The sequence below is a fragment of the Pedobacter sp. SG908 genome, from assembly GCF_011759615.1.
GTDB classification, from domain to species: domain Bacteria; phylum Bacteroidota; class Bacteroidia; order Sphingobacteriales; family Sphingobacteriaceae; genus Pedobacter; species Pedobacter riviphilus.
In genome coordinates this window covers 865,039-1,318,692 of the sequence record NZ_JAAOYY010000002.1, presented here as the reverse complement: position 1 = coordinate 1,318,692, position 453,654 = coordinate 865,039, and the positions used below count along the sequence as shown (strand labels likewise).

At 38.4% G+C, this 453,654-nt stretch carries 399 protein-coding genes, 6 tRNA genes and 2 riboswitches (1 of these 407 only partly in view); of the genes, 157 read left to right on the top strand and 248 right to left on the bottom strand.

From position 1 onward, the window contains the following. Positions 1–301 precede the first annotated feature (301 nt). Together FHT21_RS20725 and FHT21_RS20720 are read left to right on the top strand one after the other, a co-directional pair. The gene (locus tag FHT21_RS20725) at positions 302–1,258 is read left to right on the top strand and encodes a lipid A deacylase LpxR family protein (protein ID WP_167296597.1); all 957 of its coding nucleotides are present in this window, start codon (positions 302–304) and stop codon (positions 1,256–1,258) included. Next, the gene (locus tag FHT21_RS20720; protein WP_167296596.1) at positions 1,258–2,367 is read left to right on the top strand and encodes an acyloxyacyl hydrolase; all 1,110 of its coding nucleotides are present in this window, start codon (positions 1,258–1,260) and stop codon (positions 2,365–2,367) included. Before FHT21_RS20725 ends, FHT21_RS20720 begins: the two co-directional genes overlap by 1 nt. Here FHT21_RS20720 and FHT21_RS20715 read toward each other — a convergent pair. From FHT21_RS20715 to FHT21_RS20705, 3 genes are read right to left on the bottom strand one after another with little or no spacing between them, the layout of a single operon-like run. Next, positions 2,364–2,723, bottom strand: a complete 360-nt coding sequence (locus FHT21_RS20715; RefSeq protein ID WP_167296595.1) for a CoA-binding protein — start codon at positions 2,721–2,723, stop codon at positions 2,364–2,366. The two genes, FHT21_RS20720 and FHT21_RS20715, sit on opposite strands and share 4 nt — an antisense overlap. A 26-nt stretch (positions 2,724–2,749) precedes the next feature. Further along, a complete protein-coding gene (locus FHT21_RS20710) occupies positions 2,750–3,217 on the bottom strand; it encodes a DinB family protein (protein WP_167296594.1) in 468 nt (155 codons plus the stop codon). A 33-nt stretch (positions 3,218–3,250) separates the two neighbouring features. Further along, positions 3,251–4,792, bottom strand: a complete 1,542-nt coding sequence (locus FHT21_RS20705; protein WP_167296593.1) for an FAD-dependent protein — start codon at positions 4,790–4,792, stop codon at positions 3,251–3,253. A gap of 580 nt (positions 4,793–5,372) precedes the next feature. Here FHT21_RS20705 and FHT21_RS20700 point away from each other — a divergent pair. The 5 genes from FHT21_RS20700 (at position 5,373) to FHT21_RS20680 (ending at position 8,322) form a co-directional block, all read left to right on the top strand. Further along, positions 5,373–5,954 carry a LemA family protein gene (locus tag FHT21_RS20700; protein ID WP_029275651.1) on the top strand — a complete coding sequence of 194 codons (582 nt, stop codon included), beginning with the start codon at positions 5,373–5,375 and terminating at the stop codon, positions 5,952–5,954. 83 nt (positions 5,955–6,037) lie between these two features. Further along, positions 6,038–6,481 (top strand): TPM domain-containing protein, encoded by a 444-nt coding sequence (locus FHT21_RS20695; RefSeq protein ID WP_167296592.1) that lies wholly within the window; start codon positions 6,038–6,040, stop codon positions 6,479–6,481. Between the two features lie 3 nt (positions 6,482–6,484). Continuing rightward, on the top strand, positions 6,485–7,258 hold the full coding sequence (locus FHT21_RS20690) for a TPM domain-containing protein (protein WP_167296591.1): 774 nt from the start codon (positions 6,485–6,487) through the stop codon (positions 7,256–7,258). Between the two features lie 76 nt (positions 7,259–7,334). Next, on the top strand, positions 7,335–7,724 hold the full coding sequence (locus FHT21_RS20685; RefSeq protein WP_167296590.1) for a hypothetical protein: 390 nt from the start codon (positions 7,335–7,337) through the stop codon (positions 7,722–7,724). Positions 7,725–7,773: 49 nt separating this feature from the next. Continuing rightward, the gene (locus FHT21_RS20680; protein WP_208398996.1) at positions 7,774–8,322 is read left to right on the top strand and encodes an NUDIX hydrolase; all 549 of its coding nucleotides are present in this window, start codon (positions 7,774–7,776) and stop codon (positions 8,320–8,322) included. A 130-nt stretch (positions 8,323–8,452) separates the two neighbouring features. On the opposite strand, the gene dnaA is transcribed toward FHT21_RS20680, so the two are convergent. The 3 genes from dnaA to FHT21_RS20665 all read right to left on the bottom strand — a co-directional run bounded on the left by dnaA (position 8,453) and on the right by FHT21_RS20665 (position 12,585). After that, on the bottom strand, positions 8,453–9,883 hold the full coding sequence (gene dnaA, locus FHT21_RS20675) for a chromosomal replication initiator protein DnaA (protein ID WP_121287815.1): 1,431 nt from the start codon (positions 9,881–9,883) through the stop codon (positions 8,453–8,455). A gap of 541 nt (positions 9,884–10,424) precedes the next feature. Next, positions 10,425–11,972, bottom strand: a complete 1,548-nt coding sequence (locus FHT21_RS20670; protein WP_167296589.1) for a methylmalonyl-CoA mutase family protein — start codon at positions 11,970–11,972, stop codon at positions 10,425–10,427. An 82-nt stretch (positions 11,973–12,054) separates the two neighbouring features. Further along, positions 12,055–12,585, bottom strand: a complete 531-nt coding sequence (locus FHT21_RS20665; protein WP_167296588.1) for a hypothetical protein — start codon at positions 12,583–12,585, stop codon at positions 12,055–12,057. 92 nt (positions 12,586–12,677) lie between these two features. Here FHT21_RS20665 and FHT21_RS20660 point away from each other — a divergent pair, with 92 nt between their 5' ends. Together FHT21_RS20660 and FHT21_RS20655 are read left to right on the top strand one after the other, a co-directional pair. Continuing rightward, positions 12,678–13,031: an iron-sulfur cluster assembly accessory protein gene (locus FHT21_RS20660; RefSeq protein WP_057931114.1), complete on the top strand. Its 354-nt coding sequence runs from the start codon at positions 12,678–12,680 to the stop codon at positions 13,029–13,031. Between the two features lie 102 nt (positions 13,032–13,133). Further along, a complete protein-coding gene (locus FHT21_RS20655; RefSeq protein ID WP_167296587.1) occupies positions 13,134–14,363 on the top strand; it encodes an ABC transporter permease in 1,230 nt (409 codons plus the stop codon). A gap of 107 nt (positions 14,364–14,470) precedes the next feature. On the opposite strand, the gene FHT21_RS20650 is transcribed toward FHT21_RS20655, so the two are convergent. Genes FHT21_RS20650 through FHT21_RS20630 form a run of 5 tightly spaced genes read right to left on the bottom strand, consistent with a single transcriptional unit; the run spans position 14,471 to position 19,109 of the window. After that, a complete protein-coding gene (locus FHT21_RS20650) occupies positions 14,471–15,208 on the bottom strand; it encodes a CpsB/CapC family capsule biosynthesis tyrosine phosphatase (RefSeq protein ID WP_167296586.1) in 738 nt (245 codons plus the stop codon). 17 nt (positions 15,209–15,225) lie between these two features. Further along, positions 15,226–15,783, bottom strand: a complete 558-nt coding sequence (locus FHT21_RS20645) for a hypothetical protein (RefSeq protein WP_167296585.1) — start codon at positions 15,781–15,783, stop codon at positions 15,226–15,228. Next, positions 15,784–16,806 carry a UDP-glucose 4-epimerase GalE gene (gene galE, locus FHT21_RS20640; protein ID WP_167296584.1) on the bottom strand — a complete coding sequence of 341 codons (1,023 nt, stop codon included), beginning with the start codon at positions 16,804–16,806 and terminating at the stop codon, positions 15,784–15,786. A 1-nt stretch (position 16,807) separates the two neighbouring features. Then, positions 16,808–17,797, bottom strand: coding sequence for a UDP-glucuronic acid decarboxylase family protein (locus FHT21_RS20635; protein WP_167296583.1), 990 nt, complete (start codon positions 17,795–17,797; stop codon positions 16,808–16,810). A gap of 1 nt (position 17,798) precedes the next feature. Next, positions 17,799–19,109, bottom strand: a complete 1,311-nt coding sequence (locus FHT21_RS20630; RefSeq protein WP_167296582.1) for a UDP-glucose/GDP-mannose dehydrogenase family protein — start codon at positions 19,107–19,109, stop codon at positions 17,799–17,801. A 175-nt stretch (positions 19,110–19,284) separates the two neighbouring features. On the opposite strand from FHT21_RS20630, the gene FHT21_RS20625 reads away from it, so the two are divergent. Then, positions 19,285–20,559 (top strand): glycosyltransferase N-terminal domain-containing protein, encoded by a 1,275-nt coding sequence (locus tag FHT21_RS20625; protein WP_317169964.1) that lies wholly within the window; start codon positions 19,285–19,287, stop codon positions 20,557–20,559. On the opposite strand, the gene FHT21_RS20620 is transcribed toward FHT21_RS20625, so the two are convergent. From FHT21_RS20620 to FHT21_RS20575, 10 genes are all read right to left on the bottom strand, one after another. Further along, entirely contained in the window at positions 20,537–21,043 is a 507-nt protein-coding gene (locus tag FHT21_RS20620; protein WP_167296581.1) for a gluconokinase, read from the bottom strand. The genes FHT21_RS20625 and FHT21_RS20620 overlap by 23 nt on opposite strands. Positions 21,044–21,050: 7 nt before the next feature. Then, the gene (gene hemH / locus FHT21_RS20615) at positions 21,051–22,061 is read right to left on the bottom strand and encodes a ferrochelatase (protein WP_167296580.1); all 1,011 of its coding nucleotides are present in this window, start codon (positions 22,059–22,061) and stop codon (positions 21,051–21,053) included. A 214-nt stretch (positions 22,062–22,275) separates the two neighbouring features. Next, positions 22,276–22,947, bottom strand: a complete 672-nt coding sequence (locus FHT21_RS20610; protein ID WP_167296579.1) for a fatty acid desaturase — start codon at positions 22,945–22,947, stop codon at positions 22,276–22,278. A 174-nt stretch (positions 22,948–23,121) separates the two neighbouring features. Then, positions 23,122–23,973 (bottom strand): 4-hydroxy-3-methylbut-2-enyl diphosphate reductase, encoded by an 852-nt coding sequence (locus FHT21_RS20605; RefSeq protein ID WP_167296578.1) that lies wholly within the window; start codon positions 23,971–23,973, stop codon positions 23,122–23,124. 16 nt (positions 23,974–23,989) lie between these two features. Further along, positions 23,990–24,271: a Txe/YoeB family addiction module toxin gene (locus tag FHT21_RS20600; protein ID WP_167296577.1), complete on the bottom strand. Its 282-nt coding sequence runs from the start codon at positions 24,269–24,271 to the stop codon at positions 23,990–23,992. Beyond that, positions 24,253–24,462 (bottom strand): DUF2683 family protein, encoded by a 210-nt coding sequence (locus FHT21_RS20595; protein ID WP_167296576.1) that lies wholly within the window; start codon positions 24,460–24,462, stop codon positions 24,253–24,255. Before FHT21_RS20595 ends, FHT21_RS20600 begins: the two co-directional genes overlap by 19 nt. Before the next feature lie 28 nt (positions 24,463–24,490). Continuing rightward, entirely contained in the window at positions 24,491–25,165 is a 675-nt protein-coding gene (locus FHT21_RS20590; RefSeq protein ID WP_167296575.1) for a carotenoid biosynthesis protein, read from the bottom strand. Further along, on the bottom strand, positions 25,135–26,232 hold the full coding sequence (locus FHT21_RS20585; RefSeq protein ID WP_167296574.1) for a glycosyltransferase family 2 protein: 1,098 nt from the start codon (positions 26,230–26,232) through the stop codon (positions 25,135–25,137). Before FHT21_RS20585 ends, FHT21_RS20590 begins: the two co-directional genes overlap by 31 nt. Then, a complete protein-coding gene (locus FHT21_RS20580; protein ID WP_243854063.1) occupies positions 26,229–26,753 on the bottom strand; it encodes a lysophospholipid acyltransferase family protein in 525 nt (174 codons plus the stop codon). The genes FHT21_RS20585 and FHT21_RS20580 overlap by 4 nt, the downstream gene beginning before the upstream one ends. 200 nt (positions 26,754–26,953) lie before the next feature. Then, the gene (locus FHT21_RS20575; RefSeq protein WP_029275623.1) at positions 26,954–27,460 is read right to left on the bottom strand and encodes a phosphoribosyltransferase family protein; all 507 of its coding nucleotides are present in this window, start codon (positions 27,458–27,460) and stop codon (positions 26,954–26,956) included. 192 nt (positions 27,461–27,652) lie between these two features. Here FHT21_RS20575 and FHT21_RS20570 point away from each other — a divergent pair, with 192 nt between their 5' ends. Then, positions 27,653–28,357 carry a head GIN domain-containing protein gene (locus FHT21_RS20570; protein WP_167296572.1) on the top strand — a complete coding sequence of 235 codons (705 nt, stop codon included), beginning with the start codon at positions 27,653–27,655 and terminating at the stop codon, positions 28,355–28,357. 123 nt (positions 28,358–28,480) lie between these two features. On the opposite strand, the gene FHT21_RS20565 is transcribed toward FHT21_RS20570, so the two are convergent. The 4 genes from FHT21_RS20565 to FHT21_RS20550 all read right to left on the bottom strand — a co-directional run bounded on the left by FHT21_RS20565 (position 28,481) and on the right by FHT21_RS20550 (position 31,815). Next, positions 28,481–28,894, bottom strand: coding sequence for a hypothetical protein (locus FHT21_RS20565; RefSeq protein WP_167296571.1), 414 nt, complete (start codon positions 28,892–28,894; stop codon positions 28,481–28,483). Between the two features lie 100 nt (positions 28,895–28,994). Next, positions 28,995–30,404 carry a 23S rRNA (uracil(1939)-C(5))-methyltransferase RlmD gene (gene rlmD / locus FHT21_RS20560; RefSeq protein WP_167296570.1) on the bottom strand — a complete coding sequence of 470 codons (1,410 nt, stop codon included), beginning with the start codon at positions 30,402–30,404 and terminating at the stop codon, positions 28,995–28,997. A gap of 167 nt (positions 30,405–30,571) precedes the next feature. Continuing rightward, positions 30,572–30,682, bottom strand: a complete 111-nt coding sequence (locus FHT21_RS20555) for a hypothetical protein (RefSeq protein ID WP_025145553.1) — start codon at positions 30,680–30,682, stop codon at positions 30,572–30,574. A gap of 437 nt (positions 30,683–31,119) precedes the next feature. Further along, a complete protein-coding gene (locus FHT21_RS20550; protein WP_167296569.1) occupies positions 31,120–31,815 on the bottom strand; it encodes a DUF5694 domain-containing protein in 696 nt (231 codons plus the stop codon). Positions 31,816–32,195: 380 nt separating this feature from the next. Here FHT21_RS20550 and FHT21_RS20545 point away from each other — a divergent pair, with 380 nt between their 5' ends. Genes FHT21_RS20545 through crtD form a run of 3 tightly spaced genes read left to right on the top strand, consistent with a single transcriptional unit; the run spans position 32,196 to position 35,884 of the window. Next, the gene (locus FHT21_RS20545; RefSeq protein WP_167296568.1) at positions 32,196–32,654 is read left to right on the top strand and encodes a DoxX family membrane protein; all 459 of its coding nucleotides are present in this window, start codon (positions 32,196–32,198) and stop codon (positions 32,652–32,654) included. Between the two features lie 43 nt (positions 32,655–32,697). Next, on the top strand, positions 32,698–34,401 hold the full coding sequence (locus FHT21_RS20540; RefSeq protein ID WP_167296567.1) for a M28 family peptidase: 1,704 nt from the start codon (positions 32,698–32,700) through the stop codon (positions 34,399–34,401). A 4-nt stretch (positions 34,402–34,405) separates the two neighbouring features. Further along, a complete protein-coding gene (gene crtD, locus FHT21_RS20535; RefSeq protein WP_167296566.1) occupies positions 34,406–35,884 on the top strand; it encodes a 1-hydroxycarotenoid 3,4-desaturase CrtD in 1,479 nt (492 codons plus the stop codon). Positions 35,885–35,949: 65 nt separating this feature from the next. On the opposite strand, the gene FHT21_RS20530 is transcribed toward crtD, so the two are convergent. The 5 genes from FHT21_RS20530 to FHT21_RS20510 are packed head-to-tail and all read right to left on the bottom strand — an operon-like array spanning position 35,950 to position 39,716. Next, complete coding sequence (locus FHT21_RS20530; RefSeq protein WP_167296565.1) at positions 35,950–36,453, bottom strand: shikimate kinase; 504 nt, start codon at positions 36,451–36,453, stop codon at positions 35,950–35,952. A 20-nt stretch (positions 36,454–36,473) separates the two neighbouring features. Beyond that, complete coding sequence (locus FHT21_RS20525; protein WP_167296564.1) at positions 36,474–36,920, bottom strand: DinB family protein; 447 nt, start codon at positions 36,918–36,920, stop codon at positions 36,474–36,476. A gap of 3 nt (positions 36,921–36,923) precedes the next feature. Further along, a complete protein-coding gene (locus FHT21_RS20520) occupies positions 36,924–37,979 on the bottom strand; it encodes an ABC transporter permease (protein WP_167296563.1) in 1,056 nt (351 codons plus the stop codon). Between the two features lie 2 nt (positions 37,980–37,981). Beyond that, entirely contained in the window at positions 37,982–39,133 is a 1,152-nt protein-coding gene (locus tag FHT21_RS20515; protein WP_167296562.1) for a BT_3928 family protein, read from the bottom strand. Between the two features lie 37 nt (positions 39,134–39,170). Continuing rightward, positions 39,171–39,716: a DUF1599 domain-containing protein gene (locus FHT21_RS20510; protein WP_167296561.1), complete on the bottom strand. Its 546-nt coding sequence runs from the start codon at positions 39,714–39,716 to the stop codon at positions 39,171–39,173. A 99-nt stretch (positions 39,717–39,815) separates the two neighbouring features. On the opposite strand from FHT21_RS20510, the gene folP reads away from it, so the two are divergent. From folP to cdaA, 3 genes are all read left to right on the top strand, one after another. After that, positions 39,816–40,667 carry a dihydropteroate synthase gene (gene folP / locus FHT21_RS20505; RefSeq protein ID WP_167296560.1) on the top strand — a complete coding sequence of 284 codons (852 nt, stop codon included), beginning with the start codon at positions 39,816–39,818 and terminating at the stop codon, positions 40,665–40,667. Positions 40,668–40,804: 137 nt separating this feature from the next. After that, on the top strand, positions 40,805–41,167 hold the full coding sequence (locus FHT21_RS20500; protein ID WP_167296559.1) for a four helix bundle protein: 363 nt from the start codon (positions 40,805–40,807) through the stop codon (positions 41,165–41,167). A 125-nt stretch (positions 41,168–41,292) separates the two neighbouring features. Continuing rightward, complete coding sequence (gene cdaA, locus FHT21_RS20495) at positions 41,293–42,084, top strand: diadenylate cyclase CdaA (RefSeq protein ID WP_167296558.1); 792 nt, start codon at positions 41,293–41,295, stop codon at positions 42,082–42,084. Positions 42,085–42,394: 310 nt separating this feature from the next. On the opposite strand, the gene FHT21_RS20490 is transcribed toward cdaA, so the two are convergent. The 9 genes from FHT21_RS20490 to FHT21_RS20445 all read right to left on the bottom strand — a co-directional run bounded on the left by FHT21_RS20490 (position 42,395) and on the right by FHT21_RS20445 (position 51,573). Next, positions 42,395–42,805, bottom strand: coding sequence for a BrxA/BrxB family bacilliredoxin (locus tag FHT21_RS20490; protein ID WP_025145566.1), 411 nt, complete (start codon positions 42,803–42,805; stop codon positions 42,395–42,397). Between the two features lie 102 nt (positions 42,806–42,907). After that, entirely contained in the window at positions 42,908–43,396 is a 489-nt protein-coding gene (locus tag FHT21_RS20485) for a CCC motif membrane protein (protein ID WP_208398995.1), read from the bottom strand. A gap of 309 nt (positions 43,397–43,705) precedes the next feature. Then, positions 43,706–44,140 (bottom strand): YkvA family protein, encoded by a 435-nt coding sequence (locus tag FHT21_RS20475; RefSeq protein WP_167296556.1) that lies wholly within the window; start codon positions 44,138–44,140, stop codon positions 43,706–43,708. 17 nt (positions 44,141–44,157) lie between these two features. After that, positions 44,158–45,045 carry a YARHG domain-containing protein gene (locus FHT21_RS20470; RefSeq protein WP_167296555.1) on the bottom strand — a complete coding sequence of 296 codons (888 nt, stop codon included), beginning with the start codon at positions 45,043–45,045 and terminating at the stop codon, positions 44,158–44,160. A 3-nt stretch (positions 45,046–45,048) separates the two neighbouring features. Next, on the bottom strand, positions 45,049–45,675 hold the full coding sequence (locus tag FHT21_RS20465; RefSeq protein WP_243854062.1) for a DUF2306 domain-containing protein: 627 nt from the start codon (positions 45,673–45,675) through the stop codon (positions 45,049–45,051). A 172-nt stretch (positions 45,676–45,847) separates the two neighbouring features. Continuing rightward, complete coding sequence (locus tag FHT21_RS20460) at positions 45,848–47,365, bottom strand: GH3 auxin-responsive promoter family protein (RefSeq protein ID WP_167296554.1); 1,518 nt, start codon at positions 47,363–47,365, stop codon at positions 45,848–45,850. Positions 47,366–47,523: 158 nt separating this feature from the next. Continuing rightward, positions 47,524–48,264, bottom strand: coding sequence for an LPS export ABC transporter ATP-binding protein (lptB, locus tag FHT21_RS20455; RefSeq protein ID WP_057931148.1), 741 nt, complete (start codon positions 48,262–48,264; stop codon positions 47,524–47,526). 87 nt (positions 48,265–48,351) lie between these two features. Then, entirely contained in the window at positions 48,352–50,052 is a 1,701-nt protein-coding gene (recJ, locus tag FHT21_RS20450) for a single-stranded-DNA-specific exonuclease RecJ (protein WP_167296553.1), read from the bottom strand. Positions 50,053–50,247: 195 nt separating this feature from the next. After that, positions 50,248–51,573, bottom strand: a complete 1,326-nt coding sequence (locus FHT21_RS20445; protein WP_167296552.1) for a sulfatase-like hydrolase/transferase — start codon at positions 51,571–51,573, stop codon at positions 50,248–50,250. A 112-nt stretch (positions 51,574–51,685) separates the two neighbouring features. Between FHT21_RS20445 and FHT21_RS20440 the strand changes: the two genes are divergently transcribed. Beyond that, positions 51,686–52,453: an MBL fold metallo-hydrolase gene (locus FHT21_RS20440; protein WP_190327485.1), complete on the top strand. Its 768-nt coding sequence runs from the start codon at positions 51,686–51,688 to the stop codon at positions 52,451–52,453. A gap of 267 nt (positions 52,454–52,720) precedes the next feature. On the opposite strand, the gene FHT21_RS20435 is transcribed toward FHT21_RS20440, so the two are convergent. Then, positions 52,721–53,308, bottom strand: a complete 588-nt coding sequence (locus tag FHT21_RS20435; protein ID WP_167296551.1) for a YceI family protein — start codon at positions 53,306–53,308, stop codon at positions 52,721–52,723. 408 nt (positions 53,309–53,716) lie between these two features. On the opposite strand from FHT21_RS20435, the gene FHT21_RS20430 reads away from it, so the two are divergent. Beyond that, positions 53,717–54,034 (top strand): DUF4157 domain-containing protein, encoded by a 318-nt coding sequence (locus FHT21_RS20430; RefSeq protein ID WP_167296550.1) that lies wholly within the window; start codon positions 53,717–53,719, stop codon positions 54,032–54,034. A gap of 236 nt (positions 54,035–54,270) precedes the next feature. Here FHT21_RS20430 and gcvP read toward each other — a convergent pair whose 3' ends face one another. The 4 genes from gcvP to FHT21_RS20410 all read right to left on the bottom strand — a co-directional run bounded on the left by gcvP (position 54,271) and on the right by FHT21_RS20410 (position 59,990). Further along, a complete protein-coding gene (gcvP, locus tag FHT21_RS20425; RefSeq protein ID WP_167296549.1) occupies positions 54,271–57,147 on the bottom strand; it encodes an aminomethyl-transferring glycine dehydrogenase in 2,877 nt (958 codons plus the stop codon). 368 nt (positions 57,148–57,515) lie between these two features. Next, the gene (locus FHT21_RS20420; RefSeq protein WP_167296548.1) at positions 57,516–58,079 is read right to left on the bottom strand and encodes a hypothetical protein; all 564 of its coding nucleotides are present in this window, start codon (positions 58,077–58,079) and stop codon (positions 57,516–57,518) included. A gap of 174 nt (positions 58,080–58,253) precedes the next feature. Further along, positions 58,254–59,144 (bottom strand): DMT family transporter, encoded by an 891-nt coding sequence (locus FHT21_RS20415; protein ID WP_167296547.1) that lies wholly within the window; start codon positions 59,142–59,144, stop codon positions 58,254–58,256. A gap of 129 nt (positions 59,145–59,273) precedes the next feature. After that, entirely contained in the window at positions 59,274–59,990 is a 717-nt protein-coding gene (locus FHT21_RS20410; RefSeq protein WP_167296546.1) for a pyridoxine 5'-phosphate synthase, read from the bottom strand. 83 nt (positions 59,991–60,073) lie between these two features. On the opposite strand from FHT21_RS20410, the gene FHT21_RS20405 reads away from it, so the two are divergent. From FHT21_RS20405 to FHT21_RS20395, 3 genes are all read left to right on the top strand, one after another. Beyond that, positions 60,074–61,711, top strand: coding sequence for a glycosyltransferase family 39 protein (locus FHT21_RS20405; protein WP_167296545.1), 1,638 nt, complete (start codon positions 60,074–60,076; stop codon positions 61,709–61,711). A gap of 4 nt (positions 61,712–61,715) precedes the next feature. Further along, a complete protein-coding gene (locus tag FHT21_RS20400; protein ID WP_167296544.1) occupies positions 61,716–62,096 on the top strand; it encodes a GtrA family protein in 381 nt (126 codons plus the stop codon). A 307-nt stretch (positions 62,097–62,403) separates the two neighbouring features. Next, the gene (locus FHT21_RS20395; protein ID WP_167296543.1) at positions 62,404–63,384 is read left to right on the top strand and encodes a polysaccharide deacetylase; all 981 of its coding nucleotides are present in this window, start codon (positions 62,404–62,406) and stop codon (positions 63,382–63,384) included. 119 nt (positions 63,385–63,503) lie between these two features. Here FHT21_RS20395 and FHT21_RS20390 read toward each other — a convergent pair whose 3' ends face one another. Beyond that, the gene (locus FHT21_RS20390; protein ID WP_167296542.1) at positions 63,504–63,845 is read right to left on the bottom strand and encodes a DUF6370 family protein; all 342 of its coding nucleotides are present in this window, start codon (positions 63,843–63,845) and stop codon (positions 63,504–63,506) included. A 299-nt stretch (positions 63,846–64,144) separates the two neighbouring features. Continuing rightward, positions 64,145–65,461 carry an adenosylhomocysteinase gene (gene ahcY / locus FHT21_RS20385; RefSeq protein WP_167296541.1) on the bottom strand — a complete coding sequence of 439 codons (1,317 nt, stop codon included), beginning with the start codon at positions 65,459–65,461 and terminating at the stop codon, positions 64,145–64,147. Between the two features lie 426 nt (positions 65,462–65,887). Between ahcY and FHT21_RS20380 the strand changes: the two genes are divergently transcribed. Further along, a complete protein-coding gene (locus FHT21_RS20380; protein WP_167296540.1) occupies positions 65,888–66,337 on the top strand; it encodes a hypothetical protein in 450 nt (149 codons plus the stop codon). A 237-nt stretch (positions 66,338–66,574) separates the two neighbouring features. Continuing rightward, positions 66,575–67,003: a CBS domain-containing protein gene (locus tag FHT21_RS20375; RefSeq protein WP_167296539.1), complete on the top strand. Its 429-nt coding sequence runs from the start codon at positions 66,575–66,577 to the stop codon at positions 67,001–67,003. Between the two features lie 265 nt (positions 67,004–67,268). Here FHT21_RS20375 and FHT21_RS20370 read toward each other — a convergent pair whose 3' ends face one another. From FHT21_RS20370 to FHT21_RS20355, 4 genes are all read right to left on the bottom strand, one after another. Next, complete coding sequence (locus tag FHT21_RS20370; RefSeq protein WP_167296538.1) at positions 67,269–68,717, bottom strand: M20/M25/M40 family metallo-hydrolase; 1,449 nt, start codon at positions 68,715–68,717, stop codon at positions 67,269–67,271. 62 nt (positions 68,718–68,779) lie between these two features. After that, the gene (locus FHT21_RS20365) at positions 68,780–69,415 is read right to left on the bottom strand and encodes a LysE family translocator (RefSeq protein WP_167296537.1); all 636 of its coding nucleotides are present in this window, start codon (positions 69,413–69,415) and stop codon (positions 68,780–68,782) included. Positions 69,416–69,596: 181 nt separating this feature from the next. Continuing rightward, positions 69,597–70,652, bottom strand: coding sequence for a TerC family protein (locus tag FHT21_RS20360; protein WP_167296536.1), 1,056 nt, complete (start codon positions 70,650–70,652; stop codon positions 69,597–69,599). Then, on the bottom strand, positions 70,652–71,623 hold the full coding sequence (locus FHT21_RS20355) for a polyprenyl synthetase family protein (RefSeq protein ID WP_167296535.1): 972 nt from the start codon (positions 71,621–71,623) through the stop codon (positions 70,652–70,654). The genes FHT21_RS20360 and FHT21_RS20355 overlap by 1 nt, the downstream gene beginning before the upstream one ends. A gap of 292 nt (positions 71,624–71,915) precedes the next feature. Here FHT21_RS20355 and FHT21_RS20350 point away from each other — a divergent pair, with 292 nt between their 5' ends. Continuing rightward, entirely contained in the window at positions 71,916–72,908 is a 993-nt protein-coding gene (locus FHT21_RS20350) for an alpha/beta fold hydrolase (RefSeq protein ID WP_167296534.1), read from the top strand. 697 nt (positions 72,909–73,605) lie between these two features. Here FHT21_RS20350 and FHT21_RS20345 read toward each other — a convergent pair. The 5 genes from FHT21_RS20345 to uvrA form a co-directional block, all read right to left on the bottom strand. Further along, positions 73,606–74,571 (bottom strand): YpdA family putative bacillithiol disulfide reductase, encoded by a 966-nt coding sequence (locus FHT21_RS20345; protein ID WP_167296533.1) that lies wholly within the window; start codon positions 74,569–74,571, stop codon positions 73,606–73,608. A 126-nt stretch (positions 74,572–74,697) separates the two neighbouring features. Then, positions 74,698–76,110 (bottom strand): MBL fold metallo-hydrolase, encoded by a 1,413-nt coding sequence (locus FHT21_RS20340; protein ID WP_167296532.1) that lies wholly within the window; start codon positions 76,108–76,110, stop codon positions 74,698–74,700. Positions 76,111–76,477: 367 nt separating this feature from the next. Continuing rightward, positions 76,478–77,497, bottom strand: coding sequence for a type I asparaginase (locus FHT21_RS20335; RefSeq protein WP_167296531.1), 1,020 nt, complete (start codon positions 77,495–77,497; stop codon positions 76,478–76,480). A 283-nt stretch (positions 77,498–77,780) separates the two neighbouring features. Next, positions 77,781–78,548 (bottom strand): TatD family hydrolase, encoded by a 768-nt coding sequence (locus FHT21_RS20330; protein WP_167296530.1) that lies wholly within the window; start codon positions 78,546–78,548, stop codon positions 77,781–77,783. Positions 78,549–78,671: 123 nt separating this feature from the next. Beyond that, positions 78,672–81,569: an excinuclease ABC subunit UvrA gene (uvrA, locus tag FHT21_RS20325; RefSeq protein ID WP_167296529.1), complete on the bottom strand. Its 2,898-nt coding sequence runs from the start codon at positions 81,567–81,569 to the stop codon at positions 78,672–78,674. Positions 81,570–81,912: 343 nt separating this feature from the next. On the opposite strand from uvrA, the gene FHT21_RS20320 reads away from it, so the two are divergent. Then, positions 81,913–82,614 carry a hypothetical protein gene (locus tag FHT21_RS20320; protein ID WP_167296528.1) on the top strand — a complete coding sequence of 234 codons (702 nt, stop codon included), beginning with the start codon at positions 81,913–81,915 and terminating at the stop codon, positions 82,612–82,614. A gap of 59 nt (positions 82,615–82,673) precedes the next feature. Here FHT21_RS20320 and FHT21_RS20315 read toward each other — a convergent pair whose 3' ends face one another. Together FHT21_RS20315 and FHT21_RS20310 are read right to left on the bottom strand one after the other, a co-directional pair. After that, positions 82,674–83,720 carry an iron-sulfur cluster-binding domain-containing protein gene (locus tag FHT21_RS20315; RefSeq protein WP_167296527.1) on the bottom strand — a complete coding sequence of 349 codons (1,047 nt, stop codon included), beginning with the start codon at positions 83,718–83,720 and terminating at the stop codon, positions 82,674–82,676. A 417-nt stretch (positions 83,721–84,137) separates the two neighbouring features. Next, entirely contained in the window at positions 84,138–84,920 is a 783-nt protein-coding gene (locus tag FHT21_RS20310; RefSeq protein WP_167296526.1) for a lytic transglycosylase domain-containing protein, read from the bottom strand. A 263-nt stretch (positions 84,921–85,183) separates the two neighbouring features. Here FHT21_RS20310 and FHT21_RS20305 point away from each other — a divergent pair, with 263 nt between their 5' ends. The 5 genes from FHT21_RS20305 to FHT21_RS20285 all read left to right on the top strand — a co-directional run bounded on the left by FHT21_RS20305 (position 85,184) and on the right by FHT21_RS20285 (position 89,902). Further along, complete coding sequence (locus FHT21_RS20305; protein ID WP_167296525.1) at positions 85,184–86,659, top strand: pseudouridine synthase; 1,476 nt, start codon at positions 85,184–85,186, stop codon at positions 86,657–86,659. Positions 86,660–86,781: 122 nt separating this feature from the next. After that, entirely contained in the window at positions 86,782–87,891 is a 1,110-nt protein-coding gene (locus FHT21_RS20300; RefSeq protein ID WP_167296524.1) for a lactonase family protein, read from the top strand. Positions 87,892–87,908: 17 nt separating this feature from the next. Beyond that, the gene (locus tag FHT21_RS20295; protein ID WP_167296523.1) at positions 87,909–88,403 is read left to right on the top strand and encodes an SRPBCC domain-containing protein; all 495 of its coding nucleotides are present in this window, start codon (positions 87,909–87,911) and stop codon (positions 88,401–88,403) included. Positions 88,404–88,407: 4 nt separating this feature from the next. Further along, positions 88,408–89,127, top strand: coding sequence for a phytanoyl-CoA dioxygenase family protein (locus FHT21_RS20290; RefSeq protein WP_167296522.1), 720 nt, complete (start codon positions 88,408–88,410; stop codon positions 89,125–89,127). A 517-nt stretch (positions 89,128–89,644) separates the two neighbouring features. Beyond that, positions 89,645–89,902: a hypothetical protein gene (locus tag FHT21_RS20285; RefSeq protein ID WP_167296521.1), complete on the top strand. Its 258-nt coding sequence runs from the start codon at positions 89,645–89,647 to the stop codon at positions 89,900–89,902. Here FHT21_RS20285 and FHT21_RS20280 read toward each other — a convergent pair. From FHT21_RS20280 to tilS, 4 genes are all read right to left on the bottom strand, one after another. Next, positions 89,853–90,299 carry a KTSC domain-containing protein gene (locus FHT21_RS20280; protein ID WP_167296520.1) on the bottom strand — a complete coding sequence of 149 codons (447 nt, stop codon included), beginning with the start codon at positions 90,297–90,299 and terminating at the stop codon, positions 89,853–89,855. The genes FHT21_RS20285 and FHT21_RS20280 overlap by 50 nt on opposite strands. Positions 90,300–90,557: 258 nt before the next feature. Further along, entirely contained in the window at positions 90,558–91,700 is a 1,143-nt protein-coding gene (gene bshA, locus FHT21_RS20275; RefSeq protein ID WP_167296519.1) for an N-acetyl-alpha-D-glucosaminyl L-malate synthase BshA, read from the bottom strand. 135 nt (positions 91,701–91,835) lie between these two features. Further along, positions 91,836–92,324, bottom strand: a complete 489-nt coding sequence (locus tag FHT21_RS20270) for a hypothetical protein (RefSeq protein ID WP_029282618.1) — start codon at positions 92,322–92,324, stop codon at positions 91,836–91,838. Further along, complete coding sequence (tilS, locus tag FHT21_RS20265) at positions 92,325–93,656, bottom strand: tRNA lysidine(34) synthetase TilS (protein ID WP_167296518.1); 1,332 nt, start codon at positions 93,654–93,656, stop codon at positions 92,325–92,327. It abuts the gene before it with no gap. Positions 93,657–93,721: 65 nt separating this feature from the next. Between tilS and FHT21_RS20260 the strand changes: the two genes are divergently transcribed. After that, positions 93,722–96,148: an OstA-like protein gene (locus FHT21_RS20260; RefSeq protein WP_167296517.1), complete on the top strand. Its 2,427-nt coding sequence runs from the start codon at positions 93,722–93,724 to the stop codon at positions 96,146–96,148. A gap of 132 nt (positions 96,149–96,280) precedes the next feature. Here the strand turns inward: FHT21_RS20260 and FHT21_RS20255 are convergent, their stop codons facing one another. Both FHT21_RS20255 and FHT21_RS20250 read right to left on the bottom strand, forming a co-directional pair. Continuing rightward, positions 96,281–96,856, bottom strand: coding sequence for a non-canonical purine NTP diphosphatase (locus FHT21_RS20255; RefSeq protein ID WP_167296516.1), 576 nt, complete (start codon positions 96,854–96,856; stop codon positions 96,281–96,283). 110 nt (positions 96,857–96,966) lie between these two features. Beyond that, positions 96,967–97,620 carry a hypothetical protein gene (locus FHT21_RS20250; RefSeq protein WP_167296515.1) on the bottom strand — a complete coding sequence of 218 codons (654 nt, stop codon included), beginning with the start codon at positions 97,618–97,620 and terminating at the stop codon, positions 96,967–96,969. A 209-nt stretch (positions 97,621–97,829) separates the two neighbouring features. On the opposite strand from FHT21_RS20250, the gene FHT21_RS20245 reads away from it, so the two are divergent. From FHT21_RS20245 to FHT21_RS20220, 6 genes are all read left to right on the top strand, one after another. Then, a complete protein-coding gene (locus FHT21_RS20245) occupies positions 97,830–98,312 on the top strand; it encodes a hypothetical protein (RefSeq protein WP_243854060.1) in 483 nt (160 codons plus the stop codon). 54 nt (positions 98,313–98,366) lie between these two features. Next, complete coding sequence (locus FHT21_RS20240; protein WP_167296514.1) at positions 98,367–99,725, top strand: peptidylprolyl isomerase; 1,359 nt, start codon at positions 98,367–98,369, stop codon at positions 99,723–99,725. Positions 99,726–99,730: 5 nt separating this feature from the next. Continuing rightward, positions 99,731–100,693, top strand: coding sequence for an AAA family ATPase (locus FHT21_RS20235; RefSeq protein ID WP_167296513.1), 963 nt, complete (start codon positions 99,731–99,733; stop codon positions 100,691–100,693). Between the two features lie 597 nt (positions 100,694–101,290). Beyond that, positions 101,291–101,776, top strand: a complete 486-nt coding sequence (locus tag FHT21_RS20230) for a DinB family protein (RefSeq protein ID WP_167296512.1) — start codon at positions 101,291–101,293, stop codon at positions 101,774–101,776. A gap of 258 nt (positions 101,777–102,034) precedes the next feature. After that, positions 102,035–102,556, top strand: coding sequence for a hypothetical protein (locus FHT21_RS20225; RefSeq protein ID WP_167296511.1), 522 nt, complete (start codon positions 102,035–102,037; stop codon positions 102,554–102,556). Between the two features lie 141 nt (positions 102,557–102,697). Beyond that, positions 102,698–102,889, top strand: coding sequence for a hypothetical protein (locus tag FHT21_RS20220; RefSeq protein ID WP_025144195.1), 192 nt, complete (start codon positions 102,698–102,700; stop codon positions 102,887–102,889). Between the two features lie 119 nt (positions 102,890–103,008). On the opposite strand, the gene FHT21_RS20215 is transcribed toward FHT21_RS20220, so the two are convergent. From FHT21_RS20215 to cysS, 6 genes are all read right to left on the bottom strand, one after another. Then, positions 103,009–103,896: a glycerophosphodiester phosphodiesterase family protein gene (locus FHT21_RS20215; RefSeq protein ID WP_167296510.1), complete on the bottom strand. Its 888-nt coding sequence runs from the start codon at positions 103,894–103,896 to the stop codon at positions 103,009–103,011. 236 nt (positions 103,897–104,132) lie between these two features. Beyond that, the gene (locus FHT21_RS20210) at positions 104,133–104,990 is read right to left on the bottom strand and encodes a nuclear transport factor 2 family protein (protein ID WP_167296509.1); all 858 of its coding nucleotides are present in this window, start codon (positions 104,988–104,990) and stop codon (positions 104,133–104,135) included. Positions 104,991–105,079: 89 nt separating this feature from the next. After that, entirely contained in the window at positions 105,080–106,063 is a 984-nt protein-coding gene (locus FHT21_RS20205; protein WP_167296508.1) for a M28 family peptidase, read from the bottom strand. Between the two features lie 143 nt (positions 106,064–106,206). Next, positions 106,207–106,596: an endonuclease domain-containing protein gene (locus FHT21_RS20200; RefSeq protein ID WP_167296507.1), complete on the bottom strand. Its 390-nt coding sequence runs from the start codon at positions 106,594–106,596 to the stop codon at positions 106,207–106,209. A 289-nt stretch (positions 106,597–106,885) separates the two neighbouring features. Further along, positions 106,886–107,566, bottom strand: a complete 681-nt coding sequence (locus FHT21_RS20195) for an aspartate/glutamate racemase family protein (protein ID WP_167296506.1) — start codon at positions 107,564–107,566, stop codon at positions 106,886–106,888. 24 nt (positions 107,567–107,590) lie between these two features. Beyond that, on the bottom strand, positions 107,591–109,051 hold the full coding sequence (gene cysS, locus FHT21_RS20190) for a cysteine--tRNA ligase (protein WP_167296505.1): 1,461 nt from the start codon (positions 109,049–109,051) through the stop codon (positions 107,591–107,593). A 437-nt stretch (positions 109,052–109,488) separates the two neighbouring features. Here cysS and FHT21_RS20185 point away from each other — a divergent pair, with 437 nt between their 5' ends. From FHT21_RS20185 to FHT21_RS20170, 4 genes are all read left to right on the top strand, one after another. Next, positions 109,489–109,920 carry a GNAT family N-acetyltransferase gene (locus tag FHT21_RS20185; RefSeq protein WP_167296504.1) on the top strand — a complete coding sequence of 144 codons (432 nt, stop codon included), beginning with the start codon at positions 109,489–109,491 and terminating at the stop codon, positions 109,918–109,920. A 196-nt stretch (positions 109,921–110,116) separates the two neighbouring features. Continuing rightward, positions 110,117–111,010: a lipoyl synthase gene (gene lipA / locus FHT21_RS20180; RefSeq protein ID WP_167296503.1), complete on the top strand. Its 894-nt coding sequence runs from the start codon at positions 110,117–110,119 to the stop codon at positions 111,008–111,010. A gap of 114 nt (positions 111,011–111,124) precedes the next feature. Continuing rightward, a complete protein-coding gene (locus tag FHT21_RS20175) occupies positions 111,125–111,676 on the top strand; it encodes a sigma-70 family RNA polymerase sigma factor (protein WP_167296502.1) in 552 nt (183 codons plus the stop codon). Positions 111,677–111,678: 2 nt separating this feature from the next. Beyond that, positions 111,679–112,536, top strand: a complete 858-nt coding sequence (locus FHT21_RS20170; protein ID WP_167296501.1) for an anti-sigma factor — start codon at positions 111,679–111,681, stop codon at positions 112,534–112,536. 539 nt (positions 112,537–113,075) lie between these two features. On the opposite strand, the gene FHT21_RS20165 is transcribed toward FHT21_RS20170, so the two are convergent. Further along, the gene (locus tag FHT21_RS20165; protein WP_134204197.1) at positions 113,076–113,777 is read right to left on the bottom strand and encodes an AIM24 family protein; all 702 of its coding nucleotides are present in this window, start codon (positions 113,775–113,777) and stop codon (positions 113,076–113,078) included. 132 nt (positions 113,778–113,909) lie between these two features. Further along, positions 113,910–115,406, bottom strand: coding sequence for an NAD(P)H-hydrate dehydratase (locus tag FHT21_RS20160; protein ID WP_243854059.1), 1,497 nt, complete (start codon positions 115,404–115,406; stop codon positions 113,910–113,912). A 176-nt stretch (positions 115,407–115,582) separates the two neighbouring features. On the opposite strand from FHT21_RS20160, the gene yiaA reads away from it, so the two are divergent. After that, on the top strand, positions 115,583–115,990 hold the full coding sequence (gene yiaA / locus FHT21_RS20155) for an inner membrane protein YiaA (protein WP_029278495.1): 408 nt from the start codon (positions 115,583–115,585) through the stop codon (positions 115,988–115,990). 39 nt (positions 115,991–116,029) lie between these two features. Here the strand turns inward: yiaA and FHT21_RS20150 are convergent, their stop codons facing one another. Further along, positions 116,030–118,102: a M48 family metallopeptidase gene (locus tag FHT21_RS20150; protein ID WP_167296500.1), complete on the bottom strand. Its 2,073-nt coding sequence runs from the start codon at positions 118,100–118,102 to the stop codon at positions 116,030–116,032. Positions 118,103–118,312: 210 nt separating this feature from the next. Between FHT21_RS20150 and eat the strand changes: the two genes are divergently transcribed. The 10 genes from eat to FHT21_RS20100 all read left to right on the top strand — a co-directional run bounded on the left by eat (position 118,313) and on the right by FHT21_RS20100 (position 129,085). Further along, the gene (eat, locus tag FHT21_RS20145; protein ID WP_167296499.1) at positions 118,313–119,626 is read left to right on the top strand and encodes an ethanolamine permease; all 1,314 of its coding nucleotides are present in this window, start codon (positions 118,313–118,315) and stop codon (positions 119,624–119,626) included. After that, positions 119,626–120,987: a glutamine synthetase family protein gene (locus FHT21_RS20140; RefSeq protein ID WP_167296498.1), complete on the top strand. Its 1,362-nt coding sequence runs from the start codon at positions 119,626–119,628 to the stop codon at positions 120,985–120,987. The genes eat and FHT21_RS20140 overlap by 1 nt, the downstream gene beginning before the upstream one ends. A 353-nt stretch (positions 120,988–121,340) precedes the next feature. Then, a complete protein-coding gene (locus FHT21_RS20135; protein ID WP_167296497.1) occupies positions 121,341–122,489 on the top strand; it encodes an iron-containing alcohol dehydrogenase in 1,149 nt (382 codons plus the stop codon). A 92-nt stretch (positions 122,490–122,581) separates the two neighbouring features. Further along, positions 122,582–123,295, top strand: coding sequence for a gamma-glutamyl-gamma-aminobutyrate hydrolase family protein (locus FHT21_RS20130; RefSeq protein ID WP_167296496.1), 714 nt, complete (start codon positions 122,582–122,584; stop codon positions 123,293–123,295). Positions 123,296–123,370: 75 nt separating this feature from the next. Then, positions 123,371–124,765, top strand: coding sequence for an aldehyde dehydrogenase family protein (locus FHT21_RS20125; protein WP_347878501.1), 1,395 nt, complete (start codon positions 123,371–123,373; stop codon positions 124,763–124,765). A gap of 4 nt (positions 124,766–124,769) precedes the next feature. After that, positions 124,770–125,162, top strand: a complete 393-nt coding sequence (locus FHT21_RS20120; RefSeq protein ID WP_167296495.1) for an STAS/SEC14 domain-containing protein — start codon at positions 124,770–124,772, stop codon at positions 125,160–125,162. Between the two features lie 321 nt (positions 125,163–125,483). After that, complete coding sequence (locus FHT21_RS20115; protein ID WP_167296494.1) at positions 125,484–127,433, top strand: family 20 glycosylhydrolase; 1,950 nt, start codon at positions 125,484–125,486, stop codon at positions 127,431–127,433. Continuing rightward, positions 127,430–127,903, top strand: coding sequence for a CYTH domain-containing protein (locus FHT21_RS20110; protein WP_243854058.1), 474 nt, complete (start codon positions 127,430–127,432; stop codon positions 127,901–127,903). Before FHT21_RS20115 ends, FHT21_RS20110 begins: the two co-directional genes overlap by 4 nt. Positions 127,904–128,190: 287 nt before the next feature. Beyond that, a complete protein-coding gene (locus FHT21_RS20105; RefSeq protein WP_208398992.1) occupies positions 128,191–128,655 on the top strand; it encodes a BON domain-containing protein in 465 nt (154 codons plus the stop codon). Positions 128,656–128,662: 7 nt separating this feature from the next. Then, the gene (locus tag FHT21_RS20100) at positions 128,663–129,085 is read left to right on the top strand and encodes an SH3 domain-containing protein (protein ID WP_167296493.1); all 423 of its coding nucleotides are present in this window, start codon (positions 128,663–128,665) and stop codon (positions 129,083–129,085) included. A gap of 52 nt (positions 129,086–129,137) precedes the next feature. Here FHT21_RS20100 and FHT21_RS20095 read toward each other — a convergent pair whose 3' ends face one another. The 4 genes from FHT21_RS20095 to FHT21_RS20080 form a co-directional block, all read right to left on the bottom strand. Further along, on the bottom strand, positions 129,138–129,773 hold the full coding sequence (locus tag FHT21_RS20095; RefSeq protein WP_167296492.1) for a response regulator transcription factor: 636 nt from the start codon (positions 129,771–129,773) through the stop codon (positions 129,138–129,140). 521 nt (positions 129,774–130,294) lie between these two features. Continuing rightward, entirely contained in the window at positions 130,295–131,263 is a 969-nt protein-coding gene (locus FHT21_RS20090; RefSeq protein ID WP_167296491.1) for an FKBP-type peptidyl-prolyl cis-trans isomerase, read from the bottom strand. Positions 131,264–131,464: 201 nt separating this feature from the next. Further along, positions 131,465–132,460 (bottom strand): FKBP-type peptidyl-prolyl cis-trans isomerase, encoded by a 996-nt coding sequence (locus FHT21_RS20085; protein WP_167296490.1) that lies wholly within the window; start codon positions 132,458–132,460, stop codon positions 131,465–131,467. A 44-nt stretch (positions 132,461–132,504) separates the two neighbouring features. Next, a complete protein-coding gene (locus FHT21_RS20080; RefSeq protein ID WP_167296489.1) occupies positions 132,505–133,515 on the bottom strand; it encodes a DHH family phosphoesterase in 1,011 nt (336 codons plus the stop codon). A 208-nt stretch (positions 133,516–133,723) separates the two neighbouring features. Here FHT21_RS20080 and FHT21_RS20075 point away from each other — a divergent pair, with 208 nt between their 5' ends. From FHT21_RS20075 to FHT21_RS20065, 3 genes are all read left to right on the top strand, one after another. Continuing rightward, positions 133,724–134,143, top strand: coding sequence for a nucleoside-diphosphate kinase (locus FHT21_RS20075; protein ID WP_039479466.1), 420 nt, complete (start codon positions 133,724–133,726; stop codon positions 134,141–134,143). A gap of 135 nt (positions 134,144–134,278) precedes the next feature. Next, positions 134,279–135,049, top strand: coding sequence for an FKBP-type peptidyl-prolyl cis-trans isomerase (locus tag FHT21_RS20070; RefSeq protein WP_167296488.1), 771 nt, complete (start codon positions 134,279–134,281; stop codon positions 135,047–135,049). A gap of 391 nt (positions 135,050–135,440) precedes the next feature. Continuing rightward, on the top strand, positions 135,441–135,617 hold the full coding sequence (locus FHT21_RS20065; RefSeq protein ID WP_167296487.1) for a hypothetical protein: 177 nt from the start codon (positions 135,441–135,443) through the stop codon (positions 135,615–135,617). Positions 135,618–135,727: 110 nt separating this feature from the next. Here the strand turns inward: FHT21_RS20065 and FHT21_RS20060 are convergent, their stop codons facing one another. Both FHT21_RS20060 and FHT21_RS20055 read right to left on the bottom strand, forming a co-directional pair. Further along, a complete protein-coding gene (locus tag FHT21_RS20060) occupies positions 135,728–136,018 on the bottom strand; it encodes a DUF721 domain-containing protein (RefSeq protein WP_167296486.1) in 291 nt (96 codons plus the stop codon). After that, on the bottom strand, positions 136,011–137,114 hold the full coding sequence (locus tag FHT21_RS20055) for a DNA replication/repair protein RecF (RefSeq protein ID WP_167296485.1): 1,104 nt from the start codon (positions 137,112–137,114) through the stop codon (positions 136,011–136,013). Before FHT21_RS20055 ends, FHT21_RS20060 begins: the two co-directional genes overlap by 8 nt. A gap of 120 nt (positions 137,115–137,234) precedes the next feature. On the opposite strand from FHT21_RS20055, the gene FHT21_RS20050 reads away from it, so the two are divergent. Further along, entirely contained in the window at positions 137,235–137,627 is a 393-nt protein-coding gene (locus tag FHT21_RS20050) for a hypothetical protein (RefSeq protein WP_167296484.1), read from the top strand. 123 nt (positions 137,628–137,750) lie between these two features. Beyond that, positions 137,751–138,416: a tetratricopeptide repeat protein gene (locus FHT21_RS20045; RefSeq protein ID WP_167296483.1), complete on the top strand. Its 666-nt coding sequence runs from the start codon at positions 137,751–137,753 to the stop codon at positions 138,414–138,416. An 803-nt stretch (positions 138,417–139,219) separates the two neighbouring features. Here the strand turns inward: FHT21_RS20045 and pth are convergent. The 3 genes from pth to FHT21_RS20030 form a co-directional block, all read right to left on the bottom strand. After that, a complete protein-coding gene (gene pth / locus FHT21_RS20040) occupies positions 139,220–139,780 on the bottom strand; it encodes an aminoacyl-tRNA hydrolase (protein WP_025144146.1) in 561 nt (186 codons plus the stop codon). Between the two features lie 211 nt (positions 139,781–139,991). Continuing rightward, a complete protein-coding gene (locus tag FHT21_RS20035) occupies positions 139,992–140,576 on the bottom strand; it encodes a 50S ribosomal protein L25/general stress protein Ctc (RefSeq protein WP_167296482.1) in 585 nt (194 codons plus the stop codon). Positions 140,577–140,729: 153 nt separating this feature from the next. Further along, complete coding sequence (locus tag FHT21_RS20030) at positions 140,730–141,671, bottom strand: ribose-phosphate pyrophosphokinase (RefSeq protein ID WP_055909454.1); 942 nt, start codon at positions 141,669–141,671, stop codon at positions 140,730–140,732. 370 nt (positions 141,672–142,041) lie between these two features. Here FHT21_RS20030 and FHT21_RS20025 point away from each other — a divergent pair, with 370 nt between their 5' ends. Together FHT21_RS20025 and FHT21_RS20020 are read left to right on the top strand one after the other, a co-directional pair. Then, positions 142,042–145,068, top strand: coding sequence for a DUF2723 domain-containing protein (locus FHT21_RS20025; protein ID WP_167296481.1), 3,027 nt, complete (start codon positions 142,042–142,044; stop codon positions 145,066–145,068). Between the two features lie 215 nt (positions 145,069–145,283). Continuing rightward, positions 145,284–148,325 carry a DUF2723 domain-containing protein gene (locus FHT21_RS20020; RefSeq protein WP_167296480.1) on the top strand — a complete coding sequence of 1,014 codons (3,042 nt, stop codon included), beginning with the start codon at positions 145,284–145,286 and terminating at the stop codon, positions 148,323–148,325. A 328-nt stretch (positions 148,326–148,653) separates the two neighbouring features. On the opposite strand, the gene FHT21_RS20015 is transcribed toward FHT21_RS20020, so the two are convergent. The 18 genes from FHT21_RS20015 to FHT21_RS19930 form a co-directional block, all read right to left on the bottom strand. Continuing rightward, a complete protein-coding gene (locus FHT21_RS20015) occupies positions 148,654–149,616 on the bottom strand; it encodes an acetyl-CoA carboxylase carboxyltransferase subunit alpha (protein WP_167296479.1) in 963 nt (320 codons plus the stop codon). A 379-nt stretch (positions 149,617–149,995) separates the two neighbouring features. Further along, the gene (locus FHT21_RS20010; RefSeq protein ID WP_208398991.1) at positions 149,996–151,555 is read right to left on the bottom strand and encodes a carboxypeptidase; all 1,560 of its coding nucleotides are present in this window, start codon (positions 151,553–151,555) and stop codon (positions 149,996–149,998) included. 157 nt (positions 151,556–151,712) lie between these two features. Then, the gene (locus FHT21_RS20005) at positions 151,713–152,114 is read right to left on the bottom strand and encodes a hypothetical protein (RefSeq protein WP_167296478.1); all 402 of its coding nucleotides are present in this window, start codon (positions 152,112–152,114) and stop codon (positions 151,713–151,715) included. Between the two features lie 428 nt (positions 152,115–152,542). Next, on the bottom strand, positions 152,543–154,882 hold the full coding sequence (locus tag FHT21_RS20000) for a family 20 glycosylhydrolase (protein ID WP_167296477.1): 2,340 nt from the start codon (positions 154,880–154,882) through the stop codon (positions 152,543–152,545). Between the two features lie 229 nt (positions 154,883–155,111). After that, entirely contained in the window at positions 155,112–156,707 is a 1,596-nt protein-coding gene (locus FHT21_RS19995) for a SusD/RagB family nutrient-binding outer membrane lipoprotein (RefSeq protein ID WP_167296476.1), read from the bottom strand. Between the two features lie 18 nt (positions 156,708–156,725). Next, on the bottom strand, positions 156,726–160,004 hold the full coding sequence (locus FHT21_RS19990) for a SusC/RagA family TonB-linked outer membrane protein (protein ID WP_243854057.1): 3,279 nt from the start codon (positions 160,002–160,004) through the stop codon (positions 156,726–156,728). A gap of 185 nt (positions 160,005–160,189) precedes the next feature. Then, positions 160,190–161,257 (bottom strand): FecR family protein, encoded by a 1,068-nt coding sequence (locus FHT21_RS19985; protein WP_167296474.1) that lies wholly within the window; start codon positions 161,255–161,257, stop codon positions 160,190–160,192. A 796-nt stretch (positions 161,258–162,053) separates the two neighbouring features. Beyond that, positions 162,054–162,608 (bottom strand): sigma factor-like helix-turn-helix DNA-binding protein, encoded by a 555-nt coding sequence (locus FHT21_RS19980; RefSeq protein ID WP_167296473.1) that lies wholly within the window; start codon positions 162,606–162,608, stop codon positions 162,054–162,056. 61 nt (positions 162,609–162,669) lie between these two features. After that, complete coding sequence (locus tag FHT21_RS19975; RefSeq protein WP_167296472.1) at positions 162,670–164,553, bottom strand: alpha-amylase family glycosyl hydrolase; 1,884 nt, start codon at positions 164,551–164,553, stop codon at positions 162,670–162,672. A gap of 113 nt (positions 164,554–164,666) precedes the next feature. Next, positions 164,667–166,043 (bottom strand): MFS transporter, encoded by a 1,377-nt coding sequence (locus tag FHT21_RS19970; RefSeq protein WP_167296471.1) that lies wholly within the window; start codon positions 166,041–166,043, stop codon positions 164,667–164,669. 135 nt (positions 166,044–166,178) lie between these two features. After that, entirely contained in the window at positions 166,179–167,858 is a 1,680-nt protein-coding gene (locus FHT21_RS19965) for an alpha-amylase family protein (protein WP_167296470.1), read from the bottom strand. 182 nt (positions 167,859–168,040) lie between these two features. Next, positions 168,041–170,359 carry a glycoside hydrolase family 65 protein gene (locus FHT21_RS19960; protein ID WP_167296469.1) on the bottom strand — a complete coding sequence of 773 codons (2,319 nt, stop codon included), beginning with the start codon at positions 170,357–170,359 and terminating at the stop codon, positions 168,041–168,043. A gap of 100 nt (positions 170,360–170,459) precedes the next feature. Then, a complete protein-coding gene (gene pgmB / locus FHT21_RS19955; RefSeq protein WP_167296468.1) occupies positions 170,460–171,146 on the bottom strand; it encodes a beta-phosphoglucomutase in 687 nt (228 codons plus the stop codon). An 83-nt stretch (positions 171,147–171,229) separates the two neighbouring features. Then, positions 171,230–173,164: a glycoside hydrolase family 13 protein gene (locus FHT21_RS19950; RefSeq protein WP_167296467.1), complete on the bottom strand. Its 1,935-nt coding sequence runs from the start codon at positions 173,162–173,164 to the stop codon at positions 171,230–171,232. Between the two features lie 73 nt (positions 173,165–173,237). Beyond that, positions 173,238–174,248: a SusE domain-containing protein gene (locus FHT21_RS19945; RefSeq protein WP_167296466.1), complete on the bottom strand. Its 1,011-nt coding sequence runs from the start codon at positions 174,246–174,248 to the stop codon at positions 173,238–173,240. Positions 174,249–174,266: 18 nt separating this feature from the next. Beyond that, positions 174,267–175,850, bottom strand: coding sequence for a RagB/SusD family nutrient uptake outer membrane protein (locus FHT21_RS19940; RefSeq protein ID WP_167296465.1), 1,584 nt, complete (start codon positions 175,848–175,850; stop codon positions 174,267–174,269). A 15-nt stretch (positions 175,851–175,865) separates the two neighbouring features. Continuing rightward, entirely contained in the window at positions 175,866–178,853 is a 2,988-nt protein-coding gene (locus tag FHT21_RS19935; RefSeq protein ID WP_167296464.1) for a SusC/RagA family TonB-linked outer membrane protein, read from the bottom strand. Positions 178,854–179,286: 433 nt separating this feature from the next. Continuing rightward, entirely contained in the window at positions 179,287–180,300 is a 1,014-nt protein-coding gene (locus tag FHT21_RS19930) for a LacI family DNA-binding transcriptional regulator (RefSeq protein ID WP_167296463.1), read from the bottom strand. Between the two features lie 294 nt (positions 180,301–180,594). Here FHT21_RS19930 and FHT21_RS19925 point away from each other — a divergent pair, with 294 nt between their 5' ends. Further along, positions 180,595–180,954 carry a response regulator transcription factor gene (locus tag FHT21_RS19925; protein ID WP_167296462.1) on the top strand — a complete coding sequence of 120 codons (360 nt, stop codon included), beginning with the start codon at positions 180,595–180,597 and terminating at the stop codon, positions 180,952–180,954. Between the two features lie 234 nt (positions 180,955–181,188). Here the strand turns inward: FHT21_RS19925 and FHT21_RS19920 are convergent, their stop codons facing one another. After that, positions 181,189–181,542: a DUF6717 family protein gene (locus tag FHT21_RS19920; protein ID WP_167296461.1), complete on the bottom strand. Its 354-nt coding sequence runs from the start codon at positions 181,540–181,542 to the stop codon at positions 181,189–181,191. A gap of 65 nt (positions 181,543–181,607) precedes the next feature. Here FHT21_RS19920 and dinB point away from each other — a divergent pair, with 65 nt between their 5' ends. Further along, positions 181,608–182,708 carry a DNA polymerase IV gene (dinB, locus tag FHT21_RS19915; RefSeq protein ID WP_167296460.1) on the top strand — a complete coding sequence of 367 codons (1,101 nt, stop codon included), beginning with the start codon at positions 181,608–181,610 and terminating at the stop codon, positions 182,706–182,708. Positions 182,709–183,534: 826 nt separating this feature from the next. On the opposite strand, the gene FHT21_RS19910 is transcribed toward dinB, so the two are convergent. The 14 genes from FHT21_RS19910 to FHT21_RS19845 all read right to left on the bottom strand — a co-directional run bounded on the left by FHT21_RS19910 (position 183,535) and on the right by FHT21_RS19845 (position 207,577). Further along, entirely contained in the window at positions 183,535–186,009 is a 2,475-nt protein-coding gene (locus tag FHT21_RS19910; protein ID WP_167296459.1) for a glutaminase family protein, read from the bottom strand. 210 nt (positions 186,010–186,219) lie between these two features. Beyond that, positions 186,220–187,065 (bottom strand): PKD domain-containing protein, encoded by an 846-nt coding sequence (locus FHT21_RS19905; protein ID WP_167296458.1) that lies wholly within the window; start codon positions 187,063–187,065, stop codon positions 186,220–186,222. 12 nt (positions 187,066–187,077) lie between these two features. Continuing rightward, positions 187,078–188,520, bottom strand: a complete 1,443-nt coding sequence (locus tag FHT21_RS19900; protein WP_167296457.1) for a PA14 domain-containing protein — start codon at positions 188,518–188,520, stop codon at positions 187,078–187,080. 30 nt (positions 188,521–188,550) lie between these two features. Beyond that, complete coding sequence (locus FHT21_RS19895; protein ID WP_167296456.1) at positions 188,551–190,254, bottom strand: DUF4983 domain-containing protein; 1,704 nt, start codon at positions 190,252–190,254, stop codon at positions 188,551–188,553. 22 nt (positions 190,255–190,276) lie between these two features. Then, complete coding sequence (locus tag FHT21_RS19890) at positions 190,277–191,896, bottom strand: DUF5008 domain-containing protein (RefSeq protein ID WP_167296455.1); 1,620 nt, start codon at positions 191,894–191,896, stop codon at positions 190,277–190,279. 33 nt (positions 191,897–191,929) lie between these two features. Continuing rightward, positions 191,930–192,679: a hypothetical protein gene (locus FHT21_RS19885; protein ID WP_167296454.1), complete on the bottom strand. Its 750-nt coding sequence runs from the start codon at positions 192,677–192,679 to the stop codon at positions 191,930–191,932. Positions 192,680–192,706: 27 nt separating this feature from the next. Further along, positions 192,707–194,230: a RagB/SusD family nutrient uptake outer membrane protein gene (locus tag FHT21_RS19880; RefSeq protein ID WP_167296453.1), complete on the bottom strand. Its 1,524-nt coding sequence runs from the start codon at positions 194,228–194,230 to the stop codon at positions 192,707–192,709. An 11-nt stretch (positions 194,231–194,241) separates the two neighbouring features. Then, positions 194,242–197,391, bottom strand: coding sequence for a SusC/RagA family TonB-linked outer membrane protein (locus FHT21_RS19875; RefSeq protein ID WP_243854056.1), 3,150 nt, complete (start codon positions 197,389–197,391; stop codon positions 194,242–194,244). 21 nt (positions 197,392–197,412) lie between these two features. After that, on the bottom strand, positions 197,413–198,501 hold the full coding sequence (locus FHT21_RS19870; protein ID WP_167296452.1) for a DUF5007 domain-containing protein: 1,089 nt from the start codon (positions 198,499–198,501) through the stop codon (positions 197,413–197,415). Between the two features lie 36 nt (positions 198,502–198,537). Then, on the bottom strand, positions 198,538–199,734 hold the full coding sequence (locus tag FHT21_RS19865) for a fasciclin domain-containing protein (RefSeq protein ID WP_243854055.1): 1,197 nt from the start codon (positions 199,732–199,734) through the stop codon (positions 198,538–198,540). Positions 199,735–199,744: 10 nt separating this feature from the next. Continuing rightward, a complete protein-coding gene (locus FHT21_RS19860; protein ID WP_243854054.1) occupies positions 199,745–201,262 on the bottom strand; it encodes a RagB/SusD family nutrient uptake outer membrane protein in 1,518 nt (505 codons plus the stop codon). A gap of 31 nt (positions 201,263–201,293) precedes the next feature. Next, on the bottom strand, positions 201,294–204,308 hold the full coding sequence (locus FHT21_RS19855) for a SusC/RagA family TonB-linked outer membrane protein (protein ID WP_167296450.1): 3,015 nt from the start codon (positions 204,306–204,308) through the stop codon (positions 201,294–201,296). 537 nt (positions 204,309–204,845) lie between these two features. Further along, positions 204,846–206,381, bottom strand: a complete 1,536-nt coding sequence (locus FHT21_RS19850; RefSeq protein WP_167296449.1) for a SulP family inorganic anion transporter — start codon at positions 206,379–206,381, stop codon at positions 204,846–204,848. Between the two features lie 137 nt (positions 206,382–206,518). Further along, entirely contained in the window at positions 206,519–207,577 is a 1,059-nt protein-coding gene (locus FHT21_RS19845; RefSeq protein WP_167296448.1) for an SDR family oxidoreductase, read from the bottom strand. A gap of 93 nt (positions 207,578–207,670) precedes the next feature. Here FHT21_RS19845 and FHT21_RS19840 point away from each other — a divergent pair, with 93 nt between their 5' ends. Then, positions 207,671–208,459 carry an AraC family transcriptional regulator gene (locus tag FHT21_RS19840; protein WP_167296447.1) on the top strand — a complete coding sequence of 263 codons (789 nt, stop codon included), beginning with the start codon at positions 207,671–207,673 and terminating at the stop codon, positions 208,457–208,459. A gap of 201 nt (positions 208,460–208,660) precedes the next feature. On the opposite strand, the gene FHT21_RS19835 is transcribed toward FHT21_RS19840, so the two are convergent. From FHT21_RS19835 to FHT21_RS19815, 5 genes are all read right to left on the bottom strand, one after another. Beyond that, positions 208,661–210,415: a CocE/NonD family hydrolase gene (locus FHT21_RS19835; protein WP_208398989.1), complete on the bottom strand. Its 1,755-nt coding sequence runs from the start codon at positions 210,413–210,415 to the stop codon at positions 208,661–208,663. Between the two features lie 18 nt (positions 210,416–210,433). Beyond that, positions 210,434–211,126, bottom strand: coding sequence for a response regulator transcription factor (locus tag FHT21_RS19830; protein ID WP_167296446.1), 693 nt, complete (start codon positions 211,124–211,126; stop codon positions 210,434–210,436). Further along, positions 211,123–212,184 (bottom strand): histidine kinase, encoded by a 1,062-nt coding sequence (locus tag FHT21_RS19825; RefSeq protein ID WP_167296445.1) that lies wholly within the window; start codon positions 212,182–212,184, stop codon positions 211,123–211,125. Before FHT21_RS19825 ends, FHT21_RS19830 begins: the two co-directional genes overlap by 4 nt. A gap of 275 nt (positions 212,185–212,459) precedes the next feature. After that, entirely contained in the window at positions 212,460–213,350 is an 891-nt protein-coding gene (locus FHT21_RS19820; RefSeq protein ID WP_167296444.1) for a helix-turn-helix domain-containing protein, read from the bottom strand. Between the two features lie 75 nt (positions 213,351–213,425). Next, on the bottom strand, positions 213,426–214,244 hold the full coding sequence (locus tag FHT21_RS19815; protein ID WP_167296443.1) for an SDR family NAD(P)-dependent oxidoreductase: 819 nt from the start codon (positions 214,242–214,244) through the stop codon (positions 213,426–213,428). A gap of 209 nt (positions 214,245–214,453) precedes the next feature. On the opposite strand from FHT21_RS19815, the gene FHT21_RS19810 reads away from it, so the two are divergent. After that, complete coding sequence (locus FHT21_RS19810) at positions 214,454–215,068, top strand: hypothetical protein (protein ID WP_167296442.1); 615 nt, start codon at positions 214,454–214,456, stop codon at positions 215,066–215,068. Between the two features lie 131 nt (positions 215,069–215,199). On the opposite strand, the gene FHT21_RS19805 is transcribed toward FHT21_RS19810, so the two are convergent. Continuing rightward, the gene (locus FHT21_RS19805; RefSeq protein ID WP_167296441.1) at positions 215,200–216,354 is read right to left on the bottom strand and encodes an aspartyl protease family protein; all 1,155 of its coding nucleotides are present in this window, start codon (positions 216,352–216,354) and stop codon (positions 215,200–215,202) included. Positions 216,355–216,615: 261 nt separating this feature from the next. Between FHT21_RS19805 and FHT21_RS19800 the strand changes: the two genes are divergently transcribed. Continuing rightward, positions 216,616–217,029: a VOC family protein gene (locus FHT21_RS19800; protein WP_167296440.1), complete on the top strand. Its 414-nt coding sequence runs from the start codon at positions 216,616–216,618 to the stop codon at positions 217,027–217,029. Between the two features lie 240 nt (positions 217,030–217,269). Here FHT21_RS19800 and FHT21_RS19795 read toward each other — a convergent pair whose 3' ends face one another. Beyond that, complete coding sequence (locus tag FHT21_RS19795; RefSeq protein ID WP_167296439.1) at positions 217,270–219,645, bottom strand: TonB-dependent receptor; 2,376 nt, start codon at positions 219,643–219,645, stop codon at positions 217,270–217,272. 109 nt (positions 219,646–219,754) lie between these two features. Between FHT21_RS19795 and FHT21_RS19790 the strand changes: the two genes are divergently transcribed. Beyond that, positions 219,755–221,428 carry a sensor histidine kinase gene (locus tag FHT21_RS19790; RefSeq protein WP_208398988.1) on the top strand — a complete coding sequence of 558 codons (1,674 nt, stop codon included), beginning with the start codon at positions 219,755–219,757 and terminating at the stop codon, positions 221,426–221,428. Beyond that, complete coding sequence (locus tag FHT21_RS19785) at positions 221,425–222,144, top strand: LytTR family DNA-binding domain-containing protein (protein ID WP_167296438.1); 720 nt, start codon at positions 221,425–221,427, stop codon at positions 222,142–222,144. Before FHT21_RS19790 ends, FHT21_RS19785 begins: the two co-directional genes overlap by 4 nt. A gap of 81 nt (positions 222,145–222,225) precedes the next feature. Here the strand turns inward: FHT21_RS19785 and FHT21_RS19780 are convergent, their stop codons facing one another. Next, positions 222,226–223,410, bottom strand: a complete 1,185-nt coding sequence (locus tag FHT21_RS19780) for an NAD(P)/FAD-dependent oxidoreductase (RefSeq protein WP_167296437.1) — start codon at positions 223,408–223,410, stop codon at positions 222,226–222,228. A gap of 179 nt (positions 223,411–223,589) precedes the next feature. Between FHT21_RS19780 and FHT21_RS19775 the strand changes: the two genes are divergently transcribed. Continuing rightward, positions 223,590–224,564: an AraC family transcriptional regulator gene (locus FHT21_RS19775; protein ID WP_167296436.1), complete on the top strand. Its 975-nt coding sequence runs from the start codon at positions 223,590–223,592 to the stop codon at positions 224,562–224,564. 136 nt (positions 224,565–224,700) lie between these two features. Here FHT21_RS19775 and FHT21_RS19770 read toward each other — a convergent pair. The 9 genes from FHT21_RS19770 to FHT21_RS19730 all read right to left on the bottom strand — a co-directional run bounded on the left by FHT21_RS19770 (position 224,701) and on the right by FHT21_RS19730 (position 238,783). Continuing rightward, positions 224,701–224,777 (bottom strand) — tRNA-Asn (locus tag FHT21_RS19770). Positions 224,778–224,977: 200 nt separating this feature from the next. Further along, the gene (locus tag FHT21_RS19765; RefSeq protein ID WP_167296435.1) at positions 224,978–226,546 is read right to left on the bottom strand and encodes a SusD/RagB family nutrient-binding outer membrane lipoprotein; all 1,569 of its coding nucleotides are present in this window, start codon (positions 226,544–226,546) and stop codon (positions 224,978–224,980) included. A 10-nt stretch (positions 226,547–226,556) separates the two neighbouring features. Further along, positions 226,557–229,784 (bottom strand): SusC/RagA family TonB-linked outer membrane protein, encoded by a 3,228-nt coding sequence (locus tag FHT21_RS19760; protein WP_167296434.1) that lies wholly within the window; start codon positions 229,782–229,784, stop codon positions 226,557–226,559. Between the two features lie 103 nt (positions 229,785–229,887). Continuing rightward, positions 229,888–231,048, bottom strand: a complete 1,161-nt coding sequence (locus FHT21_RS19755; RefSeq protein ID WP_167296433.1) for a TIGR03364 family FAD-dependent oxidoreductase — start codon at positions 231,046–231,048, stop codon at positions 229,888–229,890. A gap of 220 nt (positions 231,049–231,268) precedes the next feature. Continuing rightward, complete coding sequence (locus tag FHT21_RS19750; protein ID WP_167296432.1) at positions 231,269–232,588, bottom strand: DUF5690 family protein; 1,320 nt, start codon at positions 232,586–232,588, stop codon at positions 231,269–231,271. A 157-nt stretch (positions 232,589–232,745) separates the two neighbouring features. Further along, complete coding sequence (locus tag FHT21_RS19745; protein ID WP_167296431.1) at positions 232,746–233,636, bottom strand: alkaline phosphatase; 891 nt, start codon at positions 233,634–233,636, stop codon at positions 232,746–232,748. A 222-nt stretch (positions 233,637–233,858) separates the two neighbouring features. Continuing rightward, entirely contained in the window at positions 233,859–234,428 is a 570-nt protein-coding gene (locus FHT21_RS19740) for an XRE family transcriptional regulator (RefSeq protein WP_167296430.1), read from the bottom strand. A gap of 260 nt (positions 234,429–234,688) precedes the next feature. Next, positions 234,689–234,847, bottom strand: coding sequence for a hypothetical protein (locus FHT21_RS19735; protein WP_167296429.1), 159 nt, complete (start codon positions 234,845–234,847; stop codon positions 234,689–234,691). A 684-nt stretch (positions 234,848–235,531) separates the two neighbouring features. Then, on the bottom strand, positions 235,532–238,783 hold the full coding sequence (locus FHT21_RS19730) for a carboxypeptidase regulatory-like domain-containing protein (protein WP_167296428.1): 3,252 nt from the start codon (positions 238,781–238,783) through the stop codon (positions 235,532–235,534). Positions 238,784–239,229: 446 nt separating this feature from the next. Here FHT21_RS19730 and FHT21_RS19725 point away from each other — a divergent pair, with 446 nt between their 5' ends. Next, positions 239,230–239,730 (top strand): GNAT family N-acetyltransferase, encoded by a 501-nt coding sequence (locus tag FHT21_RS19725; protein ID WP_167296427.1) that lies wholly within the window; start codon positions 239,230–239,232, stop codon positions 239,728–239,730. 7 nt (positions 239,731–239,737) lie between these two features. On the opposite strand, the gene FHT21_RS19720 is transcribed toward FHT21_RS19725, so the two are convergent. The 6 genes from FHT21_RS19720 to FHT21_RS19690 form a co-directional block, all read right to left on the bottom strand. After that, positions 239,738–240,304 (bottom strand): DUF4256 domain-containing protein, encoded by a 567-nt coding sequence (locus FHT21_RS19720; protein WP_167296426.1) that lies wholly within the window; start codon positions 240,302–240,304, stop codon positions 239,738–239,740. 674 nt (positions 240,305–240,978) lie between these two features. Then, positions 240,979–241,563 carry a YdeI/OmpD-associated family protein gene (locus tag FHT21_RS19715; RefSeq protein ID WP_167296425.1) on the bottom strand — a complete coding sequence of 195 codons (585 nt, stop codon included), beginning with the start codon at positions 241,561–241,563 and terminating at the stop codon, positions 240,979–240,981. 12 nt (positions 241,564–241,575) lie between these two features. Beyond that, the gene (locus FHT21_RS19710) at positions 241,576–241,755 is read right to left on the bottom strand and encodes a hypothetical protein (protein WP_208398987.1); all 180 of its coding nucleotides are present in this window, start codon (positions 241,753–241,755) and stop codon (positions 241,576–241,578) included. Positions 241,756–241,876: 121 nt separating this feature from the next. Beyond that, positions 241,877–242,257, bottom strand: a complete 381-nt coding sequence (locus tag FHT21_RS19700) for a DoxX family protein (protein WP_167296424.1) — start codon at positions 242,255–242,257, stop codon at positions 241,877–241,879. Positions 242,258–242,263: 6 nt separating this feature from the next. Continuing rightward, a complete protein-coding gene (locus FHT21_RS19695) occupies positions 242,264–242,731 on the bottom strand; it encodes an SRPBCC domain-containing protein (RefSeq protein WP_167296423.1) in 468 nt (155 codons plus the stop codon). 5 nt (positions 242,732–242,736) lie between these two features. Then, positions 242,737–243,060 carry a metalloregulator ArsR/SmtB family transcription factor gene (locus tag FHT21_RS19690; protein WP_167296643.1) on the bottom strand — a complete coding sequence of 108 codons (324 nt, stop codon included), beginning with the start codon at positions 243,058–243,060 and terminating at the stop codon, positions 242,737–242,739. Positions 243,061–243,385: 325 nt separating this feature from the next. On the opposite strand from FHT21_RS19690, the gene FHT21_RS19685 reads away from it, so the two are divergent. From FHT21_RS19685 to FHT21_RS19655, 7 genes are all read left to right on the top strand, one after another. Next, positions 243,386–243,925, top strand: a complete 540-nt coding sequence (locus FHT21_RS19685) for a sigma-70 family RNA polymerase sigma factor (protein ID WP_167296422.1) — start codon at positions 243,386–243,388, stop codon at positions 243,923–243,925. A 111-nt stretch (positions 243,926–244,036) separates the two neighbouring features. After that, entirely contained in the window at positions 244,037–245,134 is a 1,098-nt protein-coding gene (locus FHT21_RS19680) for a FecR domain-containing protein (RefSeq protein WP_167296421.1), read from the top strand. Beyond that, positions 245,127–248,216, top strand: a complete 3,090-nt coding sequence (locus tag FHT21_RS19675) for a SusC/RagA family TonB-linked outer membrane protein (RefSeq protein ID WP_167296420.1) — start codon at positions 245,127–245,129, stop codon at positions 248,214–248,216. Before FHT21_RS19680 ends, FHT21_RS19675 begins: the two co-directional genes overlap by 8 nt. A gap of 12 nt (positions 248,217–248,228) precedes the next feature. Continuing rightward, entirely contained in the window at positions 248,229–249,650 is a 1,422-nt protein-coding gene (locus tag FHT21_RS19670; RefSeq protein WP_167296419.1) for a RagB/SusD family nutrient uptake outer membrane protein, read from the top strand. 15 nt (positions 249,651–249,665) lie between these two features. After that, positions 249,666–250,430 carry a DUF4843 domain-containing protein gene (locus FHT21_RS19665; protein ID WP_167296418.1) on the top strand — a complete coding sequence of 255 codons (765 nt, stop codon included), beginning with the start codon at positions 249,666–249,668 and terminating at the stop codon, positions 250,428–250,430. A 19-nt stretch (positions 250,431–250,449) separates the two neighbouring features. Beyond that, complete coding sequence (locus tag FHT21_RS19660; protein ID WP_167296417.1) at positions 250,450–251,943, top strand: PKD-like family lipoprotein; 1,494 nt, start codon at positions 250,450–250,452, stop codon at positions 251,941–251,943. 43 nt (positions 251,944–251,986) lie between these two features. Continuing rightward, on the top strand, positions 251,987–253,360 hold the full coding sequence (locus FHT21_RS19655; RefSeq protein ID WP_167296416.1) for a TlpA disulfide reductase family protein: 1,374 nt from the start codon (positions 251,987–251,989) through the stop codon (positions 253,358–253,360). A gap of 206 nt (positions 253,361–253,566) precedes the next feature. On the opposite strand, the gene FHT21_RS19650 is transcribed toward FHT21_RS19655, so the two are convergent. Further along, positions 253,567–253,779, bottom strand: a complete 213-nt coding sequence (locus FHT21_RS19650) for a metalloregulator ArsR/SmtB family transcription factor (protein ID WP_243854053.1) — start codon at positions 253,777–253,779, stop codon at positions 253,567–253,569. Between the two features lie 213 nt (positions 253,780–253,992). Between FHT21_RS19650 and FHT21_RS19645 the strand changes: the two genes are divergently transcribed. Then, the gene (locus tag FHT21_RS19645; protein ID WP_167296415.1) at positions 253,993–254,895 is read left to right on the top strand and encodes a PhzF family isomerase; all 903 of its coding nucleotides are present in this window, start codon (positions 253,993–253,995) and stop codon (positions 254,893–254,895) included. 101 nt (positions 254,896–254,996) lie between these two features. Here FHT21_RS19645 and FHT21_RS19640 read toward each other — a convergent pair. Beyond that, positions 254,997–255,073: transfer RNA gene (locus FHT21_RS19640), tRNA-Asn, on the bottom strand. 144 nt (positions 255,074–255,217) lie between these two features. Here FHT21_RS19640 and FHT21_RS19635 point away from each other — a divergent pair. Next, positions 255,218–256,138 (top strand): PfkB family carbohydrate kinase, encoded by a 921-nt coding sequence (locus FHT21_RS19635; protein ID WP_167296414.1) that lies wholly within the window; start codon positions 255,218–255,220, stop codon positions 256,136–256,138. A gap of 209 nt (positions 256,139–256,347) precedes the next feature. Here the strand turns inward: FHT21_RS19635 and FHT21_RS19630 are convergent, their stop codons facing one another. From FHT21_RS19630 to FHT21_RS19620, 3 genes are read right to left on the bottom strand one after another with little or no spacing between them, the layout of a single operon-like run. Further along, positions 256,348–257,943: an MFS transporter gene (locus FHT21_RS19630; protein ID WP_167296413.1), complete on the bottom strand. Its 1,596-nt coding sequence runs from the start codon at positions 257,941–257,943 to the stop codon at positions 256,348–256,350. After that, positions 257,936–258,994, bottom strand: a complete 1,059-nt coding sequence (locus FHT21_RS19625; protein WP_167296412.1) for an HlyD family secretion protein — start codon at positions 258,992–258,994, stop codon at positions 257,936–257,938. The genes FHT21_RS19630 and FHT21_RS19625 overlap by 8 nt, the downstream gene beginning before the upstream one ends. Position 258,995: 1 nt before the next feature. Further along, positions 258,996–260,333 (bottom strand): TolC family protein, encoded by a 1,338-nt coding sequence (locus tag FHT21_RS19620; RefSeq protein WP_167296411.1) that lies wholly within the window; start codon positions 260,331–260,333, stop codon positions 258,996–258,998. 85 nt (positions 260,334–260,418) lie between these two features. On the opposite strand from FHT21_RS19620, the gene FHT21_RS19615 reads away from it, so the two are divergent. After that, a complete protein-coding gene (locus FHT21_RS19615; protein WP_167296410.1) occupies positions 260,419–261,246 on the top strand; it encodes an AraC family transcriptional regulator in 828 nt (275 codons plus the stop codon). On the opposite strand, the gene FHT21_RS19610 is transcribed toward FHT21_RS19615, so the two are convergent. From FHT21_RS19610 to FHT21_RS19600, 3 genes are all read right to left on the bottom strand, one after another. Then, positions 261,233–261,475 (bottom strand): cytochrome b5 domain-containing protein, encoded by a 243-nt coding sequence (locus tag FHT21_RS19610; RefSeq protein WP_167296409.1) that lies wholly within the window; start codon positions 261,473–261,475, stop codon positions 261,233–261,235. The two genes, FHT21_RS19615 and FHT21_RS19610, sit on opposite strands and share 14 nt — an antisense overlap. A gap of 361 nt (positions 261,476–261,836) precedes the next feature. Beyond that, on the bottom strand, positions 261,837–262,526 hold the full coding sequence (locus FHT21_RS19605) for a lycopene cyclase domain-containing protein (protein WP_167296408.1): 690 nt from the start codon (positions 262,524–262,526) through the stop codon (positions 261,837–261,839). Position 262,527: 1 nt separating this feature from the next. Continuing rightward, a complete protein-coding gene (locus FHT21_RS19600; RefSeq protein ID WP_167296407.1) occupies positions 262,528–263,058 on the bottom strand; it encodes a hypothetical protein in 531 nt (176 codons plus the stop codon). Between the two features lie 217 nt (positions 263,059–263,275). Here FHT21_RS19600 and crtI point away from each other — a divergent pair, with 217 nt between their 5' ends. Then, positions 263,276–264,757: a phytoene desaturase family protein gene (gene crtI / locus FHT21_RS19595; RefSeq protein ID WP_167296406.1), complete on the top strand. Its 1,482-nt coding sequence runs from the start codon at positions 263,276–263,278 to the stop codon at positions 264,755–264,757. Between the two features lie 374 nt (positions 264,758–265,131). Here crtI and FHT21_RS19590 read toward each other — a convergent pair whose 3' ends face one another. From FHT21_RS19590 to FHT21_RS19570, 5 genes are all read right to left on the bottom strand, one after another. Further along, the gene (locus tag FHT21_RS19590; RefSeq protein WP_057931296.1) at positions 265,132–265,662 is read right to left on the bottom strand and encodes an RNA polymerase sigma factor; all 531 of its coding nucleotides are present in this window, start codon (positions 265,660–265,662) and stop codon (positions 265,132–265,134) included. 128 nt (positions 265,663–265,790) lie between these two features. Further along, entirely contained in the window at positions 265,791–266,807 is a 1,017-nt protein-coding gene (gene murB, locus FHT21_RS19585) for a UDP-N-acetylmuramate dehydrogenase (protein WP_167296405.1), read from the bottom strand. A 41-nt stretch (positions 266,808–266,848) separates the two neighbouring features. Further along, the gene (locus tag FHT21_RS19580) at positions 266,849–267,085 is read right to left on the bottom strand and encodes a hypothetical protein (protein WP_167296404.1); all 237 of its coding nucleotides are present in this window, start codon (positions 267,083–267,085) and stop codon (positions 266,849–266,851) included. Positions 267,086–267,168: 83 nt separating this feature from the next. Then, the gene (locus FHT21_RS19575) at positions 267,169–267,843 is read right to left on the bottom strand and encodes a hypothetical protein (RefSeq protein ID WP_167296403.1); all 675 of its coding nucleotides are present in this window, start codon (positions 267,841–267,843) and stop codon (positions 267,169–267,171) included. 43 nt (positions 267,844–267,886) lie between these two features. Beyond that, positions 267,887–268,342 (bottom strand): sterol desaturase family protein, encoded by a 456-nt coding sequence (locus FHT21_RS19570; RefSeq protein WP_243854052.1) that lies wholly within the window; start codon positions 268,340–268,342, stop codon positions 267,887–267,889. A gap of 167 nt (positions 268,343–268,509) precedes the next feature. Between FHT21_RS19570 and FHT21_RS19565 the strand changes: the two genes are divergently transcribed. The 5 genes from FHT21_RS19565 (at position 268,510) to FHT21_RS19545 (ending at position 275,889) form a co-directional block, all read left to right on the top strand. Further along, positions 268,510–269,121: a TetR/AcrR family transcriptional regulator gene (locus tag FHT21_RS19565; protein ID WP_167296402.1), complete on the top strand. Its 612-nt coding sequence runs from the start codon at positions 268,510–268,512 to the stop codon at positions 269,119–269,121. Between the two features lie 87 nt (positions 269,122–269,208). Beyond that, the gene (locus FHT21_RS19560) at positions 269,209–270,549 is read left to right on the top strand and encodes a TolC family protein (RefSeq protein WP_167296401.1); all 1,341 of its coding nucleotides are present in this window, start codon (positions 269,209–269,211) and stop codon (positions 270,547–270,549) included. Positions 270,550–270,551: 2 nt separating this feature from the next. After that, positions 270,552–271,619: an efflux RND transporter periplasmic adaptor subunit gene (locus tag FHT21_RS19555; RefSeq protein ID WP_167296400.1), complete on the top strand. Its 1,068-nt coding sequence runs from the start codon at positions 270,552–270,554 to the stop codon at positions 271,617–271,619. 64 nt (positions 271,620–271,683) lie between these two features. Beyond that, complete coding sequence (locus FHT21_RS19550) at positions 271,684–274,878, top strand: efflux RND transporter permease subunit (protein WP_167296399.1); 3,195 nt, start codon at positions 271,684–271,686, stop codon at positions 274,876–274,878. Positions 274,879–275,202: 324 nt separating this feature from the next. After that, entirely contained in the window at positions 275,203–275,889 is a 687-nt protein-coding gene (locus tag FHT21_RS19545) for a hypothetical protein (protein WP_243854051.1), read from the top strand. A 337-nt stretch (positions 275,890–276,226) separates the two neighbouring features. Here the strand turns inward: FHT21_RS19545 and FHT21_RS19540 are convergent, their stop codons facing one another. The 11 genes from FHT21_RS19540 to FHT21_RS19490 form a co-directional block, all read right to left on the bottom strand. Further along, positions 276,227–277,435, bottom strand: coding sequence for an MFS transporter (locus tag FHT21_RS19540; protein WP_167296397.1), 1,209 nt, complete (start codon positions 277,433–277,435; stop codon positions 276,227–276,229). 110 nt (positions 277,436–277,545) lie between these two features. After that, positions 277,546–278,199: a TenA family protein gene (locus tag FHT21_RS19535; protein ID WP_167296396.1), complete on the bottom strand. Its 654-nt coding sequence runs from the start codon at positions 278,197–278,199 to the stop codon at positions 277,546–277,548. Beyond that, on the bottom strand, positions 278,196–279,014 hold the full coding sequence (thiD, locus tag FHT21_RS19530; RefSeq protein ID WP_167296395.1) for a bifunctional hydroxymethylpyrimidine kinase/phosphomethylpyrimidine kinase: 819 nt from the start codon (positions 279,012–279,014) through the stop codon (positions 278,196–278,198). The genes FHT21_RS19535 and thiD overlap by 4 nt, the downstream gene beginning before the upstream one ends. 67 nt (positions 279,015–279,081) lie before the next feature. Beyond that, positions 279,082–279,260, bottom strand: a riboswitch (TPP riboswitch). A 169-nt stretch (positions 279,261–279,429) separates the two neighbouring features. Continuing rightward, a complete protein-coding gene (locus FHT21_RS19525; protein ID WP_167296394.1) occupies positions 279,430–280,977 on the bottom strand; it encodes a choice-of-anchor I family protein in 1,548 nt (515 codons plus the stop codon). Positions 280,978–281,437: 460 nt separating this feature from the next. Further along, positions 281,438–282,640 (bottom strand): M57 family metalloprotease, encoded by a 1,203-nt coding sequence (locus tag FHT21_RS19520; protein ID WP_167296393.1) that lies wholly within the window; start codon positions 282,638–282,640, stop codon positions 281,438–281,440. A 587-nt stretch (positions 282,641–283,227) separates the two neighbouring features. Continuing rightward, positions 283,228–284,634, bottom strand: coding sequence for a dihydrolipoyl dehydrogenase (lpdA, locus tag FHT21_RS19515; protein WP_167296392.1), 1,407 nt, complete (start codon positions 284,632–284,634; stop codon positions 283,228–283,230). A 331-nt stretch (positions 284,635–284,965) separates the two neighbouring features. Then, on the bottom strand, positions 284,966–285,511 hold the full coding sequence (locus tag FHT21_RS19510; RefSeq protein ID WP_243854050.1) for a DUF2306 domain-containing protein: 546 nt from the start codon (positions 285,509–285,511) through the stop codon (positions 284,966–284,968). A 347-nt stretch (positions 285,512–285,858) separates the two neighbouring features. Then, complete coding sequence (locus FHT21_RS19505; RefSeq protein ID WP_167296390.1) at positions 285,859–286,410, bottom strand: outer membrane beta-barrel protein; 552 nt, start codon at positions 286,408–286,410, stop codon at positions 285,859–285,861. A 419-nt stretch (positions 286,411–286,829) separates the two neighbouring features. Continuing rightward, positions 286,830–287,495 carry an HAD family phosphatase gene (locus FHT21_RS19500; protein WP_167296389.1) on the bottom strand — a complete coding sequence of 222 codons (666 nt, stop codon included), beginning with the start codon at positions 287,493–287,495 and terminating at the stop codon, positions 286,830–286,832. A 24-nt stretch (positions 287,496–287,519) separates the two neighbouring features. Then, on the bottom strand, positions 287,520–288,680 hold the full coding sequence (locus FHT21_RS19495; RefSeq protein ID WP_167296388.1) for an esterase-like activity of phytase family protein: 1,161 nt from the start codon (positions 288,678–288,680) through the stop codon (positions 287,520–287,522). A gap of 197 nt (positions 288,681–288,877) precedes the next feature. After that, entirely contained in the window at positions 288,878–289,714 is an 837-nt protein-coding gene (locus tag FHT21_RS19490; protein WP_167296387.1) for a DUF6515 family protein, read from the bottom strand. A gap of 240 nt (positions 289,715–289,954) precedes the next feature. On the opposite strand from FHT21_RS19490, the gene FHT21_RS19485 reads away from it, so the two are divergent. The 5 genes from FHT21_RS19485 (at position 289,955) to FHT21_RS19465 (ending at position 296,072) form a co-directional block, all read left to right on the top strand. Further along, entirely contained in the window at positions 289,955–291,826 is a 1,872-nt protein-coding gene (locus FHT21_RS19485; protein WP_167296386.1) for a CocE/NonD family hydrolase, read from the top strand. 190 nt (positions 291,827–292,016) lie between these two features. Beyond that, positions 292,017–293,672 (top strand): M1 family metallopeptidase, encoded by a 1,656-nt coding sequence (locus FHT21_RS19480; protein WP_167296385.1) that lies wholly within the window; start codon positions 292,017–292,019, stop codon positions 293,670–293,672. Positions 293,673–293,798: 126 nt separating this feature from the next. Beyond that, entirely contained in the window at positions 293,799–294,530 is a 732-nt protein-coding gene (locus tag FHT21_RS19475; RefSeq protein WP_167296384.1) for a head GIN domain-containing protein, read from the top strand. Positions 294,531–294,762: 232 nt separating this feature from the next. Further along, complete coding sequence (locus FHT21_RS19470; protein WP_167296383.1) at positions 294,763–295,209, top strand: DUF1572 family protein; 447 nt, start codon at positions 294,763–294,765, stop codon at positions 295,207–295,209. Positions 295,210–295,295: 86 nt separating this feature from the next. Continuing rightward, positions 295,296–296,072, top strand: a complete 777-nt coding sequence (locus FHT21_RS19465) for a nucleotidyltransferase domain-containing protein (RefSeq protein ID WP_167296382.1) — start codon at positions 295,296–295,298, stop codon at positions 296,070–296,072. A 107-nt stretch (positions 296,073–296,179) separates the two neighbouring features. Here the strand turns inward: FHT21_RS19465 and FHT21_RS19460 are convergent, their stop codons facing one another. Both FHT21_RS19460 and FHT21_RS19455 read right to left on the bottom strand, forming a co-directional pair. Next, on the bottom strand, positions 296,180–297,070 hold the full coding sequence (locus tag FHT21_RS19460) for a hypothetical protein (protein ID WP_317169970.1): 891 nt from the start codon (positions 297,068–297,070) through the stop codon (positions 296,180–296,182). Between the two features lie 85 nt (positions 297,071–297,155). After that, positions 297,156–297,863: a DUF2490 domain-containing protein gene (locus tag FHT21_RS19455; protein ID WP_167296381.1), complete on the bottom strand. Its 708-nt coding sequence runs from the start codon at positions 297,861–297,863 to the stop codon at positions 297,156–297,158. Positions 297,864–298,202: 339 nt separating this feature from the next. Between FHT21_RS19455 and fabV the strand changes: the two genes are divergently transcribed. The 5 genes from fabV to FHT21_RS19430 all read left to right on the top strand — a co-directional run bounded on the left by fabV (position 298,203) and on the right by FHT21_RS19430 (position 302,373). Continuing rightward, entirely contained in the window at positions 298,203–299,396 is a 1,194-nt protein-coding gene (gene fabV, locus FHT21_RS19450) for an enoyl-ACP reductase FabV (RefSeq protein WP_167296380.1), read from the top strand. A gap of 96 nt (positions 299,397–299,492) precedes the next feature. Next, positions 299,493–300,032, top strand: coding sequence for a GNAT family N-acetyltransferase (locus FHT21_RS19445; RefSeq protein WP_167296379.1), 540 nt, complete (start codon positions 299,493–299,495; stop codon positions 300,030–300,032). A 202-nt stretch (positions 300,033–300,234) separates the two neighbouring features. Beyond that, positions 300,235–300,687 (top strand): cold shock domain-containing protein, encoded by a 453-nt coding sequence (locus tag FHT21_RS19440; protein ID WP_167296378.1) that lies wholly within the window; start codon positions 300,235–300,237, stop codon positions 300,685–300,687. 586 nt (positions 300,688–301,273) lie between these two features. After that, complete coding sequence (locus FHT21_RS19435; protein ID WP_108197503.1) at positions 301,274–301,960, top strand: SIMPL domain-containing protein; 687 nt, start codon at positions 301,274–301,276, stop codon at positions 301,958–301,960. A 98-nt stretch (positions 301,961–302,058) separates the two neighbouring features. Then, positions 302,059–302,373, top strand: coding sequence for a hypothetical protein (locus FHT21_RS19430; RefSeq protein ID WP_167296377.1), 315 nt, complete (start codon positions 302,059–302,061; stop codon positions 302,371–302,373). Between the two features lie 104 nt (positions 302,374–302,477). Here the strand turns inward: FHT21_RS19430 and serS are convergent, their stop codons facing one another. Continuing rightward, a complete protein-coding gene (serS, locus tag FHT21_RS19425; RefSeq protein ID WP_167296376.1) occupies positions 302,478–303,749 on the bottom strand; it encodes a serine--tRNA ligase in 1,272 nt (423 codons plus the stop codon). 98 nt (positions 303,750–303,847) lie between these two features. Between serS and rsmI the strand changes: the two genes are divergently transcribed. The 8 genes from rsmI (at position 303,848) to FHT21_RS19385 (ending at position 310,206) form a co-directional block, all read left to right on the top strand. After that, entirely contained in the window at positions 303,848–304,561 is a 714-nt protein-coding gene (gene rsmI, locus FHT21_RS19420; RefSeq protein ID WP_167296375.1) for a 16S rRNA (cytidine(1402)-2'-O)-methyltransferase, read from the top strand. Between the two features lie 38 nt (positions 304,562–304,599). After that, positions 304,600–305,253 carry a PH domain-containing protein gene (locus FHT21_RS19415; protein WP_167296374.1) on the top strand — a complete coding sequence of 218 codons (654 nt, stop codon included), beginning with the start codon at positions 304,600–304,602 and terminating at the stop codon, positions 305,251–305,253. Between the two features lie 104 nt (positions 305,254–305,357). Further along, positions 305,358–306,983 carry an apolipoprotein N-acyltransferase gene (lnt, locus tag FHT21_RS19410; protein WP_167296373.1) on the top strand — a complete coding sequence of 542 codons (1,626 nt, stop codon included), beginning with the start codon at positions 305,358–305,360 and terminating at the stop codon, positions 306,981–306,983. Beyond that, entirely contained in the window at positions 306,976–307,437 is a 462-nt protein-coding gene (locus FHT21_RS19405; protein ID WP_167296372.1) for a DinB family protein, read from the top strand. Before lnt ends, FHT21_RS19405 begins: the two co-directional genes overlap by 8 nt. Positions 307,438–307,443: 6 nt before the next feature. Beyond that, complete coding sequence (gene lspA / locus FHT21_RS19400; protein WP_167296371.1) at positions 307,444–307,950, top strand: signal peptidase II; 507 nt, start codon at positions 307,444–307,446, stop codon at positions 307,948–307,950. Between the two features lie 142 nt (positions 307,951–308,092). After that, positions 308,093–308,842 (top strand): M57 family metalloprotease, encoded by a 750-nt coding sequence (locus tag FHT21_RS19395; protein WP_167296370.1) that lies wholly within the window; start codon positions 308,093–308,095, stop codon positions 308,840–308,842. Positions 308,843–309,044: 202 nt separating this feature from the next. Continuing rightward, the gene (locus FHT21_RS19390; protein ID WP_086548955.1) at positions 309,045–309,461 is read left to right on the top strand and encodes an OsmC family protein; all 417 of its coding nucleotides are present in this window, start codon (positions 309,045–309,047) and stop codon (positions 309,459–309,461) included. A gap of 127 nt (positions 309,462–309,588) precedes the next feature. After that, positions 309,589–310,206, top strand: a complete 618-nt coding sequence (locus FHT21_RS19385; RefSeq protein WP_167296369.1) for a hypothetical protein — start codon at positions 309,589–309,591, stop codon at positions 310,204–310,206. Positions 310,207–310,337: 131 nt separating this feature from the next. Here FHT21_RS19385 and FHT21_RS19380 read toward each other — a convergent pair whose 3' ends face one another. After that, entirely contained in the window at positions 310,338–311,978 is a 1,641-nt protein-coding gene (locus FHT21_RS19380) for an NAD+ synthase (RefSeq protein ID WP_167296368.1), read from the bottom strand. 49 nt (positions 311,979–312,027) lie between these two features. Beyond that, the gene (locus tag FHT21_RS19375; protein WP_167296367.1) at positions 312,028–312,702 is read right to left on the bottom strand and encodes a porin family protein; all 675 of its coding nucleotides are present in this window, start codon (positions 312,700–312,702) and stop codon (positions 312,028–312,030) included. A gap of 30 nt (positions 312,703–312,732) precedes the next feature. Between FHT21_RS19375 and gldB the strand changes: the two genes are divergently transcribed. The 4 genes from gldB to FHT21_RS19355 all read left to right on the top strand — a co-directional run bounded on the left by gldB (position 312,733) and on the right by FHT21_RS19355 (position 316,697). Next, positions 312,733–313,767: a gliding motility lipoprotein GldB gene (gldB, locus tag FHT21_RS19370; protein WP_167296366.1), complete on the top strand. Its 1,035-nt coding sequence runs from the start codon at positions 312,733–312,735 to the stop codon at positions 313,765–313,767. Between the two features lie 60 nt (positions 313,768–313,827). Beyond that, positions 313,828–314,598: a patatin-like phospholipase family protein gene (locus FHT21_RS19365; RefSeq protein ID WP_167296365.1), complete on the top strand. Its 771-nt coding sequence runs from the start codon at positions 313,828–313,830 to the stop codon at positions 314,596–314,598. 313 nt (positions 314,599–314,911) lie between these two features. After that, a complete protein-coding gene (locus FHT21_RS19360; RefSeq protein ID WP_167296364.1) occupies positions 314,912–315,706 on the top strand; it encodes a M12 family metallopeptidase in 795 nt (264 codons plus the stop codon). A gap of 73 nt (positions 315,707–315,779) precedes the next feature. Continuing rightward, positions 315,780–316,697 carry an outer membrane beta-barrel protein gene (locus tag FHT21_RS19355; protein WP_167296363.1) on the top strand — a complete coding sequence of 306 codons (918 nt, stop codon included), beginning with the start codon at positions 315,780–315,782 and terminating at the stop codon, positions 316,695–316,697. On the opposite strand, the gene FHT21_RS19350 is transcribed toward FHT21_RS19355, so the two are convergent. The 4 genes from FHT21_RS19350 to FHT21_RS19335 form a co-directional block, all read right to left on the bottom strand. Then, positions 316,694–317,410: a 2-phosphosulfolactate phosphatase gene (locus FHT21_RS19350; RefSeq protein ID WP_167296362.1), complete on the bottom strand. Its 717-nt coding sequence runs from the start codon at positions 317,408–317,410 to the stop codon at positions 316,694–316,696. The genes FHT21_RS19355 and FHT21_RS19350 overlap by 4 nt on opposite strands. 88 nt (positions 317,411–317,498) lie before the next feature. Next, positions 317,499–318,578, bottom strand: a complete 1,080-nt coding sequence (gene gcvT, locus FHT21_RS19345) for a glycine cleavage system aminomethyltransferase GcvT (RefSeq protein WP_167296361.1) — start codon at positions 318,576–318,578, stop codon at positions 317,499–317,501. A 199-nt stretch (positions 318,579–318,777) separates the two neighbouring features. Continuing rightward, entirely contained in the window at positions 318,778–319,980 is a 1,203-nt protein-coding gene (locus FHT21_RS19340; protein WP_167296360.1) for a glycosyltransferase family 4 protein, read from the bottom strand. 21 nt (positions 319,981–320,001) lie between these two features. Next, positions 320,002–320,610, bottom strand: coding sequence for a ribonuclease HII (locus FHT21_RS19335; protein WP_167296359.1), 609 nt, complete (start codon positions 320,608–320,610; stop codon positions 320,002–320,004). An 89-nt stretch (positions 320,611–320,699) separates the two neighbouring features. Between FHT21_RS19335 and FHT21_RS19330 the strand changes: the two genes are divergently transcribed. The 4 genes from FHT21_RS19330 (at position 320,700) to FHT21_RS19315 (ending at position 322,988) form a co-directional block, all read left to right on the top strand. Beyond that, the gene (locus FHT21_RS19330; RefSeq protein ID WP_167296358.1) at positions 320,700–321,293 is read left to right on the top strand and encodes a hypothetical protein; all 594 of its coding nucleotides are present in this window, start codon (positions 320,700–320,702) and stop codon (positions 321,291–321,293) included. A gap of 2 nt (positions 321,294–321,295) precedes the next feature. Then, a complete protein-coding gene (locus FHT21_RS19325) occupies positions 321,296–321,637 on the top strand; it encodes a TfoX/Sxy family protein (RefSeq protein WP_167296357.1) in 342 nt (113 codons plus the stop codon). A gap of 90 nt (positions 321,638–321,727) precedes the next feature. Next, the gene (locus tag FHT21_RS19320; protein ID WP_167296356.1) at positions 321,728–322,360 is read left to right on the top strand and encodes a prealbumin-like fold domain-containing protein; all 633 of its coding nucleotides are present in this window, start codon (positions 321,728–321,730) and stop codon (positions 322,358–322,360) included. Between the two features lie 97 nt (positions 322,361–322,457). Further along, a complete protein-coding gene (locus FHT21_RS19315) occupies positions 322,458–322,988 on the top strand; it encodes a DUF4251 domain-containing protein (protein ID WP_167296355.1) in 531 nt (176 codons plus the stop codon). Positions 322,989–323,076: 88 nt separating this feature from the next. Here the strand turns inward: FHT21_RS19315 and FHT21_RS19310 are convergent, their stop codons facing one another. From FHT21_RS19310 to rsgA (FHT21_RS19250), 13 genes are all read right to left on the bottom strand, one after another. Next, entirely contained in the window at positions 323,077–324,159 is a 1,083-nt protein-coding gene (locus tag FHT21_RS19310) for a glutaminyl-peptide cyclotransferase (protein WP_167296354.1), read from the bottom strand. After that, positions 324,137–324,502, bottom strand: a complete 366-nt coding sequence (locus tag FHT21_RS19305; protein ID WP_167296353.1) for a YraN family protein — start codon at positions 324,500–324,502, stop codon at positions 324,137–324,139. The genes FHT21_RS19310 and FHT21_RS19305 overlap by 23 nt, the downstream gene beginning before the upstream one ends. Positions 324,503–324,651: 149 nt before the next feature. Further along, entirely contained in the window at positions 324,652–326,631 is a 1,980-nt protein-coding gene (gene dnaG, locus FHT21_RS19300) for a DNA primase (RefSeq protein WP_167296352.1), read from the bottom strand. A 127-nt stretch (positions 326,632–326,758) separates the two neighbouring features. Beyond that, positions 326,759–327,418: an SGNH/GDSL hydrolase family protein gene (locus FHT21_RS19295; protein WP_167296351.1), complete on the bottom strand. Its 660-nt coding sequence runs from the start codon at positions 327,416–327,418 to the stop codon at positions 326,759–326,761. A 17-nt stretch (positions 327,419–327,435) separates the two neighbouring features. Continuing rightward, a complete protein-coding gene (locus FHT21_RS19290) occupies positions 327,436–329,004 on the bottom strand; it encodes a serine hydrolase (RefSeq protein ID WP_167296350.1) in 1,569 nt (522 codons plus the stop codon). A 110-nt stretch (positions 329,005–329,114) separates the two neighbouring features. Then, positions 329,115–330,056, bottom strand: a complete 942-nt coding sequence (locus FHT21_RS19285; RefSeq protein ID WP_167296349.1) for a hypothetical protein — start codon at positions 330,054–330,056, stop codon at positions 329,115–329,117. A 107-nt stretch (positions 330,057–330,163) separates the two neighbouring features. Further along, positions 330,164–331,348, bottom strand: coding sequence for a M20 family metallopeptidase (locus FHT21_RS19280; protein ID WP_167296348.1), 1,185 nt, complete (start codon positions 331,346–331,348; stop codon positions 330,164–330,166). Continuing rightward, on the bottom strand, positions 331,335–331,778 hold the full coding sequence (locus FHT21_RS19275; RefSeq protein ID WP_167296347.1) for an SPOR domain-containing protein: 444 nt from the start codon (positions 331,776–331,778) through the stop codon (positions 331,335–331,337). The genes FHT21_RS19280 and FHT21_RS19275 overlap by 14 nt, the downstream gene beginning before the upstream one ends. Before the next feature lie 418 nt (positions 331,779–332,196). After that, complete coding sequence (locus FHT21_RS19270) at positions 332,197–332,574, bottom strand: PEGA domain-containing protein (protein WP_167296346.1); 378 nt, start codon at positions 332,572–332,574, stop codon at positions 332,197–332,199. Between the two features lie 225 nt (positions 332,575–332,799). Beyond that, complete coding sequence (locus FHT21_RS19265) at positions 332,800–336,276, bottom strand: preprotein translocase subunit SecA (protein ID WP_167296345.1); 3,477 nt, start codon at positions 336,274–336,276, stop codon at positions 332,800–332,802. 137 nt (positions 336,277–336,413) lie between these two features. Continuing rightward, complete coding sequence (locus FHT21_RS19260) at positions 336,414–336,713, bottom strand: hypothetical protein (RefSeq protein WP_167296344.1); 300 nt, start codon at positions 336,711–336,713, stop codon at positions 336,414–336,416. A gap of 169 nt (positions 336,714–336,882) precedes the next feature. Then, positions 336,883–337,836 (bottom strand): Smr/MutS family protein, encoded by a 954-nt coding sequence (locus tag FHT21_RS19255; protein WP_167296343.1) that lies wholly within the window; start codon positions 337,834–337,836, stop codon positions 336,883–336,885. Positions 337,837–337,926: 90 nt separating this feature from the next. Next, positions 337,927–338,847, bottom strand: a complete 921-nt coding sequence (gene rsgA, locus FHT21_RS19250; RefSeq protein ID WP_167296342.1) for a ribosome small subunit-dependent GTPase A — start codon at positions 338,845–338,847, stop codon at positions 337,927–337,929. Between the two features lie 199 nt (positions 338,848–339,046). Here rsgA (FHT21_RS19250) and fumC point away from each other — a divergent pair, with 199 nt between their 5' ends. From fumC to FHT21_RS19215, 7 genes are all read left to right on the top strand, one after another. Then, positions 339,047–340,444 carry a class II fumarate hydratase gene (gene fumC / locus FHT21_RS19245; RefSeq protein ID WP_167296341.1) on the top strand — a complete coding sequence of 466 codons (1,398 nt, stop codon included), beginning with the start codon at positions 339,047–339,049 and terminating at the stop codon, positions 340,442–340,444. A gap of 136 nt (positions 340,445–340,580) precedes the next feature. After that, positions 340,581–340,931, top strand: coding sequence for a hypothetical protein (locus FHT21_RS19240; RefSeq protein ID WP_167296340.1), 351 nt, complete (start codon positions 340,581–340,583; stop codon positions 340,929–340,931). 7 nt (positions 340,932–340,938) lie between these two features. Then, a complete protein-coding gene (locus FHT21_RS19235) occupies positions 340,939–341,454 on the top strand; it encodes a fumarate hydratase (RefSeq protein ID WP_167296339.1) in 516 nt (171 codons plus the stop codon). Between the two features lies 1 nt (position 341,455). Further along, positions 341,456–342,262 (top strand): S1/P1 nuclease, encoded by an 807-nt coding sequence (locus tag FHT21_RS19230; protein ID WP_167296338.1) that lies wholly within the window; start codon positions 341,456–341,458, stop codon positions 342,260–342,262. A 122-nt stretch (positions 342,263–342,384) separates the two neighbouring features. Then, the gene (locus tag FHT21_RS19225) at positions 342,385–342,807 is read left to right on the top strand and encodes a hypothetical protein (RefSeq protein ID WP_167296337.1); all 423 of its coding nucleotides are present in this window, start codon (positions 342,385–342,387) and stop codon (positions 342,805–342,807) included. Positions 342,808–342,809: 2 nt separating this feature from the next. Continuing rightward, positions 342,810–343,244: a low molecular weight protein-tyrosine-phosphatase gene (locus FHT21_RS19220; RefSeq protein ID WP_167296336.1), complete on the top strand. Its 435-nt coding sequence runs from the start codon at positions 342,810–342,812 to the stop codon at positions 343,242–343,244. Between the two features lie 40 nt (positions 343,245–343,284). Next, positions 343,285–344,052, top strand: coding sequence for a ThuA domain-containing protein (locus FHT21_RS19215; RefSeq protein WP_167296335.1), 768 nt, complete (start codon positions 343,285–343,287; stop codon positions 344,050–344,052). A 57-nt stretch (positions 344,053–344,109) separates the two neighbouring features. Here FHT21_RS19215 and FHT21_RS19210 read toward each other — a convergent pair whose 3' ends face one another. Continuing rightward, positions 344,110–344,517 (bottom strand): hypothetical protein, encoded by a 408-nt coding sequence (locus FHT21_RS19210; protein ID WP_167296334.1) that lies wholly within the window; start codon positions 344,515–344,517, stop codon positions 344,110–344,112. A gap of 58 nt (positions 344,518–344,575) precedes the next feature. Continuing rightward, the gene (locus tag FHT21_RS19205) at positions 344,576–345,253 is read right to left on the bottom strand and encodes a hypothetical protein (protein ID WP_167296333.1); all 678 of its coding nucleotides are present in this window, start codon (positions 345,251–345,253) and stop codon (positions 344,576–344,578) included. A 163-nt stretch (positions 345,254–345,416) separates the two neighbouring features. Here FHT21_RS19205 and FHT21_RS19200 point away from each other — a divergent pair, with 163 nt between their 5' ends. Next, positions 345,417–346,868, top strand: coding sequence for an alpha-L-fucosidase (locus FHT21_RS19200; RefSeq protein WP_167296332.1), 1,452 nt, complete (start codon positions 345,417–345,419; stop codon positions 346,866–346,868). A gap of 6 nt (positions 346,869–346,874) precedes the next feature. On the opposite strand, the gene FHT21_RS19195 is transcribed toward FHT21_RS19200, so the two are convergent. The 3 genes from FHT21_RS19195 to FHT21_RS19185 all read right to left on the bottom strand — a co-directional run bounded on the left by FHT21_RS19195 (position 346,875) and on the right by FHT21_RS19185 (position 352,536). Next, positions 346,875–348,395, bottom strand: coding sequence for a rhomboid family intramembrane serine protease (locus FHT21_RS19195; RefSeq protein ID WP_167296331.1), 1,521 nt, complete (start codon positions 348,393–348,395; stop codon positions 346,875–346,877). A 6-nt stretch (positions 348,396–348,401) separates the two neighbouring features. Continuing rightward, positions 348,402–349,151 carry a methyltransferase domain-containing protein gene (locus tag FHT21_RS19190; RefSeq protein ID WP_167296330.1) on the bottom strand — a complete coding sequence of 250 codons (750 nt, stop codon included), beginning with the start codon at positions 349,149–349,151 and terminating at the stop codon, positions 348,402–348,404. A gap of 190 nt (positions 349,152–349,341) precedes the next feature. Beyond that, positions 349,342–352,536, bottom strand: coding sequence for a S41 family peptidase (locus FHT21_RS19185; RefSeq protein WP_167296329.1), 3,195 nt, complete (start codon positions 352,534–352,536; stop codon positions 349,342–349,344). Positions 352,537–352,610: 74 nt separating this feature from the next. On the opposite strand from FHT21_RS19185, the gene FHT21_RS19180 reads away from it, so the two are divergent. The 4 genes from FHT21_RS19180 to FHT21_RS19165 all read left to right on the top strand — a co-directional run bounded on the left by FHT21_RS19180 (position 352,611) and on the right by FHT21_RS19165 (position 356,090). Beyond that, the gene (locus tag FHT21_RS19180; protein ID WP_167296328.1) at positions 352,611–353,891 is read left to right on the top strand and encodes a glycosyltransferase; all 1,281 of its coding nucleotides are present in this window, start codon (positions 352,611–352,613) and stop codon (positions 353,889–353,891) included. Positions 353,892–354,016: 125 nt separating this feature from the next. Next, positions 354,017–354,763 carry a glycosyltransferase family 2 protein gene (locus FHT21_RS19175; RefSeq protein WP_167296327.1) on the top strand — a complete coding sequence of 249 codons (747 nt, stop codon included), beginning with the start codon at positions 354,017–354,019 and terminating at the stop codon, positions 354,761–354,763. Between the two features lie 266 nt (positions 354,764–355,029). Continuing rightward, positions 355,030–355,455 carry a hypothetical protein gene (locus FHT21_RS19170; RefSeq protein ID WP_167296326.1) on the top strand — a complete coding sequence of 142 codons (426 nt, stop codon included), beginning with the start codon at positions 355,030–355,032 and terminating at the stop codon, positions 355,453–355,455. Between the two features lie 74 nt (positions 355,456–355,529). Then, complete coding sequence (locus FHT21_RS19165) at positions 355,530–356,090, top strand: type 1 glutamine amidotransferase domain-containing protein (protein ID WP_167296325.1); 561 nt, start codon at positions 355,530–355,532, stop codon at positions 356,088–356,090. Between the two features lie 101 nt (positions 356,091–356,191). On the opposite strand, the gene FHT21_RS19160 is transcribed toward FHT21_RS19165, so the two are convergent. From FHT21_RS19160 to typA, 7 genes are all read right to left on the bottom strand, one after another. Beyond that, the gene (locus FHT21_RS19160; RefSeq protein ID WP_167296324.1) at positions 356,192–357,235 is read right to left on the bottom strand and encodes a hypothetical protein; all 1,044 of its coding nucleotides are present in this window, start codon (positions 357,233–357,235) and stop codon (positions 356,192–356,194) included. 117 nt (positions 357,236–357,352) lie between these two features. Further along, complete coding sequence (locus FHT21_RS19155; protein WP_167296323.1) at positions 357,353–358,543, bottom strand: serine hydrolase; 1,191 nt, start codon at positions 358,541–358,543, stop codon at positions 357,353–357,355. Positions 358,544–358,573: 30 nt separating this feature from the next. Beyond that, a complete protein-coding gene (locus FHT21_RS19150; RefSeq protein WP_167296322.1) occupies positions 358,574–359,488 on the bottom strand; it encodes a lysophospholipid acyltransferase family protein in 915 nt (304 codons plus the stop codon). Between the two features lie 90 nt (positions 359,489–359,578). After that, positions 359,579–360,505 carry a lysophospholipid acyltransferase family protein gene (locus FHT21_RS19145; protein WP_167296321.1) on the bottom strand — a complete coding sequence of 309 codons (927 nt, stop codon included), beginning with the start codon at positions 360,503–360,505 and terminating at the stop codon, positions 359,579–359,581. A gap of 157 nt (positions 360,506–360,662) precedes the next feature. Then, the gene (locus tag FHT21_RS19140; RefSeq protein ID WP_167296320.1) at positions 360,663–361,241 is read right to left on the bottom strand and encodes an NAD(P)H-dependent oxidoreductase; all 579 of its coding nucleotides are present in this window, start codon (positions 361,239–361,241) and stop codon (positions 360,663–360,665) included. Between the two features lie 63 nt (positions 361,242–361,304). Then, on the bottom strand, positions 361,305–361,865 hold the full coding sequence (locus tag FHT21_RS19135) for a Crp/Fnr family transcriptional regulator (RefSeq protein ID WP_167296319.1): 561 nt from the start codon (positions 361,863–361,865) through the stop codon (positions 361,305–361,307). Between the two features lie 194 nt (positions 361,866–362,059). Further along, positions 362,060–363,865 (bottom strand): translational GTPase TypA, encoded by a 1,806-nt coding sequence (typA, locus tag FHT21_RS19130; RefSeq protein WP_167296318.1) that lies wholly within the window; start codon positions 363,863–363,865, stop codon positions 362,060–362,062. 227 nt (positions 363,866–364,092) lie between these two features. On the opposite strand from typA, the gene FHT21_RS19125 reads away from it, so the two are divergent. After that, the gene (locus FHT21_RS19125; protein WP_167296317.1) at positions 364,093–364,452 is read left to right on the top strand and encodes a DUF4180 domain-containing protein; all 360 of its coding nucleotides are present in this window, start codon (positions 364,093–364,095) and stop codon (positions 364,450–364,452) included. Between the two features lie 3 nt (positions 364,453–364,455). Here the strand turns inward: FHT21_RS19125 and FHT21_RS19120 are convergent, their stop codons facing one another. Continuing rightward, positions 364,456–364,902 (bottom strand): VOC family protein, encoded by a 447-nt coding sequence (locus FHT21_RS19120; protein WP_167296316.1) that lies wholly within the window; start codon positions 364,900–364,902, stop codon positions 364,456–364,458. 142 nt (positions 364,903–365,044) lie between these two features. On the opposite strand from FHT21_RS19120, the gene FHT21_RS19115 reads away from it, so the two are divergent. Then, positions 365,045–365,722 carry a TIGR02117 family protein gene (locus FHT21_RS19115; RefSeq protein ID WP_167296315.1) on the top strand — a complete coding sequence of 226 codons (678 nt, stop codon included), beginning with the start codon at positions 365,045–365,047 and terminating at the stop codon, positions 365,720–365,722. Positions 365,723–365,826: 104 nt separating this feature from the next. Here FHT21_RS19115 and FHT21_RS19110 read toward each other — a convergent pair whose 3' ends face one another. After that, positions 365,827–366,639, bottom strand: a complete 813-nt coding sequence (locus tag FHT21_RS19110) for an alpha/beta hydrolase-fold protein (RefSeq protein WP_167296314.1) — start codon at positions 366,637–366,639, stop codon at positions 365,827–365,829. Between the two features lie 182 nt (positions 366,640–366,821). On the opposite strand from FHT21_RS19110, the gene FHT21_RS19105 reads away from it, so the two are divergent. From FHT21_RS19105 to FHT21_RS19055, 11 genes are all read left to right on the top strand, one after another. Next, positions 366,822–367,529: an alpha/beta hydrolase-fold protein gene (locus FHT21_RS19105; RefSeq protein WP_167296313.1), complete on the top strand. Its 708-nt coding sequence runs from the start codon at positions 366,822–366,824 to the stop codon at positions 367,527–367,529. Positions 367,530–367,716: 187 nt separating this feature from the next. Beyond that, positions 367,717–368,796 (top strand): hypothetical protein, encoded by a 1,080-nt coding sequence (locus tag FHT21_RS19100; RefSeq protein ID WP_167296312.1) that lies wholly within the window; start codon positions 367,717–367,719, stop codon positions 368,794–368,796. A gap of 28 nt (positions 368,797–368,824) precedes the next feature. Next, positions 368,825–369,925: a carboxylate-amine ligase gene (locus tag FHT21_RS19095; RefSeq protein ID WP_167296311.1), complete on the top strand. Its 1,101-nt coding sequence runs from the start codon at positions 368,825–368,827 to the stop codon at positions 369,923–369,925. A gap of 7 nt (positions 369,926–369,932) precedes the next feature. Next, positions 369,933–370,760: a GMP synthase gene (locus FHT21_RS19090; RefSeq protein WP_167296310.1), complete on the top strand. Its 828-nt coding sequence runs from the start codon at positions 369,933–369,935 to the stop codon at positions 370,758–370,760. A 99-nt stretch (positions 370,761–370,859) separates the two neighbouring features. Then, entirely contained in the window at positions 370,860–372,047 is a 1,188-nt protein-coding gene (locus FHT21_RS19085) for a hypothetical protein (RefSeq protein ID WP_167296309.1), read from the top strand. A 202-nt stretch (positions 372,048–372,249) separates the two neighbouring features. Continuing rightward, a complete protein-coding gene (locus FHT21_RS19080; RefSeq protein WP_082458743.1) occupies positions 372,250–372,408 on the top strand; it encodes a FeoB-associated Cys-rich membrane protein in 159 nt (52 codons plus the stop codon). 12 nt (positions 372,409–372,420) lie between these two features. Then, complete coding sequence (locus FHT21_RS19075; protein ID WP_108197428.1) at positions 372,421–373,008, top strand: Crp/Fnr family transcriptional regulator; 588 nt, start codon at positions 372,421–372,423, stop codon at positions 373,006–373,008. 187 nt (positions 373,009–373,195) lie between these two features. After that, entirely contained in the window at positions 373,196–373,726 is a 531-nt protein-coding gene (locus FHT21_RS19070; RefSeq protein ID WP_167296308.1) for a YceI family protein, read from the top strand. 70 nt (positions 373,727–373,796) lie between these two features. Beyond that, entirely contained in the window at positions 373,797–374,666 is an 870-nt protein-coding gene (locus FHT21_RS19065; protein WP_167296307.1) for a pirin family protein, read from the top strand. 428 nt (positions 374,667–375,094) lie between these two features. Then, the gene (locus FHT21_RS19060; protein WP_167296306.1) at positions 375,095–378,499 is read left to right on the top strand and encodes a glycosyltransferase; all 3,405 of its coding nucleotides are present in this window, start codon (positions 375,095–375,097) and stop codon (positions 378,497–378,499) included. A 138-nt stretch (positions 378,500–378,637) separates the two neighbouring features. After that, complete coding sequence (locus FHT21_RS19055) at positions 378,638–379,096, top strand: DUF1440 domain-containing protein (RefSeq protein ID WP_167296305.1); 459 nt, start codon at positions 378,638–378,640, stop codon at positions 379,094–379,096. A 6-nt stretch (positions 379,097–379,102) separates the two neighbouring features. On the opposite strand, the gene ispF is transcribed toward FHT21_RS19055, so the two are convergent. Together ispF and porV are read right to left on the bottom strand one after the other, a co-directional pair. After that, the gene (gene ispF, locus FHT21_RS19050; protein WP_167296304.1) at positions 379,103–379,582 is read right to left on the bottom strand and encodes a 2-C-methyl-D-erythritol 2,4-cyclodiphosphate synthase; all 480 of its coding nucleotides are present in this window, start codon (positions 379,580–379,582) and stop codon (positions 379,103–379,105) included. A gap of 21 nt (positions 379,583–379,603) precedes the next feature. After that, complete coding sequence (gene porV, locus FHT21_RS19045; protein WP_167296303.1) at positions 379,604–380,791, bottom strand: type IX secretion system outer membrane channel protein PorV; 1,188 nt, start codon at positions 380,789–380,791, stop codon at positions 379,604–379,606. A gap of 673 nt (positions 380,792–381,464) precedes the next feature. Here porV and FHT21_RS19040 point away from each other — a divergent pair. Further along, positions 381,465–383,144: an SUMF1/EgtB/PvdO family nonheme iron enzyme gene (locus FHT21_RS19040; protein WP_167296302.1), complete on the top strand. Its 1,680-nt coding sequence runs from the start codon at positions 381,465–381,467 to the stop codon at positions 383,142–383,144. A 177-nt stretch (positions 383,145–383,321) separates the two neighbouring features. Here FHT21_RS19040 and FHT21_RS19035 read toward each other — a convergent pair whose 3' ends face one another. The 27 genes from FHT21_RS19035 to pckA form a co-directional block, all read right to left on the bottom strand. Then, complete coding sequence (locus tag FHT21_RS19035) at positions 383,322–383,822, bottom strand: acetyl-CoA carboxylase biotin carboxyl carrier protein subunit (protein WP_167296301.1); 501 nt, start codon at positions 383,820–383,822, stop codon at positions 383,322–383,324. A gap of 3 nt (positions 383,823–383,825) precedes the next feature. Then, entirely contained in the window at positions 383,826–384,443 is a 618-nt protein-coding gene (locus tag FHT21_RS19030; RefSeq protein WP_167296640.1) for a DUF4159 domain-containing protein, read from the bottom strand. 86 nt (positions 384,444–384,529) lie between these two features. Then, the gene (locus FHT21_RS19025) at positions 384,530–385,234 is read right to left on the bottom strand and encodes a 16S rRNA (uracil(1498)-N(3))-methyltransferase (RefSeq protein WP_167296300.1); all 705 of its coding nucleotides are present in this window, start codon (positions 385,232–385,234) and stop codon (positions 384,530–384,532) included. Between the two features lie 8 nt (positions 385,235–385,242). Continuing rightward, entirely contained in the window at positions 385,243–386,667 is a 1,425-nt protein-coding gene (locus tag FHT21_RS19020; RefSeq protein ID WP_243854048.1) for a hemolysin family protein, read from the bottom strand. Then, on the bottom strand, positions 386,667–387,218 hold the full coding sequence (locus tag FHT21_RS19015) for an inorganic diphosphatase (protein WP_025146339.1): 552 nt from the start codon (positions 387,216–387,218) through the stop codon (positions 386,667–386,669). Before FHT21_RS19015 ends, FHT21_RS19020 begins: the two co-directional genes overlap by 1 nt. A gap of 2 nt (positions 387,219–387,220) precedes the next feature. Continuing rightward, entirely contained in the window at positions 387,221–387,880 is a 660-nt protein-coding gene (locus FHT21_RS19010; RefSeq protein WP_167296299.1) for a DedA family protein, read from the bottom strand. A 47-nt stretch (positions 387,881–387,927) separates the two neighbouring features. Then, on the bottom strand, positions 387,928–389,298 hold the full coding sequence (locus FHT21_RS19005; RefSeq protein ID WP_167296298.1) for an NADH-quinone oxidoreductase subunit N: 1,371 nt from the start codon (positions 389,296–389,298) through the stop codon (positions 387,928–387,930). Positions 389,299–389,301: 3 nt separating this feature from the next. Further along, positions 389,302–390,765, bottom strand: coding sequence for an NADH-quinone oxidoreductase subunit M (locus FHT21_RS19000; RefSeq protein WP_167296297.1), 1,464 nt, complete (start codon positions 390,763–390,765; stop codon positions 389,302–389,304). Between the two features lie 20 nt (positions 390,766–390,785). After that, positions 390,786–392,681, bottom strand: coding sequence for an NADH-quinone oxidoreductase subunit L (nuoL, locus tag FHT21_RS18995; protein WP_167296638.1), 1,896 nt, complete (start codon positions 392,679–392,681; stop codon positions 390,786–390,788). 19 nt (positions 392,682–392,700) lie between these two features. Next, positions 392,701–393,030 carry an NADH-quinone oxidoreductase subunit NuoK gene (gene nuoK / locus FHT21_RS18990; protein WP_055908793.1) on the bottom strand — a complete coding sequence of 110 codons (330 nt, stop codon included), beginning with the start codon at positions 393,028–393,030 and terminating at the stop codon, positions 392,701–392,703. Then, on the bottom strand, positions 393,030–393,533 hold the full coding sequence (locus tag FHT21_RS18985) for an NADH-quinone oxidoreductase subunit J (protein ID WP_108197414.1): 504 nt from the start codon (positions 393,531–393,533) through the stop codon (positions 393,030–393,032). The genes nuoK and FHT21_RS18985 overlap by 1 nt, the downstream gene beginning before the upstream one ends. A gap of 130 nt (positions 393,534–393,663) precedes the next feature. Then, positions 393,664–394,167 carry an NADH-quinone oxidoreductase subunit I gene (locus FHT21_RS18980; protein ID WP_090504254.1) on the bottom strand — a complete coding sequence of 168 codons (504 nt, stop codon included), beginning with the start codon at positions 394,165–394,167 and terminating at the stop codon, positions 393,664–393,666. 2 nt (positions 394,168–394,169) lie between these two features. Next, entirely contained in the window at positions 394,170–395,225 is a 1,056-nt protein-coding gene (nuoH, locus tag FHT21_RS18975; protein ID WP_167296296.1) for an NADH-quinone oxidoreductase subunit NuoH, read from the bottom strand. After that, complete coding sequence (locus tag FHT21_RS18970; protein WP_167296295.1) at positions 395,225–396,235, bottom strand: 2Fe-2S iron-sulfur cluster-binding protein; 1,011 nt, start codon at positions 396,233–396,235, stop codon at positions 395,225–395,227. Before FHT21_RS18970 ends, nuoH begins: the two co-directional genes overlap by 1 nt. 142 nt (positions 396,236–396,377) lie before the next feature. Beyond that, positions 396,378–397,745 carry an NADH-quinone oxidoreductase subunit NuoF gene (nuoF, locus tag FHT21_RS18965; RefSeq protein WP_167296294.1) on the bottom strand — a complete coding sequence of 456 codons (1,368 nt, stop codon included), beginning with the start codon at positions 397,743–397,745 and terminating at the stop codon, positions 396,378–396,380. Between the two features lie 76 nt (positions 397,746–397,821). After that, a complete protein-coding gene (locus tag FHT21_RS18960) occupies positions 397,822–398,337 on the bottom strand; it encodes an NAD(P)H-dependent oxidoreductase subunit E (RefSeq protein ID WP_167296293.1) in 516 nt (171 codons plus the stop codon). Beyond that, positions 398,330–399,544, bottom strand: coding sequence for an NADH-quinone oxidoreductase subunit D (locus tag FHT21_RS18955; RefSeq protein ID WP_131028078.1), 1,215 nt, complete (start codon positions 399,542–399,544; stop codon positions 398,330–398,332). The genes FHT21_RS18960 and FHT21_RS18955 overlap by 8 nt, the downstream gene beginning before the upstream one ends. Before the next feature lie 3 nt (positions 399,545–399,547). Further along, positions 399,548–400,048 (bottom strand): NADH-quinone oxidoreductase subunit C, encoded by a 501-nt coding sequence (locus tag FHT21_RS18950; protein WP_167296292.1) that lies wholly within the window; start codon positions 400,046–400,048, stop codon positions 399,548–399,550. Further along, positions 400,048–400,590 (bottom strand): NADH-quinone oxidoreductase subunit B, encoded by a 543-nt coding sequence (locus FHT21_RS18945; protein ID WP_108197409.1) that lies wholly within the window; start codon positions 400,588–400,590, stop codon positions 400,048–400,050. The genes FHT21_RS18950 and FHT21_RS18945 overlap by 1 nt, the downstream gene beginning before the upstream one ends. Before the next feature lie 207 nt (positions 400,591–400,797). After that, entirely contained in the window at positions 400,798–401,169 is a 372-nt protein-coding gene (locus FHT21_RS18940; protein ID WP_167296291.1) for an NADH-quinone oxidoreductase subunit A, read from the bottom strand. Between the two features lie 82 nt (positions 401,170–401,251). Next, the gene (locus FHT21_RS18935) at positions 401,252–402,967 is read right to left on the bottom strand and encodes a tetratricopeptide repeat protein (RefSeq protein ID WP_167296290.1); all 1,716 of its coding nucleotides are present in this window, start codon (positions 402,965–402,967) and stop codon (positions 401,252–401,254) included. 145 nt (positions 402,968–403,112) lie between these two features. Next, positions 403,113–404,024 carry a substrate-binding domain-containing protein gene (locus tag FHT21_RS18930; protein ID WP_167296289.1) on the bottom strand — a complete coding sequence of 304 codons (912 nt, stop codon included), beginning with the start codon at positions 404,022–404,024 and terminating at the stop codon, positions 403,113–403,115. Positions 404,025–404,266: 242 nt separating this feature from the next. Then, positions 404,267–405,085 carry an energy transducer TonB gene (locus FHT21_RS18925; protein ID WP_167296288.1) on the bottom strand — a complete coding sequence of 273 codons (819 nt, stop codon included), beginning with the start codon at positions 405,083–405,085 and terminating at the stop codon, positions 404,267–404,269. A gap of 18 nt (positions 405,086–405,103) precedes the next feature. After that, complete coding sequence (locus FHT21_RS18920) at positions 405,104–405,610, bottom strand: biopolymer transporter ExbD (RefSeq protein WP_167296287.1); 507 nt, start codon at positions 405,608–405,610, stop codon at positions 405,104–405,106. 3 nt (positions 405,611–405,613) lie between these two features. Then, positions 405,614–406,228, bottom strand: coding sequence for a biopolymer transporter ExbD (locus tag FHT21_RS18915; protein WP_167296286.1), 615 nt, complete (start codon positions 406,226–406,228; stop codon positions 405,614–405,616). Positions 406,229–406,307: 79 nt separating this feature from the next. Beyond that, positions 406,308–407,138: a MotA/TolQ/ExbB proton channel family protein gene (locus FHT21_RS18910; RefSeq protein WP_025146310.1), complete on the bottom strand. Its 831-nt coding sequence runs from the start codon at positions 407,136–407,138 to the stop codon at positions 406,308–406,310. A gap of 299 nt (positions 407,139–407,437) precedes the next feature. Further along, positions 407,438–409,033: a phosphoenolpyruvate carboxykinase (ATP) gene (gene pckA, locus FHT21_RS18905; protein WP_167296285.1), complete on the bottom strand. Its 1,596-nt coding sequence runs from the start codon at positions 409,031–409,033 to the stop codon at positions 407,438–407,440. Positions 409,034–409,904: 871 nt separating this feature from the next. On the opposite strand from pckA, the gene thrA reads away from it, so the two are divergent. The 4 genes from thrA to thrC all read left to right on the top strand — a co-directional run bounded on the left by thrA (position 409,905) and on the right by thrC (position 415,161). After that, on the top strand, positions 409,905–412,358 hold the full coding sequence (gene thrA / locus FHT21_RS18900; RefSeq protein ID WP_167296284.1) for a bifunctional aspartate kinase/homoserine dehydrogenase I: 2,454 nt from the start codon (positions 409,905–409,907) through the stop codon (positions 412,356–412,358). A 4-nt stretch (positions 412,359–412,362) separates the two neighbouring features. Further along, a complete protein-coding gene (locus tag FHT21_RS18895) occupies positions 412,363–412,821 on the top strand; it encodes a DinB family protein (RefSeq protein WP_167296283.1) in 459 nt (152 codons plus the stop codon). Positions 412,822–412,836: 15 nt separating this feature from the next. Beyond that, entirely contained in the window at positions 412,837–413,769 is a 933-nt protein-coding gene (locus FHT21_RS18890) for a homoserine kinase (RefSeq protein ID WP_167296282.1), read from the top strand. A gap of 84 nt (positions 413,770–413,853) precedes the next feature. Beyond that, positions 413,854–415,161: a threonine synthase gene (gene thrC, locus FHT21_RS18885; protein WP_167296281.1), complete on the top strand. Its 1,308-nt coding sequence runs from the start codon at positions 413,854–413,856 to the stop codon at positions 415,159–415,161. Between the two features lie 208 nt (positions 415,162–415,369). Here the strand turns inward: thrC and FHT21_RS18880 are convergent, their stop codons facing one another. The 8 genes from FHT21_RS18880 to murQ form a co-directional block, all read right to left on the bottom strand. Beyond that, complete coding sequence (locus tag FHT21_RS18880) at positions 415,370–415,729, bottom strand: hypothetical protein (protein ID WP_167296280.1); 360 nt, start codon at positions 415,727–415,729, stop codon at positions 415,370–415,372. Between the two features lie 143 nt (positions 415,730–415,872). Next, positions 415,873–416,286, bottom strand: a complete 414-nt coding sequence (locus FHT21_RS18875) for a tail fiber domain-containing protein (protein ID WP_167296279.1) — start codon at positions 416,284–416,286, stop codon at positions 415,873–415,875. Between the two features lie 77 nt (positions 416,287–416,363). Beyond that, the gene (locus FHT21_RS18870; protein WP_167296278.1) at positions 416,364–416,666 is read right to left on the bottom strand and encodes a hypothetical protein; all 303 of its coding nucleotides are present in this window, start codon (positions 416,664–416,666) and stop codon (positions 416,364–416,366) included. 95 nt (positions 416,667–416,761) lie between these two features. Continuing rightward, on the bottom strand, positions 416,762–417,715 hold the full coding sequence (gene metF / locus FHT21_RS18865; RefSeq protein ID WP_167296277.1) for a methylenetetrahydrofolate reductase [NAD(P)H]: 954 nt from the start codon (positions 417,713–417,715) through the stop codon (positions 416,762–416,764). Positions 417,716–417,789: 74 nt separating this feature from the next. Further along, positions 417,790–421,491 (bottom strand): methionine synthase, encoded by a 3,702-nt coding sequence (metH, locus tag FHT21_RS18860; RefSeq protein ID WP_167296276.1) that lies wholly within the window; start codon positions 421,489–421,491, stop codon positions 417,790–417,792. A 133-nt stretch (positions 421,492–421,624) separates the two neighbouring features. Continuing rightward, positions 421,625–421,728, bottom strand: a riboswitch (SAM riboswitch). Positions 421,729–421,851: 123 nt separating this feature from the next. After that, complete coding sequence (locus FHT21_RS18855; RefSeq protein WP_167296275.1) at positions 421,852–422,607, bottom strand: Bax inhibitor-1/YccA family protein; 756 nt, start codon at positions 422,605–422,607, stop codon at positions 421,852–421,854. Between the two features lie 37 nt (positions 422,608–422,644). Further along, positions 422,645–423,211 carry a hypothetical protein gene (locus tag FHT21_RS18850; RefSeq protein WP_167296274.1) on the bottom strand — a complete coding sequence of 189 codons (567 nt, stop codon included), beginning with the start codon at positions 423,209–423,211 and terminating at the stop codon, positions 422,645–422,647. A gap of 107 nt (positions 423,212–423,318) precedes the next feature. Next, entirely contained in the window at positions 423,319–424,122 is an 804-nt protein-coding gene (gene murQ / locus FHT21_RS18845; RefSeq protein WP_167296273.1) for an N-acetylmuramic acid 6-phosphate etherase, read from the bottom strand. Positions 424,123–424,312: 190 nt separating this feature from the next. Between murQ and FHT21_RS18840 the strand changes: the two genes are divergently transcribed. The 5 genes from FHT21_RS18840 (at position 424,313) to blaB1PEDO (ending at position 429,276) form a co-directional block, all read left to right on the top strand. Continuing rightward, the gene (locus FHT21_RS18840; protein WP_167296272.1) at positions 424,313–425,920 is read left to right on the top strand and encodes a S41 family peptidase; all 1,608 of its coding nucleotides are present in this window, start codon (positions 424,313–424,315) and stop codon (positions 425,918–425,920) included. A gap of 151 nt (positions 425,921–426,071) precedes the next feature. Beyond that, complete coding sequence (locus FHT21_RS18835) at positions 426,072–427,205, top strand: histidine decarboxylase (RefSeq protein ID WP_167296271.1); 1,134 nt, start codon at positions 426,072–426,074, stop codon at positions 427,203–427,205. A 76-nt stretch (positions 427,206–427,281) separates the two neighbouring features. Continuing rightward, positions 427,282–427,878 carry a short chain dehydrogenase gene (locus tag FHT21_RS18830; protein ID WP_167296270.1) on the top strand — a complete coding sequence of 199 codons (597 nt, stop codon included), beginning with the start codon at positions 427,282–427,284 and terminating at the stop codon, positions 427,876–427,878. A 106-nt stretch (positions 427,879–427,984) separates the two neighbouring features. After that, positions 427,985–428,491: a GNAT family N-acetyltransferase gene (locus FHT21_RS18825; RefSeq protein ID WP_167296269.1), complete on the top strand. Its 507-nt coding sequence runs from the start codon at positions 427,985–427,987 to the stop codon at positions 428,489–428,491. Positions 428,492–428,559: 68 nt separating this feature from the next. Further along, complete coding sequence (gene blaB1PEDO / locus FHT21_RS18820) at positions 428,560–429,276, top strand: PEDO-3 family subclass B1 metallo-beta-lactamase (protein ID WP_167296268.1); 717 nt, start codon at positions 428,560–428,562, stop codon at positions 429,274–429,276. A 69-nt stretch (positions 429,277–429,345) separates the two neighbouring features. Here the strand turns inward: blaB1PEDO and FHT21_RS18815 are convergent, their stop codons facing one another. From FHT21_RS18815 to era, 4 genes are all read right to left on the bottom strand, one after another. Then, positions 429,346–429,855, bottom strand: a complete 510-nt coding sequence (locus FHT21_RS18815; protein WP_167296267.1) for a GNAT family N-acetyltransferase — start codon at positions 429,853–429,855, stop codon at positions 429,346–429,348. 301 nt (positions 429,856–430,156) lie between these two features. Then, positions 430,157–431,458 carry a ribosome biogenesis GTPase Der gene (gene der / locus FHT21_RS18810; protein ID WP_167296266.1) on the bottom strand — a complete coding sequence of 434 codons (1,302 nt, stop codon included), beginning with the start codon at positions 431,456–431,458 and terminating at the stop codon, positions 430,157–430,159. A 154-nt stretch (positions 431,459–431,612) separates the two neighbouring features. Beyond that, positions 431,613–432,119, bottom strand: coding sequence for a TlpA disulfide reductase family protein (locus FHT21_RS18805; protein ID WP_167296265.1), 507 nt, complete (start codon positions 432,117–432,119; stop codon positions 431,613–431,615). A gap of 16 nt (positions 432,120–432,135) precedes the next feature. Further along, a complete protein-coding gene (gene era / locus FHT21_RS18800) occupies positions 432,136–433,032 on the bottom strand; it encodes a GTPase Era (protein ID WP_086548844.1) in 897 nt (298 codons plus the stop codon). 114 nt (positions 433,033–433,146) lie between these two features. Here era and FHT21_RS18795 point away from each other — a divergent pair. From FHT21_RS18795 to FHT21_RS25075, 7 genes are all read left to right on the top strand, one after another. Then, positions 433,147–433,219: transfer RNA gene (locus tag FHT21_RS18795), tRNA-Met, on the top strand. Between the two features lie 71 nt (positions 433,220–433,290). Continuing rightward, positions 433,291–433,362: transfer RNA gene (locus FHT21_RS18790), tRNA-Glu, on the top strand. An 89-nt stretch (positions 433,363–433,451) separates the two neighbouring features. Then, positions 433,452–433,527: transfer RNA gene (locus FHT21_RS18785), tRNA-Met, on the top strand. Between the two features lie 31 nt (positions 433,528–433,558). Continuing rightward, positions 433,559–433,630 (top strand) — tRNA-Glu (locus FHT21_RS18780). Between the two features lie 189 nt (positions 433,631–433,819). After that, positions 433,820–434,011 carry a hypothetical protein gene (locus FHT21_RS18775; RefSeq protein WP_167296264.1) on the top strand — a complete coding sequence of 64 codons (192 nt, stop codon included), beginning with the start codon at positions 433,820–433,822 and terminating at the stop codon, positions 434,009–434,011. Positions 434,012–434,063: 52 nt separating this feature from the next. Next, on the top strand, positions 434,064–435,113 hold the full coding sequence (locus FHT21_RS18770) for an alpha/beta hydrolase (RefSeq protein ID WP_167296263.1): 1,050 nt from the start codon (positions 434,064–434,066) through the stop codon (positions 435,111–435,113). A gap of 64 nt (positions 435,114–435,177) precedes the next feature. Continuing rightward, positions 435,178–435,300, top strand: coding sequence for a hypothetical protein (locus FHT21_RS25075; protein ID WP_255524518.1), 123 nt, complete (start codon positions 435,178–435,180; stop codon positions 435,298–435,300). Positions 435,301–435,372: 72 nt separating this feature from the next. Here FHT21_RS25075 and FHT21_RS18765 read toward each other — a convergent pair whose 3' ends face one another. Beyond that, the gene (locus tag FHT21_RS18765; RefSeq protein WP_167296262.1) at positions 435,373–435,786 is read right to left on the bottom strand and encodes a helix-turn-helix domain-containing protein; all 414 of its coding nucleotides are present in this window, start codon (positions 435,784–435,786) and stop codon (positions 435,373–435,375) included. Between the two features lie 96 nt (positions 435,787–435,882). On the opposite strand from FHT21_RS18765, the gene FHT21_RS24990 reads away from it, so the two are divergent. From FHT21_RS24990 to FHT21_RS18750, 3 genes are all read left to right on the top strand, one after another. After that, a complete protein-coding gene (locus tag FHT21_RS24990; protein ID WP_223833484.1) occupies positions 435,883–436,101 on the top strand; it encodes an SDR family NAD(P)-dependent oxidoreductase in 219 nt (72 codons plus the stop codon). Between the two features lie 81 nt (positions 436,102–436,182). Then, entirely contained in the window at positions 436,183–436,950 is a 768-nt protein-coding gene (locus FHT21_RS18755; RefSeq protein WP_167296261.1) for an SDR family NAD(P)-dependent oxidoreductase, read from the top strand. 21 nt (positions 436,951–436,971) lie between these two features. After that, positions 436,972–437,973: an NADP-dependent oxidoreductase gene (locus FHT21_RS18750; protein WP_167296260.1), complete on the top strand. Its 1,002-nt coding sequence runs from the start codon at positions 436,972–436,974 to the stop codon at positions 437,971–437,973. A gap of 87 nt (positions 437,974–438,060) precedes the next feature. Here the strand turns inward: FHT21_RS18750 and FHT21_RS18745 are convergent, their stop codons facing one another. From FHT21_RS18745 to FHT21_RS18705, 9 genes are all read right to left on the bottom strand, one after another. Further along, positions 438,061–438,522 carry a hypothetical protein gene (locus tag FHT21_RS18745; RefSeq protein ID WP_167296259.1) on the bottom strand — a complete coding sequence of 154 codons (462 nt, stop codon included), beginning with the start codon at positions 438,520–438,522 and terminating at the stop codon, positions 438,061–438,063. A gap of 95 nt (positions 438,523–438,617) precedes the next feature. Further along, the gene (locus FHT21_RS18740; protein WP_167296258.1) at positions 438,618–439,187 is read right to left on the bottom strand and encodes a Crp/Fnr family transcriptional regulator; all 570 of its coding nucleotides are present in this window, start codon (positions 439,185–439,187) and stop codon (positions 438,618–438,620) included. Positions 439,188–439,443: 256 nt separating this feature from the next. Beyond that, on the bottom strand, positions 439,444–440,496 hold the full coding sequence (gene rsgA / locus FHT21_RS18735) for a ribosome small subunit-dependent GTPase A (protein ID WP_167296257.1): 1,053 nt from the start codon (positions 440,494–440,496) through the stop codon (positions 439,444–439,446). A gap of 312 nt (positions 440,497–440,808) precedes the next feature. After that, the gene (locus FHT21_RS18730) at positions 440,809–441,207 is read right to left on the bottom strand and encodes a helix-turn-helix domain-containing protein (RefSeq protein ID WP_167296256.1); all 399 of its coding nucleotides are present in this window, start codon (positions 441,205–441,207) and stop codon (positions 440,809–440,811) included. A gap of 266 nt (positions 441,208–441,473) precedes the next feature. Next, entirely contained in the window at positions 441,474–445,202 is a 3,729-nt protein-coding gene (locus FHT21_RS18725) for a tetratricopeptide repeat protein (RefSeq protein WP_167296255.1), read from the bottom strand. Positions 445,203–445,427: 225 nt separating this feature from the next. Further along, positions 445,428–446,513, bottom strand: coding sequence for a Gfo/Idh/MocA family oxidoreductase (locus FHT21_RS18720; protein ID WP_167296254.1), 1,086 nt, complete (start codon positions 446,511–446,513; stop codon positions 445,428–445,430). Between the two features lie 8 nt (positions 446,514–446,521). After that, on the bottom strand, positions 446,522–447,979 hold the full coding sequence (locus FHT21_RS18715; RefSeq protein WP_243854046.1) for a Gfo/Idh/MocA family oxidoreductase: 1,458 nt from the start codon (positions 447,977–447,979) through the stop codon (positions 446,522–446,524). A 26-nt stretch (positions 447,980–448,005) separates the two neighbouring features. Beyond that, positions 448,006–451,479, bottom strand: coding sequence for a family 16 glycoside hydrolase (locus FHT21_RS18710; RefSeq protein WP_167296253.1), 3,474 nt, complete (start codon positions 451,477–451,479; stop codon positions 448,006–448,008). A 23-nt stretch (positions 451,480–451,502) separates the two neighbouring features. Then, complete coding sequence (locus FHT21_RS18705; RefSeq protein WP_167296252.1) at positions 451,503–452,789, bottom strand: Gfo/Idh/MocA family oxidoreductase; 1,287 nt, start codon at positions 452,787–452,789, stop codon at positions 451,503–451,505. A 225-nt stretch (positions 452,790–453,014) separates the two neighbouring features. Between FHT21_RS18705 and FHT21_RS18700 the strand changes: the two genes are divergently transcribed. Further along, positions 453,015–453,654 carry the 5' portion of an ROK family protein gene (locus tag FHT21_RS18700; RefSeq protein WP_167296251.1) on the top strand. Its footprint extends 614 nt past the window's final position, so 640 of the gene's 1,254 nt are visible here — the first part of the coding sequence; it begins with the start codon at positions 453,015–453,017; the stop codon falls past the right edge of the window.

Sequence of the window (453,654 nt, the reverse complement as noted above, 5' to 3'; positions counted from 1 at the left end):
TTAAGGGCTGAAAGGCTATTTTATCTTTTTTTGGGCGCCATGACAGTGTACCCTGCACTGCCCCTGCAACATAAACCCGATTGCAATGGAAAGCCCGCAGCGCAGCGAGGACTTGAAATGGAAAGCGGGAACAAACCTATATAGTAGCACTGAACCTGATTTACGGAAAAACAAACAACACTTAGTATAGTATATAAGTAATACTCTCTGCTATATAATGTAGCATCACCTATCGTATCGATTTTTAAACAATAATTAATACTTTTATGGCTTTATTAAATCATCCAAATAAATGAAGTTGATGCTCAAACTATACTTTTCTCTGCTATTTATCGGCATGACAGAGATTGGTTATGCGCAAAATTATAAAAATGAGCTTGTTATTATCTCTGAGAACGATGCCTACATTGATATTACCAGCGATCGTTATTATACAAACGGTGCTTTTATTAAATATAGGCATGCCCTTAATGGAGCGCACTTAAAAGCAGGGAGAAGTAAAGAAATTATCGGTTTCGAGCTTGGTCAAAAAATATACAACCCTTATTACAGCTTTGCACCAAACCCCGCCCTGCACGACCGCCCTTTTACGGCATACCTTTATGGTGAGGCAAATTACAGTCGGTTTTACACAAATAAACAGATGCTTAAAGTTTCTGCGCAGATTGGACTTACCGGAAAGGATGCCTTGGGCGAAGAGTTTCAAAAAGCATTTCATAAACTGGTTGGTCAAAACCAGATTGAAGGATGGGAGTACGGCTTAAACAGCGAACCAACATTAAACTTAGGCATAGAATACAACAGGCTTTTATTGAGCACAAATAATAAGATATTCGACATTACGGGAATAACTTCAGCAGCGGTTGGCAACGTAATTACAAAAGCAAATCTTGGCACAATGTTCCGCCTGGGCAGATTTAATGATATGGACGGTTCCTCAGCCTTTAATAGCTTGGTGAGCAATAACCATACAAATAAAGCGCAACGTAAATACGAGCTTTTCCTTTCAGTTAGCCCGCAGTTACATGCTGTTGCTTTCGATTCGAGTTTGCAGGGAGGATTATTTTTGAACGATAAAGGGCCAATTACCTTTAAGCCCAAACCGATTGTTTTTACTACGCAGATAGGTTTAACTTTTGCTATTGCACGCTGGACCGCCAACTATACCGCTACCTTTACTTCGAACGAAGTTAAAAACAGCGCCACTGGCTACCGTTATGCCTTTTATAGTCTTGCTTATCGTTTTAGTAAAAGCTAATGAAAAAACTACTACTCTCTTTTATTTTTGTTATTACTGGCTTGGCATTTGCTGAAGCTCAAATTGCACCAGAAAACCGTTCCATTATTCTCAAGCCCATATTTGGCACACATATAAATAATGATCAGGGACACTTGTTTCAGGATCAGATTACAGGATTTGACGCGGCTTATTTTAAAGACATTAGCCAGAATAGCGATAAATGGATTGGTTTTAGTGGTGCTAAATCTTACGGGATCGGTTTTATTTTCAGAAACCTGAGCAAACTGAAAGGTACAAAAGATACTTCGGCCAATGCTTTTGGTCAGATATATGGTCTGGTGGCGCAAATGGACTTTCAATTATTCAGAGTAGGAAAAGCAAAGTTTAATTTTACGCCAGGAGTTGGCTTGGGTTATACGAACAAGTATTACTTTAATAATATCAAAAACAGATTTCTGGGAAGCCCGATCAACGAAACTATAAAGGCGGACTTAGGAATGGAGCTGCCCATGAGCCAATACACCGATCTATTGGTCGGTTTTGGTTTTTTACATGTATCGAATGGTGGAGCTACTGTACCCAATGGGGGTTTGAATACCGGAAATGTTTACATCGGGCTTAAACTAAACAATCCGAAAACATTAACTGCTGAGCGGAAAAGCACTTACACCACTTTGCAACGTAATTCGATTGAGCTTAGTGCGGGTTTAGGCGCAAGGGGCGTATTTGCGAACAGGAACAAAAGCTTATACAAAAGCGGCTTATATGCAGGTTACAATTTTTACCTGAATGATATAATGTCGCTTAAAGCAGGAGCAGATGCGGTTTATTATTATACTGTATTTGACCCGGATAATTATAGAGAAACCTTCCAGAACTACGGTACTTCTTATGATAAATGGCGTACGGGGATCAGCATTGGCGCCGATATCAACTTATGGCGTGTAACCGTTGCGGCACAGATTGGGAAATACATCCACTACAACAGATTGATGGATAAAGCGACCTGGTACTGGACATTCGGGCCTACTTTTAATATTACGCCGCACATTGGCTTACAGGCCAAAACCTATATGCACTTTGCCCAGGCAGATTTTGTGAACTGGGGTGCAGTTTATAAATTCTAATATTGCCCTGTGCTTAGCAATACCAAGGTACAGGCTTCAACTGGTTCGATATGGTGTTTATCCAATAATTTTTCCAGCTCATAATTTTCAGTTCCTGGGTTGAAAATTACCCGTTTGGGCTTTGTTGCAAGGATGTAATCGTGGTATTGCGCCTGTAAGGCTGGGCCAATATATAAAGTTACGGTGTCTATATCAGAATGTATCTGATCTGGTTCTTCAATTTCTACGCCTGCAACCTCTCCTTTCTTTATGCCCACGTTAATAATTTCGTGATTAAAGCGCGTGAGCATATGAGCTGCTTTATAGGCATATCTTGATGGGTTTGGTGATGCACCAATAATAAGTGTCTTCTTCATTATAATTTGATTACGCAGATGAATTACTAAAACTTAGAAAGCAAAGCAATTTGGCCAGAATGGTAAGCATGGTGCTGCGCTAAACCACTTAAAAGCTCAGCATTGGTTACGCCTGTTCCCAAAGCTGGATTCCGCTCACCCTTTACTTCATCATCCCATTGGTTGTTTTTTATGCCTTCGCACAGGCGGATGAGCTCTTCATTTGCAATTTTAAAATTAAAAATAATTCGCTCCCAAGCCTTTGGTGTCCTACTTTCTGGTACTGGCCAATCGCCCATTGCAGGTCCTGCAGCAGGTTTCCCGCTCAGTCTTGAGGTAACTTCTTCTGTCCATGCCGTTAAATGCAGGGCAATTTCGGCAATAGAGTGTGCGCCCGGTACAAAATGGCTAAACGCACTTTCAGGGTTAACGTTATTTAAGGTCTGCATTACATGGTTACCATGCCAGGCATCGCCATTAAATGCCTTTTTTATTTCGTTCGTGATATTAAACATACCTAAACAACAATTGGCGAAATATAAAGTTTGTTAAGATACATTTAATATTGCATTTGCACAGTTAATGCCATCTATTGCTGCCGATACAATTCCGCCGGCATAACCTGCACCTTCAGCACAAGGATATAAACCTTTTATCTGAGGGTGCTGATAAGTCTCTTTATCTCTCGGAATCCTAACCGGAGAGGAAGTTCTACTTTCTACCCCTACCAAAATGGCTTCATTTGTATAATAACCTTTAATTTTTTTCCCAAATAAGGGTAATGCCGCACGTAAACTATCCGATACGAAATCGGGTAAAATATTATCCAGCATCGAACTTTTGGTACCAGGCAGATACGAGTTCTTTGGTAAATCGATCGATAATTTATTGTTCACAAAATCGACCATTCGTTGTGCAGGAGCTACCAGGTTTCCACCTCCGGCCTCAAAAGCCATTTTTTCAACCTCCGATTGGAAATGCAACATCCTAAGCGGATCGTAACCCACAACATCATTTAAGGTAACCTGAACCACTGTTCCCGAATTGGCATAAGGATTATTCCGTTTAGATGGCGACCAGCCATTTACCACGATTTCATTTTCTCCTGTTGAACAAGGCGCAATAATACCGCCCGGGCACATGCAAAAAGAAAATACCCCGCGGGCACCAACCTGCTCAACCAAGCTGTAGTACGCTGGAGGTAAAAACTCTGATCTAATATCGCAGTGGTATTGAGCTGAATCAATAATTTCCTGAGGATGCTCAATCCGTACGCCTAAAGCAAATGGTTTTGTCTCAATCAGGATATTTTTACTGTTCAACAATTCGTACACATCTCTTGCAGAATGGCCAGTTGCCAAGATAATATCATCAGCAAACAACTTTTCTTCAAAATTTATTTCAATTCCTTTTACTTTTCCGAATTCAATCAAAAGATCAGTCATCCTACTATCGAACCTCACTTCACCCCCAGCATTCAGGATCGTATCTTTTATGGAAGTAATAATATGGGGAAGTTTATTGGTACCTATATGTGGACGGGCATCAATGGCAATATCAGCTTCTGCCCCATGGTTTACAAATACCTGTAGCACCTTGTTAATATCGCCCCTTTTATTAGATCGGGTATACAATTTACCATCCGAATAGGTTCCTGCGCCACCTTCACCATAACAATAATTAGATTCAGTATTCACTAAACCCTGCTTGTTTATGGCAGCCAAATCTCTCCGGCGTTGTTTTACATCTTTACCACGTTCTATAATAATGGGCTTTAATCCATTCTCTATACACTGCAAAGCTGCAAACAAGCCTGCTGGGCCAGCCCCGATAATAATCACCGGCTTTGCATCGCTTACATTTTTATAATTAATGGTGTATACTTCGGGAATGGCTTCCTCATCTACAAAAACTTTCACCTGAAGTCTGAATATCACTTTTCTCGAGCGAGCATCTATTGATCTTTTCAGGATTTCGTAGCCTTTAATTCTCGATCCAGGTAATTTTAGGGCTTCAGCCAGTTTCTGGTTAATCACCTCTGTTTGCTCTACCTCGTGCGGGAGCAACGTAATTTCGATGTCTTTTTGCATATCATGTCAGGTTTTTATCCCGAACGCTACAAAGATAGGTAACTGTCTAATAAAATTCATTTGAACCCTCAGAAATTATTCATTTGTTCGGAAAGCAATTGCAGTATTCCATAGGCCTTTTTCTTCCCGCTCTACCTCCTGCCCCGATAGAAAAAATCGGGGCATCCGTTCGATCGGGTTTAGTTTTGTTAGTTTTCTGCTACTATGCCGATTTTCCGTGTTACAGGTAAAAGTTTTCAGCACTGACCGGAGCAGGCATCCTGATTTAAGCACCGGTTTATGTTATATTTTGGTGTGCTTGCTTGTTTCACAGGTTTTCTATCGGGATAAAGCGGAGAGCAGGATGAACATTAAAAAAAGTAAAAGGCCGTGCGCTCCAAAACAAAAGAACTCGGCTGAACTTGCATAGGTTTTTATTTAATTATCCTATCAAATGTTCTAATTTTACTTTATTAAAATCTCTGTGTTGTTTGTCAACCTGTCACATAAATACCGAAATTGTAACAAAGGCATGCAATTTGATATCTAATTCGTAAATTGACCATAAATCAATTCTATTAAAAAGACAAAAACCATAAAAATGAAAAGATTAATATTTGGAATTTTAGCTGCAGTTATTGCAGTGAGCACTTTAAGTTCATGCGGATATAACAGCATGGTTAAACTGGATGAGAACGTTAAATCGAAATGGGGAACCGTACAAACCCAATATCAAAGAAGAGCAGATTTAATTCCGAACCTGGTAGCTACAGTAAAAGGGGCAGCTAAATTTGAGCAGGGTACGTTAACTGCCGTAACCGAAGCACGTGCAAAAGCAACACAGATGACGGTTAAAGCGGATGAACTGACACCAGAAAACATCCAGAAATACCAGGCTGCACAGGGACAATTGAGCCAGGCTTTGGGTAAATTATTATCGATTACTGAAAATTACCCTGAACTAAGAGCTACACAGCAATTCAGTGATTTATCAGCACAGTTAGAAAGTACCGAAAACAGGATTACTGTTGCCCGTAAAGATTTTAACGATGCGGTACAGGAATATAACGGCAAAATCAGATCCTTCCCTACGAATTTAACAGCTGGTATGTTCGGCTTTAAAGCTAAAGGATATTTTGAGGCCGATGCCACTGCAAAAGATGCACCTAAAGTAGAATTTTAATATTCTCAACACAATATATAAGGGTAGTGAATGTTTATTAACTAAGCATTTATTACCCTTTTTACTTCATACAAAATAAGCACATGTCGTTATTTTCAGATATTGAACAAGAAAAAATAGCAAACGCGATCTCCGATGCAGAAAGAGCAACTTCTGGAGAAATTAGAATTGCTATTGACAAACATTGCGCAGGCGATCCATATGAAAAAGCTACCGAATATTTTGCTAAACTGGATATGGATAAAACAGCAAAAAGAAATGGCGTGCTCATTTATTTGGCACATGCCGATCATAAATTTGCCATTATTGGCGATGTTGGGATTCACCAGCTAGTACCTGAAAACTTTTGGGAAACTACTAAAATTGCGATGACAGCACATTTTGCAAAAGGCAATTTGGCCGAGGGCATTATTGCAGGTGTAGCGTTGGCCGGAGAAAAGCTAGCCTTGTTCTTCCCGCCGCAAAAAGGCGATATTAATGAGTTGCCAAACGATATTGTTTTTATGGATAACCTAGAGAACAAATAAGAGATGAAGAAAATATTCTTATTATCACTGTTCAGTTTATTATTTGCTTTCGCTTTTGCGCAGGATTTTCCTGAAAAGCCAAACACCTTAGTTAACGATTATGCCAATGTATTGTCTGCAGAGCAAAAACAGGCGCTTGAAAATAAACTGGTAACCTTTAACGATTCTTCTTCTACGCAGATTGCAATAGCAATACTAAAATCAGTCGGCGATTACGATATTAATGAATATGCGGTAGAACTGGGTAGAAAATGGGGTGTTGGCCAAAGTGGTAAAAACAATGGTATTATGATCGTTGTGGCAGTTGGCGATCGAAAAATCTCTATTCAAACAGGTTATGGCTTAGAAGGCGCATTACCCGATATTTATGCCAAGCGTATTATTGACAACGATATTAAACCCAATTTTAGAGCAGGAAATTATTATGCTGGCTTGGATGAAGGTACAACGTCGATTATAAAGTATACCAGAGGCGAATATAAAAACGATAGTCCTAAAACTTCTTCAAAGAAAGGTGGAGGCGGTGGTAGCATTGTGATTATTATTATTATCGTAATCGTGATTATCATCATTATGCGAAAAGGTGGCGGAGGCGGGAGCGAAGTAATTGGCGGACGTGGAGCATCTAATGCGCTGTTTTGGGCTATGCTTTTTGGAAGCGGCGGCGGCGGCCGAAGCAGCGGTGGCTGGGGAGGTGGTTCTTCTGGTGGAGGAGGCGGATTTGGTGGTTTTGGCGGCGGAAGCTTCGGAGGAGGTGGTAGCAGCGGAAGCTGGTAGGTCCATAGTCCATAAGTTAGAATCTGTTCCTTTTTGAACGTTACAACTTTCCAACAGATTAAACCATTACAACAATATGTACAGAAGAGATTTAATCACGGCAGAAATACAAAAACTTGCACAGGTTTTGGCCCGTATTATGGGTTTAAAGTTAGAGGGCAAGTTAGCCGAGGCCAATCAGCTTTTTGACGAAACTATGGAAAGCGGCTTTCAATTACCAAAAGAAATTCTGGAAAATGAAGATCTGACAGTTTTTGAAAACTGGCTAACTGAAGGTAATATTCCTCCCGAAAAACTCGACTCACTGAGCGAATTCTTATATTACGAGTTAGGCATAACCCCTGATAGAAACCGAATGATTGCCCCAAAGCTGAATTTAGTCTATCAATTCCTGTCAGATCGGCACAAGATTGTGCACTTGGTAAACTTGCACCGTCAAAAAACGATACAACAGTACCTCAGCTAAGAGTTAGCGGTTTTCAGTTTGGAGTAATTCAATTAACATAAATAAAATAATGATTATAGAAAAGTGGCAAAAAATTGCCTCTAAATATTTAGTAAGAGAAAAGTGGGCTACCTTAAGGGTAGACGAGGTTAAACTTCCTGATGGCATTATAAAAGACGACTACTATGTTTTAGAGTATCCAAACTGGGTTAATGCAATTGCATTAACAGAAGAAGGAAAAATCATCATGGTGCGCCAGTACCGCCATGCAGCTGATATTGTTTCTCTTGAAGTGCCGGGCGGTGTGATTGATGGAGATGAAGCGCCAGAGTTTGCGGTTAAACGCGAACTCTTAGAAGAAACCGGTTATAGTTTTAAAACCTGCAAATTTATTGCCGAGCTTTATCCTAATCCTGCAACATCAAACAATAGAACTTTTACTTATTTCTTAACCGGTGGCATTAAAACTCATGAACAGCATTTAGATGAACACGAAATTTTAAATGTTGAGGAATACACCGTTGATGAAGTTAAACAGTTAATCAATGACAATAAAATAGCTCAGGCACTACATGTTGCGGCCTTACACTACGGCTTAGCCGAACTGGAAAAGCTTTAAATATTTAAAAAACACATCACAATAAAGGCCAGATGAAATATCTGGCCTTTATTGTGGTTGAATAAACTTTTGAACATGAACGAAAAATTTTAATTTAAACCCTTCTATCTTTCTGCCCTTGCACTTAAGTTTAGCTCATTTTTAATTTCTTTTGGATATCGTGTACGTAAGCTTTGAACTTTTTATCAGTATCAATTAAATCTTCTACTGTTTGGCAAGCATAAATTACGGTACTGTGATCGCGGCCACCGAAGAAAGCGCCAATCGTTTTTAGCGATGATTTAGTGTGACTTTTAGAAAGGTACATCGAAATCTGACGTGCCTGAACAATTTCGCGTTTACGTGTTTGCGATTTAACCATATCTACAGGAACTTCGAAATACTCACAAACCAATTTCTGGATATATTCCATTGAAATTTCTTTAGAAGTATTTTTGATAAAGTTCTTCAACATTTGCTTAGCAAGTGCTAAATCGATTTCTTTTTTATTCAAAGTAGCTTGTGCCAGCAACGAAACCATAGCACCTTCCAGTTCACGCACATTGTTATCAATATTGTGTGCAACATATTCTACCACCTCGCCTGGTAACTCAATACCATCAGCATACATTTTCTTTCTTAAGATGGCAATACGCGTTTCAAGATCAGGAATCTGTAAATCTGCAGATAAACCCCATTTAAAACGGCTTAACAAACGTTCTTCCAAACCAGCTAAATCTTTCGGTGCTTTATCAGATGTTAAGATTACCTGTTTGCCCGATTGGTGTAGGTGGTTAAAGATATGGAAGAAAATATCCTGTGTTTTTTCCTTACCTGCAAAGTTGTGTACATCATCCATAATGATCACATCCATTGCCTGATAAAAGTTAACGAAATCGTTAATGGTGTTGTTTTTTAGTGAATCTACAAACTGCTGGCAGAATTTCTCACAGCTTACATAGATCACCAACTTATCTGGCATGCTGCGTTTAATCTCGTTACCGATTGCTTGCGCCAGGTGTGTTTTACCCAAACCTACTCCACCGTAAATCATTAAAGGATTAAAAGATGTACCTCCTGGTTTAGCAGCTACAGCGTAACCTGCAGAACGTGCCAAGCGGTTGCAGTCTCCCTCAATATAATTTTCGAAAGTATAATTAGCGTTTAACTGTGGATCAACATTTAATTTTTTTAATCCAGGGATAATAAAAGGGTTTTTAATATCCTTATTAATGGAAACCGGAATCGGCATCGATTGTACCTTTGCCTCCGCTCCATTTCCATTTGAGGGCATATTGGTAGTATAAGGATTACCGCTGTTTGATGATTTATCTACAACGATGTTATATTCCAACCTGCCATCCTCTCCAAGTTGTTTTTTTACAGTCTTGCGTAGCAAGCCTACATAATGTTCTTCAAGCCATTCGTAAAAGAACAAACTTGGCACCTGTATAGTTAAAACCTTACCTTCCAATTTAAGGGCTGTTATTGGCTCGAACCAAGTTTTGAAACTTTGGCTCGGAATGTTATCCTTAATAATTTGAAGACAGTTCTTCCATACTTCTGTACAAGTTTTTTCCATTGCGATTTCTATAATTTATTGGTTTACAGTGCCTATTCGAATTAAAGGGATGGTCCGTTTAGGGACTACGAATATTGAGAAAATTATCAACATTTTAAACAAAAATTTCAAATAAATCGTAACGTACTGATAAGGAATATAGTAGCCCGCTTAACCTCAATTTTTTATGTTGATAACTATTTATTAACACTGGTTATCCACATTAACCATTATTTAACGTCAAAATACCCTCTCCACTTCGAATTGCTGTTAAAAAAGCAAAATCTAAGCCATTTTAGGCATTGGTTAAGCGTTTTAGCCTTTTTTAATCTCGAATAATCTGAAAATCAAAGCCATAAGATAAATAAATTAACATCAATTAATACAGATCATTTAAATTATTTCAATAAACTTTGTTATTGTATGAATTTTACGACACTTTAACCCGTTAATTTAAGGTCAGTGAACAAGATTTCTGTTCATTTTATTAGGTCCCTAGTAAAAGCAAGATACCTTTAATTTAATCTGGAATAAAGTACAAAACAAGGGTACTTAAATTTCCTTAGTAAACGCCAAAAACTTCCCTAAACACATCTGCAATTTCGCCAAGTGTAGCATACTTTTCAACCGCATCTATAATTAACGGCATCAGATTATCTTCGCCTTTAGCCGCCTCATGCAACCTCTGCAGTGCTTTTTCTACAGCATCGTTATCGCGGGTTGTTTTTAATTCTTCCAGTTTTTCAGTTTGCAGCTTGCGTATAGAATCATCAATATTAAAAACCTCCGCTAGCCCCTCTTCCTCTTGGGTAAATTTATTTACACCTACCGAAATCCTTTCACCATTTTCGATTTCTTTTTGATATTGGTAAGCTGCATCAGCAATCTCATTTTGCATATAATTGCTTTCGATGGCATTAACCGAGCCACCCATTACATCTATCCGGTCGATATAAGTCCAGGCAGCAGCCTCTACTTCATCGGTTAAGCTTTCTACAAAGAACGACCCAGCCAATGGATCTACGGTATCGGTAACGCCGCTCTCGAAGGCAATGATCTGCTGGGTTCGTAAAGCAATTTTTGCAGCCGATTCGGTTGGAAGCGAAAGTGCTTCATCATAACCATTGGTATGTAGGGATTGAGTTCCGCCAAGAACTGCAGCCATAGCCTGATTGCTTACCCTGATTACATTGTTTAATGGTTGTTGAGCTGTTAAGGTTGAGCCTCCGGTTTGGGTATGAAATCTTAGCATCTGTGCTTTTTCGTCTGTGGCACCCAAATCTTTGGTAATTTTCGCCCACATCCGCCTTGCAGCCCTAAATTTAGCTATTTCTTCAAAGAAATTATTGTGGCAATTGAAGAAGAACGATAACCGTTTCGCAAACACATTAATATCTAAACCTTTATCCAGCGCTGCTTTTAGGTAGGTTTTACCGTTAGCTAATGTAAAAGCAAGTTCTTGCACAGCAGTTGATCCAGCTTCACGTATGTGGTAGCCAGATATAGAAATGGTATTCCACTTCGGAACTTCTTTACTACAAAACTCAAAAATATCGGTAATCAAACGCATAGATTGCTTTGGCGGGTAGATATATGTGCCTCTTGCAGCGTATTCTTTTAATATATCATTCTGTATCGTCCCTGAAATCTGTTTTAAATCTGCACCTTGTTTTTTAGCCAGCGCAATATACATGGCCAGTAAAATTGAAGCCGTTGCATTAATCGTCATCGAAGTGGTGATATCTTTCAACTCGATACCATCAAATAAAATTTCAATATCCTTTAGCGAATCGATAGCCACCCCTACCTTACCCACCTCTCCGTCGGCCATTTCATGATCAGAGTCGTAACCAATTTGAGTTGGAAGATCAAAAGCAACAGATAAGCCCGTTGTTCCCTGGGCCAATAAATAATGATAACGTTTGTTCGATTCCTCAGCGGTTGAAAAACCGGCATACTGCCGCATAGTCCATAAGCGTCCCCGGTACATATCTTTCTGGATTCCCCTGGTAAAAGGAAATTCTCCGGGCAGCTCTTCCGTTGGCCTTGCTTCGGTATACAGCGCCTTTATTTCAATACCTGAAGTGGTGGTGTGCTTTTTTTCGCTCATAATTGGTTAGTTCATTAGTTCAATAGCCATTGATTCATTAGGCCAGCTAAGTTGGTTAACTATTAAAACTGGTTACACCTTGTCAAAAAAGCTGATGAATGTCCTTTTTAATCAGCTCAATGGTTAGATCGTAAGGATTTTCATCAATGCTAGCCATGTGCTGTAAAATTGCTTTACTCAGCTCAATTCCGTTTGCATCTGCGGGTAAACCTTGCACCGCATTATTAATCATTGCTATGGTATCATCTTTCAGTTTACGCACCACATTCCAGGTTACACGATCTACATACAGTTGCTGGGTAATATTGTGCTGATATTCGGAACGCACTTCATTTAAGATCCCTGCCTGTAAAGTTGCAATGGCAATTCCTTGCTGATGCAGGCGAACGAGCAAATTTGCAGGGTTAATGCGATCTATAAATATGATTAAACGTTCGTGTGCCTGTAACCTCAAGGGTAAAATGTGCGCCCGGCTTTCTTTATTGAGCTCAATGGTTTTCAGGCTAAAGAAACGCTGGATATCGTTCTTTAAAATATAATAAACAGCCATTAATGCGATGAAAATGCCTGCAAATAAGATCACTATATCAACTAAAATTTGTTGGGTATTCATAAGTATTGTTTAATTACGGTAATATTAACGAACCGTTAAAAGCAAAAATGTGCATTATTATTTATATTTGTAACAGATAAAATTTAAATAACATGAGCACAACAGTTGATACAGCATTTGCACCGGTTACTTTTTCAGAAGGAGCAGCTAAAGAGTTATATAAATTAAAGGATCAGCAGGAGATTAGTGAAGATTATGGATTACGTGTTGGCGTAGAAGGTGGTGGCTGTGCCGGCATGAATTACGTTTTAGGTTTCGATCAGAAAAAAGATGGTGATCAGGAATTTTTTATAGATGGCATCAAGGTTTTCATGAACAAAGCACACCAGATGTACTTAATGGGCATGATGATCGATTGGCAGGATGGATTAAATTCACGTGGTTTTACTTTCGTTAATCCTAATGCAACCAGCACCTGTGGTTGTGGTACGAGTTTCTCGGCATAAATAAAATATTATTGTAACATATAGTGCAGTCCCCTTGTCTAAACATCGGGACTTTTTTTATTTTTACAAGCTTTGTCCGCCAAACGCTTACCGCAATACTAAATGAATTACAGAGAAAACATCAGACTGGCATTAGAATCTATTAAAGCGAACCGCTTGCGTACAATGCTTACCGCCTTAATTATTGCCATTGGTTTAATGGCTTTGGTTGGGATTTTAACCACTCTAGATGCTGTGAAGAAAAGTATGACTGATGCTTTTAGTAGCATGGGAGCCAACTCTTTCACCATTAGAAACCGCGGTACAGGAATTAGAATTGGAAATGGTAAACGCCCAAAACCTTTTAAAGCCATCCGCTATGAAGATGCCGTTAAATTTAAAGATAGCCTGAATACCCCTGCAACTGTTGCCGTAAGTGTTTTTGCCAGCGGTGGTTCTACAATAAAGTACGGGAGCTTAAAAACCAATCCAAATATTAATGTTCAGGGGATAGATGAAAATGGTTTAGCCTCTCAGGGATTAAATTTATCACAAGGAAGAAATTTTAGTGTTTCTGAAATACAACTCGGAAGCAATGTTTGCATTGTTGGTGGCGAAGTGGTTGAAAAATTATTTAAAGATTCCGATCCATTAGACAAACTGATCAACGTAGGTAATAACCGCTTTAAAATTGTTGGCATATTAGAGAAAAAAGGATCGAGTATGGGCTTTAGCGGCGATAGGGCAGTTTATGTGCCTTTGCTAAAAGCCAAACAGATTAACGCCAATGCCAATCCATCTTATACCATAACGGTAATGGTACCCAGCAATGAGATGCAGGAAAACATTATCGGAGAATCTACTGCGTTATTCAGAAATATCCGGAAAGTAAAAGTGAATGAAACCAATAATTTCGAGATTACCAAGAGTGATGCTATTGCTCAAACATTATTCGAAAACTTGGCTTTTGTAGCTATTGGTGGTGTTGCCATTGGAATTATTACCTTAATTGGAGCCTCAATCGGCCTAATGAATATCATGCTGGTTTCGGTTACTGAACGTACACGCGAAATTGGTATCCGTAAAGCCATTGGCGCAAACCCGAAGGTAATCCGTCGCCAGTTTTTAATCGAGGCCGTGGTAATCTGTTTAATGGGTGGTGCTTTAGGTATTTTCCTGGGAATAGTTTTAGGGAACCTGATCTCCCTCGCAATGGGTGGTGCATTCTTAATTCCTTGGTTATTTATTATTGGCGGTTTTGTATTATGCGTGTTTGTAGGAATCCTATCTGGATATTATCCTGCTAAAAAAGCATCAAAACTAGATCCTGTGGAGGCCTTGAGGTACGAATAATGTTAAATCGGTTAATTGTTTAAACTGGTTAACTGCAAACCTACAATTGGCTTAACATATTTCATAAAACAGTTAACCAATTTATACAGTTTAAACAATTAACCTTTCTACAGCAATGCGTTACTCAATTGAGACTGGGTAAGCAGTTGTTGCATTAAGGGTATGCTAAGGCTATCTTCGAGCGCTGCAGCATGTTTTAAATGGTGCATATCGCTGCCTACAAAATCAACCATGTGGTTTTCGACCATCTCTCCTGCCACTTTTTTTGCGCCACCACCATAATAACCGGTTAAAGCAATACCGTTCATTTGCAGCAAGCAGCCGGTTTCCCTGATCTTATGATAGCTTTCAAAAGAGTTGTAGTAGTAAGGGTAACGCTCAGGATGCGCCAATACAGGCTTATATCCAGCATCCTGCATCATCTTTATAAAATCGATCAGGTTCTGAGGGGCGTTTATATATGATAATTCAAACAAAAGATAATTATTCCCAAAAGTTAAAACCTCTTTCTGTCTGATTTTTTTTTCCAAGGTTTCATCCAGATAATATTCTGCTGCAGCATCAACTTCCAGATCGAGTTCGGTTTCCTGTAAGCCTTTTCTTAACGTGTCTAATCCACGGTTAATGGTATCGGGCGTATTCCGAAAATAATCGGCCATGATGTGCGGAGTTGCAATTAGCTTCTTATAACCCAAATCTTTAAATTTTTTGGCCAAAAGAAAAGAATCTTTAAGTGTTTGTGCGCCATCATCAATCCCTGGAATAATGTGCGAGTGCATATCTGTGCCGATACCGGAGAAATTAAATTCGGGTGCTATTTTTTTCTTTTTAAATAATCCGAACATAATGATAGATCATAGTTTTAACTTATCTCTTTTGGCAAATTGCTTGCCTCCGCTGCACCAGCTAATTTAGAGGAATAGATTTTATCGAGCAAATTATTTAAGTCTTCACTTAAATCAAACTGCAGATCTTCGTGCAGTTTTTTAAATTTATTTATGGTTACCGCAACAGTTTTTAGGTAAAATATACTAAAAAGCATCATAAAATCGCGGTAACCAAAAATTGTTTTCTTATAATCAAAAGGAATGGCATTGAGGATAAACAGTTTCAATTCTACCTCACCAACCGGATCTTTAGTCACTTTATAAAAATGATTAACCGAGGTGATCATCTTCCGAACCTTTACCAATGCCTCTTTGGCATTTAGTTTTTTCAGTTCCAGAACCTGTTCTTCCACATCGGTTTTAATCCTTTCTTTCCGATCTTCCAAATCGGTTTCATCTTCTAATAATTTGTAATGAAGATGCTCTGTAAGCACTTTATCTTTGGCCACCAAACGGAGTAATAGCTTGTCTTTTTCTTTGACAGGCAATTCTGTTATAGCAGCTTTTAGATCCTTGTGCTCCGATAACTTCATTTAAAAAGGGTTAGCCTTAATGTATTTTTCCCACTCCCATGCAGAGCGCATCATTTCGTTGATATCAAGATTAGCTTTCCAGCCCAGTTCGTTATTCGCTTTTTGTACGTCGCCATAAATCTGAACAATATCACCTGCCCTTCTTGGACCGATTTTATACTCAAGTTTTTCTCCGTTCACTCTCTCAAAAGCAGCAATAATCTCTAAAACTGAAGAACCTTTACCCGTACCAATGTTGAAAACATCGTAATTACCGTTAGGGTTTCCTTCTTCTAATTTTTTGATGGCTGCAACGTGTGCTTTAGCAAGATCTACTACGTGGATATAATCGCGGATGGCAGAACCATCAGGAGTATTATAATCATCGCCATAAACGGTAATCGGGCCGCGTTTGCCAATGGCCGATTGTGTGATGAACGGAACTAGGTTGGCAGGAATACCATTTGGCAATTCGCCAATTAAAGCGGTTTCATGCGCTCCAACAGGATTGAAATAACGCAAAGCGATAACATTCAGGTCAGGAGTTACTGCAGCAGTTTCTGCCAATATTTCTTCGGCAATCTGTTTGGTATTTCCGTAAGGAGATTCGGCTTTCTGTACTGGTGCAGCTTCGGTTACAGGTAAAGTTTCTGGCTGGCCATAAACGGTGCAAGATGAAGAAAACACAAAATTAATCTTCCTGTTAAACGAGGTTAACAGGTTAATTAAACCATAAAAATTGTTTTTATAGTATTTTAAAGGCTGTTCTACCGATTCGCCTACAGCTTTTGATGCTGCAAAGTGAATAATTCCATCAATATCGGTATGGTTTTCTGCAAAATCCTGAACAGCTCTGTCATCCTGCAGATCTATTTCATGAAAATCGAACCATTTGCCAGTGATGGCATGAAGCTGGGTTAAAATTTTGATATTCGAGTTAGAAAGGTTATCAACAATTACGACTTCGTATCCTGCGTTGTGTAACTCTACTGCTGTGTGCGAACCTATGTATCCTGTTCCGCCAGTAACTAATATTTTTGCCATTTTAACGGTTAAATGTGGTAAAATCTTTATGATCTATCTTCTCCAAAGCCTCTGCAGGCAATGATTTAAAATATTCGTATGTAATCTTCAATCCTTCGGCGCGGCCTATCTTGGGCTCCCATCCCAATATCTCTCTCGCTTTGGTAATATCCGGTCTGCGCTGTTTAGGATCATCCTGCGGAAGTTCTTTATAAACGATTTTCTGCGTAGTGCCTGTAAGTTTGATAATTTCCTCACAGAATTGCTTGATGGTAATTTCATCTGGATTACCAATGTTTACCGGCTGTGCATAGTCGCTCATCAATAAACGGTAAATCCCTTCAATCAGATCATCAACATAACAGAAAGAACGTGTCTGACTTCCGTCGCCAAAGATAGTTAAATCTTCTCCTCTTAAAGCCTGGCCGATAAAAGCAGGTAAAACACGACCATCATTCAGGCGCATTCTCGGCCCATAGGTATTAAAAATCCTAACGATTCTTGTTTCTACGCCATGGAAAGTATGGTAGGCCATAGTAATAGCTTCCTGAAAGCGTTTGGCCTCGTCGTAAACACCACGTGGACCAACCGGATTTACATTGCCCCAATATTCCTCTGGCTGAGGATTTACGCTTGGATCGCCATAAACTTCAGAAGTTGAAGCAATCAGCATTCTTGCATTTTTATTGCGGGCCAAACCCAAAAGGTTATGTGTGCCTAACGAACCTACTTTAAGTGTCTGGATCGGGATTTTAAGGTAATCTATCGGACTTGCGGGTGAAGCAAAATGTAAAATGTAATGAAGTTTGCCTGGAATATGTACAAATTTGGAAACATCGTGGTTATAAAACTCAAAATTCTCCAGCTTGAACAGGTGTTCGATATTTGCCAAATCGCCCGTAATCAGGTTATCCATTCCGATAACATGATAACCCTCATTCACAAAACGATCACAAAGGTGTGAGCCTAAAAATCCGGCTGCACCTGTAATCAATATTCTCTTCTGCCCCATTTTAATCTATTAATTTTCTACCTATGCTGTTATAATAATAGCCAAGATCGATCATTTTTTGTAAATCGTATAAATTTCGACCATCGAAAACCACTTTATTTTTTAAGATGTTGTCGATTTTCTCAAAATCAGGATTACGGAAAACCGACCATTCAGTTGCAATCAACAGGGCGTCAGCACCTTCTAAAGCTTCGTATTGGTTTTTGGCATAGTTTACCTGATCGCCGATAACGTTTTTAACATTGGCCATTGCCTCCGGATCAAATACGGTAACGGTAGCACCGTTTTTAACCAATGCGTCGATAATATATAAGGCCGGTGCCTCGCGGATATCGTCGGTTTCTGGTTTAAAGGCCAAACCCCAAAGTGCAAAATGTTTGCCTTTGATATCGCCTTTGTAATATTTAAGCACCTTATCAACAAGGATTGTTTTTTGTCTTTCGTTAACCTCCATTACCGATTTCAGGATCTGAAAATCGTAGGCATAATCATCAGATGATTTTACCAGTGCCTGAACATCTTTCGGGAAACAAGAACCACCGTAACCTACGCCCGGAAAAAGGAAACGTTTACCGATACGGTCATCAGAGCCTATGCCCCTTCTTACCGAATCAACATCAGCACCTACCAGTTCGCAAAGGTTTGCGATTTCGTTCATGAAGGTGATTTTGGTGGCAAGGAAAGAGTTTGCCGCGTATTTAGTTAATTCAGAAGAACGCTCATCCATAAAAAGAATTGGGTTTCCCTGACGTACATAAGGACCGTATAATTCAGTCATCAGCTTTTTCGCCCTTTCGCTTTTAGTTCCTAAAACCACACGATCAGGTTTCATAAAATCGTCAACAGCTACACCCTCCCTTAAAAACTCAGGATTGGATACCACATCTACTTCAATCGAAGTATTTTCGGCAAAAACAGCCTTTACTTTATCGGCCGTTCCAACGGGAACAGTTGATTTATTTACGATGACCTTATATTCGGTAATCAGTTTGGAAATATCCTTTGCAGCGCCTAAAATATAAGAAAGATCAGCAGCGCCATCTCCACCTGGAGGCGTTGGCAAAGCCATAAAAATAATCTGCGCTTCTTTTACGGCATCTGCAAGGTTCGTTGTAAAGGTTAACCTTTCCTGTTCTATATTTCTATGGAACAAAAGATCTAAACCGGGCTCGTAAATCGGCACTTCACCAGCCTTCATTTGTTTTACCTTTGCTTCGTTAATGTCAACACATATTACATCATTTCCTGTTTCTGCTAAACAGGTTCCGGTAACTAAACCTACGTATCCGGTACCAATAACGGCTATCTTCATCTGTTAATTTATTAAACAATTAAATTGTTTTTTATCGGTTTTTAATGAGCTCGCAAGCTCGGTTATTTTAGCTGCAATGGAGCAATCATAATCTGTCTATTTATTGTACTGAATGATAGGCCAAATCGTGAGACTTCCATATATTTTTAAGCTTTTTAAATATATTCGTTTTATCTTGGCACGAAGATATGAAATTACACTAATGCTTTTGCTTTACATAATCGGAATTCGGCTTTACACTTTGCTTATCAGGATATTTTCTTTATTCAATCCTAAAGCGAAGCTGTTTATAAATGGCCGTAAAAACGTCTATACACAAATTGCTCAGAAAATTAATCCGAGCGAAAAACATATATGGTTTCATTTTGCCTCTTTGGGCGAATTTGAACAGGGCAGACCAGTTTTAGAAAAGCTAAAAGCCCTTTATCCTGCTAAGAAAATCGTAGTAACTTTTTTCTCTCCTTCGGGATATGAAATCAGAAAAAATTATGCCCTGGCAGATGTATTTTATCTCCCCATTGATACCCCAGCTCATGCCAAACGTTTTATAGCAAGCATTAATCCTGAAATGGCCATTTTTACCAAGTACGAATTTTGGCATTTTTATTTTAAGGAATTAAAAGATCGGGGCATTCCTTTATATGTGATTTCAGGGATTTTTAGAGAAAGTCAGGCATTTTTTAAATGGTACGGTAGTTTTTACCGCAATATTTTAAAATCTGTTACTTACTTTTTTGTACAAAATGAAGAAAGTAAAAATCTTTTAAAATCGATCGGGTTAAATAATGTAACCATAAATGGTGATACCCGTTTCGATCGTGTTTATGAAAATGCGCAATCGCCAAAACAGCTTGTCCTGATCGAAAGCTTTATCGGCAACTCCCCTACATTAGTTTGCGGAAGCACCTGGCCTGAGGATGAAAAAATATTATCGGCTTTGCCTGAAAAATATCCCAACTGGAAATTTATCATTGCGCCACACGAGATCCACGAAAGCCATATCGAAAGTATCGAGAAACAGTTTTCAGTTGGCAGTGCACGGTTTTCAGTTTTCAGTACGCAGTTGGCAGATGAAAGTTCTCAAATCTCGGCTCTCAAATCTCAAATCTTAATAATTGACAACATTGGTATGCTCTCTTCATTATATCAATATGGAAATGTAGCATATATTGGTGGTGGTTTTGGAACGGGAATACACAACACCTTGGAAGCTGCAGCGTTTGGCTTGCCTGTAATTTTCGGCCCGAAATACGATAAATTTCAGGAAGCAAAAGATTTAATTGACATAGGTGCGGCCAAAAGCATTTCTAGCGCTGAGGAATTGATTGATGCTTTTGAGGGTTTTGCCAAAAATGAAGATGCCGCAAAGCAAGCCAAAAGATATGTTACAGATAAAAAAGGAGCAACCGATCAGATTATTTCGATGATTACGAAATCAGATCGGTCTTAACAATTTCTGCTATGATTTCGGGAATGCTCTGATCAATTGAAACCGTTACTATATCCAGTTCATCAGTTTGTGGCTCTTCCAATGTTTCAAACTGACTTTTCAATAAACTACTTGGCATATATTGATGAGAACGTTTAATAATCCGATTGTGAATTAAATCGAAACTTCCTTTTAAATAAATAAAGCAGATTGATGCATTATCTGTTCTCAGCAAATCGCGATAAGATTTCTTGAGTGCAGAACAAGCAATAATACAGCTTGTACCATGGGCAACATGTTCGCGGCCAACTTTCGCAATCAGCTGTAGCCAACCTAAACGATCTGCATCTGTTAACGGAATTCCGGCAGCCATTTTATCTACATTGCGTTGCGAATGCAGGTTATCGCCATCTATAAATTCAGCATTTATTCTCGGGGCCAAAGCTTTACCAACTACTGTTTTACCACTTCCCGAAACGCCCATTAAAACAATAAAGCTCGCCATATTTAAATTATTTAACCATTCCGGCCAAAGCCTCGATAAATATAGGACTATCGTTCAAGCTTTCTACCAGCTGAACATGTTCGCCACCCAAAGCCTTAAACTCTTCATGGTATTCTACCGTAATTTCGTAAAGTGTTTCTAAACAATCGGCTACAAAAGCAGGACTAAAAACCAAAAGACGTTTTTTGCCTTCGGCAGCCAATTTCTTCAACACATCAGTAGTGTAAGGTTGTACCCATGGCTCTTTACCTAAACGAGATTGGAAACAAACGGTGTATTGGTCTTTTGACAGATTTAATTCTTTCGCAATTAACCTTGCCGTATCATGTCCTTGTGCAGAATAACAGAATTTATTGGTATCATTTAATGTCTGGCAGCAATCGGCACTTTTTAAACAATAACTTCCGGTATGGTCGCACTTTAACAATTGACGTTCAGGTAAGCCATGGAAGCTAAACAATACGTGATCATAGCTTTCTACATGATGTTTTTTGGCATTTTCTGCAAAAACTTTAATCATCAATTCGTTATCATGGAACGAATTAACAAACGATATCGGCGGGACAGTTGGCCACTTGCCCACCAATTCCATTACCAATTGTATTACTGAACCTGTACTCGCAGAAGCATATTGTGGAAACATCGGTATTACCTGTATACTCTCTACCAACCCCGCTTTTAAATTTGCCAGTGCGGACTCAATGGATGGGCTTTGGTAGCGCATGGCTAGTTCTACGTGGTATTCATCACCTAATCTTTCTTGTAGCATTTTAGCCTGCAACTTGCTATAATACAAAAGCGGCGAACCGTTTTCATCCCATATTTCGCGGTACAATTTAGCAGTTTTAGGGCTACGGAAAGGAACAATAATCCCTTTAACCAATAGTGTACGGTTCAGTTTAGGAATATCGATTACCCTTTCATCCATCAAAAATTGATCAAGATATTTTTTGACATCAGCTGTTGCCGTACTATCGGGCGTTCCTAAATTTACCAGTAAAATTCCCTTTTTGCTCATTGATATTAAAATATGTTTTTTGCGCAAATATCGCGTATTTATTGTTTTTAACCTATGTTAAAAAGTGATGAAAAACATTTTTTCGTCAACGGAAAATAATATTAATGGCAATTATTCCCCACTTGTTTAACCTTACTTGTTATGATGCAGTCAAATTCTGGAATCATTAAATCTGATTTACCAGATTAAATATAACTGACACCATTAATAGTTTTTATTTTGTCTTATAAAGCTGCCACCAGGGTACGCCTGGCTTTTGATGATGTTCTAAATGATAACCAAAAAAGTAACAGGTAAAGAAGGCAACAAAATGATTTTTCTGCAAAGTTGAAGAATGATATTCATTATCGTGTTCTCCTTTATGAGGCAAATAGGTTCCAAAATAAAATAACTGAAAAGTGCTTAATAGGGATGGCAGTACCCAAAACAACAGCAGGTTCTTTTCATCGATCCAGATTTTCAAAACATTATAGGCTACGGCCATAATCACTAATTGAATTATCGTAACATAATTTAGCATGAAACGTAAATACCATTTCCAAAAGCCATGTGGCGCAAAATCAGGATCGTTTTCGGTATGTACATGCTGGTGATGCTGGTGATGTTTCACATACAAACGGTTATAAAAAAAACCTGCGTAGAGAAAAACGGAAAGATAGCCAATAAAATTATTTGCTTTTGGGTAAGGAGATATCGTTCCGTGCATAGCATCGTGAGCGGTAATAAACAAGCCGGTGTACAAATGCATTTGAACAACAATCATCAGATAAACCAAAGGATTACTCCAGGCAAAACCCCATGTAAGCAAGAAATAAAGGGAAACCAGCCAACAGGTAATTGCGGTTAACGCAACCAGAATTCCGGTATGTGCTTTTACAGTTTTCAATGGCTTTTATTTATTTCGTCATGCTGAACTTGTTTTACAAGTAGAAATATTATTTTCAATTGCCTTGTAGCTACTACGTGGTCAGCATCTTTACTCGGTGTACAGACCCTGAACTAAATTGCTTCGTAGCTTTCCGCTACGCTACAGGTCAGGGCGACGCCTCTCATGATAAATCTAGTATTTTTCCAAAGCGGTTTTAACCTTTTCCATCAGCCACATTGGTGTAGATGTGGCACCGCAGATACCAACTTTATCGTTTTCGTTAAACCAGGTTTGATCTAACTCTTCAACATTTGAAATGAAATAAGAATTATCATTGTGTTTTTTACAAACATCGTAGAGCACTTTACCGTTAGACGATTTCTTGCCTGATACAAAAACGATTTTATCGTAATGACTTACGAAATCTTCCAGCTCTTCGTAACGGTTAGATACCTGTCTGCAAATGGTATCGTTAGCCTTAACTTCATAACCTCGGCTCAATAACTCGTCTTTAATGTGATAGAATTTATCGGTGCTTTTGGTCGTTTGGCTGTACAGGGTAAATCTAGCAGGCAATTCTACATTATCCAGCTCGGCCAGATCCTGAAAAACAATCGCCTTACCATCAGTTTGGCCCTGTAATCCGATTACTTCAGCATGCCCATGCTTACCAAAAATAAGTACTTGCTCATCATCGTCATGCGAATTTTTAATCCTGTTCTGCAATTTCAGTACAACAGGACATGAAGCATCTATTAAAGTCAGGTTATTTTCTAAAGCCAATTGATAGGTTGAGGGTGCTTCACCATGTGCCCTGATTAAAACCTTTTCGTCCCTTAAGTTTTTTAATACTTCGTGATCGATGATTTTTAATCCGCGATTGGTTAAACGCTCTACTTCTTCATCATTATGCACAATATCGCCAAGGCAATATAAATAACCTTCGTTATCCAGAATATCTTCGGCCATTTCTATAGCATACACTACGCCAAAGCAAAAGCCTGATGATTTATCGATGTTGACCTGTAAGTTTAAATTGCTCATTTTTTCTCAGGATTAGTTATTTATCGTGGTAATGTCCCTTTGCAGAAATTACAAATACAGTAATAATTTCTTCATCGATTCTATAGACTAACCTATCTTTTTTATTTATTTGTCTTGACCAATAGCCAGAAAATTCAAATTTTAATTTTTCAGGTTTACCTACACCTGATGCTGGATGAATACTTAATTCTATAAAAATTTGCTGGAGTTTTTTAATGGAAGCTTTATCGCCTGATTTAAGGATCTCAGCCAATTGTTTTTTAGCTTGATCCGTAATGTCTACAAAATACTTTTCCATATATCTTGAACATCCTTAACCCTCGTTAAACGTCCATTTTTCACATCATCCTCCCCTTTAGCTATTTCACTTATAAATTCAGGGCTATAGCTTTTCTCTTTTTTAAAAGATACATTCAATGCTTGTAACACGGCCTCAACTGCCAAAAGCTGTTTTTTATTTTTAGGCTGTACGATTAGTGTTTCCATCATATTAAATTAATTAAACAACCTCACAAAATTAAGCAAAAATATTTGTTCCAGCTGTCATGTATAAGACAACAAAAAAGATTAGCTGTGAGGCAAACATTGCAACCCCAATATATTTCTGTTGCTTTAAGCCTAAAGCATAGTAAAACTTTAACAAAATTACCGAAACAATAAACCAGGCTACGTAATTCTGAACAGGAATTTCATGCCAGTCCCACTGCCAATAATTAAATTTCATGGCTACGGGTTCTAAAAAGAAATCGAACCCTACCAGTATAAAAGCACCAAAAACCGAAGCCAAAATACTATGCCTGATTTTCATACTTTTCATCATTTGCCCCACACTGAAAATAAGAATTACCCAATTTACACCCATTAATAATGGAACCGCAGCTACTTTATATCCCAATGTATCGCCATAATAATAACTACCAAATATCTTTCCGGTATGCACACCCAATACCTCGACTAAAAAACCACAGAGAAATACACCGGAAACCAGCAACAATAAACGTTTAACATCTGCATTGTACGAAAAAACAATTACGGCAAACATCAACAACAAATGAAAGGGAACTAGTTTAATAAAATAAGGCTGAGTGTCTGGAATTAAGAAGCCAAGCAAGCCAACCACATGAAAAACGACAATTATTGCAACCGCAATCCTTTTAATCTTTAAATCGTTTTGATCGTTCTGCCCTTCCATGTGCTCGTTTTAAAAATATGTTTTATTATAGAAATGAATGAAATAATTAAGAAGAACAACATCTGTAAAGGATGTAAAATCAGATTTATCAAAACATTTTGCCCCGATAAATAAGAGATCATCATTCTGCTTAATATGATTAAAGTTAATGGTAATACAAGTAAAGCAATATTAAAGTTTAAGATTAAAATTACTGGCCCTATGGTTACCAAAAGCTGGTAAAATAATAATATTATGATGTTATTACCAAAACCTGCCAATAAATTTTTACTGAAACCATTTAAGCTTTCGCCTAAATTCTTGTACATCCTGCAATAGATCAATCCGTTGGCTAAAAGGGCTTCGGCATTAAATTTTTCTTGTTTTACCAACTTCATAATCTCCACATCTTCTACAACCTGGTTTTTAACCCGCTCGTGCCAATGGTTTTCTTTGTAATTATTGGCATTAAAAAACATACATTGCCCACTTGCCGCTGCAAATGCCGGATTTTTTGAAAGCTTGACCAAACGCAAAGGCAATAAATTTAATAGGATAAAATGCATTAATGGAACAGTTAACCACTCGCCTATCGATTTTATAGTTTGGTTGGTAAAAACACTTAACAAAGCCAGACCTCCAATTTCCATCCGATTGATCAGGCTATTAATCAATCCTCTTTTTACTGATTCGTCCGCGTCGATAAACAAAAGATATTTCCCTGTAGCTAATTCGCTAAGCTGGTGGCATGCATAGTTTTTTCCAAGCCAATTGTTTGGGAGTTCTTTTCCTTTTACCACTTTGAACTGTGGGTTGTTAAGGCAAAAATTTTCTACCACCTCGAATGTATGATCATCACTGTTATCGTCTAAAACAATAACCTCATAATTGGTGTAATCCTGATTTTGTATCGAAACGAGCAATTCCAAAATATCTGCTGCTTCATTTCGCGCAGGAATTAGGATTGAAACCTTATCATGATAGTGCTTAACCACTCTCGGCAACTTCGGATTGGAAAGGAAATTGAAAACAGTAACCGAAAACCGGATGACCAGGAAAATTAAAATGGCGTAAATAAAAATTGTCATTCAATAAGCTGATTTTGTTTAACAACCGATTGATCGTAATGTTTATTGTAGGCACTTTTTAGCAATTGCAAACTCACATACTCCTCATTCTCCCAATGCTGTAGATAAGTATAGGCCGATGGCTTTCTTTTCGCAAAATAATCGATAAAGGTAGCAGCAAAAATAATATTGATTTTTTTCTGACTGGCATTAATTATCTGCATCACTCCTTTTTCGAAGCTGATATTTTTTAGATGGTTCGAATACAATTTACCCTGGGGGAATACAAGCACCAAATTTTGGGGGTTATCTAACAGTTTTCCTGCATAATTAAGGGTTTCTAAAACATCTTTACCTTTATTTTCGACAGCAAAAGCACCAAGGTATTTCAAGAAACCTACTTTATTATAATTTTCTGCATTTACCAAAACATGAAATTGTTTTTTAAATACTTTTTTATTGATGTAAAAGAGAAAAAAACCATCCCACCAGCTGAAATGATTGGCTAAAATCAATACCGAAGCATCGGATTTAACTTCCAATTGATCATAATTAAATGCCGAAAAGTCTTTTTTGATGATAAATTGGATGTACCAAGAGAAAAAACTGAAGACCAAATTATTTTTTCTGGGCGGATACATTTGGGGAAATTGCAAAAAAATGAGCTGAATTGCAAATATCCTTTTATTTACAATGGCTACAATACTCGTTTATTACAAACGAGTACGATACCAACTCTTGCTTAACTCAAATAAACCCGATCTTCTTCACCTTCCACATCCATTACTACATCTACATGTTCTTTTAAGATGGTAGCGAGTTCAAGACCAACAAAATCGGTGGCAATAGGGAAAATTTTATGGCTTCGATCAACCAAAACTACCGTACGGATTTTTTTATGTGGGGTATTTAAAAAAACACCTAAACCGTAAGCAAGCGTTTTACCACTGTTCAATACATCATCAACAATAATAATCACCTTGTTTTTCCAATGGCTTTCGTCAAGATCTGTTGAAGCAACCAATTTGCTGCTTTCCTTTTGGAGGTCGATACGCAATAAAGTAAGTTTAAAGCCAGAAATTTTTTTAAGCACTTTTTCCAACCTTAGCGCTAATTTGTAACCACGGTCCCAAATACCAGCAAGCACCACTTCTTTCTCATTCAGGTTATCTTCCAAAATCTGATAAGCGATACGATCTATTTTCTGCTGAATTTGTTTCTTGTTAAGAATAAGTAATTGCGATGCCATTGTATAAAAAGGATTGAATACAAAAAGAACGATTTTAAGAATGAAATTCAAACTATTTGAAAAATAATTTCGATTGTTTGCAACGTTTTCGCCAGAGATGCGTCTAATCTATAACCAAAACACAAAATCGAAGCCCTTGTTGCACAATATAGCGTAATGATAGCTTCAGAATCATTTAACGAAAAAACAACTATGAAAATCCTTATCAAATCATCCGCCATTTTATTTATCGTGGTAACCAGCTATATGGCTAAAGCACAGGAAACTAAAAGTTTCGCGGTTAAAAACTTCAATAGCATTGGAGTAAGCAGTGGAATTGACTTATACTTAACCCAAGGGGGGAGTGAAAGTGTGAGTATAAAATCGGATTCTGAAACATTGAAAGATATCATTGTTGAACAAAGTGGCAACAATGTTACCATAAAATTTAAAGACGGTATCAACTGGAGCGGCATGTTTAAAAACCGTACCATTAAAGCTTATGTAAGTTTTAAAACCCTAAATGCACTCGCAGCATCAGGAGGTTCGGATGTTTTTACTCAAAACCAGATCAAGACAGATAAACTTGCCATTCGCTCTTCTGGTGGATCGGATTTAAAACTTACCATTGTTTGCAACGATTTATCGATTCAATCAAGCGGGGGCAGCGACCTCGATTTAAAAGGCAAAGCAGAAAATATGACCATCCAATCTAGCGGTGGTAGCGATATCGATGCTTATGGATTAATTACGGATTATGCAAAGGTACAGGCTTCTGGAGGCTCTGATGTAAGTCTTTATGTAAATAAAGGTTTAGAGGCGAGTGCAAGTGGTGGTGGTGATGTAAGTTACAAAGGGAATGCTTCACTCAAGAAAACATCAAGCTCAAAAAGTGGAGATGTGCACCACGTAAATTAAAGTTTAGTTTAGTTTAGTTAATAATACGCGCTGCTTTGTGGATGCAAAGCGGCGTTTTTTATAGAAGGATTTCACAGATTTAGGAACTTGGCTAAAGCTAAGAAACCCTGAACCCTACCCTTTCTATCCCCTTCCCTTTTTGTAGGGATAATAAATAAAGTTGGCACCTTCTGGAACAATTACAAACACGCACATAAAATCTTCTGGTTTTTTATAAACTTTTAAGAACGGCTCTTTTTTCTCCTTACTGATAATTCCTTTTTCTACAAACTCTTCCAATGTAGAGGCCTGTATTGTCCAATCGGTGTTAAGCTCTTCTTTATTTAAGATAAGTTCGCCAATGTTTACTTCATGTTGGTGTGCAATAAAAATTGGATGGGCAGAAATGCCTTCAACCATAATCTCAATTGCAACTTCTTTAATTGCATCAGCATAGAACTCCAGGTCTTTTTCTAAACTTACCAGCGGACTTTCCTGCTTTTTTTTTGGTGTTCCGTTCTCTTCGGGCGTTGCGCCTAATAATTCTTCTCTATCCATACCTTAACTAATAATTGAATTTTGAATGAGTGAATAGTTGAATGTTAAAGGCAAATTGCTCCATTCTGTCATTCAATCTTTCTCTCATTCAATCATTTTATTACTTTAACCTTAACAATACTACATTTTCTACATGCTGCGTGTGTGGAAACATATCTACAGGTTTAATGCGTACCACATCGTATTTCTCTTTCAATAACTCTAAATCTCTTGCCTGTGTGGCTGCGTTACAGCTTACATAAACAATTTTTTCAGACTCCATTTCAAGCAATCTCTGTACTACATCTGCATGCATTCCGGCACGTGGCGGATCTGTAATCACTACATCTGGTTTACCATGGGCCAGAATAAATTCTGAAGTGAGAATATCTTTCATATCACCAGCATAGAAAATCGTATTATCGATTCCATTCAGTTCAGAATTGAATTTAGCATCTTCAATAGCAGTTGGCACATATTCTACTCCTACTACCCGCTTCACATTTTTGGCAATAAAATTTGCAATAGTTCCTGCTCCAGTATATAAATCATAAACCAGTTCATCACCTTTAAATCCTGCAAAATCCCTGGTGATTTTATATAATTCGAAAGCTTGCTCAGAGTTGGTCTGATAAAAAGATTTCACCCCAATTTTAAAACGGATGCCATCCATTTCTTCGAAAATATGATCGCGACCAGAGAAAACCACCACATCCTGATCGAAAATAGTATCGTTTTTCTTTTGGTTAACAATATACAGCAAAGCGGTAATCTGTGGAAACTCATTTTTAAGAAAACCCATCAAACCATCAACTTGTGCCTGTTCTGGATAAGCAAAAACCACCGCAACCATCACCTCTCCTGTGCTAGAAGTACGGATAATCAGGTTACGCAAAACACCTTCATGGTTGCGCAGGTCGTAAAACGACAGGTTATTTTCTAAAGCATATTTACGGACAGCGTTTCTGATCGAATTAGAAGGTTCATCCTGTAGATAACAATGCTCGATATCTAAAATTTTATCGAAACGTAAGGGTACGTGAAAACCCAGTGCGTTCATATCAAAATCTTCATCGCGTTCTACATCAGTTTTTTCTAGCCAGCGTTTGTTCGAAAAAGTAAATTCTAATTTATTACGGTAATATCTGTTTTTTTCTGAGCCTAAAATCGGTTCGGTTCCCGAGGTATCTATTTTACCTAAACGCTGTAAAGCCGCCTCAACATTTTTCTGTTTAAACTTTAATTGAGCATCGTAACCCATGTGCTGCCATTTACAACCACCGCAGGTTCCAAAATGAGGGCAAAAAGGATCAGTGCGCAGTGCTGATTTTTCATGAAGCTGATCAATGATTGCTTCAGCAAAATTCTTTTTCTTTTTGGTCAACCGAACATCCACTACATCACCAGGAACGGCTTTATCAACAAAAATGACCAATTCGTCAGCCTTGCCAACACCTTTTCCTTCTTCAGCAATATCGATTATATGTACATTTGGAACAATAGTTACCGTACCAGGTTTTCTTCTACTCATTATTTTGCAAAGATAAGGCTAAAAGCTGAAAGAGGAAAGACCAAAGGCTAATGACCCAAGTTGAGACCTAAAGTTGGAATGAATATAAATAGTTTGTAAGAAAGATTAGGCAATATTTTTCCGCTCAGCTGATAACAACTGATTCAGCATATTTTTGATATTAAAAACTATTTTCCAAAAAATTTAAATGCTGCACCCCAGAAACCATCCAGCCAGTTAAATTTTAGGTCAAATTTTTCATCTACCTGTACAGAAAATTCAAGTATTTCTTTGCTCATGATAAAAAACCTATCTATTTAAGCAATAATACAAAATTCAGACCAAAAACCAAAACGGTACAGTTTAAATTTTTGTTAATTTTACATGAGATGGTTAAATCTCTCTGTTGATATTATTACCTCTACCACGTTGTGCTATTTTTTTGCTAATAAGATCGGAGGATTTACAAAAAAACCTACATTTTATCCACCTGAGCTAGATTTCACAATCTTTTTGCCCTGAAAATGACGGTCAATTTAGGTATTTCATAACGTCGACGACCTTATATTCTGGACTTGCGGTAAAAATTTGATTGAGCAGGTACATATGGGTGGCACCATAAATCACAAGTATGCGTTCGTGTTTTCCATTGGTAATGCGTTGTACATTTGAATATATCCTAACATTCCTATTGAAATAACGCGTGATAAACCCATCGGCTCCTATAGGATGTGGGTTATCTCCTTTTTTTGTCGTGATGAGCCCACATTCCAATGCTCGAAGCCCTTTTCTGAGGTGCATTTAAATATTGCAAATATTCGTTTAGCGGCAAACGAAACTTAAGGGTATCTTGAAAACGTTTTTCAGAATCGTATTTTTTCTGCCAATAAGCATAGGATGTATCCCTCTGGCTGCTGAATTTTTCAAAGGTCAAAACCGAGTCCTGAGGGCTTAGCTTAAAACGGAAGGGCTGCGCATCTATGGGGTAAATTTTTTCATGACCGAGCATCTTTGCAAGCCTAAAACCCAACTGGAATGTCTCATCTGCAGTATCAATACCTTTCCCCGCTAATTTATGCCCTAGTTTATATTCAGAATAAAGAGAATCGTAATATTTTTCTCTGGTAGGCGACACCTCGACGGCAATTTTGGTTGGCCTAAACGCTGATACCCTTTTTACAAGTCGTTGGATCTCACGCTGCCTTTCATCACCAAGCATATTTATCCTCAGGTTTTCAGGAGTGGTATTCTCATCAACCTTTTCGCCAGCAAAATGGAACGTACCCAAGAGCAAAACTTCGGCCACAGGCTTATTTCTTTCCAAGATTTCATCCAATCGCTTAACAGCTTTTTTAGTTGCTGCTGATTGAGCAAAAAGTTGCGGTGCAGAAAGTAAGAAAAGAATGAGAATGGTAGGTTTAAGCAATATCATAAACATTATTGATCTGCCATAAGAGACACCTTAAATCTTCATTAGTTGCTCGTAACCAGATATATAATTTTAACGTTTTTACCGTTTCAGAAGAAAAGCATCAGTTTTGCTCTCCACTCGTTTACAGAATTTACCCAAAACCCTTTCACTCCCTCCAAGGCGTCTTGTTTCGGTATTTTTTACTCCATAAATTATCAAGGCAGCACCCTTGAATATTTTCTGCTAACGATAACCTTCAATGGATATCAATACAACGTTTTTTGTTTTCGTTTGAGCCTGTGATCGTCTGAACGCAAAAAAATGATTTCAGTTCCTTATTTGATAAATAAATATAATTTCCGTAACTTAAGGTATCATTCACATAAAAATGGAGGTTCATTATGAACGTTATCCGTAAAATTGAACATTGGGGAGATGTTCATCACTCAAAATGGCTAGATTATCTTCGGATTGTACTCGGCCTGATCATTTTTGGAAAAGGTGTTTCTTTTGTTAGCGACACTTCGGTTCTTCAGAATATGATTACTCAAAACAACGTATTTGGTTTTTCGGGCATGCTCATCAGTGTCGCCATTCATGTTGTAGCATTTGCACATTTGGTTGGGGGTGTTTTAATTACTTTAGGTTTGGTTACCCGCTTTGCCGTGGTCATTCAGATTCCAATCTTATTGTTTGCTGTGTTTTTTGTTAACCTTACACCGGGTTTCTCCACACCCAATTCGGAATTGTGGTTTTCGGTATTGGTACTGTTTCTACTCATCATGTTTTGGGTAGTAGGCTCAGGCCCATTATCGGTTGATGAAGGATTGAAAAACAAAACTGGCAAACGGTACGCCTAACAACATTAAATATTCTTAGTATCTTTCGTTTTTACTAACGATCATGAAAACGAAGATACTTTTTGCACTGCTTTTTGCGGGATTGGGATGTTACGCACAAAATTCGACAGATGAATATTTCAGGCTCACGCGCGCGGGCTTTGTCGAAAAAAATGCCTACCAGACCACTGCTTTTGTAGAAAAATACTTTCGCGTACCCGGTAACAAAGGCTTTAATGCCAGTATCCATTATGTAGAAAATATTCTTAAAAAGGCTGGTTTTATAGAACAGAAGCAGAATGAGTTTGAAGCTCCTTTAACTTATCGCATCGAAAAAAGAGCGATGAAAAATAGCACATGGGAGCCCGTTGATGCCAATATTGATATTGTTGGAGAAACAAAACCACTCATTTCTTTTAAAACTAACCGCAACATGATCCCTATCAACTGCGGCTCAACTCCCGCAGATGGCGTTACAGCCAATGTGGTTTATATCGAAAAAATAGTTCCAGCGGAAATAGAAAAGATGGATTTAAAAGGAAAAATTCTGTTTTCGGAAAATAATCCATCACGTTTACTTCAAATAGCGACCAAAGCCGGAGCGATTGGTGTTTTAGGCTATTCGATGCCAAAATATACCCAGCCAGAAATCCATCAAACTTCCATCCAGTTCGGCAGCATGAAAGCCAATAGCGAAGTATGGACATTGTTGTTATCGTATGCAGCGAAAGAAAAATTAAAAGCCGCTTGCCTAAAAGGTGAGGCCAAATTGAAAGTGAATATTCAGACTAAAATTTATCCCTCAGAAGAATTAACCATTATTGCAAATGTTAAAGGGAGTATAAATCCTGATGAACGTTTTGTATTTAGTGCGCATGTTCAAGAGCCTGGCGCAAATGATAATGCCAGTGGCGTTGGCACATTAGCAGAAATGGCAAGATTAACAGCAGCATTATATCAGGCAAAAAAGATAAATCCGAAGCGTACACTCACTTTTTTATGGGGCGACGAAATTGTATCCACAAGAAGATACATTACCGAAGATACCACCCGGGCCAAAGGCATTATGTGGGGAATGAGTTTAGATATGGTTGGCGAAGACACTAAAAAAACCGGTGGTTCGTTTCTGATTGAAAAAATGCCCGATCCATCGGCCATTTGGACAAGAGGTACTGACAAACATACCGAATGGGGTGCCGGGGATGTTAGTGAAAAAGATCTTTTCCCACATTATTTTAATGATTTTATTTTCGATATCTGTAAGGCACAGGGCAAATTTGCGAACTGGACGGTTAACTATAATCCTTTTGAAGGTGGTAGCGACCATACACCATTCTTGCAAAATAAAATTCCGGGATTACTGATGTGGCACTTTACCGATGTGTTCTACCATACCGATAATGACAGGATTGATAAAGTTTCGGCAACCGAAATGAAAAATGTTGGGATAAGTGGTTTAACGGCTGCTTATACCTTAATTTCTGCAGACGAAAACACAGCCGCGGCTACTGTTTCGCAAGTTAAAGCAGATGCTTTGAAGCGCTTAAAAACCGAATTTGAGTTGAGCAAAAAAGCAATTGCGAATGGAAAAGCAGCAAACGATGAAAAGCATATTATCGAGGTTTGGTGCAAATGGTATGTTGATGCGCTGGCAACCATTAATAAAATGCCAGTAAAAGCAGAAAGCACCAGAGTTGGTTCGGCCATTAAGTTTGCTACCAACGAGATCGAAAAACAAACCAAAGTGTATTTAGCGGAATTGAAGTAGATTAATGCCTAAACCAAAAGCCATAATTATCGGTGCCGGAATTGCGGGAATTGCATGTGCCATTCGCCTCGCGGTAAAAGGTTATGATGTTGATGTTTTTGAAGCTAATTCAAAACCTGGGGGTAAGCTAGGGGAAATAAAAATGAATGGTTTTAGGTTTGATGCCGGACCAAGCCTCTTTACTATGCCGCAATATGTGGACGAACTTTTTAAACTGGCTGGCAAAAATCCTGAAGATTATTTTGGATATCTAAAACTAAAAGAAATTTGTCGTTATTTCTACGAGGATGGCTTAAGATTAAATGCCAGCTCCGATCTCAATCAATTTGCAAAGGAAATAGAAGAGAAAACCAATACAACCGCAACAGAAGTTCAGCGATATTTTAAAAAAAGTGAAACAATCTATGAAGTTACCCATCAGGTATTTTTAGAAAGAAGTTTACATAAAATTAAAAGCTACCTACATTGGGATACCTTAAAATCTATATTCCGTTTTGGCCAGATTGATGCTTTTAGAACGCAGGCAAAGGCTAACCAATCATTTTTTAAAGACGAAAGGATAACACAGCTTTTTAACCGTTATGCCACCTATAACGGATCTGATCCCTATCAGGCACCGGCCACATTGAATGTAATTCCACATTTCGAGTATCATTTTGGCGCTTTTCTTCCCAAAGAAGGAATGTATGGCATTGTTAGGGCTTTGATCAAATTGGCTGAAGAATTAGGTATAAGGCTTCATTACAATCAAAAGGTGGAAGAAATTATATATTCTAATGATCCTAAACCCGAAGTAAAAGGTGTAAAAGTTAACGACAAAACCTACAAAGCGGATACAGTGATCTCTAATCTTGATATCTGGTTTACCTATAAAAACCTACTTAAAGGTATTGCTGAACCTAAGAAATTATTAAACCAGGAACGTAGCAGTTCGGCGTTGATTTTTTACTGGGGTATGGATGGCAGTTATAGTGACTTAGGCCTGCACAATATTTTCTTTACTGAAGATTATCAAAAGGAATTTAATGCCATTTGGAAAGATAAAACCATTAGCAACGACCCAACAGTGTACATTAACATCAGTAGTAAGCATATCAGGGGTGATGCACCTATTGACAATGAAAACTGGTTTGTAATGATAAACGTTCCTGCCAACGATGGCCAAAATTGGGATCAATTGATTAAGGTAGCGAAAGCGAATATTATTAAAAAGGTTAGCCGAATTTTAAACAGAAATATTGAAAAAGATATTATCTGTGAGCAGATTTTAGACCCAAGAAGCATCGAAAGCAAAACCGGTTCTTACCAAGGTTCTCTGTATGGTAACAGTTCTAACAATCAGTTTTCTGCGTTTTTACGACACTCTAATTTCAGCTCAAAAGTTAAAAATTTATATTTCTGTGGAGGTAGTGTCCATCCAGGCGGAGGAATTCCCCTTGCATTGTTATCGGCGAAGATAATTGATGATGGGTTTAGGGTTTAGGGTTTAGGGTTTAGGGTTTAGGGGAAATCTTATCTAAAGCAGATTGTTTTATTGGCAAAGAAAATCTAACGATTCTTCTGAATCGCTTCCGCTAACTTCTCCCCATCCAGATCAAATGCATCTACAATGATCTTTGCCTGGGTGTAAAAAGGATCGCGTTCTTCGAGTTTCTCTTTAATAAACACTAAAAGCTGTTCATCATCTAAATCTTTAATCAACGGGCGCTTTTGGCGATTATGTAAACGTGAAACCAAAGCAGCAGGCTCCATTTGCAGGTAAACCGTTTCTCCATGCGCATTCATCCATTCCATATTATCAAAAAAACATGGCAATCCACCTCCGGTAGCCACCACACAGGTTTCAGGATAATCGTATGTTTTAAGCATTTCGCTTTCGTAATTCCTAAAACCACTTTCTCCATATTCAGCAAAGTATTCGGCAATGCTTTTACCGGTTTTCGAAACAATTTCGGCGTCAAGATCTATCACGGGGCATTCTAAACGGTGTGCCAATTGCTTTGCTTTGGTGCTTTTGCCGCAGCCCATATATCCGATAAGGAAAATTTTCATCTGAAGTTCTTATAGTCGACCTATAATAAATGGTCGCGTTTTAACATAATATAATCGGTTACAGGTGGTGTAAACCCTGCTTTTTTAAATAAAGTTACAACCTGTCCGCGATGATAAGTAGAATGATTAAATAAATGAAATAAAATCTCATCTATCCGGTTTTCATATTGATCGCCGCTCGAATTACTATATAAAATACGTTTATCTAAAGGATGATGATTCAATGTCTCCCTGAGTAGTTTAAAATTATCTGAAGAAAGGCTTTCAAAATCTTCTTTTGGGTGAATATCCCAAACGCCGTAAAGTGGTTTTTTGCCCGAAATCCGTTGCGCCCAAATGTGCTGTGCATTAAGCACATGACTAAATAAGCGTTCCGCATCTGGCAATTCAATTGTTGCCTGTCTAAATATTTCGATAATCCGGCCATCAGCAAGCTCGGTATAATTGATGATTTCTTCTTCCTGCATCGTTTAACTTAATTTAACCCTGGGATCGACATAAGCATATAAAATATCAACCAGAATGTTGATGACTACAAACACGAAAGCGATAAAAAGAATAGATCCCATTACGACCGGAAAATCGGACATTTCTAAGGCCGTTACTGTTGTCCTTCCTAAGCCATTATAGCCAAAAATATACTCTACAAAAAAAGAACCAGCCAGCAACGAGGCGAACCACCCTGAAATGGCTGTAATTACCGGATTCATGGCATTCTTTAAAGCGTGTTTATAAATTATAGTATTTCTACTTAAGCCTTTAGCTCTGGCAGTCCTGATATAATCCTGTGCCAAAACATCCAGCATTGCACTTCTGGTTAACTGTACAATAATAGCCAAAGGCCTTAAGCCAAGGGTAATCATCGGCAACCACAGGTTCCTTAAAGTTAATACTTCACCATTAAAGGGATCGTAAGAATATAAGCTGCCGCTCATTTTTAGGTCTGTATAGTTGCTCAACACAAAACCAAACAGCCAGGCAATAATAATCCCAGCAAAAAAGGAAGGCGCAGATATGCCCAGAATGGCAAATGCATTAGCCGATTTATCGATCCACGAATCTTTATAAACTGCTGAAAGCACACCCAAAAAGACACCAATTATTGTGGCAAAAATCATTGCTGTTAAAGCCAGGATAAAAGTATTTGGTACTGTTTCCGAAAGTATAGCAGTTACATCGCGTTTGGTCTGGTAAGAACTACGAAGATAAGGCCATTTAATCACCAGTGCCTTTTTATCAAAAGTCAGCAGTTTTGCATAATGATATTTCTGTTGATTGGTGCTATCATTATCCAGAATACTAATTGGCGATAAATCGTTAATGTACAAAACAAACTGAACAGGTTTGGATCGGTCTAAACCAAATTCTTTACGAACGGCTTCGAGCGATTGTACATCGGCTCTTTGTCCCATCGTCATCCGTGCAGGGTCGCCAGGCAAAATATTAAACAGCACAAAAACAACCAATATTACACCGCCCATTACCAGCAGCCCATACATCAGTTTTTTTAGTGCGTATCCGATCATATTTATTTATCGAAATATTTTCGGCTGAGTTGGTCGAAGGTGGGAACGTTATGAAAATGCCATTTATTGATCACTACTCCGTTCTTCATCAATAAAACACCAGGATTTGCTCTTACCATACTTTTTAAGGGTACGGCATCGGCATAAAAAACCTCCGAAAACAGATTGTTCTTTTTGATAAAGGCCTGTGCATCCTGAGCCGAATTGGAAGTAAGCAATACCGTACGGATATTAAACTGCTGCGTAGCGTTTAAGGCCAAGGCGTTTAGTTTACCAATAGCCGCTTCATTGGTTGAATGAAGATCGTAAGCCACAAAAATTAAATTATAGTATGGATTTTCGATCAGTTCTTTGGTATAATCAGTGCCCGAAGCATCAGTAATGTTCAGGTCTTTGATTTTAGGCTCAAAGCCTTTTTTAACGAGTCTTTTAGCCGGTTCACCAATAATTTCCCAATTGTTATCTTTCCAGATCTCTGTTTTAAGATAGGCTTTATCGCTCATATCTTTCTCTTCATTGGTTTTCTTGTTCTTGAGGTGATACATGATCTCAAATTCATCTGGTTTTTCTCCCGGAGGAATCACCATTAATGATGGAAGATGTGCACCAACCTTATAAGGCAGAAAATCGATAATCGGCAAAACATTGTAAGTATACAAGCCAAAACCTAATGAAACAGCCGTTACGGCAATAGCAATATTTCTTTGAATAGTTTCTTTTTTGAATAAAGGCTGGATCAGGTTCTTGTTTAAGAAAATAACAATGATCAGCGCCAACAGGATCAGGTCTTTACTGAACGATTGCCAAGGGGTAAGTGGAATGGCATCGCCAAAACAGCCACAACTGGTCACTACTTTGAACGCTGCAGATATGAATGTTAGCAAGGTAAAAAAGATAATGAGAAGCAATAAACCCCAGGCTACTTTTTTACTCCAGAAACCCAATAGCAATAAGGCGCCGAGAACAATTTCTAAAGTACAAAGTAAAATGGCAATACCAGTGGCCATCCCACTCAGGAAATTCATGTGAAAAACTTCAAAATATTCCTGTAGTTTATAGCCAAAGCCAAGTGGATCGTTCGCTTTAATTAGTCCTGAAAATATGAATAAAGCACCGACAAAAATCCTGGAGAATCTTAAAAGTATGTTTCGCATCTGTATGTATCTAATTTTTTAAAGGCTATTACGCTATTTATTTAACACCGAGTTTAATCAGCGCGAAAACCGAATAGTTCAGCATATCCTGATAATTCGCATTAACACCTTCTGAAGCCAGGGTTTGTCCTTCGTTATCTTCTATCTGTTTAACCCTAAAAATTTTCATCAAAATCAAGTCTGTTAATGAGCTAATGCGCATATCGCGCCAAGCCTCACCATAATCGTGATTTTTGGCAAACATTAAATCTTTGGTTTCCGTTACCTTTTCTTCAAACCTTTTTTCAACTTCGGCATAAGGCATTTCATTCGGATCATTTTCAGTCAATTCGAGCTGCATCATGGCGATAATACAATAGTTTACAATTCCAATGTATTCAGATATTACACCCTCTCCCACCTTGCTCACTTTTTTTTCCTCCAAAGTACGGATGCGCTGCGCTTTAATAAAAATCTGATCAGTGATCGAACTTGGCCTCAATATCCGCCATGCAGTACCATAATCTTTAGTCTTTTTTAAAAATAATGATCTGCAAACTGCAATCACTTCATCAAATTCGGTAGAGGTATTTGTTTGTGCCAAAGCCAATAATTATTTAGTTTTTAGTGTATTTTTGTCATGAAAAAACAAAAGCTAAAGATACATTTTTAAAGCGAAACCCAAATCCCGAAAGGGTTTATTATGGCAGAAAAAAACTTTTTTGAGCCCAGAGAAAGCTTAAACATTAAAGGTAAGCTTATCGATTTAAGCAGCCCAAAAGTAATGGGTATTTTAAATATCACCCCCGATTCTTTTTACAGTAATAGCCGCACAAAATCGATTGACGAAGCTTTAACCAAAGCAGCCCAATTTCTAGATGAGGGTGCTACATTTATTGATATCGGCGGATACTCATCAAGACCTGGCGCTAAAGACATTTCTACCAGTGAAGAGGTTGACCGTTTGGTGCCCGTGGTGGAAAGTTTGGTAAAAGCATTTCCTGAAGCGGTTATTTCTATCGATACTTTCAGGGCGAAAGTTGCTCAGGAAACCATTTCTGCCGGAGCGCATATCATTAACGATATTGCCGCTGGTGATATGGATGAGCAGATGTTCGAGACAGTAGCCAAACTGCAGGTACCTTACATCATTATGCACATGCAAGGTACGCCTCAAAATATGCAGCAAAATCCGGTTTATAACAATGTACTGCTAGATGTAATTGATTATCTGGCGAAAAAAGTTGCCGCCCTTAAAGCCCTACACATCCATGATGTAATTATCGACCCTGGTTTTGGCTTCGGAAAAACGATCGAGCATAATTACGGACTACTTAAGCAGATGGAGGCTTTTAAAATTTTCAAACTTCCTGTTTTAGTGGGTTTCTCGCGTAAAGGAATGATTTATAAAACGCTTGGTACTACTGCAGCAGAAGCGCTGAACGGAACCACCGTACTTAATACTATTGCGCTGCAAAAAGGAGCCGGGATTTTAAGGGTACATGATGTAAAAGAAGCGGTGGAGTGTGTGAAGTTAGTTGGGATGTTGGGCTAGGCGGATATGTGGTTAATCGGTTAACTGTTTGAATTGGTTAATCGTACAAATAGCAAATTGCCTACGTCTGGTAACTTCAATAATTTGTTAAATTGCAATTGCGCTTCTGTCCTTGATATAATCTAAACTTAATTGTGATGCATATTTACTCATTTGAAAAATTAGAGACCTGGCAAAAAGCCAGGCTGCTCAGAAAAGACATTTATAATTTGACCAGGAAATTCCCAAAGGAGGAGGTATTTGGTTTAACAAGTCAGATCAAAAGATCTGCAAGCAGTATTGGAGATTGCTTAGCAGAAGGTTCAGCGAGAATTACGCCTAAGGATAAGGCACATTTTATAACAATGTCTTATTCAAGTGCAATCGAAACCATCAACCATGTTATTGGTGCATATGACCTTGAATATATCAATGAAGAAGAATATATTTCATTTCGACTAAAACTTGATGAATTAACCAACAAATTAAATGCTTTGCGCAAATCGATATTAAAAAATTAGGTTCTCTCCACCAGCCCTACAATTAACCATTTAACCAGTTTAAACAGTTAACCGCTTTTCAACCCATTTAAACAGTTAACCTATCTTGCTTGTAAACTGAAAACCGTTTTACTATCTTGCCAATAATGAAAGGATTAGATTTTGATTTTGTAAAATTCACCATTACCGATGTGGTTGACATTGTGCTTGTGGCACTTTTAATCTATTACGTTTATACCTTAATCCGCAATACCTTAGCTGTTAACTTGCTGGTTGGAATGCTTATTATCGCAATATTTTATCGTATTGTTGATGCTTTGCACATGAAGCTACTTACAGCCATCATCGAGAAATTTATGAGTGTGGGGATTATTGCTTTGATTGTGATCTTCCACCCAGAGATCAGGCGTTTCCTTTTACTAATCGGGAAAAATGCTTTTTTACAAAAGAATAAAGCCTGGTGGGGGTATTTATTTGGCCGAAAAGAGATTGAAAGAAATAATTTAGCCCGTATAAAACCAATTATCGACGCCTGTAAGAGCATGAAGAAAACGCGTACGGGAGCATTAATGGTATTTGTTAAATTTTATGATGAGCAGTTTTTTGCCAATAGCTGTGAGCTTGTTGACTCCAAAATATCGAAGCGCTTGTTGGAAAGTATCTTTCAGAAAAACAGTCCGCTGCATGATGGTGCTGTAGTTATTTCTGAAAACAAAATTAAAAGTGCCAGTTGTATTTTGCCTTTAACGGATAACGACCAGTTACCTTCACAGTTTGGTTTAAGGCACCGCGCGGGTATTGGTGTTTCTGAAACAACCGATGCTGTTGCAGTAATTATCTCAGAGGAAACCGGAGAAATATCTTATGCCAAACAAGGAAGGGTAAGAATGAATGTTTCTTTCGGAGAACTAGAGAAATTGCTCAATAAGGATTTTTAGTAATCACAGGTGAGGATTTATTAGTGTCGTCACCCTGACCTGTAGCGTAACGGAAAGCTACGAAGTAAATTTATTTCAGGATCTAATGGCAGAAAGATGCTGACCACGTAGTAGCTACAAGGCAATTGAAAATAATATTTCTACTTGTAAAATAAATTCAGCATGACGATTAAGTAGAAGATAACTAAGTAAAACCCAATCATCTTCACAAGCCCCATAAACGCAAAATGGTGAATGTTTCCATCCACCATTTCATATAACTTAGATTACCTTCTTATCGGTGTAATCCAATAATCTGTGTAATCAATTTTTAACAGTATTGCTCAAAAGCACCGATCAGATTATCAGCGATCATTTGTGCTGGTCTGCCTTCAATCTGGTGACGCTCGATCATGTGAACCAATTTACCATCTTTAAATAAAGCCATTGCCGGAGAAGATGGAGGAAAAGGCATCATGTAATTTCTTGCCTGATCTACTGCTTCTTTTTCCATACCTGCAAAAACAGTAACCAATTTATCAGGATGTTTTTCATGCGCAGCTGCTGCTCTAGCCGCTGGTCGTGCATTTGCTGCCGCACAACCACAAACCGAGTTTACTACTACCAACACAGTTCCTTCGCCTTTAATAGCTTGATCTACGTCTGCTGCGTTTTTTAATTCTTGAAAACCTACGTTAGTTAATTCCTTACGCATTGGCTCTACTAAATATTCTGGATACATTATCTTAGTTTTTTATTTACAATATCAATGCTACAAAAATAAGAAAATCGAATGGTATGCACCATTCGATTTATATTTTTAAGGTAAAATTAAAATGGTTCCTTATTCTAGACCTTTTAATATTTCTTGCATTTTATGTGGATCACTTAACATCCCCATACCAAATATCACAATGATGGCAACATAATAAAGCAATGATAAAATATTAAGCACCAAACCTATAATTGCGCAAATTCTTCCTGCATTTAAATTTTTAAACGAACTTAAACTATACATAGCAGGGTTAACTGCATACAAAGCCTTGTCTTTTTTACTTAAAACCAATGCAATGATTGCCGGAATCAGCCCCAAAATACCATAGCAGCAGCAAAATGCAATAGAAAGAATTCCTAATACCAGCACAATTGTTGAGTTTGGCAAACTTTGTTGACCAAAACCTCCTCCAAACTGCCCAAATGGTGGCGGTTGTTGAAATGGTGGTGGTGTTATAGGTCCTTTATCCTGTGCTTGAAATGGTGTGGGCTCTGGGTTCTGATCTTTTGAAAGATCAATCGGTTTATTTTCCTGAGGAGTTTCCTGTTCTTCTGACATAGCTGTATTTAGATCAATTGGTGAGTGTATATTTTGTAAATGTAATTGATTAAAATAATTACTGCAACACTTGCGAAAACGATTTTGATGAGCTGTGCTCCAAATTTAAAATCGACTTTGAGGTGAACAATGGTAAATACTATGACAAAAATGAGTGGAATTGTTGCAGGATAAAACTTAAATGATGCAATTAAGTCGCCCCGAAATAAAGCCAGTACCGAACGCTGAAAGCCACAGCCTGGGCAATCGAATCCAAAATGGGCTCTAAACGGGCAGGTAAAAAGATGCTCGCCTATCCAATCTAGAAAACTATGTTGCGGTTGAGCCATCTATATCACCAATAAATTTTCCCTGGGTATCTTTCCAGGCTTTATATTTCTCCAGGTCTTTAATCACTTGTCTGTACACCAGGTTTAGGATATAAATATCATCAATAAAGCCCAGAACCGGCACAAAATCCGGAATTACATCAATAGGAGATAAAAAGTAAATCAGTCCTCCTAAAATGGCAATGATTGATCTTTTAGGAATTTCGGTATAATCGCCGTTCACATAATCTTTAGATACAGCGAACAGCAATACCAGCTTGGCCCAAACCCCTTCTAAATCGCCTTTATTGGTTACCGCCTTACCAAGCGCATCTTTAATCGTATTACTGGCTTTGGTTTTATCACTTAAGATCACCGAAGCTTTGCTTTGCGATTTTTTGAAGAAACCCAATATTTTTTCCCTGTTCAATTTCATAGTTAATCCTTTACAAATTAACGGCCAAAAGCATCATAATTGTCTTCCGCGTATTTAGTAAAACGGTCTAATAACTTGATATTTTTATTTTCTATCGATGTTAAATCATTATCAACGTTGTTTTTAACAGGAACATACCATTCTACAGGATCGAAAAAATTTCTAAAAGTTTGTTTTTTAAAAGCATAACCATGTCTGGCGAAAATGGTATTTTTAATAATCTGCAGATCTAGTTTTCTTAAATTTTTTACATCTTCTTCTTTGAGCACAGTGGTTGAAGCATTTAATTTAAAAATCTGATCGGAAGCACTTCTGTAAAAAGCATTTGCCTCTAGGGTATCTATTTTTCCGTCTTCTGCAGTATCCACTCTTTTTATCATTTTATGATCGCTCCAGTCTACATAACTGCTTTCGCTTGGCAACATTAAGTTAGCATTGTAAGTAAATGCCTTTTTAACGAGTTTAAACTGCCTTTCGGGCCATTTCAACTCGGTTTTATAGGCGTTCCATTTGCCGATTAGGGTATCGCCAACTAGAGTGATTTCAAACTTCCCATCGTACTTATCGCTGCCAGGTTCATCTAATACAAAAGTGATTTTCCCCCCATCGTCAGATAGTTTACCCAATAATGGGCGGCTGTTGCCCGAAACCACACTCTGAGCGATTATCGTATCTTTAGTTATCTTTTTAATATTAATATTGAGTTTTCTTACCGCATCGGTCATATCGCCATCGTATTCCAGTTCATCTTCCGAATAAAAATCGCCCACCCAAAAACCATAAAGTTCTTTGTGGATTTCCGGTTGAGCTACCTCAACAGCCTTTTTTTGTTCATTTGTTTTTTTAGTATCCCTACAAGAGAGCATCAAAAATGGGAACAGCGCTAATAATAAGATCCTTTTCATCAATTAAATTATTTTCCGTTTAATGAGCCATTCGGCAATTAATAAATTGGGTATCCAGCCTAACCAGGCTATAATCTGGTAAACATCCATTGGTGCCGGATGAAATAAATATACTAAAATAACTTTCCACAACCTTAAGGTGATGGCTGAAGTTGCCAAAGCAAAACTGCGGTACATAAACTTTTTATGGTCGGAGATCTTCCGTTTCAAAATAAGAAGAACCGCCTTTAAGGTAAACCAGAACCATAAAACACCTAAAATAATAAATGAGGTTTTAGCTATTAAACCGCCATTTGCAAACCAGCCGATAAAAACGCCAGACGGTGCGGCAAGTAACAACACAAAGCCTGCATACAAGTAGCCCAGCCATTTATGTACTTTGGGATATTTAGCTAAAATTTTAGGATTAAACTGCGTAAAACCAGCCAGCAGCACAAATATGGCACTATAGACATGAATGTAAAATATGGGAAGATAAGCTTTGATCCCTGAAACTTCAGTTTGTTTAATCTGCAGAAAAGACACTTCACTATTTAGTGGGATATACCGTAAAGTAATCTGCACCATTAACATAAAGAAATAGGCAAAAAACAGTAGCCAGGCCACACGTTTATAGCTAAAGCTTTTCATCTATTTTGTTAAACAGTAATAACTCATGATCCTAAGCGTAAATAAGATGAGGATGTTTTTCATTATTGAGCAGCGTTATCAAATATACTAAAGTCACATTGAGCTTTGTTGATTGCCTTTATAAGGTATTCGACAGGCTCAGACTGACATGCCTAAATGAGATTTATTAAATTTAAGAAGACTTCATCATCTCCAAAATATCATCAACATATTTACGCTCATTAGCCAGGCGTGGCACTTTATGCTGCCCACCGAGTTTATCTTTTGCCTTTAACCAATTATAGAAAGTATTTGCGGGTGCATTATGCACTTTAGGGCGGGCCAAGGCCATATCTTTAAAACGTTTGGCATCGTAATCAGAGTTAACCTCACGTAAGGTCTGATCCATTACATCAACAAATTTTTCAAAATCATTGGGTTGCTTATCGAATTCGATAATCCATTCGTGCCCTCCCGCTTTTTCATCTTTAAAGTAAATCGGTCCGGCGGTATAATCTTTTATTTCGGCACCGGTTTCCTGGCAAGCTTTGGTTAAGGCCTGTTCTGCATTGTCTATAATCACTTCTTCGCCAAAGGCATTGATAAAATGTTTGGTACGTCCGGTAATTTTAATGCGGTAGGGAGAAAGTGAAGTAAATTGAATGGTATCGCCGATCATATAGCGCCATAGGCCACCATTTGTAGAGATTACGATAGCATAATTTTTATGCAGTTCTACTTCGCCCAACAATAGTGCTTTAGGATTTTCTTCACAGATATACTCCATCGGTACAAACTCATAAAAAATACCATAATCGAGCATCAGCAACATTTCTTCTGAGTTATCCTGGTCCTGAATGCCGAAAAACCCTTCGGATGCATTATAAGTTTCCAGATAATACATCTCAGCTGATGGGATGAGCTGTTTAAACTGTTCACGATAAGGCGCGAAGTTTACCGCACCATGGATATACAATTCGAGATTTGGCCAAACTTCCAGTAAATTCTGCTTCCCGGTAAGTTCGAGCACCTTTTTGGCCAGTACCATGGTCCAGGTTGGTACGCCAGAAATGCTGGTTACGTTTTCAGTAATGGTGGCCTCGGCCATTCTATCCATCTTGATTTCGTAATTATCCATTAAAGCGATAGACATATCTGGCGTGCGGTAATATTCGGCCCAGATTGGCAGGTTTTTGATCAGTACCGCCGATAAATCGCCATAGAAACAATCTTCGTTTAACTGATTAACCTGGTGGCTTCCACCTAAAACCAAACCTTTTCCGGTAAACATCTGGTTATCGGGGCGGTTATTGCAGTAAATAGAAAGCATATCCTTGCCGCCTTTAAAGTGGCATTCTTCCAATGATTCTGGAGAAACGGGGATAAATTTACTTCTGTCGCTTGTGGTACCCGATGATTTTGCAAACCATTTGATATCAGAAGGCCATAGAATATTCTGTTCGCCATTAAGCATACGCTCAATGTAAGGTTTTAGAGTATCGTAGTTTTGGATCGGAACACGCTCCTTGTATTGTTGTGGAGTTAAAATGGTTTTATAATCGTACAGTTTGCCCCATTCGGTATTTTCTGCACTATCAATCAAATTATGGAACCACTCTTCCTGAACATCGTATGGATATTTCATAAAAAGCTCGATCTGGTGGATCCGCTTTTTCATTAACCAGGTAAAAATTGAATTTACAATTGCCATATTAAAAAATAAACAGCTGATTTTCACCACAGATGTTGACAGATAAACACAGATGTTGTGGTTTTTGTTGCAACAATAATCTGCCCTCTTTACCTGAAATAGTTTTAGCTGAGTTTATCATCTTTATTTTCGAAACCTGTGATAAGAACTGGTTAATATTAAACATCAAATTTCTTACGTTTCAGCACAAAGTTCGATCCAAGATAAACTTTTCTTACCATCTCGTTCTCGGCAAGCACTTCGGGAACCCCCTGTTCTAGAATTTTACCTTCAAAAAGCAGATAAGCTCTATCGGTAATCGAAAGTGTTTCTTGTACGTTGTGATCGGTAATTAAGATTCCTATATTTTTATGTTTCAGTTTGGCAACAATGCTTTGAATTTCCTCTACCGCAATTGGGTCTACACCAGCAAAAGGTTCGTCCAATAAAATAAAATTGGGATTGGCAGCTAAAGCACGGGCAATTTCGGTACGGCGACGTTCTCCACCTGATAATAAATCGCCTCGGTTTTTACGCACTTTATGTAAACTAAACTCGTTGATTAGTTCTTCAAGCTTATCGCGTTGTTCTTCCTTGGTCAATTTGCTCATTTCTAAAATGGCCAGGATATTATCTTCTACAGTAAGTTTTCTAAAAACCGATGCCTCCTGAGCCAGATAGCCGATACCTTTTTGTGCCCTGCGGTACATCGGATCTTCCGTAATGTCTTCTTCCTCTAAAAAGATACGCCCTTCATTTGGTTTGATTAGCCCCACAATCATGTAAAATGATGTTGTTTTTCCAGCCCCATTAGGACCTAAAAGACCAACAATTTCCCCCTGACTTACGTTAAAGGAAACATTGTTTACAACAGTACGCTGTTTATATTTTTTAACGAGATTTTCGGCTCTTAATATCATATATCGATTCATCCGTCATCCTGAATTTATTTCAGGATCTTCAATTTAGATGCTGAATCAAGTTCAGCATGACGATTTATTTTATAGTTAATTAACTTTTATTCCTTTAATATTTAACTGCAAACGTTTCTTATCTCTCCATACGTTTTCTTCTAACGTATAACAAACTGAAAATGGCACTTTTGGTTGTAAAAGATTTTGAAATTCGGCCAACCCGAATGCAATGCCTTCAAAAATAGGCGAATTTTGTTGTTTTATATTAATTTTTAAATGATTTTGACCAACTGCCATGGCATGTTGTGCGAGATATACATTATGGGTAACAAATATAGGCGCCATATTTTCAGGACCAAATGGTCCCATTTGTGATAAAACCCGATAGAATTTACCATCTATCTGCGCCAGTTCGATTTCAGCATCAATCCTGATCATCGGTGTAAGTAGCTCTTCCGTAATACTTGCCGATACAATTTCTTCAAATTTTTTGGCAAAGGCATCTACATTATGTTGCTGCATAGTTAGCCCTGCAGCAAATTTATGCCCGCCATATTGATCCAATAAATCTGCGCAACCGCTTAAAGCTTCGTATAAATCAAAACCAACTACCGATCGGCAAGAACCTGCCACATGCCCATTAGACTTTGTTAATACAATTGTTGGACGATAATATTTTTCAGTTAAGCGCGAAGCTACGATTCCGATTACGCCTTTATGCCAGTTTTCGTTAAATACAACAGTCGTTTTTTTATTGATCAGGATATCACTTTCGCCAATTAAAGCCAAGGCCTCGCGGGTAATGTCCTGATCGTAAGTTTTACGCTCAGTATTTTTAAGGTTTATCAGTTCGCTTTGCTCTAGTGCGTTTCCATCTACCTGGCAAAGTAACATGGCAACCGCATGTTTGGCATGGTCTATCCTTCCGGCGGCATTAATGCGCGGGCCTAAGGTAAAAACTACATCGGTAATGCTATAGTTTTCGGTTTTACCCGAAACTTCCATTAGGGCACGCAAACCTTCGCAAGGGTTGGTATTTAATTTTTTTAAACCATAATAGGCTAAAATTCGGTTTTCGCCAACAACAGGAACAATATCGGCAGCGATGCTCACCATCACCAGATCTAAATATCGCAGGTAAGTTTCTTTGGGGAGCTGATGTTTTTGAGCATAGGCCTGCGCTAGTTTAAAACCAATGCCACAACCGGCAAGCTCTTTAAAAGGATATACGCAATCTGAGCGTTTAGGGTCTAAAATAGCAATGGCCTGAGGCAATACATCCCCTGGTAAGTGGTGATCACAAATAATAAAATCAACACCCAGTGTATTGGCATAATCGATTTTATCAACTGACTTTATACCACAATCTAACGCTATAATCAGAGAGAATCCATTTTCACTCGCATAATCAATACCTGCAGTAGAAATACCATAGCCCTCTAAGTAGCGATCTGGAATGTAATATTCTATATTTTCGGTAAGCTGCGAAAAGAAACTAAAGGCCAGTGCCACCGATGTTGTACCATCTACATCATAATCGCCGTAGATCAGTATTTTTTCTTGCGTGGCCAGAGCCGTTTCGATACGGGCAATAGCAACATCCATATCCTTCATTAAAAAAGGATTATGGAGATGATCAAGATCTGGTCTAAAGAAATCTTTCGCCTGATCAAAATCACAAATATTCCGCTGCACAAGTATCTGTGCAAGTGAGCGATCTATGTTGAGTTGTTCTGCTATTTTAATTACCGTGGCATCATTACAATCCGATGCCAGCACCCATCTTTTTTCCATTTATGCTATCTCCGAACAGTAAATATACATTTTAATTGGATATGGTAGCAATCCTAACTCGGGTTGTTCACCACAGATTTTGCAGAAAAGGCGTACAGATTATTAGAAGTTAAATAAATCTGATTTAATCTGCGTTTTTTATCCCATTAAATCTGCGGGAAAAATTAATAAGGCCACTAAGAACTAAAATCAAATTTATTTAGAGTCCCCGGGATAGGCCTGATAAAGTTTCATCAAATGTGCTTTCTGATTGGCATATTTTGCATCATCAATTAAATTTACACGCTCTGCCGGATCCCATGATAAATTGTAAAGCTCGCTCAGCTCTTTATCATCCTTTTTAGTAATCCTCAATTTCCAATCGCCATCTTTTACACCTTCTAAAACATAATTATGATAGTAGATTGGCCGGTGCTTTTTATGATCATTTTTGTTGGTTAACAAACCAGAGATAGACTCGCCATCATATACTTTCTGCGGAAGTTTAGTCTTGGTCCACTCGGCCAACGTAGGAAAAACATCGAGATTAGAAATGGGTTTGGTTAACTGGGTATTGTTAAGCGTGTGACCTTTCCAATAAACAATAAACGGCACACGGTGACCACCTTCATAGGAGATGCCTTTAGATCCCCTAAAAATTCCTGCAGAACCTACATGGTAAAATTTGGTAAAACCATCATCGTATATGCGCTGTGGCGCATTAATCCATGGACCATTATCACTGGTAAAGATGAAAATGGTGTTATCGGCCTGGCCAGAAGCAACTACCTGTTTCCATATTTCCGCTAAACCTGCGTCTATATCTTCGATCACATCGCCCAATTCGCCTCCTGCAGAAGGTCTTTTTCTACTTTTTTGCGCGGCAAAAGCAACAGGCAAATGAGGCATATTTTGCGCTAAATAAAGAAAAAATGGTTTCTTCTCCGCAGCGCTTTTTTTAATAAATTTAATCGACTCTCGGGTATAAGAACTGGTTAAAATGCTATCGTGCGGTTTATAAATTTCTGGTTTGGTATTTCTGAAAATCTTGATTGTGGTATCGGTTTTTACATAAGGCGCTCTATAATCGTGACTATACAAAAGGCCATAAAATTCATCAAATCCTTTTTTGTTTGGCAAAGATACCCCATAATCGCCCAAATGCCATTTACCCACCAAGGCAGTGGCATAACCCGATTGTTTAAGCAGCTGTGCAATGGTAATTTCATCTTCGGGTATTCCGCGTTTATCGCCCGGACCAATAGGCCATGGTAAATCCATCCTGCTGCAATACCTACCTGTTAGTAACGATGCCCTTGAGGGTGTACAGGTTGGCGAGGTGGTTACAAAGTTTGTGGCTTTTATTCCTTTCGCTGCCATTCCATCCAAAAAAGGTGTTTTTATCAACGGACTTCCATAACATGAAATATCGGCATAGCCCATATCATCAGCCAATACAATAATTACATTTGGTTTTCGCTGTGCTTTTAACGATGTAGAAAAACCGATAGCCAGCAGCAAAATTAAGATTCGAAAATTCATGCTTGAAATTTAAGCATCATATTTTACAAAAAAAGGAAGTATCCAAGCTTTTACTAAAACAAATACTCAATTTTAGATTGTTACCTTTGTACAAACATTAAAGATTTACATTTTGCAAGTTTACACCTTATTCGAAGGAACCTATTCTGTTGATGCAACAAAGAAATTTGTGCCTTTCGACCCAGCTATACACAGTTATAAAGACAGACCCGCATCGCTATTTATCAATGTTCAGCCATTTTTAGTTGAATTAAAGAATGATCTGATTCTTTTTGATACGGGTTTAGGATTTAGTGATGACCATGGGGAGCTGATTTTACATAAAAACATCCGTAATGCAGGTTTCGATCCAACCGATGTAACCAAGGTTTTAATGTCGCACTTACATTACGACCACTCAGGCGGTATGATCCACAAACAAGGCAACAACAAAGTGGAATTAAGTTTCCCCGATGCAGAGTATGTTATTAACCGAGGCGAATGGGAAACGGCTTTTAGCAGCACTTCTTCTTCTTACCATAGCGATATTTTCGATTTTGTGCAGCGCAACGCACAATTAAGATTTGTAGAGGGCGATGGCGCATTGGACGAAACCATTACTTACGAATTTACAGGGGCACACTGCCCTAATCACCAGGTTTTCCTTTTAACCGAAGGCAAACAGAAAGTATTTTTTGGTGGTGATGTATTGCCAGAACCAGAAGAACTGGTTAAAAACTTTATTGCCAAATACGATTTCGACGGCCGCAAAGCGATGGAATTAAGAAAAGAATTTGGAAAAAGGGCCGCAGAAGAAAACTGGGAATGTTTGTTTTACCATGGTAAAAGTGCCGCAACAGGATTTGTAGATGAAGTTGAAGGTGGGTTTAAGATAAGATAAGTCTACCCGTTTTTTACCGCAAAGTACGCAAAGAGGAAACGCAAAGTCCACAGAGTTTCTTTTTACCACAAAGATTACGGAGCTGGGTGCTTATAACTATAAAGCCTCTGTTTTCCTCTGTGTCAAACTCAATGCTCTCGGCAGTAAAAACTTTGTGCTCCTTCGCGTCAAACTTAGCACTCTTTGCGCAAAACTCTGCATACTTTGCGGTTAAACAAAAAAAGCCCCGACAATGCCAGGGCTTTCCTTTTTCCGAGACTGGAAAAATTATTTTTTAGCTACCAATTTAACAGCTAACTCGAAGTTATCATCAATTGCTTTGTCGCCAATGCTATCGAAGAATGATTTAGAACCATATTTGATGTCATATTTAGTTCTATCAACAACGATTTTACCAGCTAAAGCCGAAACTGTACCATCTGCATTAACGGTTACGGTTGCAGGGAAGCTCAATGGTTTAGTAATACCTTTGATGGTTAAATTACCTGTTACAGTTACGTTTGAACCTGAACCAGCAACTTTAGTAATTACGAAAGTTGAAGTTGGGAATTTAGCTGTACCGAAGAAATCGTCTGCTTTTAAGTGACCTTCTAATTTTGCGCTGCCATCAGCATCTTTAATTGAAGCCATATCAATTACAAATGTACCACCAGTTACACTTTTACCATTAACGGCTAAAGTACCTGATTGTAAAGCTACAGTTCCATTGTGAGAACCTGTTACTTTTTTACCAACCCAAGTAATGGTCGATTTTGCTGCATCTACAGTATAAGTTACTGGTTTAGTTGGGTTTTTAAAAGCTGACAATGCTACTACTGCCACTAATAAAAAAATTGAGCTAATTTTTAATTTCATTTTCTGGTTTTTTTAAAATTTGATACAAATATAGATGAACTCCCGATCTCTTGTTGTTGACCTATGTTAAGTTTTTCAAAAATAATCGGATTTATCTAAAATCATTCTATTGACTGTAGAATTGTAACAAAGGTTTAATTTGTTTACTTTTTTATGTGAATTTGCACTAAAGGTGGAGGATAGAAGGTTTAAGGCATAGGGTTTCCTTACCACTGTTAAAAAAATGTAAATATTTATCATGCTTAATTTTATTTTATAATATTCATAGAAAAAATAATATTATATATTTAGAAAATAATATTAAACGCTCACGAAAAATAGAATTTACGCCTCGTTATATTTATTCAGCTTATTATTTATTGCAACAGGCTGTAATTTCAACAGTGCATATTTAAACCGCTAGTAACCATGGCTAAGAAAAATTTACCCGATAATTTAAAAAATGGCATTGAAGCACTTTCGGGCATTTCGATGGATAATGTTCATGTTCATTTCAATTCTGGTAAACCTGCGCAATTGGCTGCTTCGACCTATGCACAAGGCACTGATATTCACATAACTCAAGACCAAGAAGAACATTTACCGCATGAGGCATGGCATGTAGTAGGACAAAAACAAGGTCGGGTTAAAGCAACAGTACAATTAAAATCTGACACAATTGTTAATGACGATGCTAGCTTAGAAAAAGAAGCAGATGAAATGGGGTCAAAAGCGGCTAAATTATAAATAAAGCAACAGCCTAGTTAAATACCGTTGCCCCGATCCTTGCATCTCTAAACCAGCAGCGAAAATCTCTTTTGTTTTATAGCATCTTCAGAGATTGCCGAGTCGTTCCTCCGAAAACCGACACTCATTTCCAAAAAAAATCTGCAAGTTTTATGAAATGAATCCATAAAACTTGCAGATGATTTATCTAAATAGATTGCCACGTCGTTCCTCCTCGCAATGACGAGAAAGGCAAACTACGGAACGATCTCTTCTAAATAACTTTCAATCGGTGGACAAGCACAGATTAATGCCCTATCGCCATGGCTATCATTAACACGACCAACTGATGGCCAGAACTTGCGCTCTAACACATAAGGAAGTGGGAATGCAGCAGTTTGACGGCTATAAGCATGATCCCATTCGTTAGCAGTAATTACCGAAACCGTATGTGGAGCATTCTTTAATGGGTTATCAACTTTATCGAAAGTACCGTTTTCTACCGAAGTAATCTCGTTTTTAATGGCGATCAAAGCATCACAGAAACGGTCTAACTCGTGTTTAGGTTCTGATTCTGTAGGCTCAACCATCAAAGTGCCCGCAACCGGGAACGAAACGGTTGGCGCGTGGAAACCGTAGTCCATTAAACGTTTTGCAATATCTGTAACTTCGATTCCGAAAGCTTTGAACGAACGGCAATCTAAAATCATCTCGTGTGCGCAACGACCCTGAGCGCCTGAATAAAGCACCGGATAGTGTTGTTCTAAACGCGCTTTCATATAGTTAGCGTTTAAAATGGCATATTTAGTAGCATTAGTTAATCCTTCAGCACCCATCATGGCAATATAAGCATGAGAGATAATCAAGATCGAAGCCGAACCCCAAGGTGCAGATGAAACTGCAGAAATAGATTTTCCTTTGTCGATATCAACCACAGCATGGCCTGGAAGATAAGGTACCAGGTGTTTGGCCACACCGATAGGGCCCATACCCGGACCACCACCGCCGTGCGGGATACAGAAAGTTTTGTGCAGGTTTAAGTGACAAACATCGGCACCGATATTAGCCGGACTAGTTAATCCAACCTGTGCATTCATGTTTGCACCATCCATATAAACCTGTCCACCGTTAGCGTGGATGGTTTCGCAGATTTCGATAATACTTTCTTCGAATACACCGTGAGTTGATGGATAAGTTACCATTAAACACGATAGGTTGTCTTTATGTAATTCTGCTTTTGCTTTTAAATCTTCAACATCAATGTTACCGTTTTCTAAAGATTTAACCACCACAATTTTCATATCAGCCATTGCTGCAGAAGCAGGGTTAGTTCCATGTGCTGAAGCAGGAATTAACGCTACGTTACGGTGGAAATCGCCTCTATCGTGGTGATAAGCACGGATAACCATTAAACCAGCGTATTCGCCCTGAGCACCAGCATTTGGCTGTAAACTCATGGCTGCAAAACCGGTAATTTCGCTTAACCATTTATCAAGCTCGTTGAAAACAGAATAGTAACCCAATACCTGATCTGCAGGTGCAAATGGGTGGATGCGACCGAAGTGAGACCAGGTAACTGGGATCATTTCTGCGGTAGCATTTAATTTCATGGTACAGCTACCCAAAGCAATCATCGAATGGCAAAGCGATAAATCTTTTGCTTCCAATGATTTGATATAACGCAACATTTCATGTTCTGAATGGTGCGAGTTAAAAATTGGGTGTGTTAAATAAGCTGAAGTACGTTGTAAAGCAGCCGGGATAACGGTTTCTACATTTTCTACCACTTCAACCTGATCGGCAGCGATAGCTTTAACTTTTGCAAAGATTTTAGCAATTAAAGCCACGTCTTCGAAAGTGCTGGTTTCGTCGAATGAAATAGTTACAACATTACCAACATAGTTTAAGTTGATTTCGTTATCGATACACGCTGAGTGGATACCACCTTTTAAATCGCCTAAATCGAAACGGATAGTATCGAAGTAAGCAGAATTTAACTGTTCAAAACCTAAACCTTTTAAGGTAGAGGCTAAACTGATGGCCAAACCGTGTGTACGTTCTGCAATTGCTTTTAATCCTTTCGGACCGTGATAAGCAGCATAAAAACCAGCCATAATAGCTAATAATGCCTGTGCGGTACAAATGTTTGATGTTGCTTTATCTCTACGGATGTGCTGCTCGCGAGTTTGCAAAGCCATACGCAAAGCGTAATCGCCATGGCTATCGATGGTTACACCAATAATACGGCCTGGGATATTACGTTTATATTCTTCTTTAGTGGCAAAAAATGCTGCGTGCGGTCCACCAAAGCCCATTGGGATACCTAAACGTTGTGTAGTACCTACTACAACATCAGCCCCCCACTCGCCCGGAGGCGTTAATAAGGTTAAGCTTAAAATATCGGCAACAACCGTTAATTTAATGTTTAAATTGTGTAATTCAGCAGCAAAGTTTTTGTAATCGAAAACCTCACCGTTGCCTGCAGGATACTGAACAATAGCACCAAAGAAATCTTCAGTAGCTACGAAATCCAAATGACTGCCGATAACCAGTTCGATACCGTAAGGATTGGCACGTGTTTTTAAGATATCGATCGTTTGAGGGAACAGTAATTCCGAAACGAAGAATTTTTTAGCCGCCTGATTTTTACGCAAGCTGTACTGCATAAACATGGCCTCGGCAGCAGCAGTACCTTCATCCAATAAAGATGCATTGGCAATTTCCATTCCGGTTAAATCGATAACCATAGTTTGGAAATTTAACAAAGCCTGTAAACGGCCCTGTGCAATCTCTGCCTGGTAAGGCGTATATTGTGTGTACCATCCCGGGTTTTCAAATACGTTACGTAAAATTACCCCCGGTGTAATAGTATCATAATAACCTTGACCGATAAAGCTTTTGAAAACTTTATTCAACAATGAAGTTTGTTTTAAAGCACCAAGATATTCAGTTTCAGATTTCGCTGCAGGCAAATTTAAAGGTTGTTTTAACCTAATTGCTGTCGGAACAGTTTGTTCAATCAGCTCATCAATAGAATTTACGCCAACAGTTTGCAACATTTCGGCTGTATCGGCCTGATTAGGAGCAATATGACGATTTTGAAAATCTTCCTTGTAGTGGATATTTAAGCTCATGCGGTATGAATAATAAATTTGCGTGCAAAGGTAGCAAAAATGAAGCTGTATTTCACTATTAATCAGTGTAAAAAAGGCGTCTTATTTATGCTTAAAAGCGACAAAATAGGTAGATTTTATGAGCAAAAGGAAAGACAAACGTTTGTTCAATTTTTAACAAATAAGCGATTATTTGGAAAGCAATGGTTGTGCTAAAATTTAAGTTTGTTCCCGTCATACGTTTCAATCTTTTTGTTACTTCCTGTAATGCTGAGTTAATGCCAACAAAAAGGATTTTCGCTACCACGGATTTAAAAATGTCGGGTACTACAAGAAACATAGGTTGAAAAGCGCAATTAGGTATACGCTTTTATCTTTAGTCTTTCAACCTATTTCTGCACCTTCCAACCTTCATCTTTACTCAACTTTAATTTATAAGTCTTGGTAATGAAATTGCTGTTTTTATTGGCATCCTTATCAAATGGTTCGAAATCGGTTGTATTCATTTTAAGTGATACAGTAACTTTTGCAGTGCTCGAGTTTACCTGAGAAAAATCTACAGGCTTTTCATCGGCTAAAACATATTCTACAACTTTCACTGTTGCTTTATCACCATCCTGCTTTAAAACCAATGGGCTTGCTTTGTCTGTTAAGGTAATCTGGTAAACGAAACTGCTATCTTTTGAAAGGAACTTCTTTTTAGCCGTTTTCAAATCCAATGTCACCAAGCCTTTACTGGCTAAAGTTTTATATTTACCAAGCTCAAACATATCGTTTGTGCTGTTAAATTTTATTTCCCCGAAGTTGAAACGTGTAGTTTTATACTCAGGGTTAGCTTTTAAATAATTGGTGATTACCTCTCCGGCCTCATCCTGATTGATGGTAGTTTTGGTTTTACATCCGGCTAAGCCAATGATGATAAAGGACAAAATATAAATAGTAAGTTTTTTCATGTGTAAATGCTTTAAGCTTTTTAAAGATATTTAATTTTAGTTTAACCGCAAAGAACGCAAAGTTTATTAATCTTTAAGGCTTAAACCACAAAGGGCCTTCAACAATAAATTTCAAAAGCCCTGTTTTGCGTCCTCTGCATCTTCACGCTGTTTCCTCTGCGGTAAAAAACTAGATTAATCTCGCTTTAAATATTTCAGATTCGGCAAAACCATTGCCGATAATATCACCACTACGCCAACCCACCTTAAAAACGATACTTGCTCCTGCAGCACAAAACCCGCCATCATTACGGCAACAGGCAATTCTGCAGCACTTAAAATAGAACTAATGGCCGTTCCTATTCTCGGCACGCCTTCGGCATAAAATAATGGCGGAATAACCGTACCAAAAACCGAGATAATCAATCCCCATTTTAATAAACTACCATTTAAAGCACCATTAAACAAAAATACTGGCGGGAAGATAATGAAGATCAATATACAGGCACCGGTAATCATTAAGGCACTTTTTTGCAATGGAGCATATTCATTTCCAATCCGGCCACTCAGCAGCAAAAAGCCTGCATAAGAAATTGCAGCCAATAAACCGAAACCAATCCCTTTTAAATCCATGCTCTTGATACTTGTTTCCGCCATTCCGCTGGCTAAAACAGTTCCACCTAATACCAATAAGATTGCCAAGAGCTGCAAGCCTGTGGGCTTCTTTTTAAAGATGAGGTATTCCAGTAAAATACTTATCCAGATAAACTGCATCAATAAAATAATGGCAACAGAGTTAGGTACAAGTTTTACACATTGATAGTAAAAAATACTGACCAGACCTGTACAGGCGCCTGAAATTATCATTAGCCACCAGGGTGTTTTAGCAGGCAGCACTTTAGCTTTATAAGTTGCGGTTCTACTTTGGAAGAAAAATAATACCCATAAAATTACGGCCCCAAAAAAAGCCTGAGCGCCTGTAACATCGCCTAAAGTATAACCTTCATGGTAAGCGAGTTTAACAAAAGTAGAGAGGATACCAAAACTACAGGCACCAAAAAAAACAAGGAGAATTCCTTTTAACATAAATTTTAATATTTAACCGCAAAGGACACAGAGCATTTCGCAAAACTGCGCAAAGATTAATTAAAATCTCTGCACATGGCTTCGCGTTTCTATGCGCCCCTTTTCTTTGCAGTCTTTGCGGTTAAAAAACTAAACCAATTGTTGTAAATATTTCTGAATGGTAGTTTCTAAACCTAAGTAAAGTGCATCGCTTATTAAAGCATGACCGATAGAAACTTCCAGCAGGCCCGGAATACTTTGAGCGAAATAATGCAGGTTGTGCAGATCAAGATCGTGGCCTGCATTAATTCCCAAGCCCAATTTGTTGGCATGGTGTGCAGCAGCAATATAACTCACTACAGCCTTTTCGCGGTCGGCAAAATAATTATGTGCATAAGCCTCGGTATATAGTTCAATCCGGTCTGTTCCGGTTTCCGCAGCACCTTCAACCATTTCTACCACAGGATCTACAAAAATTGAAACACGGATGCCTTCCTTTTGAAAAACGGCAACCATTTCTTTCAGGTAATCTTTATGTTTTAGGGTATCCCAACCATGGTTTGATGTAATCTGGCCCTCTGCATCGGGCACTAAAGTAACCTGCGCAGGTTTGTTGGCCAAAACCAGATCAACAAATTTATCTTCCTTACAATTTCCTTCAATATTAAATTCAGTAGCAATAACTGCTTTTAAATCGTAAACATCCTGATAGCGGATATGTCGTTCATCTGGGCGGGGATGCACCGTAATGCCCTGTGCACCGAAACGTTCACAATCCAATGCAACCTTAACCAAATCAGGATTATTACCGCCACGGCTGTTGCGGAGTGTAGCAATTTTATTGATGTTAACCGATAACTTTGTCATGCAGCAAAGATAATGCTTTGCCCCTGTTAATCTTAAACCTTGAAAAAATTTGACTTTTTTTTGCTCATATTTGCTTCCTGTAAATGGATTTGAAAGACACCGCCTTATATAAAATTTTAATTGTCCTGATTGCACTGGTTAGTGTTTTGGCGCTTTTTGGTGGCGTAATGGAACCCGATTCTGCGCTTTATGCGTCTATAGCCAAAAACATGGTGCTTAGGAACGATTGGGTAAACATTTATGTACGCGGTGCCGATTGGCTGGATAAACCACATTTAACCTTTTGGTTGGCCGCAGCATCATTTAAAATTTTCGGCATTACAGCCTTCGCTTATAAACTTCCATCCTTTTTATTCGGATTATTAGGTGCCTGGTATGTCTACAAACTCGCAAGAGATATCTATGGCGAAAAAACAGGATTAATCAGTACACTGATTTTTTTAAGTTCGTTGCATATCCTCATTTCTACTTTTGACGTCCGGGCAGAGGTTTATATCACCACATTTACGTTGGCGGCTATTTATCATTATTATAAAGCACATTACCACGCTTTCTGGCATATTGTTGCAGGTTCTTTTTTCGCAGCCTGCGCAATTATGATTAAAGGCATATTCGTATTGATTCCTGTTTTTGGAGGCTTTATTATCTATTGGCTATTAACCAGGCAGTTTAAACAGTTGTTGAAACTAAAATGGTGGCTGGCCATTGTACTGATTTTCATTTTTATTATTCCAGAGCTATATACTTTATACGTTCAGTTTGACTTACATCCTGAAAAAGTAGTGTTCGGAAAAACCGGCGTTTCCGGCTTAAAATTCTTCTTCTGGGACAGCCAATTCGGTCGTTTTTTCAACAATGGCCCAATTAAAGGCAAAGGAGATATTTCATTCTTTTTGCACACCACGCTTTGGGCATTTTTACCATGGAGTATACTATTTTATACAGCAGTGGTAAATCTTTTCAAAAAGAGAAACAGGATTGATTTACCAGCTGAAAGCATCATGATCTGGACCAGCGCTGCGATAACATTCCTATTGTTTTCATTATCCAAATTTCAATTACCGCATTATATCCTGATTATCCTGCCTCAGTTTGCCATTATTACGGCATGGTATGTACAAAAGCTTAATGGAAAGAGTTTAAGTATTTTTTCGAGCATCCAAACAACATTATCCGTTTTAATTGTGATATTATTGAGCATTTTGGCCATACTCTTTAAATTTCAGGATTACCACTTGGCTATTGCAATCATTATCATTGTACTTGTTACCTCTTTTATCCTTTTCAAAGGATTAAAAACGGAAACACTGATTGGCCGCTCCTTATTAACTTCGGTAGGTTTAATGATATTTCTTTCATCTTTCTTTTATCCCGCACTTTTAAAATACGAAGCTGGTATGCAAGCAGGTTTATGGCTGAAAGAAAATTATCCGGGGACAAAACCCATGGTACTTATTTACAGCGACGCATACTCCTTTGATTTTTACGCCAAAGATGAGCCTAAATATTTCTGGAGTTATGAAGAACTGGAGAAAGTTAATCCAAAGGGATTAATTCTATTTGTTGATAAAAGGGACATAGACAATGTAAGATTTAAGTATCCCGCAAAAATATTACAGGATTTTAGATATTTCCATACGACTAAATTGACACCAAAATTTTTAAATTCAAACACAAGAGAAGAAGTACTAGAACATTTCTTTCTGATAAAAATACTTTAACGTGATGGATTTATTTTTCCGCATCTTAAAATTTGGATTGACAGGTTTCCTCGGGATGGCGATTGATTTCGGTGCCACCTGGCTGTGCAAGGAGAAAATCAAGATAAACAAATATATTTCTAATGCCATCGGTTTTACTTTAGCCGTAACCAATAATTACCTGATTAACCGGGTTTGGACTTTCGAAAGCACCAATACGCATTGGGCAACCGAGTTTAGTAAGTTTTTAGTGGTAAGTTTAATCGGCCTAGGGTTAAACACCTTTATCATTTATCTTTTTCATCAGCGGAAAAACGGAACCAATTTTTACTTAGCCAAATTCTTCGCCATTGTAATCGTCTTTGTTTGGAATTTCCTCGCGAATATGTTGTTTACTTTTAGATAGAAAAGTTTTGGTATACTTTTAAAATAGATGCTGAAACAAGTTCAGGACAACGCTTGATTTAGAAGACTTAATTATGCAACTTGCGCGGACTAATGAACCAATGACCAGTGAACTAATAAACCAATTAAGCAACGTTTTTGCCGATAAAATAGAACACAACAAGCCATATTAATCCTTTAATCAGGAAGAATAAAAACCCCACTAGCCCCACTCGCTTAAACCACAATTTTACTTTTTCTTTGTTCATGGCGATGTTTGTAAAGATAATGGATTTGGCTTAAATTAGAAAGATTTTAAATAAGGAAATATGAAGTTATCTAAATCTTTACTCCTCACTTTTTTTTATATCTGCCTTTTCAGTTTGAAAATTTTCGCACAGAATTTTGATGATGTTAAACGTTATAGGGTTAATTTTGCCATAGCGTCACGCAGTAATGAAAACCTGATTGCATTAAGAAGTTTCACCGCAAATAATCAAAAATATTTATTGCTGGTGAATCCAGAAACTTTAGATACGAAAGTAGATCTGGCCAGTAATTATACCACAAGCAGCTTGCAGTTCCAGAATGTATTGGCAATTTTCAAAAACACGGCTTATGTCAAATCGATTGAGGCAGCTGCAGCTAAAGATCTGCAGCTTCAAAATGCGGGGATTGATCATGCCATCCCGAATGAAAAAGGGATCACTTTAACGATCGATCTTTGTCCATCACATAAGGCTTTAGACAGGATTATTTTTCAGGCTGTATTCGATGAATTTAAAAAAATAGAACAGCCTGCGCCGCTCGCGATTTCGGTTTCTGGTAAATGGATGCTTAAACATCAGGATGACCTGAACTGGCTGGAAAGTCTGGTTGAGAAAAAGGAACTGAACATTACCTGGGTAAACCATACCTACAACCATGAGGTAAATAAGCTGCCATTGGCAGAGAATTTTTTACTTGCACCGGGCACCAATTTAGATGTAGAGGTATTGGAAAATGAAAAACTAATGCTCAAAAATGGATTAACGCCATCTGTATTTTTCCGTTTCCCTGGCTTGGTATCGGATAAGACCATTGTCGAAAAAATTGAAGCCTACGGATTAATTCCAATTGGAAGTGACGCCTGGCTGGCCAAAGGGCAGCAGCCTATTGCGGGTAGCATTGTACTGATCCACGGCAATGGAAATGAAGAAATTGGTGTGAAAGATTTTATCCAGCTTTTAAAAACCAAACAGGCCGATGTAAAAAACAAACAATGGCTGCTTTTCGATTTAAGACAGGGATTGGAAAAGGAATTTGAATAACCTACTTTTAACCGCAAAGGACGCGGAGGGAAAGCGCGGAGCATGCAAAGCTTGGTTCAGATAGTTTTCAATCCAGCTTAGCGCTCTTTGCGAAAAGCTTTGCCTTCTTTGCGGTAAAACTATTTCTTAATCGGTAATAACTTTATTTCTTTGGCTTTAAAACGGTTATTCACAATTTCGCCTGTAACTTCTGCTTTGCTTACGGCATTGCAAAAACCATGTTCGCTATGTGCATCGCCAAAATCATCAATCCCTTTTCCATCAACAAAATAAGATTTACCATCTATTTTCACTGCTAACTCGCAATCTTTACCTTTCATTTTAAACTGGCATTCGCCACAGGCAATATCTACCGTTTGTTTGGTGATTACTTTTGCTGTTTCAGTTTTTTTAGGAGCGGTTTGAGCATTTGCAGAAACTGCAAATACGCCAAGAGCTAATGCAAATATTAACTTTTTCATCTCTTTTCTTTTTTCAAATGTAAGTTTTCCGCAGCAAAAGAATCACAATCTGCCGTAAAATAAACCTGATGGGGACGAGCATCCCGATTCTTCCATCGGGATAAAGTGTACAGCAGGACTGAAACCTCCGAAGAGAACAGGAACCAACGTTTTCTAAAAAACAAGAAACTCACCTAAGCTTTAGTGACACCCTGCCTTGCAGGCACCCCCCGGGGAGAGGGGAATAAAAAAAAGGGATATGCAATTTGCACATCCCTCTTCATAATATCGACTTCAGACTCTCGACTGAAGACTCAGGACTAGTACCTGTAAGTATCTGCTTTGAAAGGACCTTCTACCGGTACACCGATATAATCAGCCTGGTGTTGATCCAAAACATCTAATTCTACACCGATTTTTTCTAAGTGTAAACGGGCAACTTTTTCATCTAAATGTTTAGGCAAAGTATATACTTTGTTTTCGTAAGCGCCAGTGTTGGTCCAAAGCTCTAATTGAGCCAAAGTTTGGTTGGTAAATGAGTTACTCATTACAAAACTTGGGTGACCAGTTGCACAGCCTAAGTTAACCAAACGACCTTCGGCTAAGATGATTACATCTTTACCATCGATGGTATATTTATCAACCTGAGGTTTAATCTCCACTTTGGTATCGCCATAAGCACCGTTTAACCAAGCCATATCGATTTCGTTATCAAAGTGACCGATGTTACAAACAATTGCCTTATCTTTTAATGCTCTGAAATGTTGTTCGCGAACGATATCACAGTTACCGGTAGTGGTTACTACAATATCTGCTTCTTTAATGGCATTAGCCAGTTTTTTAACTTCATAACCTTCCATTGCAGCCTGTAAAGCACAGATCGGATCAATTTCGGTAACAATAACGCGTACACCTTGCGAGCTTAACGATTCTGCAGAACCTTTACCCACATCACCATAACCACAAACAACAGCCACTTTACCAGCCATCATTACATCAGTAGCACGACGGATCGCATCAACCAATGATTCACGGCAACCGTATTTGTTATCGAATTTAGATTTGGTAACCGAATCGTTTACGTTAATTGCAGGTAAGTGCAATGTTCCGTTTTTCATTCTTTCGTATAAACGGTGAACACCGGTAGTGGTTTCTTCTGATAAACCTTTAATGTTCGCAATTAATTCAGGGAAACGGTCGAAAACCATATTGGTTAAGTCGCCACCATCATCCAAAATCATGTTTAATGGTTGCTGCTCCGGACCGAAGTGTAAAGTTTGCTCAATACACCAGTCGAATTCTTCTTCGTTTAAACCTTTCCAGGCATAAACCTGAATGCCAGCAGCAGCAATTGCAGCAGCAGCGTGATCCTGAGTTGAAAAAATATTGCAAGATGACCAGGTAACTTCAGCACCAAGGGCCACCAATGTTTCGATTAATACAGCCGTTTGGATAGTCATGTGCAGACAGCCTGCAATACGCGCACCTTTTAACGGTTGTGATGGACCGAATTCTTTACGTAAGCTCATTAAACCTGGCATTTCTGCTTCGGCTAATTCGATTTCTTTACGGCCCCATTCTGCCAGTGAAATGTCCTTAACTTTGTAAGGGATATAAGTTGTCTCTACTGATGACATAATTATTTGTTTTTAAATGTGATGCAAAGTTACCACATCCCTTTGTGAAAGCCAAATAATTAAAAGTGCAAGGAAGTTTACAGATTGTAAAATAGTACTTCTATTTTTTCACCACCAGCTCCAATACTGCATGTCTTAGCCATTTTTTGAAAAGCAAGTCCTGTAGTTCTTAGCTCAGCTTCGGCCCTGCCATCCACTATAGTCCCAATTTTCAATTGAGAGCTGCCGTTCCTGTCAGGTTTAGATTACATAAAACTGTGCTCCGTTTGTAAACCCGAGAACAACTTAAAATAAAACTTTGATTTACAACTAATTAAGACAAATGGCAATTTAAAAAGAAAATATAATAAACCAAGTATCAGAAGAATCGATATTGAATTCCTAGTCAGCTTTGGATTAGCCAGTAATTTATGACTAATTTTAGCCGTGAAAAAAATATTAACGCCCCTCTTAATTGCAGTTTCTCTATTCGGCTGCAAAAAATATCCGAACGAATCAAGTTATGTAACTATAGCTTACGAAGTTGAAATTGGCTACCTTGATGGACAAAACAACTGGGTACAACCAACATCACTGCCTGAAAATTTCGAAGCTGAAATAAGTTTTACCAAACCAGATGGATCAACCCAAATCGAGAAAATTTCTGGCAGCAATCTTGGTGCTGGAGAACAATTAGATTTCGACAAAAATGGGCCTGTCAAAGATTTGAAGCTTACTTGGTCCTCTAATTTTGCAGCTTCAAGATTGAGATTTAATTGCGTTATCAGGAGATCTTTCTCAGTTGGTAAAATTACAACAGGACTTCTAGCTTCAGCCAAGAATTCGTCCAACGGTTCTCTGCAGACCACAATAGATGCAAAACCACTTAAACATTGATAAAATTTTTATTATTAGTTGGATAAAATATAATTTGAAAAGCAAAACTAGCAGTCCTTAGGTTAGCTTGGTTCTGCCATTCACTGTAGCTCCGATAGAATAAATCGGAGGCTGCCCTTCGCATAAGGTTTAGATTACATAAAACTGTGCTTCGTTTGTAAAGCAAGGAACAACTTAAAATAAAACTTTGATTTACAGCTAATTATTTCTTAAATTGTTATAACCAAATTAAGTTTTATGAAAAGCGTAAAACACTTGTTAGATACCAAACAGGTACGGATTATCTCGGTATCAGAAAATATTTCTGTTTTAGATGCCTTAAAAGTAATGACAGAAAAAAATATCAGCGCGGTATTGGTCATGGAAAATGATCGGCTACACGGCATTTTTACGGAACGCGATTATGCCAGAAAAATCATCCTTCAGGGTAAATCTTCAAAAGATACTTTGATTAAAGAAGCAATGACGAGCAGTCCGATCACCATTAATTTAAGCGATAGTATTGATTATTGCATGGAACTGATGACAAATAAACACATCCGTCATTTACCGGTTGTAGAAAACAGTGAAGTAAAAGGGATGGTCTCCATCGGTGATGTGGTAAAATTTATTATTGCAGATCAAAAACAGACCATTTCGCAATTGGAAAGCTATATTAGCGGTTAATGCCGAGTTGGATTATGTTGGTTGGTGAGACACCAACCAATAGATGAGACCTACGCTTTCACCGCTACTTTATCTTCAGTTTTACCTGGTTGGTGCATTTCGAGTTTTCCATTGTATTGTGCATCTAATTCAATTTCAATGGCCTCTGTTTTAATGTCGCCATTAACTTTACCTGTGTTTTTTATTTCGAGGTTTTGAGTTTTTATATTTCTGCTAGCAGCACAATTCTCCGAAGGGAAAAGGCAAGAAATAATCCATCAAATTATTATTTCCATCTCCACTCACCAGCAATACTCAGCGGCTCTTTTAGGTTTTGAGATTCCAAGAAAGCCCTTAATTCTTCTTCGCCCTGCACACCAACCGGAATTTTCGGCGTATTGGCTAAAGCGTAAGTTAACATGGCGCTGTAACGCACTGTATTTTTAAGCTCTTGCTCATCTACCAATTTAAAGCTATCGCCATCTGAGTGATAAAATGGACCAGAATTGTTTGGTAGTTTACCACCAAAACCACCACCTGTAGGTATCCCCTCTAACATAAATGGCTGATGATCGCTATGCAAACCTGCACCAGCATTAAACAGATTTTTGAAACCGGTATCAATTTTCACAATATCAGCTCCCCAAGCCGTAAACAAATCTTTCATTTCTGCACGTGAGGTAGAAAAGCCTTTTGGATCGTTGGTCATGTCGTAGTTCAACATAAACTTAACCTGGCTTAATGTTTTGTCTTTCTTAGCCTGATCAATGTACGCTTTAGAGCCTAACAAACCTTGTTCCTCCCCCATAAACAGCACAAACTCTACGGTACGTTTGGTTTTTAAATTCAGTTTTTTAAAAGTACGTGCCATATCCATAATGGCAAATGAACCGATTCCATTGTCGATGGCACCAGTGGCTAAATCCCAGCTATCTAAATGTCCACCCACTACAATTTTATCTTTAGGAAATTCAGTTCCTTTAAAAGTAGCTACTACGTTCCTAGCTTTGATTAAACCTGAGAAATTGGTCATGGCGATATGCGCGATCTGTGGCTGTGATTTAATTTTTTCCTTTAAGGCTGTACCATCTTCTAAACCGATACAAATTGCAGGGATTGAAATTAATTTACCCGTTACCGAAGCTGTTCCGGTTAAAAGTACTCCATCTTTTACGGTGTTGATAATAATCACCCCAATGGCTCCATATTTTGTTGCAATAGCGGTCTTTTCTGAGCGGTGCAATGATTTTGTACCAGCAGGAGAACCGGGTAATACACCAAGATAAATCAGTGCAATTTTACCTTTAAACTTCTCCGGACTGGCTTGATAATCTGCCTCCAATCCATTACCTGCATCTACTATCTCGCCAGTAACGTCTGCACTAACCGGCGAATGTGCTAAGGTAACCGCTTTCATTTTGGTCAGGTTGTTTTTATCGTTACCAATTTCTACGCTGATGGTTTTTCTGGCCCAGCTTTCTACTTCAAAAGGTTGAAATTTCACCTCGCAGCCATAAGATTTTAATAAATCAAAAGCATATTGCTCGGCTTTTGCGCCGTTTGTAGAACCCGTTAAACGGTGACCGATAGTTTCGGTTTCATATTTAAGTGTTTGATAAGCTTTTGAATTTTGCTGTACATCGGCATTGATCTTGGCAAAAACATCACCGAATTTATCCTGGGCATTTACAAACAAAGTGGTACAAAGAAGCGCTGAAGCGAAAAGATATTTCATTAGGAATAATAGTTTAGTTGCTGAAAGTACAAATTTTAGCCAGAGATTACTAGCTGTAACGCTTATTTTGCTTTGCTTAATGCCATCTTAAATGCCAAACCCATTAACACGCTTGCCATAAACCATTTTTGGACTTTAACCCATTTCGGACTTCTGGCAAAAAATACCGCCACTTTTGAAGCAGATAGTACAATAATTAAATTAATAGTAAAGCTTACCAAAACCTGCGTAATACCAAGCTGCAAACTTTGGGTCATAACAGAACCGTATTCGGATTTTATAAATTGAGGAAAAAACGAAAGATAAAAAACTGCCACTTTTGGATTTAGCACATTGGTTAAAAAACCTATACTGAATAACTTAGACGATTTATCGTGTGGTAAATCTTGCGGGGCTTCAAAAATACTTTTGCTATTGGGTTTAACGGCTTGATAGGCCAGGTACAATAAGTATAAAACACCAAGAATCCTCAAAGTATCATAAGCATAGGGTACTGCGAAAAGCACAGCTGTTAAACCAAAAGATACCATTACAATATGGAAAAGAAAACCGCAGATTACACCGGACAAAGAGATCAATCCTGCTTTTTTACCCTGGGTAATAGACCTGGAAATAAGGTACAACATGTTTGGCCCGGGACTTATCACCAATATCAAAGCTGCCAAAGAAAAAACTAGTAAGTTACTGAAAGGTATCATAATGCAGATCAATTTAGCCGTGTAGGAGTAGCATTCCGATTATAAAATAACTACTGCGCTAAATTAATAGATTATGAGGAAAAGTAAAGGCTAAAAATTTAATTGCAGAAGAAATTAAAGGTTATAATATCCTGTACCTCAACATGAATAATGTAATGACAATAGCCTTAGCTATTAATACCTATAGCTTAACGTGTGCTTTTTTCTTCGGAAAAGCCAAAGAAGCCACTATACTAATCACTAAGATACTCAGAATCACGATCAAAGAATGCTCCGTAGTGAAGCCCCATTTCTCCAGATAAGTATGCCCCAACATTTTTATCCCGATAAATGCCAATAGTACGGCTAATCCGGTTTTTAAATAATGGAATTTATGGATGATATTCACCAACAGGAAGAACATGGAACGTAAACCCATGATGGCAAAAATATTAGAGAAAAATACAATGTAAGGATCTTTCGTCACTGCAAAAATAGCCGGAATAGAATCTACAGCGAATAAAAGATCGGTAAACTCAACAATCAGCAACACCAAAAACAAAGGTGTTACCAGTGTTTTATGATTAATTTTTACGAAGAATTTTTTACCCTCATACTTTGGATGAATAGAAAATATTTTCGAGGCCCATTTTACTACAGGGTGATTTTCAGGATCAATTTTATCATCCTCATCTTTGCTGAAGAACATTTTTACACCAGTAAAAACAAGGAAAGCGCCAAAAAAATAGAGTATCCAGGCAAATTTTGCAATTAATGCTGCGCCAACAAAAATGAAGATGAAACGCATGATAATGGCACCTAAAATACCCCAGAACAATACACGGTGGTAATATTTTTCTTCAACAGCGAAAGCAGAGAAAACGAGTACGATCACAAAAATATTATCTACCGAAAGTGCATACTCAATTACATAACCCGTCAAAAACTCTAAGCCGAGGTTTTGTCTATAAATCGCCAAACTCCCTTCAAAATCATCAGGAATCAGCTTAATATGATGCTGATGGCTAATTACAATTTCTTTAAGATGTGCAAAATCCTTTATTCCATGGAGCTGGTGCCCTTCGGTTAACAGAATAAAGTAAAAACCGATGGCCAAAGCCACCATGATCAAACTCATTACTCCAGCCTGTTTTAAGCTCACCACATGTTCTTTTCTGCTAAAAAGACCAAGATCTAAAGCAAGAATCAGCACAATAAAAAGAAGAAAACCTAAGCTAAAAAGTAATTCGTTACTCATTATTTTTTACGTTCAGTGGTGTACAGTACAAGTTGTTCTAAACCAGTTCGTGCTTCGCCTGCCTCAAAACTGTGCAGGATATCGAAAGCTGAATGCTGGTATTCCAACATTTTCTGGTTCGCGTAATACACACCTTCATGGGCATTTACGAAATCTATAATCTGCTGAATTTTAACCGGATCGTCCTGGTGGTTTTTCACCAGGTTGATCATTTTTTTACGTTCAGTTTTTTCGGCTTTATTCAGCGCATAAATTAAAGGCAGCGTTACTTTCTTCTCTTTGATATCAATACCCAAAGGTTTGCCTACATCATCTGTCCCGAAATCGAAAGTATCGTCTTTAATCTGAAATGCAATTCCTACTTTTTCGCCAAACAGACGCATTTTTTCTATCGTTTCATCATCAGCACCTGCCGAAGCAGCGCCCGCAGCGCAACAAGAAGCAATTAAAGAAGCGGTTTTCTGGCGGATCACATCAAAATATAAATCTTCTGAAATATCCATCCTCCGCACCTTTTCTACCTGCAACAGTTCGCCCTCGCTCATCTGTTTCACCGCTTCCGATACAATCTGTAACAAACGGTGTTCGTTATTGTTTACCGAAAGCAACAATCCTTTAGCCAACAGGTAATCGCCAACTAAAACGGCAATCTTGTTTTTCCATAAAGCATTGATAGAGAAAAAGCCACGGCGCTCGTAAGCATTGTCTACCACATCATCATGCACCAAAGTAGCCGTATGTAAAAGCTCTACCAAAGCAGCCCCGCGATGGGTTGATTCTGTAATGCCACCACATAGCTTAGCCGCAAAAAACACGAACATTGGTCGCATTTGTTTACCCTTTTGCTTTACAATATAATGGGTAATCCTATCCAGCAACGGTGCGTCGCTATGCATAGATTCTTTAAAGGTTTTTTCAAACGCTTTAATATCAGCAGCAATAGGTGTTTTTATCTGTTCGATTCCCGGCATTAAGTCGAAAAATTTTGATTGCAAACTTAAGCTAATTTCCCATAAAAAGGTAATGTGTATTCGTATTATTCAGGATTTGAAAAGCAATAACAGTAATCCTCAACATCTTTTCTCCTGCTACTGCCCGTAGTTTACGCTCTCATGCTTCGGTCTGTGGGTTATTTGGCGCCATCAGGTTTAACATTATGGGCAAATGCAAACAAAAGCCCCTCGATACGATAATTAATTCCTCAAAAATATTAGCTTTATTTAATTTCAAATTTTACATTTAAACCAATATTTGGTGCCTAATATGAAAAAACGCTACAAAGTACTTATCGGCCTTTCGGCATTAATTGTTGCAGGCTACCTACTCGGGCCAAAACCCAAAAAACCGGTTTATAACAAAGAACTCACCCAGGTTCCCGATCTGGAAGATTTAGACCGCTATGTGGCCAGCATAGAATCGATGCACAAAATAAAGCCGGGTAACGAAGCTGAAATCATCTGGGCTGATCCCCTGCACAAGCAAACCGAGTATGCCATTGTTTACCTCCATGGTTTTTCGGCATCAAAAACAGAGGGAAACCCCGTTTACCTCAATTTAGCAAAAGAACTAAATGCCAATTTATATTTAGCGCGTTTGGCCGACCATGGCATTGATACACTTGCGCCTATGCAATATTTTACCGCCGATCGCCTTTGGGAAACCAGTAAACAGGCTTATGCCATCGGTAAAAAACTGGGCAAAAAAGTAATTTTAGTAGGCACTTCTACCGGTGGAACTGTCGCTTTAAAACTAGCGGCAACCTATCCTGAAATTAACAGTTTAATTTTATTGTCGCCAAATGTGGCCATTAACGATAAAAACGCCTGGCTTTTGAATAATCCATGGGGCTTACAGATTGCCAGGAAAGTGGTGGGTGGCGATGAGCGAAAAGTAGACGACCGCACTGACGAGTATAAAAAATACTGGTATACCAACTATCGCCTCGAATCTCTGGTAGAACTGGAAGAATTTATCGAGAGCAGTATGATAAAATCTACTTTTCAAAAAGTAAAACAACCCGTTTTAATGCTCTATTATTACAAAAATGAACTCGAGCAAGATCCTGTAGTGCGTGTAGATGCTATGCTGAAAATGTTCGATGAACTGGGTACGCCGACTCATTTAAAAAGAAAAGTAGCTATCCCCAACGCAGGAAATCATGTAATGGGATCATATATTACCTCGAAAGATTTGCCTAGTGTAAATGGGGCCATTGAAAGTTTTGTGGGGAGTACATTAAAGGTTCCGGTTCATTAATTAAATTTTATCAAGCGGTGCTCGTCACCCTGAATTTATTTCAGGGTCTATATTGCTAATTAGATGCTGAAACAAGTTCAGCATGACGACTGACATATTTACAAAATAAATCTAAATCACGCTCTTTATGAAAAACAAACCATTACTGCAGGAAATTTTATGGATTTTAAGCTGTACGATATTTACAATAATTATAGGTTTTGCCCTATTTGGGAAAACAATCTTCAGCGACTCTATTGATCTAAATCTGCACGACACCTATTTTGTTGTGGCTAGCCAGCACTTTTTAATCTGGTTTTTTATTGTTTTCTCTTTTATACTCTATTTCCTTAAAGAAAAGAGGTATTCTTTTAATCGAAAGTTACCATTTTTAATTTTTTCAATCTTAGGTTTAAGCTTCACGGCCTTAATAATTAGAGCAACTCCATTATTGGCTTTTCTTAATTTCCCATCACGGCGCGGGTGGAAAATTTACCCTCCGCTATCACTCCAAACAAAATCAGCCCCTGACATACTACCTGATGAGGGCTTTTTTTCTACTTTTTTAACGCCAATCAATTTTCTCATTTTATTTCAGATTATAGTCATCGCGTTAATGTTGTTTGCGGCTTATAAATATGGAAAATACAAGGGTAATTAACTTTAAAGACTTACGAAGTTATTCTACATTAATCCCCAGGCTAAACTTCGTAAGAAATTAACTCAGAATATTCTTCACAATCATTTCGGCGTGCACCCTTGAGTTTTCGATAAAAAGTTTGTGGGTATCTAACCCACCACAAACTACACCCGCCAGATACAAACCTTTTACATTGGTTTCCATCGTTTCTTCGTTGTAAACCGGACAAAGTGTTTCGGGTAATTCGATGCCGAATTTCCTCAGCATTCCAAAATCCGGTTGGTAACCGGTCATGGCAATTACAAAATCATTCGGGATGGTTTTTATTCCCGCTGGTGTTTTAATATCTACTTCACCCTCTCTTATTTCAATCAACTCGGAGTTAAAAAGTGCTTTAACCTCACCTTCTTTAATCCTGTTCTGTATATCCGGGCGCACCCAATATTTAACATGAGGGCCAAGATCGCCGCTGCGTACTACCATAGTTACCTTTGCACCTTTCCGATACGTTTCTAAAGCAGCATCTACACCAGAGTTATTGGCGCCAACCACCACTACATTCTGAAAGGCATATAAATGCGGATCTTTGTAATAATGCGTTACTTTCGGTAAATCCTCTCCTGGAACATTCATCACTAAAGGCACATCATAAAAGCCAGTGGCCACAATTACATTGTTAGCTGTATAGTTGGTTTTAGAGGTATTGATTTCGAAAACATTGCTATCGTTTTTAACAACCTGTTTTACGCTTTCAAAAAGATGGATATTTAAATCAAATTTTTCGGCCACACGACGGTAATATTCAACCGCTTCATTTCGGTTAGGCTTCGGATTAATGGTTACAAAAGGCACCCCTCCAATTTCTAGCTTTTGAGAAGTAGAAAAGAAGGTCATAAATACAGGATAATTGAACAGACTGTTCACCAAAGCACCTTTCTCTACAATTACATAGCTTAGATTTGCTTTTTGGGCTTCAATTGCACAAGCCATCCCTATCGGGCCAGCACCGATAATTAATATGTCGTAATGATTTTGATTTGCCAAATGGTTATATCTTAGGTTGTCATTCTGTCCAAAGGACTCCTACGGAGAGCCTGTCAAAGAACCTTAATTATATTTCGACTACATGTCCTGATTTATCGTGAAGCTCAATGTGACAATTGCTTTCTATTAAACTTTCATTGCTTTGCTTGGGCAGGCGAAATCGGTTCTTTTTAAACCGGTATTTTTAATTGCGCCGTAACCGCCGGCAACATCGATCACATTTTCTACCCCACGCGATTTTAAGATGGAAGCAGCAATCATCGAGCGGTAGCCACCTGCACAGTGAATGTAATAGGTAGCTTTTGGATTGATCTCGCCAGTCCAGTCGTTAATAAAATCTAACGGACGGCTCAGCGTAAATTCCAGATGTTCTGATTCATATTCACCTGGTTTACGTACATCAAGGGCTGTAATTTCGCCGTTAAAACTAGCTTTTTCAAATGCCTCTGCAGAGATTGATTCAATCGTATCGATTTCCTTGCCAGCATCTGTCCATCTTTCGAAACCGCCATCTAAATAACCAATGGTACTATCGTATCCTACGCGGGTTAAGCGGGTAATGGTCTCTTCTTCCTTACCTTGATCTGTAATCAGTAAAATTGGTTGCTGTAAATCGGTAATTAAAGCACCAACCCAAGGTGCAAACTGGCCGTTAAGACCAATATTGATTGAATTTGGAATAAAACCTTTGGCAAAAACCTGCGGATCGCGGGTATCAAGCATAATCGCTCCTGTTTGGTTTGCAGTATCTTCAAACTGCTGAGGTGTTAAAGCATTTAATCCTTTCTCGTAAACCTCATCAATACTTTCCACCCCACCTTTATTAATAGCCGCATTTTTAGCAAAATATTGTGGTGGTGGCAAAATACCATCTGTTACTTCTGCAATAAACTGCTCTTTTGTTTCGGCTTTTAAGGCATAATTTACTTCTTTCTGATGTCCTAAAGTATCGAAAGTTTCTTTACTCATGCTTTTGCCACAGGCAGAACCTGCACCATGCGCCGGGTAAACAATTACATCATCAGCTAAGGGTTTTATTTTCTCATTTAACGAATCGTAAAGCATTCCGGCCAAATCTTCCATGGTTAAATGACCTTTCTGCGCTAAATCCGGGCGACCAACATCACCAATAAATAAGGTATCGCCACTAAAAATGCAATAATCTTTTCCATTTTCATCGCTTAGTAAGTAAGTTGTCGATTCTAAAGTATGCCCCGGTGTATGTAAAGCAGTAATGGTTACCTTTCCAATTTTAAACTGTTCGCCATCTTTAGCAATATGCGATTTAAATTCGGTTTTAGCAGTTGGGCCATAGATAATTTCGGCACCGGATTTCTCTGCCAGATCTACATGTCCGGAAACAAAATCGGCGTGAAAATGCGTTTCAAAAATATATTTAATGGTGGCCCCTGCTTTTTCAGCTTTCTTTAAGTACGTTCCTACCTCTCTTAGCGGATCAATAATTGCAGCTTCGCCGTCGCTTTCGATGTAATAAGCAGCTTCTGCCAGGCACCCTGTATATATTTGTTCTATTTTCATGATTAATAAGTATTGTGTATTAAGTATCAAGACATGACCTTACGCCTTAACCCCTACACTTTGTACCTCTTTACTAGCAAAAATAGCGCTAAATACTTATATCCGAAATGATGATGGTCATAATTGCAGAAGTTTTACTTATTCCAGGGCAGACCTCTTAGTTTTAGGATACCTCATAGGTTTTTGAAAGGTGGTTTTGCGTTAGGGATTGTAAGGGTTCAGTGCCGATCCTTCATCGGCACCGGAGCGAAGCGCAGCCCTGAAAAGCCTGCCCCTTGCGTAGCTTGGGGAACGCCCAAATCAGTTTGCTGTTTCCAATTTACAGTTTTCGGTTCTAAACTTTTCCAAACCTCACAGGTTTGCGACATTAATCTTTAGTTAGCTCTCCACGAAGCGATTCTTCCATTAATTTGCGGCTTTCTTCTACCGATAAACCTAAGCCCATAACGAACATTAATTTGGTTACCGTAGCTTCGAAAGTTAAATCGTAGCCGCTTAATACGCCCATTTTCAACAGTTCTCTGCTCGTTTCGTAACGGCCCAGCTGAACTGAACCTTTTTTACATTGAGAAATGTCGATAATAATTTTTCCATTCAAAATAGCCTGACGCAAACTATCTAGAAACCATTGTGCCGTTGTGGTATTGCCAGAGCCGAAAGTTTCTAAAATAATGGCATCTACTTTCGAATCTGTTATCGCCTGAACAGCCTGTGGCGTTATGCCAGGATATAATTTCAGCACACCGATGTTCGAATTAAAATTGGTATGCAATTTCAATTCTCCTTTTGGTGCTTTGAGAATGTAATTTCTGTAAAACTGAAGGTGAACACCTGCTTCAGCAAGTATTGGATAATTTGGCGAGCGGAAAGCCTCAAACTTTTCACTATTGTATTTTATAGATCGGTTACCCCTAAATAATTGCGCATCAAAATAAATGCAAACCTCCGGAAAAAGTGCCTTACCGTCTTCTTTGGTCGCTGCAATTTCTAAAGCGGTAATCAGATTCTCTTTGGCATCAGTTCTGATTTCGCCAATTGGAAGCTGTGAACCGGTTAAAACAACAGGTTTAGCCAGATTTTCGAGCATAAAGCTCAATGCTGACGCTGTAAATGCCATAGTATCAGACCCGTGTAGAATAACAAAACCATCGTACTGATCATATTTATGATAAACAAGTTCGGCTAATGTTTTCCATATTTCAGGATCCATGTTTGAAGAATCCAATACGGGGTTGAAGGAATGCACATCTAAATCGTAATCTAAACGGCTCAATTCAGGAACGTTTTCTTTTATCTGCTGGAAATCAAATGGAATTAACATCCCATTTGTAGGATCGTTAACCATACCGATGGTACCGCCGGTATAAATTATAAGTATTTTGGTCATTTGGTTGGGTGAAGGTTGCTCACCGCAAAGAAACTAAAAAATTACAAATGATTAGCCTATATTCTTAAATTAACAATAAAAAAGCCAAAAAACGTTAATATATTGCCAATATAATAAATTTTATACCCATATTTTACAATACAAGAAATTACACACGATCATCATCCTGATCTGATAGCTATCAGTTTTGTTTCAGAACCTGATAAGAAAGATGCCGAACTAAATTCAGTAGGACAATCACGTAGAAAATTGCAGCCGGCGATTTACCGACCAATATGCGTATTTAAATCCCGAAAATTTTCTTCGAATTCTCTGTGGTTACATCTGCAATTTCTTCAATAGGAACACCATAAATATCGGCCAGTTTTTGGGCAACATAAATCAAATAACTGCTCTCATTTGGTTTGCCACGGAAAGGAACTGGTGCCAAATAAGGCGAATCTGTCTCTAAAACTAAGTTAGCTAAAGGAATTTCTGATAATACCAGATCCAAACCCGCTTTTTTATAGGTAACTACCCCACCAATACCTAAATAGAAATTTAAATCAATGGCTTGTTTAGCCTGAGCCAAATTACCAGTAAAACAATGAAAAATACCACGCAGTTTTTCGTCTCTTTCGCTTTCCAGAAGTTCGAAAACCTCATCAAAAGCTTCGCGACAATGGATTACAATTGGTAAACCTAAATCTTTTGCCCAGGCAATCTGTTTACGAAAAGCATCTTGCTGAATGGCCAAGGTAGTTTTATCCCAATACAAATCGATCCCGATCTCACCAATGGCATAAATTTTCCGATCAGAAATACTATTGTAAATTTCGTCTAATTGAGTAAGATAATCTTCCTTCACATCACAAGGATGTAAACCCGCCATTGCAAAACAACTTGCCGGATATTTCGCCACAAGATCATTTATCATGGCAATTGATTTTACATCAACATTAGGCAAAAACAAACGGTTAACGCTGTTCTCGAAACAGCGTTCCATCAACTGCGCTTGTTTCTCTGCATCCTGCTCGTAATATAAATGGGTATGGGTATCGGTAAAAATCATGTTTATAATGTAAAATGGGTAATAGAGCTTAAAGTTGTTCGTCATGCTGAACTTGATTCAGCATCTATTTGCACTAAGCCCCTGAAACAAGTTCAGGGTGGTGAACGATAGATGAACCCTGGACTATTTCTTCTTCTTTGACATTTTGACTTCGGACTTCGGACTACTACCCTCAGACTCCCAAGCCATTTCTTTTTTCAAAAATTTCCCGGTTAAGCTGATCGGGTTCTGGATCAAACCTTCAGGCGTGCCTTCGAATAAAATCCTTCCACCGCCAGCGCCGCCCTCTTCTCCCAAATCAATTACCCAATCGGCAACTTTAACCACATCTAAATTATGTTCAATTACCAAAATCGTATTTCCTTTATCAACCAGCTCTTGCAATACACCTAAAAGCACATTAATATCTTCGAAGTGAAGTCCGGTAGTAGGTTCATCTAAAATATAGAAGGTTTTTCCGGTATCTTTTTTAGAAAGTTCTGTCGCCAGTTTAACCCGCTGCGCTTCTCCGCCCGATAAAGTAACCGACGATTGCCCTAAAGTGATATAACCTAAACCAACATCTTTCAATGTTTTGATCTTCCTATAAATGATCGGGATATTTTCAAAGAAATTACAGGCATCTTCGATGCTCATATCCAGCACGTCACTGATCGATTTTCCACGGAAACGGACCTCTAAAGTTTCTCTATTATATCTTTTTCCACCGCATTCTTCGCAGGGCACCTGCACATCAGGCAAGAAATTCATTTCAATCACCTTTAAACCAGCTCCCTGGCAGGTTTCGCAACGGCCACCTTTTACATTAAAAGAGAAACGGCCTGGTTTATAGCCACGTATTTTTGCCTCAGGCAATTGCACAAACAGATTTCGGATATCAGAAAACACTCCTGTATAAGTAGATGGATTAGAACGGGGTGTTCTACCAATAGGCGCCTGGTCAATTTCAATCACCTTATCTATTTCTTTCAATCCATTAATTTTCTCGTAAGGCAAAGGTTGTTTTTTTGCCCTGAAAAAATGATGATTTAAGATCGGATACAATGTTTCTGTAATCAAACTCGATTTACCACTGCCCGAAACCCCGGTTACGGCAATAAATTTTCCCAAAGGAAAATCTACCGAAACTTCTTTTAAATTATGCCCAGTGGCTTTTACGATAGACAATTTATGTCCATTTCCTTTTCTGCGGTTTTTTGGCGTTTCAATTTTCTTTTTACCATTCAGATAATCGGCTGTTAAGGTTTTCGATTTTAGGATATCTGTTGCCGTTCCTTCTGCAACTACAGTTCCGCCGTGGATACCTGCCCCAGGACCAACATCAATTACCCAATCGGCTTCCAGAATCATATCCTTATCGTGCTCTACCACCAAAACAGTGTTTCCAAGATCACGGAGGTTTTTAAGTGCATTAATCAAACGCTCGTTATCGCGTTGGTGCAGCCCGATACTTGGCTCATCGAGGATGTACATTACGTTCATCAACTGCGAACCAATCTGCGTGGCCAAACGGATACGTTGTGCCTCGCCACCTGAGAGTGTACGGGCCGTACGGTCTAAAGTTAAATAAGTTAAACCTACATCTGTTAAAAAACCGATCCTGGCTTTAATCTCCTTTAAAATTTCTTTGGCAATAATATTCTGACGGTCGCTAAGGCGTTCATCAACTTTTTCAAACCACTGATGAAGATTATTGATATCCATCGATGAAAGCTCGAAAATATTTTTTCCATCAACCTTAAAATGAAGGCTTTCTTTTTTTAAACGGGCGCCATGACATTCCGGACAGGTTTTCAATTTTCTGAATTCGTCCATATCGTCAGATGCTGATTCGCTTCTCTTCTCGTTTTGCTCTTCTAGCATTTTAATTATCCCATCAAAAGTGATGTTATAATTCTGAACGTTCCATTTGTTGTATTCTACCTCAACTTTGATCAGATCAGGCGAACCGTTTAAAATGATATTGACTATCTCGTCGCTTAGTTTTTCGATCGGTGTAGAAAGCGAGAAACTGTATTTTTTAGCCAAAGCTTTTAATACCTGAAACATCCAAATGTCTCTATATTCGCCCAATGGTGCCAAACCGCCGTTTAAGATGCTTAGTTTAGGATTCGGGATCACCGATTCTTTGTCCACCACGAAGATATAACCCAAACCATCACAACGTTCGCAGGCCCCATAGGGCGAGTTGAATGAAAAACTATTTGGCTGGGGCTCATCGTAAGATATACCTGTGGTTGGACACATCAAAAACTTACTAAAATGCGCAACGTTATTGTCTTTGTCGCTGATCTTGATTACGCCCTTACCCATTTTCATCGCAGTTTGCAGTGAATCTAGCAGGCGTTTTTTATCTTTCACATCAATAATCAAACGGTCAATCACCACTTCGATATCGTGGATTTTATAGCGATCTACCTGCATTTTAGCGGTAATATCTTTTATTTCTCCATCTACACGAACCTTAACATATCCCTGTTTGCGGATCTGTTCAAAAAGCTCGCGGTAATGCCCCTTTCTACCTTTCACAACAGGGGCAAGAATATTTACCGCTACGCCATCAAATTTATTGAAGATATTCTGCAGAATCTGGTCTTCGCTCATCCGCTCCATCTTTTCGCCAGTATTGTACGAATAGGCGTCGGCAACACGTGCATAAAGCAAACGCATGAAATCGTAAATCTCAGTAATGGTACCTACGGTAGAGCGCGGGTTTTTACTGGTGGTTTTTTGCTCAATGGCAATAACCGGACTTAAGCCAGAAACCTTATCTACATCAGGCCGCTCCATCCCTCCCATAAACTGGCGGCTGTAAGCACTAAATGTTTCCATATAACGGCGCTGTCCTTCCGCATAAATAGTATCAAAAGCCAATGACGATTTACCGCTACCACTTAAACCCGTTATAACAACAAGCTGGTTGCGTGGAAAACTTACATCTATATTCTTTAAATTATGTACCCTCGCACCATATACTTCTACATCTTTTTGCTCGCCGAGGTCGATAGATTTGTTGCTCATATTTTATTTAAAGTTGGAGGCAAAATCGAGTCTTTAAAAAGACAAAATTTCAATCCGCAAAAATGCTAAAAATTTTATCAAAAAGAAAGTCAAAACCAATCTTGATTAAGGATTAATTGTCATATTGTAGACCTCTATTTCTAAGGAAACCAGAGGTAAACAAGAGAGAGAGTAAAAAAGCAAAAAAGTTTTCGTCATATTTCACAAACGCCGTAAATGATACAATGGTTTTGTATTTTTAGAGAAAAAAAATTGATGATCAAACGAGTTAAACCTTTATATTCGTTTATAACACAAAATCTTCTGTGCAAAGCACAATACTATTAACAGATTATCAGAAAGAGTGAAGGCCAAAGTATATTCCAATAAACAATTAATAGGGACAACCGACTTAAAAATTGGAGATGAAAGTATGGGCTGCGTTTTTGGTGCCTTCAATGCTAATGACAGCTATTTTAAAGACATACAAAAATCTGTTTGGGAAATCTACTCTACAAATGAACTTGATTACAAAAAGTGGAATTCGCTAAACTTTATTGTTCAGTTAGATAATGGATATTTTCTTAGTCCAAAGGGGGGCTTCACAATAGAAGATTTACCTGATTTCCCAAACGAGCCAAAACGAATTGACATTGCGGGACTTGAAGAATGTATAATTGAAGCCTTCTTTCTTCAAGAAACAGCAAGACCGTTTATCGAGGAACCTTGGGAAACAATCACCATTGAGCAGAAAATTACTTTTGAAGATGAATTAAACAAAGAAATAGGATTGGCGAACACATCTTTTTTTGATATTTTCAAAAGCAATAAAGCAAAACATATTCTTGCAGACTTTAAATTTTCAGCGCTCTGTAAATACGGCAGTAGTGATGATATTTTATTTGGTATAGAAAAACAAGGCTTTGATAAACAATTAGCTGTAATCCATTTAACCTGGAAAGGCAAACCAGAATTAGAGAATTTCCCAAAAATAATTTTTTATAAAGACCTTGACGAGTTTAAATACTTAAGAATGTACCCAGATAAAGTAGAATGGGAATATTAAAAATGGTAAAAACATTAAAGTAGTCCAATAAAAATATCGCAATAGCATTCATCACAAACCTACCACTCTATCGTTGTTCCATTCTCCGTTGGATGCCCGGTACAAACCAAAACCCTGCCTCTTTCCAATTCATCATCGGTAAGCACTTCATTATAATCCATTCTAACACCACCCTTGGTACAATTGGCCACACAGGTACTGCATACGCCCCCGCGACAACTATAAGGTAGTTTGATTTTATTTTCAAGCGCAACATCCAGAATTCTTTTTGGCCAAGGAATATCAAGGTGATAAATTTCTCCTTTAAAGTTTAAAATTATTGAGTAAGTATTTTTATCGACAACTTTTTCTGCAGAACCGTCGTCTTCATCCCGCTCATCTTCTGGCAACACAAAGGTTTCTCTTTTAATCTGTTTAATATCGAAGCCCATACCCAGCAAAGTAATCCTGCATAAATCCATATAAACGATCGGTCCGCAGCTATAAAACAGCGCATTGTTTCGATCAAAATGTAAATGCTCTTTGATTAGTTTTTCGATATAGAATTTATTTAGCCTGGCCGTCATTAAGTTCTTGCTGTTGCTAAAAACCCAAACAATCTTTAACCTTTCAGGATATTTTTTTTGCCACTCGTTCAGCTCATCATAAAACAACGCTTCCTCCATCGATCGGTTGCTATATACCAATGTAACCAACGATTTTTTCTCGCGCACCAATGCCGTTTTCAAAATCGAGAATAATGGCGTGATTCCTACTCCTGCTGCGAAGAGAAAAAGATCAAGCTCCAGGTTTTCATCAGGCAAATAACTGAACATCCCTTGTGGTTCTTGCGCCAACAGAATGTCGTTTACCGAAGTTTTATGGTGCAAAAACCTCGATATTTCTCCGTTTTCCACTCTTTTTACGGTAATGGCCAAAGGTTCATCCACATCAGGAGAGCTATTAAAAGAATATGAACGCCTGATTTCCTTATGTTTCCCCTGAAAAACCAACGAAATAAACTGACCGGCTAAATACTTGGGGTATTGTTGATCTACTTCCTCAAATTGAAAAGTAATATTATCGCCAGGTTGATTTATGATTTTATTAATGCGCAGTTTGAACATAACACAAAGAAAGTAAATTGATTTATTAGTTCAATCGTTCATTGGTCATTAGTTCATCATTAGGGTTTAGGAAAAACACTGGTCAGGCAAGTTTGTGTTTGATAATAATGAAAAACATATGATAATGACTAATGTATTTAGACTCACATGTGATTAAATGACCTTCTATTTCTTATATGGTAAAACTATTCCGTGTTAATCTGTGTTTCCGTGGCAATAAAATTCATTGGTTTATTTGCAATTGGTTCATTGGTTAGCATGATGCGGAAAATTTCTGTGTTATCAGTAGCTCCTGAAAAAAGTGGTTAGCAAAAAAACCGAGTAATCCAACAATCTGTGTAATCACTTTCAAAAAAAAAGCGTCCCGATTCGAAAACCGGGACGCCTTACCAAATGCTTGTCTTTATCTTAATTAGGTTATTCGCCGTTGTAGGCCAATAATACTCTCGGTTTTGCGTAACCGTAACGTTTCGGATGTTCCATAATCTGTTTCATGGAGATTACTTTATAAACATAGCCACCGGTTTCGCGGTTCAGCTTCATTTTGTAATAATTATCCTGATTTTGATTATTGATTTGCTTGCGCAGGCGTCCGTCGCCGATGTTGTAAGCTGCAGCAACTAATGTCCAGCTTTCTAGCCCTTGATACATTTCTTTAATGTATTTGCAAGCAGCGATAGTCGATTTACGCAAGTTATAGCGTTCATCAACATCTCCGTTTACTCTTAATCCATAGGTACGGGCTGTGCCTGGCATAAACTGCCAGATTCCGGCTGCACCTTTTGGAGAAACCCCTTCTGCCATTCCAGATTCGACCAAGGCCAAATACTTAAAATCGTTGGGAATTCCGTAAGCAGCAAGAATTGGCTCAATTACAGGGAACCATTTTGCAGCTTTTGCATGCAATTTATTGGTTTGTGTGTTTCCGTAAGTGTGTGCTGCAAGGATTTTTTTCATTTTGCGTTCTACCTTTTTATCGCCTAATGGCAGGGTTTCATCTGCAAAATTTAACTGTGCCATTAAAGATAGCGGCTTTTCCGCATTTTCAACTTTTAGGCTATCAGATTTGGGTATTGTAGTGTTTAATTTTTCTTCTTTTAAAAGACTTTTTTGTGCTAAGGGCATTTGGTAAGCGAACACTTTTGCCAAGATAAATAGTGTTGCCACTACCGCAAATGGTACGATGTGTTTCTTTAACATTTTCCTCCTTTTTTTGGTGAACTTATATAAAAACGCTGGCAAAGCTAAAAAATAATAAGCACATAATCAAATAGTTACAAAATTACCTGCAAAAATCGCTGTTTAAAGCACTTTAAACAGCGATTTTCAATTTTGATTTTTAACCATTTTTTCTTATTTTAGGGGTTATTTTTTTATCCGATTTTTTCGCTCTGGAAATTGTTATGTTCAGCTATTTTTTATAAATTTGCAGCCCGCATTTTTAATGTGGTTAAAAGCGTATCATGATAAATAAAAACAACAGGAACAGTCGGGATGACAAGTCCAAACCAGGCAGCCGGAGAACAGAAGGCAGAAGTAATTCGGCCGGGTCTGACAGAAGAAGATCAGACGACAAAGACAGCAAATTCAAAAAATCATCCGATTCGAAGGATGGCTTCAAATCTAGAAGCACAGACAGTAAAGATTTCAAATCAAAATCTTTCGGAGACAAAAAAGATTTCAAACCAAGATCAGGCGGACGTGATTTCAAATCGAAAGATTCAGAACCACAGAGTTTCAAATTTGGCGATCGTGAGTTTAAATCAAAAGATACTGGTTCAACTTTAGAAGACCGCGGCTTCAAATCAAGAGGTGATGGATCAAGAGAGTATAAACCAAGAACCGGGGATAGAGATTTCAAATCAAGAGAAGGAGGTTCAAGAGATTATAAACCCAGAACAGGTGACAGAGACTTTAAACCAAGAGAAGGTGGAGCAAGAGATTACAAGCCAAGAACAGGAGAACGCGATTTCAAATCTAAGGATGGAGATTCGAGAGATTTTAAACCGAGAACTGGTGGGTACAAGGATTTCAAATCGAGAGGTAAATCGGATGGTTTTAAACCAAGTGCCGGAAGCTCAAGAGATGTAAAACCAAGAGAACCGAAAGATGGCGATATCCGTCCGTTTAGAAAACGCGAAGAGGCACAGCCAAGAGATACAGAATTTAACCGCCCACAACGTACTGTAATTACCCAAGGCCGCAAAACAAATGAAGATAAAGGCCTAATTCGCCTGAACAGATATATTTCAAATGCAGGCATCTGCTCCCGTCGTAAGGCTGATGAGCTAATTGCTGCCGGCATTATTACGGTAAACGGCGAAGCCATTACCGAATTAGGACATAAAGTTGACCCTGCAAAAGATTTAGTGCGCTATAATGGCGAACTATTGAAGCGCGAGAAGAAAGTTTACGTTTTATTGAATAAACCAAAAGATTACATCACCACTACCGACGATCCGCAGGAGCGCCGTACGGTAATGCAATTGGTTGACAAAGCGAGCCGCGAGCGCATTTATCCGGTAGGCCGTTTAGACCGTAATACAACAGGTTTATTGTTGATGACAAACGATGGTGATTTAGCAGATAAATTATCCCATCCTAAAAACGGGATTACCAAAATTTACAATGTTGAATTGAATAAATCTTTATCGCAAGGTGATTTAAACAAAATTGCTTTTGGTTTAGAGCTGGAAGATGGACTGATCAAACCCGATAACATTTCTTATGTTGCGGGTGGAACCAAAAAAGAAATCGGCATCCAGATCCACAGTGGTAAAAACAGAATTGTTCGTCGTATTTTCGAACACCTGGGTTACAATGTAGAAAAATTAGACCGTGTAGTATATGGTAATCTGACTAAGAAAGACCTGCCACGTGGCAGATGGCGTTATCTTGAAGATCATGAATTGATCCAGATTAAACACTTAATAAAATAACATAAAAAGGCAGCCAATTGGTTGCCTTTTTTGTTGCTTGCTAAAAAGAGGCCATCTTCTGGGTTTTCTGTACCTCCGTAGCCAACTTTCTTTATATTTGTCAAAATCAACATCATCGTTTCATGAAAAAATTTAGTTCATTACTTGCGCTCACTATACTATCTACCTTAACATTTGCTCAAAAAACCAACTACAACTTGATTGTAGGTACCTATACAGCGCCGGGAAAAAGCGAAGGGATTTATACATATAACTTCAATGTTTTAACAGCGTCTGCTACTGTAAAAAGCATTGCAAAAAACATCGCTAATCCAAGTTACGTAGCCGTTTCACCCGATAATCAATTTATTTATGCCGTTAATGAAACCGGAGCTACCAGCACAGTAAGTGCTTTTAAATACAATGCAACAACTGGCGCTTTAACTTTTTTAAATAGAGTAGACAGCCAAGGTGCCGATCCATGTTTTATTACCGTTGATGCCAAAAATGTAATTGTGGCCAATTATAGCGGAGGCAGTTTGGCGGTATTTTCACGAAAAACAGACGGGACTTTAACTAACGCTTTACAAACGATCAAACATACCGGAAAAAGCATCGATCCTAAAGGCAGGCAAGAAAGCGCACATGTACATATGGTTAAATTTACGCCAGACCATAAATATTTAATGGTTAACGATTTGGGCGAAGATCAAACTTATATTTACAACTATAACCCTACCTCGAAAGAAAAAATATTAACCCTTAAGTCGGTAATTAAAACCACCGCAGGCACTGGCCCGAGGCACATCACTTTTAGTCCAAATGGAAAATTCGCCTATTTAGCACATGAATTTAATGGCAGCATAACAGTTTTCTCTTATTCGAATGGAAGCTTAACCAAAATTCAGGAAATTGGTACTACGCCGAAAGATTTTAGTGGAAAAATTGATGGTGCCGACATCCATGTTTCGGCTGATGGAAAATTCCTTTACGAAACCAACCGTGGAGATGCCAATAGCATATCTACCTTTTCAATTCTGCCTACCGGAAAATTGAAATTCATCGAAACGGTAAGCACGCTGGGTAAGGGACCAAGGAACTTCACGATTGATCCGACCGGAAAATTTCTATTGATCGGCCATCAATACACCAACAACATCGTTATTTTTAGCCGAAATAAAACCACGGGCAAATTAACCGATAGCGGTAAACGCATTGATGTTGGCGCACCAGTTTGTTTGGTTTTTAATTAATCACCTAAATTAAGCCAATGGAAAACTTCGATTGGACCAAATTCACCATTAAGATTGCTATTAAAGCGAAACTTGAGGATATGTACAATGCCTGGACAAAAGCCAGCGAAATGGAGAAATGGTTTTTATGTGAGGCGGAATTCTCTGACGAAAACAGCGTATTGCTCAACAAAACACAAAACGTATTGAAAGGCGATAAATACAAATGGATCTGGTATCTCTATGATGATATTGAAAACGGAAGCATAACTGAAGCCAATGGCAAAGACCAGCTTCAGTTTACTTTTGCAGGCGAATGTTTGGTCGAGATTAAACTCAGAGAAGAGTTTGAATACGTAATTGTAGAGTTGACGCAAAAAAATATTCCCTTGGATGACCATGCAAAAAGAAATATTCGCTTAGGTTGCCACAACGGCTGGAGTTTTTATTTGGTTAATCTAAAATCTGTTTACGAAGGTGGCTTGGACTTAAGAAATAAGGACAACCGCTTTAAGCCCATGTTGAATAATTGAAGTGATGGATTTAGGGGTTAAGGAAAGAGAAATTCGCGAATTAGGATTTTCGGTGGTAGATGATGTATTTACAGATCAGGAAATTGAAGATATCCTAGCGGCGATTAACAGGGCAGATTCTACAAAAGAAACCTTTAGAAAATCGGACGATCTTTTTGCCATACGTCAATTTTTAAAAGAAGTTCCAGAAACAATCGATCTTATTTTCAATCACAAACTCAAACATATCTTAAAAGAGGTTTTTGGCGAAGATTATTTTCTTGTCAAATCGATCTATTTCGACAAACCAGAAACCTCAAATTGGTTTGTTTCCTATCATCAGGATTTAACAATTTCAGTTAATCAGAAAGTGGAAATAGCCGGATTTGGCCCGTACACCAACAAACACAAGCAGTTTGCTGTACAGCCTCCGCTTGATATCCTCGAAAGCAATTTCACCATACGCATCCATCTCGACGACACCAACGAGGAGAACGGCGCATTAAAAGTAATTGCCAATTCGCACCGTAAAAGCATTTACCGTCCCGAAACAATCAACTGGAATGTAGAAAAAGAAATAAGTTGCAACATAAAAAGAGGCGGGGTGATGATTATGAAACCGCTGCTCCTGCACAGTTCGGGCAGAACAACTAACAATCAAAAAAGAAGGGTAATCCATTTAGAGTTTAGCAACAAAATATTGCCAAAGGAATTAAAGTGGTCGGAATATTTGAGTTTAACTTGATAGATACCGAAACAAGTTCAGTACGACAATCTCGGAAATATACTACCTTTGCTAAAGAAATGAATTGTAAATCAACATACTTAGAAAAAAAATATTTAAAATGGACGGCAATATTAGTCCTGTTTCTGAGTTTGTTCACATTTTCGAGCAGCCAGACCAATTCAATCACTCTTCAATCGAATCCTCTTTTTCAAACAGAATGGGTATCTGAATTACGAAAGAGTTTTTCTACTTCAAGTGTTTTCAACAAGTCAACAAGAAAAACAGGCACTTCGATAACAAAATACGACCAGCAAATTTCAGCGTTTAATAAGTTAGTAAGGATCAAATTAAGAAAGCTCGCTAAAGCATTCTTACCCCCATCAAACACGCCAAGCTTTTTTGTTCAGAAAGCAATCTCCTTATATCCTACTGAAATTCCCACCAGCTAATTGAAGCTTCAGCCATTATCAGGCTATTTAATTAGTACTTATAGGTCTATTGGTTATTTAACCGAAAGCCATCATCCGATTGAAACATGAAACAGTTCAAAAAAGCCATCAGGTTAACGGGATTGGCATTGCTGATTCTTTTAGCTTCTGTTGGGCTTGGAGGGGGTGCCCCTATTCCTCCACCTAACAGAAGAGAAAACCATATTGAAATAAAAATAGAGTTAAAAGAAGCAGAAGATAAAGAAAAATGGCCCCGATTTGCATTGGGGCCATTCAATATTATACTGTTGCTTATTATGCCGGTTCTGCAACCCTGGCTACATTGCGATACGGGAATTCATTAAAGATATGTCTGCGGGCAAAACGGCCTGGAGAATCGGCGTTAACCAATTTCACGTAGATCGCTTTTGGCACATCGAAATATTCGTAAGCACTTCCGTCAAAAAACTGGATATTTAAAACCTGTTGTTTGTATTCGAAGTCCTGAATATTCGATAAGGTAATAGTCTGCGTATACGTTTCGATATTCTGTTCACGCGTTTCTGGCGCAATACTTACCAAGAAATGATAAGCTTCGATAATTTCTTTACTTCTAGCCTCTGCATCTAATTTCTCTTCTTCCTGCTGAAATTTATCAGGGTGACAATCTTTCATCAATGTGCGGTACACAGATTTAAGCTCTTTTAACTCAGCATTTTTATCTACACTCAAAAGCTTTCTGTAATCAACTATTTTCTTCATTTGGGATAACCTCTTTTTTAATTTCGTTGAAATGATTTTAAGAATCTTTATCTACCAAACCGTTTCAAGCCGCAAAGATACGATTTATAATCATTTGATTTTGAGAAAGTTTAATTTGTTAAATATTGTTAACATGCATTATCAACTAATGCAACTCAATAGATCTCTTAATGCTCAAATTATCTACACAAAAAAAAGTTTTGCGATGCAAGCACGGCAAAACTTTCTTATAAAATTTGATATGGACTAAATTAGCGGCTAATATTTAGCTTGCAAAGAGTTTTCAATTACTTCCTTATAATAGCTAACATAAATTGGTAGGATCTTTTTCAGATCAAAATCCTGTGCCCTTGCAAAAGCATTTTCTTTGAAACGGTTCAGTGTTTCATCATCTTTTAATATTTCAATGGCATGAGCGGCCATCGCATCCACATCTCCAACATTGCTCATGTAACCACAAAATCCGTCAACATTAAGCTCTGGCAAACCACCCGCATTTGTAGTAATTGCCGGCACTTTACAAGCCATTGCTTCTAATGCTGCCAAACCAAAGCTTTCAGATTCTGATGGCATTAGGAAAAGATCTGAAACAGATAAGATCTCTTCTACTGCATCTTGTTTACCTAAAAACCTTACATTTTCACAAATATTTAACGATCTGCAAAGCTGCTCATCGTAAGCACGCTCAGGTCCATCGCCTACCATTAAAAGTTTTGATGGAATAACCGCCTGTACTTTTTCGAAAATCCTAATCACATCAGCTGTACGTTTCACTTTCCTGAAATTACTGGTGTGGATTAAAATGCGTTCGTTATTTGGTGCAATTGCTTTTTTGAAGTGCCCTTTTGCCTGTAAACTGAATCGCGAAAAATCTATAAAATTTGGGATTACCTTAATTTCTTTCGTAATCTCGAAATGGTTATAAGTATCTTCTTTTAAATCTTCCGACACTGTAGTTACACCATCGCTTTGATTAATAGAAAAGGTAACCACAGGTTTGTAGGTTGGATCTTTACCCACCAAAGTTATATCGGTACCGTGCAAAGTAGTTACCACCGGAATATGAATGCCATAACTTGCCAAAATCTGCTTCGCCATAAAAGCAGCAGAAGCATGTGGAATGGCATAATGAACGTGTAATACATCCAATTGTTCAAAACGGACAACATCTACCAGTTTGCTGGCCAGAGCCGATTCGTAAGGGGCATAATCAAAAAGTGGATAATCTCTTACCGAAACCTCGTGATAAAACAGGTTGGCAGAAAAGAAATCGAGCCTTGCGGGCTGACTATAAGTAATAAAGTGAACTTGATGACCCTCGTTAGCAAGTGCTTTACCAAGTTCTGTTGCAACTACTCCACTACCGCCAAAAGTGGGGTAGCAAACAATTCCTATCTTCATTGTACATGTATTGTTGTTATCGCAAATGTACCCGATTTTAATCTATAATGTGTGTCGGCTTATTGCAATAAAAAAGACGAGATATTGAGTAGAGATTTTATAAGAGATTAGAGGAAAATTATTGCAATCCAATTATTATTTGAGATTTCGCATTTCTTCTTTTATTACAAGGAAAAGTTCGTTAGGCCTTTGGGTACCAATAAAATATTCTAAGCCATCACGATCGGTTAAAACAACCGCATCTTTACCAGATGAATAAAAACGGATCGTACCTTTTGTGTGCAGGTTGTAAACCGGATTATTGAAAAAATAACGGCTGTAAGTTGCCTTACGAACGTCAACAATACTGTTCAGGTCAATCTTAACACGTTTGGTTGTCCAAAGACCGTCCAATATCATACTACCATTATCTACTACAATTTTGTACTGGATAAGGAAAAGCAAAAGCATCGAAACACCGATGATCCCGAAGCCTACAACAAGGAACAAGTCTTGCGTATTGTCACGATCGCGCTCATAAACGTAGGCTGCAAAACAGAATGCAGCCATAATAAGCCTAATGAAAATACGAACATAATCACGGCCGATGTACTGTTTTTCGATATAGGCGTATTTGCTTTCCACTTATTTAATTTTGAGTTCGAATATAGCAACTTTTTTTGTTGCTGTAGTTAATTTATATCGGTTATCCTGTCGCATACCGGCAATCCAAACAATTTCGCCATTGCCGTTAACCAAAATCGGTGTAACGCTTTTCAAATGTAGGGGAACTTTCTCATCGATAAAATAATCGCTTACTTTTTTGGGATTACGCATGCCCAATGGAATAAATTTATCTCCATTTTGCCAATTCCTCAATATCAAAGGGAAAATTAATTTATCAGCATTTACAAATGCTTTATTCGAATTAATTTCGAATCTCACCTCATCTGTAAACCTCAGCGAAATTTCATCATTAGCAAAAGCAATGTTTTCTGTTGTTGGATGGATAAACTGGTTAGCGGTAACTGATGTGTTTTTTTCAACAATAACCAGATCGTTTCTATTGATAATGGCCTGATGTGTGGCGCTAAAAAAATGTGTACCACTTAAAGCCTTTAAACTATCTAAAATTTCCTGCACTACATTTTCGCCAAAATTAAAAGGCTTAAGTAACTCGTAAAGCAAGAGCTTTTGTGGGTTTAATTTCAAAACTTCTTCCAAAGGGATATAAATGCCATCATTCCTTTTATTTAGGATTTTATTTGCAAGTTTCTGAACCTGGATATTTAAAAAAACCTCCAACTCAGCAAAGCGTACGATATTTTCGGCAAATGTTTTTTCGAGGTTAGGATTAATTTCCTGCAAATGCGGAACTACCTGCAGTCTGATTTTATTCCGTGTATAATTCGTGCTTGCGTTCGAGCTATCTTCTACAAAATTGATATTATTAATCCTTACTATTTCATCAATCTGCTGCCGGTTTAAAAAGAGTAAGGGTCTAATCAGTAAATCACGTTTAGGTAAAATACCATGCAGTCCACTAATGCCTGTACCACGGGTAAGGTTAATGAGTATGGTTTCTACCGCATCGTTCTGGTGTTGGGCCAAGGCTATATAATCGTAGCCTTCTTTACGCCTAATTTCTTCAAACCAGTTATAGCGCAGATCGCGTGCGGCCATCTGGGTAGAAATTTTATTTTCGGCGGCATATTTTTTGGTGTCAAAATGCGTTACATAAAAAGGTAATCCTAAATTTTTGGACAATAGTGCTACAAAACTTTCATCACGTTGTGCTTCATCGGCCCTTAAATTAAAATTACAATGTGCCACACCAACATCAATGCCTATTGCTTTAAACAGATGCAACATTAATACCGAATCTTTTCCTCCGCTTACGGCCAAAAGAATCTTGTTAGCCCGAACAAACAGCTGTTGCTGTTCAATAAAATCCTGAAATTGTTTTACGGGTAACATCCACCAAAAATATTTAATTTTAACTGGTATTCCGAACGTTCGGAACAAAAAACTAACTTTGTAGTGTGCAAAAACTATTTGTCTTTTTATTCATTCTAATCAGTCCAGTATTTTTATTCGGTCAGCAACCCGCTTCGAAGATTAAAATCATTTCTTATCAGCACATCGCAGGCGATATGAAAAAGAAGGCCACTTATCTTAATTTTGTTGTTTTCCAACAAGACAACGCAACTTTAACCTGTGATAGCGCTGTATTTTATAGCGAAAGAAACTATTTCGAAGCTTTTAAAAACGTCCATATCAACCAGCTTACAACAGACATTTATTCCGATCAATTGGAGTATGATGGAAATAAAAAACATGCGCATTTAACCGGAAATGTAAAGATGATCGATCCAACATCGATTTTAACGACTAATATTTTAGATTATAATACCTTAAGTAAGATAGGAACTTATACCAGCGGTGGCAAAATTGTAAACAAGGAGGTAACGCTGACCAGCAAAAACGGCTATTATTTTAGCAACTCGAACGACGCCTATTTTAAATATGATGTAGTTGTAGTTACACCACAGTCGACCATAAAGTCGGATACCATGAGCTACAATACACAAAGTAAGTGGACTTTTTTTTACGGGCCAACCAATATCAAAGGAAAAGATGATAATCTTTACACCGAAAATGGACAGTACAACACGCTTAGTGAAGATGCCTTTTTTGGAAAGAAAAATCTTTATACACAAGGTACAAGATCTTTAAAAGGTGATAGCTTATACTATTATGGGAAGAAAGGCATTGGCAAGGCCGTAAAAAATATTGTTTTCTCCGATACCAAAGATAAAATGAAAATGTTCGGCGATTTGGGCTATTACTATAAGCTGGATCAGCGGACTTTAGTTACCAGAAATGCCTATTTAGGAATAGGTACCGAAGATTCGGTAATGGTAAAGAATAAAAAAAGACCTGATAGTTTATGGATGGGCGCTGATACCTTAGAAACGCAGATGGTCCTCCAAAAAACCTTAAAGCTAATCCCTAAAATTTCGATTAAAGCCGACAATCAGGTTGGTGAAGATGATGAAGATGGTGGAAAAAAAGAAAAAGGAGAGCCAAAATATAAACCAGAAGCTGAATCAACCCAAAAAGAAGACAGAAATAAGCGTAATGCTAGAAATAACAAGGCCGACAAAAAGAAAAAGAACAAAGGCGATGCCGAAATAGAGAATCAGCTTAACCTGAAAGATAAAAGCATTGATAGCTTAAAATCGAAAGTAGACTCACTTGGCAAGGGGCTTTCTAAGCTTAATTTGGATAGTTTACAAAAGAGCAACCTTTTAAAGGGAAAAGCAGACTCTATTATCAAAAACCTGCCTAAACTTAAAACAGATAGTCTAAAAAAGCTAGCTGACAAAACCAGTTCTATTATAAAGGATGCATCGAAAACCAAAATTGATAGTTTACAAAAAAAGATAACCGACAAAGCTTCTCCAATTGTAAAGGATATTTCAAAAACGAAAACCGATAGTCTACAAAAAAAGATAACAAAATCTGGCGTTAAAGATAGCTTAACAAAAGTTTTAGGAAACTTAAAACCCGGAGCATTAAAGACTGATACTGCCAAATTTAACCCGGCTGATACTGTTCAAACGCGTATCATTAAAGCTTACCACGGTGTTAAAATTTTTAAAACGAATATACAGGCCAAAACCGACAGTCTGTTTTATACCAGCGCCGATTCTACTTTACGTTGCTACAGCAACCCGATCATCTGGTCAGAAGGCTCTCAACAGGTTGGCGACACGATATTTGTTCAGTTTAAGAATAAAAAATTAAATAATTTACAGGCATTTAGGAATGCATTTTTAGTAAATACGCCAAAAGATTCATTAAGATTTAACCAGATAAAAGGAAGGTTAATGACGGGTTTCTTTACCAACGGAAAATTCAAAAACCTATATGTAGATGGCAATGCCGAAAGCATTTATTATACCCAGGATGACAGCACAAAGGTGTACAAGGAAATGAACCAAACCTTAAGCAGCAGGATAAAGTTCATTTTTAAGGATAAGGAAAATGCCATCGAGGAAATTGTTTATATCAAGGGAATAGAAGGGGCTTTGAATCCCGAAAATACGATTGCAAAAGATCATGTATTAAAAGGATTTTCGTGGAAACCTACTGAACGCCCAAAATCAAAAAAAGATGCAATAGGCTCTTCTGGCAAACCTAAAGCTAAGGTCAAAACGGTTGTGGGTAAAACTGTAACTGGTGCCAAAACCACAGCCCCGGCAAATAAACCGTCAACAACTGCAACTGCAGTTAAACCGAAAATCACATTGGGAAAAGACAGTTTGAACCTGGATAAGAAGATGCCTCAAGCTAAACCGGCAGATACCACTAACTTTGGCATTAAGCCCATCCTACCGAAAAAAGACTCAGTACAGGTAAAAAAAGATGCTGTTCAGGTGAAAAAGGCGGGCGGTAAAATGTAGTTTTATTCTTATAGTCGTCACCCTGAATTTATTTCAGGGTCTACGTGGCCTGTAAGATGCTGACCACATAGTAGCTACAAGACAATTGAAAACACTATTCTACTTGTAAAATAAATTCAGCATGACGACACCTCAAATACCCTTCAAAAACGCCAACATCTTTTTTAGTGCAATGGCCCGATGGCTGATTTTATTCTTCTCGGCCATGTCCATTTCAGCAAAAGTAATATCATAACCATCTGGCTGGAAAATAGGATCATAACCGAAACCTTTCGAACCTGATAAGCCTGCTCTGATGGTTCCTTCTATTATACCTTCAAAAATATGGTTTTTACCCTCTTGCATTAAAGAGATCACCGTTTTAAACCTAGCTTTTCTATTGGGGTTCCCTTCAAGCCTAGCCAAAACCATTTGAATATTTTCTAAACTATCCCGACTGCCAGAATATCGGGCGGAGTAAACGCCAGGTTCGTTATTTAAAGCTTCAACCTCCAAACCGCTATCATCTGCAAAACAATCTAAATTAAAATGTTCAACCACGTAGCTGCTTTTTAAAGTTGCATTGCCTTCAAAAGTATCAGCAGTTTCAGGGATATCAACCAAACAACCAATATCTTCCAGATTTAGCACTTCGTATTTACCTTTAAGTGCAGCGCGTATTTCTTCAGTTTTATGTTGATTATTAGTAGCAAATACAAGTTTTTTCATTGTAAGAAGGGTAAAAGGTTTAGGGTTTAAGGGTTTTGGAGCAGCATTAAAATGCCATTATCTCAGCACTTGATGCTTAACTCTCCATACTTGATACGCTTGCGAAGCTGCTATTTAATTTTCTGAAGGTGCCCCCAAAGTGTTTTCTTAGCAGTTAAATCACTATCAAGATGATGGAGGTTTGGAGCAAAGATAATTCTTGTGGTTTCGTAAACGATGATTTCATTCTGCCAGGTGAGGTTCAGTTTCAGTTCGGCAATCTCTACTCCAAAAGATAACATAATAGCAGGTTTAAAAAACCGGTGCAGTTCTGCAAAATCTGTTCCGCTATAATTTGAATAATTTAGAATAGCAAAATCGGGCGTACCCAAATCAACAGCTTTAACAATTTTCCGCAACAGTTCTCTGCCTTGCTCCGTACTTACATCATGCTCACTATCGTTAACTAAAATGAGCACAGATTTTTTATTTCCACCTAAAAATTTAAACGTTTTTTCAGGTACTGGTTCGGCCACAATATGCGGAATTTCAGGAGCTTGTGGATAAACTTTAGGTACATTTGTAGAATTAATCCCTGGAATTTGTGCTATTTCTGGTTTTAATACAGGTTCTTTTACTTCAGTAACAGAAACATTTTCGACAACCAAAACAGGCTCTGGATTACGCAAAGGCAGAATTTCTACACTTTCATCCTTTACTAAGAAAACCTCTTCAGTAAAAAATAAACGTAAAGCGTTCGCATTGTTGGTAACCTGGTTTTCCATTCGTATTTTTGTTGGATAATAATTTCTGTTAAAATTAGTTAAATATCTTATAATAGCGTCGCTAATTGTTACTTTTATCCCTTAAAATTTATAGAGTGCTCTGCGTGAAGAAGGCTTACTGCTTATTTGTTTTTAGCTTTATTTATAGCATTTCGTTTGCGCAAAATGTTGCTGTGGTAAACGGTAAATCAATAAGCGTTAAGGAATTTATGTGGGCATACAAAAAAAGCCATAACGGAAACGTTAGTGCTGCGTACGACACTTTACAAGCCTATTTAAACTTGTATATAAATTTTAAGCTCAAGGTTTTAGATGCCCGGGAGATGGGATTGGATAAAAGCGCAAGCTACCAGGAAGAAATTAAAACTTATGAGGATGCATTGGCCACACATAAAAAAGTTGGAGTCAGTAGCAAAGATCAAGATTTCTTGTTGAATGAATACCGTGAAGGGGTTTTAATGTTCAATATTTCTGAACAAAAAATATGGAACAAGGCACAGGAAGACGAGCAGGCGATAAATGAATTTTACATCAAAAACCGACAAAATTACAATAAACCTTTAAGTGAAGTTAGAGGAGAGGTAGTGGCCGATTACCAACTAAGTTTAGAAGAAAAATGGCTAAAAAGCCTAAAACAAAAATATCAGATCAAAATTAATGAAAACGAGTTGAAAAAGCTTGCCAAGTTATAACCAACCTGATTTTTTTGACCATAAGTATTAAATTTGCAAAATATAACAAATAGAATGAAGAAAGTTTTTTTAGTAGCAACCGCTTTAATTTGCCTGTTTTTAAACAGTTTCGCTCAAAAGCATACTGTAGATAAAGTTGCTGCTGTTGTAGGAAATAATATTATCCTGCTATCAGATTTAAACCAACAATACACACAATATCTTTATCAGGGAAACCAACCCAACAATGATATTAAATGTAAAATATTACAACAAACTTTAACCCAAAAACTTCTTAAACAACAGGCTGAAATCGATTCGGTGATGGTTGAAGATGGTGCGGTTGATGATGAAGTAAACAAACGTATGCGTTACAGCATGCAACGTGCCGGCGGCCAAGAGCGTTTGGAGCAGTTCTTAAACAAATCTGTATTACAGTATAAGGATGAAATCAGACCATCAATAAAGGATGAGTTAATTGCTAACAAAATGCAACAAAAAATCACCGAAAACATCAACGTTACCCCAATGGAGGTTGAAAAGTATTTCAAATCTTTGGGCGATAGCATTCCAGAATTTAATACCGAGGTTGAAGTTGGTGAAGTAATTTTAAATCCACAGTTAACCAGAGCAGAAAAACAGAAGTTCCGCGATAAAATTGAAGCCCTTCGTTTAAGGGTTAAAAGTGGTGAAGATATGGGGGTTTTAGCTAAAACTTATTCTGAAGATCCAGGTTCTGCTGCCGATGGTGGTGATTATGGTTTTATCGACAGAAATACCATGGTTAAAGAATTTACGGCCTGGGCGTTTAAGCTAAAAGCGGGAGAAATTTCGCCTGTGTTCGAAACAGATTATGGTTTTCACTTTTTACAGGTTTTAGAACGTAGAGGTGAGCAGGTGCACGTAAGGCATATTTTAATCATGCCTAAAACTACACCAGAAAGTTTAACACGTTTAAAATTGCATGCAGATAGTATTTACAACAATATTATCGGTAAAAAACTAAGTTTTGCCGCTGCGGCAAACCTTTATTCAGATAATAAAGAGAGTAAATACAATGGTGGTATGATGCTTAATGCCGAAAATGTACAAGCAAGAAGTACCTTTATTCCGGTTGATAAATTAGATCCATCGGTGTTTTTGGTAATCGATAGCATGAAAATTGGTGGTATTTCTAAACCAAACTTGTTTACCGCAGCTGATGGAAAACAAGGATACCGTATCTTATATTTAAAATCTAAAATTCCGCCGCACAAAGCAAACTTAGCTCAAGATTTTCCAAAAATCAGAGATGCTGCACAAAGTGATAAAATTAATCGTACTTTAAGCGAATGGTTTCAAAAACGTCGCGAAAGCACTTATATTAAAATCGACGATGAATTTAATACCTGTGATGAATTAAAAATTTGGACTAAAACCACAGCCGCAAAATAACACCAATGCAGTATAAGAACGAAGTAGAAGCTGTTGATGCCCTTCATCAATCTTTCAACAACATTAAAGCCGAAATAAGCAAAGTAGTAGTTGGACAAGATGACATCATAAAATCTGTTTTAATCGCCATATTTAGCAATGGACATTGTCTGTTGGTTGGCGTACCCGGATTAGCTAAAACTTTACTTGTACAAACCGTAGCTTCTGTTTTAGACCTCGATTTCAACAGGATCCAGTTTACGCCAGATTTAATGCCGAGCGATATTATCGGCGCAGAGATTTTAGGAGAAGACAGGCACTTTAAATTTATAAAAGGACCTGTTTTTTCTAATATTATCCTAGCCGATGAGATTAACCGTACACCGCCAAAAACCCAGGCTGCTTTATTAGAAGCCATGCAGGAGAAATCGGTTACCGCAGCTGGGCAAACTCATATTTTACCAAAACCATTTTTTGTTCTCGCTACACAGAATCCTATTGAGCAGGAAGGAACTTATCCCCTACCCGAAGCGCAGTTAGATCGTTTCATGTTCAATATTCAGTTAAATTACCCTGCCTTTGCAGATGAATTGAATATCGTTAAAAACACCACGAGCAATAAAACCACACCATTGCAGAAAATTATCCATGCAGATGATATTCAATATTTCCAGAAACTAATACGCGATATTCCCATTACCGATAATGTTTTGGAATACGCAGTAAAATTAGCTGCTAAAACCCGTCCGAATAGCGAGTTTGCTACTGAAACGATCAACAAATACATCAGCTGGGGTGCTGGTCCGCGTGCTTCGCAATTTTTAGTATTGGGTGCAAAATGTCACGCCGCTGTAACCGGAAAATACTCTCCAGATATTGAAGATGTTAAAGCCGTAGCGGAACCTATTTTACGTCACCGTATCGTGCGTAATTATCGTGCAGAAGCTGAAGGTTTATCAATCGAGAAAATCATTAAAGATTTATTGTAGTAGTTAGTCGAGGTTTTTAATTCTTTATTAGTGGATTAAAAACCTAACACAGATTGCAATTGCAAACTTCTACCAAAGAAATATTTTACGTTGGTTACCTTTTTACGTTGCCTGTATTAAGGATAAACAGTGAATATGGAAATCGTAAAATCAGTATTCTCATTTATTTGGAGGAGGATTATTTCTTTAATATTTCTTGGCTTTTATATTTGCAGCTGGGTGTTTTGTTTTATGTTTTTTCACAACTTACCAACCAACTCTACCCCAAGATGTGGCATGCCAGATTTTGGTATGATGGTCATCATTATATTTCTGACATTTATCTATTTGGTCAGCTTTCTTATACTTACTTTGGTGAGCAAAGGTCGATCCAGAAAGGAATTCAGTGTGATTTTAGCAATTATTCCTTTACCAATCTTAATAGGGGTAATTGATGTATTTACTTAAAACTTGGTAGTATAGATTCGCAATCCCGTTTGATGAGTTAATGATTTTTAATCTTTCAATTTGTGGATTGCAAACCCACAGTACGCAGGTCGGAATTACAAATCCCGACCAACAAAAAATCCCAGGCAAACAATTATATTTGTTTTAACCATGGAAGCCAATAACCTTACCAGTGCAATTGCCGCACTGTTAGATGAATATAAAAAAGCAGTTGATGAATTGATTATGGTAATTGAGCCAATTAACCAGCAACAATTGCTCCATACAATTGAGCCAGAAAGTTCAAATCCTGACTGTATTTCCATTCAAACTATTTTAACCCATGTAACGGCTTCGATGTTCAGCTATGCGGTGTATATCGAAAATTCTATCGGATTGCAAACCATAAGACCGGAACGACTGCAGTTTGACCACATCACACCTTATATATCAAGACTTCGAGAAGCACTTAAATATAATGAGGACTTTTTTACCAGAAATCCCGACATTACCATGGAGGAGTTCGATCAATCGAAAAAGATAAACACCAGATGGGGACAGCAATACGATGTGGAACAAATGTTAGAGCATGCCATCGTTCATATTTTAAGGCATAGGAGGCAGATTAAAAACGCTTTGGCTAATATGGCGAGTTGATCTACCAAAAAATAATTTGCAATTCGCTGAAAATAAATATCTTCGCAATAAATTTAATAGAAATGCTACGTCAACTACATATCCAACAATTAAGCTTTAGCCCATCTTGTGGCATAAAGGGCTTGGATATTGACTTAAATTTCCTTCCCAACCCTTAACGCGGTTCTAAGTTTCAACAAACAAAACCCACATTTAAAAATCAATTTATTACGCCTTTGCTAAGCATTTAACCGCTTATCAAAATCAATTATATCCGTTATGGACATTTATACCACTGTAGAAGAAAAATATCTACAGGCCATTGAAGAACTGCACTGGGGAGAATTACCCAAAGCGCTTCAGTATTTTAACGAAATTATTGTTTTCGACCCTGATTATGCAAGAGCTTATTTTCAGTTGGGCAATATTTATCAGAACCATTTTAAAGATTATAAAACCGCAGGCTATTATTACAAACGCTGCATTGAGCTGGATGCCGATTTTCCAGAGGTCTATAAACCCTATCTGGAACTTGTTATTACGCTTAAAATGCACAAATTGGTGAAACAGGTTGCAGAAAAGGCTTTACTTGTACCTGGTGTTTGCGAAGCACACATTTACGAATGTTTGGGCTTACATGCCGAACAACAGCAAAATTTTGCAGAAGCGGCAAATTATTTCAAAAAAGCAGAACTGTTTAATGCCGTTCAGGATGAGCAGAGTACTTTACAGGAGCACCAAAACCGTATTAAAAGCAAAATGAATAGCACAAAAGCAATGATTTACGATTTACAAGGATAAAAGGCAATGCCTTTTATCCCTTTTTAACTGGCGTGTTAATCTTAAAATACAATTCACCGAATTGCCCTTGTTATTTTAATTTTGTTACTATCTTTACCGCGTAAATACAAAGCATAAATTTTTAAATCAAAAATATTCGATATGTCAGCTCACGATTCACACGCACCGGTTCAGCAAACAAAAGGCATTTGGGCTTTGCCATTAACGGCATGGATTATTGTTTTAATCCTGCTTGTGGCTTTCACAAGACCAATTTTTCACCATGGTGAAGAAACTTCTTCACACGAGAAAACTGAAGCACACCATACAGAAGCTCCTGAATCGCACCACTAGGCATTAGTAAAGATCAAATAAAAAAAGCGCTGAAATCGGCGCTTTTTTTATTTGTCTGATGTTCAATATCTATTGATTGGTGTCTCACCGATCTATAGATTAGGCGCTAATCGTCAAGTTTAATTACTCAACTGTCCCATAATATTAGGATAATCGGTAAGCACACCATCTACACCTAAATCCATAAAATATTTAAGTTCTTTAACCGTATTAACCGTCCATGGGATAATTTTAATACCCATTTCGTGGCATCGGTCTACCAAACCTTTACCTACCAATACCGAGTAAGGACTGTAAATGGTCGGTTTAAAACCTAATTTCTCGATATAATCTTCAAAGGGTTCTTTTTCATCAATTAATAATGAGGTTTGTACTTTTGGGTATTTCTCGTGCAGATACTGCAGCGTACGCATATCAAACGATTCGATAATAACTCTTTTCGCAAGTTTTTTCGAATTAACTACATCCATAATCAGGTCTACAAACTCAGCAGGTTCCGGATGAAATTCATTGTCGCCGTTTTTAATCGTTTTTGTTTCGATGCTGTAAACAGGTTTGGCGAGTTTGTGTTCTTTAACGTAAGCCTCAACTGCATCTATGGTTTCAGAGAGCAGCGGTTTGTAAGCTTTAAATTTCATCTGTCCGGGAAAGCGGTTGTGAACTTTGCTACCTACATCAAACTTTTTAATCTCCTCATAATCCATCTTGTAGATGTTATAATTCTTTTGGTCTTTTAAAGTAATCGGCTTACCGTTGGGCAGCAGAGAAATCTCGTTGTTAAAATAAGGTTCTTGGGAAAGCACAACCTGTTTATCCTTCGATATTACGGCATCCATTTCTAAAGTGGTAGCGCCTAAATCGATAGCTTTTAACATTCCCTCGATGGTATTTTCGGGCATAATACCACGTGCACCAGCTTTGCCCTGTACATCAAATTTCTTTTTTTGGGCAGAAACATGAAAACACAATAAAATTAGGGTTGAGAGCAGAAGTAATTTTTTATGCATGAATTTTAAACGTAAAATGAATAATTTTATTGATGGTAATGATTTTTGGACCACAAAAACCGTGCTTCTATTTAATATTTCTTGCCTCACGTTATATCTTTTCGCTACGCTTCAAGATACCACCCCATCCGATAATTATCGGATCAGCGCTAGACCAGACTGTAAAGCGAGCAAAATATAGAAATAAAAAAAGGGCTTCTTTTTATGGAAAGCCCTCTTTAATTCACATTTGTTATTTATCTTTCTGCTGGTACAAAGGCTTGTACAATTAAGTTCCAGCTTGCATCTGCTGCTTTTTCATAAACGAAAACATAGTTAAAACTTTCGCGTAAATCGGCCTTGTAATCGATAGTAGCGATACCATAAGTATAAGCCAAATCGCTACCGATTGCTTTATCTACACCTGTAGTTTTCAAATTGATTTTACTGATCATTCCATTATAGAATGCAATAATCTTTCCTTTTCCATCAATGGCTTCATTTCCAGGAAAAAGTAAACGTGCATCGTTAGTTAAAAAACCTCCAAATGCAGCAATTCCGTGTGTTTTTAATAAAGTATTTAATGTTTTCTCGGTGGTTAAGATAATTTCTTTCCCAGCCTTAATTTCCTTTTCATTTAAGAACTTTGGTGCAACATGATCTTTAGGCTCGATAAATTGTGGCGTAACTTTAGCCAAAGGTTTATTGCTTTCTGTTCCTAAATCAATAGCTAATTTCCATCTGCCGTTTTCCGGTTTCCAGATCGATAAGTATTGACCGTATTTTTTCTCTGAAGTACCAACTTCATATGGCCCTGTAGTAAAACCTAAATCGCCACTGCGCGATACTTTGGCCAGGTTTGGTGTCCACGTTACGTCGTTTTCTGCATTTGCTTTACCCGCGTAAAAAGTTTTGGCATTAACAGGATTTGGTCTGAACACTAAAGTGCTTGTGGTTGAATAGTCTATAAAAGCTTCTTTATCTCCATTTTTGGCAATTGACTTAGCAAAATCCTTCTCAGCATTTACTAAAGATTTGGTTGTTCCGTCACTTTTTTGGGCAAAAGCACTTAGGGCTAAAAGCGAAGCTATTGCAGTTGAAAATAATTGTTTCATTATTAATTAATATAATATTGTTTGGCGAATATAAAATTTTCTTTAATGTATGGCCTTAAAAGTAATTAACAATTACACATCAAGGCTACTTATTTTTCTCTATAAATGGTTTCTAAAACCGTTTGTCCGGTGGCCTTCAAAGTATTTTTATCAATATTGGCTAAGTTATCCAATTGGGTATGCCAATTGATATAAAACCCACTGTTGTCGTTGTAATGGATAATATCGATAGAAGGAACGCCTGCTTTGTTCATCCAAAAATGATCATCAACCAATTTTCCGCTTGGAATTTTTGTAAAATAAGATGCATAGCCAATTTCATTACCAATGTCCCAAACCTGATTTACTACATTTGGAGCAGCTTGACGAGAGATTTCATCCTGTGTAAACTGTGCGCTACCGCCACCAACCATATCGAGGTTGATACCATACAAAGCTTTATATCCTGATGCAATTGCTTTTTTAGCCCAGTACTGAGAGCCTAAACACCATGTGGTTTCATTTGGCGTTTCATCATTGGCCTTGCCATAATCTTCTAAATCCCACAATACAAAATCGACTCCAACATTTGGCTCTTTCTGCTGAATCTGACGTGCCATTTCCAAAATCACCGCCACCCCACTCGCGCCATCATTTGCCGCATCGAAAGGTTTTACATGATTTGCTGGATCGGTATCCTGATCAGAAAATGGGCGGGCATCCCAGTGTGCAGTAATTAAAACCCTTTTCTTTTTATCTGGATTAAAAGCCGCAACAATATTTTTCAGTTGAAAGCTCTTGCCATCATAGGTTTGCGTTTTTTCGCCCTCAATACTTACTTTGGCACCAAACGACTTTAATTTTGCCACCAAATAATCTGCACATTTTTGGTGTGCTGAGGTTCCCGGAATCCTCGGACCAAAATCTACCTGCGTTTTAGTATAGGTATAAGCACTATCGGCGTTAAAATCAGGAGAAAATAAAGCAATTACGTTCTTTTCTTCATTTTCGCCGGCACTTTGATTTGATCTATTCCGGCAGGCCTCAAATCCGATTAACGCTAATAAAGACAGTATTAAAAGTTTTTTATTCATTATTCAAACTAACGGAAAATTGTTCAAAGTAGTGTAATTATCTCTCATCCCCCCATCAAAAGGGGGACGAATTAAATGCTAGAGAATAGTCCATTCCCCCTTTGAAGGGGGCAGGGGGGATGACTCTGCAAAAATCTTTCATTTCAAAGGATCCGGGGATGATCTTGCTCCCATTCTACAATATATTGCTGAATTGTCCTATCTACATTCTCGATATCGTTCATTACCTCATCATCGCTAAACCTCAGAACATGAAAACCCAATACTTTTAAAATATCTTCGCGTGCTTTGTCTTTTTCAAATTGTCCCTCCCACTCATGACTAAGGCCATCAACCTCGATAACCAACTTTAAATCCTTTGAGAAAAAATCCGCAATATAATTCGCGATCGGTCGCTGTCTTAAGAAAGAATATCCCAGCATTTTTTTATTCCTCAACAATTCACACCACATTCTTATCTCTGCTTTTGTACTATCATTTCGATGGCCTCTAGCAAAAAGTTTTAATTTAGAATTATAGTAGTTGTTATCCATGATATCTTAAACCTTTTCTTAGCAGTAAAAAGTTGAAAAATGAATATAGCAAACAATTTGCTGTTTTATTCATCTTTAAAATTAAATGTGATCTTCTTCATCCCCCTGCCCCCTTAAAAAGGGGGACAAATTTCTTGGTGAGCCCAAATGTGTAGGATTTGTTTTCTACACTTAACCTATTCCGCGTCGCTCTTTAAGGGGGACGGATTTCTTGGTGAGCCTAAAAACCTATGAGACTTGTTTTCCTGCCCTTAACTCATCGCCCTTTGAACGCGAAATGAATGAATAGTTACGAAAGCATATAATCCACAATGGCATGGCAATGAATTTTGGTCGTATCGAAAACCGGGATTTCAAAATCATTCTGACTGATCAACATGGGAATTTCGGTACATCCTAGGATTATCCCTTCAGCCCCATCTGCTATCAGATCATTGATTATCCTGATATACTGTGCTCTGGTCTCTTCCAGTATTATTCCGCGGCCTAATTCTTCTTTGAGTGTAAACTGTATATAATCGCGGGTTTCTTTACTGGCTGGCACCAGAACATTTAACCCATAGTCTTCGAGCTTTTTAATATAAAAGTCCTTTTCCATAGTAAACACTGTACCCAAAAGTCCTATTTTTTTAATTCCTGCAGCATTTATGGCTTTAGCTGTTTCGGCACCAATATGAATAATTGGTAAAGCTATTTTTTCTTGTAGCTGATCGGCAAAAAGATGAGCCGTATTGGCACAAAGCACAATGGCTTCTACTCCACTGCGTTTTAAGCTTTCGCAGGCATTCAACAAAAGATCAAATGATCCCTCCCAGGTTTTATCCTGTACATCACCAAAATTAAGGGAGTAAACCAAACACTCAGCGAAATTTAACCCACCCAAACGCTCATTTACACCCTCATTTATGAAACGGTAATAATCTATTGTCGATACCCAGCTAATGCCACCGATTAAACCAATTTTTCTCATTATCGACAGTATTGAATTAGCTAACTATGACTTACTCCATGTTGTACCTTCTTTGCCATCTTTAAGCTGAATACCCAATTCCTGCAGGCCAATACGGATGCGATCAGAAGTGGCATAATCTTTATTCGCTTTTGCCTCGGTTCTTAGGTTAATTACCATTTCTAAAACGCCATTTAAGTCGTTACCTCCAGCATCTTCATCTTTCAGCCCTAATATATCAAATACGAAATCGTTAACCAGTTGCTTTAACTTTTCTAATGCTTCAGCAGAGATTTTTCCTTTGCCATCATAAACCGTATTGATAATCCTTACCGCTTCAAACAGTTCGGCAATTAAAATCGGACTGTTAAAATCATCATTCATGGCATTAATGCATTTTTCTTTCAATGCATCAATATCAAAATCATTCTGCTCAGAAACCGATAGTTTATCCAAAAGGCCAATTGCCGACATTAAACGGCGGAATCCTTTTTCTGAGGCATCCAATGCATCGTTAGAAAAGTCTAAAGTACTGCGATAATGCGCCTGTAACATAAAAAATTTCACTGTCATCGGGCTATAACCTTTTTTCAGTAAGGGGTGATCTCCCGTAAATAATTCTAAAGGAAGAAAACCATTACCGGCCGATTTAGACATCCGTGTACCATTTACGGTAAGCATATTGGTGTGCATCCAATAGCGGGCAGGCTGTTTATGGCTGCAAGCTTCAGATTGTGCTATTTCGTTGGTATGGTGTGTTGCCGCTAAGTCCATACCACCACCATGAATATCAAATTCGGCACCCAAATATTTCGCGCTCATGGCCGAGCATTCGATATGCCAGCCCGGAAAACCCATGCCCCATGGCGATTGCCATTGCATCAGGGTTTCTGGTTTTGCTTTTATCCAAAGGGCAAAATCTAACCTCCCGTGTTTCTCATCCTGTCCACCCAGTTCGCGGGTATTGTTCAGCATATCTTCCAGATTGCGGTTGGTTAAAATGGTATAATTGTATTCTTTGCTATATTTTTCTACATCAAAGTATACGTTGCCATCAACTTCGTAACCGTAACCATTGGCAATAATTATCTTGATCATTTCGATCTGCTCGATAATGTGACCTGTAGCGGTAGGTTCGATACTTGGCGGCAGCGTGTTGAACATGCGCATTACATCATGGAAACCCAGCGTATACTTCTGTACAATTTCCATCGGCTCAAGCTGCTCTAATTTTGCACGTTTTGCAAACTTATCGTCGCCCTCGTCCCTATCGCCTTCTAAGTGGCCTGCATCGGTAATATTACGGACATAACGCACTTTATAACCCGCATACTTAAGATACCTGAAAATTAAATCGAAAGATATAAACGTGCGACAATTACCCAAGTGCACATCACTATAAACAGTAGGACCGCAAACATACATCCCAACATTGGGTGCATTTAAGGGTTGGAAAAGTTCCTTTTTGCGCGAAAGCGTATTATAAAGCTGTAAGCCAGTATTCATATTGCAAATGTAATATTAAGTTAGAAAGTTAAAATGATTAAATGATGGAATGTTGTCCATTGCCTCGCTTATGATTTTTCTTTAACATTTATCCGTGCTGTCAGATGTTACCTGACTCAAGTAAAATTCCACTTTATTTTTTTATTAAGTGTCTGCTAGAAATATCTAATACCACACATGGCTAGTTGCAAGGTTTAAATTATTGTTTTATTATTAGAAAAAGTACGCAACTGCTCATCGGTAACAGCAGCCCCTCTTTCCGCTGTAGCTTCGCCGAAGAGGCTCAGGCTGCCGCTTCAATAGGGTTTAGGTTGGTTATTCCGGTACTTTTGACTTATAAACCCTGTGCAAAACTTACCCGTGCGGTCAGATGTTACCATCTAACCCTAAAACAAATTTAAATCCTTATTTTAGGTTTACCTATCAAACATCAATAAATGGTTCAGATCAGAGAAATTTCGGAAAAAGATGCCGAAAGCGTAGCCACACTTTCTACACAACTGGGTTACGAAAGCGATGTCAAGCAAACATCAGCCAGGATTAAACACATAAATAACAGTAACGAAAACTGCGCATTTGTTGCTTTAGTTGATGGTAAAGTAGTAGGCTGGATTCACGGTTTTTACACCTTAAGGTTAGAATCCGATCCATTTGTCGAAATTGGAGGTTTAATTGTGGATGAAAATTACCGAAACCTAAAAATCGGGAAGCAGTTGATTGAAAATGTAAACACTTGGGCGAAAAAACATCAAGTAAAAAAACTAAAAGTAAGGTGTAACATCAAACGCACCGAAAGTCATCGGTTTTACGAGCAGATAGGTTTTAAGGAGAATAAACGACAGCTTGCGTTCGAAATGAATGCGGTTTAATTTGTTCAATAGCATCAGATAGAAATATCTGTCTCCACAGGCAGGTCCATGCTAAACTTGTGAAATCTAGCTGTGCCCCTGCCCGGCCAGACTTCGCAAGTTAGCCAATACGCAGTTAACCAATTCATCTCAATTATTACAACCTTCAAACATTTCAGCATTGTAACATTTCAATCCTATTCATTAACTTTGTACCATGATTGATTTACCGGTAGTACCTGCTGTAACTGAAGTAAAACGTAAACCAGATTGGTTACGTGTAAAATTACCCGTTGGTAAAGAATATGCACAAGTTCGCAGTTTAGTAGACACGCACAAGCTCCATACCATATGCGAAAGCGGCAATTGCCCTAATATGGGCGAATGTTGGGGCGCAGGCACGGCAACATTCATGATTTTGGGTAACATCTGTACCCGTAGCTGTTCTTTCTGTGCCGTGGCCACGGGCCGGCCTTTGGCTGTTGATGTTGACGAACCCAACCGCATTGCCGATTCGGTAAGATTAATGGGCGTTAAACATTGTGTAATTACTTCGGTAGATCGCGATGATTTAAAAGATGGCGGTTCAATCATCTGGGCAGAAACCCTGCAGGCTATCCGCAGAGAAAGTCCAATTACCACTTTAGAAACCTTAATCCCCGATTTCAAAGGTCAGTGGGATAATTTATACCGCGTATTAGAAGAAAGGCCAGAAGTGGTTTCGCACAATATGGAAACCGTTAAGCGGTTAACCAAACAAGTAAGGATCCAGGCTAAATACGACAGAAGTTTAGAAGCTTTAAAAAGAATTTCAGAATTTGGTTTAAGAACAAAAACCGGAATTATGTTGGGCTTAGGCGAAACCGAAGATGATATTTTCGAAGCCATGGATGATTTAGTTGCCAATGGTGTACATATCTTAACTTTAGGACAATACTTACAACCAACACGTAACCACCACCCGGTTATAGACTGGATACACCCTGATACTTTTGCGATGTACAAAGAAGTTGGTTTGGCAAAAGGTTTAAAGTATGTTGAGAGCGGTCCACTGGTGCGTTCATCATACCATGCAGAAAAACACCTTTTCCCAATTGATGGGATAGCATAATTACAGTATTAACCCACCCTTGTTAAAATGTTTTATAATGCACTCCTATACGGAATGCATTTATAAAACATTTTTTTGCTTTTGCTGTTCTGTGTTGTATCTTAGTAACCAATAGTGACTGCATTAAAAAAATTAACCCTAACCGAGCCAGAACTTGTTCAAGCACTGCAATCAAAAGATCCTGCGGTTCTAAAAACACTGTACAGCATGTATTCGTCAGCGCTTTATGGCGTTATTTCGCGCATTATCACTCACACAGAGCTTGCTGAAGATGTACTACAAGAAACTTTTGTAAAAATCTGGCAGTCTGCTGCACACTATGATCATACTAAAGGACGTTTGTTTACGTGGATGATGAATATTGCACGCAATTTATCGATCGACAAACTACGTTCTAAAGACTTTAAGAATTCACTCAAAAACCAAGATATAGAAAATAACGTAAGTTTCGTTGATGAGCAAAACAAGATAACTTTTAACCCTGATATTCTTGGAGTTAAGCAACTTGTAGATAACCTTAAACCAGATTTACAAGCAGTTCTTGATTTAGTTTATTATAAGGGTTTTACCCATGTGGAAGCCGCAGAAAAGTTAGATTTGCCATTAGGTACGGTGAAAACCCGGATCCGGTTGGCTATTATTGAATTGAGAAGGAATTTTAATTGAGCGTGGAAAATTTAAAAGCATATATCGAATCCGGAGTACTTGAGCTGTACGTTTTAGGTGATTTATCACCTGAAGAAGCCTTGCAGGTGGAGGAAATGGCATCTCAACATCCTGAGGTAAGAGCTGAAATAGCTGCTATTGAGCAAGCTATGGAACAATATGCTATGCAAAATGCTGTAGAGCCATCTGCAGATGTAGAAACAAGATTATTCGAAAAGTTGGGGATAAGTGAAGTTGAAGAGAATGTGAATGTTCAACCCGAACCAATTTATGCAGAAGAACCAAGAATTATACGTTTAGATGGAAGTGATGCCAAAGTGAGAACTTTGCGTTACGCCTTAGTTGCTTGTATAGCTTTATTGGTAGTAAGTACTGCGGCATTGTTTATTACCTATAACAAGCTAAATGCTGCACACGACCAAATTGCGAGTTTGAACCTGGATAAACAAAAATTTGCTGGCATAGTAAGCAAGTTAGAGTTCGAAAACCAGGGTTTAGATAATATGGCTGCCATGGCTGATAGCAAAGAATGGGCAACCATCAGAATGGCTGGTCAGGCTTTTAGCCCTACTTCTAAAATGAAAGTTTATTGGAACAAGAAAGATAAAAGCGTACTGATTAATTATGTAGCTATGGACTTACCAAAAACCGATGCAGCACATCAATATCAGCTTTGGGCTTTGGTAAACGGCAAACCGGTAAGTTTAGGTGTATTTGGAAAAACGGATTCAACCAATAACGAGGCATTGGTAAAAATGCAGGCCATTCAAGAAGCACAGGCTTTTGCAGTAACATTAGAGCCAATGGGTGGAAGCGTTAACCCAACAATGGATAAACTAACCGTAATGGGTGGTGTTTAAGTAGAAATTATTTAGTCAAAATATTAAATCCCGACATTGAGAAATGCCGGGATTTTGTTTTTTTTGCAAGCAGTACGCCGTCATTCCCGCGCAGGCGGGAATCTTAAAGCCCATTGCATTACGATTCCCAATCAGGTTGGGAATGACGATTCGATGATTAAGATTTCGCCGCATATTTCACCTCTCTTTGAAAGACTGCCTCCCATTGCCTCTCCTAAATTAGACACAAAACCATTTAAGCTATGTTTGCGCCTTGCAGCCCTAAATAGGATGAATGGCCGCGCCGCCTAAACCTGACAGCAGCGAACACCGAACGTAGAGAGGTAAAGCGAATGGCAGGACTATCGTTGCCTAAATGCTTCTGCATCTGCTTTCCAAAAAAGTGTTTGTATAACTAACGCATAAATTCCCTTGGCTGGAGTGAACGAAATGTAGAAGTTCCGTCATTGCGAGAAGGCTTTTGAGCCGACGAAGCAATCTTATTACTATAGCTACAGCGTTAAGATTGCCTCCTGCCTCAGCAATGACAGATTACTATATTAAGATTTCGCTGCGTACTTCACCTCCTCGTAAGGCTGTACCAAAACCCATCCCTCGCCAAAAAACTCTAATTGGAACGATTCGCCGCTTCCTCTTCCGATAAAAGAGCCGAAAGTTAAATTGGTTTTGATGTTAGGCGTTAAATTTTCTGACCATGCTACCGTAGCATTCGGATCGGTGTATACAGGTTGGTTACCTGTTACTCTTAATAAAATTGGTTCGCCATGTGTGGTAATGGCAATATAGCCACTGCCCGATAATTTAACCTGAAATAAACCACCACTCATCATCCCTGCAATGCTTTTTAGCATTTTTATTTCGTTTTTAATATTCTCTTCTAAAGCTAAAACATCATTACCATTTACAAAAACCGCCTCGTTTTGGAGTTTGATGATCTTTACTTTTTTACCTTCATCGGCCAAATATAGTTTACCCGTGCCAGTGGCGTGCATCAGTGAGGTACCTTCACCAGATATGGCTTTCTTTAACAAACCGCCCAAACCTTTGCTCAATAGTCCTTCTCTTTTAAAATCGATATTCCCGATGTAAGCAACCATCGAGCCTGCTTTTGCCAATATTTTTTGATTTTTTAGATTTACCTCCAGCATGGCAGGTTTCTCTAGTTCAAAGAAATCGTTTTCATTTGGGTTTTCTGCCGATTCCTGAATTAACTCATTCAGCGTGTATTCTCTTTGTGCCATAATAATTTGTTTTCCGTTTTTAAGATATCTGTTATTTTAAATATTCCTGTAAACTAGAAATTATAAACTAGAACAATAGTAGATTAATAGCGTTTTTTTTCAACAATTGTGGCTAAGCAAATCGTAAATAAACTATTTAGACATGAGCGCTTTAATTTCTTTTGATATTCTGGCTGCAACCTGCGACGCAGTAACCACAAATTGTTCGTGCGCTAAATGATCGCCAGCTTTTCCATGAATGTAGCAAGCCAGAATAGCGGCATCTGTTGCCGAATACCGCTGTGCTACAAAGCCTGCAATAATACCGGTAAGAACATCGCCCATTCCGCCTTGTGCCATAGCCGGGTTGCCCGTAGGATTGATAAGTACCTTACCCGTAGGCAGGCAGACAAAAGTATACTGGTTTTTAAGCACGATAACGATCTTCTGTTTTTTTGCCTGTTCTGTAGCGGTTTGCACCCTGTCCCACCAATTATCATGCTCGCCAAATAACCGATCGAACTCTTTCATATGAGGGGTGATAATGCTATTTGTGGCAATTTTATCAATTAAATCGGGTCGTTCGCCCAAGATATTTAAAGCATCTGCATCGATTATCATTGCCTGGTTGGCCATAATCAAACTTTCCAGAAGTTTTTCGTTTTCAGCTTCGGTACCTAAGCCAGGGCCTATAGCAATTGCCTGATATTTCTTTGGGTTTTCTATTCTTGTGTATTCATCTCTTGGCAGCGCCATTACCTCTGGTAAAGTGGCATTTAAGGCAGTTAATCCACCCTGCGGAATACACACAGTGGTTAATCCTGCCCCTGCGTGTAAACAAGCCATTGAAGAAAGCAAAGCCGCGCCCATGGTATTGCTATTACCTGCAATAATCAATGCGTGGCCGTAAGTACCTTTATGGCTGAACAATTTTCGGGGCTGCAGAATCTTCTCAATATCATTTTCTTCTACTAAATAAAAATCAGCTTCTTGTTTTTGGATAAAGGCCTCATCCAGGTCAATATCAACCACCTCATATTTTTCTGTCGCCATGGTTGACTCAGGGAAGAAAAAATTAATTTTTGGACGTTGGAAAGAAATTGTTTTATAAGCTTTTATACCGTTATAATCTTTAGGCAATTTTCCTTCGGCAAAAAAACCTGTAGGTACATCAACTGCATATACTTTTTTTTGCTGTTTATTAATAAACTGAACCAGTTCTTCAAAGTCGCCTGTTAGCGCCTTGTTTAAACCCGAACCTAAAATGGCATCGATAATTAAATCTGCCTTTAGGCTTTTCAGATCGGAAGGTTGGTTGATTACTGTTTTTTTGCAGCGCGATTCCTCAATCCGTTGCAGGTTGATCGCAAAATCGTTGCTTTCCTTTTTACTAAAGTTAACAATATAAACTTTAATATTTTCATAACCGTTGGTCAATAACAAATGGGCAATCGCTAATCCATCGCCACCATTATTTCCCTTTCCGCAGATTATCGCCACACTTTTATTGGTATCGAACTCGTCTCTTAAAAAAGTTTGAACAAAGGCCCTCGCCGCTTTTTCTATCAGATCGATAGAAGCAATGGGTTTATTGACAATCGTAAACTGATCAGCACTGCGCATTTGGGCAGAAGTAAGCAAGGTTCGCATATAACTAAGATAAGATTATACAGGTATTATAATGCAAAGGATAGGATTTTGTTTGGCTTTTTATACCCGATAGGCTAATCTTCCAAAATAATTTAAAATACTATCTTTTAATTTTTATACCTTTTGCCAATCTTTAGCGTTGTTGTCTATTGAATTAAATTAAATCTCAAAACACAATGAATCAAAAACCATCGAATGCATTCGTGGCGGCCGCCTGGATTGCATTAGGTATCGGAATGATCGGCTTTATTGTAGGCCTGTGGCGTTCTGATATGCTTCTCAATGAAAAAGGATATTATTTTACGGTATTGATGTTTGGCCTTTTTGCCGTAATCTCTTTACAAAAAGCTGTTCGCGATAAATTAGAAGGAATCCCGGTTACTGAAATTTATTACGGTATCAGTTGGTTCTCTACGCTACTCACCATCACTTTACTGGTAATCGGTTTGTGGAATGCTACCTTGCTACCCAGCGAAAAAGGGTTTTATGCCTTTGCTTTTTTACTCTCGCTTTTCGGCGCCATTACGGTACAGAAAAATACGAGAGACAGCCAGATTGTGAATAAAAACCGCGATTCGGAATAGGCATTAAAGCCAGTAAGATTAATTACTGGCTTTTTTACGTTAACTAAATACCGGATTTATCAATTTTGCATTAAAGTTCAGAAGTTCTTTTTTAGTAAGGAAATGTCGTTCGGATATTACTCCTCCGAAAAAATTCATCGCAAAAAATAAATCCTTAAGCTCTTCATCAAAATAAAGGTCTGCCCCAAAATACTTGTAATCATGTTTTAAGTACTCCGCTAGGGCTATTTTTGCCTCTTCGTTTATTAAACTGGCATACGCATCATTGTTAACGATTGCAATCAAACAATCCTTAAATTTTTTCTCTTCTTTTTTAACCACCACCATCTTTCTTTTGATCATTTCTTTGGATGCTGATGTGTGCATAAATCTTGTTGCGTTGGCCAGATCTAAATAAGCATTCTCTTGAACAGTAAACTCTTCAGCTACCTGCTTATATTTGATCGAAAGCGATTTAAATATTGCTTCAGTTTGATTTTCTTTTGCCAAAAACCTGAAATATTCAAAAACCTTTGCATCGAGTAGGACCAATTGCTCATTTTTCTTACTTATTTCACCTTTCAAATAATCAATCATTGCCCTACAATCAGCCAGCGAATACTTTTTGCCGTCGTAATTAAATGTTTTGACATTGATGACCTGAGAATCTATGTTATCTATCGTGGTCAGATCGGCTTCCAATGCCTTCAACTCATAGATTACGCTTAAATTGGTATCATCAAAAAACTCTTCAATGCTCAATTCAGATGGAATAGTTGGCAGATCAAATGCATCTATATTAAATTGATGATAGGGATTTCTATAATCGAAATAACCATTAAAAATATCAGGATAAGAATTTTGATCATTTTCTTTGAAAAAATCTGCTTCAAAGTCACTCAACTGTTGTACCGATGGTTGCTCTCGGTAAACCGCATGCTGAAATATCTGTGCTGTAAATTTTTCAGCTATTTTTTCCTGATCAACAAGTAGCGAATTTGCCATCTCGTGGGATGGTTTTGCAACAGGAATTCCGAGATCATTTAATTTTTTAATACGCTCATCGGTTTCGGGATGTGAACTATATTGATTGGAAAAGGATATTTTTGATTTGTTAAAGCGATTATAATAGCCAATGCTCACCTGCGGAAATCCATTTTCGAAAGGCAGTTTATTCCTTTGAGCTAAAAAGTTCATTACTAAAATCTGTTGCGGAAAAATATTTGCCGAAATAACACAGTCATCGATTTTTCTTTCGTAATAATTACAGATAATATCCACCGAACGGTTTGCGAGCTGCATGCGCAATAACGAATCAATAAGCGGTTTAGAACCTACGGTTACTGCGGCAACTGCATCGGCATGAAATTCCATTTCGTGCGAAAGTTTACTATAACTCTCGCTTAAAACCTGATAAACACGCACTAGGATCTGCTGCATCAAACCGATTATCTTATCAGAAATTAACACAAAAATACCAATATAAGAACTTGCACTCGCTATGCCCCTCGTTACTTTATCATAACTTTCATTATCATAAAGCATATCGTAAATAATTTTGTTAAACTGGTATACATAAATGCCAACCTTCATGCTCCTTTGTGAAAAGTGGCCAAACTCATGGGCCAATATTGCACGTAGTTCATCAGCAGTAGTAGTATTGATTAGCCCAAATCCGATTATTAGGTTTTTGCGCACAGGAAAAAACATGCTCCAAAAGTTCGAATCGTAAAAAACGGCAGCATTAACCTCATTTGATAGATATACTTTTTTCGGGAAATCTGTTTGTACGCTTAAAACAATTTCATCAATCATTTTAAAGATTTCAGGCTGATCGGTCCTGGTAATTTCCAATAAATGAGACCTGTCCAGCTTATTGCCCTTAAACATAAACTTGACCAGAAAAAATAAGATCATAAAACCAAATCCTATCAAACCGATGCCCAAAATAAAAGTAATGGAAGAGCTGATGTATTCCATGAGCTTTATCCCCAAGTAACAGGAAGCTGCGGTTAGCACCAATGTAAATATTATTAATACTACATAGGTGGCAATGAATAAGGTAATAGCCTGTACAGACTTGGCAGCCATCTTCTTAAAATTTTCAGAAGGCCGGAGAGCGTTTTCGTGCATAAAGATATTGTTTGGTCATGCAAGATAACAAAACTGGTAAATGCCCAAAAGCACTTTAAAAAAAATTAATAATAAATTATTGCAGCAATTGCTAGCGACAGTAAAATGATTCGAAAATAATTACTACTTTAAACATCAGATACCGAAGCTAATAGTTTATCATTTTCGAGCAAATAATATAAACCTATTTCAATCTTGTACATCCTGCCAATGGAACAAAAAGATAGCTTAAAGAAAACACTTACCCCTTTTATGTTATGGGGGCTTGGCGTAGGATATGTGATTTCGGGAATGTATTTCGGCTGGAACTTAGGCCTCGAAAAAGGTGGCACCTTGGGTATGGCCATTGCAACAGTTGCCATTATGGTGATGTATGTTACCTTTAGTTTTAGTTATGCAGAACTTGCCTGTGCTATCCCTAAGGCCGGTGGTGTTTTCGATTATGCTAATATCGCGCTCGGCAAAAACATCGGTTTTATTGCAGGTATTGCTCAAATGGTCGAATTTATATTTGCCCCACCGGCCATAGCCTTTGCCATTGGTGCTTATTTTAATGCCTTTTTCCCGCAGGTACCCATTCTTACGAGTGCAATTGCTGTTTATTTTATTTTCACTGCCCTAAATGTATATGGCGTAAAAGCCGCGGCTTCATTCGAAGTCATTATTACCGTTCTGGCAGTCGGCGAACTGCTCTTGTTCTCAGGAATTACATTACCTAAATTTCATGTAGAAAACCTGGTCCACAATAACTTTCCAAATGGCTGGAGTGGTGTTTTTGCGGCCATTCCATTTGCCATCTGGTTTTTTCTGGGTATTGAAGGCGTTGCAAATGTAGCCGAAGAAACCAAGAACCCACAACGAGATATCAGTAAGGGCTTTGGCTGGGGTATATTTACATTAGTGGTATTATGTGTGCTAGTTTTCATCTCCACTATTGGCATAGGTGGTTGGGAAGCCATTGTATATAAAAATGGAAAATCGGGTGAAACTTCCGATTCACCTCTACCCTTAGCCCTTTCGATGATCACAGGCGATAACCACCTGATGTACCACTTGCTTATTACGGTAGGCTTATTTGGTTTGGTAGCCTCCTTTCATGGTTTGGTTTTAGCAGCAGGCCGCTCTACTTATGAGATGGGGAGAGTAAAAAGCATTCCTACAGTACTAGGAAAAATCTCGCCAAAATTTCAAACCCCAGCAAATGCATTAATTGGCAATATGGTGATTGGTATTATCGCGCTTTTATCTGGCAAAACTGCCGAAATTATTATCATTTCGGTATTTGGGGCATTAACTTTATATATCATCTCGATGATTTCGGTCATGGTACTGCGGAAAAACAAACCTGAGATGGCAAGACCTTTCAAAATGCCAATTTATCCGTTATTTCCCATAATTGCATTAATTATTTCCTGCGTTTCTTTCATCGCAATGCTGATTTATAATCTTAAATTAGGTTTAATTTATTCGGGCATTGTTTTAGGCATATTTCTTCTATATAAAATCTTTAAAAAGGCAGATTAATGAGTACGAGCAAAGAAATTCTGGATTACGTAAAACATCATCCCTCTGGAAAAGTTAAATTAGCTGTTGCCGATATCGACGGTATTTTAAGGGGAAAATATGTAGCTGCCGAAAAATTTGCATCCCTGGTTGAAGGTCGCCTGGGTTTCTGCGATGTTACTTTTGGTTGGGATGCGGGCGATGTAGCTTACGAAAACGGAAAATATACAGGTTGGCATACTGGTTATCCAGATGCCCAGGTGAAAATTGATCTAAGCACATTCCGGAAAATTCCGTGGGAAAATGAAGTACCTTTCTTTTTGGGCGATTTTATAGATGATCAGGATCAGGCAAATTATGTCTGTCCGAGGCAGTTGCTAAAGAAAGTGATTGCAGAATGTGAAAATGAAGGATTTTCGCCGCTTTTTGCACAGGAATTTGAATGGTTCAATTTTTCGGAAACACCAGAAACTATCCACGAGAAAGGTTTTACCAATTTAAAACCCTTAAGTCCAGGCATGTTTGGCTATTCCATTTTGAGAAGCACCTACCAGAATGAGTTTATGAGCGATCTGTTCGAACGGTTGAATAAATTCGACATCCCGATTGAAGGTTTGCATACTGAAACCGGACCAGGGGTTTACGAAGCTGCTATTAAATATGCGCCTGCTTTACAAGCTGCCGATCAAGCGATATTATTTAAAACGGCCGTAAAAGAAATAGCGTATAAACACGGTATTATTGCCACATTTATGGCTAAAATAAGTGAAAATTTACCCGGATGTAGCGGTCATGTACATCAAAGCCTATGGGATGCTGATAAGAAGATCAACTTGTTTTACGACGAAAAAGATGCAGATAAAATGAGCGAAACCATGAAAAGTTATATCGCTGGTCAGCTGCACTGCCTTCCATACCTTTTACCGATGATTGCCCCTACCATAAACAGTTACAAACGTTTAGTTGAAGGCGCATGGGCACCCACTACGGTAACCTGGGGAATCGATAACCGCACAACAGCATTACGTGCGCTACCCGGAAGCAAAAAGGCATCACGTTTAGAGACCAGGATAGTGGGTTCTGATACCAATCCTTACCTGGCACTTTCGGCCTGTTTGGCCGCTGGAATGTACGGGATCAAAAATAAGTTGAAACTCGAACAACCCGCTACCAAGGAAAATGGATATACAGATCTCTCGAATGGGGTATTATCGCGCAATTTATTTGAGGCAGCGCAAAAGATGAAAAATTCTGACTTAGCCGCAGCATTATTAGGCGAAGATTTCGTTAATCATTTTACCATGACCCGCGAATGGGAATGCAAGCAATATGCTAAAGTAGTAACCGATTGGGAACTAAAAAGATATTTAGAAATTATTTAGCCTAAAGTGTTCATGCTGAAAAATCAAATTTCTAGAAAAAACAATGATTAAAGATGGGAGAATACGGGTCATCGTCATTCCCAACTTGATTGGGAATGACGACCGTTTTTTTAAATCTGTGATTGGTAACGTGATTCGGAATCTTAATATTTTAACACCCAAGCTTAGGTGAGCTCAGGTGCCTAAGGTGGTAAAACAAATAAAAACATGCTAAAATGTTGATCGCCTAAGCCACCTTAGAACATCTTCGCTAATTGTATATAGTTAATTTTTTAATAAACAGTAAAATAACAACTCACCCTTAGGTGCGCTCAGACACCTAAGGTGGTAAAACAAAAGATAAATTAATTGTCATGATATTTGATAAGATCCATCAGTTTAATTTCCCCACGACCATCCGTTTTGGTGCTGGCGCAGTAAAAGAGTTGCCTGCCTACTTAAGCAAGAATAATTTAAAGGCACCGCTAATTGTAACCGACCCCACCATTGCACAACTTCCGTTTTTTAAAAGAATTATTGAAGATTTAAAGGCAAAAGGTATTGCTGTTGAGGTTTTTAGCGACATCCACAAAAACCCGGTAAAAAGTGATGTTTACAAAGGTACCGATGTTTGGGATGCCACCAATCGCGACAGTATTATTGGTATTGGCGGCGGTGCCGCTTTAGATGTTGCCCGCGCAATTGTACTCCGTGTTCACCACCGCGACGATTTATTCAAATATGATGACTTAATCGGCGGCGATATTTACGTAACGAACGATGTTCCACATTTTATCACCATTCCAACTACATCTGGTACCGGAAGTGAAGTTGGCCGCAGTGCCATTATTGCTGATGATGAAACCCATCAGAAAAAAATTCTTTTCTCCCCCAAATTAATGGCGCAGATCGTATTTGCAGATCCGGAACTCACCATGGATTTACCCCCATTTATTACTGCTGCAACGGGTATGGACGCATTAACACATAATATGGAAGCTTATCTGGCCAAGAATTTCCACCCGATGTGTGATGGAATCGCGCTGGAGGGAATTTCATTGATCAAAGATTCTCTGGAACGTGCAACCAACAATCCTGATTTGGAAAGCCGCAGTAAAATGTTAATGGCTTCGATGATGGGTGCTATTGCCTTTCAAAAAGGTTTGGGTGTGGTGCACTCGCTGGCGCATCCACTTTCGTCGCTTTTAGATACCCACCATGGTTTGGCCAACGCCGTAAATATTCCTTACGGTATGCAGTTTAATATTGCAGGTCTTGAAGGCCGTTTTAAAAAAATCGCCCGTACGCTAGACCTTAAAGATGAAAATGGTGAAGCTGTTGTAAAATATCTGTTCGATTTAAACATGAAAGTGAATATTCCGCATAAATTGAGTGATATTGGCGTTAAAAATGAACATATCGAAACACTTGCCGATTTAGCCTTTGCAGATTTTGCACATCCGAATAATCCTAAACCGGTAAGCAGAGAAGATTTTAAACAATTGTACTTAAGCGCACTATAAATTAGGATTAACCGATTACAGAATTATGATATTTATTAAAATCGGCGTAATCATTCCGAAAGAAAAGAAGATAAATCAGTATAATTAATTATATGTCTGATAAAATAATAATTGGTGTTACCGATTGTAGCAAATTCGCCATCTATCGGGATTGGGTTTTATCCTACAACAAAAGTGTGGAGGTAATCCAGCTCGGGTACAAACTCAACAATTTCGACGAGATCAAAAAATGCGATGGGATTGTTTTAACAGGAGGTGAAGATGTTCACCCTCGTTTTTACAATCAGCCTGAATATTATCCTTACTGTTATGATGATGATATTGATGAAGAACGTGATGAGTTTGAATTTAAAGTTTTAACCTATACTGAGGCCAATTCCGTTCCCGTTTTGGGCATTTGTAGAGGCATGCAAGTGGGCAATGTGTTTTTTAGCGGAACTTTGATTCCTGACATCCCGACCTGGGGAAAATTTGACCATTCTAAAATGCACGATAAATCAGATCGCTATCACGAGATTATGGTAAATCCTTCCTCATGGCTGAACCAGATTGTAAATACCGATAAGGGCTTAGTAAACAGCAACCATCACCAAAGCACCGATAAAACGGGGAAAGGTTTGGTGGTGTGCGCAATATCGCCAGATGGCGTTACGGAAGCAATGGAGCGGATTGAACCCAAAGGAAAATCCTTTTTGTTATTTGTACAATGGCATCCCGAACGCTTAAAAGATCAGCACAGCCCATTTAGCAAAAATATACACGAGGCTTTTATTAACGCGATAAAATTAAATATCAACCACAGATAAAAAGGATAAACACAGATAGAGAGCGGTAAGCTAATTAAGATATTAGTCCTAACCCCTTTATAAAATCTGTGTCCAGTGAAAATCCGTGGCAAGAAAATGAAGAACATGCAGATCATCAACCCAGCAACAGAAGAAATTATTACCAGTTTGACGGAAGATAACTCATCTACGCTTCAAGCCAAATTAGCTACTTTAAAAAAGGCTCAACCACAATGGGCTAACAAAACCCTTAGCGAAAGGATTTTGGTTATCGCTCAATTCAGTAATTTACTGGAAGTTAAAATTGAAGAACTGGCCGCGGTGCTAACCTCCGAAGTAGGCAAACCTTTACAACAATCGCGTAATGAAATTAATGGTGCGAGGACCCGTATTAAATGGATGCTCAATAATGCTGAAAAATATTTAAATGATGAGGTGATGGTTGATGAACCAGGTTTGAAAGAAATCATTAAATATGAGCCATTGGGTGTGGTTTGCAATATTTCTGCCTGGAATTATCCTTATCTGGTTGGCGTGAATGTATTTATCCCAGCATTATTGAGCGGCAATGCCGTAATGTATAAACCATCAGAGTATGCCACCTTAACTGGACTACAGATAGAAAAATTATTAAAAAAAGCGGGAGTACCTGATGATGTTTTTCAAATTGCCATTGGGGCAAAAGAAACTGGGGCTGCATTATTAGAAATGGACTTTAACGGTTATTTCTTCACGGGCTCTTATAAAACGGGGAAATTCATCTATGAAAAAGTAGCATCGAAAATGGTTCCCTGTCAATTGGAATTAGGCGGAAAAGACCCCTTATACATTGCCGAAGATGTAACCGATGTTGCTTCTGCAGCAGTTGGCACGGCTGATGGCGCTTTTTACAATAACGGACAAAGCTGCTGTTCTGTAGAACGTATTTATGTGCACGAAAAAAACTACAATGACTATTTAAATGCTTTCGTTACCGAGGTTAAAAGCTGGAAAATAGGCCAACCTACAACTGATGGTGTATATATTGGTGCCTTAACACGGAAAGAACAGATTTTGCTATTGGAAAATCAAGTTGCTGATGCCTTAAGTAAAGGTGCAAAACTATTAATCGGTGGCAAAGCCATTGAGGGAAAAGGTTATTATTTTGAACCAACAGTGCTAACCGATGTTACCAACGATATGCTGGTGATGCAGGAAGAAAGTTTCGGACCGATTATCGGCATAATGAAAGTGAAAGATGATACTGAGGCCATAAGTATGATGAAAGATACCGATTATGGATTAACCGCATCGGTTTATACGGCCAACCAGTCAAAGGCCGAAAAAATATTAGCCCAGTTAGATGCTGGCTCAGGTTATTGGAATTGTTGCGATCGAGTAAGTGCAGCACTGCCTTGGAGTGGAAGAAAGTATTCGGGTATTGGCGCTACCCTATCACATCAGGGGTTAAGGGCCTTTACTAAACCAAAAGGTTATCATTTGAGAGGATAGTAAAATGAGAAACGATAGCGATAAACAGCTTATTGAAGGCGAAATTGCAGATTATTTATTAACTGATGATGGGATACTGATTTCCTACAGTAAAAGTGTTTTACGTACTGTGGAAAATATTTCGGCCAATGTTGCACTGGTGAAGGAAATTACGGGGAATAAGAAAGTCCCACTGTTAATTTACTTAAAAAATTCTCCTGTTCCAGACAAAGAAACACGAAAGTTTTCTACGGAGCAATTGCCGCAAATTTATGCTGCTATGGCGATGGTTTCGAAACCTGGTTTGGCGCAATTAATTATGAAGATTTTGTTTAAGTTTCAAAACCCGCCTATCCCGATTAAATCATTTACTGACGATAAAAAAGCAATGGAATGGCTAAAACAGTTTGTAGTCTAAATTAAAAAAGATGTCAATCCTGAGCATGTCGAAGGCAATCTTTTTTCAGAATCAGCTAACTTTGGGACAAAATTGCTGTTCCCGAAGATCAAAAAGATTTTCGCAGATGATGGCTTTCTGATTAATTCTTCGGCTCCGCTCAGACTGACAAATCTCTAATAATATCATAAATTCAATTACAATTTTTATCCAACGCTAACCGCTATACGCTCCGCGCTTTGCTTCTTGCACATTTCCTTCTGCACAAATACCACCCATTAAAATCTTTTTTAATAAATTGCGGAATTATACTTATCCGGTTAACCCGTTTTAATGATTTAAATGAAAAAAATATTCCTGATTATCTCTTACTGTTTTTTTGCAGCCAATACCTTCGCTCAATCTATTGTTACAGAAACTGAAATCGGCGATTCCGAAAGCGCAGTTGCACAAACACCAATTGCTATTATACCTGAGCCTGTATCTTTAATGAAAAAGGCAGGTACTTTTACCTTACCAGAAAATGTAACCATCCAGACTGTTAAGAGTGGAGAATTAAAACAATCTATCGCTTACCTTTCCGATCGGATTACTACCGCTACCGGTAAATTTGTAAGCACAGTCAGTAATTCAAGTCACCCAACTATTAAACTGATTTTAAATACTCAAGAAGATACCCAACTCGGTAAAGAAGGCTACAAACTAAATGTTAATCCTACACAGGTTGTCATCACTGCAAATCAACCAGCAGGGATTTTTTATGGCGTTCAGTCATTGCTTCAACTTTTCCCAGCCGAAATAGAAAGCAAGGAACTAGTAAATGATATCAAATGGAAAGCGCCTTGTGTTGATGTGGTAGATTATCCAAAATTGGGCTGGAGAGGTTTAATGTTCGATGTAGCCCGTCACTTTTTCACCAAGCAAGAAGTAAAACAGTTTATTGACGACATGGTGCGTTATAAATTTAATCTGTTGCATTTGCACCTTGCAGATGATGAAGGCTGGAGAATTGAAATTAAAGGCTTACCTAAATTAACTGAAATAGGTGCATGGAGCGTTAAAAAAATCGGGACTTTCGGCGATTTTACCCCACCAACGGCGGATGAACCCCGTACTTATGGCGGTTTTTATACCCAGGAAGATATTAAAGAACTCGTTCAGTATGCACAAGAACGTTTTGTAAATATATTACCAGAAATCGATGTTCCAGGGCATAGTTTAGCTATTATCGCTTCTTACCCTGAATTATCCTGCACACCGGATGCCGTTAATTATAAAGTGCGCTCAGGTGAGAAAATTATGGATTGGAGCCGTGGTGCGCCACCAACTGCTTTGATTGATAATACACTTTGCCCGGCAAACGAAAAAGTTTATGTGTTCTTAGATTCTGTGCTTACCCAGGTAGCTAAACTTTTCCCTTTTGAATACATTCATATGGGTGGTGATGAAGCTCCTCATAATTTCTGGGAAAAGAACGATCAGGTTAAAGCTTTAATGCTTCGCGAAGGTTTAAAAACTATTCCTCAAGTTCAGGCTTATTTTGAAAAACGTGTAGAACAGATCGTGATTTCGAAAGGCAAAAAGTTTATGGGCTGGGACGAAATTCTTGAAGGAGGTGTATCGCCAACAGCAGCCGTAATGAGCTGGAGAGGAATGAAATATGGTATCCAGGCAGCGAATGAAAAGCACAACGTGGTAATGAGTCCAACTGATTTTGCATACCTGGATTATATGCAGGCAGATCCGATTACCGAACCAAAAGTTTATGCCTCGTTAAGGTTAAATAAAGCCTACCAGTTTAACCCTGTTCCAGCGGGCGTAAATGCACAGTATATTATTGGTGCACAGGCCAACCTTTGGACAGAGCAGGTTTTTACTTTCCGCCAGGCAGAATATATGGTTTGGCCACGTGCATTTGCCATTTCGGAATCGATCTGGAGTCCAATTGAAAAGAAAAACTGGACAAATTTTGTTGATCGCACACAACAGCATTTCAAACGATTAGATTTAGCAGAAATTAAATATTCACCTGCAATTTACGATCCGATTTTTACAGTAAAACGCAGTGCTGATAAACAGTTAGTGATCGAATTAACGACGGAAATAGACGGTCTGGATATCTACTATAGCTTTGATAACTCTACTCCCGACCGTTTTTATCCGAAATATACAGCGGCATTACAGGTGCCAAAAGATGCCAGTATGCTCCGTGTAATTACTTACCGCGGGAAACAACCGATTGGAAGATTGATCAGCATGCCTGTTGCTGATTTACAGAAAAGAGCAAGATGATGGGCAAAGAAATAGAACGCAAATTCTTAATCGATCATCAGAAATGGAATACCCTGAGCAAACCAGAAGGAAAACTCTTTAGACAAGGTTATTTACTTAGCGATAAAGATAAAACGGTGCGCGTAAGGGCAACCGAAACCAAAGGTTTTTTAACCATAAAAGGTCAAACGATTGGTGCAACCCGGATGGAATACGAATATGAAATCCCTGTTGGTGAAGCCACAGAGTTATTAGATCACTTTTCCTTAACTGAACTTTCAAAAACACGTTATGAAATTACATTTAACGACAAGGTTTGGGAGATAGATGTATTTTTAGGCGATAATAAAGGACTAATTGTTGCCGAAATTGAACTTGACAGTGAAGACGAAATATTCGAACTCCCAGATTGGGTAAGCAGAGAAGTTACCCAAGAAGAAAAATATTATAATTCCAATTTAGCAGTTAAGCCCTTTAAAGATTGGATTTAATTTTCGGTCACCTCAGGTTTTTAACACCTGAGAAGGCTGTTCGAATGATTGATCACTTCACTCCCCTTGTTGGTTATAAATCAAATGTTATAAATACGGATTATCAAATCTCAATTAAGCCAAGGCGCTGTTTAAAATTTATTCTGAAATAAATAAAAGATTTTAGTTTCTAATTAAACGTATTTCATATATTAGCTTTAACGAAGTCATCCCACCGAGTAAGAAGGAAACTATTTAAGTTTTCTAAGCATTGTATTGTCAAATAATATCAATATAAAACCAAGAGGATGAAAACAACTAAATTATTAATGAGCATGATTATTGCAACTACACTATTTTTTGTAGGCTGTAAACCAAAAGATGCGGCAATCCAGGCCGCAATCCAGGCCAAAGAAGCTGCTGGTATTACCGTAGCTGTTACTAAAGGCGAAGTAACTTTAACTGGTGAAGTTGATGATGAAGACACAAAAGCCAAAGCAGAAGAAATTGCAAAGGCAGAAAAAGGGGTAAAATCTGTAATCAACAATTTAACAGTTAAACCAGCAGATGTACCTGTTGTAATTGCAGAAGACCCTACTTTAATTAAAAATGTTGCTGATGCGACCAAAGATTTCCCAACGGTGAAAGCCGAGGTTAAAGATGGTGTAGTTCTCTTAACCGGCGAAATTAAAAAGGCCTCATTAATCAACTTAATGCAGCATTTGAGTGCATTAAAACCTAAAAAAATAGACAATAAATTAATCGTTAAATAACTGAGCCATGGCATTAGCAGATAAATACAAAGCACTAACTGACGCAGCAACTGCGGCAGGCATAGCAGATTTAGCGGTGAGGGAGCAAGACGGGGTTTTATACATAGATGGAACTGCTGCCGATGGTGCAACTAAAGATCATCTTTGGGAAGTTTATAATCAGATTGACCCCAACTTTACATCAGGCGACTTGGTTCTGAATGTAAACGTAGCCATTGATGCTGCAGTTACGCATGCAAAAGTGATTACAGAGAGCAGTAATTTAAATATCCGTAAAGGCCCGGGAACGGATCAACCTATTGTAGGTAAAGCTGCACATGGCGAGGTGATTACCCTGGTAAACAGAAGCAACGATTTATGGTGGCTGGTAAGGACTAACGATGGCGAAGAAGGTTATTGTTATGCGCAATATTTAGAAGCGCAAGCTTAAAAATTCAAACAGACCTCGCAAGTTTATGAAACCTGTGAGGTCTCTTTCAAAATTAAATCAGCTGATGCTCGTGTGCAAAATTCAGCAAACCAACAATTGATTTCACACCAGTTTTACGCCATATATTTTTACGATGGGTTTCTACTGTATGCTCCGAAATAAAGAGCATCCTGCCTATACTTGCAGAAGTGTATTCTTTGGCAATCAACCTAATAATTTCTACTTCTCGAGGTGATAAAATATTCACTTCTTCTGTATGGTTTTCACGCTGGTAACCATTAATAAATTTAGCGGTGATGGAATTTTGTATATAGGTTTCGCCAAGCATAACCTTATTAATTGCTTTATGCAGTTCGTGAAACTTTACATTTTTTAAAAGATAACCTGTTGCTCCAGACTTGATCATTTTCGAAATATTGATAAAATCATCCTGCATAGAAAGTACAATAACTTTAATTTTGGGAAATTCTCTTTTAATCAATTTAGTTAAATCAGCTCCAACCTTTTCGCCAACACTAACATCGGCAAGTACCATATCTGGTATCTTAGTCCTGATCAATTGTTCGGCAAGTGCTGCAGAATTAGCCTTACCAACAACAACAATACTTTCTGAATCACTTAGAATGGATTCAACACTATCCATTAAAGCATCATAATCGTGAATTAAAAAGACCTTGATCTTTTCCATAAAGTTTAGTTTTAAACGTTAATCATTTTCACCTGAAGGCAGGAAAAACAGTTTGAATAGATTTTTAAACAAAAGTTTAATATATCTATTCAAAACTTATCCAATATTCTATCAAAAGCTTTAAATTTTATGTTTTTAACTAAGGTAGGTGGCAGTTTTTTTTTGACATATTCCAATAAACCATCCCTCTGCTTTTCAATAGCGATTGAGTGAAGCCATTTGGAAATACTGTGATTATTTCTATTACATGCTGGATAACGATAAGAAGCCTTTACGTGCCTGCAGTATCCATCCTTTAGAAACAGGCTGAAAAACATGTTGAACAGCATCAATTTCAGGCCCAGAAACATAATAGTACTGCTTGAGCGCATAGTGATAATAAGGATGATTATTTGTTTTGTTAATCTAATTTAAACAAAAAAATTCTTTTACTACTATAATTATCAATTTCTTAACACAAAAAAAGCGCAAGCCAGTATTATAATTTACTGATCCTTGCGCCTTTATGTTATGGTAAATATTTACTTAGTTACTGGGGCTGCCACATTTGGCTTAATAATACCTTTCAGTTCTACATCAAATACCAAAGGTGTGAATGGATTAATCGGTCCGCCACCATTTTCGCCAAAACCCAATCTTGATGGCAAAATCATTTTGATCTTACCGCCAACACCAATAAGTTGGATACCCTGAATAACCCCTTGCGGCAATTGCCCTAAAGGTAAACTACGCGGTACATATTGTACGTTTTCAGAGAAAATCCCGGCTTCTTTTGCAATTTTAGCATTCGAAGTATCAAAAACATTTAATGCTCCGTTCGATTTTTTATTGGTAAACTGGCCTGTGTAGTCCATTAATACCGTATCAGTTAAAGTTGCTCTTTCTGAATTGCCCGGAGCAGAAATAACATACTGTAGTCCAGATGGCGCAGTAGTTACCTTTAAATTATTCTCAGCAACGTACTTTGCAATTTTAGCGGGCTCTACCACTTTATTTTTTTCATTTAGTGCTTTGTACTCAGACTCAAAAAAAAGGCGTTTCTTCGCTTCGAAAATAGAATCAGCGTCTTTCCCTTTATGCAATACTTTCTCAATTTTAATGGTAAAAGAAGCAATGTTTGATTTTAGTCCTTTTGGTTTAGGCTGACCTGAATATTTCTCCATCGAATCCAGGTTCAATTTAAAAACGGCGCTATCGCCTTCACCAAGCAGTTTCAATCCAGAGGCTAAATCACCTTTAAACATTGATTTGCTGATGGCAAAGAAAGCCGGACGTTCATTGTCATAGGTATTTACCATTACCGAATCGGGATTGGTATTGGTTTCTACCGTTTGAACACCATTTAACTTTACATAATCACCATCCTGAATTTTCGGCTTACCTTCACTTTTATAGATCTTGTAAGTCATATCTCCTTCACCTTTTTCGAATTTGTTACAGGCAGACAAGCCCAAAGCCGCTACCAAGAGAATAATAATTCCGTTCTTCATTTAAATTTTATTTATTTCAAAACAGCCTAAATATCTTTTTTCAAAATACCTGCTATTTTATTAGATCACTACAAAGATAGGTTATATTAAGTTTTTATAAATCTTTGAAATGTTTTATTTATCAGTTCAGCATCGAAAAAAGGTGGGCAAAAAAAATCCTGCTTAAATAAATAAGCAGGATTTTTAAATATCTTAAAGAAATTATTTTTTAACTACTGGAGCAGGCATTTGAACTGGAGCTGCTGCAGCTGGTTTTCCTTTGATAATATCTTTGATTTCTAAATCGAAAGCAATTGGGCTGAAAGGCATGATACCTACCTGAGGTGCACCTTGCTCGCCATAACCTAAGTTAGAAGGGATAATCACTTTAATTTTACCACCTTTACCAATTAACTGTAAAGCTTCGGTAAATCCTGGGATTGTACCGCCAACTGGCATTTTTTGAGGACCGTAAGGTTTACCTGGTTTAAATTCCTTTTCTGCTTTAGCCAGTTTCTCATCACTTGTATCGAAGATTTTGTATTTACCATCTTTACCTTTTTTAGTCACCCTACCAGTATATTCAATTAATACAGTATCGCCTAAAGCTGGTTTTTCTGCACTACCTGCATTTTCGATAATATAGTGTAAACCACTTGCAGTAGTTTTGGTTGCCAGTTTAGTATCTTCTAAATAAGCTTTTAACTTAGCAGGCTCAGCAGCTTTCTTTTTTTCTGAACTAGCTTTATAATCAGCCTGGAAAAACTCTTGTGCTCTTTTGTTAAAAGTAGAATCAGCTTCGCCAGCCTTTTTCTTGAATACTTTCTCGATTTTCACCGTAAAAGTAATGTACTTATCATTTTTGAACTGCTCTGGTTTAGGTTGTTTACTATGAAATGCCATAGTATCCAAGTTTACTTTAAAAGTAGCACTATCGCCTTCTCCAAACAATGTTAAAACGTCGTTCATATCACCAGCATACATTTTTTTCTGTGCAGGAAATAATGCAGGCGTTTCGCTATCGAAAGTGCTCGATAAAACTGAATCTTTATCGTTTTTCTGGATAAAATTCATTTTAACGATATCGCCTTCTTTGATTTTCTCGTTACCTGCCGAGTGGTGAATGGTATACAATAAGCCACCAGCTCCCTTTTTTTCTTGTTTACATGCTGCTAAACCTAAAGTGGCTGCTGCTAGAATAATAATTCCCTTTTTCATTTATTAATTTGACTTTTTTAAGTTTTAGTGTTTATTTCTTACCCTTAGGCAATCAATTGTTCTTTATATTCTGCTAATATCGATTTAAATTCGTTAACTACATCATTTAATGGTTTTTCTGCCGCACCACCTGCTGCATTTCTATGGCCACCGCCATTAAAATACTTTTTACAGATTTCGTTGGCCGGAAAATCGCCTGTAGACCTAACAGATAACTTAACTTTATCTGGTCGTTCAATAATTAACGCAGCTAAACGGATACCATTGATGGAAAGGGCGTAGTTTACCACCCCTTCTGTGTCGCCGGTAATGCTATGGTACTGTGCCAATTCTTCTTTCGTCACCGAAATAATGGCGGTGTTGTATTCTCTTATAACTTCTAACTTGTTTGACAGGCAATAGCCCAAAAAGCGCAAACGATTTTCGCTTGAGTTATCGTATACCAACTCGTGGATTTTCGATTGGTCGGCCCCTAAATCGATCAGGTTTGCGGCAATACGGTATACTTCTGAAGTTGCCGATGAGAAGCGGAAAGATCCCGAATCGGTCATAATACCCGTGTACAGACAAGAAGCTACATCTTTATTGATCAGCTCGCCATCCTGTAACTGATTTACAATAAAATCGTAAACCAACTGCGCAGCAGCACAAGCATTGATATCCCAGTGACGATAGTCGTCAAAATCTTCAGGGTCGAGGTGATGATCGATCATGATTTTTTTTGCTCCTGCTGCCCTCACCAATTCGCCTAATTCATTAATCCTACTTAGGGTATTAAAATCAAGGCAAAATATGAGCGAAGCTTCATCAACTAACCTGGCCGCCTTTTCTTGCTCATCTGTAAAAATAATTACATTACCATTATTTGGCATCCAATGCAGAAAGGTAGGATAATCTGTTGGTGTGATTACCTTAACATGATGGCCTTTTTGAATTAAATATCCATATAACCCCAGAGATGAACCCATCGCATCGCCATCGGGTTTGTGATGCGTAGTGATCACAATTCGTTGTGGCGTAGCCAATAATGTTTTTAATTCAGTTAGTGTAAGCATATATTTTTTGCGCTGCAAAGCTAAGTAATTTTAATATAGGATTAAAGGATTTTAAGATAAGCAAGATCTTATCCTAAAAACAGGCTTTATTTCATATTTAAAGCCATAATACCATTAATGATATACCAACTTCAATCTTAAGCAATAGCTGTTGATTATTCATCAATTAAAACGTATTTTTGCAAAAAATTTGATATCAAAAAGCACAATGAGCACTAACAGAACTTTTACCATGATTAAGCCTGATGCAGTAGCAAACGGCCATATCGGATCAATCATTAACGACATTACTAATGCTGGCTTCAAAATCATCGCATTAAAATATACTAAACTTACAGAAGAAACTGCTGGTCAGTTCTATGCTGTTCACGCTGAGCGTCCTTTTTACAAAGATTTAGTAAGCTTTATGTCTTCAGGGCCTATTGTTGCTGCTATTTTAGAAAAAGACAATGCCATTGAAGATTTCAGAAAATTGATCGGTGCCACTAACCCAGCTGAAGCTGCAGAAGGTACAATCCGTCAGAAATATGCAAAATCAATCGATGCAAACGCTGTTCACGGTTCAGATTCTGACGAAAATGCAGAAATTGAAGGTAACTTCTTCTTCAAAGCAGACGAACGTTTCTAGTTTCCAACACAAAAAACTTACAATAAAACCCCGAACATTCGGGGTTTTATTGTTTTATCTATTTTGTATCTTTCGACCTTAAAATATAATCCACCATTTTAAACCTGTTGGAATTAATTACACATAAAATAATCAATGAAGAGAATTTTTTTAGCGGTATGTCTATCCGGTATCGCTGCTGCATCTTATGCACAAACCAAAACAGTAGCAAAGAAACCTGTTGCCAAAAAACCAACTACAGCCATAAGTAAAACATCAACCTTTACAGCGTTAAAATCTACTTTAGATTCTACCAGTTACGCTTTTGGTACATCTATCGGTGCAGGCCTAAAAACTACTGGTCTTTCTACCTTAAATTACGAAGTATTGTTAAAAGGCTTGAAAGATGCATTTACAGGTGGCAAGGTTACTTTAACCCAGCAGCAGGCACAACAATGTATTAATGAGGCATTAGCCAAGGCATCATCAGTAAAAAACAAAGCTGAAGAAGCAGCAAATAAAATTAAATATGCACCAATTATGAAAGAAGGACAAGATTTCTTAGAACAGAACAAAAAACGTGCGGGTGTACAAACAACTGCAAGCGGCTTACAATACGAAGTTTTAACTGCTGGTACTGGCGTTAAACCACTGGCTACCGATTCGGTACTAGTGCATTACAAAGGAACATTACTGAACGGAAAACAATTTGACAGCTCTTATGATAGAGGCGAACCGATTTCTTTCCCATTAAACCAGGTAATTAAAGGATGGACAGAAGGTGTACAATTAATGCCTGCCGGTTCTAAATACAAATTTTTTATTCCATATGATTTAGCTTACGGAGCACGTGGTGCAGGACAGGATATTCCTCCTTACAGCACTTTGATCTTCGAGGTTGAATTGTTAAAAGTAAATGGGAAATAAAAATTTATGCAGTCAGATGTTACCAACTGACACCACCACGAAAATACCTGCTTATCTATTTGGCAGGTATTTTTTTTGGAAAACAATGTTCAGCGCTGTGTGGCAGCTGAAGTCCCGCCACCGCTTATAGTCCTCTCCCGATGAAATATCGGGCTGCGGGCTATGACGCTTTGTCGGGTTTATTAAACAACGGGCAGTAGCTTTAAACCTGCAGTCAGATATTTCCATCTGACTGTTTTTTATTTAAAATATTTTGGAATTGCAATAGTAGGCCCAGTACGGTGTCAGATGATAACATCTAACACCACGACCAGGACGATTCCAGGCAAATAAGTCATTTACCAAAACTTTCTTTAGTATTTAATGTTAGCTATTACAAATTAACATAGATATGAAAAGAGCATTCCCTTTAGTAATGATTGCATTTTTATGCACCACCTTAAGCAGTTGTGAACTGGTAGAAGGTATATTTAAAGCCGGCGTTTGGGTTGGCGTTATTGTAGTTGTAGTCGTGCTTGCACTGTTGATCTGGATTTTGTCTAAGATATTTGGTGGAGGAAAGGGCTAGATTTCAATCTGTCACGTTGAGCCTGTCGAAACGCTTGAAACTAAATTTAAACAGGTCCTTCGACAAGCTCAGGATGACAATTTTATATTAATTCTACAGCTTCTTTAGGCCTACAAAAAAATCATTTCGGTAATCACTTCGCTACCCGCATGTTCATTTAATTTCTGGATTATTCCCTGGCGTACCATAATCAGTTCATTTTTGATTACCGAAGATTCTATCCGTAAAAAAAGCTTTTTATCGTGGATGTAAATCTGTTTGGTGCGGTTGGCGATTGCAGTGCCCATAATTTCCGGCCAGACGGATAAGATCGAAGTTTCGTCGAATTTACGGCGCAAACGGTATACATCCAGCATTTTGCTGATGGCATCTTTTACTGTAACATCATTAGGTTTACGCATTTTGTATAGTTCCGTTATCTACTTCGAACAAAGTTACATCAACTTCTATTTTTTCAAAAATTGATTTTACTCTTTCTCTTCCTGTATCTGTAATAAATATCTGCCCAAAATCATGGTGGGAAACCATTTGCATTAATTTTCGAACGCGGTTATCATCCAGCTTATCAAAAATATCATCCAATAAAAGCAAAGGCTTAAATCCTTTGTTTTTAGCAAGGTAAGCATACTGGGCAATTTTCAAGGCAATTAAAAAAGACTTCTGTTGACCTTGAGAACCAAACTTCTTTAAAGGCATTCCACTGATTACAAAAGCCAACTCATCTTTATGAATACCCGTTGTGGTCCGCTCCAGTACACGGTCTTTCTCTACCGATTTCTTTAACAGCTCTTCAAAAGTGGCCTCGTTCAATTGCGATTGATAATTCAGTTCTACAATTTCCCTGTTTTCGGTAAGGTAGGTATAATATTGATTAAACAGCGGAATAAACTCATCCATAAAGGCTTTACGGATGGCGAATATCTTATTTCCCGCTAAAATCAGCTGTTCATCCAAAATTTCGAGCAGTGTAGGATCGTATTTTCTGGTAATGGCGATCTGCTTTAGCAAAGCATTCCGGTTTAACAAAATACGGTTATAGGTAATCAATTGATCCAGGTAATGTGCATCCGTTTGCGAAATTACATTATCGATAAATTTTCTCCGCTCCTCGCTGCCTTCCATAATCAGGTTCACATCGTAAGGAGAAACCATCACCACCGGAAAAAGACCAACATGATCGGCCAATTTATCATACTCCTTTTTATTACGTTTGAACTGCTTTTTCTGATTGCGTTTTACTCCGCAAGAAATTTTTTCGTTTTTTTCGTTGCGTTCAAAATCGCCCTGAATCATAAAAACCTCTTCATTGGTTTTAATCTGCTGGCTATCGATGGGGTTAAAGTAACTTTTACATAGACAGAGATAGTGAATGGCATCGAGCATATTCGTTTTGCCTGAGCCGTTATTACCCGTAAAAACGTTCACAGTTTCCGAGAAATGGAGATCTGCATCGGTATAGTTTTTAAAATTTAGAAGGGTAATATTTTTTAACCACATAAATATGTCACAAATTTACCGTTTTTTAGCCTCTTAACACCCATTGTTTAAAATAAACGTTAATAACATTTAAAAAAATTGTACTTTCATAGCAAGGAAAATTAGATGGTTGCACAAAAAATGTTAGAAGGTAATGTTCTATGGTCTTACGATCATGAACTGACCAATGAAAAAAGTTCGGGCTGGATTAAAAAAATCGTAGGTTTATTTTCGTTTTTAAAGCCTATTCACAATCACGAAGGCAATATCCTATTGGCCTCTAACGGTCTTTTTATTACGGGAGATGAACAATTGGAACTTCCACTGTCTCATATAGAAGAGGTTTACATGGGCTTCGACGATTTATTCCCGGCTTCGTCCGCAAAAAACTTCGGCGCATTCTGGCAGCCCATCAGAATTAGATCTACGGTGAGCCGCTCCGAAAGTCAAACGGTGTACCTGGTGATTAACCACACTGGTATTTTTAGCGATAACCAAACCTGGTTTAACACACTGATTAGCTTGTTACGCTAATTATCATGACGATTTTAGAATCTGCACGCCTAAATAACTAATGTTTAATCAAATACTTCAAAATAAAGATTGATACTTTGATTGAAAAATGTATTTTTGCAATCTTAAATTTTTTAAACAAACATGTCTACAACAGATAACCAGACAATTCAACCAACTAAAAAAGGTTCATTTTTACAAGAGAATAATAAGAGCTTACTGTTTATTGCAGGTGCTGTAGTTTTATTAGTTTTAATATATCTTTGGTATCAAGGCGTGTATTTAAAAGGTCGTGCTGAAGAAGCCGCTAGCAAAATGTACAAAGCAGAACAATTTGTTGGTGTAGACTCATTATCGAACAGAGCGGTTAAAGGCGAAGGTGGTTACCCAGGCTTAGAGCAAATAGCTAAAGAATACGACAACACAAAATCGGCAAACTTAGCTAACCTTTATTTAGGCGGTATTTACTTACGTAAGGGTGAATATAAACAAGCTATAGAGGCATTAAGCAAATATAGCGCTACTGGTAGCCCAGTTGCAGATCCATTGGCTTTAGGTTTACTAGGCGATGCTTACAGCGAATTGAAAGACTTTAAACAAGCGGCCACTTACTATAAAAAAGCGGCAGATAAAGCAAGTAAATTTACTTCACCAATGTTTTTAAAGAAATTAGGATTGGTTAACGAAAGCCAAAATGATTTTAAAGGTGCTGTTGAAGCTTATACTAAAGTAAAAACACAATATCCTGAGAGTGCAGAAGCGCAATTAATTGATGCTTACATTGCAAGAGCTCAAGAAAAAATTAAATAATCATTAACTAAAACATATTTATGAAAAGATCATCGAAAGATGGTCTTTTTTTGTTTAAAAGCTTTTGTTTTTTAATTGCGCTGGTCGTTCGACTATGCTGCTCATTGGCATATCTCCATAGAAAAGTTGTCATCTCCTTTGGAGCATCGCGGAATGGAGAGATTTATGAGAAATAGATTTAGCTTCGCTGAGCACTTCGTGGTTCTCAACTGCGTTGCGCTCCGCTCGAAATGATGACACTTCGATACCATTTATTCTATTCTCACCAAACAATAGACATCCTCACCCACTAATCATTATTTTTTTTCTGGAAATCAGGTGCAGAGGCTTTTAGGCTTGTGCAGTCCCGCTCTCCGTTCCTTCCGGTGAAAAACCGGAACCACTGTGATCGGGTTTAGGTGGCGCAGCCAGCAATACTATTTGGGGTTGCATGGTGCAGAAAAAAGAAATTGCCTTTATCGACCTGTTTCATATCAGATGGTTTATGAGGACGCACATCATTGACTAGTAAAAGGAAGTCTATATAAAACTATGCTATTCTACCCACAACAGCAGTATAGACACTGCCATTTAGACCTGATTGAAATGGAAAGCCCACAGCGTAGCGAGGACTTGTAATGAAAAGCAGGACGAACGTTAAAAAGAACTACTGCAATTGCTCTTCAAAAAAACTTTTTTTTTCGATTATGCGTAATGCAGCCAAACTATTCGTCAGCTCTAATTTTATTTTAAGATTTGTTTTGCCAAAGATGCTGAAATAAATCCGATAGCTATCAGATCAGTATAACGATTCTTATAAAAAATTACTTATTAAAAGCCGTCATGGTGTGGGCCGGGCCGATGGTTACAAAACTTTTAATCAATTCTACACTTTTATCAATCAATGCAGGAAGTTCCAACTGTTCATTTTTATCAAACAAACCCAAAACAAAGTCTACTTGCCTGCCTTTTGGGTAATCGTTTCCAATGCCGAAGCGGAGGCGCGCGTAGTTTTGTCCACCACAAACCTCTTCGATACTTTTTAAACCATTGTGACCAGCGCTGGAACCTTGAAGTTTTAACCTTAGCTTTCCTAGAGGCAAGGCAAGGTCATCAACAATAACGAGTACATTTTCTGGTGCTATTTTCAATTCCTTCATCCAATAGTTAACGGCCTTACCGCTCAGATTCATAAAGGTAGTTGGTTTAATTACATGCAGTTTTTTACCTTTAAAGCCCACCTCAGCATAATAGGCCAAACGGATATTATCGAAGCTACCACCTAAACCTTTAACCAGTTCATCAGCAATATCAAAGCCAATGTTATGTCTGGTATGTGCATAATCAGGTCCGATATTTCCTAAGCCAACTATAAGATATTTCATGGGGCAAAGATAAAAAAAAGGTCCGAAGTCAGGAGTCCGAAGTCGGCAGCCCATACCACAAAATTAATTCATTCATTTCAAACAACTTCTTAATGAATAGCGAAGTGGTTAGTGTTAGGTGATTAGCGGATTAATTTTAATGTAAAAAAAAAGCGTTCCGAATTAAATCGAAACGCTTCATCTTGAAATCAAGAAATCCTAAGAATCCTGATTACTTTTTACCTTTAGCAGCTTCAGTTTCTGCTTGTTTTAATGCTCTAGACATTGCAACAGAAACGATAGTATCTTCAGGAGTGTTAGTGATTACGTATTTATCACCTTTAAGGTCACGAACACGGAATAAACTACCTACTTCTAATTTCTCTAAGCTTACTTCTACGTTTTGTGGCATGTTAGCTGGTAATGCTTTAACACGTAGTTTACGTAATTTCTGGATTAATTTACCCCCCATTTTAACACCTGGAGAAGTTCCTGTTAATTTAACCGGGATCTCCATAACAATTTCTTTCTCATCAAATAACTGAAGAAAATCGATGTGTAATAATACGTCGGTAAGTGGGTGAAACTGAGTATCTTTTACGATAGCTTTGGTTTTAACACCATTTACATCAATCTCCACAAAGTTTACATCCGGGGTATAAATAACATCTCTTAAATCAGCAATAACCACAGCTAAGTGTTGTTGCTCTTTTCCACCATACAATACCGCCGGAACTTTACCTTCGTAGCGAAGTTCCTTGGCATCGCGTTTCCCTACGTTCTCTCTTGGAGAACCGCTAATTGCGATTGTTTTCATTTTTTATTTATTTAATTATTAGTGTTCGGTATCGAATATCAAGTATCAAGACCTTAAGCCTTCAACCCTCTACCTTCAACCTTATTTAAACTCTTTTTTATTGTTTAGCCTTTGCAACTAGCGTTTTAAGCGCTTATCGCAATACGCCCAACGCTATACTCTAAACAGATCACTAATTGATCCATGCTCGTTTACATTGGCAATTGCCCTTGCAAATAAACTTGCTGTACTTAGCACTCTAATTTTCGGACTTTCCTGTCTTAATGGAATTGTATCCGTAACGATCAGCTCGGTTAATACCGAATTTTCTACCGTTTCTATTGCTTTGCCTGATAATACAGCATGTGTACAAACCGCTCTTACACTTGCTGCACCGTTTTCCATAATCAAGGCTGCAGCTTTTGATAAGGTTCCGGCAGTATCGCAAATATCATCGATCAATACTACATCCTGCCCGGTTACATCACCAATAATCGACATTGATTCGATTTCGTTGGCACGTTTACGGCGTTTATCGCAGATAATTACCTCAGCATTAAAAAATTTGGCAAAAGTACGTGCCCTATACGAACCGCCCATATCTGGCGATGCAATAGTTAAGTTTTTTAAGCCTAAGCTTTTGATATAAGGTACGAAGATTACCGATCCATCTAAGTGATCAACCGGAATATCGAAAAAACCCTGTATCTGTGCAGCATGTAGATCCATCGTCATAATACGGTGAATACCTGCTGATTTTAATAAGTTGGCCACTAATTTGGCACCGATTGCTACACGTGGCTTATCTTTTCTATCCTGACGGGCTAAACCATAATAAGGAACAACTGCTGTAATATAATGTGCCGATGCTCTTTTAGCAGCATCAACCATTAACAAAAGTTCCATTAAATTATCGCTAGGCTGATAAGTAGACTGGATTAGAAAAACATCACTACCACGAATTGACTCATCAAAGGAAGGCTGAAATTCTCCATCACTGAATTTGTGAATGGTTACGCTACCAAGTGGCTTGCCGTAATGTTCGGCAATCTTAAGTGATAATCCCTTAGAACCTGTTCCGGAAAAAAGCTTTACCGGGTTAAACTGCAATGGCATGGGTTCGTGTAGTTTACGGTTAAAAAAAATCGGATCATGTCTATTTAAAACATGATCCGACATTAAATTTTAGTTGTCCGACCTGGATTCGAACCAAGACAAACGGTACCAAAAACCGTTGTACTACCCTTATACTATCGGACAAAAACTTCTCAAGGATATTCTCCTCGAAAGGGAATGCAAATGTAGGAACCTTATTTTAAATATGCAAGAGCGATTTTAAAATATTTTTAATTTCTTTCCCGCTGTTCCTGTTTGCGATGCAAAGATAAAAAAATCATCATATAGCGTGCAACATTTTCTTTTTTTATGCGACTTTTTTTACCACGAACCGCTTAAATCATTTATTATCAAAGACTAAAATTAAACTATGAATTACTCAAGGATTAACACCATTGGAGGCTGGCTCTGTTTTATCGTTGCCGCGCTCACCTACATCTTAACTTTAGATCAATCTGTAAGTTTCTGGGACTGTGGCGAATTCATTTCTTCTGCCTTCCGAATGGAGGTGGTTCACCAGCCAGGTGCTCCAATAGTTTCCATGATCCAAAGGTTATTTTCGACACTCGCTTTTGGCGATAAAACCAAGGTAGCCTATTTTATAAACATATCATCTGCGCTTGCAAGTGCAGGTACAATCCTCTTTTTGTTCTGGACCATTACTGCACTGGCCAAGAAAACAGTAATTAAAAAAGACGAAGAAATCACCAATCAAAAAATCATCGGGACTATGGGTGCCGGTTTAGTTGGCGCCTTAGCTTATGCCTTTTCTGACAGTTTCTGGTTTTCGGCTGTAGAGGCTGAGGTTTACGCGATGTCGTCGCTTTGTACGGCTATTGTATTTTGGGGTATATTAAAATGGGAATCGCAGGCTGATGAGCCTAAATCAGACCGTTGGTTACTTTTTGTGGCTTACATGATGGGGATTTCTATTGGTGTACACATCTTAAACCTGCTTACCATTCCGGCTCTAATATTTGTTTATTATTTTAAAAAGAGTCCATCGCCCAGTTGGCAAAGCATTTTAAAAGTATTTTTTGTTTCAATTGCTGTTCTAGCAGCCATTCAATTTGGCATCATTCAATATGTAATATCTTTTGCAGCAAGTTTCGATTACTTTTTTGTAAACACCATTGGCTTAGGTTTTGGAACGGGCATATTGTTTTTTGCAGTGCTCGTAATCGGGAGCTTGGTTTATGGCATCCGTTATTCTATCCTTAAAAATAAAAGGATTTTAAACCTGGCTATGTTATTTACCGTTCTGCTGCTTTTTGGATATAGCTCTTTTGCACTCCTCATTATCAGGGCGCAGGCCAAACCAAATTTAAACAACTATAATGTAGATAATGTATACTCTTTTTCGAGGTATGTTGGTCGCGATCAATACGGCGACAGACCACTGCTTTATGGAGAGAATTACAATTCAGAAAAAATCGGCATTGAAGAAACGGGTAAAATTATACGTAAAGGCGACAAAAAATACGAATCTGCAGGCACAAAATCGGCATATGTTTTTGCCGATAAAACTTTATTGCCACGCATGTACAGTGATAAACCTGAACACATTAACTTTTACAAAAGTTACATGGGTTTTAATGATGAACATAAACCTACCTTGATAGATAACTTAAAATACATGTTCTCTTTCCAGACCGGGCAAATGTACATGCGTTATTTTATGTGGAATTTTGTAGGCAGGCAGGATAATGAAGATGGGCAGTTCGGCGGAAAAGATGGCAATTGGCTTAGCGGCGTAAAACCATTAGATGCAATCAGGCTTGGCAGTCAAAAAAACCTTCCCCCATCCATCGTAGAGAACAAAGCATATAATAGGTTTTTCTTTTTACCCTTAATTATTGGTTTAATTGGTGCCATTTGGCATTTTAAACGTAACCAAAAGGATGCAGGCATTATTGGTTTACTCTTCGTTTTCACTGGAGTGGCTATTGTGGTTTACCTTAACTCTGTTCCTGTTGAACCACGCGAAAGAGATTATGCCTACGTAGGCTCTTTTTATGCTTTTGCCATCTGGGTCGGCTTAGGGGTATTTGGATTAAAGGATTGGGTTTTTCAAAAATTAACACCCCAGCGTGCAAGTATTTTTGCTACAGTTATCGCCTTGTTCGGTGCGCCGATAATTATGGCCAACCAGGGCTGGGACGATCACGACCGTTCTGATAGCCACGTAGCGAGAGATATGTCTGTCAATTACCTAAAATCGTGTGCTCCCAATGCCATCTTGTTTACTTATGGCGATAATGATACCTATCCGGTTTGGTATGCACAGGAGGTAGAAAATATCCGCCCGGATGTACGCGTAGTAAATTTAAGCTTATTTACAGCTGATTGGTATATTGATGGGATGCGAAAAAAGCAAAACGAATCTGCCCCCTTACCCATCACTTTAAAGCATGAGCAATATGTTGAAGGTACGAGGGATATTATGTACTATCAGGATTATAAGATTGCGCAGCATATTGAGTTACAAGAAATTTTGGATGTGCTCCTATCCGATCATGACGAAGATAAAGTAACCATGACAGATGGTTCTAAATACAATGTATTACCAACCAAAAATCTTAAACTGGCTGTAAGCCCGCAACAGGTTTTAGATACCGGAACTGTGCCCAAGGAAGATGCAGGTAAAATTGCAAGCAGTATGGAATGGACTTACAATTCGAATTTTGTAACCAAAGGCACCTTGGCTTTATTTGATATTTTAACACACAATAACTGGAAACGACCGATTTATTTTAGCGGAGCCATGCCAAACGAGCAATATATAGGGCTTAACAAATATCTCTATTCAGAAGGGTTAAACAAAAGGCTGCTTCCATTAAAACCCGATACAGCCATTACAGAAGATTACGAGCGCATCAACATTAAACCTTTGTACAACAACCTGATGAATGTGTATGGTTTTGGTAATATCAAAAATGCCAATCATTTAGACAGGCAATCTGCTGATGATGTAACCATGTTATCGAATATGTTTAATGGTTTATTAACCGGCTTAATAAACGAAGGCAAAATTACCGAAAGCAAAAAAGTGGCTAATAAATATTTTGAGGTGATTCCTTCTAAATTTTACAGTATGCGCCAGGTAATGAGCACTTATTATTTAAGCGAAAACCTGTATCGGTTAAATGATTTAAACCGTGCGAACGCAATGATTAAAAAAACTGCTGATTATGTAGGCAAAGAGTTAACCCATCTTGCTGATGTTTCAGAAAGTAAAAACCAGCTATCATCAGAGCAGAATGTACGTTTCTATCTCGGTTATTTAGGGCAAATGGTAAAATTAACCGAAGTATTTAAACAGGCTGGGCTAAGCAAAAGCCTCGAAAAACAATACAACGATCTGATTATAAGGTTTACACCATTTGCTGCAGGTTAAGCAAAAAACATTCTAAATTTTAACCCATAGGCAGATTTCACCTCTCGGCTTATGGTTTTTTGCTTCCCAATAAATCAAAATCCTTTATGTTAAAGGCCTTAGGCCGTTAAAAATTGTTAAATCAATCTAAAAATTTACCTGTTTTATCGACTAGAATAGTTAATTTCGGCAGCATTTTTATGTGAAAACATTTTTTAATATCATTATACAAACCAATGAATTATTCAAAAGTTAATAATATAGTAGGCTGGATCTGCTTTTTAATTGCTACACTAACTTACGTTTTAACCTTAGAGCCTTCTGCCAGTTTTTGGGACTGCGGTGAATTTATCGCATCGGCATTTAGAATGCAGGTTGTTCACCAGCCTGGTGCACCTTTATTCTTAATGATCCAACGTTTCTTCTCCATTTTTGCAGCTGGAGATTTAACCAAAATCGCTTACTGGATGAACGTAGGTTCGGCTGTTTCGAGCGGAGCAACCATCTTATTCTTATTTTGGACCATCACTGCATTGGCTAAAAAAACGATATTAAAAGCTGGTGAAGAATTAACAACAGGTAAATTAATCAGTATTATGGGAGCAGGCGCAGTTGGTGCTCTGGCTTATACTTTCTCTGATAGTTTTTGGTTTTCGGCAGTAGAATCGGAGGTTTATGCACAATCATCGTTATTTACAGCGATTGTATTCTGGGCTATCCTTAAATGGGAAGCACATGCCGACGAGCCCCGTGCTGACCGCTGGTTACTATTTATTGCCTATATTATGGGTTTATCAATTGGTATCCACTTGTTAAACCTACTAACCATCCCAGCACTTGCTTTTATTTATTATTTCAAAAGAACAGATAAAGCAACAACATCGGGAATTATTAAAACCCTTATTGTTGGTATTTTAATCTTAGCGGTAATCCAATATGGTATTATCCAATACCTGGTCTCATTCGGTGCTTATTTCGATTTATTTTTTGTTAACACATTAGGTTTAGGTTTTGGAACAGGCGTTTTATTCTTCGCTATTTTGTTAATCGGCGCCCTGGTTTGGGGAATTCGCTATTCGATCAAACATCAAAAGAAATTATTAAACCTAGGTTTAATTTCTACCGTTTTAATCATTTTCGGTTATGCTTCTTTCTCGATGATCATTATCAGGGCAAAGGCAGATCCGAACTTAAATAACAGTGCGCCTAAAGATGCTTTCTCTTTCTTAAGTTACCTGAACCGTGAGCAGTATGGCGATAGACCATTGGCCTATGGACCAAACTATAACTCTGAAAGAACAGGTGTAACGGAAGGTAAAACCATCTGGAGAAAAGGTAAAGACAAATATGAAGTAGCGGGCAAAAAAACCGATTACGAGTACAACAACAACACTTTATTGCCACGTATGTATAGCGATGATCCTAAACATGCGGCTTTCTACAAAGAATGGATGCGCTTAGATGATACTAAAAATCCCAATCTGGTAGATAATGTTGGTTTCTTGTTCAGCTATCAGATTGGCTATATGTACATGCGTTATTTCATGTGGAATTTTGCTGGTCGCCAGAACGATGAGCAAGGTCAGGGTAGCGGACATGAAGGCACCTGGATTAGTGGCATTAAACCAATTGACGCCATGTTGAGAGGCAATCAAAGTAATCTGCCACCATCAACCGTTGATAATAAAGCATATAACCGTTTCTTCTTTTTACCTTTAATTTTAGGTGTTATTGGTGCACTTTGGCATTTCAAACGTAACCAGAAAGATGCTGGAGTTGTAGCGTTACTATTCTTCTTTACCGGTATTGCCATTGTATTATATTTAAATCAAAAGCCTTTAGAGCCGCGCGAAAGGGATTATGCTTATGTAGGATCTTTCTATGCCTTTGCGATATGGATCGGGCTGGGGGCGCTGGCCATTAAAGAGTGGTTGTTTAAAAAATTAACGCCAACTGCCGGTGCCATTGGCGCAACCGTGATCGGATTATTGGCCGCTCCGGTAATTATGGCCGAGCAGGGATGGGATGACCATGACCGTTCTACCAAACTGGTTCCACATGATATTGCCCTGGATTACCTACAATCCTGTGCGCCAAATGCCATCTTGTTTACTTATGGCGATAATGATACCTACCCACTTTGGTATATCCAGGAGGTAGAAAACGTCCGTCCGGATGTGCGTATTGTAAACTTAAGTTTATTTGATACGGATTGGTACATCAACGGTTTAAGGCAAAAACAAAATGAATCTGCTCCATTGCCAATTTCGATGAAACCAGAGCAATATGTACAAGGAGAAAGAGATGTAATGCCATACGATGATTATAAAATTGCAGGTAGTGTTGAGCTTAAAAACGTAGTTGATTTATTGTTATCAAACGATGAGAGCGATAAAGTAGCCATGCAGGATGGCTCAAAATCTAATTTCTTACCAACTAAAAACCTTAAAATTACGGTAGATCCGCAGCAAGTAGTAAGTACAGGAACAGTGCCTGCAGCCGATGCTTCAAAAATTACCACCACAATGGATTGGAAATTTAATAAAGGTTATGTTACTAAAGGAACTTTGGCCATGTTCGATATCCTTGCACACAACAATTGGAAGCGCCCGATTTATTTCGCTTCTACAGTGCCTTCAGATCAATACAATGGCTTGGATAAGTATTTGTACAACGAAGGCTTAGCCATGCGTTTATTGCCGCTTAAGGCTGACACAACAGCATCTGAGGATAGACCAGAGCAATTAAATACACCTGTATTGTACAATAATGTGATGACTAAATTTAAGTGGGGAAATATGAAAACTGCTAAATATTTAGATCCTCAATCATCAGATGATACTTTCATTTTCACTAATATCTTCAGTAGCTTAACCAACAGCTTAATTAAAGAAGGTAAAACTGCTGAGGCAAAAAAAGTAGTAGATAAATATTTTGAGGTAATGCCTGATAAATTCTTCGGCATCCGCACTGTTGTGGTGAAATTCTACATGGCTGAAAACCTATATAAATTAGGCGAAACTGCCAGAGCCAATGATATTTTAGACAAATCTGGCGATTATATCAATAAAGAGTTAAACTACCTGGCAGATATTTCACAATCAAAAGGTTTAACCGGATCGCAGAATATTCAAACCGGCTTATACTATCTGGACCGAATGATTAAAACGAGTAAAGCTGCGGGTCAGGATAAGTTGAGCGAGAAGCTGCAGAAAACATTTAATAACCTGGAAGGCCGTTTATCGATGTTTTTCCCACAACAAGGGCCACAACAGTAAACGGATCTGAAAATAGCTTACAAAGCAGCTGCATTAATTTGTAGCTGCTTTTTTGTTTGCGTTTGCGCTCGTTTCTAATGACATCATTGAGGGCTGCGCGTTAAAAAACCTATGAGTTACTCACAAAATTCTATTAGATAAGTCGTCATTCCCAACTTGATTGGGAATCTTAAGACTTAACATACGCATTAAGATTCCCGCCTGCGCGGGAATGACGTTCGCCAAATAAAATTACGACAAGAACTTTAAGATTTTAATTTAATCTTCTAACAAAAAAAAATCCCGTTCAGCATTGCCAAACAGGACTCAAATTTATTTTAGTTAATGATTATTCGTTTACAACACCCATCGCACAGAATTTATCGATTCTCTGTTCAATCAGTTTATCGGTTTTTAGTTTGCCTAAAGCGGCTAAATCTTTAACAATATATTCTTTTAATGTTTTGCCCATCAATTCCGGATCCTGATGTGCACCTCCAAGTGGCTCAGGAATAATGCCATCTATTAGTTTGTTTCCAAACATATCATCAGAAGTTAATTTTAAGCATTCAGCGGCTTTCTCTTTAAAATCCCAGCTTCTCCATAAAATAGATGAGCAAGATTCAGGAGAGATTACCGAGTACCAGGTATGCTCTAACATGTACACTTTATCGCCGATACCGATACCCAAAGCACCTCCAGAAGCACCTTCACCTACAACAATGCAGATAATCGGTACACGTAGAACAGACATCTCCAATAAGTTTCTTGCAATAGCTTCACCTTGTCCACGTTCTTCGGCTTCTAAACCAGGGTAAGCGCCCATAGTATCGATAAAAGAAATAACAGGTTTATTAAATTTTTCTGCCAAACGCATTAAACGCAATGCTTTGCGATAACCTTCTGGGTTGGCCATACCGAAATTGCGAAACTGACGCTCTTTGGTATTTTTACCTTTTTGGTGACCGATAACCATTACCGTTTGACCATTTATAGAAGCAAAACCGCCAATAATTGCTTTATCATCTTTAACCGTTCTATCGCCATGCATTTCAATAAAATCATCGCAGATCATATTGATATAATCGAGGGTTTGCGGGCGATCTGGGTGACGGCTCATCTGAACCTTGTTCCAACCGGTTAAATTTTTATATAAGTTATTGGTAGTTTCATCTAATTTACCATCAAGCTCGTCTAAAGTGGCAGACATGTCTACCTTAGTTTTTTCCGCAACTTGCTTAACCTTTTCTATCTGCTGAACTAAATCGGCAATAGGTTTTTCAAAATCGAATGATGTTTTTATTTGCTGCATAATTGAACCACAAAAATAAGTAATTATTTTTAGTTTGCAGTGAACAGTTTTTTGTTTGCAGTTTTGGGAGAGTGAAATCGCTTCAACGTGTTGACAAATGGCTATCACAAGTAGTTATTCTTTATGATTTGGAAAGCAATTGCAGCAGTACTTTGGTTTCGTCCTGCTCTCTCTCCTGCCACTATGAGGGGTTTCCGTGCTACCGCCCTAACCTACCTAGCCCTGATTGAAATGAAAAGCCCGCAAACGAGGCACGAGTGCGGACTTGTAATGTAAAGCAGGACGAACATTAATTATTGAACTACATCTGCGCTCCAATAAACCTAAAAGAGTTGGCAAATTATAGCAATGCGCATAAGAATTTGTCAACTCTAAAATTTTAGAACTTAGCGGCCTCTCCTGCTTTTGGTAATGCTTTTTTAATAAACTCACGGATATGGTTATTGGCTGTTTTCAGATCATCTTTACGTAAATACATCATGTGTCCGCTACGGTAGCCTTCCCAGCTCATGCGATCCTGAAGTTTACCAGCTGCATCTAGCTGCCACATGCTATATTTGGCATTGAAATAATCGCAGGCCCCATCGTAGTAACCTGATTGCACCAATAAATGCAGATAAGGATTCTGTGCCATGGCTTGGCGGAGATTATCGCCGGTTTGATCTCCAGATTTATCCCACGGGTATACAGAACCGAACATATTGTATTTCAAATCGGTTTTATAGTTGAGCTCGTTGCGGATGTACATATTGATGGCTGGCGTAAAGGAATGCAACCAAGAGGTTAGCTCTACATTATAATCGGGTCCTTCGCCGGCACTCATTTTATCGATACCACGATAGCGCGAATCTAACCTACCAACAGTAAATCCTTTATCTCTCAGTAATTCTTTCCAAAAGAAATCGGTTGGTACGTTGAGGTTGTAATCTAATATCACTTTTTCTGAAAGACCAGAGTAACGGGCCATTTTTATGGCAATGGCCTTCTTTTTATCGGCGCTCAACATCCCACCCTGCGAAATAGCAGGAATTAATTCGCTAATGGTAAAACTTTCCACTTCAGGAAGCATAGCCGTTAAATCTTTGCTTTGTAAATCGGCCGCAAGTGCCTTATGATACCAGGCTGTAGCCGCAAAATATGGTAAACGTAAAGCGGCATCAACCGGGCCACTACGTTCAATACCAAGTTCGGTTGGCGAAACCAATACCACACCGTTTAAATACATCCACTGACTGTTTTGCAGCTCTAAAGCTAAACCTGAAACACGTGTAGTGCCATAACTTTCGCCGATTAAAAATTTTGGAGAGGCCCATCGGTTATTCCGGGTTACAAAAGTATTGATCCACTCAGCCAGATATTTAATATCGGCACGTACACCGAAGAATTTATTGGTCGGAATATCTTTACTCACCGCTCTTGAATAACCCGTGTTAACCGGATCGATATATACAATATCTGCCACATCTAAAATAGAGTATGGATTTTCTTTATAACCATAAGGCTGTACGGGATAACCTTCGTCATCAATATTTAAAACCACGGGACCGGTATAAGCAATGTGCATCCAAACTGAAGCTGAACCAGGGCCACCATTAAAAGAGATTACTAAAGGTCGCTTATCGCGATTTTGCACATCACTACGTTCGTAATAAGTATAAAACAAACCTGCAATCGGTTTTCCATCTTCATCCCAAACTGGTAAAGTACCCGTAGTGGCTTTATACGGAACAGCCTTGCCATCGATATTTACACTGTGATTGGTAACTACCGAGCTCTCCACTTTAATAGTTCTTTCGTTTGCTGAAGATTTAGGTTCATCTTTAACGGTAACCTGGGTAGTGGTTACGGTTTCTTTTGATTGGCTTTTTCTTGGTTCTTGTTGTGCATATGCAAAAATGCTCATGCTTAAAAATGTAGCGAGTATAAATCTGAATTTCATTGTTTTGGTTTGGTTCCTAAATATCAAACTATTGTAGCGTTAATCAAAAAGCGCATTAGAAATGTTACCATAAAAAAACCAGCATTGCTTTTGGCAATGCCGGTTCTGCAAAAAACTGCTGCAATGAAGCAGTAGACTCTTTATTTAGGGTTGCAACTTAAATTACAACGGCTTCGGCACTTGCATCTCCAATCTGCCAGCCTATTGTTGGATTTCCAGTAACCAATACATCTACAAAATATTCATAATAAGATCCAGCCTTATAGCCTTCGAAAGTATCGGCATAAATTGGACCTGAGGAATGAGATACCGAAGTTAGCGGAACATTGCCCTCTCCTTGTATAGTTACCGTAATACTCGAATAAACCTGCCCGGTGGTATACTGAAGTGTTGCTACCGCAGCCAGGCCATTACTGGTAGTGAAATTTTTTGTAACCGTAACCACTCCCCGACGCGTAACCTTTTTAGGCGAAAGAGTTACTTTTTCGGGTGTAAAACTACTAAACAGACAAACTGTAAAAGCTAAAGAAGCAACGAGTAAAGCAATTGTTTTTTTCATTTTCTTTTGTTTAAATGGGTTAAATATTAATTAAAAATCATTTGTGTATAGCGCCAGAAAATACAACTACAGTCTTACGCAGCAGTAAAAGTGAATAACCATTAAATTACAGGTGAGATACAGTAGCTTGTTAATTAAAGATAATGTTTTATTAAGGAGATATTTTTCCAAATTAACGCGCAAACGTTTGATTAATAAGCCGATACTAACTCATAAAAAGGAATCAAATCCAATATCTGCGACTATTTAATATTACAGTTTAAATATAGTTTAAGCATAAGGAAACAAAGTCTCAAACTGTTACAGCACAAACGTTTGCTTAAAATATTATTCAAAATGCGGGAACAAAAAAGCCGACATGCATATTGCGATGTCGGCTCATGAAAACTGATTCAATCGAGATGAGGGTATTATTTAATTCTTTTTTATCATTTTAAGGCCAGAATCTCTTCGTCTGAAAGTACCTTGTTCCAAACTTGTAATTCGTCCAGCTTTCCGTTAAATCCACCAACTGTTTGAAGTGGGAAAAACAAAGTTTCCGATTTACGTACTTTCGTTTTGTCTTTATCTGTAAACGTGATCCAGTTATCGTACAATCGCTTTTCGAGTTTACCATTTACATAAAGACTGGTGCCTTTGTTGGTTCCCGTTATGACTACATGTGTCCAACTATTTTCAGGTACTGCATATCCAAAATCAATATCGTAACCTTCTCTCGAAAAGCCAAGTTTGCCCGTACCTGTCTGTCTTAATTTTACAGTAGCGTTTGGCGATTTGAATAATACTGCACCATCCGAGTTGTTACTGGCAGGGTTTATCCAAAACGAAACGGTATAATTATACCCTATTTCAGTGTATGGTAAGCTGGCATAACTATCTTTTCCTGAAAATGACAAAGCATTTTTTGAATATCCTTCTGCGTAAATAGCTCCCGTAGTTTTAATTTGATTATCCTTTTTATCAAAATTAAACAGGGTTGTAAATGGCACATTGTTTTTAGATAACTTTCCACCTATATTTAACGAAGGGCCCTCCCCTATTTTTTTACTCAAAACATTAAAATCGTCGAACTTTAAAGTAGTATTACTGCCGCCCCACATCTTTTGTGATAATACCTGCATGGCAGGGAATACCCTGTCGTGTACATCTTTTTCTGTAATTCCGTTGCCTACAATATCATTCCATACCGCAAAAGAGCCACCTAATATAGTCGGATCGCCAGGTTTAAACTGAACATTCCCGATCATAGAAGGTGTCCATTTGTTATAAAGATTTTTAATATTCAGATAATCGTAATAATAGCCAGCTGCAGGTACAATATACAGCCATCCGTCAGGCGTACTGATTTGCTTATAGCCCAGTTTCTTCATTTCAACAGGGTTCGCGTAACCGTTATACCAGGTATTCATCACCACATTTTCTACTTTTACAGGAGTGGTACCTTTTGCGTGTGTTAACGCTCCCCAAAGCCTAACATCTTTTCCAAAGCCTTCTACATATTTAATCATGCGATCGGTAAAAGCCCTAAAAACCTCTGCATCTTTTTTAGCATATTCATCTGTACCGATGTGAACCGCTTTGCCGGTGAATACCGGCGTGCTGCCTGAAATATATTCTTTAAATACATTTTCGATAACTGTATAACTAAGTAGATTATGCAAATCGAGATGGTCCATACCATATGCTTTACTACCAATTTCGGGAACCACTTTGGTAAAGGCCAGTGCGTGTGCCGGTGCATCAATTTCCGGAATAATACGAACAGCATAATTATCGGCTAGCTGTTGTAAAGCAATAAATTCCTTTTTGGTATAGGAACCATCTTTTGCCGTTAAGCCCGGATAGGTTGTATTTTCTAAACGGAAAGCCGAATAGGTATCTGCCCAATTATCGTTGAAATATTTTTTAAAACCATTATCATTTAAGTGGATCTGAAAATCGTTTAATTTATAATAAGACATGAATTTCACATAATCTCTTAAAAACTGTAGGCTAAAGAACTTACGCCCTACATCTAACACAAATCCGCGAACTTTAAACTCTGGATAATCTCTTGCCAACCCTTTCGGAATAGCGTTTTTCTGTTCCAGTAGTTGCAATAAAGTTCTGGTTCCCCAGAATAAACCCTGATATTTTACAGCACTAATGGTAACAAAATCTTCTGTATTAAAGTAATAACCTTCTTCTCCAATGCTCTTATCCTTTACGTTTAAGGTTAAAAAAACATCCCCTTTCTTAGGCTTACCTTTCACAATTAACAGGTTAAAACCTAATTGATCTTTCAGCTCTTGTTTTAAAATACTTGCAACGCGCTGCAACTGTTTTTCATCCGCTGTATTTAAAACAATTCTGCTTGCTGCAGTTAAAGAAAAATCGCCTTTACCACCATGCCATTCGTGTAAAGCAGGGATTACAAAAGGCTGTGGGTTAACTCCTCCATCATGGAATTTGCCCGGAACAACGATCTGTTTGGATACATCGTACTTTATCGTATCACTTACCTGACTAATCAGCTCGAAGTACAAGTTTACATTTGTGGCCACCAATGGAGTAGTTATGCTTCCAGATTCGTCGATAATCGGTGTGCGGTTACTTCCCTTAAATACCAAGGAATAACCCTTCGGACTTTCAGGGAAAACAATTTTCTTATCACCAGCCTTTATTTCTTTAATGTTAGGCACTGATTGAATAACTGTGCTGTCGGTTTGACCGAATAAAAGACTTTGAGCGGTGATAATGAAACCAACCGTAAATAGAATGCTTTTCATGTATAAATAATGAATTAATATAAAGTAGCGTTTAGTTTATTCTGTTAAGCATATCACAGTTTTAATACTGAAGATGATGCGCATATTGAGTTAAAGATAAACTAAACTTTTTCATACACCCAAGCAAGTTTCACGCAAACGTTTGATGAAAATACAATAGAAAATAATGGGACAAAAAAGCCGACACTGCATAAGCAATGTCGGCCAGTAAAAACCGGGATGATATAAATTATTTATCCCACCAAACTCTACCGGTCAGATTATCTCCGCCAGGTACAGCCGCAGAAGCGGCTTTATAGTTAACACCGTTCTTCGTTGCCTCTTCTACTGGATACGGGAAACGGCGGGGAATAGTTCCATTAGTAGCATTTCCGGGGTAAACTACGGGGCTTAGTGCCGGGAAACCTGACCTGCGCCAATTAGACCAGGTTTCGTAAAAATCTAACATGGTACATGTATGTAGCCAATATTGGGTATTAATCATTTCTAATCCATTTGCCGGAATATACGGATTGGCGATGGCGTAGGCGTCGGCTATTGTGCCCGATATTGCCAGGCTAGCGTCGTATTGCGATAAGAAAGTGATACCCGCAGATAAACCATTAGCATAGTGGGCCGCTGCAGATCCGCCAATTGCCCATCTTTGTGCTGCTTCTGCCAATAACAATTCACTTTCGGTATAGGTTAAGATAAAAGTTACCCCGTCTTTCTTAATCATTGCTGGGTTTGGTGATGAATAAGCAGCAAAAGTTGTATAGGAAGCATCTTGCCTCACATCTCTGCCTGCTATACCGCTCAGGTCTTTTCCGTTAGGCATTCCTTTTTGCAAAAGCGGATCGGCACTGTAATTAGGATTTTGTGTTTTACTATTTTCATCAAGATAAAGACCTGTAACCGCAACTTTTCCTAAACGTGGATCGTTCGCTGTTTTTAATTTATTAATAAATGTCTGCGACCACTTCACATAATAATTTTCTTGTCCGCCATCGCCGGCCAGTACCTGACTATTACGATTCTGGGTTACTCTTGCACCTGATACATCATGTTTAACAAGGGCATTATCATCGTTACTAATCATCGTTTTACCAATCACTTTTTGAGCATAAGCCTTAGCCGTGTTTTCATCTACTTTGGTTAAACGCATGGCTATACGTAACAATAATGTATTTCCGAATCTTTTCCATTTATTGATATCTCCTTTGTAAATGGCATCTCCTGTAACCTTATCTCCATTAACATCCAATGCGTTTGTTGCTTCTTCTACTTCTTTTAACAAATCGGTATAAATTGCCTGTTGTTTATCATATTTAGGTGCCAAATTGCCTGTGTAATAACCTTGTCCTGCTTCTGAATAAGGTGCATCGCCATATAAATCTGTAATGCGTTCAAAGATCAGTGCTTTCCATAACCGGGCCACCTGCCGAACGTTATTATATTTAGGAGATCCTTTTGTAAATTCAACAATATCTACAATCGGCTTAACTTGCTCTACGTAAGCCCCAACAGTTGTGCTGCCCCAGTATGCTGCGGTATAACCCTCGTTAAGTAAATATTTATCGCCCGCCCAATAACTCAGCACGGTAGAAAGTCCCTGCATCATGGTTGATGAATAAATGAGATTTCCTCTCCAGGTATCGTAAGCGAAATCGATACTCCCGGTGTAAGTAAGCTGAGCAGTAGTTAAAGTATAATTGGGATCAAAAGTTGCTGCTCCATATGCAGAAGGGTTGGTATTGATATCCTCGAAATTTTTGGTACAACCCGAGATCATTAACATGCCGATACAAAGTAACAGGCTATATTTTTTTAATATGTTTGTTTTCATTGTTCTGTCTGTTTAAAATTAAAGCTTCACACTAAGGTTTACACCAAACGTTCTAACCGGCGGTACACCCCCCAGTTCCAATCCCGGAAAAGTGGCGTTGTAACTCGATTCAGGGTCGATATTATCTGTCTTTTTCATCAGGATAAATAAATTTCGACCAACAAGACTTACATTTAAGCCATGTATCTTGTTATTGAACATTTTGGCAGGAAAGTTATAACCCAGGGTCATCTGTCTGAACTTTATGAAACTAGCATCCTGTACAAATTTATTTGATACGTTATCTGCAGAAAGCTGATAATAAGCGGCAGCAGTATTTCCTAAAGCTTCGCGGTTTTCAAGTGTGGCCTGGTGTAATCCAAATACATAGCCATAATAATCGGTAGCTGAAAATAATTTCCCGCCCCATTTACCATCAATCAAAAATGATAATGTTGCCCCTTTATAATTAAACTCGTTATTCCAGCCGGCAAACCATTTATTATAGGCAGAGCCATATGCAACAAGATCTCCACGTTGGGGGGCACCGTTTGCACCGAGCATAATATTGCCCGATGCATCGTACTTATAATCATAAGCCATTACCTGTGAGGCTGCTTTGCCCGGAATATTCTGTAAAAAGCCAACTCCAGATCTTGAAGTGGCAATAAGATTTGAAGTCACACCATCTGCAAGCGAGATTACTTTGTTATCATTATACGATCCGTTTAAAGAAGAAGTCCATACGAAATCTTTGTTTTTTACCACCTGACCAGACAACAACAGCTCTACCCCTTTATTTTGAATTTTACCAGAATTTAACACCGCACCGCTATAACCTGTAGAGGTAGATGTGGTTACAAAAGTGATTTCATCTTTAGATATTTTTTTGTACCAGGTAAAATCAAGGTTTAAACGGTCTCCGAAGAAGCGCATTTCTGTTCCGATCTCCAATTCCGATGCTTTTGAAGCCTTTAATGCAGAATTAGGAATATTTACATTTGAAATGGTACCCAGTGGCAATCCGTTTAAAACTTCACTTCTTAAACTATAGGTCAGCAAAGTTTGATAAGGATCAGTGGCCTGGCCAACTACTGCGTAACCTGCCCTAACTTTACCAAAGCTTAAGAATGATGGTTTCCAAAGTTCTGAAAAAACGAATGAACCACTAATGGAAGGATAAACCACATTTAACTTATTGTCTTTACCAGGTGTTGCCAGTGTAGAAAACCAGTCAGTACGTCCGCTACCGGTTAAATACAAAATATCTTTATATGTGAGTTCTAAAGTACCATATACAGATTGTGTTTCGGCTTCGGATGTGACATAAGCCACTGATTTATTTTTAGCATTTAAAATGTTATAAACACCCGTTACGGCAAAATCGGCACCACTATTGGTCGTTTGAGTTATATTTGTTCTACGGTAACTGCCACCGATATTTGGCGTGATCGAGAAATCTTCGTCTATTTTAAAGGGCTTGCCGATTAATACATCAACGTTAACATCTGCAAATTTGGTGGCCTGCTCTACAATTTTACCGGGAGCATAATAAGCTGTACCCGAGGGTACTACATTTTTATAGGTGTCGTTATAAGCATCGCGACCCGCACGGCCTTGTAAAAACAAACCATTATCAAAAGTATAGCGGGCATTAAAAGAGCTGATCAAACGTTCGCGTTTGGTATTGTTTACAAATTCGTTTGCCGCAAACCATGGATTGGTGGCATAAGCATTGCCTTTATTGTACTGAATTTCATTTCCATTTGCATCTTTCCAAGGATCGAGGTTTTTTACACTTACACTGGTTGGTAAAAAGGCCACATTATAATTGGCATTACCTGCACCATCTGATACCATCGGCCTGTTTTTAGCCTGCTCTAAAATGTAATTCATGCGGGCATCAATGGTTAGGCGTTTAATTGGGTTAAAGGTGCCTACCAGATTAAAAGATTGCCTGTTTAAACCAGAATTAGGCACAACCGAAGTATTGTGTACATCGTTGGCAGATAATCGGATGGAGCCACCATCAAAACTTTTATTCAAAGCCAGGGTGTTAGACCATGTGCCTCCGGTACGGTAAAAATCTTCTATATTATTTTTCTGTGCAGAATAAGGTCTGCTTATACCATCAAACTGAACCACGTTAGAACCATCTAATCTGGCGCCCCAACTCGATCCACCTACCTGTGCAGCAGCAGCGGCATCAGTTGGCTTTACACCATTGGCGCCCTGTCCGTAAACGTACTGCCAGTTGGTTCTGTCCATTACTTGCTCTGCAACGTAATTGGTATTAAATTCGATGCTATTCCCTTTTCCGCTTTTGGTGGTGATCAGAATTACCCCTGCTTTTGCACGGTAACCATATAATGCTGCAGCCGCAGCACCTTTAAGTACTGAAATACTTTCAATATCATCTGGATTTAAGTTTCCAACTGCATCCCCAAAATCCGGTGCATTATCGTATTGGCTACCAGAGTTGCCATTGGCATTTAGGTTATTTAAACCTACCGGTTTATTTTCCATCGGTACACCATTAATTACATATAAGGGCTGGTTGGTTTGGCTTAAGCTAGAAACCCCGCGAATGGTTACGCTGGTTGCTGCGCCAGCACCGCCTGATGTGGAACTGATATCTAAACCAGCTACTTTACCTACTAAAGAGTTGGCTACATTATTTTCTCTGGCCTGTGTTAACGTTTCGCCACTTACCTGTGTAACCGAATAACCTAATGCTCTTCTTTCTTTTTTGATACCTAAAGCAGTAACCACTACATCAGTAAGCTGTTTGGTATCTTCTACCAGTACGATATCGATACTGTTTTGCGTGCCTATAGCAATTTCCCTGGTTTGAAAACCAGCATAAGAAACCACCAAAACTGCATTTTCGGGGGCATTTAAGACGAATTTCCCGTTTATATCGGTAGAAGTGCCAATACCAGTTCCTTTAACCCTCACACTTGCACCAGGTAAAGCCCCTCCAAGGGCATCTTTTACGGTTCCACTAATGGGTACTTCTTTATTTTTGCTGATTACGATTAAGCCACCTTCAGAAACAGAATATTTCAGGTTTGTTCTGTTTAAAATGGCTACCAGTACATCCGTAACCAAAGTATTGGTTACCGTAATGCTTACGTCTTTATTTACCGGAACATAAGAAGAACTGTAAACAAAATGGTAACTGCTTTGCTGTTCAATAATCTGTAAAACCCTGGCTAGCTTTGTTTTTTTAACATCTAAAGAAATTTTTTCCTGAGAAAAAACCGATGCCGAAACATTAAGACAGGTAATGAAAACCATAATACAGGCTAGTTTCATTAGCATAATGAATTTTAGAAGCGCTTTATATTTTGGGCGCCCTTGCAGTAAGTAATAATAAATCATATTTTTGTTTTTTTGGTTGCATAAAGTTCTTGGCAGCAATCTGTTTGCGCATAAACTGCCATTAATTAATCAAAAGAGAAATTTACAAGGGCGGTGCTCCAACACCGTCCTTTTTCTTCCTATTTCGAGATGGTTACCTGTTTTCCTTTTATCTCATATTTAAAATTATTTTCAGCTGCTTTTAAAGCATGTAAAACTTCTTCAATGCTTTCGTTTGTAATGGTTGCCGTAAAACGGTATTTTTCTATCGAAGGATCTGTAAATTTAATTTCGACGTTATACCATTTTTCTAAAACATTCTTAATCTCATCAAAATCCTGATCGTAAATTTCGATCCGGTTCTGTGTCCAGGCTGTTTCTACAATGGTGCTGTCTTTAATCTTTGTGTAATGGTTAATAGTAATTTCGGGCTGTAAGGTGGCATGCTTAAGTAATTTACTTTTCTGCTGCTGAGCAACACTCTTGTAAAAAGTAACTTTCTCGCTTGGTTTTAAGGTAATGGTCCCACCGTTACCATTTACCCCTTCCATTGTAATTAGGCCACGGATTAAAGTGGCTTCTGAAGTTGTTTCATCGGGATAAGCCTTTACATTAAAAGCAGTACCCAGTACATTGATATTAAAATCGGTTGTACGCACTTTAAAAGGTTTGTTTTTATCGTGAGCCACATCAAAAAAAGCCTCGCCTGTTAAGGTAACTTCTCTGTATTGATCATTAAAACCTTTTGTAACCGATAAAGTGCTTTTGGCATTTAAGAGTACTGTTGTTCCATCTTGAAGCTTAATTTTTTTACGCTCTCCGCTTTTTGTAGTAAAGCTATAAACCTCCTGTGCAGCATTTCCTGTATTGTTGTGCTTAATGTATGTGTTATAAACCAGCACTGAACCAAGCACTAAAACTAATGCTGCGGCAATTTTAAGCCATAAATAACGGTTCAGTTTAGCCACTTTTTCTTCAGGAAACATACTTCCCCTTAAAATCTCGGTCTGTTTATTTAATGGGCGTTTATTCCCGCTCAATATCACGTAAAGTTTTTTTGCTTCTGCAATTACTGCAGCCTGCTCGGGGTGGGCATTAATGTACTTTTCCCAATATCCAATGCAAAGCTTATCAGTCCCGGCACAATATTGCTGGAAAGTGCTATCGACAAGAAAATCTTCTGCATTGAATTTACTTCTATCAACCATTATCATTTGCCTTTTATATATCAGTGCCCAAAAGCTTTACTTTTTCCTAAGAAAATTTTAACTTTTTTTTAATATAGCGGAATATGTGCCTGAATGAGAACACAATGAAGAAATTTAATTTGCAGGAATAGTATTTTCAAAGGTTCTAAAGGGTAGGGCAGATATTTTTATTACTTAAATAATTGCAAGTTTTTTTGGGAAAGCAATTACAGCAGCATTTGGGTTTGATAGTCCTGCTATCCGCTTTATCTCACTGCGTTCGATGTCCGCTGCTATCAGGTTTAGGTGGCGTAGGCTGTCTTACTATTTGGGGTTGCAGGGTGCAGAACAGGTATCAGAAGCACAAAGCCTCCTATTTCTAAACCCGGTAGTAACGAAAATCCTTTTTATTGCTTAAAACAATATTTAACTATGCCGTTTATCTGCAATAAAAAGATTGGAGTGGATAACGGGACTACAGCACCTACGGAGACAGGAATGTTCGTTTCAAAAATATAAAAACTCTCAATTATCCACAGCTGGTAAACTATGGAAATAAAAAGACCCTTAGTAGATTTAAGTACTGTTTATTTTTGGCCGTTTTAACACGCTATCCGCTGTATCTTTTGGCTTTCCTTCGACTCGGCTCAGGATGACACCAAAAGGATGCCGCTTCTATCGTTAACGCATATTTTCTGTCCAAATGAGAAGTTATAAAGAGATTGAGCGTAAGGGAGGCTTTGGAAGTTTTAAGACAGGTTATTCATCAAGATTTACGAAGTTCTTTCACTGCTGCAATTAAACTTCGTAAATAATTTTATGTATTAAATTCTTTTCTCAGGATTTTAAGCGCATCGTAAATGGTATTATATGCCGTTTTTATCGTCTGGTTGCTTTGTTCGGCAATCTGCTCATAGCTTAAACCTTCAAAAAATTTTAAATGGATGAGCTGTTTTTGCTTAAAGGTGAGTTTTTCCAATGCATTTTTGAGCTGATGCTGCACCAGTTCGTCGCTTTGCACCTTAACAATAAACTCTTCATAACTCATTTCCATCCAATCGCCATCGGCCCCGGCATTAAAAAGCGCATCGTTAATTTTACGCTTTCTTTCTAATATTCTGAGCAATTTGCGCTTAAGAAAGGTCCGCAGATAGGCTTCAACATGATCAACACGGGTTAAGCTTTCGTGTTTCTCCCAAATGGTGTTAAAAACAAGATCTGTAGCTTCACTGGCAGTATCGGCATCGGCACAAACCCTGATACCGAAATTAACAAGTGGGTAATAAAGTGCTGCATACAGATCAAAAAACGCATCTTTATCGCCAACCCGTAACCGTTCCCATAATAAGTGATGCGTTAGTTTACTGCTCATTAACCTGTTAGTTGTTATCACAATATTAACTAAAAACAACAAGATTATTGCCTACAGATTTTTACTTTAAAGCTGCCTTACTAAAAATGTGATATTCTCCCGGTGCTAAAGTTCTGTTATAGCTATTTGATGAAAGGTTAATGCTGCTTCCTATCGCATCAACCCAGGCACCGGCCGATCCGAAATCGATATTAGCGGTTTGATTTACTACATCAAAATTGCCTACTACTACAACCGTATTTGCTCCTTCTGTTAATTTAATGTATTTGACTCCTCCGGCAAGACTATAGGTTGAGTTTGTTGAATTAAAAATACTGTTGTTCTTTTTCAACCTGATCAATCTGGCATAAGCATCGTACAAAGCTTTACGGTTTGGATCTGTATAATAATCCCATTTAATCGGTTTTTCACCCGTTCTTCCATTAAAATCGATGTTGATATCGTAACCAAGCTCGCCAAATTGCCAGATCATTTTCGGACCAGGGATACTAAATAAAAATGCAGCTGCCAATTCTTCCCTTTTTAATGAGGTGGCTAAATTTCCTTTAATTACATAACTACCTGAAGCATTTCCATAGGTAATATTCTTAAAGTTTAACCGCTCCTCGTCGTGACTTTCGCTATATCCAACCAAGTTCTCTGACTTGGCAAACCCATGATTGGCATAAAAACCCCATTGAAAATTAGAATTATCTAACCAACCCATGGTTGCCTCGTTCATGTTGTAATTCAGGTTGTTCCAAAGCATCATACCATCATCGGCCAAAACTTTTTCTTCCGATTCTTCGGCAAAGTGTTCTAAAATCACATAAAAATTAGGATCGATACTCTTGATATAACCATTATAGTCTTTCCAGATCGCAATGCGGCTTGCATCATAAAGTCTAAACTGTGCATCATCGGTCGACGATTTCTGGGTAAACCCTTTGGAAAGGTCGAAACGGAAACCATCAATTTTGTATTGCTGCATCCAAAATTTCATTACATCTTTCGAGAATTTTTTGGTGGCTTGGCTTTCATGGTTAAAATCGTAACCCACATTAAAAGGATGTTTGGCATCAACATTAAACCATGGACTATTTGCAGTAGGTTTTGAGCCATCGAAATACAATTGCACCATAGGCGATTGCCCAAAAGAATGATTTAATACCATATCCATAATTACGGCAATGCCGCGGCCATGGCATTCGTCAATAAAGTTTTGCAAAGCCGTTTTGGTACCATAATATTTATCGGGTGCAAAATAAAATGAAGGATTGTAGCCCCAGCTTAAATTACCTTCAAATTCGTTTACGGGCATTAACTCAATTGCGTTTATGCCCAAACCCGTTAAATAATCGAGTTTGGCCAAGGTTGATGTATAATTATGATCGGCGGTAAAATCGCGGATGAGCAATTCGTAAATGACCAGGTTATCTTTAGTGGGACGGGAAAAGCTGGCATTTTTCCAAGTATAAAGTGGCTGATTAGCTTGCATTACACTTACAATTCCTGTTGTTTTACCTGTTGGATAGACTTTTAAATTTGGATACGTTGCTGCAGTAATGTATTTATCATTATCCGGATCGAGTACTTTCTCGCAATAAGGATCTGCAACTTTTAAGTTTCCATCTACATAAAACTGATAGGCATATTCTGTATTTGGGTTTAAGTTATCTATCTGAATCCACCAATAACTTCCATCAGGTGTATTTTTCATAGGTAAAGTAGTCGTAGACCAATCGTTAAATTCACCGATCAACGATACCGATTTTTTACCGGGTGCATAAAGTGTTACAATAACCGATGTTCCGTTATTGATAAATACTGCTCCATCTTTGGCTCCGGCAGGTAAAGCTGCTGTTTGATTGGTTGGCGTTGGCTCTATGCCACCATCTGTAGATGCTTTTTTACAGGCGCTATTAAACGCTACTATCAATAGCAATAGATAAATTATTTTTTTCATTTGGCTAGGGATTTATGATTTACAGGCACAGTTTATCTCCTCGGTTTGTGTCCCCACAAACCGAAATGTTAGTGGTCTGTGGGGACACAGACCACGGAATAACTATGGATTTATTAAACTGATCTATTTTCTTCTAACCCAAGTTTAGAAGCCAAGACTTCGTCTGTTTTCTTTGGTTCGCGAATAAATACATAACAGATTACAGCAGCTAAAATCATTAAGCCTCCGCCCAGTTGAACTGCCAAAAGCCTATCGTTATGGAGTACATTACGCATCAACCAACCGAAGCCTAAGGAGGCAATAATCTCTGGCAATACAATAAAAAAGTTGAAAATGCCCATGTAGATCCCGATTTTATCTTTGGGTAAAGATCCGCTCAACATGGCATAAGGCATAGAGAGTATGCTCGCCCAGGCAATACCTACGCCCGTCATACACAGATACAACATGTTTTTATCATGCACCCAGGCCACGCTGATTAAACCGATGGCCCCGCAGATTAAACAAAGGGCATGTGTGGTTTTGCGTCCCAATGCATCGGCAATTTTTGGTAACACCAGTGCAAATAGAAAAGTAATTACGCTGTAATAAGCGAGTGTTAAACTACCAAAATCTGCTCCCTGTGCATAAACCGGATCAGCAGCATCTTTACCACCAAAAACATTAACAGCAACAGCCGTAGTATAATAGAACCACATTAAAAACAAACCTGGCCAGGTAAAAAACTGAACCAAAGAAACAATCTGCATTCTTTTAGGCATATTCCTCAGGGCAGAAAAAATTTCCCTTGCACCACCGCCAAAACCTTTATTGCTTTCTTTTACTTTTTCTTTAAAATCTACATCTTGAGGTGGATATTCTTTAGTGGTAAAAACCGTCCATAACACGGCGGCGAAGAAGAAAAAAGCACCGATATAAAAAGAAAATTTTACGTTTTCTGGAATACTCCCTTGTTCTGCGGTATTGGTTAAGTGGAATACATTGTTCATAATCCACGGTAAGGCCGAGGCCACACTCCCACCTAAGCCAATCATCATACTCTGCATAATAAACCCCCGGTTAACCTGGCTATCGGGTAATTTATCGGTAACAAAAGCGCGGAAAGGTTCCATTGCAATGTTGCCGAAAACATCTAAAATCCAGAGTAATCCCGCAGCCATCCATAAAGCACTGCTATGCGGCATAAAAATCAGCGCTATACTGCTCACAATGGCGCCAATCATAAAATAAGGCCTTCTTCTGCCCCATTTTGGATGCCAGGTACGGTCGCTCAGGTAACCAATGATTGGTTGTACCAATAAACCTGTTAAGGGTGCGGCTAAAAACAATAACGGAACCTGATCTGGATTGGCACCAAGGTTTTCGTAAATGCGGCCCATGTTGGCACGCTGTAAATCCCAACCGAACTGGATACCAAAAAAACCAACGCTCATGTTGATAATCTGTACGAGTGTTAATTTCGGGTTCTCGAATACTGTTTTTAAGCTCATTGTATTTGGTTTAGTTTTTAACCGCAAAGGGCACAGAGCAAAGAAGCAAAGAGGCGCAAAGCGGAAATTGAAATCAGATCTCTGCTTACTTTGCGAAGCACTTAACGTTCATTGCGGTTAATTCATTTTTTTATCTTAAAATTCAATCACCTGTGCGCTAACGGGCGTAAGGGTTACAGGTATACTTGTTCCTGCCGGGATATTTAATTTTCTATCTGTTAACAGATCTGTAACCGGAGATGAATGTTTAACTTTCAAAATCTGATCAGGGATTTCGATATTGGCGGTTAAGGTTTGTGTCCGATCAAAATTGGCCACTACCAATAAACGTTGTTTGCCAGAGTAACGGATAAAAGCATACATACGCTTATTCATATTCCCAGCAGCGGGCACCTCATAAATCTCACCATTTATTACCGCATCGCTTGTTGAAGTAACTTTTAATAACTGTTGATAATAAGCACGTAGTTTCTGTTCATTTTCAGTTAATTGTTTACCGTCAAAAGCACCATTATTCATCCATTTCTGATGGCTTGGAACACCCCAATAATCGAAAATAGTGGTTCTGTTGTCGTCGCCGCCAAATCCTTCTCGTCCTTTTCCCGGCTCGCCAACTTCCTGACCAAAATAAAGCATCACCGGCCCTGAGCCCAATGTTGCCGAAACCACCATCGCTGGTAAAGCCAGTTCAGCACTGCCCGCAAATCCGGCCGATGCAATTCGTTCTTCATCATGGTTTTCTAAAAAGCGCAACATGCGATTGCCAAAACCCGCACACTCTACCTGCCACGCGTGTTTAATCGCCGCTACATCTGCAGTTGGTTCATTTCTGACCAGTTTTTTAAGTCCATCGTATAAACCCACTTTATCGTAGAGGTAATCGAATTTGCCTTCATCTAAATATTGCTTGTAAACTTTTGGGTTGTAGGCTTCTCCGATAAAAATTAAATCAGGATTCACTTTTTTAACCTGTGGAATGACCCAGTTCCAAAAAGCAATAGGCACCATTTCGGCCATATCACATCTAAAGCCATCTACCCCTTTATTGGTCCAGTAGGTTAAAATATCACGCATTTTTAGCCAAACCGGTGGAATGGGATCAAAATATTGTTTTTCACCGCTCTGATAATCTACACCATAATTCAACTTAATGGTTTCGTACCAATCGTCGTACTTAGGAGTGGCGGAGAAAACATTATTCCCTGTAGCCTTGGCGGGGGTTTCATTAAACTGATCATCCTGAATTGTCGAAAGTGGCGTTTTCTGTCCACCAGCAGGAACCACAAAATGTTGCCCTGGAATGTAATAAAAATCATTTTTAGGACTAAAAGCTTTGCTCACATCGTCTTTGGCGCCAAAATCGAATGCATTTTTTGGTTTTGCATAAGAATGATAGCTTCTGGCAACATGATTGGGAACAAAATCGATCAGCACTTTTAAGTTTTTAGCATGTGTTCTTTTCACAAGTGCTTCAAACTCTTTCATTCTGTTTTTAACATCAACAGCCAGATCGGGATCTACATCGTAATAATCGCGGATGGCATAAGGCGAACCCGCTCTACCCTTTACCACATCGGCATCATCAGGTTTAATTCCATAGGCAGCATAATCGGTTAAGCTCGCATGGGCAAGTACACCCGTATACCAAACATAATTTACATGGAGTTCTTTTATGCCATCTAAAGCTTTTTCGGTAATATCGTTAAACTTACCGGCACCATTTTGTTCGATGGTTCCGTAAGGAATATTTGTGTTGTTTTTATTCCCAAATAAGCGGGGCAATAACTGATAAATAACGATCTGTTTATCGTTCATTTTTGTACGCTGTTTTTGTGCAAAAGATGATAATGAAATAAGTAAAAAGAAAACATAAAATATGCAGGTCCTCCCCCTACCCCCTCCTAAGGGGGAGAAAAATAGGGCTGAAAAGGTTTTTCCAGTTATGGAAGATTGAGATTTCAACCCTCTACCCTCAACCTTTAAACCCTCTACCTTTCTCATACCAACTCTGCGTTATTTACTTCAATTTCGGTATTTCCGGCCAATTTATAAAGCTGGTTTCTGATACCGATTTCTAAATCAATGGCTGCATTGTTTTTAATACTGATACCGCTTTCGGTAATATTAACCTTTAAGGTAGCTCCCCTGAAGCCGATGGTAAATGAAAAAGACTTCCATTTGCCCGGCAAGAAAGGATTAAACTGCAATTTACCATCGCGTACTCGCATGCCTGCAAAGCCTTCTACCACGCTCATCCAGGTGCCGGCCATAGAAGTGATGTGCAAACCATCTTCGGTATCGTTGTTATAATCATCCAAGTCTAAACGGGCAGTACGCAAATAAAATTCGTAAGCACGGGCCTCGTCGTTTAATTTAGCGGCCAAAATACTATGTACACAAGGCGACAATGAACTTTCGTGTACAGTACGAGGCTCATAAAAATCGAAATTGCGTTTTAATGTATCCAGATCGTAATTTTCTTCAAAGAAATATAAACCTTGTAAAACATCGGCTTGCTTAATAAAACACGAACGTAAAATCCTGTCCCAGCTCCATTTTTGGTTAATCGGTCTTTCGCTTGCAGGCAGATCTTTTACTAAAGTTTGTTCCTTATCTAGATATCCATCCTGTTGTAAGAAAATGCCCAGTTTTTCATCTTGTGGATAATACATTTTCTCGATGATATCGGCCCAATCAGTAAATTCCTTTTGATCGAAATTTAAGTTTTTTAACAGACTATGGTATTTTTCAGGCCGCTGTATTTTGACAATTTCGGCTGCTTCGGTTGCATATTTCATACACCATGTAGCCAGAATATTCGTGTACCAATTGTTATTTACGTTATTTTCGTATTCATTTGGCCCCGTTACGCCAAGCATTACGTATTGCTGCTTATCGTTGCTCCAGTTTACCCGTTGTTTCCAGAAACGGGCAATACCGATCAATACCTCTAAACCGAAATCAGAAAGATAACTTTCATCTCCAGTATAACGGATATAATTAAAAATGGCAAAGGCAATGGCGCCATTACGGTGGATTTCTTCGAAAGTAATTTCCCACTCGTTATGGCATTCTTCGCCGTTCATCGTTACCATTGGATATAACGCTGCACCAGCTGAAAAGCCTAGTTTCGCAGCATTTTCGATTGCTTTACCCAATTGTTTATGGCGATACACCAACAGGTTTTTACTTACTTCCTGCGGAGCAGTTGCCAGATAAAACGGCACACAATAGGCCTCAGTATCCCAATAAGTTGATCCGCCATATTTTTCTCCGGTAAAACCCTTCGGACCAATGTTCAATCGATCATCTTTACCAGTATAGGTTTGAAAAAGCTGAAAAATATTAAAGCGGATAGCCTGTTGAGCCGAAACATCACCTTCAATAATAATATCGCTTTCTTCCCACTTGGTAGCCCAAGCTTCAGTTTGCTCTTTTAATAAAGTATCAAAGCCCTTCGCAGATGCTTTAGCAATTACCGATTTTGTTTCTTTTAAAAGTGATTCTTTTGGGTAATTTTCTGAAGATAAATTCGCTGCGATTTTAACCAAAGTGATCTCTTCATGTGCTTTAACATCAAGAGAAAAAGTTTGTCCAACAAATTTCTCTTTTCGAACTGCATCCGGGCTGATATTTAATTTCTCCGCATTTTTATACAGTTCGATATTACTCCCTGTACAAACTTCAAACTCTGTTTTCTTTGTCCTTAGTTTAAGGTAAGCTTCCATTCCAGAAATTTCATCTGCAATTTTATCCCAGAATTTTTCGTCGTAGTTGCTGTCCTGATTTTTAACATCGCCATCAATAAAAGGCATTAATGTTAATCTACCATCGAAATTTAATGGCGTAATACTATAACGGATGGCACCAACTTCATCATCAGCGATGCTACAAAAACGGGTTGATTTAACATTTAGGGTTTTACCGCTTTTTAATTTCGCCGTAAAGGTCCGCTCTAAATATCCTCCGCGCATGTTCAGCACACGTTTAAAATCACTTACCTCCGCTGTTGCTAAATCAAGAATTTCATCATCTAACTTTACTTCAATACCTACCCAATTTGCAGCATTCAATACTTTTGCGAAATATTCTGGATACCCGTTTTTCCACCATCCCACACGGGTTTTATCTGGATAATAAACACCTGCAACGTAATTCCCTAGTAGGGTTTCTCCCGTATAAGTTTCTTCGAAATTGGCGCGCTGACCCATACGGCCATTACCCAAACTAAAAATACTTTCCGAAATTTTATTTAAATGTGGATCAAAGCCTTCTTCGATAATATTCCACTCATCTGCTTTAATGTAATTTTTCATATTTAGTATCAAGTAGCGAGTAACTAGTATCAAGTAATTAGTATCATGTATCAAGATAAATTTACTTTTTGATACTTACTACTTAATACTAGCTACTCTTTTACAACTCTTCTAAGTCTTTAACTGTTAATTTGTCTAATCCGCTTACTACCACATCTGCCTGGCTAAGCACGCTTTTTTCGCCTATACCGATGGCTTTCATGCCACCTCTTTTTGCGGCTTCTACGCCAGCAACAGCATCTTCAAAAACCACACATTCATTAGGTGCAAAACCTAAAAGTTCGGCTCCTTTTAAAAATACTTCAGGATCGGGTTTTGATTTGGTGACCATGTTTCCATCAACTATTTCGTCGAAGAAATGAGCAAGATCAGTTTTTTCTAAAATAATTCCCGAGTTTTTACTTGCCGAGCCCAAGGCCAATTTGTAACCGGCTTTGTGAATCGCTGTTAAGAAATCAACCGTTCCCGGTAAAACTTCGGCCGGTGTCATTTTAGTAATCATCTCTACATACCAGCTGTTTTTTAAGCTAGCAAGCTCTTCTTTTTCGGCATCGGTTTTATCTACTCCACCCCAGGCGAGAATCTTATTTAAACTTTCTACGCGACTAACGCCTTTCAACTGTTCGTTCTGTTCTTCTGTAAAATCGAAACCCATGGTATTGGCCAAGCGTTTCCAGGCTTTATAATGATAAACTGCAGTATCTACAAGTACACCGTCTAAATCGAAGAGACAGGCCTTTATTTGAGATTTTGGATCTGAGATCTGAGATTTGAGATTTTCTTGCATCTTCGTCATATATTTTAGTATCAAGTCGCGAGAATCAAGTATCAAGACATCCCGCAGCTTTAGTCTTTTTGTTTTTCTCTTTACTACCTTAACTCCAGCACCAGTGTTGTTTTAGCAGGTATTTTAATGTTAGAAAAAGTGATCGTTTCACCCGTAATTACATTTTTAGCAGTTGTAATTCCTGTTGTTCTTTCGGCAAAGCGATCGGTGTTTAATGTTTTTTCTTTTTCTGTATTGTTTACAATAACCATTACGGTGCCTTTTGGTTCTGTATTGTAGCGGAAATAAACATAAATATCATCTTGCGGCACAAACTGCATCAATTTACCGGTTTGTAGTGCAGCACTGCTTTTGCGGAAATTGGCTAAGGTTTTAACAAAATTAAAAGCCTCATTCTCTTTGTTGGTGCGTCCATCGGCAATAAATTTATCTTTTTTGTCACCCTCCCAACCACCTGGAAAATCAGAACGGATCAGTCCATCTGGATTGGAAAAGTTTTTCATTAAAATTTCTGTTCCATAATACATTTCAGGAATGCCACGCATGGTTAACAGGATGCTCATTCCCATTTTATATTTATCGAAATCTTCGCCAACCATCGAGTAAAAGCGGCTCATATCATGGTTATCTAAAAAGATGCAGTTGGTATTTGGATTTTTATAAAGAAAATCGTGCGCTAAGGTGGCATATAACCGATTAATTCCGTCTACCCAACCATTTTTGCCATTTATTCCTTCGTAAATCGCATCTTTTAAAGTAGCATCGGTAATGCCTTGCAAATGGGTATCAAAACCGCGGTTAACCGTATTGCCACCAGTAAAAAAAGCCTGGTTCGCCACTGCGGTTACCAATGTTTCGCCAAAAACAGATAAATGCGGAAATTCTGCCTGAACTTTTAAAGCCCAATCGGCCATATAAACCGGATCGTTATATCCGTAAGTATCCAAACGTAAACCATCAATACCAGCGTATTCGATCCACCAGATGTGATTTTGGGTCAGGTAATTCTGCACGTATGGATTGGTTTGGTTTAAATCGGGCATTGAAGGCACAAACCAACCATCTAACATCTGTTTGCGGTCGGCAGCAGAAGCGTGGATATCCATCACGGTCTGATCGCGGTAACTCGTTTGCGTATATTTTGGCCATTGGTTTAACCAGCTTTTCATTGGCAAATCTTTATAAAACCAGTGCTGGGTACCAATGTGGTTGTGTACAATATCTTTAATCACTTTTAATCCTTTGGCATGGGCAATCTCTACATACTTTTTGTAAAGTGCATTTGTTCCATACCGCGGGTCTATTTTATAGTGATCGGTTACCGCGTAGCCATGGTAAGAAGCCTGTGGCATATCGTTTTCTACCTCTGGTGTCATCCAAACGGTAGTTACGCCTAAATCCTTCAGGTAATCAAGGTGATTAATTACACCTTGTATATCTCCACCATGACGGTAGTACATACTATCGCGGTTTAATGCAGTTTCGGTCAAGCCCTGAACCACATCGTTGCTTTTATCACCGTTCGAAAAACGATCGGGCATGAGCAAATAAATAAAATCTTTGTTGGTTACACCCTGAATTCTGCCCGCACTTTTATCGCGGTTTTTTAGTTCGTAGGTATAACTGAGTATCTTTTTGCCATTTACAGAAAAATTAATTGGGAAACTTCCGGATTTTACTGTAGCGGCAAGTGTTAAATCGAGAAATAAATAATTCGGGTTTTCAACTTTATTAACCTTTACGAATTTTACGCCTGGATAAGTTAATGAAACCGAGCTTGAAGCAATATTTTCGCCATGAACCAGCAATTGCAACTTAGGATTTTGCATCCCTGTAAACCAGAACATCGGTTCTATACGCTCTAGCTTTTGGGCAAAGAGATTGATACTGCTAAACAGTACAGTAATGATAACCAGCATTTTTTTAAATCCCCGTACATTTACGTGGATTTTAGTTTGAGCATTAAAAGGAGAATGAATAACGGAAAGAAACGTAGCAGGGGCAGGAGATTTTATCATGCTAAAACTTTTTGATGTTTTTAAAAATCCTGTAGAGATCAAAAGATCCCTACAGGAATAGTTTAGTTAATGATTAAATTTTAACCATGGTGTAAGCACCTGTTTTACCATCGGCATTAAGTGTTAAGGTTAGCTTATATGTACCAGCGACAGTAACATTAATATCTGCACCATTATCACCAATATTGGTTCCCCAATCGTGATTTCTTCTGAACTTAAAGGCACCAGGAGTTAAAGCAACTGTTCCAATCCATGTATTTTTGCCATCATTTACCGGACTAAGATCGGTATCAACAGACCAGTTACTTCCAGGAATTGCATTACCAATAATTGACCAGTAATCTGCATTGGCAATGGTGTAGACATTTGTATTAAGATCGACAGTTAGCAGTTTAAAGCCTGCCGAAACGGAACTGATATCGCCACCTGAAGTGCTGAGTTTACCACCTCCGGCATCGCCATAAGCCAGATCCCATTTCTTGGCTGGAGTAACTTTAAAATTACCACCATCGAACTTAATAATTCCGGTATAAATACCATTTCCGGTGATAGAAACTAAGCTATCGGCTGTTGCCGGATTCCATCCCTGATATGCTCCAGGCACGTATACCCAGGAAGTTAAAGGGAATGGCTTTGCACTTATAGAAACCACATTGCTGTAAACCGGAGCTACCGCATTAGAGATGGCTGCTTTTACCCTGATTTCTACATCAGAATTTACAGCAGTAGATAAATTTAAAGAAAGCAGTAGATTATTAAAATCCAATCCATTGTAACTTTTAGTGGTCACATTCGCATCAATAATTACTTCTTTTGTTTTATCTGCTGCAAAGTTTGCCCCTTTAGGAGATAGCTGTAAAGTGTTGGTTACAGCCGCCTGATAACCAAAATTAGCATTGGTTAAGGTAAAAGTAATCACATTGGTAGTGAGCATGCTTTTGTCTAAGACCACAGACGTAGCCGAACTTTTTAAAGAACCTCCGGTACCTGCATTGGCTATGGCACGGGTTTCGTCTTTTTTGCATGACCATAGCGATAGCGCGATAAAGCTAAAGGCTAAGGATTTAAAGAATATTGATTTCATCTTTATAAAATATTAAGATTAATAACCTGTGTTTTGAACCAAATTCGGATTAGCAATTAAATCTGCCGTTGGAATTGGATATAAGTTACGGTAAGCAGGTAAACTTGCTCCTGCTTTAACCCCACCTTTGAATGGCCATAAATAAGTAGCCCCAGCAAATTTGCCATAACGGATTAGATCGGTACGACGGTGTGCTTCCCAATACAGTTCACGGGCACGCTCGTCTAAAAAGAAATCTACCGATAGGGTACTTACATCTCCACTGTTGTTACCATAAGCACGGCGGCGTAAGTTATTGACATAGGTAAGTGCTTGGGCAGTACTTCCGCCCGAGCCACCACGCATTACGGCTTCACCGTAAATTAAGTATTGTTCTGCTAAACGGAATAATGCAAAATCTAATGAACTGAACGTTCCGTTTAACGATGCGGGTGTAACACCTCCAGAGGTAATATTTTTAAATTTGGTTACTCTTAATCCGTCTGTAAATACACCAATATCGTCTACATTGCTTTTTGTGCCAAAAAATATACCGCGTTTATCTGCCGTTCCATTAGGATCAGGAAATAATGCAGGTAAGTTCTGGCGGGTTCTGTTACCACCCCAACCACCTGAAGGTACTCCATATGATGCAGGGCTCATGTCGGCATTAATTGCAGCATTAATTAAAAAGGTAGTTCCACCGTAGTTTGTTCCTCTTACACCATCGTAATTGATGGTTAAAATGTTTTCTGTATTATTTAAGTTATTATCTGCCAAAAATAAATCTTTGTAATTGGCTTTTAATGAATAACCAGAGTTGATAACCTTAGTCGAATAAGTAATAGCTTCAGTATATTTTGCTGTTCCGGTGTAAACCTGAGCATTCAAATATAATCTGGCTAACAATGCCCAGTCTGCGGCTTTATCTGCACGACCATAATCGTTAGTACGAGGATCAGCCAAATCGCCTTCAATGGCTTTTAATTCTGATTCTACATAAGCAAATAAAGCTGCTCTTTGAATTTGCTTAGGATTGGTTTTGCCAATTGCGTCCTCTTCCGTTACAAAAGGGGGATTTCCGAAACCATCTAATAAAACCCAATACTGAAATGCCCTTAAGAAACGGGCTTCGGCACGGTAGCGTTGAATAGCTGAAACATCGGCACCAGTAATATTGCGACTTGCCAGCTTCTCTGGTGTACTTTCGCGAAGAAACTCATTGCAAATGGTGATTTGCAGAATGCTTTTAGAATATAAACCTCTTAAAAATTGGTTATCAGTATTCCAGGTAGCATAATCTAATTCAGGAATACCTGTATCTCCCCAGGCACAAATTGCTTCATCGGTTACCAGCTCCTGGGAAGTCCAGAATAACCTGAAGAAATCTGCAAATCCGGCATTCAGGCCACCAATATCACTATTATCTGACCCTGTTGGACTGGTTAATGCATAGGTAGCGTACAATTTTACCAGTTCTTGTTTATACCCTGCAGGCGTAGCATATACCACATCGGCAGTTACATCATTCGTAGGCTTTAAATTTAAGGCATCTTTCTTACAAGAATTTAAAGAAAGTAATAAACCTGTGGTTGCCAATATTATTTTAAACGAATTTTTCATTTCTCTTTATCTTTATTAAAAACCAACATTTAAACCTAAAGTGTATGTCCTTGGTCTTGGATATAACTTAAAGTCGATACCATCTGTTAACTCAGGATCTATCCCTTTATATTTAGAGATTACGAACACATTCTGGCAGTTGGCCGTAATTCTTAAATTGGTATTGCTATTTTTAAATAACTTACCGGCATCGTAAGCCAGGCCAAGGTTATCCATTTTTAAGAATGAAGCATTTTTAACGTAGTAATCACTTAAATACTGACTTGTTGTGAAGTTGGTGTTTAAGAAATCTACACCAGCATTGTTAATTAAGCCCGCAGCACTAAGAATATTGTTTTTGATACCAAAGTTCGATGAAACGTTATCATAAACATAATTGCCTAGGTTAGCTCTCAATACGGTACTAATGGTCCATTTTTTATAACTGAAGGCCGTGTTGAATCCCAAGGTAATTTTAGGATCAGGCGACTTATAAAAATACTGATCGCTTGAGTTAACCACACCATCGCCATTTGAATCTTCATATACGCCTTCCAATGGCTTTCCGGCACTATTATATACCTGTTTGTAAACAAAGAAGGCACCAGGAAGCTGATTTACAGCATTGTATTTAATGGTAATCCCTGTTCCACCAGAAATATCACCAGCACCTTGCTTACTTCCAGGATCAGGATTTAGGGTTAAATTGGTTACCTTTCTTTTGTTATAAGCGGCATTAAAGCCAAAATCCCATGAAATGTTTTCTGTTTTGATCGCTGCAAAATTCAAGCTAAACTCCGCTCCTCTTACATCCATATTACCCACATTGGTAATCAGATTATTGTTAAAGTTTGTTCCTACAGGAATGTTCACAGTAGCCAATAAATCTTTTGTTTTTTTATAATAAACGTCTATTGCACCGTAGATTCTTCCTTTGAAAAAGCCATAATCTAAACCAGCATTATAGGTTGTTGTGGTTTCCCATTTTAAATCCGGATCGTAGGCAGAAGGTGCATAATAATCGTAAAAAGTATCACCAATCTGGTACTGGCCCGTATTACTATTGGAATAATATTTGGCCAAATAACTATAATCACCAACGGTATCCCCATCTTTATTACCGGTTTCACCATAACTTAACCGCAGTTTTAAATCAGAAACAGCCTTACTTTCCTTTAAGAAGTTTTCGCCTGCAATTCTCCAGGTAAAACCAACCGAAGGGAAATAACCCCAACGATTTTCGGCAGCAAACCTTGATGATGCATCTGCACGCATGGTTCCCGAAAGGATATATTTATCGGCTAAAGTGTAAACCAACCTTCCGTAGTAGGATAACAATTTGTTACGGTCAACAGAGAATGGAAACTTAGGTGTTGTTCTTAACACACCTGTTGCACTATATTCGTTAAAGCTATAGTTTGTTTTAGCATTATCATAATAACCATAACCAGCAGTTACGTCAAAACGGCTTCTGATGCTAGTTACATCTTTGGCATAGTTTAAATAAAACTCTGATACTTTATTGTTGGATGTATTCAGCGATTGAGTAGAAGATCCGTTAGTTGAAAAGCTTGTAGCAGCAAATGCTGGAACAAAAATACGTCCAGCTCCCTTAGAAACGTCGTAACCTAAATTTAAGTTAGCATGTAATTCTGGTAAAAAATGGAAAGAATAGTCGAATCTTACATTTCCAAAGCTTCGGGCAGCGTTTCCATTATTATTTCTTAACATAATCTGCGCTACCGGATTTCTTGGTGCATTAGGATTTAAGGTTCCATCTGCTCTTAGCCATTCGAAATAATTTCCAAATTGATTATTTGCGGTAACCGATTGCGTTGGATCAAATTGGATCGCATTGGCGATGGCATTATTGTTATCATTCGCAAAGTGAGATTCGGTTAATGTCCCTTTCAGGCTTAAATCGATTTTTAAGTGATCGGTGAATAATCTTGGAGAAATCGTAATGGCTCCTGTAGCCCTGTTAAACCTATCGGTAATTAACAAACCTTGCTGATCTAAGTAACCTGCAGATACACGATAGGGAACCCCATGAAATTTACCTGCAATACTGAGATTATTATCAGTAGCAAAGGCATTTTGAAAGATTTCATCTTGCCAATCAGTATTTGCTTTTCCTAAAAGCGAAACAAATGTTTTGCCTGCATCATAGGCAGCGGTTGGATTGGCATTTACAAAAGTACGAATTTGATCTGCCGAGAGCACATCTACCTTTTTTGCAATGGTTGCAACAGAATTATTGGTACTGAAATTAATTACAGGCGCACCTGTACCCCCCTTTTTAGTGGTAATTAAGATTACGCCATTGGATGCTCTCGAACCATAAATTGCTGTAGCATTTGCATCCTTCAACACGGTAAAAGTCTCTATATCATTCGGGTTGATCAACGATAGGGGACTAGGTGCGTTATCAATTGATTTTCCACTGAAAGGCACTCCGTCTATAACAATTAAAGGATCGTTACTGGCATTTAAAGAAGCTCCTCCACGGATACGGATCTGACTACCAACCCCTGGCTGGCCGCTACTGCTAATAATGTTAACCCCTGCTACCTTACCTTGAATTAATTGTTCAGGCGTTGTAATCGTTCCTTTTTGAAAATCTTTGGCACCTACTGTAGTGATTGATCCGGTTAAGTTTTTCTTTTCTGCAGTACCATAACCGATTACCACTACCTCATTCAGTTTTTGTGCGTCAGGCACCAATTGAAAATTAACAGTAGCATTTCCTGAAATGCTTACGGCTTTGTCAAGGGTTTGATAACCGATAAAACTTACAGACAGTGTTATCGAACCATTCGATAAACCTGCTAGTTTATAATTACCATCAGCATCGGTTGATGTACTTCTTGTTGTTCCTTTTACAACTACAGAAGCGCCAGGTAATGGCAGGCCGGTTTCATCAAGCACTTTACCAGATACCGATCCGGTTTGTGCTTTTACCATTAATGCTGAAAAAACTAACAGCACCAAAAGCCCCTGTTTTAACAGGTAAAATACTCTCATATTTGAAGCTCGTTTAAGTATAAAAATTTGGTTAAATATTATAGTGATTTACACACAGGTCTAATTTACAGCTGTTAATGATATTTCAAAATTTATTTAAAAAATATATTTCGGGCTAAAATATCGGCAAGAAAATCAGCATAAAATTTAGCTTTTTCTTGTATGTAAAAATCTATATTAAATAATTGTTAATTTTTTAATTAATTGATAATCAACATATTAAAAATGTTAAATTTAAATTTAAAGTGTAATTATTACACTAAGCCATTTTTAACGCTTTTTTCGGGAACGTTCCCGAAAAAATTGAATCAAAATTCGGTCAATTTTCGGGAACGTTCCCGAAAATTGATCAAAATTCTGCGTATTTTACACTAAGTGAAGAAATTTTTTGAAAATTTCAGGCGAAAAACAAGCTCGTTTTTTGAGCCTTTTTTTAGCCATTTGCGGTTGAATTCCGCTTGATAATTTTAGACACTAAAACCACCTCGTTTGGCAGATTTTTATCGGCATGATTATCTAAAATAGTAAACAATAATTTAGCCGCTTCCTCTCCTATTTCGGTGGCTGGTTGGGTAATGGTGGTGAGTGAAGGATTTAACAAGGGAGCAATTTCCAAACTGGAAAAACTGATCACTTTTAAATCTTTTGGGATGTTGATCTTGAGATCGTAACAAGCATAATAAGTAGCAAAGGCCAAACGTTCTACCGAGGTAAAAACACCATCGGGCTTTAATTGCGTTAAAGCCTCTTTAATGATAATGCTATTTTCTTCGTAACTGTTGCTGCAATCTATCACCAGGTTTTCTTCAAAAGGAATCTGGTGTTTAGCCAATGCATCAAGATAGCCCTGCATACGGGTTTTACCTATTGATAAACTTTTATTAACCACCAGGTAGGCAATTCTATTGCAGCCCTGCTCTATTAAATGTTCTGTAGCCAGAAAACTGCTGTTATAATCATTGGTAATTACCCTTGGCGTATCAATATCTTCATAAATCCGGTCGAAAAATACCAGCGGTAATCTTTTACTGCCAAATTTATTAAGGTAATTATGATCGTTGGCTTCTCCGGAAACCGACATGATAATGCCATCGGCCCTACCATTATGTAAGTGGCGAATGAAAGTTACTTCCTTTTTATATTCATCATCTGTTACGTAAATCAGAATATGATAACCGTTTTCCCTGGCTACCCGCTCAATACCGTGAATGGCCTGCGAAAAATAGTTGTTGGCCAGTTCGGGTACAATAACCGCAATGGTTTTGCTTTTTTGCTCCCTTAAATTACTGGCGTAATGGTTGGGCTGATAGTTTAATTCTTTCGCCTTGGCTAATATACGCTCTTTGGTAGCACCGTTAATGTCACTATTATCCCTAAAAGCCCTCGAAATTGTAGAAGTAGATAAATTTAATGCTTCTGCTAACTTCTTAATATTAATACTGTCCATCTTTGGCTATTAAACCCAATTAGTTTGAATAAACGCTGTAAATATAAACTATAAATGTCCGAAATATTTTATAAGCTTTAAAATTATACATTTCGCATTCAATTTATAAGCTCGGCATTGCGCTATAAAATCCAGTAATAAAAGGGGTTGATGCAACCATTGGTAAAATACTTTAAATAAATATTCATTTTTTTTAAAACAAAAAGCATCTTTACCGCATTAATCATTCATACGCTCCTAATCATCTTCTCGTTTATCGGCTGAAAACAAAACAATATGAAATAAAATTATAAAATGAGAAATAAGAAAATACTCATCGCTGATGATGACGAAGGAATTGTTGATGCTGTGACGATGATTTTGGAAGTGATGGGTTATGATGTTGAGTTTACATATGATGGCGGGGCAGTTATAGATGCAGTAAAAAACAAGCCGGACCTGATTATGCTAGATATCTGGATGAGTGGACATGATGGCAGGGATATCTGCAAACAGCTTAAAAACGACCCTCAATTTAAGGAAATTCCTATTTTAATGATCTCAGCCAGCAGAGACATCAGACAATCTGCACTTGATGCCGGTGCGAATGATTTTATGGAAAAACCATTTGAGATGGATTCTTTACTGAATAAGGTAGAAGTATTATTGAATTAGCTTGCCGTCACCCTGACCTGTAGCGGAGCGGAAAGCTACGAAGTAAACCGAGCCTTAAGCGAGCTCACCGGAGGTAATTTATTTCAGGGCCCTTTGAACGATGATCCTATTTGGAAAATTAATAATGATGAATCAATATTAAAAGAATTGCAGTTAAATGGATCCTGAAACAAGTTCAGGATGACGAGCATAAGGAAGGCCTACATAATAGAATCTTAATGGTCAAACTTTCTGTTAATCAATCTCCTTAAAATAAATCCGTTCAGGCAATTGCTTAAAAACAAACTCCGTTACATGACAAAGCCAAAGTTTATGGTTCTTAAATTCTCCTCTAAATTTTTCTAACAGATAGTCGCCACCACCACCCAAATTTTCTTCGCGGGCATAAACAAGATCTAAAATTTCGGCATCTTCAATAGGCGTATCAGCCATCAGTAATTTGCATTCATTCCCGGCAGCCGCTATCCAGTTTAATAATTCATCGGCACCTTCTACCATTTGTAAATCGGCTATACCTCCACCCCATTCGGGTATATCGGCATACCATTCGTGCTTTGCATTTTTATAAAAACGAATTGCTCTTTCCATATTTTGTAAAGAAAAAAAATCTAGCTCAATAATCCTGATAAAAATCACGAAATTTAGGTCATTGCATGTCTGATTTAATTCCACCGGTTTTAAGAAAAATAATTCATATTGATATGGATGCTTTTTATGCATCTGTAGAGCAACGCGATTTTCCTGAATACCGGGGAAAGCCTTTAGTGGTTGGTGGCAAGCCCGATAGCCGTGGTGTGGTTTCAACAGCCAGTTACGAAGCCCGGCAATATGGAATCCGCTCGGCAATGTCGAGCAGTAAAGCTTACCAGCTTTGCCCGACAGCAATTTTCGTATACCCACGTTTTGATGCCTATACCGCAGTTTCGAAAGCGCTTAGGGAAATTTTTAGTCGGTATACTGATATTATAGAACCCCTTTCATTGGATGAAGCTTACCTTGATGTAACGGAAGACAAGCTCGGAATCGGGTCGGCTATTGATATTGCCCAATCTATTAAAGATGCGATTAAAAATGAGTTAAACTTAACCGCTTCTGCAGGAGTATCCATCAATAAATTTGTGGCCAAAGTAGCATCAGATATGAACAAACCAGATGGTCTAACTTTTATTGGTCCATCAAAGATTGAAGCTTTTATGGAAAAACTCCCGGTAGAAAAATTCTTCGGGGTAGGCAAGGTTACCAGCGCCAAAATGAAGGCCATGCAAATTAATACAGGTGCAGATTTAAAAAAATTAACAGAAGCCCAGCTTGTAGCCCAATTCGGTAAATCGGGTAGGTTTTATTATAAAATTGTTCGTGGTATTGATGAACGCCCCGTTCAGTCGAATCGCGAAACCAAATCAGTTGGTGCAGAGGATACCTTTCCCGAAGATACCAATGAAGATTCGGTGATGCACGATCTGCTGAAACAGATCAGTGAAACCGTGGCCAAACGTTTGGAAAAATATCAACTCAGTGGAAAAACGGTAACCTTAAAAATCAAATTTGCCGATTTTAAATTGATTACGCGCAGCCGGTCTTTTGCTGCACCGATAAACAAAGCAGAGATAATTTATACTGAAGCGATAAAACTTTTGGAAGAGGCTGCTATTGGCCTGACACAGGTACGGTTGTTAGGTATTACCTTATCTCGGTTTTATGATGATGTAGAAATAGAAAAGCCAGAAAGTAATCAGCTGGAGTTTGAGTTTTAATCAGATAAATTGTCATTGCGATGAGCTATTTCAGCCGAAGAAGTAATCTTACAACAAACGCTATGATTTTATTTCGGTCGGTGAGACACCAACCGATAGGATAATTTTCTAGTTTAAAAACACCAATTTTCATTTGGAGCGCAAGGCCAGTACAAATCAATAAGTTTCTTCCCGTTTTATGCTTTTACGCTTCCTCGTACCTCGTTGCTGCAGGGTAACGCTGCAACCGGGGCTAGGTGGCTACAACAGTATTTCATTTGTGGGGGTTATAAGGTGCAGAAACCCCTGTTACTAAGCCCGATTGCAATGTAAAGCCCGCATCCCGATTTTTTTTCAATCGGGAGAGGACTTGGAATGAAAAGCGGGACTGCACACCGCCAAGAACCACTTGTCCTATCATTTTCTAATCCCAAAACACGAATATCAATTGAAGCGCAACGCCTGTGCAATACAGAAAGTTTCTTCCCGTTTTACGCTTTTACGCTTCGCTTCCTCGTACCTCGTTGCTGCAGGGTAACGCTTCAACCGGGGCTAGGTGGCTACAACAGTATTTCATTTTCTTGGTTGTTGGGTGCAGAACCTTTGTTCCTAAACCTGATTGGAGCGAACACGAAGTGCAACGGAGTAAAGCGTAAAGCAGGATTAACGGCCTCCAAGAACCACAGGCCAGTCATTTTCTAATTCTAATAGCTATTCAAATAACTTTTTTTGCTTGTATACATACAACTGTCTATTTGGTCTGTGGGGACACAGACCAAGGATAACACAAAAAAGGCCCTGCAACTAGATGCAGAACCTTTGATTGTTAATTTTAAGGGATAAGATTTTATTTGCCAGCTAATTTATCGGCAAACATTTTCATGTAAAAACCACCGATTACACTACGGGCTTTAAAGTTATCGCGGATACCGGTATTCGAATCATAAAAATCGTTTAACGGCACCCTCGATTCGGTTTCAATGGCATGTTTGTACACCGGATGCACCAAAGCCTCAAATTCTTTTTGGGTCGGGGCAAAAGTGGCCGTCCATAAAATCCAGTCGTTTTTAGTGTAGGCTTTTCTGCTATCCAACGGAATACCGTACCTGTTTTGTTTAGTCAGGTAATATTTGGTTTCGGTATCATAAATTTTCTGCGGAAAGAGGTTTAAGTCCAGAACCTTATCCCAAACCAGGTTATATTTCTGGCTCCAGGTATCTTTATTATTAAAAGTTAAGGCATAGTGATCACCTGCATCGGCCATTTCTATCCATTTTGGCACCATGCTTTCGGCTATGTTCCTATATTTTTTGGCCACATCATCATACCCCAATGTTTTCGCCATTTGAGCATAACAGGCAATGCCTACAATTGCTTTTACCGATAAATTGGCATTACGGGCCAGGTGACCAGCAAAATCATCGGTACACAGTTGTGTTTTTGGATCTAAACCTTCTTTGGTTAAATAATCAACCCAGGTGGTTAAGGTTTTCCAATGTGCTTTGGCATAATTGGCATTTCCCTGTGCTTTGGCAATTGCTGCAGTTAAAATAATCATATTACCCGATTCTTCTACAGGCATTGGCTCGCCATAAGTTTGTCCGTTTGCCAAAGGATAGGTACCTAAATCGTGTGCTGCCCAAGGGTGAGGATATTTTCCACTTTCGCTGAAATAGAAAATCCCGTTCAACATGCCCTGTAATAACTCCGGGTTATAAATCAGGTATAATGGTGCCGAAGGGTAAGTTACATCAACAGTGTTAATAAAACCACCACTATTGTTTTCTTTAGATAACCATAAAATTTCACCCTGCGGGCTCTTTACCAAAGTATGTGCAGCAATGCTCTGGCGATAAGCTAAAACACATAAATCTGCGTATTCTTTACCACCTGATTTTAAGGCATCAGCATATAAATTTTGATTAAAAGCCTCGCATTTCTGAATCACGGTTTTGTACTCGTCTGCAGCAGCGCTTAGTTGTGATTCGATGGTTTCTTTACCTGAGGTATTCCACCACGGCCTTAAATTTTTATTGAAGTATTGAACAGAATAAATTTCATCATAACCCAATTCAACATATTTTTCTACCGCAGCTTTACCTACCAGTCCGAAAGGGATAACGGTATTTAATGCGAGCATTTTACCCTGTTTAGCCGTTGAAGCCGAATTTCCTTTTCTAAAAGCATCAGCAGCATCCTTTTCGGTCGTTACAAACTGGATGGCATTGCTTGTTTTTGGCGCAGCCACATAAAAGTAACCCCAATCAATGCGCATATCATCACTTGCTTTCTGAAGAACTGGCTGTTCTACTGTACCCGTTTTTAATACCGATAATTTGGCCGTGCTATATTTACTTGTTGTAACTTCTTGAGTAGGGCGGTAAACCGCAATGTTTGACGATGCACTGAGGTATACTTTTACCTGGTGGGTTTTACCATCATTTGCTTTTACCTGATAGGAGACGTAAGAAACCGGACGTGCAAATAAACCCAAATCGTTCATTAACAATGGAGAGGTAAAAGTTAATTTTAAATCTATTTTGCCGCAGGTAAAGTTATAAATGGTTTGTGTGGCATTAATATCGACACTTTTTTGTTTAGCTATCTGTACTTTTTCGGCATTATCCTTTAATTTGTCTACTAAACCAAAATCAAGAAAACGCCCCCCGGCAGTATTAATCAGGTGGATGGCCATTACATTCGATCCGGCTTTTAAGGCATTTTTATCGCTATTGTTTAAGGCAATGTATTGGAAATTATTGGTCCAACCTTCTTTGGTATATATTTTCTTCCCGTTTAGGTAAACCTCAATATTATCATCGTGATTGATCTTTAAAAACAGTTCGTTTATTGATGCAGGGTTAGCTACGTTAAAGGTTCTTCTTACCCAGATATCGTGCGATTTCCACAATGTTTTCACATTTTTGGCATCGTCTCCTATTGGTGCAGCACCTGTTTGCCAGTTATTGGCCATGTAATTTGTAGCTTTCCAATCCCCCTGTGGTTCGGTTTCTGTATATTTTACTTCGTAAGCTTTTTCATCTGAAGCAGGTACAACCGTTTTGTAGGTAGTGGTTTCTTTACCTAAAAAACGATAAATACCACCATCCACATTAATCATTCCTAAAAGAGAATGATCGGCACCCGTCCAATGTTGGGTAGAAGATTCGTTTAATTTATCCGTGTTAGACCAAATACTAAAATAGGTATTGTGCGTAATTAAGGGATAAGCTGGCGCCTTTCGCTCTTGTGCTTTTAGCAAGCTGGCTACAAACATGCAGCCCAGTATGCCTAAAAATTTTAAAGTGTTGGTTGTGTTCATAATTTGTGTGTGTATTGAAATCTGAATTTATATTATGGTTAGATACAGCGTTAGTTAAACGTTTTACTAATGTATAAAATATAATTTAATTTTTGCAGAGGAAGTCGACTTTTAATTGTCTAAATGACATTTAAAACTAAAACCTCAAAAAAATACATGAAGTTTTTAGGCTCCATGTATTTTTCGAATGGTGTGTAAAACCTATTTAAACTAAGGCTGTTTTTTGTTGATTGTCCACTCGGCCAATTGAAATATACGGCTACCCCTGTTTGCTTTGATATACAAACGATAAAATTTATAGGCTATATAATTATCAAAGTGGAAAAGCTTGGTTTGCTTTCTGCTTGGCCCGCTATTTTCATTTGCCCATGGGCACACTGTTACGGTATGCAGATCGGTATACTGAATACCATCTAACGATCCCTGTAAAATCCAGTATCTCGGATCGCGGTCGGCGGCATCGTTACCCGAAGTCATGGTATACGCACCCACTACTTGTGGCGTATTAAGTTCGAAAGTACAACGTTGCGTACCATCAAAACCAGCCTGCAAAAATTTAGTATTGATATCCTGATCGACAAGTTTACTAGATCCCTCAGCAGAATTGGGACCGGCACCTGCCTCGAGGTTAACCGAAAATTTACCGCCAATGGTTTTCATGTAGTTTTCGCCGTATTTGGTTGGATCGAAATTAGGGTCAACCACTTTCAGATTAATTTCTTTAGTTGCAGCGTAGCCCTGTCCATTACGGATGGTTAAAATTACCCGGTAAGTCCCCGGAAAACGGTACACGTGTTTAGGCGAAACTTCAACCGAAGTACTATCATCACCAAACTGCCACAACAAGGTTTTATAATTTTTGGGATCGGCCGTAAACTGCACCTCCTGGTATTTTGCCGGGTCTGGTATTTTATAATCGAATGCTACCAGTGGTTTAGGCTCTTCTACTACCGGAACAACCTCTTCCGTACTGCTCTTTTTGCACTTTACCATTAACACCATGATAAGGAGTAACACGGTACAGATGCTCCATAATCTTTTCATATTAGTTTTCATATCTATTTATGTTTATGGGGTTGGAAATAATTGTGTTCTTGGAATAGCCCTTTTACCTGTTATACCTGCTGATGGTACTTCATATTCGAGATAAGCCTGCTGGCCGCCCACATTTTCGCGGTGATGCGCTTCAATTCTATATTTAATACCACGCTCTAAACGGATGGTGGCCTTTCTCTCTGGTTTATCCCACTGTGTGGTATAATCATCAATAATCGCTTTACCATTAATATATAACCGCGATCCATCATCCCAACGGGTTTGATAGAAAATATAATCGCCCCTTACGGGTGCCAGGAACTCTCCGCTCCATTTTGAGGCAAAATTATCCCTGCTTAAAGATACTCCGGCGGTATTTTTAACGTTATCCGGCCATCCGTCGCCCGAAAACTCTATTGTACCATCAATACGGGTAGCAAAAGGCTCACGTCCGTCATCAGGGGCCAACTGGGTATTGGTATAGTATTTCGCAATTAAACCAGTACCGTTACCAATAATCGGAGAATTGTTATCGAGGTTTACACTCGGATCTACCACCACAATTACTTTACCTTTTGTGGGGTGAATAACATGGTTGGTATTATCGCTAAGACTTAAAGCAAAGGCGAATTTTTTATTGGCTACAATGTTGGCATCGAAAACCGGCCATGGAATGGACAATCTGACTATTGCATTGCTTGCCCCGGTGTTAAACCTTACCAAAGTATCGAGGGTAAAATCTTTAGCCGCCAGGTGAACAGCATTTATAAGTGTACCTGCAGAAAGTAAGGTAGCAATGGTATCGATATTATCTTTGATCTTAACATTAAAGGCTGTTGTAGGCGCATTATCCAAACTGATAATCAATGGAATGGTAACCCCTGCAGGCCCAACCTGATAATTTGGTCCCTGCGTAACGGTATAAGTACCACCGCCTTGAAAAGTAAGATAATGCACATCACTTTGTTTTAATAAATCGGAGGTATTAATGATAACCAGAATTGTAGATTTACCGCTGGCAATTTTGTTGCCTTTGCCCGGTGCCGATAGCTTTAAGGCAAAAACCACTTTCTTACCCAGGTAGCGTTCCAGTACAGATCTGCGCACAATGGCTACACCCTCGGCATTATCGGTACCGTAAGTTACATTAATTACATTGGGGTATTCTACCGCTGCCGATGGCATGAGTACCGCATTGGTTAAGCCTCCGTTATTGATTAACTGGGTAACAGTATCATTATTTAAGGTTAAACCTACTTGAAAAGCTTCTTCAGCAATACCCGAAAGGGAGATTTTGAAAGGCACTTTTACAAACTGGTTATCCATCGTTACGTTGCCTACCACAATCCCTTCACCTGTAATGCTTTTACCGGCCGGATCGGGCAGTTTCAAATCTTCTATCTGCGATTCTTTACATGAATAGGCACCAACAATGATGGTTAAACCTATTAACAGGGCGTATATAATTTTTTTCATTTTTGATATTTTTAAATGATCAGCAAAATTTTATTGATCTAACCAAACTCTTCCGTCAAGCGCCCAGGTTTGCTTGTTGGCTATTTTTAACCAGTTAATTACCTGAACGGGTATATCGGATGTTTGGGGAACCAGCACCGCCAAAGTACTGGCAGAAGGCGGACAGATCAGATCGTTGAAGTTTTCCCAAACATATGCCCCTTGCAATTTGAAATCGCGTGCCTGAGATGAAAGATCAATCATTTTATCGCCATTTCCATCGGTAGCTGGCCAGTAGCCAACTAAATAGTTATAAGATGGGTGACTTTGATCGATAGCGGTTTCGCAAGCATATTGCTGAATTACCCCATCTGGTACACTTAACTTAAAGAAACGGATATCACTAACATATACATCAGGTTCTCCGTGCCCCTGTCCATTTAGGTAACCCAGTTTAAGTGCGTTAGTATTGGCCAGTGAGCCTGAAGCGGTTATTTCCAGCTCGTTGTTAAAAGTACCATTGGTGTAGGTACGGATAAATCTTTGATTGCCACGTTGCTCTAATTTAACCGAAAGGTTTTCCCAACGCCCCTGAATGAGGTCGCCGCCTCTGCATTGCCTATAATCGCCATCTTTCGTACCTCTCCACTCAAAATACCAGTAACGGTCTTCGAGATAGATTACCCATCCCACGCTTGGGTGCCCACTCGACCATTCGTTACGCTTACCCAAAATGCTTGGCCAGAAAAACTGATCTTTGTTTTTCTTCACCTTAAGCTCAATGGTCATTTTGGTGGTATCATCGATATTATAAACATTGGCATCGGTTCCTGCAATTTCCGCCCTAATATCCTGCCCAACCAGTTTAACCGTTTTACCCAAGTACCTGTTGCCGGTAAATGGCTTCACAAGGATCCTTTTCTTATAGCTTGCACTGTAATAAATCACAAAAGCGTTGTTGGCTGTTTTACTAAAAATGGTTTGATCGTCAGCATTTGGAGGAAGTGTAAATGCACCTCCATCGCTTGAAGCAATTACCACCAACCAATCTTCGTTTGCATAGTTTTTACGCTTTTTTAAAGCAGAAATGATCTCCCCTACTTGGGTATCAAATTTCTCTATAGCTGCTTTGTAGGCAGGAAATGAATTGTCATAACCAGAAGCAATACCGGATTTATCTACATCTGTAAAATGCCCCACCACTACCGAAGCAGTATCGGTATTGAGCTGGTTAATTACCGCAGCTTTTACCTGGTCATCGCCAGCTAGCAGATCGCTGATATCGGCCCCAGTAGTTAAGCTCTTAAATACTGCTGAAGAGGTATAAGCTGCAATTTTAGTTTGTGGCCTGCTTTCTTTAATCCGTTTAAAAATAATCGGATAATTCTGCAGGTTATTATTGGTCAGCGCGTCATCATTTACCAAACTTTTACTTTTCTTTACTCCGGTTAACATATTTGCCCAGTTACTCGCATTCTGCGTAGCCTCCGGTTCATTTAAGGCTACCCAGCTGTAAATAGAAGTAGGCAGTAAAGCGGTAATATTGGGAATATTGGCCGCAGCTACAGATTGTCCTCTTGCGCCATCAACAATCAGGTACAAAACCTTGCGGCTGCCGTACCTTACCTTTGTGGTATCAGTACCATCTTTAGCGGTAAGCGTCCTATCGAAATCTTTGTTACAAGAAAATATCGCGGTTGCAATTATTGCGGCCATTACACCAATCAATAATTTATATTTTTTTATTGTGCTCATCTTAATTTATGTTTAACTACGCTTATTCAATAGTTACTCTTACCATGTTGTTATAGGGCTGATTATCGAAACGATAAAAGCCACCAATCAGCAATAATGCTTTTTTACCATCGGCAGATTTGGTTTCAATCACATCAGAAAGACCACCAGAAAATGGTCCGGTAGTATTATATCCAGGTGCAAGCAGTCCTGTTGGTGTAAGCACCATAAAACCATTTCTCGTTACATTGTTGTACTTTTTAAAATCGCCGCTTACTACAATCAACCCGTTCGAAATCTGGCGGGCAAAGTAAGGATAGCCACCTTCAAAGAATCTGGCATTGAAAGACTCATCCAGACTACCATCTTCATTAATGAGCGCCATTCCGTTTACAGGTTTGCCATTGTATTTTGTAAATGCCCCAGTAATAAAGTATTTTCTGGTAGTGGCATTATAGGTAAGCGATGTTATTCCATTATCTACCCCACTACCCGGATTAAAGCTCTGATCAACCGTTCCGTTGGCTGCCAGTCTTAATATCTTTACAGCGGGTTGCCCATCGAAAGTACTGAAGTTTCCAAAAACCATTAGTTTTTCGAAGTTGGCTGCATCGGTATGCATATAGGTATCAATAGGGCCATTTGCACTTACATTACCTTTATTGGTTGCGGTATTAAAACGATAGGTTTTATCCAGCGAACCATCTAAATTGAATCTTAAAATCTGGCGGATTTCGGTACTATCCAGAATAACCGTATCGCGTGTAGAATCATAATTATCTTTATCGTAAGTACGTTTTACATAGTACCTGAAATTACCTGTTGCCAATATTTTTCCCTGATGCGGATAAATGCGGCTGATAAATTCGTTGGTACCGCCATTAAATTTCGGAAACCATTTTTGGGTAACAGTATCAGTTAATGTTGGTTTCTTTTTGGTTTGTATTTTAATGGTATCTATAGCACCGTTAGGGTATAAACTGGTAATGTTACTGATGTTTTCGGTACGCTGATTGTAACCGCTAAAACCGCCGGCTATTATAAACCTTCCACCAATTTCGATTACCCGCGATAATGAGCCATTAGCACCTCTGCCCGTTCTGAAGGTACGGTCGTAATCGCCATCCAACGATGTTCTAGCGATACGATTAATGTTGGTAATAATCCCTTTATTATCGTAGTTATTAAAAGCACCAATTACCAACGCACGACCATCCTGCATTTCGTAAAACTGGCTTACGTAACCGTTTGCACCTGCTGTTGCTTTCCAGGTAATATCATTTTTGATAATGCCTGTTACCGTAAACTGCGGACCAAGGATTAACTGATCGCCAATGGCAATTGAAGTAATCCCCGTACTGCCTGCATCGGGCACCTTAACGGTAATTTCGCTTGCGGTTACACTTAACACCTGTGCTTTTTCGCCGTTAAACATAAAGGTTAACTGATCTTTATAGGCTAAAAGCCCGGTAGCTTTAAGGGTAACCGTTGTGCCTACAATGCCTTCTGCAGGTACAGGCGGTAAAGTCTGGCTTATACCAATACCCAATGCAGCCTTTCCATCTGCATAGGGATCGCTACCCAATTCTTCTTCTTTTTTACATCCCTGAATAACCAGGCCGCAAAGAAAAAATACGATTAGCATGTATTTTATTTTTTTCATGTTTTTGTTTTTTTTAAAATGATAACAGGCTAATTATTTGTTACTTGGTGTTAAACCGGTATTGTACACATCGTTAAAAAACTCATAGAGGCTAAATCCGAGGTATGCACCCTGGTAACGCAAGGTGTGCACCATACCGTTGGTAGGCTTGATATCCGACGATGCTACATAACTGATGTACCAATTGTCGTTCGGCTTTGAAATATCAGGTATATATGAAAACACCAATTGCCTGTAGCCGATGTACTTAATCCCATTGGCACTGTTATACACCACCCCTATGTTCGAAACATCGTTGTTATAATCGTAATGAAGGGCACCCGGATAAATGCTTTTTAAATCCATATCAATCTGCGGATAATCTTTTAATGCATTTACTCCTTTAAACATGTAGCGTTGCAGGTATTTGCGCCAAATTAGCGGGTTAATCTGATCAAGCGTTTTCACGGTATCCTTTCCAGCTTCGTAAAGCATCTGATTTAAAGAAAGTAATCTTGGGTTTTTATTCCTGTCGTTGGTATGGATATCGCCAATGGTCCTTTTAATCACATCATCGTCGAAAGCAAAAAAAGTAAAGTTTTCTTTGCTGAACTGCTCTTCCATACCAGCCAGTTTAACAACTTGCGCTACGGTGTCGAACGGAACTTTTTTATCTTTCAGGTACTGCAGCATACTGCCCTGATAATCGGGATTGGCCCTACCCCCATCAATATAATATTCGTCACGTTTACAAGCGTTTAACAAGAGTAAAAGTGCTGCACATATCATCATTAGCTTTTTCATATCTTCTTCTTAATTTTTTTAATCAAATTAATTACCGCCGTTAACCCAGTACTCGTTTAGTACCATATACGGGTTGTTGTTTAGTGCACTTGAGTTTATTGGCCAGGTCCATGCACCACGGCTAAATTTATCTGCCGTTAGTACGTTGTACGACCATTGGTTGCTTAAAATTCTTTTGGTACGCACCAGGTCGAAGTAATGGTGACCTTCGCCAATCAGCTCTCTCGATCTTTCGTAAAAGATAAAATCTTTAAGGGCCGAACCGCCACCGCCAGTATATTTAGAGGCTTGTGCACGATCTCTAACCATATTTAGCAGTTTGATCGATTCTGCATCTTCGCCCAGGTTGGCCAGTGCTTCAGCAGCCAGTAATATTTCGCCACCATACCTGAAAACCATGAAGGTGTTATCGGGATTGGCATCTTCCTCGCCGGTAGAAAAGGAGTTCTGTGCAAACTTCAGCATCATGAACTTTCCGTTGTCGGCGAAAATATCTTCATTAAACCAGCTGGTAATCCGCTTGTCGCTACCATCCTGAAAAAGTTTTTGCATGTATTCTCCACGGTAATAAGCAAAACTTACACGGTGGGTATATTCTGGTCTTTTATACGGATAGTGAAGAAACATATCCGCAATTGGAGCAATATTTGCGTTTGCATCGCCATAGTTAATACTGCGGTAAAACTCAAATAAACTTTCATCCGAACGTCCTTTTACTACGGTTGCCCACTCGTTAATTGGCAATAAACGGTACGCATTACTTGCAATGAGCTCTTTACCTAAATCGGCTGTTTCCTGATAGTATTTCTGGGCATTGTTAGGATCGAAACCTGCATTCCACATGTTCATTTCCATCATCAGCGCCACAATACTGCCCCTGCTTGCACGTACTCCTTTTAATGATGGGTCGGTGTAAGTCCAGGCGATACTGTTTTTATAAGTTTTTAAATCAGCGATACATTTATTCAATACTGAAACAAAGTTTTCTCTTGGTTGCGCTGCAGAGTGAAATGCATCGGTATAATACACCACATTGCCGTATAAACGTACCATGGTGAAATAGCTCAGCGAGCGGATAAATGCTGCTTCGGCCTTGAAGGAATTTTTCTCACTTTCTGACACACCTGGAATGCCTTCATCCAGTTTGGCAATTAAGATATTGGCCCCCTGAATGGCCTGGTAATAAGCCGTCCAGTCGGTAATACGACTAAAATTGTAGAAATCCCATGGCCTGCCGCCAGAAATTAAAAATAAGAGGTTGTTTTTACCTAAAATCTCTACAAACTCACGAGCGGGTGCTAAATCCGATTGACTCTCATAAAGTACTTCGCCTGAACGGTACTCACCAGTGGCACCAATAAAGTGGGTTTCGTTGTACTTGCTAAAAACAATGCGGGATAAATTGTAAATATTGGCCACCACGTCTTCTTTTGACTGGAAGAAATTGTTTCCGGTTAGTTTATCGAGTGGTTGTACATCTAAAAACTTTTTACAGGAAGGCAAACAGAAAGTTGCCGCCATAATTATAGTATAAATGATAACTTTTTTCATAATAATATTGATTAGTTGCCTGTATTAAGTTCTAAGTTTAAACCAAGGTTATAGGTACGCGGAACCGGGTAACCGTTTGAAATATCGCGACCTAATGTGGTTACGTTTTCTGGGTTAGGGCCACTATATTTCGAAAAGGTAATCAGGTTGTTGGTAGAAGCATAAATCCGCAACTGGTTCAGACCAAATCTGCTGATCCATTTTTTATTGAACATATAAGAAAGTGTTACATTACTCACTTTTAAATAGCTTCCGCTTTCCTGCCAAAGGGTTTGGTCGGCACGCAGAGGCTGAATCTGATCGAAACGGGCATAATCATAAGGGTAAGGGTATTTAGCTACATCGCCAGGTGCTCTCCAGATATTCAGATCGTTTAAAGGCACTACCGAGGTTAGCGAGAAAGGGTTACGCATAATGGCAATCCTATCGGCCAGGGCATTGTTTAAGATCGTCCGGTCTGCAGTATAGGTTGCATACACATTTAAACCCCAGTTTTTATACCTGATGTTGGTAGATAAACCTCCTGTAACCAGAGGCTGCGAATTGCCGGTAATTTCATAATCGCGGTTATCTAAAATATAATCGCCGTTAACATCTTTAATAATCGGATCGCCACCTAAGAAAAACTGGCCATTGCTCTGGTACCTTTTTCCGGTAACCGGATCTACAGGTACATCAGCATCGGTTTTGTAAACGCCCTGGTTAATTCTTAAATAGTTTGAGAGCGTATTTCTGCCTACACGGAAAACGTTGTGCTGTAAATAACCCGAACCATCGAACCTGATGTACTGACCGTTGTATTCGGCCGGAAGTTTTAACAGTACATCGCGGTTTAACGCACCATTTACCGATACCGAAATATCCAGGTCTTTGCTTGTTACCGGCCTGAATGTTACCATTAGCTCGCTGCCATAGTTGGCAATACCCAAATCGTTACTGGCCAGTTTATTAAACCCTGTAGTGTTTGATAAAAATCTATCAAACAACAGGTTATCTACCTTTTTGTAATAGGTATCGAAGTTTAACGATAGCCTGTCGTTAAACAAACCTAAATCGAAACCCAGGTTATATTGGGTAGTGGTGGTTGGTTTAAGGTTCGGATTAGGAACCAGATCGTAATTGATACCAATAGTAGGGTTGTTGTTAAAGTTGCCATTAAGATTATAAATACCATAAATACTTTGCAGGTTTCCAGTAGGTACAATGTTTTGCCCCCAGGTTAACCTCAAACTACCATACGATAGCCATTTTAAATCGGCTAACCAGTTTTCTTTGTTAAAGTTCCACCTTAAACCTATAGATGGGTTTTTAGAGTATGGATTCTCCAATCCACTTGATGAGGTACCATCTAAACGATATGAAAATTCGGCCACATATTTTTTATCATAGTCGTAAGAAAGTGATCCGGCAAATGATGCAATGGTTGCATTTCTGTAATTGCTCAGTACACCACCCCCTCTCGAATTATAATCATCGTAACCTACAGGACCTTGTAACTGGTCGTTCGGTAGTCTTTCCTGACGGGTAATACCGGCCTGTGCACCTTGCTTATAAATCTCGTTAAAGGTATTTACGAAAATGTTGTGTTTTTCACCAAAGGTTTTGGCATAAGTAATCCCATTACGATTGTACAACTGAAAGTTTCTACCCACGTAATCGTATAGCTTGGCATACTGACCATTGGCAGCAGCCGGCGTAAAGGTTGATTCGGTATCGGAAGTATAATCGTAACTTAAAGTAGAAGAAGCCGCCAAACCCGGTATAAATTCGTAACGTGCCTCTACGTTGGTACGTAAGTTCCGCGAGTTGTTATCATTTAAAGTTTGTAAAGCCGATAATACACCTCCGGAAGCCTGGTAGAAAGAAGGTGGAGGCAGTAAGGTAGAAGCCTGCCCGTTAGCAGCAACACCCGATTGCAGTAAACCAACGCCATCACCTTTATTCTGTTTACCTACCGAACCGTTAATGAAACCAAAGAACCTGAATTTATCGTTTGGTTTAAATTCCATATTCATGTTCAGGTTGTAGCGGTCGTAACCCGTATTTTTAATTACCCCTTTTTCGGTATAATAACCTACGTTGGCTTTATAGTTAAATTTAGGGTCGCCACCATCTAAGGCCAAATTATGACTCTGATTGTAGGTAGTTTGATAAAATACGTTCTGCCAATCGGTAGAGTTGTTCCAGTAGGCATTTAAACTATCGGCTAAAAACGGTGTGTTAGAAATGTTACGGATATCGTTTACATTTTGTGCATTGAGGATAATTTGCTGAATTTTTAATGAGCGCTCAGAATTTCCACCTAATGTTTCGCGCAATTTTGGTGGCGCATTAACAAAGGCATTGGTTACATATCTGATACGTGGCACCTTAGAATTACCTCTTTTGGTGGTGATGATAATTACCCCGTAAGCACCTCGTGAACCATACATGGAAGTAGCCTGGGCATCTTTCAGGATCTGGATATTCTCGATATCTTCTTGTGGGATTAATGAAAGCGGGCTAACCCCTGGGCCCTGGCTTTGAAAACCAAATTCGGCAGCTTTATCGGCATCTAAAGGCACACCATCAATAATATACAATGGTGATGTAGGTTGCAGGAAAGATTCGTTACCGCTACCAGAAATACTTAAGCTCGAAAGACCACGCACCTGTACCGAACCCCTGAAACCAGGTGCACCGGTATTGTTCTGAATGTTTAATCCAGGAACTTTACCCTGCAAAAGCTGCTCTACGTTTGATACCGGAATATCCTGAACTTCTTTGGCCTGTATTAAAGTAGCCGAACCAGTAGTGGTTTCTTTACTTCTTTTCTGGTAAGCTACAATAATAACCTCATCAAGCGCTTTGCGGTCTTCGCTAATGGTTACTGTAATATTGGTGGCCCCTGTAATTTTGGTTTTCTGGGTATTAAAACCTAAAAATTTAAATATAAGCGTTCCGCCAACCGGTACATTTACGCTAAACTGGCCTTTGCCATTGGTTTGGGTTAAACCTTTATTGGTGGCTTCCAAAATTACCGAAACCCCAGGTACCCCTTGCTTGGTTTCTTTATCTAAAACCGTACCATTCACAATAATGAATTTTTCTTGCGAATAAGCACTTGTGCCTAACATTATGCATACCATAAGCAATGCATAAAAAAGTATATTTCTTCTCATAATATTAGCTTAAAATGTTGCCTACTCGCTGACAAATTTTGGGTTATCTGTTTTAAAATGAAATACAATTTCCCAGTCGCCTGCCTTATAAATGGCGAAATCGATACCGAAGTTGGCAATGATACGCCCACCACCAAATGAACCTCTCGAGTAACTTAGCTCAGCCTTTGCCCTCGAACCGCCCGTAGCGTACGAGGTTGGTATTTCTACCAGCGGAATTGGATAAGCCACATCGTACTGTACGTACTTATCGGTTTTCTGCATGTTAAAACCATGTATCATTTTATCCCACACGGTTTCGTTGAATTTCGCCGGATTAATTTCTACCGAATCTTTATCTAAAACTTTTATTCGTAAAGAGTGTCCGTTACCACCTGTAAACGGGCGGATGTAAACCACCACATCTTTCTGATCGTTATTGCTGACCAGGTTTTTATTGCTGTTAGCTCCGATTACGTTGTTTAAATAAGGGCGGATATAATCTCTTAGTTTTTTATCAAGCGGAAATTTAGGATCAGGGGCAGGCAAGCCCGTGTAAGCATTAAAATCGTTAGATGGCTCGTAAGGGCGTTCTCTGAATGGCCTGATCTGGAAGTCTCTAATTAATCGCTCTCCACCTGTATTTTTAACTTTTACATCAAAAAAACGGGTATCCTGCGAAAAATTGGTACTATCTGTTGGCCTTGGGCTGATGAGTTGATTGGTTGCCGATGCCCATAAAATAAACTGCCCTGAAGAACGGATTTCCAATAGCGAATGCTCCTCCAGTTTTCTTTTGGCTTCGATTTCGGCCAGGCTTTTTTCTAAACCCGTATAAGGGGCAGTCCAAACGTAAGTAGGTACCCTTTGAAAAATATCGCTCACCGGTCGGCCATCTCCATACCTTGCATTTACAATTTCGAAAGTGATTGGGGCTGTTGAATTATCGCCATTAAAGCCGCCAATTAAATTATTACGACCAATAATTGGCTCGAGAATTTTATTGCTAAAATTTACATTATTACTTAAGTAATCTTTTTCGTCAGGCAAATTGTACAGTTTTTTACATCCGCTCAAAACAACCAGCGTAAACGCTACAAAAAGATGTTCCTTTTTTAGGATTGACTTCATCAGTTTTTCTAATTTATTTTTTCCGTACTCCATCATCTATTTCGTTTTATTAATTGTCCATTCGGCCAGCTGGAATACACCACCGCTTCTTAACTCGGTAATATTTACGCGGTAATATTGGTAGGCCACGGTATTGGTACACCTGAATACTTTTTGCTGGTACCTTTCTTCGAAGAAGAAGTTGGTAACACGGTGCAGTTCGGTCCAGGTTACACCGTCCTGAGAGCCCTCGTAAGTCCAGGCTTTCGGATCTCTTTCTACCGCATCGTTAGCTGATGTTAGGGTATAAACCGACGATACTTCTGGCGTTTTAAGCTTAAACTGCATGGTTAAGAAGCCCTGCAAATCGCATAAGAACTTGGTGTGATCATCCCCATCGATTACTTTTTTGGAGTTCTCGCCACTGGTTGGCCCACCACCATTTTCGCGGTTGGTAGAAAAAGTACCACCTACGGTAACCATTAAGTTTGGTGGTGGTGGCACAAAGGTTAAACGGGTAACAAAGCCATCGAAACCAAAAAGGTGATCGGGGCTGATTACATGTACAATTCCGTTTTTGGTACGGATATTATTGGAAGCCGTTGTACTGGTAGACCAGTTTCTGATAAACTTGCTTTTTTTGGTATTGCTGAATTCGATTACTTCAGGTCCGGCACCTACCTGCCCCGATGCCGATCCTTTTACCGATTTGGCATGCATGGGGTAAGCAACCTTTACACTGGTTAAATTTAAACCATCCTGTAGTTTTAAAGAATCGGTTGGTTTTACGCCCCTGATGATGTAATAAGAAATCATGGTATCCAACTGTACGCCATCAATATTCGATAAGAACAAAGGATCTTTATCTGATTGTTTTCTTAAGGTATTTAAGTTGCGCAAAGCCAGTTGAAAACTAGGATTGGTAACAGCGAACAAAGTCACATTACTATCGGTAAGTGTTTTTTTCAGCCCCATCCTGTCAACCGCTACAATGAGCGAATCGTAAACACCAGGCTTGCTTTTTAAATATTCGTATATATTTCCCGAAAACGGCGCGGTCTCATCGGTAGCATCGTAATAGCCGCCGTTCTTTTTACAGGCCGAATACACCAGGGCGAGCAATAAAAGCATGATTATGGCTCCCGCATATTTTACAAATTTTTTCATCTGATTATGATTGTATTTTAATGGTAATGAAGCCATCAAGCGCTTAAGCATTTCGTTGCGCAATTTGAAAGCTGATGATGGTTTCATATCCTTATTGTTAGCGCCAGTAAGTATTCTGTGTTAATAAATTATTTTGCAATAAAAGCTTACGCGAAATTGGCCAGTAAATACCGCCCGAATTAATCAGGGTCATAAATTGGGCATCGTTCTGCCTGATTTTATTGTAGCGGATCATATCGTACCAGCGCTGTCCTTCGCCCATTAACTCGCGGTGCCTTTCTTCAAAAATCATTTTCAGAATATCAACCTTGGTTAGGTCTATCACAACCTCTGTTCCTGAGGTTACCCTTCTTGTTATTACCTGGAGCAATTCGTTTTTAGCCCCTTCCTGATCGCCTAATACCGATAAAGCTTCGGCACGCAAAAGCACAATATCTTCTAAGCGGGTAAAAATTAAAGCGCTGGTAAAGTACCTGAAGTTCGGATCGGTACCCCCACCCTGAATTACCTTTATTTTACTGAAGATGGGGTACTTACCATTTAAGTTGGTGAAATACCTGTCGAATTTTGACTGCCCTAAAGTATCAACTGCAAATCTTTCATCTTTCGGCAGGTTGAAGTATTTTAAAATGGAATCTTTAGGCAAATAAATATCTGGTATCGCTTTGGTAATAATCGGCTCAGCCAGTGTCAGTTCTTCAATATGGCCGGTTGATGAACCATCAATGTGGCCATAATCGGAGTTAAAGCCAAACATCTGCCTGAAGTTTTTATTATAGAAAAATCCGTTCGAGTTGCTTAAATCGGTTACTGAAGTAAAACCCCCACCGCTTCTGCCATAATTGTCTTCTACAAATTTGGCGTATTTGGCCACGCTCGAATAATCGGCTGTCCAGGCGGCAACATGTGCTAAAACGGCATAGGCTGTAACTTTTGTGGCTAGTGCACCACCCCAACGGGTCCTGTCTTCGTTATAGTAATTGCTGGGTTGCTGAATATCTCCTCCACTGTAAATGTATGGCAGATCGGCAGCGGCCCTTAACATTTCGCTTTCTACCCATGCTAAAATCTTAGCCTGACTCTCACGTGGCTTATTTTCAAATACCCCTTCGTTTGAGGAGATAATGAAAGGTACATCGCCCCAGATACGTACCATGTAAAAATAAGCAAAGGCCCTTAAAAACCGGGCTTGTGCCATATCTACTGTCATATTGTTATCCGAGTAACGTTTATCGGTAGCCCTAACATGGGCAACATTTTCCAGAAAAACATTTGCTCCGTTAACAATGGCATAAAACCTGGTCCAGTCAGAAAGTGATTCTACCACAGGGTATGATGCATTTAAATTATTACTGATGATGGCTTTAAGGTCTTGTCTTTTAGGACTTGTAAATTCGCCTGTTCTTACATCGCCATAAATCCAGTGTCCATTGTTATCAGATAGTGCAGCACGGGTAAGTGCATAAACGCCCATAATACCTGCTCTTGCATCTTCAACTGTGTTCCACATGTTTTTCTCGCCCACAACGCGGGTCGAATCAGTTTCAAGGGCTTTATTACAACCCGATAAAACCACTATAGCCAACAGAAATGTGTATAATATCTTCTTCATCATTGTTGATGTTTTGTTCGTATTGCTTTCCATATTATAATTCCATTTTAACACCCAGGGTATACGTTCTTGGTATAGGCTGACCATAGCCGGTATCAATACCATCGTAACTTACCAGCTCAGGATCTTGCCCGGTATAAGGGGTAATTACAAATACATTATTAACCGATCCGTATACAAAAAACTTGTTGATTTTGATGTTCTTCTTTTTCAGTACGGTTCCCAAATCGTATCCAAGTGAAACAGATCTCAGTTTTAGGAATGAAGCATTTTCTAAAAACAAATCCTGATCGGTACGGTAAGGGATTACAGTACTCCATGGGTTATACAGCGGATATTTGCTGTAATCGCCTCTTTTTTCCCAGAAAGTAATTTCTTTTACCGATGTCATATCCGTATTGCCCTCGCGGTTTACAAAATCAAAGCGATTGGCCATATCCTGGTTAATCAGTTTGCGGCCCAGATTGAAATACAGGTTGGTACCTAAGCTCCAGTTCCCGTAGGTAAAAGCGTTATCGAAACCACCCGATAAAACCGGTAACGAATGGCCTTTCAATACTTTATCTCTTTCGTCGATAATGTTATCGCCATTCTGATCTTTCCAGCGTGGATCGCCAGCTTTTAATGGAGTACCATTGTATTTTAATGGCTGTCCGTTTACTACCGGTACCTGGTTATTTGCGGTGTAAATACCTTCGTTTTCCAATAACCAATACTGATCTACCGGCTGTCCTACTTTTAAGAATCGGTTACCGATAATAATTTCGTTTAAGCCTCTTGGCAATGCCGTTAACTTATTGCTGTTGTGGTTCAGGTTAAGGGCCGAATTCCACGAGAATTTGTTTCGTGCAATTACCAATGCGTTAATGGTTAAATCAACCCCGGTATTGCTCATGTTCAGGCCGCTTTCTATCGATTGTTTGTAACCATATTCTGCGTATGATGGGATGCCCAGCAACTGGTTTTTCTCGGCCTTGGTATAAAAATCAGCCGATACATGCAGGCGGTTTTTAAGCATCGCCACATCTACACCAATGCTTAACTGATCAGAGTACGACCATGGCACGTTATATCCTACCCAACCAAAAGAGTAAGGCCTGGTAAGCACACCAATAGCATTGTAGCCCGGTACCGTTAAGTTTCCGGTATAACCAACTGATGCGGTATATTGTGGTCCCTGTGCGTAGTTATCGTAGATAAATGTCCTGCCTAAACGGCCAACGCTCGCTCTTAAAACTAAATCATCAACCCACCTGCTATCCTTCAGCAATTCGTTTTTAACATTCCATGCTGCAGAAATTACCGGAGAATAAAACCAGCGTTTGGTTGGCTGTGCATTAGACGAACCATCTAAGCGCAGGGTACCCGAAACGAAATATTTATTGTTGTACGAATAATTTACCTTACCATAGAATGATAGCAGGTTATCCACTGTTTTATCTAAAAAGCGGTAAGTAAGTTCTCTTGGGAAGGCAACCGGTGTTAAATAAGCTCCGTTATCTGAACCATCATCATTTTTAGGTTTAGAATCCAATAAGTTAATTTTGATATAATCGTTAGCACCTTTATAAGCATAAGCATAGTTGTACTTATAAATATCCCACATCATCGATTGGCCCAGCTCAAAATGGAAATCATGCACGTTTTTAAGGTTCAGATCATAAGTAACCTTATTGTCCATCATTAAGCGTTGGTTAAATCCGTAGTAGTTGGAAGCGTAGCTATTTCCCTGCAATAATGTACGGGCATAAAAAATATCCCGGTAACCTTCATTATAATCTACGTTGAACGAAGAGCTTATTTTAAATTTACCTAAAGTCCCTACCAGCTTGGCAAAACCCTGTATGCTATTGGTTTTATTATCGTCGAAACCTTTAGTGTACTCGTTCAGGTAACTGGCATAATAATCTTTATTGGGAGCCAGTGGTGCACTTAAATCCGGGAAATAATTAATCTGTGCAAAACGGTCTCTTAAACTTCTGTTGCGGTTACGGTTTAAACGGTTACCGTTAATCATTGCAGAAAACAATAACCATTTAACAGGTTTCATATTAATGTTAAACATAGCACTGTAACGGTCTAAACCAGTTCCATCGGCTACCCCCTCGCTTTTGGTATTACCCAGCGAGAACCTGAAACTTGCCCTGTCCGAACCTCCTGTTAAGCCTAAATTGACGCCATAAACCAGTGCATTTTTATAGTATAAATCGGTCCAGTCTGATTTACCACTATATACATTGTTTAATGAATCGCTCAGATAAACCGGGTAAGCCTCGTCGTCAGAGTACCTGCCATTTGTGGTATAGATGTCGTAAAAGCGTTGTCTGAATGCATTTTCGTACTTACCATTAATGGTATTAACGGTTGGCTTTTGCACCATACCGATGTACGAGTTAAAGCTAATGCTACGCGCAATGCCATCAGGCGTTTTAGATTTAAGCAGGATTACCCCATTTACACCCCGCGGACCATAAATAGCGGTACTGGCTAAATCGCTTAATACCTCTACCGATGCGATATTGTTGATATCGATGGTACTGAGCAAATTAGTAGCCGGACCAATCCTGTTGAAATCGTACTGCTGGATATCAAAAGCGAATGGATGCTCACCAATGAGCGGGATCCCATCCAGCACCACCAATGGCTGTGAGGCATATACATCCTTTTTAGATAAGAGCGGCATGGGGGCTCCCCTTAAAAACATATTCTGTATGGTACCAGGTTCGCCTGATGGCTCCTGAACGTACAGGCCTGCATAATTGCCCTTTAAATTTTGCTGTAAGGAAATGGCGGGGAAAAGAGATAAATCTCTGGTGTTTTTCTGTACACCACCAGATAACTTATTGTAAAGTGTTTTTTGCTTAATCTGGTTTAAGCTGTCTTTTCTTAATGAATCTTTTAAGGAAACTAACTTAATTTTAGTCGTATCCTGTAGAACAAGAAGATTGGTTGTTAGGCCTTTATGAAGCTTTTTACCTGCCGAAAAAACTGGTAAAACGTTTAATGTAAACGCTGCAAAAAAGCCAAGGCACGCCCATAAGTATCGCATAGTTAATGGATCTTTAATTGGTAAAAAAATGATTTGCTAAAACTTATTTTTTCGGAAACGGCAAGATATGTCCCAGGTTAAAAAGACAGGTACTTCGGTAGTAATAGTTAAGGATTCTCATAAAATTTAGGATTTGGTTAACTCAAATATATAATATACTAAAACGTTTTAATAACGAATTGTCATTTTTATGAAATTTTTATAAAACAGGGCAATAATATTTAATTCTATCAAAATAATTGTCAACCAGACAGGTAAAAAAATAAATATTATCAAAATACTTTAAGAAAGTAACATCCTATAAAACAGTAAATAAGGATATTTTTAACCCGCAATTACAATAATTCGAACAATTTTTTGTTGCTATTTCTTTAAAATACTTAAACGTTTTAGTAAAAACATGAAATATGAAGAAAACAATTAAATTAAATGCCTAACAAAAGTTTAGGCAAAAGCATCGCCGTTAGCCTATTATAGCCCGCAAAAACCAGCTTAGCTATAATAGTGCTTTATACCTTAAACGAAAGGTTAAATTATTTATCTTTCGGTAGCTACCCGATAGGTAGGATCTTCTATAATGTTCACCGCTATAATCTGATCAGCATTTTTTAACAAGCGTTTACAGTCGTTACTCAGGTGCTTTAATTGGAGTTCCTTATTAACCGAACGGTAGCGTTCAGTTAATTTATTAAGCGCATCAATGCCCGACATATCAAAAACACGGCTATGCTTAAAATCAATTATGATGTGCTGGGGATCATGGGCCACATCAAACAGCTCATTAAAATTAGCAATCGATCCAAAAAACAAGGGGCCAAATATTTCATAGGTCTTTACGCCACTGGCGTCAGTATATTTACTGGCACGTATTCGCTTAGAACTTTCCCAAGCAAAAACAAGCGCCGAAATAATTACGCCTATTAATACGGCAAGTGCCAGATTATGCAACCAAATTGTAATTACAGCCACCAGTATACCAATGATAATATCCTGTACAGGCATTTTATTAATTACTTTAAAGCTCATCCACTCAAAAGTACCAATGGCTACCATCATCATCACACCAACCAAGGCAGCCATGGGCACCCGATCTATTACCGGAGCGCCCACCAAAATAATTACCAATATAGTTAAAGCCGCAATAATACCCGACAACCGTGCCCTGGCACCTGCCGAGAGGTTAACCAGTGTTTGGGCAATCATTGGGCAACCGCCCATACCTGTAAAAAAGCCATTTGTAATATTGGCAATTCCCTGTGCAATACTTTCCCTGTTCCTATCACCTTTGGTTTCTGTAATTTCATCAACCAGATTCAGGGTAAGCAGGCCTTCTGTTAAGCCCACACCTGCCATAATGAGTGAATAGGGGAAAATGATCTTCAGCATATCCAGATTCAGTGGCACTCTCGGAATATGAAATGGCGGAAAACCACCATTTACTGAAGCAATATCTTTAACCAGTTTGGTATCAATTCCAAAACCTAAAACAATAAGAAAAACCACAATAATAGCCACCAGTGAGGATGGAATGGCCTTGGTTATTTTAGGCAGAATAATCACTATTGCCACCGTGAGCAATACCAAAGCCAGCATAATATATAAAGGAGTGCCACTTAACCACACGATCTTGCCGTTAACAAGAGTTTTGAACTGTTCTAGCTGCGACATAAAAATAATAACCGCCAAACCGTTAACGAAGCCAAACATTACCGGCTGCGGAACCAGCCTTACAAATTTCCCCAGTTTAAACAACCCAACCATAATCTGGATTGCGCCCGCTAATGCTACTGCTGCAAAAACATATTCTATACCCTGGCTTTTCATTAAAGCAATGAGCGTAATTACCGTTGCACCTGCACCACCAGAAACCAAACCTGGCCTGCCGCCTAAAACGGCAGTAACCAAGCCCATAATAAAAGCAGCGTATAAACCTGTTAAAGGAGGGAAACCCGCAAGAATGGCAAACGATAACGATTCAGGAATCATGGTCATGGCCACTGTTAAACCTGCAAGAATTTCAGTTTTATAATTTATATTCTTAGAAAAATCGAAAAGTTGCAGGTAGGGTTTCATCAGTTAAATTATTTGTAGCTGCAAATATCCAACTTTATTAGAACATTAGTTCTATAATAAAAATAGCGCTGAATAAGGTCAGCATCAGCTGACTAATAATTTCTATCAACAGATAACAGATCTGTAAGGCCAGAAAACTAATTCGGGATAACTTTTTTGCGTTTGAGTTCGTCAAACAGATCGAAAAACATTTTTTCGGTATCGATATATTCGTGAAAACCCAACCGCCTGGCTTTGGTACCATCTGAGAAGAAATCGTAGTCCCATGAAAAAACAAAGTCGCCAAATGCCCATGATGACACGTCTTCATAACTGTGTTTAACCAGGTTATGTTTTTCTTGTAGCTGTGTCCACAAAGCCGATTTATCAGCCATAATGGTTTGCAAAGGCATTTGAAGCGGAGGGGCAGTATCCATCTTAAAATAAGCTGCAATTTTAGGCCAAAGGTCGTTCCAGCGAATCAGATCACCATTGGTAATATTAAAAGCCTGATTGGCACATGCAGCGTTTGTAGCCGCCCATACCGTTGCCTTAGCCAATAATCTGGCGTCTGTAATATCTAAAAGTTTATCGTAAGCGCCTAATTTACCCGGAAAGCGCAAAGGTAAACCCAATTCTTTGGATATAGATGCATAAACTGCGATTACGGAAAGCAAATTCATTGGATTACCCAATGCGGTACCTGCAACTACTGATGGACGGAGCGCAGACCAATTCCATTTTTTACCCTTTTGTTGTGCCTCCAGAAACTGTTGCTGATCTATATTAAACTCCGGAGGCATATGTCCGCCATCGGTTTCTTTTGCGGGTGTTTTAAAAGGACCATAATGCGCCCCGTACACTTTATAGCCTTGCATTAAACTGATGTGCTGTAAGTCTTTCGCAATACTTTCAATAGTATTAACCACATTTACAAGCATCGCCAGGTTAGGTGCTACCAGCTCTGCCCATGTAGATTTATCTTGATACGCGGCATAAAAAATATGTGTTATGCTGGTTAAGGAGCCCAATTGTTTCTTACTATCCTGTAAATCGAGCAGATCTACAGAAATGTACCTGGTTTTATCTGTATCCGCCCCACCCCGCCGCGATAAACCGATAATATCCCAATCGCCAAGGCTTTCTAAATGGCTGATTAAATTACCGCCAATTACACCATTTGCCCCCACAACCAATGCTGTTTTACTTTTATTCATGTCTTTTAATTTAAATTGATTTATGTGCAGTAAAGATCTTGACAAACCAGAGATATGTTTTTGTAAAATAGTATTATAGATTTGTATAAATCTATGATGAAGCGATATGTCCAATTTCAGCCTATTGTTATTTCAGAATTTGAAGTAAGCAAATGGCAGCATCCTGTGCATCGGCACAATCATTACGAACTGATTTACATTAAAAATGGATCTGGCCAGCATATCATTAACGAAATCCCAGTTGTTTACGAAAAAGGAAATCTCTTCTTAATTGGCCCGGAAGATGAGCACCATTTCGAAATTGATGAAAAAACACATTTCATTTACATCAAGTTTACCGATATATACATCCATCAAAAGGGGATTAACCCCGCAAACTTACAATGCCTGGAATACCTGATCAAAAGCCGTGAAACACATTTTCTAAGTTTTAATTTTACTGCCGACGACCTGTTGATTGTAGAAAACATCATTGCGCTCATCCTATCACTTAACACAAACATGATGCAAAATGAAGCTTTAATCTGGACACAGGTCTTAGTGCTTGCTGCTATCATGCAGCGCAATATGCCCGAAATAAAAAGTAATGCGCAGCGTTCAAAAGACATTCAAGCCATCTTCTGTTACCTGCACAAATATATTTACCAGCCTAAAAATTTAAAAGCGAATGTAATGGCAGCACATTTTAATCTTTCAGAAGATTATATAGGCCCTTACTTTAAAAGAAATACAGGTATAACCTTACGCCAATACATCCATGATTACCGTAAAAATTTAATTCAACAGCGAATAGATAGCAGAAGATTTGGATTGAAACAAATTGCTGCAGAATTTGGCCTGGTTGATGAAAGCCATGTGAGTAAACTGATGCGAATAGCCTGAAGGGATGTAAGATGGATTAGTCCGAAGTATGTGCTGTAAAAGAAAACATGCCTTTGTGCGCTTCGAGCATTAGTGGTTTAACGTTGGATGATGGAATTGATTCTGCATTCATCTTCTAGATCTGGGTGATAAATAATTAAAAACGGATTGCAAATCCTTAGCGCTTAGGTCTGGACTGCAAATCCAGACCCGTCGCATTATTTAAAACAAATCTTTAACATCTACCGAAAAACCAAGTTCTATAAAACTCTGTGTAGACCATTTAATTTTGAGCGGAACGCCTGCATCTTTTATGGTTTCTTTACTTACATCCTTACCAGTTCCATAATTAATCTGTGCAAAAGGATTTTTATCAATATTGAGTACTAAAAGTAATCTGCTCCCTTTTTGCAACTGCTTGCTGAATACTCTCGATCTATAAAAAGGTATCGTTTCTAATTTCCCAGGTTTAAGCAAGCTCCTTCTGCTCATATCGTATGCGTAACTGGCTCTTCCTAAATAATAAGAGAGCTGAAAATATTCGCCTGAGGGTGTAACTTCGTACAGCACCAGGCCTATATCCATGTCCTTTTTGTTGATGATGGCCTTAAGCTGTCCTTCTAGGGCTCCTGACACCGAAACAGCTTTATCAAATGGCTTCGTGATAAAAAACAGTCCGTTGGATCTTTCGATTTCTTTTTTTATAATGGGATCGGGATAATAATCATTGTAGAACTTAATTCTATCTGCCAGATCAACCTGTTGGTTCATAAAAACCTCTGTAGCTGGCTTTTGCTCCGACAGCATCGTTCCGTTCGCTGTACTATCCAGATAAAACCGGATACGATAGTCCTCCATCTTTGCCAGTGAAGGAGCATGTTTCCAATTATTTGCGCCCATTATCTCAAAATTGATTCTATCTTTTAACAGTCCAGGTTTCTTTCCGCCTTTAAAAATATAATCGAACCATTCGAAAGTGGTTTCGCGGGTATTGATCAGTGCTATTGAATCTACCTCATAACTCCTCAGCTTGGCTACTCCACCTATCTGCGACCCAAAATGATCATAGGGGCCTATAATTAAATAATGTTCGGCTGATGGATTATACTTATAATGTTCGCGCAGGTATTCTAATGCCGAAACCTGCCCATCGTCGTAATAGCCGGTGATACTGAGCACTGGAATATTGATTTGTTTAAAATCGCTACCGTAAGGCACCATCGACTGCCAATAGGCATCGTAATCAGGGTGGCTAAGCCATTTCTGTAGCCATGGGTTTGGTGTGCCATCAATGCTATCGATCTTGTTATAAGCAGCCCCACTTTTCCACCAATTAAACCTCATGTTACGCCAGCGCGCATTGTCGTTATTTATGGCATCATCAGTATATTTATTATTGGTAATATAAAAGGCCCATTGGTAATTGGCGGTTAAAAAAACATTATTTTCCATGGGTAAACCAAGTCCCGGAATAGCTGCAACATAGGGCACAATGGTTTTTAGTGCTGGATGCAGGTATTTAGCCGCTGCCCATTGTGCAAAACCCGAATAACTTCCACCATACATCCCTACCCTGCCATCGCTCCATGATTGTTCGATAATCCAATCGATAACTGCATTTACATCTTTGGTTTCATGTTCGTAAGGCCCTGGCGCATCAGGACTAAGCCGTTTTCCCCTTGCATCGGCAACAATGCCAACATAACCATGATCGGCGGCATATTTGGCTTCCATCAAACTTCTATTGGTGTTGGAGTAGATAAAATAAAAGAGTGCGGCAGGCAATTTCTGCGGCATACCTTTTTTCCTTACCACTACTGCAGATAAAGTAATGCCGTATTTTGTTTTAATCATCACACTATCGTTGATGATATAATTACTGTTATCGGACAAGGTTAGTTTTTGCTGTGCAAAAGTTTCCAGTCCCATTACAAGGCATAGCGCAGCCACACCCAGTTTTACCAAGTTCTTTTTCATAATTAAAAAATTTAATGTTTATAGCTTAATCAGGCTCCGGAATTTAATAGCCTGGCGTTCTGAGATCCTGATCGATTCTCCTGTTTTAAGTTCTACCAAAGTGCCATTATCATCTTTTTTCACCAAATTGATATAATCGATATTAAATAATATACTTCTGCTAGCCCTAAAAAACCTTTGGCAATCGGGGTTTTCTTCCAGTCTATTTAACGAAGTTTTAAGCAATACCTGTTCACCGCCAAAAAAGAGTCGCGCGTAATTCTCTACCGACTCGATCAAATGCACATCTTTCCATTTTATGAGGTGATGTTTGCCCCTGTCCTTTACAAAAATAGCTGCGCAATCATTCGTGCCAATCTTTTCTATAGCTTTATCAATTGCACTTTTAAAGCGTTCTTCCCGTACAGGTTTCATCAGGTAATCCATGGCGCTTACTTCAAAAGCCTGTACGGCATAACTGTCGAAAGCAGTTACAAAAATTACCTCTGGTACGTGTATCAAATTTTCCAGCAGATCGAAACCCGAACGGCCAGGCATCTGTATATCCAAAAAAATCAGATCGGGCTTTAAAAGTCCGATTAGCTTCTCGGCTTCATCCGCATTGGCAGCCTCACCCAATACCGTAACCTGAGGATAGCTTTTTAGCATTCTGATCAGTTCCTGCCTTGCTCCTCGTTCATCGTCGATGATTAGTGCCCTAACATTATTCATCTGGTCGGGATTTTAATTTCAGCACAAACCTGCTGATCCATTTGATAAAGGCTGAAAGATGCGCGGTGCTGGTAACTGAGATCGAGCCGTTCTTTTAGGTTTTTAAGCCCGATTCCTGCAGCCCTTTTATCCTGCTCCAATTTACCAGGGTTTAAAACACGGATACTAACCAATCCATCCTGCTCGTTAATGATTACATTAATCTTTCCACCTTGTTTCTCTAATGCAACTCCATGTTTTACCGCATTTTCTACCAATGTTTGGATGCATAGCCGTGGCACCATCACTCCAGAGAGCGAAATATCGATGTCTAACTCATACTGTAATCTTTCTTCCATTCTCAAACCTTCCAGCTCCAGGTAATCTCTCGCCAGGTCTACTTCTTCATTTAACCTAATGAGCATGGTACTACCTTTATATAGCCCACTACGCAACAGTTCGCTTAGCAGGTCGATCGCCCTAGCTGCAGCATCGGGGCGGGTATACACTAAAGACTTTATATTATTGAGCGCATTGAATAAAAAATGAGGGTTTAACTGAGCGGAAAGGTTGTCTAGTTGCGATTGTTTAAAACTAAGCTCCAACCTGGCATTTTCTACCGATAACCTGACTTCTCTTTTCGCGTAGTGATAAAGATGATAGGCTAAAAGCCATATGGCCATTAAACGGATACCGGCAATAAAAATACCGGCCGTATTTACAGTAAAAAAACTGGTATATGACTGTGATGGATGGCTTAGAAACAGCTGCTTCACCAGATACAACTTACTAATGGTAACCAAGGTATAAAAAATACCCATCACCGGAATAACAATCAACATTCGCCAGATCAGCTTCTCAAGCGCCAGATCTTGCCAATTGTTTTTATTTGCAAAATTACGGTACAAATGTGTAATCAGAATATACATCGCCACATCCGAAACAAACTGAACAACAGCCAGATCGAATCTAAAATGACCAGCAGTGGTCCAACCTTGAAATGTCCAGTACAAAGCAGCTACCGACCAACCGATTAGCTGGCATTTCCAATAAAGCGATATATAGGATTTCTTTTCCAAAATTTTCTGCGCTAAACAAAGCAACGAAAACTAATTTTAAGAAAAAAGATAAAGTACAGGAACGTAGGTTTTTGGGGGATGAGTGTTTTTTAGTCAGCAGCCTGAAGTCTGGGGGTTGGGCTTTATTGTACAAAAAATATGTCTTTGTACGCTTGGTGGTCAGGGGGGAGTGTAAGAGATGAATAATGGAATCTGCGCTCATCTTCTATATCTGGGGGACAAATAAATAGTTAAAAAGGCGAGTGTAAATCCTGACCAACAATAGCACGAAAACATCAATTCAGCAATTGCTTTTTAAATGTATTTGGGCTAATACCAACCTCTTTTTTAAATAAACGCGAGAAATAAGAAAGGTTCTCAAACCCCAATGCATAAGCAATCTCCGAAACCGACCTATTTTCACCGATCAAACGGTTTTTTGCTTCACTTATCAGGTAAATATGGATATGTTCTAAAGCCGTTTTTCCGCTTTCCTGTTTTAAAACGTCTGTTAAGTAACCTGCCGAAATGTTTAAACGCGCTGCCATATCATGCACTGATGGCAAACCTTTAGTAGCCAATAATCCATTAGCAACGTATTTATTTATTTCTTCATTAAACCTGGTTACTGTTTTGCCCGAAATTTCTGTGCGGTTAAGAAATTGCCTTTTGTAAAAACGTTGACTGTATTTAAGCAAAGTATCTACATTGGCCAAAATCAATTCGCGGCTATATTCATCCTGGTTATTGTGGTATTCGGTTTCAATTTTATGATACAGCTCCCATACTGTGCTTTCTTCACTAGGCGAGAGATGCAGTGCTTCGTTGGTTTCGTAATCGAAGTAGTGGTATTTTTTGATGGTATCATGCAACATGTGTCCATTCAAAAAATCTTCGTGAATAAAAATCAAAAAACCGTCTTCATCCATCTCCAGGTTTTTCATTTCGATTACCTGATGGGGTTTAAAGAACATCATCGAACCGCTCTCGTGGTCATATTTTGTACGTCCATAAAGGATTTGTCCTGCAATAATCTTTTTAAAACCGATCATATAGAAATCGCTTGTAAACTCCCGGTCGCCCATGCTACACATGTGGTCGCATTTGTAAATGCTAAACAATGGATTCTCGGGCGGCGGAAATGCATTTTCTCTATGTAATTCGGCCAAATTTTTATAGTGTTTCATCCCTTTGAATGGTAATTAGCTACAAGCTACACAATTACTCTGTACAGCTTGTAGTTAAAGGTTTTAAATGATTTATTAATGACCGTGTGCATTGGCCGCTACCTCAGCCCATTCATCAAATTCAGCCAAACGTTCTGCATAAACCTGTTTAACACCTGGGAGAGCCACTTTACCCAACAAGAAGTGTAAAGGGGGGTTAGGACTGTCGATCAATGCCAATACAGCGGGTACCGTTGCTTCTGGTTTACCCCAGCTATCGGGTGTTGAAGCATCAAAAAACGCTTTTTTAACTGGAGCATATGCTTCTAGCGGCTCTGTTTGGAAAGCTGAAGCACCCGACCAATCGGTAGAAAAACCATTTGGTTCGATTAAACTTACATTAATACCAAAACCCTTTACTTCTGTAGCCAAGGTTTCACTTAGGCCGTTAACCGCATATTTAGAGGCATTATACAAACCTAGTATGGGCAAACTCACCAAGCCCAGAAAGCTAGAAACCTGGATAATGTGCCCAGCTTTTTGTTCGCGCATTACCGGAACAACTGCTTGTGTTACCCACAGCAGTCCAAAAAAATTGGTTTCCATTTGTGCTCGGGCCTGTTGTTCGGTTGTTTCTTCTATGGCACCAAATAAACCAAATCCCGCATTATTGATCAATACATCTATACGGCCAAAGTGCTCCTTAACTTTTTCAACTACTGCAAAACAGGCATCCCTATCGTTTACATCCAATTGAAGCGGAAACACGGCATCGCCATAAGCTTCTACCAAATCATTTAAATCCGCTATATTTCTTGCGGTTGCAGCTACTTTATTGCCACGCTCTAAAAGGGCTTTTGCCCAGATTTTACCAAAGCCACGTGAAGCACCGGTAATTAAAATTATTTTCGACATTTTTTTCTTTGTTAAATATTGATAACAAAGGTATTGTAGAGTATTAAGACCCATTTATACAAAACACGGGACTATTAGCACATTTTAAGGTTTAGCTAAATTATCAGTTTTAATGCTCCACAATACCCTGAAAGATTATCAATCTGTGTAGCGCTTATCGGTATTATTACGTTTTATATCAGAACTATTAATCTAACAACCACTCACCTATGAAAAACATACTTTTTCTTTTTGTAGCCTTTGCACTTGTTTCTTGTAAAAAATCAGAAAGATATGGTCCGCTAAACTTAAAAAACGGGCAGGAAGTTGAATTGCTGGTAAGCCCTCGTTATGCTGCAGATAATGATGTGCTTTTAAAGTTGCCCGGCAATGTAGACGCGGGTGCTTCGCTTTGGGGTTTTGACCAAAGGGAACCCGGATATACTTACCGAGTTAAAGCCAGGTTCAACCGCGATAAAGAGCCGCTTCAAGACGGACCTGAATATTACTTTATTTTCGAAAAGATAATTAGCAAAGAGCAGTATAAAGGAAATGAATCTTTCACCGTGCAGCTCATTACCAATTACGCTGTTGGCGGACCGAATATTAGGTTAAGCAAAACAGGAGCCGATTATTATATGATTCCAGATAAGTTACAGCTCACTTATGCAAATAGTACCGTTCAGAACGAGCTTGAAGAAATCTGGCTAAATGCACAGGAAATCCGTGCAAACTGGCAAAAAGGGCAACAGCCAAAGTGGAAGGCCATTAAAGCTACAGTGGTACATGATCCGCAGAAGTTTGGGGAGGCTTATTTAGTACAACAGATTCAATTTATTGATTAATAGGTAATACAAAAAGACTGAAAAGCCACATTTTAAAAGATCTCCAAATCGTTGCACTTCAGTCGAAATGACCTAAGACTGTGTTATTTGCGCCTTCACTTCGTCATCTTTGCGATTAAAATAAAGTATTATTAAGTTTTTTGGTCTGCATAAGCAACATCATAAAGATGATTTGGCTTTAAATAGATCACATTATTTTGAAAATCAAAAACTGTATTGAATCTTTTCAGAATATCCGTTCCAAAGTAATGAACATTAACGCCAGGCATGGGTTTGTTTTGCTCCATCACCTGAGCTGGCACATTTTTCAATTCGAAATTACCAATCTTCAAACTTTGAAGTTTTACCGTGGTTACCGGTATCTCATTTCCTTTTATTCCGTGCATAATTACCTTTTTTATAATTTCCATCTTCTCGGTTGGAAACTTCATTTTCGTCAGCAAATCGTTATCAAGCATAGCTGTGCGCTGGTAACCCAAATCGAAGAAAAACAGGCTTTTATTTTTGGTTCCGCTTTGCGAAATTTCACTTTCTATAAAAGGTTTGTTTTTAATATAAGTGATCTTAAACTTGGTGTATTGTTTATCCTGTAAAATCTGCTTTGGCATGGTAGAATGTACCATCATTTTATTCTGATCATAATCTAACGCTACAATCATTCCGTCGAATATATCCCATCCCACCAGACCATCAACTTCATTCCCAGCTAATTCGATATCATAAATTTTGCTTTTGTAAATATGGTTTCCAATTTTGATATCATAATCGGTGTTATAAAGCTTGGGTTTCGACTTCACTTTTTTCGCCAATGCAGCGGTGGTAAGATCTATATCATTTGCTCCCGAATCAAAATTCATTAACAGGGAATCAGTATCGTTAAAAACAACCGGCAAAAAATTCGTGTTGTATTTATTTACAAAAAAAGGTATTGAGTCGTGAATTTCGGGCGATACCTTACTGAAGTTTTTTAGTACAGGAGCGGCAATTTGGGTGAGGCACGAATCTTTTCCGTTTAACAAAACAATAAACTCCTTTTTCTGCCCGGGGCTGATGTTAAAAACGATCGAGTCAATGTCAGTTTTGAATTTTATGCTTTTCGGTCTTGTGAACTTACCAGCGGTAAAAACGTCCAGTTTTATTTTTGGATTGATATACCAGCTCGATACAGCGTTATTCTCTTCGTAAATTTTTGCCTGGCCAATACTTGCTTTTACAACTGGCAATTTCTGTTGAGCTAAAGCAGAAAGGGGTAGCAAGACCGTTAAAATAGGCAATATTCGTTTCATGAGCAATTAATGGTTTTAAAGGTTTAGGGCTTGTAAGGAGTTGGTATTTAATGGCCGCCATCGGAAACCAAAACTAAAGATAAAAAGAATTACAAATCATTTTAAAACCTTATGCAATTTTTTGAGTGACTGTCTTAAGCGGGCATTCCAATTTCATTAAATTTCGCATAAGTCGCGTTTAACCCCTTAACTTGTCGTTTTTGCACATTAATACCTACCTGGCTTTATTATACCTTTGAATAAACTAAATTAGAAAACAATATGGCAACTCAAATTTTTGTGAACCTGGCTGTTAGCGACCTTAACAAATCAGTAGAATTTTTCACCAAACTTGGTTATACTTTTAACCCACAATTTACCGATGAGAAAGCAACCTGCATGATCATCAGCGATACTATTTACGTTATGCTGCTTACCAGAACCTTTTTCCAAACTTTTACCCAAAAAGAAATCATCGATGCCCACAAAGCAATAGAAACTTCCATTGCCTTATCAGCTGACAGTAAGGATGCCGTTAACGAAATGGTAGATAAAGCGGTAGCTGCTGGTGCCACAGTACCTAATCCGGCTACCGATTACGGCTTTATGTACCAACATAGTTTCGACGATCTTGATGGCCACCATTGGGAATATGTTTGGATGGACCCTAATGGAGCGCCTGAGCACCAGGGTTAATTTATATATAACCTTAGGTAAAAAAGGCAAGTGACGGATTTTTCGCACTTGCCTTTTTGTTTGGGATTATCGATTGCGGTGTCCTAAAACAAAAAAACATTGCAGACATATAAGTTGTATATAAGAACAATTTTCCCAAAGTGGGCCTATATGTTTTAATTGTTAAAGAAATTACCTGTACACCTAACCGACTTGGTCATTCTTAACCTTGTATATGTTAGATGGTAAAAATACACTCCCCTAACTCCTATTTCCGCTCTTGGCCTGCCTAACTCCCTGACCATCGCTTAAATTAAGCCTGTAAACAAAAGTGAGTCGATACCTGGCCGCATTGGGACTATTTACCTGCGTAATACTAAAACCCTGCCCCGTTGTAGTTGTAGAAAATTTGCGTAGGTTAAACAAATTGCTCACATCGAACAACAGGCTAGCCTTATCTTTTAAAAAGTTCTGACCAACCCCCGCATCGATCGAATGGATTGCTTTCATGCTGCTCTGTGCATTATTAACTGCACCGGTAAAATTATAACGGGCCTGCACACTAAATTTATTGGGCAATTTTACCTGAGTCCCTAATCTGGATGTATAAGTATTACCCGAAAAAGCGAAATCCTGACTGTCGTACACCCCAGCCTGACTGAAGTGGTAAACATTCAATTCCATATTCATTTGTAACCATTTATAAGGATTATAGAGCACCGAAAGTTCTGCGCCCGAGCGTTCTTCTTGTTTAATGTTAACAGGCATGGAAATAAAAAGCCCGTTTTCACGGTAATTGTAATCGATCATTACCCCGGTATTGTGCTGGTAGTACAGCGATGGATTGATAATAAGCGTACCCATGCGTTTTAGCAAACCCAGTTCGAATACATTGGCATAGGATGGATTAAGACCAGGATTGCCCACATATCTCGAATTGTAATCGGTTATTTCATTAAAAGGATAAAGGTTGTTTAAAGCTGGTCTGTTAATGCGTCTGCTGTAGCTCAACTGCAGCGAAGTGCTCTTGCTCATTTCGTAACCCAAATGCAGGGTTGGAAACAGTTTTAAATAATCCTTTTTACTATCATATACATCTCTCCGATCGTCGATACGTACTTCGGTATATTCGCTACGTAGCCCCAGTTGATAAGAAAAATGGCTGATTTTACTGTTGAATTGTAAATAAGCACTTCCAATAAACTCATTGTAACCCATACCATTGTCAATGTTATCAATTACCGTCCAGCCGTCCGCTGTTCTTCCTTCCGCAAGGAAATCGCTGTTTACCCTTCGGTTTTCGGCTTTAATGCCATAGGTTAAGGTAGCTTTGTTATTTAGGGGGATAACCATATCGCTTTGCGCAGCAAAATCTCTGCTCGAACCAATATTACTTGTCCTAATTTCGGGCCGTTGCTCAACCGATGGCGATATTTTGCTCGTAGCAAGATTCCAGTTTTTAGCACTGTTCCAGAAATCGTACTGCATATCTACCGTTAACTTTTTCCCAGGCTTTTTAAAGAGCCGCGTGTAATTAAATTCGATCTGATTGTAATTTCTGTTTTCCCACGATTCGCCCGAGCGCACAAGCGCACTATCTGGAACCGAACTGAAATAATTATAAGCCAATGTTGTTTTGTCGTGGTCTTTTGTGGCATTGCGCAGGTAAGCAATGGTAATGGTATTTAAACTATCCGGCTGATAATCGGCACCGAAATAAACCAGCCTTCCATCGTCATGGCGGTTTTCATCCTGCCTTTGGTTAAGCATACTGTTAAAACCATTCTGATTTACCGTTTGGTTGGTTTTGTATAAACCAACATAATCAGAAAACCTTAGCCCAACGGTTGAAAAGAGATTTAATTTATTCGATTTATAATTTAAACTCGGCGAAATCCGGCTGTCGTTCGGAATACCGCCCACCAGCCTAAGCTGCCCGTTAAAGCCGCTTTTCTTATTTCTTTTTAGTACAATATTAATAATCCCTGCCGAGCCCGAAGCATCATATTGTGCAGAAGGATTGGCAATCACCTCTACCCTTTCTACCTGGTCGGCGGGCAATTGTTCAAGCGCTGTTCCGGCAGTTAAACCAGACCGCCTGCCGTTAATCAGCACCAATACACTACTGTTTCCCCGAAGGCTTATGCCGCCACCTGGCGCAACACTTACCGAGGGTACCCCCGCCAGTAATTCGGTTACCGAACCCGATTGCGAAAGAATATCTTTTCCAACCTCAAAAACCTTTTTATCTAACTTTAAACTTACAGCTGCTTTTTCGGCCGTAACCGATACTTCGTTTAACACCCTTGTATCAGGCTCCATTAAAACAGTTCCCAAATCAGCTTTATTCTTATCAGCCTCAATTGTTACGCTTACTTTGTGGTAGGCCATAAAACTAAATTCGATGCTAAGTTTGCCTTGTTGTGTGGTGCCCAAAGTAAACTTTCCTTTATCATCGGCCATGCCCGATACCAATGCTTTACCAGCTTCATTTAAAATGGTAACACTTGCAAAAGGTATTGCAGCGTTGGTTGTTTTCTCTTTAACGTGACCGGAAAACGAACGCTCTTTTAATTGTGCGGTACTGTTTAACCAAAAACAAATAAAGAGGGTAAAGGTGATAGCGATATGTTTCATACTGCAAGATTAATCCTCCCTGCTGATAGCTAAATAAAAAAACATGCAAACAGCTCTATATCCTTTTGAAATGCATCAAGTCGATTTATCTTTACCTTACATTTGAATTATGAAACGTATTCTCCTGTTTATACTTTCCACAGTTTTATTTTGCTCGTGCAAACGGCAGGTATTGTACGAAGAATACGATCCTATATTTAAAACAGGCGATAATGTGACCTGGGCTGCCAAAAACTTAAACGAAACCGGCTGGCGACAAGAGCGTGGCTCCACCGGCCGACAGGTTTTCTGGATCAGGGAAAAAACCGAACTGATTGCCAACAGCGGAGGTGCATTGGGCCTGCAGGTAATTGCTTTTGGGGCTTACGAAATTTATTGGGATGGGGTTAAAATAGGGATCAATGGAAAACCGGGCTCGCCGGTTGTTGATGAAATTCCGGGTAACGAAACTATAATTCTCCCTGTTCCAGATTCGCTTTCCAAACCGGGCAAGCATACCGTAGCCTTGCGCAGCACACAGTTTAGTTACCCCGGGGTGCAACGTAGCGTGGGCGTAAAGCTCGATACCTACGTTAACCTCATCCGCAGGCCGCTGCTTATTTCTTCACTTATGTTTATCATGGCAGGCGCTTTTCTGGTAGCCTCGCTGTATTATATTTTTCTATATTTCAACAGCCATAAAAAACAATATCCGGTGCTCATCTTTTCTGTAATTTGCCTGCTCTTCTTTTCGCTCCTAATTACCGAGTACCTTAAATTTTATATTGAAATCCCCTATCCAAAATTCTTTATTCGGATGGAAGTAATCGGGTGGCTAACTTTTTCCATTTCGCTCCTGGTGCCCCTCTACTTCTGTATCCAGTTTGGCATTAAAAGAAAATACCTGCTCCTTTGCTTGCTTTTTGGTGTGCTGCTATTTATTTACATCCGCAATTATGGCCACTACGATCTATCGGCCATTTATTATAGCAGAACCATGTGGTTTACCATGTTGCTTATTGCATTTGATGCTGTTTACCGGAAACAAAAAGGCAGCTGGCTGTTAATGGCAGGCATTTTAGCCAGTGCCGGCATGAATTATTATCTGCTTTACGATTTTGGCATATTTATCTTTTATACTTTTATTGTGCTGGCCATGCTCTATCTGCACACCATCCAGATGAAAAAGATAGAACAGGAACATTCTCATTCGCTGCTGCTTTCGTCGAGATTACAACTCGAACTTTTAAAGAAAAATATCCAGCCACATTTCATCAAAAACACCCTAACCTCGCTCATCGACTGGGTAGAAGAATCGCCTAAAAAAGGAACCGAATTTATTCAGGCACTGGCCAACGAGTTTGATATCATGAATGCCATATCTGAACAGAGTTTAATCCCAATCAGACAGGAAATTGCTTTATGCCAGATGCACCTGAAAGTGATGGGTTTTAGAAAAGAAATCAATTATGAATGGGAAGACAGCGGAATTATGACCTCGGCAACCATACCTCCGGCCATTTTCCATACCCTGCTCGAAAACGGTATTACACACAATACACCACAAGACAACGGCACCATCAGGTTCAAACTTTCTTTTACTCAAAACGATGATTTTTGCCAGTACACTTTCGAAACCTTTGGCAAAAACAGGGAACTACAAGCAGACCGCAGCGGAGGAAACGGTTTTAGGTACATTAAAGCCAGGCTCGAAGAAAGTTACCCGGGCTACTGGCAATTTTCATCCGCCGCTTCGCCACAGGGTTGGACGAGTATCATTAAAATAAGCAACAAATTAAAATGACGATACTGATAATAGAAGATGAAGCACGGATAGCAAAAAGGGTTGAGCGCATGACAGCCGCTCATTTCGAAGGTAATGCTGTAATCCAGATCTGCGATTCGCTTAAAAAGGGAATAGATTTTCTGGAAAAGAACAGTATTGATATTTTATTGCTCGATCTTAACCTGAACGGGAAAGATGGTTTTGAGGTACTGCAATCTTTAACCTCGCGCACTTTTAAAACCATAGTGGTTTCGGCTAATACCGAAAATGCACTGCGTGCTTTTGAGTTAGGCGTGCTCGATTTTGTTCCAAAGCCTTTCGATCAGGAACGGCTTACATTAGCGCTTAGTAGGGCAACAGCCACAAAAAAAGAACTTAGCAGCAACCTGCGCTACCTCACCGTACGAAAAAACGGCAGCGTCCACCTCATCGAGCTTAGCCAGCTCAACTATATTAAAGGTGCAGGCATATACAGCGAACTGCATCTGCTGGATGGCAGCAGCACGTTGCACGATAAGGGGCTTGATGCGCTGGAGCAGATTTTGCCTGCTGGTTTTGAACGGATCCATAAATCATACCTGGTTCAAATTAAACAAACGGAGCAGATCTTAATTTCTTCGGGCACCAAATATGCATTAAAGCTTAAAAACGGAGAAATTTTACCCATTGGCCGATCGCGATATAAGGCCTTTAGAGAACGGATTGCTTTGCAAGAGGAGAAAAACCACAGTTAAACCAGCGAACCTTGCTTTAACTAAAATCTTTAGTCGCATTTAGCCCCTTAAGTTTCGACTATCTATTGTTGTCCTATTACATTAACCATTGCTCTTATCTGAGCGTCTCCAACCATAAATCCAGTCAAGTTGTTGAATTTGCTTGCCAATAAAGAAGCCAATTAAGCGATCGCGGAACCATGCTGCTATCGGATTCGTTTTTGTTTTGGTATCGCCAACTTTTCTTGCGCTTTTTATTACTTTTTCTACTCTCGGCTGGCGTTCCGATTGAAACATCTGAAATGCGGTTTCATAGTCATTATATGATGTTAAAAGATCAGCAATTACACCAGTATCTTCTAATGCCAGTGAAGCCCCTTGTCCAATATGTGGAGAAATGCCATGTGCAGCATCTCCAATAAGACAAATTCTGCCTTTGTACCAATGCGAAAGCTTAGGTACATCATAAATAGGATAAGCAATAATTTCATGACTGTTTTTGATTATTTTGGAGAATAAAGGATCGTCGTTCTTATGAACCTCAATTAAATGGTCTTGAATTTCAGTTTTTAATGTTTTCTCTATTTCCTGCGGCTTAGGTTGCGCTGCTCTGAAATAATTATTGAACCACCAGACTTCGCCCTTATCAGAAACTGAATAAGCAAAAAATCCCCTTTCGCCAAAGGTCATCCGTATAGAATCCAGCGGTTTTGAAAGCTCGGGAATCTTTGCATACCCGCCTGTAGAGATCAACTTTGTGTACTCCACTACGGAAGCTTCAGGGAACAATTGGTTTCTGACCTCAGAAAACATTCCGTCGCAGCCAATCATTATGTCGCCCGTTGCTGTTGTCCCATCTACAAAACGGGCTGTTACCTGTCCATCTGTTTCATCATAGCTAACAAATTTTTTGTTGTACTTTATGGTTATGCCGGCATCAATTGCTGCCTTTCGAGCGTATTTGTTAAGGTTTGCGCGTTTTAGCTGAATTGTTTCTACACCATATTGCTGTTTCTGGTAAGCCGTACCTAGTTCAGCTATTTGTTTTCCTTTGGAATTGAAAAATTTCATTGAGCCTGGAGTGTAATCTTCTTTGAGCGCTTCCAAATCAATAAATTCTTTCAATACATTCAAGCCATTAGGCGTGAGCCCCAAAAAGGCGCCCTCTTTTGTATTGTGTTCTGATCTCGATTCAAATATTTCAGACTCAAAACCTATTTTCTTTAGTTGTAAAGCCAGTATTGGGCCTGCAACACCGGCTCCTATGATGATTGCTTTTTTATTCATTGTTTTGCTTTTTTATTTTTAATCCCGTATCAGTAAAAGGTTTAGCACAAAAAATATCGCCACTCTTACATACTTTAGCTTGTGCCAACGGCCGCTTTTTATTGGAATTTTTTCAAAATTATCTGACTATCAAAAAATGAGCTTGCAAATAAAGGAGTTAAACTAGTAAATTAGGGAGCATGGGATTTGAGTTAAGAAATGATAACAAGGCATTTAAAATGACCTTTGATGAAAGTATTATCAATAATCAGGCTTTTAAAGAAGATACCTTTAAAATAGACATCCCTTTTGGACAATTAAGAGCTAAACAATGGCTTTTTGATGGCATCAAGATTCTTTACTCCGAAACCGATCTTGATAAACCAACCGAACTGGATTGGAAAGGAGATACGGAGCTGGTAACCATGCACTTTAATCTGCAGGGAAGAACTTCGATAAAACAGGATGGGATGAGCAATTCCTTTGAGTTGAATGGGAACCAGCACAATTTATTCTATGGCACCAAAGCCGAAGGCAAAATGAAGTTTGATGAGCTGCGGATGAAATCATTTATGATTCAATTTGAAAAGGATGCTTTTTTGTCCATATCAAAAGATGGAAATGAATCGCTTAAGCAGTTTGCAGACAAAATAGTTTCGGGAACACCTGTAGCTTTTTTAAGTACTAATTTAAATATCGATTTGTCTTTACAGACCTGTATTCATTCGATTTTGAATTGTGATTATTGGGGTGGGTTAAAGCGATTATTTCTTCTTTCTAAAACGATTGAACTACTTGTTTTGCAGGCGGAATCATTTGATAACCTTCAAAATTCAAAATCTGAATACATCAAACATGATTACGACAAAGAACGAATTGTATTTGCCCGCGATTATTTAGTTAAAAATATGGAGTCGCCACCTACGCTGGTAGAACTGGCAAAAATAGCAGGGATAAATGAATACAAACTGAAGCGGGGTTTTAAAGAAATGTTTAACCAAACAGCTTTTTCTTATTTATCTGACTTGCGTTTGGAGTTGGCAAAAAACGATCTGCGCGAAGGCAAAAAACAAGCTACAGAAATAGCATTTGAATTGGGTTACTGTTCATTGCAGCACTTTAGTAATGCATTTAAGAAAAAGTTCTCCATTACCCCTAGTCAGGTGAAACGCTGAAGCTAAGGTGGGCTTTTCGGCAAAATGGCTACGTGTACCAGATTTTTTATAGTTATATCTGCGATATACCGTAATTCAGGATAAACTTCTCGCCCAGCCCTAAATGCAAAAAACCCACAACTTTCGTTGCGGGTTTTGGCTCCCTCTGCTGGGCTCGAACCAGCGACCCTCTGATTAACAGTCAGATGCTCTAACCAGCTGAGCTAAGAAGGAGTGCTGGTTATTTCCTAAAACGAGGTTTATTTACGCTTTGCAGTTAAATACCCTTGTTCGTTTTGGGAGTGCAATATTAGTGCTTTTAAACTATTTATGCAAAAATTAATTCAATTATTATTTAAGAAAACAATCCTCACTTTATAGCGGAGGATTGTTTTCCATACTTCAAACTGAATATCAAATTGTTAACAACTCAATTAAGGTTTAACGATCCACGGTGCCAGATTAATATCATCAGTTCCGTTATATTGACGAAGTAAGGCCTGTTTTAGGTTTTCACCGTTAGTTGTCCTTTCAATAGTAGGGTACTGAAAACGTTTCGGAATCCTTTGGCTATTACCTATACCTGGCCCCACCTGGAATTCGGGGATACCCGTTCTGCGATACTGGTAATAAGCTTCAAAACCAGAGTTACGGAAATAGGCCAGGTATTTTTGGGTAAGGATCTGCTTTAAGCCTTCAGCTGTATTGCCAGCATATTTTATTACAGGCTGTGCGTAATAATCTGTTTCGAAAGTGAAGTTTACATTGTAAGTTTCAAATTCGCCAAGTTTACCATCTTTTTTTAGGAAGGTAACCACATTAACGCCATCCTTGATACCATAAAAACCGATAGAGGCTTGGATACCCTTTTTATACCAGCTTTCGGCATCGCCTGTAGCCCAGCCACGGTTAATACCCTCCGCTTTGATAAAACAGAGCTCGGGATAAGAAATAATGAAGGTGTTTTCGGCAGTATAACCACTATAATACCTATAACGGCCAATAAGCGAATACAAACCTTTTTGTACCTTATCCAACATCACACCCTGATCTTCACCCGTACTTGCTCCCACAAAATTCCGGTAATCGGTAATGGCATAACCGTTGGCCTCCGCTACTCCTCTTGCCGGCTCAGCAACCATATAAGCCCTAGGATCTTTATAACTCGAAAGGGTATTTAAATAAGTACCCGCCATGTTATAACGCAAAGCATCGTTACCAAAATTATCTTTATTGTTCGGGTATTTATTAAAACTTTCGTTGTATACAAACTGTAGGTTATCGGCCATACTCTCCATAACCGGATATTTGGTCGGGTTGCCCAATACCGCAGCAAATTGTTGTTTTACCTGTAAGTCCGCATCATCTACTTTAACACTCAACTGGATCAAAGTTCTCAACTTAAAAGTATTCACTACCTTTTGCCAGGCAACCAGGTCATTTTTAAGATAGATATCGCCTTTTAATTCTTTATTGCCCGCAATAATTAAAGCCGATAAATCGTTGTTCGATTCTTCTAACCATGTTAACGATTGTTTAAAGATATCTTTTTGAGTATCGTACTTTGGAGTAAGGTTGGCAAACCCTTTTAAGGCTTCCGTCATCGGTAAATCGCCCACTTTCAAACTCATTTTCACAAAGAAATACGCTTTAAAGAATTTAGCCAAAGCCAGGTAAGGTTTAGCTACTGCACCACCTAAACGGTTGGCTTCTTCTTCCATCTTTACTATATTTTTTAGGGTAGTATAATCTAAAGAAGCACCTGTCCAATCGTAATTATTGGTTGCATAGTAGAAATAGTTGGCAGCAGTATACTGATTCCATCTTTCTGAGCCCGAAAAAGGTGCCTCGTACATGTCAAACAAAATACCGTTCAACAATAAGTTCGGCGGAACGGTTTCGGCCTGGTTTGGATTTTTAAAATTTTCTTCAAATTCTTTCTTACATCCGCCACAAACAGCAACAATGATGAAGAGGAACAGTATTTTATATATTAATTTCATGTTATAGCGATTAAAAAGTAACATTAAGGTTAAAGCCTACACTTCTGGTAGTTGGTGTTTGTAGCGTAGAAGTCCCTTCTCTACCCGAATATTGGTCTACATCCACATCGTTATAGGTAGAATTGATAAAGTACAACAGGTTACGTCCAACTACCGAAATATTGGCCGATTTGATAAACGTGCGCTCCAATAATTTTTTAGGTAACTGGTAGCCAAAGGTTACTTCGCGTAATTTGGCGTATGTACGGCTCATCATGGTGTTTTCTTTGGCACCGTAAAAAACACCCAGATAATCCTGCAAAAGCTGAGGAGTGGTATTTGGCGCAAAAGTTAGGTCGCCATAATTGGTAATTACACCAGTAACCGGATCGAAGTTAAGTTTACCCCCATTGGCAATAACTACACCATCGCCTACCCATGTACCTTTATATGTAGGATCGTTTACACGCAGGTAATCCTGATATCTGGCTTCGCCCATTTTACCCTGAATGGTTTCGATCTGGCGACCGCCCTGGAACGATTTTAACCGCACATAATCTTGCATTACTCCACCCACTTTACCATCTAACTGGAAACTGAAAGAGAAATTCTCATACCTGAATTTATTACCGATGCTCCATACCCAGTTTGGATCGGCATGACCTAACAACTGGTTAACTGGTAACGAAATCGGCGTTCCGCTTGAAGTATGAATCACCTGTCCGCTTGGTGTTTTGGCTAAAACAGAACCGTAGATATTGTCTATACGATCGCCGGTTTTAAAGAATTGATCAACTGAGGTTTCGCCTGGGGCAAGTTCTTTGTAAATCTGTTTGTAGGTAGACCAGTTGATCATAACATCCCAACCAAATTTATCAGTCAAAATTGGCGTGCCTGATAAACTTAACTCCACACCACTGTTTTGCGTTTTACGGCCGTTGATGGTATTGGTTTGGTAGCCTGTAGCTGCTGAGATATTTTGTCTGATAATTTTCGGCCCATCAACATACCTGAAATAAGTAGCTTCGAAACCTAACCTGTTTTTAAGGAATTTAAGATCTATACCACCTTCGTAATTGGTCCGGCTTTGAGCTTTTACCGCATTCAGGTCGATCAGGTTATTGGTATAATAGGCACCTGTTTGGTTATTGTAGGTTGGCCTGATGCTGTATGGCGAAGAAAGACCATAGCCAGGGCCACCATATGACGAAGTATATTCAGCGCCATAACCAACCGGATAACTTTGTAACGGCGTTGCACCGATAAAGTCCTGTGTACCCAAACCAGGGTCTTTAACATTGGCATACGATGCCCTTACTTTAGCAAAAGAGATAAAAGCAGGCATTTTTACATAATCAGAAACTACCGAACTTAACGAAACTGAAGGATAAAATGCTGAATTATTACGCGGTGGAAGTGCAGAGTTTTTATCCACACGACCTGTGGTATTGATATTCAGATACTTTTTAAAGCTTAAATCAACCGAGTAAAAAGCACTTAACACCAACATTTTAGAGTTAAAATTGAAGGCTTTTACCGGGTTTTTAGAGTTCGAGAAGTTATATACGTTCGGAACATTTAAATAGTCTGTAGTGGTAAAACTCGAATTGTAACTGAAGTTACGGGCATTACCGCCACCAAAAGCACTGATTTCGAATAAATCACCAACGTTTTTGTTAAATTTTAATATCAACTGGGTATTGTTTTCGAACATGCTACGACGGTCTTCCCTATAATCACCCAAACCTTCTTCACGTCCGTAAGGGTGAGCAGAAAATGGCATTTTCTCTGTCCTTAACTGGTCGTAAGTCGAAATCTGCGTTTTTAATAACACATCCAATCCTTTGGTTACGTTATAGTTTAATGACGCATAACCGTTAATATCGTTCTTTTTATGTCCGCGTAACCATTCGTACGACATAAAATAAGGATTATGGTAACGTTGGTATTCGGCATAGATAGACTGGATACCTTCTTTGCCTGGCTGCCAGTAATTTTTCATATCGTCGATGTTCCAATCGGCACCACCCCAAAGGGTCATGTTATAAATTATACTGTTAGGGCCATAGTTTACATCAGGGATATTATCAGAAAACTGACGGCTGTAATTGATATAGGCTTCTGCTCTTAGTTTCGGACTGATATTATACGAACCACTCACATTAAAATTGTTGATATTTAATTGTGTGTTCGGTATAATTCCTTTTTGATAATTATTGGAAATAGAAACCCTTAAATTATACTTATCTGTTGCAGAAGATAAGGCAATGTTGTTGGCAGAAAGCAGCCCCGTTTGGATAAAACGCTTTAAGTTATCTTTTCCACGTGCTACCCATGGCGTACCCTGGCGCACGCCGTTTACAATCGGGCTGTCATATTGAGGAATCAACTGACCATCGAATTTTGGCCCCCAGATATCGTAATCACCATCATTTAAACCACCGCCTTTTCCATCGCCAAAAGCATAAGCACTGTGCTCACCTGGCCCATACTCATCCTGGCTTTTCGGCAAAGCGATAAACCCTTTGTTAAATTGGGTGCTCGAATTTAACTCTACTGTAAAACCCTTATCGCTTAGCTTACCTCTTTTAGTGGTAATTAATAATGCACCATTATAAGCCTGATAACCATAAAGCGCAGCAGCTGCAGGGCCTTTAAGCACAGTATAAGTATCGATATCATCGGGATTGATGTTCCAGGTGTCCGAATTGATCGGCACCCCATCTACCACTACCAAATTAACATCATTGCCACGAAGGTAAAGCGATGAACGGCCCAAAAGCTCTGAAGATACACCAACAGTTAAACCAGCAACCTTTCCTACCAATCCGTTTACCGGATTAGCTTCTCTGGCTTTTACCAGATCGGCACCTTTTACTTCCTGAATGGCATACCCCAGGTTCCGTTTCTCTTTACGGATACCGAGAGCGGTAACCACTACCTCGTTTAAGTTTTTTGAGTCTGTTTTTAATGTTACAGTCAGGTTTGCGCCCGTAACCTGAGCTTCTTGCGGCAAAAATCCGATCGAACTAAAAACAAGTGTTTCGCCTGCTTTGGCATCGAGGGTAAAGCGCCCCGACTGATCGGTAGAAGTAGCTTTTTTAGTCCCTTTTACCAGTACGCTAACGCCTGGGATCGGCTGTTGCGCATCGTCTTTAACCAGACCAGCAATTTTTGTTTGTGCCCAAGTAAAATAAGGCGTGAGGCACAACAGCAATAAAGCTACCATGCACATCTTCATCTTGTAGAGATGTTTCATTTATCTATAATTTTTTAGTTTTATAGATGCAATGATAAGATATGCATGTTATCCTAATGCCAACTTTTAGTTAACAAAAACCCCTATTTTTGTTTAGTATTTGTTAACTAAATATTTTCTTAATACTTTCTGCAGCATAACCTGCACTGGCGGTCATTCCTTTACCGCCAATAGCCGTACGGATATGGATTCGATCGTCGAGATCGTAAGTTACAATGTGTTTTGTTGCGTGTTGCGGATAAAATCCGGCCCAGGTATTTTGCAGTTTGCGCACATCAAAATTAACAATCCGGGCCGCTTCTTCGAGCATGAGCTCATTAATATGATGGCTTAAATCGAAACCAAGCTCATCGAAATGGTTTACGTCGGCATATACGTGCGAATCGCCAATAATGATTGTATTATCTGCAGCCTTTTTAAACAGGATATGGATACCCCATTTTTTCAATTCATCGTAATGTTCGGGAGTTGTAATGCTTTTGAAAGAAGGGCAATAGTGCTCAAAACTCTCGTAACGCCTGGTGGTTAGTCCGGTTAAAATATTACCGGCTAAAGTAACCTCTGGCATAGGAATACTACGCATCATCTGTAGCTTACTTACCACAATACCACTTTCACTAAACAGTTCAGGATAAAGCAATTTAAATTCGTAACCGTTACAGATAATGGCTTTCTCTGCTGTAAAAAGTTCGCTATTGTTTCTTAAACCAACCGCTACACCAGTTCCTTTGCTTTCGCAGGCCGTAACCGGACTATTGTATTTAAGTGTGTACTGTTCAAATTTAGTCTGCATATATTCGTGCAGGCGATGGATCATTTGATCTGGTGCTACACTAATTTCCTGCGGAAAAAAGATAGCTTCTTTGGCATAAGAAGATTTAATAGCAGGATATTTCTTTAAAACTGCTTGCTGACTAAGCAATTCGGTTTCGTAACCGATGGTATCATAATGCGCTTTTAGTTCATGGATCAGGGTCTGCTCATCATTATCTGATGCGATATAAACACTACCATTTTGCTGCACGGAGATATCAAATTCTTGCTGGATGGATTTATAAATCTCTAAACCAGCAACACCGTATTCGAACCATTCAGCTTCCATACCCGATGGCACCACCTGGCCAAAATTACGCACGGTAGCGCCTACCGGAAAATTGTCTTTTTCGAGCTGTAAAACAGATTTGCCCGAAAGTAAAGCATGGTAAGCATGGAATGTTCCTAAAATACCTCCACCAATTACAATAAGATCGAAATGTTTATTCATTGTTTGTTTATTTTTTAAGATGCTTTTAAAATTATTTACATCATTAAGATTTATTCTAATGGTCATTTTTTAACCCCATTACATAATGAGATCGTCTTTGCCGAACTTGTTTCAGCATCTTTCTACTAAATAGACCCTGAAATAAATTCAGGGCGACGACTATAAAGTAAAATATTTACAGGAGATCTTTTAAAGGTATATTATTAATCGAACCCACAATTTATTTCCCTGTTAAAACCATCTGCTTCGTTGTTCGTATCTTTTTATTCGTAGCTAATGTTTTCCTCCTGAAATAAATCAGCGAGAGTACACTGCAAGCCCCCCCAATGAGTGGTACAGCAAACAAACACTGTTTAAAGAAATGCATCCAGCTAATATTCGTTTCGCCAAATTCGTGCATCATCAATACCGAAAAACTACCTACGTAGCCAATTGAATCGGCCACATACATAATAAAACCGATATTGCCTTTGTAATGAAAATTGGCAATCATCCGTTCAAAAAAAATAGCATTATACGGAATATAGGCCATATACAGGCCCATTCCCAGCAAAGCCATCCAGCTTACCGGCCCAATGTAGCCCCTATCGAAAAAGAATGTACTTGCGCCAATTAGCAAACAGCCCGAAATAATCATGATATGGATCACAGTGAAGGCTTTAAGATTATCTTTGATCAGGATTAAAAGCCCCATCATCACCAATACCACAACCGAAATCAGGGTATCAATCTGCGTGTAGATATGGTTGTTATGGATACCTAAGCCGTTCCAGATTTCTACTTCGAAATTATCGCGCATATCGCGGATACAGGTAAGCAGTACGTAAATGATAATGGTTAAGATGATACCTGGCAAAAATGTGGTGATAAACTTTCTGCGTTGTTTCGCATCCATCGGTACCCGTTTGGTACGTAGCTCCTGATCTTCTTTTGAAGGTGGTGGAATAACCTCCAGGCAAAAAACAAAAAGGAACAATGGAAGCAGGAAAACCAGTCCGGTAAGAAAAGGCATCCAATAATCGCTTACTGAAGCAAACGACATTAGCGTACGCGCTACCGTTTTAACAAAACCTGAGGCAAATATTAAACTGATCGACATTAATGCGCCCATAAATTCGGTTGTTTTTCTTCCTTCCAGATAGCTGAATACCAAACCCCATATCATGCCCAAAGGGAAACCATTAAGGAAAAGAAACACAATATTGTAGGGAGCAGGCACCAAGGCAAATCCAAGCAAAGCAAGCCAAGAAAAAAGAATCAGAAAAATGATGCTCCTTGCCCGGTTACTTTTCCCCGATTCGGAAATGAAACGGATGCCGTAAAACTTACTTAAGGTATAACCTAGCATTTGTGCAATAACCAACCAAACTTTATAATCGATATGCAAAAATTCCTGGTGCTCAAAAGTAGCAGAGGCAAAAGCTTTTCGAAAGGCATACATACTGGTATAACAACCAAATGCTGCTATACCACCAAGCACTGTAATTAACCAATAAGGCCAATTAAGCGCTTTTTTACGGGCAAGATGAAGTAAACCCATCCTAATTTCTGCTTATGTTGTTTATTATACCAAACACCACTAATTTGATTAACATATGTATTTCATTTAAAAACACAATAGTAAACATTGTTTATTATTAGTAAACAAATTCAAAATTATCAAATTGTTAATTTTTTACCGTTTAGGGTTTGGCATATTATTTCGTAAAAGCCTCTAACACTGGCCTGCCTCTCCAACTTTGCGGTTGCTGTAACCCCATTAACCAGGCTAGTGTTGCGGCTGTATCGTAAGTAATAATCGCATCTTTTAATTCGTGGTTTTTACGAACGCCAGGGCCCGAGATAATCCATGGGATCTGCACCTCATCGAGTGATTTACCGCCATGACCTTTACCTTTTCCGCCATGATCGGCAGTAACCAGGATAACGGTTTCATCAGCAATACCTGCATCTTTAACTGCTTTTACAATTTTACCAATCCGCTGATCTACCAGCTCAAGTTGTTTATAGTAAGCCGGTGTACGGTGACCAATTGAATGCCCTGTACCATCAGGTTCGTCTAAATGCAGGAAGGTAAAATAAGGTTTCTCTTTTTTGATAATCGCAGCAGTAGTATCGGCACAAAAATCATCTTTATCATTTCCACTAACGATAATATTTACAGCTTCTTTTTCAAACAAATAACCAATTCCGCTCCAACTATACACAATAGCTGTTTTAGCTTGTTTTTTTTGATCTCTGATTACACTAAATATTCCCGGGAACAAACCATAAGATGTTTTGGTAATAGACGGAATTTCGGGCACCTTACTATCCCATTCGGTATAACCATGTTCGGTTGGCCCCGCCCCCATTAGTAAAGAGGCCCAGTTTACCGCACTTGAAGACGGCAATACACAGCGTGCCTGGGTAGTCCATGAGCCATTGGCCATTAATGCTTTAAGATTAGGCATATTCGCCTCTGGCAAAGAGTAGCCACCAAAACCATCGCAACCAATTAAGACAACGTGTTTAATTTTTTTAGATTGTGCCTGCGCAAATACACATAAACAAAGTAGTACTAAAGTACTTTTCAAAAATTTTTTCATCAATTTATAATTTAGTTCAATTGTGATGAAACAATCAGTTTTTTCACCCATGTAGATGTTTTTACGGTGCTCAAGAAGGCTTGACCCGTTTATTCATCCCCTTTGGCTTAAAAAATCATGATGGTTTCATGTTCATATTTTTCTATTACCAAACCTAAGATTGGTTTATAAAGATGAAGGTAGATATTTGTTAAGTATTAATAAACTTTGTTTATAGTAATATTACTCAAAAAAATAAATGACCAGCATTAGCGCTTTGCCATCGCCAACGTTAACCGGCGTATGCGAAAGCCTTCCATCAAAAAGCATGGAGTCTCCCTTTTCGAGTATAATTTTCTTTTTCGAAAACTGGTATTCTACTTTACCTTCTATCATGTACTTAAATTCGAAGGCTTCCGTTTTCACCATTGGGCGATGCGCATTTACCTCCAACTCGAGCAGCACAAAATCGGCAGTAGAAAATTTAATATTCTTGGTTAAAATACGCGAGTAGTTAAATCCTATTGCCTGTTCCTTTTCGAACTTCTGGTATTGATCTTTTCGCTTCACCAGAACGGGGGCATCTTTCTTATGAAAATTGATGTCTTTAAAAAAGCTGTTCAGATCTATCTGCAGGCTTTTAATAATATCCATCAATACCATCAATGATGGGATTGTTCTGCTGTTTTCGATCTGAGAAATAAGGCCTTTGCTTACTTCTGCTTTATCTGCAAGCTCCTGAACGGTAATGCCAAGTTCTTTACGTCTTTCCTTAATTTTTCCGCTTATCTGTAAAAGAATTTCATCTTGCATATGCTAAAATCGTATTAATAATGCTAATGTATTATTTTATTCCTACAATCTAAATCAACAATCGCATAAGTTACAGCTTAAACATTCTTTTACCACAGAGAAAACAGAGGTAAAGCGCAGAGAACAGGGAGATGTAAATTCTGCGGTAATCAGTGCAATGGTTAAGGAACCAAAGCGCAGAATTCCCCGCAGATTTAAGAAGGTTTATGCAAAAAAATAACTTTATAAAATCGGTCGGTGAGACACCGACCGATAGGATTTTAACGATAATGGCCAGGCACCCAATACCGACCGCCATAAGGGCCAATAGTATAATGCCCGCGCACCCAGTGTGCCCTTGGTGCACGTGCGCTTACCACGCATGCACTAAAATTAACCGCCATAACCAATAAGAGCAATGCATTTACAATCTTTTTCATAACCTAACTTTTTAAATGAAAAATAAATCAAGCTTTATGCTGTGTGTTTTATTTTTGACGGGGAGAGCATAGGAAAGGTTTAATTGGATATATCAGAAAGATTTTCTGCGTTTTCGAATAGTCGTTATCCCGAACTGAGCACCACGAAGCGGAGAGATCTATCCAGACAGATTTAGCTTCGGTGAGCCTTTGGGTTCTCGACGGCATTACACGCCGCTACCACTAACGCCATTTTGAAATCACTTACAAATGAACGACTTGAGATATTGTGCATTTCCGTATAGCTAGGCCATAGCACGGATCTCCCTTCTACCTAAAACCGGCCTAATAAATTTTTCGGGCTCTACCGACATCACTCATATTGATTTTCATACAATAAAATATCCCTTATAATGGCAAATTGAAAAGAATGATCGTATCGATTATTGCACAGCGGAGGTCTTTGCTTAAAATCAATATGCTCCCATCATTTGAAAATGAAAGTTGGTATTTCATCGGTAACTGTAGTCCTTCTTTCCATTACAAGTCCGCACTCGTGCCTCGCTTACGGGCTTTTCACTACAATAAGGTTTATGGTTTACGGCTTTTGCATAAATAGGATGATTACGATGGATAATCACCGCCAAACAAAAAACGGTCTGACCTTATAAAGATCAGACCGTTGTATATTGATGTTAATAAAAATTAGAAACTATATCTCAATCCCAATTGCATCTGGTAACGCGATGCAAAGAAGTCTCTTGAATAAGAGGTTACATCTTTTTGTGCAAAGGTATAAACCGGGTAAGCGGTTGGTGTTCCCGCAGTTGCAACTTTGATACCCATACTAGCCATAGAGTTATAAGTATTAGGAGAGAAATACTGGATTCCCCAATTCTTATTTACCAAATTGGTTAAGTTAATAATATCATAAGTTATTGTAACTATATGAGGGTGTTTCCCTTTTGCCACTTGAATATCCTGAGAGAAACGGAAATCAGCCTGAACATTCCAAGGGGTACGTGCACCGTTACGCTCGGTAAAATCACCACGACGGCTGCTTAGGTATTTATCACCGTTAATGTAGCTATCAAACGCTGCTGCCTGTGCAATTCCATCAGGTGTATTGGCAAAAAATTTCTGCGTTTCGCCTACTGCTGGTACATACATTAAACTTACTGTCTGCCCGGTTCCGTTGATCCTGGTGTTTACTAAACCTAAAGAATATGGAGAACCCGACTGACCGCTGAAGAATAACGAGAAGTTAGATACATATTTACCGTTTTTAAGCCAATCCCATCTGTAATTGATGGTTGAGATAATCCTGTTGCGGATATCGAAGTTTGAATAGGCCAAACCTGGGTTGTTAGGGCTAAGTGCCTGGTTTAACTGCCAGTTAGATTCCATAGAGTTACGGATACCGTTGGCAATATCTTTCGATCTTCCGTAGGTATAAGCCACCATCATGTCTAAACCGAAAGGAAGTGATTTACTTACCTGAGCAGTTAAGCTGTATTTATAACCTTTATCAGTGTTCGATAATAAATATGCGTTGGTATATAGTGGGTTTATTTTCGCACCAGAGTAGATCGGCTGTTGTTTCTGCGTATCATAAACCATATATTTTGGATTATCTACATAGTTGATCTGCTGAAACTGTACATCTTTAATCACCTGGCTAAAAATTCCCTCCACTGTAAATTTCCATTGGTCGTCTGTTTTATAATCGAAGGCTAAATTGCTTCTCCATGCTTTTGGCATTTTAAAGTTATTATCAACCAGATCTACCTGTGTAGCTCCACTTGCATCTTTAACATTAACACCTTGGTTGGTTACATAACCTGCTTCGCCATTACCCGTTAAGGCGTCTTTAATTGGATCAGAACCAGGTGCAGGCATTACTATTTTGGTAGGGTCTGCATTTGCATAAACATACGACTTATCAAAAGCGCCGTAATTTACACCATTATTATAATAGGCATAACCGATCCATGCAAAAGGTACACGGCTGGTAAATAACCCAGTACCACCACGCATAACCAAACTTTGATTACCCAATACATCGAAATTAAAACCAATACGTGGAGAAATCTGGATTTTGTTCAGGAATTTTCCAGTAATTGATGATGGCTGTGTATAGGTATAAGTTGTACCGTAATTGGCATCAACCGGAGAGTTGGTCGTTTTTGAACTCAACGATGGCATATTAGGTAAATTTGCCATATCGAAACGTAAACCCGGTGTTAATTTAAAACGATCGCCGATGCGGATTTCATCCTGACCATAAACACTGTACATGTTCACATTAAACTGTGCAGTTGGGTTGGCAATAATATTATCGCGACTATTATCGTCGTAGTTATAACTTGTACGTACCCTGTTTGGTTTGTTCGCCAGGAAGTCGGCAATACTGCTATAAGCCACACGACCGTTCCATGCGTTTACAAAACCGTAATTGATGTTGTAAAATTCGTTGTGCGTACCAACAGTAAAGGTATGTATACCAGAGTTATAAGTATAGTTATCGGTAAATTCGAACGTATTCTGTTTCATATTGAAGATACTCGCCTCGCGGTCGGTACCTAAAAACAATGTTCCTCCGTTCGCAGCAATTTCGATTTGCGGTACAGCCGGATTAGAAAGTGGATCACGGTAATCGTGCACTGTAGAATAACCCACAATTAAATTGTTGGTAGCAGAGTTACCGAAACGGGTTTTTAGATCAGCAACAGTTGAGGTTTGGTTATTGTTCTGTCTGAAATCGATACCGCCAAACCTAAAGTTAAGCTGATCTCTCTCTAAGTTTGTTGCTTTCGAAATAATGGTGTTATTTCTGATGGTTAACTGGGTATTTTCACTAATATTCCAATCTAAACGGTTAAAGAATTTATTAGATTGCGAATAAATGTTATAATTACCGAACGAGCCTGCATCTACACCATAAGCGCTTGCCATACGATCAGAAATCTGTTGCGCATCACTTGCAGTAAGCAATTTCATGTCAGACGATCCTGCACCTAAAATTACCGGATCCTGGCGACGGGTAATCTCCTCATTAGTGAAAAAGAACAATTTATCTTTAATAATCGGGAAACCAACGCGGAAACCAGTTTGGTAATCGTGAAAAGCAGAAGGCTCTTTGCTGTTATCGCCTATTTTATTTCTACCGATTAACGAAGCGTTACGGCCATAACCGTAAACCGACCCCACTACCTCGTTGGTACCACCACGGGTTACCGCGTTAATACTACCACCTAAAAAGTTACCTACTTTAACATCGTAAGGAGAAAGTAAAACGGTAACATCCTGGATCGCATCTAGCGAAACCGGATTGGTACGCGTACTGCTTCCTGGCATACCCGAGCTTCCACTCTGACCACCTAACGAAGGACTGAAACCAATCGCATCGTTATTGATCGCACCATCGATAGTTACGTTGTTGTACCTAAAATTGGTTCCACCAAAGGTATTATCTTTACTACCTTGTGGGGTTACACGGGTAACATCCTGCAAACTGCGGTTCATGGTAGGCAAAGTTTTAATCTGACCTTCGCCAATGCTTGTACCGGCACCAGATTTTGTTCCGCCTTTTTGACCTTTAACACTTACTTCGGCCAATTGGTTGCCTTGCTCCTGAAGATCGATATCGAGTTTTACATCGTTACCCAGGGTTAAATAAATGTTTTCTTTTACTACTGGGCTATAACCCACAAAGGTTACCGTAATTTTGTATGGCCCGCCCGGGTTTAAGTTGCCAATACGGAAAAGCCCAGATTCGTTTGACGAACCTTTAGATACCGTACCCGTTGGAACGTGCACCATAACAACGGTTGCCCCTGGGATGATACCTTTGTTATCCTTAATCTTTCCATTAATACTAGATGTTGTAACCTGCGCCTGAGCTAATGTGACCAGGAGCACAAGAATACCTACTAGGGATAGTATACGTGATTTCATTTTCTGTTATTTTATTTTGGCACAAAACAACAGTCTTAATGTTAATTCAATATTAACATTAAATTAAGTTTAACCTTGAGTTAACAATATGAAAATTGGAATTAAACAATAGGAAAACAATTCCTTAACAGCCTTTTAGAAGCCGGAATATGATGAAGAGCAATATGCTCAAATATCAGTCATAAAGATGAAGATTGCGTGAAGATTTTCTCATTAGGGAGTCTGGGGTGTTTAGTCTGGATCACAAAGAAGATTAAGTAGTTAGGACTAAGCACTTGGCGTTTAACGGCGATTAACCGGATAATTACTTCTCAAACCTGCATTTGTTAACAAATGATTAATCACCAAGAGATAAATGAACCAACAGTTCCCTCAGTTTGGCGCTTGGCTACAATTAACCGATTAAGCAATTTAAACAGTTGACCAAAAAACTTATTTTTGCCTTCATGATAATAAGATTAGCCGTTACAGAAGATATACCATTAATTATGCAATTGGTACGCAAAGTTGTACCCTTAATGCGTGCTGCAGGAAATTTTCAGTGGGGAGACGATTATCCGAACCCCGAAGTATTTGCCAACGACATTAAAATCGATCAGTTATGGGTAGCAGAGCTGGAAAATGAAATTGTTGGTGTTTCTGCAATTACCACAGATCAGGATCCTGAGTATGCCGATGCTGGTTGGGGCATTACCGAAAAAGCCATTGTTACGCACCGTTTGGCTGTAGATCCCGATCAGCAGGGCAAGGGCATTGCCAAAGCTTTAATGCAACAGGCAGAGGTAGTAGCCAAAGCAGCCGGCATTAGCATTTTAAGGGTAGATACCAATAGCGAAAATAAAGCCACACAAGCCCTTTTCCATAAACTGGGTTATACCTTTAGTGGCGAAATTGGCCTGGCCAAGCGCCCTGGACTACGTTTCTTTTGCTATCAAAAGTTGTTGTAACCATTAGCTATACTCTTAATAAACCACGGAAAGCCCTTGCCGCATAATAAGATTGTGCGCCATTGTGATACACGAACACATGATTGTAACGACGATCGCCAAAGAGGGCACCGCCCAATTTTCTGATTTCGGGAGGGGTAACAATCCAGCTCGATGTTTTGGTATCAAACTGTCCAAGTTGTTGCAAAAAGCGATATTGTTCTTCTGTTAAGAGCTCTACACCCATCCCAGCAGCCATATCAATAGCATTATTTTCTGGCTGATGTTCTTTTCTGGATTCAAGAGCTTCCACATCATAACAAATACTTCTACGGCCTTTAGGGCTTTCTGCCGAACAATCATAAAAAATGTATTCGCCTGTTGTTTTATCAAAATCAACAACATCGGGCTCGCCACCGGTTACTTCCATTTCGTCGAGTATCCAGAGTTTCCCAGGCCTGCCAATTAACCTTTCTTCAACTTTAGTCCATTCGATACCTTTATGGCGGCCCATATTTTTCTCGAAACGGGTTTTCAGCGTATCCAGCAATTCATGCGTTTGTTCTACAGATAGTTCTTTCTTGCTCATTATCATTTCAATTTTAGGTGCTCAGGCTTAATTTTAAAAATACTAATTTATATATGGAGCGCAACGCCTGTACAAATAATAAGTTTCCCCCCTAATGCAAAACCGCCGTCCCTAAACCCGTTAGCAGCAGCCTCCGGTTCTTTCTATTGGAACTACAGCGAATGGCGGGACTAAGAACCACAAGCTGCTCATTTCCTAAAACAAAACGTTCTTTTCCAATTTCAATAAATGAATAACTTCTATTTGAAGCGCAACGCCTGTGTAAAACAATAAGTTTCTTCCCGTTTTCCGCTTATACGCTTCGCTGCCTCGTTCCTCGTTGCTGCAGGGTAATGCTTCAACCGGGGCTAATTGGCTACAGCTGTATTTCATTTTTGAAGTTGCAGGACGCAAAAACCGCTGTCCCCAAGCCCGGCAGTAGCATTAGCCTCCGTTTTTTTCTATTGGAGCTACGGCGAATGGCAGAACTAAAAACCACCAAGAACTACAAGCTGCTCATTTCTCAAAACAAAACGTTCTTTTCCAATTTCAATAAATGAATACTTTAGTTTTGAGGTTTATTGTGCCTCAGATGTTACCTGAGGCGAGTAGTTAATTTACTAGAGGTTGGAATTGCAAAACGGTTAAGCTGCGGGATAACTATGCCAGTATCAGATGGAAACATCTGACGCCACAAATAACTAATCATCCAATCCTTTACCATTCAAAATCTGCGGTATAAATTTTTCAACCCTAGCCGCCCTTGTTTTAGATTGTTTGGCCGCCGAAAAATATAAGAGGTATCCTCTTTGTCGTCCTGGGGTTAAGGCTTCGAAAGCTGTTTTTAAATCAGGAATGTGATCCAATTTACTTTGAAACTCAGCCGGAATGGTGTATTCTGCAGTTTTTTTCAAATCTACTTTTAAACCTGCTTTTTCTACTTCAATGGCTTCAAAAATATAGGTTCTTAAAATTGCTTTCATTTCTATAATCTGCAATGCAGTGGTAAAACGGATCTGCCTTGCCGATTGCACATTCTCCGTTTGCTGGATCAATATACCTTCATTATCTTTCAATAATGCACCTTTAAAAAACAAAAAGGCACAATATTCTTTAAAATCGTGAATTAAAACGATGTTGTTTCCGTCAAAAGTGTAACAGGGGCAGCCCCATTTTAACTCTTCAGTTAGGCCACAATCAAGGGCAATTGTTCTTAATAAGATTACTGCTTCCTGCCATTTTTTGGCTTTATTAAAATAAAAATCAACTTTAGGGTTCGTATTCATTTTTCTATTCGTTTAGGTGGTGGCCAATAAAAACACCTCTCCACTTGCTGGCAAAAGTCCATCAGTTCTATTGGCGAAATAATATTGTTCCATGTCTTTTGTGGAGATCGTTTTAGCTTCTTTAAATCCTGTTGACAGGACTAGCTCCAACGCTTCTTCAAGGTGCAACCAGTTGCAGACCAATTTCATCATGGAGGATATGCGGCGTATCATCCACTTTTATATGTAAAGCCCTCCACAAAGTGGTCCTGATGGCAGTATTATCTGGTTCAGTGCTATTTTTGTGCTGTTCCATATCAACTTATTTTTATGCCTAATTTAAAGCAATTTTTCTTTCTATAGGCCTGAAATACCACGAAAACACCGTTAAAACCAATAGCAACATCGGCCCAAAATATGCCGAAAAGCTATGATCAGCCACTGCGACATGCGAAAAAACAGCGCCAGACATGGCAAAGAAAAAGCCTGCATAAGCCCATTCTTTTAGTAAAGTAAATTTAGGAATAAGCACAGCAATTACACCCAAAATTTTCCAAACGCCCAATAAAGTGAGGAAATAGAGCGGATAGCCCAGCTGGGTAAAAAGCGCTACTTCATCTTTCATTTTTAATAACTGCACGATGCCCGTAGACAGCATGCCCAAGGAAAGCCAAACTGTGGCGATCCAATAGATAATTTTGTTTCTCTTTGTCATGATCTGTTATTTTAATTGACCTACAATATTCTGCAAACGGTTATGTGCCATATTGATGCCCTGAGCAAAGGGGAGCGACAGGATCTGATCTCTTACACCAACCGATTTATATATCACATGCATGGTAAGCTTACTCCTATCACCGCTTAGTTTTTCGAATGTTAAAAACTCAAGCTGCGCGGCGAAAGGTGTATTTTCCATTTCGAATGTACGCGTGATCTTCTCTTCGGGCACCAACTCGTGGATTACCCCACTGGCTACAAAGGCTACATTCCCTTTATGATCTGAAGTTTCGAAAACATAACTGCCATGTTTTTTATTTTCGAGTTTCAATACTTTTGTACCCATCCATTGCGCAACAATTTCGGGCTCTACATAAGCCTTAAAAAGCATTTCAACAGGAAGATCAAATTCCCTGGTGATTACGATTTCCTGTTTACCGTTTTCGGCGGCTATTTTTGTTTTCTGCTCCATTGGTTCTATTTGGTCGGTTTATAATTTTTCATGATATCTTCCAGTTTGTTAAACCTATCATCCCACATTTTGCGGAAGGGTTCAATAAAATCGGCTATTTCTTTCATCTTTTTGGCATTTGTATGGTAGTGTACTTCCCTCCCATTCTGTTTTTGCTCTAAAAGTTCGCATTCGGTAAGAATTTGCAGGTGTTTGGAAACGGTCGGTCTGGCGGTATCGAAATTGGCGGCTATAGCGCCCGCAGTCATCGATTGTGTGGCTACCAACAGTAATATTGCCCTGCGTGTGGGATCGGCAATGGCCTGAAATACATCTCTTCTTAAATTCATCATGTAGCTATTTGACTACAAATATAAATGTAGCCATTTGACTACGCAAATTTTTGAGAGATTTTTTTCGATTTTTCTTCAACGGACCGTCATAGCGCTTGGCGCCACCAATAAGAAACCCCTCCGAATATTAATAAAAGTCCCCTCAAAGCAGTATCCAGGCAATATTCAATTCACCACAACACAAAAACTATAAAATCTACCGATTTAGTAGTTTTTTTATACATTTGCCGAATAAATCAAACCTGGATATAAAAACCTAGGGGAAATTGTTTTGCATAGCCTCAAAAGGCTTGGTTTTAAATTCAAAAATTGGATTATTTTAATGGAACATCTTTCTGATCTTAAGTCCGGAAATATAACGGCATTTCAACACCTGTATGCTTTGTACAACAAAAAGCTTTATTTCTTTATCCTCAAGAAGTCAGGATCGACGTATATGGCTGAAGAGGTGGTACAGCTTACCTTTATTCGCCTATGGAATAAAAGAAAATCTATACCGTTAGAGGTCCCGGCTTATACTATTATATCCAGAATGGCCTATACAATTTTAATAGATCAGATCAGAAAGGAAGCAGTTAACCAAAAACTCCTGAATAAGGTAGAAGTTAATGATCAAACCGATAACATTACTGAATATACAAATACCCTAGCTGCTATTGAATATGTTTTAGAATTAATGGCTCCTATGCGCAAAAAAGTTTTTAAACTCAGCAGGTTCGATGGCTTCTCCCATAAAGAGATCGCCGAAAAACTATCCATTTCTCCAAAAACTGTTGAATACCACGTTTCAAAAGCGATCAAACAAATTAAGGCCGTACTTTCTTCTTTTTGGATTGCTCTCATCTATATCCTTCAAAAGTAATTTAACCGCAGTAAAATGCGGTACAAATGCTTTGTTGTTTAGCCCATTACTATACTTCATTTTTTTTTCTTAAGCGCTAGGGATACCCCTGCTCAAAAACGTAATACCATTATGCAAATTGATCAAAACCTTATTGATAAATTTTTTGCCGGCAAATGCAGTAAAGAAGAAGCAATCGCGGTGAGCCGTTTTTTAAAGGCTCCTGTGAACTTTAACACCTACATGGATGAAGTGGAAAAGGAGGAGATGGAATCCGCTCCACAGATTGACAACAGAATTTCTGAGCAGATGATGGAAAGGATTTTGGATCGCATTTTTGACCGACAGAACAGAAGAGATACCCGTATCAGGGTCTTCTCCTATGCGGCGGCTGTTCTATTAATCGTCTCCACGGTCATTTTGTACCAATACACATCACAACAGACACGCAACCAGTCTTTTGGCAACATTAGCTTAAAAATGCAAAAGACTCCTATTGTGCTGAAAAATAAAAGTAGCAGAACAGAAAAATATGATTTACCTGATGGGTCGATTGTTGAAATTGAACCCTATAGTGAGATTAGTTATTTACCCTTTATAGGAAACAAGAGAGATATTTTTCTGAAAGGGGCGGCATTGTTTAGGGTACATAAAGATAAAAAAAGGCCTTTTACTGTATATGCCTCCAACTTAGCCACTACCGCACTCGGTACAATTTTCAGGATTTCCGCACATCATAGGAGCAGGTTCATCAAGGTAAAATTAATAGAAGGGAAGGTTGTTATTAAGCCAGATAATAAGCTGCTGGCAGCAAGAGTAACGACTGTTTATTTGACTCCAGGGCAATGTTTTTCTTTAAATAAAAAGAATTATGCGACTAAAGTGAGTGAATTTGTCCAGAAAGACCCCATTAAAATCGCCGATCCGGTAGTTTCTGGCGACGGAGCTACCATAACCAGCGATGCCATTGTTTTTAACAACCAATCTTTAGTAACTGTATTTAATGTGCTTTCCAAAGAATTGAACATCAAAATTGACTATCAAAAAAATTCGATAAGGAAAAAAGTGTTTAGCGGAAAATATGAATTTGGAAGAGATGATCCTGCAGGATTTTTAAATATGATATGCGCTTTAAACAACCTCACAGTTTCTAAAACAACCATGGGTTATACAATTAAATATGAATTAATAAATAGAAAACCAGCAATTAAACTAAAACTAAATGATTAAATACGTTACTAAGAAGAAACTAAAAAATGTATTTCTCTTGATGTTCTTTTTTATTTTAACGGGCTTAAACCTGCAGGCTCAGAATAAAGAACCAACCATACGGGGAATTGTAAAAGACAAAAAAGGAGTTGTGGTTGCTAGTGTATCCGTAGTTTTATATACCACCGAAAAGAGGATTAAAACCTCTTATACCGACAAAAATGGGGTATTTATCTTTCCAGATATCCCTCCTGGAAAGTATGTAGTTATGATTAAACACGTTGGCTTCAAATATAAGGAGATTGATGTGGAGATTATTCCTGGCGGAACATTTTCATCTGTGATTGAGTTAACAGAAAGCGTTAAAGACCTGGATGAGGTGAAGATATCAACCGGTATTGTACAGCGCAGCAAAAATGGTTTCACAGGGGCAACAGCCACGTTCACCGGTGAGCAGTTAAAGTCTATTGGAAACCAGAATATTATACAAAGTTTAAAAACGCTGGATCCTTCTTTTATACAGATACAAAATAACCTGGCGGGATCAAACCCAAATGTTTTGCCGAAGATAGAAATCCGTGGCAAAACAAGTATTGGATCAACAACTTTACAAGATCAGTTTGCCTCCGATCCCAATCAGCCCTTATTTATATTAGATGGCTTTGAGACCTCGTTAACCAGGATAGTCAGCATTGATATGAACCGTATAGCTTCTGTCACCATTTTAAAAGATGCAGCATCAACGGCACTTTATGGTTCTAAGGCATCCAACGGTGTAGTAGTTATTGAAACAAAAAAACCAAAACCTGGAGAGCTTCAGCTAAATTATACGACAGATTTAAGCGTAGAACTGCCTGATCTGAGTGGGTATAACATGATGAATGCAGAGGAAAAGCTTCAGTTTGAAAAATTAGCAGGCAGGTATACCCTTTCATTTCCTAATGCCTATCTTCAGCAAGACCTCGATGCGATGTACGCAAATCGGTTGAAAGAGGTTAAAAGAGGTGTAAATTCTTATTGGCTAAGCGAACCATTACAAACTGGGTTCTCTCAAAGACATTTCCTATATGCATCTGGCGGAGCTGAGGCTATTAAGTATGGAGTAGGCGCAAGTTATAAAACAAATAAGGCTACCATGAAAGGTTCCGGACGGGATGAATGGGGCGCAAATATTGATCTCTCTTATCGAAAAGGAAAATTTAACATTTCCAACACCACAGAAATAAATGGATATAAAACGACCGAGTCTCCGTATGGATCGTTCAGTACCTACGTGAAAGCAAATCCATATTATCGCAAACTTGGGACAGACCTAAGGTTCTTGGAGCAAACATATAATATTATACAACTTGATAAAAATTACGATGTAACCAACCCACTTTACAATGCCGCTTTAAATAGTTACGACGGTTCTAAAAACTTTGCTATTCAAAATGCATTTCAGGTAAAAGTGAACCTAACGGACAATTTATTGGCTCAGGTTGCATTTCAAATCCAAAAGGGAATTACAACTGGTCAAACTTTCATTTCTCCACTAAATACGATTTTTGATAGCACAAATGCATTTGAAAAAGGAAGTTATACCAACAACAGGTCAGATAATTTTAATTATAATGGATATTTGATGTTATCTTACGGGAAAGTATTTAAAGAAAAGCATGCTTTAACTACTGACCTGAGAGCAGAGATCAGAGAAGATAATAATCAATATGGTAGCTATACAGCGGTTGGGTTTCCCAATGCCAGCAATGGCAATCCAAGTTTTGCTTATTCTTATCAGCCAAACTCGAGACCATCATCTGTAAAAAGTAAATCGAGGTCAGACGCATTGCTTTTTACCGCAAATTATATTTACGATAAAAGATACTTCGCCGATGCATCTATTCGATACGATGGAAGTACAGCGTTTGGATCAAGTAATCCGTACACACCCTATTATTCTGGCGGACTAGGTTGGAATGTAAACAATGAAAAGGGTATAAAAGATATTAAATGGATCACCCTGATCAGATTAAGAGCCAATATAGGTGTAACGGGAAATCAAAATTTCTCCAGTTATTCTTCCATTGATACCTACAATTATTTTTCAGGAATCAACCCTTATGGCCAAGGTGTACTCTTAAGTACTTTGGGTAACCCTAACCTGGAAGCGCAAAAAACAGTACAGAGTAATATTGGAACCGATATTGCATTATGGGGAAACCAACTTAATTTTACGATTAATGCATATCGAAAAAAAACTTCTCCACTTGTTGTTGCGGTAGATCTGCCTTCATCAACCGGTGTCTCTAAACTGCCGCTAAATGTTGGTTATTTAGACACAAAGGGGCTTGAGGCTGTCGTTAATTTCTCTCCTATATACAAGCCAAACGAAAGGATAATTTGGACTATCGGTTACACGGGCTCTATTTATAAGAGCAAATATGGTAACTTTAATAACACCCTAGCTTCTTTAAATACAGCACAGCTCAACAGCAACTCTCTTATTCGTTATAAGGATGGTTATAGTCCGGATGATCTTTGGGCCGTGCCCTCAAAAGGTATCGATCCCGCTACCGGCAGGGAGGTTTTCCTGAAGAAAAATGGAGAATATACTTTTACTTATGATCCTGCCGATATTGTAAAGTCCGGATCAGGCACTCCATTAATTGAGGGCGTAATCAGCACGAGTTTTAACTATAAGGGCGCCAGTTTGGGAATCTATCTGCGGTATGTTTTAGGCAAAGATATTTTTAATAATGCGCTGTATTCAAAAGTGGAGAATATCAGTTTTCAGGGCCTTTCAGAGAACCAGGACAAAAGGGCATTATACGACCGGTGGCAAAAGCCAGGAGACAATGCCCGTTTTAAGGGGATTTCTTTGACCAGTACAACCCCAATTTCTTCCAGGTTCATCCAGCAAGAGAATTCGTTAAGTGGTGAATCAATCAACATGGGATACAGGTTCGACCAGAAAACATGGTTAAAAAAAGTAGGCATTTCCTCTTTGATTTTGAATGCTTACATGAACGACCTGTTTTATTTTTCTACAGTTAAAAGAGAACGTGGGATCGATTATCCTTATGCAAAATCGTTTTCATTCAGTCTAAATGCTTCATTTTAATAAGGTAAAATCATGAATACAAGAATTATATATATCGGGTTGATCATTTTAGTAGCTTTTTCATCCTGCAAAAAATGGCTGGATGTGCAGCCTGAAGATCGATTTACCGGCGAACAGATCTTTAAGACTAAAGATGGCTTTGCCACAGCTATCAATGGTGTTTATCTGGATATGTCAACACAAAAATTATATGGTGCAAATTTGAACAGTACGATCCTGGAAGTTTTTGCACAGCGGTACAATTTTGATAGCCAGGTCGCTGATCTTTACAGTTATTCCATCCATGATTATAACAATGCAAATGTTAAAGCCACGATAGACCAAATCTGGACAAGCATGTATGTGAATATCACGAATGTAAATAAATTTATCGCACACCTTGATGCAGATAAAGGCGCTGTTTTATCCGCCAGCGAAGATTCGTTATTCAAAGGAGAGGCCATTGGCTTAAGGGCATTTATGCACTTGGACTTACTGAGAATGTATGGGCCGATATATAATTCAGCCGACTCTACTAAACCTGCTATTCCTTACAGTACTGTTGCCGGAACAAGCTACGGTCCAATACTTCCCGCTAACCAGGTGATGGGTAAAATTTTATCAGATCTTCATAGTGCCGAGTCCTTGCTTGCTAACGATCCTATCCGGAATGGCGTACAAAGTGGTCAGAATCAAACATACCTGAACAACAGGAATCAACGAATGAATTATTTTGCAGTGAAAGGACTTCAGGCAAGGGCCTTATTGTACAGGGGGAATAAAGCAGCAGCATTTTTGGCAGCTAAGGCGGTAATTGAAAACACGTCATTGTTTCCCTGGGTCCAATCTACCGAGGTGCTCTCAGAAAGCAGGAACCCAAACCGGATATTTTCTTCGGAATTGCTTTTTAGCCTGTTTAGTCCGGGCTTATATGATGTGCAAAAAAATTATTTTTCTGCTGATGTAGCAGATAAGTCTATTCTTGCTCCTTCGCCGGATGCCTTAAACGATGTATTCAAAGGAGATGAAAACGATTACCGGTATAATCCTAATTGGAAAATTGCTCCAACGGGAAAATCATATAAAACATTTTATAAATATGCCGATGTAGAAGACAAGTCGGCACCTTCGAGATTTTTAGTTCCTTTATTAAGGTTAAGTGAAGTGTATTATATTGCTGCAGAATCTGCACCAGACAATGCTACTGCATTCTCCTACTTAAATACAGTGCGAAATAACCGTGGACTTTTAGATGTACCTCAAACGGCTTCTTTTAGTAATGAACTGCAAAATGAATATACCAAAGAATTTTTTGGAGAAGGCCAGCTCTGGTTTTATTACAAAAGGAAAAAAGTATCTATGATCTTTCCGTTTGGGAATCCGTATCAGCCCGTCTTTTTGAATGCCGCTAAATATGTATTTCCTTTACCACTATCAGAAACTTCACCACGCTAAACCACACTAATCAGTATGAAAAAATTAATTTATATTTTCTCCTTAATATTACTTACCAGTGTTGTAATGAATGCCTGCAAGAAGGACCTCCCGTTTTATAATGGCGATGTTGGCATTTATTTTTTACCTGCCGTCCAGTCTTCAGGCTCCGCGGTAAGCGATAGTACACTTATCTCCTTTGCTTTTGCTAAAGAAAGTGTTAAAGATTCCATCTTCCGTCTCCCTGTACAGATTATTGGAGCAGTATCAGCTTCAGGTAGAGAATACAAACTGGAGATTGATCCTACCTCTACAGCAAAAGAAGGTATTCATTTTGATTTTGTCAATACGAAATTTGAGATTAAACCAAATCAATTGCAGGATACCATTAAAATAAAATTTCATAGAACCATAGATATCGCTAATCAACGCCTGACATTAAAACTCAATTTAGTATCTAACGAGAATTTCAAAACAGTGATGCCCGGAGTGGTGACAAATACTACTACAGGGGCTAAGCGTAGTTATATTGGTTACAAAATAAAAGTGGACGATATTTTCGGTATGCCTTCTCTATGGTCCAACTACTTTTTTGGAAAATTCAGTAAAAAAAAGATAGTCTTAATGGCCAATGTTTTGGGACTCACGGTTAGTCAGTTTAATGATGGCGGGCAGGCTTTTTTAAACAAGGAGAATTATTTCGCACTTTTTGTACAGCGCTATTTAAATGATCTGGCGGCAGCAGGCCAAACCGTTTACGATGAAGATGGAACACCTATGAGGATGGGAGACAACCTTTAACAATTATAAAAACCAAAAGATGCTTAAAAATATATATTATACAGCGATTGTTCTTTTCACACTAATTGGCAGCTTTTCTGGCTGCAAAAAGGATTTGGGCAATTATGATTATCAGCCGATAAACGAAGTGAATTTTGGCGGGATTGAAAAAAGTTATACCGCGGAGATTGGAAAGCCGTTCGTAATCAATCCGGTACTGAAATTTACCAAAGATGAAAACGATACCGCCCAATATACTTATGAATGGTATGCTTTAACTAAGGATTATTCGGTGCTTCCCAAAGACCAGCGAAAAAACCTGGCAAAAACAAAGAACCTGAATGTGTTAATTACCATTGCTTCAGGCCAGTATCAGGTTTTTTATAATGTTACAGACAAAAAAACAGGGATCACTTTTACAAAATCCTTTGATTTACAGGTAAGCAGCGAGGTTTATGAAGGCTGGATGGTTTTAAATGACATCAATGGAACTGCCAGATTGGATATGGTTAATCAAAATTTAAATGTGATAAAAGATGTTTTAAAAACTACTGGCTCAAATCTTACTCTTACAGGAAAACCTTTAGATATATATTGTTACCCTTGGAATCCCTCAACCTACGGTATTTATGTCACAACAGATAAATTGACCACGAAGATTGATCCTGAAACATTTTCCTGGAAAAACACCTTAGCAATAGCCTATGAATTTGCATCAAATGTATCATCTGATTTGCATGTAGATTTTATAAAGGCCGCAGATGAGGAAGTTTCTTATGTAAATACACAGGGCAACTACTATTATTATTTTTATACATGGTCAAGGAATTATAGTGTGCCCATTAATATCGTTAGAGGCGAAAATAAAGTGTTTCCTGCTTCGCCCTTTATAGCGACTGTAACTTCAGATTATCCTGCTGGTGCGATCTTATTTGATAAAGAAAAACAACGTTTCGTAAGGCATGTTAATGGCGAATCGTCTTGTGCGCTAATGCCGGACCAGCCTTTGTTTGATTACAACAAAACGGGAATGGACCTGGTCTTTATGGATAACACAAGTTATAATGGCGGAGAAGCTTTTGCTATTTTAAAGAACCAGCTAACGTCTAAATATTATTTGGCACGGATTAATCCAGGTGATGGGTATAAGCAAAATTATTATCAGGAAATGTTGGCGACCGATATTGATAAGGCAGAGCAATTTGCAATTAATCCTGATTTCGGATATATCTTTTACAATGTTGGTTCCAAAATATATGAATATGATATGTTCAATAAAACAAGTAAGCTTATGATAGATAAAGGAACTGATAAAATCAGTTTGATAAAATTTCAACAGGTATTTAAACCAAGTACAGTTGGTGTTTCAAATAAGTTGGTAGTATGTAGCTATAGTCTGGCTAGTCCGACAGATAGCGGCAAAATGGAGTTGTATAAAGTTCCAAATCTTAATGCAGATTTAAGTTTAACGGGCGCTTATACAGGCTTTGGTAAAATTGTAAGTGTAAGCTATAGGGAACGGCCAAAAAACTAATGCATGCTTCTCCCCGCCCGCATAAAAAAATAATAAATTATATATGAGAAAAATTTTAAACATCACTGTCATTTTACTTTTAATACTTGGTGTTAAAGCCCAAAGCCAGGTAACGATTAGTGGAGAAACAACAAATTTAGAATCGCCCGTAAAATTGTATAAGGTCTTTGACGGACAACTTGAACAAATTGCCCAGGCGCGCCCTAATCAGGCTGGAAATTTTGGATTTTATTTTTATCCCGAATATGAAGGTTTGTTTGTATTGGGATATGATAATGATCAAAGCCTTCAAAAAAAGTTTAAGTTTTACCTTAAAAAGGAAGACAGGTTATCTATTTCCTTGACAAACGATACGTTATATACCCTTTCCGGCAAATCAAATTCGAAAGAAAATCAGGTTCTGAATAAATGGTATAACCTAACAAAGTCACTTGAGCAGAAATCGGTTTATTTTGACAACACCCTTAGCACTTTTGTAGATTATTTTCCAGCACAGGAGATAACGGTTAAGGAATCAAAAGACTTTTTAAAAGGAAAGCAGACAGGTAATGCAAAATTTGACGCCGCCATTAAAGATATTATTAAATTGGATCTTGCAATTCTGGCGACAAACTTTGTATCAACGCCACGAACAGCACACCCCAAAATTGAGGAATATAGTGATTTTTATTCCACATTGAAAGCATCCGATTTCGCCAAAAACACCTCTCTCATGTACAATTACCCATATGGGAAACGATTACTTTTGAGTTTAATTTACCTGAATAAAACCCAGGCTCATTTAAAAGACACTAAAACTGCTTGGCTGGAGGAAGACTTAAAATTTGTTCCTAATGATACGCTAAAGGGTGATGTTGTACTCTCCTATTTAAAGGGTATTAAATCGGAAGGAGAATTTGATGCCAAAACCAAGAACTTTGTTCAGTTTTTTATCACTGATCATCAAAAAAAACAAATCAACGCTATTAAAATACCCCTGCTTACTTATAAAGGAGGATCTCCGGCATTTAACTTTTCCTATCCTGATGAGGCTGGTAAAAACAGAACATTAAGTGATTTTAAGGACAAATATGTGTTTGTTGATATTTGGGCTACCTGGTGTAAACCCTGCGTAGACGAAATACCATATTTACAAAAGCTTGAAGAGGATTTGAAAGGGAAAAACATTGAGTTTATAAGTATTTCGGTTGATGCGGGAAAAGATAAAGCCAAATGGTTGAATATGATTAAGGATAAAAAATTATCAGGAGTACAGCTTTTCTCTTCAGGCGGACAAGACATTTTGGATTATTACAAAATTGCTGGTATACCAAGGTTTATGATCTTTGATAAAACTGGTAAAATTATCAGGGCAGATGCCCCTCGTCCATCAGATCCAGAACTAAAAAACCTTCTTCAAAAAATAATCGATAATTAACCAATGCGTGTTCTTTTAGCACACATAGTTAACCTAAAAGATTGTAGTTGATTCTCTTACTACCCGCGGATGCATTAAAATGCATCCGCGGGCTTTTCTAAATAATTTCTCGAATCAAACCAAATTTGAGCCTATATTACAACTTTGAGTATTTCGAAATGATCTAAAATACCTTCTGGTAAAAAACTGATAAAGGTGTGCTCGGCTCAATAAAATCGGCAATTTCTTTCTTTTTTTTTTTGCACTAGCAATTCACACTCGGCAAGAATTTGCAGGTGTTTTGAAACAGTTGGCTTTGCCATGTTAAAATTGGCCGCTATGGCACCTGCCGTTATAGACTGCGAAGCCACCAACAACAATATGGCCCTCCTGGTAGGGTCGGCAATAGCCTGAAATACATCTCTTCTTAAATTCATCATATAGCTATTTAACTACAAAAAACTATAGTCATTTAACTACACAAGTTTTATTAAAAGTCTTTTTACTTTTTCAACAAATCGTCATAAAGTAAGTCGTTACTCATCTTATCTATCCAGAATCTCAGTCCTACCCGTAAATTTCGATATATTTGATCTATACGCACCAAGAAAACTATTTACAGAGAAGAAGCCCGCAAAAAGTCCGAAAAGATTATGAAAACTTTTAAAATATATCAGATAGATGCTTTTACAAAAGAGAGGTTTAGTGGAAATCCGGCTGGCGTAGTTGTAAATGCAGACGGATTGACAGACACACAAATGCAGCAGATTGCAAAAGAATTAAACAATTCTGAAACGGCTTTTCTTTTTTCACCTGATGATCATGATTCTGATGGCTTAATCAGATATTTTACACCATTAGCAGAAGTTCCGATTTGCGGTCATGCTACAATTGCCGCGATGTATGCAAAAGCTATTGAACACAATTTAGACTCTTGCATTTTAAGGTTTAAAACCCAGATTGGTACACTTCCTTTTGAAATCGTCAAGGAAACGGAGGATTACCAAGTAATCATGACCCAGGGTAAATTTGAACTCAGTCCCACATTCGATAACAACACTACTAAAAAAATATTAGCCGCCCTAGGACTTGATTATTCTGATATAGATGAAAAATGCCCTATTCAAATTGCCTCCACCGGGCATTCAAAAGTGATGATTGGGATAAAAAGCAGGAAAAAACTTAATGATCTAAACCCAAACTACCCCAGTTTGGCTGATCTAAGCAAACAGATTAATTGTAATGGGTATTTTGTATTTACATTCGACTCGGATGATAACGACATATTGATACATGGAAGAATGTTTGCTCCAGCAATCGGAATTAACGAAGATCCGGTTACAGGTAATGCAAACGGGCCATTTGGAGGATATTTAATACAGAATAAAATCATTGATGCAAAGAATGGCCTATTCGAATTCAATGGTAAACAAGGCGAAAAAATGAAAAGGCCCGGAGTGATACATGTGAGTGTTAAAATCGAAAATGACCTTCCTGCAATAATTAAGATAAAAGGGAATGCTACAGTAGTGTTTAAAACGGAGATTAAAATATAGCGATAGCTAAAGTTTTGGCTCTTAGCCTCCACATTGCAACTGGGATAAATTTATTGCACCGTCCTAAATGCAAAAAAACCCACAACTTTCGCTGCGGGTTTTGGCTCCCTCTGCTGGGCTCGAACCAGCGACCCTCTGATTAACAGTCAGATGCTCTAACCAGCTGAGCTAAGAAGGAGTGCTGGTCGTTTCCTAAAACGAGGTTTCTTGTACTTTGCAGCACACATACCCTTGTTCGTTTTGGGAATGCAATATTAGGGCTTTTAAATTATTTATGCAATATTTGCAGTGAAAAATTTTAAAAAAAAATTAATACATATATATGAGCCTGATAATCATAGGTACTGTAGCTTTTGATGCTATTGAAACTCCTTTTGGAAAAACAGATAAAATTGTTGGTGGTGCAGCAACTTACGCAAGTTTAGCAGCTTCTTACTTTTATAATAAAGCAAAAATTGTAGCTGTAGTGGGTGATGACTTTCATCAATCAGACATCGACACCTTCACCGCACATGGTATTGATACCGAAGGATTACAAATTAAAGCAGGTGAAAAATCATTTTTCTGGTCAGGTAAATACCATAACGACATGAATAGCCGCGATACTTTAATTACGGAATTGAACGTACTGGAAAATTTCGACCCAATTATCCCAGAGAGCTATCAAGACTGCGAATACCTGATGTTAGGCAACCTAACCCCCCAAGTGCAGCAAACGGTAATTAAACGCCTTAAAAACCGCCCCAAATTAATTGTAATGGACACCATGAACTTTTGGATGGATATTATGATGGATGATTTATTGGAGACGATTAAAATGGTTGATGTATTAACGATTAATGATGCTGAAGCACGTCAGTTATCGGGCGAATACTCATTGGTTAAAGCCGCTAAAAAAATCCTTGCAATGGGCCCAAAATACCTGATCATTAAAAAAGGTGAACATGGTGCATTATTATTTCACGAAGATCAGATTTTCTCTGCTCCGGCATTACCTTTAGCTGAAGTATTTGATCCAACAGGTGCAGGCGATACCTTTGCAGGTGGTTTTATCGGTTATTTGGCTAAAGTAGGCACAATCAACTTCAACAATATGAAAAACGCAATCATTTATGGTTCTGCACTGGCATCTTTCTGCGTAGAGAAATTTGGAACAGAAAGATTATTAAATTTAACCGAAGAAGAAGTTGCTGCAAGAATTCAAGAATTTGTAAGCTTAAGTGCTTTTACGATAGAAGTATAATCAGTTGGCAATTTTCAGTTAACGGTTTGCAGTTTTAATTGCAGATAAAAAAACCGCAGATTTAGAGATGAACTTCTTTTAAACCTGCGGTTTTTTACTGCCAACAGTTCATTTAATTCGATTGTTTTGCCGAATTTGTTTAGCATCCTTTCTGAAATAAAGACCCCGAAATAAATTCAGGGTAACGATACGAACAACTGCAAAATCATCTAAAAGCCAGCAGCTGCCGGTTGTTTATTCTTTAAGTTAATTACTGTTCTACTAATTACCGGCTGCAAGGCGATAAGAATAATCGATAACAGACAAAGTATTGCAATCCACTGGTAATAGCTTACACAGAACTGCAGAAAGGTTTGTTTCTGCACTGCTTTGTTTAACAAACCGATTGCGGCTTTCCCTGCTTCATCGCTGGGCATCCCCCTACTGCTTAATGCCGCTTGATACATTTTCAATCTGTCAGGCAGGTTAAAATCGAGCAAAGTTAGGCTGCTCCGTAAATCATCATTATGTTTTCCTTTAAAGTATAACTGATAGAAATTAATAAAGGCCAAACTCAGGCTAAAAGTAGAAAAGCGAACAAAAATACCTACAGAAGATGCTGATTGACTCAGTTTCTCTGGAACAGACGACATAATAAACATCACAATCGGCGACATCACCATCCCAGCACCCATCCCCTGCATAAACAAAGGCAGGTAAAAATTTCCTGTTCCGGCTTCAGTTGCAAATAACTGGCACATCCATAAGAAAAATACAAAAAGAAACATAAAACCCATTATCCAAAGTACCCTTAAATGTTTCTGGCGGACGAGAAAACGGATTGCAATAACAGAGCCTACAACCACTCCACCGATATTAAAAATCATGATTTCGTTGGCATGAAGTGAATCCATCCCCAAAACTGCAATAAAGTAAGATGAGGTGAGGCTGAAAGCACCACGGATCACATACAGAACCACCAAAAAGACAATTCCGATGGCAAAATTTCTTGATTTAAATACACTCAGATCAACTGCTGGCCTTTTTAAAGTCCTTTGCCTCGCTATAGAAACCAGAAACAAAAACAGAATAGCAAAAATAGAGAACAGAATACTCGAATCATCAAGCCAATCGTACTGTTGCCCATAAACAAGTACATAGGCAATTAACACCAACATTGTAGCAAAAAGCACAAAACTCATCCAGTCTATTTTGTACAGCGGTGTTTTGCGTAAAATATGTGCCCTGTTCATTATACTAAAAAGCAGTATAGCACTAGGCAAAAAACAAAATATAATGGCCTTATACACCACATTATACTCAAAATTCTCTACTATAGGCACAGAGAACAGGGCGGTAACCGGCGATACACACAAAATCATTCCATAAAAAATGGTGTAACCCGTTTCTTTCGCATGTTCCGATTTTAACCTGCTAAAAAGCAGGTTCAGTGAAATACTGGTTAAACCACAGTTTACAATGCCCTGCAAAAATCTTAAGGCAAAAATCAGCCGGATTTCGCGAGTATGATAACACCAATAAGCAATCAGGACTTCTAAAATAATACAGATCAACAAATAATCTTTAGTAACTACCCTCGCAAAAAAACGCCGCTCAACTACTGCAAAGCTAGCTACCGCGGCATAAAACATCAGTAAAGAAAACTGAACATCCGATGCATTTGCCCCATAATAACCTGCCGCAGCAGTACCATCGGCAGTCGACAGTGCAAAAAGCAATACAGACGATAAAAGCACTGCAAAAATGCTCAATATGATCAGCCATTCAGGAATCCTCGCTTTAAATATGGGCAATTGATCAGTCATTTTTTTTCACTTTAACAATGGCGCTCATTCCGGCACTTAATGCATCGATCCCTTTTTCCTGCTTATCTAAACGGATACGGACCGGGATTCGTTGCGCAATTTTCACAAAATTCCCTGTCGAATTATCGGGTGGCAACAATGAAAACCTCGAGCCAGTTGCACCAGATAGCGATTCAATTTCACCTCTAAACGATTGTCCGGGGAAAGCATCCACCTCAACATTAACCTTTTCGCCAATATGCATTTTCGCAATCTGTGTTTCCTTAAAATTGGCTACCACCCATTTTCCTGCGCTTCTATCTACCAAATAAGCTATTGTTTGGCCGGTTTGAATCAATTGTCCGACCTGTATGGTCCTTCTGCCCATTTTGCCATCATAAGGCGCCACAATAACCGTATAAGAGGTATTCAGGTTATTTCTTTTCACTACGGCTTCTCTCCTTTTTATTTCAGATTCCAGTACGTTGCGCTGCGCTTTAATATCATTCGTTCTCGAAATAGCCGTTGCATAATCTTCTTTGGCTGCCTGGTATTCGGCCTGTGCCACCTGCAATAAACTTTCAATTGTTTCCAACTGTTGCCGGGTAGCCGATTCTGCATCGAACAGTTTTTTATAGCGATTATATTCCGTTTGCTGTTTCCAAAGTTTGGCCTTTGCAGCGGCAATTTTAGCCTCGGCAACCAAAGCGGTGCTTTGTGCTGTTTTAATATTGCTTTGTTGTACCGAAACCTGTGCTTTTGCATTTAACAAAGAAGCCGAAGCCTCGTCTTGTTGAACGGTATAATCGTCATCATCAATCAATACCAACGTATCGCCCTTTTTCACTTCCTGGTTTTCTTCAAACCTTACAGCCTTAATATAACCACTCACCCTTGCTGTTACCGGGTTAATATATTCATCTACCTGTGCATCGTTGGTTTCTTCGTATTGCATATAGCCAAAAAGGGTTTTCCCACCCCATATTACCAACACCGCCAACACGATGAGTGCGATTATGGTAGTGATCCTACTAATAATTTTATCGGCTTTACTTTGCTTCTGTGTATTCATTTTATAAGTTTCCTACGGCTTTTTGTAATTGATAGTATTGTATTTTCGCATTCACTCTTGCGGTGGTCAGTTCGAATTTCGATTGCAATAATTGTGTTTCGGCATCTAACAGATCGGTTAAAAGCGACAGTTGATTGAAATAGGTATTCTGCACAATGCGGTAACTTTCTGTAGCCTGTTTAATGTTTTCTTCGGCCAATGTGATGCGCTGCACCGATTCTTTATATCGGATATAATTTTCCTGCACTTCCTGTCGGATATGATCCTTTACATCTTCGTCTTCTACTTCCTGCTGATGTACTTTAAGTTCTGCTTCTTTCACTTTGTGCTGATTGGTATACCAGGAAGAAATCGGGATTTTAAGTTTTAACCCCACCATACCTGTACTGTAAAGCGAAAGTGCGTAAGGATAAAACTGGATCTGCGGATAGGCAAATGCATATTCACCGAAGAAACCAAGAGAAGGCATCACATTCGATTTTACATTTTTGAGTTTCAATTTCGCGAGTACCTGCTCCTTTTCCGAAATCTGGATTTTGTAAGAAGATGCTTTGGCATCGTTGAAATATTCATCAACCTGTTTTAACGCAATGGCATCCGTTTCCTGATCCGAAATCTGCGGATTTAAAGGCGCATCATCTGCCCTGCCAATTAAAATATTAAGCTTCTGTTTAGCTATTCGGATGCTGTTTTCGATCTCGGTAAGCAACATCTTTTGTTTCGAAAGACGTAATTCGGCCCTCAGCACATCACTTTTTAATATCGTACCGTTTTTATACAGCTGGTTAATTTCGGCCAATTGCTTTTCTCGGTCGCGGATATCCTGTTCCAACAAACCACGGTACGAAATATTGCGGAATACATCGTAAAAATAAACTGCCGCCATATAATGGATTTCCTGCTTATTCTGTCCTTTTTGTATCCTGCTCAATTCGCTTTCTACTTTCGAAGCATTGATCTCCGTTGTGATTTTTCCACCGTTATAAATATTGAAATAAGCATCAGCACTGGCTTTATAATAAGTAGGCGCAACCGGAAACTGGCCTGGAGTATGGAACAATCCATTTTCGTAAATTGGCAAGGGCAAAACATGTGCGTAAACTCCTTCAGCAGCAACTTCAGGCAATCGTTCTGCTTTATTCACTTTTACATGGGCATCTGCTGCCAGCACACTTAGGCCCTGCATCTGAATCCTTTTATTGTTGCTATCAGCCATTGCCCAAACCTGGTTGATGGTAAAATTGCTTTGATCTGAAACAGTTTGTGCATGTACAAAAATTGATAATAAAAGAAAGGGCATGCACACCCAAAACATCCTTTTACGCTTTAAAAAAATCATATCTGTTAATTAATGATGCAAATTTCGCTACAGATTTGTTACTTTGTTTTATCTAAACTGACATATATTTATTCAAACCAGCCAAATGATAAAAGTTAGCAACGAAGACCTTTTATTTGCAATCGACGAAAAACCAGAAACCATGTATGTTTGGCATAGCAGGTTTGAAGACCGATTTCAGGACCATAAGCATTTAAAAGGACAGCTTACCTATGTAGAGGGTGGCATTATTTTTCTTTACACCAAAGAGAAATCTTATTTTTTGCCTGCCCGGCACTATGTTTGGATCCCCATGGGGGTTGAGCACCATTTGCAGCACCGTTATCATGCTGCTATTGTGCGGAATATTTATTTTGACACCACTACAGATGACGAAAACCCATTTTACAAACAGATTGGTATTTACCCGGTAAACAACCTTTTGCTAGAGATGTTCCTCTTTTCGGAGCGCTGGAATGGGAATATTGCACCTAAAACACACGAGTACGATTTTTTAAATACACTTAAAAACATTCTGCCTGTGGTGAGCGAACATCCCTTGCCCATTGCGCTACCTACCACTGATAACATGCGCTTAAGGCCGGTGTTAAGATATATTGTAGATGGATTAGGCAACGATAGCATGAGTTTAGAAAGTGTGGGCAAAGCTATGGGCTTTAGTGAGCGTACGCTCTCAAGACTATTTCAGTCGGCTTTAGATACTTCTTTTTTCCAGTACCTGAAACTTGCCAGAATGATTAAGGCGATGGAAAAGTTATTGGAAAGCGATGCCACCATTAGTGAAGTGGCCTATCAGGTGGGCTACAACAGCATTTCTTCTTTCAGTAATACTTTTTATAAGATGGTAGGTAAAAGGCCGTCAGAATTTAAGGAGCTAAAGCAATCAACCCTTACTAAAATTAACCTGGTTTAACCAAGATGGCAATCGGAGTAAACTTTTCAAAAACAGTCTCGGTATGTGGTGCATCCGGCAATTCGTCGGTGAGGTCCTGCCCAGCCCAGTGTTCGTAATGTTTGCCATTTCGCCATAACCTGCTATCGGTCATGTCGTAAATCAACCCTTTGTAAGCCACCCAGATCTGGGGTTTATCCTGTCCGTTGCGTAAAGCGAGCTGCTGTTTGGTATAAGTGGGTAAATTCATTGCATCAATTTCGCCTTGAATATAGAGAAAAGGTTTTTAACCAGAAATAAAGAATATATAAGCTTATGTGTTATAAATGAGCTTTTTTTGGAGTGTACTGCCTAAACATAACAATACGGTTCTTCCCGTTTTTCGTTTGTATGCTTCGCTACCTCGCACCCCATAGCGGTAGGTACCGCTTCAGCCCGCCTGCAACGGCAAGGGGACTAGGTGGCCAAAACAGCATTTCATTGTCGGGGTTGCAGGTGTTAATAAACCCAACAGTAGCAACAGCCTCCGATTTTTCTATCGGAGCCATAAATGGCGGGAATACACACCGCCAAGAATCACCGCACCTTCATTTCCAAATAAAAGCGACACATTAAGATGTGACTTTCTTGCTCCTGCTCTTAAAAACTTCGTACAGGTAAATATTCATCAACAACAGTCCCATTAAATAAAAATGATCCTCGAAAGGGATACTACCTACTCTAAAACCCAGATTTTGCTTATCGTTGTACAACACAACTGGGATAGATGTTAAAAATCCATTAACGATATAAAAAGGGATAAGCGAAACCAGGTAAGCCCTGTAAAATTTATACATAAACCTGAACTCGACATTTACATACTCTACATAGGCCAGTACCATAAATAAAAAGCCAAAATTAATCAGCGTGTACCACCTGTTATAACCAAAAAACAATACAGCCCCACAAAGTCCCAAAAACAGATTACTTAATGCGAGGCTATATTTTTGCAGGTCATTTTTTGGAAAATAGACGTTCAAACACTCGTAAATAAATACACAGGCATACGGAACAGTTAAAAAAAATAAAATCTCTTCTAAGGGTAGCCCCAAAAGATTTATACTTATTAAGTAATCGGAATTAAAAGACCATACATTGAGTTTAGTAAATAAGATATCCCAAACTAAAAAAATAACACCAGTAAGCAATATTGCAGGAAATACAAATTTCCATTTGCTAAAAAAATGAACCTTTTTATCGAATGATAAAACCAGCGGAAAAAAAATTACAGCAAGGTTAATAAGTAGATAGGTATAATTCATTCTAAAGGTGTTTTGTCAAAATTTTAACTTCAGCAGGGCTGCATTTTTTACTGTCGATCATAAATTTAGCTACGTTTTTAACCAATTCGCGATCGGCAAGACCAAAATTTTCATTTTGATAATGTTTAACGATTTCTTTTTTATCCTTTGCTAAATCTTTACTAAAACCGAGGAAAGAGGGCGTATAAAATTCAATAGAAAACCGCATAAAACGGATCTCCATATTTTCTTCATCCATATCAATGGCTTTTTGCATGGTTTTAAGCGATCGGCTCACATACCTAATCTTGTTGTATGGATTCCAGGAGTGTTTGGCCTTAAGGGCTTCTAAGGTTCCGGTGTAGCCCGTTATCAAAGCTGTTTTATTGGGCAGTTTGCTCAACTTATTAAACAATGAGTCAGTTAGCTTCGAATTTTCTACTGCCTTAACCATATTAATTTTTAATATCGCAATTTCTTGGGTAGATAACTGAGCGTAAGTAATATGGTTTGCCGCAAACAGCAAAAAAAATATAATGCGTAGTTTAATCATGAGATGTTGGCAAATGTAAGAAATCTATTAAAAGTTCTCTTCACAGATATTCGCTCTTTAACATTTAAGAAATTAAGGATATTAAAATAACTCCGCTTAACATTCCTAAATCCTTAATGGTAAAACATGCATTAAAGATTCTCACTATGATCAGAATGACAACCGCACAATGACAAAAAACAAAAACAAAAAGCAATAAAATTCCTTTATTTACACCATGGAGAAAAAAACTACGGTTACCATTATAGGTGCCGGTTTTGCGGGCTTGGCTGCGGCAGCCTTATTGGCTAAAGATGGCTGTGATGTTACAGTCATCGAAAAAAACGAAATGGCTGGTGGTAGGGCCCGGAGCTGGCAAAAAGACGGCTTTCTTTTTGATATGGGGCCCAGTTGGTACTGGATGCCTGATGTTTTCGAAAATTATTACAAGCTATTTGGTAAAACTGCTTCTGATTTTTACACACTAAAAAGGTTAAACCCTTCTTATCGAATTTATTTTGGCAAAAAAGATATTGTTGATGTCCCGGCAACATTAGACGACTTATACGATTTATTTGAAAAACTTGAGCCAGGAAGTAGCAAAAACCTGAAACATTTTCTCGATCAGGCCAAATACAAGTACGAAGTAGGTATGAACGAATATGTTTTTAAACCTTCGCACAGCGTAATGGAATATTTCGATCCGAGATTGGCCGTTAGCGGCATTAAACTACAACTTCTGGGTAATATGCGGCAACATGTGCACCAATTGTTCAAAAATGCGCAGTTGAGGAAACTTTTGGAATTCCCTGTCCTATTTTTAGGTGCTACCCCCCAGCATACGCCTGCATTATACAGTTTGATGAACTACGCCGACCTTGTGTTAGGCACCTGGTACCCAATGGGTGGAATGCACAAAATTGTGGCCGCTATGCAGCACCTAGCTGAAAGCGAAGGTGTAAAATTTATTTTCGATACAGAAGTAACCAAAATTGAAGTAAAAAACAACCTGGCAGAGTACGTCATTACGAATAAGGGAAATTTTAAAAGTGACTTTGTAGTGGGCAATGCAGATTATCATTATATCGACCAACATTTGTTTGATAAACCTTACCGCAATTACAATGAAAAATATTGGGAAAGAAGAACCATGGCTCCTTCCTGCTTATTGTTTTATGTAGGGATAAATAAAAAGCTAAACAATCTATTACACCATAACTTATTCTTTGATGAAGATTTTGATCAACATGCTAAAGAAATCTATACCCATCCACAATGGCCATCAAAACCATTATTTTATGTCTGCTGTCCTTCTATAACCGATAAAAGCGTAGCACCGGAAGGCTGTGAGAATCTTTTCTTTTTAATTCCGGTTGCTCCCGATTTACCGGATAACGAAAGTAAAAGAGAAGAATACTTTAATTTATTGCTCAATCGCTTCAAAGATTTAACCGGAAACGATATTGGTGGCAACATTTTGTTTAAACGCAGTTATGCCATGAATGATTTTGTAACAGATTATCACGCTTTTAAAGGAAACGCATATGGATTAGCAAACACGTTGAAACAAACTGCTTTTTTAAAACCCAAAATGAAAAGTAAGGTAACAAATTTTTTATACACCGGACAATTAACCGTTCCGGGGCCTGGTGTACCACCTGCAATCATATCGGGACAAGTGGTAGCAAAAGAAATAAAAAAAAAGTTAAAAAAAGCTTGACAAATTTAAAATTTCCCTTATCTTTATAACCACAAAACAAAAATACTGCAATAAAGCTTCAAAACAGATAATCGTTTGGGGTTTGTATTTGTTTCGAAATTAGAGAGAAGGCACATTGTTGAAAGAAAAAATAAGAATCAACTAACCAAATATATGATAAGCAAATAAGGCCTGATTTTTTCAGGCCTTTTGCTTTTACCATATTTCTGCCTTCAACATCTTAAAAGCAAAAAGTTTCATAATATTCATCATTATCTATTAGCTGAACGGTTATTGATATCGCTAACTATAAATCAAATTAAAAAAAACAAAAGCCCTGGTAATACCAGAGCTTTTAAGTTAAAATGTTCTTCAACGGGAATTAAGAATAATGTTTACATCACTTCTGATGTTGCAATTTCTTTAGAATATGTTTTTAAATATTTTTTAAGGATTCCTCTTGCTACGTGAATACGTGTTTTTACTGTTCCAATCGGAATAGCTAACATATCCGCAATTTCATGATACTTATATCCTTCAAAATAACGAATAAAAGGCACATAGTACTCTTCAGGCAATTGTGATAGGGCTTTATCAATATCGCCCAGCACAAATTTACTCTCTGCCTGGTTTTTAGTTGCACTATATGAAAGGTTTGCAGAAGAAATATCCTCGCTCTGTGTAATTAAAGTATTAGTTTTCACCAGTCGGCGATAGTTGTTAATGAAAGTATTTTTCATAATGGTAAACAACCAGCCTTTTAAATTCGTACCCTCTTTAAACTTATTGTAATAAGTGATCGCTTTCAGCATGGTATCCTGAACCAAATCATTTGCGTCTTCTGCGTCTTTCGTAAAATTTAAAGCATAAGATCTAAGCGATACCGAGTGATGATTAACCAGATGATTGAATTCAAATTTTGTCATGATATTTAGCTTTAGGTAGAAAAAAAACAAATGAATTATTGTTCATTTACTTAAAACCAAACAAACTTAGTACCAAAATTTTCTGGCACGGTGTTAAAAGCGTACAACTACTTAAGAGCAAACTTTCGTCACAGAATATTTACTTCTCTTTCTAAAGTGACTCCAAAAGTAGACTTTATACTGTCTATAATCTGTTCAGAAAAATTATACACTTCCGTGCCAGTTGCATGTCCGTGGTTAACTAAAACCAAAGCCTGGTTTTTCCAGGTACCTGTTTGGCCAACCACCTTACCCTTCCATCCACATTGCTCTATTAACCAACCTGCTGCTAGTTTGATTTTATCATCAGCTGTAGGATAATGTACCACATCGGGGTGTTTTGCCACAATATCGGCAAATTCATGTTTTTCGATCACTGGGTTTTTAAAGAAACTGCCTGCATTACCAATAGTAGATGGATCGGGCAGTTTACTTACACGGATATGTGATACAGCAGATGAAACATCGGCAATATTTGGGTTTTCGATTCCCCTGTTCAACAGCTCTGTTTCAATTGCACCATATGAGGTATTAATTTTCGCTTCTGCTGATAAACGAAAAGTAACAGATGTAATGATATACTTACCCTTAAGCTCACCTTTGAAAATACTTTCACGGTAACCGAAGTGACAATCATCGTAAGTAAAGACTTTGATTTTTCCCGTTTTAATTTCAAACGCGCTACAGCTTTCGAAAACATCTTTCAGCTCTACCCCATAAGCGCCAATGTTCTGTATGGGCGATGCACCCACCGTACCAGGGATCAGGCTTAAATTTTCTACACCTGCAAAATGATGCCCAACACAGTAATTTACAAAATCGTTCCATACTTCGCCAGCTCCGGCTGTTACCAACACTTTACCATCAATCATTTCGGATTGGATGCCCTTGATGCTGATTTTAATAATTAATCCATCATAATCCTGAGTAAATAACACATTACTCCCTCCGCCGATCACTAAAAGTTTTTGAGATTTTACGATCTCGTTTTTAAACAGTCTGGCTAAATCTGCTTCAGAAAATATTTCAGCGAAATAACTGGCCTTAACATCTATACCAAATGAATTGTATGGTTTTAAAGAAATATTTTCCTGGATTTGAAGCATATTGATTCTGGGTTATGCTGCAAAAGTAAAATAAAAAATAGTTAAGGAACGATTTTGGTAATTCCCTTATCGAAATTAAAACTTAAAGTATCCAATTTTCCTCCCTCAACTACAACTCCAGAAAGCTTCCAGCCCATAAAAGTAGGTTTGATTTTCGCAAGATCTAAAAGGCGGTATCTTTCTTTGGTTAATTTAGCACTAATTAACCCTACACTATCCGACTCTGCCTGACTTAAATGTTCTATTTCACTTTCGAGTGTAGCCAGAGTAGTATCCAACTCATTTCCTTTTTTTAATTTAATGAAAAAAAAGCAAGCATCCTGCCAAGAATGGGTAAAACATAAAACGGAATTGGGAGCACCTATTTTTTTAATGGTTCATCAATCTTCTTTTTAATCGCCTTTCCTTCATCGGTCTGTTGTAACCGGTCTGAAAGTGCGCTATATAATTCCACAGGCGAACCGAAATCAAATTCTTTAAGAAAACCTGGCATATTGGTATACCGCACAAAGTTACCTAGCTCCATAAGCGCCACCGGCGAATCGGCATTTTGCTTAATAAAATTTAAAAACTTTCGTTCTTTTAATGCTTTTGTGGCATCATTGGTTTGCTGAAGATAAATCCCTCCACTAATTATCTTTGCAGACGCTAAATTGTAAGGGTTTTCGATATCCAATTTAATATTTTCTAGAAAAATACTTTTCAGATTAGCACTTCCGCCCACAAACCAAACTTTCTGTTTGATCTTCGATTTCACTTCGGCTAAAGTAATATCACCCCGTTCATCGATAAAAATGAAACCATTTCTCAAAAGTTTTCCGTCCAGATTAGAAGTTGCCGAAAGCTGAAAATGATTACCCTCCATTGGCCTCACCAAAAACAGGTCTGGTTTTCCTGCAACAGTTGCATTGCTTACCAAGTAAGCGAATTTCGCATTTCTTGCATTTTGAACTACCCCTTCGATGGTAAATTTGATAGTTTGTGCATGCAACGAGCCCACAAAAAGCAAAGCGATGCAAATAATTAGTTTTCTCATCGGTTTTATATTTATAACATTAAATATAAAACTAATTAATTAGTTAAAAAATATTTTTAGCATTTTTTATCAAACTTCTTCTTACAAATAACAGTCCGAAAGCTTTTCCTTTATCCTTACCCCTGCTTTTGTGGTGTAGGTGGTGCGCTTTTCTCACGGCACGCAGATAGGCGCTATTACTTTTAAAAGTTGTAAAACGCCGGTGTACAAACCAATCGTGTACAATGAAATAAATCACACCATAAATGCTAATCCCTAAACCAATAAAAAATCCGTAACCGAAATTGTTTCGGTCTTTATACATCAGAAATAAGGAAACCACTGCGAACAGCAGGGCAAACAAATCGTTCCATTCGAAAAAGGATTTAGACTTTTGATGGTGGCTTTTATGCATAAACCACAGGGGACCGTGGAATAAATACTTGTGTATAAACCACGACAAACACTCCATGGAAATAATGGTAAATAGTACAATTAAAATGTTAATTAATACAGACAAATTTTCTAAATGATTGGTTTGTAAAGATATATAAACAGATCAAGAAGCAAAATTATGTCATAAAATTGTAAGCTTAATGCGCTTTTCAAAAAACCTTTCCTGACAAATCATTTTTTAGCACTATTTTTGACTAAAATATTAAAAAAGTCAGAAAGTAGAAAAGTAAAATGATTGTAGCCGATAAAAAGAGAGAGCAAATTATTGATGGCGCTATAAAACGCTTTATCCATTTTGGTATTGGTAAAACCACAATGAATGATATAGCAGAAGATCTTTCTGTTTCCAAACCATCGCTTTATTATTATTTCCCAGATAAGAAGCATTTAATAATTGGAGTGATAGAAAGGGTATTTAACGACTTCTTTGAGTTGATCAAAAAGAAATACAATCCCGATCAGCCTTTAGAAGAGATCCTTTTTAGCACCATAGATGTTAGAAATACCTTTTTTCAAAAATATTACATGTTAAGAATTAACGAAGGTATTCCTGATCTATTAAACGATGATGTGATAAAAGGCAAGTTAAACGCACTTAAAGGCTCCGAAAAAGAATTCTTTGCAGAAATTTTCAGTCAGGCAAAAACAAAAGGAGAAATAGAGCACGATGATACCGCACACGTTGCAGAACTTTACCTGGAAAGCTTGATGGGTCTTTGTACCATGTGTATTATGGAAACAGGTAAAGATCTTTTCCCGGATAAAAAAGCATTTAATAGAATGACGCTAAAGCAAAAGAACCTCACGACCATATTTGTGCGGGGTTTAAGGTGCGCAGACTAAATATAAAGCACAAAAGGACCCCTTATTACCTTTTAGCTCGGTAAAAACTTAAATAGATAAGAACCCAAAAACAAAAAACAATACATTATGCTTAGAGTAAAAACGGTAAAATTAATGCTCATACTGCTAATCGGTACGGTTTTACCGCAGCTGGCAGTTGCTCAGCAGCAAGTTACCTTAAAAGATGCGCTAACCTTTGCGCTCCAAAACAACACCAAAGTCCGAAACTCGAAACTGGATATCGAAGGCGGAAGATATAAGGTAGAAGAAGTAAGGGCCCAGGCCTTACCTCAGCTTACTGGAAACGTAGGCTTAACTTATAACCCTATTATCGGCCAGTTGGTTGCAAATTTCGGTGGACAAACACAGGCGATTAAGCTGGGCCAGAACTGGAATTCGACCGCAGGTGTTCAACTTTCACAACAGTTATTTAACCAACAGGTTTTTACCGGTTTACAGGCTGCGAGATCAAGCGAGGAATATTACAGCCTTACTTCAAAATTAACAGAAGAGCAGATAATCGAGCTGGTGGCCAACAATTACTACCAGGTTTTGGTAAACAGACAACAGTTAAATGTTATCGACACCAACATTAAAAATGTAAAGGTGGTGGAAAAAATTGTGGGTAACCAATATAAAAATGGTTTGGCAAGAAAAATTGATGTCGACCGTATTAGTGTGAACCTAACCAACCTGAACACGCAGCGCGAGCAGGTAATCAATGCGATTACCCAACTAGAAAATCAATTGAAATTTTCGATGGGCATGCCGGTTTCTACACCGATCAGTTTACCTGCTACCGAATTAACAGAAGTGACTACTTTACCTGTATTTACAGATTCTATAGATCTGGCCAACAGAACAGAGGTTAAACTTTTAGATAACCAGGATAAACTTTTATCACTACAAAGAAAAGCTTATGTTGCGGAATATTACCCATCACTGGCTTTAACGGGTAATTATACCTACTCGAGCCAAAGCGATGGTTTCGATTTCTTAAAATCGAATGCTGCTGCGATCGGATATGGCGCATCGGCAATTGGCTTAACTTTAAAAGTGCCGATTTTTAACGGTTTTCTAACGCGTTCAAAAATCCGCCAGGCAGATGTAGATATTAGAAAAGCGAAAGAAAACAGAAAAGAATCTGTAAACTCTTTAAATCTGGCTTATGAGAACGCGAAGATCCAATTGCGCAATAACATCAACACCATTAAATCGCAACGTAAAAACGCGGATTTGGCGCAGGAAATTTACAAAAGCACACAAAACAATTATAACAATGGCTTAGCTTCTTTAACTGATCTTCTGGATACAGAAAATGCACTTACGGAGGCGCAGAACAGTTATACACAGGCTTTATTGAATTACAAAATAGCCGAAATACAATTAATCAAATCAAACGGAAATATTAAATCGCTAGTACAATAGAAATGAAAAGAGTAATTACCATAATTATCGTAGTTGTTGTTGCCCTTGGTGCAATAGCTTATGTTTTAAGCAACAATAAAAAGAAGAACGAAGAAAAAACTGCTTTCATTGCTAAAGGTGGTGGCGCTGTTGCCGTTCGTGTTGCTCAGGTAGAGAGAAAAGCTGTGAATTTAGATTTCAGTGCAAACGGAAACTTTATTCCTAAACAAGAACTTAACTTCTTATCAGAAAATGCAGGTCGTGTTACGGCTATTTATGTTGACGAAGGCGATCGTGTAAGCAAAGGACAGGTTTTAGCCCGTGTTGATGCTGAAATTATCAATACAGATAGAGAAACTGCAGAAGCTAACTACCAGAATGCAGTAAAAGATGAGGCCAGATACCAAAGCTCTTTTCAAACTGGCGGTGTTACCCAACAGCAGTTAGACCAGGCTAAACTGGCTACAAGAAATGCAAAGCTTCGCTTACAGGCTTCACAAAGAAGATTAAGTGATGCGAATATTAAATCGCCAATCAACGGTATTGTGAACAAAAGATACATCGAAGTTGGTGCTTTCGTAAATACTCAAGGCACTCAATTGTTCGAACTGGTTGATGTTTCTAAATTAAAATTGAAGGTAAACGTGAACGAATCGCAGGTTGCCAACCTAAAAATCGGCGATCAGATCGAGATCAAATCTTCAGTTTTCCCAACTGATAATTTCTCTGGAAAGATAACTTTCATCGCTGCTAAAGCTGATGCAACACTAAACTTCCCAATTGAAATTGAAGTTGAGAATAGCCACAAAAACACTTTAAAAGCCGGTATGTACGGAACTGCCATATTTAAGTTTCCTAAACAAGCACCAAGCATCCTCATTCCGCGTACATCGTTTGTGGGAAGTGTGAGCAGCAATCAGGTGTTCGTGTTGGATAAATCTAACAACACATCTAAAACCCGTAACGTTGTAGCAGGCCGTATTTTAGGAGATAATGTTGAAATTCTTGATGGCTTAAAAGAAGGTGAAACTGTAATCACCAGTGGACAGATTAACTTAACTGAGGGCGCTGCCGTTAGTATCGTAAAGTAGGTTAGAGGAATTTTTCGGCTTTAAAAACGCGATACGCCAATCGCAAAACGCAATACTAATTAAAATGAAGATAACAGACATATCTATAAAAAGGCCTTCGCTGGTGATTGTGGTATTTACCGCACTTACCTTGCTTGGGCTACTAAGTTACTTTTCGTTGGGTTATGAATTACTTCCAAAATTCTCTAACAACGTAGTATCTATTTCGACCATCTACCCTGGTGCTTCACCAAACGAGGTTGAAAACACCGTAACCAAAAAGATTGAGGATGCCGTATCATCAATGGAAAACATCAAGAAGATCAACTCTGTATCGTTTGAGAGTTTATCTACAGTTACGATTACCTTAACTGATGCAGCAAACATCGATATTTCCTTAAATGATGCACAAAGAAAGGTTAACGCCATTCTTTCTCAATTACCTGAAGATGTTAAAACCCCGTCATTGAGTAAATTCTCATTAGACGATTTACCGGTTATCACCATGTCGGCATCTGCCAATATGGATGATATTACCTTTTACGATTTAATTGATAAACGTATTGCTCCTGTAATTTCGAGGGTAAATGGTATTGCGCAGGTTAACTTAGTTGGTGGTTCGGAACGCGAAATTCAGGTTTCGTTAATTGCTGATAAACTACAAGGTTACAACCTTTCAGTTCCACAAGTGCAGCAATTAATTTTGAGTTCTAACCTAGATTTCCCTACAGGAAGTGTTAAAACCCAAAACCAAGATGTATTGATCCGTTTATCGGGTAAATACAGAAGTATGGAAGAATTAAGAAACCTGGTTTTAACAACTACCAAAGATGGTGCACAGATCCGTTTAGGTGACGTTGCCGACGTTCAGGATTCGCAAAAAGAAACTGAAAAACTAGCACGTATCGATCGTAAAGCATCTATCGCCATCCAGATTATTAAACAAAGCGATGCAAATGCGGTAGAAGTAAGTAAAGGTGTACACGCCATTATTGCTAAACTTAAAGATGAATACAAGGCTAATAACCTCGACATCAGAATTGTAAACGATAGTTCAATCTTTACTTTAGAATCTGCTGATGCGGTAATCCACGATTTAATTCTGGCGGTTATCCTGGTAGCTTTCGTAATGCTTTTCTTCTTGCACAGTTTACGTAACGCGATCATTGTAATGGTATCAATTCCGGTTTCATTAATTGCAACCTTTATCGGGATCAGCTTATTCGGCTTTACCTTAAACTTAATGTCGCTACTGGGGCTATCACTCGTGGTAGGTATCCTGGTGGATGATGCGATTGTGGTACTGGAAAATATCCAGCGACACATGGAGATGGGTAAAAACAAGGTGCGTGCAGCATCTGATGCAACACGTGAAATTGGTTTTACAGTAGTATCCATTACGTTCGTAATTGTGGTGGTGTTCTTCCCAATTGCGGTAAGTACCGGTTTAGTTTCAAACATCCTACGCCAGTTCTGTATTGTGGTAATTATTGCAACGTTACTTTCATTAGTGGCGTCATTTACCATTGTACCGCTTATCTTCTCTCGTTTTGGTAAGTTAGAACGTATTGAAGGTAAAAACTTATTTGGCCGTTTCATTCTCTGGTTCGAAAAACAGTTAAAGAAATTTACCCTTTGGATTACCAGCATTTTAACATGGTCGTTAAACCACAAAGCCTTAACATTAATTATTGTTGTGGTGATGTTCTTTAGCTCATGTGGATTATTGGTAGGCGGATTTATCGGTTCTGAATTCTTCCCTAAATCAGATAAAGGTGAGTTCCTGGTGCAGTTGGAGTTACCTAAAGATGCTTCTTTAGAGCAAACCAACTTTTTAACGCAAAAAGCTGAAGCTTTCTTAGATAAACAACCAGAAATTACACAGTTAATTACTACTGTAGGCCAATCAACTGGTGACTTTGGTGGTACACAGGCTACAGCATATAAATCGGAGATTAACGTTAAACTTGTTGAGCGCGATCAGCGTAAAGGGGTTTCTTCAGATATTTTCGCAACCAAAATGAGCCGTGCACTGGCTAAAGAATTAATTGGTGCAAAAGTAAAAACTGTTCCAATCAGTATTTTGGGTATTGCAGAAAACGCACCGATCCAGCTGGTGGTAATGGGTTCTGATTTGGATAGCGCTTTAAAATATGCAGAAGGTGCACAAAAGGTACTTGCTTCTATTCCGGGTGCTACAGAGATTAAATTATCGGTAGAGAAAGGAACGCCTGAAATTAACGTTCAGGTAGACCGCGATAAGATGTCGGCAGTTGGCCTAACTTTGCAAACTGTAGGTTCTACCATGCAGACTGCTTTTGCGGGTAATACTGATGGTAAATACCGTAAAGGGGAGTATGAGTACGATATTAATATCCAGTATCAAAACTTCAACCGCCAGAATATTGATGACGTACGTAACCTGATTTTTGTAAACAATGCTGGTGCACAGATCAAATTATCACAATTTGCAACCATTACAGAAGGTTCTGGTCCGAGCCAGTTAGAGCGTTTAAATAAATCTACTTCCGTATCAGTTAAGGCACAGTCAATCGGTAGACCAACCGGAACGGTGGTTGCAGAGTTCCAGGCGAAACTAGAAGAGCTGCAAAAAAATGGCAAGCTTAAAGCTCCAATTGGCGTAAGTTATAGCTGGGCGGGTGATCAGGAGAACCAGAGTGAAGGTTTTGGTACTTTAGGTATCGCTTTATTGGCTTCTATCATTTTGGTTTACCTGATTATGGTTGCGCTTTACGATAGCTTTATCTATCCACTGGTAGTAATGTTCTCGCTGCCTCTGGCGGTAATTGGAGCATTGTTAGCCCTGGCTTTAACCAATAACTCAATCGGTATCTTTACCATTTTAGGTTTAATTATGCTGATGGGTCTGGTAGCGAAAAATGCGATTATCCTGGTCGATTTTACCAACCACCTAAAGGCTGAAGGTAAAGAGACTAAAGAAGCACTTGTGCTGGCCAACCACGCACGTTTACGACCAATCTTAATGACAACTATCGCCATGGTATTTGGTATGCTTCCAATTGCATTGGCAAGCGGGGCAGGTGCCGAATGGAAAAATGGTTTGGCATGGGTTATTGTAGGTGGATTAACCAGTTCATTGTTTTTAACTTTAATTGTAGTACCGGTGGTATACTTAATATTCGATAGGATGTTAGAGCGCCTTGGCTTCAATAAAAAAGGAAAAACTATCGACGAGTTAATGGTTGAACCATATGATCATAAAGATGTGAATGAATACGATTTAGATCACGGACATTAATCAACATCCAGATTAACAATCAATTTAGCCCCGACCCCAAATCGGGGCTTTTTTGTGGAGTTTCGAACGGAACGCTAACATGGCTCGTTTCCCCATGGACCATTCTATGTCATTTCACCGAAAAGAGGCAGCCCTACTTCACTGCCCAGATAATTATACAATATTGTCTCCAAACAAATGGTGGCGCAACATTGTATATTAGGCATTATGTTCAAAATCATTCTTAGCCTGTTCCTAATCTGTTCTACACTCCTTGTAAAAGCTCAACATCCACCTGTTTTTGCAGCAATGCGTAGCGACTCAAGTTTCGTTAAACTTTGTAATTTGGATATCACCTTAGTAAAATACAGCTATAAACCCAATGGCGTAAAGTTTTTAGTGGTACATGATAATGAAGACACTGGCGTAAAGGCTGGTTTTGATTATATCCGCTGGTACGGTGGCGAACTGATTGACAGTCAGTATGGAGCAGTGAGGGATTATTATTTCACCTATATGGATGATCAATATCGGATAGATCCAAATGCTATTTATACCGAAGTAGGTGTAAATACAAGGTTAAAAAAAAATCAGTTCAGCTCTAACGAAGTTGAAAAAGCCATTTTAAACGCAGGAAAGCAAATTGTCGATTTTTATGATCCAAAAGCTACGGGTTATTTTTTAACCCTTCATAACAATGCCGATGGTGGCTTTGGTATTTCATCTTATTTACCAGGTTATGATTTAGCCAGCACCGCCGATTCGGTTTACATTAACTTCCAAATGGATGGAGACGATCTTATTTACGTAACCGAGCCGAGATTATTCAGCAGTTTAAAAAAGGCCAATGTGAATGTCATTCTTCAATCTAAATTTGTCTCCAATGATGGTTCTCTTTCGGTTTATGCCCTGCAAAATAATATTCCTTATATCAATGTAGAAGTGCAGCACGGGCATCTGGAAGAAAATTTAAGGTTGATCGAGCTCGCGGTTGCAGCCTTAAAAGAACACGGTTTGGTGAAGAAAGAGTAGAACACAATTATAGGCGTTAATTGGACGTCAGTTGATAATGCTTTTTTAAAACCTGGAAATGGACGTTAGGTAGTTCTTGGGCAGCTTCAGTCCCGCTTTTCATTTCAAGTCCTCGCTATGCTGCGGGCTTTACATTGCAATCGGGTTTAGAAACAGGGGTTTGTGCACATGCACCGATCAAATAAAAAACTGCCGTGTCACTTTAGCCCCGGTTGAAGCGGTATCCTGCAGCAACGAGGAACGAGGAAGCACACAAGCGAAAAACGGGAAGGAACCCTCTTTTATGTACAGGTACGGCGCTCCAAATAATCCATATATTTTTTCAAGAAATGAAATCCTAATTTATAGTCTTAATTTTCGTGACCAAAAAAGTAATCAGCAAACCAAAAACGGAAATGATACCGAAAGAATAACGCAGGCTAGATAGTTGCGAAACATAACCGATTAACGGCGGGCCAAACAGAAATGCGAAATAACCAATACTCGAAACCATGGTTATAGCTTTACCAGCCGGCACTTTTTTATTGTTACCAGCGATGCTATATACCATTGGCACAATACTCGAAACGCCGAAACCAATAAGCATAAAGCCAAAAATGGCGACAACAATTTCCGGGAATATTACGGCAAGCGCCATACCTATCGATATAATGGCACCACTAATTTGCAAAAGATTTTTCCGTCCGAATTTACCGATTAAAAACACCCCTAAAAACCTGCCACTCGCCATCATAAACATGAACGATGCATAACCAATAATCGCCTTATTATGTGGTAATTTCACCACATCTTCGAAATAAATAGCACTCCAATCGAACATCGTTCCTTCTGTAGCCATACTGCAAAAAGCAATAATACCCAACAAAACCAAAATGCCCTGTGGCATAGTAAAAAATTTTGTTTTCTCAACAGAAACATCGGGCCTATTATTATGGTCTAACAATTTTTTCGAGCTAAGCACTACATTTGTTAGCGATATTAAGGCAATGATCCAGAAGTGGGTGTACATCCCCAATTTTAAATTCACCAAACCTAAAGCAATTAAAGCCCCGGTTAAATTACCAATACTCCAGGCCCCGTGGAAAGAACTCATAATGGGTTTGCCATAATAATTTTCGCCTGCAACCCCCTGGGTATTTAAAGCAATATTGCAAAGATTACCCGTTATACCAAACAGCACCAAAAAGGCTGCCAACTGCCAACCAGTGGTAGCCAGGGCCAAAAAAGTTAATGCAATAGCATAAAGCGGTGCAGTTGCCCGAAGCATTTTTTTGCTCCCAAAATGAGTGGTCAGTTTTGCAGAAAAAAACATCGTAATAATCTGTCCTGCAGGTAGCGCAAAAAGAATAGAGCCTAGTTCGGCATCGTTTAGGCCCATTGACGCTTTAAAAGTCGGAATCCTACTGGCCCAACTTGCAAAACACACCCCTTGCATAAAGTAAAAGGCAGATATGGCAAATCGTACTTGTTTCGGAGAGCTTTGCGCTAATACAGGTTTATCTTCTTGTTTACTTAAAATTTCCTGTTCTTGCGTGCTTTCTTCCAAAGTGATGTTTTAAATTATACAATGAACTGCAAAGTTCTTTAAATCTATTGGAAATACCCACAAATTTTTAACATTTTATTAAAGTATTTATACCTCATGGGGCTAAAATCTTAGATTTTCCATTTTTCGAGTTCATAAGCACTGTCCCAAAACATCCATTCTAAACGGGTTGCCATTTCAAAAACAGCCAGCATTTTTTGTTGAGTTGCTGCATTAGCCTGCGCGGCCAGTTGATCGGCGATATCAATCGCTTTTTCTACTGCTGTAGCAAATTCAACGCCTGCATACATATCGATCCATCTTTTATAGGGATTTTGATTGTCGGTCTGTTGTGCAAAAATATGGTCGCCAACTGCCTTATAGATCCAAAAGCATGGCAAAACGGCTGCTACTGCTATTTCTACATTGGCGTACGCAGCCTGGCTAAGAATATAATTGGTATACAAAAGTGTAGATGGAGTAGGTTGCACTTCGTTTGCTAAACCAAATTCTACAAAATAACTTTCGTGCAGACTACGCTCGGCAAAAATGGCACCTGTAGAAAATCCGGCAAAAGCCATCACCAAATCTGCATCTTGCATACGGCCACTAATGGTGCTTAAGGTTCTTCCAAATTCCAATAAGTAATAGGCATCCTGTGCCAGGTAGAAAATAAATTTTTCCTTTGGCAAAGTACCATCACTTAGCTCCAGGTTAAAAGGCATGGTTAAAATTTTGTTATAGATGGGTTTAACCCTTTCCCAGGCATCGTCGCTCCACTTCATTGAATAATTAATTTTAAAGGTTCAAAAAAGTGGTTTAGCGGTCCATTACCTTCACCTGTTTTTACTTCACTACCTGCTTGCAAGGCCTGACTAATGTAGTTTTTTGCATTTTTAATTGCAGCCAGCAACGTTTTGCCTTTAGCCATTTCTGCGGCTATAGCTGATGAAAGTGTACAGCCCGTTCCATGTAGATTTTTAGAAGCAATAAAAGTACTTTCGAGTATAACGGGAGCATCGCTTCCGCAAATTAAAACATCATAAATTACCGGACCTATTAAATGCCCTCCTTTAACCAGAACAGCTTTTGCCCCTTTTTCAATAATTTTCTTACCCGCACCAATCATATCATCGAGGTTATGAATGGGTTGTTCGGCAAGGATAACCGCTTCATCAATATTCGGAGTAACCAAGCTTACTAATGGAAACAATTTGTTAATTAATTGCTCAACAGTATCAGGTGCTATCAATTTATGACCACTGGTAGCTATCATAACGGGATCTAAAATAACAGGTACTTTCGGCAGGTAATTCTTAAGTTCTGTTTCAATTATACCAACCACTTCTGCCAGGTTAATCATTCCGATTTTAATGGCTACTGGCGCTATATCATCCAATACCGCTTGTAACTGATCTTTAATTATTTCGGCTGGGATGCCGTGCACTGAGCGCACTCCCATTGTATTCTGCGCCGTTACCGCTGTAATTACCGATGTACCAAAACAGCCCAAGGCAGAAAAGGTTTTTAAATCGGCCTGAATGCCTGCACCACCGCCACTATCCGAGCCGGCTATTGTTAATACATTAATATAATTCATTGCTAAAGACTTCATTTTGTTGTACAACTTCAGGAGTCTTCAAATGCAGCATGCATTTTTACGCATTTTTTGCAGACAAACTAATTTCCTACGCCGGCATGATCCGGATCAGGTTCATTTATAGGGTATGGGATTTGAGGCATAGTGCATAGGGTTTTTAACCTTCCGCCTTTTACCTTTTATCTTTCACCTATAAAATGGGTATATTCTCAGCCAACTTATTTGAAGGCACCCCTAAAGTTTTATTTTGTTTGCAATATAGTGCTTAGTTTTTATTCTTCGTTTATAGAAATGAATTATAAGCGAAAAGTTGGCACCTTAACAGCGAAAGGCCTATTAAAATTGACAACTCTAAAAAACAAAAACCCCGATTTTACATCGGGGCTAAAACATAATAATTAATAAGGGATAGCGTTTATATTTTATCGGGCTGATAGAACCGAACGGTACCATCTCCTTCATTTGAAACAATTAATAAACTTCTGCCATTCGGACTATCTTTTGGTTTAACAAACATTAAACCCTCAGGCGCATCGCCTGTAGAGCATAACTGAACAAATTTTGGTGCCGCTGGATTGGTCACATCATAAATGGCGATTGCATCTGCACGTTCCAGACCAATAAAAGCCAGGGTTTGTCCGTTTACTTGTGCAACAGTTACACTTTCTACTTCTACGCCTTTATTATCTGAGCGATCATCATCGTATTTACCGGCATCAATTACGTGTTGCTCAAGGTCTTTACCGATGTTGGTTACCAAAGCTCCCGTATTTGCATTAAGAATACTCACAGATCTTCCTCCGGTTGAAAATAATTCCTGATACACTTTGTTTGTACCAACCATAGTAAAACCAGCTGTATTGGTTACAGTAAGCCTTCCCAAATTCGCATCTAACTGCAGGGTTGCAGCATTAGGAAACTTAGCCGGATCTAACATCAGATCTTTTACGCGTACTTCTTCTTTCGCTTCTTTTGGTGTATAGTCCTGGCGGGTATCGCCTTCATTTGCCAGCGCCAGATAGGCCGTACCATTAGTAGTAAAATAAGAGATTGCATCTGGCAGGTAATAAGCTTTTATTGGCCATGTACCCAAAACTTTTTTACCATCTTTATCACTAACATCGAAAGCATTTTCAGCCAGGCTAATATCTCTTGTGCCTAATGGAATAATCTTCGTAATGGTTCCTGCTAAGATATCAACTTCAGCAACGCCGTTGTTTTCCTGTAAGGTAACATAAGCTTTCTTAGAATCGCTGCTTACCGCAATGTATTCTGGCTCAATATCCTGGGCAAAACTCGCATTATAACCATAAATCCTGAAACCACCAGCCAGTAATGTAGCTTTTTGTGGTTCAAAGGCCGAGAAATCAAGCGTTTTTACCGAATAATTATCTTTGATATTAATAATAGAAATAGTGCCTTTAGGATCAACCGTATAAGCCAGGTTCGGTTCACCTTCGTTGGCAGATAAAATGTAGTTGCCATCTGGACTAAAAGTTACCATATCTGGCATGGCACCTACTGTAATTTTTTTAACTTCTGATAAATCTGACGTTTTAAGCACGAAAACATCACCATTGCCTTGCTTATCAGCTCCATCTAAAGCAATTGCCAATAAACCGTTACTAACTGCTACGCTATTAATACCAGCGTTGACTGCAAAGGTTAAGGTTTGCAATTTTGTAACAGTTGGATACTTGCTCATATCTACTACATCAACTTTGGTTCCCCCATCATTACTCACTACAAATAATCTTTTCGTTAAGGGATCGTATGCAGAAATCTCTGAAGCGAATTCTCCACCTAAATCAATAGAGGTAGTTTCTTTAAAACTGTCGATTTTTTCAGGAACGATAGCTTCAATTGGAGGATCTACAATCGGATCATCAGTTGAATCTTTTTTGCAGGCAGCAATTGCCAACGACGCAATAAGAATTGCACCAAATAGTTTTTTACAGTTCATGGTTTTAATATCTGAACCGCAAAAATAAATTGCTAAAATGCTGTTTTTTAGGCGCTAATTGTTATCATTTTATTAAGAAAATATAAAGGAAATAAATAAAGTCCTGTGATCAAACAATGCAGATCCTCACTCAATTGAAGGGTTCAAGAAAAGAAATGTCATTATTAAAGAGCCAACAATTTCTATCTGCACTAGGTTTTTGCATTAGGGATAGCAGTGTAAATCCTTTTGTTGTTGGCTTAAGCGCAGCCGAAAGTATAACAAAAGATTGAAACGGATAGCCCGACCCTTGCGCAGCTTGGGACATGTCCAAATAAATAGAATACCCCTAAAAGCACGAGAGATAAAGCATATTAAAAGGTTTTAAACCAAGGCTTACTTGTTTTTCTATAAAAAACGGCCTACAAACCCATTTAGGTTTATAGGCCGTAACCCCCTTTAGTTAAGCAAAATAATTGCTTTAAATTGCTGCTTTAACTGCTGTTACCACCTGGGCTACAGTAGTTATTCCTTTAGCATTAGCTGCCGATGTTACAGTTCCTGTTGAAGTAAGGTAACTTTTGATCAATGCTTGCTGATTGGCACTGCCATATAAACCCAATAAGGCGATATTATCATACGCACTATAAGTAAGGTTGCTGCTGTTGGCAAATGAAATCATAATAGAAAGCGGATCTGTTGCGGTAGTCCAGGTATTGTTAGTATAGGTAGGCGTAAGTGGGGTACCATAAATATGTGTAGCCAACGAGTAATCTGAGCTTGAACCATCACCTTCATCAAAATATGCAGCAAAAACCTGCGCTTTTAATGAAGCTTTCGAACTAGCCGATTGCCTGTTCCAGGTACCGGCACCATATTGATCATCAACTAATTGTTTTGTCAAACTGGTAAGTGTAGCATCTTGAGTAGCTGCGCTTGGATTAGAACCATTTGATGATTTCAACTGGCCGTATAATCTATCGCGGTAATCAGTATGTCTCAAACCAATTGCGTGACCAAATTCATGGTCTAATACGCTTTGAAGAAATGATACACTGGCTGATGCAATACCTGCATCAGGGTTACTGTTTAAAGAAATATCGCTACCCGGGTTTCCATCAGGATTTACAAACGATCCATCCTGCCCTAAGGTTACATTACCGCTTGCATCGGCTCCGCCCAGATCTTTAAAAGCAACAGTGATATCGGCTTTAGTGACATCGGTAACCCTTACAAATTTTAATGAAGGTAGTTTTAGGTTGTTTAGGTCTTTCACTGTATTATCAAAAGCAGTGTTCAAATTGCCGGCACTGCCCGAATTGGTAAGCGCCAGATTAATTGTTCTTACACCCGATGTAGCAATTTTATACTGGGTGGAGTACTGCTCCTGGCGTGCTGGCTGTGTACCAAAACCATCCAGGCTTTTTCTGCTTAGGTGTACATCACCTTCAACAATGTACCCATCGGCCACTATTTTAGCACTGATGGGATCAAAACCTATCGCCCTGATTGTTTTCAGGTCTTTAATTACCTTATCCAAAGATACATCGCCCAGCGCTGCAGTATTGATCTCGGAATCGGCCATTGATTTTTCATTTTTTTTACATCCTGTAGTGGTCATTACAAATGCGGCACCCATGGTGGCAACGAAATAAAACAAATTCTTAATTGATACTTTTTTCATGTTTGTAGAATAATTAGTTAGTAAAAGTTGATAATTAATATAATTTGGGGTTATTTTAAGCGCACTCGGTTATTGCCAATTACTTCTGGCTTTTTTTGAACCACATAATGGATCTTACAATCCTGTTTAGGTTGCATCGTTTAACCGTAAATGTGAGAGATTTAATGTCAAAGACCAGCTTTAGCATTAAAGAAGATATTACCAATTACTTTTTGTTTTTTTTTGAATTGGTTCAACAGAAGTTTCCCATCATACTGATATGGTTTGCTTTAACAATAATATAAGTGGGACGACTGTGTCAAATATAGGGTAACATAATAATTACAAAACACCCAGATAGTTAATTTTACACGAAAATAAATGTGTAAGCTGATAGACTACAAGTAAGACTGATTTTGTATACAAATTTTACACGAAGCAGGACTTCATGTCAATAATTAGCTTCACAAAAAGCGAACAAAAAAACAAATCAAATTAAAGCCCCATCCGTTTTTTAAAACCAGATAGGGTTAACAACAAAAAAGCCGCTAATTGCTTACCGGCTTCAAAATATTTTCTATTGACTGGTGCATTCACCAACCGAAGAATTAAATGTGTATTGCTCTGTTATCAGTTGCAGCAAGTGCAGCTTCTTTTAAGGCTTCGGTATAGGTTGGATGCGCATGGCAGGTACGTGCAATATCCTCAGCTGAGGCACGGAATTCCATTGCAATAACCGCCTCGGCAATCATATCTGCAGCACGTGGGCCAATCATGTGTACACCTAAAACTTCATCTGTTGCGGCATCGGCCAAAACTTTAATGAAACCATCGGTATCCATACTCGCTTTCGCGCGCCCACTGGCTTTGAAAGGGAATGAACCTGCTTTATATTTAACACCTTTTTCTTTTAACTGCTCTTCGGTTAAGCCTACAGAGGCAACCTCTGGCCAAGTATAAACCACTCCAGGAATTAAGTTATAATTGATATGTGGTTTCTGACCTGCAATTGTTTCAGCAACATATGTACCTTCATCTTCCGCTTTGTGTGCCAACATCGCACCGGTAATTACATCACCAATAGCGTAAACACCTTTAACAGAAGTTTCTAAATGCTCATTAACCGGAATTTTTTTACCTCTTTCTTCAACAGTGATACCGATTTTATCTAAACCTAAACCTTCGCTATAAGCCGTACGGCCAACAGCAACGATACAATAATCGGCTTCTAAAGAAATGGATTCGCCTTTAGGTGTTTCGGCCGTAACAGTTACGGTTTTACCTTTAGTGGTAGCACCGGTAACTTTGTGGCCCATGTAAAACTCCATGCCCAAAGTTTTCTTTAACACACGCTGCAGTTCTTTACCCAAACCAGCATCCATAGTACTGATGATAGATGGTAAAAACTCAACAACAGAAACTTTTGTACCCAAACGGGCATATACCGAACCTAACTCTAAACCAATTACACCACCGCCGATTACGACCATCGTTTTTGGTACTTCTTTAATATTTAAAGCCTCAGTTGAGGTGATAATGCGTTTTTTATCGATTGGTAAAAATGGTAAAGCTGTTGGTTTAGAACCTGTAGCAATGATTACATTTTTAGCTGACAACGTCTCTGTAGAGCCATCGGCTTTAGTTACCAGAATGGTGTTTTTATCAACAAAAGAACCAACACCTTCGAAAGAATCGATTTTATTTTTCTTGAACAAATAAGTGATACCGGCAGTGTTTTGAGCAACAACATCGTCTTTACGGGCAATCATTTGTTTCATATCAACCTTTAAATCTTTTAAGTTGATACCATGGGTAGTGAATGTGTGAGCAGCGTTGTGAAAATGCTCTGAAGAATCTAATAAAGCTTTAGATGGGATACAACCTACGTTTAAGCAAGTACCTCCAAAAGTTTTATATTTTTCAACAACTGCAGTTTTTAAACCTAACTGAGCACAACGGATTGCGCCTACATAACCGCCCGGCCCTGAACCGATAACAACGACATCGTATTGCATAATTTTATGAGAATTTTGATTAGCCAAATGTAGGGAAAAAAGGCGGAAAGCTGAAAGTCGATTGGGTAATAGTCTTGCAATCATAGCCATCGGTATATAGCTTATTAGTTCATAGCTATAAACAATGTGTCATTACTAAGGCCAAACAGGATAATCCCATAAAGTTAAAATATCGATAAATTGCTGAGCATAAAAACATTTTACTTTAAGACTATAAAATATTTGGTTCGGCGCAATAAACAAATAGCTAAGTTGGGCTAAGTCTTTGCCGTTGTGCGTTAATTAACCAATTATACTATCAGCCATGAACCAGTTACAAATGAACTATTGACTAATGAACAACTGAATCAATATTAGTTGTTTTTCTTGTTAACAAATAGGCAACAATCAAATTTGGAATCCAGCATAACCAGGCAACAACCAGGTAGGCTTTTGAAAAATCGCCATAAACCATTGTCAAAATTGGCAGCCAAATCCTTAATGTTACAGCAGCAAAACAAGCTGCATAACTATAAACCATCATTTTTTGATGTTGTTCAACTGCTCCGCGTTTAATATATAAATAAGCCTTTAAGGTAGTGTAAAACCAAATGATGCCTAAGCATATAAAGCCTGTTGAAGAAATCCACCCACCTGTTGCAAAAAAGCCAATATAAATACCCGCTAATGCGCTAAGCAGTACAGCGACCACATAAACTTTGCCCAGTTTTCGGTGAAGTGCCATACGCCTATTTCTCATTTTCGGACTAAATTGTGTCCAACCGATCAATAAAGCGACTCCTCCGAAAATGATATGCATATAAAAACCAATGTTCCAGAAAGTATTGGTCAACAACTCAACCGACTTTGAATTTAATAATCCAAATTTCCTATCCATCAAAAAATAAATCATTGGGTAGAGCCCAATCAGCAATGCGAAGGTTGCAAATAAAATCCATAATCCTTTTTTTACCATACAAAGTTCTATTGCTTTATACTAAGCTAGGTAATTTCCAAGAACTAAATCAATTCCTTTTGCAACATAAATTCTTTTCACAGAGGAACATTTCTTTCTGGTTAAACAAGAGCATTGCCAATAAAAATGGCTGGTATTGCTACCAGCCATCACATTAACTCAACTAACAAACTCAATTTCTAGTTCTGCCTTTACTTCTTCCGCAATTTTTTTAAAAAAAATCGCAATCTGGTACCCACTTTAATGTTTAAAGACGAAAGCTTCCGTCTTTAAAATTTAAAAGCAATTCCGACGTTTAAAAACGAGAGACTTTGATAGCCTAATTCGGCATATAGGGCGGTACTTGATTTTAAATAATATTTACCTCCTGCATACAAACCAAAGCCCATGCCACTTGCTGTCCCCTCATAAGATCCTTGATTATCACTTACACTAACGGTAACATAACCAAGGCTTGCGCCACCATAAAGGTCAAATTTAGGATCAACATTAAGAAGTTCATTAAAATGATAAGAGCCTCTTGCACCTATGTAAATCGCATTTTGCTTAAAACTATAACTATTATTAAAGCCTTCGTATTTAGAACTTGCATACGATAACTGGCCGCCTACACTGATCGCATCAGAAACTCCCCTTTCGTAACTAATTGATGGATTGACAGGTAACGATGAGGTATAACCCGAACCAAAAAATGGGCTACCAATACCTACTCCGATGTTAAAGAGGTTATCGCCTTTACTAAATGAGCCAGATTTAGACTGGGCCATTCCGGTTAATGCTACAAGAATAAATAATGCGGTAAGCTGTAAGTGTTTTTTCATTTTTTTTAATTGTTGTATAAATAGATTGATAATAAAAATTAGCACATAGAAAACCTATTAGCGGTAAAAAACGCATCTCTTAAATAATTTTACACTTAATGCTACTGTTAATGGGAAGCTTAGTTAGCTGTAAAACCTGTTTTAACATTTGCTAATTGGCAACCTCTTAACCCGTTTAAATCTGCGGTTTTGGCTTGCCAGAGCATAAATTAATTTAAAATCTAAATTACAGCCAATAAGAATGTTAATATATAGCTGTAAACAGCCTTTTTGCGTATAGCTATTTATAGCTATACCAGATTATATTGCCCTAGAATTAACCGGGTTTATGATTTGCATGGGTTTTGACATGCATTAAACGGTATCCAATAAAGCGGTGATTTGATTAAAAACGAATACTTACTTTAAAGAATAAGCGACTATATTAATGCCCTTTGCAGCATAAATTCTTTGGCATTCGCAAAGCTGAGGAATAATTCGTCTGCTATTTTTAGTTTTTGATGTGCCCTTACATTGCTTTGAATGGCGTAACAGGTTATGCCTGCAGCCAGAGCAGATTTAACTCCGTTTAAAGTATCTTCAAAAACAAGGCATTCATCTTTTTCAAGACCTAACCGCTCTACACAAAGATTGTAACTTTCTGGATCGGGCTTAGATTTACTTACATCGGTTCTGGTAATAAATAAACTGAAATACTTAGCCAAACCATTACGCTCAAAAACGGCTTCAACATCAATTTTAGGACTAGCGGTAACCACAGCCAGTGTAAGCTCTTTTTCGTATGCAAACTTAATAAACTCTAATGCAAAGGGCATTAACTGAATATCTGTTGTCCTAAAACCATCAAAAGTTATTTTTTCTCTTCTGCTGATAAAACCGTCTAAATCTTCCTTAATTTTATATCTGTCTATTATAGTCTTTGCATTTTTAGGCAGGGGGATTCCAGCGTAATTTGTTAACCAATCCTTAAAATCAAGCGTTACCTCGTATGCACACAAAAACTTATTCCAACAATCGAAATGAAACTTTTCAGAGTCAATTAATGTACCATCTAAATCAAACAGTAATGCTTTTATTTTATTCATTATAATTTTTAACAGGAATGATCCTTATGGAATAATCTCAAATAAGAAAAATTGTTGTACCTGAAATTTCCCGAAATTATTATCTACACAAAAAATTAGCGAATAGTGTCCATTTGGCAATTTTGGCCCAAAAGTTACACCTTCAAAATTATCAATATGCCTGTTTAAGGAATCAAAATCGAAAAGCAATTTTTTGGTTAATGGCCTTGGCGGGTTTTTAAGGAACGATGCATTATTAATTTCATTTTCTGCACCATTCAGGTCAACCAGGTAAAGTTTTATAAAGGTATGATCGTCGTGGCCTTTGGCCCAGGCCCTTTCCATTACCAAAAGTGTATGATTGTTAATGGCGAGTATTTCGGAAATCCCATTTACATTCCAATCGTTTTCTACGGTAGGCTTAACAGGCATAGCATCAAGATTATAAGCATATTGGCCAATATTCTTTTTAGTAGCTATATCAAACTTTAAAATCCGCGTTAAGGCTTTATCATATTCAAAAGCAGCCTGGGGGCCATCTTGGTAAAGTGGTTCTTCTAAGCTGGCATACAATGTTTTGTACTGATCTGCATAGGTTAAACCTTCAAATAAAGCATTTTTACGTGGCCCACTTTCAGTTTTTGTAAAGTAAAACCCTTTTGGCATTGGAATGGTATCCAAAAATTTTCCTTCCGTAGAAATAAAAGTTAAACCAGGCTGAACAATCGTAGTATCTCCCTTCCTAAATAACCTTTCCCCCTCACTGCTCCAGAGTAATTGTTTGGTTAACGGATTATAGCGAACCGATTCGCCATCAGGCTTTACACTTTTATCAATACCATATTGTGGGTATTGTTTCCCATTTTCCTGCAGCATATAAGTAACACCAGTTACACGAACGGTATCTATCTTATTTTCTCTAATATCAATCTGCGCAGTATAAATTCTTGCCGGACTATGCTGTGATGGATCATCACTGATCATATAATACTGGTTCTGTTTTGCATCATAATCAATCCCCGACAAACCACCAACAACCGTATTTTGGAAAATTGGATTTAAGGGCATAATGTATTCATCCAGAAACTTTACAGACGAAATGCTGGTTTCATTTTGCTTAACCACAGCATATTTTGTTGCAGAACAAGATGATAGGACAATGGCAAGAACCGAATAAACAAAGAAGAGCTGCGATACAGGTTTCAAATCGAAATGTTTAGACCGTAAAAATATGGATTTTTTGCTGCAAAAAGTCTATCATTAAGAGATTGAGAACATTAAGAAGATAGGCTCTTTCTTATAGATATTAAACAATACAGTTGGATGTTACCATCCAACTGTATTGTTTACTGGAATTATAAATGGTGTCAGATGTTACCACCTGACACCGATAAAAATTAATATTAAAACAACTTACCAATTACGCGGTAAGTAATATTTGTTCCGTCTACTATTTCTTCATAATAAACATCATCTGGCGAAACAAAATACTTTTCGTTTTTAATGGTTACCTCTCTGCATTCTTCTGGCAGTTGATTAATAACATCACCTATATTGTGCGTATCAACCGGTCCATCTGTTGTATTTAAAATTCCATCTTTTCCGGCAACCACGTATACAGTTTTACCATCAGCATTTTCTTTTTGGGTATAATAAACGCCTTTGTATTCGTAATAATCAACACCATTAATGGTAACCAGGTTTGCATCTGATGGTAAATTCGGAACCTCGGCACCAACTGGCGGAGTTACCACTTCATATTGACTGTTGTTTTGCTGATAGAATAACCCGCCAGAATAATAAAACTGGGTTGGGCCATACCAGAATGGATAATAGCCATAAGGCAATACACTAATTCTGAAACCTAGAAACGGTCTGTAAAAATTATAATAGCTATAATATGGCCTGTAATAATAAGCTCTTCCATAACCCGGGCGATAACCATAACCTGGCCTACCATATCCTGGACGATACCCTGGCCTGTTATAACCATAACTTGGTCTGCCAGAACGGATACCTGGAGAAAAACTGCCTCTGCTTGGTGCGCTCATAGATGGCTGGCGGGAAATGGAACCACCACCTCTTGATGAACCAATTGAGCCCGATCTGCCACCGCCGAAAGAACCACCACCACCGCCGCTCCTACTTGGTCGTTGTGCTGAAACACTTTCGATACTCAAGGTTGCAATCATCGCTGCTGCAGCGAAAACAACCAATCCTTTATTTAATAACCTATTCATTATTTTGTGTTTATGTCGATTATCTATATGACGATGAAAATTCCTAAAAGATTATTCCTTAACAATATTTAACTAAATTTTGATAAAGTGATGACGAAGGGAGGATTTTAATGGTAAAAACATCTCAAATCCATCCATCTTGCATCAACACATCTTTACTAACAAACCTTTTACGAGCTATTTTTTTTAATCAATCGTTAATCAACTATATTTAAATTTTATTCCTAAAAACTAGCTTAAATGAACCTTACAAGAATTTTCAGTCTTTTATTTTGTCTGTTTATTTCTAATGAATTAATAGCCCAGCAAACCGATTCGGCATATGTTAGAGAAAACTACACCAAAATAGAACGCCAGATCCCCATGCGCGACGGAGTTAAACTCTTCACTTCCATTTACATACCCAAAAATCAAACCAAAAAATATCCATTTTTAATCAACCGTACGCCTTATACTGTTGCACCTTATGGCGAAGATAAATATAAGCTGAGTTTGGGGAACTTTCCGGCGATGATGCGTGAGGGATTTATTTTTGTATATCAAGATGTTAGGGGCAGATGGATGAGCGAGGGTACTTTTGCCGATATCCGCCCTCAATTAACTGGGAAAAAATCTAAAACAGCTATTGATGAAAGTACGGATACCTACGACACCATTGATTGGTTGGTTAAAAACGTGAAAGGCAACAATGGCAATGCTGGCATTTACGGCATTTCGTACCCTGGTTTTTATTCTACCACCTCATTGCCAAATGCACACCCGGCGCTAAAAGCCGTTTCTCCTCAGGCACCGGTTACCGATTGGTTTATGGGTGATGATTTTCACCACCGTGGTACATTATTCCTAATGGATGCTTTCAGCTTTATGGGCAGTTTTGGCGTGCCAAGGCCAAAACCCATTACACCAGATAAAGGACCTAAAGGTTTTCAGTTCCCCATTCAAGATAATTATCGTTTTTATTTAGAAGCCGGATCGGTTAAGAACCTAAAAGACCGATATTTTGCAGATAGTATTAAATTCTGGAACGATTTATTTAAACACCCAAATTTAGATACCTTTTGGAAAGCACGTTTAATTACCCCTCATTTAACCAACGTAAAACCTGCGGTGATGGTGGTGGGTGGCTTTTTCGATGCTGAAGATGCCTATGGAACTTTTGATACTTACAAAGCAATTGAGAAACAGAATCCTGGTGCTAACAATATCCTGGTTGCAGGGCCTTGGTTCCATGGCGGCTGGGTACGTAGTGATGGTTCTTATTTTGGCGATATCCCTTTCGGAAAAACCACCAGTATCGATTACCAACAGCAGTACGAACTGCCTTTCTTTAAACATTATTTAAAAGGTGAAGGTGATTTTAATGCAGCAGAAGCCAATATTTTTGTAACCGGAAGTAACGAATGGAAAAAGTTCAAAACATGGCCGCCACAAGAGGTGGAAAACAAAAACCTGTATTTACAACCTAATGGGAAGCTCAGTTTCGAAAAAGTGGGCAGAACTGATAGCTGGGACGAATATGTGAGCGATCCAAATAACCCTGTGCCTTACCAGAATGGCATTCAGGCCAGGCGTACCCGCGAATATATGATCGACGATCAGCGTTTTGCTGCGCGCCGTCCGGATGTAAAAACTTATCAGACTGATGCTTTAACAGAAGATATTACCTTAACCGGCCCTGTTTTGGCCAATCTCGTGGTTTCTACTACTGGTACAGATGCCGATTATGTAGTTAAATTGATTGATGTTTATCCTGAAGATGCACCAAACCCAGAGCCTAACCCTAAAAACCTGATTATGGGTGGTTACGAAATGCTGGTGCGCGGAGAAATTATGCGTGGTAAATACCGCAACAGTTTCGAAAAACCAGAGCCTTTTGTTCCAGGTGCCATCACTAAAGTAAATTACCCTTTGCCAGATGTAGCACATACCTTTAAAAAAGGCCATAAAATCATGATCCAGATTCAAAATTCATGGTTCCCTTTAGCCGACCGCAATCCGCAGAAATTTATGGATATCTATCAGGCAGAACCGCAGGATTTCCAGAAAGCTACGCACAAAATTTATCATGATGTGCATAACAGCTCGTTTATTACTGTTTCGGTCTTAAAATAAAGGCAAAAGAGCTTGTATCATAAATATAGATTTGTCATCCTGTCCAAGCTCTCCATGGAGAGCTTGCCGGAGAACCTGTTAAATATTTAAGGTAAAATCACCTTATGATACAATCTTCAAATTATCAATCCCGTTTACTCACGATAATTAAAAGTTTACGATCGTTTTAACGATCAAGAAAACATAACAAATGAAAAAGTTACTATTCATCCTTGCCATCGTCTTCAGTATTTCAACTGTACAAGCACAGATGCTCGGCAAAAACCAGGTAAACTCAAGGGCTGATAGCCTCCGTGGAACACTTACCCCCCTACGCACCTGTTACGATATCAACTATTACCACTTAGATGTGAAAATAGATATCGACCAGAAAACAGTAAGCGGCAGCAATGAATTTGCTTTTACCGCCACACAAGATTTCACTAAACTACAATTTGATCTTTTTGATAACCTAAAAGTAGAAAAGGTAGTATATAAGGGTGCCGATTTACCTTTTACCCGAGAATACAATGCGGTTTTTATAACCTTCCCTAAAGCAATAAAAAAAGGAAGTAAAGATCAATTCACGGTTTTCTATTCGGGTAATCCTTTGGTAGCAAAAACACCACCTTGGGATGGCGGTTTTATCTTCAAAAAAGATGAAGCAGGCAATCCTTTTGCTTCTGTGGCCTGCCAGGGTTTAGGTGCAAGTGTATGGTGGCCAAATAAAGATCACCAGAGCGATGAGGTAGATAGTATGTTAATCAGTATTAGTGTTCCTAAAACTTTGCAGGAAATATCTAATGGAAGGCTGAGAAATACTGTAGATAAGCCCGATGGTTACAAACAATACAATTGGTTTGTGGCTAACCCAATCAACAATTACGATGTAACTTTTTACATCGGCAAATATGCCCACTGGCAAGACAGTTATGATGGCGAAAACGGAAAACTCAGCATCGATTACTGGGCGCTGCAAACCGATAGCGCCAAAGCCCGCCCACATTGGGATGCCGATGTTAAACCCATGTTAAAATGTTTCGAATATTGGTTTGGCCCTTACCCGTGGTACAAAGACGGCTACAAACTGGTTCAGGCACCACATTTAGGTATGGAACACCAAAGCGCAGTAGCTTATGGCAATCAATTTAAACCAGGTTATCTAGGTAAAGATTTAAGCGGTACCGGCCATGGTTTAAAATGGGATTTCATCACCATCCATGAGAGCGGTCACGAATGGTTCGGTAATAACATCACCTCAAAAGACATTGCCGATATGTGGATTCACGAAGGTTTCACCAATTATTCGGAGGTATTGTTTACCGAATGTACCGAGAACAAAGCAGCTGCAAACGAATATGTAATCGGATTACAGAAAATCATCCGTAATGATGTGCCTGTGATTGGGCCTTATGGGGTAAATAAAGAGGGTTCCGGCGATATGTATCCAAAAGGTGCAAATTTGATTAGTACTATTCGCCAACTCATCAATAATGATGAAAAATTCAGACAGATTCTCCGCGGATTAAACAAAACATTTTACCATCAAACGGTAACCACTGCTCAGATCGAAAATTACATAGCCAAACAAAGCGGACTTAAATTAGATAAAGTTTTCGATCAGTATTTACGTTTTACCAAAATCCCTGTTTTAGAATATAAAATCAACAATGGCACTTTATCTTATCGCTGGATAACAGATGTTAAAGGTTTTGATATGCCTGTTCGTGTAACACTAAAAACAGGTGCTTATACCTTGATTAAACCTACAAACGATTGGAAAACCATTAAAGTAGATGCCAGCATAAATGCAGATAACTTTAAACACGATCCGTTGTTTTACATCAATACAAAAAAGGGGAACTAAATCTCAGAGAAGTCAAGCCTAAAATTATTAATAAAGAGAATTAAATCGCATTTTATGCAACTTTTCAACAAAACCATCGTCTTATAAGAAAAAGCTCATTATTTATCTAAAAATAAAATCTATACCATGAAAAAAGTATTTGCAATATTATTGGCATCCCTTACATTAACCTCTAGTATCAATGTAATTGCTAAAAATCAGATCAGTATCAACACTTCAAAAAATAACGGCGACAACAGGGAGGTGAAAAATTTTAATGGAGTTGCTGCAGCAGGCCCTATAAACGTAATTGTAACTTTGGGTAATAGTGAAAGTTGTCGTTTAGAAGGTGATGCAGATGCATTGGCCTCAATCGTTACCGAAGTAAAAGGTCATGTTTTAGTTATTCGTCCGCAAACCAGTATCACAAGCTGGTCTAGAAAATACGAAGGTAAAAAAATAACAGCATATGTATCGGCCAGAGAATTAGCGAGTTTAACTATTAGTGGTGATGGAAGCTTAACTGTAAATGGAAAAATCAGCACAGGTAGTCTAACAACAACCGTAAGCGGTTCGGGAAGCATTAAAGCAACAGCAGATGTAGATAACTATAGTGGTGTAATCAGCGGTTCTGGTGCAATAAATATTACAGGAGGTGCAGATCATGCCAAAGTGGTGATCAGCAGCTCGGGAACTTTTGCAGGTAAATCTTTTTCTACAAAAACTTTAAACAGTACCATTAGTGGTTCAGGAACTGTAAATATTGCGGTAAGCGAAAGTATCAGAGCGGTAATCAGCGGATCAGGAAGCGTAAATTATTCCGGTAATCCAACTGTAGATAAAACCGTTATTGGCTCAGGTGGAGTAAGAAAAGTATAAATTAAAGCCCTTTTTAATAGAGAACACCTGCAAGAAATTGTAGGTGTTTTTTGTTGGCCAATATTTTCTTTTGAAAGCAAAGCCAGTATAACTGTCAATCCCGCTATCATTTCAAGTCCTCAACTTAATCGGGCAAGAAACACGCTGTAAGAAACCACATTAAACTAAATTATGCCTTCAAATATTTATATTCGCCTAACAACATTTCAAATAATCCCTTAAGAATTTTCATATGCTTACCCAAACCTTAAAAACACTTTTCAACCGGGATTTAAACAAATTAAAATCCGAAATCGAATCGTACAAAGTCGAATCGACCTTATGGCTTATTGATAGGGGAATTGCAAATTCCGCTGGGAACCTTTGTCTGCATTTAATCGGAAACCTCAACACTTATATTGGCGCAACTTTGGGCGGCAGTAATTACATCCGCAACCGCGAACTGGAGTTTTCGTTAAAAGATATTCCGAAGCAGCAACTTATTAACATGATCGAAGAGACCCTAACCTCGGTTAACGAAACGCTGGATAAAATAACAGAAGAACAGCTCAATAGTGAATACCCGATGCTGGTATTTCAGGAGAAAACATCAACCGAATTCTTCCTCGTCCACCTTACCACACATTTAGCCTATCACTTAGGACAGATTAATTATCACCGAAGGTTATTGGATATTTAATTCAATCCGTCATTGCGAACAGAAGCGTGGGACTGAGCGCTAGAGTGAAGTAATCTTTTTAGTAGATATATTAATGAAAATTACCCATGATACAACAACTATTTGCCCAACACGCAACCGAAATATTAAAAAGCGATGAATTTGTTATTGGCTTAGCCGTGGGTGGCTCCTGGCTCAGCAATGAGATCGACGAATTTTCAGACCTCGACCTCATTTTGGTTACTAGGGAAAAGGTATCAACAGATAAATCGAAAATGCTGCAATATGCCAATCGCCTTGGCGATTTAATTTCTGCATTTACAGGAGAGCATGTTGGCGAACCGCGCGTATTGATCTGTCTTTACGACAAGCCATTGCTACATGTAGACATTAAATTTGTAACACTTGATGAATTTGCTTCAAGAGTTGAAAATCCTATACTACTAATCGACAGAGACAATCAATTGCAGAAAATTCTTGATCAAACTGAAGCTAAATTTCCCTACCCAGATTACCAGTGGATTGAAGACCGCTTTTGGACATGGATGCATTATGCCCTCTTAAAAATCGGCAGAGGTGAGTATCTGGAAGCCTTAGATTTCTTCGGCTTTTTAAGGATGGTGGTGTTTGGCCCTCTATTGCACATCAAAAACAAAAACCTGCCACGAGGAGTGCGTAAAGTAGAATCGCAGCTTCCTGCCGAAGATTTTAACTTACTTAAAGGTACCATTGCCGAATACAATAAGATAGCCTTAATTACTGCGTTAGAAAATGCGATAGTGCTTTATAAAAACCTGAGAATTGATCTGTATACTGAAAATATCAGGCAGAACAAAAAGGCAGAAGATGCTGTAATACAATATTTAGCCAAAATAAAAAGATAGCTGCTCAGAATGAAAAATTAGATAATGTAACATTCACTGTATCTTCCGTGGCAATTTTAAATCACAACCAAAACAACAAAGGAGGCTTAAGCCTCCTTCCAAATCTTTTAAAACTGAACCCCAATCAGCCATATATTTTCAATGTAGTTAATCTTCTGACTAGCCTTGTCGTACTCATCCCAACCAGTAGTATGCACATTGGTTAAATTGGTAGCGCCGAACTTAGTGGTATTCTGCAGGTAGACATTTTTCCACACATAAAACTTAAGTCCAACTTTTGCAGAAACACCGTAACCCGAAATACTGAAGTGGTTATTTCTGCCCTGTCCGAACAAACGTACATCCGAACGCGGAACCATCATGCCACCACCTAAACCAGTTTCTAAGGTTAAAGAAGTATTTCCACCTGGAGCAACCCAAATATCGTCATAACGTTCAATCTCGATATTGGCATAATTAAAACCATCTGTATGCTCATAAGTAAGCATACTCTCCTTAACGTTAATGCTTTGGCCATTGTAATCGCCAGCTAAATTACCTGTAGGAGTGTTGGTTGGAGAAATATTTGGCCCGATGTGACCAGTAATTGCAACAGTTTGTGGAATATCCATTACATACTTCATGTGGTCCCAACCAATGGAGATACTATAATTATCTTTGATAAAGTATCCGGCGCGGATATTATATTGTGGTACAGTGATCAAACCAGGATTCAAATAGGCCCAGCTTAATTTCGATTGTCTATCGTGCGCAACTACATCTTTCAAAGTAAAATCGTAGTTAGGCCCCTGAAACCTGATATCGCTTTTACCATACCAGGAGCTATTATATCCCCAGTGAAAATAAAAATCACCTTTACGGGAAAATTTCCTTTTATGTTCAGGATTGAATAAACTTTTTGAAGTTGGCGTATTATTGGTTGAAGCGGCTTTAATCTCTTGTGCCTGCATGCGCTTGCCAAACAAGAGTGCTAAAAATAGGATGGTAAATCTTTTCACGCGGCAAATTGAGCAAAAAGACCCGTCAATTACAACAGCTTTAACAATTTGTAAGAGTTGCTGTACAAAAAATGACTTTAAAACATTAAAACCTCGTGTAAACAGCCAGCTGAATAATATTATTAACCGTATTGTTCGAAATGCCATTTGTAATCTGGTTCATATATCCAGCTTCCAGGTCAAACTGCTTCGAAAAACGATAACCCGCAGCCAGGTATAACCTATTTTGATCGAAAACACTATTGTTAATTTTATCCTTATTCTGAAGATTTAAAAACACCTCGTTCTGCAAAGCCACAAATGGCCCTTTTGTAAACGTTGGCTGAGTTTTTTGCAGGGGCTGGATTAATCTCACAAAATAACGGAAACGTTGTGAAAACACATCTTCACCAGTACGGCCGATGAACCGTTGTTCTACCCTAAACCTGTGACTGGCAAAAACCGATTTTATTTTATGATTATAAATATACTGTTCAAAAATGCGGTGTTCGTGAAGCGTAAGATCTGGAGTTCCTTCCAATTCAGTGTGTGTAGTTTGCCATAAATACCCTAATGCTACATTGTGTTTGTTGTTAATAAAATATTGTAAAGCCGGACGCACCAATGTATTTCTCAAATAACCCCAGTCATCAGCCGAGCGCAGTTGAACATCGAACTGAAGCCCCCATTTATCATTAAACTTGGTGTTATTTAGAAGCATAAACCAACCCGAATTTTGATGTTGGGTTTGCGCATAAAGATTTCCAGAAGCCATGATGATGAGCACCATGGCAGACAATAGTATTTTTTTCATAAGAAGAGATAAACCGGTTTTATCTGTGTGGCGCTAAATTAAGAGAAATATGCGAAAGTAAGAAGCCCGGAGCCAGAAGTGCATGTGCCTAATAAAATGCTTAGTAATGCCAACCTATGCATTCTTTGTACCCTTTCTCCATTACCTCGGTAGTAAAAATGGCACCAATCTCTTTTGCTTCTTTGCGAAAACCTTTGCGACTATTGCGGTTAAAACAAATTTCATTTAATGTTAAGCGATTAAAAATTTATCTTCGTTAAAGATTTGGGCGTTATGGTATTTTCTATATCCTTAAAATCGCACTTATTTTAACATTACAAAACGTAAATAGAACAAAAAATGATTATCGAACCTAGAATGAGGGGCTTTATCTGTTTAACCGCACACCCTGATGGTTGCGCACAAAACGTAAAGAATCAAATTGAATATGTAAAATCTAAAGGAGCTATAGATGGCCCTAAAAAAGTATTGGTAATTGGTGCATCAACCGGTTTCGGTTTAGCTTCGCGTATTGCGGCTGCATATGGTTCTGGAGCTTCTACAATTGGTGTATTTTTCGAAAAGGCACCTTCTGAAGGCAAAACTGCATCACCAGGTTGGTACAATAGTGCAGCCTTTGAGAAAGAAGCCCATGCTGCCGGTTTATATGCAAAAAGCATTAATGGTGATGCATTCTCAAAAGAAATTAAAGAAAAAACCATTGAATTGATCAAGGCTGATCTTGGCCAGGTTGATTTAGTCATTTATAGCCTGGCATCGCCAGTGAGGAAACATCCTGATACGGAAGTGCTTCATCGCTCTACCTTAAAACCTATCGGTGGAACTTATACCAATAAAACCGTCGATTTCCATACTGGTAATGTGACCGAAATTTCTATCGAACCTGCTACCGAAGAGGATATTGCCAATACCGTTGCGGTAATGGGTGGCGAAGATTGGGCCATGTGGATTGATGCCCTAAAAGCAGAGAATCTACTTGCTGAAGGTGCAACAACAGTAGCTTATTCGTACATCGGCCCTGCTTTAACCGAGCCGGTATACCGCAAAGGAACCATTGGTAGAGCTAAAGATGATTTAGAAGCAACTGCCTTTAAAATCAGCGATAAATTAAAAGATATTAATGGCAAGGCTTATGTATCGGTTAATAAAGCATTGGTAACACAGGCAAGTTCGGCTATTCCTGTAATCCCATTATATATTTCATTGTTGTACAAAGTAATGAAAGCAGAAGGTGTGCATGAGGGTACAATTGAGCAGATCCAACGTTTATATGCAGATCGTTTATATACCGGCAACCCTGTTCCTGTTGATGAGAAAGGAAGAATCAGAATCGACGATTGGGAAATGCGTGAAGATATCCAGGCTAAAGTTGCCGAACTTTGGAAAGAAGCAACAACCGAAACTTTACCAATAATAGGTGATTTACCAGGTTACAGATCTGATTTCTTAAGCTTATTTGGTTTCGAAATTGATAAGGTTGATTATCAAAAAGATGCCCAGGAAGTAGTAGAAATTGAAGGTTTAGTAAACTAACTACTCAGATGCGCCACCCTGAACCTGTTTCAGGGGCTTAAATAATAAATTATAAACGGCTGGCCCTATAGCCAGCCGTTTTTACATTCAAACCATATGAATTTCGATTTACAGCCTACATTAGCAAACGATTTAATTACAGTAGTTCCCTTAAAAGAAGAAGATTTTGAAGCACTTTTTGCGGTAGCTTCCGATCCGTTGATCTGGGAGCAGCACCCCAATAAAGACCGTTACAAAAGAGCGGTTTTCGAAAATTTCTTTAAAGGAGCAATAGAATCGAAGGGTGCTTTTATCGTTTATGAAAAAGAAAGCAACAAAATTGTTGGCAGTTCCAGATACTACGAATTGGATGAGGCAGCGGGTTCAGTGGCCATTGGTTACACCTTTATTGCCCGCGAGTTTTGGGGCAAAGGGCATAATAAGGCTTTAAAAACTCTGATGCTCGATTATGCTTTTCAATTTATAGATAAAGTAATCTTGCATATTGGAGCTACTAATTTCCGTTCACAAAAAGCGACAGAGAAATTAGGAGCCGTTAAAATTGCTGAATTAGAAGTAGCCTATTATGGTGAGCCATTAAAATGGAATTTTGTTTATCAGGTGGATAAAGATAAGTGGGTAAATAAAGCATCATAAAAAGAATCAATCACAAGATATACACGGACGATATCTTTCTTTATCTGTGTTCATCCTCTTCATCTGTGGTAACTATGCTTTACTATGCAAGCCCAAATGACAAGAGCATAACCGAATAAAATCGTGTTTATGCTTTAGTATTGTTATCTTTGTATAATTCTCCATTCCACTCACCTTTCAAAACAAAACAATTAAATAAAATATGGCTAAATCTCAGGCAACATACAGTAAAAAAGAGAACGAAAAAAAACGATTAAAAAAACAAAAAGACAAACAAGAGAAAAAAGAAGAGCGTCAGGCTAATGCAAAAAAAGGTTTAGCGCTTGAAGATATGATGGCTTATGTTGATGAAAACGGAAACATCTCTTCTACCCCACCAGATCCGAAGAAAAAGAAAATAATTAATACGGAAGATATTCAGATTGGTATTTCAAGACAAGAAGACATCGTTGATGAAAATCCTGTTAAAAAAGGAACAGTTACTTTCTTTAACGACAGTAAAGGTTACGGTTTTATTAAAAACACTGAAACACAAGACAGTATTTTTGTTCACGCAAACGGTTTAATCACCCAGATTAAAGAAGGTGATAAAGTTACGTTCGAAGTAGAAATGGGTCAAAAAGGACCAACAGCTGTTAAAGTATCAAAGGTTTAATCACCACAATTCAATTCCTTTTGCAATTCTTAATTGCAAAACATGATTAAAATTCTGCAGAAAACTCTGCTGCGCTAGGTTTTATAACCATTTATAATTCCGTCTATTTAAGCATAAAACCTTGCGCATAATTTTACTCTCATTCTATTTATTTTAGAAAATCAGGCTTCAATGTGCATTGGCCAATTCGGTCCCGCCATCGCTATTTTCCTCATTTCGCTACGCTTTCATTCCGGGCTATTCGCTTTGTCGCGTTTAGGTGGCTAGAACAATAACTTTTTTAATGGATAAAATACCCGAATGAATATTTGCACGATAAAAAGAACAATATTTTCAAGGTTAAAACTTATTCCTGTAGCAATTGCTAATATTTGATAGATTTTTTTTGATAGCAGCATAATCCTTTGTTAATAAACCCGATAACAATAGCAGCCCCCGATTTTTCTTCGGGGCTAAAGTGTATAGCAGGACCAGTTTTGCCCTGAAGTACTGATGCTCATTTCAAAAAAAATAAAAAAAATGATAATCTCGGTGTGGAATTTGTGCACGGTTTACATCATTACAGTACACACAAAGAAAAATAAATATGAAAAAGTTAATAGCACTTGCACTGGTTGCATTTTTAGGATTATCATCAGCGATGGCTCAACAAGTAGACTTACGTAGAAAAATTAATGTTAGCGGAACCGCAGAAACAGAAGTTACCCCTGATATTATTTACATCGGCATTTCACTTAAAGAATACTTAAACGGAAAGAAAAAAGTAGACATTACAGAATTGGAAAAACAATTGTATGCCGCTGTACAAAAAGCAGGTATTGCAAAAGAAAACTTAACCATTAGCAATTTAAGCAGCTGGAATTATGCTACAGAAAAAAAGAAAAATCCTGATTTCTTAGCCAGCAAACAATATCGTTTAAAAGTTAGCGATCTGAATAAATTCAACGCCATACTAGAATCGATAGATGCCAAAGGAATTGCCAATACGAATATTGAAAGTTATGATTACTCTAAAATTGAAACCTTAAAAAAAGAGCTTAAAATTAAAGCTTTATTAGCTGCAAAAGAGAAAGCAGCATACATGGTAGAGGCTTTAGGCGATAAATTAGGTGGTGTAATTGAAATACAAGATGGTGGAGACAATGTAATACAACCTGTTTACAGAAATTACGCGATGAAAGCTGAAATGGCTGATGCCGCTGGCGCACCTGAAATTGATTTTAAAAAAATTAAGCTGAATTTCACAGTAAATGCCATTTTCGAGATCAAATAAGAATTTAACAGTTAAATTAATACTTTTCAAAACCTACCAGAACATTTTTGGTAGGTTTTTTGTTATCTAGAGATCGAACACTAAAAAAATTAGATATTATGAAAAAATTCATCTACACGCTAGCCTTGGTTTTCTCTTTAGGCATTAGTTTTAATTCAGCTCAGGCAGCTGACAAACCTGCGAAAAACCCAACAGAATTATCTGCAGATCAAGCGGTGAAACTGGAAAGAATTAAAACCCGTGTTGAAGAAATCAGAGACATGGACAAATCGAACTTAACGAGAGCAGAACGTAAAGCTTTACGTAGCGAATTAAGAGAATTAAAAGGTCAGGCCCGCGCTATTTCAGGAGGAGTTTACCTTTCAGTTGGTGCAATCATCATCATCATTCTATTATTGATCCTGATTTTATAATCACTGCAAAAAACACTTCTATCTATAAAAACAAAAAGCTTTGCAGTAGTGCAAAGCTTTTTTTATGAGCAAATATCGTCATTGCAATGACGATTTATCGAAGACTAATCAATAATATCAAATCCTGTATACTTCACTAAAGCTTCTGGAATTTTAATTCCATTTTCGGTTTGGTAGTTTTCTAAAATCGATGCTACTATACGCGGTAAAGCCAATGCACTTCCGTTTAATGAGTGCGCAAGCTGTGCCTTACCTTCTTTTCCTTTAAAACGTAGTTTCAAACGGTTACTCTGGTACGTTTCGAAATTTGAAACAGAAGAAACTTCTAACCAGCGCTCTTGTGCAGCACTCCAAACCTCCATATCGTAAGTCATGGCAGAAGTAAAGCCCATATCGCCACCGCATAAACGCAACACGCGGTAATGTAATCCCAGTTCCTGCAAAAGGGACTGCACATATTGGCTCATATCTTCTAAAGTTTCGTAAGATTTATCGGGATGTGTAATCTGAACCACCTCAACCTTATCAAACTGGTGTAAGCGGTTTAAACCACGTACATGGGCACCATATGAACCTGCTTCTCTACGGAAACAAGGGGTATAAGCCGTATTTTTAATAGGAAGATCCTCTTCTTTAACAATTACATCACGGTATAAATTGGTTACCGGAACTTCTGCAGTTGGGATTAAATATAAATCATCAATAGTTGAATGATACATCTGTCCTTCTTTATCAGGTAACTGGCCAGTACCAAAACCCGAAGCCGCATTAACCAAATGAGGCACCTGCATTTCTTTATAACCCGCTGCAGTAGCATGATCTAAAAAGAAATTGATCAACGCCCGTTGTAACCTCGCGCCTTTTCCTTTATACACCGGAAAACCAGCACCGGTAATTTTTACGCCCAGTTCGAAATCGATAATATCATATTTTGCAGCTAGCTCCCAATGCGGTAAAGCTTTGCTTGGCAATTGAGCAGGCTCGCCATATGTTAAAACAATCTCGTTTTCTTCGGCAGTAGATCCCTGCTTTACCAAATGATAAGGCAGATTGGGTAACTGAACAATTAAATTGTGTTGAGCGGCTTCCAACTCATTTAATTTATCGCTCAGGTTTTTAATATTTTCTTTATGAGAAGCCGTTTGTGCTTTAATCGCTTCGGCTTCTTCTTTTTTACCTGTACGCATTAAATCGCCAATCTGTTTGGCCGCTGCATTAGCCTCAGCAGAAATATTATCCAAGGAAGTTTGTGTAGAACGGCGGTCTTCATCAATTTTAATGATTTCATCTACCAGTTCCGGTTGTTTAAAATTACGGATACTTAAACGTTCTAAAACTTTCTCTCTATTTTCGCGGATATAGTTAACTTGCAGCATTATTTAATTTTTTAAGCAAAGATAGCAAGAGTTTGGAGTTTGGGGTAAGGAGTTTGGAAAAAACTGCAAACCATTAACTGTAAACTGCAAAATGAAATATGGATGGCAAACTATTTCTCGTACCAACGCCTATAGGCAACTTGGAGGATATGACCTTTAGGGCAATCCGTATCTTAAAAGAATGCGATTTAATCTTGGCTGAAGATACCCGCACCAGTGCCCCATTGCTCAAACATTTTGGCATTGATAAAAGAGTTTTCTCACACCATCAGCACAACGAACATAAGGCAACTTCAGAAATTATCAAGTTTTTACATGAAGGACAGAAAATTGCTTTAATTTCTGATGCGGGAACACCTGCCATCTCCGATCCGGGTTTTTTCCTGGTACGCGAAGCGATTAAAAATGATATTGCGGTAGAATGTTTACCTGGTGCAACAGCCTTTGTACCTGCCCTGGTTAATTCGGGTTTACCTGCCGATGCATTTTGTTTCGAAGGTTTTTTACCAGTTAAAAAAGGCAGACAAACAAAGTTCAAAAAATTGGCCGAAGAAGACCGTACCATTATACTTTATGAAAGTCCGCACCGTTTATTAAAAACTTTAGAAGAGTTTGCGCAGTATTTGGGCGCCGAAAGGCAGGCATCGGTAAGTAGGGAGCTAACCAAGATGTTCGAAGAAACTGTTCGCGGAACTTTAGTAGAAATAAAATCACATTTTGAGAACAATACTTTAAAAGGAGAATTTGTAATTTGCATAGCGGGGAAACCGGCAACAAAGAACAAAAACAAATATGATGATGCCGAAGATTAGCATCTGAACATAACTACACATCAATTTTAAAAAATATTATGATTAGCATAGATAGATTTCTAAGTGACGAGCAAGACCCAAAAGCGGTTGAAAAAGTTATTGGAAAATTAAATGACCTTTTAACAGCAGGCGAAGAACTTTTATATTTAGCCGTACAGAAAAAACCAGCGGTAAACTTGTTGCCAGATAGCATCGCGATTTCGAACAAGCGCATTTTTTATTGCGAGCCAGGTAATTTAGGCTTAACCATGAACTTTAAAGACATTTCGTGGAAAAGCATTAAAGAGGTTTCATTTAAAGAAGAATTTTTTGGTTCTAAATTTATCTGTGTACCACAACATGGCGAAAATATCGTAACCGAATTTATTCCAAAAGTACAGGCGCGTAAATTGCATCAGGCTGCAAACCAGCAATTAGAAGAGTATAAGGAAATGCTCCGCCAGCAAAAACTAGAAGAAAACCGTGCAACGGCATCTCCCATTAATTTAAATGCACAGCCCTTTGCTGAAATTCCTGCTTACGAGCCAACTCCTGAGCCAGTACAACCTGTTATTCAAATAGCTGAAGTTGTAGAAGAGCCGGAAGACGAAACCACATTAAAATTACGCAAGCTTAAAACTTTGTACGATAAACACCTGATTACGCAGGAAGAATATGAAGCAAAAAAAGCAAATATTTTAGATAGTTTGTAAAACTAATCCCCTCAAATTGTCACGTTGAGCCGATCCAAGCGCCAGATTATAATTAATTAGCCCTTCGACAAGCTCAGGGTGACAATATTGCGCCAGCACTTAAAATGAACAAGAAACAAACTTACCTCCTCGCCCTCTTAAGTGCATTTTTACTATGGCTAGCCTGGCCACCAATGCCTTTTACCACACCATTATTGTTGATTGGTTTGGTGCCTTTATTCATTGCGCTTAATTCTCTTTCAGACAATGCTGAAAAAAAGCAGGGAAAAAGAATTTTCTTAACTGCGGGCCTAACTTTTTTAGTCTGGAATACGGCATCAATTTATTGGGTATACAATGCCATAAGTGCTTATAATGGTACAGCAGTAGCCCTGCCCGTTTCTTTAATTCCTTATGGATTAGGCGCGCTTTTAATGACTTTTGCTTTTTGGTTATACTATAGGTTAGGCAAATACGTAAATAAACAGATCGCCTACCTTGGACTTGTTGCCTTTTACATCGCTTTAGAATATTTGCAGCAAACCTGGGATCTGGCCTTCCCTTGGATGACATTGGGTAATGGTTTAGCAGGAATGCACCAGTTGGCGCAATGGTATGATTATACCGGTGTTTACGGAGGCTCACTGTGGATTTTAGTGAGTAATATCCTGGCTTTTGAAGCTTATAAGAAATTTAAATCACAAACAGGTTATTTAAGGTTTAGAACAACAGGAATTTGGCTTTTGGTGGTAATTATTCCCATTGGCATTTCATTAACCAAATACTTTACAGCAGAACAAAAAGGCACACCAAGTAACGTAGTAGTGGTTCAACCGAATATCGATCCTTATCTAAAACTAGAGAGTATCCCTCCGGCAGAGCAGATCAGGATATTGACACACCTATCAGACTCGATCGGACAACCCAATACCGAATATTTTATCTGGCCGGAAACCGCTATTCCGAATTACGCGGATGAGGATAGAATCCGGAGCAATCCTGATTTTATCAATTTACAAAACTTCTTAAACAAGTACAAAAACGGCACTTTAATTACAGGAATTGAAAGCATTAGGTGGTACAATAATAAGAAAACAGTATCTGCAAAGAAGTATCCAGATGGGATGTTTTTAGATAATTTCAATTCTGCAATGCAAGTTGAAAACTCTGCAAACGTTCAATTTTACCATAAATCAAAATTGGTTCCTGGAGCGGAGAAAATGCCTTTTCCAAAAGTATTTTCTTTTATGGATGGCGTATTTTCACAATTAGGTGGAAGCGTAAGTGGTTGGGGATGGCAAGAAAAACCAAGCGTACTTTATGCACAAAGTGGTATCGGTGTTGCACCAGTAGTTTGTTACGAAAGTTTATGGGGCGATTGGATCGGTCAGCAGGTTAAAGATGGCGCACAATTTATTGCTATTATTACCAACGATGGCTGGTGGGGTAATACCTCAGGAAAAGACCAGCATATGATGTATGCCAAATTGAGAGCTATTGAAACCCATCGCGATGTGGCCCGCTCGGCAAATACCGGAATTTCTTGCTTCATTAACCAACGCGGAGATGTAACACAAAGCACTAAATGGTGGACTAGAACTGCACTAAAAGCCAATATCAATCTGAATGACGAGATTACTTTCTATGTAAAAAGTGGAGATATTATTGCAAAATTCTTGAGTCTTACAGCCGTTCTTTTAGCTTTGATCATTCCGTTTAGAAAATGGATCAGGAAACCAGGCCATGCTTAAACAACAATACGATTTCATTTTATCATCCAGGAATACCCTTTTAACTTACATTGGGAGTATTTCTGAACAGGATTTCTTAACCAACAACAGTTCGTTCGGCAGAGGCTCCATCAGAAATTTATTGGTTCACATTTGCCAAACCTATTGCGCATGGATTGGTGAAAGAGCCTTAGGCATTGAACAGGAGTTTTTGCCTTTCGAAAGGTATCAGACCTTACACGACTGCCAAACTTATTTTAACAAGGTAGATGGGTATATTGGCTTATTTATCGAAAAATTCAAAGGAAATGAGCTGCAGGAAATGGCGTTGAACAGAAATGGAGAGATTTTAAAAGTAAGCCCATTAAAATTATTTACTCATGTTATTACCCACGAGTTTCATCACAAAGGGCAAATCATGTCGTTAAGCAGGCATTTAGGCTACATACCGGTTGATGCCGATATAATCAGATAAAAAATTATGCAAAAAATAAAAAACCTCCGCTGGTCGGTATTGCTCTTATTATTAACCTTAAATTTTGGCTGCGATCAGATTTCTAAAAAAATTGTACGTACTGAGATTAGCGATTACGAACATATCAGTATCATAAAAGATCGCTTCACCTTAACCAAGGTAGAAAATAGTGGTGCTTTTTTAAGTCTGGGCGATGAGATGCCCTATATTTTTAGATTAATTATTTTAACTGGACTTCCCCTGTTATTTCTTGGATATGGCCTGTATTTTCTTTTCGTTAAACGCAACCTTCCCATTAGCATGCAAATTGCACTTTGCTTTTTAATTGGCGGTGGTATTGGGAATTTATACGATAGGATTGTGCATGGATCGGTTACCGATTTTATGCACATGGACTTTTATATTTTCCAAACCGGTGTTTTTAATTTTGCTGATATTTCGATTATGATTGGCGTAGGCATGTTACTTTTTCAGTCGATTAGAAGTAATAGGCTAAAACAACAAATAGATTAGGGCAAAAGATAAGATCAAGATACGCTAATTATAAATACAAAAAAAACATGTATCAAAAATACATGTTTGTATTTTTTGTGTTATATTTATTCATGTAATACTCAATTGCAGCATCTTACGATCTAAACCAAAAACCTAAACTATGAAAAACCTATTTAAAAAGACTATGCTGATTGCATTGCTCTCAGTAGTGGTGATCTCGTGCTCGAAGAAAAACGAGATACCAGCAGATCAGGAAAAAGAAACTGTTCAAAATCAAAAAGTTCTTGCTTACATCAAAAATCTTGGATTTTCTGATGCACAGATTGTAGAAAGTGGAGATAATTATGTTGTGGATGGCGATATCGTATTTAGCAAAACCATGGAAGTTCCTGCAGATAATGGAAAACCGATAACAGAACAATATTATAATGGAAATATTGTAACCAACAGTACTAACATCCGCATTAAAATCGACCCGTCTATAACCAGCATGACCAGTGAAATTAATTCTGCTATTAACCAATGGAATACGGTACCGAACTCGAAACTCAAATTTGTAATCACAACTGGTACGGTATATGATATTCTGATTAAGGTTGATAATACAATTGGAAGTTCTACGTGCGGGCAGGCGTATCTATCAACCTCAAATGGCAAGGCTGGTAATACGGTTTGGATTAATCAGAACCTCATTCAAAACAATTCTTTTGCGCAACGCACGAGAACCATAACACATGAATTTGGGCATACCATTTCATTTAAACACACCAACCAATCTACAACCATTAATGTTCCAGGGGTTGGTGGAACCGATGCTTTATCATTAATGAACGGTGGACAATGTGGAAGTGGTGCTACTGTTTTATCAGCAAAGGATAAGCAGGCTACCGCAGTATTGTACCCTTTATAAGTACCCTTTATAATTTAATAATCAGATAAATAACTTAAAAAGATCGTAAATGCAATAGAAGCTGTTTCTTTGAAACAGCTTTTTTTTTGAAACAATATTTGAAAATGATTTTAACACAGGATTTCTTAACAAAGAATTGCCACCTTTAAACAAACATATTTTTATCTTTAGGTGTTAAACAATCTAAAAATAAAATCCAATCATGAAAAGAAATGCAACGGCCGTATGGCAAGGTTCAATTAAAGAAGGTAATGGTAACATCACCACACAAAGTACCACTTTAAATAATACTCAATATTCTTTTAATTCTCGCTTTGCAGAAGGTGTTGGTACAAATCCGGAGGAGTTAATTGCTGCTGCACACGCAGGCTGTTTTACCATGAAATTATCTGCTAACTTAACTGAAGCAGGATTTACAGCTGATAAATTGGAAACTAAATGCGAAATCAACCTAGATCCATCTAAAGGTGAAATTGTAGAATCACACTTAACCTTAACCGCGTCTGTACCTAATTTAACACAAGAAAAGTTTGATGAGTTAGTAGCCGATGCAGAAAAAAACTGCCCCATCTCTAAATTATTAAACACAACGATTACGGTTGATGCGACTTTAGCATAAATAAATAATCTTTTTTGTCATGCTGAGGCACGAAGCATCTGCACCTAACCTCAGCATGACAACTTGTTCACCATTGCAACTAAAAATATATTTTTTTTTATAACTTAGTTTTACAATCTAATTTAACATGAAAAGATCTCTCTTATTTTTAGGCACTGTTTTATTCCTAAGCAGTTGTATCACTGTAAGTAGTAAAAACGAAAAAGCCTTTAGTACGGCTGCTAATCTTGAAGATGCTAAAACTAATGATATAGGCATTGACACTACTTCTGAGCAGGGTTTATTTCATATGGCCAGTTTTGATGAAGATGTGGCGACAAGGAAACTTGCCGTTAGTAAAATAAACAATCAGGCAAATCTATTTCATATCGCCAGTTTTAATGATGATGCAGAAGTACGGAAAATTGCTGTTGCGAAAATGGATAATCAAGCCAATTTATTTCACATTGCAAGCTTTGATGATGATGGTGCGGTAAGGAAAATTGCAGTTGGAAAAATGGAGAATCAAGCAAATTTACTTCACATTGCGAACTTTGATAAAGATGTTGCGGTAAGGAAAATTGCGGTTGGAAAAATGGAGAATCAAGCAAACCTATTTCATATTGCCTGTTTTGACGGTAATGCAGAAGTGCGAAAAATTGCAGTTGGTAAAATGAACAATCGGGCAAATCTAAACCACATTATCGCTTTTGAAAAAGAAAGTGAGGTCATGCAGCTTGCGTTAAATCAACTCAATCGCAATTAATCAATTGGCAGTTTTCGGTTGGCAATTCACAGTTTGTAGTAACCATTAGTTAAAGCGGTTGGACCAGACAACCATTTAGCAATCCCAACAATTAGCTAGTCCAACATTCTAACCTTCCAACATTTCAACCGCTACGCCATATACTTTCCTACAATCGGCATTCTTCTGCCCATACCAAAAGCCTTTGGCGATACTCTTAAAATTGGTGGTGTTTGATAGCGCTTAAATTCTGCAATGTTTACCATTTTTAGAATCCGCAGTACCAGGGCCTCATCAAAACCCTGCGCAATGATGGCTTTCGAGCCTTGTTTCTTTTCGATGTGCTGATATAATATTTTATCCAGAATTTCATATTCAGGTAAGGAATCTGAATCTTTTTGGTCGGGCCTTAACTCTGCTGATGGTGGTTTAACAATAGTATTGATCGGGATAATTTCCCTTTCTTTATTAATGTATCTCGCCAGCTCAAAAACCTGCATTTTATACACATCGCCAATTACGCCAATTGCACCGCACATATCGCCATATAGTGTACCATATCCCACGGCGCATTCGCTTTTATTAGAAGTGTTCAATAAAATATAGCCAAACTTATTACTCATAGCCATATTAATAATACCACGTATACGGGCCTGGATATTTTCTTCTGTTAGGTTAAAAGGCAAGCCTTTAAAAGCTGGAGCCAATATATGATCAAAAGCTTCTGCAACTTCTTTAATTGGCACAATTTCGTGCATGCAGCCAATATTGTTAACCAAATCCAAAGCATCTTGAACAGAATGGTCTGAAGAGAATTTAGAAGGCATTAAAACGGCCATAACATTCTCTGGTCCTAACGCGCGACAGGCCAAAGCACAAACCACAGCTGAATCAATTCCCCCAGACAGCCCTAAAACCGCTTTACCAAAACCAGATTTCCTGAAATAATCTTTTATACCTAAAATCAAAGCATCATGAATCTGTTCAATATCTGTTAATCTTTCTGATTGGGGGTATTTATTACGCACATTTTCAACTTCTTCCAGGTCAAAAACCTGAAGATCTTCTTCAAAATACTTCATTTCTGCCTTCATGGTTCCATCAGCATCGAAAACCAAAGAACCGCCATCAAAAATAATTTCGGTCTGTGCGCCAACCTGGTTTACATAAAATACAGGTAGGTTATACTTTTTTGCATTATCGGCTAATACTTTTATACGTTCATCATCATGGGTATAAGAGAAAGGAGATGCTGCAATATTAATCATGATATCGGGCTGCTCTTTAATCAGTTCATCCATTGGATTTGATACATATAATGGATTATCATTGATATTCCACAGGTCTTCACAAATGGTTAAGGCAATTTTTTTACCCTTAAAATCGATACAGTTAAATTGTGTGGCAGGTTCGAAATAGCGGTATTCATCAAACACATCATAAGTTGGCAACAGTGCTTTTTTAACAACGGCCTTAACTTTTCCTTCTTCGATAAAATAGGCCGCATTGAACAGATCTTTTCCCTGTAAAACCTCATTTTTAATCGGCAGGCCAACAATACAGGCAATATCTGTACAATGTTTGGCTATTTCCTGAGCAGCAGTTTCGCACAATGCGATAAACTCATCAAACTCCAAAAAATCTCTTGGCGGGTAACCACAGATAGCCAGTTCAGCAAAAACAACCAGATCAGCTCCTTTATCTTTCGCCAATTGAATATTTTCGGTTATTTTTTTAGTATTGGCCTCAAAGTTTCCGATATGGTAATTGAGTTGTGCTAGCGCTATTTTCATGGTTGTAGTATCAAGTAGTGAGAATCAAGTATCAAGACAAACATTCCGATTAAAAGAATACGCCGAAATTAAGCGCCAAATAATGATTTCTAACATCTCTGGCTTTATCTGTTACAATATTGGTGAAACCATTATTAAAAGTTAAGCCTGCAACAATGCTGGTATTTCCTGAAATATCAAATTCGCCACCACCACCGATAATTAATCCGGCACGGTAAAGTTTAATGTTATCAGATACGTTTAAATTATCGCCAACAACTGCTCCACCCGTTACAGCATCTTGTTTAGCACTGATATTGATTGAATTGGACAATCCAAACTGGCCATACCAGCGTTTTCCATCAGTCTTTACCGTTTTTAGTTTAATGGTTAAAGGCAAGTCTACATATTGTAGTTTATACTTTAAATCATAAGCTTTCGGTGTTGTACTGCTACTGCTTGCGTAATAAGGTAAAACATTGGCCTCCGTACTTTTACCATTAATTGAGGTGATGGTTAAAGCAGTAGAAAAACTATAATTCGGGGCAAAATTAAAATCACCAATTAGGCCATAAGAAAAGCCCAAAGCTATTCCGTCTGTTTTACCCTGCTCCGGTTTAATCCAACCAAAAGTTGGGGTAGCGGTTAAACCTAACCTAAAACCGTAACTCGTTAAAGGAGAATTTTGCGCCCATGCGCCAATACTTAAAAGAGATAAAATTAAAATGGTCGATATTCTTTTCATGCTATAGGTGTTTATATATATTTGTTGTACATGATGTATAACGTAAAACACTGGCAAATTTATCTAATTTTTCTTTTTGCCATCACATTTATTTCCTGTAGGCAAAGCAACAGGCCCGATGTAAGTAATATACAGGTAAACACTAAAATAGAAAGATTTGATAACGAGCTATTTGCTGGAAAAAACAAAGATGTTATTGCCGTAGATAAACAACTTGCTTCGAAGTACGGCATGTTCTATGATGATTTTATCCACCGGATTTTAGACAGTAAATATTCAAGTATCGAATCGTTAACCAATTTGTATCGCGATCAGGCCTATACCGATCTCAGTAAAGAAGTAGATAGCGTTTTTCCAAACTTAAAAGTACAGGAAGAGGGATTAAACGAAACTTTTAAATACATTAAATATTATTATCCAAAAGCGAAAATTCCAAAATTTATTTCTTTCGCATCAGGTTTTGCCTACCAAATGCCGGTAGGCGATAATTATTTGGGCATTGGTTTGGATATGTTCCTTGGCAAAGACAGTAAATTTTACAAGGCCATTGTGCAAAGTGTACCCTTATACCTTTCGAGAAGATTTGCGCCTGAATATATTGTACCCCGTGTGGCCGAAACATATGCCCACGAGGAACTTTTTGCTGAACCTGATGAGAATAGAACCCTTTTATCTAAAATGATTTTCCAGGGAAAGGTTTTATATTTTCTAGATCAGGTATTGCCTGAAAACATAGCCGATTCTACCAAAATTGGATACACTCAGCAACAATTGGATTGGGCGCAAAATTTTGAAGGTGATATTTGGGCATATTTTTTGGAGAACAATTATTTATATGAAACCGATTACCAAAAGATCCAGGTATTTTTATCAGAAGGACCTTTTACCCCTGGTTTAGGCGAAAATAGAGATTCGGCACCAAAATTGGGTGTATGGACAGGCTGGCAAATTGTAAGGAAATATATGAAAGTGCACTCTGATGTTACTTTACAACAATTAATGGCAGATAACGATGCACAGAAAATTTTAAATCAATCGAAGTATAAACCGAAACAACGGAAATAGTTTTCAGTTGCCAGTTATCAGGTAACCGATTAACCAGTTTAAACAATTAACCTCAAAAAAATGAAAGTTGGCATTGTATTATCAGGTGGTGGTATTAGGGGAATAGCACATTTAGGCGTTTTAAAGGCGTTTAGCAATTTGGGCATTACCTTTAGTCATATTAGCGGTACCAGTGCAGGAGCAATAGCAGGAGCCTTTTTTGCAGCAGGCATAGATCCGGAAGAGGGATTGAATATTTTCTTAAAAACAAAACTTTGGCGCTTTGTGAGACCCGCTGTAGGCTCATTAGGTTTAATTAATATCGAAAACACAGCTTTAATTTTAAAGGAATACTTTCCTGATGATACCATTGAGAAGCTTAAAATTCCACTAACCATTGCCGCAGTAAATTTTAGTGAAGGCCGATTGGTTTATTTCACAAAAGGACCACTTATCAGGGCCATTCATGCTTCTAGTTGTATACCAGGCATTTTTAAACCCATTATGATTGATGGTCAGATGTATGTAGATGGAGGCATTTTAAATAATTTCCCAGTTGAACCCTTAATGGATAACTGCGATTTCATTATAGGCTCTTCCTGTAACCACCTCAAACCAGTTGATAAAATTACAGGTATTACCAATTTAATGGGCCGTGCAGGTATAATGTCTATCAACCATGACATGGAAAGAAAAGCCAAATTCTGTAATGTATTAATAGAACCAAAAGGTTTAGGAGCTATTAGTACATTCGACATGAAACGTGCAGAAGATATTTATTGGCTGGCACACGAAGAAGCACTAATTACAATTAAAAACAGCCCAACAATTTCTGAATTAATTACCAAATAAGGTTCATCCAAATATCGTTTCGCTTAAATTGCAGTATTAAAACTACACAAATATAGTTTTATTAAACACATAAATCGAGTGTAAATAATACACTTATGCAATAAAAATATTACATTTCTCTTGGTAGTAACATATTAATATTTTACTTTAGGATTATACTTCACATATGTGCAGGAAAATAACCTAATTGTCTATCTATGTTTTTCAACCTCATTATTCTTTTCCAAAGAAGAAGAATTCCTGTTTTCACAATTTTCTAACTTGATTTCCAGCCAAAAACAGATCATTATTTTTTACCTAAAAAACCTAAAACATGAAATTTTTAAAATTAAATAAAACCTTATTAACTGCCCTTGCGCTAACTACAGTATTATACGCTTGTAAGAAAGAAAGACCAACAGAAACTACAAATTTAGAAAAACCAGAAATAGCTGCTGTTAATCCGCTTGGTAATATTCAGATCTGTACAGAAAGATCTTTAGATGGTACTACCCCAAGAGGTGCCGTTCTAAAATCGACAAAATGGACTCCTGGAACGACGATTAAAGTAAGTTTAAATGGAAGCACTTCAGCCATCAGAACCAAAGTGATCCAGTATGCCAGAGAGTGGGAACAATACGCGAACATTAAATTCAATTTTGTAACAAACGATAATACCGCTAAAATCAGGGTAAGTTTCGTAAGCGGGGATGGATCTTGGTCTTACATTGGAAAATCTACACCGAGCACTGGCGCTACCATGAACTTTGGTTGGCTAACAGCTAGCACTGCAGATTCGGAGTATAGCCGTGTGGTGATACACGAATTCGGTCACGCTTTGGGTATGATCCATGAACACCAGCATCCTTTGGTTGCTATTCCTTGGGATAAACCAGCCGTTTATGCTTATTATGCAGCTGCTCCAAATTACTGGACACAAGCAGATGTTGACAATAATTTATTCGCAAAATACAGTACAACACAAACCAATTATAGCGCTTATGATAAATATTCGATCATGCACTATTCGGTTCCAAACGAATTAACCATCGGTGATTATGAAGTGGGATGGAATACCGTATTATCTCCTACTGATAAAGCATTTATCGCCTCAGTATATCCATTTTAGAAAATAAATAATTACACATAGTGGTATAATTGGCCACTATGTGTATTTTACTGTTATAAAATAAAAAATAGATATGCTCATCGCTTTTCGGATTCCCTTTTTCAAACAATTTTTAGCCTGCTTAATCCTTGTTCTATTCTGTAAAGTCGCATCCGCACAAGATAGCCCACACCGATGGAACGTAAAGCCTTATATTGGTATCCAGCAATCTAAATTTGATTGGTCTATTGCAGGCAATGCGGCCGGAGCTAATCCAAATATATTATCAGAGTTAATCTGGAAAAATCTTAAGGGACCCGGTTTTGGATTAGATATCAAATACAACATTACCAAGCGGTTCAGTGTTAAAGCCACCAACCAATATAGCAGCATAACCAAGGGCGAAGCAGAGGATACCGATTACGCAGAAGATAACCGACAAGGTGCTTTTTATTTTGATCTGCTCAACGCAAATAAAGGTTACTTATACGATGCCAGTTTACAGCTCAGTTATCAACTTCTAAAATTTAGAGAATTTAACATCAATCCGATTGTTGGCCTGTCATATAATCAGCAAAAATTTCACCTATTAGAAAGTGCAAATAACCCAGATAGTAAAGGCTTAAACTCTACCTATGAAGCAAGATATAAAGGCTTCGATTTTGGAACAGAACTCGTTCTTAAAACACAGAAATTTAGTATCTGTGCTACAATTTTAGGTGGTTTTTATACTTATTCTGCAAAAGCCAACTGGAATTTAATCCCCAATTTTGCAAAACCAGTAAGTTTTACACACAAAGCAAATTCCTTTTCGTTAAGTGGCGGTATTAACCTGGCTGTACCATTAAACAAAAGTTTACAGGTAGAGGTTGATTATAAGATCAATAACATCAACACGTATTCCGGTGTAGATAAAGCTTATTTTAATAGTAAACCAACAGAGGAAACTCAATTTAATGGCGCAAGTTTCAGAAAAAATGCAGTATTGCTGGGGTTAAATTTTAGCTTTTAATTTTTTAAGGCCACCAAACGTTCGCCCTCCAATACCGGAATTGTTTTGCACAGATTTAGCTGCAAACAGAAAACAACATCTTCTTCTATATTCAGCTGAGCCAAGCGGTGGCTATGCGATGATTTGTGAAGGTATTTCCTCAAATCTGCCTTGGCTAAGCCATACAAATCTTCTGCCGCCACGCTAGAATCATCAAAATGTTCGAAATTTTGGCGGAGATTATTTACCACCGCACCTGCAAAAAGGGTATCCTCTAAATTGAACTGATCTTTCCAGCCTGCGCAAAGCAAAAGCACATTTTTATCCTGGCTTTTCAAATAATTGCAAAGTGAATCTAAGTTCAGAAAAGATCCAATTACAACCTGATGGGCCCTTTTCTGTGCCAAATGCAAGGCCTTGGTTCCATTCGTAGTTGTTAAAACGACTGTTTTTCCGTTTACTTTTTCATGGGTATAAGAGAATGGCGAGTTGCCGAAATCGTATCCTTCGACTACCTCTCCATTTCTTTCTGCCGCCAATAAAAATCCGCTATTACGATAGTTTAAACAATCTTCTACGTTAGCCACAGGGATGATTGCTTCAGCACCATTATCTATCCCATAGGTAATTGACGATGTCGCTCTTAAAATATCGATAACCACCACAATACTCTGCTCGATATCGTATAAATCGATCAAGGCTGGAGTTAAACATACTTCTATTTTTTTTGACATATGGGGAGTATTAAAGTATCACGTATTTAGTATCAAGTAGCAAGACAAATTCATCTCGCTACTTGATCCTTAATACTTAATACTTCATCTATTTATAAAAAGGAAACTTAACCACTTTAGCCTTAATTGGCGTATTGCGGATTAAAATAAAAACTTCAGTTCCTTCTTTAGCGAAATCTTTAGCAACGTAGCCCATACCTATTGCTTTTTGCAAAGAAGGTGCCTGGGTACCAGATGTTACTTTACCGATGATATTTCCTTCGGCATCAGCAATTTCATAATCATGACGCGGAATACCACGATCGATCATCTCGAAACCAACCAATTTCTTTTGAATCCCAGCTTCTTTCTGCGCCAATAACGCCTCTGAATTGGTAAAAGATTTAGAAAACTTAGTAATCCAGCCCAAACCGGCCTCAATAGGCGAAGTAGTATCATCAATATCATTTCCGTATAAACAGAAACCCATTTCTAAACGCAAAGTATCGCGGGCGCCCAAACCGATTGGCTGAATGTTGTACGGTGCTCCTGCCTTAAAGATAGCATCCCAGATCTGATCGGCATATTGGTTTTCGAAATAAATCTCGAAACCACCAGCTCCGGTATAACCTGTTGCAGAAATCACCACATTATCAACGCCAGCGAAGGTACCTTTAACGAAAGTGTAATATTCCATTGATGCCAAATCAACATCAGTCAAGCTTTGTAAAGCATCAGCCGCTTTTGGTCCTTGAATAGCCAAAAGTGAAGTTTGATCAGAAATATTGTGCATTTCTACATCTTTCGAATTGAATTGCTGAATCCAGTTCCAATCTTTTTCGATGTTTGAAGCATTTACCACCAACATATAGGTTTTATCATCTATTTTGTAAACCAAAAGATCATCAACAATACCACCATCTTTATTTGGCAAACAAGAGTACTGAACTTTTCCATCATATAATTTAGCAGCATCGTTACTGGTTACACGTTGAATAAGATCTAATGCGTTTTCACCTTTAAGAATAAATTCGCCCATGTGGCTTACATCAAAAACACCTACGCCATTACGAACAGTTGCGTGTTCGGCATTAATACCCTCGTAAGTAACAGGCATATTGTAACCTGCAAATGGAACCATTTTAGCGCCTAAAGCGATGTGTTTTTCTGTTAATGCGGTGTTTTTCATCCGTAAATTTTATTTTTTATGATAATGAAGCCAGTATAGCTGATATTCTGTGAATTATGACGACTTTATTCGCTATTCTTCTTGGGGTGCAAAAGTACTAAGAAAAAGATAAAATTTTGAGGTTAATTTTAAGGAGTTTTTAGATGGTTTTTCTATTCATCCGTCATGTTGAACTTGTTTCAGCATCTCTTAGAGATACTTACACACTCACCAATTCTTCATAAATTTTCAGCATTTTACTGGATATCAAATGCACACCATGGTCGTTCTCGACTGTTTTCCGGGCGTTCTCTCCTATTTCTACCCAACGTTTAGGGTTGATGATGCATTGTAAAATCGATCGATAAAATTCATCTGCAGAGTCAGCAATTAAAATATCATGTCCGTGCCTGCAGTTAATTCCCTCAGCTGCCGTGGTTGTAGCTATAATGCATTTTTTCATAGCCATTCCTTCAATAATTTTTACACGCATTCCGGTGCCAGAAATTAACGGCACAATCATTATTGCTTTAGAATTCATAAATTCTACCGCATCGAAAACTTCTCCCTCTACAATCAGGTTTTCTGAATCGTATTCGAAGAAATGTTTCTGCATGTTTTTCCCTGCAATGTAAAACCGGAGATCTTTATTTAACTTTTCGATATCGGGCCAAATATCATCCAAAAACCATTCTAGTCCTTCCTGGTTTGGTCGCCAATCCATTGCACCTAAATGAAACAGTGTAGGAAAACTGGTTTTACTTTTATCTATTTTATATTTTTCTAAATCGATTGCAACGGGAAAAACCGACATCGGAATTTCGCAGCCAAACCTTAATATACTTTGCCGATCGGGTTCACTAATGGCAAAAATATGGTGGAAACGGTTAATCTGATCGGTTTCGTATGCTTTAAGCCGCTGGGCTAAAAAAGCTAAATACTTGCGGCGGATTAAAAATTTTTCTGAATGAGAAAGACGTTCCCAAAGCGTAAATTCGATATTGTGTGCCCGATAGATGAGCTTGGCATTACTGTTTGCCTTAACCACATCGAGATAAGGAACAACAAAGAGACCTTCGAATTGGATGATATCAAACACGTTTTCGCGTAGAAGGTTCTCTAACTGCCGCGCGGCATCTTCACTATAATAACGGGAAACGTTATAAGATTCGTTCGTAAAAATATTAAAAAATGCCGACCATACATTTACATCGGTATCTAAATCGTAGGTATGATATTTAATCTGTTCAAAAATAGGATCGTAGATATCTTCGATATCGATCCGTCCTTTTGTAGGATTGAGGCTAAACAAAGTAATATCTGCACCAAGTTGCAGCAAGCCTTTTATGGTGTTATAAACCACAATGGGATAACCACTATTTGGCGGAAAGGGAACCCGCTTAGTAATCAACAGTATTTTCACAATGTTGTAAAATACGAAATTTTAGGTGTTTTTTGAAAACAGTTCTAACTGAGGGTCGCTCACATTAAAAGTTTTGCGGTGAAACGGCGATAAACCGATTTCAATTACAGCCTTACGGTGCGCAATTGTTGGGTATCCTTTATTTTGCTGCCAATTATAATGCGGAAAATCGACATGCAGGTTCGTCATATATTCATCGCGGTGGGTTTTGGCCAATATAGATGCTGCAGCGATATTTAAATATTTACCATCGCCTTTAATAATACAGCTATGTGGAATCTGCGGATAGGTTTTGAAGCGATTGCCATCAATTACCAGATATTGCGGCTGGGTATGTAATTTTTCGATTGCCCTATGCATGGCCAGAAATGACGCATTTAAAATGTTGATCCTGTCTATCTCTTCATGATCACAAGAAGCTACGGCCCAAGCCAAGGCTTCTTTTTCGATAATTGGCCTTAACAAAGCCCTTTGTTCATGTGATAGTTGTTTGGAGTCATTTAATCCTTCCAGTACAAAACCTTTTGGTAAAATAACAGCTGCGGCAAAAACAGGTCCTGCAAGGCAACCTCTTCCAGCTTCATCACATCCGGCCTCTAATAATTCTTCCTGATAACAGTTTAACAACATGTTGCAAATTTAATTAATTTATTATTTGCGAAAGGAACGTTAAAAGATTAAATTGTTTTAATTAAGCCTGCATTACCCTATCTTACTATATGCTCAGATTTCTCAACGTAATATGGATGTTATTTATCAGTCATTCGGTGATTGCGCAGTTTGGTCCCCTAAAAAATCTTTCAATAGAGGAGGAATCAAAGTTAATGGAGTACAATTCTAAATGTGTACACAGAGATAAATATAGTCCTTCCGAAAGGCAACTGCTTTATCCTTTTAACCAGACAGTACTCATTTCTTTAATATCTTTTCAAGATGCAGTATCTGAATTTTCAAGCCATCTGCCAGTTAAAAAAGGAATTTTAGATACCGGAATGGTAAAGGAGGAAATCAGATTATCTAAAGCAGACATTAATAAACTGACAGATTTACTTTTTAATTATGGTTATAGATCTAGAAAGTATGGAGTGATTGAAGACAGAATGTCCTGCTACGCCCCCCACAATGCCATCTTATTCTTTAACAATCAGAGAAAAGTAATCGCTTATATCGAAATTTGCTTCGATTGCCTACGCATGAAATTTAGTTCAGAAAAAATAAAAGTTGGAGAAAACTGCACTGAAAAATTCAGTATCCTCAAAAATTTCTTCACATCAAAAGGAATCAAATTTGTATCAATAAACCATACGGATTAATTATGAGAGCTTATAACGAAACCCTAGCCCTTCGCGTTGCCGAACGTTTAATGCACATACAAGATGTAGAGGAAAAAGAAATGTTCAGCGGACTTGTTTTTATGGTTAATGGTAAAATGTGCCTTGGTGTCTCCAAAAACAGCATGATGGTAAGGCTCGACCCCAATACTTTAGAAAATTTATCCGATAAAGATGGCTGGCAGCAGATGGTTATGGGTGGCAGACCAATGAAGGGGTACATCTCGGTATCAGAAGATGTTTTAGGCCGAAACGATGAGCTCGATTTTTGGGTTAACCTTGCCCTGGCCTTTAACCCTTTTGCCAAGGCATCTAAAAAGAAATAATCAGAAACACAATCTATTGCCCCACTCCTCATTCAAAAACTAGCAAGAGCCATATTTTTTGATTAATTTTATATTGACTAATCAAATATTATGAAAAAACAGGCTTTTATAGCGGTATTTCTACTATGTATTTCATTTACCATTCTTGCTCAGGTTAAAAGAAGCAGTACATCAACAGAAACTAAAGAAACAAGCACACAACAATTAAGAACTCAGGCACCCGAAGGGCATTATTGTGATTATTGTAAACTAAATTATCCCGAATCTCATTTCCCTTGTATTATGAAATCCATTAAAGGCAAACTGGATGTGACCACGGGAGAGGTAAGTTTTGTTGCCGGACAACCTATTGGTGGAATTGTAGTAAAAGGCGCTAAAAACCCTGGAGACAACACAATTACACTAGTAACCAACCAAAACGGGGAAATAGAGTTTAACAATGCCAGTGCAGGGAATTATAAATTTATCATTTTAGTACCTTCTACCAATCCTAAATCGCGGGTGGCGGGATCACCAATTGGCGGTATAATAGTTAAAGGCGGCAAAAATCCCGGGGGCAATTTAATTACTTTAATTACGAACGAAAATGGCGAAATCGAACTCAACAATCTTCCTGTAGGTACCTATAAATTCACAGCAATGGGAGCTTCTGCAACGGAAAAGAGCAACCCGTTATACAAATCGAGTTATTCTGAAAAGGTAAATCCTTTATATAAAAACTAAAATCGTTAAATTTACACTACTTTCCATTTTTTGGCACCATTATGGAATCTTTCAAGTCTGTGCATCTTTAAATTGTTACACATTTAAAACACACATTATGAAACGTTTAAATTTAATATTGAGCCTTGCATTTCTTTCGCTCGGATTTCAATCTTTTGCCCAAACCAATAAGGAAACTACAGTAAAAATTGTAGCGGATAAAAATTATACTTTTGTTGCCAACTCAGCTATGCCAATGTCGAACAATGATGTTAACCGAGTATTAGCGATGATGCCGGGCGGCCAGGGAGGCTCTACAATAAACCTAACGGGATCGCAATATGATGTAAAGGTTACCAAAGATAGTATTGTTGCTTATCTGCCTTATTTCGGAAGATCTTTTTCTGCCCCGATGGATCCGACTCAGGGTGGCATTAAATTTACCTCAAAAGATTTTACCTACACAGAATCGAAAAATAAAAAAGGTGTTTATACCATCCAGATTAATACAAAGGATGTAAAAAGAGAAAACTACCGGTTTACCATCAATATCTCAACCAATGGTTATGCATCTTTAACGGCTAGTAGTGTAAATAAACAACCCATCATTTTTAACGGTTATTTAGACGAGCCGAAGAAACAGGATTAGAAGTTTGTCATCCTGAGCCTGTCGAAGAACCTACTTAACTCATATTAAGGCATTTCGACAAGCTCAATGTGACATATCGATAATTAAATTATTTCTTAACCAACTCGATCTGAAAAATATGTGGCCACTTTTTACCGGCTACAAAAAGTCTTTTAGTTGCTTTATCATAAGCAATGCCATTTAGCACATTATTGTCTTTTGCGTCTTGGGTTTTAAAGTAATCTGCAGGCAACAAACCTGATAAATCGATCTTGCTTTCAACAGCACCTGTTTCTGGATTGATGACCATGATTTCATTCGTTGTGTAAACATTTGCATAAATCTTTCCATCAATAATTTCAAGTTCGTTCAGGTTTTGGATTGGGCCTTTATTATCAAAAACATCAATCGATCCAATTTTCTGATAGGTATCCTTATTCAGAAAAAAGATCGTGTTGGAACCATCGGTATTCAATACTTTCTCTCCATCAAAAGCCAAACCCCATCCTTCTCTACCTGTGGTATAAGAAAATTCAGATAATTTCTTGAAAGTAGCCTTATCATAAACAAAGCCTACTTTTTCTCGATAAGTTAACTGAATAATCTTGTTTCCGATCACGGTTATACCTTCGCCAAAATACTGCTTATCTAAATCTGCTTTCTGAAGAATTTTCCCTGTTGATGGATCTACCTTACGCAAGCTCGAATGGCCATAATCGCCAGCACTTTCATAGAAAAAGCCGTCATGGTATTCTAAGCCCTCTACATACGAAGAAGTATCGTGGGGCAAGGTCTTAATCACTTTATAAGTATATTCAGTGGGTGCCTGAGCCGCTAACACATTAATATTTGAGGTTAGATCTTCTGATTTCCCTTCACCAAATATTTTGGCTGTTAACAGGTGATTACCCAATTTTAAACCTGCTGTTTTAAGTTTGATGGCAGCAGTATCGGCTTTTGAAAGCACTTTAACGGTATCAATTAAATACACTACAGAATCTACTTTCTGTTCAGCGCCAAACTGCACTTTAACATCAAATTCGTTTCCCAATGGTACATTAAGACCAGTTAATGGGGAAAGAAAGCTACGGTAAGTTGTGGTAGAACTGTCTTTACAAGAGCTAACGAATGTAAGTGCAATTCCGATAAATATGAAATTTTTAATGGGGTTAATCTTCAGGCCAAAACGCATCTTCTATATGGTTTAAATTATAATCTTTATTTTTTGTAAATGTAATGGCAATAATATCAAAACGAATATCATTTTGATGGTTCATTATTTCAATATAGGCATTAGCTGCCAATTCCATCTGATTTTGTTTTGCTTTGTGCACAAATTCTTCTGGTTCGCCAAAAGCAATGGAACTACGGGATTTAACCTCTACAAAAACCATAATGCCGTTTTTATAAGCGATTAAATCTATCTCGGCCTTACCATGCGTCCAGTTTTCATCTAAAACTTCATATCCTTGGTCTTCCAGATACCGTTTGGCAATACTTTCTCCTGCTTTACCTAAATCATTATGAAGTGCCATAAAGGATTAAAACTGGTTCTAATTAATGTTTTTATTATAATGATCATTTTAGCCTTTCTAGCTCAAGTAGATCGTCATCCTGAATTTATTTCAGCATCTTCCCTGAAATAAATTCAGGATGACGGCTATTATTAGCTCTTCGAGTGAAGTTACTTAACAATCACAGAGCCTAAGAACTTTGAAATTTCCCTTTCTACCCCTTTAATTACCCCATAACGCTGCATTAAAATCATTTGATTATCCTCGTTCTTTTCCTCTTTAATTTCTTTCAACAAGTTCATCAATATCTTTTCGACTTTACGTTTTTTAAGGTGAAAAATACCGCCTAAAATGGTTGCTTTTAAATTCATCGATTCATCCTTAACATAAATAAGATGTTTATTTAGCCAGTTTTCGCTTAACGCATATTCTGAGGTTGAAAGTGTAATGGCCAAATCGGCAATATCTCTATCCTCGTGTTTAACAAAGTGGTTCGACGTGGGTAATCGGCCGTTGTCAATCTCTGATTTATAATAATCTATAATTCTTTTGCAAAGTGGATCATCAAATTCTACATCACTCAGGTTCTGCATAATAAAAGAACCAATGTACATATCATCAATTTTATCCCAGTTTACAAACTCGTGCCCAAAAGCTAGTAGTAATCGTATAATTTCTTTTTCCTGATGCTCATTTTCTTCTACGGGTGCTTCATTACTCATTGGCCCAACGCTGTCATCCCATAAATCATCTGGCGGGCCAAGCGACTCTGGTGGACTCGGAGAATAGGTTTTTGGAGCTGCAGACGGATTTGCCCTCTGGTTGTTATCAAAGCTTTTTTTAAGCTTTGCCGACCGCATTTTATTTAATTCACTCAGTAAAATGTGCTCATCAATTTCGAGCAGGCTACTACACTCTCTGATAAAAACCGAAGCCTTAATCGGATCGGGAATTTTAGCAATACTCTCTACAATATCTCGGATAATGCCTGCTCTTTTGATCGGATCATTGCCCGCATCTTTAAGCAGTATATTTGCTTTGTATAAAATAAAGTCTTTTCTATTCTGCTCGAGATAGGTTTTAAAAGCGCCTGCCCCAACATGGTGCATATAAGAATCGGGGTCATGACCATCTGGAAAGGAAACAATTTTTACATTCAGTCCTTCTTCCAAAATCATATCCAGACCACGAAGGGAGGCTTTAATCCCCGCAGCATCGCCATCAAATAAAATGGTAATATTCTGGGTAAAACGCCCAATCAGTTTAATCTGCTCTACGGTTAACGAAGTACCCGAAGAGGCCACTACGTTTTCTATGCCGGCCTGATGCACCGAAAGCACATCTGCATAACCTTCGGCCAAGTAACAGTTATCTAAATCGCGGATGGCTTTTTTGGCGTGGAATAAACCATATAGCACATTCGACTTGTGGTAAATTTCACTTTCAGGTGAGTTTACATACTTCGGAACATTTTTATCCGTTTTTAGCGTTCTACCGCCAAAACCAATAATCCGACCTGTAAAGTTATGGATCGGAAACATTACCCTGCCACGAAAGCGGTCGTAAATTTTGCCGTTATCGTTTTTGATCGATAATCCGGTGGCTTCTAAAAACTCTAATTTATGTCCGGCGTTGATTGCACTTTGCGTCATCGCATCCCATACATCCGGAGAATAACCCACCTCAAATTTTTTAAGGATGTCTTCTCTAAAGCCACGTTCTTTAAAATAACTTAAGCCGATGCCCTTGCCTTCATCTGTTTCCCAAAGCTGTTTTACAAAAAATGCTGCAGCATATTGTGAAACTACGTAAAGGCTTTCTTTAGCACTTTGTGCTTCGGCATCTTGAGGGTTTAGTTCGGTTTCTTCAACCTCTATATTGTACTTATTGGCTAAAAATTTAAGTGCCTCCGGATATGAATATTTTTCATGATCCATAATGAAGCGCACCGAATCGCCCCCTTTACCACAACCAAAACATTTATAAATGCCTTTAGTTACAGATACGTGAAAGGAAGGTGTTTTTTCGCCATGGAAAGGGCAATTACCAATTAAACTGGTCCCGCGTTTTTTTAAGTGCACAAAATCCCCAACTACCTCCTCAATACGGGCGGTATCCATTATCTTATCTATCGTTTCGCGGTTTATCATATACGCACAGCTCTTTCCTCTTCTTATTTAACCACAAAGATAACAGAGAAAAAACACAAAGAACACAGAGAAAAATTTCTTTGTGTTCTTTGCGGAATACTTTGCACGCTCTGCGGTTTAGAATCTACTATTTTACCAAAGGCAATAACTGATCGGCCACCAATTTATTACCAGTTTCGTTCAAGTGTACCCTATCAACGGTTAAAATGCCTTTTTCTTTATCCTCTGGATTATTTTTCGCCTCATATTCAGCAAAAACCTTCCTTAAATCGCATACGGGAAGATTATTTTTTGCAGCTAATGTTCTAATTCCTTCAGCATATTTATTTAAATCGGCATCCAGCTCGTTGGTACCATCTTTTTTCTCGCCAACGACAGATGGAGTAACCAATACGACCTTACTGCCCACACCCTGAATTTTATTGATCAAAGCCTGATAAAACTTTAAATATTTATCATAATCAGTTCCGGTATGAGAAGATTGTTTATGCCAAACATCATTAATGCCTACATAAATCACCACTAAATCAGGTTTCTTATTCAGCACATCATCTTCTAAACGCAGGTATAAATCGTAAACCTTGTTGCCGCCTATTCCGGCACCGATTACATCATATTTAGTAGAATCGAGCGATTTTTTGATCAGGGTTACATATCCGTTTTTTGAAACGCCCTGTTGGGTAATCGAATCGCCAAAGAAGATAATCCGTTTTGGTTTAAATGTCATTGATGTTAATGCAATTAAGCAAAAGCTTAGTAAAATACTGGTTTTAAATAATGTCTTCATCGTATATTTGGTTAGGGTTATTTTTTTTCGGTCTTTTTAAAATCCAGGTCCTGAAAATCGAAACTAAAATCAGTTAACGGCGAGATCGCACTTATTTTAAATCCATCAGCCAAAGCATTATGATCTAAACTAAAATTAACAAAAGCATCGGCATCCAAACTTCTGTCATACCATTTTACAATAAAGGTATTTCCTTTGAAGTAGGTCATATCGCCTTTTAATTTTGGCGCGTTTTTAGCCTGAAAATGCATCTTGCCGTTCACCTCACTAACGGTTACATCGCCAAACCAGGCATCGTGGAAAGTACCATAATAATTTTTCGCATCAGGCTTAGTCGTTGCTAATTTTTCTTGGGCTGCAATATCGTTCCAAACTTTGCTCACGATTTCATCGGCTTGTTTTTCGTTCTTAAGCCTGTTATCATTATAGGTTTTAATCCGATCCTGCCCTTTAATTCCGAGATAACCATCTTTGATCGAATTGGTAATGGCATTAAAAGCAGCTCCAGATTGCTGATTGGTTAATACAATGATTCCCAATTTTATCTCTGGGATAATCGTTACCTGGGTTACAATTCCTGATAGGCCACCTGTATGTGTTGCCTGAAAATTGCCATTTACATTACTCAAAAACCAACCTAGGCCATAACTACTAAAAGCTGCTGGATTACCACCTGCAATAATAGTCTGTGGGGTCCAAAGTTCTCTTGCTACCGCAGGGCTGAATAATTTCTTTTCTAATGCTTCACCGTATTTCCCGCCATTAATCATCGCCATTACCCATTTGCTCATATCGGTTACATTCGAATAAATTCCGCCAGCGGCATTGGCAATCTCTCCAAAGCTTAAACCTACTGGAAGCAGTTTCCCTTGGTAAGGTGCATGGCCATCAATTACATTCGATTTATCTTTTAAGCGATACCATGAAGCTGCCGTTTTGGTCATGCCCAATGGTTTAATAATCCTGCTTTCTATAAAATCTTCATAGGTGATACCTGAAACTCTTGCCACTACATCACCAGCAACAATATACATCAGGTTATCGTAGTCGTATTTGGTACGGAAAGACGAAACCGGTTTCAAATAGCGGAGATTATGGATCAGTTGCTTTTTATCAACGGTCGAAGAATCTGGCCAGATCATTAAATCACCAGCCCCTAAGCCTAAACCACTCCGGTGCGTAAGCAGATCGCGGATGGTAAATTCGCTGGTTACGTAGGCATCGTACATCTTAAACTCCGGAATTACATCAGTAACTTTTGTATCCCATGTAATTTTCTTTTCATCAACCAGCATACCTAAAGCGGCCGCTGTAAAAGCCTTTGTATTTGATGCCACGCCAAAAAGGGTATTTTCATCAACTTTTTTATTGGTTTTGATGGAGCTGATACCATAACCCTTTAAATGGATAATTTTACCATCTTTGATTACAGAAACTGCAATTCCAGGAACATTAAAGGTTGTTAATGTTTTTTCTACAACACTATCGATCTGTTTTGAAGTGAGCACCTGTGCCTGCACGTGAACACCCAAAAACAATGATAAAACTAATGATATTTTAAATTTCAATGAAGAAAAGAGTTGCATATTTATCGGTTTAAATAATCGTTTAAAGATAATAACCTGAGTTCGATTAATATTTATTCATAGTGATTATTTTTTACTCTTTACCCCTATGCGACCGTTATCCTAAATCCTTATTTACCCTTTTCGAGTTTATAATCTTTGTGTATGATTAAAAAACTTGCCCTTTCTTCTTTTTTGAAAGGATAATCCCAATTGCCCTGATAAGTAATTTTGGTTGGCAATTTATCTTCTCCGAAATAGCCCATTTCTATATTCATTTGCACATCAAAATCAAAGAGCATATTGCTGTACTTCATATCAACGTAACGGCCAAGAATATTAAAATTCCGTTTATCGAAAATGGTAACCAGTTCTTTTATCATGATGCCATCTTTTGTCCAGCTACTTAAATCGGGCTTAACTGAAACCTTGAAACGATACACGGGAATAGAATCGAGATAAGTACCGCTGGTGAAGCCATAATCATAATATTGGCGCATATTGGCCGAAAATATTTCAGTTTTACTACCAATAAAAGGCACTTTTACCGGACGGCCAGGATTAAATATTAATGTTTTGAGCTTGTCTTTATAACTTTCGTTTGTTCCCCCCTTTCCATCAGGCTTGGGTGCATTGGGTACAAAATCAGTATTATAAGCATTCATAAAAATGTAATCGAACATTTCTACGGTATAAAGCTGGTATTTGCCATTTTTCTTATAAATTTTCCCGGTATCCTGTTTTACCAAATACTCCATTTTATAGGGGCCACTATTGTTGTGGCGGATTTTACGGTAAATTTTCCCATCAACTTTGTTCTTTTTATCGTAACTGTAAATCCTGTTTTCGGCAATAAAAGTATAACGTTTCATATCCCTGAACGACTGATAAAAGGAAGTATCGTACATCACCTTTCTGATAAATGTTTCTACATTCAACTTTTCGGCCTTAATATTTACTGCCGAATCGAGTGTAATGGTTTTAACTGTATCAGGATTAAAACGGTTGATTTCCTGTGCAAAACCTTTATAGAAGAGCGACGTAAATAGTATATAGAAAAATATTTTTTTCATGGAAGGTAAATGTAAAAGGTAAAATGAAAGAAGAACAATGGGGAATGTATTGCGGAAGATGGGGAATTTAACTCCTTCATCCATCCCACATCCTCCATTTTACATCTTTAGTTCCCTAGTTGTTTTAAAGCAATATAAGCCATTAAGCCTGTTGATATTTTCAAAGCATCCTCATCAATATCAAATTTTGGTGTATGAACAGAATATTGTGTGTCTTTTGCTGCATTCCCAGTACCTAAACGGTAAAAACATGCATCTGTTACCTGCGAGTAGAAAGAAAAATCTTCAGCGGCCATCCAGATATCTAAATCAACTACATTGTCTTTACCCAAAAATTCTTCGGCGAAGGTTCTTGCATTTGCGGTTAGTTTTTCTTCGTTGATTAGAAACGGATAACCTCTATGGATATCAAAATCACAGCTTCCCCCCATACTCTCGGCCATTCCTTCAGCCATTTTTTTCATACGTTTGTGCGCTTCATCTCTCCAATTTTCATCTAAGGTTCTAAACGTACCTTCAATTTTTACCTCATTTGGAATTACATTAGTAGCCCCGTTGGCAATTACCTTACCGAAAGATAGCACTGATGGTAAACGTGGATCGGCATTACGGCTAACAATTTGCTGAAGGGCAACAATAATATGCGATGCAATTAAAACAGGATCGATATTTTGATGGGGCTGGGCGCCATGCCCCCCCTTTCCGGTTACAGTAACATACAATTCATCGGTTGAAGCCATGTAAATACCGGAACGAAAACCTACTTTACCTGCATCAATCAATGGCATTACGTGCTGACCAACGATATAATCAGGTTTTGGATTCTCCAGTACACCTTCTTTAATCATGATGCTCGCCCCACCCGGCAACAACTCTTCGGCAGGTTGAAAGATTAATTTAATTGTTCCTCCGAAATCATCTTTCAGTTGGTTTAAAATATACGCTGTTCCTAAAAGTGAAGACGTATGCACATCATGTCCGCAGGCATGCATTACGCCATGATTTTTAGAACGATAAGGTTTGTCGTTTGCTTCGTGGATAGGTAAAGCATCCATATCGGCACGTAAGGCAATAACTTTATCAGATGGTTGGTTACCTTTAATTAAACCTACCACACCGGTATTGGCACAGTCGGTATATTCAATTCCCCATTTTTTCAATTTATCCTTGATGAACAATGAAGTTTCGAATTCTTTGAAAGATAATTCAGGATTGGCATGAATATGTTGACGATAGCCTACAACATCATTAAAAATGTTATTGGCTAATTCTTGGATTTTATTTTTGATCATTACTTGTTGTGGTATCTAAACTTGGTGCATTAATTTTCTCCCTAAAAATAAACAGTGTAGGGAAGTTTGGTCTGAGTTCATTTATAAGGCGTTGTGCTTCTAAGCGTGTTCTAAAATCGCCAACACGAACATAATAGTTAGGTTCTTTATAAACAAGATAAGTATTTAATTTAGGATAAAGACCTTTAAACCTGGCCTGTTCGCTAAAAACTTCGCGCCGATCTGAGCCATAAAAAATCTGCACCCGGTAACCATAGGCCGAAACAATCGGCTTACCTGGTTTTACCTCGCCAGAAGTTTTATAAACCTGTAACCGTTTGGCAATTAAACTATCAATTAAAGGATCTTTTATAACAGTTACCTCTCCTTTTTGCGCAAAAGCATTAAAAAAAAGGAACAAACAGCATATAAAAGTTAGTATTGTTTTCATGTGTACAAACCCCTGCATTTAGTGAGCAGATGAATAAAATATCATCTCATTTCTTCTTAACAACAAGAATGCCGAAATCGCTACAAAAATCGGCATTCTTTATGGGTTAAGCAAATAGTTATTATTTGGGTAGATTTTTTTTCGGTTTGTCATTTCGAGCGAAACGCAGTGAGATCGAAAACCCGAAGGCTCTGCGAAGCAAAATCTTTTAAAATAGGTAATCGGCCAAGGTTAATTCAAAGATTTCTAAAGTACGGCCGAAAATAAGTTTCTCGAAAAAGATTTCTCCATTCCACTGCCGAGGAAAAATCGGCATGCTTCAGTCGAAATGACGATCAACTTATGTGATGAAAGTAATAAAAAAAGCCAGATTCCTTTCGAAATCCGGCTTTTAGAATTATAACCATTAAGCGATTAATTAATTCGCCTTCTTAGGTTCTAACGTAAATTCATAAACTTTTGGATCATATTTCATCATTGCACCTGTAGCGGCATCAACAGCCCAACCGATCATACCCAATAAGTTTAGTACGGCGACAGGGTTAAAAGTAGTTACGGGCTGGAATGTTTTGGTTTCGTAACCATCAAGTTTCAACGAGATGGTTTGCCCTGTAAATCCTTTTTTTAGAGGTACGGCCATGGGCGTTACCCCTGCTTTAACCCCATCTACTTCGATAGTAGCGGCTGGAGGATTAGAATTGATTTGAACGGTTTGTTTTGTACCCGTAAAAATAGTGGCGCAGCTTGATAGCAGCAATGTCGCTGAAACAGCGGCAATGTTAAAAATTCTTTTCATTTGTGTGTGTTTGTGTGTGTATTTCCTACTCTTATGGCCTTTCGGTTACGCCCCGTTTTTGATGGTTGCCAGACTCCATTTTTAAGTTTATTGGTCATTAAGAAATTGCCTACCGATTTCAAATTGACCGCCCCTAAATATAAGCGTTAATTTGAGAATTAAAAATTTAGTTACAAAAAAAGCCCCAACATTTGTTGAGGCTTGGTAAAACATTATATATCTTGATTATAAATTAGCGCCGTGGCAATTTTTGTACTTTTTGCCGCTACCGCATGGGCAAGGTTCATTTCTGCCAACAGTTGCTTCTTTACGGATTGGCTGCTGTGGAACAGCCTCACGCGTATCGCCAAACTCGATACCTGGCTCTTCTCTACCAAACTCTTGTTTAGTAGTTTGCAACTTTGGCTGTTTTACCGGAGCTGGCGCCTCTCTTACCTGATCTGGCTCTTGCTGAACCGGGATACCACCTTTATATAAGAAACTTACTACTTCTTTATTTACCGCGTTAAGCATGTTTTTAAACAAGTTGAAAGCTTCCATTTTATAAATTACCAACGGATCTTTCTGCTCATAAACCGCGTTTTGTACCGATTGTTTCAAATCATCCATTTCGCGTAAATGTTCTTTCCAGCTATCATCGATTAAGGCTAAAACAATGGTTTTTTCGAATGACCGAACTACTTCTTTTCCTTTATTATCGATTGCTTTCTTCAAATCAACCGCCACCTGAATACCACGGATGCCATCGGTAAACGGAACCACAATCTGTTCGATGTGCTCGCCACGCTCTTGATAAACCTGCGTTAAAACTGGTAATGATTGCTGGATAATCGCTTCAGATTTACGTGCATAAAATGCTTCTGCTTCTTCGAATAACTTTTCAGTCAACTGAGGGATATTGGTTGAAGAAAATTCTTTTTCGGTAATGGCTGTATCTAAAGAGAAGTTTTTGATTACTTCCAGTTTGAAACCATCGTAATTTCCTTCTTGTTTATATTCACTTACGATATCTTCAGCAACATCGAAAACCATGTTGTTCATATCTACATCTAAACGTTCGCCAAATAAAGCGTTTTTACGTTTAGCATAAATTACGGTACGTTGTGAGTTCATCACATCATCGTACTCCAATAAACGTTTACGGATACCAAAGTTATTTTCTTCTACTTTTTTCTGTGCACGCTCGATAGACTTGGTAATCATAGAGTGTTGGATCACTTCCCCATCTTCGATACCCATACGTACCATGATACCAGAGATACGCTCTGAACCAAATAAACGCATTAAGTTATCTTCCAATGAAACAAAGAACTGTGAAGAACCTGGATCGCCCTGACGACCTGCACGACCACGTAACTGCCTGTCTACACGGCGGGATTCGTGACGCTCAGTACCTACAATAGCTAAACCGCCAGCTTCTTTAACACCTGCACCCAATTTAATATCGGTACCACGACCAGCCATGTTGGTTGCAATAGTTACCGTTCCTGCCTGACCAGCTTCGGCAACAATATCGGCCTCTTTCTGGTGCATTTTAGCATTCAATACGTTGTGTTTAATACCACGGAGTTTAAGCATACGGCTTAACAGCTCTGAGATCTCTACAGAGGTTGTACCCACTAATACCGGACGGCCAGCTTTTGGCTCCAATTGCCCTGTTTCAGGATTCACCGCAGGGATCAAACCGCCTTTGGCATCTAATTTAGGTACTGGTCTGCCAGTTTGATCATATTTAATAATCGGTTTTCCATCTTTCTGTTTTACATTACCTTCTTTATCAGTTTCGTATTCAGTCTCGTAATGAGAATATGGGAAAACAAGGTATTGTATCTCTGCTGCAACAGCATTATATTTTTCACGAACGGTACGATAAACGTAATCCTGCTCGTCAATCCTCGAAATATTTCTGTTGGTAGGAATTTCAACCACATCTAATTTATAGATCGACCAAAACTCGCCAGCTTCTGTTGTAGCTGTACCTGTCATACCGCAAAGTTTGTGGTACATACGGAAATAGTTCTGTAAGGTTACGGTTGCATAAGTTTGGGTAGCATCTTCAACCTTTACATTTTCTTTAGCCTCAATTGCCTGGTGTAAACCATCAGAATAACGGCGGCCATCCATAATACGGCCAGTTTGCTCATCAACAATTTTAATCTTTCCTTCATCAATGATGTACTCCACATCAATCTCGAATAAAGTATAAGCTTTTAACAATTGGTTAACCGAATGGATACGTTCTGCTTTAACAGAATAATCGCGCATTAAAGCGTCTTTTTGAATCACTTTTTCTTCTAAAGGAAGATCAGATTTTTCTAATTCTGCTACTTCGGTACCAACATCTGGCAATACGAAGAAATGTGGATCTTCACCCGATTGAGTAATTAACTCAATACCCTTTTCAGTTAATTCAACCTGATTATTCTTCTCATCGATATAGAAATACAATTCAGAATCTACCTTTGGCATATTCTTAGACTGATCTGCCATATAGTGGTTTTCTGTTTTCAACAACAGACCACGCACACCGCTTTCACTTAAAAATTTAATTAAAGCTTTGTTTTTTGGCAAACCACGGTATGCACGTAATAAAGCTAAACCGCCTTCACCTTCTTCGGTTCCGCTGTTACCTGCGTTGATTAACTTTTTCGCTTCGTTTAATGCTTGTGTTACATAAGCTTTCTGTGCATTCACTAAACGTTCGATACGTGGTTTTAATTCATAAAACTCATGTTCATCTCCGCGTGGAATCGGTCCAGAAATAATTAAAGGCGTACGGGCGTCATCAATCAAAACCGAATCGACCTCATCCACCATTGCAAAATGCAGCTTGCGCTGTACCAATTGATCAGGCGTCTGCGACATATTGTCACGCAGGTAATCAAACCCGAACTCATTATTGGTTCCGTAAGTAATATCTGCGGCATAAGCTTTTCTTCTTTCTTCAGAGTTCGGCTCATGTTTATCAATACAATCAACAGTTAAGCCGTGAAACTCGAATAATGGTCCATTCCACTCACTATCACGACGAGCCAGATAATCATTCACCGTTACGATATGTACACCCTGTCCGGCCAACGCATTTAAATAAGCCGGCAATGTACTTACCAGGGTTTTACCCTCACCGGTAGCCATTTCGGCAATTTTACCGCTGTGTAATACAATACCACCAATTAACTGTACATCATAATGTACCATGTTCCAGGCCACTTCTGTTCCAGCAGCATCCCATTTATTAGCCCATTGCGCCTTATCGCCAACAATTTTAACATTGTTTTTTCTTGCCGCGTAATCTCTATCAAACTGGGTTGCGGTAACCTCTAAATAATCGTTTTCGCTTAAACGGCGTGAAGTTTCTTTAATTACAGCAAATGCTTCTGGAAGGATTTCCAAAAGTACTTTCTCCAACTCTGTGTCGCGCTCTTTACCTAAGGCATCAACCTGATCATAAATTGCTGTTTTTTGGTGAAGATCTAAATCTTCGCTCTCTGCTTCAGCCTTTAGTGCCGAAATTTTCTCGTCAATAGCGGTTAAAAAACTAGAAATCTTGTCTTTAAATTCTGTGGTCTTACCACGTAACTCGTCGTTGCTAAGCGCAGACAGTTTACTGTAGTGTTCGTTAATTTTAACAACCAATGGCTGAATAGCCTTTATATCTCTTTCTGATTTACTTCCGAAAATCTTCGCTAAAAATCCTAACATTATAATATTTTAAATCGTATTTATTATTGAAAAATGGTGTGTTACAACAACCAAGCCATTGTCTTTCTTAAGTCAGTTTGGCAGTTGTTGATATAAATGGGGCATAAAATCTTCTAAAAAGATCTTTCCGAAAAAATTTAGGGGCTGTTGTTCTTCGGTTTTTTCCTGATTGTTAAATCAGCAATCACCTGGTTTACACTCACATATTTTGCAACTTTTAATGGGGTTTGGGTTCCGATTAAAGCTAAAGTGGTGTATGATAATAAATAAGGGTTACGGTCTTCGTTTAGTTGAACCGAGGTTTTGCCGCTTGCATTAACGCTAATATTATGCTCATTGCAATATTCGTTTAATATCCTTAACCCTTCAACACGTTCGGCTTTTGCCAAATGTGTTAAGCTAAAAAATACAAGCGATATGGTAACCAGGTGTTTCATTAATTGCGGCAAAGCTAGTTTTAATCTTTTATAAAAAGAAATTACATTGTTGCAAAAAGCATACCTTGATCTTCTTGTCGTTCTGAAAATGGTGAAGAATGTTTAATCCATTGGGTAGATTCTGAAACAAGTTCAGAATGACGGGTCGCATAAGAAATACTCTTCTCCGTTACTTAAAAACCACTTCTGTAGCCCCATAACCAAATTTTTCTTTCCTGGCATCCATATATGTTTTTACATGGGGATTTTTGCTAATTAATTTATGAATTTTATCTCTTAAGGTACCGTTGCCCGAACCATGGATAAAAACGATCTTATCGAAATGATGTACAACTGCTGCATCCATTGCAGTTTGAAAATGATTGATCTGTATCTGTAACATTTCATCCGCTTCTAAAAAATGATGGTCGTCTCTTAGTTTCTCGATGTGCAGATCGATTTCTTTTTGAGGGGCTGCTACCGTTTTTTTCTCTTCAGTTGATTTGAAAAAACTTTCCTTCAACTTCTGTGGATCGATGGTTACCGGAACAAGATCATCCAAACGGATCAACCAACCTTTGTTTTTTAATTGAGGTAACTCCTTTTGCTCTGTACTAAAATCTTTTGCCCTAAACTTTTTACGGATTACCAATGGATCGATAGGTTTTACATCAGCTTTGCTAAACACTAAAACCTGAAAATTAAATTCTGGCCAAAGATCAAGATCGGCCAAGGAAGCAGAATAAACTAAAGTGGAGCCATAAGATTCAATTATCCCATGAAAAGCACCCGCATATTTTTCTTTACGCTCGGTGATTAAGCTTACGAGTAAAATATTTGGAGAATGGTTCTGCAGGTGAAAATGCACTACATTACCAGCCTTATCATCGGTAGCCACAGCTATATAAATACCATTTTCGATTTTGTTAATGCTGGGGATATTTACCTGGATGGGTTTTGGCGCATCTAATTCTTCAGCTACCACACCATGGCCATGTACAGAAGTTAAATTACTCACCGCAACAGGTATCTCAAAACCATCTTCATCGGTAACCCCTAAAGTTTGCGCATCGATAATTTTGGTTACATAACCTTCACGTTTCTCATCAACAAAACGCACAAAATCTCCTAATTTGAATTTCATAGCCCCTAAATCCCCTAAAGGGGAATCTCCATATATTTAGTAATAGTTATTAATTTATTCAACTTTTCAGCACCTTTCAGGGGCTGGAGGCTAATGTCGCGTATCGTTTCCGTGGTAAATACTCAGGTAACTTTCATATCTTGAAACCGCAATTTCACCTTCATTTACGGCTTCAATAACGGCACAGCCTGGTTCGTTAATATGCCTGCAGTTATTAAAGCGGCAATTGTGCGAAGTTTTAAAGATTTCTCTAAAAAAATGGCCCAATTCTTCTTTTTCGATGTCTATTACACCAAGTTCTCTGATACCGGGAGAATCTACAATAAAACCGCCTTGTGGTAATTCAAACATTTCGGCAAAAGTGGTGGTATGTTGCCCTTTATCGCTCCAATCCGATACCTCTCCTGTTCTTAAATCACGATCGGGCATTAAAGCATTGATCAAACTTGATTTCCCTACTCCCGAATGTCCAGAAATTAAGGTAATCTTATCGGTAATCAACTCCTGAATAACAGGAATGTTAATACCCTTTAAAGCAGAAACTTCGTAACAGGCATAGCCGATATTTTCGTAAATATCTTTAAACTCCTGGAGAATTTCTAACCCCTCTTTACTAAAAAGATCGAGTTTATTAAATACCAATACAGCGGGCACATCATAAGCTTCTGCAGTAACCAAAAAACGATCGATAAAACCCAAAGAAGTACGGGGCGAAGCAAGTGTAACCACCAACATGGCCATATCCAAATTAGCAGCTAATATTTGCGCCTGCTTGCTCAGGTTGATTGATTTGCGGATGATATAGTTTTTACGGGGCAACATTTCGTGTATCAAACCCTGGTTGCTATCCCGTTCCAGATCAAATTTCACCCTGTCGCCAACCGCAATCGGATTGGTGGTTTTAAGTCCTTTAATCCTAAATTTCCCTACAATCCGGCAATCATAGCGTTCGCCATTATCGGCCAAAACACTATACCAGCTCCCTGTAGATTTAATAACTAATCCCTGCATATTTGCGGTAAAGGTATGAATATGATTCCATTGGTAGAAGCGGCTAACCAGGATAAAAGTTTGTACATTAATGATGAAGAATAAAAAGGAATAGAGACATTTCGGCGATATATTTTCTTATCCATTAAATATCTTACATAAATCCAACGCTTTAAAAGGCAAAAAACCTAAATTTGCGACAACAAAAATCAAAAATATAATGAGTTTCAGAATAGAACACGATACCATGGGCGAGGTGCAGGTACCAGCCGACAAATACTGGGGTGCACAAACCGAACGCTCACGCAATAACTTCAAAATCGGGCCGGAAGGTTCGATGCCAAAAGAAATTATCCACGCTTTTGGATATCTGAAAAAAGCGGCTGCCCTTGCTAATACCGAACTGGGCGTATTATCAGCAGAAAAAGCCGATTTAATTGCTAAAGCTTGTGATGAAATTATTGCAGGACAGTTAGATGATCAATTCCCTTTGGTAATCTGGCAAACTGGTTCTGGCACACAAAGCAACATGAATGGTAACGAAGTAATCGCAAATCGTGCTCATGTGATTAACGGCGGTTCATTAGCTGACGATAAAAAAGTACTTCACCCTAATGATGATGTAAATAAATCACAGTCATCAAACGATACTTACCCAACTGCAATGCACATTGCAGCCTATAAACTTACTGTAGAAAATACCATTCCTGGCTTAACCCATTTAAGAAACGCTTTGGCTAAAAAGGTTGAGGAATTTGCTGGAATTACCAAAACCGGACGTACCCACTTTATGGATGCTACGCCTCTTACTTTAGGCCAGGAATTTTCGGGTTATGTACAACAGATTGACAACAGCATCAGAGCCATTAAAAATGCTTTGGTAATGGTTGCAGAGCTGGCTTTGGGCGGAACCGCAGTGGGTACAGGTTTAAATACCCCAAAAGGATACGATGTTTTAGTCGCTAAAAAAATTGCCGATTTAACCGGATTACCATTTGTTACCGCTCCAAATAAATTTGAAGCCTTGGCAGCGCATGATGCAATGGTAGAGCTTTCTGGTGCATTAAAACGTACGGCAGTTGCCTTAATGAAAGTGGCTAACGATGTAAGAATGTTAAGTTCTGGCCCACGTTGCGGCATTGGCGAAATTGTGATTCCTGATAACGAACCTGGATCTTCTATTATGCCGGGAAAAGTTAATCCTACACAACCAGAGGCATTAACGATGGTTTGTGCACAGGTAATTGGTAACGATGTGGCGGTTTCAGTAGGTGGAATGTCAGGTCATTTTGAACTTAACGTATTTAAACCCCTTATTGCCGCTAATGTTTTACAGTCGGCCCGTTTAATAGGCGATGCCTGTGTTTCTTTCACCGATAAATGTGCTGAAGGAATTACCGCTAACTTGCCAGAAATTGAGAAACATTTACAGAATTCTTTGATGTTGGTTACGGCTTTAAATCCGCATGTGGGTTACGAAAATGCAGCCAAAATTGCAAAGAAAGCCCATAAAGAAAATAAAACCTTAAAAGCAGCTGCTGTAGAATTGGGATTATTAACCAACGAACAGTTTGATGAGTGGGTTCGGCCGGAAGATATGGTTGGCAGCTTGAAATAAGCTAATTACATAAACGGTAGTCATCCTGATCCCGGTATAAATCGGGATCAGGATCTTTCCAGTACTAAAAGATGCTGAAACGAGTTCAGCATGACGCTCCGACTTTACAACACAGGTTAATTAAAACATAGGCAAAATGAATTCATTACTCTCTACATTAGTCAACTTGATATCTATCATTTCGCCAGTTATCATATTTGGTGCCTGCTGTTATTTTTTATCAAAAAAATCTGCTGTTGAGGCGATTTTAATGACCATTGGTTCAGGAATCGCTTTACTAACAACCTTATTTTATAGTGTTTTAATGCCTTTTTTATTAGGAGATAGACATTTGGTTTATACTGATGTTTCTAAATATTATACCTTAATTGGCGTCATTAGCTTTATAGCCAGTCTTTGTTTTGCAGCCGGCTTTTTAATCCTGATTATCAATACCATTAAAAAGAATACTGTAACACACGATCAATTTCCTAAAAGCATCGATTAATAGTACAATGAACAAGCTGCACCCAGGTTTAAAGAATTTCTACATCATCCTTTTTACATTGTCTATCTTACATGTAGCTTGTAGTCCGCGACCTAATATTCAAGGTAAAGGCGAAGATTTTATGCAGGGCGTTTGGAATGAAGATTCTATCGCTTTTAGCAATAAACTGAGCAACTACACACAGCACCATTTCAAATTTACCTGCGATTCGGTTTATGTTGATATGGTTACCCACAGCAAAGTAAATTTTTACGAAGATTCCTGCTACAACAATGGTATTTGGAAAGAATATGCCAAAGGTGTTTATGCGGTTAGGGGTGATACTTTATTTATAGGCGCCACCTTTACACATGCTAACTATAAACAGAAAATATCGGGATGTTACCGCATCGGCAGGTACGACAAGAACTTCCTGATCAAAAAAAAATCTGCAGATTCGTTATTTTTGGAAAGTTTAAGCGATCAGCGTGAAATTAAGCTGACACTTAAAGAAAAAATTACCTGCATACAAAAAGAATTATAAAATGATTTTAACATCAATAAAAAAGAAATTAACCTCTGCTTTAGCTATTGGTTTTTTAGCCTATTTACCTATTCAGGCAAATGCCTGGGGTACAATTGGTCATCGCGTAGTTGGCGAAATTGCCGATAGTTATTTAAAGGCTAAAACACGCAAGGCTATTCAAAGTATTTTAGGTTATGAAACTTTGGCTATGAGTGCCAATTGGGGCGATTTTATTAAATCGGATTCTACCTATAACTATATGTACAACTGGCATTTTGTTAATCTTCCGGCAGGATTAGATAAAAATGGTGTATATCAATTTTTGGACACTGAAAAAACACCTAATCTTTACAATAAAATCCCTGATTTAATTGCCATTTTAAAAAAAACAAGCAGTACTGCAGCCGAAAAAAAACTAGCCCTACGCATGTTGGTTCACCTGGCAGGCGATTTGTGCCAGCCTATGCATGTTGCACGTAAGGATGATTTGGGCGGTAACCGCATTTCGGTATTATGGTTCAATGAAAAATCGAATATCCACAGGGTTTGGGATGAACAGCTTATCGAGTATCAGCAGTTGAGCTATACAGAATATGCGAAGGCAATCAATCATCCTTCGGCAATTCAGTTGTATAACTGGCAAAACACAGACCTTAAAGATTGCATTTATGAATCGTACGGTATTTGCAATAAAATTTATGAAAACACCAAACCTGATACTAAATTAAGCTACCGTTATAATTTTGACTGGGTTGACACCCTTAACGAGCAGTTATTAAAAGGTGGTGTTCGATTGGCGAAAATGTTAAACGATATCTATGGATAAGCCTTTCTGATAAAATATCAAATGCCCCAATGTTACCAAGCTTGGGGCATTTTTTTTGCCTGTGTAGCGTATTAACCAGGAGGTTCGTTTATGAGGTATAAACTAACAACAATTATAAACCGATGAAAAAATTACTACTGATTTTAACCGTTTGTCTGGCATTTGGTTGTAAAAAAGATCTCGACAAAACATTAACAAAAAAAGACTGGCGCATCGAATCGGTTACGGTTAGCCCAGCAATGACCATTGGCCAAAAAACGAGCACCAACTATATAGAACTGATGGGACCAAGCAGTTGTATAAGTAACGCTATGATCTCTTTTTCTAAAGATGGCACATACACTTCAGGTTCCAATGGTGCGCTTTGCGATTTGAAACCTGATGCAAGTATTAAAACCTGGAGAAGAGATGGCGATCAGATTTTTTTATCTTATGCGCCACAATCGCCATTCATATTAAGTGGAGATAAACTTACCCAAACCACTTCTACCCCACCACAAGGAGGAATTATTTATACATTTGTTTTTGTATATAAATCTAAATAGTATTGAAAATTTTAATGGTCTGCCTCGGTAACATCTGCCGCTCGCCACTGGCCGAAGGCATTATGCGCCATCTGGCAGATAAACAAAACTTAAACTGGGAAATTGCTTCGGCAGGAACAGGCAATTGGCATATCGGCAAAGCCCCCGACCACAGGAGTATTTCTGCAGCGAAAGCGCTTGGTTACGATATTAGCAAACAGCGGGCACAACAATTTAACCACTCTATGTTTGCTAAATACGATCTGATTTTGGTTATGGACAGGAATAATTTAGCCGATGTTAAAAACCTTGCTAAAAGCGAGGAAGAACGAAAAAAGGTTAAACTTTTTCTTGATAACGACGAAGTTACAGACCCATATTGGGATAATGCCCTATTTAACCCCGTTTGCAGACAGGTTGAAGAAAGATGTATAGAAATTATCAAACAACTTTCTTAAATTTAAAGCTCAATATCCATCACTAACCAAGCTAACAAAAATGAAAAAGTACCTGTCCCTATGTTTATTAATTGCCTCCGTTTTTTTATTCCAAAGCTATACTGCCGCTAAGAAATCGGCAAAGGTTTTAGTTTTTTCCAAAACCAAAGGTTTTAGGCACAACTCTATTGAAACCGGAAAAGAAGTTATCCAAAAATTAGGCACAGCGCATCATTTTGAAGTAGATACCACCGAAAATGCTGATCTGTTTACAGAAGATAACCTTAAAAAATATGCCGCTGTTATTTTTCTAAATACAACAGGCGATGTTTTAGATAATAAACAACAGGTAGCTTTCGAGAGATATATCCAGGCAGGCGGAGGTTATGTAGGCATACATGCTGCAACCGATACTGAATACGATTGGCCTTGGTATGGTAAATTGGCTGGCGCCTATTTCATCAGTCATCCAGCTGTTCAGGAAGCTAAATTTATTGTTAAAGATAAAAAACATCCAGCCACTAAATTCCTTACTGATTCGATATGGATGAGAAAGGATGAACTATATAACTTTAAGGATATCAATCCAGATATTAAAGTGCTGATCACCTTAGACGAGAAATCGTATACTGGTGGTAAAAATGGCGATTTCCATCCTTTTAGCTGGTACCACAATTTTGATGGCGGAAGAGCTTTCTACACTTGTATGGGCCATACTAAAGAAGGCTGGGCTGATGATAAATTTCAGAACCATTTATGGGGCGGTATTGAATATGCCATTGGCAACCAAAAGAAATTAGATTACAGCAAAGCGCATTCAAAATTATAAGAATAAGGTTGAGCTTACCAGAATAATTAGCCAGTGCGCTCAACCTTTAATTCATACCTAATAAAACAACTGCGAAAGTACATTGCTTGCACTAGGCGCTGCAGGTTTTAAAGAAGTAAACTTTGCCAATTGTGCTACGGTTAAAGCGGTTCCCAGTTTCGATTTCAATCCAGAAAACAATTTACCAAATTTGCTTTGATAAGCAGCAGGATCTGTTTTTTGAGTAGCCATAATTGTTGCTTTCTGCACCAGAAAATCTTTCACAATTGTAGTTACAGTTGGTTTTTGAGCCGGAGTTAAACTTAAGGAAGGGCTAAGTTTACCAATAATGCCCGAGGTTAAACTTGACACATCGAAACCCGTGCTTGCTGCTGCTGCAGATCCAACTTTACTTAAAATACTTTGTGCATTAGATGCAAAGTTCAGGCCCAATATGAAGGCAGATAAAATCAATATTTTTTTCATTTCAACAGTTATATATTTAACTAAGATAAACAATTTACACCTTTTAGGAATGAATATTTTATGAAGTTCTGACTTTTTTCAGGTTAGTCAAATAAATATAATTCAGCATACAGAAAGAAGCTACAGCCCCAAAAGTATGCCATAAAAAGTGCGTACCTATTGCAAACACATCCCATTTATCGGCAATACGGAAAGTTAGTGCGAATATGAAAGCAATTAGGGCAAAGCCAACCCATTTGCCATTTTTCCACTCCGTTTTGATTAAATAGCCAAATACCGGAAATAAAACCAGCGCGGCCATAAAAGCATAATTGATATTGATGAAAATCTGAAAATCGCCATTATTAAAAAGCTTTCGGACATAAAATTGAAAGAAAGCATATACCGCTACAATTAAAACAGCAAAATACCATTTGGTTAGTTTAGAAAGAAAGTAGACACCAGCCGAAAGGCACAGAAGCATAATCGGCATCCAATCCATCATGATAAAGATTGGCCACCGCCTTAGCCCATGGTAAGTAGTCCCTCCTATTCCGCCTATATAAAGTAAAACCAAGACAATGGTTAGAAAGGTATGCTGTTTAAAATTACCCCAAATTTTTATTGTCCAATACACTGCAATAGCTAAAAAGAAGCAACTTGTTATGGTATTAAATGGTTCAGGAAAAAGCTGACTAAGGTTAGTTTCTGTATATATTGTCCCTCCATCGGGAGGGGTCTGGATAAAAGCGTTCATAAATAATTAACGTAAACTGAAATTAAATGTTTGATGAATCCATGTAACGATCAAGATGTAAAAATAATTTCGTGTTTACATTTTCAGGAGGTTAAATATTGGTTAACTCTTACCTTACCAATGGGAATTATTTGTACTTTAGTTTTATCTAAGCTATACTATTATGAAACGGTTATTGATTCTTTTTTTGCTTCTTTCGTCGGCTATTTATGCCCAAACACCTCCTCAACCTTATGGTGCATTACCATCAAACAGGCAGTTGGCCTGGCATGATATCGAGGTTTATGGTTTAATCCATTTTACACCAACTACCTTCGAAAATAAAGAGTGGGGCTATGGTGATGCTGACTCGAAAACATTCAACCCGACAGATTTTAATGCTGAGCAGATCGTTAAAGCCGCTAAAGCAGGTGGTTTGAAAGGGATTATTTTAGTAGCCAAACACCATGATGGATTTGCTTTATGGCCAACTAAAACGACTGAATATAATATCAGTAAAAGTCCGTTCAGAGGGGGAAAGGGAAATTTAGTTAAAGAAGTAGAACAGGCTGTACGTAAAAACGGTTTAAAATTTGGCGTTTATTGCTCACCATGGGACAGGAACAATCCGCTTTATGGAACAGATAAATATCTTTCCATTTACCAGGCCCAGTTAAAAGAACTTTACAGCAATTTTGGCGAACTTTTTATGAGCTGGCATGATGGCGCTAATGGTGGCGATGGCTATTATGGCGGCGCTAAAGAAAAACGCGCTATAGATAACACTACCTATTACGATTGGAAAAACACCTGGGCTATTACCCGTAAAATGCAACCAATGGCCAATATTTTTAGCGATATCGGTTTAGATATCCGCTGGGTAGGTAATGAGGATGGACATGCTGCACCAACCTCTTGGGCAACTTTCACTCCGATGGCCCCGGATGGAAAAAGTGTAGCCGTGCCTGGGCAGGCAAATTATCCGCAAAGTCCTGAAGGAATACGAAATGGTAAATTCTGGATGCCGGCAGAATGCGATGTTCCTTTAAGAAAAGGATGGTTTTACCATGCCAACGAAAAACCTAAAACCCCAGAAACTTTATTCGATCTGTATTTAAAAAGTGTTGGCCGTGGTGCAGGTTTAGATCTTGGTTTAGCACCCGATACCCGCGGTCAACTTCATGATGATGACGTTGCGGCACTGAAAACTTTTGGCAATATGGTTAAACATACTTTCGAGAATAACCTGGCCAAAAATGCATCGATTAAAGCAAGCAATAGCAGAGGCAAAAAGTACGATGTTACTGCCCTGCTTGATGGAAAAAGGGAGAGTTACTGGGCTACTCAGGACGATATCCATCAGGCAAGTTTAGAACTAGATTTAAAAGCAGCCAAAACCTTTGATATCATTAGCCTACAAGAGTATATTCCGTTGGGTCAGCGAATCGAGGCTTACACCATCGAGGTATTTGAAAACAATGCCTGGAAAAAAGTTTATGATGGCACGAGCATTGGTGCAAAACGTTTAATTAAATTAGATAGTCAGGTTACCACTAATAAAGTAAAAATAAATATTACAAAATCTCCGGTTTGTATTACACTGAGTGAAATTGGGTTATATAAAAAAGCTGGATAAGTTAATCTATTTGTAAAGTATCTCGAATACACTTCCTAACGCAGTAGAAGTTTCTTTACTGTAACGATAAGTGCTATCGGCCTTGATGTCTCTGTACATGAGCATCACGGCCCGATAGGATGCTTTACTCAGTTTTATTTTTTCATTGCGTTCTTTAACATCCTCAGGTCTTAAATTTAAAGCCTGCATCTGTTTAATCACGACCAAATTTCTTTCGGTAGGAATAATACCATCTTGTTTGATGTAAGCTAATTTAACATCTTTTGGCAAAGAAATTTTCAAGTTCATAATACCATTAAGCGATCGCAAATTACCATTAAAAGTATCGCTTAATTTGCGGTATTCTTCAGTGCCGTATTTTGGATTAAAGTAAATTACCCCACTAAAGAACATCAGGAATAAAAGGATCGAAACGGCATATCTTGTCCAGGTTTTAACTTCGAATGTTTTGTCCCATTTATAATTAAGGAGATAAGCAAAAATAAATCCAGATACAAAACCGCCTATATGCGCGGCATTATCTACCCTTTGGCCAAAAGCACCGTTCACCAGTACCAGTAAGGAAACAATCAATGTACTTACCAACAATGCTTTGGTGGCTTTTGGTTCGAAAGTTTTGGTAAGCAGAAGCGCAATAAAAGCACCATACAAGCCCATAATGGCTCCAGACGCACCCATCATAACCCCCTCTTGGTGAAAAATCAAACTCAACAGCCCTCCACAAATACCGCTAACCAAATAGATAAATAGATATTTTTTCCAGCCCAGTTTATTCTCGATCATTAAACCAAGGTAAACCAGGGCATACATATTAAAAAACAAATGCGACTTAGACCCATGAATAAACTGATAGCTAATTAAACGCCAATATTCGCCGCCCAACACGAGATTACGCTGATTAACCCCAAAATTTAACGCTATCTTTTTTAGTTCTTCTATAAAATCGGGATCATAACTGCTTCCATTTCTTACAAACTGATACCTCAGGTACACTATCGAGAAAAGAACAAGTGCTATGTAGTAAAAGATATTTAGAAGTACCAAAATTGGCGTAGCCGTATAGCCTTTTTGAGGAAAAAACAGGAACAGCACATTTTTGATCTTGTTTTTTGTTGCTAAAGGCGCTTTCTCAAAATACTGATCATCCTGAGTTGCAATAAACTGGTGAAACTTCTGTAAACTTTCTTCCCAAACATCTTTGAGGTGAAACTCTACATATTCGAACTCGTGAAAAAACTTATCGAGGTTTGCATCATTTTTACCGTAATCATTGAAAAGCATTTGAATACCTACACACTCACTTTTTACTACAGCGAAATTCCCATGGATACGGATAGATATTTCCTCGCTATACGATTGGAAGGATATTGGCGTGTAAGCAATTAGCCCACTTTCTGATACGTGACTAAGGCTCCAACCGAGATTTTCGATGGCCTGCCTGGCAATGATTAGATATTTATCTGCCGGAAAATCGGCTAAAGGAATAAATTTTTCAATTTTAGGCGAGTACCCCCAACTGATTAACATAGCGCGTTATATTTTTTTCGCTACTAAGATAATATAAGGTGATAGATTTTTGCTTTCGAATGGAATAATCTTTGTAAATACTTTTCCAGTCAGCCAAACTGCCTTTTTAAATAGGCGAACGCCTGCAGATTTCTGACTTTCATTTTCCAACCACACACTAAAACGACCAAAATAACCCGATTTTACTTCTTTAAGTCCGGCTTGCTCGCAGATCGACTTTAACAGTGCCGGATCCATGCTATTGATATTGTGTTTATCGTAATTTTCTCTATCGAAATTCTTTTGGAACCAGCCGTTTACCGCCTTAAAATTTGGTAGCGTGATAAACAAGGTGCCGCCCGGTTTTACAAAAGCAATGTGGCGGTTAATAATATCTGCAGTATCGTTAAAATGCTCAATTAAACCGCAGCTTAGCACAAGATCATACTGCTTTTCAGGTGTGTAATTAAAAAGATCGGTTTCGATAATGTGAATATCCTTTTCGGTTAAGCCGTTCTTTTCCAAAAGCTCGTTTACAACCGGTGGATGAACAAAATAATCGAGCAGGGTAACATCAAGCTGAAAATATTTTTTTAGGAATACGGCATAATAACCAGGGAAACCACCCAATTCGATAGCAGTTTTAACATTATCTTTCTGAATAACATCTGCCAGTTGCTGATGAAATAAATAATTTGAAGGTAACTGAACCGCTAGTCCTTTTTTACTTTCCCAATAATTTACCCAAAAAGCCCTGTCGGTTAATAAATTTGCCATGTTTTAAATAATTCCAACCTCAAAGAAACGGAAAGTATATTAAAGTTGAAAGGTTTGCCTTGCTGGATTGCCCAAATTGTTGTTATTGTTTGGTAGTGAATAGAAGCAAAGTTGTTTTATTGCAAGAACTGTTACAATATAACAGTCCAGCAATAAAACAATCCTTTACAATTTGAATGGTTAACTAGCCTTATTTCAAATCTTTCAAGATCTCTGCTACTGCTTTTTCTAGTTGAGGATCTTTATTTGCCAGGCGGTCTTCAAAAGTATTTTTAACGAAGATATCTGGCTTAACACCCTCCTTTTCAATATTCTTGCCATCCATAGTATAACAACCCCACGATGGCAAACGGTAAGAAGAACCATCAACCAAACCTTTAGCTGAAGTAAAAATAATCCATCGATAGGTTTCTGTACCGATAATCTTACCCAATTTTAATTGTTTAAAACCTGCAGCAGTCATTTCAGCATCACTTAGAGATTGCTCGTTAATCAGCAATACAATCGGCTTTACTGCAGGGCCAAAATTACTTTGCGGGGCCATTTTACCACCGCGGTATTTCCATTGTAAATAAGGGCGCTGAGAAAGAAATTTCAGTACATCATCATGCACGTTCCCTCCGGTATTGTAACGTAGATCGAGAATAATGGCTTCCTTATTTTCTTCTTGTGCAACCATATCCAAAAGGAAAGTCTCCAACTCGCCACCACCCATGTTCTTCATATAAGAATAAGCAATCCGGTTGTTGCTCCATTTATCTACATTTTTATGGTTTTGACTAATCCACTCATCGTAAAGGTTTCCGCGCAAAGTACCAGAACTTTCAGGATGTACATTTACATAAACATCTTTTCCATTGCGTTTAAAGGTTAAAGTGATTTCTTTATCCAGCGATGGCTTACTAAAATAATAATCGCGGTCTATTTTTTCATCTACCTTAACACCGTTTACTTCAGTCAAAATATCTCCTGCCAAAATATTAGTTCCGGTGTGTGCAGCATTGCTTTTAGCGGCAATACGTTCAACTTTTAAAGGGTTTTCATTATCGAAGATAATCCCCGTTTCATTAGTGATGTAAGTAAGGTTTTTACGTTCCTCTGCCCCTGAGCTATTAAAGCCCATGTGCGAAGAATTCAGTTCGCCCAGCATATCATTCAATAAAATCCTCAGATCACTCCGGTTATTTACATAAGGCAGATAAGCCGCATAACGCGTTCTCATTTTATCCCAATCTACGCCATGAAATTTTTCATCGTAAAAATTTTCATCTAAACCTACCCAGGTTTCGTAAAACATCTGATTAAACTCAGCATTTAGATTTCTGGTAAATTTATAACCATGGTCTACCCGATCAAGTTTATTCCCTTCTAAGGTATATTTATTGATTACACCTCTCGATAAAACGAAAAATTTATCCCCAGCCGAAATGATGGAGTAATCACCCCCATCAGCAACTTTTTCAGTTTTATTGGCTTCAAAAGGTTCGATAGTGGTGCGATAAAGACCTGGTGCACCACCTTCATGGTTAGATGAATAAAAAACATAGGTTTTATCGCCTTTAGCATAAGCATCTGTTCCGTACTGGCCGCCAAACGAAGGACCAACCAATTCTATTCTATCCAAGATATCTTGAGTATTAATGGTAATTACGTTAGCGGGTTTAGGTGTAGGCTTAACTTCGGTTTTCTTTTTAGCCGTATCGGTTTTTGCTTTTTTATCATTTTTATTTTCGGGTGCAGGTTTAACATCGGTTGGTGCGGGTTTGCTTTCTTTAAACAGATCATCGAACTTATCTGAACGGTAGGGCTCATCGTAATCATTCAACGCCATTCGATAAATGTGCGCGTTCGACATGCCGGTTGGATAAGATGGCTTGGTACGGGCGCTGGTAAAGAAAATATATTTCCCATCTGGCGACCATGCCGGACCCGTTTCGGTAACACCTGTATTGGTTAAGTTAATGGTTTTATTGTTTTTAATGTGATGTACCATGATATCCTGCTCGAAATTCCGGTAAACAGTGAAAAGCACATATTCGTCATTTGGCGAAAAACTTGGTGCCGAGCTCTGTATGGCCCAAAACTCGTCAGTCACTAAAGTTTTAGCATCGAAGGTTTTAAGATCCATTAGTTTAAGTTCGTTTCTGCCACTCAGATACACGGCCATCGTTTTGGTTTTATTTAAAGTGATATCCCGTACGTTTGCTTTCTCTTTAGTGAGCTGTTTTATTGAGCCTTTACCATCGCCGGTAATGGTAAACCAGTTTTGATAGCCATTAGCTGTTTGACTAAACAGGATGGTTTTGTTATCAGCCAACCATTTACATTCTAGCGCCCTTTCCCCGCTGTTGGTAATCTTACGGATAAATTTTCCATCGGCATCGCTTACAAATACGTCCCCTCGCGAGATAAATGCCATCTTTTTACCATCAGTAGAAACATCAAATGCCGAAATATTACCTCGCACATCGTACTCTTGCTCTTTACTCAATACTTGATTGCGCGAGGTATTAATATTGATTTTCTCTGTTTTCTTAGAAGCTACATCGTAGGTGTACAATTGATAATCTTTCTCAAACACAACCGTTGTTCCATTAGCCGAAACAAAAGGGCGTTTAATGGAAGTATCAAAATTGGTCAGGCTTGTTTTCTTGCCACCTATAAAAGTGTAGAGATTGTATTCCTCATTGCCTTCATCCGATACGAAAAAGATATTTCCTTTTTGATCAACACTCGTCCAGAAATCTTTCCCAATGTAATCGGTATAGCGTTTATAACTTTTCGATTTTGGATTGTACGACTGGATATCGGGATTATAGGCCCCTTTGTAATGTTTACGGTTTGCAAAGCGGTAACTCTCCCATGTATCGTTAAAAAACAGTTCCCCATTTGGCGATTCGGCAATGTGGTGTGTAGTGTTGAAATAATTATCGAATAAACGAACAGCCGTACCGCCGTTTACACTTACCTTATAACTCGAAAAAGAATTGTACCGACCAGATGTAAAATAAATTGTTTTCGAATCCCAACTCCAGTTGTCCACTTCATCCGCAGCATCGTTAAAAGTTAATTGTTTAATGTCGCCACCTGTTAGAGGCATCACATAAACATCATAATTACCAAATTGATTAGAAGAAAAAGCCATCCATTTTCCATCGGGAGATATTTTCGGATTGATTTCTTCACCTTGCATGGCGGTAACTCTCGAAGCTACACCTCCTTTTACCGGTACTTTCCAGATATCACCATCATAGCTAAATACTATTGTTTGTGCATCTGGCGTTAAAGCAGGGTATGCTGCAAAATAAGTTTGGCTGTAGGCTAAGGAATAAATGGGCAACAAAAAAGCTAATGTTGCTAGCGATTTCAACAGGGATTTGATCATGATTTATTTTGTTTGGCTTTTGATGCCTCAAAATACGCAACAGATTTTATATTCGTAAACAATAAAATGTATTTTTGATTGATTTGAAAGTAGTACACCTAAATACCTACGATGGAAATGGCGGAGCAGGACGTGCCTGTTTGCGCTTAAGTGACGCATTAAACGCTAGTGGAATCGATTCGAAAGTATTGGTTTACTATAAATTTGGTCAAAATCCTAAGATTGATACCTTTAGCAAATCACCTTTGCAGAAAGCCAAAGCCATTTATAACATCTTATCAGAAAGATATTTTGCCAAATGGCTCAGTAAATCTGTAAAAACGCCATTTAGTTTGCAGTGGTTTGGCCGTTCGGTTATAAACCACCCAGATGTTAAAAATGCTGATATTATCCATCTGCATTGGGTAAACCATGGCTTCTTAAACCCCAAGTTTTTAGCGCAGCTTGATGAACTGGAAAAACCGATTGTGTGGACTTTTCACGATAGCAATGCTTTTACCGGCGGATGCCACGTGCGCTATGGATGCGAAAACTTTCATCAACAATGTGGCAATTGCCCGATTTTGAAAATCAGCGGTAAAAATGATATTTCGCACAAAACCTGGGTGCGCAAGCAGAAAGCTTACACTGAATTAAATTTCCATATTGTAGCGCCTAGCAAATGGATGGCGGCTTCGGTAAAGTTCAGCAGTTTGTTGGGCACAAGAAAAACTACAGTTATCCCGAATACAATAGAAACGAAAATTTTCAAGCCCTATGTTAAATCAGAAGCTAAGAAAATCCTGAAGATTAATCCAGATAAATTTGTTTTGATGAGCGGATTTATGCCTTCAAAAAACGACAAGCATAAAGGGACTCCCTATTTAATCGAAGCGCTGGAAATTTTGTCGCGTAGGGCAGGAATACAGAAAGAAAATATTGAGTTGGTTATTTTTGGAAATAAGGAGAATGCCGAAATGCCTGAGTTTCCTTTCAAAACCACTTTTTTAGGCACAATTAACAAAGATGATCACCTAGCAAAATGTTATTCTGCTGCAGATGCATTTATTACACCCTCGCTGGAGGATAATCTACCCAATACCGTGATGGAAAGTTTATCGTGCGCTACCCCTGTTGTTGCTTTTACTACCGGTGGGATTCCGGACATGGTTAAACACATGCAAAATGGCTACCTGGCCGAATATCAGAATGCGGAAGATTTGGCAAACGGCATAGAGTGGCTTTACCATCGCCCAAATAAAGAAGAAATCCAAAAAGCAGCCAGGTTAAGTATTTTAACCGATTTCTCGGAAGAAGTAATTGCCGCAGAACATATCCATCTTTACGAAACATTGATTGATTTACAACCGAAATAACGCCACATTTTAATAAAATTTTACAGTTCTATTTGCAATTTGGTTGGCAAAATCTCATTTTCTTTTCTACAAATAAAAATTTGATCAATCTTTATTAAATTTATACCGATCCAAAAATCCAACTCTTGCCAAAGCTAACAATCATCACCATTGTATATAATAACGTTCGCGATATCGAACGTACCATCCATTCTATTCTTAATCAGACCTATAAAAAAATTGAATATATTGTAATAGACGGCGCATCAACCGATGGCACTTTGCAGGTTGTTGAGCGTTATAAAGATCAGATTACAAAAATTGTATCAGAACCTGATAAAGGCATTTACGATGCCATGAACAAAGGTTTAGCATTAGCAACAGGCGATTATGTTTTATTTATGAACTCGGGTGATGAGATTTATGATGAACAAACAGTAGAAGATGTTTTTGCCTCTGCCCCCGGTGCCGACATTTATTACGGCGAAACTGAAATGTACAATGACAACTGGGAAAATTTAGGCCGAAGAAGGCATGAAGCACCAGAAGAATTCGACTGGACGAGTTTTAAATATGGCATGAACATCAGCCACCAGGCCATTTATATCCGCCGCAGTATTGTTACGCCATACGATTTAACCTATAAGTACAGTTCAGATATTGATTGGATCATCAAAGCGGCAAAAAAGGCATCTAATATTGTTAATGTTCACCGTTACGTTGCCAAATACCTGGTTGGTGGCATGAGCAAGAAAAAGCATCGCGAAAGCTTAAAAGAACGTTTTAAAATTTTCACTAAGTATTATGGCTTAATACCGAATATCTTTAATCATATTATCATTGCAGGTAACCTGGCTTTATATTTTGTTAAGCACCGTAGAACGAACGATTAGCTTATGAATGAAGAAATTAACGAGCTACTTTCTATCTATGAACAGGAAAAAAAATTAATCGAGTCTATAATCGAAGAAGATGGATTGATAGTGATTATAAAGCAATTCGCTTAAATTCTAAAAATCTCAATAGGATACAGCGCCAGATTGAACTGATTAAATCATTAATTGATCCATATACGCAAGAAAAAGAACGATTAAAAAGGACAATCGATTTTTTCGTTAAAAAAAGTGAGCAGGAAGAATCTGATGAGTACAGAACCCAGATGCTTGCTCAGATTGATCGTAAATTAGACCAACTAAATAGTTATAAACTAGGTTATTTTAACGATGGGCAAGAGTTTGATGATGCCATATTTGATTTGGTAGAACAGAAGAATGCAGGATTTATTTTCAACTTAAAAAAAGAAAATAAATTGGCCATATTGTTTAAACGCACGGATAAGGAAATTTTATTATCAGTTACCAATATAAAAAAGCTTAAAAAACAGCACATTTTAGATAAAACCGCTAGGGCTGTACTTAAATCAATCGGTTTTAAAGAGGAAAAACGCGATGATTCACTAGTTTTCACTTATGGTTTGGATAATTTTAAAGATGCTATTTTTATTAAAACTATAGTGAGCAGAGTGATTTTTGATGCATTTCATTTTCAAAACTTAGACAATAAAACAACCATTGAGATTTTTTAGTAATCTCAAATTTCTAAAAACAATAATTTTTCCCAACTGTCTTTAATATATCACCTATTAAAAATTTAAAGATTATGGGACAATTAAGTAACCGCATCATTGCTGTACTTTCAGAAAGCGGATTTGAAGAAGTAGAATTAACCGAACCAGTTAAAAGGTTAAAAGAAGAGGGCGCAACCGTTCACATTATCTCCTCAAAAAGTGGAAAAATAAAAGCCTGGAATCACGATCACTGGTCGATAGAAGTTGATGTAGATAAAACCATATCGGAAGCAAATGCTGATGATTATAACGGATTACTTTTACCAGGCGGCGTAATAAATCCAGATCAGTTACGTATTAACGAAGATGCATTGGTTTTTGTAAAATCATTTTTTGCCGACGGGAAACCTGTTGCCGCCATTTGCCATGGTCCACAAACGCTGATTAATGCCGATGTGGTACAGGGCAGAAAATTAACTTCAGTAAAAAACATTTCGCAGGATTTAATTAATGCCGGAGCTATCTGGTCAGACGAGGAAGTAGTAGTTGACCAAGGCTTGGTTACCAGCCGTACGCCAAAAGATCTACCCGCTTTTAACGATAAAATTGTAGAAGAATTTGCTGAAGGTGTTCACGAAGGGCAGCATGCCTAAAAACTTTCGACGCTCTTTCTAGATTCACTCAAAAACGGTAGGCAATTTGCCTACCGTTTTTATTTATTTGGTGGCGCCAGATGTTTACCATCTGACGCCACTTATAGCTTAACCTGCCTAATAATATTTTTGATATTCAATTCAATAATATCCGTCATGGTTTTGCACTGTAGATAATTCACATCCTTAAAATAATCGCTCATACCCTGTTTCAGCAAGGCGATATTTTCGGGTGTGGTTAATTCTTCTTTGTTCGAAACATCACGAAGATCGGTTAAGCGATGACGTTCGCTCCTTACGCGATGTACAATTGACGACCGTTCCTCCTGCTGATATTGCAGTACGGTTTTCTCCGTTAATTGCTCCATGCTCATTTTTACATAAGGCAGATTCTCTTTAAAAAACTGAGGTAGATAAACTTTTAAATTGCCTTCGTAAAACTGTTGATCAAAATCTATAGCGCGGATACGAAACTGGATATCATCAAAATCGGGTGTAATCTGTACCACAAAATTATAGGCACGCATATCTCCCAAAAGCATAATCAAACAGCGTTCATTAAACTTCACAAACTCTTTTGCTATACGGGTAGGGTTAAATTCTGGTGTATATAACTGTCCTTTTGTAAAAACATCACCAGGAATCCCTGCAATGTGTTCTTCTACCAGGGTATCGCCATCTACCAGGTAATTTACCTGATTCGGCGAAAGGATTTCTTCCATTTCTAAACCGTAAATTCGAGAGGCATCCGCTTTTTTAATGTAGAAGTAATCGTAAACATCATTTAAACGGTTTACAATACGGATGCGAAAGGGATGGGTATTTCCGAAGGTGCAATATTCTATTTTATCGATGTACTTATGTTCAACAATACGCAGGTTACCCGATGCTTTAAGATTTGCATAAATTTCTTTTAAACCATCATGCAATGTTTCAATTAAATCCTGTGCATATATCGGGCCTTCCCAAAGAGAATCTTTACCAAACTTATCCATTAACGGGAAAGCTTCATTAAACTGCATTAAATCGTTATAACCAATGGGTAATTTCGCTTCGCGTTGGTAAGTGCGCAAATATTTCTGCAAAGCAGGTGTAACCGGAAAAATCGGCTTCTTTTTTGAAATTTTTACATCGTTATTTTCCATGTAGAGGCAATGTACTATTTAAAAATTTAACCGCAAAGGCCGCTAAGTTTTACGCGAAGAAGGCATGGAAAAATCCTTAACGTTCTCTGCGCTCCTTTTTCTTTGCGAACTTTGCGGTTAAGACTTCGGATAACTGAATGGCAATCCACTCAAATACCTACTGATTTTTCGATAGGGATAATTCCCTGCACCGTGATCGGCAAACTGCACAATAATGGTATTTGTTTTCGGATCTATATACAACCTTTGGCCAAGCATACCCTCTGCCGCATAATCGCCGTGATCTCCTTCTTGCGGAATCCACCAAAGGTAATGATGTGCAGATTTTTGCCAGCCTTTTGCTGATGCAGGAGTTTCGTTACCAATGTTGATCGATTGATTTACCCAGTTTTCAGGAACAACCTGATTTCCATTGTACCTACCTTTATTTAAATACAGGCGGCCTATTTTAGCTAAATCTATCGCCGTTACCTGAAAACGACTGGCAGTATTGGTTAAGCCATTTACCTGATCCAGGCCCCAGGTTGAGTTATATTCGGCTCCGATCTGTTTCCATACATGGCTTTCGAAATACTTGGCCACCGATTTGCCGCTCGCCTTTTTTAGAACCCAGCCCAATAAAATCGGATCGATGCTTTTGTACACCCAAACCGTACCAGGTTTGTTAACTAATTTTACTTTCATCAATTGGGCCTGCATATCATCAGTATAATAATATTTGGCTTCGTCAGAAAAAAAAGCTTTTATAATCCCGCCCAAAGCATCCTGAAACTCGAGTCCCGATTTCATATCCAACAGGTTTTTTAAAGTAATCTGCTCAAAAGCCGGATTCGATTTTAATTCAGGGATATATCTTGTTACCTTATCATTCAGACTTTTAATACTACCATCGGCCAGTGCCTGGCCGATCATAATAGAAATCATACTTTTTGCTCCCGAAAACATGGTACTTAAAGTGCTATCGCAATATCCTTTATCATATCTTTCGTACAGTACACTATCATTCCTGATCACGATAAAGGCATTGATCTGCCCGTTTTTTAAATAAGTCTTTAATGGAATCAACCGGTTATTTCCATCCTGTACATGCAAAGTATCCAAATCATTGCGTGGTTTTGCTCCCCTGACAAAATGAAAGGCAGAATCACTCTTGTGAGAAACTTCTTGCGGAAAAATTTTATAGGTTTCGGCATCTGGTGTCCTATATTTTAATACATTTAAGAGGTACGGTTTCCAAAGAAATAAGGCAAACAATGATAAAAAGAATGCATAGATCAGCAGCAGTAATATTTTTTTGAACGTTTTCATTTACAGGCACAATATTCACAAATATAAATATTATGCCTGTTTTAACATTTCATTTCCAATAAAAGCAGTTTCCGTTTTTGGTTTGTATTTCCATCTTTTATGGCTCCACAACCAATATTCCGGTTTCTCTTTAATCATCTGTTCCAAAAAGCGGGTGTGCAGTTCGGTAATTTCAAACTCAGTGGTTTCAGCCGGGTTTAAACATAATGGAACACAATCTACATTATAAAAACCCCGCTTAAGTACATTTATCTTAAAATAAAATATCGGTTGACCGGTACGTTTAGCAATTTTTTCTATCCCTAATTGTACCGAACTGGGCTGATGCAAAAAAGTAGTCCAATAATGCGATTCATCTTTAGAAGGTGCCTGGTCGTTACCAAAACTAAAGATGCTGGGTTTACCTTTACTGGCTTGCAAAGCACGCATGGTCTGCCGCATGGCAATAAGCTTATTGCCAAATCTGCTTCTTACTTTTTTAAACCAGTTATCGAATATCGGGTTGGTTAAGGGTTTGTAAATAGGATAATGATCTGCCTGAAAATTGAGTCCGATGCCCAGCGTCCCCCATTCCCAGTTACCATAATGTGCCGAACAGATCAATACGCTTTCGCCACGGTCTAAATAGGCCTGAACCTGAGCTTTATTTTTAAAAATGAAACGTTTTTCTATTTCTTCCTTTGAGATCCCGTTCATTTTTACAATCTCAAATATCAGCGAAGCTAGGTAGCGGTAAAAACGTTTTTCGATAAGAATGATTTCATTTAACGATTTACCAGGAAGGGCATTTAAGAGGTTTTCCCTCACCACTTTCCTACGGTAGCCGAAAACAAAATAAAGCAGTAGATAAGCTCCATCGGCCAGAATGTATAAAACAGATAGTGGAAACAGAGATAATACGCCTAAAAAAAATATTCCCAAATGGGAAATCCCCTTTTTAATCATACCAGAATTAGTTGAATTGCTAAATTAAAAAGCAACGCAAAGAATTATGCCACAAAAATGTTAGATTTTAATTTATAGACGCAAAAAAGCTTAAACTATGGCATCCATGATATCCTGATCCCTTACCACGACTTTCTGAACTTTCTGCTCTGGTTTATATTTCCACCTGCGGTGACTCCACAACCAGTAAGCCGGTGCTTCTTTAATCATATCTTCCAAAAAGTGTGTATGCATTTCGGTGATTTCAAATTCGGCAGTTTCAGCAGGATTTAAACAAATCGGCACACAATCTACTTCGTAATATCCTCTTTTTAAATAATTTATTTTAAGGTAAAACACCGGGCGATTTGTTTTTCTGGCGATTTTCTCAACTCCTAACTGGATGGAAGATTCTTGATTTAAAAAAGTTGTCCAATAGTTCGATTCATCCTTCGAAGGTGCCTGATCGCTTCCAAAAGTAAACATCGTCGGTTTATTTTTGCTCGATTGGATAGCCCTTAAGGTTTGACGCATTGACACCATACGGTTGCCAAATTTGCTTCTCATGGTCAAAAACCAATTATCAAAAGCTTCGCTGCTCAACGGTTTATAAATAGGGTAATGTTCGCCCGAAAAGTTTAAACCAATGGCCATGCACACCCATTCATAATTGCCATAATGTGATGAGCAGAAAAGTACACTTTCATTATTTTTGAGATAAGCTTCTACCAGATCGGTATTTTTAAACTTTACCCTTTTGTTTAATTCCTTTTTAGAAATGCTTTTCATTTTGATCACTTCAATAAAAAGTGAAGACAAAAATTTATAAAAACGCTTTTCTATATCATTAATTTCTGAGGTACTTTTTTCGGGAAACGCATTAACCAAGTTTTCTTTAACTACTTTTCTGCGGTAGCCGAAAACATAAAATATTAATACATAAAAAGCATCTGCCAATCTGTATAAGATAAATAGCGGCAACAGAGAGAGCACATTTAATAAAAATATACCCACCTTGGATAACCCTTTATTAATCATGATTGGGACGATTAGTTTGCTTTTGAAAATGCAAAATTAAAAGTCACGAGAACATCAACTGCCATACAATTGTTAATTTTTTATTCCTAAAGGTTTTATGAAAAATTTATGACAAAATTATCTTAACAGCCAACAATTCATTTTGACCTACAACTCGCTACCCGAAAGATTTACCTAGTAAAAACGCTTTATTAAGCCACTTTAAACGTTGGTTTTCGGTAGAATTTTTAACAATGCCTATATAGCTAACTTTAACAGGTTTTACACCACAATACTGCAATACACTTTTCTTTAATTGATTAACACTCGGTCGGCCAAAAAACAGGCGATAATACCAGGATGGCTGATCTAATGTGGTAATGATACGCGCTGTTTTTCCTTTTAATAGCTTATCCCACCAAACACTATTTTCACGGTATTGAAAGGTAATTCCGGGTAGAAACAAACGATCGATAAAACCTTTCATTATGGCTGGCATACCTCCCCACCATACGGGGTGAATCCAAACCAAATGATCAGCAGTTTTGATTTTTTCTAGGGTCAATAACAAATCGGGTTCTAATTCTGTTCTTTGACGATAACCGAAGGCCAGGTTGGGATTAAATACCAATTCGGCAATATGGATTAACGAAACATTTGCACCCGAATCTTTAGCGCCTTTATAATAGGCCTCGGCCAATGCAAAATTGATACTATCTTTATTTGGATGCCCGTTTAGGATTAAAATATTTTTCATGTTGCTTTTATTTACAGCACAAAATTAACCCTGATTTTTTGCTCAACAGGCAGACAAATGTCCTTAAATAATTTCTTTTCTGAGCCGACTTAAGTGCCTTGGGGTAATAGCCAGAAAAGATGCCAGGTATTTTACCGGAATTTTTTTGATATAATCGGGATGGCTTTTAAAAAGTTCAACATAACGTGCCTTAGCAGCATTTTTTTGATACATGAAAACACGTTTCTCCAAATGAAGATATTGCTGTTCAGCTATTATTTTTAACAATTTCAATCCATTTATGCTCGATTCGGCCAAAGCATCTACAACCTCCTTTTTAATAATCAATAAATCTACATCACTCATCGCCTGGATATTCTCAACAGTTGGGTTTCCGGTAATCAGTGAAGAATAGGCCGTCATAAACTGATTGGGAAAAGTGAGGCAGTAGGTATATTCCTCGGCACTGGCAGCGGTATAATAAGAACGCAAAATACCCGATTTAATAAAAGCAACTTCCTCACAAATTTTATTCTCGGTAATAAAGAATTCTCCCTTTTTTAATGTTCTTGGTACTGCATTGACCATAAAGATTTCTATTTCTGCTGGCGAAAGAATATTAAAGGATTGAAGGTAAGTTTGCATGGTAAAAATTTTGCAGGGGCAAGATAAGCAAAACTTAAGGAACCTATTACCCTAACTCCTGGCGTTAACAACTTCAGCGCCCATTTATGATTAAAGTTGCCAACTCCAACAAAGCCATTAAACACAAAAAAGCCCCGATTTTACATCGAGGCTTTAGTGATATGTATTTTAAGTCCCCTGTAGGGGGTATAAGTCTAAGCGAATTGCTTTCCTTTAACTTTACGTTCTTGTTCTGTTAAGAAGATTTTACGTAAACGCATGCTTTGCGGTGTAACCTCGATATACTCATCAGCCTGGATATATTCCATAGCTTCTTCTAAAGAGAATTTAATTGCTGGTGCAATACGTGTGTTATCATCAGTACCAGAAGCACGCATATTGGTTAATGCTTTACCTTTTACTACGTTGACTACTAAATCGTTATCACGGATGTGTTCACCCATAATCTGCCCTTCGTAAACATCAGTTCCCGGATCGATGAAGAAACGGCCTCTATCCTGTAACTTATCAATTGAATAAGCTGTAGTTTGCCCTTTTTCCATTGAAACCAGTACACCGTTTAAACGACCAGGGATCGTACCTTTCCAAGGCTCGTAAGCTTTGAAACGGTGTGCCATAATTGCCTCACCTGCTGTAGCAGTTAAAACGTTGTTACGTAAACCAATGATACCGCGTGCAGGGATTTCGAATTCTAAGTGCTGTAAATCGCCTTTTGGCTCCATAATCAATAACTCACCTTTACGCTGAGTTACCAATTCGATTACTTTACCAGAAACTTCTCCCGGAACATCAACAATTAAAGTTTCAATCGGCTCATGTTTCTTACCATCAATTTCTTTAATGATAACCTGAGGCTGACCTACCTGAATCTCATAACCTTCACGACGCATCGTTTCGATTAATACAGATAAATGGAGAATACCACGACCATAAACTAACCAAGCATCTGGAGAAGCTGTTTCAACAACTTTTAAAGCTAAGTTTTTCTCCATCTCTTTGTACAAACGCTCTTTAATACGCTGAGAGGTTACTAATTTACCTTCTTTACCAAAAAACGGAGAGTTATTAATGGTAAACAACATGTTCATTGTTGGCTCATCAATGCTAATTACCGGTAATTGCTCTGGTGCTTCGAAATCAGCAATAGTATCGCCAATATCAAATCCATCAATACCTACAACAGCACAAATATCACCTGAACTTACTTCTGAGGTACGGATTTTTCCTAAACCTTCGAAAGTATAAAGTTCTTTTACTCTTGATTTTACGATTTTACCATCGCGTTTAATTAAAGTAACCGGTTGGTTTTCTTTAATTGTACCGCGATGTACACGACCGATTGCGATACGACCAACGAAAGATGAATAATCTAACGAAGTGATCTGCATCTGTAATGTACCCTCGTTGATTGGTGCAGGCGGAATGTTTGCCACAACTGCATCTAACAAAGCGAAGATATCAGTAGTTGGTACTTTCCAGTCTGTACTCATCCATCCTTGTTTAGATGAACCATAAATTACAGGGAAATCCAATTGATCTTCAGTTGCTTCAAGGTTAAAGAACAATTCGAAAATCTGCTCATAAACCTCTTCAGGGCGGCAGTTTTCTTTATCCACTTTGTTTACCACCACAATTGGCTTTAAACCCAGTGCCAAAGCTTTTTGCGTTACGAAACGTGTTTGAGGCATTGCACCTTCAAAAGCATCGCAAAGTAAAAGTACACCATCTGCCATTTTCAAAACACGCTCTACCTCACCGCCAAAATCCGCGTGACCAGGAGTGTCAATAATGTTAATTTTTACGTCTTTGTACTGAACAGATACGTTTTTAGATACAATCGTGATACCACGCTCGCGCTCTAAATCGTTGTTATCCAATATCAAATCTCCTGTTTGTTCGTTGTCACGAAAAATAGAACAAGAGTGTAAAATCTTATCAACCAACGTGGTTTTACCGTGGTCAACGTGTGCTATAATAGCTATATTTCTAATCTTTTGCATAAAATGCGCCTCAAATTTGGCGCAAAGATAGTGTTTTGAAATGGATTTTCTACTATATCTGTCACTATTTAATACGATGATAATGTTGCAATTATCTCATTTTTAAACAGAAAGGCAGTATGCTTCTTTTTTCAATCAATTACGGGTTTGAACAAATGTTTAAAAGAAAACATAATCTTTAAATTAGCCACGACAAAATACAACACCAGCCATTTACATGCCTAAAGATGAAAATTGAAACGCACACCATAAACAACATCAATATTGCAGAAATTATTTCTGAAGAAATTATTATTAATGATGCAGCCGATGGATTAGACTTATTGGGGAACCTATATTACCAGGGTTTTGATAAAATCATTATACAAGAACATAATCTTACTTCCGCTTTCTTCGACCTGAAAAACGGAATAGCCGGAGAAATCCTTCAAAAGTTTTCAAATTATCGGGTAAGCCTGGCCATTATTGGCGATTTTAGTCCATATCAAGGTAAAAGCATTAAAGATTTTATTTACGAAAGCAATAAAGGCAAACACATCAATTTTTTAAGTTCGACAGCTGAAGCGCTAACAAAGCTAGCTGAATGAAATTTACATGTTTAACCATTCCTGATAAGAAATTACACCCAGTTCTGGTTTAGCTTCTCCTTCCAAAATGGCAATAAACTCCAGTGCATGCCCATCAGGATCGTTAAAGTAAATAGCCAAAGCGGGCATCCAGGCAAAAACCATGGGTTCGCGATTTCCACTTTTAAGAAAATTATAAGGCTGAAGATTTTTAGATTCAAGAAATTGAACTGATTTGTTCAGCACATCATCCACCTCACAACGGAAAGCAAAATGCCTGATATCGATTTCGTCTTTAGGTTTTTCCCAAATCCCCAACATGGCTTCCTGGGGTTTCCCGATCCAGAAAAAGGCAATTTTGCGTTCTTCTTCGTAATGGCACTGTGTTAAGCCCAATGTATTACTGTAAAAATCGATCGATCTTGCTAGATCTTCGACATAAATATGTGTTTCAAATAATCCTTTTATCATGCTGTTAAGGTAGGAATAACTTGCAACCGCAAAAAATCATGTTTTTCGATACCGCTATCAATAAAATCGATAGTCGAAATTATTTTGCAAATTGGGTTACCCAAAATGGCATTGGTATATTAATTGAAACAACCAGAAAAGAATGAACAAAAGGGTTTTAAAATATACGGGCAGATTTTTAATTATTTTTATCGCATTGCTTGGGATTTACTTCCTAGCTGCTTTTTGTTGCTCACGCATTACCATAAATGCCAATCCTATAAACCCAAAAGAGGTTACCATCTACATCATGACGAACGGTGTGCATACTGATATTGTGGTTCCGGCGGTCAACGCCGAAATAAACTGGACAAAAGAAATCAGTTATCAAAATACGCTGGAAGCCGATAGCACTTATCAATATTTGGCCATGGGTTGGGGCGACAAGAAATTCTACCTCGAAACACCAGAATTTTCAGACCTTAAACTTAGCAATGGGTTAAGGGCCATTTCGGGTTTAAGCACATCTGCCATGCACACCACCTATTACAAAAATATACTGGAAGATGCGAACTGCAAGAAAATTATCATCAGCAAAGCGCAATATCTGCAACTGATCGATTATATTTTAAATAGTTTCAAAAAAGATAAAGCCGGACATCTGATCAATGTTAAATCGAACATCCATTATGATATTGGTGATGCCTTTTACGAAGCAAAAGGAAGTTACAGCATTTTTAAAACCTGTAATACCTGGGCAAATGCCGCACTAAAAGCTTGCGGGCAGCGGAGCTGTTTATGGACGATATTTGATACTGGTATTTTTTTGAAATATGAGTAGCCACACGAACGATCGTCATTCCCAACTCGATTGGGAATCTTAAAGCGCTTGTATTACGATTCCCGCATGCGCGGGAATGACGGCGATACTAATCGATTCTATCACTAAACCTCAAATGCCCAATCTAAAAAGGCTGGCATTACACTTTCCCAGGTCGGAACATCGTGTTTGCCACCAACTTTTTCGTAATAAAAAACATTTTCTGGCCGTTTGTAACCTTTATTTAGAAGTATTTTAACAATATCGATCGTATCGTCTATCGAATCGATGATCATATTTTTGTTCCTGTCGGCCTTTTCGTCTTCCGTTCCGGTCATTAACCAGAATTTCATATCTGGCTTAGTAGAAGTATTTTCCAGTTGTTGATGCATAATACGGTCGGCATCGGTATAACCCTCGGCCAGGTCTTTTTTTCTCCACCAAAATGCTCCTGAAAAAACACCAATAGCATCAAAAGCAGCAGGATTGTTCCAAGCAATATCGAATGCAGATAAACCACCCAGGGAAAAACCAGCAAAACCTACTTTACCAGCTATCGGCATCGCAATTTTCTTTTTAACAAAGGGCAAAAGTTCTTTAATCACGAAATCAGTATATAAACTGGCTTTCGCACCACGTCCTTTAAAATCGGGCACCCCCGCAACACCATACTCCATTAAACGATCTGCTGATGCTTTAATGGCTACTACAACCAACCTATGGTTTCTTTTGCCGTGGTGGGCTTCTTCCAAAATCCGGCTAAAATCCATTCTGGCCACATCCTGCCCATCATTTAATAAAAGAAGCTCTATTTTCTCATTTCCTAAAATACCTTCGGGTGCGTAAATATCTATTTCTACCTCATGCTTTAAATAAGCCGAGGGTATTTTAAAGTTGCTGGTATTAACTTTTACGGATAAAATTGTGGTGTACATCATATTCAAAATCCCCTATCACATGGCTATCGCCTCAGAATTAGGGTGCAAAGGTACAAATCTCCGTAAACTATTAATTATCATAGGTTAATTTTTACAATACGCATTTAATTTGCTTCATTTTACTGCTTAAACAATTCTTTTTGTAGATTTTAATTTATACCTTAAATCATTCAATTTTTATTATGGTTAAAGAAGAACATAAGAAATGGTACAGCCCGAATTTAAGTGGCGAAATCGACATGCTCATCTTTGGTCACGGTGGCATCCCTATCCTACTGTTCCCAACAAGCATGGGTCGATATTTTGAAAACAAGGATTTCAAGTTGATCGATTCTGTTGAGGGTTTTATCAATGAAGGAAAAATTAAGATCTATTGCCCTGATGGCGTTGATAAATTAAGCTGGTACAACAAAAGTATCCATCCTGCCGACAGGGTTAAAAACCACATCTGGTACGACAAGTATTTATTGGAAGAGGTAGCCCCTCTGGCCAGGCACGAAACCGGGCACAGCAAAATTATTACTGCTGGCTGTAGTTTTGGTGGTTATCATGCAGCAAATTTCGCTTTCAGACACCCCTGGTTGGTAAGCCACATGTTTAGTATGAGCGGGGCTTTCGATATTTCTGGCCAGCTAGACGGTTTTTACAATGACGATGTTTATTTCAACAACCCGGTTGATTATCTGCTGAATAACAGTAACCCCGAGCTACATTATATGAAAATTGTTTTGGGCACAACAGACCGTGATATGTGCAGGCCCGATAATGAGCGTTTATCCAATATTTTAAATAAAAAGGGTATCAATCACTGGCTTGATATCAGACAAAATGCAGATCACGATTGGCCCATCTGGAGAGAAATGTTTCCGGATTATATTGCACAGCTTTAGTTTAGTCCTAAGTCGGCGGTCTTAAGTCCCGAGTCAATTTAGGATATAATTTTATCAAACAATTAACCGATTAACCAGTTAAACAATTAAACTCATTACTTACCAATGAAACCATCATGAACAAACAAGTGTAACCAACTACAAAGGCTCATGATCGCTTTATCACGATTGAAAGACAATTAAAACTATGAAAAAAATAGGGATTTTATTTGGACAGGAACGCTCTTTTCCTGAAGCCGTAATCGAAAGAATTAATCAAAAAGCAGAAAAAGGCATTACTGCTGAAGCTGTTAAAATCGATAAGATATTTCAAAATTCGCCGTTGGGTTATTCGGTAATTATCGACCGGATTTCGCAAGATGTACCATTCTATCGCGCCTCATTAAAAAATGCTGCCATTACAGGAACTGCCGTAATCAACAATCCATTTTGGTGGAGCGCCGACGAAAAGTTTTTTAACAATGCCCTGGCCGAACAAATTGGTGTTCCTGTACCCAAAACGGCCTTAATCCCTTCAAGAGAACATCCAACCGGAACAACATCCGAATCTTTTTCTAACCTGGAAATGCCATTAAATTGGGATGCGATTTTCGAGTATGTAGGTTTTCCGGCGTATATGAAACCTTATGATGGTGGAGGCTGGAGAGATGTTTATAAACTTCATGATAAAGAAGATTTTTTTGATAAACACAGCGGCACCCAACAACTGGTAATGCTTTTGCAGGAAGAAATTATTTTCGAAGAATATTTTAGGTGTTATTGTATCGGCGGCAAATATGTGCGTATTATGCAGTACGATCCGCGTAATCCGCATCACTTACGCTATGCAACGGAAGGTAAATCGCCAGATCCGAAATTGCTTAAAACAGTGGAAGAATACACCCTAAAGTTATGCAGATATTTGGGCTACGATTTCAATACTGTTGAATTTGCCGTGCGTAATGGTGTACCTATTGCAATCGATTTCTGTAACCCTGCCCCTGATGCCGACATTAAGAGTGTTGGTCAGGAAAATTTTGATTGGGTAGTAGAAACTACGGCAAATTATGCCATTGAAAGGGCAAAAGCGCAAAAAGACGGACAAGATAATTTAACCTGGGGCGAATATATTAAATCGTCAGTTGGTGGCAAACCGTTAATAGCTAAAACTGCACCAAAAGTGGCTAAAACAGCTACACCAAAGAAAGTTACGGCGACAGAAAAGGTTAAGACTGCAACAACAGAAAAAACAGCTGCAAAACCTAAAAAACCTGCGGCAAAAAAATAACTGGGATTTAATTTTAATCAATAGAAGAATGAACGAATTTACGCTGGGCATAGAAGAAGAATATATGGTAATTGATCCCGTTACCAGAGAGCTCACTTCGCACGAGCAAAAAATTGTAGAAGCCGCCCAAAAAATTCACAAAGACCAGGTTAAAGCAGAAATGCACCAGGCTGTGGTAGAAGTTGGAACCGGTATTTGTAAAACCACCACCGAAGCACGCGAAGAGATTTCTCAACTGCGTTATACGGTTTCGCAGCTAGCCGGAGAGCAGGGCTTAAGAATTGGAGCCGCTGGCACTCACCCTTTCTCGCATTGGGAAAAGCAGTTAATTACAGAACATCCCCGTTATAATGAGATTGTGAACGAACTACAGGAAGCTGCACGTTCTAACCTCATTTTTGGTCTGCATGTACATGTTGGTTTCCAATCGCGCGAACTGGCTATTCACATCGCCAATCAGGTGAGGTATTTTTTACCGCATGTTTTTGCTTTATCAACCAATTCGCCATTCTGGGAATCGCGGAACACGGGTTACAAATCTTTTCGCACTAAAATTTTCGACAAATTTCCACGTACTGGTATCCCTGATATTTTTAATAGCATTGAGGATTACGACAACTATGTAAAACTGCTCATCAAAACCAATTGCATGGATAATGCGAAGAAAATTTGGTGGGATATCCGTGTGCATCCCTTTTTCGATACTGTTGAGTTCCGCATTTGCGATTGCCCGATGTTGATTGATGAAACAATGGCTTTTACTGCATTATTTCAGGCATTATGTGCCAAACTGTACAAACTGCGTTTGCAGAACATGGAGTTTATCAGCTATTCGAGAGCATTAATCAATGAGAATAAATGGCGGGCTGCCCGTTATGGAATTGATGGGAACCTAATCGATTTCGGGAAAGAAATGGAAGTGAACTGCCGCAACCTTATTTTAGAACTGTTAGATTTTGTAGATGATGTGGTGGATGATTTAGGCTGCCGTGATGACATTAATTATGTGCATAAAATATTGGAGCATGGCACAGGCGCAGATAGACAGTTGGCGGTTTACCAACAAACTGGTAACTTTGAGGCGGTGGTAGATTACATTACTACTCAAACACTTATAGGCGCAAAGTAATTTTATAATGGATAAAAGGAGCTTAAAGGTGGCCGTTATTGACATGAATAACGGTGCACCTAATCAGGGTATGCGGGGAATTCAGGAAATTTTATCCCGTTTTAGAAACGAAAACAATATCGATCTAAGCTTTGATATTTTTGATTTAAGGCAAAAAGGAGAAATACCACACATTGGTTATGATGCTTATATTTCTAGTGGTGGCCCAGGCAGCCCTATTGAAAGTAAGGGCGAACAATGGGAAAATGACTTCTTTAATCTCTTAGATCAGATAGAAGCTTTTAACCATAAAAATGACGAAAGAAAAAAGTATGCTTTTTTGATCTGCCACTCCTTCCAATTGGCTTGTAGAAAATATGAGTTGGGTAATGTAACCGAAAGACGGTCGAACGCTTTTGGTATTTTCCCTATAAACTTAACAGAAGAAGGAGAAAAAGACGAAATTTTTAATGGCATTACCAATCCTTTCTTTTCGGTAGACAGCAGAGATTGGCAAGTGATCGAGCCAGATTTTGCTGCTTTCGAGAAAAAAGGCGCAAAATTATTAGCCATTGAAAAAGAGCGTAAACATGTGGATTTAGAACGTTGCATGATGTCGATCCGCTTTTCTGAGGAAATCATCGGTACGCAATTTCATCCAGAAGCTGATCCGGTGGGCATGAAAATGTACTTACTTCAAGAAGAAAAGAAAAAAGCAATCATCGGTCTGCATGGCGAACAAAAATACCTGGATATGTTAAACAGTTTAGATGATCCGGCAAGAATTGTACTTACACAAAGTGTTATCTTACCTAATTTCTTGCAAAAAGCAATTGGGGATCTACAAGCAGTATAAACAAATAGCCGTCATTGCTAGGCACGAAGCAATCTTAATGCTTTAGCGATGGTTCTAGGATTGCTTCGTGCCTAGCAATGACGAAAACTATAAAAACATATGATACCTGCTCAACGCCAAAAATACAATCAACAGTTTACTAGAGAAAAGTACCAGGCTTTTTTAACCCAGCTTGGTTTAGGTTATCCTGAAATTCCTTTTCGCGTTGCTGAAACCCCGGTATTTATTCCGAAGCGGTTAAAACAAAAGTTAATTGAAGCAGGGGAAGAAATTATCAACCTGATTAAGCAACCCAACTTTAAGGCACTTACCCAAAAGTCGATTCCAACAGATTGGAACGTCCCTAATGAGAACAAGCAACCACACTTTTTAACTTTCGATTTCGGCATTTGTAAAAATCAAGCAGGAGAACTTACCCCCATGTTGATCGAAATGCAAGGATTCCCTTCCTTATATGGATTTCAGCATCATTTAGCAAAAACTTTTAAGGCAGGTTTTGAAATTGATAGTTCTGTGAATTATTTCTTAAACGGCTTTAACGAGGAAGGGTACATCAAGCTGCTTAAAGAAGTTATTATTGGCGCTCACGAGCCAGAAGAAGTGGCCTTGATGGATGTAGATGCACCTCATCAAAAAACAGCTATTGATTTTTTTGTTACCCAAAAAATGTTGGGTATTAAAATCTTGGCATTGGAAGATATTAAAAAAGTAGGCAAACAGCTCTTTTACGAAGAAGATGGTAAAAAAATCCAGTTAAAAAGAATTTATAACCGCTTGATATTTGACGAAGTGGCCAATAATACCGAGATTTTTAAAAATAGTTTCGATCCACGTGAAGAACTCGATGTGGAATGGGTAACACATCCAAACTGGTTTTATCGAATCAGCAAATACACCATGCCCTTCTTGAAAAGCGAGTTTGTACCCGAAACACGTTTTTTAAGTGAATTAACTGCAATTCCTAAAGATTTAGAAAACTACGTACTTAAGCCATTATTCTCTTTTGCTGGGATGGGCGTAATTATCGATGTCAGTGAAACAGATATTACTAATATAAAAGATCCGGAAAACTGGATTTTACAAAGAAAGGTAAATTACGAGCCAGCTGTACAGGCACCTGATGGTGGTGTAAAGGCAGAAGTAAGGATGATGTATTTATGGCCTGATGGTGGCGAACCCCAACTGTGCATTAATCTGGCCCGCTTAAGCCGTGGTAAAATGATCGGCGTACGTTACAATGCCGATTTTGATTGGGTTGGTGGTACTGTAGGTTTTATGGAGGAGTAAATTCTTTCTTCAACCACAAAGAACGCTAAAGAAGGACGCAAAGCACATTTAATAACATTAGGTCTTAATTTTCACCAAATAAACCCCAGCAAAGACATCCGTAAGCTTAGCGACCTTAGCGAAAAGCTTTGCGGTTAAACATTGATCCAATAATTTACATTCACTTGAACGGCTTCAGCCTAAAACCCTTTATATTTGCATTATGGATATTCAAACGATTTTAGTCTTTTTACTTTTTGCGGTAGCATTGGTATATGTTGGCCGTTTGGTTTTTAAATCTTTACAGGTAAAAAAAGACGGTTGTGGTGGCAATTGCAAATGTGGTGTAGATTTTTCCGATATTAAGCCCGTAAAAAAATAACACTGTACCTTTATGATTCATCAGTTCCAGAAATACTTACAGGAAAAAATAGAGATAACTGATGAGCAGTTCGAAAGCATATCATCTGCTTTAAAGGTAAAAAAATTCGAGAAAAACGAAATACTTCAATATACTGGCGATAATTTCAAACACGGATATTTTGTAGGAAAAGGTTTATTACGGGCGTACTCAATTGATGCGAAAGGCAAAGAGCACATCCTTCAGTTTGCCCCCGAAAACTGGCTGGTTTCTGACCGTAACAACATGAACAATGAGCCATCAATATTTTTTATCGATGCCATCGAGGCAACCGAAGCCGTATTAATGCCCAACAATTTCATGGAGGAAGCTGCCAGGCAAGTGCCATGCTTACAACCCATGCAAATCAAACTGCTTAATAATTCGATCCGCTTTATGCAGAAAAGAATTAACATGTTATTAAGCGCAACTGCTGAAGAAAGATATCTCGATTTTATAAAACTATACCCCAACCTTACCCTCCGCGTACCACAATGGATGATTGCCTCATATCTGGGCATTACACCCGAATCGTTAAGCCGGGTAAGAAAGGAACTGGCCAATAAACATTTTAGGCCATAGACTCAATGAGTGAATGGCTTTTTCAAATCTAACCTTTCAACGTACAACTTTTCAACCTTTCACCAATACGTCATTCTATCCTTCTCTCATTCAATTATTTCCCTTTCTTACCATACATCAATCTGTAGTAAAAACCTGCGCTGTACTTTTGTGTTGTAAATATTAAACATCTCAAAAAACAAAAGATATGGCAACTACAAAATGGACATTAGATCCAACCCACAGCGAATTACAATTTAAAGTAAAACACTTAATGATTACTACTGTAACTGGTAGTTTAAAATCTTTCACTGCAGAATTAACATCAGAAGGTGATGAATTTGAAAATGCAGAAATTTCTTTCAAAGGTGATATCGGTTCAATTGATACCGGAAATACCGACCGTGATAACCATTTAAAAAGTGGCGATTTTTTCGATGCTGAAAAATTTGCACACATTGAATTTAAATCTAATTCGGTAGAAAAAGATGGAGGCGATTATATCGTTAAAGGCAACTTAACCATTAAAGGTGAAACTAAACCAGTAAAATTAATCGCAGAATTTGGTGGTATTGCTACCGATCCTTGGGGAAATACCAAAGCAGGCTTTACCTTAAGCGGAAAAATTAACCGCTCTGAATTCGGTTTAACCTGGAATGCTGCATTAGAAACTGGTGGCGTAATGGTAAGCGAAGAAGTTCGCATTTTAGGCGAATTACAGTTTGTAAAAAGTGTATAAGTGATAGGCGTTTGGCGATAAGCGTGGATTATCCGCCAAACGCCAAGCGCATAACAGAAAGGTTCCAATCATGGAAACAAAACAAATAGAAAAAGTACTGAAAGCCCCTGCCCCACATATGGTTGGCGATGGCTTTAGGGTACACAATTTTTTCCCAAGTGGTTATGAAATCAACATGAGTCCGTTTTTCCTAATGGATTATGGCTCAAAGATTGAATTTTCTGCCAGGAAAGAACCGAGAGGCGTTGGAGTTCACCCGCACCGGGGTTTCGAAACAGTAACTATTGCTTATCATGGTGCTGTTGCGCATCACGATAGTTCTGGAAACAGCGGGGTGATTTATCCAGGTGATGTACAGTGGATGACTGCTGCGAGTGGAATATTACACAAGGAATATCATGAAGCGCAATACAGTTTAGCAGGAGGACCTTTTCAAATGGTTCAGCTTTGGATTAATTTACCTGCTAAAGATAAAATGGCTAAACCAAAGTATCAAGCAGTTAAACAGGCCGACATGACTCACTTTGATCTTCCAGAAAACGGAGGAAAAATCGAGATCATTGCTGGTAATTATAATGGTTTAAAAGGCAATGCAAGTACCTTTACACCAATCGAACTGTATAATGCACGGTTAAATAAAGGTGGTAAAGCGACATTTAACTTCCCTGAAAATTTTAACACCGGCTTTATGGTGATTGAAGGTTCAATTAAAATAAATGGATCTGAAATTGCGGTAGCAGATAATTTCGTTCACTTCAAAAATAAAGGTGAGGAAATTAAAATAGAAGCCCTAGAAAACAGTGTTATTTTGATTTTAAGTGGAGAACCCATAGAAGAACCGATTGTTCAGTATGGTCCGTTTTTAATGAATACTGAAGCCGAAATACATCAAGCCATCGAAGATTACAATCAGGGCAGATTTGGTTATTTAGAAGAGTAAACTGACCGTAGTGCTGTTGACTTGTTTCAGCACCTTTTATATAAGACCTCATTTTATATGGATTAAAAAGCCGGCATTTCTTGTAAAATTGTCGGCTTTTTTGCCTTTATATTGCAACACATTCTAATATCATTAAGTTATGATCAGTATTGTCAGTCTAAGCCCGTTGAAGAGCCTTAGTCGAAAAAACATATAATCTGTCAATGCTTTTCTGTTTTCCTATTATTGCATTTCAATTTACGTTAGAAAACCTTAATTTCTTAATGATGCAAAAGGTCTAAAAATTCATTTTTCAGTTGATAAATAGATCAATAAAAATATTATCTTCGATAAGAACTAACGATCTAATCTCGCAACGCTTAATTTTAAATCATTCATCCAATCTTCATATTCGTTAGTGACATTTGATCATAAATCAGAACAGAAAAATGTCCGGAAAACAAATATTTCAAACTGAGACTAAAAGACGCTGGCATGCATTTACCTGGGTAAGTCGTACATTTTTTTTAGTCTTTATTATCGCAATTATCTGCGTGGTGTATACCTTATCTTCAGTGCAGGCACCCAATTTACCGTTTATTAATACCAATACGCCTTTAACACAAAAACAGTTAGAGAAGCTAAAGAAATCGCAACAGTACAAAGATTTCACTATCGAAAAATCGAAACTTCAAAAAATCAAAAAAGATCGTGAACATCGCATTTTAACCCATCACGGCAATAATAAAAGGATCAACATGGCTTTTTATGTAAGTTGGGCCGCAAGCAAAGAAAGATCATTATCTGACTTAAAACGCAACATAGGCCATTTGGATATGGTGGCTACAGAATCATTCTTTTTAAACGGCGATTCTATTGTTGATAAAGCCGATACTGCCGCTTTGAAGGTAATCCATAATGCTAAAAAATCGGCTATTGCAGTAGTTTCTAATTACAATAAAGACCATTGGGATGGTGCAGCCGTAAGGCGGTTGTTGAACGATCTACCTGCACAGCAAAAATTGATCTACGATCTCATCGCAATTACCAAAAAATATGGCTATCGTGGTATCAATATAGATTTCGAGGAGCTTAATCTCGAAAATGGTGACAGCTTTAATGCTTTTATGAAAAATCTTTACAGCCAATTTCACGCGGAAAAGCTGATTGTTTCTCAAGATATTTCACCCGAAAACGACGATTATAAACCAGAAATCCTCCAAAAATATAACGATTACCTCGTACTAATGGCTTATGATCAGCATACCGAGCAAAGTAATGCGGGTGATATTTCACACCAGGAATGGGTAGAAGAAAAGCTTGATGACATTTGCAGTAAAGTTGATGCCAGCAAAGTAATCCTTGCCCTGGCCTGCTATGGTTACGATTGGCCAAACAATAGTATTGGCAAACCGGTAACCTATGAAGAAGCAATGACTGGTGCAGTTAATTACAAAAGCAAAATAAACTACAATCCTGCTTCGGCCAATTTAAATTATACCTATAACGATGGAAGTGGAATTAAACATGAAGTTTACTTTACAGATGCCGCAACCTATTTTAATTTAATCCGCAAAGCTGATGATTGGGATATTGCTGGTGTTGCGTTATGGCGTTTAGGCTCTGAAGATAAACGTTTATGGTCTTTTATTTCCAATGATCTTAGTTTAGATACCTTAAAGAAAAAACCATTCGATTTACGCAAAATTGCTTCGTTAAATATGGGTGGCATCTCCTACTTAGGTAATGGTGAAATTCTGGATCTGATTTCTACCCCCACACCAGGTAGCGTAAGATTTACTTTAAATAAAGACAATTTCTCCATTGCCGATCAAAAATATACCCGACTACCAGAGCAATATGTAATTAAAAGATTTGGGGAGGCCGATAAAAAAATTGCCTTAACCTTTGATGATGGCCCTGACCCCGTTTATACACCCCAGGTGTTAAATATTTTGAAACAGGAAAAAGTACCAGGCTGTTTCTTTGTGGTTGGGATTATGGCCGAAAAAAATATGGAACTGTTAAGACAGGAATATAATGATGGTTATGAAATTGGAAACCATACTTTCTTCCATCCTGATATGTCGACCATCGGACCAAGGCGCGTAAAGTTCGAACTAAATGCTACACGTAGGTTAATTGAAGCCGTTACTGGCCACAGTACAATTTTGTTCCGTGCACCATTTAACGCTGATGCAGAGCCACAGAATATTTCCGAGATTTTACCAGTTGCACAAAGCCGCAAAGAGAATTACATCAATATCGGCGAATATATCGATCCTGAAGATTGGGAACCAGGTAAAACTGCAGATCAGATTTTTAACGAGGTGGTAAAACAACAAGACAATGGCAATATCCTTTTGCTTCATGATGCCGGAGGAAACCGTGAAGCTACTGTTGCAGCCTTGCCACGGATTATTAAATTCTTTAAAGCAAAGGGCTATACGTTTACAACGGTTGGCGATTTAATGGGTAAAAAAAGATCGGAACTTATGCCTGCTGTAAAATCTACCGCAAATAGTGGTTTTTCAGGCTCTGGCGATTACTTTTTTATCAATTTCTTTTATTATGGCAACATGATTTTAAACATTATATTTTCTGTTGCTATTGTACTTGCTATCTTAAGGACCATATTTATTGCTTATTTGGCCATCAGACAACGAAAAAGAGCGAAACGCAATATTGGTAAATTAATACAGCATCCTTCAGAAAAGGTAAGCATTATCATTCCGGCATACAATGAAGAAATTACTGCAGTTCAAACCATCAATAGCCTTTTAAAAACCACCTATCCTGATTTTGAATTAATTTTTGTGGATGATGGTTCGAAAGATAAAACCTTTGAAATCATTAACGAACACTTTGGCAACCACCCTCAGGTAAAGGTTTTCAGTAAGACAAACGGAGGCAAAGCTTCGGCCTTAAATTACGGCATATCAAAAGCTACTTCTGATTTTGTGGTATGTATAGATGCTGATACGCAATTGAAAAACGATGCAGTTACCGAGTTAATGCGGTATTTCTATAGTGAGAAAATAGCTGCTGTAGCTGGAACGGTAAAAGTTGGAAATGCCAACAACATTATTACCAAATGGCAGTCTATAGAATATATCACTGCTCAAAATATGGATAGGCGGGCCTTCGACTTATTAAATACAATTACCGTTGTACCAGGGGCAATAGGTGCCTTTAGAAAAAAGGTAATTTTAGAAATCGGCGGATTTACCATTGATACTCTTGCCGAAGATTGCGATTTAACCATGCGTATTTTAAGGGCAGGTTACAAGGTTAAAAACTGTGACAGTGCAATTGCTTATACTGAAGCACCAGAAACGGTGAGCATGTTGCTTAAACAACGTTTCCGTTGGAGCTTTGGCGTAATGCAAAGCTTCTGGAAAAACAGAAAAACACTACTGAACAAGAAATACGGCTATTTTGGAATGGTAGGTATGCCAAATATTTTGATCTACCAGATCATATTACCATTATTTTCACCACTTGCCGATCTTTTTATGCTCATTTCCTTAATTAGTGGCCTCTTTTCACTAAGCGCCATTAATAATTTAACCCTAACCGGATTTTCAGGGATTTTAAGTTTGCATAATGGTTTTGGTCAGGTACTTTTCTATTACATTATTTTTATAGTGGTAGATATGATTTTTGCTGCAATCGCTTTCCGTATGGAAAAAGAGAAGTATAGAAATTTACTTTACATCTTCCCACAACGTTTTTTCTGGAGACAATTAATGTATGTTGTCTTATTCCGTTCGTTCAGGAAAGCTATAAAGGGCGAACTGGAAACCTGGGGTACAATAAAAAGAACAGGAAATGTTAAGGAACAGGTAGCGTAATACTTCCAGTCCTTAAAAAAGAAGCCAAGTTTTAATAGCCAATGTGTTATAAAACTTGGCTTTTTTGGCTATCCACCTCACCCTAAAAAAACATAAACATTTAATAACAAGCTATTTAAAAAAACATTATTATTGTTAATGGAAAAATCTAACCAAACCTCATTTTCCTTTAAACAGGTTTTATTAATTGCGTTTGTTGCTGGAACATTAGATGGAACGGCAGCAGTAATATTTTTAGGAAAGATGAATTTTATGAGGGTATTTCAATACATCTCCAGCGCTATTATGGGACCAGAAGCTTTTGCAGGAGGTATTAAAACCGCGCTTATCGGATTAGCTTTGCACTACTTTATTGCCTTTAGCTTTACAATGGTTTTCACAATAGCATCAACAAAAACGCCTGTTCTCCGAAAAAATATCATCCTATCGGGAATAATTTATGGCATTGTAGTTTGGATCATCATGACTCTATTAATTGTTCCGCTAACCAAAATACCAGCTGCACCATTTCACTACGAAAGGGCAATTTTAAATGTTGTTATTTTAATTTTCTGTATTGGCTTGCCGATTTCTTATTTAACAGCGAAAAAATTCTAATGTTAATTAAGGTCTTTCTATCAGGCAGACGGCATAAGAAACAACGCCCTCTTCTCTACCAATAAAGCCCATTTGTTCATTGGTTGTTGCTTTTATCGAAATATCATCAGTAGAAATTCCAATTGCATCAGCAATATTTTGCTGCATGGCAGGAATATGAGGGTTAATTTTTGGCGCTTCTAAACAAAGCATCGCATCGATATTGCCAATTTGCCATCCTTTTTCGGCCAGCAATTTAACTGTTTCCTTCAATAAGATAATGCTACTGATGCCTTTCCACCTATCATCTGTATTCTTAAAATGAAAACCAATATCGCGAAGGTTCGCTGCACCTAAAAGTGCATCGCAGATGGCGTGAAGAAGAACGTCGGCATCCGAATGGCCAAAAGCACCTTTATGATGATCTAATGTTACGCCACCAACAACAAAAGGATGTTGATCTTTTAATTGATGCACATCAAATCCGAAACCTACTCTAATTTTCATGTTTATTTGCTTTAATCTTTTTTATCTTTTGCTTTTATTCTCGCCAAAGTTAAACAATAGACCAAAACGTAAGGTATTTGCAAGTGGACTAGTCTGTGCATTTGCAATTAAATAAGAAAAATCGATGTTAAAAACGTTGTATTTTAACCCAAGTCCTAAGGTAAAATAGCGACTATCGCCTTTCATTGGACTTTGGTAGTTGTAACCAGCTCTAACTGCAAACTGTTGGTTGTACCAATATTCTAATCCTGTAGAAATTCCAACTTCTTTCAGTTCTTCACTAAAACCACCAGGAGCATCACTAAACGAACCAAAAATTCCTGCAGGAACCGATCGGTTTGGATCTTTTCCACTTACGATTTTGTTGTTCGAATCGTATATAGGTTGTGTTGGCACCAAAAGTTTATTAAAATCGAGGGCGAAAGTTAAAGTACTAAAATCATCCATCGTGATTGTTGACGCTCCTCCTAGTTTAAAATTGGTGGGTAAAAAGAAATTCTCTCCTCCATCAGAATAGCTCATTTTAGTTCCTATGTTGGAAATATTAGCACCGGCAGAAAGAATAGCCTGTTTACCAAATAATGTAGTCGCTTTTTTGTACAATCCTGAAACATCAACCGCTACAGCATTTCCACTGTGTACTTGCCCGGAAGACGAAAACTGACCTGAAGCTAAATTAGAATAAATATATCTTAATGAAGTTCCTAATGAAAATTCATTACCAAAATTACGTGCAAAAGAAACATCAAACGCCAATTCATTCGGATTGGCGATCCCAAGATCCTGTTGGTTAATGTCTGTAAGCTGAATCGAACCCAAAGAAAAATACCTCAACGATGCTCCAATGGTATTACGATCATCTAATTTATAAAATCCACTTAGATAAGCAAGATTAATATCTGGCACTAAACTCTTTAACCATGGGCTGTAAGAAATAGAAAAACCATAAGGTTTGTCTAAAAAGGCAAGTTTCGACGCATTTATACTTGAAGAGTTTACATCACCAGGAACAGCCACGCCAGCATCACCCATTGCTCCGGCACGGGCATCAGGTGTAATGAGCAGAAACGGAACTGCCGTGATAATATTATTCGACTCGCTACCGTTTGTTTGGGTATTGCCTATGGTTACTTGGGCATTTGTTTTACCAAACACCAAGGCCATTGAGAGTGCAGAAAAAGCAAGTTTACTAATGTACTTGAAATTCATCCTTTAAGGTACGTAATTTTAGATTTGGGTATTTAGCAATAACTGGAGAATATATTCTGTAACGTAAAACCAAACCGTATATTTTACCAAATTACGAATTCTATGATTATTTACTAATTAAACCTACGATTTTTACATATCGGTGTGACTGCAAAAAATGCAAACACAAGGTTAATAACAACTTAGCACTATAAATCGAATTCATTTTTCTCTTTATATCATTACGATTATATTAATTTACCCGATTTGGACGCTATAATTTTAAAACTCAAATATGGTTAATTTATTTGCAATCACTGTAAACCCCTAATCGTTAGGCTTATTTTGCTGTGGGTTAAATTATGGGCTTACGGCGATTCTGATAATATAAATTTCCACGAAATACGCGCTCGATTTATACAGATCCAGAATAAAAATATTTTTTGAAATCTCTAAGTTGTGCTAGTATTAACCAACACCAAACTGCCACAAACCCATGTTTTATCTTCCTTATTTATAATTATTTAGCATTAAAATCGTTTAAAAAACAGACAGACACAATACGCTTTAAAATAATACGTTATCAATCAAAAATATAATCGATATTTTATTATCACATTATTTATATATTCATTTAAAATTGTTTAATTTTATCGATTGAATCCCTATAGGGGCAATATTCCCAACGTACTATATGAAAAAACTATTACTATATTCTTTTACTTGTTTATCATTAGCCACCTTGCTTTCGAGTTGTAGCTCAAAAAGTGCGAGTTCTAGTAAAACAGGTATTCCTTATGCAGATAGGAAAAGTAAAAACAACCAATCTGGTGCTTTTGCTGTAGCTACTCAATACAAGAGAGCTCCAGGGCCCGGCTTAATTCCAATTGAAGGTGGAGTTTTAGTTGTTGGTGGTAGTGCCATCGAGGTTGCAGGTGTTGAACCAAACATTTACAACTACAAAAGACAGGTTACCGTACCTTCTTTCTACATGGATGAAACAGAAGTATCGAATACCGATTGGTTAGAATACTTACATTGGATCAGATATAACTACCCTGAAGATCGTGAGTTTTATTATAATGAGCTTCCTGATACTTTAGTATGGCGCCGTGCATTATCTTATAACGAGCCTTATGTAGATAATTATTTAAGGCACCCAGCTTATCGTGATTATCCCGTTGTAGGTGTTTCATGGGAGCAGGCATCTCGTTACTGCGAATGGAGAACTTCAAGAGCCAATGAGTTTATTCTACGCGAAAAAGGAATTTTAACTGATTATAAAACTTTAGCTGGTAATGGAAAAGGCAATACTGCTACTACGGCTGCAGCTACTCCAAAACCAGACAAACCATTTAATACAGATGCCTATTTAAACGGGCAGTACGATGATAAAGGTAAAAATGCACCGATTGACTACAATACAAAAGCTGGTGCAGCTACCACAAGCGCAGGAGGAACTGCTGCAACTACAGGGGGCAAAAATGGTCAGCCAAGAAGAACTGCAACATTAGAGGATGGTGTAATTATGCAACCTTATCGTTTACCAACAGAAGCAGAGTGGGAATATGCTGCGCTAGGCTTAATTGGCAATACAGAATATGAGAATATCAACCAGAATAAAATTTACCCTTGGAATGGTTTAGGTGTTAGTTCGGCCAAAAAGAAAACCAGGGGTATGATTCAGGCCAACTTTAAAAGAGCGCCTGGAGATTATATGGGTGTTGGCGGTTCATTAAATGATAAAGGAGATTTAACGGTTCCGGTTATTCAATATGCACCAAACGATTTCGGCTTATACAATATGGCAGGAAACGTGAATGAGTGGGTTAATGATGTGTACAGAACCGGTACATTCACTGATGCAGATGCATTTAATCCTTATCGTGGTAACTACTTCACCAATAAAAAACTAGAAGATTCTCAAAGCGGGAAAATTGCATTAGATAAATATGGCAATCCGATTAAAGAAAATGCATATGCCGGAAGAAAACAAACCTGGGCAGAAAAACAAGCGCAGGCGAAACGTTCTGATTCGATTTCAAAATCGACTGATCCGCAATCTCCGGTAGCATCAACCAGCTATCAGGCCGATCAAAGGGGTTATCGCGACAGGCAAAACACTTTACTTAACGAAGAAGGTGTAACGCTGGTAAACGATAAATCCAGAGTTTATAAAGGTGGCTCCTGGAATGATATGGCTTACTGGTTAAACCCGGCAACACGCCGTTTTATGCAACAAGATGAATCATCAGCAGAAGTCGGTTTCCGTTGTGCTATGACGATGCTTGGCGCTCCAGAAATTAGTACTGTAGGTAAAAGAAATTTCAAAAACCCTCCTCAAAAACCTTATAGGGTAAGCAGAGGTAAATAAAAAGGAAAGTCCCGACATTAAATCGGGACTTTTTTATGCTTTATAGTTTTTATTATTTTTGTATGGTGGCTTTCTTAGTTAACACCTTATCATTAAGAAGTTAAGGGTATTAGGAAAAATCTCTACTGAAACCAACCTTAATGCGCTTAATACCTTAGCGGTAAAAAGGCGAAAGAGTTATTTAAATTGAATCAAAATCTGATTCTTCTCTACTTTATCGCCTTGCTTGATCAAAACTTTCTTCACTACCCCATCTGCAGATGATTTTAAAATATTTTCCATTTTCATCGCTTCCAACACCAATAAGTTATCGCCTTTCTTTACCTCAGCATTTTCTTCAACCAAAACCTTTAGTACTAAACCAGGCATCGGTGCTTTAATCTCAGAAACTTTATTGGCGGCTAAATTATCGAGCCCCAATTGTTTTAACAAAACATCGAACTGATCTTCGATGTTAATCTGATAAATATTCCCATTTACTTTTACTTTACAGGTTTTTTCAGTCTTATTTATCTCAACAAGTTCTGTGTTAAAAGACCTGTTTTGGTATAGAACATGCGTATTGTTAGGTCCAAGCGTACTTAGATCGAGCTGAGCCTGTTCTCCATTTACTAAAAAAGCTGAATCCTTATTCTCAATTTCGAATAAAAACCGATCATTTACTTTTACTTTATACATGGCTTATTGAGTTAAAGCATACTGAACCAGATTAGCGCCCATTTTAAGCGCTTTTGTCCGTGTCTCTTGTGTATCTTCGGGGTATGTACCAAAGTCTTCCCAACCGTTGCCTAAATCGCATTCGTAGGTGTAATAACACACAACTCTTCCCTTGTAAATCAAGGCAAATCCCTGGGGTCTTTTATTATCATGCTCATGGATTTTAGGCAAACCTCCCGGGAACTTAAATTTCTGGTTATATAGCGCATGGTTAGCTGGCAATTCAACAAAACTAAGTTCTGGAAATACCTTTTTCATCTGTGGGCGGATAAATTTATCCAATCCATAATTATCGTCTATATGAAGAAAGCCACCGCCCGTAAGGTACTGCCTCAAATTCTTAATTTCCTGATCGTTAAAAACTACGTTTCCGTGGCCAGTCATATAAACAAATGGATAGTTAAAGATTTCCTTTGAGCCTACTTCAACAATGCTTTCTTCAGCATAAAAATTAGTCTTGATATTGGCATTGCAGTATGCAATTAAATTGGGTAAAGCTGTTCTGTCTGCATACCAATCGCCACCACCGTTATACTTTAATTTAGCCATACGGTAGGTTGGCGGAATAAAAGCGAAAAGCATCAAACTTAAAGCTAAAAGACCAAAGCTTAAAACCAATGCCCGAAATTTGGAAAACTGAAAACTGAAAACTGAAAACTTCAAACTGATTATCGGTTAAGGTAATTGATTTCAAAACAAACAGATAAGGCAGCCGTTTCTGTGCGTAATCTGTTATCACCTAAAGTTAATGCTTTAAAGCCTTTATTCAAAGCTAAATTAACTTCATCAGGTGTGAAATCTCCTTCAGGACCAATAAGAACTAAATATTTTTGATGTGGGACTACAAGTTTGGATATGTATTGTTTTTCTCCGTTATCAATGCAATGCGCAATTAGTTTGTCGCCATCAAACGGTTCTTTTAAAAAAGCATCAAAAGAAATAGCATCGTTTAATTTGGGATGATAAGCTTTAATCGATTGTTTTACGGCTGAAGTAATCACTTTATTGAGGCGATCTTCTTTAACTACCCTTCGCTCCGATCTATCGGTAATAATTGGTGTAACCTCATCAATGCCCAGCTCTGTAGCCTTCTCTAAAAACCACTCGATACGGTCGATATTTTTAGTTGGTGCAACAGCGATGTGTAAGTAATGATTTCTTTTATGAAACTCAGTTTCTACTTTTAAAATAGATAAAGAAACCTTTTTGGGATTATCGGTAGTAATTTCAGCAGTATAAAAGCCCCCTTTTCCATCAACTAAGTTAACAATTGAGCCAATGGTAAGGCGAAGCACCCTAACACAGTGTTTGCTCTCTTCTTCGTTAAGTGTGTAGGTATTTTGGGTTATATCTGGTGTATAAAAAATATGCATAGTTGAAATTAATGATTATCAACCATATCTGCTTTATTGATCACCAATTCTAATTTGATTGTTTCGATATTCTGTTCTGTCTTTTTAAGGATAGTAAACAGGTAGCCGTATGATTCAGTACTTTCGCCTACTTCAGGAATACGTTCAAAAACGTGAGAAACTAATCCACCAATGGTATCGAAGTCTTCATCCTCTGGTAAATCGTGAGGCAAATGCTCATTTACATCGTATACTGTAGCAAATGCATTTACAATAAATTCATTATCAGAAACCTTTTCTACCAATGGTTTTTCTTCATCGTATTCATCCTGGATTTCTCCAACAAGCTCTTCAACTATATCTTCTAAGGTAACCATACCCGCTGTACCGCCAAACTCATCTAATACAATAGCAATCTGTATGCGGTTACTTTGCAGCTCGCTCATCAGATCGTTAATTTTCTTAGTTTCTGTAACGAAATACGGTTTTCTGATGATGTCGTTTAATGTCCAGTGCTGGTTACCTGCTGCAACTAATGGTAGGATATCTTTTGCATGGATAATCCCTACAATCTTATCCATAATATCATCATAAACCGGCAAGCGGGAATATCCTTCTTTAATAATCGTATCAATCACTTCTTCTTTTGGAGAAGTTAACTCAATGCCCGAAATCTTGGTTCTGGGCACCATGATATTCTTAACCACGCGCTCATTAAAATCGAATACGTTTTTAATCAGCTCATGTTCGTTATTATCTAACGCACCACTTTCTTTACCCTGATCTAGTAAATATTGAAGTTCTTCGGTGCTATGCAGCGATTCGTGCCCACTGGAGGTGTCGATTCCGAATGGTTTAAGGATAATGGCGGCAAGACTATTTAGCGTCCAAATGAATGGTTTAAATACCACATAAAACAATTGAAGTGGTACGGAAACGAAAAGCGTCGTAGCTACAGGCCTTTGGATAGCAAAAGATTTAGGTGCTAATTCGCCAAATACAATATGCATAATTGTAATGAGCGAAAAGGCAACGATTGTAGAGGCAGTATGGATAGAAGCATCGCTTAAACCCCACTGCAAACTATCGAAAAGATTTTTGAAAATGGTATGCATAACGCCCTCACCAACCCAACCTAGACCAAGTGATGCAAGCGTTATGCCTAGCTGTGTGGCGGCCAAATACCCATCAAGATTATGAATAATCCCTTTGGCCATTTTGCCTACACGACTGCCTGTTTTTGCTTTAATTTCAATTTGTGATGCGCGAACTTTTACAATAGCAAACTCTGCTGCAACAAAAAATCCGTTAAGTAACACCAAAAATAATGCAAAGAATAATCGCCAACCTACAGAAGTGGTATCGGGTTCTTGTACAGCAACCAAAACTACGTTTGTGGGCAGGATTGCACTTAGCTCTAAATTTAAAAACAAACAGACCGTGGGTAAATCCATTAAGCTAATTCTCTAAATGTTGTGTTATAAAGTTCTATGCTTTCTTTAATTACTTTATGCGCATAACGAACACCAAGTAAATGTTCGATAGTTACATTTTTATCTTCTAATGCTTTATAATCCTGAAAGAAACGAACAATCTCTTTCATTTGGTGTGGAGGCAACTCATCTAAATCGTTGATGTAGTTTACCGACATATCGTGAGCAGCAACCGCGATAATTTTATCATCTTGCTCTCCGTTATCTACCATATGCATTACACCAACCACTTTAGCTTCAATCAATGTCATTGGATAAACATCTACTGAACAAAGTACTAAAATATCTAACGGGTCTTTATCATCGCAATAAGTTTGCGGAATAAAACCATAGTTTGCAGGATACATTACTGATGAAAAAAGAACCCTGTCTAACTTGATTAAGCCAGATTCTTTATCTATTTCGTATTTTGCTTTTGAACCTTTTGGAATTTCAATAATTGCGTTTACAATTTCTGGAACATTGTGCCCAGGAGATACGCTATGCCACGCGTGATGATCGTCTTTTGCCATTTTTAATTTAAATCTGTTTTATCCTCTTCAGGACCACTCACTACTTTACTTTTTACAAAGGTAATTAATAATGGTATAGTTGTAATAAGGATAAAGCCAATAATAATATATAATAAATAATCGTTTATTTCTTTTTCAAATCTTCTGCCCAAAAAATAGCCCAGCAAGGTTAAGGAACAGATCCAAAGTACCCCACCCACGGTATTATATAAAGCAAATTTTTTAAAATCTAATTTTACAACCCCCGCAAAAATCGGTGCAAAAGTTCTAACAATGGGTACAAATCTGCCCATTATTAATGCAAAGGCACCTTGTTTATGATAATAGTCTTCTGCGGCTTTTAAATATTTCTTCTTAAAAAAGAAACTGTCTTTTCTGGTATACAATACCGGGCCAGTTTTACGCCCGAACCAATAGCCGGTAAAATTCCCAGAAATAGCCGCTATACATAAACCAGCCAAGAGTACCGCAATGTTCACATCAAGCTTGCCCGTTGCAACAAACATTCCCGCTAAAAACAATAAATAATCACCGGGAAGAAAAAAACCAAAAAACAGGCCTGTTTCTGCATAGATAACGAATACAACGAGATAGAAACCGCCCTCCCTCAATAATTTCTCGGGATCAAGTAGCTGATGCAGGTTATTCCAAAAATCGTGCATATTCAATTATTCGTAAAACTACAAATAATTATTAAACAACAGCATACCTATATCAGGTTTAAAATAATTGCAGGATAAATACCTAAAACTAACGTAATTGCAACAGAAACCAACAAAACGACTTTGTATTGCGCCGGCGTTGAAAGTTCTGTTTCTGCACCATCTTTAAACCACATGGCTACGATTACCCTAAAGTAATAATAGAAGCCAACCAACGCATTTAAAATCGCAAATGCAACAAGTAAGATTTTATATTCGGTCATTACATTCAGGAACATTAAATATTTCCCGATAAAGCCAGCGGTTAGCGGAATACCTGCTAATGAAAGCATGGCTACAGTTAAACATAATGCTACTAATGGATTCCGTTTAGCCAAACCATTGAAACTTTCAAAACTATCGCTACCCGTTTTTTGTTTCACCAATATTAATACTGCAAAAGCAATAATTGAGGCGAAGGTATAAGCTGCTGCATAAACCATTACGTTGTTTCCAGAATTTTTGGTCAGTACAATTAGCGAAAACAATAAGTAACCAGCATGTGAAATACTTGAGTATGCCAGCATGCGTTTGAAGTTCTTCTGGAAGAGTGCAGTTACGTTTCCGATAAATAGGGTTAAACAAACAATCACCATAAGTGGTGCAACCCAAAAATCGTGAAGTGGTGCAAATGCACCAGCAAATAATCGTAAGAATGCGGCAAAACCTGCAGTTTTAACCACCGTACTCATAAAAGTGGTGATTAAAGATGGAGCGCCTTCATATACATCTGGAGTCCAGAAGTGGAATGGGGCAGCACCAACCTTAAAGCTTAAACCAATCATCATTAGAATAACGCCTGGATAAAATATTGGAGAAACTGCCTGGCTATTTACTAAATAAGCCTGGATTCTATCTAAATCGAATGATCCCGTAGCGCCATAAATTAAGGTAATACCAAATAACAGGAAGCCTGTGGAGAAAGCACCCATTAAGAAATACTTTAAGGAAGCTTCATTAGAGGCAAAATCTTTTTTACGGATACCCGCCAAAATGTATAAACTCACCGACATGATTTCTAAGCCTACAAATAACATGGCCATATTTTTATACGATACCATCATAATCATGCCCGCTAATGCGAAAAGAATTAAGGTATAATATTCAGCTATGTTATCGCTTTTAGCGTGGAAATAGTTCTGTGTTAATAAAAAGATAAAAAGTGTGCCCACAATACAGATACCTGAAAATGCCAGAGCGAAATTATCTGTCTCCATCATTCCAAAATGAACAGCATTGCCATTCCATGCACAAAAAGTAAATCCTAGTGCAGTAAGTAAGCCAACAACGGTAAGTGGTAGTAATGCTTTATTTGCCTTAAACAAACCTGCATAAAGCACTATAAAAGCTGTTATACTAATGGTTATAATAATATTCATTGCTTAATTTACTGTGTTTAATTTTTGATTTACCTGTTCTAATAAATGTTGTACAGATGCCTCTGTTAAGTGCAGAACCGGTTTTGGATAAACACCCAAAACAATAATTAATGCACATATAGTATAAAGAACCAATTTTTCGGTTCCTTTAATATCGGTAAAAGTGATAGTTAAGCTGTTGGTTTCGCCTAGCATTACGTTCTGGTACATACGTAACATATAAACAGCACCGAAGATAATGGTTAATCCTGCAATAGCGGTAGCCCAAATGCCGTAATTATAAACGCCCATTAGCAATAAAAATTCGCCAATAAACCCGTTCGTTCCCGGTAAAGCTACGGTGCCTAAAACAATGATCAGAAAAGTAAGCGCCAGCTGCGGAGCTACTTTGGCAATTCCGCCCAACTCTTCAATCTTATTGGTTTTAACTCGTGCGAAGATGATATCTAAAACGAAGAATAAACCAACCACGTTAATACCATGGCTCAACATCTGCACCATTGCACCTTGCATACCTTGCTGATTGAAAGCGAAGATACCTGCTGATATTAATCCAACGTGAGCGATAGATGAATAAGCGACTAAACGCTTAGCATTCTTTTGCGTAAAAGCAATGAGCGAAGCATAAATAATACCGATGATTGATAAAATAATAACTACCTGCCCCCAGTCATGAACACCAGCCGGAACAATTGGCAATAACCATCTAATTACACCATAAATACCCATTTTTAACATGATACCCGATAACAACATGGTTCCTTGTGCAGGTGCCGCAGTATAAGTATCAGGCTGCCAGGTATGGAAAGGAAAAATCGGCATCTTAATGGCAAAAGCGATGAAGAAAGCCCAGAAAATCCATCCCTGCTGTGCACTATCTAAGTTTAAAGCGTAAAAAGCCTGAATATCAAAATTGTGTGATGGATTCTGAAGATATAGGTAAATAATACCCATCAACATAAATAACGAACCTGCAATAGTATACACGAAAAATTTCATGTTGATACGGATACGGTCTTTTCCTCCCCAGATAGCACAGATAAAGTAGATTGGAATTAATGCTGCTTCCCATCCAATATAGAACAAGAAAGCATCCAATGCTGTAAATACCAATAACAGGCCACACTGCATAAACAAAATCAGCGCATAAAATGCAGCTGCATTTTTATACTCATGGTTGTAACTCGATAAAATAATAATTGGCACCAATAAATTGGTTAGCAATACCACAAGCATACTGATGCCATCAATACCTGCGTGGAAATTGATACCTAAATCTGCAATCCATGGCAAATTAACCTCAAACTGGGTACTTGCATTTGGAATGAAATTACAGGCCATAACCAAAGCCAAACCTAAAGAAACAACCGAAAATATGGTCGAAACTATTTTAGCCGACTTACCCGCAAATGCAGTAACAATTGCACCTGCAAGCGGAAGAAATATAAGTAGTAAAAGTTGTTCCATTATTTAATTTTGAACCCTTTTTATATGTATAAAAATGTATATAATAACAATGCGACGATACCGAATACCATCATAAATATATAGAAACCTACGTTTCCACTTTGCAACAAACGGATGCCTTTACTTGCCTCGTTTGTACTCCATCCCAGTCCGTTTACAATTCCATCAATAAATTTGTTATCGATAATTCTGTAAAAGAATTTCGAAAGTGCATCTAATGGTTTAGTAATCAGGAAATCATAAATCTCATCCAAATAGAATTTATTGTACGATAATTTTGCCAGTGCTGAACGTGGTGCTTCATCAGCAACCGGAACGCGTGCTCCCTTTACATAACGGCCATAGGCATAAACTAAAGCAATAATGGCTGCAACAACCGAAGTAGCCATAAGCGCAAGCTCAGTTGAATGGCTTAAATCCAGTTCGTGCTGTGCAACCCCTGCTCCTGATAACCAATGTGCCAACCACTCGTTTCCACCAAAAATATGGGGAAAGTTGATTGCTCCACCAATTGCTGCAAGAACAGCTAAAATGATTAAAGGAAAAGTCATCGCTGTTGGCGATTCGTGTACATGGCTTTCTTCATGGTGTGTTCCACGGTATTTCCCAGAGAAAGTTAAGAACATCATTCTGAACATGTAAAACGCAGTTAAGAATGCGGTTAAAACTCCAACTCCCCAAAGTATTGGACTTGCCTGGAAAGCATGTGCTAAAATTTCATCTTTAGAGAAGAAACCAGAGAACGGTGGTAAACCTGCAATAGCAATGGTACCGATCAGCATAGTTAAGAAAGTAACAGGAAGTTTCTTCCTCAGTCCACCCATATGACGCATATCTTGCTCATGGTGCATAGCATGGATTACCGAACCTGCGCCCAAGAACAATAGTGCTTTAAAGAATGCGTGGGTTAATACGTGGAAAAACGAACCAGTATAAGCACCAACACCTAAGCCTAAAAACATATAGCCCAATTGAGATACTGTTGAATAAGCCAATACTTTTTTGATATCAGTCTGTGTTAAAGCAATAATTGCAGCAACCAAAGCTGTAGCGGCCCCAACAATGGCAATGATGTGCTGGGTAAGTGGAGCAAGATCGAACAATATGCTCGAACGGGCAATCATATAAATACCAGCTGTAACCATTGTAGCCGCGTGGATCAAAGCCGAAACTGGCGTTGGTCCGGCCATTGCATCTGGCAGCCAGGTAAACAATGGCAACTGGGCCGATTTACCGCAGGCACCGATAAATAATAAAATGGTGATTAAAACCAAAGTATCATTACCTGGCAACATATTAGCCGCCTGAGGGAAAACTTTAGCGAATTCTACACTACCGAAGGTGGTGAAGATTAAGAATACACCTAACAAAAAGCCTAAATCACCGATGCGGTTCATTACGAAAGCTTTTTTAGCTGCCGAGGCATAAGCATTATTGGTATACCAGAAACCGATTAATAGGTACGAGCATAAACCAACCCCTTCCCAACCGATAAACATTACGATATAGTTAGAACCCAATACCAATAAAAGCATAAAGAATACAAACAGGTTTAGGTAAGAGAAAAATTTACCAAAACCAGCATCATCATGCATGTAGCTCGTAGAATATAGATGGATCAGGAACCCGATTCCGGTAATAATCAAAAGCATGATCGAGCTTAAAGGATCAACCAGGAAAGATAAAGGAATGTGCAATGTACCTGCACTGATCCAATCGAATAAAAATACTTCGTGGGATTTTTGTGTGTCGCCTTGTAAACTAAAGAAAACAACTACGCTGATGATAAAGGAGGCGAAGATTACCCCACTCCCAATGATACCAACAAGTCCTTTAGATAAAGAGTTTCTGCCTAGCCCATTAATTACAAACCCTAAAAAAGGAAATAACGGAACCAACCAAATCAATTGTTCTATTGTCATTCTTATTATATATTTACCACTTAAGGCGATTTAAAACATTAATATCTATCGATTTCGTATTTCTGTAAACCATTACAATAATAGCTAAACCAACTGCAACCTCTGCTGCTGCCAAAGCCATAATGAAGAATACGAAAACCTGTCCTGATGGATCGTTGCTATGAACCGAAAATGCGGTTAAAAGTAAATTAACGGCATTAAGCATCAGCTCAACCGACATAAAAATTACAATGGCATTTCTGCGGGTAAGTACACCAATTACGCCAATAGAAAAAATAATGGCACTTAAATAGATGTAGTGGTTTAGCGGAACGCCCTGAAGTTGTGATGTTAAATTTTCCATTATGCTTCTACCTCATCTCTTTTAGATAATAAAACGGCTCCAACCATTGCTGCCAACAGTAATAGAGATGACAATTCGAAAGGCAATAAGAATGGGCCAAAAAGCTCCTTGCCTAGATTTTCTACCAATCCCAATCCTGGGTTTTTCAAAATTAACGGGCTGGTAATACTTGCCGATTTTAAAGAACCGATTAAGGTTACCACCAAACAGCCACCTGCAATAACCCCTACGATTTTAATCAGCGGTGATTTACTCGGCTCGGTTTCCTTATTCAGGTTAAGCAACATCAGTACAAAAAGGAACAATACCATTATGGCCCCCATGTAAACAATAAAGTTTACCACCGCTAAAAACTGTGCATTTAACAGCACATAGTGAACAGTGAAGGTAAAAAAGGTAAGGATTAAGTACAATACACTGTGGATTGGATTTTTTGCAAAAATCACCAGCAGCGAAAAGATGATACTTAATGTGGCTACGAAATAGAATACTTGTGTACTCATTAATTTGTTATTTGTTTTATTTATTTCGTCACCCTGAATTTATTTCAGGGTCTTATAAAGGAGATGCTGAAATAAATTTAGCATGACGATTATCTCAGTTATAGGGTTCGTGTACTCACGAACTATCCAATTATTTTTTCATTTCTAATGGCGCTTCTACCAGCTTATCTTTTCCGTAAATAAAATCTTTACGTAAATAATCAGCAGGTACAATCGGGCCATCTAAGTAAATTGCCTCTTTTGGGCAGGCTTCTTCGCATAACCCACAGAAAATACAGCGCAACATATTGATTTCGTAAGTTGCTGCGTATTTTTCTTCGCGGTATAAATGTTTTTCTTCAGGTTTACGTTCAGCGGCAATCATGGTAATGGCTTCAGCCGGACAAGATAAAGCACATAAACCACAAGCTGTACAACGCTCTTTACCATTCTCATCGCGTTTTAGCGAGTGCATCCCCCTAAAGTTGGTCGAGAATTCGCGTTCTACTTCAGGATATCTTACGGTAGCCTCTTTTTTAAATAAGTGACTGATGGTGATACCCATACCCTTGGCAATTGCCGGCAGGTACATGCGCTCCATAAAGCTCAATGGCTTTTGTTCCAGTACTTTTTTCTTATTACTTAATGATTCCATAATTAAAACTTCTCAATAATCGCAATCACAACACCTGTTATTATAATATTGGCGATAGCCAAAGGTATTAAACCTTTCCAACCTAAATTCATCAATTGATCGTAACGGAAACGAGGGATGGTCCAGCGTACCCACATGAAGAAAAAGATGAAAGCACATATTTTTCCGAATAAAACAATCACTCCTATAATTGAAGCCCAATTCTGGCCAAAATGAGTAGCAGCTAAATCCATAAATGGATAATTAAAACCACCGAAATATAAAGTTGCCATTACCGCTGATGAGACAAACATATTGATGTATTCCGCAAATAGGTAAAAACCCAATTTCATTGAAGAATACTCCGTATGGTAACCTCCAATCAATTCTGTTTCACATTCAGGTAAATCGAATGGAGCACGGTTGGTTTCGGCAAAAGAACATACCATGAAAATTAGAAATCCCAATGGCTGCTTGAAGAAATACCAGGTAAACCATCCATCTGCCCAAAAACCATGTTGTTTATCTACAATATCCTTTAAACTTAAGGAGTTTGTTATTAACAACAGAGCGATGATTGACAATCCCATTGCAATTTCATAACTGATGTTCTGTGAAGCCGCGCGGATCGCACTTAACAAAGAATATTTGTTATTGGATGCCCATCCACCGATCATTACACCATACACACCTAACGAAACCACACCAAAGATATATAAAACGCCTACATTGATATCAGAAACCTGCAAAGGAATGGTTTTACCACCGATTTCAATCGGACTGCCCCAAGGAATAACCGCTGTACCTATACAGGCACAAAGCAAAGCCAAACCCGGACCGGCGATAAATAAAAACCTGTTTGATGTGGTAGGAATAATTTCCTCTTTCATAAACATTTTGATACCATCGGCCAATGGTTGTAAAATACCAAAGGGGCCGGCTCTATCCGGGCCCAAACGATCTTGCAAATATGCAGCCACCTTACGTTCTGCATAAGTAGAATACATGGCAATAACTAAACTGATGCCGAAAATTACAGCTACCAGGATAAATTTTTCTATAACAAAAGCGCTATCCATTAGTATTTAACTGTTTTATGTAATTCAATTTCATTCGCAGCCTGTAAAGCCTCATTTGGCTGGATTACGTGCAAAGGTTTTAATGTTTCGTAGTGGTTAGATGCAATTACCGAAGTATCATCAATGTGTGTTGGACGTTCAATTACCCAATCGGCAGTTGCTTTTTTATCGAAGCGACAAGTATTGCAAATAAATTCTTCTACTTCTCCAAACTGATCTTTACGGGCGGTAACGCGTAAAACATCCGCTCCTTTGTACCAAAGTGTTACTTTACCATTGCATTTTTCGTGGTCGCAATCACGGTGTGCATCAACAGGCTTGGTAAACCAAACACGGTTTTTAAAACGGAAAGTTTTATCGGTTAAAGCACCCACAGGGCAAACATCGATTACGTTTCCTGAGAAATCGTTATCAACAGCCTGTTGGATATAAGTAGAAATTTCAGAGTGATCGCCCCGGTTTAAGATACCATGAACACGTTTATTGGTAATCTGATCGGCAGTAAAAACACAACGGTAGCACAAAATGCAACGGTTCATGTGCAACTGGATCTTATCGCCAATATCAATACGCTCGAAAGTACGACGCTCAAACTCATAACGAGTTTTTTGCAAACCATGCTCATAACCCAAATTCTGCAAATCGCACTCACCAGCCTGATCGCAAACAGGGCAATCTAATGGGTGGTTAATCAATAAGATCTCTACAACACCTGCACGTGCTTCCAAAACTTCTGGTGAAGTAATGTTAAGCACTTCCATGCCGTCCATTACGGTTGTGCGGCAAGAAGCCACCAACTTAGGCATTGGGCGAGGATCTTTCTCTGAACCTTTAGTCACTTTTACAATACAGGTACGGCATTTACCGCCACTGCCTTGTAATTTAGAATAATAGCACATTGCTGGTGGAACAATATCCCCTCCTATCTGCCTTGCAGCATTCAGAATGGTTGTTCCATTATCAACCTCTACTGTTATCCCATCTATCGTAACCTTAACTTTTTCACTCATGGTTAATGATATTCTTTTTATTTCTTTATCTCGTCTTGGTTTGTGTCTCCACAAACCAATTCTTTCGCTTTCGTTTCGTGAGGGCACGAACTGAGGCGCTTTTTAAGTTCTAATTTAAGGTCACAAATGCAACCTTAGGATTTTATTTCTCTTCTGTTACCGGAGCTTTTTCAATCGGTGTTGCATAATTTGCAATACCATAGTTCTGGCCCTGGCTTTTCACAGGCTCTTTAATGTGCCATTCAAATTCATCCCTGAAGTGACGGATTGCACTGGCAACCGGCCAGGCTGCGGCATCACCTAATGGACAAATCGTATTACCTTCAATTTTGCGTTGAATATCCCACAATAAATCTACATCTTCCATTTTACCATGGCCGTGTTCAATTTTATGTAAGACTTTCTCCATCCATCCGGTCCCTTCACGGCACGGTGAACACTGTCCACAGCTTTCGTGGTGATAAAAACGGGCGAAATTCCAGGTATTTCTAACTATACACTGATCTTCATCAAAAGCAATAAAACCACCAGATCCCATCATGGTACCAGTAGCAAAGCCACCTTCAGATAAAGACTCGTAACTCATTAAACGAGGCTCGCCATTGGCGTATTTTAAGGTTAAATTAGCGGGCAAAATAGGCACAGATGATCCACCTGCAACCGTCGCTTTTAATCTTTTACCATTGGCAATACCACCACAGTATTCATCAGAATAGATAAATTCTTCTACTGGTAGGCCTAATTCTATTTCATACACACCTGGTTTTACCAAATTACCAGAAGCCGATATTAATTTTGTACCTGTACTTCTACCGATACCAATTTTTGCATATTCATCACCACCATCGTTGATAATAGGCACCACTGCAGCAATCGATTCAACATTGTTCACCACTGTAGGGCAACCATACAAACCTGCAATCGCCGGGAATGGTGGTTTAATACGCGGATTACCTCTTTTACCTTCAAGCGATTCTAACAAAGCAGTTTCTTCTCCGCAAATGTAAGCACCACCACCTGGCTGAACATATAATTCTAAATCGTAACCAGTACCTAAAATGTTTTTACCCAACCATCCGGCAGCTTTAGCTTCAGCAATGGCTTTTTCTAAAATGCGGATCTGAGGCATCATTTCGCCACGCACATAGATATAAGAAACCTTTGCACCTAAAGCGAAACTCGAAACAATCATTCCCTCAATTAAAGCATGAGGGATATATGTCATTAAATAACGGTCTTTAAAAGTCCCTGGCTCAGATTCATCAGCATTACACACCAAATAACGTGCAACACTTTCTGGTTTGGCCAGAAAGCTCCATTTCATCCCCGTTGGGAAACCCGCACCTCCGCGACCGCGTAAGCCCGATTTCTTAACTTCTTCAACAATCTCTTCAGGTGTTAAAGTTTTAAGGGCTTTTTCCACAGCACGATACCCGCCTTTTTGGCGATAGACTTCAAGTGTATTGATGCCCGGTACGTTTATATGCTCAAGTAACAGTTTTCGAGACATTTTAATTAGTCTATAGTCTGTAGTCAATAGTCCATAGTCTTGAGTCAAAATTGACTCCCGACTAAAGACTCTAGACTTAGGACTTGTTCTTTAAATCTTCAATCAGTTTATCTACACTATCGGTAGTTAAGTTTTCGTAGAAAGTATATTCCGGGCTAATCTGTAACACCGGTCCGAAGCCACAGGCGGCTAAGCATTCAACTCCTCTAAAGCTGAATAAACCATCGGCAGTAACTTCACCTTCCTTAACACCCAATTTATTTTCTAGGTGGCTTAATATTTTTTCGGCACCAACCAGGCAACAAGGGCCAGTACGACAAACCTCTAAGGCATACTTACCTTGTGGTTTTAAAAAGTACATGGTATAAAATGTTGCCACCTCATAAACTTCAATTGGCTGAATATTTAAATATTCGGCAACTTTATCCATGGCTGGCGTACTTACCCAAAGGTATTCGGCCTGTACCAAGTGCAATAATGGCAACAAAGCTGATTTGTGCTTACCTTCAGGATAACGGCTTTTTACTTCATCAAACTTGGCCAGCAATTCTGATGAAAACACTACAGGTGTTTGTTCTTCTACTTTAAGCATCTAATTCTCCTGCAATAATATTCATACTACTCATGTTGATAATAGCGTCAGACAATAACATGCCTTCGCTCATTGGTGCAAACATCTGGTAGTTTATAAAACTTGGTCTGCGGAAGTGTAAACGGTATGGTGTACGGCCTCCATCATTAATCAGATAGAATCCTAATTCACCATTTCCACCCTCCACAGCATGATAAACTTCTGCTTTTGGTGCATCAATCTCACCCATCACAATTTTGAAGTGATAGATTAATGCTTCCATATTATTATAAACTTCTTGTTTTGGAGGAAGGTAAAATTCGGGAACGTCGGCATGAAAAATACCTTTTGGTTCCGTTTTTAACTTCACAAGTGCTTGTTCGATAATGCGAACACTTTGCCACATCTCTTCATTACGCACTAAATATCTGTCGTAAATATCGCCACTTGTACCTACCGGAACTTCAAAATCGAAATCCTGATACGAAGAATATGGGTCGCTTACACGAACATCGTAATCTACGCCGGTAGCACGTAAAAGTGGACCAGTCCAACTGTATTCTAAAGCAGTTTCTTTAGTTACCTCTGCAACACCTGCCGTTCTATCAATAAAAATACGGTTACGTGTTAACAGATTTTCGAACTCTTTTAATGCTTTAGGAAATTCCTTTAAAAACTTATCAATTTTAGCAAAGGCAATATCATTAAAATCTCTTTCGAAACCACCAATACGACCAATATTTGTGGTTAAACGTGCACCACAAACTTCTTCAAAGATTTCGTAAATATGTTCACGAAACTGGAATAAGTATAAGAAAGTGGTAGTTGCTCCTGTATCCTGACCAATAATTGTATTACAGATAATGTGATCGGCAATACGCGAAAGTTCCATTACAATAACGCGTAGATAATCTACACGCTTTGGCATTTGAATATTCAACAACTTTTCAACCGTCATGTGCCAGCCCATATTGTTAATAGGCGAAGAGCAATAGTTTAAACGATCGGTAAGTGGTGTAATTTGATAAAAGGGACGATGTTCGGCAATCTTTTCGAAAGCACGGTGGATGTACCCAATAGTAGAAACGCCGCTAACAATACGTTCGCCATCTAATTGCAGAACATTTTGAAAAACTCCGTGGGTTGCAGGGTGTGTTGGGCCTAAGTTTAGGGTTACCAGCTCACTTTGCGGGTCGTTATCTGTAAATACCGGATGGTTATGATTCATAGTTTACCTTCCAAAAAATTCGTCTTTTTTATCTACTCTGTTCGGATCTTCCAATGGATATTGTTTCAACATCGGGTGAACACCTAAATCGTCCATATTTAAAATACGGCGTAAATCCGGGTGGCCCTCAAATTTAACCCCAAACAGATCGTAAGTTTCGCGTTCCATCCAGTTGGCACCTTTCCAAACCGTTGTTGCAGTCGGTATAGTTGGGTTCTGCTCGGAAATAAAAACTTTAATCCTGATCCTCACTTTTTCTACCATGTTGTGTAGATGATAAACAACAGCAATTCCATGGTCTTTACCAGGGTAATGAACTGCCGTAATATCGGTAAGGAAATTAAACTTTAATTCGTTTTTAAGATGCGAAAGCACATTGATGATAACATCTTTATAAGTTACAAAAGTTAATAAACCATAAGGCTCAGAAACAGCGGTAACTTTTTCGCCAAACCTTTCGGTCAGCTTAACATGGATATCGTTATTTAGTGTCGTTTCTTCCATTATTTAATGCCGTATTGACCTAAAAGTTCTTTGTAATAATCAGAATTCCGTCTTCTGCCAGATTCGTTTTTCACCAAATCCTGAATGCGTTGAAAACCATCTAAAATGGCTTCAGGTCTTGGCGGGCAACCTGGCACGTAAACATCTACCGGGATAACCTCATCAATACCTTGCAATACAGAATAAGTATCGAAAATACCACCACTACTTGCGCAGGCACCAACAGCCATTACCCAACGTGGCTCTGCCATTTGGATATAAACCTGTTTTAATACAGGAGCCATCTTTTTAGCGATAGTACCCATAACCATTAAAACATCAGCCTGACGGGGAGAAAAGCTTAAGCGTTCGGCACCGAAACGACCAAGGTCGTAGTGAGAACCCATGGTTGCCATAAACTCGATTCCACAACAAGAAGTTGCGAAAGGTAAAGGCCATAATGAATTTGAGCGGGCCAAACCAATCACTTTATCAAGAGAAGTGGCAAAAAAGCCAGATCCTTCTATTCCTGGAGGCGCATCAACTATATTAATTTCACTCATGTTTATAAACAAAAAATGCTCATCCCTTTGCAGAATGAGCAACAAATTTACAATATTTTAAAGGCAAACAAACTAGCTTCACTCGATTTAGAACCTTTCTAAATAACAAAAACTACCAGGAGTTAGTGTAAGTGATACACATTCAGTTTTCAGTTGGCAATTTTCAGTTTAAAGTTTATAAACCGAGGGCTATTAACTGCCAATTAACTAGTTCCAGTCTAAAACTTTTTTCTTGATTACGTAGATGAAACCTAGCAACAATGTCCCCATAAAAATGAACATTTCAATCATTCCGTCCATTTTCAGTGCACGGAAATTAACTGCCCAAGGATACATAAAGATTACCTCCACATCGAACAGTACAAATAAGATGGCTACCACGAAATATTTAATAGAGAAAGGCTGGCGTGCATTACCTACTGATTTAATACCAGCTTCAAAAGTTTCTAACTTATCACTCGTTTTACGTTTTGGACCCAAAAAGTGGGTAATCACCAAGGTGAACACCACGAAACCTAAAGCAACAATTACTTGAAATATAATTGGTAAAAAATCTATAGAGGAACTTTGCGCTTGCATAATTTTTATTTTGTGATGCAAAAGTAAAAGAAAAAGGCAGAGTAACCAAACTCTGCCTTTTCTAAATTATTTAACTTTTTAATTATTTGCCTTTACCTTTTGGAGCAGGCGCTGCTAATTCTTTTAATTTAGCTGCAGCGAAGGTTCCGCTAGGATATACAGCTACACTTTTGTTAAAGTATTCTTTAGCTTTTTCTTTGTCTTTGTAGTAGTAAAAACCACCAATAGTATCATAAGCTTCAGAAAGTTTTTTGGCATTTGCAGTTGCTAATTCAGGTTTTTCAGTTATTTTTTTTATGTATTCTTCATAGAAAGGAAGCATTAAACCCTTAGGCTCTTTCTCATCATCCAATAAACTGTTAATACGAGCTCTTGTTAAATACGCATCATAAGTTTCAGGAGCTAGTTGAGTTACTTTAGCAATTGATGAATCAGCTCTTACTAAGATATCTTTTGAAGGATTTTGTTTTGCAGTTAATTTTGCTGCGTAATCAAAGTAATTTGCCATTGCATTATAGTAATAGTTATATAAAGCTCCTTTTCCTTTTGGATTAGCTTTTATCGCTTTTTCATATATTTCTGCAGATTTAGTATATTTCTTTGCATCATAGAAGCTTTTAGCAACTTCAGCCAATGCATCAGCATTTGTTGAATCTTTTTCAACGGCTTTAGTGATATTGATTAATGCTAAACTATCTTGACCAGCCTTTAACTGTGCTTTACCTAGATACAAATAATCAAATCCAAGGATCTTATTCGGATCTTTCTCTTTAGCGAAAAAATCATTCATGCTTGTAAGTGCAGCTGGATAATTTTTATTCTCATATGCTGCCCATCCTTTCATCCTAGATACAATAGCATTTTTAGGGTCATTAGCAGGTGCTTGTATAGCTGAAGCTACTTGCTCCAAAGCTGGAAAATCTTTTGCATAAAATAAGAATTGAGCGTAACGCAATTGAGATTCTAAAGATTTATCAGTTAAATCCATGTATTTTTTATAATTCTCAATAGCTTTTTTCGCTTTTTCCTTATCTGTACCAAAACTACTCCATTGTAAGTATAATTCACCTAACTCGCGATATGCAGGGCCATAGTTTGCATCAGCGGCAATTACATCTTGTAACTCTTTTTCACCTTCAGGAAAAGCTCTTGATTCTTTGTACATTTTACCAATCTGCGTTTTGGCCCTTCTGTTGTTTGGATCAACATCACCAACACGCATGTATGGACCTAACGCCTCAGAGTTTTTCTTCTGTAAAGCATAGGCATCACCTTGCGCTAAGAAAACTTCAGCATCTTTATCTTTAGAATCTAATTCGTCTGCTTTAGTAATATTAGCCAAAGCACTAGTGAAATCAGGTTTAGATACATCATCACTAGGTTTATCTTGCGCTAAATAAGCTTTACCGATATACAAATAAGTTTTGTAATCTTTCGGTGCCAAAGCTACCGCTTTATCGAAGTTAGTTTTAGCAGAACTTGGGTTGTTAGACAACATATCTGCTTCACCTAAACCAATTAAGTTTAAGTTATTTTTTGGATCAGCAGTTACACCTTTGGTGAAAACGGCTCTTGCTGAATCGATGTAACCTGTTTTCAGGTAAACCAAACCTAGGTTATAATAATTTTCGCCATCTGAGGCTTTAGCGCTTACCAACGACTTAAGCATTGATGAAGCTTTCTGATACTGTTCTGCGTCAATGGCTTTTTTCGCATCAGTTAAACTTTGAGCAAAAACTGCAGAACCCATCAACACCAAACCTACATTTAAGGTTATTGCTTTCTTTGAAATTTTCATTGGATCAATTTTTTGTTTTTAAACGTTTTTAAAATCGGGCTGGAGTGAGTTCTATTTTATCCAAAATCTCCAACCAAACTTAGTTAACATTGGTTTTAACAATAATGAAGCATCATATCTAATACTTCGTGGTTCAATTTATAATTTATTTATTACTTTCTTTAGTTAAATTTATTTCTCTCGGCATTAGCTTGTGCGGGCCAAGTCCAGATTTAAGTACAATCAATTGTCCCCGCTGACTTCTTAACCATGTTGCAAATCCTGTGCCTAAACCATCTCTTCCTTCGCAATCTATAATATTTATATTTCTTAAGAAAGGATAAACACCGTTGATTAAGTTATCTTGAGTCGGTTTATAGAACTGATCATCTCCTACCTTGCCTTTTACATTCTTTACACCCAGCACTTTTATCTGAGAAAGGTATCCACTCATCTCTGCATCCTTGCCCGTGATCCAATTCACGCCCAAAATACCAATAAAATTCTTATCCTCAGCAATAAGTTTAATTACTTCTTTGCTGGAATTTTTAGAGTAAACACCTGTAGCTGGAAACTGGTTGATATTAGCCAACTCTTTAAAATATTGAAAGGTACTTGAATAAGCGTTATCAAAGACCAATTTTTTATCTGATTTCTTTCCCTGTAATATATCAATCACATCTTTAACGTTAATTGTACTGTCTATATTGCCCTGATTTGTGATTAAAGCAATACCATCTACAGCAAATCGTGAGGTGTTTATCTTTATATTCCGTTGGTTATAATATTTTTCTTCGGCCTTGGTTAATAACCTTGGCAACACAATTACTCTTACACTATCATTAAGAAAGGCAGGCAATAATTTTTCTTCAGGTTTTACTGTTGCCTGAAATTTTGCATCCGGATAATCTAAACTAAAAATATCGATCTGATCTTGAACAATCGGTCCAACACTTTCGTCAACCAATATTTTTAAGGTACCGCTTGTTCTGGTTTCTTTAACTGCATTGGCTTTATTTTTACGTTTGCAGGATACAAGTAAAGCGAGCACACAAAATATTAAAAGGAAATTTTTCATTGAGCTGATTAGTCGCGCCTTCCAAGGCTTAAAAGTCTTACAAATGCATAAATAATTAAGAAGATACCGATTGCGATGCGGCCCCATTGTGGAATAGTGCTTAAGCGCAGGGCAATTGGTTCGTAAAATATAAATGCAAAGCCTAACACCACATAAAAAACGAACATGATAAGGCCTAAAATGAGCAAAAACCGCTGTTTAGGCGATTTTTGCTTAAAAATATCAAAATTTAACATCTACTATTAGTTCAATGTAAAGTTAACGTTGATGTTGTATTTTACCCTTACCGGCTTACCATTTTGGATACCTGGGTTCCAACGTGGACTAGCTTTCAATACACGGATGGCTTCTTCATCAGTTCCGCTACCCAAACCACGGGTAACTGTGATATCAGTTAATTTACCATCTTTTTCAACAACGAAAGATAAAAACACTTTACCTTGAACGTTGTTTTCTTGTGCCATTGGCGGGTACTTTATTGCTTTACTTAAGTATCCGTAAAACTTAGAGATACCTCCAGGGAATTCTGGTTGTTTTTCGATACTAACAAAGTCGTAAACTTTATTATCATCAACCGCAACAGCAGCTTCTCTTTTTGGTCCTTCCCCTACTGGTTCAGCGATAACAATATCAGCTGTCGGATCACCTTTGATATCTCTCTGACCTGGATCAGCTTCCTTCAATTTTTCAACCGTAGGTGGTTCATCACGAACCTCGATATCGGGTTTTACAATTGGAGGTGGCATTTTCACCTGGTCAACTTTTGGTGGCGGTGGCTCTACCGGTGGCGGAGGTGGCGTTTTAGGGTCAACTGGTGGAGGTGGAGCTAAAATAACTTCCTGTGCTTTTAATTGTTCATCCGGCTGATCCATTGAGCCTTTAATCAGGCTATAGATTTTTGGAGAGAAGAATAACACTAGAAATATAATAGATCCAATAATTAATGCTTTGGTGGTGTTGGCACCATTGGTTTTACGCAATTGGTACGCACCGTAGCTTTTGTTTTTATCAGCAAAAACCACTTCAAGCCATTCTTTTCTGAATATATCTAACTTCGACATAACTTCTGGTTTTATTGATTATAAAATTCCCTTTTCTTTCATGAACTGCTTCTCATTGTCAAGGATATTATCATCATCAATCTGACGAACCTTTACTTTAAGAATTTCCAGTTCATCCATCATATCTACAAAGTTTTGGAATGTAGAACCTGATGTTGGTTTAACCAATACCACAAAATCTCCAGCAACTCCAGATGCATCAGCATTTTTCCTGTTTTTTACAATTGCATCTTCAATTTGCGATCCTGATTCGATTGTTGGTGCGCTTTCACCAGCTACTCCCATGTACCATGCAACTTTATTGTTTTTACCCAATAAGATGGTCATCGTTTTACTCGCTTTCAGCTCTAACCTGTTTTCAGGTAACTTTTCGTTCTTATCCGGTTTTGCAATATCCATCGCCTGTGGCGTAGAGATTACAGTTGTTAAGATAAAGAAGGTTACCAAAAGAAACATTAGATCCACCATTGGGGTCATATCAACCCTTGGCGTGGCTTTCTTCCCGCCCGTGTTTAATTCTGCCATTTCTTATTTCTTTTTAGCTTCAGAGTTAGTTACCAACAAAAATTTGTTTACACTTTGTTTCTGAAGCACATCAATAATCTTTTTTACAACTGGATACTCTTCTTTAGCATCACCTTTGATACTGATACGCATATCCTGATTGTTGATTTCCTTAGTCGCCTTACGGGCGTTTAATACCCATGAATTTAACTGGTTATCAGTCGAGTCTGAAGGTATCCCGGGCTGAACCCCTGGTTTCATACGATCGCCACCATTTAAAGCAATAAGTGATTTTAAGCTCTGGATCGGCACACCGAAACTTCCTATGTTTGAAAAGCGTTGTATTTCTAATGGGGTGAACGATATTTTGTACTGTTCGCCCATTAGTTCCAATGTTTTCGCTCTTACTTTTGTACCTGCTACTTCGAAGAAAACTTTCCCCTGCCCAATGGTCAATATCGCATTGTTTTCTACCGGCACCTTAAACTCATATGTAGATGAGGGGGTAGAAACGGCTAGAGGTTCTGGTTGCCTTGCTGTAGCAGTTAAGATGAAGAAAGTAAGTAACAATGATGCCACATCACACATGGCAGTCATATCTGTTACTGTACTTGTTCTTTTAACTTTAATTCTAGGCATAATATTTTTTACTAGTTTTTAATAATGATGATCTTTTTTCCGGTTTTCCATAAAGCCGGTAAAAATTTTTTCAAAATTCTTATTTATGCGAACTAGCGTATGTTTGAACGATGCTGAAACCAGCCTCATCGATAGCGTAAGTTAACTTATCGATTTTAGAAGTTAATACGTTGTACATGATAATTGCCACAGTAGATACTAAGATACCTGTTGCAGTATTGATAAGTGCCTCAGAGATACCTACCGCTAATGCTGACTGATCTGGTGCTCCAGAGTTTGCTAAACCGGCGAATGCACGGATCATACCTGTTACTGTACCCAATAAACCTACTAATGTACCAATTGATACCAAAGTTGCAATTACAGTTAAGTTTTGCTCTAACATTGGCATTTCTAAAGCTGTAGCTTCTTCTACCTCTTTTTGGATAGCAACGATTGATTGCTCCACATCCATATTGGTATCAGCTTCAACTTCACTGTATTTTTTCAAACCAGATTTAATTACGTTAGCAACTGAACCTTGTTGTTTATCACACTCAGCTTTTGCAGCCTCGATGTTACCTGCGCTTAATAAACCTTGTACTTTGCGAATGAAAGTATCTAAGCTAGATTTTCCACTTGCTTTACCAATAACGATAAAACGTTCGATAGAGAATACAATTACTACTAATAGTAGTCCAACTAAGATCGCTACGATAGGACCTCCTTTGTAAGCTGTTCCAAGATAGTTACCAGCTAGTGGTAATTTTTCTCTGTCACCATCGATAAAGTTACTTCCTTCTCCGAATACGAATCTCCAAACACAGAATCCAATTACAATACAAATTGGAATAACGAATGTTGCAAATACATTTGAAGCACTAGAAGAGCTCTCTTTTTTAACAGTTGTTGGTTTTGGTGCGTTTGCCATTTTTTTTGAAATTTTAGTTTTAGTTCTTGTTTTTAATTTTTAGCTGTTTTTTTTCTTTTGTACTACACTCAACGTTTCTTATCCGAAATTGTTGCGAAAAACAAATTTATAAATTGATTTTAAATTACAAATTAATAAATCAATAAACAATTAAATCGTTACTTAGAATTTAGTTTCGGTAAACCACCAAGGGTGTATAACAAAAAAATTGCCCCAGCCGAGGCAATTCTTTCACAATAAAAACTAAAAAAAAATCGAATTGCAAATTTTTTGCTCAAAAAATGCATTTTAAAGTGCATTTAACATAATTTTAACGCTTCGTGTCTGCTTTTTGGTACTTTTGTCAGTTCAAATTGCTTGAAATTCTCTGTAAAGGCATCCTGCAGTTCGTAGGCTTTCAAAAAATATTCTTCCTGGTTGCCCCATGTTTTAGAGGGGTCTAAAATTTCGTCTGGTACTCCGGGGCAATTTAGTGGCATCATCAATTTAAATACATGGTGTTGCTTATATTTATTATGATCTAAATCTCCATTTAGCGCTGCAGTAATCATCGCCCTGGTATAACTTAATTTCATCCTTTTACCTACGCCATAAGGGCCTCCGCTCCAACCTGTATTTACCAACCATACGTTTACCTGGTGTTTTTCCATCTTCTCTCCTAATAATGCGGCATATTTAGATGGATGCAGTGGTAAGAAAGCTTTACCGAAGCAAGCCGAAAAGGTTAATTGAGGTTCTGTTACCCCTGTTTCTGTTCCTGCAACCTTTGCTGTATAACCGCTCATAAAGTGGAACATGGCCTGCTCTACATTTAATTTTGAAATTGGAGGCAACACCCCAAACGCATCTGCAGTTAAGAAAAAGATATTTTTCGGAACAGCCGCTATTGATGGTAAAATGGCATTATCAATGTAATCTATAGGATAAGCTACACGGGTATTCTCTGTCTTACTGATATCACTATAATCAACCTCCCGAGTGCCCGGGAAAAAATTAACATTCTCCAATAATGCACCAAATTTAATCGCCTTAAAAATCTGTGGCTCTTTCTCTTCGGTTAAATCTACGCATTTCGCATAGCAACCGCCCTCGAAGTTAAATACCGAATCTTTGCCCCAACCGTGTTCGTCATCCCCTATTAATCCTCTTTCCGGATCGGCAGATAAAGTGGTTTTTCCTGTGCCTGATAAGCCGAAGAATATAGCCGTATCGCCATTTTTCCCCACATTAGCAGAGCAGTGCATAGATAACGTATTCTTATATACTGGCAGGATAAAGTTTAAAACAGAAAAAATTCCTTTTTTAATTTCGCCGGTATAACCTGTTCCCCCGATCAAAATAATTTTCCTGGTAAAATTGATGATGGAGAAATTTTCCTGCCTGGTTCCATCTATAGCCGGATCGGCCAAAAAGCCTGGCGCAGCAATAATGGTCCACTCTGGTGTGATACCCAATTGATCTTCCTCCGGGCGGATAAACAAATGATGAGCAAAAAGATTCTGATAAGCCGTTTCTGTAATTACCCTGATCGATATCGAATAATCCGGATTGGCACAGGCGGAAGAATCGCGGACATAGATTTTCTTATCTTCAAGGTAATTGGTTAGCTTATAAAATAGCTGATCGAATTTCTCCGGAGAAATTTTAATGTTTACATCGCCCCACCAAACCTGATTTTCAGTTACCTCATCGCATACAATAAAGCGGTCTTTAGGAGAACGTCCGGTAAACTTTCCGGTATCAACCGCCAGCGCTCCTGAAGCAGCCAGTATACCTTCTTTATTTAATAAGGCTTCATCAATTAATTCCGTTGGAGATAATTGGTACTTTACAGCAATATTTCCACCTAGATTTAAATAGTTTAAATCTGGCGCTTGCAGTTTCTTTTTGCTCATAACAATAAGTTAGTTAGTACAGCAAAGGTAAATACTTATCACCCACAAAAACTAGTTTTGAAGCGTAAATTTTTACATATTGTAGCAAATACACTATTATGTAAACATTTTATTTACAGATATTTACACTCAATTTCACAAGGTAAAAAAAATTAAAAAATTACACTAAGTAAAATCCATTAAATGGTTTTAGCAGGTTTAAACTTTTAATGGGTAAGGTTTTGAAAATTAATGACGCTTTATTAAATATTAACCACCCCGCCTTACGCTCGCGCTCCAAAAGAGGAGAATCAGACGCCGGAAAGGTAACTAGCTTAAATAGTACCACAGCCCAAATTTAACTAAACCTGATAAAAGCGGCAGCTCCCGATCTCACCAACTTATTAGCAACCACTACCATCGGGACTATGGCGGTTAGCAGGACTGCCGTATCCGAAGAATTACGACAGCATCTTTTCTAATATTTAAAACCGCCTACTAAGCACCCCTCCTATAAACACCCCTCAAGAGTCGAATGATTTGGTTTCGGGTTCAGAAAATGCGGCTATTTCATCTGTTTAAACGTTTTAATAGAAATTTCGAAATAAAATTGAAAAAACATTTGCATTTTAAAAAAATAATCTCCTACTTTACGGTGTACAAAGTACACAAAGACAAGATGAATTTTAACACTTCGATTATTACAACAATTATTATTACCACCGGTATAAACCAGCGGGGCTAATTTGTTGTAAATTGAAAAAACATAAAACACAGAAAGCGTCCCGATGAAAGTCGGGACGCTTTTTTTTTTAACCCATGCTGAATGAAACCTGTACGAGCAACCATGAATATCCGCACAGCATCAAACAGTTAAAACCAATATAGACTAATGAAAGTACTCAAATTCGGCGGCACATCCGTAGGTTCGGCCGAGAACATTAAAACCCTCTTGCGCCTGGTTGGCGAAGAAAAACAGCAGAACAGCCCGGTAGTTGTATTATCGGCAATGAGTGGTGTAACCAATTTACTTACCGATATGGCCGAAATGGCCGAGCGTGGGGAAGATTACGACGCTCATTTAAAAGAAATCGAAGCAAAACACTTTGCTGTAATCCGCACACTTTTACCTGCAGCAGCACAAAACCCTGTGTTTACCCGCTTAAAGATCTTTTTTAACGAGCTTGAAGATCTGTTACAGGCCGTGGCCAATTTGCGCGAACTGAGCTTGCAGACCAAAGATCAGATTTTGAGTTACGGCGAACGTTGCTCTACGTTTATGATTAGTCATATTGCTTCTAAAAGTATTGGTGATTCGCTTTATGTTAATGGATCTGACCTGATTAAAACCGACAGTAATTTTGGGCAAGCGAAAGTAGATACCGAGTTGACTGAAATGCTGATCAACAATTTCTACCAGGAAAATAAAGGCAAAGTACTTTTTGTTACTGGTTTTATAGCGAGCAATGCAGCAGGAAGGGTAACAACTTTAGGTCGTGGTGGCTCTGATTATACCGCAGCGGTATGGGGTGCAGCCTTAAATGCAGAAGAAATAGAAATATGGACCGATGTAAACGGCATGATGACAGCTGATCCGCGCATTGTGAAAAAGGCTTTCTCGTTGCCTGAGCTTAGCTATACCGAAGCTATGGAACTGAGTTATTTCGGTGCAAAAGTGATCTATCCACCAACAATGATCCCTGCTTTTATGAAGAAAATCCCGATTGTGATCAAAAACACTTTCGAACCTGATTTCGCAGGAACTTATATCAAAAGCGATATTAAAGCATCGAGTTTATCCATAAAAGGAATTTCCTCTATCGATCATATTAGCATTATTAACCTAACTGGCAGCGGCATGGTGGGTAAGGCAGGTTTTAGCGGAAGATTATTCTCACTGCTTTCGCGCGAACAGATCAATGTAGTATTGATTACCCAGTCTTCATCAGAACATAGCATTACTTTCGCTGTTAAACCAACAGATGCTTCACAAGCGATTTCTTTAATCAAAAAAGAGTTTGAACTGGAGTTAGATGCTAAAAAACTAGAGCTACCAGAAGTTGAAAATAACCTTTCAGTTTTGGCCATTGTTGGCGAAAACATGAAACGTACACCAGGTATGAGCGGACGTTTGTTCAGCGCTTTAGGCCGCAACGGTATTAATGTAAGGGCTATTGCTCAGGGGTCATCAGAATATAACATCTCAGTTATTATCAGCAAGGATGATTTATCGAAAGCCGTAAATGCAGTGCATGATGCTTTCTTTACCGATCTGAAAAGAACATTGAACGTTTTCTGTTTAGGCACCGGAAATATCGGTAAAACCTTGTTTAACCAGCTGAAAGAACAGATGCCTTTCTTAGCAGCCAATAACGATCTGCAAGTTAAGGTAACGGGTATCAGTAATACACGAAAAATGATTTTCAATGCTGACGGCTTGTCGTTAGAAAATTGGGAAGCGGAGTTAAATACAAATGGTGAACAGGCAGATTTAGCAGGTTTTGTTGCCAAAATGAAAGCCCTAAACTTACCAAACTGTGTTTTTGTAGATAACACAGCTGCAGAATCGCCAATAGAATTTTATCAGGGCATATTCGAAAGCAGTATATCGGTAGTAACCTGTAATAAAAAAGGAAACTCGGCAGATTACGCCCAGTATAAATCATTTAAAGATACCGCCCGTAAATTCGGCGTAGATTTCTATTATGAAACCAATGTAGGTGCAGGCTTACCAATTATCCGTACGCTACGCGAACTGATGATGAGCGGCGATAAGGTAGCGCGGATTGAAGCCATTTTATCAGGAACCATTTCTTACATCTTCAATAATTTTAAAGATGACGCCGGTTTTTACGAAACGGTAAAGGAAGCGCAAGAACTGGGTTATACCGAACCGGATCCTCGCGACGACTTAAATGGAAAAGATTTTATGCGTAAAATGCTGATTCTTGCCCGTGATGCTGGTTATCCCTTAGAAGCTAGTGATGTGAAAATCGATAACATTTTGCCTGAGGCTTGTTTAAATGCCACATCTGTTGAAGATTTCTATTCAGAATTGCAAACAAACGCCGCTTACTTCGAAAACTTGAAGAATACAGCAGCTAATGATGGAAAAGTTTTGCGTTACATTGGTAAACTTGAAAATGGAAATGTAGAGATCAGCCTGCAAATGGTCGACGATAGTCATCCTTTTTATATGTTATCAGGCAGCGACAACATTATTTCGTTTACCACAGACCGATACAAAACCCGTCCATTGGTGGTAAAAGGCCCAGGCGCAGGTGCTGAGGTTACCGCTGCAGGTGTTTTTGCCGATATCATTAACGTAGGTACCTTAAATAAGTAGCGATATGAATTCGGTTTTAGACAAAAAGAACGAGATTCTTCACCTGGTTAATCAGGCGATGATTGATTTCGAAAATATTTCGGATGAGGTATGGAATGATAAACCACAGCCTTTAAAATGGTCTAAAAAAGAACTATTAGGGCACTTGGTAGATAGTGCGGTTAATAACATCCGTCGTTTGGTTGTTGGACAATACGAACAAGGGGTTAAAATTATTTATCATCAGGATGAATGGGTAAACTACCAAAACTACCAGGAGACAGCTATTGCAGAAGTTATAATGCTTTGGAAGTTATTAAACTATCAGATTAGCCGGGTAATTGAAAATATTCCAGAGGAAAAGCTTCAAAATACCTGCGACACAGGAAAAGGGAAAATAGAAATGCACACCCTTTCTTTTTTTATCGATGATTACTTAGTGCATTTGAAATATCATTTAAACCAAATAACGCTTAACAAATAGCTAAGCCAATTAATAATGAAAAATAGTATAAAAGTTTTCGCTCCGGCAACCGTTGCAAACGTAGTTTGCGGTTTCGATGTACTGGGTTTCGCTGTAAACGAACCTGGCGATGAAGTTGAAATGCGATTTACCGATACACCTGGCGTGGTGATCAAAAGAATTACTGGCGATGATGGTCGTTTGCCTTTAGATGCAGCGAAAAATACCGTAAGTGCCAGTGTTCAACATTATTTAAAGCATATAAACCATTTGGATGTTGGTGTAGAAATTGAACTGCACAAGAAAATGCCTATTGGCAGTGGATTGGGCTCGAGCTCGGCCAGTACAGTAGCTGGTTTGTTTGCCATTAACAAATTAATGGGCGATCTATTAACCACCAAAGCGCTGGTTCCCTTTGCCATGAAAGGTGAAGAACTTGCCTGTGGTTATGGCCATGCCGATAACGTTGCCCCTGCATTATTGGGTGGTTTTGTACTGGTGAGAAGTTACGATCCGCTTGATGTGATTTCTTTACCTACGCCAGCTGGCATGTATGCAGCAATTGTTTACCCGGAAGTAGATGTACCGACTAAAGATGCTCGCCAAATGATCCGCAGTAAAGTAGCATTAAAAGATGCGGTTACCCAGTGGGGAAATGTTGCAGGTTTGGTAAGTGGATTGTTCATGAATGATTTTGATTTAATTGGAAGGAGCATGAAAGACGTTCTGGTAGAACCAACACGTTCGATTTTGATTCCTGGTTTTGAAGAAATGAGAAAACTCGCGATGGAAAATGGGGCAATCGGTTTCGGAATTTCAGGCTCAGGGCCATCTGTTTTCGCATTAACTCAAGAAGAAGAAACAGCCAGAAAAATAACAAAATCGCAACAGCAACATTTACATAAAATAAATATTAACAGCAAAGCTTTTGTATCTCCGGTTAACGCGGAAGGACCAAAAGTAATTTAAGCTTGGAAGGTAGAAGGTTTTAAGGTGGAGGTATGCATCCGAAAGCTTTCAGTCTTTAACCTTCCACCCCTCAACCCCATTAAAATGAAACTATATTCAACCAACAATAAAGATTTACGTGTTTCTTTCAAAGAAGCCGTTTTTAACAGCATGCCGCAGGATAAAGGCTTATATATGCCTGTCGAAATCCCACAGCTTGATCCCGAATTCATCCAGAATATCGAAAAATATTCTTTGCCTGAAATTGCATACAAAGTCGCTTCAACTTTATTAAAAGATGAGATTCCGGCAGAGGATTTAAAGGCTTTAATTGATGATGCCGTTAATTTTGAAGCACCAGCTGTTAAACTTGATGACAAAACCTTTGTTTTAGAACTTTTCCATGGCCCTTCCTTAGCTTTTAAAGATTTTGGTGCCCGTTTTATGAGCCGCGTAATGGCTTATTTCTTAAAAGATGGCGAACAACTTTTAGATGTTCTGGTTGCGACTTCGGGCGATACCGGAGGTGCAGTAGCTTTAGGTTTCTTAGGTGTACCGAACACCAGGGTAACGATTCTTTACCCAGAAGGAAAAGTGAGCCCGATACAAGAACTACAGTTAACCACCAATGGCGAAAATATTAGAGCTGTTGAAGTTAAAGGTACTTTTGATGACTGCCAGGCTTTAGTGAAACAGGCTTTTGCTGATGAAGAGCTGAATGTTAAATTCAGATTAACTTCTGCAAATTCAATTAATATTTCACGATTGATTCCACAAACATTTTACTATTTCAATACTTACGCCCAACTGAAAAAGCAAGGTTTTAAAGACGTCGTATTTTCAGTACCAAGTGGAAATTTCGGTAATATTGGTGCTGGTTTATTGGCATACAAACTAGGATTACCTGTTAAACAGTTTATTGCAGCTACCAATGTTAATGATACTGTACCACGCTTTTTAGAAACTGGTGTATACGAAACAAAACCATCAACACAAACCTACTCGAATGCGATGGATGTTGGAGCACCAAGTAATTGGGTGCGCATTATGGATCTATTTAATCAGGATGTAGAAGCCATAAAAAAAGTGGTTACTTCTTACCGCTTTAGCGATGATGAAACGTTAGAAGGTATCAAAGAAATTGATAGTAAATTAAACTACGTGGCGTGTCCACATACTGCTATTGCGTATTTAGGAGTTAAAAAATACAGAAACGAAAATCCTACAGACGAAAGTGCTGCCGTTTTCCTATCTACTGCACATGCCTGCAAGTTTCCGGATATTTTCCCTGCAGATATTGCGGCTAAAATCGAAATCCCTGAGCAGGTAAAAACTTTAGAAAGTAAACCTAAACATGCAGATCAGTTAAGTGTGGATTTTGAAGGGTTTAAAAGTTATTTGCTTAAAGGATAAGTATACGTTGTTATTTCGAAGGTTGATCATTGCCAACTTGATTAGGAACCTAATGCAATTAACAGGCATTAAGATTCTTGCCTATGCGGGAATGATGTATCTATGAGATTAATACCTGAAGTTAGTGGGGATTTGTAATCCTTAACCAAAAAAGCCAAAGAACACAAAGGTCCGGACTATAAATCCGGACCAATTTGAAAATATTTATTTAATTAACAGAAGCGAAAGCTGTAGAAGTAATGCTAACATTATTAAATGTTGCACTTCCAGCGCTGGTGGTAATCGCTTGTCCATTAAATCTAAAAGTGCGCGAACCTGGGGCTGCAGTATAAATAATAACAGTATAGGTGCCGGCCGTCAACGGACCATACGAACCTCCACTTGGGCCAAAATAAGCACTAATAGGAGTAGGTCCGTACAGGTAAATAGATCCGTTATCACCAGTTCCATTACTTAAATTTAAACCGATGCTAAAAAATTTACTGGCATTAATTTCAGCCTTAGTATTTTGCGAGGGTAACACAGCCAGCGCTATACAAAACAGGAATAATTGAATAAGCTTTTTCATAAGAATTGTTTTTTTTAAAGTAGATTTATATTGGTTAATTACATAAAAATAAAAATTAAAGCGTTGCGTAGGATCGTTTTATTTATAAAAATAAAAAGGTCGGAACATTACTCCGACCTGAATCAACTATAAATCTAAAAAGACTACTTTGTATTTCTGGATTTTAAACTGTTTACTTCTGCCCTTAATTGTTCTATTTGCTCTTGTTGCTCTTTTATACTGGCAACCAAAAGCGGGACTAAGCTTTCGTAATCTACCTTGGTAATAGTAGCGTTTTTAAATGCGTTTTTACCTGACACATAACTTTTTGCCTGTACAGAAACAATTTCAGGAAAAGCAGTTTTAGCATCAGCCCCCACAAAACCATATTGTGGTTTAGCAGATAACTTCAGTTTTTCGGCCCAGGCTTTATCATAACTAAAACTTACGGGCTGCAACTTGGTAACCTGATTTAGGGCATTTTCTACCGGTTTAACATTGTTCTGCACAACTTCTTGTGCACTGATTTTTAAAGAGGCAGCGATTAACAGCACTGCTAATGAAATTGCTCGTTTCATATCTATCATTTTGTAATTTTTGAACTAGAAAATTGATTCCGCTATTGCGAAATGAGAAAATAAACCTAAAGGTGCATTTATACGGAAGGTGGTGGCGTTAAAACCTCTGGGAAATAAGCCAGTTGGAAAGAATGATCAGGAATAATCACCTTTTTTGAAGTTTGAAGTGGAAAATATAATGCTCCATGAAACACGATCTGTTGCACCGCATATTCTGTTTCTACTTTCTTTTCTTCTTTCTCTGTTGCGTCATCATTTGTGGATAAAACTTCAACATTATTGCTAGAATAGCTTAAATACGAAACTGCATGGCTTACTTTTAAGAAAAAAGCTATCGCAATGCAGGCAATCAATACATATTTAAGGCCATCAAATTTCATCGGTACAAAGATAAACGCTATAGTATTAAAACAATAATTTTAAGGTTAAACTTCTGTAAGAATTTCGAGTATAACACACATGATTATTTCAATCTTTAAAAAATAGCTTTCGCAATCTTTTTGGTCTGCTCAGGACGGCCCATGGTATAAAAGTGTAATACCGGGGCACCAAAATCAATCAGTTCTTTACATTGTTTAATCATGGCCTCTGTACCAATTTCTTTTGCCTCGTTGTTGTTTTTGGCATGCGATAGCGCATCCGTTAACTCATCGGGCAAATCAATATGAAATATTTTAGGTAATACATTTAACTGCGATAAGGTACTTATAGGCTTCAACCCTGGTATAATTGGAATATTGATATCGTTTTCCCTGCATTTCTTTACAAAATCGAAATACTTCTGATTATCGAAAAACATCTGCGTAACAATAAACTCTGCGCCAGCTTCAACTTTCTTTTTCAAGTATTTGAAATCGGTACTCATGTTAGGCGCTTCGAAATGTTTTTCAGGGTAGCCAGCCACACCGATACAGAAATCGCTTTTAAAGGTTTCTACATCTTCGTGGAGAAATTTACCTTCGTTATGGTTCTTGATGTGCTCGATCAAATCTGTAGCATAACTGTGTCCGCCAGGAGTTGGCACGAAATTCCCATCTGCCTTACGGGCATCACCACGCAAAGCCAAAACATTATCGATACCCAAAAACTGTAAATCGATCAATGCATTTTCGGTTTCTTCTTTGGTAAATCCACCGCAAATAAGATGCGGAACGGCATCAACCTTATATTTATGGATAATAGCTGCACAAATGGCAATAGTACCCGGACGCTTGCGATAAGATACCTTTTGTAGCAAACCATTGGCTTGTTCTTTATAAATGTAATCCTCGCGGAGCGAAGTTACATCAATAAAAGGCGGATTAAACTCTAGCAATGGTTCTATTGCATCATAAATCCATTGTATACTTTGCCCTTTAATAGGCGGCAATAATTCAAAAGAGAACAAGGTTTTACCCTTTGCGTTTTTTATATGTTCTGTAATCTTCATACTCCTAATCCCGAATAATCGAGACTTTAAATTTTAATTTGTATACAATTCCCTCTCCCTTTAGAGGTTAGGGCTTAATAAGCTAAATTCGGACTCAACCACCGTTCTACTTCTTCAATCGGCATATTCTTTCTGATGGCGTAATCTTCAATCTGATCTTTAGTAATTTTTCCTAATCCAAAATACCTCGAATCGGGATGCGCGAAATAAAACCCACTTACTGCCGCTGTTGGATACATGGCATAACTTTCGGTTAAGCGTAATCCTATTTTATTCTCTGCATCAAGCAACTGGAATAAAGTTCCTTTTTCAGTATGTTCCGGACAAGCAGGGTAACCTGGGGCCGGACGAATACCTGCATATTCCTCCTTAATCAATTCCTTATTGCTCAAATTTTCATCCTGTGCATAACCCCAGTATTCTTTACGCACGCGTTCGTGCATCCGCTCGGCAAAAGCTTCAGCTAAACGATCGGCCAATGCTTTGGCCATGATGCTGTTGTAATCATCGTAATTGGATTCGAACTCATTCACCAGTTCATCAATGCCGATACCTGCGGTTACGGCAAAACCACCAAAGTAATCCTGAATACCACTTTCTTTCGGTGCAATGAAATCAGATAAAGCATAGTAAGGTTGCCCATCTACTTTTTCGGCCTGCTGGCGAAGGGTATGAATAGTTACCAGTTTAGAGTTCTCAGTTTTCAGTTCGGAGTCATTTGACAACTGATCACCGGCAACTGTTAGCTGAATATCGTCTCCTACCGCATTTGCCGGCCAGAAACCAATTACGGCTCTTGCTGTTAACAATTTTTCGTCGAGGATACGTTTTAATAAAGTCTGTGCATCATCGAAAAGTTTCTTCGCTTCATCGCCTACATTTTTATCATCGAAAATTTTCGGGTAACTACCACGGAGCTCCCAGGTATGAAAAAATGGCGTCCAATCGATATATGGAACCAGTTCTTCTAAAGGATAATTATCGAAGATCCTTGTACCAGTAAATTCCGGAACAGGTAGATTAGGTTGAAAATCGATCTTAAATTTATTTGCACGTGCTTCTTCTAGGGTTTTAAAGCGTTTATCCGATCGTTTGTTTAAATGCGCTTCACGGGCTTTATCATATTCGGCCCTGATACCTGCAATATATTCGTCTCTGGTATCTGGATTCATTAAAGTACTGCAAACCGTAACGCTTCTGGAAGCATCTAACACGTGGATAGCAGGTCCAGAGTAATTTGGTGCTACTTTTACTGCCGCGTGGATCCTTGAGGTAGTTGCACCGCCGATAATTAATGGAATGGTAAAGCCTTCGCGTTCCATTTCTTTTGCAAAGTGAACCATTTCATCAAGTGATGGTGTAATTAAACCGCTTAAGCCAATAATATCGGCATTTATTTCCTTGGCTTTTTTAATGATCTCCTGCGCAGGAACCATCACGCCCATATCAACAATTTCGAAGTTGTTACAGGCTAAAACCACGCCCACAATATTTTTTCCTATATCGTGCACATCGCCCTTAACAGTGGCCATTAATACTTTTCCTGCGGAAGAGTTTTGATCCTGATCGGGATTATCCAGTTTCTCCTGTTCTATAAATGGCAATAAATAGGCTACGGCTTTTTTCATTACCCTTGCCGATTTAACCACCTGGGGCAAGAACATTTTTCCGGCACCGAATAAATCACCCACAATATTCATCCCGTCCATCAACGGCCCCTCGATTACCTGAATCGGGCGGGCATATTTTTGTCTGGCCTCCTCTACATCATCATCCAGGTATTCTACAATTCCTTTAACCAAAGAATGAGATAATCTCTCTTCAACAGAGCCTTTTCTCCACTCTTCATCTTTAACCACCTCTTTACCTTTCGATTTTACGGTATCAGCATATTCTACCAAACGCTCTGTTGCATCTTCCCTTCGGTTTAAGAGCACATCTTCTACCCTTTCTAGTAGTTCGGGTGGAATTTCCTGGTAAACCTCCAACATCCCCGCATTTACAATTCCCATATCTAAACCAGCCTGAATGGCATGGTAAAGAAATGCCGAGTGCATGGCTTCTCGCACTACATTATTTCCCCTAAAAGAGAACGAAATGTTAGAAACCCCTCCACTCACTTTAGCATGAGGCAGGTTTTCTTTAATCCAACGGGTGGCATTTATAAAATCGACTGCATAATTATTATGCTCTTCCAATCCTGTTGCAACGGTTAAGATATTCGGATCGAAAATAATATCCTCTGCCGGGAAACCAATTTCATTCACCAGGATATCGTAACTTCTTTTGCAAATTTCCTTTCTACGCTCGTAATTATCAGCCTGTCCCTGCTCATCAAAAGCCATTACTACTACCGCAGCACCATATTGCATAATTTTGCGGGCGCTTTCGCGGAATTTCTCCTCCCCTTCCTTTAAGGAGATGGAGTTTACAATCCCTTTTCCCTGTAAACATTTTAAGCCGTTTTCAATAACCGACCATTTGGATGAATCGACCATGATGGGCAATTTAGCAATATCAGGTTCAGAGGCAATGAGGTTTAAGAATTTGGTCATTGCCGCTTCCGAATCCAACATCCCTTCGTCCATGTTCACATCGATTACCTGCGCACCGCCCTCAACCTGTTGTAAGGCAACAGCCAATGCAGCTTCATAATCACCGCCTAAGATCAGTTTAGAGAATTTAGGGGATCCGGTAATATTTGTTCTTTCACCAATATTGACGAAAATGCTTTCTGGAGTGATGGTTACCGGTTCCAATCCGCTTAAACGCATGTAAGGCTCAAGCACTGGTACTTTCCTCGGCTCGGCTTTCCTCGCATTTTTAGCAATACAACCAATATGCTCTGGCGTGGTACCACAACAGCCACCCACAATGTTCACAAAACCTGATGCAATAAAATCGTCTACCAAATGTGCCGTTTCATGCGGTTGCTCATCATAAGCTCCAAACTCATTTGGTAAACCTGCATTTGGATAGGCCGAAACATAACAACCTGCTTTTGCGGCAAGCTCCTCAATATGCGGACGCATTTCTTTAGCTCCCAAAGCACAGTTAAAACCAATACTTAATGGTTTAGCATGCATTACAGAGTTTAAAAAAGCTTCGGCTGTTTGGCCTGAAAGCGTTCTTCCAGAGGCATCTGTAATAGTACCAGAAATCATGATCTCCAGTTTACGGCCAATTACCTCTTCATATTTTTTAATGGCCACAATAGCCACTTTAGCATTTAACGTATCGAAAATGGTTTCGATTAATAATACATCAGAACCACCATCTACCAAACCACGTACCTGTTCGTAATAAGCTGCTTCCAGTTCATCAAAATAAACCGCCCTAAAACCAGGGTCGTTTACATTTGGCGACATGGAAAGGGTACGGTTGGTTGGGCCAATAGCACCGGCCACAAAGCATTTACGATCTGGATTTGCAGCCATAAATTCGTTTACGGCTTCTTTTGCCACACGTGCACCTTCAAAACTCATCTCGTAAGAAAGGTCTTCCATCTGGTAATCGGCCATGGAAATGCGCTGTGTACTGAATGTATTAGTTTCGATGATATCGGCACCAGCAGCCAGGTACTCCAGGTGTATTGTTTTAATAATATCCGGACGTGTGATGTTGAGCAAATCGTTATTGCCTTTTACATCACAGGGATGGTTTTTAAATCGTTCCCCTCTAAAATCTTCTTCGGTTAGGGTATATCGCTGAATCATGGTACCCATTGCACCATCAATCACCAAAATACGTTTTTCTAATTCTTCTCTTATGCTCATTCTTGTTGTAAGATTTGAGATATGAGATGTTAGATATGAGCATGGATAAGACGCAATGTCTCAAATCTCAAATCTATAGTCTCAAGTCTCTAAAAGGCTTATTTAAAAAGTTGGTACGTGAATCGTAATCCTAAACTTATCTGTTTCCGCTATTTGCAGAATAGAATTTAGCACCTTGTAGGTTACAGGTTGCTAAGACTTCGTTGGGTCTAATCCCTCCGTCTTTCTTAATAAGCATACAAAAATGCAACAAAGCAACATCAATTCCAAAATTTATCGCATTGCTACCAAATAAAATTACAAAGGCCACGCAAAACTGCGCGGCCTTAAGAATTAAGAATATTGTTCTGTTTCTGGAGATTATCTTCTGTTACCGAAAATACGCAATAGTGATAAAAACAAGTTAATAAAAGTAATGTAAAGTGAAAGCGCACCCATGATTGCTAATTTTTTGCTTTCATTTACGCCTAAAGTGTTTCCATTTTCATCCAAACCTTCACCTATTCTTTTAAGCTCCTGAACTTTATATGCAGTTAATGCAGTAAAAATCGCCACTCCGATAAATCCCATAATATAACCTAATGTTGAGCTTCCCAAAAACATATTGATAACGCTAATGATCACTAAACCGATTACACCGGCAAATAATATTGGGCCAAACTTACTCAAATCTGTATCTGTAGTATATCCCATTATTGCCATTACTGCAAATATCGCGGCTGCTGCGGCAAAACTAATTACCACTGATGGTAAAGAATAGGTTAACAAGATGAAACTGAGCATTACTCCTGTTAATACAGAATAAAGCAAAAACACGCCTATTAACGCCTGATAAGACATTCGTTGCATACCGGCCCCCATCAGGAATACTAGCCCTAGTGGTGCAAATATTGCAATGTAACCTAACACAGTAAAGCCACCCTTACCTGTTTGTGGGTTATAAGATAAAAGATAATTCAATACTTCCGGTGTGCTGGCGATAAAGTAAGCTGCAACTGTTGAAACAGTTAATGCCACAAACATCCATAAGAAAACATTTCCAAAGAAACGTTTAGATGCAGATTTTTCCTGTACAAAAACACTGTTGTCTTGATATTGATAATTTTGTTGTTCCATTTTAAATTTGTGTATTTAACTATATAAAAATAAATATTTAGTTTAATCTTTTTGTCAGCAGTTCTTCAACTTTTTTAAAGAACTGTAGTGGTTTTAGTGTGCGCCATGGCAGATTGTCAAATGCACCACCAAAGTTAATGTAATAATCGATGTTATTATCGCGAAACTCGGTGATTACGTGTTCCTGAAAATTTACCCCAACAATCCAGCCATCTTCTACTTCCTGAAACCACTCTTCATAATAACTGTCATCAGAGGCATGAAAATTAAGCACATTTTCACCGATCAGGATAAATTTATTAATGCCTTCGTCCATCATCAGCTCTAAAATATCGCGTTTCAGCAGCATAATATCGTTATTAATGGCATCGTTCCATTCCCCTATAAACTCTATAATGGCATAACTGCGGTCATAATCAACGTACAACACCTTCATGTACAAGGTATTCGAGCCGAACTCATCCCATTGTGGGTGCAGTAAAAAGTTATAAATCTGCTTATCGAAGTAAAGTTCCGAATATTCGGTATTGTAAAATGGCGAACGCTCATCTTCTGCCGAAATATAATCATCTCTCCACTGATAATAAGGCTCAATTTCGTGCATGCTTCTTTTTAATTATTGAATGAGTGAGTTTTGAATGAGTGAATGTTTGATACTGCTGCTGAATTCAATCACCCTCTAATTCTATCACTCAAGCATTCTCTCATTTCTTAATGTCCGGCTTCAACTGCTTTACGCACACTTCCATAACGGGTTAATAACTCTGCTGCTTCTTCATAGCCTATATTCAGTTCATCGGCAACCATTTGTGTACCACGGTCTACCAGCTTATGATTGGTTAACTGCATATCGACCATTTTATTGCCAACTACACGCCCCAACTGAACCATAACAGTAGTGCTTAACATGTTTAATACCATCTTTTGCGCCGTACCCGATTTCATCCGGGTAGAACCGGTAATAAACTCAGGCCCTACTACTACTTCAACTGGAAAATCAGATTCGGCAGCTATTGGCCCACCGGTATTGCAAACAATACAGCCGGTTAAAATGCCATGCTTGCGTGCCGTGTTTAAACCACCGATGACGTACGGGGTAGTACCCGATGCTGCCAGGCCAACTAAACAATCTTTTTCATTAATCTCAAATTCCTGAAGATCTTTCCAGGCTTGTTCGGCATCATCTTCAGCAAATTCTACCGCTCTTCTAATGGCTGTATCGCCGCCAGCAATAATTCCTACAACCCAATCAAAAGGAACACCGTAAGTAGGCGGGCATTCTGAAGCATCTACTACACCTAAACGGCCACTTGTACCTGCACCTATATAAAAGAGACGGCCACCTTTTTTCATCCGTCCAGCCACTGCCGACGTTAATTTTTCAATCTGAGGCAAACATTTTTCAACTGCAAATGCTACAGTTTTATCTTCGTTATTAATGCCCTGCAAAACTTCTAATACCGACATCTGATCGATGTGGTCATAGTTAGATTCTTGCTCGGTAACTCTATTCATAAATTTAATTTTGATAAAATTCGGTAAATTCTTTCTAAAAACTGCGCTAAAAATCCAAAAATATGTGTCATAAATTTCAAGCGACGCCTTCCTTGCGTTAATTAATGTTAAATATTATAAACAAAAGACATGAAAATGCAGTTAAAAAATATATCAACTCGCTAATTTTCATAAATTTGCAGTAACGCTGATGAAAAAAAATACCCGTAATAACGCACTGATCGCTTTAAGCTATTCTGTAATTTTAATAGCGGGTATGTTTTTGGGCATAAAATTCATTAAGGATCAAGGTTTTGGCGTTAAAAAAAGTCCGCAGTTAGCCAACAATAGCGACGAAAAATTAAACGAGATCTTACACATCATCAATGGCAATTATGTTGATGACATCAATACCGATTCGCTTCAAAACTTACCTATCGACAGTGTTTTACACCAACTCGATCCACATAGTGTTTACCTCCCACCAACGGATGCGCAAGATATGACCGATAACCTGGAAGGGAACTTTGAAGGCGTAGGTATAGAATATTATATGCTTAACGATACCATGATGGTTACCAGTGTGGTTAAGGATGGGCCAGCTTACCAGGCAGGAATTAAATTGGGCGATAAGATTTTGAGTATCGATACCGCAGTAGTAAGTGGCCGAAACCTACCCAAAGACCAACTTACCGGTCGTTTTAAAGGTAAATCTGGAACTGGTGTGAGCGTAGTGCTTTTACACTCGGGGGCTTCACAAAGTAACCGAATCATGGTTACCCGCGGCAAAGTAAACATCAGCAGCATTGATGCCGCCTATATGATCAACAACGAAACAGGTTATGTACGAATCAGTAAATTTGGTGCTAATACCGACAACGATTTCTCCGTCGCGGCTAACAACCTGAAAGCAAAGGGCATGAAAAAGCTGATTCTTGACCTGCGCGATAATGGAGGTGGTTATTTCACTGCAGCTACAGGACTTGCTGATCAGTTTTTGGGCGAGAACAAACTTATTGTGTATACGCAGGGTAAGCATGAGCCACGTACCGATTATTTTTCTACAGGAACAGGCGCTTTTCAAAATGGCAAACTGGCTGTCTTAATTAATGAAAATACGGCCTCGGCCAGCGAAATTGTAGCAGGGGCTATCCAGGATTTGGGGCGAGGGATTATTGTTGGCCGCCGCTCCTTTGGCAAAGGTTTGGTACAGGAGCAATTTGCTTTTGGAGACGGCTCTGCATTGAACTTAACCATCGCAAGATATTACACACCATCTGGCCGGAGTATCCAAAAATCTTACAAAAAAGGTTACGACGCTTACAAACATGAATTAGACGAGCGGATGATGGACGGAGAGCTTACAGGAGACCGTACTTCTTTTCAAGATTCTATTGAGAAAACCGAAGGTGTAAATATTCAGCAGAACAGAAAAGTTAAACCTATTGGCGGTATCCAGCCAGATATATTTGTGAGATTAGACACGAATGGTTACAATAAGTTTTACAGTAATTTAGTAAGTAAGAAAGTACTTTCCGATTACGTGTTTAATGTACTTACCAATAAGTACAGTGCCAGTTTTGTAGAACAGAATATCAATATCTTCACCATAAACGATAATGATTTTAAAGATTTTATCGGGTTTCTTCAACGTAAAAACATAGCGATAGATCGTTTTCAATTGTACAATTCGAAAAATGTGATCTTAAATGACCTTAAAGCCTTGCTTTGTCGCTACTATCTGGGCGATGTAGGCTATTATAAGGCAGCAAATCAAACCGACAATGCGGTAAGACAAGCACTCCTTAACCTTCAGTAGCCATATTTTATATTTTGCGAGGATAAATCTACAGCCTACACAGAATTTTAATTCATTAAAAACATTAAAAACAAAATAATATACTTAATTATCATAAAATAATAATACTATATTCTGTTTTTGCTAATTTTGGCAGCAAATCATCTCTTTTATGGAAGCGAGCAAATTACAGGAAAAGGATCAACAGGTATTAAATGATCTATTGGAAAATGTTAAGCAACAGACCGATTTATTTTTAGGTTATCCCGTTTCGAAAGATTTCGATTATCAGGCATTATCCGAATTTTTAAAATATCCGATGAACAACCTGGGTGATCCTTTCGTTACTTCAACCTACGGCGTAGGCTCTCGTGAGCTGGAAAAAGAAGTAGTCCAGTTTTTTGCCGAACTTTTCCGTGCTCCTGCAGATAATTGGTGGGGTTATGTAACCAATGGCGGCTCAGAAGGCAATCTATATGGCTTATACCTTGCCCGCGAGTTACATCCAAAAGGAATGGTTTATTATTCGGAAGCGACACATTATAGCGTGCAAAAGAACCTGCATTTACTCAATATGTCGAACATTGTTATCCGTACACAGGAAAACGGAGAAATCGATTACGAAGACCTTGAACACACCATCCGGATGAACCGCCATATGCCTGTTATTATTATGGCCAATATTGGCACCACCATGACCGAAGCACGTGATGATGTGGCCAAAATTAAAAGCATCTTAAAAAAACTGGCTATCCAGCATTATTATATACATGCCGATGCAGCACTTTCTGGCACGTACAGTGCATTAATTGAACCAAGACCAGCATTCGACTTTGAAGATGGTGCAGACAGCATCGCCATTAGTGGTCATAAGTTTTTTGGTTCGCCCATGCCTTGCGGAGTGGTAGTTGCCAAAAAATCGAACCGCGATCGAATTGCCCGTTCGGTGGCTTATATCGGAAGTGTTGACACCACCATTACTGGCTCTAGAAATGGGCATAGCCCCTTATTTTTATGGCACACCATTAAACGTTTGGGTATAGCAGGTTTAAAAAGCAGAACCATGCACAGTTTAGCAACCGCAGCTTATACGGAAACCAAGCTTAAAGAAATTGGTATTGCAGCGTGGCGGAATGTGAATGCCATTACCGTAAACTTCCCTACCCCACCTGCAACAATCTGTAAAAAATGGCAGCTGGCAGCAGAACAGGGAAATTCGCATATCATCTGCATGCCTAATGTAATGCAATCGGATATCGATCTTTTGATTGCCGACCTTGAAGTGGAAATGGCGTTGCACGATTGAGGATATACAAACATTTTAATGCCCCAGCTGTTTAATAACGATGCTAAATTAGTATACACAAATCAAACAGGTTTCTATGAAAATAATAATTGTAGGTGCAACAGGTACACTGGGCAAAAAAGTAGCTGAAGCTTTTGCCCAAAAACACGAGATAATCCGCGTAGGAAATACCAAAGGTGATGTTCAGGTAGATATTACCAAGGAAGCATCAATTAAGGCCATGTTCGAGCAGATTGGCGCTTTCGATGCCCTGATCAGTACCAGCGGAAAAGGCCCATTTGTGCCTGTAAGCCAGATGACGGGTGAAGCATTTAAGAGTGGCTTACTAGACAAACTATTGGGTCAGGTTAACCTCGTACTTATCGGCCAGCATTACATTAATCGAGGCGGTTCATTTACGCTAACTTCGGGTATATTGGCCGATCATCCTGTAGCTGCCGGTGCCGCACTAAGTGCAGTAAATGGAGGATTAAATTCTTTTGTTCTCGCTGCTGCCCCAGAACTCGAAAATGGCGTTCGTATAAACGCCATCAGTCCCAACGTGGTTGAAGATTCCCCTGCTTATTTCGATTCTTTTCCTGGCGAGATTCCGGTTGCCATGGAGAAAGTAGTTAAAGCTTACGAGAAAAGCGTGCTGGGCATTGTAACAGGACAGGTAATAAAGGTTTATTAATTACGCTCGGCACTTTTAAGACATTGTTTTTTAACAAAAGCTTGTTCTAAAATTTTGGTTATTCAAAACCCAAAGTTTTATATTAGTCTGTCTAACAAATTCAAACATGATAGAAACAGAACGCCTCATTTTAAAACCATTAACACACGATCAGCTTTTGAAATACATTAAAGATGATCATTCACTTGAAGAAGAGTTTGGCCTTTTGCCAACAAAGAAAAATATTTCGCCTTCCCTTCATGATGCGCTGGAACAAACGATTTTACCTAACGTTTTTGATAAGGATAAAGATTATCTGTACCATACCTTATGGACAATCATCTCTAAACCCGATCATAGAATGGTAGGCGACATCTGTTTTGTTGGCGAGCCCGATCCCAATGGCGAAATAGAAATAGGTTATGGTACTTACGAGGAATTTAGAGGCAGGGGCTTTATGACCGAAGCCGTTGGCCGATTAATAGAATGGGCAAGGGAACAGCCCAAAGTGAAATCGGTTTTTGCCGCCACTACAAAAGATAATGTAGCTTCTTATTCTATTTTAGAAAAAAACAACTTTATCCATATTGGAGAAGTTGATGATATGTTAAGCTGGAAAATTGAATTAAAATAATTTAAATCAATTGCGTTCGTTTGCATTGAAGACAATTCTTTTTGGAATTCATTATTAAACCTTATCCTATGCGTTATCTTTTTTCCTTTTTACTTTGGTTATCAGCCCTTGCCTCTTTTGCGCAAAATCCCAAATTAAAAATCAAACATTTAACTGGCGATCTTTATGTTTATACTACGTACAGTACCTATAAAGGCGCCGTAACGGATGCAAATGCCGTATACCTGGTTACCAATAAAGGCGTTGTTGTAATCGATGCACCTTGGGATACTACACAATTCCAGCCATTTCTGGATTCTATTCAGGCGAAACACCACCAAAAGGTAGTACTGGCCATTGCCACACACTCGCATGGCGACCGCGCAGGTGGTTTAGCATTTTTTAAAAGCAAAGGCATAAAAACTTATACCAATAAATTAACCGATGAGATATTGAAAACCAACAAAGAGCCACGTGCAGCCTACACTTTTACAAACGACACTACTTTTACAGTAGGCCAGTATAAAATAAACACTTACTACGCGGGCAAAGGGCACACGAAGGATAACCTGGTGATTTGGTTCCCAAAGGACAAAGTTTTATTCGGCGGCTGCCTGATTAAAAGTACCGAAGCAGATGATTTGGGTTATATTGGAGAGGCTGATTTAGCCGCGTGGCCAAAAAGCATCGAAAAGTTAAAGCAGAAATATCCTGACACCAAATTTGTTATTACCGGACACGATGCCTGGGGAAACAGGGAATCTTTAGATCATACTCAAAAGCTGTTGAGGGAGAGAAAATTATAAAGGCTTAATTCATAACAGGTCGTTATTGCTAAACTGTTGAAGACAAATGTATTTTTGTTTTCCACTAGGTCACAGTACTATTTCAAACAGACTTAAACTAATTCCCTCATAGTGTTTTGGCAGTCCATCTGTTTTTTCCATGGTTACTACACCAACATAATCAAAACCGCAACCGGTATAATATTCGAGTAGTTTTTTATTATCGGCCCAGGTGTCCATTCTAATAAATTTAATATCGTTCTTTGCTGCGTAATCTTTAGCCCATTTGATAATTTCCTTCACAAAAGAATAGCCTCTAAATTCGGGATGGGTTACAATTCTGTGGATATAAATCGCATCATGATCCCGCTCTCCCCAAATCAACAGATCGTTAAAGGTAACGGCAAATACACAGGCCACTACGCCATCAACCAAGATTTTATATTGGCGGTTTTCACCAATCTCGGTTTGTACCAATTCTCTGCTAAAGCCTTGCCAATGTTTGTTGAACACCTTCTTTTGATGGGCAATAGCCATATCATAAAATCTGAAAATGACATCGATATCAGCTGCTTGGCTATTTAGAACTTGTAATTGCATGAGGTAAAGGTAAGGGTATTTTCTGACCACAGATAAGGAGGATAAACACAGATCTAGATATTAGCCGTCATTCCCACGCAGGTGGGAATCTTAAAGCTTAGTGCATTAGGGTTCCCAATCAAGTTGGGAATGACGATCTCTATAAATATCACTTCAGCCCCCAATGTTCTGTAAAAAATGATCATCCAGAATGACAAAAAACAAAACAGGGCTGCTTTCGCTATGGAATGCAGCCCTGTTTTAAATAAGATTGGTTTTTTAGGCATATCGACCTTACGCCTTCTACCTTTAAACCTTCAACCTATTTCTGTCTGAAATAAATCTGGATCGGCGCACCAGAAAAATCGAAATTTTCTCTCAATTTATTCTCGATGAAACGTTTATACGGATCTTTAATGTACTGTGGTAAGTTACAGAAAAAGGCAAACATTGGCGAAGTAGCATTAATCTGCGTGATGTATTTAATCTTAATGTGTTTTCCTTTTAATGCCGGTGGTGGGAATTTCTCAATCAGCGGCAACATTACATCGTTTAATTTAGATGTAGGGATTTTCTTGCTACGGTTTTTATAAACTTCTAAAGCTGCTTCTATTGCTTTAAAAATACGTTGTTTGTTTAATACGGATGTGAAAACGATCGGCACATCGGTAAACGGACGGATACGCTCATGAATCTGTTCTTCGAAAGCTTTCATCGTTTGCGTATTTTTTTCGATCAGATCCCATTTGTTTACCAGAATTACGATACCTTTTTTGTTCTTTTCGGCCAGGTGGAAAATGTTGATATCCTGACTTTCAATCCCTTCTACGGCATCAATCATTAATACCACAACATCAGCTTCTTCTAAGGCTTTAATGGTACGCATTACTGAATAAAACTCTAAGTTTTCTTTAACTTTTGTTTTTTTACGTAATCCGGCAGTATCAATCAGCATAAACTCATGACCGAATTGGTTATAATGGATTTTGATCGAATCGCGGGTGGTACCTGCATTTGCGGTAACAATATTACGTTCTTTACCAATTAATGCATTAACCAAAGAAGATTTACCCACATTCGGACGACCAGCAATGGTAATCTTAGGCAATTGGTTTTCTTCTTCTTGAATATCTTCAAAATTCTTAACAACCTCATCCAACAACTCCCCTGTTCCGGAACCAGTCATTGATGACAGTGGATATACTTCGCCTAAACCGAAACCGTAAAAAGTGTGGATTTCGTTATATAAAGCAGTATTATCTACTTTATTTGCACAAACAAAAACGGGCTTATTACTTCTGCGCAATACCTGAGCAATATCATCATCTAAATCGGTAATACCTGTTGTTACATCTACCATAAAGATCAATACACTGGCCTCTTCGATGGCAATCATTACCTGCTCGCGGATGGCCGCTTCGTAAACATCTTCTGAGTTGGCTACATAACCACCAGTATCAATTACGGTAAATTGTTTATCTATCCACTCGCCTACACCATAGTGCCTATCGCGGGTTACGCCGCTCATATCATCTACAATAGCCTTGCGGCTTTCTGTTAGTCTATTAAAAAGGGTGCTCTTGCCTACGTTTGGCCTGCCTACGATGGCTATAATGTTACTCATGGTGTTCTTTTGATAGTTAATGGCTTATAGTTAATGGTCGTGGTGTTTAAGCAAGCTGCTCAAACTATTTGGCTATCAGCCATTGACTATCAACTACTAACCGATTTATTTCGGGCTGCAAAGGTACAGTTATTTTTCGTAACCTCTGTTAATATTAATTTTTATACTTTTCTAAAAGTCCTTTTATTACTTCTTCGGTTAATTGATTTCCTTGCAATAAGGGGAAACCCTCCCACCTTACAATTCCTTTCGGATCGATAAGTATAGCATGCGGAATGCCTTTAACCTGGAGCGAATCTTTTACAGTCCCCTTAGTATCTATGGCTTCAAAATAGTTGATTTTAGGGTTATTAAAAGCTTCTACTTTTTCAGCCGCTTCATCAGAAACACCAATAATTACAATTTTATCGGCATATTTCTTTTGAATATCGTTTAATGTAGGGATATATGCCCTGCATGGTCCGCACCAGGTTGCCCAAAAATCGATCAGTACAAACTTCCCTTTGGTATCAGGCTGCTTTGAAATCCATTTTTCAACAATCAGGTCTGGCGCTTTTTCGTTCAGGATAGCTTTTGCCCACAATTTTTTACCATTGTTTGATTCCTGGGCAAAAACCGTCGTACCGATCAACAGCAAGAGAAATGTTAAATTTTTCATCATACCCTAAAAATCGAAATTAATTATCGTAACCGAAGCTTTTTAAATAATTCTTTTTGCTTCTCCAGTCGGGAATTACTTTCACAAACATTTCCAGGAAAACCTTACTATCTAAAAATTTCTCGATCTCTAAGCGTGCTTCAGTACCTACCTTTTTCAACATACTTCCGCCAGTGCCGATTAAAATGTTTTTTTGCGAATCGCGTTCGACAACAATTTCTGCAGTAATCCTGATCATGGCACCTTTGCCATTTTTCATTTCCTCTTCTTTAAAACTCTTCACAATTACCTCGGTACTGTAAGGAATTTCTTTCTGATAATTAAGGAATATTTTTTCACGGATAATCTCCGAAACAAAGAAACGCTCTGAGCGATCGGTTAAATCTTCTTTGTCGTAATATGGTGGATGTTCGGGCAACATTTCGAGCACGCGATCCAATAATCCGTCGACATTGTGTTTATGCAAAGCCGAAATTGCATAAATAGCAACCGGATTTAGCTTCTCCTGCCAGTAAGCAATCTTCTCATCAACCTGCTCTTGTAATGCTTTGTCTATTTTATTGATGAGTACAATTGTGGGGATGTTACGGTTCAGAATTTTCTCCAAAACGTCTTCCTCATCATGCTCTTCGTTAATGTCGGTTACAAATAAAAGTACGTCAGCATCGGTCAAAGATCCGTTAACAAAGCTCATCATACTCTCCTGTAAACTGTATTTTGGCTTAATTATACCCGGTGTATCAGAGAAAACGATCTGATATTCTTCTTCATTTACGATACCTAAAATGCGGTGTCTTGTGGTTTGTGCCTTAGGGGTAATAATGCTAAGTCGCTCGCCTACAAGCACATTCATGAGGGTAGATTTACCTACATTTGGTTTACCTATTATACTAACAAAACCTGCTTTATGCGCCATTAAAATATTTTTTAAAAAAAATTTGCAGCACAAAGAAACGAATTATATCTTTGCATTCCAATTCGGAAACAGAGTTAAGGATTTAATTCAAAGAAAAAAACGAGTTGTATAGAGTGCGGGGTGGAGCAGTTGGTAGCTCGTCGGGCTCATAACCCGAAGGTCGCACGTTCGAGTCGTGTCCCCGCTACTAATTCAGTGGGCAGTTTACAGTGATCAGTTTAACTGAAAGCTGAGAACTGGAAATTTAAAATTGAAAATGGCCCGTTCGTCTAGGGGTGAGGACGCCAGATTTTCATTCTGGAAACAGGGGTTCGATTCCCCTACGGGCTACGAAACCGCGCAAAAGTTGAGCGGTTTTTTTTATCAGTTTCAATACTGCAAAATTGAAGGTTGGTATTTCCCTTAAAAATACATGAGAGTGCGGGGTGGAGCAGTTGGTAGCTCGTCGGGCTCATAACCCGAAGGTCGCACGTTCGAGTCGTGTCCCCGCTACCAAAGGAGTTGAAAGACACTCTAATTATTTAATGGCCCGTTCGTCTAGGGGTGAGGACGCCAGATTTTCATTCTGGAAACAGGGGTTCGATTCCCCTACGGGCTACGAAACAGAAATGTTAATCTTTTTAGCTTTACAAGTGCACAAAAGCCCGTTTAACAGACGGGCTTTTGTGTTGATTTACAACACGTTAAAGTGTTCGATTTTCTGATACTTGTTACAATTGACCTTATTTGACTATTTTTTAGTAAAAAAGAATGGATCAAACAGGCTAATGTAAAGTATCAAACCAAAATGAAGCCGCTTGATTTCAGCCAGGATGGCGATATCTCAGTGTTAGAAGCAGAAGTATCCGGAACATTTGATGGAAGCCCGGCGATATTAAAATATAACATGGAACTTAAGAATGGATTGCTCCAGTTACTGAAAATACAGGCTGAGCCAAACAAGCAGGTGGCACGTTGGTACTTTTGTCCTTTAAAATAATTGGAAATGAAAAATAAGTTGTGGCTGAAAAAAGTCTTATATTTATTTTTATATGAGCGTTAGTATAAAAATTCTCTGCCTATTTTTCGCCCTATACAATTTCACTGCATTAGCCCAATCAGTTGCGCCGGATGAGTACGGATTAAAAGAGTTCAGAATAGAGGATAAAAAATTAGGGCTTATAAATTTTTATGTTGATACGACCAACTTGAAAAGGAAATCGCCTTTATTTATTGAGACAAATGGCAGCGGTGGAATGTCACTCTGCCTGTATATAAAAGGTAAAAAATTTGTAACCACCTCCACTTCATTTAATTCCTTACTCCTGGATAAAACTAAAGATAAGTTTCACTATGTAATACTAGGGAAGCCTGGTACTGCTTTTTGTGACACGTTAGATTTGAATATGGGGGTAGAAGAATTTCAAAAGAATGTATCAAGAGCTGTTACACTTAATTACCATTTTTCCCCTGAATACACTAAAAGATTAAGTTTATACTGGCGTGTGGAGGCAACAAAAAAAGTTATTGCATATTTAATTAAGCATGGTTTTTGGGATCACACTAAATTGATTGCTTACGGATATTCTGAAGGTGGGCAGGTTGTCCCGGCATTAGCCGTCGCCGAAAAACGCATTACACACGTAATTCCGGTTGTAGGTAGTGGATTAAATCAATTCTACGGAGATATATTGGAATGGAGAATAAAAGCACAACGCGGTGAGATTTCTCAACAGGCTGCACAGGATAGTATCGTAAGCTATATGACAAAGGTTACAGATATTTACAGAAATCCAAACGACATAACAAAAGAGTTTGGAGGCCATTCTTACAAAAGATGGGCAAGTTTTGGTTCTTCGGTACCATTCGAGAACCTCAGAAAGTTGAACATACCCATCTACTTAATTAGCGCATCTGCAGATCATAATTCGCCGATTTATAGTTTGGATTATGTGTGGCTTGATTTTGTTCGCCTTGGTAAAAATAATTTGGTGTATGAAACTTGTGTGGGATGTGATCATTATCTTAACAATAATGATAGTAAATCAAAAGTCGATTATATCCAAAAAATATTGGACTGGCTGGACAAACCAATTAACTAGCGGAACGGGCGGCCATTTTTGCCGAAATGCCCACAATAGGAAAAAAATTGTCAGGCTAAGATTATTGAAAGGCATTAAGCAAAGTACGTCTGCAAAAGCCCCAGGAACCACACACCAAAATATTTCAGGGATGGAGCAAAGTGATAGCATAGATCATGAGAAACTAAGTGATGTAGCTTTTGATTAAAACATAGTACTGCTGATAATCCAGAATTTACAATTTTTGATCTCAAATTTGAAGCTTACTCCCATAAGCCAGTTAATTAATCTCTTTTAATTCCTTTATACTTGTTTTTATAAATGCTTCTTTGTCTTTTTTGATTTCTTCCAATAGCGCTTTCCTTTCTGCAGATAAGATGCAATATTTATCCGCCCATAGGTTAATTTCAACCATCAGTGGCAATAAATCAATTCCTTTTTGGGTGAGCCTGTATAATACTTTTGCTTTACTATCGGGATGACTTAACTTGGTGATGATCCCATTTTCTTCCAGCATTTGTAAGCGGGCTGCCAAAATATTGGTTGCTATTTTTTCACCCGACTTTAGAAAATCACCATAAGTACACTGTTTTGAAAACATGAGATCCCTAACAATCAATAATGACCATTTGTCTCCCCAGATATCAAGCGAGTTGCTAATAGGACAGTCCGACCTCTTTTTTGTATCCTTCATAAAATAATATTTAAAATCACTTGCTTTTTGCAAGCATAAACGTATATTTGCACTTGTATTTTGCAAGCAAAATTACAAATTAAATTACTAGAAACAATGAAATCAACGGGAAATACCGTATTCATTAGCGGCAGAAGTGCTGGAATAGGTTTAGCAATCGCTAAAAAATTAAGTGCTGCAGGCAACAAAATCATTATTAACGGGCGTAGTGAAGAACGCCTTACTTTAGAAAACAATCAGTTTGATGTACCGGTAGGAGATGCAAAGGCTTATGCCTCGGCATTTCAGGAAGCATTGGCAAAACTTAAGGGTTAAATTTTACAATCTTATACATTCTTACTGTAATACGATATTGATAAGAATTAAGGTTTATGAATTATTAAAATTAGAAATAAAATGAATTTAGAGAAGAAAACGGTATTGATAACAGGCGGTGCATCGGGCATAGGACTTGAGGCAGCAAGGCAATTTTTAGAAAATGGAGCCAGTGTTATTATAACGGGACGAAATCAGGATAAATTGAATGCAGCAAAAGCATTATACCCGAAATTGATTACCATTCAAAGTGATGCGGGGAATGAAAAAGATGCTATTTCTCTTTTCAACCAGGTTAAGGAAATGGGAGGAATTGATATTTTATACAATAATGCAGGTGTAGGAGCGGCAACATTGAATTTAGGTGTTTCCAGTAGCAAGCATTTGGAAGGTGCGGCCTATGAAATGAATGTCAACTATCTTGGTGTTATACGTTTGAACAATCTGTTTCTGGATATGTTGAAATCAAGGAAAGAAGGGGCTATCATTAACACAACTTCTATACTTAGTTATTTACCTTCAATGCTCGAAACGACTTATTCGGCCTCTAAAACAGCATTGGCATTTTACACACGATCTCTGAGGGAACACTTACAGATTTTAAACAGCAGTGTTAAGGTGTTTGAATTATTACCTCCCCTTGTCGCAACGGAGATGACCGCAGAACGGGATGAAAAAAAATTAAGTCCTGATAAATTGGTAAAAGGACTGATAGCAGGGCTTAAAAAAGACCAGTATACCATTCGTGTAGGCGATACGAAATTGATTTACCTACTCAACCGCTTTTTCCCGAAATTAGCATTCGGTTTAGTAAACCCTAAAAGAAACAACAGAATATTGCAAAAGTAATTTTCATAAAAAGCGTTAAAGATGAAAGCATTTATAATAAACCGTTATAGTAAGACAGACAAGCTTCAATTTACCGAATTACCGGAACCTGTTGTAAAAGAAAATGAGGTATTGGTTCAGATCCATTCTGCAGGCGTAAATCAATTGGATGCCAAAATAAAAAGTGGTGATTTCAAATTGCTGCTTCCCTACAAATTTCCTTTGGTTTTAGGACACGACGTTGCCGGCATAGTTACAAAAGTGGGAGCAAAAGTAAGTAGGTTTAAAGTTGGTGATGCAGTTTTTGCCCGGCCTGCAGATTACAGTATTGGCACATTTGCAGAATATATTGCAATCAATGAAAAAGATATTGCCCTAAAACCCAAAAACATTTCTATGGAAGAAGCCGCTTCCATCCCTTTGGTCGCCTTAACGGTCTGGCAGGCATTTATTGAAAAGGCAAACCTTAAAAAAGGACAAAAAGTATTTATTCAGGCAGGTGCTGGCGGTGTGGGTACAATTGCCATTCAGTTGGCAAAACATTTGGGAGCCACAGTAGCTACAACAACAAGTAGTACTAATTTTGATTTGGTAAAAAGTCTTGGGGCTGATGTTATCATTGATTATAAAAAAGACGATTTTGAAAAAATACTTCAAGATTATGACGTGGTTTTAAACAGCCAGGATGGGGAAACACTTGAAAAATCACTGAAAGTGCTGAAGCCCGGAGGAAAAGTGATTTCGATTTCAGGGCCACCGGATGTTTCTTTTGCAAAAGAAGCTGGATTATCATGGCTAATGAAACTCGTACTGTTCTTTTTGAGCAATAAGGTAAAAAGAAAGGCCAAGCAGCTTAATGTTGGGTATTCGTTTCTCTTTATGAGAGCTGATGGGAAGCAATTAGGAGAAATAAGTTCACTGATTGAAAAAGGTGCTATCCGCCCTGTTATTGATACCATATTCTCGTTTGAGCAAACCAATGAGGCCTTGTCCTATGTTGAAAGCGGTCGTTCAAAAGGAAAAGTTGTTATTAAGATCAAATAATCGCGGTAGTTGCGTAAAATCCTGTATATGTCAGTAACAAGCAGACCAACAAGCTCGTTTTGTTGTCATGTATTTTTATTTTTTAGATTAATCATTCCGGACTTTTTTTATAGCTGAAAGATATACCCAGCTGATAAAAAATAGCTGTAAAGGGATCCTGTACCATAAATAGCTTAATCCATTGCCCTCAAAGGTTGCTTTTAGAAGGTCTACATGTTTTACGGCAGCATAAATGTTAGCAGGAAGCAATAGTATAAAAAAGGCAATGAGCCACCATGCAGTCATTACCCTGAAACGGGGCAATAAAAGTCCGATTGCGGCTATTAACTCTACAATACCTGTCAGATAAACCAACTCTATTTTGTAAGGGATTGCCTCTGGCAGCATCATAGACATGCCTTTGGTAAATAGAACGTGTCCGATTGCTGTGAAGACCAGCATTGCAGCCATTGCAATTCTTCCGGATAATGCAAAATTGTGTCCGCTACGCGTAACTTTCATCAAAAGTATAGTTACAACGAAAACAATAAGTAAAACTATTTCGGCCATTTTGTTTTTTTTCAAAGGTCAATAGATTTACAAACTGAAACAATGAACCCAGGTTAATAAATTCAAAGTATTGGTAGAGAAACAAAAAGATAAAACTATAAATAAATACGCCTGCGTATACGGCTCAAAGCTTGTGGTGTAATCCCGATGTAGGAGGCGATGTACTTTAATGGTATTTTTTCGATAAGTTTTGGTTGTTCTGAAAAAAGCCGGAGATACCGCTGTTCCGCTGTATCATTTAAAAGGGAAAGTTCTCTTTCAGTTTTTTTAAGGAATTGGTCTTCTGCAGCCCATCTGCCTATACTGTTTCCGATTTTAGTTTCCCTATACACGGTCTGCAGCCCATCATAAGACATACGCCACAAGGCAGTAGCTGTAAGTGTTTCTACATGATAGGTAGAAGGTTGTTTGGTCAGAAATGAATTATAGGCACTTACAAATCCATTATCAAAGGCAATCGCAAAAGTAAGCTCAGATGCTTCTTTGGGGATGTAAAAACGGATAATACCCTTTTCTATAAATGAAAGAAAGTTTTCTGTTTGTCCGGCCTTTAAAATAATATGCTTTTTAGGAAATTCTTGGCGAACCAATTGTGAGGCAAAGATTTCCCAATCTTTATCAGTCAACTTAAAATGCTGTTCAAAGTATCTTCTTATCTGTTCCATCAAATGCCACTACTTATTCAAGTGCGTACAAAATCCAAATTTACGAATTTTACAAAAAGCTGTATGATCTGTACTTTGATAAAAACAATAGGTTTCCTAAATAGACAACAAGCGTTTTTTTTATTGGCAGAAGCCAAATTAACCAAGTGAGGTTCTTTTGTTGTTTTATTTTGATCCCTTATGTTTTAGTTGGTAACTAAATTTGGTTAATACGGGTGTTCCATTATTAAGAGGAACACCTGTATTGAGTAAATGGTTAACGTTTTTTTATGCGCTTAGCCTCCTCTGAAATTCTGGCAAAAGACTTATCCCTTTTACGTTTTTCATGCTCAGAAGTGGAAAAATACCAGGATTCTTTCCGCAATTTGAGGTAACTATTGTACGCTTCCAGCGCTAAATGACCATTGTTTACAGCTTCTACAACTGCACAGCCAGGTTCATCCACATGCATACAATTCTCAAAACGACAGGATGCTGCAAAATCAGCAACATCGAATAGCTCTTCCAGTGTCTTAGAATTGTCTGAGGCTAACCCAAATTCTCTAACGCCCGGTGTGTCTATTAAAATACCGCTATCCTCCATCAGCACCATTTCTCTTCGGGTTGAGGTATGCCGCCCTTTGCCTGAGTGTTTACTTATCTCTGATGTAGAGAATACTGTCCGTTCGCACAATGCGTTGATTAAAGAACTTTTCCCAACCCCCGATGATCCCACAAATACGATCGATTCTCCCTGCTTGATAAATTTTTGCACAGGAAATATTGTTTCAGGAGAGAAAATGCTTGTAAAAAATATCGGCATCTGACGTCCAATATGTTCAAGCGATCTCTCTACTTGATGGAGATTAAACTCCAAATCAGATTTAGTGAGGATCAAAATCGGTTGAATATTTTCTTCTAATACCTGAACCATAAAACGTTCCGTTCGGCGAACACTGAAATTGGCATCAAGGCTTTGTACTATAAATGCCTTATCAACATGCGATGCAATAGCTTGCCTGTCAGACAGTGTACCGCTCTTTCTTCGGTATAATGTATGCTTACGCGGTAAAATATCAACGACTATCCCTTTATTATCGTCAAAGGGTTGAAAGATAATCCAGTCGCCCGTACACGGAAGTTCAAATAATGGTCTACCATAAAGTACATTACCTGCCAGTTCACACAACAACCGACCACCCTCGGCAATGACCTCATAATTGGTTTTGTTTACTGCAGCGATACGACCATGAAAAAGATGTTTGTATGGTGAGTTTTGTTTGAGTTGGAACAGAGTATCGTTCCAACCATATAATGATAAGTTATTCACTGTTTATTAATTTAAAATGATGAAATAAAATTGCTTAACTCTCTGTCATCCGAATGCTTTGCTCCATACCAATCACCTTTGGTAATAAGTGAACTACCAAATCGATGATTTTAGAAACAAGACACCCAGAATTAGGCAATCATTCCAATCGTCAAACTATAATATGTGAATAGTTGTCTTTGCATAAGGCACAAAACTATAAAAAAAATCTAATTCAATACTTTAGATAATATTTGACCTTCACTTTTGAATAAGCCGGTGGTCATTCTGTTCGCACCAACACGGTTCTTTTCAGTGTCAATGGGAATAACTTCATTCTGCGGGGAAGTCTTCCATTTGTTTTTTAAACTGTTTGGATTGTTTTCCACTATTATTTACTGCCCACTCTGCCATTGCATACAGAACAGGTCTTAACTCTTTTCCTTTTTTGGAAAGCTCGTAAGTTACATAAGGCGGCACAACAGGTTTGGCTTTCCTTGTTACAAGTCCGTCTGCATCTAATTGTTTCAAATATTGTATCAGCATTTTTTCCGTAATAGTCGGAATAGATTTTTTGAGTTCGTTGTAACGTTTTGTTCCTGTTAATAAGTTGAACAAAATAATCGGCTTCCAATAACCGCCAATCCTTTCCATTACAAAAGTTACAGGGCAATTTGAAAAAGCGTTGTTTTTGTTTTCCTGTATTACTGAAGTTTCTTTGATCGCAGCCATGTTTTATACTTACCATAGGGTAAGTTCTTGTGTAAAAGTAATTTGAGGTAAATGCTGTCGCCATAAGCTATGTTGCAACTGATTTTAGCCATCATTCTAGCCATGGAGCCGGGCTAGATGCAGCCGCGAGAGCGGCAAAAGCCACCACCTTAGCACCCGAAGGGCCAACGGGCTCCAGAGACTGAGATTCGTGTGTGGTAAAATGCCTTTGATACTAAAAATCAAAAGCCCACTTAAACAGCTAAGCGGGCTTTGCAAATCAATATTTATTTCATTGCCAGTTGCTGATCATCGGCTTCAGCCATTTCTTTATAAAATGCCTTAAACTGATCGATTTTATCTAAAGGAACATAATCTTTCTTTAATGCAAAACTTCGCTTTAAAACGAGTTTATTCCCTTGCTGTACGCTTTCTATTTTAAAATCGACAAAATCATTACTTAGTTGAACGGCTTTAAAAGGCTGTACCATCGCTTTTCCGGTTGGAAGTTCTAATGATAATTCCTGGTTAGACTCGTCAACACCAAATAACTGGGTAAGATCGATACCAAATTTCCTTGGTGAAACCACTTGTAAGGCTGTTGCATAAGATTTGTTTGACCATGGAATAGAGAATATCGACATGCCTGCTACGCTTTTGCTTACGTTAAGCAATTTATATGAACAGGCTGTCCCAACGGTATCTGAAGTAGATTTTGAGGTGTTGAGGTTGGTGAAACTAAGGTTATAAATTTCGTTTTCGGGATAGACACCGGTTAGCTCCTCCTTCATTTTCTTGATTTGATCTGCACTGCTCAAATCGTTAAAAACACTTCTGATGTAACTAGACATTGATCCGGTATTCCAATTGGTTTCTTTAATCGTCATATCGGCATTTTCCAGCTTAACCTCGGTTTTGTAACCCATCATATTTTTTCCTCTTATGCCAGGGTTAAACTTAGTTAGCGCTGTACTCGTTTTATTAATTTCAAGGATATTGGATCCCAAAAAAGTATTGCTGAAAGTATTAAAAGGCAATGTTCCGGAGGTAAGCTCTACCCAGTAATCTTTCCCCCCTATTGTAGATTTGGCAATACAGTGATTAAATTCGATGCTCGGTAACAATAGTGTATTTTGTCCACGGTCTCTGGTATTTGCCAAAGCCAGTGTTGCTGTAATTCCAGCTTCCTTGCACATACTCACAAAAAGCGTAGATACATCTTTACAATCGCCAATTCTTGTATTAATAACTGTTGCAGGATTTTGAGGAATAATACCACTCTGCCTGAACGATACGGAGCTGTATGCAATGTTGGTAACGATGTAATTGTAAATCATTTTGATTTTGGTTAAATCATCCAAATTACTTTTACCAGCAAACAGATCGTTTACTATTGTTTTTATTTCATAACTGCTCCGTGCCTTAGCCGATGCAATATTGTCATACCAATCTGCAATAAATTTCCAGTCGGGAATAGATGATATATAAAGCATATTGGTTACATCATCCATTGGAGGCATTTTATCCTCATACCTTAAGGCTTCCTGTTTATTCTTTTCCCATACATACAGATCAAATTCATCTTTTGCCGTTTTAACCGGAGCAATATCCTGTTGTGAAAAAACATATTTGAATGCTTTATCGCGGTGGATTAACAATGAATATTTAATATTAAGATTATCCAGACCATCGCTAAAATAAAAAGAATCCCAGAAGTGGGTAGACATTGCCCCTACATGGAAGTTTTCGATTTTATAGCGGATATTAATCACATCGCCAATTTCGAGGTTGGTAAATACCAACTCATTGTTATTGGTTTCGGCAGGAACTTTTGTTCCATTGGCTTTTATTACCTCAGCTATTTCGACAGCATAATTCTGATCGTTGTTGTACGAAATAGCGTATTCTTTAAAGCTTTCCAATCCTTTTTGGGTTAGTATTTTTGCAGTAAAAAAGTGCTTCTCTTCTGATCCACCATTTTCATAAACCACTTTTTGTACTTCATTATTTAAAACCACAACCTGTCCATCTGGGTATTCTGTTTTAGATGGTGCTTTGCTCACCAAGGTTTTAACATCGGGTTTGTCGAAATAATCGAATACCGCTTTTTTGTCCTGAAGTGTTCTTAACAACTGGATAACGGTGTAATTATTAGGGTTAATCTGTAAACTCTTTTCGTATGCTTTAACACTTTTCTCCTTCTGTTTATTTGCATTGTACAGTGTACCTAACTGAGAATATACAAATGCATTGTTAGGATCGATCTCGAGTACTTTCAAATATAATTTTTCGGCCTCATCATATTGTTGCAACTGGTAGTAAATGCCTGCAAGGTCAGTGTAGATGGAAAATCCGATCGGATCGTTCGCTAATTCTTTTTTGTAAATATCAATACCGGCATCGGTTTCTCCTTTATCCAGATGTAGTTTTGCTACATATTTAGCCGCTTTATAATCGTTATTCTCATCAATATATTTTTGCAAAATATCAATCGCCTTAGGGTTCTTCCTAATCTGCACTTCAATCAGGTATTTTAGATTAACAATATCTGCTGAACTTAAATATTGAGGATAAATTTTCTCAACCAAGGCTATAATTTCAGGCTGTTTTTTCTCCTGTCCGAGTATATTTAGTTTTTTCAGCAACACCGACTCATCCTCACCATAAATTTTTTCCAGTTTAGCTAGAACTTCCTTTGCGCGCACATAATCATTCTGTTGAAAATGCTCCGTATATACAAGCTCCAGGGCTAGCGAGCACTCTGGATCGTGTGTTTTAATTTCTTCTTTCAGGGTCTCTATACCTGTTCTGTTATCGGCTTTAACAAACAGCTCTATCATCATCAGGTTGAGATAGGTGCTTTCAGGAAATTGCTTTTTAAGTTTCTCCAGGATCAATCTCGCATCAAACACATTTCCTAAACGTAAATAAAGCTTGGCCATCATTAACTGATTTAAATAGCTCTGTGGTTTTGCTTTCAGGGCATCTTCGAAATATTTAAACCCAACTGGTTTTAGCTGAGCTGGAACAGGGTTTGTTTCTTTTGAATATGCCTGCGGGGTACTCGTAGTAGAAAGGTTGTTTAAAGGCGTTCCGTTGGCATCTGTTAACCGCAACATAAAATTTGATCTGCCCGCATAACTCTCGCCTATCTGTACCAAAACGCGGTTGTAGCCTTGATTTAATTTGATTGGTACGATGTATGCATCAAGATCGTTGTTCCTTTCTTCAGATTCGCTGATTAAAAGCTGATCGTTTACCCAAACCTTTACCGATCCGGATACACCGATTCTTAATTGTGCTGTTGTACTTGCTGGTGCGTTAACAAATGTTTGGGCAAACTGTAATGCATTTTCGTAAGTGTTATAATAAGTAAAATCGAACCATTTATCGTGCCGTACGTAAGGCACCGTTCTCCAGCTAAATTTTCGGTTCTTTTTACCCGTAAAAACATAATTAAGTTCCGGGTGAGCTAAAATATCGTCGTACTGTTTATCGAAACCGCTGGTCGAAATGTTTTCATATTCACCGGTGATTAACCAATTTTCGATTTCGCCAATCTTATTGAAATACTGATCGGCTTCGGCATATTGCTTTTTCTCTTCGAAATGCGAACCTAACGATGCATAGGCCAGGGCATTAATGGTGCCATCAACATCTTTTCTCGCTGCCAGTTTTTTATAAAACTCCAACTGGTCTGCCGTTTTTATCCTCGAAGCATTATTGGGCAAATCGCTCCAAAGTGCAACAAGATATGGTTGCGGATTCTTAGCGGTATTGGCTAATTTATTTAAGTAGTTAAAACCTTCCTTGTTCGGACGGTCCATTTCTGTCATCATAGATAGCGCAACATTTGCTTCATCTGAAAATGCTGGTTTTAGCGCTGCCTTGGTAAAAAAATCGCGTGCCGCTGTCCGGTTGTTTTTAAAAAAATATTCCCAACCTGGATTCAAATTTGTTTGTGCCTGAATAGACGAAGAAACAAGAATTGAGAGAATTAATAGTTTAAATTTCATTTTGTAATTATAGAAAAAAAACAAATCTGAATCAAAGCAATTTAGATTAAAAATAAGTGAGAAATGTCCTACCTAAAAGTTCGATTTAACCTGTATTATAATATTTCACACCTTAGGTTATCATACAGACAAAACAGAACGTGAAAGCAGTTTTGTATCATTATCGCGCAAGATGCTGAAACAAGTTCAGCAGGACGATCGGGGAAACAGAAATGACGAGAAAGACTACGTTAACCGGATCATTTCACCGGTTTTTACCGATTCATCGCAGGCAAAAGCAATCCTCAAACTGTTTACAGCATCTTCAGTGGCATCGGTTAAATCGATATCTTCTGTAATGGCTTTTAAGAAATAACGTTGCTCGCGGTTGCACAGTTCCTGGTGATCGGGTTCATCGGTAAGGTCTACCCATTTATCGGCTTTGCTGAATTCATCATGAGCATCTAAATCGGCATAATGTATTTTAATCGATTCGGTTTTGGTGTGCGCATCGATGTTATCAGAGTTTCCGGCTGCGCCAGCTTTTTTTGCCATGATAGATACTGATCCTTTCGGACCAAAAACATCTTTAATAAAAAAGGCATTATCGCTTACCATCGGGCCCCAACCCGCTTCGTACCAACCTACGGATCCATCTTCGAAACGGATCTGCAGCTGTCCGTAGTTGTAATTCCACTCCGGGATATCATCAGTAAGCCTTGCACCAATGGCACTTACTTGTACAGGTTTTGAACGGGTCATTTGGCACATAACATCAATATAATGCACAGCACAATCGACAATGGGACTTAAACTTTTCATCAGGTTACGGTGCACCGTCCATTTAGGGCCATGACTCTGTTGATTCAGGTTCATGCGCATCACTAAGGGCTTTCCCATTTCCTGGGCAAATGCTGTAAATTTCTCCCATGAGGGATGATAGCGTAGGATATAACCCACCAATAATTTTTTATTCGCTTTTTTAGCTGCTTCTGCCACCTTTATTGCACCTTCTACACTATCGGCCAATGGCTTTTCGATAAACACATGACAACCACTTTCGAAAGATTTTATGGCATAAGCTTCGTGTGTATCTGGATAAGTAGAAATGCAAACGGCATCTGGTTTGGTTATTTCGAGTGCCTCGTAAAAATCAGTATATAAGTCATATTGCCCACTCAATTTTTCGTTAAGTTTTTCTTTGCTTTTACCGGTAGAAACCAATCCGCAGATTTCAAAACCTGGTAAGGTGTGATAAGCTGTGGCATGCGAAGCGCCCATATTGCCACAGCCTACTACTAATACCTTTAAATTCTTATTTTCTGTCAACATACTAAATCTTAAACGCCCAATGTCCAGCCTTTACGGTATTCGCGTTTCACAAATTGATTTACTTCGTCAAAATTAGTCACCTTCATATTCACTTTATCCCAAAGCATTTTGATATCTCTGCCTGGGTAACTGATTTTACCTGCAGCATCTCTGCGCTGCACATCCGTACCTCTAATAGCCAGATTGGCAATCAATAAAGTTTCGGTAAGTGGCCCGGCAATTTCAAATGGCGAACTCAGTTCTATTTTTCCATAACCGGCAATGGCGGCTTCTGCAAATTGAGTATAATGGCCTTCTTCCTGATTAACTATACGCGGAATAGTGATTTTCGTTCTATCTGATTCGTTGCGCGACAGTGGCAATAACTTTGGATTTTTGCCATAGGTTTCACAGATCATTTTGCCTTTTGTGCCGATAAAAAGCACACCATTATCGCCGAAACTTTCATTAGCTCCCAACTCTTCCGGACGTTCTGGCTTAATGCCTCCGTCCATCCAATGCACCTGAACCTCATGTTTGGTTTTTGCTGTTTTGGCAAAGGTTAAAATTACATGGCTTGATGGCGGACAGCTTTCTGGTAAATAGGCACGTTTAAATTCATCAACATATACACTGCCTACACTGCATTCTACACTGATTGGGGTATCCAGACCTAACACCCTAAAAGGAGGCTCAACTAGGTGACAACCCATATCGCCAATGGCACCGGTGCCGTAATCCCACCACCCCCTCCAATTAAAGGGAACCAGTTTATTTACATATTCTTTGTATGGAGCGCTACCTAGCCACAAATCCCAATCGAGTTCTTTTGGTATTTCGGCTTTTCCGGTTGGCCACGAAATTCCCTGTGGCCATACCGGTCGGTTGGTCCAGCAGTAAACGGTATGTACTTTACCTATTCTGCCTGCATCATACCATTCCTGAAGTCTTCTTACCCCATCGCCCGAAGCACCCTGATTACCCATCTGCGTAACCACTTTATAGCGATTCGCAGCTTCGGTTAACATCCTGGCTTCATAAATATCGTGCGTTAAAGGTTTTTGCACATACACATGTTTTCCCAATTGCATGGCTGCCATGGCAATTTGTGCGTGGGTATGATCGGGGGTAGATACCGTTACGGCATCAATATTTTTGCCTTCTTTATCTAATAATTCACGGTAGTCTTTGTAATATTTTGCCTTTGGAAAGTTTTTTAAAGAAGTTGCAGCCCTTCTATCATCTACATCGCATAAAAACGCAACATCAGTTTTACCTCCCTTAACAATACTGGCAATATCGCTTTCTCCTTTTCCACCTGCACCTATTCCGGCCAATTGTAAACGATCGCTTGGTGCCAGAAAACCTGGCCCACCCAATACATGGCGGGGTACGATCATAAATCCGGCAGCAGCAAGTGCTGTGGTTTTAATAAAGTTTCTTCTCGAATTTTCGGTTTTCGAATTTGCCTTATCTTCTATCATCATTAACTTGTTATAATGCTAAATTTAACTTATTTCTTTTTACCTGCAGCTTTTGTATTAGTTTCCTTTTGAGCCGGCTCTTTCTTGCTCAAATCTTTAATCCTGATGTTGCGGAACTGAACAGGAGAACCATGGCCTAAGAAGCCTATATGTCCACTTTCACGTAATAAACCTGGGTGTTCCTTATGGTCTGGCGTTCCATTTTTCTTAAATGGTTCGATATCGCCATCTAAAATTACGGTGCCGTTTAAGATGACTTTAATCTTCGATCCTTTGGCAATTACTTCTTCGTAGTTCCACTCTCCTGTAGGCTTTAAAAACCCTCTTTTGGCAGCGATAGTGCCATAAACCGAACCATGGTACTGGTACGCTTTCAGATCTTTATAAATCGGTGCATCGTTGTCCAATATCTGCAGTTCCATACCAACATAAGCAGCATCGCCCTCTAAAGGAGCTCTGATTCCTAAACCATTGTTTGCTCCAGGGGTTAACTGAAATTCGAAACGATAAATAAAATCACTAAATTCTTCTTTGGTAAATAAGTTACCGCCTGATCCTTTGCCTGGTTTTGGCCGGATGGCGATGTTCCCGTCTTCGATAACGTAATCAGTGGTATTACCTGTCCAGCTGTGCATATTGGTTCCATCGAACAATACTTTATAACCTTCTTTTTTCTCTTCTGCACTTAGCTCAAAAGGTTTTGGGCGAGGAATTTCTTTGATGTAGATATCACGGTAAGCTACCGGCGATCCATGTGCCTGCAATTCGATCTGCTCTTCTGCGAAGATCGGCAAACTTCTGTCCCAATAATTTTCCAAAATCACATTATCGGTCACCAATTGTCCGTTCAGATAAACGGTAACACGATCGCCTTTCATTAAGATCCTAAATGTATTCCACTCATCTAACTTGTTATCGGCTACTTTAAGCGGTTTACTTTCGTTCGTTTGATTGTTGTACAAACCACCAGAACCTACCTGAGCACCAACTTTTGTACGGGCAAGATCCCAGATCTGTACCTGTGGTGTACCGCGCAAGTAAATACCGGCGTCGCCTTCTCCTTTTTTATCGTCGATGATTTTCCAGTCTACCAACATTTCAAAATCGCCATATTTTTTAACGGTAGCCAGGTTATTGCCATGACCTTGAAACTGTAGTTCGCCATTAATCACTTTCCAGCTTTCCTTTGCTTCGGCATCAGCTTTGGTTTGCGCTTCGGCTAAGGTTTTTTCATCCATTTTCGATCTTTTGATCGGATCGGCCACAAGCCCTTTCCAGCCAGATAAATCTTTACCGTTAAAAACCTGAACAAAGCCTTCGCCAGCTTTCATTTCAGAAATATATTTACGCATACCTTCTTTCTGGTAACCTGCATCCCCTCCGGTAATTACGGCAATGGTTTTGTTCAACAAGCCTTTTACAATATCGCCATTGTAAGTTCCGGTCATGGTAATATTCATCACCGCGTTTGCCGCAGCCTGTTGTAAAGTAGCATTATCTAAATACTGCCCAGCAAATACAATCGCATTAAAACATTTGGCCTGTTCGGTATCTTTAAGGATCTGCTGCTGTTGAACCGGTGTTTTAGCCACTGCCATTGCATTGCGCAACAATAGTAAACGTTGCTCGGCCGGATACTTTGTATTTCTGACTAAAGTTAAATAACCCACAATCGCCTGATTCAAAAAGTCTGGATTGGTGGTTGTACGTGCAATAGTGATCAATGCATCTGTTGAGCCCACATCCGACCATGAAGAAAGTGCTTCAATTGCAGCTTTTTTAGTGGCGTCATCGCCTGTAGCATACGCTTCTGACACAGATTTTAACGATTGCTGGCCACCTAAACTGCCCAGCACCTTATAAAACAGCAATTTCTTATCAGCCGGGGTACTGCTCATTTGCTGAAGAATAGCATTGGTTTGTGCTTCTTTATCAGCTGATCCCTTTACTGAAGCAATAATGGCGTCTTGTATAGCAGTAAGTTCGCCGGCATCGGTGGTTTTATTTAAAAGGTCGAATAATTGTGCTTTATTTTCTGCTGCGGCAACATGTTGTAAGGAAAGGAACGCTGCTTTTCTCACTTCAGGTTTTTTACTGTTTAATGCGGCATAAATAACTTCCGTTTGACTTGTTGCTGCACGGGCAGCTAAAATATTAATCAAGGCAACCTGTACTTCTGGTTTAGCTTTTGGAAGATAAGCGCCAACTTTGGTGGCTACACTTTCTCCTTTTATTCTTAAAATACCATTAGAAATACCCGCAATATCTGCTGTATCTCCTTTGCCCATTAACTTCAACAGGTCGTCTATAACCTCTTCCTGTCCAAGTTTTACAGCGGCATTAATTGCAGCCAGTTTTACCTGCTTATCGTCGCTTTTAATCAGTTTGAGTACGGCTGGCAATGCAGATTTTGCTTTGCTATTGCCCAGCATGTCTAAAATAGAAACCTGAGTTGGGGCATCAACCTTCTTTAACTGGCTTACCCAAGCTGCACTGTTGCTTTCATTTATGCCATCAGCAGCGAACTTAACCGCAGCTGCACGAAATTCGAACTGCTTATCGGTCATTGCAGCTAGCAAGGCCTGTTGATCGGTCTGTGTTGCCGAAAGCAATTTTAAAGCAGCAGTACGCTCGTTTACCTGGTCATCAGCTGTTGCTTTTTCTAATATTGTTTTCGCTATTGTTTCTACTCCGGTTTTATCTGTTGCTACGTTTTTCTGTGCGTAAACCAATAAAGCTGCAACCGCATTGGTTTGGTCGTATTTATAACCGACTTGTTCAGCAGCTTTTACCAGAATTTCTTTTGCAGATGCATCGCCAATATTGGCTAAGGCATACAAACTAGCTTTGGTTAATGCTTTGTCTGTTCCAGTAGTTAAGGGCGCAATAGCAATTGCTGCAGCTTTGGCATTAGTATGCCCCAATGCTTCTACAATAGCAATTTTTGCTTTGCCATTTGTTTTACTCAAACCACTAACCAATGCATTTGTAGCAGAAGCAGTACCAATTTTGGCCAGTGCCCTCGATGCCTCGTCAGCCAATTGCTCATCAGTAAGGTAATCTGTTAAACAAGGTACCGCAGCATCATTTCCTACCAAATCGAACTGACTGATGATAAATGCTTTGTTCTGTTTATCCGATAGTTTGGCCAGGGATTTACAATAAGCACCAATAGCCATATTCTTTAAGTTCTGTTGACCAGTTTTGGTCGCATAAGCAGTAAAGCCACCTACTGCATACTCAATAAGGGCGTTGTTTCCTTTTTCAGCAGCTGTTAAACCACTAATTAGGGTTACATATCCATCTTCTCCTAAATCGGCAACTTCTTTCATGTTGCGTTCTAACTGCGCTGCATCTCTGGCTGGCAATTGTGCCAATAAATCGGCAATACGGGTGGCAGTGGTTCGCTCGTCTTTTTTATCTTGAGCCAGGGCTGTTACCGTAAGTAATGCATTGGAAAGCATTACCATGGTTAACAGCACCAATAATATTTTTTTGTTCATGATGGTTTGTATTTTGGGATGTTTTAAATAGAAAATGGTGCGCGCATTACGGGATTAATTAATCTGTTAGCAGCCTCATCATCTACGAATTCTTGCTTAACCGGGTCGAATTTTAACGATCTTCCCAATCTAAGGGCAGCCAAACCAATATTTACAATGTTGCATGAGCGGTGTCCGTTCTCTTCATTTAAAGCGAATTTCTTCCTCGTCCTTACCGATTCTGAAAATTCTACGATCTCCGGATCAGGATCAGGGAATTGTGCCAATTTACGCTCCAGATCGGGAATATCAGATTTAAAACCCGGATACAATTTACCTTTAGGCCCTTCTATGTAAGGTACATTGGCATCTTTACCTTCACCGTCTAAAATAATCTGGCAGCCATCGGCGTAGGTATAGGTAATCCTGCGCCAAATGCCTACCGCATCGGTATGTTGTTGCGGCGCATCAACCTCTACAGAAATGGGGTTGGTATCATCCTTACCTAAAAAGTATTGAATCGGGTCGATATAATGTTGTCCCATATCACTTAACCCACCACCGTCATAATCCCAATAACCTCTAAAAGTTTGGTGTACACGGTGTGCATTGTAGGGTTTATATGGTGCTGGGCCTAACCAGGCATTGTAATCTAATTCTGGTGGTATAGGCTGGGGCTCTAAATGATCTTTGCCCACCCAGTAAAATTTCCAATCGTAGCCAGTATGTTTACTTACGGTTACTTTTAAAGGCCAGCCTAACATACCGCTATCTACCAATTTTTTAATCGGTTTTACAGTTGTGCCCATTCCGTAAAAAGTATCTTTAAACCTAAACCAGGTATTTAACCTAAACATTCTACCATGCTGCTTTACTGCCTCTACTACTCTTTTTCCTTCGCCTATGGTATGGGTCATTGGTTTTTCGCACCAAATATCTTTTCCTGCATTTGCAGCATCTACAGCCATTATACCATGCCAGTGTGGTGGGGTAGCAATGTGTACAATATCTACTTCAGGTAATTGTATCAGTTCTCTATAATCACTAAATGTTTTTACACCTTTATCCAACATTACCGCAGCTTGTTTAAGATGGTTCTGATCAACGTCACATATGGCTACCACCTGGGTGCCCTCGTAGCCAAAATGGCCTCTACCCATCCCCCCAACGCCTATTACAGCCTTAGTTAATTTATCGCTCGGGGCAAGATACCCTTGTCCGCCCAATACATACCTTGGGACAATGGTAAATGCTGCCAGGCCAATTGCTGATTTTTTGATAAAATCGCGTCTGGTGTTTTGTTCATTTTGTGGTTCTTCTTTAGTTTTCATTTGTTTACTGGTGTTGTAAAAACTTACATGATAGTTTGGTTCCAAAAGCATTAGGATGCTGGAGCATAGGTTTTATCGATCTGGTTAGATTAAAATTATAAGGTTAATGTTAATAAGAAATTATTATAAAGACAAAACATCGTTGATTTCTTTACGTATCAAAAAAACTTTAATAAATTTTTAATAGAAGTTATTTATATTTATCGAAATAGTGCAATTAACAATATGAATCTTAACCTATTAAATAAACTAACTCCGCATAACAGCGAAAAGCAATCAATCCAAAAGCACAGGCTCATTAAGTATCTTTTTAATTTAGGTCCATCGTCAGTGTCTACTTTATGTGAGATCATGGAAATGAGTACGCCGAGTATTCTGAAGCTTCTGCTTGGCCTGATTGATGAAGGCTGGATAGAAAAGAAGGGATATGGTTTATCTATTGGTGGGCGGAAACCCGATCTTTATCGTTTAAAAGATAAAAAGATCCTGATTCTCTGTATCGACATTGAATTATTTCATACTAAAATAGCCGTTATTGATAACAACTATAATTTTGTATTGGATGTTAAAACTATTTCGGTGCCTATATCAAAAAGCAGGACTGATTTCTTCAATATCCTACATACACACCTTCAGGATATCTTAAAATCGGCAGGTATTAGGGGTAAGGAGTTTATTGGCTGCAGTATTGGCATGCCTGGCTTAATTGATGCAGAAAAAGGAGAAAATTATAGTTATTTCCTAAGCGATGGCGAAAATATCCCTTTAAGCGCTGCATTTGAAAAAATGCTAAATATGCCTGTAGTAATCCAAAATGATGTGAATGGGTCATCAATGGCAGAATTTACCCACGGAATAGCAAAGG

What these genes read in the sequence shown, in the direction of transcription:
- FHT21_RS20725 (WP_167296597.1), top strand. Translation starts at nt 302, where the DNA reads ATGCTCAAACTATACTTTTCTCTGCTATTTATCGGCATGACAGAGATT.
- FHT21_RS20720 (WP_167296596.1), top strand. Translation starts at nt 1,258, where the DNA reads ATGAAAAAACTACTACTCTCTTTTATTTTTGTTATTACTGGCTTGGCA.
- FHT21_RS20715 (WP_167296595.1), bottom strand. Translation starts at nt 2,723, where the DNA reads ATGAAGAAGACACTTATTATTGGTGCATCACCAAACCCATCAAGATAT.
- FHT21_RS20710 (WP_167296594.1), bottom strand. Translation starts at nt 3,217, where the DNA reads ATGTTTAATATCACGAACGAAATAAAAAAGGCATTTAATGGCGATGCC.
- FHT21_RS20705 (WP_167296593.1), bottom strand. Translation starts at nt 4,792, where the DNA reads ATGCAAAAAGACATCGAAATTACGTTGCTCCCGCACGAGGTAGAGCAA.
- FHT21_RS20700 (WP_029275651.1), top strand. Translation starts at nt 5,373, where the DNA reads ATGAAAAGATTAATATTTGGAATTTTAGCTGCAGTTATTGCAGTGAGC.
- FHT21_RS20695 (WP_167296592.1), top strand. Translation starts at nt 6,038, where the DNA reads ATGTCGTTATTTTCAGATATTGAACAAGAAAAAATAGCAAACGCGATC.
- FHT21_RS20690 (WP_167296591.1), top strand. Translation starts at nt 6,485, where the DNA reads ATGAAGAAAATATTCTTATTATCACTGTTCAGTTTATTATTTGCTTTC.
- FHT21_RS20685 (WP_167296590.1), top strand. Translation starts at nt 7,335, where the DNA reads ATGTACAGAAGAGATTTAATCACGGCAGAAATACAAAAACTTGCACAG.
- FHT21_RS20680 (WP_208398996.1), top strand. Translation starts at nt 7,774, where the DNA reads ATGATTATAGAAAAGTGGCAAAAAATTGCCTCTAAATATTTAGTAAGA.
- dnaA (WP_121287815.1), bottom strand. Translation starts at nt 9,883, where the DNA reads ATGGAAAAAACTTGTACAGAAGTATGGAAGAACTGTCTTCAAATTATT.
- FHT21_RS20670 (WP_167296589.1), bottom strand. Translation starts at nt 11,972, where the DNA reads ATGAGCGAAAAAAAGCACACCACCACTTCAGGTATTGAAATAAAGGCG.
- FHT21_RS20665 (WP_167296588.1), bottom strand. Translation starts at nt 12,585, where the DNA reads ATGAATACCCAACAAATTTTAGTTGATATAGTGATCTTATTTGCAGGC.
- FHT21_RS20660 (WP_057931114.1), top strand. Translation starts at nt 12,678, where the DNA reads ATGAGCACAACAGTTGATACAGCATTTGCACCGGTTACTTTTTCAGAA.
- FHT21_RS20655 (WP_167296587.1), top strand. Translation starts at nt 13,134, where the DNA reads ATGAATTACAGAGAAAACATCAGACTGGCATTAGAATCTATTAAAGCG.
- FHT21_RS20650 (WP_167296586.1), bottom strand. Translation starts at nt 15,208, where the DNA reads ATGTTCGGATTATTTAAAAAGAAAAAAATAGCACCCGAATTTAATTTC.
- FHT21_RS20645 (WP_167296585.1), bottom strand. Translation starts at nt 15,783, where the DNA reads ATGAAGTTATCGGAGCACAAGGATCTAAAAGCTGCTATAACAGAATTG.
- galE (WP_167296584.1), bottom strand. Translation starts at nt 16,806, where the DNA reads ATGGCAAAAATATTAGTTACTGGCGGAACAGGATACATAGGTTCGCAC.
- FHT21_RS20635 (WP_167296583.1), bottom strand. Translation starts at nt 17,797, where the DNA reads ATGGGGCAGAAGAGAATATTGATTACAGGTGCAGCCGGATTTTTAGGC.
- FHT21_RS20630 (WP_167296582.1), bottom strand. Translation starts at nt 19,109, where the DNA reads ATGAAGATAGCCGTTATTGGTACCGGATACGTAGGTTTAGTTACCGGA.
- FHT21_RS20620 (WP_167296581.1), bottom strand. Translation starts at nt 21,043, where the DNA reads ATGGCGAGCTTTATTGTTTTAATGGGCGTTTCGGGAAGTGGTAAAACA.
- hemH (WP_167296580.1), bottom strand. Translation starts at nt 22,061, where the DNA reads ATGAGCAAAAAGGGAATTTTACTGGTAAATTTAGGAACGCCCGATAGT.
- FHT21_RS20605 (WP_167296578.1), bottom strand. Translation starts at nt 23,973, where the DNA reads ATGAGCAATTTAAACTTACAGGTCAACATCGATAAATCATCAGGCTTT.
- FHT21_RS20600 (WP_167296577.1), bottom strand. Translation starts at nt 24,271, where the DNA reads ATGGAAAAGTATTTTGTAGACATTACGGATCAAGCTAAAAAACAATTG.
- FHT21_RS20595 (WP_167296576.1), bottom strand. Translation starts at nt 24,462, where the DNA reads ATGATGGAAACACTAATCGTACAGCCTAAAAATAAAAAACAGCTTTTG.
- FHT21_RS20590 (WP_167296575.1), bottom strand. Translation starts at nt 25,165, where the DNA reads ATGGAAGGGCAGAACGATCAAAACGATTTAAAGATTAAAAGGATTGCG.
- FHT21_RS20585 (WP_167296574.1), bottom strand. Translation starts at nt 26,232, where the DNA reads ATGACAATTTTTATTTACGCCATTTTAATTTTCCTGGTCATCCGGTTT.
- FHT21_RS20575 (WP_029275623.1), bottom strand. Translation starts at nt 27,460, where the DNA reads ATGGCATCGCAATTACTTATTCTTAACAAGAAACAAATTCAGCAGAAA.
- FHT21_RS20570 (WP_167296572.1), top strand. Translation starts at nt 27,653, where the DNA reads ATGAAAATCCTTATCAAATCATCCGCCATTTTATTTATCGTGGTAACC.
- FHT21_RS20565 (WP_167296571.1), bottom strand. Translation starts at nt 28,894, where the DNA reads ATGGATAGAGAAGAATTATTAGGCGCAACGCCCGAAGAGAACGGAACA.
- rlmD (WP_167296570.1), bottom strand. Translation starts at nt 30,404, where the DNA reads ATGAGTAGAAGAAAACCTGGTACGGTAACTATTGTTCCAAATGTACAT.
- FHT21_RS20555 (WP_025145553.1), bottom strand. Translation starts at nt 30,682, where the DNA reads ATGAGCAAAGAAATACTTGAATTTTCTGTACAGGTAGATGAAAAATTT.
- FHT21_RS20550 (WP_167296569.1), bottom strand. Translation starts at nt 31,815, where the DNA reads ATGATATTGCTTAAACCTACCATTCTCATTCTTTTCTTACTTTCTGCA.
- FHT21_RS20545 (WP_167296568.1), top strand. Translation starts at nt 32,196, where the DNA reads ATGAACGTTATCCGTAAAATTGAACATTGGGGAGATGTTCATCACTCA.
- FHT21_RS20540 (WP_167296567.1), top strand. Translation starts at nt 32,698, where the DNA reads ATGAAAACGAAGATACTTTTTGCACTGCTTTTTGCGGGATTGGGATGT.
- crtD (WP_167296566.1), top strand. Translation starts at nt 34,406, where the DNA reads ATGCCTAAACCAAAAGCCATAATTATCGGTGCCGGAATTGCGGGAATT.
- FHT21_RS20530 (WP_167296565.1), bottom strand. Translation starts at nt 36,453, where the DNA reads ATGAAAATTTTCCTTATCGGATATATGGGCTGCGGCAAAAGCACCAAA.
- FHT21_RS20525 (WP_167296564.1), bottom strand. Translation starts at nt 36,920, where the DNA reads ATGCAGGAAGAAGAAATCATCAATTATACCGAGCTTGCTGATGGCCGG.
- FHT21_RS20520 (WP_167296563.1), bottom strand. Translation starts at nt 37,979, where the DNA reads ATGATCGGATACGCACTAAAAAAACTGATGTATGGGCTGCTGGTAATG.
- FHT21_RS20515 (WP_167296562.1), bottom strand. Translation starts at nt 39,133, where the DNA reads ATGCGAAACATACTTTTAAGATTCTCCAGGATTTTTGTCGGTGCTTTA.
- folP (WP_167296560.1), top strand. Translation starts at nt 39,816, where the DNA reads ATGGCAGAAAAAAACTTTTTTGAGCCCAGAGAAAGCTTAAACATTAAA.
- FHT21_RS20500 (WP_167296559.1), top strand. Translation starts at nt 40,805, where the DNA reads ATGCATATTTACTCATTTGAAAAATTAGAGACCTGGCAAAAAGCCAGG.
- cdaA (WP_167296558.1), top strand. Translation starts at nt 41,293, where the DNA reads ATGAAAGGATTAGATTTTGATTTTGTAAAATTCACCATTACCGATGTG.
- FHT21_RS20490 (WP_025145566.1), bottom strand. Translation starts at nt 42,805, where the DNA reads ATGTATCCAGAATATTTAGTAGAGCCAATGCGTAAGGAATTAACTAAC.
- FHT21_RS20485 (WP_208398995.1), bottom strand. Translation starts at nt 43,396, where the DNA reads ATGTCAGAAGAACAGGAAACTCCTCAGGAAAATAAACCGATTGATCTT.
- FHT21_RS20475 (WP_167296556.1), bottom strand. Translation starts at nt 44,140, where the DNA reads ATGAAATTGAACAGGGAAAAAATATTGGGTTTCTTCAAAAAATCGCAA.
- FHT21_RS20470 (WP_167296555.1), bottom strand. Translation starts at nt 45,045, where the DNA reads ATGAAAAGGATCTTATTATTAGCGCTGTTCCCATTTTTGATGCTCTCT.
- FHT21_RS20465 (WP_243854062.1), bottom strand. Translation starts at nt 45,675, where the DNA reads ATGAAAAGCTTTAGCTATAAACGTGTGGCCTGGCTACTGTTTTTTGCC.
- FHT21_RS20460 (WP_167296554.1), bottom strand. Translation starts at nt 47,365, where the DNA reads ATGGCAATTGTAAATTCAATTTTTACCTGGTTAATGAAAAAGCGGATC.
- lptB (WP_057931148.1), bottom strand. Translation starts at nt 48,264, where the DNA reads ATGATATTAAGAGCCGAAAATCTCGTTAAAAAATATAAACAGCGTACT.
- recJ (WP_167296553.1), bottom strand. Translation starts at nt 50,052, where the DNA reads ATGGAAAAAAGATGGGTGCTGGCATCGGATTGTAATGATGCCACGGTA.
- FHT21_RS20445 (WP_167296552.1), bottom strand. Translation starts at nt 51,573, where the DNA reads ATGAATTTTCGAATCTTAATTTTGCTGCTGGCTATCGGTTTTTCTACA.
- FHT21_RS20435 (WP_167296551.1), bottom strand. Translation starts at nt 53,308, where the DNA reads ATGAAATTAAAAATTAGCTCAATTTTTTTATTAGTGGCAGTAGTAGCA.
- FHT21_RS20430 (WP_167296550.1), top strand. Translation starts at nt 53,717, where the DNA reads ATGGCTAAGAAAAATTTACCCGATAATTTAAAAAATGGCATTGAAGCA.
- gcvP (WP_167296549.1), bottom strand. Translation starts at nt 57,147, where the DNA reads ATGAGCTTAAATATCCACTACAAGGAAGATTTTCAAAATCGTCATATT.
- FHT21_RS20420 (WP_167296548.1), bottom strand. Translation starts at nt 58,079, where the DNA reads ATGAAAAAACTTACTATTTATATTTTGTCCTTTATCATCATTGGCTTA.
- FHT21_RS20415 (WP_167296547.1), bottom strand. Translation starts at nt 59,144, where the DNA reads ATGTTAAAAGGAATTCTCCTTGTTTTTTTTGGTGCCTGTAGTTTTGGT.
- FHT21_RS20410 (WP_167296546.1), bottom strand. Translation starts at nt 59,990, where the DNA reads ATGACAAAGTTATCGGTTAACATCAATAAAATTGCTACACTCCGCAAC.
- FHT21_RS20405 (WP_167296545.1), top strand. Translation starts at nt 60,074, where the DNA reads ATGGATTTGAAAGACACCGCCTTATATAAAATTTTAATTGTCCTGATT.
- FHT21_RS20400 (WP_167296544.1), top strand. Translation starts at nt 61,716, where the DNA reads ATGGATTTATTTTTCCGCATCTTAAAATTTGGATTGACAGGTTTCCTC.
- FHT21_RS20395 (WP_167296543.1), top strand. Translation starts at nt 62,404, where the DNA reads ATGAAGTTATCTAAATCTTTACTCCTCACTTTTTTTTATATCTGCCTT.
- FHT21_RS20390 (WP_167296542.1), bottom strand. Translation starts at nt 63,845, where the DNA reads ATGAAAAAGTTAATATTTGCATTAGCTCTTGGCGTATTTGCAGTTTCT.
- ahcY (WP_167296541.1), bottom strand. Translation starts at nt 65,461, where the DNA reads ATGTCATCAGTAGAGACAACTTATATCCCTTACAAAGTTAAGGACATT.
- FHT21_RS20375 (WP_167296539.1), top strand. Translation starts at nt 66,575, where the DNA reads ATGAAAAGCGTAAAACACTTGTTAGATACCAAACAGGTACGGATTATC.
- FHT21_RS20370 (WP_167296538.1), bottom strand. Translation starts at nt 68,717, where the DNA reads ATGAAATATCTTTTCGCTTCAGCGCTTCTTTGTACCACTTTGTTTGTA.
- FHT21_RS20365 (WP_167296537.1), bottom strand. Translation starts at nt 69,415, where the DNA reads ATGATACCTTTCAGTAACTTACTAGTTTTTTCTTTGGCAGCTTTGATA.
- FHT21_RS20360 (WP_167296536.1), bottom strand. Translation starts at nt 70,652, where the DNA reads ATGAGTAACGAATTACTTTTTAGCTTAGGTTTTCTTCTTTTTATTGTG.
- FHT21_RS20355 (WP_167296535.1), bottom strand. Translation starts at nt 71,623, where the DNA reads ATGCCGGGAATCGAACAGATAAAAACACCTATTGCTGCTGATATTAAA.
- FHT21_RS20350 (WP_167296534.1), top strand. Translation starts at nt 71,916, where the DNA reads ATGAAAAAACGCTACAAAGTACTTATCGGCCTTTCGGCATTAATTGTT.
- FHT21_RS20340 (WP_167296532.1), bottom strand. Translation starts at nt 76,110, where the DNA reads ATGAAAATAGAACAAATATATACAGGGTGCCTGGCAGAAGCTGCTTAT.
- FHT21_RS20335 (WP_167296531.1), bottom strand. Translation starts at nt 77,497, where the DNA reads ATGACCAAAATACTTATAATTTATACCGGCGGTACCATCGGTATGGTT.
- FHT21_RS20330 (WP_167296530.1), bottom strand. Translation starts at nt 78,548, where the DNA reads ATGATTTTTACCGATACCCATACCCATTTATATTACGAGCAGGATGCA.
- uvrA (WP_167296529.1), bottom strand. Translation starts at nt 81,569, where the DNA reads ATGAGCAACAAATCTATCGACCTCGGCGAGCAAAAAGATGTAGAAGTA.
- FHT21_RS20315 (WP_167296527.1), bottom strand. Translation starts at nt 83,720, where the DNA reads ATGTTCAAACTGCGCATTAATAAAATCATAAATCAACCTGGCGATAAT.
- FHT21_RS20310 (WP_167296526.1), bottom strand. Translation starts at nt 84,920, where the DNA reads ATGTTAAAGAAACACATCGTACCATTTGCGGTAGTGGCAACACTATTT.
- FHT21_RS20305 (WP_167296525.1), top strand. Translation starts at nt 85,184, where the DNA reads ATGATAAATAAAAACAACAGGAACAGTCGGGATGACAAGTCCAAACCA.
- FHT21_RS20300 (WP_167296524.1), top strand. Translation starts at nt 86,782, where the DNA reads ATGAAAAAATTTAGTTCATTACTTGCGCTCACTATACTATCTACCTTA.
- FHT21_RS20295 (WP_167296523.1), top strand. Translation starts at nt 87,909, where the DNA reads ATGGAAAACTTCGATTGGACCAAATTCACCATTAAGATTGCTATTAAA.
- FHT21_RS20290 (WP_167296522.1), top strand. Translation starts at nt 88,408, where the DNA reads ATGGATTTAGGGGTTAAGGAAAGAGAAATTCGCGAATTAGGATTTTCG.
- FHT21_RS20285 (WP_167296521.1), top strand. Translation starts at nt 89,645, where the DNA reads ATGAAACAGTTCAAAAAAGCCATCAGGTTAACGGGATTGGCATTGCTG.
- FHT21_RS20280 (WP_167296520.1), bottom strand. Translation starts at nt 90,299, where the DNA reads ATGAAGAAAATAGTTGATTACAGAAAGCTTTTGAGTGTAGATAAAAAT.
- bshA (WP_167296519.1), bottom strand. Translation starts at nt 91,700, where the DNA reads ATGAAGATAGGAATTGTTTGCTACCCCACTTTTGGCGGTAGTGGAGTA.
- tilS (WP_167296518.1), bottom strand. Translation starts at nt 93,656, where the DNA reads ATGTTACCCGTAAAACAATTTCAGGATTTTATTGAACAGCAACAGCTG.
- FHT21_RS20255 (WP_167296516.1), bottom strand. Translation starts at nt 96,856, where the DNA reads ATGAAAAAACTTGTATTTGCTACTAATAATCAACATAAAACTGAAGAA.
- FHT21_RS20250 (WP_167296515.1), bottom strand. Translation starts at nt 97,620, where the DNA reads ATGGAAAACCAGGTTACCAACAATGCGAACGCTTTACGTTTATTTTTT.
- FHT21_RS20245 (WP_243854060.1), top strand. Translation starts at nt 97,830, where the DNA reads ATGTGGGCATACAAAAAAAGCCATAACGGAAACGTTAGTGCTGCGTAC.
- FHT21_RS20240 (WP_167296514.1), top strand. Translation starts at nt 98,367, where the DNA reads ATGAAGAAAGTTTTTTTAGTAGCAACCGCTTTAATTTGCCTGTTTTTA.
- FHT21_RS20235 (WP_167296513.1), top strand. Translation starts at nt 99,731, where the DNA reads ATGCAGTATAAGAACGAAGTAGAAGCTGTTGATGCCCTTCATCAATCT.
- FHT21_RS20230 (WP_167296512.1), top strand. Translation starts at nt 101,291, where the DNA reads ATGGAAGCCAATAACCTTACCAGTGCAATTGCCGCACTGTTAGATGAA.
- FHT21_RS20225 (WP_167296511.1), top strand. Translation starts at nt 102,035, where the DNA reads ATGGACATTTATACCACTGTAGAAGAAAAATATCTACAGGCCATTGAA.
- FHT21_RS20220 (WP_025144195.1), top strand. Translation starts at nt 102,698, where the DNA reads ATGTCAGCTCACGATTCACACGCACCGGTTCAGCAAACAAAAGGCATT.
- FHT21_RS20215 (WP_167296510.1), bottom strand. Translation starts at nt 103,896, where the DNA reads ATGCATAAAAAATTACTTCTGCTCTCAACCCTAATTTTATTGTGTTTT.
- FHT21_RS20210 (WP_167296509.1), bottom strand. Translation starts at nt 104,990, where the DNA reads ATGAAACAATTATTTTCAACTGCAATAGCTTCGCTTTTAGCCCTAAGT.
- FHT21_RS20205 (WP_167296508.1), bottom strand. Translation starts at nt 106,063, where the DNA reads ATGAATAAAAAACTTTTAATACTGTCTTTATTAGCGTTAATCGGATTT.
- FHT21_RS20200 (WP_167296507.1), bottom strand. Translation starts at nt 106,596, where the DNA reads ATGGATAACAACTACTATAATTCTAAATTAAAACTTTTTGCTAGAGGC.
- FHT21_RS20195 (WP_167296506.1), bottom strand. Translation starts at nt 107,566, where the DNA reads ATGAGAAAAATTGGTTTAATCGGTGGCATTAGCTGGGTATCGACAATA.
- cysS (WP_167296505.1), bottom strand. Translation starts at nt 109,051, where the DNA reads ATGAATACTGGCTTACAGCTTTATAATACGCTTTCGCGCAAAAAGGAA.
- FHT21_RS20185 (WP_167296504.1), top strand. Translation starts at nt 109,489, where the DNA reads ATGGTTCAGATCAGAGAAATTTCGGAAAAAGATGCCGAAAGCGTAGCC.
- lipA (WP_167296503.1), top strand. Translation starts at nt 110,117, where the DNA reads ATGATTGATTTACCGGTAGTACCTGCTGTAACTGAAGTAAAACGTAAA.
- FHT21_RS20165 (WP_134204197.1), bottom strand. Translation starts at nt 113,777, where the DNA reads ATGGCACAAAGAGAATACACGCTGAATGAGTTAATTCAGGAATCGGCA.
- FHT21_RS20160 (WP_243854059.1), bottom strand. Translation starts at nt 115,406, where the DNA reads ATGCGAACCTTGCTTACTTCTGCCCAAATGCGCAGTGCTGATCAGTTT.
- yiaA (WP_029278495.1), top strand. Translation starts at nt 115,583, where the DNA reads ATGAATCAAAAACCATCGAATGCATTCGTGGCGGCCGCCTGGATTGCA.
- FHT21_RS20150 (WP_167296500.1), bottom strand. Translation starts at nt 118,102, where the DNA reads ATGCACGAAAACGCTCTCCGGCCTTCTGAAAATTTTAAGAAGATGGCT.
- eat (WP_167296499.1), top strand. Translation starts at nt 118,313, where the DNA reads ATGGAACAAAAAGATAGCTTAAAGAAAACACTTACCCCTTTTATGTTA.
- FHT21_RS20140 (WP_167296498.1), top strand. Translation starts at nt 119,626, where the DNA reads ATGAGTACGAGCAAAGAAATTCTGGATTACGTAAAACATCATCCCTCT.
- FHT21_RS20135 (WP_167296497.1), top strand. Translation starts at nt 121,341, where the DNA reads ATGATATTTGATAAGATCCATCAGTTTAATTTCCCCACGACCATCCGT.
- FHT21_RS20130 (WP_167296496.1), top strand. Translation starts at nt 122,582, where the DNA reads ATGTCTGATAAAATAATAATTGGTGTTACCGATTGTAGCAAATTCGCC.
- FHT21_RS20120 (WP_167296495.1), top strand. Translation starts at nt 124,770, where the DNA reads ATGAGAAACGATAGCGATAAACAGCTTATTGAAGGCGAAATTGCAGAT.
- FHT21_RS20115 (WP_167296494.1), top strand. Translation starts at nt 125,484, where the DNA reads ATGAAAAAAATATTCCTGATTATCTCTTACTGTTTTTTTGCAGCCAAT.
- FHT21_RS20110 (WP_243854058.1), top strand. Translation starts at nt 127,430, where the DNA reads ATGATGGGCAAAGAAATAGAACGCAAATTCTTAATCGATCATCAGAAA.
- FHT21_RS20105 (WP_208398992.1), top strand. Translation starts at nt 128,191, where the DNA reads ATGAAAACAACTAAATTATTAATGAGCATGATTATTGCAACTACACTA.
- FHT21_RS20100 (WP_167296493.1), top strand. Translation starts at nt 128,663, where the DNA reads ATGGCATTAGCAGATAAATACAAAGCACTAACTGACGCAGCAACTGCG.
- FHT21_RS20095 (WP_167296492.1), bottom strand. Translation starts at nt 129,773, where the DNA reads ATGGAAAAGATCAAGGTCTTTTTAATTCACGATTATGATGCTTTAATG.
- FHT21_RS20090 (WP_167296491.1), bottom strand. Translation starts at nt 131,263, where the DNA reads ATGAAGAACGGAATTATTATTCTCTTGGTAGCGGCTTTGGGCTTGTCT.
- FHT21_RS20085 (WP_167296490.1), bottom strand. Translation starts at nt 132,460, where the DNA reads ATGAAAAAGGGAATTATTATTCTAGCAGCAGCCACTTTAGGTTTAGCA.
- FHT21_RS20080 (WP_167296489.1), bottom strand. Translation starts at nt 133,515, where the DNA reads ATGCTTACACTAACTGAATTAAAAACATTATTGGCTACGCCACAACGA.
- FHT21_RS20075 (WP_039479466.1), top strand. Translation starts at nt 133,724, where the DNA reads ATGAGCACTAACAGAACTTTTACCATGATTAAGCCTGATGCAGTAGCA.
- FHT21_RS20070 (WP_167296488.1), top strand. Translation starts at nt 134,279, where the DNA reads ATGAAGAGAATTTTTTTAGCGGTATGTCTATCCGGTATCGCTGCTGCA.
- FHT21_RS20065 (WP_167296487.1), top strand. Translation starts at nt 135,441, where the DNA reads ATGAAAAGAGCATTCCCTTTAGTAATGATTGCATTTTTATGCACCACC.
- FHT21_RS20060 (WP_167296486.1), bottom strand. Translation starts at nt 136,018, where the DNA reads ATGCGTAAACCTAATGATGTTACAGTAAAAGATGCCATCAGCAAAATG.
- FHT21_RS20055 (WP_167296485.1), bottom strand. Translation starts at nt 137,114, where the DNA reads ATGTGGTTAAAAAATATTACCCTTCTAAATTTTAAAAACTATACCGAT.
- FHT21_RS20050 (WP_167296484.1), top strand. Translation starts at nt 137,235, where the DNA reads ATGTTAGAAGGTAATGTTCTATGGTCTTACGATCATGAACTGACCAAT.
- FHT21_RS20045 (WP_167296483.1), top strand. Translation starts at nt 137,751, where the DNA reads ATGTCTACAACAGATAACCAGACAATTCAACCAACTAAAAAAGGTTCA.
- pth (WP_025144146.1), bottom strand. Translation starts at nt 139,780, where the DNA reads ATGAAATATCTTATAGTTGGCTTAGGAAATATCGGACCTGATTATGCA.
- FHT21_RS20035 (WP_167296482.1), bottom strand. Translation starts at nt 140,576, where the DNA reads ATGAAAACAATCGCAATTAGCGGTTCTCCAAGAGAGAACGTAGGGAAA.
- FHT21_RS20030 (WP_055909454.1), bottom strand. Translation starts at nt 141,671, where the DNA reads ATGCCATTGCAGTTTAACCCGGTAAAGCTTTTTTCCGGAACAGGTTCT.
- FHT21_RS20025 (WP_167296481.1), top strand. Translation starts at nt 142,042, where the DNA reads ATGAATTACTCAAGGATTAACACCATTGGAGGCTGGCTCTGTTTTATC.
- FHT21_RS20020 (WP_167296480.1), top strand. Translation starts at nt 145,284, where the DNA reads ATGAATTATTCAAAAGTTAATAATATAGTAGGCTGGATCTGCTTTTTA.
- FHT21_RS20015 (WP_167296479.1), bottom strand. Translation starts at nt 149,616, where the DNA reads ATGCAGCAAATAAAAACATCATTCGATTTTGAAAAACCTATTGCCGAT.
- FHT21_RS20010 (WP_208398991.1), bottom strand. Translation starts at nt 151,555, where the DNA reads ATGAAATTCAGATTTATACTCGCTACATTTTTAAGCATGAGCATTTTT.
- FHT21_RS20005 (WP_167296478.1), bottom strand. Translation starts at nt 152,114, where the DNA reads ATGAAAAAAACAATTGCTTTACTCGTTGCTTCTTTAGCTTTTACAGTT.
- FHT21_RS20000 (WP_167296477.1), bottom strand. Translation starts at nt 154,882, where the DNA reads ATGAAAAGCATTCTATTTACGGTTGGTTTCATTATCACCGCTCAAAGT.
- FHT21_RS19995 (WP_167296476.1), bottom strand. Translation starts at nt 156,707, where the DNA reads ATGAAAACAAACATATTAAAAAAATATAGCCTGTTACTTTGTATCGGC.
- FHT21_RS19990 (WP_243854057.1), bottom strand. Translation starts at nt 160,004, where the DNA reads ATGAAACTAGCCTGTATTATGGTTTTCATTACCTGTCTTAATGTTTCG.
- FHT21_RS19985 (WP_167296474.1), bottom strand. Translation starts at nt 161,257, where the DNA reads ATGGTTGATAGAAGTAAATTCAATGCAGAAGATTTTCTTGTCGATAGC.
- FHT21_RS19980 (WP_167296473.1), bottom strand. Translation starts at nt 162,608, where the DNA reads ATGAGCAGTAAACTAACGCATCACTTATTATGGGAACGGTTACGGGTT.
- FHT21_RS19975 (WP_167296472.1), bottom strand. Translation starts at nt 164,553, where the DNA reads ATGAAAAAAATAATTTATCTATTGCTATTGATAGTAGCGTTTAATAGC.
- FHT21_RS19970 (WP_167296471.1), bottom strand. Translation starts at nt 166,043, where the DNA reads ATGAGCTTAAAAACAGTATTCGAGAACCCGAAATTAACACTCGTACAG.
- FHT21_RS19965 (WP_167296470.1), bottom strand. Translation starts at nt 167,858, where the DNA reads ATGAACGATAAACAGATCGTTATTTATCAGTTATTGCCCCGCTTATTT.
- FHT21_RS19960 (WP_167296469.1), bottom strand. Translation starts at nt 170,359, where the DNA reads ATGAAAAATTACATTAAAGCAGATGAGTGGAATATTATCGAAGAAGGC.
- pgmB (WP_167296468.1), bottom strand. Translation starts at nt 171,146, where the DNA reads ATGCAAGAAAATCTCAAATCTCAGATCTCAGATCCAAAATCTCAAATA.
- FHT21_RS19950 (WP_167296467.1), bottom strand. Translation starts at nt 173,164, where the DNA reads ATGATAAAATCTCCTGCCCCTGCTACGTTTCTTTCCGTTATTCATTCT.
- FHT21_RS19945 (WP_167296466.1), bottom strand. Translation starts at nt 174,248, where the DNA reads ATGAAATCAATATTCTTTAAATCCTTAGCCTTTAGCTTTATCGCGCTA.
- FHT21_RS19940 (WP_167296465.1), bottom strand. Translation starts at nt 175,850, where the DNA reads ATGAAAAATTCGTTTAAAATAATATTGGCAACCACAGGTTTATTACTT.
- FHT21_RS19935 (WP_167296464.1), bottom strand. Translation starts at nt 178,853, where the DNA reads ATGAGAGTATTTTACCTGTTAAAACAGGGGCTTTTGGTGCTGTTAGTT.
- FHT21_RS19930 (WP_167296463.1), bottom strand. Translation starts at nt 180,300, where the DNA reads ATGGACAGTATTAATATTAAGAAGTTAGCAGAAGCATTAAATTTATCT.
- FHT21_RS19925 (WP_167296462.1), top strand. Translation starts at nt 180,595, where the DNA reads ATGAGAAATAAGAAAATACTCATCGCTGATGATGACGAAGGAATTGTT.
- FHT21_RS19920 (WP_167296461.1), bottom strand. Translation starts at nt 181,542, where the DNA reads ATGGAAAGAGCAATTCGTTTTTATAAAAATGCAAAGCACGAATGGTAT.
- dinB (WP_167296460.1), top strand. Translation starts at nt 181,608, where the DNA reads ATGTCTGATTTAATTCCACCGGTTTTAAGAAAAATAATTCATATTGAT.
- FHT21_RS19910 (WP_167296459.1), bottom strand. Translation starts at nt 186,009, where the DNA reads ATGAACACAACCAACACTTTAAAATTTTTAGGCATACTGGGCTGCATG.
- FHT21_RS19905 (WP_167296458.1), bottom strand. Translation starts at nt 187,065, where the DNA reads ATGAAAACTAATATGAAAAGATTATGGAGCATCTGTACCGTGTTACTC.
- FHT21_RS19900 (WP_167296457.1), bottom strand. Translation starts at nt 188,520, where the DNA reads ATGAAAAAAATTATATACGCCCTGTTAATAGGTTTAACCATCATTGTT.
- FHT21_RS19895 (WP_167296456.1), bottom strand. Translation starts at nt 190,254, where the DNA reads ATGAGCACAATAAAAAAATATAAATTATTGATTGGTGTAATGGCCGCA.
- FHT21_RS19890 (WP_167296455.1), bottom strand. Translation starts at nt 191,896, where the DNA reads ATGAAAAAAATAAAATACATGCTAATCGTATTTTTTCTTTGCGGCCTG.
- FHT21_RS19885 (WP_167296454.1), bottom strand. Translation starts at nt 192,679, where the DNA reads ATGAAAAAGCTAATGATGATATGTGCAGCACTTTTACTCTTGTTAAAC.
- FHT21_RS19880 (WP_167296453.1), bottom strand. Translation starts at nt 194,230, where the DNA reads ATGAAAAAAGTTATCATTTATACTATAATTATGGCGGCAACTTTCTGT.
- FHT21_RS19875 (WP_243854056.1), bottom strand. Translation starts at nt 197,391, where the DNA reads ATGAGAAGAAATATACTTTTTTATGCATTGCTTATGGTATGCATAATG.
- FHT21_RS19870 (WP_167296452.1), bottom strand. Translation starts at nt 198,501, where the DNA reads ATGAAGTCAATCCTAAAAAAGGAACATCTTTTTGTAGCGTTTACGCTG.
- FHT21_RS19865 (WP_243854055.1), bottom strand. Translation starts at nt 199,734, where the DNA reads ATGAAACCATCATCAGCTTTCAAATTGCGCAACGAAATGCTTAAGCGC.
- FHT21_RS19860 (WP_243854054.1), bottom strand. Translation starts at nt 201,262, where the DNA reads ATGATGAAGAAGATATTATACACATTTCTGTTGGCTATAGTGGTTTTA.
- FHT21_RS19855 (WP_167296450.1), bottom strand. Translation starts at nt 204,308, where the DNA reads ATGCGATACTTATGGGCGTGCCTTGGCTTTTTTGCAGCGTTTACATTA.
- FHT21_RS19850 (WP_167296449.1), bottom strand. Translation starts at nt 206,381, where the DNA reads ATGAAACCCTACCTGCAACTTTTCGATTTTTCTAAGAATATAAATTAT.
- FHT21_RS19845 (WP_167296448.1), bottom strand. Translation starts at nt 207,577, where the DNA reads ATGAATAAAAGTAAAACAGCATTGGTTGTGGGGGCAAATGGTGTAATT.
- FHT21_RS19840 (WP_167296447.1), top strand. Translation starts at nt 207,671, where the DNA reads ATGATGAAGCGATATGTCCAATTTCAGCCTATTGTTATTTCAGAATTT.
- FHT21_RS19835 (WP_208398989.1), bottom strand. Translation starts at nt 210,415, where the DNA reads ATGAAAAAGAACTTGGTAAAACTGGGTGTGGCTGCGCTATGCCTTGTA.
- FHT21_RS19830 (WP_167296446.1), bottom strand. Translation starts at nt 211,126, where the DNA reads ATGAATAATGTTAGGGCACTAATCATCGACGATGAACGAGGAGCAAGG.
- FHT21_RS19820 (WP_167296444.1), bottom strand. Translation starts at nt 213,350, where the DNA reads ATGAAACACTATAAAAATTTGGCCGAATTACATAGAGAAAATGCATTT.
- FHT21_RS19815 (WP_167296443.1), bottom strand. Translation starts at nt 214,244, where the DNA reads ATGTCGAAAATAATTTTAATTACCGGTGCTTCACGTGGCTTTGGTAAA.
- FHT21_RS19810 (WP_167296442.1), top strand. Translation starts at nt 214,454, where the DNA reads ATGAAAAACATACTTTTTCTTTTTGTAGCCTTTGCACTTGTTTCTTGT.
- FHT21_RS19805 (WP_167296441.1), bottom strand. Translation starts at nt 216,354, where the DNA reads ATGAAACGAATATTGCCTATTTTAACGGTCTTGCTACCCCTTTCTGCT.
- FHT21_RS19800 (WP_167296440.1), top strand. Translation starts at nt 216,616, where the DNA reads ATGGCAACTCAAATTTTTGTGAACCTGGCTGTTAGCGACCTTAACAAA.
- FHT21_RS19795 (WP_167296439.1), bottom strand. Translation starts at nt 219,645, where the DNA reads ATGAAACATATCGCTATCACCTTTACCCTCTTTATTTGTTTTTGGTTA.
- FHT21_RS19790 (WP_208398988.1), top strand. Translation starts at nt 219,755, where the DNA reads ATGAAACGTATTCTCCTGTTTATACTTTCCACAGTTTTATTTTGCTCG.
- FHT21_RS19785 (WP_167296438.1), top strand. Translation starts at nt 221,425, where the DNA reads ATGACGATACTGATAATAGAAGATGAAGCACGGATAGCAAAAAGGGTT.
- FHT21_RS19780 (WP_167296437.1), bottom strand. Translation starts at nt 223,410, where the DNA reads ATGAATAAAAAAGCAATCATCATAGGAGCCGGTGTTGCAGGCCCAATA.
- FHT21_RS19775 (WP_167296436.1), top strand. Translation starts at nt 223,590, where the DNA reads ATGGGATTTGAGTTAAGAAATGATAACAAGGCATTTAAAATGACCTTT.
- FHT21_RS19765 (WP_167296435.1), bottom strand. Translation starts at nt 226,546, where the DNA reads ATGAAATTAATATATAAAATACTGTTCCTCTTCATCATTGTTGCTGTT.
- FHT21_RS19760 (WP_167296434.1), bottom strand. Translation starts at nt 229,784, where the DNA reads ATGAAACATCTCTACAAGATGAAGATGTGCATGGTAGCTTTATTGCTG.
- FHT21_RS19755 (WP_167296433.1), bottom strand. Translation starts at nt 231,048, where the DNA reads ATGAATAAACATTTCGATCTTATTGTAATTGGTGGAGGTATTTTAGGA.
- FHT21_RS19750 (WP_167296432.1), bottom strand. Translation starts at nt 232,588, where the DNA reads ATGGGTTTACTTCATCTTGCCCGTAAAAAAGCGCTTAATTGGCCTTAT.
- FHT21_RS19745 (WP_167296431.1), bottom strand. Translation starts at nt 233,636, where the DNA reads ATGAAAAAATTTTTGAAAAGTACTTTAGTACTACTTTGTTTATGTGTA.
- FHT21_RS19740 (WP_167296430.1), bottom strand. Translation starts at nt 234,428, where the DNA reads ATGCAAGATGAAATTCTTTTACAGATAAGCGGAAAAATTAAGGAAAGA.
- FHT21_RS19735 (WP_167296429.1), bottom strand. Translation starts at nt 234,847, where the DNA reads ATGAAAAAGATTGTAAATGCATTGCTCTTATTGGTTATGGCGGTTAAT.
- FHT21_RS19730 (WP_167296428.1), bottom strand. Translation starts at nt 238,783, where the DNA reads ATGAAATCACGTATACTATCCCTAGTAGGTATTCTTGTGCTCCTGGTC.
- FHT21_RS19725 (WP_167296427.1), top strand. Translation starts at nt 239,230, where the DNA reads ATGATAATAAGATTAGCCGTTACAGAAGATATACCATTAATTATGCAA.
- FHT21_RS19720 (WP_167296426.1), bottom strand. Translation starts at nt 240,304, where the DNA reads ATGATAATGAGCAAGAAAGAACTATCTGTAGAACAAACGCATGAATTG.
- FHT21_RS19715 (WP_167296425.1), bottom strand. Translation starts at nt 241,563, where the DNA reads ATGAATACGAACCCTAAAGTTGATTTTTATTTTAATAAAGCCAAAAAA.
- FHT21_RS19710 (WP_208398987.1), bottom strand. Translation starts at nt 241,755, where the DNA reads ATGATGAAATTGGTCTGCAACTGGTTGCACCTTGAAGAAGCGTTGGAG.
- FHT21_RS19700 (WP_167296424.1), bottom strand. Translation starts at nt 242,257, where the DNA reads ATGACAAAGAGAAACAAAATTATCTATTGGATCGCCACAGTTTGGCTT.
- FHT21_RS19695 (WP_167296423.1), bottom strand. Translation starts at nt 242,731, where the DNA reads ATGGAGCAGAAAACAAAAATAGCCGCCGAAAACGGTAAACAGGAAATC.
- FHT21_RS19690 (WP_167296643.1), bottom strand. Translation starts at nt 243,060, where the DNA reads ATGAATTTAAGAAGAGATGTATTTCAGGCCATTGCCGATCCCACACGC.
- FHT21_RS19685 (WP_167296422.1), top strand. Translation starts at nt 243,386, where the DNA reads ATGGAACATCTTTCTGATCTTAAGTCCGGAAATATAACGGCATTTCAA.
- FHT21_RS19680 (WP_167296421.1), top strand. Translation starts at nt 244,037, where the DNA reads ATGCAAATTGATCAAAACCTTATTGATAAATTTTTTGCCGGCAAATGC.
- FHT21_RS19675 (WP_167296420.1), top strand. Translation starts at nt 245,127, where the DNA reads ATGATTAAATACGTTACTAAGAAGAAACTAAAAAATGTATTTCTCTTG.
- FHT21_RS19670 (WP_167296419.1), top strand. Translation starts at nt 248,229, where the DNA reads ATGAATACAAGAATTATATATATCGGGTTGATCATTTTAGTAGCTTTT.
- FHT21_RS19665 (WP_167296418.1), top strand. Translation starts at nt 249,666, where the DNA reads ATGAAAAAATTAATTTATATTTTCTCCTTAATATTACTTACCAGTGTT.
- FHT21_RS19660 (WP_167296417.1), top strand. Translation starts at nt 250,450, where the DNA reads ATGCTTAAAAATATATATTATACAGCGATTGTTCTTTTCACACTAATT.
- FHT21_RS19655 (WP_167296416.1), top strand. Translation starts at nt 251,987, where the DNA reads ATGAGAAAAATTTTAAACATCACTGTCATTTTACTTTTAATACTTGGT.
- FHT21_RS19650 (WP_243854053.1), bottom strand. Translation starts at nt 253,779, where the DNA reads ATGATGAATTTAAGAAGAGATGTATTTCAGGCTATTGCCGACCCTACC.
- FHT21_RS19645 (WP_167296415.1), top strand. Translation starts at nt 253,993, where the DNA reads ATGAAAACTTTTAAAATATATCAGATAGATGCTTTTACAAAAGAGAGG.
- FHT21_RS19635 (WP_167296414.1), top strand. Translation starts at nt 255,218, where the DNA reads ATGAGCCTGATAATCATAGGTACTGTAGCTTTTGATGCTATTGAAACT.
- FHT21_RS19630 (WP_167296413.1), bottom strand. Translation starts at nt 257,943, where the DNA reads ATGACTGATCAATTGCCCATATTTAAAGCGAGGATTCCTGAATGGCTG.
- FHT21_RS19625 (WP_167296412.1), bottom strand. Translation starts at nt 258,994, where the DNA reads ATGAATACACAGAAGCAAAGTAAAGCCGATAAAATTATTAGTAGGATC.
- FHT21_RS19620 (WP_167296411.1), bottom strand. Translation starts at nt 260,333, where the DNA reads ATGATTTTTTTAAAGCGTAAAAGGATGTTTTGGGTGTGCATGCCCTTT.
- FHT21_RS19615 (WP_167296410.1), top strand. Translation starts at nt 260,419, where the DNA reads ATGATAAAAGTTAGCAACGAAGACCTTTTATTTGCAATCGACGAAAAA.
- FHT21_RS19610 (WP_167296409.1), bottom strand. Translation starts at nt 261,475, where the DNA reads ATGAATTTACCCACTTATACCAAACAGCAGCTCGCTTTACGCAACGGA.
- FHT21_RS19605 (WP_167296408.1), bottom strand. Translation starts at nt 262,526, where the DNA reads ATGAATTATACCTATCTACTTATTAACCTTGCTGTAATTTTTTTTCCG.
- FHT21_RS19600 (WP_167296407.1), bottom strand. Translation starts at nt 263,058, where the DNA reads ATGATTAAACTACGCATTATATTTTTTTTGCTGTTTGCGGCAAACCAT.
- crtI (WP_167296406.1), top strand. Translation starts at nt 263,276, where the DNA reads ATGGAGAAAAAAACTACGGTTACCATTATAGGTGCCGGTTTTGCGGGC.
- FHT21_RS19590 (WP_057931296.1), bottom strand. Translation starts at nt 265,662, where the DNA reads ATGACAAAATTTGAATTCAATCATCTGGTTAATCATCACTCGGTATCG.
- murB (WP_167296405.1), bottom strand. Translation starts at nt 266,807, where the DNA reads ATGCTTCAAATCCAGGAAAATATTTCTTTAAAACCATACAATTCATTT.
- FHT21_RS19575 (WP_167296403.1), bottom strand. Translation starts at nt 267,843, where the DNA reads ATGAGAAAACTAATTATTTGCATCGCTTTGCTTTTTGTGGGCTCGTTG.
- FHT21_RS19565 (WP_167296402.1), top strand. Translation starts at nt 268,510, where the DNA reads ATGATTGTAGCCGATAAAAAGAGAGAGCAAATTATTGATGGCGCTATA.
- FHT21_RS19560 (WP_167296401.1), top strand. Translation starts at nt 269,209, where the DNA reads ATGCTTAGAGTAAAAACGGTAAAATTAATGCTCATACTGCTAATCGGT.
- FHT21_RS19555 (WP_167296400.1), top strand. Translation starts at nt 270,552, where the DNA reads ATGAAAAGAGTAATTACCATAATTATCGTAGTTGTTGTTGCCCTTGGT.
- FHT21_RS19550 (WP_167296399.1), top strand. Translation starts at nt 271,684, where the DNA reads ATGAAGATAACAGACATATCTATAAAAAGGCCTTCGCTGGTGATTGTG.
- FHT21_RS19535 (WP_167296396.1), bottom strand. Translation starts at nt 278,199, where the DNA reads ATGAAGTGGAGCGACGATGCCTGGGAAAGGGTTAAACCCATCTATAAC.
- thiD (WP_167296395.1), bottom strand. Translation starts at nt 279,014, where the DNA reads ATGAATTATATTAATGTATTAACAATAGCCGGCTCGGATAGTGGCGGT.
- FHT21_RS19525 (WP_167296394.1), bottom strand. Translation starts at nt 280,977, where the DNA reads ATGAACTGTAAAAAACTATTTGGTGCAATTCTTATTGCGTCGTTGGCA.
- FHT21_RS19520 (WP_167296393.1), bottom strand. Translation starts at nt 282,640, where the DNA reads ATGAAAAAAGTATCAATTAAGAATTTGTTTTATTTCGTTGCCACCATG.
- lpdA (WP_167296392.1), bottom strand. Translation starts at nt 284,634, where the DNA reads ATGCAATACGATGTCGTTGTTATCGGTTCAGGGCCGGGCGGTTATGTA.
- FHT21_RS19510 (WP_243854050.1), bottom strand. Translation starts at nt 285,511, where the DNA reads ATGGATAGGAAATTTGGATTATTAAATTCAAAGTCGGTTGAGTTGTTG.
- FHT21_RS19505 (WP_167296390.1), bottom strand. Translation starts at nt 286,410, where the DNA reads ATGAAAAAACACTTACAGCTTACCGCATTATTTATTCTTGTAGCATTA.
- FHT21_RS19500 (WP_167296389.1), bottom strand. Translation starts at nt 287,495, where the DNA reads ATGAATAAAATAAAAGCATTACTGTTTGATTTAGATGGTACATTAATT.
- FHT21_RS19490 (WP_167296387.1), bottom strand. Translation starts at nt 289,714, where the DNA reads ATGAATAGGTTATTAAATAAAGGATTGGTTGTTTTCGCTGCAGCAGCG.
- FHT21_RS19485 (WP_167296386.1), top strand. Translation starts at nt 289,955, where the DNA reads ATGAACCTTACAAGAATTTTCAGTCTTTTATTTTGTCTGTTTATTTCT.
- FHT21_RS19480 (WP_167296385.1), top strand. Translation starts at nt 292,017, where the DNA reads ATGAAAAAGTTACTATTCATCCTTGCCATCGTCTTCAGTATTTCAACT.
- FHT21_RS19475 (WP_167296384.1), top strand. Translation starts at nt 293,799, where the DNA reads ATGAAAAAAGTATTTGCAATATTATTGGCATCCCTTACATTAACCTCT.
- FHT21_RS19470 (WP_167296383.1), top strand. Translation starts at nt 294,763, where the DNA reads ATGCTTACCCAAACCTTAAAAACACTTTTCAACCGGGATTTAAACAAA.
- FHT21_RS19465 (WP_167296382.1), top strand. Translation starts at nt 295,296, where the DNA reads ATGATACAACAACTATTTGCCCAACACGCAACCGAAATATTAAAAAGC.
- FHT21_RS19455 (WP_167296381.1), bottom strand. Translation starts at nt 297,863, where the DNA reads ATGAAAAAAATACTATTGTCTGCCATGGTGCTCATCATCATGGCTTCT.
- fabV (WP_167296380.1), top strand. Translation starts at nt 298,203, where the DNA reads ATGATTATCGAACCTAGAATGAGGGGCTTTATCTGTTTAACCGCACAC.
- FHT21_RS19445 (WP_167296379.1), top strand. Translation starts at nt 299,493, where the DNA reads ATGAATTTCGATTTACAGCCTACATTAGCAAACGATTTAATTACAGTA.
- FHT21_RS19440 (WP_167296378.1), top strand. Translation starts at nt 300,235, where the DNA reads ATGGCTAAATCTCAGGCAACATACAGTAAAAAAGAGAACGAAAAAAAA.
- FHT21_RS19435 (WP_108197503.1), top strand. Translation starts at nt 301,274, where the DNA reads ATGAAAAAGTTAATAGCACTTGCACTGGTTGCATTTTTAGGATTATCA.
- FHT21_RS19430 (WP_167296377.1), top strand. Translation starts at nt 302,059, where the DNA reads ATGAAAAAATTCATCTACACGCTAGCCTTGGTTTTCTCTTTAGGCATT.
- serS (WP_167296376.1), bottom strand. Translation starts at nt 303,749, where the DNA reads ATGCTGCAAGTTAACTATATCCGCGAAAATAGAGAGAAAGTTTTAGAA.
- rsmI (WP_167296375.1), top strand. Translation starts at nt 303,848, where the DNA reads ATGGATGGCAAACTATTTCTCGTACCAACGCCTATAGGCAACTTGGAG.
- FHT21_RS19415 (WP_167296374.1), top strand. Translation starts at nt 304,600, where the DNA reads ATGATTAGCATAGATAGATTTCTAAGTGACGAGCAAGACCCAAAAGCG.
- lnt (WP_167296373.1), top strand. Translation starts at nt 305,358, where the DNA reads ATGAACAAGAAACAAACTTACCTCCTCGCCCTCTTAAGTGCATTTTTA.
- FHT21_RS19405 (WP_167296372.1), top strand. Translation starts at nt 306,976, where the DNA reads ATGCTTAAACAACAATACGATTTCATTTTATCATCCAGGAATACCCTT.
- lspA (WP_167296371.1), top strand. Translation starts at nt 307,444, where the DNA reads ATGCAAAAAATAAAAAACCTCCGCTGGTCGGTATTGCTCTTATTATTA.
- FHT21_RS19395 (WP_167296370.1), top strand. Translation starts at nt 308,093, where the DNA reads ATGAAAAACCTATTTAAAAAGACTATGCTGATTGCATTGCTCTCAGTA.
- FHT21_RS19390 (WP_086548955.1), top strand. Translation starts at nt 309,045, where the DNA reads ATGAAAAGAAATGCAACGGCCGTATGGCAAGGTTCAATTAAAGAAGGT.
- FHT21_RS19385 (WP_167296369.1), top strand. Translation starts at nt 309,589, where the DNA reads ATGAAAAGATCTCTCTTATTTTTAGGCACTGTTTTATTCCTAAGCAGT.
- FHT21_RS19380 (WP_167296368.1), bottom strand. Translation starts at nt 311,978, where the DNA reads ATGAAAATAGCGCTAGCACAACTCAATTACCATATCGGAAACTTTGAG.
- FHT21_RS19375 (WP_167296367.1), bottom strand. Translation starts at nt 312,702, where the DNA reads ATGAAAAGAATATCGACCATTTTAATTTTATCTCTTTTAAGTATTGGC.
- gldB (WP_167296366.1), top strand. Translation starts at nt 312,733, where the DNA reads ATGATGTATAACGTAAAACACTGGCAAATTTATCTAATTTTTCTTTTT.
- FHT21_RS19365 (WP_167296365.1), top strand. Translation starts at nt 313,828, where the DNA reads ATGAAAGTTGGCATTGTATTATCAGGTGGTGGTATTAGGGGAATAGCA.
- FHT21_RS19360 (WP_167296364.1), top strand. Translation starts at nt 314,912, where the DNA reads ATGAAATTTTTAAAATTAAATAAAACCTTATTAACTGCCCTTGCGCTA.
- FHT21_RS19355 (WP_167296363.1), top strand. Translation starts at nt 315,780, where the DNA reads ATGCTCATCGCTTTTCGGATTCCCTTTTTCAAACAATTTTTAGCCTGC.
- FHT21_RS19350 (WP_167296362.1), bottom strand. Translation starts at nt 317,410, where the DNA reads ATGTCAAAAAAAATAGAAGTATGTTTAACTCCAGCCTTGATCGATTTA.
- gcvT (WP_167296361.1), bottom strand. Translation starts at nt 318,578, where the DNA reads ATGAAAAACACCGCATTAACAGAAAAACACATCGCTTTAGGCGCTAAA.
- FHT21_RS19335 (WP_167296359.1), bottom strand. Translation starts at nt 320,610, where the DNA reads ATGTTGTTAAACTGTTATCAGGAAGAATTATTAGAGGCCGGATGTGAT.
- FHT21_RS19330 (WP_167296358.1), top strand. Translation starts at nt 320,700, where the DNA reads ATGCTCAGATTTCTCAACGTAATATGGATGTTATTTATCAGTCATTCG.
- FHT21_RS19325 (WP_167296357.1), top strand. Translation starts at nt 321,296, where the DNA reads ATGAGAGCTTATAACGAAACCCTAGCCCTTCGCGTTGCCGAACGTTTA.
- FHT21_RS19320 (WP_167296356.1), top strand. Translation starts at nt 321,728, where the DNA reads ATGAAAAAACAGGCTTTTATAGCGGTATTTCTACTATGTATTTCATTT.
- FHT21_RS19315 (WP_167296355.1), top strand. Translation starts at nt 322,458, where the DNA reads ATGAAACGTTTAAATTTAATATTGAGCCTTGCATTTCTTTCGCTCGGA.
- FHT21_RS19310 (WP_167296354.1), bottom strand. Translation starts at nt 324,159, where the DNA reads ATGCGTTTTGGCCTGAAGATTAACCCCATTAAAAATTTCATATTTATC.
- FHT21_RS19305 (WP_167296353.1), bottom strand. Translation starts at nt 324,502, where the DNA reads ATGGCACTTCATAATGATTTAGGTAAAGCAGGAGAAAGTATTGCCAAA.
- dnaG (WP_167296352.1), bottom strand. Translation starts at nt 326,631, where the DNA reads ATGATAAACCGCGAAACGATAGATAAGATAATGGATACCGCCCGTATT.
- FHT21_RS19295 (WP_167296351.1), bottom strand. Translation starts at nt 327,418, where the DNA reads ATGAAGACATTATTTAAAACCAGTATTTTACTAAGCTTTTGCTTAATT.
- FHT21_RS19290 (WP_167296350.1), bottom strand. Translation starts at nt 329,004, where the DNA reads ATGCAACTCTTTTCTTCATTGAAATTTAAAATATCATTAGTTTTATCA.
- FHT21_RS19285 (WP_167296349.1), bottom strand. Translation starts at nt 330,056, where the DNA reads ATGAAAAAAATATTTTTCTATATACTATTTACGTCGCTCTTCTATAAA.
- FHT21_RS19280 (WP_167296348.1), bottom strand. Translation starts at nt 331,348, where the DNA reads ATGATCAAAAATAAAATCCAAGAATTAGCCAATAACATTTTTAATGAT.
- FHT21_RS19275 (WP_167296347.1), bottom strand. Translation starts at nt 331,778, where the DNA reads ATGAAAACAATACTAACTTTTATATGCTGTTTGTTCCTTTTTTTTAAT.
- FHT21_RS19270 (WP_167296346.1), bottom strand. Translation starts at nt 332,574, where the DNA reads ATGAAAAGAATTTTTAACATTGCCGCTGTTTCAGCGACATTGCTGCTA.
- FHT21_RS19265 (WP_167296345.1), bottom strand. Translation starts at nt 336,276, where the DNA reads ATGTTAGGATTTTTAGCGAAGATTTTCGGAAGTAAATCAGAAAGAGAT.
- FHT21_RS19260 (WP_167296344.1), bottom strand. Translation starts at nt 336,713, where the DNA reads ATGAAACACCTGGTTACCATATCGCTTGTATTTTTTAGCTTAACACAT.
- FHT21_RS19255 (WP_167296343.1), bottom strand. Translation starts at nt 337,836, where the DNA reads ATGAAATTCAAATTAGGAGATTTTGTGCGTTTTGTTGATGAGAAACGT.
- rsgA (WP_167296342.1), bottom strand. Translation starts at nt 338,847, where the DNA reads ATGCAGGGATTAGTTATTAAATCTACAGGGAGCTGGTATAGTGTTTTG.
- fumC (WP_167296341.1), top strand. Translation starts at nt 339,047, where the DNA reads ATGAGTTTCAGAATAGAACACGATACCATGGGCGAGGTGCAGGTACCA.
- FHT21_RS19240 (WP_167296340.1), top strand. Translation starts at nt 340,581, where the DNA reads ATGAATTCATTACTCTCTACATTAGTCAACTTGATATCTATCATTTCG.
- FHT21_RS19235 (WP_167296339.1), top strand. Translation starts at nt 340,939, where the DNA reads ATGAACAAGCTGCACCCAGGTTTAAAGAATTTCTACATCATCCTTTTT.
- FHT21_RS19230 (WP_167296338.1), top strand. Translation starts at nt 341,456, where the DNA reads ATGATTTTAACATCAATAAAAAAGAAATTAACCTCTGCTTTAGCTATT.
- FHT21_RS19225 (WP_167296337.1), top strand. Translation starts at nt 342,385, where the DNA reads ATGAAAAAATTACTACTGATTTTAACCGTTTGTCTGGCATTTGGTTGT.
- FHT21_RS19215 (WP_167296335.1), top strand. Translation starts at nt 343,285, where the DNA reads ATGAAAAAGTACCTGTCCCTATGTTTATTAATTGCCTCCGTTTTTTTA.
- FHT21_RS19210 (WP_167296334.1), bottom strand. Translation starts at nt 344,517, where the DNA reads ATGAAAAAAATATTGATTTTATCTGCCTTCATATTGGGCCTGAACTTT.
- FHT21_RS19205 (WP_167296333.1), bottom strand. Translation starts at nt 345,253, where the DNA reads ATGAACGCTTTTATCCAGACCCCTCCCGATGGAGGGACAATATATACA.
- FHT21_RS19200 (WP_167296332.1), top strand. Translation starts at nt 345,417, where the DNA reads ATGAAACGGTTATTGATTCTTTTTTTGCTTCTTTCGTCGGCTATTTAT.
- FHT21_RS19195 (WP_167296331.1), bottom strand. Translation starts at nt 348,395, where the DNA reads ATGTTAATCAGTTGGGGGTACTCGCCTAAAATTGAAAAATTTATTCCT.
- FHT21_RS19190 (WP_167296330.1), bottom strand. Translation starts at nt 349,151, where the DNA reads ATGGCAAATTTATTAACCGACAGGGCTTTTTGGGTAAATTATTGGGAA.
- FHT21_RS19185 (WP_167296329.1), bottom strand. Translation starts at nt 352,536, where the DNA reads ATGATCAAATCCCTGTTGAAATCGCTAGCAACATTAGCTTTTTTGTTG.
- FHT21_RS19170 (WP_167296326.1), top strand. Translation starts at nt 355,030, where the DNA reads ATGCTTGCTCAGATTGATCGTAAATTAGACCAACTAAATAGTTATAAA.
- FHT21_RS19165 (WP_167296325.1), top strand. Translation starts at nt 355,530, where the DNA reads ATGGGACAATTAAGTAACCGCATCATTGCTGTACTTTCAGAAAGCGGA.
- FHT21_RS19160 (WP_167296324.1), bottom strand. Translation starts at nt 357,235, where the DNA reads ATGGAAAATAACGATGTAAAAATTTCAAAAAAGAAGCCGATTTTTCCG.
- FHT21_RS19155 (WP_167296323.1), bottom strand. Translation starts at nt 358,543, where the DNA reads ATGAAAACGTTCAAAAAAATATTACTGCTGCTGATCTATGCATTCTTT.
- FHT21_RS19150 (WP_167296322.1), bottom strand. Translation starts at nt 359,488, where the DNA reads ATGATTAAAAAGGGGATTTCCCATTTGGGAATATTTTTTTTAGGCGTA.
- FHT21_RS19145 (WP_167296321.1), bottom strand. Translation starts at nt 360,505, where the DNA reads ATGATTAATAAAGGGTTATCCAAGGTGGGTATATTTTTATTAAATGTG.
- FHT21_RS19140 (WP_167296320.1), bottom strand. Translation starts at nt 361,241, where the DNA reads ATGAAAAATATTTTAATCCTAAACGGGCATCCAAATAAAGATAGTATC.
- FHT21_RS19135 (WP_167296319.1), bottom strand. Translation starts at nt 361,865, where the DNA reads ATGCAAACTTACCTTCAATCCTTTAATATTCTTTCGCCAGCAGAAATA.
- typA (WP_167296318.1), bottom strand. Translation starts at nt 363,865, where the DNA reads ATGCAAAAGATTAGAAATATAGCTATTATAGCACACGTTGACCACGGT.
- FHT21_RS19125 (WP_167296317.1), top strand. Translation starts at nt 364,093, where the DNA reads ATGAAAATTGAAACGCACACCATAAACAACATCAATATTGCAGAAATT.
- FHT21_RS19120 (WP_167296316.1), bottom strand. Translation starts at nt 364,902, where the DNA reads ATGATAAAAGGATTATTTGAAACACATATTTATGTCGAAGATCTAGCA.
- FHT21_RS19115 (WP_167296315.1), top strand. Translation starts at nt 365,045, where the DNA reads ATGAACAAAAGGGTTTTAAAATATACGGGCAGATTTTTAATTATTTTT.
- FHT21_RS19110 (WP_167296314.1), bottom strand. Translation starts at nt 366,639, where the DNA reads ATGATGTACACCACAATTTTATCCGTAAAAGTTAATACCAGCAACTTT.
- FHT21_RS19105 (WP_167296313.1), top strand. Translation starts at nt 366,822, where the DNA reads ATGGTTAAAGAAGAACATAAGAAATGGTACAGCCCGAATTTAAGTGGC.
- FHT21_RS19100 (WP_167296312.1), top strand. Translation starts at nt 367,717, where the DNA reads ATGAAAAAAATAGGGATTTTATTTGGACAGGAACGCTCTTTTCCTGAA.
- FHT21_RS19095 (WP_167296311.1), top strand. Translation starts at nt 368,825, where the DNA reads ATGAACGAATTTACGCTGGGCATAGAAGAAGAATATATGGTAATTGAT.
- FHT21_RS19090 (WP_167296310.1), top strand. Translation starts at nt 369,933, where the DNA reads ATGGATAAAAGGAGCTTAAAGGTGGCCGTTATTGACATGAATAACGGT.
- FHT21_RS19085 (WP_167296309.1), top strand. Translation starts at nt 370,860, where the DNA reads ATGATACCTGCTCAACGCCAAAAATACAATCAACAGTTTACTAGAGAA.
- FHT21_RS19080 (WP_082458743.1), top strand. Translation starts at nt 372,250, where the DNA reads ATGGATATTCAAACGATTTTAGTCTTTTTACTTTTTGCGGTAGCATTG.
- FHT21_RS19075 (WP_108197428.1), top strand. Translation starts at nt 372,421, where the DNA reads ATGATTCATCAGTTCCAGAAATACTTACAGGAAAAAATAGAGATAACT.
- FHT21_RS19070 (WP_167296308.1), top strand. Translation starts at nt 373,196, where the DNA reads ATGGCAACTACAAAATGGACATTAGATCCAACCCACAGCGAATTACAA.
- FHT21_RS19065 (WP_167296307.1), top strand. Translation starts at nt 373,797, where the DNA reads ATGGAAACAAAACAAATAGAAAAAGTACTGAAAGCCCCTGCCCCACAT.
- FHT21_RS19060 (WP_167296306.1), top strand. Translation starts at nt 375,095, where the DNA reads ATGTCCGGAAAACAAATATTTCAAACTGAGACTAAAAGACGCTGGCAT.
- FHT21_RS19055 (WP_167296305.1), top strand. Translation starts at nt 378,638, where the DNA reads ATGGAAAAATCTAACCAAACCTCATTTTCCTTTAAACAGGTTTTATTA.
- ispF (WP_167296304.1), bottom strand. Translation starts at nt 379,582, where the DNA reads ATGAAAATTAGAGTAGGTTTCGGATTTGATGTGCATCAATTAAAAGAT.
- porV (WP_167296303.1), bottom strand. Translation starts at nt 380,791, where the DNA reads ATGAATTTCAAGTACATTAGTAAACTTGCTTTTTCTGCACTCTCAATG.
- FHT21_RS19040 (WP_167296302.1), top strand. Translation starts at nt 381,465, where the DNA reads ATGAAAAAACTATTACTATATTCTTTTACTTGTTTATCATTAGCCACC.
- FHT21_RS19035 (WP_167296301.1), bottom strand. Translation starts at nt 383,822, where the DNA reads ATGTATAAAGTAAAAGTAAATGATCGGTTTTTATTCGAAATTGAGAAT.
- FHT21_RS19030 (WP_167296640.1), bottom strand. Translation starts at nt 384,443, where the DNA reads ATGCTTTTCGCTTTTATTCCGCCAACCTACCGTATGGCTAAATTAAAG.
- FHT21_RS19025 (WP_167296300.1), bottom strand. Translation starts at nt 385,234, where the DNA reads ATGCATATTTTTTATACACCAGATATAACCCAAAATACCTACACACTT.
- FHT21_RS19020 (WP_243854048.1), bottom strand. Translation starts at nt 386,667, where the DNA reads ATGGATTTACCCACGGTCTGTTTGTTTTTAAATTTAGAGCTAAGTGCA.
- FHT21_RS19015 (WP_025146339.1), bottom strand. Translation starts at nt 387,218, where the DNA reads ATGGCAAAAGACGATCATCACGCGTGGCATAGCGTATCTCCTGGGCAC.
- FHT21_RS19010 (WP_167296299.1), bottom strand. Translation starts at nt 387,880, where the DNA reads ATGCACGATTTTTGGAATAACCTGCATCAGCTACTTGATCCCGAGAAA.
- FHT21_RS19005 (WP_167296298.1), bottom strand. Translation starts at nt 389,298, where the DNA reads ATGAATATTATTATAACCATTAGTATAACAGCTTTTATAGTGCTTTAT.
- FHT21_RS19000 (WP_167296297.1), bottom strand. Translation starts at nt 390,765, where the DNA reads ATGGAACAACTTTTACTACTTATATTTCTTCCGCTTGCAGGTGCAATT.
- nuoK (WP_055908793.1), bottom strand. Translation starts at nt 393,030, where the DNA reads ATGGAAAATTTAACATCACAACTTCAGGGCGTTCCGCTAAACCACTAC.
- FHT21_RS18985 (WP_108197414.1), bottom strand. Translation starts at nt 393,533, where the DNA reads ATGAGTACACAAGTATTCTATTTCGTAGCCACATTAAGTATCATCTTT.
- FHT21_RS18980 (WP_090504254.1), bottom strand. Translation starts at nt 394,167, where the DNA reads ATGGAATCATTAAGTAATAAGAAAAAAGTACTGGAACAAAAGCCATTG.
- nuoH (WP_167296296.1), bottom strand. Translation starts at nt 395,225, where the DNA reads ATGGATAGCGCTTTTGTTATAGAAAAATTTATCCTGGTAGCTGTAATT.
- FHT21_RS18970 (WP_167296295.1), bottom strand. Translation starts at nt 396,235, where the DNA reads ATGAGTGAAAAAGTTAAGGTTACGATAGATGGGATAACAGTAGAGGTT.
- nuoF (WP_167296294.1), bottom strand. Translation starts at nt 397,745, where the DNA reads ATGTCTCGAAAACTGTTACTTGAGCATATAAACGTACCGGGCATCAAT.
- FHT21_RS18960 (WP_167296293.1), bottom strand. Translation starts at nt 398,337, where the DNA reads ATGCTTAAAGTAGAAGAACAAACACCTGTAGTGTTTTCATCAGAATTG.
- FHT21_RS18955 (WP_131028078.1), bottom strand. Translation starts at nt 399,544, where the DNA reads ATGAATCATAACCATCCGGTATTTACAGATAACGACCCGCAAAGTGAG.
- FHT21_RS18950 (WP_167296292.1), bottom strand. Translation starts at nt 400,048, where the DNA reads ATGGAAGAAACGACACTAAATAACGATATCCATGTTAAGCTGACCGAA.
- FHT21_RS18945 (WP_108197409.1), bottom strand. Translation starts at nt 400,590, where the DNA reads ATGAGTGAAATTAATATAGTTGATGCGCCTCCAGGAATAGAAGGATCT.
- FHT21_RS18940 (WP_167296291.1), bottom strand. Translation starts at nt 401,169, where the DNA reads ATGCAAGCGCAAAGTTCCTCTATAGATTTTTTACCAATTATATTTCAA.
- FHT21_RS18935 (WP_167296290.1), bottom strand. Translation starts at nt 402,967, where the DNA reads ATGAAAATTTCAAAGAAAGCAATAACCTTAAATGTAGGTTTGGTGTTG.
- FHT21_RS18930 (WP_167296289.1), bottom strand. Translation starts at nt 404,024, where the DNA reads ATGAAAAATTTCCTTTTAATATTTTGTGTGCTCGCTTTACTTGTATCC.
- FHT21_RS18925 (WP_167296288.1), bottom strand. Translation starts at nt 405,085, where the DNA reads ATGTCGAAGTTAGATATATTCAGAAAAGAATGGCTTGAAGTGGTTTTT.
- FHT21_RS18920 (WP_167296287.1), bottom strand. Translation starts at nt 405,610, where the DNA reads ATGGCAGAATTAAACACGGGCGGGAAGAAAGCCACGCCAAGGGTTGAT.
- FHT21_RS18915 (WP_167296286.1), bottom strand. Translation starts at nt 406,228, where the DNA reads ATGCCTAGAATTAAAGTTAAAAGAACAAGTACAGTAACAGATATGACT.
- FHT21_RS18910 (WP_025146310.1), bottom strand. Translation starts at nt 407,138, where the DNA reads ATGGCAAACGCACCAAAACCAACAACTGTTAAAAAAGAGAGCTCTTCT.
- pckA (WP_167296285.1), bottom strand. Translation starts at nt 409,033, where the DNA reads ATGAGCAAAAAGAAACTGCAAGCGCCAGATTTAAACTATTTAAATCTA.
- thrA (WP_167296284.1), top strand. Translation starts at nt 409,905, where the DNA reads ATGAAAGTACTCAAATTCGGCGGCACATCCGTAGGTTCGGCCGAGAAC.
- FHT21_RS18895 (WP_167296283.1), top strand. Translation starts at nt 412,363, where the DNA reads ATGAATTCGGTTTTAGACAAAAAGAACGAGATTCTTCACCTGGTTAAT.
- FHT21_RS18890 (WP_167296282.1), top strand. Translation starts at nt 412,837, where the DNA reads ATGAAAAATAGTATAAAAGTTTTCGCTCCGGCAACCGTTGCAAACGTA.
- thrC (WP_167296281.1), top strand. Translation starts at nt 413,854, where the DNA reads ATGAAACTATATTCAACCAACAATAAAGATTTACGTGTTTCTTTCAAA.
- FHT21_RS18880 (WP_167296280.1), bottom strand. Translation starts at nt 415,729, where the DNA reads ATGAAAAAGCTTATTCAATTATTCCTGTTTTGTATAGCGCTGGCTGTG.
- FHT21_RS18875 (WP_167296279.1), bottom strand. Translation starts at nt 416,286, where the DNA reads ATGAAACGAGCAATTTCATTAGCAGTGCTGTTAATCGCTGCCTCTTTA.
- FHT21_RS18870 (WP_167296278.1), bottom strand. Translation starts at nt 416,666, where the DNA reads ATGAAATTTGATGGCCTTAAATATGTATTGATTGCCTGCATTGCGATA.
- metF (WP_167296277.1), bottom strand. Translation starts at nt 417,715, where the DNA reads ATGAAGATTACAGAACATATAAAAAACGCAAAGGGTAAAACCTTGTTC.
- metH (WP_167296276.1), bottom strand. Translation starts at nt 421,491, where the DNA reads ATGAGCATAAGAGAAGAATTAGAAAAACGTATTTTGGTGATTGATGGT.
- FHT21_RS18855 (WP_167296275.1), bottom strand. Translation starts at nt 422,607, where the DNA reads ATGGAACAACAAAATTATCAATATCAAGACAACAGTGTTTTTGTACAG.
- FHT21_RS18850 (WP_167296274.1), bottom strand. Translation starts at nt 423,211, where the DNA reads ATGCACGAAATTGAGCCTTATTATCAGTGGAGAGATGATTATATTTCG.
- murQ (WP_167296273.1), bottom strand. Translation starts at nt 424,122, where the DNA reads ATGAATAGAGTTACCGAGCAAGAATCTAACTATGACCACATCGATCAG.
- FHT21_RS18840 (WP_167296272.1), top strand. Translation starts at nt 424,313, where the DNA reads ATGAAAAAAAATACCCGTAATAACGCACTGATCGCTTTAAGCTATTCT.
- FHT21_RS18835 (WP_167296271.1), top strand. Translation starts at nt 426,072, where the DNA reads ATGGAAGCGAGCAAATTACAGGAAAAGGATCAACAGGTATTAAATGAT.
- FHT21_RS18830 (WP_167296270.1), top strand. Translation starts at nt 427,282, where the DNA reads ATGAAAATAATAATTGTAGGTGCAACAGGTACACTGGGCAAAAAAGTA.
- FHT21_RS18825 (WP_167296269.1), top strand. Translation starts at nt 427,985, where the DNA reads ATGATAGAAACAGAACGCCTCATTTTAAAACCATTAACACACGATCAG.
- blaB1PEDO (WP_167296268.1), top strand. Translation starts at nt 428,560, where the DNA reads ATGCGTTATCTTTTTTCCTTTTTACTTTGGTTATCAGCCCTTGCCTCT.
- FHT21_RS18815 (WP_167296267.1), bottom strand. Translation starts at nt 429,855, where the DNA reads ATGCAATTACAAGTTCTAAATAGCCAAGCAGCTGATATCGATGTCATT.
- der (WP_167296266.1), bottom strand. Translation starts at nt 431,458, where the DNA reads ATGAGTAACATTATAGCCATCGTAGGCAGGCCAAACGTAGGCAAGAGC.
- FHT21_RS18805 (WP_167296265.1), bottom strand. Translation starts at nt 432,119, where the DNA reads ATGATGAAAAATTTAACATTTCTCTTGCTGTTGATCGGTACGACGGTT.
- era (WP_086548844.1), bottom strand. Translation starts at nt 433,032, where the DNA reads ATGGCGCATAAAGCAGGTTTTGTTAGTATAATAGGTAAACCAAATGTA.
- FHT21_RS18775 (WP_167296264.1), top strand. Translation starts at nt 433,820, where the DNA reads ATGAAGCCGCTTGATTTCAGCCAGGATGGCGATATCTCAGTGTTAGAA.
- FHT21_RS18770 (WP_167296263.1), top strand. Translation starts at nt 434,064, where the DNA reads ATGAGCGTTAGTATAAAAATTCTCTGCCTATTTTTCGCCCTATACAAT.
- FHT21_RS18765 (WP_167296262.1), bottom strand. Translation starts at nt 435,786, where the DNA reads ATGAAGGATACAAAAAAGAGGTCGGACTGTCCTATTAGCAACTCGCTT.
- FHT21_RS24990 (WP_223833484.1), top strand. Translation starts at nt 435,883, where the DNA reads ATGAAATCAACGGGAAATACCGTATTCATTAGCGGCAGAAGTGCTGGA.
- FHT21_RS18755 (WP_167296261.1), top strand. Translation starts at nt 436,183, where the DNA reads ATGAATTTAGAGAAGAAAACGGTATTGATAACAGGCGGTGCATCGGGC.
- FHT21_RS18750 (WP_167296260.1), top strand. Translation starts at nt 436,972, where the DNA reads ATGAAAGCATTTATAATAAACCGTTATAGTAAGACAGACAAGCTTCAA.
- FHT21_RS18745 (WP_167296259.1), bottom strand. Translation starts at nt 438,522, where the DNA reads ATGGCCGAAATAGTTTTACTTATTGTTTTCGTTGTAACTATACTTTTG.
- FHT21_RS18740 (WP_167296258.1), bottom strand. Translation starts at nt 439,187, where the DNA reads ATGGAACAGATAAGAAGATACTTTGAACAGCATTTTAAGTTGACTGAT.
- FHT21_RS18730 (WP_167296256.1), bottom strand. Translation starts at nt 441,207, where the DNA reads ATGGCTGCGATCAAAGAAACTTCAGTAATACAGGAAAACAAAAACAAC.
- FHT21_RS18725 (WP_167296255.1), bottom strand. Translation starts at nt 445,202, where the DNA reads ATGAAATTTAAACTATTAATTCTCTCAATTCTTGTTTCTTCGTCTATT.
- FHT21_RS18720 (WP_167296254.1), bottom strand. Translation starts at nt 446,513, where the DNA reads ATGTTGACAGAAAATAAGAATTTAAAGGTATTAGTAGTAGGCTGTGGC.
- FHT21_RS18715 (WP_243854046.1), bottom strand. Translation starts at nt 447,979, where the DNA reads ATGATGATAGAAGATAAGGCAAATTCGAAAACCGAAAATTCGAGAAGA.
- FHT21_RS18710 (WP_167296253.1), bottom strand. Translation starts at nt 451,479, where the DNA reads ATGAACAAAAAAATATTATTGGTGCTGTTAACCATGGTAATGCTTTCC.
- FHT21_RS18705 (WP_167296252.1), bottom strand. Translation starts at nt 452,789, where the DNA reads ATGAAAACTAAAGAAGAACCACAAAATGAACAAAACACCAGACGCGAT.